The sequence below is a fragment of the Paraliobacillus quinghaiensis genome (genome assembly GCF_003426025.1).
GTDB lineage: Bacteria > Bacillota > Bacilli > Bacillales > Amphibacillaceae > Paraliobacillus_A > Paraliobacillus_A quinghaiensis.
Window position 1 is genome coordinate 1 of record NZ_QJSH01000001.1, and the last position, 386,779, is coordinate 386,779.

390 protein-coding genes, 1 other RNA gene, 1 pseudogene and 4 riboswitches are annotated in these 386,779 nt (G+C 34.5%); of the genes and pseudogenes, 312 read left to right on the forward strand and 80 right to left on the reverse strand.

The genetic code is table 11. From position 1 onward, the window contains the following. The first annotated feature begins 242 nt into the window (after positions 1–242). The 5 genes from D2K40_RS00005 to D2K40_RS16285 all read left to right on the forward strand — a co-directional run bounded on the left by D2K40_RS00005 (position 243) and on the right by D2K40_RS16285 (position 3,034). Positions 243–638, forward strand: coding sequence for a hypothetical protein (locus D2K40_RS00005; RefSeq protein WP_117151666.1), 396 nt, complete (start codon positions 243–245; stop codon positions 636–638). 54 nt (positions 639–692) lie between these two features. Beyond that, the gene (locus D2K40_RS00010) at positions 693–1,007 is read left to right on the forward strand and encodes a hypothetical protein (protein ID WP_117151668.1); all 315 of its coding nucleotides are present in this window, start codon (positions 693–695) and stop codon (positions 1,005–1,007) included. Positions 1,008–1,111: 104 nt separating this feature from the next. Beyond that, positions 1,112–2,275 carry an IS200/IS605 family element RNA-guided endonuclease TnpB gene (tnpB, locus tag D2K40_RS00015; RefSeq protein ID WP_117151670.1) on the forward strand — a complete coding sequence of 388 codons (1,164 nt, stop codon included), beginning with the start codon at positions 1,112–1,114 and terminating at the stop codon, positions 2,273–2,275. Between the two features lie 47 nt (positions 2,276–2,322). After that, a complete protein-coding gene (locus D2K40_RS00020) occupies positions 2,323–2,742 on the forward strand; it encodes a GNAT family N-acetyltransferase (RefSeq protein WP_268237306.1) in 420 nt (139 codons plus the stop codon). A 127-nt stretch (positions 2,743–2,869) separates the two neighbouring features. Next, positions 2,870–3,034, forward strand: a complete 165-nt coding sequence (locus D2K40_RS16285; RefSeq protein ID WP_162879093.1) for a hypothetical protein — start codon at positions 2,870–2,872, stop codon at positions 3,032–3,034. A gap of 188 nt (positions 3,035–3,222) precedes the next feature. Here the strand turns inward: D2K40_RS16285 and D2K40_RS00030 are convergent, their stop codons facing one another. Further along, positions 3,223–4,932 (reverse strand): Rqc2 family fibronectin-binding protein, encoded by a 1,710-nt coding sequence (locus D2K40_RS00030; RefSeq protein ID WP_117151675.1) that lies wholly within the window; start codon positions 4,930–4,932, stop codon positions 3,223–3,225. A gap of 90 nt (positions 4,933–5,022) precedes the next feature. Between D2K40_RS00030 and D2K40_RS00035 the strand changes: the two genes are divergently transcribed. From D2K40_RS00035 to spoVM, 15 genes are all read left to right on the forward strand, one after another. Next, positions 5,023–7,695 (forward strand): cation-translocating P-type ATPase, encoded by a 2,673-nt coding sequence (locus D2K40_RS00035; RefSeq protein WP_229666585.1) that lies wholly within the window; start codon positions 5,023–5,025, stop codon positions 7,693–7,695. Between the two features lie 120 nt (positions 7,696–7,815). Beyond that, complete coding sequence (locus tag D2K40_RS00040; RefSeq protein WP_188618770.1) at positions 7,816–8,694, forward strand: YicC/YloC family endoribonuclease; 879 nt, start codon at positions 7,816–7,818, stop codon at positions 8,692–8,694. A gap of 108 nt (positions 8,695–8,802) precedes the next feature. Continuing rightward, a complete protein-coding gene (remA, locus tag D2K40_RS00045) occupies positions 8,803–9,063 on the forward strand; it encodes an extracellular matrix/biofilm regulator RemA (RefSeq protein WP_117151681.1) in 261 nt (86 codons plus the stop codon). Positions 9,064–9,113: 50 nt separating this feature from the next. Then, entirely contained in the window at positions 9,114–9,728 is a 615-nt protein-coding gene (gmk, locus tag D2K40_RS00050; protein WP_117151683.1) for a guanylate kinase, read from the forward strand. A gap of 5 nt (positions 9,729–9,733) precedes the next feature. Then, positions 9,734–9,946 (forward strand): DNA-directed RNA polymerase subunit omega, encoded by a 213-nt coding sequence (rpoZ, locus tag D2K40_RS00055; protein ID WP_117152411.1) that lies wholly within the window; start codon positions 9,734–9,736, stop codon positions 9,944–9,946. A 157-nt stretch (positions 9,947–10,103) separates the two neighbouring features. Then, positions 10,104–11,309 (forward strand): bifunctional phosphopantothenoylcysteine decarboxylase/phosphopantothenate--cysteine ligase CoaBC, encoded by a 1,206-nt coding sequence (gene coaBC, locus D2K40_RS00060; protein ID WP_117151685.1) that lies wholly within the window; start codon positions 10,104–10,106, stop codon positions 11,307–11,309. Further along, a complete protein-coding gene (priA, locus tag D2K40_RS00065) occupies positions 11,306–13,720 on the forward strand; it encodes a primosomal protein N' (RefSeq protein ID WP_117151687.1) in 2,415 nt (804 codons plus the stop codon). Before coaBC ends, priA begins: the two co-directional genes overlap by 4 nt. A gap of 15 nt (positions 13,721–13,735) precedes the next feature. Next, positions 13,736–14,674: a methionyl-tRNA formyltransferase gene (fmt, locus tag D2K40_RS00070; RefSeq protein WP_117151690.1), complete on the forward strand. Its 939-nt coding sequence runs from the start codon at positions 13,736–13,738 to the stop codon at positions 14,672–14,674. Between the two features lies 1 nt (position 14,675). Beyond that, positions 14,676–16,025, forward strand: coding sequence for a 16S rRNA (cytosine(967)-C(5))-methyltransferase RsmB (gene rsmB, locus D2K40_RS00075; protein ID WP_117151692.1), 1,350 nt, complete (start codon positions 14,676–14,678; stop codon positions 16,023–16,025). Positions 16,026–16,089: 64 nt separating this feature from the next. Further along, on the forward strand, positions 16,090–16,845 hold the full coding sequence (locus D2K40_RS00080; RefSeq protein WP_117151694.1) for a Stp1/IreP family PP2C-type Ser/Thr phosphatase: 756 nt from the start codon (positions 16,090–16,092) through the stop codon (positions 16,843–16,845). Then, entirely contained in the window at positions 16,842–18,860 is a 2,019-nt protein-coding gene (pknB, locus tag D2K40_RS00085) for a Stk1 family PASTA domain-containing Ser/Thr kinase (protein WP_117151696.1), read from the forward strand. Before D2K40_RS00080 ends, pknB begins: the two co-directional genes overlap by 4 nt. 4 nt (positions 18,861–18,864) lie before the next feature. Continuing rightward, complete coding sequence (gene rsgA, locus D2K40_RS00090; protein WP_117151698.1) at positions 18,865–19,746, forward strand: ribosome small subunit-dependent GTPase A; 882 nt, start codon at positions 18,865–18,867, stop codon at positions 19,744–19,746. Positions 19,747–19,749: 3 nt separating this feature from the next. Beyond that, positions 19,750–20,403: a ribulose-phosphate 3-epimerase gene (gene rpe, locus D2K40_RS00095; RefSeq protein ID WP_117151700.1), complete on the forward strand. Its 654-nt coding sequence runs from the start codon at positions 19,750–19,752 to the stop codon at positions 20,401–20,403. 27 nt (positions 20,404–20,430) lie between these two features. Then, the gene (locus D2K40_RS00100; RefSeq protein WP_117151702.1) at positions 20,431–21,108 is read left to right on the forward strand and encodes a thiamine diphosphokinase; all 678 of its coding nucleotides are present in this window, start codon (positions 20,431–20,433) and stop codon (positions 21,106–21,108) included. Positions 21,109–21,145: 37 nt separating this feature from the next. Further along, on the forward strand, positions 21,146–21,226 hold the full coding sequence (spoVM, locus tag D2K40_RS00105) for a stage V sporulation protein SpoVM (protein WP_117151704.1): 81 nt from the start codon (positions 21,146–21,148) through the stop codon (positions 21,224–21,226). A gap of 79 nt (positions 21,227–21,305) precedes the next feature. Here the strand turns inward: spoVM and rpmB are convergent, their stop codons facing one another. After that, positions 21,306–21,494: a 50S ribosomal protein L28 gene (gene rpmB / locus D2K40_RS00110; protein ID WP_117151706.1), complete on the reverse strand. Its 189-nt coding sequence runs from the start codon at positions 21,492–21,494 to the stop codon at positions 21,306–21,308. A 460-nt stretch (positions 21,495–21,954) separates the two neighbouring features. On the opposite strand from rpmB, the gene D2K40_RS00115 reads away from it, so the two are divergent. From D2K40_RS00115 to rnc, 11 genes are all read left to right on the forward strand, one after another. Beyond that, the gene (locus D2K40_RS00115; protein ID WP_117151708.1) at positions 21,955–22,317 is read left to right on the forward strand and encodes an Asp23/Gls24 family envelope stress response protein; all 363 of its coding nucleotides are present in this window, start codon (positions 21,955–21,957) and stop codon (positions 22,315–22,317) included. 74 nt (positions 22,318–22,391) lie between these two features. Next, the gene (locus tag D2K40_RS00120; protein WP_117151710.1) at positions 22,392–24,068 is read left to right on the forward strand and encodes a DAK2 domain-containing protein; all 1,677 of its coding nucleotides are present in this window, start codon (positions 22,392–22,394) and stop codon (positions 24,066–24,068) included. A 99-nt stretch (positions 24,069–24,167) separates the two neighbouring features. After that, positions 24,168–24,830, forward strand: coding sequence for an L-serine ammonia-lyase, iron-sulfur-dependent subunit beta (gene sdaAB, locus D2K40_RS00125; RefSeq protein ID WP_117151712.1), 663 nt, complete (start codon positions 24,168–24,170; stop codon positions 24,828–24,830). A gap of 51 nt (positions 24,831–24,881) precedes the next feature. Next, positions 24,882–25,766, forward strand: coding sequence for an L-serine ammonia-lyase, iron-sulfur-dependent, subunit alpha (gene sdaAA, locus D2K40_RS00130; protein ID WP_117151714.1), 885 nt, complete (start codon positions 24,882–24,884; stop codon positions 25,764–25,766). A gap of 5 nt (positions 25,767–25,771) precedes the next feature. Then, positions 25,772–27,805, forward strand: a complete 2,034-nt coding sequence (gene recG / locus D2K40_RS00135; protein WP_117151717.1) for an ATP-dependent DNA helicase RecG — start codon at positions 25,772–25,774, stop codon at positions 27,803–27,805. 188 nt (positions 27,806–27,993) lie between these two features. After that, a complete protein-coding gene (fapR, locus tag D2K40_RS00140) occupies positions 27,994–28,590 on the forward strand; it encodes a transcription factor FapR (RefSeq protein ID WP_117151719.1) in 597 nt (198 codons plus the stop codon). After that, positions 28,574–29,575 (forward strand): phosphate acyltransferase PlsX, encoded by a 1,002-nt coding sequence (plsX, locus tag D2K40_RS00145; RefSeq protein ID WP_117151728.1) that lies wholly within the window; start codon positions 28,574–28,576, stop codon positions 29,573–29,575. Before fapR ends, plsX begins: the two co-directional genes overlap by 17 nt. Before the next feature lie 3 nt (positions 29,576–29,578). Further along, positions 29,579–30,526: an ACP S-malonyltransferase gene (gene fabD, locus D2K40_RS00150; protein ID WP_117151731.1), complete on the forward strand. Its 948-nt coding sequence runs from the start codon at positions 29,579–29,581 to the stop codon at positions 30,524–30,526. Further along, entirely contained in the window at positions 30,526–31,266 is a 741-nt protein-coding gene (gene fabG / locus D2K40_RS00155) for a 3-oxoacyl-[acyl-carrier-protein] reductase (RefSeq protein WP_117151733.1), read from the forward strand. The genes fabD and fabG overlap by 1 nt, the downstream gene beginning before the upstream one ends. 42 nt (positions 31,267–31,308) lie before the next feature. Next, positions 31,309–31,542 (forward strand): acyl carrier protein, encoded by a 234-nt coding sequence (locus tag D2K40_RS00160; protein ID WP_117151735.1) that lies wholly within the window; start codon positions 31,309–31,311, stop codon positions 31,540–31,542. Between the two features lie 99 nt (positions 31,543–31,641). After that, entirely contained in the window at positions 31,642–32,319 is a 678-nt protein-coding gene (gene rnc / locus D2K40_RS00165) for a ribonuclease III (protein WP_117151738.1), read from the forward strand. Between the two features lie 104 nt (positions 32,320–32,423). Here rnc and D2K40_RS00170 read toward each other — a convergent pair whose 3' ends face one another. Further along, entirely contained in the window at positions 32,424–32,645 is a 222-nt protein-coding gene (locus D2K40_RS00170) for a DUF1128 family protein (RefSeq protein ID WP_117151740.1), read from the reverse strand. Between the two features lie 474 nt (positions 32,646–33,119). Between D2K40_RS00170 and smc the strand changes: the two genes are divergently transcribed. From smc to glnA, 117 genes and pseudogenes are all read left to right on the forward strand, one after another. Next, positions 33,120–36,692, forward strand: coding sequence for a chromosome segregation protein SMC (smc, locus tag D2K40_RS00175; RefSeq protein ID WP_117151742.1), 3,573 nt, complete (start codon positions 33,120–33,122; stop codon positions 36,690–36,692). A gap of 28 nt (positions 36,693–36,720) precedes the next feature. Next, positions 36,721–37,710, forward strand: a complete 990-nt coding sequence (ftsY, locus tag D2K40_RS00180) for a signal recognition particle-docking protein FtsY (RefSeq protein ID WP_117151745.1) — start codon at positions 36,721–36,723, stop codon at positions 37,708–37,710. 79 nt (positions 37,711–37,789) lie between these two features. Continuing rightward, positions 37,790–38,116: a putative DNA-binding protein gene (locus tag D2K40_RS00185; protein ID WP_117151747.1), complete on the forward strand. Its 327-nt coding sequence runs from the start codon at positions 37,790–37,792 to the stop codon at positions 38,114–38,116. 13 nt (positions 38,117–38,129) lie between these two features. After that, a complete protein-coding gene (gene ffh, locus D2K40_RS00190; protein WP_117151750.1) occupies positions 38,130–39,482 on the forward strand; it encodes a signal recognition particle protein in 1,353 nt (450 codons plus the stop codon). A gap of 80 nt (positions 39,483–39,562) precedes the next feature. Further along, positions 39,563–39,832 (forward strand): 30S ribosomal protein S16, encoded by a 270-nt coding sequence (rpsP, locus tag D2K40_RS00195; RefSeq protein ID WP_117151752.1) that lies wholly within the window; start codon positions 39,563–39,565, stop codon positions 39,830–39,832. 17 nt (positions 39,833–39,849) lie between these two features. Continuing rightward, positions 39,850–40,077, forward strand: a complete 228-nt coding sequence (locus tag D2K40_RS00200; protein ID WP_117151754.1) for a KH domain-containing protein — start codon at positions 39,850–39,852, stop codon at positions 40,075–40,077. 246 nt (positions 40,078–40,323) lie between these two features. Continuing rightward, positions 40,324–40,710 (forward strand): YlqD family protein, encoded by a 387-nt coding sequence (locus tag D2K40_RS00205; protein ID WP_117151756.1) that lies wholly within the window; start codon positions 40,324–40,326, stop codon positions 40,708–40,710. A 13-nt stretch (positions 40,711–40,723) separates the two neighbouring features. Next, a complete protein-coding gene (gene rimM, locus D2K40_RS00210; RefSeq protein WP_117151758.1) occupies positions 40,724–41,242 on the forward strand; it encodes a ribosome maturation factor RimM in 519 nt (172 codons plus the stop codon). Continuing rightward, positions 41,242–41,976 (forward strand): tRNA (guanosine(37)-N1)-methyltransferase TrmD, encoded by a 735-nt coding sequence (trmD, locus tag D2K40_RS00215; RefSeq protein ID WP_117151760.1) that lies wholly within the window; start codon positions 41,242–41,244, stop codon positions 41,974–41,976. The genes rimM and trmD overlap by 1 nt, the downstream gene beginning before the upstream one ends. A gap of 168 nt (positions 41,977–42,144) precedes the next feature. Further along, positions 42,145–42,489 carry a 50S ribosomal protein L19 gene (gene rplS / locus D2K40_RS00220; protein WP_117151762.1) on the forward strand — a complete coding sequence of 115 codons (345 nt, stop codon included), beginning with the start codon at positions 42,145–42,147 and terminating at the stop codon, positions 42,487–42,489. A gap of 160 nt (positions 42,490–42,649) precedes the next feature. After that, positions 42,650–43,216, forward strand: coding sequence for a signal peptidase I (gene lepB, locus D2K40_RS00225; RefSeq protein WP_117151764.1), 567 nt, complete (start codon positions 42,650–42,652; stop codon positions 43,214–43,216). Positions 43,217–43,227: 11 nt separating this feature from the next. Further along, a complete protein-coding gene (gene ylqF, locus D2K40_RS00230; RefSeq protein WP_117151766.1) occupies positions 43,228–44,079 on the forward strand; it encodes a ribosome biogenesis GTPase YlqF in 852 nt (283 codons plus the stop codon). 685 nt (positions 44,080–44,764) lie between these two features. Further along, positions 44,765–45,532, forward strand: coding sequence for a ribonuclease HII (locus D2K40_RS00235; RefSeq protein ID WP_117151769.1), 768 nt, complete (start codon positions 44,765–44,767; stop codon positions 45,530–45,532). Positions 45,533–45,544: 12 nt separating this feature from the next. Further along, positions 45,545–47,320: a hypothetical protein gene (locus D2K40_RS00240; RefSeq protein WP_117151771.1), complete on the forward strand. Its 1,776-nt coding sequence runs from the start codon at positions 45,545–45,547 to the stop codon at positions 47,318–47,320. Next, complete coding sequence (locus D2K40_RS00245; RefSeq protein WP_117151773.1) at positions 47,317–47,592, forward strand: EscU/YscU/HrcU family type III secretion system export apparatus switch protein; 276 nt, start codon at positions 47,317–47,319, stop codon at positions 47,590–47,592. The genes D2K40_RS00240 and D2K40_RS00245 overlap by 4 nt, the downstream gene beginning before the upstream one ends. Positions 47,593–47,756: 164 nt before the next feature. Continuing rightward, positions 47,757–48,692: a DNA-processing protein DprA gene (dprA, locus tag D2K40_RS00250; protein WP_117151775.1), complete on the forward strand. Its 936-nt coding sequence runs from the start codon at positions 47,757–47,759 to the stop codon at positions 48,690–48,692. Between the two features lie 144 nt (positions 48,693–48,836). Continuing rightward, positions 48,837–50,915, forward strand: a complete 2,079-nt coding sequence (gene topA, locus D2K40_RS00255) for a type I DNA topoisomerase (protein WP_117151777.1) — start codon at positions 48,837–48,839, stop codon at positions 50,913–50,915. 315 nt (positions 50,916–51,230) lie between these two features. Then, positions 51,231–52,148 (forward strand): tyrosine recombinase XerC, encoded by a 918-nt coding sequence (gene xerC, locus D2K40_RS00260; protein ID WP_117151779.1) that lies wholly within the window; start codon positions 51,231–51,233, stop codon positions 52,146–52,148. A 15-nt stretch (positions 52,149–52,163) separates the two neighbouring features. Then, on the forward strand, positions 52,164–52,709 hold the full coding sequence (hslV, locus tag D2K40_RS00265; protein WP_117151781.1) for an ATP-dependent protease subunit HslV: 546 nt from the start codon (positions 52,164–52,166) through the stop codon (positions 52,707–52,709). 17 nt (positions 52,710–52,726) lie between these two features. After that, positions 52,727–54,127, forward strand: a complete 1,401-nt coding sequence (gene hslU / locus D2K40_RS00270; protein ID WP_117151783.1) for an HslU--HslV peptidase ATPase subunit — start codon at positions 52,727–52,729, stop codon at positions 54,125–54,127. Between the two features lie 88 nt (positions 54,128–54,215). Further along, positions 54,216–54,995 carry a GTP-sensing pleiotropic transcriptional regulator CodY gene (gene codY / locus D2K40_RS00275; RefSeq protein WP_117151785.1) on the forward strand — a complete coding sequence of 260 codons (780 nt, stop codon included), beginning with the start codon at positions 54,216–54,218 and terminating at the stop codon, positions 54,993–54,995. A gap of 473 nt (positions 54,996–55,468) precedes the next feature. Beyond that, a complete protein-coding gene (gene flgB, locus D2K40_RS00280; RefSeq protein WP_117151787.1) occupies positions 55,469–55,861 on the forward strand; it encodes a flagellar basal body rod protein FlgB in 393 nt (130 codons plus the stop codon). Further along, on the forward strand, positions 55,861–56,319 hold the full coding sequence (flgC, locus tag D2K40_RS00285) for a flagellar basal body rod protein FlgC (RefSeq protein WP_117151789.1): 459 nt from the start codon (positions 55,861–55,863) through the stop codon (positions 56,317–56,319). Before flgB ends, flgC begins: the two co-directional genes overlap by 1 nt. Before the next feature lie 35 nt (positions 56,320–56,354). After that, positions 56,355–56,648 (forward strand): flagellar hook-basal body complex protein FliE, encoded by a 294-nt coding sequence (gene fliE / locus D2K40_RS00290; protein WP_476704036.1) that lies wholly within the window; start codon positions 56,355–56,357, stop codon positions 56,646–56,648. A gap of 47 nt (positions 56,649–56,695) precedes the next feature. After that, positions 56,696–58,300, forward strand: a complete 1,605-nt coding sequence (fliF, locus tag D2K40_RS00295; protein ID WP_117151793.1) for a flagellar basal-body MS-ring/collar protein FliF — start codon at positions 56,696–56,698, stop codon at positions 58,298–58,300. A gap of 12 nt (positions 58,301–58,312) precedes the next feature. Beyond that, entirely contained in the window at positions 58,313–59,323 is a 1,011-nt protein-coding gene (fliG, locus tag D2K40_RS00300) for a flagellar motor switch protein FliG (protein WP_117151795.1), read from the forward strand. Then, positions 59,316–60,053: a flagellar assembly protein FliH gene (fliH, locus tag D2K40_RS00305; RefSeq protein WP_162879095.1), complete on the forward strand. Its 738-nt coding sequence runs from the start codon at positions 59,316–59,318 to the stop codon at positions 60,051–60,053. The genes fliG and fliH overlap by 8 nt, the downstream gene beginning before the upstream one ends. Then, positions 60,043–61,356 carry a flagellar protein export ATPase FliI gene (gene fliI, locus D2K40_RS00310; RefSeq protein WP_117151799.1) on the forward strand — a complete coding sequence of 438 codons (1,314 nt, stop codon included), beginning with the start codon at positions 60,043–60,045 and terminating at the stop codon, positions 61,354–61,356. Before fliH ends, fliI begins: the two co-directional genes overlap by 11 nt. Next, positions 61,353–61,802 (forward strand): flagellar export protein FliJ, encoded by a 450-nt coding sequence (gene fliJ, locus D2K40_RS00315; protein WP_229666587.1) that lies wholly within the window; start codon positions 61,353–61,355, stop codon positions 61,800–61,802. The genes fliI and fliJ overlap by 4 nt, the downstream gene beginning before the upstream one ends. Before the next feature lie 4 nt (positions 61,803–61,806). After that, positions 61,807–62,385: a MotE family protein gene (locus D2K40_RS00320; protein WP_162879096.1), complete on the forward strand. Its 579-nt coding sequence runs from the start codon at positions 61,807–61,809 to the stop codon at positions 62,383–62,385. Between the two features lie 39 nt (positions 62,386–62,424). Beyond that, positions 62,425–64,380 (forward strand): flagellar hook-length control protein FliK, encoded by a 1,956-nt coding sequence (locus tag D2K40_RS00325; RefSeq protein ID WP_162879097.1) that lies wholly within the window; start codon positions 62,425–62,427, stop codon positions 64,378–64,380. A 10-nt stretch (positions 64,381–64,390) separates the two neighbouring features. Continuing rightward, positions 64,391–64,840: a flagellar hook assembly protein FlgD gene (flgD, locus tag D2K40_RS00330; RefSeq protein WP_117151805.1), complete on the forward strand. Its 450-nt coding sequence runs from the start codon at positions 64,391–64,393 to the stop codon at positions 64,838–64,840. Between the two features lie 15 nt (positions 64,841–64,855). Next, the gene (locus D2K40_RS00335; RefSeq protein WP_117151807.1) at positions 64,856–65,221 is read left to right on the forward strand and encodes a TIGR02530 family flagellar biosynthesis protein; all 366 of its coding nucleotides are present in this window, start codon (positions 64,856–64,858) and stop codon (positions 65,219–65,221) included. Between the two features lie 80 nt (positions 65,222–65,301). Beyond that, entirely contained in the window at positions 65,302–66,213 is a 912-nt protein-coding gene (gene flgG / locus D2K40_RS00340; protein ID WP_117151809.1) for a flagellar basal body rod protein FlgG, read from the forward strand. Positions 66,214–66,222: 9 nt separating this feature from the next. Further along, positions 66,223–66,480, forward strand: coding sequence for a flagellar FlbD family protein (locus tag D2K40_RS00345; RefSeq protein WP_420816002.1), 258 nt, complete (start codon positions 66,223–66,225; stop codon positions 66,478–66,480). Next, positions 66,470–66,886 carry a flagellar basal body-associated FliL family protein gene (locus D2K40_RS00350; protein WP_117151813.1) on the forward strand — a complete coding sequence of 139 codons (417 nt, stop codon included), beginning with the start codon at positions 66,470–66,472 and terminating at the stop codon, positions 66,884–66,886. The genes D2K40_RS00345 and D2K40_RS00350 overlap by 11 nt, the downstream gene beginning before the upstream one ends. A 29-nt stretch (positions 66,887–66,915) precedes the next feature. Next, positions 66,916–67,911, forward strand: coding sequence for a flagellar motor switch protein FliM (gene fliM / locus D2K40_RS00355; protein ID WP_117151815.1), 996 nt, complete (start codon positions 66,916–66,918; stop codon positions 67,909–67,911). Further along, complete coding sequence (fliY, locus tag D2K40_RS00360) at positions 67,908–69,077, forward strand: flagellar motor switch phosphatase FliY (RefSeq protein ID WP_117151817.1); 1,170 nt, start codon at positions 67,908–67,910, stop codon at positions 69,075–69,077. The genes fliM and fliY overlap by 4 nt, the downstream gene beginning before the upstream one ends. 21 nt (positions 69,078–69,098) lie before the next feature. After that, positions 69,099–69,461 carry a response regulator gene (locus D2K40_RS00365; protein WP_117151819.1) on the forward strand — a complete coding sequence of 121 codons (363 nt, stop codon included), beginning with the start codon at positions 69,099–69,101 and terminating at the stop codon, positions 69,459–69,461. A gap of 5 nt (positions 69,462–69,466) precedes the next feature. Continuing rightward, positions 69,467–70,150 carry a flagellar biosynthetic protein FliO gene (locus D2K40_RS00370; RefSeq protein ID WP_117151821.1) on the forward strand — a complete coding sequence of 228 codons (684 nt, stop codon included), beginning with the start codon at positions 69,467–69,469 and terminating at the stop codon, positions 70,148–70,150. Next, entirely contained in the window at positions 70,143–70,811 is a 669-nt protein-coding gene (fliP, locus tag D2K40_RS00375) for a flagellar type III secretion system pore protein FliP (protein ID WP_117151823.1), read from the forward strand. Before D2K40_RS00370 ends, fliP begins: the two co-directional genes overlap by 8 nt. A gap of 25 nt (positions 70,812–70,836) precedes the next feature. Then, the gene (gene fliQ, locus D2K40_RS00380; RefSeq protein WP_117151825.1) at positions 70,837–71,106 is read left to right on the forward strand and encodes a flagellar biosynthesis protein FliQ; all 270 of its coding nucleotides are present in this window, start codon (positions 70,837–70,839) and stop codon (positions 71,104–71,106) included. A gap of 4 nt (positions 71,107–71,110) precedes the next feature. Next, the gene (gene fliR, locus D2K40_RS00385) at positions 71,111–71,890 is read left to right on the forward strand and encodes a flagellar biosynthetic protein FliR (protein ID WP_117151827.1); all 780 of its coding nucleotides are present in this window, start codon (positions 71,111–71,113) and stop codon (positions 71,888–71,890) included. Between the two features lie 7 nt (positions 71,891–71,897). Then, complete coding sequence (gene flhB, locus D2K40_RS00390) at positions 71,898–72,977, forward strand: flagellar biosynthesis protein FlhB (protein WP_117152415.1); 1,080 nt, start codon at positions 71,898–71,900, stop codon at positions 72,975–72,977. A gap of 24 nt (positions 72,978–73,001) precedes the next feature. Further along, positions 73,002–75,035 (forward strand): flagellar biosynthesis protein FlhA, encoded by a 2,034-nt coding sequence (gene flhA / locus D2K40_RS00395; RefSeq protein WP_117151829.1) that lies wholly within the window; start codon positions 73,002–73,004, stop codon positions 75,033–75,035. Continuing rightward, complete coding sequence (gene flhF / locus D2K40_RS00400) at positions 75,032–76,156, forward strand: flagellar biosynthesis GTPase FlhF (protein ID WP_117151831.1); 1,125 nt, start codon at positions 75,032–75,034, stop codon at positions 76,154–76,156. The genes flhA and flhF overlap by 4 nt, the downstream gene beginning before the upstream one ends. Continuing rightward, the gene (locus D2K40_RS00405) at positions 76,149–77,012 is read left to right on the forward strand and encodes a MinD/ParA family protein (protein WP_117151833.1); all 864 of its coding nucleotides are present in this window, start codon (positions 76,149–76,151) and stop codon (positions 77,010–77,012) included. The genes flhF and D2K40_RS00405 overlap by 8 nt, the downstream gene beginning before the upstream one ends. A gap of 7 nt (positions 77,013–77,019) precedes the next feature. Then, a complete protein-coding gene (locus D2K40_RS00410; RefSeq protein ID WP_117151835.1) occupies positions 77,020–78,090 on the forward strand; it encodes a protein-glutamate methylesterase/protein-glutamine glutaminase in 1,071 nt (356 codons plus the stop codon). Between the two features lies 1 nt (position 78,091). Beyond that, complete coding sequence (locus D2K40_RS00415) at positions 78,092–80,119, forward strand: chemotaxis protein CheA (RefSeq protein WP_117151837.1); 2,028 nt, start codon at positions 78,092–78,094, stop codon at positions 80,117–80,119. 15 nt (positions 80,120–80,134) lie between these two features. Next, positions 80,135–80,605, forward strand: a complete 471-nt coding sequence (locus D2K40_RS00420; RefSeq protein ID WP_117151839.1) for a chemotaxis protein CheW — start codon at positions 80,135–80,137, stop codon at positions 80,603–80,605. Positions 80,606–80,616: 11 nt separating this feature from the next. Next, on the forward strand, positions 80,617–81,249 hold the full coding sequence (locus D2K40_RS00425; protein ID WP_117151841.1) for a chemotaxis protein CheC: 633 nt from the start codon (positions 80,617–80,619) through the stop codon (positions 81,247–81,249). Beyond that, the gene (locus D2K40_RS00430; RefSeq protein ID WP_117151843.1) at positions 81,249–81,749 is read left to right on the forward strand and encodes a chemotaxis protein CheD; all 501 of its coding nucleotides are present in this window, start codon (positions 81,249–81,251) and stop codon (positions 81,747–81,749) included. The genes D2K40_RS00425 and D2K40_RS00430 overlap by 1 nt, the downstream gene beginning before the upstream one ends. A gap of 28 nt (positions 81,750–81,777) precedes the next feature. Next, positions 81,778–82,551, forward strand: coding sequence for a FliA/WhiG family RNA polymerase sigma factor (locus D2K40_RS00435; protein WP_275896212.1), 774 nt, complete (start codon positions 81,778–81,780; stop codon positions 82,549–82,551). Positions 82,552–82,755: 204 nt separating this feature from the next. Then, the gene (locus D2K40_RS00440) at positions 82,756–84,126 is read left to right on the forward strand and encodes a DUF342 domain-containing protein (RefSeq protein ID WP_117151845.1); all 1,371 of its coding nucleotides are present in this window, start codon (positions 82,756–82,758) and stop codon (positions 84,124–84,126) included. Positions 84,127–84,148: 22 nt separating this feature from the next. Beyond that, entirely contained in the window at positions 84,149–84,457 is a 309-nt protein-coding gene (locus D2K40_RS00445) for a hypothetical protein (protein WP_117151847.1), read from the forward strand. 10 nt (positions 84,458–84,467) lie between these two features. Continuing rightward, entirely contained in the window at positions 84,468–84,971 is a 504-nt protein-coding gene (locus D2K40_RS00450) for a DUF6115 domain-containing protein (protein ID WP_117151849.1), read from the forward strand. A 158-nt stretch (positions 84,972–85,129) separates the two neighbouring features. Further along, complete coding sequence (gene rpsB, locus D2K40_RS00455; protein WP_117151851.1) at positions 85,130–85,864, forward strand: 30S ribosomal protein S2; 735 nt, start codon at positions 85,130–85,132, stop codon at positions 85,862–85,864. Positions 85,865–85,973: 109 nt separating this feature from the next. Then, positions 85,974–86,858 carry a translation elongation factor Ts gene (tsf, locus tag D2K40_RS00460; protein WP_117151854.1) on the forward strand — a complete coding sequence of 295 codons (885 nt, stop codon included), beginning with the start codon at positions 85,974–85,976 and terminating at the stop codon, positions 86,856–86,858. A 131-nt stretch (positions 86,859–86,989) separates the two neighbouring features. Further along, positions 86,990–87,712: a UMP kinase gene (pyrH, locus tag D2K40_RS00465; protein ID WP_117151856.1), complete on the forward strand. Its 723-nt coding sequence runs from the start codon at positions 86,990–86,992 to the stop codon at positions 87,710–87,712. A gap of 2 nt (positions 87,713–87,714) precedes the next feature. Next, positions 87,715–88,272, forward strand: a complete 558-nt coding sequence (frr, locus tag D2K40_RS00470) for a ribosome recycling factor (protein WP_117151858.1) — start codon at positions 87,715–87,717, stop codon at positions 88,270–88,272. A 319-nt stretch (positions 88,273–88,591) separates the two neighbouring features. After that, positions 88,592–89,362 carry an isoprenyl transferase gene (locus D2K40_RS00475; protein WP_117151859.1) on the forward strand — a complete coding sequence of 257 codons (771 nt, stop codon included), beginning with the start codon at positions 88,592–88,594 and terminating at the stop codon, positions 89,360–89,362. An 89-nt stretch (positions 89,363–89,451) separates the two neighbouring features. Further along, entirely contained in the window at positions 89,452–90,243 is a 792-nt protein-coding gene (locus D2K40_RS00480) for a phosphatidate cytidylyltransferase (RefSeq protein ID WP_117151861.1), read from the forward strand. A gap of 22 nt (positions 90,244–90,265) precedes the next feature. Then, positions 90,266–91,411: a 1-deoxy-D-xylulose-5-phosphate reductoisomerase gene (gene dxr, locus D2K40_RS00485; RefSeq protein WP_117151863.1), complete on the forward strand. Its 1,146-nt coding sequence runs from the start codon at positions 90,266–90,268 to the stop codon at positions 91,409–91,411. 79 nt (positions 91,412–91,490) lie between these two features. Then, positions 91,491–92,747 carry an RIP metalloprotease RseP gene (rseP, locus tag D2K40_RS00490; RefSeq protein WP_117151865.1) on the forward strand — a complete coding sequence of 419 codons (1,257 nt, stop codon included), beginning with the start codon at positions 91,491–91,493 and terminating at the stop codon, positions 92,745–92,747. Positions 92,748–92,778: 31 nt separating this feature from the next. Then, positions 92,779–94,491, forward strand: coding sequence for a proline--tRNA ligase (locus D2K40_RS00495; protein WP_117151867.1), 1,713 nt, complete (start codon positions 92,779–92,781; stop codon positions 94,489–94,491). A gap of 115 nt (positions 94,492–94,606) precedes the next feature. Then, positions 94,607–98,899 (forward strand): PolC-type DNA polymerase III, encoded by a 4,293-nt coding sequence (locus D2K40_RS00500; RefSeq protein WP_117151869.1) that lies wholly within the window; start codon positions 94,607–94,609, stop codon positions 98,897–98,899. Positions 98,900–99,317: 418 nt separating this feature from the next. Then, positions 99,318–99,785, forward strand: coding sequence for a ribosome maturation factor RimP (rimP, locus tag D2K40_RS00505; protein ID WP_117152420.1), 468 nt, complete (start codon positions 99,318–99,320; stop codon positions 99,783–99,785). Positions 99,786–99,798: 13 nt separating this feature from the next. Beyond that, positions 99,799–100,914 (forward strand): transcription termination factor NusA, encoded by a 1,116-nt coding sequence (gene nusA, locus D2K40_RS00510; RefSeq protein WP_117151871.1) that lies wholly within the window; start codon positions 99,799–99,801, stop codon positions 100,912–100,914. Between the two features lie 14 nt (positions 100,915–100,928). Beyond that, positions 100,929–101,210, forward strand: coding sequence for an RNase P modulator RnpM (gene rnpM / locus D2K40_RS00515; RefSeq protein ID WP_117151873.1), 282 nt, complete (start codon positions 100,929–100,931; stop codon positions 101,208–101,210). Then, positions 101,203–101,523: a YlxQ family RNA-binding protein gene (locus D2K40_RS00520; protein ID WP_117151875.1), complete on the forward strand. Its 321-nt coding sequence runs from the start codon at positions 101,203–101,205 to the stop codon at positions 101,521–101,523. The genes rnpM and D2K40_RS00520 overlap by 8 nt, the downstream gene beginning before the upstream one ends. Before the next feature lie 4 nt (positions 101,524–101,527). Continuing rightward, positions 101,528–103,579 (forward strand): translation initiation factor IF-2, encoded by a 2,052-nt coding sequence (gene infB, locus D2K40_RS00525; RefSeq protein ID WP_117151877.1) that lies wholly within the window; start codon positions 101,528–101,530, stop codon positions 103,577–103,579. After that, positions 103,576–103,854: a DUF503 domain-containing protein gene (locus tag D2K40_RS00530; RefSeq protein ID WP_117151879.1), complete on the forward strand. Its 279-nt coding sequence runs from the start codon at positions 103,576–103,578 to the stop codon at positions 103,852–103,854. The genes infB and D2K40_RS00530 overlap by 4 nt, the downstream gene beginning before the upstream one ends. Positions 103,855–103,889: 35 nt before the next feature. After that, on the forward strand, positions 103,890–104,231 hold the full coding sequence (rbfA, locus tag D2K40_RS00535) for a 30S ribosome-binding factor RbfA (protein WP_117151881.1): 342 nt from the start codon (positions 103,890–103,892) through the stop codon (positions 104,229–104,231). Between the two features lie 100 nt (positions 104,232–104,331). Further along, positions 104,332–105,243, forward strand: coding sequence for a tRNA pseudouridine(55) synthase TruB (gene truB / locus D2K40_RS00540; protein WP_117151883.1), 912 nt, complete (start codon positions 104,332–104,334; stop codon positions 105,241–105,243). Positions 105,244–105,260: 17 nt separating this feature from the next. Then, positions 105,261–106,211, forward strand: a complete 951-nt coding sequence (locus D2K40_RS00545) for a bifunctional riboflavin kinase/FAD synthetase (protein WP_117151885.1) — start codon at positions 105,261–105,263, stop codon at positions 106,209–106,211. A 122-nt stretch (positions 106,212–106,333) separates the two neighbouring features. After that, on the forward strand, positions 106,334–106,603 hold the full coding sequence (gene rpsO / locus D2K40_RS00550) for a 30S ribosomal protein S15 (RefSeq protein ID WP_117151887.1): 270 nt from the start codon (positions 106,334–106,336) through the stop codon (positions 106,601–106,603). Positions 106,604–106,909: 306 nt separating this feature from the next. Next, positions 106,910–109,021, forward strand: coding sequence for a polyribonucleotide nucleotidyltransferase (gene pnp / locus D2K40_RS00555; RefSeq protein ID WP_117151889.1), 2,112 nt, complete (start codon positions 106,910–106,912; stop codon positions 109,019–109,021). An 81-nt stretch (positions 109,022–109,102) separates the two neighbouring features. Then, complete coding sequence (locus tag D2K40_RS00560; RefSeq protein ID WP_117151891.1) at positions 109,103–110,314, forward strand: M16 family metallopeptidase; 1,212 nt, start codon at positions 109,103–109,105, stop codon at positions 110,312–110,314. Positions 110,315–110,502: 188 nt separating this feature from the next. Continuing rightward, positions 110,503–110,757, forward strand: a complete 255-nt coding sequence (locus D2K40_RS00565) for a YlmC/YmxH family sporulation protein (protein ID WP_117151893.1) — start codon at positions 110,503–110,505, stop codon at positions 110,755–110,757. Positions 110,758–111,657: 900 nt separating this feature from the next. Next, complete coding sequence (dpaA, locus tag D2K40_RS00570) at positions 111,658–112,536, forward strand: dipicolinic acid synthetase subunit A (RefSeq protein WP_117151895.1); 879 nt, start codon at positions 111,658–111,660, stop codon at positions 112,534–112,536. Between the two features lie 23 nt (positions 112,537–112,559). Further along, positions 112,560–113,144, forward strand: a complete 585-nt coding sequence (locus tag D2K40_RS00575; RefSeq protein WP_117151897.1) for a dipicolinate synthase subunit B — start codon at positions 112,560–112,562, stop codon at positions 113,142–113,144. Positions 113,145–113,249: 105 nt separating this feature from the next. Continuing rightward, positions 113,250–114,296, forward strand: coding sequence for an aspartate-semialdehyde dehydrogenase (gene asd / locus D2K40_RS00580; RefSeq protein ID WP_117151899.1), 1,047 nt, complete (start codon positions 113,250–113,252; stop codon positions 114,294–114,296). A 15-nt stretch (positions 114,297–114,311) separates the two neighbouring features. Next, positions 114,312–115,532 (forward strand): aspartate kinase, encoded by a 1,221-nt coding sequence (gene dapG, locus D2K40_RS00585; RefSeq protein ID WP_117151901.1) that lies wholly within the window; start codon positions 114,312–114,314, stop codon positions 115,530–115,532. 209 nt (positions 115,533–115,741) lie between these two features. After that, positions 115,742–116,605: a 4-hydroxy-tetrahydrodipicolinate synthase gene (gene dapA, locus D2K40_RS00590; protein ID WP_188618771.1), complete on the forward strand. Its 864-nt coding sequence runs from the start codon at positions 115,742–115,744 to the stop codon at positions 116,603–116,605. 162 nt (positions 116,606–116,767) lie between these two features. Beyond that, positions 116,768–117,484, forward strand: coding sequence for a ClpP family protease (locus tag D2K40_RS00595; protein WP_117151905.1), 717 nt, complete (start codon positions 116,768–116,770; stop codon positions 117,482–117,484). Then, positions 117,481–117,690 (forward strand): YlzJ-like family protein, encoded by a 210-nt coding sequence (locus D2K40_RS00600; protein ID WP_117151907.1) that lies wholly within the window; start codon positions 117,481–117,483, stop codon positions 117,688–117,690. Before D2K40_RS00595 ends, D2K40_RS00600 begins: the two co-directional genes overlap by 4 nt. A 175-nt stretch (positions 117,691–117,865) precedes the next feature. Continuing rightward, the gene (locus D2K40_RS00605; protein WP_117151909.1) at positions 117,866–120,172 is read left to right on the forward strand and encodes an FtsK/SpoIIIE family DNA translocase; all 2,307 of its coding nucleotides are present in this window, start codon (positions 117,866–117,868) and stop codon (positions 120,170–120,172) included. A gap of 439 nt (positions 120,173–120,611) precedes the next feature. After that, on the forward strand, positions 120,612–121,337 hold the full coding sequence (locus D2K40_RS00610) for a GntR family transcriptional regulator (RefSeq protein WP_229666588.1): 726 nt from the start codon (positions 120,612–120,614) through the stop codon (positions 121,335–121,337). 92 nt (positions 121,338–121,429) lie between these two features. Beyond that, complete coding sequence (locus tag D2K40_RS00615) at positions 121,430–122,554, forward strand: BMP family lipoprotein (RefSeq protein ID WP_117151911.1); 1,125 nt, start codon at positions 121,430–121,432, stop codon at positions 122,552–122,554. 225 nt (positions 122,555–122,779) lie between these two features. Continuing rightward, on the forward strand, positions 122,780–124,288 hold the full coding sequence (locus D2K40_RS00620; RefSeq protein WP_117152422.1) for an ABC transporter ATP-binding protein: 1,509 nt from the start codon (positions 122,780–122,782) through the stop codon (positions 124,286–124,288). Further along, entirely contained in the window at positions 124,288–125,334 is a 1,047-nt protein-coding gene (locus D2K40_RS00625) for an ABC transporter permease (protein ID WP_117151913.1), read from the forward strand. The genes D2K40_RS00620 and D2K40_RS00625 overlap by 1 nt, the downstream gene beginning before the upstream one ends. Further along, a pseudogene (locus tag D2K40_RS00630) lies at positions 125,335–126,299 on the forward strand (ABC transporter permease). A gap of 135 nt (positions 126,300–126,434) precedes the next feature. Next, positions 126,435–127,718 (forward strand): EF-P 5-aminopentanol modification-associated protein YfmF, encoded by a 1,284-nt coding sequence (yfmF, locus tag D2K40_RS00635; protein ID WP_117151915.1) that lies wholly within the window; start codon positions 126,435–126,437, stop codon positions 127,716–127,718. After that, the gene (gene yfmH / locus D2K40_RS00640; protein WP_117151917.1) at positions 127,711–128,997 is read left to right on the forward strand and encodes an EF-P 5-aminopentanol modification-associated protein YfmH; all 1,287 of its coding nucleotides are present in this window, start codon (positions 127,711–127,713) and stop codon (positions 128,995–128,997) included. The genes yfmF and yfmH overlap by 8 nt, the downstream gene beginning before the upstream one ends. A 6-nt stretch (positions 128,998–129,003) precedes the next feature. Beyond that, the gene (ymfI, locus tag D2K40_RS00645) at positions 129,004–129,720 is read left to right on the forward strand and encodes an elongation factor P 5-aminopentanone reductase (RefSeq protein ID WP_117151919.1); all 717 of its coding nucleotides are present in this window, start codon (positions 129,004–129,006) and stop codon (positions 129,718–129,720) included. Positions 129,721–129,790: 70 nt separating this feature from the next. Continuing rightward, entirely contained in the window at positions 129,791–130,051 is a 261-nt protein-coding gene (locus tag D2K40_RS00650; protein WP_117151921.1) for a DUF3243 domain-containing protein, read from the forward strand. Positions 130,052–130,290: 239 nt separating this feature from the next. Further along, positions 130,291–131,187, forward strand: a complete 897-nt coding sequence (locus D2K40_RS00655; RefSeq protein WP_117151923.1) for a helix-turn-helix domain-containing protein — start codon at positions 130,291–130,293, stop codon at positions 131,185–131,187. An 86-nt stretch (positions 131,188–131,273) separates the two neighbouring features. Further along, positions 131,274–131,852: a CDP-diacylglycerol--glycerol-3-phosphate 3-phosphatidyltransferase gene (pgsA, locus tag D2K40_RS00660; protein WP_117151925.1), complete on the forward strand. Its 579-nt coding sequence runs from the start codon at positions 131,274–131,276 to the stop codon at positions 131,850–131,852. Continuing rightward, on the forward strand, positions 131,852–133,099 hold the full coding sequence (locus D2K40_RS00665; RefSeq protein ID WP_117151927.1) for a competence/damage-inducible protein A: 1,248 nt from the start codon (positions 131,852–131,854) through the stop codon (positions 133,097–133,099). Before pgsA ends, D2K40_RS00665 begins: the two co-directional genes overlap by 1 nt. 221 nt (positions 133,100–133,320) lie before the next feature. Then, a complete protein-coding gene (recA, locus tag D2K40_RS00670; protein ID WP_117151929.1) occupies positions 133,321–134,385 on the forward strand; it encodes a recombinase RecA in 1,065 nt (354 codons plus the stop codon). A 272-nt stretch (positions 134,386–134,657) separates the two neighbouring features. After that, positions 134,658–136,220, forward strand: coding sequence for a ribonuclease Y (gene rny / locus D2K40_RS00675; RefSeq protein ID WP_117151931.1), 1,563 nt, complete (start codon positions 134,658–134,660; stop codon positions 136,218–136,220). Positions 136,221–136,360: 140 nt separating this feature from the next. Next, positions 136,361–137,158: a TIGR00282 family metallophosphoesterase gene (locus tag D2K40_RS00680; RefSeq protein WP_117152424.1), complete on the forward strand. Its 798-nt coding sequence runs from the start codon at positions 136,361–136,363 to the stop codon at positions 137,156–137,158. 105 nt (positions 137,159–137,263) lie between these two features. Then, positions 137,264–137,524: a stage V sporulation protein S gene (locus D2K40_RS00685; RefSeq protein ID WP_117151933.1), complete on the forward strand. Its 261-nt coding sequence runs from the start codon at positions 137,264–137,266 to the stop codon at positions 137,522–137,524. Positions 137,525–137,610: 86 nt separating this feature from the next. Then, positions 137,611–138,537 carry a dipeptidase gene (locus tag D2K40_RS00690; protein WP_117151935.1) on the forward strand — a complete coding sequence of 309 codons (927 nt, stop codon included), beginning with the start codon at positions 137,611–137,613 and terminating at the stop codon, positions 138,535–138,537. A gap of 147 nt (positions 138,538–138,684) precedes the next feature. Further along, on the forward strand, positions 138,685–140,262 hold the full coding sequence (miaB, locus tag D2K40_RS00695) for a tRNA (N6-isopentenyl adenosine(37)-C2)-methylthiotransferase MiaB (RefSeq protein WP_117151937.1): 1,578 nt from the start codon (positions 138,685–138,687) through the stop codon (positions 140,260–140,262). Position 140,263: 1 nt separating this feature from the next. Continuing rightward, positions 140,264–140,641, forward strand: coding sequence for a YlbF/YmcA family competence regulator (locus D2K40_RS00700; protein ID WP_117151939.1), 378 nt, complete (start codon positions 140,264–140,266; stop codon positions 140,639–140,641). A gap of 297 nt (positions 140,642–140,938) precedes the next feature. Next, the gene (cotE, locus tag D2K40_RS00705; protein ID WP_117151941.1) at positions 140,939–141,496 is read left to right on the forward strand and encodes an outer spore coat protein CotE; all 558 of its coding nucleotides are present in this window, start codon (positions 140,939–140,941) and stop codon (positions 141,494–141,496) included. Between the two features lie 376 nt (positions 141,497–141,872). Further along, positions 141,873–144,470, forward strand: a complete 2,598-nt coding sequence (gene mutS / locus D2K40_RS00710; RefSeq protein ID WP_117151943.1) for a DNA mismatch repair protein MutS — start codon at positions 141,873–141,875, stop codon at positions 144,468–144,470. A gap of 2 nt (positions 144,471–144,472) precedes the next feature. After that, positions 144,473–146,338, forward strand: coding sequence for a DNA mismatch repair endonuclease MutL (gene mutL, locus D2K40_RS00715; RefSeq protein WP_117151945.1), 1,866 nt, complete (start codon positions 144,473–144,475; stop codon positions 146,336–146,338). Between the two features lie 90 nt (positions 146,339–146,428). Further along, positions 146,429–146,881, forward strand: a complete 453-nt coding sequence (locus D2K40_RS00720) for a Dps family protein (RefSeq protein ID WP_117151947.1) — start codon at positions 146,429–146,431, stop codon at positions 146,879–146,881. A gap of 108 nt (positions 146,882–146,989) precedes the next feature. After that, a complete protein-coding gene (gene miaA, locus D2K40_RS00725) occupies positions 146,990–147,925 on the forward strand; it encodes a tRNA (adenosine(37)-N6)-dimethylallyltransferase MiaA (RefSeq protein WP_117151949.1) in 936 nt (311 codons plus the stop codon). Between the two features lie 36 nt (positions 147,926–147,961). Then, complete coding sequence (gene hfq, locus D2K40_RS00730) at positions 147,962–148,186, forward strand: RNA chaperone Hfq (protein ID WP_117151951.1); 225 nt, start codon at positions 147,962–147,964, stop codon at positions 148,184–148,186. Positions 148,187–148,350: 164 nt separating this feature from the next. Beyond that, positions 148,351–149,262, forward strand: a complete 912-nt coding sequence (gene spoVK / locus D2K40_RS00735; protein ID WP_117151953.1) for a stage V sporulation protein K — start codon at positions 148,351–148,353, stop codon at positions 149,260–149,262. A 65-nt stretch (positions 149,263–149,327) separates the two neighbouring features. Further along, positions 149,328–150,551 (forward strand): GTPase HflX, encoded by a 1,224-nt coding sequence (gene hflX, locus D2K40_RS00740; RefSeq protein ID WP_117151955.1) that lies wholly within the window; start codon positions 149,328–149,330, stop codon positions 150,549–150,551. 26 nt (positions 150,552–150,577) lie between these two features. Beyond that, entirely contained in the window at positions 150,578–151,831 is a 1,254-nt protein-coding gene (locus tag D2K40_RS00745; protein WP_117151957.1) for a methionine gamma-lyase family protein, read from the forward strand. A 172-nt stretch (positions 151,832–152,003) separates the two neighbouring features. Next, on the forward strand, positions 152,004–152,399 hold the full coding sequence (locus D2K40_RS00750; protein WP_117151959.1) for a MerR family transcriptional regulator: 396 nt from the start codon (positions 152,004–152,006) through the stop codon (positions 152,397–152,399). 25 nt (positions 152,400–152,424) lie between these two features. After that, a complete protein-coding gene (glnA, locus tag D2K40_RS00755; protein ID WP_117151961.1) occupies positions 152,425–153,762 on the forward strand; it encodes a type I glutamate--ammonia ligase in 1,338 nt (445 codons plus the stop codon). Positions 153,763–153,827: 65 nt separating this feature from the next. On the opposite strand, the gene ymzB is transcribed toward glnA, so the two are convergent. After that, a complete protein-coding gene (gene ymzB / locus D2K40_RS00760) occupies positions 153,828–154,184 on the reverse strand; it encodes a protein YmzB (protein WP_117151963.1) in 357 nt (118 codons plus the stop codon). A gap of 210 nt (positions 154,185–154,394) precedes the next feature. Here ymzB and D2K40_RS00765 point away from each other — a divergent pair, with 210 nt between their 5' ends. The 3 genes from D2K40_RS00765 to D2K40_RS00775 all read left to right on the forward strand — a co-directional run bounded on the left by D2K40_RS00765 (position 154,395) and on the right by D2K40_RS00775 (position 157,945). Continuing rightward, positions 154,395–155,351 carry a hypothetical protein gene (locus D2K40_RS00765; RefSeq protein ID WP_117151965.1) on the forward strand — a complete coding sequence of 319 codons (957 nt, stop codon included), beginning with the start codon at positions 154,395–154,397 and terminating at the stop codon, positions 155,349–155,351. A 216-nt stretch (positions 155,352–155,567) separates the two neighbouring features. After that, positions 155,568–156,077: a hypothetical protein gene (locus D2K40_RS00770; protein WP_117151967.1), complete on the forward strand. Its 510-nt coding sequence runs from the start codon at positions 155,568–155,570 to the stop codon at positions 156,075–156,077. A gap of 200 nt (positions 156,078–156,277) precedes the next feature. Then, on the forward strand, positions 156,278–157,945 hold the full coding sequence (locus tag D2K40_RS00775) for a ribonuclease J (RefSeq protein WP_229666589.1): 1,668 nt from the start codon (positions 156,278–156,280) through the stop codon (positions 157,943–157,945). 222 nt (positions 157,946–158,167) lie between these two features. Here the strand turns inward: D2K40_RS00775 and D2K40_RS00780 are convergent, their stop codons facing one another. Then, positions 158,168–158,542: a hypothetical protein gene (locus D2K40_RS00780; RefSeq protein ID WP_229666590.1), complete on the reverse strand. Its 375-nt coding sequence runs from the start codon at positions 158,540–158,542 to the stop codon at positions 158,168–158,170. Positions 158,543–158,819: 277 nt separating this feature from the next. Between D2K40_RS00780 and D2K40_RS00785 the strand changes: the two genes are divergently transcribed. Next, a complete protein-coding gene (locus tag D2K40_RS00785; protein ID WP_229666591.1) occupies positions 158,820–159,641 on the forward strand; it encodes a squalene/phytoene synthase family protein in 822 nt (273 codons plus the stop codon). A gap of 58 nt (positions 159,642–159,699) precedes the next feature. Here D2K40_RS00785 and D2K40_RS16575 read toward each other — a convergent pair whose 3' ends face one another. Then, positions 159,700–159,957, reverse strand: a complete 258-nt coding sequence (locus D2K40_RS16575; RefSeq protein WP_308422890.1) for a Parvovirus coat protein VP1-like protein — start codon at positions 159,955–159,957, stop codon at positions 159,700–159,702. A 265-nt stretch (positions 159,958–160,222) separates the two neighbouring features. Between D2K40_RS16575 and lpdA the strand changes: the two genes are divergently transcribed. The 8 genes from lpdA to D2K40_RS00830 all read left to right on the forward strand — a co-directional run bounded on the left by lpdA (position 160,223) and on the right by D2K40_RS00830 (position 171,182). Further along, positions 160,223–161,647, forward strand: coding sequence for a dihydrolipoyl dehydrogenase (gene lpdA, locus D2K40_RS00795; protein WP_117151973.1), 1,425 nt, complete (start codon positions 160,223–160,225; stop codon positions 161,645–161,647). Positions 161,648–161,661: 14 nt separating this feature from the next. Next, positions 161,662–162,654, forward strand: coding sequence for a thiamine pyrophosphate-dependent dehydrogenase E1 component subunit alpha (locus D2K40_RS00800; protein WP_117151975.1), 993 nt, complete (start codon positions 161,662–161,664; stop codon positions 162,652–162,654). Between the two features lie 17 nt (positions 162,655–162,671). Continuing rightward, positions 162,672–163,655: an alpha-ketoacid dehydrogenase subunit beta gene (locus D2K40_RS00805; protein ID WP_117151977.1), complete on the forward strand. Its 984-nt coding sequence runs from the start codon at positions 162,672–162,674 to the stop codon at positions 163,653–163,655. A 32-nt stretch (positions 163,656–163,687) separates the two neighbouring features. Further along, positions 163,688–164,932, forward strand: a complete 1,245-nt coding sequence (locus D2K40_RS00810) for a dihydrolipoamide acetyltransferase family protein (RefSeq protein WP_117151979.1) — start codon at positions 163,688–163,690, stop codon at positions 164,930–164,932. Positions 164,933–165,093: 161 nt separating this feature from the next. Then, entirely contained in the window at positions 165,094–166,722 is a 1,629-nt protein-coding gene (locus D2K40_RS00815) for an L-lactate permease (RefSeq protein WP_229666606.1), read from the forward strand. 115 nt (positions 166,723–166,837) lie between these two features. After that, positions 166,838–167,998 carry a PstS family phosphate ABC transporter substrate-binding protein gene (locus D2K40_RS00820; RefSeq protein WP_117151984.1) on the forward strand — a complete coding sequence of 387 codons (1,161 nt, stop codon included), beginning with the start codon at positions 166,838–166,840 and terminating at the stop codon, positions 167,996–167,998. Between the two features lie 77 nt (positions 167,999–168,075). Further along, positions 168,076–168,993: an aldo/keto reductase gene (locus tag D2K40_RS00825; protein WP_117151986.1), complete on the forward strand. Its 918-nt coding sequence runs from the start codon at positions 168,076–168,078 to the stop codon at positions 168,991–168,993. A gap of 146 nt (positions 168,994–169,139) precedes the next feature. Then, positions 169,140–171,182, forward strand: coding sequence for a methyl-accepting chemotaxis protein (locus tag D2K40_RS00830; RefSeq protein WP_117151988.1), 2,043 nt, complete (start codon positions 169,140–169,142; stop codon positions 171,180–171,182). Between the two features lie 48 nt (positions 171,183–171,230). Here D2K40_RS00830 and D2K40_RS00835 read toward each other — a convergent pair whose 3' ends face one another. From D2K40_RS00835 to D2K40_RS00845, 3 genes are all read right to left on the reverse strand, one after another. Next, positions 171,231–172,052 carry an MBL fold metallo-hydrolase gene (locus tag D2K40_RS00835; RefSeq protein ID WP_117151989.1) on the reverse strand — a complete coding sequence of 274 codons (822 nt, stop codon included), beginning with the start codon at positions 172,050–172,052 and terminating at the stop codon, positions 171,231–171,233. A 92-nt stretch (positions 172,053–172,144) separates the two neighbouring features. Beyond that, entirely contained in the window at positions 172,145–172,480 is a 336-nt protein-coding gene (locus D2K40_RS00840) for a DUF5634 family protein (RefSeq protein WP_117151991.1), read from the reverse strand. A 78-nt stretch (positions 172,481–172,558) separates the two neighbouring features. Then, on the reverse strand, positions 172,559–175,195 hold the full coding sequence (locus D2K40_RS00845) for an EAL domain-containing protein (RefSeq protein WP_117151993.1): 2,637 nt from the start codon (positions 175,193–175,195) through the stop codon (positions 172,559–172,561). A gap of 211 nt (positions 175,196–175,406) precedes the next feature. On the opposite strand from D2K40_RS00845, the gene D2K40_RS00850 reads away from it, so the two are divergent. The 3 genes from D2K40_RS00850 (at position 175,407) to D2K40_RS00860 (ending at position 177,437) form a co-directional block, all read left to right on the forward strand. Further along, positions 175,407–175,829, forward strand: a complete 423-nt coding sequence (locus tag D2K40_RS00850) for a BrxA/BrxB family bacilliredoxin (RefSeq protein ID WP_117151995.1) — start codon at positions 175,407–175,409, stop codon at positions 175,827–175,829. An 87-nt stretch (positions 175,830–175,916) separates the two neighbouring features. Beyond that, positions 175,917–176,876, forward strand: coding sequence for an aromatic acid exporter family protein (locus tag D2K40_RS00855; RefSeq protein WP_117151997.1), 960 nt, complete (start codon positions 175,917–175,919; stop codon positions 176,874–176,876). A 54-nt stretch (positions 176,877–176,930) separates the two neighbouring features. Further along, positions 176,931–177,437 (forward strand): L,D-transpeptidase, encoded by a 507-nt coding sequence (locus D2K40_RS00860; protein ID WP_117151999.1) that lies wholly within the window; start codon positions 176,931–176,933, stop codon positions 177,435–177,437. Positions 177,438–177,470: 33 nt separating this feature from the next. Here the strand turns inward: D2K40_RS00860 and prli42 are convergent, their stop codons facing one another. Next, a complete protein-coding gene (gene prli42, locus D2K40_RS16290; RefSeq protein WP_162879098.1) occupies positions 177,471–177,605 on the reverse strand; it encodes a stressosome-associated protein Prli42 in 135 nt (44 codons plus the stop codon). Between the two features lie 155 nt (positions 177,606–177,760). Between prli42 and D2K40_RS00865 the strand changes: the two genes are divergently transcribed. Then, positions 177,761–178,876 (forward strand): M20/M25/M40 family metallo-hydrolase, encoded by a 1,116-nt coding sequence (locus D2K40_RS00865; protein WP_117152001.1) that lies wholly within the window; start codon positions 177,761–177,763, stop codon positions 178,874–178,876. A gap of 104 nt (positions 178,877–178,980) precedes the next feature. Continuing rightward, positions 178,981–180,243: a DNA polymerase IV gene (locus D2K40_RS00870; protein WP_117152003.1), complete on the forward strand. Its 1,263-nt coding sequence runs from the start codon at positions 178,981–178,983 to the stop codon at positions 180,241–180,243. A gap of 506 nt (positions 180,244–180,749) precedes the next feature. Here the strand turns inward: D2K40_RS00870 and rnz are convergent. The 3 genes from rnz to D2K40_RS00885 are packed head-to-tail and all read right to left on the reverse strand — an operon-like array spanning position 180,750 to position 183,455. Then, a complete protein-coding gene (gene rnz, locus D2K40_RS00875; protein ID WP_117152005.1) occupies positions 180,750–181,673 on the reverse strand; it encodes a ribonuclease Z in 924 nt (307 codons plus the stop codon). A 3-nt stretch (positions 181,674–181,676) separates the two neighbouring features. Next, on the reverse strand, positions 181,677–182,693 hold the full coding sequence (gene namA, locus D2K40_RS00880) for an NADPH dehydrogenase NamA (RefSeq protein ID WP_117152007.1): 1,017 nt from the start codon (positions 182,691–182,693) through the stop codon (positions 181,677–181,679). A 15-nt stretch (positions 182,694–182,708) separates the two neighbouring features. After that, positions 182,709–183,455 carry a glycerophosphodiester phosphodiesterase gene (locus D2K40_RS00885; protein ID WP_117152010.1) on the reverse strand — a complete coding sequence of 249 codons (747 nt, stop codon included), beginning with the start codon at positions 183,453–183,455 and terminating at the stop codon, positions 182,709–182,711. A gap of 186 nt (positions 183,456–183,641) precedes the next feature. On the opposite strand from D2K40_RS00885, the gene D2K40_RS00890 reads away from it, so the two are divergent. The 3 genes from D2K40_RS00890 (at position 183,642) to D2K40_RS00900 (ending at position 185,091) form a co-directional block, all read left to right on the forward strand. Next, positions 183,642–184,433, forward strand: coding sequence for an SDR family NAD(P)-dependent oxidoreductase (locus D2K40_RS00890; RefSeq protein ID WP_117152012.1), 792 nt, complete (start codon positions 183,642–183,644; stop codon positions 184,431–184,433). Positions 184,434–184,534: 101 nt separating this feature from the next. Next, entirely contained in the window at positions 184,535–184,867 is a 333-nt protein-coding gene (locus D2K40_RS00895) for an iron-sulfur cluster biosynthesis family protein (RefSeq protein WP_117152014.1), read from the forward strand. After that, positions 184,864–185,091: a YqkE family protein gene (locus tag D2K40_RS00900; RefSeq protein WP_117152016.1), complete on the forward strand. Its 228-nt coding sequence runs from the start codon at positions 184,864–184,866 to the stop codon at positions 185,089–185,091. The genes D2K40_RS00895 and D2K40_RS00900 overlap by 4 nt, the downstream gene beginning before the upstream one ends. A 47-nt stretch (positions 185,092–185,138) precedes the next feature. Here the strand turns inward: D2K40_RS00900 and D2K40_RS00905 are convergent, their stop codons facing one another. Then, on the reverse strand, positions 185,139–186,053 hold the full coding sequence (locus D2K40_RS00905; RefSeq protein WP_117152018.1) for an aldo/keto reductase: 915 nt from the start codon (positions 186,051–186,053) through the stop codon (positions 185,139–185,141). Between the two features lie 113 nt (positions 186,054–186,166). On the opposite strand from D2K40_RS00905, the gene D2K40_RS00910 reads away from it, so the two are divergent. From D2K40_RS00910 to D2K40_RS01055, 30 genes are all read left to right on the forward strand, one after another. Beyond that, complete coding sequence (locus tag D2K40_RS00910) at positions 186,167–186,715, forward strand: NUDIX hydrolase (protein ID WP_117152020.1); 549 nt, start codon at positions 186,167–186,169, stop codon at positions 186,713–186,715. A 9-nt stretch (positions 186,716–186,724) separates the two neighbouring features. Continuing rightward, the gene (locus tag D2K40_RS00915) at positions 186,725–187,897 is read left to right on the forward strand and encodes an endonuclease Q family protein (protein WP_117152022.1); all 1,173 of its coding nucleotides are present in this window, start codon (positions 186,725–186,727) and stop codon (positions 187,895–187,897) included. 174 nt (positions 187,898–188,071) lie between these two features. Continuing rightward, positions 188,072–188,710, forward strand: coding sequence for a stage II sporulation protein M (gene spoIIM / locus D2K40_RS00920; protein ID WP_117152024.1), 639 nt, complete (start codon positions 188,072–188,074; stop codon positions 188,708–188,710). 106 nt (positions 188,711–188,816) lie between these two features. Next, positions 188,817–189,275, forward strand: a complete 459-nt coding sequence (gene fur / locus D2K40_RS00925) for a ferric iron uptake transcriptional regulator (RefSeq protein ID WP_117152026.1) — start codon at positions 188,817–188,819, stop codon at positions 189,273–189,275. A 162-nt stretch (positions 189,276–189,437) separates the two neighbouring features. After that, positions 189,438–189,656, forward strand: coding sequence for a YqzK family protein (locus D2K40_RS00930; protein ID WP_117152028.1), 219 nt, complete (start codon positions 189,438–189,440; stop codon positions 189,654–189,656). A 2-nt stretch (positions 189,657–189,658) separates the two neighbouring features. Beyond that, entirely contained in the window at positions 189,659–190,546 is an 888-nt protein-coding gene (xerD, locus tag D2K40_RS00935; protein ID WP_117152030.1) for a site-specific tyrosine recombinase XerD, read from the forward strand. Between the two features lie 122 nt (positions 190,547–190,668). Next, on the forward strand, positions 190,669–191,829 hold the full coding sequence (locus tag D2K40_RS00940; protein WP_117152430.1) for a D-alanyl-D-alanine carboxypeptidase family protein: 1,161 nt from the start codon (positions 190,669–190,671) through the stop codon (positions 191,827–191,829). Positions 191,830–191,938: 109 nt separating this feature from the next. Next, positions 191,939–192,292, forward strand: a complete 354-nt coding sequence (spoIIAA, locus tag D2K40_RS00945) for an anti-sigma F factor antagonist (RefSeq protein WP_117152032.1) — start codon at positions 191,939–191,941, stop codon at positions 192,290–192,292. Next, positions 192,289–192,729 (forward strand): anti-sigma F factor, encoded by a 441-nt coding sequence (gene spoIIAB, locus D2K40_RS00950; RefSeq protein ID WP_117152034.1) that lies wholly within the window; start codon positions 192,289–192,291, stop codon positions 192,727–192,729. The genes spoIIAA and spoIIAB overlap by 4 nt, the downstream gene beginning before the upstream one ends. Before the next feature lie 15 nt (positions 192,730–192,744). Beyond that, positions 192,745–193,494 (forward strand): RNA polymerase sporulation sigma factor SigF, encoded by a 750-nt coding sequence (sigF, locus tag D2K40_RS00955; protein ID WP_188618772.1) that lies wholly within the window; start codon positions 192,745–192,747, stop codon positions 193,492–193,494. A 130-nt stretch (positions 193,495–193,624) separates the two neighbouring features. Beyond that, on the forward strand, positions 193,625–194,239 hold the full coding sequence (locus D2K40_RS00960) for a stage V sporulation protein AA (RefSeq protein ID WP_117152038.1): 615 nt from the start codon (positions 193,625–193,627) through the stop codon (positions 194,237–194,239). Continuing rightward, complete coding sequence (locus D2K40_RS00965) at positions 194,229–194,648, forward strand: stage V sporulation protein AB (protein WP_117152040.1); 420 nt, start codon at positions 194,229–194,231, stop codon at positions 194,646–194,648. The genes D2K40_RS00960 and D2K40_RS00965 overlap by 11 nt, the downstream gene beginning before the upstream one ends. A gap of 43 nt (positions 194,649–194,691) precedes the next feature. Continuing rightward, on the forward strand, positions 194,692–195,264 hold the full coding sequence (gene spoVAEA / locus D2K40_RS00970) for a stage V sporulation protein SpoVABEA (protein WP_117152042.1): 573 nt from the start codon (positions 194,692–194,694) through the stop codon (positions 195,262–195,264). A gap of 19 nt (positions 195,265–195,283) precedes the next feature. Beyond that, positions 195,284–196,723, forward strand: a complete 1,440-nt coding sequence (locus tag D2K40_RS00975) for a spore germination protein (protein WP_117152432.1) — start codon at positions 195,284–195,286, stop codon at positions 196,721–196,723. A 208-nt stretch (positions 196,724–196,931) separates the two neighbouring features. After that, entirely contained in the window at positions 196,932–198,230 is a 1,299-nt protein-coding gene (gene lysA, locus D2K40_RS00980; RefSeq protein ID WP_117152044.1) for a diaminopimelate decarboxylase, read from the forward strand. Positions 198,231–198,245: 15 nt separating this feature from the next. Continuing rightward, a complete protein-coding gene (locus D2K40_RS00985; RefSeq protein ID WP_117152046.1) occupies positions 198,246–198,683 on the forward strand; it encodes a peptidylprolyl isomerase in 438 nt (145 codons plus the stop codon). A gap of 231 nt (positions 198,684–198,914) precedes the next feature. Next, positions 198,915–199,271: a GNAT family N-acetyltransferase gene (locus tag D2K40_RS00990; protein ID WP_117152048.1), complete on the forward strand. Its 357-nt coding sequence runs from the start codon at positions 198,915–198,917 to the stop codon at positions 199,269–199,271. A gap of 140 nt (positions 199,272–199,411) precedes the next feature. Then, positions 199,412–200,149, forward strand: a complete 738-nt coding sequence (locus D2K40_RS00995) for a segregation/condensation protein A (RefSeq protein WP_117152050.1) — start codon at positions 199,412–199,414, stop codon at positions 200,147–200,149. Beyond that, positions 200,146–200,751, forward strand: coding sequence for an SMC-Scp complex subunit ScpB (gene scpB / locus D2K40_RS01000; RefSeq protein WP_117152052.1), 606 nt, complete (start codon positions 200,146–200,148; stop codon positions 200,749–200,751). Before D2K40_RS00995 ends, scpB begins: the two co-directional genes overlap by 4 nt. Positions 200,752–200,828: 77 nt before the next feature. After that, complete coding sequence (locus D2K40_RS01005; protein ID WP_117152054.1) at positions 200,829–201,689, forward strand: superoxide dismutase; 861 nt, start codon at positions 200,829–200,831, stop codon at positions 201,687–201,689. Between the two features lie 94 nt (positions 201,690–201,783). After that, positions 201,784–202,686, forward strand: coding sequence for a D-alanyl-D-alanine carboxypeptidase family protein (locus D2K40_RS01010; RefSeq protein WP_373285532.1), 903 nt, complete (start codon positions 201,784–201,786; stop codon positions 202,684–202,686). Next, positions 202,687–203,277, forward strand: coding sequence for a nucleoside recognition domain-containing protein (locus D2K40_RS01015; protein ID WP_117152058.1), 591 nt, complete (start codon positions 202,687–202,689; stop codon positions 203,275–203,277). Continuing rightward, entirely contained in the window at positions 203,274–203,807 is a 534-nt protein-coding gene (locus D2K40_RS01020; RefSeq protein WP_117152060.1) for a spore maturation protein, read from the forward strand. The genes D2K40_RS01015 and D2K40_RS01020 overlap by 4 nt, the downstream gene beginning before the upstream one ends. A gap of 101 nt (positions 203,808–203,908) precedes the next feature. After that, complete coding sequence (locus D2K40_RS01025) at positions 203,909–204,643, forward strand: pseudouridine synthase (protein WP_117152062.1); 735 nt, start codon at positions 203,909–203,911, stop codon at positions 204,641–204,643. A 236-nt stretch (positions 204,644–204,879) separates the two neighbouring features. Then, positions 204,880–205,596, forward strand: coding sequence for a response regulator transcription factor (locus D2K40_RS01030; protein ID WP_117152064.1), 717 nt, complete (start codon positions 204,880–204,882; stop codon positions 205,594–205,596). After that, on the forward strand, positions 205,596–207,356 hold the full coding sequence (locus D2K40_RS01035) for an ATP-binding protein (protein WP_117152066.1): 1,761 nt from the start codon (positions 205,596–205,598) through the stop codon (positions 207,354–207,356). The genes D2K40_RS01030 and D2K40_RS01035 overlap by 1 nt, the downstream gene beginning before the upstream one ends. Continuing rightward, positions 207,354–207,537, forward strand: a riboswitch (cobalamin riboswitch). (Overlaps the previous gene by 3 nt.) Positions 207,538–207,651: 114 nt before the next feature. After that, positions 207,652–208,047: a DUF4430 domain-containing protein gene (locus tag D2K40_RS01040; RefSeq protein WP_117152068.1), complete on the forward strand. Its 396-nt coding sequence runs from the start codon at positions 207,652–207,654 to the stop codon at positions 208,045–208,047. Between the two features lie 3 nt (positions 208,048–208,050). After that, on the forward strand, positions 208,051–208,551 hold the full coding sequence (locus D2K40_RS01045; protein ID WP_117152071.1) for an ECF transporter S component: 501 nt from the start codon (positions 208,051–208,053) through the stop codon (positions 208,549–208,551). Between the two features lie 69 nt (positions 208,552–208,620). After that, on the forward strand, positions 208,621–209,151 hold the full coding sequence (locus D2K40_RS01050) for a sigma-70 family RNA polymerase sigma factor (RefSeq protein ID WP_117152073.1): 531 nt from the start codon (positions 208,621–208,623) through the stop codon (positions 209,149–209,151). 2 nt (positions 209,152–209,153) lie between these two features. Continuing rightward, entirely contained in the window at positions 209,154–210,368 is a 1,215-nt protein-coding gene (locus D2K40_RS01055) for a hypothetical protein (protein ID WP_117152075.1), read from the forward strand. 173 nt (positions 210,369–210,541) lie between these two features. Here D2K40_RS01055 and D2K40_RS01060 read toward each other — a convergent pair whose 3' ends face one another. Continuing rightward, a complete protein-coding gene (locus tag D2K40_RS01060) occupies positions 210,542–210,793 on the reverse strand; it encodes a ferredoxin (RefSeq protein WP_117152077.1) in 252 nt (83 codons plus the stop codon). Between the two features lie 142 nt (positions 210,794–210,935). On the opposite strand from D2K40_RS01060, the gene D2K40_RS01065 reads away from it, so the two are divergent. The 4 genes from D2K40_RS01065 to D2K40_RS01080 are packed head-to-tail and all read left to right on the forward strand — an operon-like array spanning position 210,936 to position 214,724. Then, complete coding sequence (locus D2K40_RS01065; RefSeq protein ID WP_117152079.1) at positions 210,936–212,000, forward strand: YpbB family protein; 1,065 nt, start codon at positions 210,936–210,938, stop codon at positions 211,998–212,000. A gap of 4 nt (positions 212,001–212,004) precedes the next feature. Beyond that, positions 212,005–213,546, forward strand: coding sequence for a RecQ family ATP-dependent DNA helicase (locus D2K40_RS01070; protein WP_117152081.1), 1,542 nt, complete (start codon positions 212,005–212,007; stop codon positions 213,544–213,546). Further along, a complete protein-coding gene (locus tag D2K40_RS01075; RefSeq protein ID WP_117152083.1) occupies positions 213,536–214,114 on the forward strand; it encodes a CPBP family intramembrane glutamic endopeptidase in 579 nt (192 codons plus the stop codon). Before D2K40_RS01070 ends, D2K40_RS01075 begins: the two co-directional genes overlap by 11 nt. Position 214,115: 1 nt before the next feature. Beyond that, complete coding sequence (locus D2K40_RS01080; RefSeq protein ID WP_117152085.1) at positions 214,116–214,724, forward strand: LysM peptidoglycan-binding domain-containing protein; 609 nt, start codon at positions 214,116–214,118, stop codon at positions 214,722–214,724. Between the two features lie 39 nt (positions 214,725–214,763). Here D2K40_RS01080 and D2K40_RS01085 read toward each other — a convergent pair whose 3' ends face one another. The 3 genes from D2K40_RS01085 to D2K40_RS01095 are packed head-to-tail and all read right to left on the reverse strand — an operon-like array spanning position 214,764 to position 215,839. After that, positions 214,764–215,333: a manganese catalase family protein gene (locus tag D2K40_RS01085; protein WP_117152087.1), complete on the reverse strand. Its 570-nt coding sequence runs from the start codon at positions 215,331–215,333 to the stop codon at positions 214,764–214,766. Between the two features lie 15 nt (positions 215,334–215,348). After that, on the reverse strand, positions 215,349–215,618 hold the full coding sequence (locus tag D2K40_RS01090; RefSeq protein ID WP_117152089.1) for a spore coat protein CotJB: 270 nt from the start codon (positions 215,616–215,618) through the stop codon (positions 215,349–215,351). After that, on the reverse strand, positions 215,615–215,839 hold the full coding sequence (locus D2K40_RS01095; RefSeq protein WP_117152091.1) for a spore coat associated protein CotJA: 225 nt from the start codon (positions 215,837–215,839) through the stop codon (positions 215,615–215,617). Before D2K40_RS01095 ends, D2K40_RS01090 begins: the two co-directional genes overlap by 4 nt. Before the next feature lie 176 nt (positions 215,840–216,015). On the opposite strand from D2K40_RS01095, the gene D2K40_RS01100 reads away from it, so the two are divergent. From D2K40_RS01100 to D2K40_RS01110, 3 genes are all read left to right on the forward strand, one after another. Beyond that, complete coding sequence (locus tag D2K40_RS01100) at positions 216,016–216,651, forward strand: CBS domain-containing protein (protein ID WP_117152093.1); 636 nt, start codon at positions 216,016–216,018, stop codon at positions 216,649–216,651. 189 nt (positions 216,652–216,840) lie between these two features. Next, the gene (locus tag D2K40_RS01105) at positions 216,841–217,422 is read left to right on the forward strand and encodes a genetic competence negative regulator (protein ID WP_117152095.1); all 582 of its coding nucleotides are present in this window, start codon (positions 216,841–216,843) and stop codon (positions 217,420–217,422) included. Positions 217,423–217,448: 26 nt separating this feature from the next. Continuing rightward, a complete protein-coding gene (locus D2K40_RS01110) occupies positions 217,449–218,429 on the forward strand; it encodes a YpdA family putative bacillithiol disulfide reductase (RefSeq protein WP_117152097.1) in 981 nt (326 codons plus the stop codon). Between the two features lie 170 nt (positions 218,430–218,599). Here the strand turns inward: D2K40_RS01110 and D2K40_RS01115 are convergent, their stop codons facing one another. After that, positions 218,600–219,571, reverse strand: a complete 972-nt coding sequence (locus D2K40_RS01115) for an asparaginase (RefSeq protein WP_117152099.1) — start codon at positions 219,569–219,571, stop codon at positions 218,600–218,602. 87 nt (positions 219,572–219,658) lie between these two features. Between D2K40_RS01115 and prsW the strand changes: the two genes are divergently transcribed. From prsW to D2K40_RS01270, 31 genes are all read left to right on the forward strand, one after another. Continuing rightward, entirely contained in the window at positions 219,659–220,348 is a 690-nt protein-coding gene (gene prsW, locus D2K40_RS01120; protein ID WP_117152101.1) for a glutamic-type intramembrane protease PrsW, read from the forward strand. A gap of 146 nt (positions 220,349–220,494) precedes the next feature. Beyond that, positions 220,495–221,340, forward strand: a complete 846-nt coding sequence (gene sleB / locus D2K40_RS01125; protein WP_117152434.1) for a spore cortex-lytic enzyme — start codon at positions 220,495–220,497, stop codon at positions 221,338–221,340. Positions 221,341–221,367: 27 nt separating this feature from the next. After that, complete coding sequence (ypeB, locus tag D2K40_RS01130) at positions 221,368–222,708, forward strand: germination protein YpeB (RefSeq protein WP_117152103.1); 1,341 nt, start codon at positions 221,368–221,370, stop codon at positions 222,706–222,708. Positions 222,709–222,800: 92 nt separating this feature from the next. Continuing rightward, positions 222,801–223,457 (forward strand): flagellar brake protein, encoded by a 657-nt coding sequence (locus tag D2K40_RS01135; protein ID WP_117152105.1) that lies wholly within the window; start codon positions 222,801–222,803, stop codon positions 223,455–223,457. A gap of 134 nt (positions 223,458–223,591) precedes the next feature. Next, a complete protein-coding gene (gene cmk / locus D2K40_RS01140; RefSeq protein WP_117152436.1) occupies positions 223,592–224,272 on the forward strand; it encodes a (d)CMP kinase in 681 nt (226 codons plus the stop codon). Then, a complete protein-coding gene (locus D2K40_RS01145; RefSeq protein WP_117152107.1) occupies positions 224,273–224,854 on the forward strand; it encodes a lysophospholipid acyltransferase family protein in 582 nt (193 codons plus the stop codon). It abuts the gene before it with no gap. Between the two features lie 102 nt (positions 224,855–224,956). Continuing rightward, positions 224,957–226,096 carry a 30S ribosomal protein S1 gene (gene rpsA, locus D2K40_RS01150; RefSeq protein ID WP_117152109.1) on the forward strand — a complete coding sequence of 380 codons (1,140 nt, stop codon included), beginning with the start codon at positions 224,957–224,959 and terminating at the stop codon, positions 226,094–226,096. Between the two features lie 122 nt (positions 226,097–226,218). After that, positions 226,219–226,824, forward strand: a complete 606-nt coding sequence (locus tag D2K40_RS01155; RefSeq protein ID WP_117152111.1) for a YphA family membrane protein — start codon at positions 226,219–226,221, stop codon at positions 226,822–226,824. After that, positions 226,817–227,701: a YIEGIA family protein gene (locus tag D2K40_RS01160; protein ID WP_117152113.1), complete on the forward strand. Its 885-nt coding sequence runs from the start codon at positions 226,817–226,819 to the stop codon at positions 227,699–227,701. Before D2K40_RS01155 ends, D2K40_RS01160 begins: the two co-directional genes overlap by 8 nt. Positions 227,702–227,710: 9 nt before the next feature. After that, the gene (locus D2K40_RS01165; protein ID WP_117152115.1) at positions 227,711–227,896 is read left to right on the forward strand and encodes a capping complex subunit for YIEGIA; all 186 of its coding nucleotides are present in this window, start codon (positions 227,711–227,713) and stop codon (positions 227,894–227,896) included. A 157-nt stretch (positions 227,897–228,053) separates the two neighbouring features. Beyond that, positions 228,054–229,364 carry a ribosome biogenesis GTPase Der gene (gene der / locus D2K40_RS01170; protein WP_117152117.1) on the forward strand — a complete coding sequence of 437 codons (1,311 nt, stop codon included), beginning with the start codon at positions 228,054–228,056 and terminating at the stop codon, positions 229,362–229,364. Between the two features lie 20 nt (positions 229,365–229,384). After that, positions 229,385–230,425 carry an NAD(P)H-dependent glycerol-3-phosphate dehydrogenase gene (locus D2K40_RS01175; RefSeq protein WP_117152119.1) on the forward strand — a complete coding sequence of 347 codons (1,041 nt, stop codon included), beginning with the start codon at positions 229,385–229,387 and terminating at the stop codon, positions 230,423–230,425. A 385-nt stretch (positions 230,426–230,810) separates the two neighbouring features. Further along, positions 230,811–231,071 (forward strand): stage VI sporulation protein F, encoded by a 261-nt coding sequence (locus D2K40_RS01180; RefSeq protein ID WP_117152121.1) that lies wholly within the window; start codon positions 230,811–230,813, stop codon positions 231,069–231,071. 231 nt (positions 231,072–231,302) lie between these two features. Beyond that, entirely contained in the window at positions 231,303–232,781 is a 1,479-nt protein-coding gene (gene spoIVA / locus D2K40_RS01185) for a stage IV sporulation protein A (protein WP_117152123.1), read from the forward strand. Positions 232,782–233,222: 441 nt separating this feature from the next. Next, complete coding sequence (locus tag D2K40_RS01190; RefSeq protein ID WP_117152125.1) at positions 233,223–233,495, forward strand: HU family DNA-binding protein; 273 nt, start codon at positions 233,223–233,225, stop codon at positions 233,493–233,495. A 108-nt stretch (positions 233,496–233,603) separates the two neighbouring features. Continuing rightward, entirely contained in the window at positions 233,604–233,825 is a 222-nt protein-coding gene (gene mtrB, locus D2K40_RS01195; RefSeq protein ID WP_117152127.1) for a trp RNA-binding attenuation protein MtrB, read from the forward strand. A gap of 93 nt (positions 233,826–233,918) precedes the next feature. Next, positions 233,919–234,710 (forward strand): heptaprenyl diphosphate synthase component 1, encoded by a 792-nt coding sequence (locus tag D2K40_RS01200; RefSeq protein WP_117152129.1) that lies wholly within the window; start codon positions 233,919–233,921, stop codon positions 234,708–234,710. A 3-nt stretch (positions 234,711–234,713) separates the two neighbouring features. After that, positions 234,714–235,430, forward strand: a complete 717-nt coding sequence (locus tag D2K40_RS01205; RefSeq protein ID WP_117152131.1) for a demethylmenaquinone methyltransferase — start codon at positions 234,714–234,716, stop codon at positions 235,428–235,430. An 18-nt stretch (positions 235,431–235,448) separates the two neighbouring features. After that, positions 235,449–236,420 carry a heptaprenyl diphosphate synthase component II gene (gene hepT / locus D2K40_RS01210; protein ID WP_117152133.1) on the forward strand — a complete coding sequence of 324 codons (972 nt, stop codon included), beginning with the start codon at positions 235,449–235,451 and terminating at the stop codon, positions 236,418–236,420. Positions 236,421–236,523: 103 nt separating this feature from the next. Continuing rightward, positions 236,524–237,297: a CheR family methyltransferase gene (locus tag D2K40_RS01215; protein ID WP_117152135.1), complete on the forward strand. Its 774-nt coding sequence runs from the start codon at positions 236,524–236,526 to the stop codon at positions 237,295–237,297. Positions 237,298–237,453: 156 nt separating this feature from the next. Beyond that, positions 237,454–238,620, forward strand: a complete 1,167-nt coding sequence (gene aroC, locus D2K40_RS01220) for a chorismate synthase (protein ID WP_117152137.1) — start codon at positions 237,454–237,456, stop codon at positions 238,618–238,620. After that, complete coding sequence (aroB, locus tag D2K40_RS01225) at positions 238,620–239,699, forward strand: 3-dehydroquinate synthase (RefSeq protein ID WP_117152139.1); 1,080 nt, start codon at positions 238,620–238,622, stop codon at positions 239,697–239,699. Before aroC ends, aroB begins: the two co-directional genes overlap by 1 nt. After that, positions 239,696–240,058, forward strand: coding sequence for a chorismate mutase (aroH, locus tag D2K40_RS01230; protein ID WP_117152141.1), 363 nt, complete (start codon positions 239,696–239,698; stop codon positions 240,056–240,058). The genes aroB and aroH overlap by 4 nt, the downstream gene beginning before the upstream one ends. 17 nt (positions 240,059–240,075) lie before the next feature. Next, positions 240,076–241,182, forward strand: coding sequence for a histidinol-phosphate transaminase (gene hisC, locus D2K40_RS01235; RefSeq protein ID WP_117152143.1), 1,107 nt, complete (start codon positions 240,076–240,078; stop codon positions 241,180–241,182). Further along, positions 241,179–242,279 (forward strand): prephenate dehydrogenase, encoded by a 1,101-nt coding sequence (locus tag D2K40_RS01240; RefSeq protein WP_188618773.1) that lies wholly within the window; start codon positions 241,179–241,181, stop codon positions 242,277–242,279. Before hisC ends, D2K40_RS01240 begins: the two co-directional genes overlap by 4 nt. A gap of 16 nt (positions 242,280–242,295) precedes the next feature. After that, the gene (aroA, locus tag D2K40_RS01245) at positions 242,296–243,585 is read left to right on the forward strand and encodes a 3-phosphoshikimate 1-carboxyvinyltransferase (RefSeq protein WP_117152148.1); all 1,290 of its coding nucleotides are present in this window, start codon (positions 242,296–242,298) and stop codon (positions 243,583–243,585) included. Between the two features lie 146 nt (positions 243,586–243,731). Next, positions 243,732–244,997: a tetratricopeptide repeat protein gene (locus D2K40_RS01250; protein ID WP_117152150.1), complete on the forward strand. Its 1,266-nt coding sequence runs from the start codon at positions 243,732–243,734 to the stop codon at positions 244,995–244,997. A gap of 72 nt (positions 244,998–245,069) precedes the next feature. Then, positions 245,070–245,621 (forward strand): ReoY family proteolytic degradation factor, encoded by a 552-nt coding sequence (locus D2K40_RS01255; protein WP_117152152.1) that lies wholly within the window; start codon positions 245,070–245,072, stop codon positions 245,619–245,621. Positions 245,622–245,775: 154 nt separating this feature from the next. Beyond that, the gene (gene lhaT / locus D2K40_RS01260; RefSeq protein ID WP_117152154.1) at positions 245,776–246,378 is read left to right on the forward strand and encodes a lipoprotein heptaprenylglyceryl N-acetyltransferase LhaT; all 603 of its coding nucleotides are present in this window, start codon (positions 245,776–245,778) and stop codon (positions 246,376–246,378) included. A 59-nt stretch (positions 246,379–246,437) separates the two neighbouring features. Then, entirely contained in the window at positions 246,438–247,202 is a 765-nt protein-coding gene (locus D2K40_RS01265; RefSeq protein ID WP_117152156.1) for a sporulation protein YpjB, read from the forward strand. Positions 247,203–247,272: 70 nt separating this feature from the next. Then, on the forward strand, positions 247,273–247,956 hold the full coding sequence (locus D2K40_RS01270) for a zinc metallopeptidase (RefSeq protein ID WP_117152158.1): 684 nt from the start codon (positions 247,273–247,275) through the stop codon (positions 247,954–247,956). 116 nt (positions 247,957–248,072) lie between these two features. Here the strand turns inward: D2K40_RS01270 and D2K40_RS01275 are convergent, their stop codons facing one another. Continuing rightward, the gene (locus D2K40_RS01275; protein WP_229666592.1) at positions 248,073–248,948 is read right to left on the reverse strand and encodes a YitT family protein; all 876 of its coding nucleotides are present in this window, start codon (positions 248,946–248,948) and stop codon (positions 248,073–248,075) included. A 188-nt stretch (positions 248,949–249,136) separates the two neighbouring features. Between D2K40_RS01275 and D2K40_RS01280 the strand changes: the two genes are divergently transcribed. The 18 genes from D2K40_RS01280 to D2K40_RS01365 all read left to right on the forward strand — a co-directional run bounded on the left by D2K40_RS01280 (position 249,137) and on the right by D2K40_RS01365 (position 265,888). Beyond that, on the forward strand, positions 249,137–249,493 hold the full coding sequence (locus D2K40_RS01280) for a nucleotide pyrophosphohydrolase (RefSeq protein ID WP_117152160.1): 357 nt from the start codon (positions 249,137–249,139) through the stop codon (positions 249,491–249,493). After that, positions 249,486–250,286, forward strand: a complete 801-nt coding sequence (dapB, locus tag D2K40_RS01285; RefSeq protein ID WP_117152162.1) for a 4-hydroxy-tetrahydrodipicolinate reductase — start codon at positions 249,486–249,488, stop codon at positions 250,284–250,286. Before D2K40_RS01280 ends, dapB begins: the two co-directional genes overlap by 8 nt. A 661-nt stretch (positions 250,287–250,947) precedes the next feature. After that, entirely contained in the window at positions 250,948–251,355 is a 408-nt protein-coding gene (mgsA, locus tag D2K40_RS01290) for a methylglyoxal synthase (RefSeq protein ID WP_117152164.1), read from the forward strand. Between the two features lie 11 nt (positions 251,356–251,366). Continuing rightward, entirely contained in the window at positions 251,367–252,500 is a 1,134-nt protein-coding gene (gene bshA / locus D2K40_RS01295; RefSeq protein ID WP_117152167.1) for an N-acetyl-alpha-D-glucosaminyl L-malate synthase BshA, read from the forward strand. Positions 252,501–252,502: 2 nt separating this feature from the next. Beyond that, complete coding sequence (locus tag D2K40_RS01300; RefSeq protein ID WP_117152169.1) at positions 252,503–253,711, forward strand: CCA tRNA nucleotidyltransferase; 1,209 nt, start codon at positions 252,503–252,505, stop codon at positions 253,709–253,711. Further along, entirely contained in the window at positions 253,687–254,661 is a 975-nt protein-coding gene (locus D2K40_RS01305; RefSeq protein ID WP_117152171.1) for a biotin--[acetyl-CoA-carboxylase] ligase, read from the forward strand. Before D2K40_RS01300 ends, D2K40_RS01305 begins: the two co-directional genes overlap by 25 nt. A 19-nt stretch (positions 254,662–254,680) precedes the next feature. After that, positions 254,681–255,517: a 3-methyl-2-oxobutanoate hydroxymethyltransferase gene (panB, locus tag D2K40_RS01310; RefSeq protein ID WP_117152173.1), complete on the forward strand. Its 837-nt coding sequence runs from the start codon at positions 254,681–254,683 to the stop codon at positions 255,515–255,517. A gap of 2 nt (positions 255,518–255,519) precedes the next feature. Next, the gene (gene panC, locus D2K40_RS01315; protein ID WP_117152175.1) at positions 255,520–256,359 is read left to right on the forward strand and encodes a pantoate--beta-alanine ligase; all 840 of its coding nucleotides are present in this window, start codon (positions 255,520–255,522) and stop codon (positions 256,357–256,359) included. Between the two features lie 44 nt (positions 256,360–256,403). Further along, on the forward strand, positions 256,404–256,787 hold the full coding sequence (gene panD, locus D2K40_RS01320) for an aspartate 1-decarboxylase (protein ID WP_117152177.1): 384 nt from the start codon (positions 256,404–256,406) through the stop codon (positions 256,785–256,787). Positions 256,788–256,883: 96 nt separating this feature from the next. Beyond that, positions 256,884–259,676 carry an ATP-dependent DNA helicase DinG gene (gene dinG, locus D2K40_RS01325; protein ID WP_117152179.1) on the forward strand — a complete coding sequence of 931 codons (2,793 nt, stop codon included), beginning with the start codon at positions 256,884–256,886 and terminating at the stop codon, positions 259,674–259,676. 54 nt (positions 259,677–259,730) lie between these two features. After that, on the forward strand, positions 259,731–260,537 hold the full coding sequence (locus tag D2K40_RS01330) for a ComEC/Rec2 family competence protein (protein WP_117152181.1): 807 nt from the start codon (positions 259,731–259,733) through the stop codon (positions 260,535–260,537). A gap of 287 nt (positions 260,538–260,824) precedes the next feature. Next, entirely contained in the window at positions 260,825–260,995 is a 171-nt protein-coding gene (locus tag D2K40_RS01335) for a YpmA family protein (RefSeq protein WP_117152183.1), read from the forward strand. Beyond that, complete coding sequence (locus D2K40_RS01340; protein WP_117152185.1) at positions 260,961–261,491, forward strand: cell wall elongation regulator TseB-like domain-containing protein; 531 nt, start codon at positions 260,961–260,963, stop codon at positions 261,489–261,491. The genes D2K40_RS01335 and D2K40_RS01340 overlap by 35 nt, the downstream gene beginning before the upstream one ends. Positions 261,492–261,525: 34 nt before the next feature. After that, positions 261,526–262,710: a pyridoxal phosphate-dependent aminotransferase gene (locus tag D2K40_RS01345; protein WP_117152188.1), complete on the forward strand. Its 1,185-nt coding sequence runs from the start codon at positions 261,526–261,528 to the stop codon at positions 262,708–262,710. 24 nt (positions 262,711–262,734) lie between these two features. Continuing rightward, the gene (asnS, locus tag D2K40_RS01350) at positions 262,735–264,027 is read left to right on the forward strand and encodes an asparagine--tRNA ligase (RefSeq protein ID WP_117152190.1); all 1,293 of its coding nucleotides are present in this window, start codon (positions 262,735–262,737) and stop codon (positions 264,025–264,027) included. A 145-nt stretch (positions 264,028–264,172) separates the two neighbouring features. Next, positions 264,173–264,865, forward strand: coding sequence for a DnaD domain-containing protein (locus D2K40_RS01355; protein WP_117152192.1), 693 nt, complete (start codon positions 264,173–264,175; stop codon positions 264,863–264,865). Between the two features lie 21 nt (positions 264,866–264,886). Beyond that, entirely contained in the window at positions 264,887–265,528 is a 642-nt protein-coding gene (gene nth / locus D2K40_RS01360) for an endonuclease III (RefSeq protein WP_117152194.1), read from the forward strand. Positions 265,529–265,543: 15 nt separating this feature from the next. Next, a complete protein-coding gene (locus tag D2K40_RS01365; RefSeq protein ID WP_117152196.1) occupies positions 265,544–265,888 on the forward strand; it encodes a YpoC family protein in 345 nt (114 codons plus the stop codon). A gap of 33 nt (positions 265,889–265,921) precedes the next feature. Here the strand turns inward: D2K40_RS01365 and D2K40_RS01370 are convergent, their stop codons facing one another. From D2K40_RS01370 to D2K40_RS16525, 3 genes are all read right to left on the reverse strand, one after another. Continuing rightward, positions 265,922–268,573, reverse strand: coding sequence for a transglycosylase domain-containing protein (locus D2K40_RS01370; RefSeq protein ID WP_117152198.1), 2,652 nt, complete (start codon positions 268,571–268,573; stop codon positions 265,922–265,924). A 15-nt stretch (positions 268,574–268,588) separates the two neighbouring features. Then, positions 268,589–269,179: a Holliday junction resolvase RecU gene (gene recU / locus D2K40_RS01375; protein ID WP_117152200.1), complete on the reverse strand. Its 591-nt coding sequence runs from the start codon at positions 269,177–269,179 to the stop codon at positions 268,589–268,591. A gap of 150 nt (positions 269,180–269,329) precedes the next feature. Then, on the reverse strand, positions 269,330–269,440 hold the full coding sequence (locus D2K40_RS16525; protein ID WP_188618774.1) for a spore protein: 111 nt from the start codon (positions 269,438–269,440) through the stop codon (positions 269,330–269,332). Between the two features lie 162 nt (positions 269,441–269,602). On the opposite strand from D2K40_RS16525, the gene D2K40_RS01380 reads away from it, so the two are divergent. The 9 genes from D2K40_RS01380 to D2K40_RS01420 all read left to right on the forward strand — a co-directional run bounded on the left by D2K40_RS01380 (position 269,603) and on the right by D2K40_RS01420 (position 275,444). Further along, positions 269,603–269,914 (forward strand): hypothetical protein, encoded by a 312-nt coding sequence (locus D2K40_RS01380; protein ID WP_117152202.1) that lies wholly within the window; start codon positions 269,603–269,605, stop codon positions 269,912–269,914. Between the two features lie 27 nt (positions 269,915–269,941). Next, entirely contained in the window at positions 269,942–270,289 is a 348-nt protein-coding gene (locus D2K40_RS01385; protein WP_117152204.1) for a DUF1798 family protein, read from the forward strand. Positions 270,290–270,464: 175 nt separating this feature from the next. Further along, entirely contained in the window at positions 270,465–270,770 is a 306-nt protein-coding gene (locus D2K40_RS01390) for a CotD family spore coat protein (protein WP_117152206.1), read from the forward strand. A 66-nt stretch (positions 270,771–270,836) separates the two neighbouring features. Beyond that, complete coding sequence (locus D2K40_RS01395) at positions 270,837–271,397, forward strand: SLOG family protein (RefSeq protein ID WP_117152208.1); 561 nt, start codon at positions 270,837–270,839, stop codon at positions 271,395–271,397. Between the two features lie 60 nt (positions 271,398–271,457). Then, positions 271,458–271,754, forward strand: coding sequence for a cell division regulator GpsB (gene gpsB / locus D2K40_RS01400; RefSeq protein WP_117152210.1), 297 nt, complete (start codon positions 271,458–271,460; stop codon positions 271,752–271,754). A 111-nt stretch (positions 271,755–271,865) separates the two neighbouring features. Then, an RNA gene (rnpB, locus tag D2K40_RS01405) (RNase P RNA component class B) lies at positions 271,866–272,251 on the forward strand. 94 nt (positions 272,252–272,345) lie between these two features. Next, positions 272,346–273,479, forward strand: coding sequence for a THUMP domain-containing class I SAM-dependent RNA methyltransferase (locus D2K40_RS01410; protein WP_117152212.1), 1,134 nt, complete (start codon positions 272,346–272,348; stop codon positions 273,477–273,479). A 15-nt stretch (positions 273,480–273,494) separates the two neighbouring features. Then, positions 273,495–274,985, forward strand: a complete 1,491-nt coding sequence (locus D2K40_RS01415) for a carboxypeptidase M32 (protein WP_117152214.1) — start codon at positions 273,495–273,497, stop codon at positions 274,983–274,985. Between the two features lie 186 nt (positions 274,986–275,171). Further along, on the forward strand, positions 275,172–275,444 hold the full coding sequence (locus D2K40_RS01420; protein WP_117152216.1) for a DUF6123 family protein: 273 nt from the start codon (positions 275,172–275,174) through the stop codon (positions 275,442–275,444). Here the strand turns inward: D2K40_RS01420 and D2K40_RS01425 are convergent. Further along, positions 275,437–275,841 (reverse strand): reverse transcriptase-like protein, encoded by a 405-nt coding sequence (locus D2K40_RS01425; RefSeq protein WP_117152218.1) that lies wholly within the window; start codon positions 275,839–275,841, stop codon positions 275,437–275,439. The genes D2K40_RS01420 and D2K40_RS01425 overlap by 8 nt on opposite strands. Before the next feature lie 88 nt (positions 275,842–275,929). Continuing rightward, positions 275,930–276,130 carry a cold-shock protein gene (locus D2K40_RS01430; protein WP_117152220.1) on the reverse strand — a complete coding sequence of 67 codons (201 nt, stop codon included), beginning with the start codon at positions 276,128–276,130 and terminating at the stop codon, positions 275,930–275,932. Between the two features lie 772 nt (positions 276,131–276,902). Between D2K40_RS01430 and D2K40_RS01435 the strand changes: the two genes are divergently transcribed. After that, on the forward strand, positions 276,903–277,520 hold the full coding sequence (locus tag D2K40_RS01435) for an HD domain-containing protein (protein ID WP_117152222.1): 618 nt from the start codon (positions 276,903–276,905) through the stop codon (positions 277,518–277,520). Between the two features lie 32 nt (positions 277,521–277,552). Here D2K40_RS01435 and D2K40_RS01440 read toward each other — a convergent pair whose 3' ends face one another. Next, positions 277,553–278,617, reverse strand: a complete 1,065-nt coding sequence (locus D2K40_RS01440; RefSeq protein ID WP_117152224.1) for a C40 family peptidase — start codon at positions 278,615–278,617, stop codon at positions 277,553–277,555. A gap of 144 nt (positions 278,618–278,761) precedes the next feature. Between D2K40_RS01440 and D2K40_RS01445 the strand changes: the two genes are divergently transcribed. The 11 genes from D2K40_RS01445 (at position 278,762) to D2K40_RS01495 (ending at position 288,159) form a co-directional block, all read left to right on the forward strand. After that, positions 278,762–279,721, forward strand: coding sequence for a thymidylate synthase (locus D2K40_RS01445; RefSeq protein WP_117152226.1), 960 nt, complete (start codon positions 278,762–278,764; stop codon positions 279,719–279,721). Positions 279,722–279,739: 18 nt separating this feature from the next. Beyond that, complete coding sequence (locus D2K40_RS01450) at positions 279,740–280,237, forward strand: dihydrofolate reductase (RefSeq protein WP_117152228.1); 498 nt, start codon at positions 279,740–279,742, stop codon at positions 280,235–280,237. Positions 280,238–280,252: 15 nt separating this feature from the next. Beyond that, a complete protein-coding gene (locus tag D2K40_RS01455) occupies positions 280,253–280,471 on the forward strand; it encodes a YozE family protein (RefSeq protein WP_117152230.1) in 219 nt (72 codons plus the stop codon). A 60-nt stretch (positions 280,472–280,531) separates the two neighbouring features. Further along, positions 280,532–281,686 carry an exonuclease SbcCD subunit D gene (locus D2K40_RS01460; protein ID WP_117152232.1) on the forward strand — a complete coding sequence of 385 codons (1,155 nt, stop codon included), beginning with the start codon at positions 280,532–280,534 and terminating at the stop codon, positions 281,684–281,686. 1 nt (position 281,687) lies between these two features. Continuing rightward, positions 281,688–284,792, forward strand: a complete 3,105-nt coding sequence (locus D2K40_RS01465; protein WP_117152234.1) for an AAA family ATPase — start codon at positions 281,688–281,690, stop codon at positions 284,790–284,792. A gap of 51 nt (positions 284,793–284,843) precedes the next feature. After that, positions 284,844–285,092, forward strand: coding sequence for a DUF2584 family protein (locus D2K40_RS01470; protein ID WP_117152236.1), 249 nt, complete (start codon positions 284,844–284,846; stop codon positions 285,090–285,092). Between the two features lie 219 nt (positions 285,093–285,311). After that, entirely contained in the window at positions 285,312–285,854 is a 543-nt protein-coding gene (vrrA, locus tag D2K40_RS01475; RefSeq protein WP_117152238.1) for a VrrA/YqfQ family protein, read from the forward strand. Positions 285,855–285,923: 69 nt separating this feature from the next. Next, a complete protein-coding gene (gene msrA, locus D2K40_RS01480; RefSeq protein WP_117152240.1) occupies positions 285,924–286,886 on the forward strand; it encodes a peptide-methionine (S)-S-oxide reductase MsrA in 963 nt (320 codons plus the stop codon). A gap of 134 nt (positions 286,887–287,020) precedes the next feature. Continuing rightward, the gene (locus tag D2K40_RS01485) at positions 287,021–287,227 is read left to right on the forward strand and encodes a DUF6501 family protein (RefSeq protein WP_117152242.1); all 207 of its coding nucleotides are present in this window, start codon (positions 287,021–287,023) and stop codon (positions 287,225–287,227) included. A gap of 96 nt (positions 287,228–287,323) precedes the next feature. Continuing rightward, on the forward strand, positions 287,324–287,872 hold the full coding sequence (locus D2K40_RS01490) for a histidine phosphatase family protein (RefSeq protein ID WP_117152244.1): 549 nt from the start codon (positions 287,324–287,326) through the stop codon (positions 287,870–287,872). A 47-nt stretch (positions 287,873–287,919) separates the two neighbouring features. Further along, positions 287,920–288,159 (forward strand): indolepyruvate ferredoxin oxidoreductase subunit alpha, encoded by a 240-nt coding sequence (locus D2K40_RS01495; RefSeq protein WP_117152246.1) that lies wholly within the window; start codon positions 287,920–287,922, stop codon positions 288,157–288,159. A 43-nt stretch (positions 288,160–288,202) separates the two neighbouring features. Here D2K40_RS01495 and D2K40_RS01500 read toward each other — a convergent pair whose 3' ends face one another. After that, positions 288,203–288,484, reverse strand: a complete 282-nt coding sequence (locus D2K40_RS01500; RefSeq protein WP_117152248.1) for an acylphosphatase — start codon at positions 288,482–288,484, stop codon at positions 288,203–288,205. A 102-nt stretch (positions 288,485–288,586) separates the two neighbouring features. Between D2K40_RS01500 and D2K40_RS01505 the strand changes: the two genes are divergently transcribed. From D2K40_RS01505 to D2K40_RS01540, 8 genes are all read left to right on the forward strand, one after another. Next, a complete protein-coding gene (locus D2K40_RS01505) occupies positions 288,587–289,558 on the forward strand; it encodes a P1 family peptidase (RefSeq protein WP_117152250.1) in 972 nt (323 codons plus the stop codon). Between the two features lie 93 nt (positions 289,559–289,651). Further along, on the forward strand, positions 289,652–290,578 hold the full coding sequence (locus tag D2K40_RS01510) for a peptidase U32 family protein (protein WP_117152252.1): 927 nt from the start codon (positions 289,652–289,654) through the stop codon (positions 290,576–290,578). Between the two features lie 15 nt (positions 290,579–290,593). Continuing rightward, on the forward strand, positions 290,594–291,826 hold the full coding sequence (locus D2K40_RS01515; RefSeq protein ID WP_117152255.1) for a peptidase U32 family protein: 1,233 nt from the start codon (positions 290,594–290,596) through the stop codon (positions 291,824–291,826). Positions 291,827–291,989: 163 nt separating this feature from the next. Further along, positions 291,990–292,538 carry a DUF3231 family protein gene (locus tag D2K40_RS01520; protein WP_117152257.1) on the forward strand — a complete coding sequence of 183 codons (549 nt, stop codon included), beginning with the start codon at positions 291,990–291,992 and terminating at the stop codon, positions 292,536–292,538. Positions 292,539–292,660: 122 nt separating this feature from the next. Next, positions 292,661–294,181, forward strand: a complete 1,521-nt coding sequence (locus D2K40_RS01525; RefSeq protein ID WP_117152260.1) for an FAD-dependent oxidoreductase — start codon at positions 292,661–292,663, stop codon at positions 294,179–294,181. A gap of 108 nt (positions 294,182–294,289) precedes the next feature. Then, on the forward strand, positions 294,290–295,048 hold the full coding sequence (locus D2K40_RS01530) for an alpha/beta fold hydrolase (protein WP_162879099.1): 759 nt from the start codon (positions 294,290–294,292) through the stop codon (positions 295,046–295,048). Between the two features lie 75 nt (positions 295,049–295,123). Further along, a complete protein-coding gene (locus D2K40_RS01535) occupies positions 295,124–296,272 on the forward strand; it encodes an NAD-dependent epimerase/dehydratase family protein (RefSeq protein ID WP_117152264.1) in 1,149 nt (382 codons plus the stop codon). Between the two features lie 26 nt (positions 296,273–296,298). Further along, a complete protein-coding gene (locus tag D2K40_RS01540; protein WP_308422893.1) occupies positions 296,299–297,405 on the forward strand; it encodes a glycosyltransferase family 4 protein in 1,107 nt (368 codons plus the stop codon). Between the two features lie 362 nt (positions 297,406–297,767). Here the strand turns inward: D2K40_RS01540 and D2K40_RS01545 are convergent, their stop codons facing one another. From D2K40_RS01545 to D2K40_RS01600, 11 genes are all read right to left on the reverse strand, one after another. Next, the gene (locus D2K40_RS01545; protein WP_117152269.1) at positions 297,768–298,193 is read right to left on the reverse strand and encodes a hypothetical protein; all 426 of its coding nucleotides are present in this window, start codon (positions 298,191–298,193) and stop codon (positions 297,768–297,770) included. A gap of 311 nt (positions 298,194–298,504) precedes the next feature. After that, positions 298,505–299,011 carry a DUF1259 domain-containing protein gene (locus D2K40_RS01550; protein WP_229666593.1) on the reverse strand — a complete coding sequence of 169 codons (507 nt, stop codon included), beginning with the start codon at positions 299,009–299,011 and terminating at the stop codon, positions 298,505–298,507. 253 nt (positions 299,012–299,264) lie between these two features. After that, the gene (locus tag D2K40_RS01555) at positions 299,265–299,528 is read right to left on the reverse strand and encodes a hypothetical protein (protein WP_117152271.1); all 264 of its coding nucleotides are present in this window, start codon (positions 299,526–299,528) and stop codon (positions 299,265–299,267) included. A 722-nt stretch (positions 299,529–300,250) separates the two neighbouring features. Next, entirely contained in the window at positions 300,251–300,748 is a 498-nt protein-coding gene (locus tag D2K40_RS01560; RefSeq protein WP_117152273.1) for a hypothetical protein, read from the reverse strand. Between the two features lie 279 nt (positions 300,749–301,027). After that, complete coding sequence (locus tag D2K40_RS01565) at positions 301,028–301,321, reverse strand: recombinase family protein (RefSeq protein ID WP_162879100.1); 294 nt, start codon at positions 301,319–301,321, stop codon at positions 301,028–301,030. Between the two features lie 250 nt (positions 301,322–301,571). Further along, positions 301,572–301,952, reverse strand: a complete 381-nt coding sequence (locus tag D2K40_RS01570; protein WP_162879101.1) for a sigma factor-like helix-turn-helix DNA-binding protein — start codon at positions 301,950–301,952, stop codon at positions 301,572–301,574. Between the two features lie 586 nt (positions 301,953–302,538). Then, positions 302,539–304,290, reverse strand: coding sequence for a glycosyl hydrolase family 18 protein (locus D2K40_RS01580; RefSeq protein WP_117152279.1), 1,752 nt, complete (start codon positions 304,288–304,290; stop codon positions 302,539–302,541). A gap of 175 nt (positions 304,291–304,465) precedes the next feature. Continuing rightward, entirely contained in the window at positions 304,466–305,356 is an 891-nt protein-coding gene (locus D2K40_RS01585) for a GNAT family N-acetyltransferase (RefSeq protein ID WP_117152281.1), read from the reverse strand. A gap of 153 nt (positions 305,357–305,509) precedes the next feature. Further along, positions 305,510–307,972 (reverse strand): EAL domain-containing protein, encoded by a 2,463-nt coding sequence (locus D2K40_RS01590; protein ID WP_117152283.1) that lies wholly within the window; start codon positions 307,970–307,972, stop codon positions 305,510–305,512. Between the two features lie 246 nt (positions 307,973–308,218). Beyond that, positions 308,219–309,940, reverse strand: a complete 1,722-nt coding sequence (locus D2K40_RS01595; RefSeq protein ID WP_117152285.1) for a pyruvate oxidase — start codon at positions 309,938–309,940, stop codon at positions 308,219–308,221. A 380-nt stretch (positions 309,941–310,320) separates the two neighbouring features. Further along, positions 310,321–312,006: a methyl-accepting chemotaxis protein gene (locus tag D2K40_RS01600; RefSeq protein WP_117152287.1), complete on the reverse strand. Its 1,686-nt coding sequence runs from the start codon at positions 312,004–312,006 to the stop codon at positions 310,321–310,323. A gap of 348 nt (positions 312,007–312,354) precedes the next feature. Here D2K40_RS01600 and D2K40_RS01605 point away from each other — a divergent pair, with 348 nt between their 5' ends. The 7 genes from D2K40_RS01605 to D2K40_RS01635 all read left to right on the forward strand — a co-directional run bounded on the left by D2K40_RS01605 (position 312,355) and on the right by D2K40_RS01635 (position 321,267). Continuing rightward, positions 312,355–313,548, forward strand: a complete 1,194-nt coding sequence (locus D2K40_RS01605) for an esterase-like activity of phytase family protein (protein ID WP_117152289.1) — start codon at positions 312,355–312,357, stop codon at positions 313,546–313,548. Positions 313,549–313,801: 253 nt separating this feature from the next. Further along, the gene (gene brnQ, locus D2K40_RS01610) at positions 313,802–315,154 is read left to right on the forward strand and encodes a branched-chain amino acid transport system II carrier protein (RefSeq protein ID WP_117152291.1); all 1,353 of its coding nucleotides are present in this window, start codon (positions 313,802–313,804) and stop codon (positions 315,152–315,154) included. 252 nt (positions 315,155–315,406) lie between these two features. Then, positions 315,407–316,930: a sensor domain-containing diguanylate cyclase gene (locus tag D2K40_RS01615; protein WP_117152293.1), complete on the forward strand. Its 1,524-nt coding sequence runs from the start codon at positions 315,407–315,409 to the stop codon at positions 316,928–316,930. Next, complete coding sequence (locus D2K40_RS01620; protein WP_117152295.1) at positions 316,931–317,458, forward strand: hypothetical protein; 528 nt, start codon at positions 316,931–316,933, stop codon at positions 317,456–317,458. Positions 317,459–317,899: 441 nt separating this feature from the next. Continuing rightward, a complete protein-coding gene (locus D2K40_RS01625; RefSeq protein WP_476704035.1) occupies positions 317,900–318,859 on the forward strand; it encodes a glycoside hydrolase family 16 protein in 960 nt (319 codons plus the stop codon). Positions 318,860–318,940: 81 nt separating this feature from the next. Then, positions 318,941–320,299 (forward strand): glycosyltransferase family 2 protein, encoded by a 1,359-nt coding sequence (locus D2K40_RS01630; RefSeq protein WP_117152298.1) that lies wholly within the window; start codon positions 318,941–318,943, stop codon positions 320,297–320,299. Positions 320,300–320,322: 23 nt separating this feature from the next. Next, positions 320,323–321,267, forward strand: coding sequence for a polysaccharide deacetylase family protein (locus D2K40_RS01635; RefSeq protein WP_117152300.1), 945 nt, complete (start codon positions 320,323–320,325; stop codon positions 321,265–321,267). Between the two features lie 117 nt (positions 321,268–321,384). On the opposite strand, the gene D2K40_RS01640 is transcribed toward D2K40_RS01635, so the two are convergent. Both D2K40_RS01640 and D2K40_RS01645 read right to left on the reverse strand, forming a co-directional pair. Then, positions 321,385–322,104: a YwaF family protein gene (locus D2K40_RS01640; protein ID WP_117152302.1), complete on the reverse strand. Its 720-nt coding sequence runs from the start codon at positions 322,102–322,104 to the stop codon at positions 321,385–321,387. A gap of 101 nt (positions 322,105–322,205) precedes the next feature. Continuing rightward, positions 322,206–322,703 carry an LURP-one-related/scramblase family protein gene (locus D2K40_RS01645; protein WP_117152304.1) on the reverse strand — a complete coding sequence of 166 codons (498 nt, stop codon included), beginning with the start codon at positions 322,701–322,703 and terminating at the stop codon, positions 322,206–322,208. A gap of 239 nt (positions 322,704–322,942) precedes the next feature. On the opposite strand from D2K40_RS01645, the gene D2K40_RS01650 reads away from it, so the two are divergent. Further along, on the forward strand, positions 322,943–323,383 hold the full coding sequence (locus D2K40_RS01650) for a YtoQ family protein (protein ID WP_117152306.1): 441 nt from the start codon (positions 322,943–322,945) through the stop codon (positions 323,381–323,383). A gap of 237 nt (positions 323,384–323,620) precedes the next feature. Here the strand turns inward: D2K40_RS01650 and D2K40_RS01655 are convergent, their stop codons facing one another. The 4 genes from D2K40_RS01655 to D2K40_RS01670 form a co-directional block, all read right to left on the reverse strand. Continuing rightward, positions 323,621–325,264 (reverse strand): FAD-dependent oxidoreductase, encoded by a 1,644-nt coding sequence (locus D2K40_RS01655; RefSeq protein ID WP_117152308.1) that lies wholly within the window; start codon positions 325,262–325,264, stop codon positions 323,621–323,623. 71 nt (positions 325,265–325,335) lie between these two features. Next, positions 325,336–326,370, reverse strand: a complete 1,035-nt coding sequence (gene arsB, locus D2K40_RS01660) for an ACR3 family arsenite efflux transporter (protein WP_117152310.1) — start codon at positions 326,368–326,370, stop codon at positions 325,336–325,338. A 59-nt stretch (positions 326,371–326,429) separates the two neighbouring features. After that, positions 326,430–326,774: an ArsR/SmtB family transcription factor gene (locus D2K40_RS01665; protein ID WP_117152312.1), complete on the reverse strand. Its 345-nt coding sequence runs from the start codon at positions 326,772–326,774 to the stop codon at positions 326,430–326,432. Positions 326,775–326,949: 175 nt separating this feature from the next. Next, on the reverse strand, positions 326,950–328,650 hold the full coding sequence (locus D2K40_RS01670) for an IS200/IS605 family accessory protein TnpB-related protein (RefSeq protein WP_229666609.1): 1,701 nt from the start codon (positions 328,648–328,650) through the stop codon (positions 326,950–326,952). A 297-nt stretch (positions 328,651–328,947) separates the two neighbouring features. Between D2K40_RS01670 and D2K40_RS01675 the strand changes: the two genes are divergently transcribed. Genes D2K40_RS01675 through D2K40_RS01685 form a run of 3 tightly spaced genes read left to right on the forward strand, consistent with a single transcriptional unit; the run spans position 328,948 to position 330,580 of the window. Then, a complete protein-coding gene (locus tag D2K40_RS01675) occupies positions 328,948–329,280 on the forward strand; it encodes an ArsR/SmtB family transcription factor (protein ID WP_117152316.1) in 333 nt (110 codons plus the stop codon). A gap of 33 nt (positions 329,281–329,313) precedes the next feature. Then, positions 329,314–330,315 (forward strand): permease, encoded by a 1,002-nt coding sequence (locus tag D2K40_RS01680; RefSeq protein ID WP_117152318.1) that lies wholly within the window; start codon positions 329,314–329,316, stop codon positions 330,313–330,315. Between the two features lie 34 nt (positions 330,316–330,349). Next, on the forward strand, positions 330,350–330,580 hold the full coding sequence (locus D2K40_RS01685; protein WP_117152320.1) for a thioredoxin family protein: 231 nt from the start codon (positions 330,350–330,352) through the stop codon (positions 330,578–330,580). A gap of 108 nt (positions 330,581–330,688) precedes the next feature. Here D2K40_RS01685 and D2K40_RS01690 read toward each other — a convergent pair whose 3' ends face one another. Together D2K40_RS01690 and D2K40_RS01695 are read right to left on the reverse strand one after the other, a co-directional pair. Beyond that, the gene (locus D2K40_RS01690) at positions 330,689–331,264 is read right to left on the reverse strand and encodes a hypothetical protein (RefSeq protein WP_229666594.1); all 576 of its coding nucleotides are present in this window, start codon (positions 331,262–331,264) and stop codon (positions 330,689–330,691) included. Positions 331,265–331,354: 90 nt separating this feature from the next. After that, the gene (locus D2K40_RS01695) at positions 331,355–332,044 is read right to left on the reverse strand and encodes a hypothetical protein (RefSeq protein WP_117152321.1); all 690 of its coding nucleotides are present in this window, start codon (positions 332,042–332,044) and stop codon (positions 331,355–331,357) included. Between the two features lie 139 nt (positions 332,045–332,183). On the opposite strand from D2K40_RS01695, the gene D2K40_RS01700 reads away from it, so the two are divergent. Both D2K40_RS01700 and D2K40_RS01705 read left to right on the forward strand, forming a co-directional pair. Further along, complete coding sequence (locus tag D2K40_RS01700; RefSeq protein WP_117152323.1) at positions 332,184–332,624, forward strand: cell wall hydrolase; 441 nt, start codon at positions 332,184–332,186, stop codon at positions 332,622–332,624. 304 nt (positions 332,625–332,928) lie between these two features. Beyond that, positions 332,929–334,221, forward strand: coding sequence for a hydroxymethylglutaryl-CoA reductase, degradative (locus D2K40_RS01705; RefSeq protein ID WP_117152325.1), 1,293 nt, complete (start codon positions 332,929–332,931; stop codon positions 334,219–334,221). Between the two features lie 67 nt (positions 334,222–334,288). Here the strand turns inward: D2K40_RS01705 and D2K40_RS01710 are convergent, their stop codons facing one another. From D2K40_RS01710 to D2K40_RS01740, 9 genes are all read right to left on the reverse strand, one after another. Then, positions 334,289–335,458, reverse strand: a complete 1,170-nt coding sequence (locus tag D2K40_RS01710) for a hydroxymethylglutaryl-CoA synthase (RefSeq protein WP_117152327.1) — start codon at positions 335,456–335,458, stop codon at positions 334,289–334,291. A 338-nt stretch (positions 335,459–335,796) separates the two neighbouring features. After that, positions 335,797–337,248, reverse strand: a complete 1,452-nt coding sequence (locus D2K40_RS01715; protein WP_162879102.1) for a spore germination protein — start codon at positions 337,246–337,248, stop codon at positions 335,797–335,799. Positions 337,249–337,262: 14 nt separating this feature from the next. Beyond that, entirely contained in the window at positions 337,263–337,388 is a 126-nt protein-coding gene (locus D2K40_RS16685; protein WP_268237305.1) for a hypothetical protein, read from the reverse strand. Further along, positions 337,375–338,394 (reverse strand): Ger(x)C family spore germination protein, encoded by a 1,020-nt coding sequence (locus D2K40_RS01720; protein ID WP_117152331.1) that lies wholly within the window; start codon positions 338,392–338,394, stop codon positions 337,375–337,377. Before D2K40_RS01720 ends, D2K40_RS16685 begins: the two co-directional genes overlap by 14 nt. A 1-nt stretch (position 338,395) precedes the next feature. Continuing rightward, positions 338,396–339,499, reverse strand: a complete 1,104-nt coding sequence (locus D2K40_RS01725) for a GerAB/ArcD/ProY family transporter (RefSeq protein ID WP_162879103.1) — start codon at positions 339,497–339,499, stop codon at positions 338,396–338,398. 25 nt (positions 339,500–339,524) lie between these two features. Next, positions 339,525–339,701, reverse strand: a complete 177-nt coding sequence (locus D2K40_RS16295) for a hypothetical protein (protein WP_162879104.1) — start codon at positions 339,699–339,701, stop codon at positions 339,525–339,527. A 196-nt stretch (positions 339,702–339,897) separates the two neighbouring features. Continuing rightward, entirely contained in the window at positions 339,898–340,083 is a 186-nt protein-coding gene (locus tag D2K40_RS01730) for a hypothetical protein (RefSeq protein ID WP_117152335.1), read from the reverse strand. A gap of 3 nt (positions 340,084–340,086) precedes the next feature. Further along, complete coding sequence (locus D2K40_RS01735; protein ID WP_117152337.1) at positions 340,087–341,076, reverse strand: HD-GYP domain-containing protein; 990 nt, start codon at positions 341,074–341,076, stop codon at positions 340,087–340,089. Positions 341,077–341,192: 116 nt separating this feature from the next. After that, a riboswitch (cyclic di-GMP riboswitch) is annotated at positions 341,193–341,296 on the reverse strand. 171 nt (positions 341,297–341,467) lie between these two features. Beyond that, on the reverse strand, positions 341,468–341,605 hold the full coding sequence (locus D2K40_RS01740) for a YpzI family protein (RefSeq protein WP_117152339.1): 138 nt from the start codon (positions 341,603–341,605) through the stop codon (positions 341,468–341,470). Positions 341,606–341,916: 311 nt separating this feature from the next. On the opposite strand from D2K40_RS01740, the gene D2K40_RS01745 reads away from it, so the two are divergent. Both D2K40_RS01745 and D2K40_RS01750 read left to right on the forward strand, forming a co-directional pair. After that, on the forward strand, positions 341,917–343,308 hold the full coding sequence (locus tag D2K40_RS01745; protein WP_117152341.1) for a sodium:solute symporter family protein: 1,392 nt from the start codon (positions 341,917–341,919) through the stop codon (positions 343,306–343,308). Positions 343,309–343,332: 24 nt separating this feature from the next. Further along, complete coding sequence (locus D2K40_RS01750) at positions 343,333–344,433, forward strand: M24 family metallopeptidase (protein ID WP_117152343.1); 1,101 nt, start codon at positions 343,333–343,335, stop codon at positions 344,431–344,433. 98 nt (positions 344,434–344,531) lie between these two features. Here D2K40_RS01750 and D2K40_RS01755 read toward each other — a convergent pair whose 3' ends face one another. Then, positions 344,532–344,633 (reverse strand): YjcZ family sporulation protein, encoded by a 102-nt coding sequence (locus D2K40_RS01755; RefSeq protein ID WP_117152345.1) that lies wholly within the window; start codon positions 344,631–344,633, stop codon positions 344,532–344,534. A 239-nt stretch (positions 344,634–344,872) separates the two neighbouring features. Between D2K40_RS01755 and D2K40_RS01760 the strand changes: the two genes are divergently transcribed. The 4 genes from D2K40_RS01760 to D2K40_RS01775 all read left to right on the forward strand — a co-directional run bounded on the left by D2K40_RS01760 (position 344,873) and on the right by D2K40_RS01775 (position 349,267). Next, complete coding sequence (locus tag D2K40_RS01760) at positions 344,873–346,210, forward strand: spore germination protein (protein ID WP_117152347.1); 1,338 nt, start codon at positions 344,873–344,875, stop codon at positions 346,208–346,210. A gap of 24 nt (positions 346,211–346,234) precedes the next feature. Next, a complete protein-coding gene (locus D2K40_RS01765) occupies positions 346,235–347,338 on the forward strand; it encodes a GerAB/ArcD/ProY family transporter (protein WP_162879105.1) in 1,104 nt (367 codons plus the stop codon). Continuing rightward, a complete protein-coding gene (locus D2K40_RS01770; protein WP_117152351.1) occupies positions 347,328–348,425 on the forward strand; it encodes a Ger(x)C family spore germination protein in 1,098 nt (365 codons plus the stop codon). The genes D2K40_RS01765 and D2K40_RS01770 overlap by 11 nt, the downstream gene beginning before the upstream one ends. Positions 348,426–348,490: 65 nt before the next feature. Beyond that, positions 348,491–349,267 carry a carbonic anhydrase gene (locus D2K40_RS01775; protein ID WP_117152353.1) on the forward strand — a complete coding sequence of 259 codons (777 nt, stop codon included), beginning with the start codon at positions 348,491–348,493 and terminating at the stop codon, positions 349,265–349,267. A gap of 111 nt (positions 349,268–349,378) precedes the next feature. On the opposite strand, the gene D2K40_RS01780 is transcribed toward D2K40_RS01775, so the two are convergent. After that, positions 349,379–349,717, reverse strand: coding sequence for a hypothetical protein (locus D2K40_RS01780; protein WP_205417555.1), 339 nt, complete (start codon positions 349,715–349,717; stop codon positions 349,379–349,381). A gap of 270 nt (positions 349,718–349,987) precedes the next feature. On the opposite strand from D2K40_RS01780, the gene D2K40_RS01785 reads away from it, so the two are divergent. Next, on the forward strand, positions 349,988–350,416 hold the full coding sequence (locus tag D2K40_RS01785; protein WP_229666595.1) for a four-helix bundle copper-binding protein: 429 nt from the start codon (positions 349,988–349,990) through the stop codon (positions 350,414–350,416). Between the two features lie 56 nt (positions 350,417–350,472). On the opposite strand, the gene D2K40_RS01790 is transcribed toward D2K40_RS01785, so the two are convergent. The 5 genes from D2K40_RS01790 to D2K40_RS01810 all read right to left on the reverse strand — a co-directional run bounded on the left by D2K40_RS01790 (position 350,473) and on the right by D2K40_RS01810 (position 355,824). After that, positions 350,473–351,630 carry an ABC transporter permease gene (locus D2K40_RS01790; RefSeq protein WP_117152355.1) on the reverse strand — a complete coding sequence of 386 codons (1,158 nt, stop codon included), beginning with the start codon at positions 351,628–351,630 and terminating at the stop codon, positions 350,473–350,475. A gap of 12 nt (positions 351,631–351,642) precedes the next feature. After that, the gene (locus D2K40_RS01795; protein ID WP_117152357.1) at positions 351,643–352,857 is read right to left on the reverse strand and encodes an ABC transporter permease; all 1,215 of its coding nucleotides are present in this window, start codon (positions 352,855–352,857) and stop codon (positions 351,643–351,645) included. A gap of 15 nt (positions 352,858–352,872) precedes the next feature. Continuing rightward, on the reverse strand, positions 352,873–353,808 hold the full coding sequence (locus D2K40_RS01800; protein ID WP_117152359.1) for an ABC transporter ATP-binding protein: 936 nt from the start codon (positions 353,806–353,808) through the stop codon (positions 352,873–352,875). A gap of 163 nt (positions 353,809–353,971) precedes the next feature. Further along, positions 353,972–354,634, reverse strand: coding sequence for a response regulator (locus tag D2K40_RS01805; protein WP_117152361.1), 663 nt, complete (start codon positions 354,632–354,634; stop codon positions 353,972–353,974). Then, positions 354,631–355,824, reverse strand: a complete 1,194-nt coding sequence (locus tag D2K40_RS01810; protein WP_162879106.1) for a sensor histidine kinase — start codon at positions 355,822–355,824, stop codon at positions 354,631–354,633. The genes D2K40_RS01805 and D2K40_RS01810 overlap by 4 nt, the downstream gene beginning before the upstream one ends. Positions 355,825–355,951: 127 nt before the next feature. Here D2K40_RS01810 and D2K40_RS01815 point away from each other — a divergent pair, with 127 nt between their 5' ends. After that, positions 355,952–356,848 carry a vanadium-dependent haloperoxidase gene (locus D2K40_RS01815; protein ID WP_117152365.1) on the forward strand — a complete coding sequence of 299 codons (897 nt, stop codon included), beginning with the start codon at positions 355,952–355,954 and terminating at the stop codon, positions 356,846–356,848. A gap of 213 nt (positions 356,849–357,061) precedes the next feature. On the opposite strand, the gene D2K40_RS01820 is transcribed toward D2K40_RS01815, so the two are convergent. From D2K40_RS01820 to D2K40_RS01835, 4 genes are all read right to left on the reverse strand, one after another. Then, positions 357,062–358,390: an alpha/beta fold hydrolase gene (locus tag D2K40_RS01820; RefSeq protein WP_188618775.1), complete on the reverse strand. Its 1,329-nt coding sequence runs from the start codon at positions 358,388–358,390 to the stop codon at positions 357,062–357,064. A gap of 268 nt (positions 358,391–358,658) precedes the next feature. Further along, the gene (gene nhaC, locus D2K40_RS01825) at positions 358,659–360,035 is read right to left on the reverse strand and encodes a Na+/H+ antiporter NhaC (protein WP_117152367.1); all 1,377 of its coding nucleotides are present in this window, start codon (positions 360,033–360,035) and stop codon (positions 358,659–358,661) included. A 26-nt stretch (positions 360,036–360,061) separates the two neighbouring features. Beyond that, positions 360,062–360,253, reverse strand: a complete 192-nt coding sequence (locus D2K40_RS01830) for a hypothetical protein (RefSeq protein WP_117152369.1) — start codon at positions 360,251–360,253, stop codon at positions 360,062–360,064. Positions 360,254–360,350: 97 nt separating this feature from the next. Continuing rightward, entirely contained in the window at positions 360,351–361,157 is an 807-nt protein-coding gene (locus D2K40_RS01835; protein ID WP_117152371.1) for a YitT family protein, read from the reverse strand. A gap of 773 nt (positions 361,158–361,930) precedes the next feature. Between D2K40_RS01835 and D2K40_RS01840 the strand changes: the two genes are divergently transcribed. Continuing rightward, entirely contained in the window at positions 361,931–362,473 is a 543-nt protein-coding gene (locus D2K40_RS01840) for a site-specific integrase (RefSeq protein WP_117152450.1), read from the forward strand. Between the two features lie 403 nt (positions 362,474–362,876). Next, positions 362,877–364,046: a DUF4317 domain-containing protein gene (locus D2K40_RS01845; protein ID WP_117152373.1), complete on the forward strand. Its 1,170-nt coding sequence runs from the start codon at positions 362,877–362,879 to the stop codon at positions 364,044–364,046. A 168-nt stretch (positions 364,047–364,214) separates the two neighbouring features. On the opposite strand, the gene queC is transcribed toward D2K40_RS01845, so the two are convergent. After that, positions 364,215–364,874, reverse strand: coding sequence for a 7-cyano-7-deazaguanine synthase QueC (gene queC, locus D2K40_RS01850; protein ID WP_117152375.1), 660 nt, complete (start codon positions 364,872–364,874; stop codon positions 364,215–364,217). An 84-nt stretch (positions 364,875–364,958) separates the two neighbouring features. Further along, positions 364,959–365,003: riboswitch (PreQ1 riboswitch) on the reverse strand. 173 nt (positions 365,004–365,176) lie between these two features. On the opposite strand from queC, the gene D2K40_RS01855 reads away from it, so the two are divergent. Next, positions 365,177–365,281 (forward strand): YjcZ family sporulation protein, encoded by a 105-nt coding sequence (locus tag D2K40_RS01855; protein ID WP_117152377.1) that lies wholly within the window; start codon positions 365,177–365,179, stop codon positions 365,279–365,281. A gap of 38 nt (positions 365,282–365,319) precedes the next feature. Continuing rightward, on the forward strand, positions 365,320–365,487 hold the full coding sequence (locus D2K40_RS01860) for a YjcZ family sporulation protein (RefSeq protein WP_117152379.1): 168 nt from the start codon (positions 365,320–365,322) through the stop codon (positions 365,485–365,487). A 76-nt stretch (positions 365,488–365,563) separates the two neighbouring features. Here the strand turns inward: D2K40_RS01860 and D2K40_RS01865 are convergent, their stop codons facing one another. Next, positions 365,564–365,749 carry a PspC domain-containing protein gene (locus tag D2K40_RS01865; protein ID WP_117152381.1) on the reverse strand — a complete coding sequence of 62 codons (186 nt, stop codon included), beginning with the start codon at positions 365,747–365,749 and terminating at the stop codon, positions 365,564–365,566. A gap of 138 nt (positions 365,750–365,887) precedes the next feature. Continuing rightward, positions 365,888–367,336: a UDP-N-acetylmuramoyl-L-alanyl-D-glutamate--2,6-diaminopimelate ligase gene (locus D2K40_RS01870; RefSeq protein WP_229666596.1), complete on the reverse strand. Its 1,449-nt coding sequence runs from the start codon at positions 367,334–367,336 to the stop codon at positions 365,888–365,890. 167 nt (positions 367,337–367,503) lie between these two features. Between D2K40_RS01870 and D2K40_RS01875 the strand changes: the two genes are divergently transcribed. After that, entirely contained in the window at positions 367,504–367,761 is a 258-nt protein-coding gene (locus D2K40_RS01875) for a hypothetical protein (protein ID WP_117152383.1), read from the forward strand. A 133-nt stretch (positions 367,762–367,894) separates the two neighbouring features. Continuing rightward, a complete protein-coding gene (locus D2K40_RS01880; RefSeq protein ID WP_117152385.1) occupies positions 367,895–368,530 on the forward strand; it encodes a LysE family transporter in 636 nt (211 codons plus the stop codon). Here D2K40_RS01880 and D2K40_RS01885 read toward each other — a convergent pair. Beyond that, positions 368,516–369,841, reverse strand: coding sequence for an amino acid permease (locus D2K40_RS01885; RefSeq protein WP_117152387.1), 1,326 nt, complete (start codon positions 369,839–369,841; stop codon positions 368,516–368,518). The genes D2K40_RS01880 and D2K40_RS01885 overlap by 15 nt on opposite strands. A 162-nt stretch (positions 369,842–370,003) precedes the next feature. Here D2K40_RS01885 and D2K40_RS01890 point away from each other — a divergent pair, with 162 nt between their 5' ends. Beyond that, positions 370,004–371,137, forward strand: a complete 1,134-nt coding sequence (locus tag D2K40_RS01890; RefSeq protein WP_117152389.1) for a zinc-dependent alcohol dehydrogenase — start codon at positions 370,004–370,006, stop codon at positions 371,135–371,137. Between the two features lie 258 nt (positions 371,138–371,395). On the opposite strand, the gene D2K40_RS01895 is transcribed toward D2K40_RS01890, so the two are convergent. From D2K40_RS01895 to D2K40_RS01935, 9 genes are all read right to left on the reverse strand, one after another. Further along, complete coding sequence (locus D2K40_RS01895; protein WP_229666597.1) at positions 371,396–371,548, reverse strand: aminoglycoside 6-adenylyltransferase; 153 nt, start codon at positions 371,546–371,548, stop codon at positions 371,396–371,398. 126 nt (positions 371,549–371,674) lie between these two features. Continuing rightward, positions 371,675–371,887 (reverse strand): hypothetical protein, encoded by a 213-nt coding sequence (locus D2K40_RS01900; protein ID WP_117152392.1) that lies wholly within the window; start codon positions 371,885–371,887, stop codon positions 371,675–371,677. Between the two features lie 125 nt (positions 371,888–372,012). Further along, positions 372,013–372,189 (reverse strand): hypothetical protein, encoded by a 177-nt coding sequence (locus D2K40_RS16300; RefSeq protein ID WP_162879107.1) that lies wholly within the window; start codon positions 372,187–372,189, stop codon positions 372,013–372,015. A 182-nt stretch (positions 372,190–372,371) separates the two neighbouring features. Beyond that, positions 372,372–372,692 carry a SurA N-terminal domain-containing protein gene (locus D2K40_RS01905; RefSeq protein WP_117152394.1) on the reverse strand — a complete coding sequence of 107 codons (321 nt, stop codon included), beginning with the start codon at positions 372,690–372,692 and terminating at the stop codon, positions 372,372–372,374. Positions 372,693–373,192: 500 nt separating this feature from the next. Then, a riboswitch (TPP riboswitch) is annotated at positions 373,193–373,302 on the reverse strand. 92 nt (positions 373,303–373,394) lie between these two features. Beyond that, positions 373,395–375,113 (reverse strand): thiol reductant ABC exporter subunit CydC, encoded by a 1,719-nt coding sequence (cydC, locus tag D2K40_RS01915; RefSeq protein ID WP_117152397.1) that lies wholly within the window; start codon positions 375,111–375,113, stop codon positions 373,395–373,397. Beyond that, positions 375,110–376,843 carry a thiol reductant ABC exporter subunit CydD gene (cydD, locus tag D2K40_RS01920; protein WP_117152399.1) on the reverse strand — a complete coding sequence of 578 codons (1,734 nt, stop codon included), beginning with the start codon at positions 376,841–376,843 and terminating at the stop codon, positions 375,110–375,112. Before cydD ends, cydC begins: the two co-directional genes overlap by 4 nt. A 45-nt stretch (positions 376,844–376,888) precedes the next feature. Then, entirely contained in the window at positions 376,889–377,902 is a 1,014-nt protein-coding gene (locus tag D2K40_RS01925; protein ID WP_188618776.1) for a cytochrome d ubiquinol oxidase subunit II, read from the reverse strand. After that, entirely contained in the window at positions 377,902–379,251 is a 1,350-nt protein-coding gene (locus D2K40_RS01930) for a cytochrome ubiquinol oxidase subunit I (protein WP_117152403.1), read from the reverse strand. Before D2K40_RS01930 ends, D2K40_RS01925 begins: the two co-directional genes overlap by 1 nt. A gap of 291 nt (positions 379,252–379,542) precedes the next feature. After that, on the reverse strand, positions 379,543–382,725 hold the full coding sequence (locus tag D2K40_RS01935) for a DEAD/DEAH box helicase (RefSeq protein ID WP_117152405.1): 3,183 nt from the start codon (positions 382,723–382,725) through the stop codon (positions 379,543–379,545). A gap of 165 nt (positions 382,726–382,890) precedes the next feature. Here D2K40_RS01935 and D2K40_RS01940 point away from each other — a divergent pair, with 165 nt between their 5' ends. Beyond that, positions 382,891–384,084, forward strand: coding sequence for a M50 family metallopeptidase (locus tag D2K40_RS01940; protein ID WP_117152407.1), 1,194 nt, complete (start codon positions 382,891–382,893; stop codon positions 384,082–384,084). 48 nt (positions 384,085–384,132) lie between these two features. Here D2K40_RS01940 and htpG read toward each other — a convergent pair whose 3' ends face one another. Next, entirely contained in the window at positions 384,133–386,016 is a 1,884-nt protein-coding gene (gene htpG, locus D2K40_RS01945) for a molecular chaperone HtpG (RefSeq protein WP_117152409.1), read from the reverse strand. Positions 386,017–386,779: the final 763 nt, after the last annotated feature.

The window sequence follows — 386,779 nt, forward strand, 5'->3', positions numbered from 1 at the left end:
GGAACTTATAATTTAGTACATATCTTTAGATGGAACGCGGAGTGCTGGGAAACTAGCACGCTCCGTGTGGAGCAGGGGAAAAGCTGGAGATAACCTCAAATGCTTACCTATTGCTGACATATGTTGAATAAGGAGTTGTCGATGCGACAGCTCCTATTGTGTTAAAGAGGCAGGATTGTGTAAGAAGAAATGAAACAGTGTTAATAGTGCAATAACTGTTTGAATAGAGAGGAGGAATTAACTTGCGACAAAGAATTTCTATTTTGGTAATTTTCTTATTTACCGTGTTATTTATTTCTGCATGCGATAAAAGTGTAGGAGACAATGAAGAGTATCCCTATGGACATTATGAAGATGATAAAATGATAGGAACTGTATTGGAAGTAAATAAAAGTGAAAACAACATTGTTGTTAATATTTCTGAATGGGAAAAACGAGATAGAAAAGGTCCTGGTATAAATGATGATGGATTCTCTTATAGAGCTAACTTAACTATAGAAACAGTTATTAAACACGAAGATGAAACGGAAGCATCTATCAATGATATAAAAAAGGGACAAAAAGTTTTAGTCAATCCACCAAGAGGGGATGATTTCGGAGGTCAGCCAGATGAAATTATTTTATTAGAGATGTCTTAAGAAGAAAAATATTCACGACTTCAATCACATATAGACGGGTTTAATTTAGCTGTAATGTATGAAGATGGGAAAAAGTTACCAACGGAAATGCAAGAATCAGTCTATGAGAACGTTATGAACATATTGGAGGGCACAGAACAAAGAGCCGTAGCTTCGTGGGTGCCTTATGATGATAATTATGTTGTTGATTATAAAGAAGAGTTGGACATAGAACAGTTTCCAGCAATACTAGTCTTTAACAAGGAAGAGTTGCTTTATGAATTAGCCGAGAACACTCGTGACTTCAGTCATGAGATGAATCGGCTTCGGACAAGGGATGGGCATTTGCCATCTCAATTGTCCAACTGTTTGCGTGCTACATGTAAGTAATTAGATACGAGTTTTTGTACAAATCATCCCCTTGAAATTAAGGAACAAATGTTTGTTTCACTCTCTCGAAAATGGTATAATTGACCTAATGAGGAGGTGAAACTATGATTGTAAACAAAGCCTATAAATTTCGCATCTATCCCAATAAAAAACAGACTGAACTTATCAATAAAACCATTGGTTGTTCAAGGTTCGTTTTTAACTTCTTTTTCGGGAAACAAAAAGAAAAAGATGCTTATTGGTATATCAGCCAAGAAATGGTTCAAAATGGTCACTTACCAGCGAACAACTGGAAAGGGACGTGTTTAAATAAATACAAGACGGTTAAAGCTCTCCCTGAATTAAAGAAGCACTATGTGTTTTTAAAAGAGGTTGATAGTATTGCCTTGCAAAGATCAGTTGAAAATTTAGCCAATTCCTATAATCGTTACTACAAGAAACAAAATAAGTACCCCCGTTTCAAATCTAAAAAGAATCCTGTTCAGTCTTATACAACAAAACAAACAAATGGAAATATTGCAGTATTAGATAAACACATTAAACTCCCAAAACTGGGGCTTGTTCGTTATGCTAAAAGTCGAGAAGTAAAAGGTAGGATCTTAAATGTTACCGTTAGGAGAAACCCTTCTGGAAAATACTTTGTGTCTATATTAACCGAAACACAAGTTAAAGAATTACCTAAAACAGGCTCAGCTATTGGAATAGACGTAGGTCTGAAAAATTTTGCTATTCTTTCTGATGGGACAATCTATTCTAATCCAAAGTTTTTCCGCACCATGGAAAAAAAGTTAGCTAAAGCACAAAGGATTATGAGTAGACGGTCAAAAGGTGGTGCAAATTGGAATAAAGCTAGAATCAAAGTAGCTCGTATCCATGAAAAAATTACTAATTCACGAAAAGATTACTTAGATAAAATCTCCACTGAGATTGTCAAAAACCACGACGTGATCGGAATGGAAGATTTGTCAGTAAGTAATATGCTCAAAAATCACAACCTGGCAAAGGCAATCAGTGAAGTATCGTGGGCAGAATTCAAATCAATGCTTGCGTACAAAGCCGAATGGTATGGCAAACAGGTTGTAACAGTTGCGAAGAATTTCCCATCCAGTCAGCTTTGCTCCTGTTGTGGCTATCAAAACAAAGACGTTAAAAATCTCGGATTACGTGAATGGGAGTGCACGAAGTGCCATACCCATCTTGACCGCGATATTAACGCAGGAATCAATCTTAAAAATGAAGCCGTAAGACTTCTTAACCTCAGGACCTGAGGGGATCGCCTAATCAATTAGAAACCGGTAGGTTTCTGTACTTAGGAATCTCGGTACTTCAGTGCCGAGTAGTTCAAAATAATGAAGTTACTGAAGATGAAATAAAAGAAAGACTCAATGGTTCGTATAAAGGTATTATTTATGATAATGGTGATGTGTATGGCTTTTTATGTACAGGTGAATCAGCTCAAATACCAGTTGGGCACAAATATGGTGTGTATGACGATAAAAATGTAGATATAGGTTTTGGTATGGACCCAGATTATGTAGGTAAAGGTTACGGGTATAATTTTTGTTCATTTATAATTAACTACATAAGAGAAAACTACGCGGCAACTCCCATAAGATTATCAGTTGCAACATTCAATAAGAGAGCCATTCATTTATATGAAAAACTAGGGTTTGTAAAGAAGGACAAATTTACTAGTGACTTTGCAGAGTTCATTACCATGATTAAATTTAATTAACTAATCATCAACAAACGGAGAGTTTTAGGTGAACAAGACAATAAAAAAACAAACACTTGAACATTCAAACTTGAAAGTAATTTTAGCTTGCACTAAAATTACATTAAAAGGGAATGGAGGTAATAGTATGGAATTTTGGATAATGACAGGTGGTGGGATTATAGCTATTGGAGCTTCAGTTTGGTACTATGCTTCATTAGGAAAGAGTATTTCAAAGGAGGAAAAAGAGGTAGGAAAAGACTTATCTTATGAAACAAATCCATATACAGGTTCTTCAAAGTCAAAAAAGTAATTTGCCACAAAACAAGAAACACTTCACAGTCGATTAGTTCCCACATATATTGTTCCTTCTGTATTTTAATTGTAAATAATCAAAAGCAAATCCCACCTACAATTGTTAGATGGGATTTATTTTACATTTAATTATTTAATAACTGCTTAGGTGCCTATATCAGTTTAAACAATAATAGTGGGAGCTTCTTATTGTTTAGGTTTTAATTTTTTTAAAAAGCTGCTATCAGGTGTGATAAATAATGTTTTTTGATTATCATACGTGACATATCCTGGTTTTGCACCATTTGGTTTTTTTACATGGCGAATCCTCGTATAATCTACAGGTACGGAAGATGAAGCTTTTGCTTTACTGAAAAGCGCAGCCAGCTGTGCAGCTTCTGCTAATGTTTCTGCATCTGGATCAGTATCACGGATAATCACATGTGAACCTGGTATATCTTTGGTATGTAACCAAATTTCATTTTGTGCTGCTAGTCGAGTAGTAACATACTCGTTTTGCTTATTGTTTTTCCCAACTAATATTGGGGTTCCATTACTTGAAACAAATTTTTCGGGTTCTGGTTTTTTAGATTTTTTAGGTTTCTTGCGATGCTTTTCTTTCGTTTTTAAATACCCTTGTTCACGTAATTCTTCTCTGATCTCCTCAATATCTTCTACACGCGCTTCACCAATTTGTTGAATTAATTCATCTAGATAGGTAATCTCTAACTTTGCTTTTTCAATTTCACGAATCACCATCTGTTTTGATTTCTTTAACTTTTGGTATGTTTTAAAATAACTTTGCGCATTTTCGCTAGGCGTTTTATTCGGATTCAGTTCAATTGTTATTTCTTTTTGATCTGGGTCGTAATAGTTAATAACAGTTGCTTGTTTATCACCTTGTTTTACGGCATGCATATTAGCAGTGAGTAGTTCTCCATTTCGCTGATACATTGCTGCTTTTTCAGCTTTTTTTAATGTCTGTTCTTGCTTTTTAATTTTGCGGACATTTTTTTCACGTTCATTTTTAAGAAAACGTAATAAATCTCCTGCCTGTTGTTTAACACGATCTCGTTCTGCTTTCCCAGAATAGAATGTATCAAGCATTTCGCTTACTGTTGGGAAAACTTCCTTTTCACTCAGTTGAGTTAAAGGTAATACATAGAAATCCTCTTTTGGTTCTTGGTAAATGGTTGGTTGATACTTATGATCTTGAAGAGTTGCTTGTATTTCTTTGAATGCTTCTTCATATTTTTCAAGTGAACCTAAATGAGCTCGTGCTACGATTTCCTTTGCTAACAATGGCGAAACACCCATAAATGTTTGAACAATTTGTTGATCTAGCTTTCCTGCATTTAAGTCCATTTTTTTACGAAATGTTTCAGAGTCAGTAGTAATAGGATTGATTTTCCCTTGATCTGGTGGTAATACATAAGCTTGTCCTGGCAAAATCGTCCGATGTCTGTTTTGTGCAGGAGATACATGCTTAATGCTGTCTAGAATATGACCCTTTTCTTGATCGATTAACAGAATATTACTGTGTTTGCCCATGATCTCAATTACTAATGTTTTTTCTGTTTCGTCACCAATTTCATTCTTTCCTTTTACTGAAAAAGTAACAATTCGCTCGTTTTCGTATTGTTCAATTCCCTTAATAAAACTACCAACTAGGTGCTTTCTTAAAAGCATGCAAAACATTGGTGGTTCGGTTGGGTTTTGGTACGTATCTTTTGTTAAGTGAAAACGTGAATAGCTAGGATGTGCGGATAATAACAAGGAATTATTTTTACCTTGTGCTCGTATCGTAAATACCAATTCTGTTTGTGTTGGCTGATAAATTTTCATGATTCGTCCCGATGTTAATTGTTGTTGTAGTTCATGCGTAGTTGCTCGGGTAACAACACCATCAAATGCCATATTAATCACCTCTATTGTTCTATTATAGCATTTTTTTATCCCATTCTGCATAGATATCAATACGAGTGAAAGTAGATGGAGGAATGCGATGTGAATTGGTATCAATTAAGTGGAGAAAAAATCATGGACAAGCTTTCAGTCAAGCGATCTGTCGGGTTGACAAAAGCAACAGCAAAATTACGCTTAGATAAAATGGGTCCAAATCAGTTAGATGCAAAAAAAGATCGCTCATTGTTTTTTTTGTTTCTAAAACAATTTCAAGATTTCATGGTGCTCGTGCTATTAGCGGCAACGTTGTTATCAGGACTATTAGGTGAATATGTCGATGCGATAGCCATTATTGTGATTGTTATCATTAATAGTTTGTTAGGATTTTTTCAAGAACAAAAAGCAGAAAAGTCATTATCAAAGTTAAAAGAATTATCTGCCCCTGTTGCACAAGTATTTCGTGATGAAGAATGGATTACAATTCCATCTAATCAAGTTGTTCCAGGGGATATTATAAAAATGACAGGTGGAGATCGGATTGTTGCAGATATCCGAATTATAGAGGGTGAGAGTTTAGAAATTGAGGAATCAGCTCTAACAGGAGAATCAATGCCGATCAGCAAAAAGACGAAGCCTATTTTAGAAGATGGGCTTGATTATGCAGATCAAAAGAATATGGCTTTTATGGGCACGCTTGTAACGAAAGGGAATGGAATAGGTGTTGTGGTAGCAACAGGGATGAAAACAGTAATGGGACAAATTGCAGATTTATTAGTCCAAACAAAACCACAACCAACACCGTTAGAGAGGAGATTAGCTGACTTAGGTAAAGTTCTAATTATTGTTGCCTTATTGTTGACAGCTTTTGTCGTTCTACTAGGCGTTTGGCAAGGTCATCCTATGTATGATATGTTCTTAGCCGGCGTTTCACTCGCTGTTGCTGCAATTCCAGAAGGGTTACCTGCTATTGTAACAGTGGCATTGTCACTAGGTGTTCAGCGGATGATCCGGAAAAAGGCGATTGTTCGTAAATTGTCTGCGGTAGAAACATTAGGGAGTACATCCGTCATTTGCTCAGATAAAACAGGGACAATGACCGAGAATAGAATGACAGTAAAGCAAATTTTTACGAATCAACAAATGATTCATGTCACAGGAGAAGGGCATGGATTAACTGGTGAATTCTATCAAGGGCAAAGACAAGTTGCAGGTAGTTTCGTTCAAGATATTTTGTTATATGGAATGATTTGTAATCATGCAGAACTCAGAAAGAAAAATAAGCAATGGCAAATAGATGGTGACCCAACAGAAGGAGCGTTGTTGGTAGCTGCAAATAAAGCTAAACTTTCTGAAGAGGATCGTAAAAAGTTTAAGATTATTGATGAAGTACCATTTGATTCAGAAAGAAAACGGATGACTGTTATCGTAGAAGATCAAAACAAACAGCGGTTTGCCATCACAAAAGGTGCACCAGATGTTTTGTTACCTAGAGTAAATTACATTGCTGATGAAAATGGAAGAAGACCTTATACAAGTAAAGATCAAAATAGAATAGAAAAGACGCTTAATGATATGACAGGAGATGCTCTGAGAACCATTGCTATTTGTATCAAACCATTAACGGATGAAACGACAACAGATAGTTATATGGTTGAGAATAACGTAACCTTTGTCGGACTGGTTGGTATGATTGATCCACCACGTAAAGAGGTCAAAAAAGCGATTCGAGCGTGTAAGGATGCCGGGATAAAAACCGTCATGATTACTGGAGACCATGCTAAGACTGCTGAAGCTATTGCAAAACAATTAGACTTAATCCCATTAAATGGACGTGTTTTAAGTGGTTCTCAATTGAATCAAATGTCAGAACACGACTTGCGTGATCAAGTAGAAGATGTATATGTGTTTGCTCGCGTTACCCCTGCTCATAAATTAAAAATTGTTCAAGCATTACAAGGAAATGGCCATGTTGTAGCTATGACAGGTGATGGTGTTAATGATGCACCAGCAATGAAAGCAAGTGACATTGGTGTAAGTATGGGGAGATCAGGAACAGATGTAGCAAAAGAAGCATCCGCCTTAGTCTTATTGGATGATAATTTTGCAACAATTCAAGCAGCAATTCAAGAAGGCCGTAATATTTATGAAAACATTCGTAAGTTTATTAGATATTTGTTAGCATCAAATGTCGGTGAAATTTTAGTTATGTTATTTGCGATTTTATTGGCATTACCACTGCCATTAATTCCAGTGCAAATATTATGGGTGAATTTAGTTACTGATGGTTTACCAGCTATGGCACTGGGACTTGACCAAGCGGAAAAGAATGTAATGAAAACAGGACCGCGACCTGTTAAAGAAGGGATTTTTTCTCGAGGTCTAGGATTTAAGATAATAACGCGAGGATTAATGATTGGTTTAGTTACTTTGGTAGCGTTTGTAACTGCTTATCAAAACACCCCAGAGCATTTAACCTATGCTAGAACTATAGCTTTTACGACACTAGTGATGGCCCAACTAATCCATGTGTTTGATTGTCGTAGTGAAAAATCCGTTTTTGCACGTAATCCACTGCAAAACCTATATTTGATAGGTGCAGTATTGTCGTCGATCATTTTACTGTTAGTAGTAATTTATTATCCACCGCTTCAAGTCGTTTTTGAAACGGTTGAGCTTATGATGCGTGACTGGATATTTATCCTAGCACTTAGTGCAATTCCAACTGTGTTGTTCGGTTTTACAACTAGTAAAGATAAATCAAATAACAAGAAGTAACAAAAAGTGTGTAGAATTTAAATTCTACACACTTTTTGTGGGTGTTATGCATTATTTTTTGTTATGATGAAGATGTTGAGAATTCTACTTTTAAAGTTTAAAAGATGGATGTGATTTTTGGTGAAAAGTATGACTGGTTATGGAAGAGATGTTCTGAAACTAGAGGATACTACTATTTCTGTGGAGATAAGAAGTGTGAACCATCGATTTTTAGATGTTTCCATGAAGATGCCACGTAATTTCTATGTGATAGAAGATAAAATAAAAAGTGTTATCCAACAGTATTTTGCCCGTGGTAAATTTGATTTATTTATAACGATTGAAGGTAAAGAGTTAGTGAAAAGAAACCTAGATATTGATTGGGAACTATTAGACCAATATGATGATGCAATACAACAAATGAAATCACGTTATCATTTAGATGACCATGTTGTTGCTGCAATGATTTCACGAATGGAAGAAGTAGTTACAATCCAAGAAATTGAACAAGAAACAGATCAGATCAAAGAAACTATTATTATGAGTGTACATAATGCATGTCAAAAGCTAGCCGAAATGCGTGATGTCGAGGGTCAAGCTTTAAAGGATGATATTGTTTTACGATTAGAGAACATGGAGCAAATCATAAATAGGTTGGGTGAGAGAAGAGAAACTGTTATAATAGAGTATCGTGATCGAATGGAAAAACGTGTGAAAGACTTTTTTTCACAGCATTACTTAGATGACGATAGCAAGATTTATCAGGAAATTGCACTACTAGCGGAAAAGGGAGATATAACAGAGGAAGTAACACGCCTTCATAGTCATGTCATTCAGTTCTTAACGACTGTAAAACAAGAAAATATTGTTGGTCGGAAATTGGAGTTTATTCTACAGGAAATGCTACGTGAAACGAATACAATTGGTTCAAAATCAAACGATACATACATTAGCCGATGGGTTGTCACGTTAAAAACTGAAATGGAAAAAATCAAAGAACAAATTCAAAACATTGAATAAATATTTTCATCTATCATGTTTTTATACTATAATAAGTGAGACAAAAATATAAAAGAAGTGTAAAATGTTGAATACAGGTAGATGCTGTATGGAAGAGGGGGAGCAAGATTGAGCTTACGATTAATAAATATAGGATTTGGAAATGTCGTCTCAGCAAATCGAATAATTTCAATTGTATCACCAGAATCTGCACCAATTAAACGAATTATTACGGTTGCTAGAGATAATAATAAATTAGTAGATGCAACGTATGGTCGTAGAACAAGAGCTGTCATCATTACAGACAGTGACCATGTTGTTTTATCAGCTGTTCAACCAGAAACAGTTGGCCAACGTGTACTAAGTCATGAAGAAGTTGTAGAAGAATAATTATTAGACATGAATTTACGTAATAATTCGTGCAAACAGGAGGACGTATTTTGATCGAAGAGAAAGGAATTTTATTTGTTTTATCAGGCCCGTCAGGTGTTGGAAAAGGAACAGTTCGAAAAGCATTATTTGAAAAAGATACCGCTTTGCAGTATTCGATTTCAATGACAACACGACAAAAGCGTGCGGGGGAACAGGAAGCAGTTGACTATTTTTATCGGACAAAAGATGAATTTAAGTCAATGATAGAAGAGAACCAATTATTGGAGTACGCTGAATATGTAGGGAATTATTATGGAACACCACGAAAATATGTTGAGGAAACCTTAGCAAAAGGAAATGATGTATTTTTAGAAATTGAAGTACAAGGTGCATTGCAAGTAAAAGAAAACTTCCCTGAGGGTGTTTTCGTATTCTTGTCACCACCAAGTTTAGAAGAACTGAAAAATCGTATTGTTAGCCGTGGAACAGAAAGTGATGCATTAGTAACGAATAGACTACAAGCAGCTAAAGATGAAATTCAACTGATGGATGCTTATGACTATGTTGTCGTTAATGATCAAGTGGATAAAGCGGTAGAAAAAGTTCAAGCGATTGTTAAAAGTGAACACTGTAAAAGAGAACGTGTTGCAAAACAATATAAGAAAGTTTTGGAGGTTGAATAAGTATGTTGTTAGAGCCATCTATTGATAAGTTACAAACGATTATTAATTCAAAATACACATTAATTACACTATCTGCTCGACGTGCACGAGAAATTCAAATAACAAAGAAGTCTCAGCTTGAAAATCCACAATCCGTTAAGAATGTAGGAATTGCACTTGAAGAAATTCAAGCAGGTAAACTAACATACATCGCATCAGATGCTAAAGAAAGACAATAATTGATCCGATAATAAAGTGATCTCCCTCGTTTGCAATATTGCAGACGAGGGTTTCTTCTATAATTGTGTAAAAAATGCTAAAATAATAGAAGATGCATGAAAAGTCCGTTAAGCTTTGAGTTTTAGTCCTAGTTTTAGTGGAGAGGAGAAATGAGCAATGTTAAACGGTTTACGTATAGTCTTAGGTGTTACAGGCGGAATAGCAGCTTACAAAGCATGTGCATTAACGAGTAAACTGGTTCAAAAGGGTGCTGAGGTGAAGGTGATCATGACAGAAGGGGCACAAGAATTTGTCACACCATTAACTTTTCAAGCATTATCACGTAATCCTGTTTATACGGACACATTTGATGAGAAAGATGCTAAAGAAATTGCCCATATTGACATAGCTGATTGGGCAGATTTATTTATCCTTGCGCCTACAACAGCTAATATGATCGGGAAAATTGCTAATGGAATAGCGGATGATATGTTATCCACAACAATTCTTGCGACAGAAGCAGATGTCTATATTGCACCTGCAATGAATGTACATATGTATGCACACCCTGCTGTGATTCGGAATATGAAAACGTTAGAAAGTTGGGGTTATAAATTCGTTGAGCCTGGAGAAGGTTACCTTGCTTGTGGTTATGTAGGGAAAGGGAGATTAGAAGAGCCTGAAACAATAGTATCTGTCCTGGAACAAGACCAAGCAAAACAGCACGTTTTGGCAGGCAAAAAAGTGCTAATATCTGCAGGTCCAACCCAAGAAAAGATAGATCCTGTTCGGTTTTTTACCAATCATTCCTCAGGGAAAATGGGTTTTGCTTTAGCTGAATCCGCTGCACAACTAGGTGCTGACGTTACACTTGTAACGGGTCCTGTGACATTAGATACACCAGCAAATGTTGATCGTATTGATGTTGTGACAGCACAAGAAATGCATGAACATATGATGGAACATTTTCCGGAAAGCGATATTGTTATTAAAGCAGCTGCCGTTGCAGATTATTTTCCTAAAAATACCTATGACCATAAAATGAAAAAAGCGGAAGGAACGCTAACGATTGAAATGGATCGAACAACCGATATTTTAAAAGAATTGGGTCGAGCTAAAACGAATCAATTCTTAGTGGGATTTGCTGCTGAAACAAATAGCCCGCTTGAATTTGGTAAGAAAAAATTAGTGAGTAAAAATTTAGATGCAATTATCGTTAATGATATACAAGCAGCTGGATCTGGATTTAGATCAGATACAAATGATGTCACATATATCCATAAAGACGGGAAAAATAAACATCTAGCATTAGCAACGAAAAAACAAATTGCAAACCAAATACTCGAGCAAATTATTTCAGATTTAAAGGCTGATGCAACGTGAATATAGCGAAAGTAGTAGTCGATGTACCAGCGGCTCAAACGAATCGTGTGTTTGATTATAAAATCCCTGATAATCTAACAGGTACAATTTATCAGGGGATGCGCGTGATTGTACCTTTTGGCCCGCGAAAAATAATGGGCTACGTCCTTGAAATAACAGATCATTCAGATCTTGACCCACTTAAAGTAAAAGAAATCATCGAACTAATGGATATTACCCCCGTTTTAACAGAAGAATTGCTGGATTTGGGGAAATGGCTAGCTGGACATACGTTGAGTTTTTATATTTCTACTTTTCAAGCCATGCTACCACAAGCATTAAAAGCTACATATCAAAAAGAAATACATCGTTTACAAGACAGTCCGTTTGACAATGATCTTGACAAAATGTTTCATGGAAGAGATTACCTTGATTATCAAGAGTTTGTTGAACGAAAAGGGTCGCATAAACAATTACAACAAGCGATTCAAGATGGTTTGATTGAAATGGTGTATCAAGTAAATTCAAAAGAAACTTACAAAAAAAGCACCTTAATTAGTGCAAATAAAGATGCGTTAGAGCTAGAAGAAGTAATTAGTAATATGTCAGCACAAGCAAAGAAAAAAATAACAATATTACGTTATTTTCAGGAACATCCTGAACCTATAGTAAAAAAAGATTTAATTCAAAAACTTCATACAACACATGCAACGATTAAACCATTAATTGATGAAGGTGTGCTCAAAGAAGAAGTAAAAGAGATCTACCGCAATCCTTACAAGGATGATCAAATTGAACGAACAACTGCACTCCCTCTGATGGACCAGCAAAAAAAAGTAATGAAACCAATAATTAATACGATCGATTCGAAACAGCATGATGTCTTTCTTTTACATGGGGTTACAGGTAGTGGTAAAACAGAAGTTTATTTACAATCGATTCAACAGGTTTTAAGAGAAGGTAAAGAGGCAATCGTACTTGTACCAGAAATATCACTAACGCCCCAAATGGTAAACCGATTTAAAGGTCGTTTTGGATCTGAGGTTGCGGTAATGCATAGTGCCCTATCAAAAGGAGAACGGTTTGATGAATGGCGGAAAATTCAACGTAAAGAGGTTAAAGTTGTTGTAGGAGCACGCTCAGCAATTTTCGCTCCCTTTGAAAATGTTGGTATTATTATTATTGATGAAGAGCATGAAACAAGTTATAAACAAGAAGAGCATCCGCGCTATCATACACGTGATGTCGCAATTTATCGTGCGCAGTATCATGATTGTCCAGTTATTCTAGGGAGTGCAACGCCAACTTTAGAGTCATACGCTCGTGCGAAGAAAGGGATTTATCAGCTTCTAGCTATGCCTGATCGGATGAATAAAACAAAGATGCCAACTGTAGAGATAGTTGATATGCGTGAAGAACTCCATGCTGGAAATCGAACCATGTTTTCTAGGCAGTTAAAAGAAGATATTGAACAGCGAATAGCTAGAAAAGAACAGGTAGTTCTGTTTTTAAATCGTCGAGGCTATTCAACTTTTGTCATGTGTCGGGATTGTGGTTATGTGATAAACTGCCCACATTGTGACATTGCTTTAACATACCATCGAAAAAATCAAACTTTAAAATGTCACTATTGTAGTTACGAGGAAAAGATGCCACCACATTGCCCAGATTGTAAGAGTGAAACAATTCGTTATTTTGGTACAGGCACCCAAAAGGTAGAAGAAGCAATACAAGAATTGATTCCAGAAGCGCGTGTTATACGGATGGATGTTGATACAACAAGGCGCAAAGGTTCACACGAGAAATTACTTGATCAATTTGGTAATCATGAAGCAGATATTTTACTAGGAACACAAATGATTGCAAAAGGTTTAGATTTCGGTAATGTCACTTTAGTTGGGGTTTTAGCTGCTGATAGTTTATTGCATTTACCAGATTTTCGAGCAGCTGAAAAAACATTTCAATTATTAACACAAGTTAGTGGTCGAGCCGGTCGTCATGAGCTTCCTGGCGAAGTTGTTATACAAACGTACTCGCCTGAACACTATAGTGTTGATTTGGCTGCACAATATGATTATGAAGGTTTTTTTAATAAAGAAATGCTCTTACGTAAAACGTATCAATATCCTCCTTTTTATTTCTTAACCTTAATAACAGTATCACATCCAAATCAATTAAAAGCACTGGAAATAACACGTACAATTAGTCAACTGTTAATCAAGCACTTATCTGATGCGGCGCGTATTCTAGGACCTACACCATCACCGCTTACAAGGATAAAAGATAGATATCGTTTTCAGTGCATGGTAAAATACAAAAACGAGCCAGAACAACGGCGCGTTTTACAACGGATATTAGCTTATTATGAAAAAGAGATACAAAAGAATGATTTATTGATTCAAATTGATTTACAACCTTATCAATTAATGTAAAAAGCGAGGGATTAGATGAAGAATGTAGTATTTATGGGAACACCTGATTTTTCTGTTCCAATTCTTAAACAATTATTAAAAGATGAGTATAACGTTGTGTTAGCTGTCACACAACCAGATCGACCAAAGGGGAGAAAGAAGGAATTAACCCCCCCACCTGTAAAAGTAGAAGCAATAAAGCACGGGATTCCCGTTTATCAGCCTGAAAAGGTGAAGGATACGTATCAAGAGATTCTTGCGTATAATCCAGATATCATTGTAACAGCAGCATTTGGTCAAATTTTACCTAAAGCATTATTGGATGTTCCTCAATTTGGATGTATCAATGTCCATGCATCGCTGTTACCAGAGTTACGCGGGGGTGCACCAATTCATTATTCGATTTTACAAGGAAAATCAGAAACTGGGATTACAATTATGTATATGGTGGAAAAATTAGATGCAGGAGATATTTTATCTCAAACCAAAGTAGCAATTAAGCATGAAGACCATGTTGGTTCCTTACACGATAAATTAGCAGTTGCTGGTGCCGCACTGCTTCATGATACGATGCCAAATATTTTAAATGGTACAATTACACCTGAAGAACAAGATGAACGTTTGGTTACGTATGCACCGAATATTACACGTGAGCAAGAAATAGTGGATTGGAATAACACGAGCCAAATGATTTATAATCATATTCGTGGGCTCCACCCTTGGCCTGTTGCAAGTACTAAATTAAAAGGCAAAAACCTGAAAATTTGGTGGGGAGAAATGATACACTCCACATATGAGAATGCACCTGGAGAAATTGTAGCAATAAGTGAAAAGGCAATAATTGTCTGTTGTGGTGATGGTAAAGGCATAGCCTTGACTGAAATACAACCTGCAGGTAAGAAAAAGATGAATGTAGCCGATTTTATCCGCGGTAGTGGTCAATCGGTCAAAATAGGCGAAAAATTAGGAGAATGATATGACGAAATATAGTTTACGCTCAAGTGCATTAGATATATTACTGCGTGTTGGAGATAATGGTGCTTTTAGTCATCTTTTAATAGATCAAGCACTTAAATCAAACAAAATTGCTGTACGTGATCAAGCGTTATTAACAGAAATGGTCTATGGTACCCTACAACGAAAATTATCATTAGATTATTTCGTTAACCATTTTGTTGCAAAACCAAATAAATTAAAATCATGGGTCAGATGGTTACTTTACTTATCTTTTTATCAAATGCACTATTTGTCAAAGGTACCTGATCACGCAATTATTCATGAAGCAGTATCGATTGCTAATGAGAGAGGACACAAGGGGATTTCTTCCTTAGTTAATGGTGTCTTGCGAAGTGCGCAACGCCAAGGATTTCCGTCATTTGAGGCAATTAGTGATGATGTAGAACGCATTAGTTTAGCGACTAGTCATCCTGCTTGGCTTGTTGATCGTTGGATAAAACAGTATGGATTGGAAAAAACAGAAGTAATCTGTCAAGCTAATTTAGACTCAAAACCTCTCAGTGTCCGTGTTCAACCATTAAGAATAACTAAAGAACAAGCGATCGATCAATTACAAGAAGAAGGCTATCAGACAGCCCAATCATCTTTTTCACCGCAAGGTCTTATTGTTGAAGAAGGAAACATATTGAAAAGTGAGTTGTTTCAGAAAGATTGTCTAACAATTCAAGACCAAAGCTCCATGCTGGTTGCGGAAATGATGCAAATTGAAGAGAATCAGTATGTCTTAGATGCCTGCAGTGCTCCTGGAGGAAAAACAACGCATATTGCTGAAAAATTAAACAACACTGGGCAAGTCATGGCATATGACCTACATGAAAAAAAGGTAGATCTTGTTGCTGTAAAGGCATTTGCCTTAGGGTTATCAAATATTGAAACAAAAGGAGCAGATTCACGAGAATTGTCGGCTTTCCATGAGCCAAATTCATTTGATCGTATTCTAATTGATGCCCCGTGTTCAGGATTAGGTGTTATTAGAGGAAAGCCAGATATAAAATATAATAAAGATGAAGCGGATATTATGAAGTTAGCAAAAATTCAACTAGAATTATTAGAAAATATTTCCCCTTTATTAAAAAAAGATGGTAAACTTTTATATAGTACTTGTACGGTAGATAAAGAGGAAAATGAGCGTGTAATTGAAGCATTTTTACAAGCCCATCCTGATTTTGAGATAGATCAAACTTTCTTTACAGAACTTCCAGACGTATTGAAACAAGCGCCAGGTATAACTACAACAGGTCTGCAAATTTTTCCAGATGATTATCAAACAGATGGTTTCTTCCTGACACGTATACAGAAGAAAGGCTAGTAGTTGCATATTAACACTTAAATGCTTAACAGGTTTGAAGAATGGATAATACGAGGTGAGTCAAATGAATCAATATTATTTAACGGATCAGGGTAAGGTGAGAGAGCATAATGAGGATATTGGTGGTGTTTTTTATAATAAGGATAACCAGCAATTATCTGTAGTAGCTGATGGAATGGGAGGTCACAAAGCGGGAGATGTGGCTAGTCAAATGGTAATAGACTATCTAAGTGAGAAGTGGAAAGAGTCTACCTTTCTTATGACAAAAGAAGAGACTGAAAAATGGTTATCTCATTCAATTCAAGAGGTCAACCAACAAGTCTATCGCTATGCACAAGAAAATGTTGATTATGCTGGAATGGGAACAACCGTAGTTGCAGTTCTATTTGCTGCTGATTTTATTTCCGTTGCGCATATAGGTGATAGTCGTTGTTATCTTTATCACAATCAAGCATTACGACAAGTGACAGAAGATCACTCTTTAGTTAATGAACTCGTTCGTACTGGTCAGCTATCTAAAGAAGATGCGGAATATCACCCTCGAAAAAATGTCTTACTGAAAGCTTTAGGTACAGATGAAGAAATTATACCTGATGTTAACACGGAAGAATGGTATTTATCAGATCGATTGTTAATCTGTTCTGATGGGCTATCTAATAAAGTCACAGACAAAGAATTAGAGGATTTCTTAGAAAAAGATATTACACTAGAAGAAATTTCTCAACAATTAGTTGATTTGGCCAATGAACGTGGTGGAGAAGATAATATTACAGTTGTCTTATCAGAGCATGACGAATCTGTAGAAGGTGATTTATCGTGATAGAAGGGCGCTTGCTTAGTGATCGATACAAGGTTCGGAGGATTATTGGCGGTGGAGGGATGGCGAATGTATACCTTGGCCATGACACCATATTAGATCGAGAAGTGGCGATCAAAGTATTACGACTAGAATATGCAAATGATGACGAATTTATCACGCGTTTTCATCGGGAAGCACAATCGGCAACAAGCTTGTCTCATCCAAATATTGTTAATATATATGATGTTGGGGATGAAGAGAATATTTACTACATGGTAATGGAATATGTTGAAGGAATGACACTTAAAAAATATATTCAACTATATGGTCCGATACCTGCTGAAGAGTCAATTGAAATTATGCGTCAACTTACTTCAGCTATTGAGCATGCACATGCAAATAATATTGTTCATCGCGATATCAAACCTCAAAATATATTAATTGATCCTTATGGAAAAGTGAAAGTGACAGACTTTGGTATTGCCTTAGCATTAACTGCAACATCATTAACACAAACAAACTCAATGCTAGGTTCTGTACATTACCTATCACCAGAGCAAGCACGTGGTGGGATGGCAAATGAAAAGTCAGATATCTATTCATTAGGCATTGTGTTTTTTGAACTCTTAACTGGTCGCATTCCTTTCTCTGGACAATCTGCTGTTTCTATTGCATTAAAACACTTGCAATCTAATACACCTTCTGTTAGAAGGTGGAATCCGGATATACCACAGAGCATTGAAAATATAGTATTAAAGTCTACTACAAAAGATCCTTTTTATCGTTATAATTCAGTTGAAGCCCTTGAAGAAGATTTATTAACTGCTTTACAACCAAATCGTATTAATGAAGCTGCATATGTTCCACCTGAAGAAGAGGGTGAAGAGACAAAAGCAATTCCTATTATTAACGATCAGAATTTTGAAAAGAATAAATCAGTAGAAGATACACTTGTTCATACGAAGAATACATCAATACAAAATGGGAATGCTCATGATATCAATCAGAGTGACAGTAATAAATCTGATAAGAAGAAAAAGAAAAGGTTTAAACCGCTTATTTGGATATCGGTATTATTTATTGTTTTATTGGGGTCTGGTTTATTTGCATTATTTGTTTTACCGAGTTGGCTCCAGCCAGATGATGTAACCATCCCAGAGCTCGAAGGAGAAACATATACGGAAGCATTAAAAGAGCTTACCGATTTAGGTTTAGATGTTATGTACGAAGAGGAGTTTTCTGATGAGATTCCTGAAAATCATGTTATACGAATAAATCCAAATGCAGGCACAAATATAAAAGAGGGTTCTCAGGTGACCGTTTATTCGAGTCAAGGAAAAGCAACACAAGAATTTTCAAATTATGTTGGTCAACGTTTTGATCAAGTAAGAAGAATATTGCAACAAAAAGGATATCAAGAAATACAGTATGATGAAAAACATTCTGATGAGCCAGAAGGTTATATCATTGCACAAAATAATCCCGAGCCGAATGAAGTAGTAGTACCGTCAGAAACAACGGTGATTTTTGTGGTCAGTATTGGGAAAAAGTCTGTCACATTAAATGATTTAACCGGTATGAGTGAACAAGCTGCAATCGATTATTTAAGTGATCAAGATTTATCTGGTACTGTTATCGACGAGAATTCAGCTGAAGTGGAAAAAGGAAATGTTATTCGTCAATCTCCTAGTGCTGGTACTGAAGTAAAAGAGGATTCAGTCGTTGAGATTGTTGTTTCACGAGGTAAAAAGGAAAAACCACCGATAACACATTCCGTATCATTCACTGTTCCTTATACTGGAGGGTCTAATGGACAATCAGAAAACAATAATGCTCCGCAAGAGGTTAGGATTTATATAGAAGATATGGAGTATGATCTAACAAGTCTTTATGAAACAGAGTCGATTCGAGAAGATACGCCTTTTACGGTTCGACTAACCATCGCATCAGGGAAAACTGCAACATATAAAGTAGAAAGAGATGATGAAGTATTCCTGCAAAAAACGATAGCTTATGAAGAAGTGGAAGGTGGGTGAGTCGATGCCTGAAGGGAAAATCATGAAAGCATTAAGTGGCTTTTATTATGTTAAGTGTGATAATGGTGTTTATCAATGTAGGGGACGTGGTTTATTTCGCAAAAAGAATATCACTCCCCTCGTTGGTGATGTAGTCGAATTTGACATTAGTAACCCCAATGAAGGCTACATTTATGAGGTTAAGAAGCGGCATAATCAAATGAGAAGACCTCCAATTGCAAATATTGATCAAGCGATCATTGTTGTTTCAGCAAAAGAGCCAGATTTTAGTGCCTTATTATTAGACCGCTTTTTAGTATTGGTTGAGGCGAAGCGGATTGAACCGGTTATTTTCATCTCAAAAGTAGATATGCTTTCTGAACAAGAAGAAAAGAGAATAAAAGAAATTCAAGAAAGTTATCGTCAAATAGGATACCAGGTCGAAACATCATCAACAAAAGACGGTTCAGATTTACAGCAGCTGATCCCGTACTTTTCTGATAATATTTCTGTAATTGCCGGGCAGTCAGGAGTTGGGAAGTCTTCTCTTTTAAACAAGTTGAATCCACTACTTGATATTGAGACAAATGAAATATCAAATAGCTTGGGCCGTGGAAAACACACTACTAGGCATGTTGAATTAGTTGAAATAGCAGGTGGCCTAGTAGCTGACACACCTGGTTTTAGTTCATTAGAATTTGATGAGATTGAATTAGAAGAGTTACCAGATTGTTTCCCAGAGATGGAAGCGAGAAAAGAAAATTGTAAGTTTAGAGGCTGTATGCACATAAATGAACCGAAATGTGCAGTTAAAGCAGCACTTGAAAATGAGGAAATTACCGAATTTAGATATGAACACTATGTTCAATTCTATCATGAAATTAAAGACAGAAAGCCGAGGTATTAAGTTATGACAAAAATTGCTCCATCAATTTTATCAGCAGATTTTGCTCGATTAAAAGAAGAAATATTAGAAGTAGAACAAGGCGGAGCGGATTATATTCACGTTGATGTTATGGATGGACACTTTGTTCCAAATATAACAATTGGTCCACTTGTTGTAGAAGCAATTCGACCAATTACATCTTTACCATTGGATGTACATTTAATGATTGAAAATCCAGCAGACTATATTGACGCTTTTGCAAAAGCAGGGGCTGATATCATTTCTGTTCATGTTGAAGCAAGTGTCCATTTGCATCGCACGATCCACGCCATTAAAAATGCTGGAGTGAAGGCGGGTGTTGTCATTAATCCTGCTACACCTGCAGAAATGCTCTATCCAATTTTAAAAGATATTGATTTAGTCCTGTTTATGACGGTGAACCCAGGATTTGGCGGACAAGCTTTTATTGCGGATGTATTAAGCAAAATAAAGCAAGTAGATAAGTGGCGTCAAGATTTTGCCCCACATGTTGAGTTCGAAGTAGATGGTGGTATTAACCAGACAACAGCTAAACTGTGTACGGATGCTGGTGTTGATGTTTTAGTTGCAGGTAGCGCGATTTTTAATGAAAAAAATCGTGAAAATGCAATTCAAAACATTCGAAATGCAACGAAATAATGTGAATGAACTAAGGGGTAGTACACAATGAAGACTGTTGCAATTGTAGCTGGGGGTCCTATTGAATTTGTTCCAGATTTAATGTCTTACAAAAACCAAGTAGATTATTGGATAGGTGCCGATCGAGGTGCTCTTGTACTTGTAAATGCAGGTATGAGACTAGATCTTGCAATTGGAGATTTTGACTCCATAACAGAGAACGAGTTTGAACAAGTATCTACTAACGCAACTTCTATAGAAACTTATCCTGTTGATAAAGATGAAACAGATTTGGATTTAGCTATTGTTAAGGCTATCCTACTCGCACCAGAGAAGTTAATCTTGTTTGGTGCAACAGGTGGTAGGATAGATCATACATTAGCAAATATCCAGCTTTTATATCGTTTACAACAGGAACAGTTGCAGACAACCATTATAGATAATCAAAATGAACTAACATTATTTAATCCGGGAAGTTATGAAGTAGAACAAAATTTATTATATCCAATTATTTCATTTGTTCCTTTCTCCTCTTGTATAGAAGGATTGACGTTAGAGGGGTTTTACTATCCTTTAGAAGATGGTTCTGTAGAATGGGGATCAACGCTTTGTCTTTCGAATAAGCTTCTTTCGAAAAAAGGTACTTTTTCTTTTCGTAAAGGCATATTAATAGTGATAAAGAGTCGTGATGTACTTATCGAGCATCATAATCATACAATAATATGAAGTGTTCTTTGTCATATCGAAAAGAGGAGGGGTTCTTTTGAAATTTTATACTATTAAACTCCCAAGGTTCATTGGTGGCTTCGTACGTGTGATCATTGGTTCTTTTAAAAAGGATTAAATCGCTCAGCCAATCGTAACAAAAAAGCACCTACATGTAGGTGCTTTTTTGTTACGCAAATATAAGTTTTTCTAAGCTATTATACGCGTTCTACTTTTCCAGATTTCAAAGCACGTGCAGATACATAAACACGTTTCGGTTTACCATCTACCATGATACGTACCTTTTGTACGTTTGCTTTCCATGTACGTTTATTAGCGTTCATCGCGTGTGAGCGGTTATTCCCACTAGTTGTTTTACGTCCAGTTACTACACATTTACGTCCCATATTAATCCCTCCTACTTACATCTATCTCATTACATACTAATATAATTTATCATAATTACAAGGTAAATGCAATCTATACTCGAACAAATGATAGATTATGTGCAGAAAATATTCTTCTAATATAATATTATTTGCTTTCATTTTTGGGGCAAAAATGGCATAATGAGTAGGGTATAAAGCATAAACACTTGACATAAATTAATTTTTCGTCCATTGTATAAAGGGGTTTAGCTAGAAAGCTAAAAAAAAGTTTTTATAATTTTTTAACACTAAATAGTAAAGTTGCTTAGGTGAAAAAACACATCTGAAACTGCTTTCAAAATCTAACGGTTTGTTGTAAAATGTTTGGTATCATAGTTGTTTTATTTTCTTAATGTTTAGGTATTTAAGCATAGAGTGTTAAGAGGGTTATAAATTATAAATGGCAGTTAATTAAGATCTAACCAAGGAGGATAATGTTATGTCTATTGAATTAACAACAAAAGACGGACATGTCACAATTACTAATGAAGTAATTTCGACAGTTGCTGGAGGTGCAGCAATTGAGTGTTATGGTATAGTAGGGATGGCATCAAAAAATCAATTGAAGGATGGCATTGCAGAAATATTAAGAAAAGAAAACTTCTCAAAAGGTGTTATTGTTCGCCAAGATGGAGAGAAAATTAGCATAGACATGTATATTATAGTTAGCTATGGCACAAAGATTTCTGAGGTTGCTCATAACGTACAGTCTCAAGTTAAATATACATTGGATAAAACATTAGGTTTATCAATCCATGCTGTTAACATATTTATTCAAGGCGTGAGAGTTCAAGCTGAATAAGAAATATATATCCGATATGTAAAAAATTTAATCATGATATTTGTTAGGGCTTAGTTATAAAGGAGGAAGTTGTAGTGGTGGTTCGAACGTTAGAAGGATCAGCGTTTGCACAAATGGTATTACTAGGTGCAAACAATTTGACGAATAATGCTAAAATGATTGATGCATTAAATGTATTTCCTGTTCCAGATGGAGACACAGGTACTAATATGAATTTATCGATGACTTCAGGAGCAGCTGAAGTTAAAAAACTAGAAGCAAACAAGAAAACAACTGCAGAGGTTTCTGAAGCATTTGCTAAAGGGCTATTAATGGGTGCTAGAGGAAACTCTGGTGTTATACTATCCCAATTATTTCGCGGCTTCTCTAAAGGTGTAGATGGAGCTGAAACACTAGATCCTAAAAGCTTTGCAAAAGCTTTACAAGCTGGCGTTAACACAGCTTACAAGGCGGTTATTAAGCCTGTTGAGGGTACAATACTTACAGTTGCAAAAGATACAGCAAAAAAAGCTGAAGAAATTGCAAAAACAACAGATGATATGATCGTGTTTTTGGAAGGTGTTGTTGAAGCTAGTAAAAAATCATTGGCAACTACACCAGATCTACTACCAGTTTTAAAGGAAGTTGGTGTAGTAGATAGTGGTGGACAAGGCCTAGTGGTTATTTATGAAGGCTTTTTAGCATCTTTAAAAGGTGAGGAATTACCAGATCATGTTGATTCAGATGTTGAAATGGATGATATGGTTAATGCTGAGCACCATAAATTGGCTCAAGGATTTATGCAAACAGAAGATATCGAATTTGGATATTGTACTGAGATTATGGTTAAATTTGAAGATGAAAAATTGAAGGAAAATCCTTATGATGAAGAAGCGTTTCGTCAAGAGCTAAGTGAAATTGGGGACTCATTACTAGTAGTTTCTGATGATGAGATTGTTAAGGTACATGTTCATGTTGAGTACCCAGGAGAAGTTATAAACTTAGGTCAACGTTTTGGTAGTTTTCTAAACATAAAAGTGGAGAATATGCGAGAGCAACACACATCTATTGTTGGTGATCAAAAAGAAAAGCCTAAACAGAAACCGAAGCAAAAGCAAGAATATGCAATTGTCTCAGTAGCTATGGGTGAAGGATTAAAAGAATTATTGGAAAGTCTTGGTGCTTCTGTTGTCATACAAGGTGGCCAGACAATGAATCCAAGTACACAAGACATCACCGAAGCGATAGAAGAAGCACATGCTAAACGTGTGATTATTCTTCCTAATAATAAAAATATTATAATGGCAGCTGAACAAGCTGCAACACTAAGTGATGATGAAGTTGTTGTTGTTCCAACCAAAACAATTCCTCAAGGTATGAGTGCGTTGTTAGCATTTCACCCTGAAGCTGACTTGGAAACAAACAAAAACAATATGATTGAGGCAAGTGACTTAGTTAAAACTGGGCAAATAACTTATGCGGTAAGAGATACACAAATTGACGGTATGACCATTGCTAATGGAAATTTTATGGGGTTAGCAGATGGGGAAATTAAGGTAAATGCAAAAGATAAATTAGATGTAGTGAAACAATTATTGGCTGAACTGATCACAGAAGATGACGAGATCGTCACGATCTTACAAGGTGAAGATGCAACTGATGAAGAAACTGCTTTAATTGAATCTTTCATTGAAACAGAATATGAAGATGTTGAAATTGAGATTCATCAAGGTAAGCAACCAATTTATTCTTATATTTTTGCAATTGAATAATGCATTAAGCTCAGGTTCTAAGTGAATCCTGAGCTTTTCTTATGTTAAAATAATACGTATACTACAATGATTAGGTATTTTTTCTAGGAGGTATTTCCCGTGAAATATAAATCAGTCTTCGATATTATTGGGCCAGTTATGATTGGTCCATCCAGTTCACATACAGCGGGAGCTGCAAGAATTGGAAGAGCAGCACGGAATCTGTTTGGCAAAGAGCCCGTTTGGGCAGATATATTTTTTTATGGTTCATTTGCAAAAACGTATCAAGGTCATGGAACAGATGTAGCTATTGTGGCAGGATTATTAAATTTTGATACAGATGACAATCGTATTTCTAGTTCACTGGATATTGCGAAAGATAAAAATATAGCTATACGCTTTTTTGAAGATGAATCGGCTGTTGAACACCCTAATACAGTAAGGATTAAAATTGGAAACGGTGCAGAAACATTAGAACTTGTTGGTATCTCAATTGGTGGTGGTAAAGTAGAGATCACCGAATTAAATGGTTTTGAATTACATTTATCCGGAAATCATCCAGCCATATTGATCATGCATAATGACCGTTTTGGTGCCATTGCATCAATTACACAAATATTAGCGAAACATGAGATAAATATTGGTAGGATGGAAGTATCTCGAAAAGATGTAGGTAAAGATGCCCTGATGGTAATTGAGCTAGATCAGAACGTAGATATGGAAATTGAAACTGAATTAAAAAAGGCAGATCACATTCTACATATTGCTAAAATTGTAGATTAATCTTCAATATAGATAAAAATATCACATCACGATAGACATGGAGGGATTTATTTGTTTCGTACAGTTGCAGAATTAATAGAACGCACAGAAAATGAGAATATATCAATTGCAGAAGCAATGATAACACAAGAGATGGATGTCCATGAGAAATCAAGAGAAGAGATCATAGGGCAAATGGAACGAAATTTAACTGTTATGGAAAAGGCAATTGAAGATGGTTTAAGAGGTGTGCGATCACGCTCTGGTCTTACAGGCGGTGATGCAGTTCTTTTACAAAAATATATGCATACACACCAACCGCTTTCTGGTATCTTATTACTAGATGCAGTTAGCAAAGCTGTGGCAACGAATGAAGTGAATGCCGCTATGGGCGTGATTTGTGCTACACCAACTGCGGGGAGTGCAGGTTGTGTGCCAGGTGCTTTATTTGCAGTAAAGGAGCGACTTAATCCGACACGAGAAGAAATGATTAACTTTTTATTTACATCAGGAGCTTTTGGGTTTGTTGTCGCTAATAACGCATTTATATCTGGTGCAGCTGGTGGTTGCCAAGCAGAAGTAGGATCAGCTGCGGCGATGGCATCGGCTGCAGTTGTCGAAATGGCTGGTGGGACGCCAAAACAAAGTGCTGAAGCTTTCGCGATAACACTAAAAAATATGCTAGGTCTTGTTTGTGACCCGGTTGCAGGTTTAGTAGAGGTTCCATGTGTCAAACGAAATGCAGCTGGTGCTTCAAATGCTATTGTTTCAGCAGACATGGCTTTAGCTGGAATCACAAGTAAAATCCCATGTGATGAAGTAATAGGTGCGATGTACCGAATTGGAAGACAGATGCCTAGTGCTTTAAGAGAAACTGCTGAAGGTGGGTTAGCTGCAACGCCGACAGGAAGAGAACTTGCTGCAAAAATATACGGAAATAAAGGAGAGAAAGAGTGAGGTAATTGAATCAACCAATCGAAAAGGTAAAAGGTGTAGGACAAGCATTACAAGAACACTTGGGAGAATTGGGGATTTTAACACTAGAGGATCTTCTGTTTTATTTTCCTAATCGCTATGATAACTATGAGATTAAACCATTAAGTGAACTTATTCATGATGAAAAAGTAACGATAGAAGGGGAGATAATAGGAGAACCTAATCTATCTTATTACGGAAGAAAGAAATCACGTTTAACCCTTCATCTACAAGTAGAAGACACTGTGGTTAAAGGTGTTATGTTTAATCGAGCTTTTGCTAAAAAACAATTGCAGCAGGGAGATACCGTTACTTTCACTGGAAAATGGGATCAGCACAGGCTGCAAATTACTATTGATAATTACAAAAAGGGAAAAGCAAAGCTAGATGACCCGATTCAACCTGTATATCCAATGAAGAGCACGATCAAACCATTACAGTTTAAAAAAATTATTAAAAATGCAATTGAACAATACGGTGATAATATTGTTGAAGTTCTACCACCTGCATATTTGGAGAATTATAAACTATTACCGCGAAATAAAGCTCTAAAGGAAATGCATTTTCCTTCTAATTTTCAATTATTGAAACACGCTAAAAGACGTTTTGTTTATGAAGAATTATTACTGTTTCAATTAAAGATGCAAGTATTCCGAAAAAAGAATCGTGAGCGGACAAAAGGGAATAGTCAATTGTTTGATCAGTTTGCTATTGATCAGTTTATTACAAGACTACCTTTTGCGTTAACACGTGCTCAACAAAGGTCATTAGATGAAATTTTAACAGACTTGCGTTCTCCGTATCGTATGAATCGTTTGCTCCAAGGTGATGTGGGCTCAGGTAAAACAGCGGTTGCAGCGATTTGCTTATATGCTTCTATAACAGCAGGAAAACAAGGTGCAATAATGGTGCCAACAGAAATATTGGCTGAACAGCATTATGCTTCTTTAACAGAGTTATTTGAGGGATATGCAAATGTTGTTTTATTAACTGGTTCTATAAAAGGAAAAAAACGTAAAGAGAGATTGGAGCTAGTTAAGGAACATCAAGTTGATATTATTATTGGGACACATGCATTGATTCAAGATGAAGTTATCTTTTCAAATTTAGGAACTGTAATTGTTGATGAACAGCACCGTTTTGGTGTGAATCAAAGAAAAGCATTACGTGATAAAGGGATTGATCCAGACGTCTTGTTTATGACAGCAACACCGATTCCAAGGACGCTTGCAATAACAAGCTATGGCGATATGGATGTCTCACAAATAGATGAAATGCCAGTTGGTAGAAAGCCAGTGGAGACCTATTGGGTGAAAGAGAGCATGCTTCCAAGACTATTACAATTTATTCAAAAGGAAGTAAATAATGGCCATCAAGCTTATGTTATTTGTCCGTTAATTGAGGAGTCGGATAAACTAGATATTCAAAATGCGGTTGATCTCTATCAGCAATTGCAACAAGTATATGGATCTGCCATGAAAGTTGGTCTATTACATGGTAGGCTACATAACGATGAAAAAGAAGCTGTTATGCAAGAATTTGCAACGAATGACGTTCAAGTTCTGGTTTCAACAACTGTTGTAGAAGTTGGTGTAAACGTACCAAATGCTACAGTTATGCTTATTTATGATGCTGAACGTTTTGGTTTATCACAATTACATCAGTTAAGAGGGAGAGTTGGCAGAGGTAAAGCACAAAGTTATTGTATCTTAGTTGCTGATCCCAAAGGTGAAGTAGGTAAAGAGAGAATGAAAATTATGACGGAAACAATTAATGGATTTGAATTAGCTGAACAAGATTTACAATTAAGAGGCCCTGGAGATTTTTTTGGTAAAAAGCAAAGTGGTTTACCAGAATTCAAAGTTGCTGATATTGTACAGGATTACCGAGCGTTAGAAACAGCACGTAATGATGCGCAAACTATCATCTATCAAGACCTATTGTCAAAAGACCCTAGTTATCATGCATTAAAAGAACATTTAGAAAAAGAATTAAATTTAAAAAGCAACACTTTTGATTAATAAGGTACTTGCATCTTTTTCTTTGGTATTATATATTACTATTAGTACCTAGTCATAAAATTGATTATTACGAAGCATTTAAGAAAGTTTATCTATAGTGAAAATTATATCGATTACGAAGTTTTAAAACAATAAATATTTCTGAAATAAGTTTTGTGTTTTGATAAGTGAAACAGGGTGGTGAAGATATGAAATTATCAAAAGTGAATAGACAACAAAAGCTAAAAGAAAAAATAGAAGAAATGCCCTTCATTACAGATGAAGCACTTTCAAAGGAATTTAATGTTAGTATTCAAACCATTCGTTTAGACAGGATGGAGTTGTCCATACCTGAATTACGTGAACGAATAAAAACAGTGGCCACTAATCAATGGAATGAAACCGTTAAAGCTTTGCCAATTGACGAAGTCATCGGAGAAGTGGTTGATTTAGAGTTAGATAAACGAGCAATATCGATTTTAGATATAAGTAATGAACATGTTTTCTCACGGAATAACATTGCGCGTGGACATCACTTATTTGCCCAAGCAAACTCACTAGCAGTTGCCGTTATTGATGATGAATTAGCATTAACTAGAAATGCTGACATTAAATTTACACGACAAGTAAAACAAGGTGAACGTGTAGTGGCTAAAGCAAAAGTTTCCAATACAACTGAGAATAAAAGGACAAAAGTAGAAGTAGACAGTTATGTTGATAACGAAATTGTTTTTTCTGGTATGTTCGATATGTATCGTTCAACAGAACGACAAAAAGGAGAGGTTGAACATGAAGTTAGCAATTGATGCAATGGGTGGAGACCATGCCCCTAAGGCAATTGTAGAAGGTTCGATGGAAGCTATTAAAGAAATGAACGATCTAGAAATTGTTTTAGTTGGAGATCAGAACAAAATTTCTGAATACCTTACAGATGATACGCGCATCTCGATTATACATACAACAACTGTTATTTCAGGGGATGATGAACCTGTTCGAGCAGTACGACGAAAAAAAGATGCTTCATTGGTATTAATGGCTAATGAAGTGAAGGAAAATCGAGCTGATGCTTGTGTATCAGCTGGAAATACAGGAGCATTAATGAGTGCTGGTTTATTCCAGGTTGGTCGAATAAAAGGTGTTGAGCGACCGGCATTAAGCCCAACTTTACCAACTATAGACAAAAAAGGATTTTTATTGTTAGACGTAGGAGCAAATGTTGATGCGAAAGCAAAACATCTTGTTCAATATGCTATCATGGGTTCTGTATACGTTGAAAAAGTTCGAGGAATTGATTCACCACGTGTTGGTTTGTTAAATATAGGTACAGAAGATGGAAAAGGTAATGAATTAACAAAAAGTGCATTTACATTATTAAAACAAGCACCAATTAATTTTGTTGGAAATATTGAAGCTAGAGACTTATTAGATGGAGCAGCAGATGTTGTAGTGACAGATGGGTTTAGTGGCAACATTGCATTAAAAACAATTGAAGGTACTGCATTAACAATGTTCTCTATGCTAAAAAAATCCTTTATGTCTAATTTAAAAACTAAATTTGCAGCAGGACTTATGAAACAAGATTTAAAAGAATTAAAAAGCCAATTGGATTATGCGGAATATGGTGGAGCTGGCTTGTTCGGATTAGCGGCGCCAGTTATTAAAGCGCATGGATCATCAAATGCTAGAGCTATTTATAGTGCGATTAAACAAGCTTGTTATATGGTTGAGCATGATGTAACAAAAACAATCGAAACTACTGTAGCACAACTTGATATTGGTGAGGAGGAATAACATATGAAGAAAGTTGCCTTTATATATCCTGGACAAGGCTCACAACATGTAGGGATGGGTGAAGATTTATATCAAACGCATTCTTTGGTAAAAGAGCTTTTTGATCAAGCAAATATAACGTTAGATAAAAATATAACCAAATTAATGTTTGAAGGACCTGAAGAAGTTTTAACACAAACAGAAAATGCACAGCCAGCCTTATTACTTACAAGTGCTGCAATTACACGTGTTCTACTTGAAGAAGGTATAAAACCCTCTTATTTGGCAGGACATAGCCTTGGTGAATATAGCGCGTTAGTAGCTGCTGAAGCAGTGAGAATTGAAGATGCTTTACCCCTGGTGCAAGCAAGAGGGAGATTAATGGAAGATGCCTTTCCAAGTGGAAAAGGGACAATGGCGGCTGTTTTAGGAATGGAGCAAAGTGTACTTCAAGCTGAACTTGATAAACTTCAGGTCGAAACGAATGAAGTAATTGAAATTGCCAATCTAAATTGCCCTGGACAAATAGTTATTTCAGGAGAAAAAACAGCAATTGAACGTGCAGTAGTTAGTTTAAAAGAAGCTGGTGCAAAGCGTGTGTTACCGTTAAATGTTAGTGGGCCATTCCACTCTTCATTAATGAAACCAGCTGCTAATAAACTGGCGGAAAAATTAAGTGAAGTTACATTTTCTGATGCAAAAACACCAGTTTATGCGAATGTGACAGCAAAGCAAGTAGTGGATAAAGAAGAGATAAAGCAATTGTTAGTCAAACAAATGTATTCTACTGTTCGATTTGAAGAAATAATAGAACAAATGGTAGACTCATCATTAGATGCAATTGTTGAAATTGGAAGTGGAAAAGTGTTAACAGGGTTAGTGAAAAAAGTGAATCGTCGTATGCAAACCTTCTCGATTCAAGATTCTGATTCACTACAAGCGTTTATTGAATGGTACAAGGAGGAATCTTAATGCTGACAGGTAAAGTAGCACTTGTGACTGGTGCTTCTCGTGGTATTGGGCGAGCAATAGCAATTGAGTTAGCACATCAAGGGGCAAAAGTAGCCGTTAATTTTGCAGGTAATGAAGTAAAGGCACAACAAGTGGTAGATGAAATAAAAGCGCTAGGTGCGGAAGCAATTAAAATAAAAGCAAATGTAGCAAGTGAAGCAGAAGTCAAAGACATGGTGAAGCAAGTAACAACGACTTTTGGTAGTTTGGATATTTTAGTGAATAATGCTGGCATTACACGTGACAACCTACTGATGCGCATGAAAGAAGAAGAATTTGATGAAGTAATTCAAACCAATTTAAAAGGGGTATTCCTCAGCACCAAAGCTGTTACAAGGCAAATGATGAAACAGCGAAGCGGTCGTATTATTAATATTGCTTCAGTTGTTGGTATTAGTGGAAATCCTGGGCAAGCAAACTATGTAGCTGCTAAAGCTGGTGTGATAGGGATGACTAAAAGTGCTGCAAAAGAGTTAGCTGCGCGTGGTATTTTAGTAAATGCGGTAGCACCAGGATTTATCGAAACTGATATGACAGATGAATTAACCGAAGAACAAAGAAAAGCTATGTTGGAATTAATTCCACTAGCTCGTTTAGGTAGTGGGAAAGATGTAGCAAAAGTAGTTCGCTTTTTAGCTTCTGATGATGCTACATATATTACAGGACAAACTATACAAGTAGATGGTGGTATGGTAATGTAATATAGCGTAATTGCAGCTACTTTGAAAGGGGGTGAACGTGAGATGGCAGATACATTTGATCGCGTAAAGAAAATTGTTGTAGATCGTCTAGATGTTGAAGAAGAAAAAGTAACTATGGAAGCATCATTTAAAGATGATTTAGAAGCTGATTCATTAGATGTTGTTGAACTAGTTATGGAATTAGAAGATGAATTTGATATGGAAATTGCGGATGAGGATGCAGAGAAAATCCAAACAGTTGGTGACGCTGTAAACTACATAAGCAGTCAGTCATAATGCAATACTCATTCTAAAAAATAAAAAGTCTCGCTTATTTGGCGAGGCTTTTACAATATGTCATGCTGTTACAAAAATTAAAAATAGGTGGATAAGTATATGGATTTCAAACCATTATTAAAGCAATTAGGTATTAATTTCAATGACGAAACTATATTGTATCAGGCATTCACCCATTCTTCATACGTTAATGAACATCGTAATCAAGCATATCAAGATAATGAACGGCTTGAATTTTTAGGTGATGCAGTTTTAGAGCTTGGAGTTTCCCAATATCTATATCGGATATATCCAAAAATGGCAGAAGGAGAACTTACTAAATTAAGAGCTTCTATTGTGTGTGAACCAGCATTAGTTGGTTTTGCAAATAAACTTTCATTTGATCGTTACGTTTTGCTTGGAAAAGGAGAAGAGCGGACTGGCGGTAGAAAGAGACCAGCGCTACTAGCAGATGTATTTGAGGCATTTATTGGAGCACTGTACTTGGATCAAGGGTTCTTTGTTGTGTTAGAGTTTTTAGAAAGATACGTTTTTCCAGAAGTTGAAAAAGGTGCTTTCTCACATGCGATGGATTATAAAAGTCAATTACAAGAAGTAATTCAACAAAATCGACATACAGAAATTGAATATGAAATTGTCGAAGAAAAAGGTCCTGCACATGATCGAGAGTTTATTGCAAATGTAAGTTTAAATGCAGAGGTTGCCGGGGTTGGTCACGGGCGCACCAAAAAAGAAGCAGAACAACGCGCCGCAAAAAAAGCGCTAGATCAACTATAAGAAGATATGGTCAATAATGACCACAAACAAGTCACAAACTAGTGATTGTTGGCTCGTTTTTATGAAAAAATAAACTCGTGAAAGCAAGCCAACAATCATAAAAGTTATTTACGGATTTCTGCAAGTTCTTGAACAAAGGCTTGAGTTTCTGACACACTCAACTGACCTTTATCCTTCACTATATCATAAAGCATTTTTAAGTCATCATATTTGTCTAAGTCATAATCTTCAGGATCCATAATAGAACTATTCACAACTTGCAAATGAGCTGCAATTTCTTTCAAAATATACTTAAGATTTGTATCTGTAGCCTCAGTTAAATTCACACAAACACTCCTTTATTAATCTAACCTTCTATCTCTCTTCCTATTATGATAAAATAAATAAGTTGAAATGCAAGCATTAAATAAAAATTCTACTTAATAGACTTTGTCAAAAAAGCAATCTTATCAAGAAATATCATGTGTTATTTTCACTGGCCTTTATGAACAACACCCAAAAGGCTCTTTTCTCAAATATTGTTTATTAATATGCATGCTTGAAATAAAGTGCGTATTAATTAATAACGTAACTTACCCGCTACGTCAGAAAATGGATTCCCTTTTCGTGGGCTTAGCTGAAGTCGTGCCCGGAAAGGGAACCAATTTCATTTGAGGAGCGGTACCTTCCGTTACTAATTACTGACTAAACAGTTTAGGTTCTTAATGCGTAGTTTATTTAAAATACTCGTAAGTAACAATTTTTGAGAAAAGGGTTATTAAAAATTATTAAAATAGCAAGTATTAATAAGGAGAATGCTTATGTTCCTTAAAAAAATTGAATCAGTAGGTTTTAAGTCATTTGCTGAACGTATTTCAGTAGATTTTGTGCCTGGTGTTACAGCAGTTGTTGGACCAAATGGTAGCGGTAAAAGTAATATAACAGATGCAATCCGATGGGTTTTAGGCGAGCAGTCTGCGAAATCATTACGTGGTACAAAAATGGAAGATATTATTTTCCAAGGAAGTGATACTAGAAGGCCGTTAAATGTAGCAGAAGTTACACTTGTATTAGACAACCATGATCAAACACTCCCGGTTGATTACGATGAAGTAAGCGTAACAAGAAGAGTTTATCGTTCCGGAGATAGTGAATTCTTATTAAATAAACAATCCTGTCGCTTAAAGGATATTGTTGATTTATTTTTGGACTCAGGGTTAGGAAGAGAAGCATTTTCTATTATTAGCCAAGGAAAAGTAGAAGAGATTCTTAGTTCAAAAGCAGAAGAACGTCGAACGATCTTTGAAGAAGCTGCTGGAGTTTTAAAATATAAAAACCGTAAGAAGAAAGCAGAATATAAACTAGCAGAAACACAGGAAAATTTAAATCGTATAGAAGATATAACGCATGAAATAGAAACACAATTAGAACCGTTAAAAGAACAGGCATCTATTGCTAAAGAATACTTAGAAAAAAAGGAAACGTTACAGGAAAAGGAAATTGCCTTATTAAATGCTGAAATTGAAACGCTTCACGAACAATGGTCGAGTCATTTAGCTACGATTGAAGAAAAGAAAAATGAAGAGTTAACGATTACGACGTCCATTAATCAAAAAGAAGCCGTTTTAGAAAAAGAAAGACAAGAAATGCAGCATTTAGATCAATCGATAGAAACGTTGCAAGAGAAACTATTAACGTTAACGCAAGAACTTGAACAATTAGAAGGAAACAAAAAATTAATTGAAGAACGTTCAAGGCATTTTGAAGAAAATAAGACAAAGTTAGAAGATGAAATAGATAATTTGCAAACGAAAAGTGCTACATTATCTAATGAATTAGAGATTGAAAACCAAAAGTTGTCTGAATTACAAGAATCAAGAAATGATACGAAAAAAGAACTCAAGCAACTGCAAGAAACATTAGACAAATCCGAGGAGAAAATCGAGGAAAAGATCGAAGAACTAAAAAGCGATTACATTGAATTACTTAATAATCAGGCTGCTAAACGCAATGCAAAACAATCGATTGAACAACAGCTATCACAAATGAACTACAGGCAAGAAAATCAAAAAACAAGATTTGAAGATCAAATAGCTGAAAGAGAAGCATTAACAAGTACTTTAACTAGTCTCAAAGAAAAATTAGCTTCTCAACAAGTGGAACGTAATAACAAGGAACAAGCTTTATCAACAGCTAAACAGGATTTAACAGAAGCTAAACAACAATTTCAAACACTTGAAAACAAGCTACACCAAGGGTATCAGTATCTTGAAAAGCTAAAATCAAAAAAAGAAATGCTTGAAGATATGAAAGAGGATTTTCAAGGTTTTTTCCAAGGTGTAAAAGCTGTTTTAAAAGCACGTGAAGAGGACCGTTTATCTGGAATTCATGGTGCTGTAATTGAATTGTTAGATGTACCTAAGCTTTATATTACCGCAATGGAAACTGCATTAGGTGGTCAATCACAACATATCATTGTTGACGATGATAACACTGCAAGACAAGCGATTCAGTGGCTAAAACAATCAAAAAATGGACGAGCGACCTTTCTGCCATTGCAAACAATGCGAGCGAAATCACTACCAACCCATGCAGAACAAAAGATAAGCAGTCATCCTGGTTTTAGTGGTATTGCAAGTAATTTAGTTCATTTTGATGAGAAGTATACCAACGTTATGCGTTATTTATTAGGAAATACTATTTTTGCTAAGACGCTTAAAGATGCGAATGAGATTGCAGGTTTAGTTGAACGTCGTTATCGTGTGGTTACGTTAGATGGTGATGTTGTTAACCCAGGTGGTGCAATGTCTGGTGGTGCTAGAAAGAATACCAATCAATCCTTATTTACAAGAGATAAGGATTTACAAGAGGTAACAGATCAGTTAGAGCAATTTCAGCAGCGTGCGGTTGAATTTGAACAAAAGGTTCGTGATCAAAAACAATTAGTTTCAGATAAAGAGAGTGTTATTGAGCAGTTACGTGCTACAATACAAACGCTTCAACAAACTGAAAATCAATTGCAAGCACAGGTTACGGAAAATGAAGTTCATGTCAGGCATATCCATGATAATCTAAGTATATATGACCAAGAAAAGGAACAATTCGAGCAAGATAAATCAAATCTAATCAAACAAAGTAAAGAAATTGAAGAGAAACTAAGCACAATCGCAGATGAATTAGTTCGACTTCAAGCTGAAATTGATCGATTAACAAATGAAAAGAATTCACATCAAGAAAATCTAGCGCAGGTCCAAGCAAACTATCATCGTCTTCAAATAACGTTGGCAGAACAAGAATCACAAGTTCAACATCAAGCAGAGAAAACTACTAATGCGACTAATAGATTAGAAGAATTACAGACTTCCAAACAAGAATCACAACAGCAATTGCAAGAATTAATCGCTTTTCATGAAAATAGTGAGAAACAAGAAAATATTGAAGAGAAAGTAAAACAGCAACAAATAGAAAAGCAAGAAACTACCGAGCTAATTCAGTCTTATCGTCAGAAACGTTTAAAACAAATGCAGTTTATTGAAGATGAGGAAAGAGAAATCAAAACGACCCAAAATCAAAAACAGGCACTGTTGGAAATGATTCAGACAAATGAGGTTAAAGCAAACCGCCTTGATGTAGAATTAGAAAACAGACTACACCATCTTCAGACGGAATACACCATTAGTTATGAATTGGCAAAAGAAACATATCCTACAGCAGATGATATCAATCAATCGAGCCAAGAAGTGAAGTTGATTAAACGCTCTATAGAAGATTTAGGAACTGTTAATTTAGGATCAATCGATGAATATGAACGCATAAGAGAACGTTACGAATTTTTAACAGAACAACAGACAGATTTGCTTGATGCAAAAGAAACATTGTATAGTGTAATAGCCGAGATGGATGAAGAAATGCAACGACGCTTTGAAACAACGTTTTATCAAATAAAAGAAGAATTTTCTTTTGTGTTTGAACAGTTGTTTGGAGGAGGGCACGCTGCGTTAACCTTAACAGACCCAACAAACATGCTGGAAACTGGAGTTGATATAAAAGCTCAACCACCAGGGAAAAAAGCACAACAACTTGCACTTTTATCAGGTGGAGAGAGAGCGCTGACAGCAATTGCGTTATTGTTTGCTATCTTACGTGTACGTCCAGTACCTTTTTGTGTATTAGATGAAGTAGAAGCAGCATTAGATGATGCGAACGTAGATCGATTTGCACGCTATTTAAAGGATTATAGCGAGAATACGCAGTTTATCGTTATTACGCATCGAAAAGGAACGATGGAAGGTGCAGATGTCCTCTATGGTGTGACAATGCAAGAGTCAGGAGTGTCACGACTGGTATCGGTTAAGTTAGAAGAAACAAAGGATTTAATGAACGTAACAACATAACGAAGTAGCTAGAGAGGAAGAGAAATAAATGAGCTTTTTCAAAAAACTAAAAGATAAATTTACAACAACTGAAAAGGAACATGAAGTATCTGATAAATATAAGGCAGGTTTGTCAAAGACAAGAGATTCTTTTTCAAGTAAGATCAATAATTTAGTTGCTCGCTATCGTTCAGTTGATGAGGATTTCTTTGAAGATTTAGAAGAAATTTTGATTCAAGCTGATGTTGGTGTAATGACAGTAATGGACTTAGTTGAAGAATTAAAGACTGAAGTGAAACGACAAAATATTAAAGATTCAGCTGATCTAAAAGAAGTTATTTCTGAAAAACTAGTTGAAATATATGCTGGTGATGATGATACATCTGAAAATGTGAATATCCAGGATGATGATCTTTCAGTAATCCTCTTTGTTGGTGTAAATGGTGTTGGGAAGACAACAACAATTGGTAAAATGGCATATCAACTGAAACAACAAGGAAAAAAAGTAGTCTTAGTAGCAGGTGACACTTTCCGTGCTGGTGCCATTGAGCAGTTAGAAGTATGGGGTGAACGTGTTGGTGTAGATGTCATTAAACAAGCAGCAGGAAGTGATCCGGCAGCTGTTATTTATGATGGTGTTAAAGCAGCAAAATCACGAGGAGCTGATGTTCTGCTTTGCGATACAGCTGGAAGATTACAAAATAAAGTGAATTTGATGAATGAGCTATCTAAAGTAAAACGTGTAATAGAGCGTGAAATACCAGGTGCGCCACATGAAGTATTACTTGTATTAGATGCAACTACAGGTCAGAATGCTTTAAGTCAAGCAAAAACGTTCTCTGCCTCAACGAATGTAACTGGAATTGTTTTAACGAAATTAGATGGAACTGCAAAAGGTGGTATCGTGTTAGCAATTCGTAAAGAGCTAAAGATCCCTGTGAAATATGTAGGATTAGGTGAACAAATGAATGACCTTGAAAAATTTGATGCAAATGCATTTGTTTATGGCTTGTTTGCTGATATGATTGAACAGGAATAACTTGAAACCTTGACAGATAAGTAAGATATCGTCTACTATTTTAATGTAAAGGTGTTTCACTTAACAAGGAGTGCTTATATTGTTAGAAAAAACAACGCGAATTAATTATTTATTCGATTTTTATCAAGCATTATTAACACCTAAGCAAAGAAACTATATGGATTTGTACTATTTAGAGGACTATTCATTAGGTGAAATATCAGAAACATTTACGGTCTCAAGACAAGCTGTGTATGACAATATTCGCCGTACAGAAGCAATGCTCGAGAATTACGAGGAAAAATTACGATTATATGATAAGTTTCTTGGAAGGCAAAAACTGCTTCATGATTTAGCGGAAGTAGTAGAAGTTGATAATCATCCCCAAGTATTACAAATTATTAAGGATTTAAAAGAATTAGATTAGGAGGACACCCTCTATGGCATTTGAAGGTTTAGCTGATCGCCTGCAAGAAACGATGAAAAAGCTGACAGGCAAAGGGAAAGTTAGTGAACAAGATGTAAAAGAAATGACGCGTGAAGTCCGTCTTGCTTTATTAGAAGCTGACGTAAACTTTAAAGTAGTAAAAGACTTCGTCAAACGTGTGAAAGAACGAGCTATTGGGCAAGAGGTTATGGAAAGTTTAACTCCAGGTCAACAAGTTATTAAAGTAGTAAAAGAAGAATTAACAGACTTGATGGGTGGAGAACAAAGTAAAATCGCGGTAAGTGATCGTTCACCAACTGTAATTATGATGGTTGGGTTGCAAGGTGCAGGTAAAACAACAACAACAGGTAAATTAGCAAATTTATTGCGCAAAAAACATAATAGAAAACCGTTATTAGTAGCTGCTGACATTTATCGTCCAGCTGCCATTAACCAATTGGAAACAATAGGTCGTCAGTTAGATATCCCTGTTTTTGCAATGGGTACTGATGCAAATCCGGTTGATATTGCAAACCAAGCTATAGCAAAAGCAAAAGAAGACCATCATGATTATGTCATTATCGATACAGCAGGTCGTTTACATGTTGATGAAAACCTAATGGATGAATTACAGCAGATTAAAACTAATGTTAAACCTGATGAAGTATTTTTAGTTGTTGACGCAATGACAGGGCAGGATGCTGTTAATGTCGCTGAGAGTTTTGATGAACAACTAGACATCTCAGGTGTAGTCCTAACGAAACTAGATGGTGACACACGTGGTGGTGCGGCACTTTCAATTAAAGCTGTTACCAATAAACCAATAAAATTCGCTGGTATGGGTGAAAAACTTGATGAATTAGAGCAATTCCATCCAGAAAGAATGGCTTCACGAATTCTTGGGATGGGTGATGTGTTATCTTTAATTGAAAAAGCACAGGAAAATGTTGATGAAAAGAAAATGAAAGACTTAGAAAGTAAAATGCGTTCAGCATCGTTTACATTTGATGATTTTCTTGATCAAATGGCCCAGGTGAAAAATATGGGTCCTTTAGAAGACTTGCTTGGCATGATTCCAGGTGCAAATAAGATGAAAGGCCTGAAAAATGTGCAATTAGATGAGAAGCAGCTTGTGCACGTTGAGGCTATTATTCAGTCAATGACAAAAAAAGAGCGACAAGATCCAAATCTTATGAATGCTAGTCGTAAAAAGCGGATTGCTAAGGGGTCAGGGCGTCCTGTTTCTGAAGTGAATCGACTGTTAAAACAGTTCGACGAAATGAAGAAAATGATGAAACAAATGACGAATTCTCAATCAGGAAAAAAAGGTAAAAAAGGAAAAGGATTAAATTTTCCGTTCATGTAATGGAAAAACACTTTACAGACAATCAAAGTTCTGATAGAATTTAAAATTGTGAAAAACATTAATTAATGGAGGTGCGAAACATGGCAGTAAAAATTCGTTTAAAACGCATGGGGTCAAAACGTAACCCTTTTTATCGTGTAGTAGTAGCTGATTCTCGTGCTCCTCGCGATGGACGTATAATTGAACAAATTGGCACATACAATCCGGTAGCAAACCCGGTTGAAGTGAAATTAGATGAAGAAAAAGCATTAAACTGGATGACTAAAGGTGCAAAACCTAGTGACACAGTTCGTAATTTATTCTCTAATGAAGGCATCATGAAGAAATTCCACGACTCTAAAAACCAATAGTAAAGTAGTGTGATAACATGAAAGCCTTAATTCAAACAATCGTTGAACCATTAGTCGATCATCCCGAAGAAATTCAGGTTAACGTTAAGGAAGAATCAGGTAAGATGATTTATCATCTTACAGTTCATCCTGAAGATGTTGGAAAAGTGATTGGTAAAAATGGTCGAATTGCTAAAGTAATTCGGACAGTTGTTTATGCCGCAGGATCGGATACTAAAAAACGTATTTATCTTGATATTATGTAAAACAGGGGAAGGGACCAAACCTTTCCCTGTTTTTCTATATATTAGGGGGATATAAATATAATAATATAACGTTACATAGATAGTACTTATAAGAAGAGTTTTTCAAAAGATCCTAGAAAAATGAGACATACTATTTTTTTGTTTTTGAACACATACTTATAATAAGATATACTAGTAAAAGATCACGTAGCAAATAACTTTGTACCAACCAATCGTCGTCGATAGAATGAGAAAGGTTGAGATTCTTTGCAGATTATTCGTAAAATACTAGTGAAACAAGTTGTGACAGAATTAAGTAAACAAGATATCAAAGAAAGATTTCAAAAAAAAATAGAACAACTTGATAAAGAGTGTCAACAACTAGCTTTTGAGCGTAAAAAAATGGAATATAAAGCTGGAATAAATAAATATAAAGTTAACGAACGATTTCAACAAGAAATTACTAAGCGTGAGGAAAAGCATAAACAAATAAGCTATCAATTAGATCAATTAGAACTAATACCAGTTGGCGAAGAGATTATTGAAGGTGAAGTTGAGCGTTTAGTGAATGTTGAAGTAGGAACCAACTGGAATAATATGATACAGGAACAAGCGATTGTAGTACAAGATGGCGTTATTATCAGAATAGAATAAGTAGGTGAACAGTGTGGAAAATAAATTGTATAATGTCGGTAAAATTGTAAATACACATGGAATTAAAGGTGAAGTTAAGGTTGTACGAATCACAGACTTTGAAGAAAGATTTGAAAAAGGTAATAAACTATATTTTATTGGAAAAGATGAGAAGACACCAATTCCACTAACAATTGCAAGTCATCGTCAACACAAGCAATTTGATTTGCTTCAATTTGAGTCATATAATTCAATAGAATCAGTTGAAAAGTTTAAAGAAGGAATGTTAACAATAAGACAAGATCAACTTGGTGATTTAGATGAAGGTGACTACTATTATCATGAAATAATTGGTTGTGTTGTTTATACCACAACAGATTCAGAGCTTGGTACTGTAAAAGAAATTCTGGCACCTGGTGCAAATGATGTTTGGGTTGTAGACCGTCCAAATGAAAAAGATTTGTTGATTCCCTACATACCTGAAGTTGTAAAAGAAGTAGATATCATAGAGAAGAAAATTACTATTGAACCAATGGAAGGATTGCTTGATTAATGCAAATTGACATATTAACATTGTTCCCAGAAATGTTTAATGGTGTTATGCAATCATCAATTTTAAAAAAAGCACAGGAAATGAATGCTTTTCAATATAGCACTGTTGACTTTCGTAATTACACAGAAAATAAGCACAATAAAGTTGATGATTCTCCATATGGTGGTGGTGCTGGAATGGTTTTAATGCCACAGCCCATTTTTGATGCTGTAGATGCTGTTAAGAGTAGCACAAAAAACAAACCGCGTATTGTATTAATGTGTCCACAGGGAGAACCCTATACCCAACAAAAAGCAGAGGAATTTGCGGAGGAAGAACATCTAATATTTATTTGTGGCCATTATGAGGGTTATGATGAAAGAATTAGACAGGAATTAGTTACTGATGAAATTAGTATTGGAGATTATGTTTTAACTGGCGGAGAATTAGGTGCAATGGTAGTTATTGATAGTGTAGTCCGTTTACTTCCTGGTGTATTAGGTAACGCCGAATCTGCAACTGCCGATTCCTTTTCTACAGGTTTGTTAGAGCACCCACACTATACACGTCCAGCTAATTTTCGGGGTTTGAAAGTACCAGATATTTTATTATCTGGCCATCATAAAAAAATTGAAAATTGGAGAAGACAACAATCTATTCTACGAACACTTGAAAGAAGAAAAGATTTACTAGAAAAATATGATTTGTCAGAGCAAGAAAAACAATGGCTAATAGAGGTTGATAAAACTTTTTGAACACGTATTAATAGATTTTTTGGAAACATAAACAAGTAATTGTTGAACTATAAAACAAACTATGGTATATTATTTGTTGTGCTTAAGTGAAGACTTAGGTCGTATAAACGATGTTCCGCTGTTAGCTTGTTTTTATTAAGAGCATTGGTTTGGAAGGAGTGTGACATAATGCAACAGTTAATTAATGAAGTAACTAAAGAACAGCTTCGTACCGATCATCCTGATTTTCGTCCTGGTGATACTGTAAAAGTTCACGTTAAGGTTGTCGAAGGTACTCGTGAGCGTATTCAGGTATTTGAAGGTGTTGTTATTAAACGCCAAAACGGTGGAATTAGTGCAACATTTACTGTTCGTAAAATTTCTTATGGTGTAGGTGTTGAGCGTACTTTCCCAGTACATTCTCCACGTATTGATAAGATTGAAGTTGCCCGTCGTGGTAAAGTACGTCGTGCGAAACTTTATTATCTACGTGAATTACGTGGTAAAGCAGCACGTATTAAAGAAATTCGCTAATACGTAATAATGTAGAAGGAGCTTGCATAGTCAAGCTCCTTTTTCTCATCTTAAAAGAATGTTTAAAAGAACTTCCATGTATTTATAAGGCTTATTTTTTATATAATGGTTTATACATAGCAACAACGGTAATCAGAATAATATTGGGGGTAAAAGCGTAATGGCTAAGAAGAAAAGCGAATGGTTTGATTGGTTAAAAGCACTATTAATTGCAATTTTGTTAGCTTTTATCGTACGAACTTTTTTATTTTCGCCCATAATAGTTGAAGGGCCATCTATGCAACCCAACCTTCAAAATGGGGATCATATGATAGTGAATAAAATAAATTACAAACTAAATGAACCAGAGCGTTTTGATATTGTTGTCTTTCATGCAACAGAAAAAAGGGATTATATTAAACGCGTAATAGGATTACCAGGTGAAACAGTCGAAATGAGAGCAGATACACTTTATATAGACGGGGAACCTGTAGAAGAATCTTTCCTAGCCACTGAAAAATCACAACAAGCAAGTGGACAAGTGTATACAATGAATTTCTCTATGGAAGATAGCCAATACTTGCCTGAAGTAATTCCTGAGGGTCATGTGTTTGTCTTAGGGGATAATCGTAGTAACTCAACAGACAGTCGTAGCAGTTCATTAGGGTTAATTTCATATGATCAAATAGTAGGAAATGCAGTACTTATCTATTGGCCAATTAATCGATTTGGCTTCGCAAATGAATAGGAGGTTTTTTAATGAACATTCAATGGTTCCCAGGCCACATGGCAAAAGCTAAACGAGAAGTACAAGAAAAATTAAAGCTTGTAGATTTTGTGATTGAATTGGTTGATGCTAGAGCGCCATTCTCATCCCAAAACCCAATGCTTCATAATGTTTTACAACAGAAGCCTAAAATGCGTGTTTTAATGAAAAAAGATTTGGCAGATCCAAGTGTTACAAATAAATGGATTAATCATAATGAAACAAATCAAATACCGTCTATAGCGGTAGATGTTCAAAATAAACAAGATATTCAACAAGTAATTGATATGGCTAAAAAAATGGGTGAAGAAAAGATGGCTCGTTTAAAGCGTAAAGGTGTCAGGCCAAGAGCAGCACGTGCTATGATCATTGGAATACCGAATGTTGGGAAATCAACATTAATTAATCGCTTAGCTAATCGTAAAATCGCAAAAACAGGAGATCGCCCAGGGATCACAACTAGCCAACAATGGATTAAAGTGAAGAAAGACTTTGAATTATTGGATACTCCTGGTATACTTTGGCCGAAATTTGAAGATCAACTGGTAGGCTATCGCCTAGCTGCAATTGGTACGATTAAAGATCAACTATTACCTATAGAGGATGTAGCAGCTTTTGTTTTAAAATATTTAAACGAAAACTACGAGTCTCTAATTGAAAAACGCTACCAATTATCAGGTCAGATCGATGTTACTGATATGGATCAATTATTTGAACATATAGGCAAACTTAGAGGTTGTTTGGAAAGTGGCGGTCATATTAATATGGAAAAGACAGCAGATCTTATCCTGCATGATTTACGTAATGGAAAGATAGGAAGGGTTACACTAGAGAGTCCTGAATAATTTTAAATCCGTTAAGTTGACATCATATAATAAGAAAATTAAAGACATTCCATATTTAAGAATGTCTTTAATTTTGGTTATTTTCAAATAGAGTCGACTTTTAATATTCGGACTTGATATAAAATAATCAATAGTATGTAATTTACGTTACCGCTCCTCAAATGAAATTGACTCCCTTTCCGCAGGCACGGCTTCAGCTAACTCGGAGGCAAAAAGCGCCTCCGAGTGGATCTTCAGCTCGCGCTGTTCCTGCAGGAGTGTCGCCAATTTCATTTGATCCGCTAAATAGTTTAAAAAGTTGTTGATAATGCATTACAGACCATTTGAGGTGGCAGGAAAGCCTATTAATTATGATTAGACCCTCTTAACTAGCGCAGGAAGCAAAGGCTTGACACTCCTACGGGAACAGCGCGGGCCGAAAATCCATTTTTAGAAGTGTGCTTTCTTCTAAAAATTAGTTGAGGCCGTGGGACTGCGATTACTCGTCCCATCAAAAAGCCCTGCCCGTGGAAAGGGAAAGCCTTTGGGGCTGCGATTACTCGCCCCACCAAACCACCTGCTTCTGGAGCGGGTAAGTTAATGCATAGTCTATACAAATTCAGTCATAAGCAACATTTTTTTAGATATAACCTTAATTTTTGATTTAAATGCCGATATTAGATATATAAGTGAGAGGAAGATTGTGATGGGGAATAAACAATCAGTAGCGGAGATAAAAGCAATGTTAGCAGAAGGTGCTGCTTCAGCAGAACAAATTGACACCTTAAAAAAAGATGATAGAAAAGGTGTTCAAAACGCGATTGAACAGTATTTTCGAAACATTGCTAAACAAGAAGAATTAATCAAACAATTTGACCAGATGATGGTCTTTGAGCGGACAAACTATCAAAAAGGTAAGAAGCGAATTGCCGGGGTAGACGAAGTAGGCAGAGGGCCTTTGGCTGGTCCCGTTGTGGCTGCAGCTGTAATTTTACCAGAAGATATATATCTACCAGGTATTAACGATTCTAAAAAAATGTCTAAATCAAGTAGAGAAGCTTTCTATCATCAAATAAAAGAGCAAGCAATCGCCTATGCAATTGGAGTTATTGATAACGTAGAAATCGATCGAATTAATATTTATCAAGCTTCAATCAAAGCAATGCAAGTAGCAATTAATGGACTCGCGTCTGAACCAGATCATTTATTAGTTGATGCCGTTCCACTTGATCATTCATTTTGTACAAGTGATGCTATTATTAAAGGGGATCAAAAAAGTGTCTCTATTGCCGCAGCTAGTATTTTAGCCAAAGTTACAAGAGATGGAATGATGCAGCATTTTCATCAAGAATATCCACATTATCAATTTGATAAAAATCAAGGGTATGGAACAAAGGCACATCTACATGCGATTCAAACGCATGGGATCACACCGATTCATCGCCAATCTTTTGCACCTATTAAAGCTGAGTGAGGAGGCTTCATCATGTCTACTCCATCAATGGGCATGTCATCATTACTGAATACGACATCGTCATCTAAACTAGCAGGAAATCAAGTCATTCTGAAACCTGGACAAATTTTAACTGGGAAAGTATTAGAAATTTTTCCGAATCAAAAAGCATCTGTACAGTTAGGGAATCAACAATTTACAGCACAGTTACAAGCCTCATTAAATGTACATAGTAACTATTGGTTTCAAGTGCAATCGGTGAACCAGTTATTGCATCTAAAAGTGCTAGCAGACAAACCATCAAAACAAACACCAGAAAGTCAAGCAACGGCTTTGTTAGAGGAATTAAAGCTGCCATTAACAAAAGAAAATATTGCATTTATAAAATCATTAATTGAATCAGAAACACCATTTCGATCGAATGAATTAAGAAAAGCTCTGCAAATGCAACAAGGAAAAGGTAATAATGCCTCTCAAGCCGTTTTAAAAGCTATGATTAGACATCAATTGCCTATTACACCATCAATATACAATGCTTTAGTTCAAGTGGATGGAGAGCCATTAGAAGCTCAATTACAACAATTGCAGACTGTGTTAACACAATTGGGGAATAGTAGGGAAACATCAACCCCCTTATTGGCAAGAATTCACTCATTACTTTCAGATTCTACTCCACAAGGTAATATACATCATTTTATATCTAATGAAGTTAAAAATGGTGATCAAGTATTGATAGATTTGTTAAAAACGAGTGGAATTGTTTCAAAAGATACCAGTTCCACTGCTACAAATAATATTTTAGATCAATTAGGAAATTCTAGTGAAGCAACTACTTTAGCAAAATTACAAACACTCTTTCAACGTCAATTACCATTTACAAATCAACAAACATATCAATTTAGTAAAATAATGCAATCTCTTTCTTCAGTATCTGATACTACGAAGATTGATCAACAATTAAAAGCATTGCAAGCATTTCTTGAAGAGCCTCATGTTGCTCCCAAAATAGCGGAAGCCTTACCGAATCAAGCTAAAGCCCAATTTCAAGCTTGGCAACAGCAGCCTGCATCTAATAAATTAGAGTCAATGCTTGTCCATTTTAAGGAACTAGTTGATCAACAAATTCCTAAAAATACAGAAAATAAATTAATTGATATTCTTGCAACATTTACTAAAGGTAGCAGTGTGTTGTCACCTAAGGAGCAGTTCCTCTTACATGTAAAACAGTTCCTATCGTTTTCAGGAATTGATTATGAAAATCGAATTTTACATGCTGATAAGAATATAAGCCAGCAGTTTTCTTTAAAACAATTAGTTTTACAAGCAATTCAATCAGGACAAACGGGACAAAAGGAAATGGAATCTCTCTTAAGCACATTAAATGGATTACAACTATCGAGTGTACAAGAGACGGAAGCTTTTATTCAGGCTAGTATTCAAGTCCCGGGGTTATTTGGTGCTAAAGAGAATATACAGATAGACTTCGAAAGTAAAAAAGAAAAAAGCGGTCAAGTTAATCCTGATTATTGCCGTGTTGTATTCTATTTAGAATTAAAAAATATGGGCGATACAATGATTGATATGTCGATACAAAAACGGGTGATTAATATAACTATTTATAACGAGCATCAGGAAATAATACCTTTGCTAGAGCAAATAAGACCTGTATTGGAACAAGGCTTAGAAAAAGGTGATTATAACCTATCTGGTGTACAATATAAGCAATTAAGTACAAGTGTTGATGAATATATGCCTAAAAAGAAACAAGCGCATGATAATTTGCAACAAGGAGTAGATATTCGGATATGAGTGAATCTTTTAAACCAAAGAAAGCAGTCGCACTTCGTTACGATGTAAACCAAGATTTTGCGCCTAAAGTTTCAGCTACTGGAAAAGGCCATGTTGCTGAGAAAATCTTAGAAAAGGCAAAACAATCGAATGTGCCAATTCAAGAAGATCCAAATATGATTGAATTATTATCTGAATTAAATATTAATGAAAAAATTCCAGAAGATCTTTATCAAGCAGTAGCGGAAGTATTTGCTTATATTTATCAAGTTGATAAAACGTTTGATTCTTAAAGGGCCAACCCAGTACTAGTTGATGGCAAATAAGATTGCTGGTACTGGTTTTTTATGTCCATAACTAAAAAAACAGAACACTATAGACAAGGGATTGGCATTTTAATACAATGAGTCTATTAAGTGTTTTTTAGAACAAAATATATCTATAGGAGTGATAGTTATTGAATACGCAGAAGTTGCGTTTAATCCACTTGCACAGTTCCACAGCCACAACTCGACCACTTATTCACAAGTTACTGAAACAAGATCCTACTTTAACCCATTTGTATGAACTAACACCTAATGAAATTTCTCTCTGGTATCATGTCCCATCCGATCGAGCGACAAAACTCCATCAAGACCTACATAATAACCGTAAAATAGAACAAATCTATCAGTATCTAAAAACGTATCATATCTGGACAATTTTTGATAAAGACTATCCGTTATCATTAAGGTTGATTCCTGATCCACCAATTGTCTTATACGGCTTAGGAAATAGAGAATTTCTTAATCATAATCCAATTTTAAGTGTAGTAGGAACTAGAAATCCATCATCAGAAGCGAAAAGAAAAATGCATTATATATTATCTCCTTTGGCACAACAAAATTGGTTATTTGCCAGTGGGATGGCTGTCGGCATAGATGGTTATGCTCATAAAATAGCATGTCATTACAAAGGGAAAACAATTGCTGTTTTAGGTGGTGGTCTTAAGCACATTTATCCAAAAAAACATCAAGACTTATTTAAGCAATTGGTTCAAGAACATTTAGTAGTATCAGAGTATCCCCCAGATTTTTTACCTCAAAGATATTATTTTCCAGAAAGAAATCGAATTATTAGTGGACTAGGATTTGGAACAATTGTAATAGAAGCAAAAATAAAAAGTGGATCGTTAATTACTGTTGATCAAGCACTAGAACAAGGTAGGGAAGTTTATGCTGTACCTGGTACACCTTGGTTTGAACAGGTAGATGGTTGTCACAAAATGATTCAAGATGGCGCTAAATTAGTTCGAAATACCTATGATTTAGTAGATGAATGGGAACAAATTGAAGGGAAATGGTGTCGAACTTTGTCTGAAATCAAACAGAAAATACATCAATTTAACCTTTAATTTTATTTTAGTGTTTGACAAATCAATGAAAAGTATTTAATAATGGTGAAGATTTCACAATAAGAAGAATTAAATTACTATACAGATTCAAAAATAACTAAAACAAATAGAAAAAGAGATGAAAACCTCGTGGGAGGAAAAGAAATGGCAGATTATCTTGTAATTGTAGAGTCACCGGCAAAAGCAAAAACAATAGAAAGATATTTAGGGAAAAAATATAAAGTGAAAGCATCAATGGGACATGTGCGTGATTTGCCAAAAAGTCAAATGGCTGTAGATGTAAAAGATAACTATAACCCTAGGTACATTACAATCCGTGGTAAAGGACCAGTTTTAAAAGAATTAAAATCAGCCGCCAAAAAAGCCAAAAAGGTCTTTTTAGCAGCCGACCCCGATAGAGAAGGGGAAGCAATTGCTTGGCACTTGGCGCATAGTTTAAATATAGATGAAAATTCAGAGTGTCGTGTTGTTTTTAATGAAATAACCAAAGATGCGATAAAAGAGTCATTTAAACATCCTAGAAGTATTAATATGGATTTAGTTGATGCGCAACAAGCACGTCGTATTCTTGATCGATTAGTTGGATACAATATTAGTCCGTTATTATGGAAAAAAGTTAAAAAAGGACTTAGTGCTGGTCGTGTTCAATCCGTTGCTTTAAAAATGATTATTGATCGTGAGCGTGAAATTGAAAAGTTTCAACCAGAAGAATATTGGTCAATTGATGGACTGTTTGAAAAAGATGCAGCAAATTTTGAAGGTGCATTCTATGGAGTTGATGGTAAGAAAACAAAATTACCAAGTAAAGACGATGTAGATAAGATTTTAACGAAATTAAAAGACAAGACTTTCATAATAGACAAAGTTAAGAAAAAAGAGAGGAAGCGAAACCCCTCTGCACCATTTATCACATCATCTTTACAACAAGAAGCTGCACGTAAGTTAAATTTCCGGGCTCGTAAAACGATGATGGTTGCACAGCAATTATATGAAGGAATTGATTTAGGTAAAAAAGAAGGTGGCATTACAGGTTTGATTACGTACATGCGTACAGACTCAACCCGCCTCTCTGATACAGCTAAAAAAGATGCAAGTAAATACATTACGGATAAATATGGTGAAGAATTTTTAGGCGAGCAGAAACAAAAGAAGAATGCAGAAGGTGCGCAAGATGCCCATGAAGCCATTCGACCAACTTCAGCTTTCCGAGATCCAAGTGGATTAAAAAGTGTACTTTCTCGTGATCAATATCGCTTATATAAATTAATTTGGGATCGTTTTATTGCCAGTTTAATGGCACCAGCTATTATGGATACCATGACAGTGCATCTTCTTCAAAATGGGGTAGAATTTAGAGCGTCTGGATCCAAGGTGAAGTTTAAGGGTTTTATGAAGGTATACATTGAAAGTAATGATGATAACAAAAAAGAAAAAGACAAACTTCTACCAGATTTAGAGGAAGGTATGGAGGTAAAGGCAAGTGAAATTAATCCAAATCAACATTTCACACAACCACCTCCACGATATACAGAAGCTCGTTTAGTTAGAACGATGGAAGAGCAGGGAATTGGAAGACCCTCTACTTATGCACCAACATTGGATACAATCCAAAGACGAGGGTATGTTTCATTAGATAATAAACGATTTGTGCCAACAGAACTTGGCGGTATTGTCATGGATCTAATCATAGAATTTTTCCCAGAGATTATTGATGTTGACTTCACTGTAAAAATGGAAGGTGACTTAGACTCAGTAGAAGAAGGGAAAACAAATTGGGTAAAGATAATAGATGAGTTTTACCAAGATTTTGAAAAGCGCTTAGAAAAAGCAGAACAAGAAATGGAAAAAGTTGAAATACGAGATGAACCAGCAGGTATTACGTGTGAAGAGTGTGGCCATGAGATGGTTTATAAAATGGGGCGTTACGGTAAGTTTCTAGCCTGTTCCAATTTTCCGGATTGTCGTAACACAAAACCAATCTTGAAAGAAATTGGTGTTACATGTCCAAAATGTAAAACAGGTAATGTGGTGGAAAGAAAATCTAAAAAGAAACGTACATTTTATGGTTGTGACAATTATCCAGAATGTGACTTTTTATCATGGGATAAGCCAATTTCAAGACCATGTCCAAAGTGTGAGAGCTTGTTAGTTGAGAAAAAATCTAAAAAAGGCACACAAATACAATGTTCATCATGTGACTATAAAGAAGAAGTACAAGAGTAATTTAAAAAGCAATCTGATCCGTATTATCGTGATCAGATTGCTTTTTTTGTATAAAAAAAGGATATTTCTTGTAAAAAAGGGATATGAATGATAAAGAGGCTAAATTATGAGAAAAGTATAAACAGTTAAAAATTTTATTGACAACACAGTAATAAACGTCTATAATTTCCCAACGGTAAGACAATTTACTTGACAGTAAAAACAAAAGTTGTCCGGTATTTAGAACAATTCAGAATTTTTTTGCAATTTTGTGAAATTGATTGCAACCGCTTGATTAATATGTTACTATTTAATCGCCTATGATGAGGTGAAAAAATGAACAAAAATGGGTTATTGTTACAAAAATTTCAAGAATACTTACAAATCGAAAAAAACGCATCATCATACACGTTCACTTATTACACAAAAGACATTGAGAATTTTTATCAATTCTTAACGTCTGAGTCAATTGATTCGTTAAACGAAGTTAACCACCAAGTGGTACGTGTATATTTAACGACATTATATGATCAAAAACTATCGAGAAGAAGTGTGTCTAGAAAAATATCAAGTTTACGAAGTTTCTATCGGTTTTTGGAGCGTGAGGAAGAGGTAACAACAAACCCTTTTTTACGCCTTGCCTTGCCAAAAGCAGAAAAAACAATTCCAGATTTTTTGTATGAGCAGGAGTTAGAAAAGCTGTTTACAATTAATGATTTAACTACCCCTTTAGGTCAACGGAATCAAGCTATTTTAGAACTGATGTATGCAACAGGAATTCGAGTCAGTGAATGTACCAATCTAACCGAAGATTCTATTGATTTTAACTTGCAAACAATTTTGGTAATTGGTAAAGGAAGAAAAGAGCGATATTTGCCGTTTGGTTCATTTGCTGAGCGTGCGCTGAGAAATTATATGGAAGATGGACGTCAACAACTAGTTAACAAATCGAAAGCCTCTACAGATGTGATTTTTTTAAATGCAAAAGGTAACCCAATCACACCAAGAGGGGTCAGGTTAATCTTAAATAACTTAGTTAAAGATGCAGCACTGACGGTTAACCTTCATCCACATACCCTTAGACATACCTTTGCAACACACATGTTAAATGCAGGTGCAGATCTTAGGAGTGTGCAGGAGTTATTAGGACATGAGCATCTTTCATCAACACAAATCTACACGCATGTAACGAAGGATCGACTACGCCATGTATATATGGATAGTCATCCACGTGCGAATAACCGAAATAACTAAAAATGAGGTGAAAGAATGAACCCAGAATTTCACGCAACAACCATTTTTGCTATTCAGCATAATGGAGAGTGTGCGATGAGCGGTGATGGTCAAGTCACGATGGGAAATGCTGTTGTTATGAAACAAAAGGCACGAAAAGTTCGTAAGTTATTTAAAGGTCAAGTGTTAGCAGGTTTTGCTGGGTCTGTTGCGGATGCGTTTACCCTTTTTGAAAAATTCGAAGCTAAGCTTGAAGCTTTTAATGGTAATCTTCAACGATCGTCTGTTGAGTTAGCAAAAGAATGGCGTAGTGATAAAGTTTTGCGCAAGTTAGAGGCAATGTTAATTGTTATGAATAAAGATACATTGCTTTTAGTATCTGGCACAGGTGAAGTTATCGAGCCAGATGACGGCGTTTTAGCAATCGGTTCAGGTGGGAATTACGCACTAGCAGCTGGAAGAGCGTTAAAATACCATAGTGCTGATAAGTCTGCTAAAGAAATTGCACAAGCAGCTTTGGAAATAGCTGGTGATATTTGTGTTTACACAAATGATCAAATAACGCTAGAAGTAATTGAGTAAGATAGGGAGGCAAAATAATGGGAATGGATATGTCCCCGAAACAAATTGTGTCAGAACTAGATAAATATATTATTGGGCAACATAAAGCAAAAAAATCTGTTGCAATTGCGTTACGTAATCGCTATCGAAGAATGCAGTTAGATGAAAAAATGCGTGATGAAATTGTTCCCAAAAACATTTTAATGATTGGTCCTACAGGTGTAGGTAAAACAGAAATCGCAAGACGACTAGCCAAATTAGTAGGAGCACCATTTGTAAAAGTAGAAGCAACTAAATTTACAGAAGTTGGCTATGTTGGTCGTGATGTTGAATCGATGGTCCGTGATCTTGTTGAAATGGCAATTCGTATGGTTAAAGAAGAAAAAATGAAAGATGTGCAAGATAAAGCAAAGGAATTAGCAAATCAACGTTTAGTTAAATTAATAGTTCCTGTAGCTAAAAAGAAACAACATACTAAAAATCCATTTGAAATGTTATTCGCAGGACAACAATCAAGTGATGAAGAAACAGATGAAACTGCAGAAAAAGAACAAGAAATTGAAACAAAACGTAATAGAATTGCACATCAACTTGCCCTAGGTGAACTAGAAGATACAATTGTTACAATTGAGGTAGAAGAAAATAGTTCTTCGATGTTTGACATGTTACAAGGTTCGGGAATGGAACAACAAATGGGTATGAATATGCAAGATGCATTCAGTCAACTAATGCCTAAGAAAAAGAAAAAAAGAAAATTACCTGTTAGTGAAGCGCGTAAAGTTCTAACACAGCAAGAAGCAGACAAATTAGTTGATATGGATGAGGTAATACAAATTGCATTAAATAAAGTAGAACAATCCGGAATGATCTTTATTGATGAAATTGACAAAGTTGCTGGAAAGAGTGACCAGCAAGCAAATGTATCCCGTGAAGGTGTTCAAAGAGATATTCTACCAATTATAGAAGGATCAACAATTGTGACAAAGTATGGCGCTGTAAAGACAGATCATATCTTGTTTATTGCAGCAGGAGCATTTCATATGGCAAAACCATCTGATTTGATCCCTGAGTTACAAGGTCGTTTCCCGATACGGGTTGAATTGGAGAAACTGTCTGTAGATGACTTCAAGAAAATTTTAGTCGAACCTTCAAACGCTCTTTTGAAACAATATCAGGCATTATTAAAGACAGAAGGTATTGAGGTTGTGTTTACAGATGAAGCGATAACACGCCTAGCTGAAGTGGCTTATGAAGTAAATCAAGAAACCGATAACATTGGTGCAAGAAGATTGCATACAATTTTAGAAAAGTTATTAGAAGACTTGTCCTATGAAGCATCTGATGTAATGATGCCAACAATTGAAATTACAGCTGGGTATGTCAATGAAAAGCTAAGTTCAATTGCAGGGAATAAAGATTTAAGTCAATATATTTTATAATCGAAAGTTTGGTTTTGATACCATCACTTTTTGATAATCAACACTAGAGAGACTATTACTATTACACATAATGGAACGGAGGAGCATAATGGAACTATTAGATAGAGCAAGAAAAATAAATTCTATTTTGCAAAAAACAACAGGTAAATCAGTGAATTTTAATGAAATGGCTGCAACATTACGGGATATCATTACAGCAAATATATTTGTTGTGAGTAGGAGAGGTAAGTTATTAGGATTTGCTATTAATCAACAAATAGAAAATCCAAGAATGAAATCTATGTTAGAACAACGACAGTTTCCAGAAGAGTATACAGATAGTTTATTTCATATTAATGAAACCACTTCAAATATTGATATTAACAGTAAATATACTGCTTTCCCGGTCGAAAACCATGAGTTGTTTAAAAATGGTTTAACAACGATCGTACCTATCATCGGTGGTGGTGAAAGGTTAGGGACGTTAATATTAAGTCGTCTTACTGACAATTTTAGGGATGATGATTTGTTATTAGCTGAGTATGGTGCAACAGTTGTTGGTATGGAGATTCTGCATGAGAAAACAGAAGAAATTGAAACAGAAGCACGTAGTAAAGCCGTAGTACAAATGGCGATTAGCTCCTTGTCTTATAGTGAGTTAGAAGCTATTGAACATATTTTTGAGGAACTTGATGGTAATGAAGGGCTATTAGTAGCAAGTAAAATAGCTGATCGAGTTGGAATTACGAGATCTGTAATTGTTAATGCATTACGTAAATTAGAAAGTGCAGGGGTAATTGAATCTAGATCGTTAGGAATGAAGGGAACATATATCAAAGTTCTCAATAACAAGTTCCTAGTTGAGTTACAAAAAATTAAATCAAAATAAGTAAAAAAAGTGTTCTGCTTATAGCAGAACACTTTTTTTGTAGAAAATAAGAATAAAACCAAGGAATTAAATAACTTAATAGGCAAGCATGATAATTTTCAAAAAAACACGTAAAATTACCTAGTTTTATTTCAATTAAACTAAAAAATTTATATTTAAAATTTAATTTTCGTGTTTTTAAGAAAAATTACACATATTTATCACATACTTTCTTTAAAAAAAGAATTGCTAGTTTCTATTGTGCCTGATTTGTGTGATAATAAATGTGAATATATTTTATAATTCGACAAAATACAATTGCGTTTAAAAATTATCCATTAACCTAGTCCATTAGCCTCAAAATTACACTATTATGAGGGTTTAAACAAAGAATGTACAGAATTAGCATAGACACTTTAGTTGTTTTAAATTACAATATTCGTTATAAAGGGACTTTTTCTGACGCTTAAAATTATTCAGGAGGTGTACAATAGATGTCGCTTTTTGGAGGTTCGATTACAAGTTTACAAAATGGACTTAAGTATTCGACATTAAAAAACCAAACAATTGCAAATAACATTGCAAATGTAGATACTGCAAATTACAAAGCAAAAGACGTTGTTTTTAAAGATGTACTTAATAACAAAATGCAAAATGATTTTCAAGCAAAAATAACGCATAAAGATCATCTTAATTTTAGTGGCAACAATAGTTCATTCAAGATTGTGTCAAATAACAGTACACAATATAATCATAACGGGAATAATGTCGACATTGATAAAGAAATGACTGAACTGGCAAACAATCAAATATACTATCAAGCATTAGTTGATCGAATTAGTGGTAAGTTTAATAGTTTACAATCAGTCATTAGAGGAGGTTCATAATGAGTATTTTTAACGCATTAAATACAAGTGCAAGCGCCTTAACTGCACAGCGTTTACGAATGGATACAGTCTCTTCTAATATTGCGAATGCTGAAACGACAAGAGCAACCATTAACGAAGATGGCGAATATGAGCCATATAGAAGAAAAATGGTTACGTTTGAGTCAAAAGGCGAAAGAAGTTTTGCCTCCCATTTACAACGAGCAACTACAACAAATCAAAATGTTGGATCTGGTGTACGTGTAGCTGAGATTACAGAAGACGATGAACCATTTACGCTTGTATATAACCCGAATCATCCTGATGCAAGAGATGATGGTTACGTACGAATGCCAAATGTTGATCCATTACAGGAAATGGTTGATTTAATGAGTGCAACACGCTCATATGAAGCAAATGTTACAGCGATAAATGCTACCAAGAGTATGTTAATGAAAGCATTAGAAATAGGAAAGTAAACCCCTAAAGGGAGGGATATGAAGTGGCGATAAATATACAAGCTTTACAAACACCTACCTTGCAAAATCAAGGATCAGTAGGTTCAAAGTTATCTGTAGGAGAAGCGCAAGGCCAATTTGCTGGTCAACTTAAAAATGCAATTGAGCAATTGAATGCCTCTCAAATACAATCTGATCTAAAGACTGAAGCGTTAGTTAACGGAGAAATAGACGATTTACATGATGTGATGATTACCGCTCAAAAAGCGAGCGTTACGTTAAATACAGCTGTAGAAGTGCAGCGTAAAGCAATTGATGCCTATAATGAAATTATGCGTATGCAAATATAGGCTACACTAATAATTAAATCGATTGACTTGTTGCATGGAGGCAAAAAATGAAACAGAGTTTAGTTACATATAAAGACAAAATAATAGAGTATTGGCAAAGTAAATCTGCTAAACAAAAGGGAACATCACTTTTTTTAGTGCTTTTGTTTCTAGTTATCGTTATTGGTGGTAGTGTACTAGCAACAAGATCATCAATGGTTCCTTTGTACAATAGCTTATCTATCCAAGAGGTTGGGCAGATAAAAGCAGAACTAGATGCTAGAGGCGTAAACTATGAGGTCCAAGGTGGAGGGACAGCAATTCACGTACCTAGTGAGCAAGTAAATACGTTACTTGTCGATCTAGCTGCACAGGGCATACCCAATAATGGAAGTATTGACTATTCCTTTTTTAGTGAAAATAGTTCGTGGGGTATGACAGATAACGAATTTGATGTAATGAAATTAGATGCAATGCAAACTGAACTAGCTAATCTAATCACAGGAATTTCAGGAATCGAATTTGCTAACGTGATGATTAACTTACCTAAGGAACAAGTTTTCGTTAGTGATCAGCAACAAGAAGCATCTGCATCAATTGTATTAGAAACAACACCAGGGTATCAATTTGAACCAAGTCAAATTGATGCACTTTATCATTTAGTATCAAAAACAGTTCCAAATCTCTCTAATGATAATATCGTCATTATGGATGGAAACTTTAACTATTATGATCAAAATAATCAAAAAAATGTTGCGAGCGGAGATATTTATACAACACAACAGAATGTTAAAGAAGATATAGAGCGAGATATTCAGCGCCGAGTTCAACAAATGTTAGGTACAATGATTGGAGCAAATAAAGTAGTTGCATCTGTAACAGCTGATATAGATTTTACCCAAGAGAACCGAATTGAGGAACTTGTTGAACCAGTAGATGAAGAAGAATCAGAAGGGTTACCTGTTAGTGTAGAGAAGATAACAGAAACATATACAGGTGATGGTGCACCGTCTGCTGTTCCTGGTGGGGGAGAAGAAGATATAGCTAATTACCCTGCAGGTGAAGACGCTAGCGGTGATTACGAAATGGTTCAGGAGTCAATCAATTACGAATTTAGTCGAATTCAGCGTGAAATAGTAGAAAGTCCTTATAAAGTCAGGGATCTTGGTATACAAATTGCTATAGATAATACGAAAGAAACTGTCGATGCAAATGGGGAGCCTGAACTGTTAACAGCGCAAGAACAAGCTGATGTAGAGGCAAGTATTGCGTCAATTTTAAATTCAATTATTACAACTACAATTGATGGAACCTATGGAGAGATAAATCCAGGTGACAAAACGTCGATTGTATTTCAAGAATTCAATCATAAACCAACAGCTGGAGTACCAACGACGGTACCTGGAATTCCAACTTGGGTCTACATCACTGGTAGCGTTTTACTACTACTTGTTATTGGATTGATCATTACACTGGCAAGAAAGAAAAATGTATCTGAAGAAGTTGCTTATAGTGAAAGTGCACCAGTAGAACAGGAAAGTTTTGAAGTTCCTGATATTGAAGGTGTTGTAGATAGTGAATCATCAATTAGAAGAAAACAGCTAGAGAAAATGGCAAATGATAAACCTGAAGAGTTCGCAAAATTATTACGAAGTTGGATTGCAGATGATTAGGGGGAAACCTTTATGGCTAGAAGAGAAAAATTAACTGGTAAACAAAAAGCTGCGATTCTATTAATCTCGCTTGGACCTGATGTTTCAGCACAGTTATATAAACATTTAACCGAAGAAGAAATTGAAAAACTAACGTTAGAGATATCATCGGTGAAAAAAGTGGAATCAAACCAAAAAGAAGATATTCTCGACCAATTTCATCAAATAGCGTTAGCGCAAGATTATATCTCACAGGGTGGGATAAATTACGCAAAAACAGTTTTAGAAAAAGCGTTAGGAGCAGAGGAAGCTACTAGTATTATTTCGCGTTTAACATCTTCCTTACAAGTTAAACCATTTGATTTTGCGCGTAAAGCTGACCCAGCCCAAATATTAAACTTTATTCAAAACGAGCACCCACAAACAATAGCATTAGTATTATCTTATTTAGAAAAAGAGCAAGCAGGACAGATTTTATCCGAATTACCACAAGAATTGCAGGCAGACATTGCAAAACGGATTGCGTTAATGGATTCGACATCTCCTGAAATAATTTATGAAGTGGAGCAAGTATTGGAGCGAAAACTTTCTGCAACTGTTACACAAGATTATACACAAACCGGTGGAATACAGGCTGTTGTTGAAGTGTTAAATGGTGTAGATCGAAGCACAGAACGGACAATTTTAGATGCGCTTGAGATTCAAGATCCAGAATTGGCTGAAGAGATTAAAAAACGCATGTTTGTATTTGAAGATATTGTTACACTTGATAACCGTGCGATTCAGCGTGTTATCCGAGAAGTGGAAAACGATGATCTTCGTCTAGCGTTAAAAGTTGCAAGTGATGAGGTTAAAGAAATTGTGTTCAGCAATATGTCAGAACGGATGTCAGAAACATTTAAAGAAGAAATGGAATTTATGGGACCAGTTCGATTGCGTGATGTAGAAGAAGCACAAACAAGAATTGTTTCAGCGATTCGTCGGTTAGAAGAGGTTGGCGAAATTGTCATAGCTCGTGGTGGAGGAGATGATATTATTGTCTAACCAGTCAAAAGTTATTGGCATAAAACAACTGAAATTTGCGAATGAAAACACGGGAGTAGATCAGGAAGATCAAGAAACATTAGAAAACATACAAAAGCAACAAGTACAAGCTGAGGAAGAACTAAAGCTAACTAGAGATAAAGTAGATCAACTCTTAGCTGATACAAAAAAAAGAATAGAGACCGAACAAGAGCAATGGAAAGAAGAAAAAGCAAGATGGGTAGAAGAAGCAAAACAACAAGGTTATCAAGACGGCTTTCAACTTGGTAAACAGGAAAGTATAACAGAATACAAAAAACTATTAGAACAAGCACGAAAAATAGTTGAACTAGCAGAACAAGAAGGCGAAGCAATCCTAGCGCAAAGTGAACCCAAAATTTTACGTTTAGGGTTAGTGGCCGCTTCAAAAATCATACATCAAGAACTTGAAAAAAGTGATGCATATATAGATATTGTTCGCAATGTGCTACGAGAAGTACAAGAGCAACCATTAGTTCGTATTAAATCAAATCCAGCAGATTACGAAAAAATGCAAAAGTATAAAGACGAACTACGCTTAATTATTGATACAAAAGCAGAACTAACATTTTATCCCGATGAAGCGCTGACTGAAGGAGCTTGTGTTATTGAAACACCTTTCGGAAAAATTGATGCAAGTGTAGATAGTCAATTAGAAACCTTACGTCATTCTTTGTTTGATTTAGCGGGGGAGATTAATCGTGAAACTTGATATCTATGCTGCATCGATAGAAAAAATGGACTTATATAAGCGGTATGGAAAAATACAGCGTGTCGTAGGTCTTATGATTGAATCAAAGGGACCTGCTGTAGGGATTGGCAATGTTTGCTATATCCATACAACTTCCAAAGCTAAAATTTATGCAGAAGTTGTTGGCTTTCATGATGAAAATGTACTTCTAATGCCCTATGCACCAATTAATGAGATTAGTCCAGGCAGTCTTGTTGAAGCGACAGACAAGCCGCTTACGATAAAAGTTGGTCGTGGATTAATTGGAAAAGTAATTGATTCAATGGGACACCCTCTAGATGGTTCTATATTACCAAAAGGGTTAATGTCCTATTTAACAGAGCGGACACCACCTAATCCTTTATCTAGACCTAGGATATTAGAGCCGATTCAATTGGGCGTCAAAGCGATTGATTCCTTATTAACCGTTGGAAAAGGGCAACGTGTTGGGATTTTTGCAGGAAGTGGTGTTGGAAAAAGTACACTTCTAGGTATGATTGCTCGAAATAGTGATGCTGACATTAATGTGATTGCAATGATTGGTGAACGTGGTAGAGAGGTTCGTGAGTTCATTGAAAAAGACCTTGGAGAAGAAGGTCTGAAAAAATCAATTGTGGTTGTTGCTACTTCTGATCAACCAGCTTTAATGCGAATAAAGGGTGCTTATACAGCAACAGCCATTAGTGAATATTTCCGTGATCAAGGATTGAATGTCAACCTTATGATGGACTCTGTTACACGGGTAGCAATGGCACAAAGAGAGGTTGGACTGGCGATAGGAGAACCGCCAACAACGAAAGGATATCCTCCTTCTGTATTTGCAACATTACCTAAGTTATTGGAGCGAACAGGAACAAGTGATAAAGGTACAATCACAGCTTTTTATACCGTTTTAGTAGATGGTGATGATTTAAACGATCCAATTGCTGATACTACAAGAGGTATACTTGATGGTCATTTTGTTTTGGATAGGAAACTTGCAGAAAAGGGACAATTTCCAGCTGTAAATGTTTTAAAATCAATTAGTCGCGTTATGCCACAGATAACATCAGCAAGAGACCAGCAAATTGCGCAACATGCTCGCTCTATTTTATCAACATATGAAGAAAATTATGAGTTGATTCAAATAGGAGCATATAAACGAGGTACGAGTAGGGAAGTAGATCAAGCAATTCAATTGCATCCGAAAATAATTTCTTTTTTGAAACAAGGAATGGAAGAAATGTGCTCAAGAGATGAAGCGATGAACATACTTGAAACCAGCTTGTATGGAGGGAATAAATGATGACAAATATCAAAGCATTCCAAAAAATCCTATCTCATCAGGAACGAATAAAGAATGAAGCACAAATTAATTACCAGGAAGCAATGAACGATTTTGAAGTGGTAGCAACGAAACTATATCAGTTATTGAGAAAAAAAGAAGAAGTTGAAAAACAATATGATTATTACTTGCAGTCTAGTGGCACTGTGACTACGTTAGCAACACATTATGCCTATATTGACGAAATAAAGAAAAAAATACAGCAAGTAGAATTAGAAGTGAACCAAAAAAGAGCTGTAATGGAAAAAAGACAAGCTATATTAACCGAATCGCATATAGAGGTAAAAAAATTTGAGAAGATCATTGAAAAGAAAAATAACCAAGCAAAGATAATGGAAGTATATAACGAAAAAATGCAAATGGATGAAACATCTTTACGACAATTTTTAATGAATGAAGATAGGTGAGTATATGGCAAAAGCAACTGAAAAAACAAAAAAACCTGGATTTTTGCAATGGTTAATGGTTATTGGAATCCCATTATTATTTGCCCTTATTATCGCTATTATAATCATATCTGTAATGGGAATTGATGTTATTGCAAAATCCAAAGAAGTGGCTAACCAGATCCCCTTTTTATCATCAGTTGTTGTAACAGAAGAAGAAGCGAATGTAGAACGTGAAATAACTAATTACGAGAGTCAAATTTCTAAAAAAGATCAACAGATTAGGACACTTGAGGCAGAGCTTTCAAATCATGAACAGACAATTGAAGAATTAAATCAAGAGGTTGTTAAACTTACAAATCAAGTTGAAGAAGTGTTTGAAGAAGAAACAACTAATCAAGAAGTGAATAGTGAAAAACTAGATAAATTAACTAAATCATATGAAGAAATGGATGCAGAAAAAGCAGCAGCAATCCTAACTAATATTACCTCAGAATTGGCTGCTAGCTTATTACAACAAATGAACAACGAAGCACGAGGATCCATTTTAAGTGAGATGGATGCAGAGATTGCCGCGGATCTTACGCAATTGTTACTTGAATAATAAATGATTATTACGTACTTGAGAGGAGGTGAAAGAGAGATGAATGTAGCTGCACTGATGAACCAGCAAACAGCTAAGGTGGAAAAAAGGAATTTAAATAATAACACAACAGGGCAATCACCATTTGGTAATCTATTAAAAGGCCTTGAGAATAAGATAACTGATAGTTTAAGAGAGAGTCCACCTCAATTAGGTATTAGAGAAAAATTAACGTCAGTTAAAGAAAACAATGAAACTAATAGCCTCCTTAAGGCACTGGTAACAAGTGATCAACTAAGTTTAAAGCAAGTGTTACAACAACTTGAAGTGAACCAAGATTCTAATTCTTTTACTGCTCAGACAAATCAAGATGTTCTTACGAAAATAGCTGCATTTAGTTCTTTATTGACGGAAGTTGCTACAGATAACCAAAAACTAGATGAAATAAACAACTTGTCTAACAAGGAGCTATTACATGGTCGTTTACTTCTAAGTGAAAATCATACTTTATCAGATGTCGATTTAGAAACCTTAACGAATCAATTGAGACAAGTGATCAGACAAATTTCAACAGATCAAACAGGGTATGACTCTGAAGGAGAAACGATTCAATTACTACAACAATTGGAATCACTAGCAGAAAAAAGTAATATGCCTGAAGAAGCAAAACAGCTTAAGAAGCTTGTGTCACTTCTGCCTGTGGATTCAGATGAAAAAGAGCAAAACAATTTAATTAGCAAATCGAGCAATGATATTGCATTGGATCACATACCTCTTGCTGATTTACCAACTTTAGAGCATCAAAAGCTTGATACAAAAGAAATGACAAGTTTGAAAGAAGAGATAGGGCAACTAATAAGACAAGTTTCAGTTAACAAACCAGCAAATGATGCAGTGGCAAAAGTGATGGAATTATTGGAACAATGGGCAACTTTGACTGAAATACCACCACAAGAAACGTTAGCTTCAACAGATACAAAAGGCATAACTAGCGTAGAAAATGATTCGGTAAAACAGATTCTCTCACAGATTTCTCGAGAAATAGAAACGCAACAAGAAATTCCAAGTGATAAGCTTATAAATCAACTTGAATCGTTAGAGCGGTTGTTGCAAGTCGAACTGAAAGCGGTCAATAATAATCAGTTGACTCGATTACCAGAAATAGAAAATTTATGGAAGCAAATTAGTCAAGTTCTAGAGGTTGCAGGTCAATTAGAAAACGATTCAAATGTAAAAGTCTTGAAGTTGTTAGAGCAGTGGTCTTCTTTAGAAAAAGCAGCACCCAAAGAAGTAGCTAACTTGTTAACGCAAAAGCAAACCACACCAGAGGGTCAGTTGTGGTCTCGCCTATTACAAACGTATCAAAAAAGAGCAGATGGGCAAATGCAATCCAAGTATCAATCTAGTGCAATGGTAACAACAACTGATGTATCAAAATGGATTAAAAATGCGGTTTCTAGAATAACTTCTGAATCCGACCAACCAAAGACAGCTAGTTTCGTAGAAAATTTTCAGCCAGGGCAATCCATTTCCAAGCTAGAACAATTTGTTGTTCATATGAAACAAGCGGAAATGCCTGATCAAAAAGCAATGGAAAACCAGTTAATGGAACAATTTCAGAAAGTTATCAAGTCAAGTAAATTTATGACTGGGCCGAACGGATCTAATCAATTGTTGATAAAATTAAACCCAAATCAGTTGGGAGATATATCAGTCAAACTAACCCAATTAAATGGAGAAATGATTGTGAAAATTGCTGCGACAACACAAGCCGCCAAAGAAGCGTTAGAATCAAATTTACAACAATTGCGGCATATGTTTTCACCAAGTCAAGTAGTTGTTGAAAAGCAAGATGCACAGAGCTTTGCACAAGCCCAGGATGAATGGAATGATTCTTTTGATGATCAAATGTCACAATCCAGAGAGCAAGAGGATTCAGAGAGGCAAGAACATGAAGATCCAGATAAAGAGCAGGATCTTAGTTTTGAACAAGTATTAATGAATGAGAGAGTGTAGGTGAGTCATAGTGACAACAATAGATAGTTCTTATTATTTAAGTAATAAGCCTAGAGGTACAACAAACTCTAACTTGGGTAAAGATGAATTCATGCGGATATTGATGACACAATTGCAGAATCAAGATCCTTTAAATCCTATGGAAGATAAGGAATTTGTTTCACAAATGGCAACTTTTTCTTCGCTAGAGCAAACGATGGAAATGAACAAGGCAATTAATCAATTAGTTCAGAATCAAGCTGTTTCACCTGTCATTCAGTACAGTCATTTGATTGGTAAAGAAGTTTCTTATTATAATCTAAACGAAGAGACTGGGGAGATTATTGAACCAAGAGAAACAGTGAAAAGTCCTGTTATCGCAATTAGTCAAAAAGAGGGACATGCCGTTTTAGAAATGGAAAATGGAAGTAAGATTTATACCGATGAAATCATTAAAATAAATCAACCTTCTATCGAATAAGGAAGGGGAAGACATATGGATCATCGTATCCAACAATTACACCAAGGAGCATTGCTACCAAAACGTAAGGTAGCACAACCGGTAAAGACGAACACATCGTTTCAAGATATTCTAACCAATGTCCAATCTTTAAAAGTAAGCAAACATGCACAAGCACGTTTAACAGAACGAAATATTAAGATTGATGATGCAAAATGGCAACAAATTTCAGAAAAAGTAGTTGAGGCAAAACAAAAAGGTATTACAGATTCATTGGTTGTTACAGATGAAGCAACGCTATTAGTTAGCACGAAGAATAATACTGTAGTTACTGCGATGGATCGCAAAGAAGCGCAAAGTCGTATTTTTACTAATATTAATGGCACAATTGTAGTTGATTAGGCTGGACCCGTTTAGGGAAGCCGTTCAAGCTGTTGACTGATTGATACAGCTAAAACATTTAAAAAGGAATGGTGAAAAATATGTTACGTTCAATGTATGCAGGTATCTCAGGTATGAAAAATTTTCAAACAAAATTAGATGTGATTGGTAATAATATTGCCAATGTTAATACATCTGGATTTAAAAAAGGCCGGGTTACATTTCAAGATATGATGAGTCAAATGGTTTCAGGTGCGGAAGGTCCAGTTCCAGGTAACAGAGGTGGGGTTAACGCAGCGCAAGTAGGTCTTGGTTCGCAGGTTGGATCAATTGATAATATTCAAACTCAAGGTAATAGACAGACAACAAACCGAACATTAGATTTATCACTTGAAGGTGATGGATTGTTTGTAGTTGGTCGTAACTTGATAGATGGCGCTACATTAGGAATAGATTTACAACAGTCTGATGTTAGTTTTACAAGATCTGGTAATTTTTACTTAGATAATGATGGGAATATTGTGAATTCAGATGGTCTATATCTACTAGGGGAAGGTTCAGAGGATGCTGCTGGTACTGGAGATTTCATACTAAATGGTGAATTAAACAAAATAGCAATACCTGCAGATGCTGCAAGCTTCAGTATTGCTGATAATGGCACAGTAAATTATGTTGATCCTCAAGGAAACACTCAAATTGCTGGTCAAATAAGATTAGCTTCTTTCTCTAATCCTGGTGGACTTGAAAGAACTGGATCTAATAGTTTTAGATTAACAGATAATGCAGGTGCATTTAATGATGGTGACGATCTTTTAAATAACATAAATGATTTAGTGACACCAGGTGAGCAAGGTTCTGCATCTATTGTATCTGGCTCATTAGAAATGTCCAATGTTGATTTAGCAGAAGAGTTTACTGAAATGATTACGGCGCAACGTGCTTTTCAGTCAAATACAAAAATAATCACAACATCAGATGAAATATTACAAGAGTTAGTAAACTTGAAGCGATAATAAGGAGGTGTGGAGCAGGTTTATATAACTTGCTCCAACCATAATATGATTGAGATCACAAAGTTTAATGGAGATAGCTTTACGCTAAATGCTCTATTAATAGAACAAATTCAATCATTTCCTGATACAACGATCACACTTACGAACGGCAAGATTATTGTTGTAAAGGAATCCGAACAGGAAGTGGTAACGTTGGTAAATAGTTATTATGAGATGATTGGTATAAAAGGATGGCAAAAAAAAGTAGGTGAGTGTAATGAATCCTAGGTTGTTTAAAATAATGATAGGTTCTTTGGTGGTCATTTTAATTGTAGGGATAGGCGCACTAATTTATATTTTAAATAGTTCAGATGAAACAGATGGCGAGTTAAGTATCGAAGAAATGGTAGAATATTCGTTTACAACAGAAGAGATGAATACAGATTTAAAAAACGGTGGTTTTGTCCAAATTCAGTTTAATATAATAACAGATAGTAAAAAAGCACGTGCTGAAGTACAGAATCGCTCATTTCAGTTAAAAAACATTTTTATAAAAGAATCAGTGGATTTGACAAAAACGGATTTCCAACAAGGACTATCTGATTTAGAGACAAATCTAAAAAATCAAATGAATGAGCTTATGAATGAAGGAAAAATTATCGATGTGTATATCATTAGTAAAATCCTACAGTGATAAAAGCTCCAACATAGGAGGTGAAGGTTGTGGCCAATGAGGTTCTATCGCAAAATGAAATTGATGCATTATTATCCGCACTTTCATCTGGTGAGATGGATGCTAATCAATTAAAACAAGAAGAACAAGATAAAAAAGTACGTGTCTATGATTTTAAACGTGCATTAAGATTTTCGAAGGATCAAATTCGTAGTATCTCACGAATTCATGAGAATTTTGCCCGATTATTAACCACACACTTTTCGGCACAGTTACGTACATATGTACATATTTCCGTTGCATCTGTCGATCAGATTCCGTACGAAGAATTTATTCGTTCGATTCCTACGATGACGATATTAAATATATACAGTATGTCGCCTCTAGATGGTCGAATTATTTTTGAGTTTAACCCTAATATTGCTTATGCAATGTTAGATCGAATGCTAGGTGGAAAAGGAAATAGTGTAAACAAAATTGATAGTTTAACAGAAATCGAGTCAACGCTAATGAGTCAATTGTTTGAAAAGGCACTAGACAATCTGCAAGAAGCTTGGTCATCAGTAATTGATATAGATCCAAATCTAGAGGAATTTGAAGTAAATCCTCAATTCTTACAGTTGGTTTCACCAAACGAAACGGTAGTAGTAGTATCATTAAATACAACTATTGGTGAGAGTAGCGGCATGATCAATATATGTATACCGCACGTCGTTTTAGAACCTATAATACCAAAACTATCTGTTCATTATTGGATGCAAACAGAAAAACCAAAAAACAGAAAACCGGAAGAATATGAGACATTAACCCAAAATCTAGAAACAGCAGAATTAGACATGAAAGTGATGTTAGGTGAAACGTCAATTACGGTTGACGACCTATTGCATTTACAAAAAGATGATGTGCTACATCTTAATCAAGCTATAGAGGATTCCTTAGTAATGCAAGTTGATCAGGAACCACTGTACTACGTACAAGCTGGTAAGAAGAAGAATAAACTTGCAGTGCAAATCATCGATGAAATAAAAAGGGAGGGATATAATTGATGAATGATGGTATGTTGTCACAAGACGAAATAGATGCATTATTGAAAAATACCGATGATGATCAACCTGCAGAAGAAAGTGTAGCATCAGAACAACATGTAGAAATAGGTGATATTTTATCTGATATTGAAATAGATGCCTTAGGTGAGATAGGAAATATTTCATTTGGGAGTTCTGCAACAACACTTTCTACTCTTTTAAATCAAAAAGTAGAAATCACAACACCTACTATCTCAGCAATAAATCGAAATCAATTAGAAGATGAGTTTCCACATCCTCATGTAGGAGTTGAAGTTCAATATACAGAAGGGTTTGAAGGAGTTAATTTATTTGTTCTAAACTCGAATGATGCTGCTATTATTGCGGATTTAATGCTTGGTGGCGATGGGAAGACAGATTCTGAAGAGTTAAACGACATCCATATGAGTGCTGTACAAGAAGCAATGAATCAAATGATGGGTACGGCGGCAACAAGTATGTCTACTGTATTTAGTAAAAGAGTTGATATTTCACCACCTTCAATTATGATGTTAGATGTAAAAGAAGAAAAAAATAATCAATATATACCAGTTGATGATGTTTTAGTTAAAGTTTCTTTTCAATTAAAAATTGGTGACCTAATTGATTCAAATATTATGCAGATTTTACCAATAACATTTGCCAAAGAAATGGTTGACGGATTATTAAATTTCTCACAAGAACAAGAAGTGGCGCCTTCACCTACTGTTGAAACACAAAAACAGAACACACAACAAGAAAAAGAACCTGTTCAAGCGCCAGTTAATAATCAAGAATCGCAGAAAAGAAATGAACCTAAGAATTTAGGGGAGTCAGCCCAACAAAATGCTGCTGTTCAAACGGCGTCATTTTCAACCTTTGATCCCGTAGATCTCCCACAAAGTGAAAAACGCAACTTAGATATGCTGATGGATATTCCGCTACAAGTTACAGTGGAATTAGGTAGAACAAAACGAACAGTTAAAGATATCTTAGAACTATCCTCAGGATCAATTATTGAACTAGACAAACTAGCTGGAGAACCAGTAGATATTCATGTCAATAATAAATTGATCGCGCAAGGGGAAGTTGTGGTTATTGATGAGAACTTTGGTGTTCGTGTTACAGATATTGTTAGTCAATCAGATCGATTGAAGAAATTAAGATAATCACTTAGGAGGTTTTTAGAAATGGCACAGAAAATTTTAATAGTAGATGATGCAGCTTTTATGCGTATGATGATCAAAGATATTTTAACTAAGAACGGTTTTGAGGTTGTTGGAGAAGCGCAAGATGGGGTACAGGCAGTAGAAAAATATAAGGAATTAACTCCAGATCTAGTAACAATGGATATTACAATGCCAGAGAAAGATGGTATAGCTGCTTTAAAAGAAATTAAAGCAATAAATTCTGATGCTGTTGTTATTATGTGTTCAGCAATGGGTCAACAAGGTATGGTAATAGATGCAATTCAAGCTGGAGCAAAAGACTTCATTGTAAAACCATTCCAGGCGGACCGCGTTATTGAGGCTATCCAAAAAGCACTGGATTGATCAAAATGAAAAGATTAAAATTAATTATTTTATGTTTGGGATTGGTTGGACTATTTCATCCTGCATCAGTAGAAGCAGCTTCAGATAATGGGTTTGTTGATGAGCTATATAAAGAGGATGTGGAAGAAAATGAACCTATAGAAGAAAATGGTGAAGAAGAAGGTAATAATGGTGAGGCTGAACCCGGGTTGGGAAAGCAAAGCTCTACCAATCCAATCATACTATTTATTCAGATTATTATAACCTTAGCCTTCATTATTGGATTGATCTATATACTATTAAAATTTATGAATAAAAAAAATAAACTATTTAAACATGCTGGCACATTAGAGAATGTTGGAGGTATATCCTTAGGTACCAATAAATCAATTCAAATGATTCGGATTGGTGAACGTTTCTATGTTGTCGGTGTCGGTGAGAATATTGAGTTACTATCAGAGATTACGGATGAAAAGACAATAGAAACATTAACAAACGATCAGGCTTCTGAACAAACAAATTCAAATCAAATTAATGATGTGTTCACACAAGTTATTCCTAATTTATTAAATCGAAAAAAACAACCAGATCAAATGAAAAGTCCTAGTGAATTCTCATCATTATTTAAAAAAGAGTTAGAAACTTTATCAGAAAAAAGAAAAAAGGTAACAGCTCAATACAAACGTAAGGACGAAGATAAAAATGAATGAATTTGTTGATTTGTTTTCAAGTACAGATCCGACTAATGTTGCCACTTCAGTTCGACTATTATTACTTTTAACTGTCTTTTCATTAGCACCAAGTATCGTTATCTTAATGACTTCTTTTGCTCGAATTGTCATTGTTTTATCCTTCACAAGGACCGCACTCGCAACACAGCAGATGCCACCTAATCAGGTGTTAATAGGTATTGCATTATTCTTAACTTTTTTCATTATGGCACCTACTTTCCAAGAAGTGAACCAGGAGGCTTTAACGCCACTGTTCAATGAGGAAATTACATTGGATGAAGCATACACAAATGCGAGTTTACCTATGAAGGAGTTCATGGCACAACACACACGGCAAAAAGATTTAGCATTATTTATCAATTACAGCGGGCTAGAAAGACCAGAAACTATTGAAGACATTCCAATGACAACATTGGTACCTGCTTTTGCTATCAGTGAATTAAAGACAGCGTTTCAAATGGGATTTATGATCTTTGTTCCCTTTCTAGTTATTGATATGGCTGTAGCAAGTGTTCTGATGTCAATGGGAATGATGATGTTACCTCCAGTAATGATATCTTTGCCGTTTAAAATTTTATTATTTATTTTGGTTGATGGATGGTATCTAATAACACAATCTTTATTACAAGGGTTTAGCTAGTTAAAGCAAGGGGTGAGAGAATACTATGAGTGCAGAATTTGTCATTAATTTAGCGGAACAAGGGATCGTTACGGTACTAATGGTATCCGGCCCCCTTCTATTACTAGCACTTGGAGTTGGGTTGTTAGTAAGTATTTTTCAAGCAACAACTCAAATTCAAGAACAAACACTTGCTTTCATACCAAAAATTGCAGCCGTGTTAATTGGGTTGATCTTTTTTGGACCGTGGATGCTTGTAAGAATGGTTGAGTTTGCAACAAATGTATTTCAAAATTTAAACAAGTTTGTAGGGTAAGTAGATGTTAGAAATTATTAATATAAATAGTTTGCCAGCTTTTTTACTCATTCTTGTAAGATTTACTGCTTTTTTTGCTACTGTACCTATTTTTTCTTACCGTAATATTCCAACACAATTTAAAATCGGGATTGCAGTTTTCTTAGCTTGGATAATACTTTATAGCGTGGAAATACCAACTATTTCACTTGATTTGAATTTCTTGCTTTTGTTAGGTAAGGAAGCAATTGTAGGCTTGTTACTTGGATTGATTGCATACATGATACTTTCAGCTGTCCAAATTGCTGGTGGTTTTATTGATTTTCAAATGGGTTTTGCTATTGCAAATGTAATTGATCCTCAAACTGGTGTACAGAGTCCTTTAATTGGACAGTATTTTTATACCATTGCAATGCTCTTTATATTGAGTGTTGATGGGCATCACCTATTGATAAACGGAGCTTTTTACAGTTTTGATATGGTTCCGTTGGATCAGATGATTGATTTTAGTAATGAAAATATCGCACTATTTGTTATCAACACATTTAATCATTTCTTCTTAATTGCATTTCAACTTGCAATACCAATTGTCGGTTGTCTGTTTTTAGTAGATGTAGCTTTAGGTATAATTGCTCGAACTGTACCACAATTAAATGTCTTTGTGGTCGGACTTCCTTTGAAGATATTTGTATCACTATTCGTTTTAAGTATATTCATGGGATTGTATATATCTATTGTGAAAAAGTTGTTTAGCTATCTGTTAGAAATGATGCAGGTATTAATGCAATTGTTTGGAGGGGCGTAAGATTATGATGCAATTAAAACTTGATTTGCAATTTTTTGCTGGAGAAAAGACAGAAAAAGCCACGCCCAAAAAACGACAAGATACCCGTAAAAAGGGACAAGTTGCGAAGAGTCAAGACATAAACACAGCAATCTTATTATTTTTGGTTTTTATTCTTTTTACTGTTATAGGCGCTTTTTGGAAAGAAATGTTTACGGGTTTATACATGAAATCCTTCACTAAATTTATCGAGTGGGAAGTAACAAATGAAAGTGTCCATAACATGTTTGTTGAAGTTAGTATTTATATGGCCCAAGCGTTAGCGCCAGTAATGGCAATTGCTATCGTTGCAGGACTTGCGTCTAATTTTATGCAAATCGGTTTTTTATTTACTACTGAACCGCTGCAGATGAAATTAAATAAAATTGATCCAATTCAAGGTGCGAAACGCGTTTTTTCTGCTAGAGCTTTAGTTGAATTAGTTAAATCTTTATTAAAAATATCTATGATTGGTACCATTACATTTACTATTTTATGGATCAATAAAGATGAGATGATGATGTTGGCAGGTAAAGATGTAGAAGTTGCTTTGGCATTTTTTGCAAATGTAACGATATTAATGGGAATCTTTTCAGCTATTGGTTTACTAGTTGTCTCGGTTATCGATTTTACGTATCAACGGTATGATTATGAAAAAAACATTAAAATGTCTAAGAACGATATTAAAGATGAACATAAAAATATTGAAGGTGATCCTTTAATTAAATCTAAATTTAAAGAAAGACAACGTCAAATGGCGATGCAGCGTATGATGAGTGAGGTGCCGGATGCTGATGTAGTTATTACCAACCCTACACATTATGCTGTTGCAATTAAATATGATGAAAGCAAATCGAGTTCTCCTTATGTTGTTGCTAAAGGTGTTGATTTTGTTGCATCTAAGATTAGAGAAATTGCCAAAGCAAATGAAGTGATTTTGGTAGAAAATCGACGTTTAGCAAGAGCATTATATGCAGAAATTGAGATTGGTGAAGCAATCCATGAAGAGTTTTTCCAAGCCGTAGCTGAAGTATTAGCATATGTATATCAAATTGAACGAAAAGCATGAGTTGTAGCGTAAGGAGAGGGAACAATGAAGTTAAGAGATTTATCGGTTTTACTTGCTGTTATTTTAATTATTGTAATGTTAGTTATCCCATTACCAGGTTGGTTGTTAAGTATATTTATTCTGATGAATATATCTGTGGCACTAATCGTTATATTAGTCTCGATGAATACCTCTGAACCTTTACAATTTTCGGTATTTCCTTCGTTATTATTACTCTTAACGTTATTTCGTTTAGGACTCAACGTATCAACGACACGTTCTATTCTTTCTGAACAGGATGCCGGCGGAGTAGTAGAAACATTTGGTACATTTGTTATCGGGGATAACCCGTTAGTCGGTTTTGTTGTCTTTAGTATTCTTGTTATTATACAATTTTTAGTTATTACAAAAGGTAGTGAACGTGTGTCGGAAGTTGCTGCACGTTTTACATTAGACGCAATGCCGGGGAAACAAATGAGTATTGACGCTGACTTAAATGCAGGTATGATTAATGAGATACAGGCCAAAAATCGTCGTGAAAAAGTAGAAAGTGAAGCGGATTTCTATGGTGCCATGGATGGTGCGAGTAAATTTGTTAAAGGTGATGCAATTGCTGGTATTATAATTGTGTTAATAAACATTATTTTTGGTCTTATCATTGGTATGATGCAAATGGATATGAGCTTTGGGGAAGCAATCACTACCTATATGCAGTTAACTGTAGGTGATGGCTTAGTAAGTCAAATTCCTGCGTTGTTAATTTCAACAGCTACAGGGATTGTTGTAACACGTGTTGCTTCTGAAGGTAACCTAGGGAGCGATGTAACAGAGCAATTATTTAGATATCCCAAGATGCTCTATATCGCTGCAGGAACAATCTTTTTATTTGGGTTTACACCGATTAATTTCTTTCTAACAACTGTTATCGCTGCATTGCTTGCACTTGGAGGATATATGCTTTCTCGACCATTAGAAGAACCAGATATCGATCGAGAAGTAGTAGAAGAGGAAGCAGATTCTGAACAAATGAAATCACCAGACAATGTAGTTGATTTGTTAAGCATGGATCCAATCGAATTTGAATTTGGTTATGCATTGATTCCACTAGTTGATACAAATCAAGGTGGAGATTTAATGGATCGGATTGTAATGATTCGTAGACAACTAGCAATCGAACTTGGTATTGTCATTCCTGTTGTTCGAATTCGAGATAATATACAATTAAATCCAAATGAATATCAATTAAAAATTAAAGGAAATGAAGTAGCACAAGGTGAGTTATTACTTGATCATTACTTAGCGATGACACCAGGAATAGATGAAGAGGAAATGGATGGAATTGATACAACAGAGCCTGCTTTTGGTTTACCTGCAAAATGGATAACAGAAGAGGTAAAAGATGAAGCAGAACTTTCAGGTTATACTGTGGTAGATCCACCATCAGTCGTTTCTACTCACATAACAGAAATTATTAAAAAGCATGCACACCTCTTGTTAGGTAGACAAGAAACGAAACAATTAATTGACCATTTGAAAGAATCATACCCAATATTAGTCGAAGAAGTAACTCCTGAACCGCTTTCAATTGGTGAGGTTCAAAAAGTACTTGCAAAACTTTTACGGGAGCATGTTTCTATCCGAAATTTGCCTATTATCTTTGAAACGCTAGCTGACTTTGGAAAAATGACAAATGATACAGAGTTATTGGGTGAATATGCAAGACAAGCATTAGCTGCACAAATAACAAAACAGTATGTACAAGATGAACGTGCATTAAAAGTGATAACTGTAGCAGGTGAAGTAGAACAAATGATAGCTGATCATGTCCAGCAAACAGAGCATGGTAGCTATTTATCGTTAGATCCAGAATCACAACAGCGTATTATTCGTTCTGTTACGGAGAAAGTAGAAAATGTCTCTTTACAAGAAGAAACACCAATTATATTGTGTTCTCCAACTGTTAGAATGTATATGAAGCAATTATTGGACCGTTTCTTCCCGCATGTTATCGTATTATCTTATAATGAATTGGAACCTAATCTAGATGTCCAAAGTGTCGGGGTGGTGAATGTAGCATGAAGGTAAAAAAGTTTATGGCACCTACAATGCCAGAAGTGATGAAAAAAGTTAGAAAAGACTTAGGAAATGACGCGGTTATTCTCAATTCTAAAGTTGTATATACGGGTGGTTTTTTAGGCTTATTTAAAAAAAGAAATACGGAAGTTATCGCTGCTTTAGATCCACAGCCATCTAAGCCTAAAGTCGAGGAACCTAAAAAAACTATAAATACTGCTAAGCCAGCAAACACTACTTTTTCAGTTGAGGATAACAAACAACAAGTGTTGTTAGATGAAGTAAGAGCCTTACGCAAATGGATGGAGAAAACAAATAATAATGATAACTTTAGTTTTCCGGCAACGTATCAAGCTATTTTTGATCTATTGTTAGAACAAGAGGTTGATACTGAAATAGCCAAGGAACTTGTAACAAACGTAATACAAGATGGAACTACAGAAGATATTACCTATCAACATGCACAGCAGCAGATAAAAAATGAGATTATCAATAAATTAAATGATTTTGATTTTGGTGGAATTACATACCAGAAAAAGTTTGTTCATTTAGTTGGCCCAACTGGTGTTGGTAAAACAACAACAATAGCAAAAATAGCAGCGAACTGTATGTTAAATGATGGTAAGAAGGTTGCATTAATTACAACTGACACATATCGCATTGCTGCAATAGAACAATTAAAAACGTATTCAAAAATTCTTGATATTCCATTAGAAATTGCATATACGATGGATGATTATCGTCAAGCTAGAGAAAAGTTTCAATCCTATGATATTGTGCTTGTTGATACTGCTGGTAGAAACTTCCGTGATCCTAAATATATTCAAGCATTAGGCAAAGTTGTAGATCTTCAACATGATATTGATACGTATTTAGTTTTATCATTAACTACGAAGTCAACTGACTTGGAAGTTATTTATCAACAATTTGAAAACATTCCAATTAAAAAGCTGATTTTTACTAAGAAGGATGAGACCGCAACGTATGGACCTATTGTAAATCTTGCTCTAAAAAATAAAATAGGTGTAGCTTATTTAACCAATGGACAAGATGTACCAGATAATATAGAAGAGGCGACAACACAAGAAATAAGTCGTTTACTAATCGGAGAGCTTTCTAATGTCTGATCAAGCAGCTAACTTAAGAAAAAGACTTGAACAACTTCATTCAAAAACACAAGCAAAAACAATTGCAGTTGTTAGTGGAAAAGGTGGCGTTGGTAAATCTAATTTTTCTCTCAACTTTGCTCTAAACTTATCAAAACAAAGGAAGAAAGTCTTGCTATTTGATTTAGATATTGGAATGGGGAATATCGATATTCTGTTAGGTGTTCAAGCAAAACAAACAATTGTGCAAATGTTCGACAAACAATTGTCAATTCATGATATTATAGAAACAGGACCACATTCTTTGTCATATATTGCTGCAGGATCAGGATTAACTGATGTATTTAAAATGGATGAGTCTAAATTCACTTATTTCTTAAGCGAATTAGAGGAACTAATTACACAGTTCGACTACATTATATTTGATATGGGGGCGGGAGCTTCAGTAGATAGTTTACATTATATTTTGGCTGTTGACGAATGTATTGTGGTTACAACGCCTGAGCCAACTTCAATGATGGACGCCTATGCCATGATGAAGCATATTTGTAATCAAAATCAACATATGCCGTTTTATCTATTAGTCAATTTTGCTGAGAATAATAGAGATGGTAAACAGATTATTAAACGCTTACAACAGGTGACGCATAAATTTTTAGACAAAGAAGTCTTGCCATTAGGTATATTGCCTAATGATAAGATCGTTTCAAAAGCAGTTACAAGTCAAATTCCGTTCATATTATTTGATCCTAAGGCGAGAATTACGTTGGCGCTGGAACAAATTGTCTCGCAGTATATGAATGATACCATTAATCTTGAAAAACAAGTCCATTCAGGTTTTATAAGAAAATTAAAAAGATTTGTAAAAGAAAGGTAGGCTTACCATGGGCATTATTAACGTATTAGTTGTTGATGATTCAGCTTTCATGAGAAAAATGATAGCTGAAATACTTCAATCTCACCCTAGAATAAATGTAATTGGTACAGCTAGAAATGGACAAGATGCATTAGAGAAAATTGCACAATTAAAGCCAGATGTAGTCACTTTAGATGTAGAAATGCCGATTATGGATGGTATATCAACGTTGAGAGAGATCATGATGCATAATCCAATACCAGTTATTATGTTATCTAGCTTAACAAAAGAAGGTGCAAATAAAACATTAGAATCTATGGAATTGGGAGCAATCGATTTCATCACGAAACCTTCCGGGTCAATTTCACTAAACATTCAAGAGAAAGAAGCCGAAATTAAAACAAAGGTATTACATGCAGTAAATGCAAAAGCAGAGAAGTTAACTAAAACTAAGCCGAAAAAGACAATCATAGCACCATTTGCAGCAAGTCATATACATAAAAATGAGAATAAAGACGTGATTGTCGGTATTGGAACTTCAACAGGTGGACCAAGAGCTTTACAACAAGTTATTACTCGCTTACCTAAAGATATACCTGCACCAATTGTTATTGTGCAACACATGCCAGCTGGTTTTACTAAGTCATTAGCAAAACGTTTAAATAGTATGTCACAACTTACAGTGAAAGAGGCAGAGGATCAAGAAATTTTGCAAAAAGGAACAGCTTATATTGCGCCTGGCGGTTACCAGTTTCGAGTTGTTCGAACAATAAAAGGGTTGCAAGCAAAGGTAGCAAAAGAAGAACCTAGAAATGGTCACCAACCCTCAGTTGATGTATTGTTTGAATCACTAGCAAAATTGAAAGAAGAGCAAGTCTACGCTGTAATGATGACAGGTATGGGTGCAGATGGAGCAAACAGTCTAATTACTTTAAAACGAGAAAAGTCCAACACAATTATTTTTTCGGAATCAAAGGAGACATGTATTGTCTACGGCATGCCACAAGCTGCTGAAAAAACAAATTTAGTAGATTATGTTGTTAGATTACCAGAAATAAGTGAATTACTAGTTAGCCAAATTAAAGCTAGGGGTGAATAGGATGGAAATGAACGAATACCTAGATGTTTTTATTGAAGAAAGTAAAGAACACATTCAAGCGCTAAATGATCATTTGTTAAAATTGGAGAATGACCCAACAAATTTAGATATGGTCAATGAGATCTTTCGTTCTGCTCATACATTAAAAGGTATGTCAGCAACAATGGGCTTTCAAGATTTAGCTGATTTAACACATAAAATGGAAAATGTTTTAGATGCTGTTCGTAACGGTAACATCATGATGAATTCAGCTATTTTAGATGTTGTATTTGATTCTGTAGATCAACTAGAAGCAATGGTGTTAGATATTGTTGATGGTGGTGAAGGCAAGAAAGATGTTTCTAAAGTAGTAAAGCAATTAGAAGCAATCGAACAGGGTGAAGCTTTGCCAGAGGTGGCTGCTACTACAGAAGCTGAAGCCGTTCAATCCCAATCAAATCAATTTTCACCAAATGAGTTGGATCAATTTGAAGTAGCTGTCCTAGAGCAATCACAGGAAAAGGGTTATTCAAATTATCAAATTAATGTAAGACTTCAAGAATCGTGCTTACTAAAAGCTGCACGTGTCTATATGGTATTTCAAATCTTGGAACAAGTTGGAGAAGTAATCAAATCTGAACCTACAGTATCCGAATTAGAAGATGAGAATTTCGAGTACGACTTTACTGTCATTCTTGTTACAAATGAACCAGCGGAAGATGTGAAACAAAAGATACTAAAGGTTTCAGAGATTGCAGAAGTGAATGTGAGCTTATTTGAATTTGATAATAACACACATCATCAAGAAGAAATAAGTGAAACAGGTAATGAAGTTGAATTGGCTTCAAGTGATACAAGAGCAGATAATAAAGAGGAAAAAGTATCTTCAAAAAGTCAAGTAACAAGCAAAACGATACGTGTTAATATTGAGCGTTTAGACGCGTTGATGAATTTGTTTGAAGAATTAGTCATTGATCGTGGTAGATTAGAACAAATATCAGCTACAATGAAAGATCCAGAATTGCAAGAAACAGTTGAGCGTATGACGCGTATTTCAGGAGATCTTCAGAATATTATTTTAAACATGCGTATGGTTCCGATTGATCAAGTGTTTAATCGATTTCCGCGTATGGTTCGCCAATTGGCAAAAGATCTTAATAAACAAATTAATTTCGAGGTTACAGGTGCCGAGACAGAACTAGATAGAACTGTTATTGATGAAATAGGTGACCCCCTTGTACACCTTATTCGTAATGCAATTGATCATGGTATTGAAACAGCTACTGAAAGAAAAGAAAAAGGAAAGCCTGAAGAAGGAACCTTAAAGTTAAATGCATACCATAGCGGAAATCACGTTATTATTGAAATTTCTGATGATGGTGCTGGCATTAATAAAGATAAAGTTGTGAATAAAGCAATCACTAATGGTGTTATTACGCGTGAGCAAGCTGATAGTTTATCAGATACACAGATACACCAATTAATTTTAGCTAGTGGTTTTTCTACCGCAGATGAGATTTCAGATATATCAGGACGTGGTGTAGGATTAGATGTTGTGAAAAATACGATTGAGTCACTTGGTGGAAATATATCAATTGATTCAGAACTCGGAAAAGGATCACTGTTTTCTATTCAACTTCCATTAACATTATCAATTATTTCAGTCTTGTTAGTAGAAGTTCACAAGGAAAAGTATGCAATTCCGCTATCATCAATTATTGAAACTGCCGTGATTAATAAAACTGATATCATGCATGCTCACAATAAAAAAGTTATCGATTTCCGTGGCAAGGTGGTGCCTTTAATTTCATTAGAACAAGTATTTGAAGTTCCTGGTGAGAATGAGGATGACCAATTTTATTCTATTGTCATTATTAGGCAAGGTGACAAAATGGCTGGGTTAATTGTTGATACGTTTATTGGACAACAGGAAATTGTTTTAAAATCCCTTGGTAATTATCTAACAGATGTTTTTGCAATTTCTGGTGCAACTATTTTAGGTGATGGACAAGTTGCGTTAATTGTTGATACAAACGCATTAATAAAATAGTGAGGAGGAATATAGATGACTGAAGAAACAAGTGAACAGATGAAATCAATTGTATTTGAATTAAATGATGAAGAGTATGCTTTACCAGTAAAAAGTGTAGGTTCTATAGAACGAATCATGCACATTACAAGGATTCCCGGTACGCCAACATTCGTAAAAGGGGTACTTAACCTTCGTGGAGTTGTAACACCCATCATTGATTTACGTGCTAGATTTGGTTTTGAAGATATCGGTTATACAGAAAGTACGCGGATCATTATTATAAGTCTTAATAAGCTTGAAGTGGGTATTATAGTGGATGCTGCGTATGATGTCATAGATATACCTCAAAATGCAATTGAACCACCACCTGAAGTGATTGGAACAGTTCAAGTTGATTACATTGACGGTGTTGCCAAAATAGAAGAACGTTTATTAATTCTATTAAATATGGAGAAGGTATTAGACAAAGAAGCGATAAAAGAATTATATCAAATGGAAGGTTAGTAGGTGAATATATGTCATTTATCGAATCCTTGACAGCATATCAATTAGATACATTAAAAGAAGTTGGCAATATCGGCTCAGGAAATGCAGCCACCTCTTTGTCCGCTCTACTAAACCAAAAAGTAGATATGACGGTTCCAGCTGTTCGTATTGTCGACTTTGATCAAATGATGGATTTAGTTGGTGGCCCTGACACGTTAATTGTGTCTGTTTATTTACGCATACAAGGAGATGCACCAGGCAATATGTTTTTTGTGCTTTCTCCTTCTGAGGCGGAAACTTTCGTTAGAGAAATGACCGGAATTGATAGTTTTACTGTTGATACCCCACCACTTGATGAAATGGGTTTATCAGCATTACAGGAATTAGGCAATATATTAGCTGGATCTTATTTATCAGCATTATCAGATTTTATTAATGTTTTATTACAGCCCTCTGTCCCGCTCCTGCACATTGATATGGCTGGTGCCATTTTAACTCAGGGATTGATGGAATTGTCACAAGAAAGTGATTACGCAATTATAATTGATACGATTATAAATGAACAAGACAATGAGAATGATCCTATTAAAGGCCATTTCTTTTTATTACCTGATCCGGAATCTTTCCCGAAAATTTTCGATAGATTAGGTGTCGAAGATTAGTGGTTGTTGAGACAAAAGAAATTATTAAAGTAGGAATCGCAGATTTGAAATTCGCAAAGTCACCGGAAATTTTGCGTACATCAGGTTTAGGTTCGTGTGTAGGTGTAGTTGTCTATGATCTTTCGATGAAGATTGCTGGTATGTCACATGTAATGCTTCCAAGCTCATCTTTATCTAAACGAAGTGATTTAAATCAATTAAAATATGCAGATACTGCTGTGCCATTACTAATTGATACGTTAATAAAAGAAGGTGCAAGAAAATATGCATTGAAGGCAAAAATAGCTGGGGGTGCACAAATGTTTTCATTCAGTTCTTCTAACGATATGCTACGTGTTGGTAAACGAAATGAAGAAGCAGTTAAAGTAATACTTGATCAGTATCGCGTTCCTATTATTTCAGAAGATGTTGGTGGTAATAGTGGGAGAACAATAGAATTCTCCCTTGAAACAGGTATGTTACAAGTAAGAACGGTAAACTTGGGTGAAAAACAAATATAATTTATAAGCTAACATAGGAGCATGACAATTGCGAGGTGATTTTGTGTCTAATTCTAGCCCGACAATAGAAGAAATATGGGGAAATTGGGTGAGATATAAAGATAGTGCGTCTGCAAATCAACTAGTTGAACATTATCTTTATCTTGTTCATTATCATGTTCAACGAATTTTAGTTCATTTGCCCAAAAATGTAAGCAAAGATGATGTAAATAGTTTAGGGCTTTTTGGTTTGTATGATGCACTGCATAAATTTGATCCGAAAAGAGATTTAAAGTTTGATACATATGCTTCTTTTCGGATTCGTGGTGCAGTTATCGATGGATTACGAAAGGAAGATTGGTTACCACGCTCAATCCGTGAAAAAGCAAAAAAAATGGAACATGCAACACAAGAATTGGAACAACAATTCCAACGAAAACCTACTCCAACAGAAATAGCAGATTATCTCGGCTTACGCAGACAAGAAGTAGAAGAGATTACAAAAGACGCTATTTTTGCTAATCTCTTATCAATTGAAGAGAAAACAACTGATTATCAAGATGAATTTAATGAGGGTATTGGTTATAATTTACCAGATAACAAGCAGTTAACACCTGAAGAAAATATAGTAACTTTAGAAAACTATCAAGAGCTAGCTCAAAGTATTCACCAATTAAACGAAAATGAAAAACTGGTTATCAGTTTATTTTATAAAGAGGAACTTACTTTTACAGAAATTGGTCATGTTTTAACGTTAACAACATCAAGAATCTCTCAAATCCATAAACAGGCAATTTACAAATTGAAAAAATTTTTAGCGTAATATAAAACACAGTTATAGCGCGTGTTCAATAAGTCGATAAATTTGAAAACAAGTAAGCCGAGGCGACGAAATTTCTTTGGACCAGTGTAAAGGTTTTTCCTGAGAATCGGAAGAACAAGCCAACAAAGAGATGCTCCGCTTGTCATTTAGTAACTTTTGAACATCCTCATATATATTATATCAATGCGTAAAGGAGATTAAGGCATGGAGCCAATTCAAGAGATATTTAAACTAGATGTTTCCAATGATAAAATGTCAGCTTCTCTTCATGTAAAACAATCCTATAATGCTGAAGAACTTACATTTGGAACATTAAAAAAATGGCTTAATGATAAAGGTATCGTATTTGGGATTGACACTTCAGCGGTAAGTAAATTGGCTACACAATATAATGAGAATCTTAATTCAATTGAAATAGCCACTGGAACTCCACCTATACATGGAGTAAATGGCAAGATAGATTTCTTGTCAGAACAAGATGATGTGATTGGAATGGAAGAAAAGCGAAACTTTCGTGATGTAAAAAAAATTCCGACGCTTACAACAGGAGAAAAAATAGCGAAAATCACTGATCCAACATTTGGTACACCAGGACGTAATATATTTAACAAAGTTTTACCTGCAAAACCTGGAAAACCAGTACGTATGAGAGCAGGGAAAAATGTTGAATATAAAGAAGAAGAGCGTACTTTTTATGCTACTGCTGACGGTAAAATGAGTGTAGGATCTAATAAGATTCATGTCTATAACACGTACGAGGTGCAAGGAGACCTTTCCTTAAAAACTGGTAACCTCAAATTTATTGGTTCCATTATAATTCGTGGAAACGTTCCTGCAGGTTATCGTGTTGAGGCTGAAGGCGATATACATATATACGGATTAGTTGAATCTGCCTACATAGAAGCTGGAGGGAGTGTTTTCATTTCTGAAGGGATCGCAGGCTTACGTAAAGGAACAGTCATTGCTGGAGTGGATGTTACAATCGGTTATGTTAATCAAGCGATTATTGAAAGTGGTAGAAACATTATTGTACAAAACTCGATTATGCATAGTCATTGTGTAGCTAAACAACATATATATTGTAAATCTGGTAATATCATTGGTGGTGTATGCTCTGCAGGTATGACAATAGAAGCAAAAGACGTCGGTAATAAAATGAATACAAAAACAGAAATTGCAATTGGAATTAACCAAGAAAACCATCAACAAGAAGCGCAATTGACCAAAGAAAAAGAGGAAATTTTATCAAATATCGAAAAATTACGAGTCCTAGGTGACAATTTAAAGGCAAAAGAAAAAATGAGTGAAGGGTTAAATTCAAAAGAACGAATACTTTTGCTAAAACAACGTAATACAATGCAGCAGGCTGAGAATAAATTAAGTGATATTGAAGCTGAAATTGGATCTTTACAGGTAGAATTAGGTGATATAGATCAAGTGAAACTAATTGTGAAGGGATCACTATACCCTAATGTAGATTTAAACTTTGGGAAATATAAAAAGACAATCAAGACTGTTCAAAAGTTTACCCAAGTGTATTTAGATAATGGTGAAATAACAGCACAACCACTCTAACACTTAAAAGGATGCGGTCTATATGAGTTGGAAAGCAGTTGAAATGCAAGTCGTACTTCCACGAATTCAAGATGCGAGTAGGATTCAAGAGCAACTCCAACAAAGAGGTCAATTCATGCAAAATGTTCTTGCTAACCAACAATTAGCACAGGACGAGGTGAAACGAAAAACAGTCAATGATTTGAATCAAAAAGCAAATCTATCAAATAGTGAAGAGAGAAAGCATAAAAGTACTTCAGAAAATTCCCAAGACAATGCCAATAAAATGGAATTTGTTCAACAAGCAATAACACATCCGTTTCTTGGTAAACGAATTGATATCAATGGTTAAGAGGGGTAATATGTTATATTTTTTACTGTTAATTAGTTTTTTACTACATGCCGTTACGTTTATCATTATTAAAGTTTTGAAAGATCGTATTGCACAACCAGATGATATACAAACACAAATGAGTCAACAACAAAAAGAAATGGAAGAATTATTAGCTGTTTATTTGTTAGAAATTAGAGAAGAGAATGAAAAATTTTTGGATACACTAAAACGCAACCCAAATGTTACAGAAAAAAAAGAGGATCTTATAACAGATGCTGTTGCAACAACATCTAGAGAAAAAACAAAAAATGTTTCACCTATTGATTCTTCGCCATCTTTGAAAACAAATGAAAGTAAAAGTTATCAGCCACCAATTGAGAATGATCAACAGGACATTGTTGAGAGGTCTTTATCTGCACAAGTACTTTCATTACATAATCAGGGAGAGTCAATTGAATCAATTGCTCGAAAATTAGATTGTGGAAAAACAGAAATCGAGCTAATGATAAAATTTCATCAAAAAAACAGTTAAAATTGCTTGATTGCACATTTTTCTTGTGGTATAGTTACTTTTGGTGTTAATCACACACGCTTATGGATTATGGGAATGGTGCTGATCACTTGATTAGTTTTTCTGTAAAAATGAAATAAGCGGAGGAAAAAAACCAAATTATTAGGAGGAAACAAATCATGGCAGTTATTTCAATGAAACAACTACTAGAAGCTGGTGTACATTTCGGTCACCAGACACGTCGTTGGAATCCAAAGATGAAAAAGTATATCTTTACGGAAAGAAACGGCATCTACATCATCGACTTGCAAAAAACAGTGAAAAAAGTTGATGAAGCGTACAACTTTGTAAAAGAAATTGGTGAAAATGGCGGAACTATTTTGTTTGTTGGTACAAAAAAACAAGCACAAGAGTCTGTTAAAGAAGAAGCAATTCGTTCTGGAATGTACTACATCAACCAACGTTGGTTAGGTGGAACATTAACAAACTTCGAAACAATTCGTAAACGTATTAATCGTATGAAATCAATTGAACGTATGGAAGAAGACGGAACATTTGAAGTTCTTCCTAAAAAAGAAGTTGTAGATTTATTAAAAGAAAAAGAGCGTCTTGACAAGTTCCTAGGCGGAATTAAAGAAATGAAAAAAATTCCTGATGCTTTATTTATTATTGATCCTCGTAAAGAGCGAATCGCTGTTGCAGAAGCACATAAATTGAATATTCCGATCGTAGGTATTGTAGATACAAACTGTGATCCTGATGAAATTGATTATGTAATCCCTGCAAATGATGATGCTATCCGTGCTGTAAAACTTCTTACGGGTAAAATGGCAGATGCTATCTTAGAAACAAAACAAGGCGAAGTTATGGAAGAAGTAGAAACTTCTGAAGAAGCGGAAGCTGTAAGCGAATAATTCAAAGATTTTAAGGGGTGATAAGGGGGTAACCCTTTATCACCTTTTTTCAGAAAAAGGCATTTAATAAAAAATGCATTAATTTGGACAACCTAAAGGAGGAAATATAATGGCAGTAACAGCACAAATGGTAAAAGAATTACGTGAGACAACTGGTGCAGGTATGATGGATTGTAAAAAAGCTCTAACTGAAACAAATGGAAATATGGAGGAAGCAATTGATCTTCTTCGTGAAAAAGGTATTTCTAAAGCTGCGAAAAAAGCTGATCGTATTGCAGCAGAAGGTTCTGCTCATGTCGTAGTTGATGGTAATACAGCTGTATTAATAGAAGTTAACTGTGAGACTGATTTTGTTACAAAAAATGATCAATTTAAAACGTTATTACAAGAATTAGGTAACCACCTATTAGTTCAAAAACCAGCGGATGTAGCTGAAGCGCTTCAACAGCCTTTACATGGTGAGGGTGAAGTGTTAGAACAATTTATCAATTCTAATATTGCAAAAATTGGCGAGAAATTATCATTACGTCGTTTTACAATTTTTGAAAAGACAGATAATGATGCTTTTGGTGCTTATATTCATATGGGTGGAAATATTGGTGTATTAACAGTATTAGAAGGTACTACTGATGCTGATTTCGCTAAAGATGTTGCAATGCATATTGCTGCTGTAAACCCACGTTATGTATCTCGTGACGTTGTTTCTGCTGAAGAAGTTGAAAAAGAGCGTGAAGTATTGAAAACGCAAGCGCTTAACGAAGGAAAACCAGAGAACATTGTTGAAAAGATGGTTGAAGGTCGCTTAGGCAAATTCTTTGAAGAAATTTGTTTGTTAGAGCAAAACTTTGTTAAAGATCCTGACCAAAAAGTTAAAAAACTAGTTGCTGATAAAGGTGCAACTATAAATGGCTTTGTTCGTTATGAAGTTGGAGAAGGTATGGAAAAACGCGAAGACAACTTTGCTGAAGAAGTAATGAGCCAAGTTAAAAAATAAGATGATTTCACGTAAGCATGTTGTGAAACATGTAACTTAAACAATGGGGAACACATGGTGTTCTCTTTTGTTTAGGCTTAGATAAATTCACATGATAAATTGCTGATAAAATACATATTATGGAGGTTATTATGACGAATGCCCGCTACCGAAGAATTGTATTAAAGTTAAGTGGAGAAGCACTAAGTGGAGAAAAGGGTTATGGAATTGAACCAAGTGTAATTCAATCAATAGCTGTTCAGATTAAAGAAATTGCAGAATTGGGCACAGAAATTGCCGTTGTAGTAGGTGGCGGTAATATATGGCGTGGCAAAGTTGGAAGTGAAATGGGCATGGATCGTGCAAATGCGGATTACATGGGAATGCTTGCAACAGTAATGAATTCCTTGGCATTGCAAGATAGCTTGGAAAACCAAGGTATTCCAACGCGTGTTCAATCCTCGATTGAAATGAGACAAGTTGCTGAACCTTACATTAGACGTAAAGCAATTCGCCATTTAGAAAAGAAACGTGTTGTAATTTTCGCAGCTGGTACGGGTAACCCTTATTTCTCTACAGATACGACAGCAGCATTAAGAGCAGCTGAAGTTGAAGCTGATGTCATTCTAATGGCAAAAAATAATGTGGACGGTGTTTATACATCTGATCCAACACTTAATGAAGATGCTGAAAAATTCGAAGAGCTTTCTTATTTACAAATGTTAAATGACGGTCTTGGTGTCATGGATTCCACTGCATCATCGTTATGTATGGATAATGATATCCCGTTACTAGTCTTTTCAGTTATGGAAGAAGGAAATATTAAACGCGCTGTACTTGGCGAACAAATTGGAACAATAATAAAGGGGAGATAAAAATGTCACAAGCAGTTATTAAAGATACGAATTCTAAAATGTCACAAGCGGTTCAGTCTTTTTCAAAGCAGTTAGCAACAGTTAGAGCAGGGCGAGCAAATCCTGCATTATTAAATAATGTGTATGTTGATTATTATGGTGCTACAACACCATTAAATCAACTGGCTACTATAACAGTACCAGAAGCACGTTTATTATTGATTTCACCTTTTGATAAATCATCAATTGGGGAAATTGAAAAGGCGATTCAAAAAGCTGATCTAGGCTTATCACCATCTAGTGATGGTAATGTCGTACGCATTAACATTCCAACACTTACAGAAGAACGCCGTAAAGATTTAGTTAAAGTGGTAGGAAAATATGCTGAGGAAGCTAAGGTTCAGATTCGTAATATTCGTCGTGATGCAAATGATCAACTAAAGAAAGATGAAAAGAATGGTGATATTACGGAAGATGAATTAAGAGGATTTCAAGAGGATATCCAAAAAGAAACAGATAAACATATAGCTGAAATTGATCAATTAGTTAAAGCAAAAGAAAAAGAAATCATGGAAGTCTGACAAAAACAATCAAATAAATGTAAGTTAAAAACCCTCTGCATATAGGGGGTTTTTATATGTTAACATTTCACATTTTAATAAATATACATAAGAGCTTTTTATTTGCTAGTGCGTCCTAAAGCATTACGTGGTAAACTGGTAAAAGATATGCTTTACTTGTACTCAATCTAATGGTGATGTTCAAAAAATCACCAAATCATAAGCGCCGCATCTCGGTTCTTTGCTTCTGATTGGGCACCTTTCTGAACACGTACTAATTTTAAACAAACATCTATCTGGAATGATTGTGTTAAGTTTTACACACAACGGAGGACAAATTATGTCGATTTTTAAATTTCCATTCTTTAAAAAAAAACAAACAAATAAAATAGAACATGAAATAAATCATACGATTAATTTACCAGAACATATTGCAATTATTATGGATGGGAATGGACGCTGGGCTAAAAAAAGAGGGCTTCCCAGGTTCGCAGGTCACAAAGAAGGAATGGATAATGTTAAAAAAATTGTTCAGGTTGCAAATAAGCACCATATAAAGATTTTGACTTTGTATGCTTTTTCAACTGAAAATTGGAAAAGACCAAAAAAAGAAGTCGATTATTTAATGCAATTACCAAAAGAGTTTATACATATTTACCTACCAGATTTGATTAAAGAAAACGTACAAATTAAGACAATCGGTGCGTTTGACCTATTACCGGACCACACAAAGCGTGCCATAGAGCATGCTATAGATAAGACAAAAGATAATGATGGGCTGATATTAAATATAGCATTGAATTACGGAAGTAGACATGAAATAGTACAAGCAATACAGCATATTGCTGAAGATGTACAAAATAAGAAGTATGAGATAGATGCTATTGATGAATCAGTATTATCAAAGTATTTATTTACTAGCGAATTAAAAGATCCTGATTTATTGATTCGTACTAGTGGCGAAAAACGTTTAAGTAACTTTTTATTATGGCAATCCGCATATACTGAATTTTGGTTCACAGATGTTTATTGGCCCGATTTTAACGAAGATGTTTTTGAACAAGCGCTAATTGATTATCAAAATCGTAAACGTAGATTTGGTGGCTTGTAAAAAAACTTTAATTATTTAAAGTTGAAAAAAGTAATTATCTTGATCTCATAAATACAATACAGTCTAAACGTTAAGGTGTTGACAAAAAGATGAAAATTAGAATTATTACAGCAATTATAGCAATTTTGTTATTTTTTCCACTTGTTATTATAGGCGGACTTCCATTTAAATTAATTATGTTTGTAATTGGGTCAATTGGTTTGTTGGAACTGTTACAGATGAGAAAGATGACACGTTTTCCAATTCCAACAATTTTTTCTTTTATTTTGTTATGGGTTTTATTGTTACAAGTTAATCAAGAATCGTTTTTTTTACAATTTAAAATTGATAATTCCGAAATCATGTTGCTAATAGTTTTGGTTTTGTTAGGCTATACGGTACTTGTTAAAAATAAGTTGACATTTGAAGATGCTGGTTTTATAGTCATATCAGCAATTTACGTAGGATTAGGTTTTTATTATTTTATGGAAACACGAGAAATTGGTTTAGAATATATCTTTTATGGTATCGTAATTATTCTTGCTACTGATACAGGTGCGTACTTTTGCGGTAAAGCATTTGGTAAGCGAAAACTTTGGCCAGAAATTAGCCCGAATAAAACGATAGAAGGTGCAATTGGCGGGATAGTGTTAGCTTGTATTGTAGCTGTTATTTTTCAATTGATTTTCCCAGTTCATTCTTCTATGTTTGTTGTCTTGATTGTGACAGTATTTGCTAGTATGTTTGGACAAGTTGGGGACTTAGTGGAGTCGGCTTTTAAAAGGTATTATGATGTCAAGGACTCTGGCAAGTTACTACCTGGTCATGGTGGGATATTAGATCGATTTGATAGTTGGCTTTTCGTCTTTCCATTTTTGCATTTTATTCAGTTTGTTTCATAGAATCAAATAGGGAGCGTGCAAGATGAAATATATAACATTACTTGGAGCTACCGGTTCGATTGGATTGCAAACTCTAGATGTGATCAGGCAACATCAGGACCTGTTCACTGTACATGCTCTTGCATTTGGGAAAAATATTGCTAAAGCAATACCGTTGATCAAAGAATTTAAACCAAAAAAGATAGTAGTACAAGATTGGGAAACATTACAACGTTTAGAAATGGAATATGCTACTAGTGAGATTTTAGTTGGGAACGAAGGTATGATAGAAGTTAGTATGGATTGTGAGACAGATATACTAGTCAACGCTGTCCTAGGAAGTGTTGGACTTGATGCAACATTACGAGCGATTGAGGCGAACAAAACGATCGCAATAGCAAATAAAGAAACACTTGTAACTGCTGGTCATTTAGTAATGGAAAAAGCAAGAAAGCACCAAGTACACCTGTTACCAATTGATAGTGAGCATTCAGCCATATTTCAATGTTTACAAGGGGAAAATAACAAAGAAATTAATCGATTAATTTTAACCGCTTCAGGTGGAAGTTTTCGAGATAAAACAAGAGCCGAATTGGAATATGTTACACTAGAAGATGCATTACAGCATCCAAATTGGAGTATGGGTGCTAAGGTTACGATTGACTCTGCAACAATGATGAATAAAGGATTAGAAGTAATCGAAGCACATTGGTTATTTGGTGTTAGTTATCAAGCGATTGATGTAATCTTACATAAAGAGAGTATTGTTCACTCTATGGTAGAATTTGATGATAAAAGCATAATGGCACAATTAGGTACAACCGATATGCGTACACCAATTCAATATGCATTAACTTACCCATCGCGATTACCTTTACCTCAGACAAATTCACTTGATTTAATTGAAATAGGAAAACTTCACTTTGAAGAGATGAAATTTGAACGTTTCCCATGTTTGAAGATGGCCTATGAAGCTGGTAAGACTGGTGGAACAATGCCAACAGTATTGAATGCTGCGAATGAAGCAGCAGTTTCGTTATTTTTACAAAAAAAAATATCATTTTTACAAATTGAAAAATTAGTAGAAAATGAATTGACTCAACACTATGTAATAGATCATCCAGAGTTAGAAGCCATTCAAGTTATTGACAAGGAGACGAGAAAACGAGTTGTTTCCAGTGTCAAATAGACTGAATTACGTTATACTATTACAAAAGTAGGTAAGAATGAGATAAGAGTTAAAGTGAAGCAGAAGGAGAGTGCTGTTGTTGAACACTATTATTGCATTTATATTAATGTTCGGACTGCTTGTGTTCGTACATGAATTTGGACATTTTATCTTTGCTAAAAGAGCAGGGATGCTAGTACGAGAACTTGCGATTGGATTTGGACCAAAAGTTTTTTCTATTAAAAAACAAGAAACCTTATACACAATTCGATTGTTGCCTATGGGTGGTTACGTTCGTGTGGCTGGAGAAGATCCAGAGATTATTGAATTAAAGCCCGGTCAACATATTGGCCTTGAATTTAATCAAGCGCAAGCTGTTAGCAAAATTATTATCAATAATAAATCAAAACATCCATCTGCTCAGGTTATTGAAGTAGAAAAAGCTGATTTAGAACATGATCTGATAATAGAGGGTTACGATATTGGAGAAGACAAAAAATTACGCTTTCCAGTTGATCCAAATGCTGATTATGTAATGGATGAAGTGGAAACACAAATTGCTCCTTTTAATCGTCAATTTGCTTCGAAAACAAAAAGACAACGAGCGATGCAATTATTTGCAGGTCCGATGATGAACTTCATTCTTACGGTTGTAATCTTTGCTATATTAGGATTTTCACAAGGTGTTCCGACAGAAGAGGCAAAGTTAGGTAGTATTCAGGCGGATAGCCCAGCAGAACAAGCAGGATTTGAGGCTGGCGATGAGGTAATTGGTATAGAAGGTCAACCAGTTACCACCTGGACTGAGTTTCAGGAAACTGTTAGGCAGAATCCTGATACTGAGCTTTCTATGACTGTTCTAAGAGATGGAACAGAACTGGATCTTGCTGTAACACCACGTACGATAGAAGCACAAGAGCAAGTTGTTGGTCAATTGGGTGTCATGCAATATATGGAAAAGTCTATTGTGAAGGCTATACCCTATAGTATTGAAGAGACATATAAATGGTCAAAACTAATCCTTGTCAATCTAGGGAAGTTAGTTACTGGTGAATTTTCAATTGACATGCTTTCTGGACCAGTTGGGATTTATGATGCAACAGATCAAGTTGTTCAAAGTGGATTTATGACATTTTTAATGTGGACAGCAATATTAAGTGTAAACTTAGGTATTATTAATTTAATGCCATTACCAGCACTTGATGGTGGTAGACTACTTTTTGTTGGGATTGAAGCTGTTCGTGGTAAGCCAATTTCGCAAGAAAAAGAAGGAATAGTTCACTTTGTTGGATTTGCTTTACTAATGCTATTAATGATTGTTGTAACATGGAATGATATTCAACGTTTATTCTTATAAGAAATGAACTAATTAAGAGGTGTAAATTTAAATGAAACAAAGTCAAACGCTAGTACCAACACTAAAAGAAATACCAGCAGGCGCGGATATCGCTAGCCATCAACTGCTATTACGTGCAGGTTTTATACGTCAAACAGCATCTGGAATATATAGCTTTTTACCATTAGGAAAACGTGTATTAAGAAAGATTGAAGAAATAGTTCGTGATGAAATGGATAATATTGGGGCGAATGAAATGTTAATGCCTGCATTACAACCAGCCGAATTATGGAAAGAAACAGGAAGATGGAATGCGTTTGGTTTGGAATTAATGCGCATGAATGATCGTCATGAAAGAGAGTTTGCATTAGGCGCAACACATGAAGAAGTCATTACGAGCTTGATCAAAGATGAAGTGAAAAGCTATAAGAAGTTACCGCTCACTGTGTATCAAATTCAATCTAAGTTTAGAGACGAGCAAAGACCAAGGTTTGGTTTATTACGTGGCCGTGAGTTTCTTATGAAAGATGCCTATTCCTTTCATGAATCTTACGCTAGCTTAGATGAGATGTATGATAAGATGTATGAGGCGTATTCAAATATCTTTACAAGACTTGGATTAAATTTCCGAGCAGTAATTGCTGATTCAGGTGCAATGGGAGGAAAAGATACGCATGAATTCATGGCGTTAAGTGAAGTTGGCGAAGACACTATCGCGTTTTCAGATACTTCCTCTTATGCTGCTAATATTGAAATGGCACAGGTTTTAGACCAGGCTGACGATGACCAATCCGGTGAAGAACTACTGCCGCTAGATAAAGTAGCTACACCTAACCAAAAGACGATGGAGCAAGTAGCGGATTATTTAAAGCATCCATTAGCTAAAGGATTAAAGTCTCTACTTTATAAAGTAGATGAAACATTCTTATTGGTTGTCACGCGAGGAGATCATCAAGTCAATGATATTAAATTAAAGAACTTCTACCAAGCAACTACAGTCGAATTAGCAACGGAAGCGGATGTTGAAGAGATTTTAGGTGCTGGTTTTGGTTCAATAGGACCAATAGACGTTAAGAATAAAGAGGTAGATGTCATTTTTGATTTTGCAGTCCGATATGTAGTAAATGCTACATGTGGTGCTAATCAAGATGGTTATCATTATGTTAATGTAAATCCAGAACGCGATTTTGATCCAGAAGCAAAATATGCAGATGTTCGCTTTGTTCAAGAAGGTGATCCTTCACCTGATGGAAAAGGTCAGATTCAATTTGCCAGAGGGATTGAAATTGGACAAGTTTTCAAATTAGGTGAATTTTATGCGGATAAATTAGGAGCTAGCTTCTTAAATGATCAAGGAAGAGCATCCACTATGATTATGGGTTGTTATGGTGTCGGTGTATCCCGAACATTAGCAGCTATTGTTGAACAATACCATGACGAAAAAGGGATTACATGGCCAAGTCAAATTGCACCATTCCAGGTACATTTACTTGTGTTAAATAGTAAAAAAGATGAGCAAAAGCAACTTGCTGATCAACTTTATGCTAATCTTAAAGCGCAAGGAATAGAAGTACTTTATGATGATCGAACTGATCGTGCTGGTGTTAAATTTGCAGATAGTGACCTCATTGGAATTCCTTACCGTGTTACAGTAGGTAAGCGTGCAGACGAGGGCATTGTTGAGTGTAAAATTCGTGTAAGTGGTGAACAGTCAGAGTGTCATAAAGATGATGTTATTTCATATGTGAAAAGCTTATTATCATAATTATTTCCAAAAACCCTTGTCCCTAAATGGGTGACAAGGGTTTTTTAAAATAGTAAAATATTAAGTTGGAAGCTTTTTTTTTTATGGTTTCAGGGTAATGGGTAGGAGGACAAAAATGAGTATATCTAATAATGATAAAATGAAAGTACTATTAGATCAAATAAATATGGCACAAGAAGAGATAGATAGTTATTTTACAAATAGTCAATTAACAAAGTTAGAAGTGTTCAAGAAAGAAAAGTTATGGCACTTTCATGTTCAGGTAAAGCAAGTATTACCTGCAAAAATATACCGACTTTTTTATATAAAATTACAGGAAACATTCTCACACATTGCTACAGTAAAGTGGACAATCTATGCAGAAAATAAAAGCTTAGTTGATGATGAAGTTAGTGCGTATTGGCAAGATTTTATTGGATCCTTTAAAGATCTCTCACCCGCATATAAAGATCTAGTACAAGAACAAAGACCTCAAGTTAAGGGGAATCAGCTGATATTAACTGCTAGGAATGATGCAGAGGCAACTGCCCTAAAAAAGAGATTAGAACCAGCTTTTCGTAGTTATTGTGAACAGATTGGTGCCGGGAATTATACCTTATTAATTGATGCTAAAACAGAGATTGAAGATATAGTGAAATTTAGAGAGCAAAAAGCACTAGAAGATAAAGAATTGGTTCAAAGAGCAGTTAAAGATAAAGAAGTTCGTGCTAAAGAGAAGAAGGAAGGCGACTCGAACGAACCGTTATTGATTGGCTATAGAATCAATGATCAACCTACACCAATGAAGGAAGTAGTAGAAGAAGAACGTCGAATAGTGATGCAAGGATATATTTTTGATGTAGATATTAGAGAATTGCGCTCTGGACGACATTTATTAATTGTTAAAGTGACAGATTATACGGATTCTTTTTCACTAAAGATGTTCTCAAAAGGGGATCAAGATGCGGAGAAATTTAAATCTGTAAAAAAAGGTATGTGGGTTAAAGTACGAGGTAGTGTGCAAACTGATACCTTCACTAATGAGTTAACAATGATGTTAAACGATATCAATGAAATAAAAGTTGAGAAGCGAAAAGATCAAGCGCCAGAAAGTGAAAAGCGTGTCGAGTTGCATGCTCATACAACTATGAGTCAAATGGATGCTGTTGTTACTGCATCTAAACTAATTGAACAAGCAGCTTCTTGGGGACATTCTGCATTTGCTATTACGGATCATGCTGTAGCACAATCTTACCCAGAAGCATACGCTGCTGGTGAAAAGCATGGGGTTAAAGTTATTTATGGATTAGAAGCAAATATTGTTGATGACGGTGTGCCGATTGCTTACAATGAACAAGATCTAGACTTAGCAAGTGCTACTTATGTAGTATTTGATGTTGAAACAACTGGTCTGTCAGCCGTTTATGACACAATAATTGAATTAGCGGCAGTTAAGATAAAAGACGGAGATATTGTTGATCGATTCGAATCATTTGCAAATCCACATCATCCATTGTCACAGACAACCACTGACCTAACAGGTATTACAGATGATATGGTTAAGGATGCACCTGAGATTGATACCGTGTTAGCTGATTTTAATGAATGGTGTGGACAAGATATTTTAGTCGCTCATAATGCAAGCTTTGATATGGGATTTTTAAATCAAGGTTACGAGAAGGCTGGAATTGAAGAATCAGTAAACCCTGTAATTGATACATTAGAGCTTGCAAGGTTTTTGTTACCATCATTAAAAAATCACCGATTAAATACTTTGTGTAAGAAGTTTGATATAGAATTAACACAACATCACCGCGCGATTTATGATGCCGAAGCAACAGGGTATTTATTATGGAAGCTAATTAAAGCAGCAAGTGAGAAGGAAATAACAAATCATCTCCATTTTAATCTTCATATGGGAGAGGGAAATGCGTATCAACGTGCAAGGCCGTTTCATGTCACATTACTTGCACATAATGAAATTGGTTTAAAGAATATATATAAACTTGTATCTTTGGCTCATATCGATTATTTTTATCGTGTCCCACGTATTCCACGTTCAAAATTGCAAGCTTATCGTGAAGGGATCTTAGTTGGTTCAGGTTGTGACAAAGGTGAAGTATTTGAAACGATGATGCAAAAATCACAAACTGAAGCTGAGAAGGTTGCAGCTTTCTATGATTATATTGAAATTCAACCACCAGCTAACTACTATCCGTTGATTGAACGGGAGCTTGTACAAAACGAAGCGCAGATTTTTGATATATTACGTAACTTAGTCCAGCTCGCAGAACGCTTGAATAAGCCATGTGTAGCAACGGGAAATGTTCACTATTTAGAAGAACAAGATAAGTTGTACCGAAAGATATTAGTTTCTTCTCAAAGTGGAAACCCATTAAGTCGACAGACGTTGCCAGATGTACATTTTCGCACAACAGATGAAATGATTGCTTGTTTTGACTTTTTAGGTCAGGAGAAAGCTAAAGAAATTGTTGTAAATAATACACAGGCTATAGCAGATCGAATAGATTCAATTAAGCCTATTAAAGAAGATCTATATACACCAAATATTGATGGTGCTGAAGAAGAAATTCGTGAGATGAGTTATAATTTTGCTAAAAATATATATGGAGACGATTTACCAGACTTAGTCAAAAACCGAATAGAAAAAGAATTGAAAAGTATTATAGGTCATGGCTTTGCTGTTATTTATTTGATCTCACATAAGCTAGTAAAAAAATCATTAGATGATGGGTATCTAGTAGGTTCACGTGGTTCGGTAGGTTCTTCTCTAATTGCGACTTTAACTGAAATCACAGAAGTTAATCCATTACCACCACACTATGTTTGTCCTGAGTGTCGCTATCATGAGTTTTTTACTGATGGTTCTGTAGGTAGTGGTTTTGACCTACCTGACAAAGCATGTCCATCTTGTGAAACCGACATGCGTAAAGACGGACAAGATATACCATTTGAAACATTTCTTGGTTTTAAAGGGGATAAAGTACCTGATATTGATTTGAACTTCTCAGGTGAATATCAACCTGTAGCACACAATTACACAAAAGTCTTATTTGGAGAAGATAAGGTATATCGTGCCGGAACGATTGGAACAGTTGCTGAAAAGACAGCTTATGGTTATGTGAAGGGGTATGCCAGTGATCATCAAATGCAAGTTAAAAATGTTGAAACAGATCGACTTGTGCAAGGGTGTACTGGAGTAAAACGTACATCTGGTCAACACCCGGGTGGAATTATTGTTGTACCTGATGACATGGAAATATATGACTTCACACCAATTCAGTTTCCGGCTGATGACAGGAATTCCGAATGGAAAACAACGCATTTCGATTTCCACTCTATTCATGATAACTTGTTGAAACTGGATATACTTGGACACGATGATCCTACTGTGATTCGAATGTTACAAGATTTGAGTGGAATTGATCCAAAAACAATTCCAACAGACGATGAAGAAGTGATGAAGATCTTCTCAGGTCCTGAAGTATTAGGGGTGAACGCTGATCAAATCATGTGTAAAACAGGAACCTTAGGAGTTCCGGAATTTGGAACGAAATTTGTTCGACAAATGTTAGAGGATACAAAACCAAAAACATTCGCAGAGTTAGTAATTATATCAGGATTATCTCATGGAACTGATGTATGGCTTGGTAATGCACAAGAATTGATTAACCAAGGGATTTGTGGTTTACCCGACGTAATTGGTTGCCGTGACGATATTATGGTTTATCTGATGCATAAAGGACTTGATGCATCATTAGCCTTTAAAATCATGGAATTTGTGCGTAAGGGTAAAGGGCTCCAAGACGAATGGATTGTCGAAATGAAGAAGAATAATGTTCCTGACTGGTACATTGACTCATGTAAAAAAATTAAATACATGTTTCCAAAAGCACATGCTGCAGCATATGTTTTAATGGCTGTTAGAATTGCATATTTCAAGGTGCATCACCCAATCCTGTTTTACGCTGCATACTTCTCTGTACGTGCAAGTGATTTTGAATTGGATACAATGATAAAAGGTTCGACAGCACTTCGAAAGCGTATAGAAGAGATTCAAGCAAAAGGTAATGATGCATCACCGAAAGAAAAAAGTGTATTAACAGTATTAGAAATAGCTTTAGAAATGAATGAACGTGGCTTTTCTTTCAAAAAAGTGGATTTGTATCGTTCAAGTGCTACAGACTTTATTGTAGAAGGAGATACATTAACACCACCATTTAATGCTGTAGATGGACTTGGTACAAATGCGGCATTAAATATCGTCAAAGCACGTGAGCAAGGAGAGTTTCTGTCAAAAGAAGATTTACGAGAAAGAAGCAGAATCTCTAAAACTGTTCTAGAGTATTTAGAAAGCCACGGAACTTTAGATGGAATGGAAGACAAAAATCAACTTTCATTGTTCTAATTTGGTTTGATCATAACATCTTTTTCCACTATTTCTTGCACGACGTCAAGTAATATGTTATATTTATTGAGGTACGAGTTGATACGTTAGAAGAAAGAGTGGGGGAACCCACTCTTTCTTTACACCATTATCCTTTTACAAGCAAGTAGTCTGTACTAGGATATTTATTTTAAAGTGTTTTCTTGAAGTGTTTTAGTATGAACGTAACGTTGTTCCCTTGCTGATTTTATGGCAAGGGTTTTATATTTCCGTTATCCAATTCTATATCTAAGTTAAAATCGATTGGTTACATAATTCATTTATTGTATTTATTAAAAAAGAGAGAAATGTGTAAACTAGAATGTATAAAGTATATAACGGAACAATTAGAAAAAACGCTTGAATGCACTTGAAATAGAAGGAGGCGATTTAATTGGGCATGAAAGTAACAGAAAAAACTGAACAACTTGTTCAACCTATTCTAGAAGAGTTGAATCTACAACTTGTTGATATTGAATTTGAGAAAGAGGGAAAAAACTGGTTTCTTCGTGTATTCATTGATAAACCAGGTGGTGTTGATATCGAGGAATGTGGGCAAGTATCTGAGCAATTAAGCGAACAATTGGATGCTGATGATCCTGTAACAGTTCCGTATTACTTAGAAGTTTCATCTCCGGGCGCTGAGCGTCCACTCAAAAATAAACAGGATTTCATTAACCATATCGGGCATTCCATATATGTTAAATTATATGAACCGATAAATGGTGCTAAATCTTTTGAAGGTGTATTAAAAGCTTTTGAGGATGAACTTGTTACAATTGAGGTAAGAGATAAAGCTAGAAAGAAAGACACAACTATTCCTTATCAAAAAATTGCAAATGCTCGATTGGCAGTAACATTTAATTAAAGGGGGAGAAATAGTGAGTAGTGAGCTTTTTGATGCCATTCAATATTTGGAGAAAGAAAAAGGTATTGATAAAGATGTTTTAATGGAAGCGTTAGAGGCAGCGCTAATTTCCGCTTATAAAAAGAACTTTCATTCTGCAACGAATGTACGTGTTGATTTGAATGAAGAAACAGGGAGTATGCGTGTTCTTTCACGTAAAGAAATTGTTGAAGAAGTCGATGATAATAATCAACAAATTAGTCTTGAGCAGGCTAAAGAATTGAACCCTAATTATGTATTAGGCGATGTGATTGAAATGGAAGTAACACCAAGAGATTTTGGGCGTATCGCAGCTCAAGCAGCTAAACAAGTTGTAACGCAACGTGTTCGTGAAGCAGAACGCGGTGTAATTTTTAATGAGTATGTTGATCGCGAAGAAGATATTATGAATGGGATTATCCAACGTGTTGATCCACGCTTTGTATATGTTAACCTTGGTAAAGTAGAAGCTAAACTACCAGAAGCAGAACAAATGCCAACTGAAGAATACCATGTTCATGATCGTCTTAAAGTATTTGTAACGAAGGTAGAGAACACGAATAAAGGTCCACAAATCTTTGTTTCTCGTTCTCATCCAGGTTTATTGAAGCGTTTATTTGAAATGGAAGTACCAGAAATTTACGATGGTACAGTAGAAATTCGTTCTGTTGCAAGAGAAGCTGGTGATCGATCTAAAGTTTCAGTTTATGCACCGAATACTGACATTGATCCAGTTGGTTCATGTGTGGGTCAACGAGGACAACGTGTTCAAACGATTGTTGATGAATTAAAAGGTGAAAAACTTGATATTGTTGAGTGGTCAGAAGATCCAGTTGTTTATGTTTCCAATGCGTTAAGTCCATCTAAAGTAGTGGAAGTTCTCGTTTCTGAGGATGATAAAGCTACAACAGTAATTGTGCCTGATAATCAGTTGTCATTAGCAATCGGCAAAAGAGGTCAAAATGCTCGTTTGGCTGCAAAGTTAACCGGGTGGAAAATTGACATTAAGAGTGAAAGTGATGCTCGTGCTGCTGGTTTAATTTCAGAACGCAAGAATGATGAAGTTGACGGCGAGTTATTGTTTAATGAAGATGAAGATTTATTTGATTAAGGAGAAATGAATTCATGCCTAAAAAAAATAAAAAAATTCCTCTTCGTAAATGTATTGTTACACAAGAGATGCAACCAAAAGATGCACTAATACGCATTGTTCATAATAAAGATGGTGAAGTTTTCGTAGATCCAACAGGTAAAAAGAATGGCCGTGGAGCTTATATTTCAAAAGATTTAGAAGTTGTACAAAAGGCTGAAAAATCAAATGTTTTAGATCGTCACTTACAAACAAAAGTGAATGACACAGTCTATCAACAATTGAAGCAAGTGATTGAAGGGAAGGATATTGAGTAAGGGGAATGGTTATCTCAACTTAATTGGCTTAGCGTATCGTGCACGTAAATTGACGTTAGGTGAAGAATTAATTGTTCGAGATATCCAAAAAAAACAAGCGAAATTGGTTTTGCTAGCAAACGATATTGGTCCTCAAACGAAGAAGAAGATTACAGATAAATGTAACTTTTATAATGTACCATTTCGAATCGTTGACGACAGAGATACGTTATCACAAGCAATCGGTAAGTCTGGTAGAGTGGCAGTTGCTGTTCTAGATGAAGGTTTCGCTTCTAAAATAACCTCATTGCTCGATAAATCTATTCGGGGGTGAATGTATGAGTAAAATACGCGTATATGAATATGCAAAAGAAAAGAATGTATCAAGTAAAGCAATTATAACAAAACTAAAGGAAATGGGTGTGGAGGTTTCTAATCACATGTCCACAATTTCTGAGGATACAAAGGCAAAGTTAGATCAGGCCTTTACTAAGCAAACTTCAGAGAAAAAAGCACCACAAACTAAAAAAGAGCAGACGAACCAGAAAAACCAAAAAAATAACAGTAATAAATCTTTAGAGAAGAATGACCAAAGTGAAACACAATCAAAACCTGCTAATAAAAAAGAAGAAGAGACTTCAGCGAAAATAACATATGCTAATACATTAACAGTTGGAGAACTAGCTGAAAAACTGAAAAAAGATGCAAGTGAAATTATTAAAAAGTTAATGTCTCTAGGCGTTATGGCTACAAAAAATCAGGATCTAAATGAAGAATCAATTGAGTTGATTTGTGAAGAATATGGTGTAACGGCTGAGAAAGAAATAGAAGTCGATGCAACTGATTTGGATAATTTTATTGAAGATGAAGATGAAGCGGCGTTGATCGAACGACCTGCTGTAGTAACAATAATGGGACACGTTGATCACGGTAAAACAACGTTACTTGACTCTATTCGCCATACAAAAGTAACAGCTGGTGAAGCGGGTGGTATTACACAGCATATAGGTGCATACCAAATTGAAAATGACGGTAAATATATAACATTTTTAGATACACCAGGACACGCAGCATTTACTAGCATGCGTTCACGTGGTGCACAAGTAACAGATATAGCAATCCTTGTAGTAGCTGCAGATGATGGTGTAATGCCACAGACTGTTGAAGCTATTAATCATGCTAAAGCTGCAGAGGTACCTATTATTGTAGCAGTTAACAAAATGGATACAGAGGGTGCCAACCCAGATCGTGTTATGCAAGAATTAACAGAGCATGAATTAATTCCTGAAGCTTGGGGTGGAAGCACAATATTCGTTCAATTATCTGCAATTAAAGGTGAAGGAATTGACGAACTTGTTGAGATGATTCAACTTGTTGCGGAAGTAGAAGAATTAAAAGCTAATCCAAATAACCGCGCAACTGGTACAGTAATTGAAGCTGAATTGGATAAAGGACGCGGTTCAGTTGCTACACTTCTTGTTCAAAATGGTACATTAAATGTAGGAGACCCTCTTGTAGTAGGAAATACATTTGGTCGTGTACGTGCAATGGTAAATGATCTAGGACGACGAGTAAAAACTGCAGGTCCTTCAGCGCCAGTTGAGATAACAGGTTTAAATGAAGTGCCAAAAGCAGGTGATCGTTTTGTTGTATTTGCTGATGAGAAGAAAGCACGTCAAATTGGTGAACAAAGACAACAAAAACAGATCGAATTTAACCGTGGTAATCAATCTAGAGTAAGTTTAGATGATTTATTTGAACAAATTAAGCAAGGTGACATAAAAGACATTAACTTAATTTTAAAAGCAGATGTGCAAGGTTCAGTAGAAGCCTTAGCCTCATCTTTAGAAAAAATTGATGTTGAAGGTGTTAAAGTAAATATCATTCACACAGGTGTGGGTGCAATTACTGAATCAGACATCATATTAGCTTCTGCTTCTAATGCGATTGTTATTGGCTTTAATGTCCGTCCAGACGTTAATGCGAAGAAAGCAGCTGAATCAGAAAAAGTGGATGTTCGCTTGTATCGTATTATTTATAAGGTAATTGAAGAAATTGAAGCAGCAATGAAAGGTATGTTAGATCCTGAATTTGAAGAAAAAGTAATCGGCCAAGCAGAAGTCCGTGAAATTTTCAAAGTATCGAAAATTGGAACGATAGCGGGTAGCTATGTAACAGATGGTAAAATATCTCGTAATGCAAGTGTTCGTGTTATTCGTGACGGTATCGTTATTTATGAAGGTGAAATTGATACCTTAAAACGTTTCAAGGATGATGTAAAAGAAGTTGCGCAAAATTACGAATGTGGTATCACTGTAGAGAAATTCAATGATATCAAAGAAGGCGATATCTTTGAAGCATATGTCATGGAAGAAATTAAACGCACATGATTTTGTTTGCTGAAGTCGAGTGTATGATCCATCACGCGCATTCTTTAAAAGAAAAGCGATCAGTTGTTAAGAGAATTAGCAAACGGATTGAAAATGATTTTAACGTTGCAATTAGTGAAATGGATTATCAAGATCTATGGCAACGTACGATGTTTGGTTTAGTAACAATTGCAAATGAAAAAGTTCAAGCGGAAAGAGTGATTGATCAATGTTTAAAATTGATTGATTCCTTTCCTGAAATTGAACGTACAAATACGCATGTAGAATGGTTGTAACCAAGCGTTTCTAGAATTTTAAGAGGTGATTGTCGATGAATCAAATGAGAGCAAATCGCGTCGCAGAACAGATGAAAAAAGAATTAGGTGATATAATAGGTCGTAAAATTAAAGACCCTCGTGTGGGTTTTGTAACCATAACAGATGTTGAAGTTACTGGAGACCTACAGCAAGCTAAAGTCTTTATTTCTGTTCTTGGGGAAGATAAACAAAAACAAGAAACTTTAATTGGTTTAGCAAAAGCTAAAGGATTTATACGCACAGAAATAGGTAAAAGAATTCGATTGCGTAAAACACCTGAATTGTTTTTTGAATTTGATGAAGCCGTTGAAAAGGGAAATCGAATTGAACACATCTTACGCGATTTAAATGATTAGAGTAAGTAATATTTACTTCCTAAAACCCTTGTTCTATAATAGTACAAGGGTTTTATATTTGTCTATTTTTAATTAATAATGATCAAATGGAGGAAAAGGTATGCATGGTATTATCCCATTGTGGAAACCAATTGGACCTACATCACATGATTGTGTCATCAAGATGAGAAAGTTATTTAAAACAAAAAAGGTCGGTCATACCGGGACGCTAGATCCAGCAGTTGAAGGTGTTCTACCAATCTGTATCGGACAAGCAACTAAAATTGTGCCATATTTAACTGATACGAAGAAAACATATATAGCTGAGGTAACTCTTGGTTACTCAACAGACACAGAAGATCAAACTGGTACAACACTTGAAAAAAAAGAAGTAAGCGATACGATTGAAATAGAAACACTGAAACACACGCTAGAAAGATTTGTTGGTCAAATAGAACAAGTAGTACCGCTTTATTCAGCAGTAAGAGTAAATGGCAAGAAACTTTATGAATACGCTAGAGCAAATGAACCAGTAACAAGGCCATCGCGTGAGGTTACGATTGAATCAATAAGTTTATTGGAAGATACGATTAAAGCTGAAGGGAAACTCATACGTTTCTCAATTCAAGCAACCTGTTCTAAAGGTACCTACATCCGAACACTTTGTGTGGATATAGGTAATGCATTAGGATATCCAGCACACATGTCTAAATTAGTACGGACCCAGACCGGAAGTTTTACTGCTGAACAAACTTATAGTTTTGATGAGTTAAACGAGTTGGCTCAATTAAACAAAATAGAATCAACTTTAGTTCCAATTCATCGAGGAGTTGAGCATTTAGATGTGTATAAGGTTGATGAGAAACTAGCTGAGAAAGTGAGATATGGACAAAAACTGCCTTTTCCAGATCAACAACTAGGTGATCGTCCATTTAGAGTTGAATATGATGATGAACTTCTAGCAATATATCAAGTACATCCAACAAAGCCTGACGAGATTAAACCAATGCGTGTTTTTCCATATAATGATTAAAGAGAGGAGTTGAAAAAATGGATATTATTTCACTGAGCTACCCAACTCAAGCAAGTATATTAAATGCAGATGAAACTGTCGCAGCAATAGGTTTTTTTGATGGGGTACACAAAGGTCATCAAAAAGTTATTCAAACAGCTAAAGAAATTGCTGCAAAACAGCAAAGAAAAAGTGCGGTTATCACCTTTTCACCACATCCATCTGTTGTACTGAAAAAACAACAAAAGACTGTACATTATTTAACTCCACTTACTGAAAAAAAAGCAATACTTGAAGATATGGGTATCGATATTTTATACGTCATTACATTCAATGAGGATCTATCACGCTTATCACCTAAAGAATTTATACAAACATTTATTAATGGACTTCATATTAAACATTTGGTAGCAGGATTTGATTTTACATATGGTTACATGGGTAAAGGTACTATGGAAACAATTCGGGATGATGCTGAAGGAAGTTTCGATGTTACTATCATTGATAAACTAGACAATGCTAATAAAAAAATCAGCTCCACTCTTATCCGAGAATTATTGTCTGATGGAAAAGTTTATCAAATAAAAGAATTGTTAGGAAGACCTTTTCAAACAAGTGGAATAGTTGTTGAAGGGGAAAAAAGAGGCAGAACAATTGGCTTTCCTACTGCTAATATAGAGATAGGAACTGATTATGCTTTACCTAAGGTTGGCGTTTATGCAGTCACGGTATCTTTAGCTAACAAACAGATACCTGGGATGGCTAATATTGGGTATAAACCTACTTTTCATGATAATACAGGTGATCAACCAACAGTAGAAATTCATTTGTTTGATTTTAATGAACATATCTACGGGGAAAAAGTACAGATAGACTGGCATCATTTTATTCGAGATGAAATAAAATTTGCTGGAGTAGATGAATTAATTGGTCAATTAAAACAAGATGAACAGCAAATTCGTCAATTTTTACCTAGAATTTTTGATTAATACTTGCATTTTTAGCTAAAAAGATGTAATCTAAATAACGGAAACCATCCACTTGGCAAAGCGATTCTCCGACGCATGCTAGGGGATTGGGGTTTACTATTATTTATTAGGAGGTGAACAGGATGGCAATTACACAAGAGCGCAAGAACGAACTTATCAATGAGTTCAAAACACACGATACCGATACTGGATCTCCAGAGGTTCAAATCGCTGTCCTAACTGAAGAAATTACGAACTTGAATGAGCATCTACGTATGCACAAAAAGGATCACCATTCACGTCGTGGTTTGTTGAAAATGGTTGGGAAACGTCGTAACTTATTAAATTACTTACGTAAAAATGATGTTGCACGTTACCGTGATTTAATTCAAAAACTTGGCTTACGCCGATAATTTACGAGAAAGCGGGAATTTTCCCGCTTTTTCTGTATGTTAAAAACACATTGTTAAATTTCTGGTTGTAGGGATTTGTAGTTAAATTATATATTGGCTAATAAGCTATGTCATGATCCTTTCGCTCGATTCTGATCAAGCAGTTGAATAAAAGATGGATTCAACTGCTTGATCAGGATGGAGCAAGGTACTGTAAAAGATGCAAAAGGACAAATGAAACAATAGATGATTTATAGCCCTTATTAATTGGATATACTACTACAAAGAACTCAATCTTGCTGAAAAAGAGAGGGGTATAAAGTCAATATGGTAGCAGAAAAAAAAGTTTTCTCAACAGAAATTTCCGGTAAAACATTCTCTGTAGAAGTTGGAGAATTAGCAAAACAAGCAAATGGAGCTTGTATGATTCAATATGGTGATACATCTGTATTATCGACAGCTACTGGTTCAAAAGAGCCAAAAGATCTACCTTTTTTTCCACTAACTGTTAACTATGAAGAACGTCTATATGCTGTAGGTAAAATACCTGGAGGATTTATTAAGAGAGAAGGTCGTCCAAGTGAAACTGCAGTTCTTACATCACGTTTAATTGATCGTCCAATTCGTCCATTGTTTCCGGATGGTTTTCGTAATGATGTTCAAGTCATTAGTATGGTAATGAGCTTAGATCAGAACTGTCCATCAGATATCGCAGCAATGATCGGTTCTTCTATCGCATTATCAATTTCTGATATCCCATTTGATGGGCCAATTGCGGGTGTTATTGTTGGACGAGTAGATGATGAATTTATTATAAATCCAACTACTGAACAACGTGAGAAAAGTGATATTGACCTTATCGTAGCAGGTACAAAAGATGCGATTAACATGGTAGAAGCAGGTGCGGATGAAGTACCTGAAGATGTCATGCTTGAAGCAATTATGTTTGGGCACGAAGAAATCAAGCGATTAGTTGCTTTCCAAGAGAAAATTGTTGAAGAAGTTGCGAAAGAAAAGATGGAGATCACTTTATTTGAATTAGATAAAGAACTGACTGTCGAAGTTGAAGAAAAAATTAAAGATACATTAGTAAGTGCAATTCAAGTGCAAGAGAAGCATGCACGTGAAGCGGCTATCGAAAAAGTCAAAAAAGACTTACTTGCTACATATGAAGAGCAAGAAGCAGATGAGAAAACAATTAAACATGTTAAGGGTATTCTTGATAAGATAGTTAAAGAAGAAGTTCGACGTTTAATTACAAAAGAGAAAGTCCGACCAGATGGACGTAAAATTGATGAGATCCGTTCTTTAACATCTCGTATTAGCGCACTTCCTAGAACGCATGGTTCAGGATTATTTACTCGCGGTCAAACACAAGCATTGAGTGTTTGTACATTAGGTGCACTTGGAGATGTTCAAATTTTAGATGGTATCGGTTTAGAAGAATCTAAACGTTTTATGCACCACTATAATTTCCCATTATTCAGTGTTGGTGAAACAGGACCAATTCGTGGACCTGGTCGTCGTGAAATCGGACATGGTGCTTTAGGAGAACGTGCTTTAGAAAAAGTAATTCCATCAGAAAAAGACTTCCCATATACAATACGTCTTGTTTCAGAAGTGTTAGAATCAAATGGTTCAACCTCACAAGCAAGTATTTGTGCGAGTACATTAGCAATGATGGATGCAGGTGTTCCGATTAAGGCACCAGTTGCTGGTATTGCAATGGGACTTATCAAGTCAGGTGAAGATTACTCTATTTTAAGTGATATTCAAGGGATGGAGGACCACCTAGGTGATATGGACTTTAAAGTTGCAGGAACATCTAAAGGTGTAACTGCCCTACAAATGGATATCAAAATTGAAGGTCTATCACGTGAAATCTTAGAAGAAGCATTGACACAAGCTCAAAAGGGCCGTATGCATATCTTAGAACATATGCTTGAAACGATTAATGAGCCTAAAGAAGAGTTATCAGCTTATGCACCAAAAATTCTAACGATGTCTATTCACCCTGATAAAATCCGTGATGTAATCGGGCCAAGTGGTAAACAGATTAACAAAATCATTGAAGAGACAGGCGTTAAAATTGATATTGAACAAGATGGTGGAGTATTTATTTCATCTACCGATAACGAGATGAATCAAAAAGCGAAGAAAATTATTGAGGATATTGTTCGTGAAGTAGAAGTAGGCGAGATGTATCTTGCTACTGTAAAACGAATCGAGAAATTTGGCGCTTTTGTTGAACTGTTTAAAGGTAAAGAAGGCCTTGTTCACATTTCAGAAATGGCTGCTGAACGAATCAATAAAGTGGAAGATGTTGTTTCAATTGGTGATCAAATAATGGTAAAAGTAAAAGAAATAGATCGCCAAGGTCGTATCAACCTCTCACGTAAAGCGGTATTAGCTGAAGAAAAAGAAAAAGAAAGTAAATAATTCACTTAAAAGAAACTGGGTTACCAGTTTCTTTTCTTACATATACTATGAAAAGTTATGGAAGAACTGGAGGACAAAAAGATGCTACAAAGACATACTTGTAAAAATGGCCTGCGTATTGTATTAGAAGGTATACCAACTGTTCGTTCAGTAACAATTGGTATTTGGATTCGCGCCGGTTCAAGAAATGAAACCAAAGAAAACAATGGTATCTCGCATTTTTTGGAGCACATGTTTTTTAAGGGAACAGATAAGAAAAATGCTAAAGAAATTGCAGAAGCATTTGATGCTATCGGTGGACAAATTAATGCTTTTACATCAAAAGAATATACATGTTATTACGTAAAGGTATTAGATACACATAAAGAATTTGCTGTTGATCTATTAGCTGATATGTTCTTTCATTCTAAATTTGATCCCGAGGAAATTGAGAAAGAAAAAAATGTTGTGCTAGAAGAAATAAAAATGTCTGAAGACACGCCTGACGATATTGTACATGACTTATTAGCAGAGGCTAGTTATGGAGATCATCCATTGGGGTATCCGATACTAGGTATAGATAACACATTGAAGTCTTTTACAGCCGAAGATCTACATCAATATAAAGAAAAACACTATCGACCTGATAATATTGTAATTTCAGTAGCAGGTAATGTAGATAAAACTTTTATAACCCATGTAGAATCTCTATTTGATCAATTCACTGAGACAAATCAAACTTCGTCAATTGATAAATCAATATTTATTCCAAAACAATTAACCAGAAAAAAAGAAACAGAGCAAGCACACTTGTGTATTGGTTATCCAGGCTTACCTGTTGATGCTTCAAATATATTTAGTCTAGTAGTCATCAATAACGTCTTGGGAGGAAGTATGAGTTCAAGATTGTTTCAGGAAATCAGAGAACAACGTGGCCTAGCTTATTCCGTGTTTTCATATCACAGCTCATTTATTGATGATGGTTTATTAACGATCTATGCTGGAACAGGTAAAGAATATTTATCTGTACTGCAGGAAACGATTCACCAAACAATAACTTCTTTAATACAAGATGGATTAACTGATAAGGAATTAAAAAACAGTAAAGAACAATTAAAAGGCAATTTAGTACTTGGTTTAGAAAGCACAAATAGCCGAATGAGTCGAAATGGAAAAAATGAGTTGCTTTTAGGCAGACACCGAAGTATAGATGAATTAATAGCAGAAATTGATGAGGTTAATATGGAATCAGCAAATCAATTAATTCAACAAATCTTTAACCAAGATTATTCAAGTGCGTTAATATCTCCATAACCTAAACCTTTTTTGCCGTTACTTAGCAAAAGATAAATAAAACGAGTCTATGTGTGCAATGATGCATAGACTCGTTTTTTTATACATATTTTTAAAAAGTACATCAATTAAATGACGTGATTTTGCTATGTCAGATTTTATAGTTTGTTTCTATAATTATAAGTAGCCTAGTTAAGGAGGTTGGTTTAATGCGTTATAAAACACTTAGTGGTAAAGAAATTGTTAATATTAATAATGGTTCACGATTGGGAATATTAGGGCAAACAGATATTGAGTTAGATGAGAAAACAGGACAGATAAAAGCCTTCATCATCCCTAATTATGGTTGGTTAGGAATGAAAAAAGAGGGAGAAAACTTAAAAATTCATTGGAAAGACATTCAAAAAATTGGAGAAGACATGATTATGATTAATCAAACCCCGCCCAATAAACCACAAATTTAAAATATTCTCTTAGCTAAATTGCTCAGAATGTACACTCATTTGAGCAATTTTTCTTATAGGAAATTATGATTTTTAGGCTGATGTACTAAGAGTTAAGAGCATTTATAATATTTGAAAGTAAGTGATAAAAGACTTTGTTGGTAAACATAGTTGCTTGTAAATATTCGGACTTGAGATAAAAAGTGCAATAACTAGTAATGTGAGTTACTAAACCGCTACGTCAGTAAATGGATTCCCTTTCCGTGGGCTCAGTCTCAGCTAACTCGGAGGTAAAAAACACCTCCGAGTGGATCTTCGACTTGTAAGGGAAGGACCACAGGCTAAAACCGTCCTTGTCGGACAACGCCTGCATGACCCTTGTCGGGCCTCAGGAGTGTCATCCATTTGCCTCCTTCGCTAGTTAGAGTATCTAATTATAATTTGAGATATTAACGCTCAATAAGCTCTTCTACAACTATCTAGCGGATCAAATGAAATTGACGACACTCCTGCAGGAACAGCGCGAGCTGAAGATCCACTAGGAAGCGTTCTTTGGGCCTGCGGTTACTCGGCCCACCGAAAACATTTGCTTCCTAGTTAGCTGAAGCCGTGCCTGCGGAAAGGGAGTCAATTTCATTTGAGGAGCGGCAACTTAAGTTACTAATTGCTGACTATACGATTTAAGTTTTTAATACATAGTTTATATAAATTGTTTCATAAACTAAGATCTTTTATAAAAAAGCGTTTAAAAGGACCGGGCTGGGTTATGGCCGGTTTTTCTTAGTATAGATCGATCTTTAATTTAAGGTGTGATTTCATGGATATTATCCCAATTTTAGCTTGTCAGTATGCAATATCTTCACTTTACGTACCTAAATTCATATGATATTTAGAACTAAAGCTAGTGAAAGAGGTGGATATATGGATTCAATGATCCGTATGGCAATTATAGGCGGCGATGCACGCTATTTAGAACTGATCAAAAAACTGTCTGAAAAAGAAAATTACTACATGGAATTGGTTGGATTTGACCAACTAGATCAAGGTTTTACGGGTGTTAAACAAACTAATTTTGATGAACTTGAGGTAGAAGATCTTGATGTTATTATTTTACCTATTCCAGGAATTGATGAAGATGGTTACATCGAAACAGTTTTCTCTAATAAAAAAATTCAAATAACTAAGAATTGGTTTAACAAATTGAAAAAAGGTTGTTTAATTTTTTCAGGAATTACCACGCCATATTTGAGCTCCAACGCTGAAAAGGTGAATGCACGTCTTCTTCCTTTAATGCAACGTGATGATGTTGCAATTTATAATTCGATTCCTACAACTGAAGGTGCAATTATGCTAGCCATTCAACATACAAATTTCACTATTCACAGTTCACGGGTTCTGGTTTTAGGTTTGGGAAGGGTTGGACATAGTGTGGCGAGTAAATTTGCAGGATTAGGAGCCGATGTTGTTGTTGGAACCAAGAAAGACAAAGATATAGCTAGAGCTATAGAGATGGGGCTGGAGGCTTTTCACATGGAAGAGCTAACCGCATATACTGGGCAGTGTGATATTCTAATTAATACGATTCCAGCTAAAGTTGTCACAGAAGGTGCACTCAATCAAATGAAATCAAATGCTCTAATAATTGACTTAGCATCTAAACCAGGTGGAGTTGATTTTAATCATGCAAAACAAAGAGGGATTACAGCACTTCAAGCACTAGGGCTACCAGGAATGGTCGCTCCAAAAACGGCAGGAGAAATACTTGCGAAAACGATTAATCAACTCATTATCACACAATAATAATAAAGTGGGGAGAATGAGTCGTGCTAAAAGGGAAAAAAATAGGTTTTGGAATTACTGGATCACATTGTACGTATGCAGCAGTTTTTCCACAGATAGAACAGTTAATCAAGGAGGGGGCAGAAGTAGTTCCCGTTGTTTCGAATACAGTTCAAGAAACAGATACACGATTTGGTAAAGCAGAAGATCATTTGAAGAGGTTAACAGAGATTACAGGAAGAGAACCGATTGGAACAATTGTTGATGCGGAACCACTCGGACCAAAAGAACCATTAGATTGCATGGTAATTGCTCCATTGACTGGGAATTCCATGAGTCGATTAGCAAATGGAATCTCAGACTCTGCAGTTTTAATGGCTACTAAAGCAACTATGCGTAATGGCAGTCCGGTTGTATTAGCTATTTCTACAAATGATGCACTAGGCCTAAATGGAGTTAACTTAATGCGTTTAATGGCAACTAAATTAATTTATTTTGTACCTTATGGTCAAGATGATTTCATTAAAAAGCCTAACTCACTAGTCGCAGATATGACAAAAATTCCTGAGACAATTAGTCATGCATTGTCCTTTAAACAAATACAACCAGTCCTATTAAGAGAAAAGTAAAACGAATAATCCTGTGTATGAGTACCTTTTCACTACTTGAGTATGTTAAAATAGATTATAATAATAGATTTAACACTTACTAGAGTATTGGAAAGGGGTATTTTTGTGTCAGAATTAAAAGGATATAACGTTGCAGTTGTAGGGGCAACTGGAGCGGTTGGCCAAAAAATGTTAGAAACATTAGAAAAAAAGGATTTTCCAATTGGACAGTTATTACTATTATCTTCTAGTCGTTCAGCTGGAACTAAAATAAATTTTAAAGGAGAAACCTATACAGTTCAGGAAGCTAAACCTGAAAGCTTTGAAGGTGTTCAAATTGCATTATTCTCAGCTGGTGGATCTGTTTCAAAGGCGTTGGCACATGAAGCAGTTTCACGAGGCGCTGTAGTTGTTGATAATACGAGTGCTTTTCGAATGGATCCAGATGTACCGTTAGTGGTGCCAGAAGTTAATGAAATCGATATTGAAAAGCATAACGGAATAATTGCAAATCCAAACTGCTCAACAATTCAAATGGTTGCAGCATTGAAACCAATTCAAGATGCACATGGACTTAATCGTGTGATGGTTTCTACCTATCAAGCAGTTTCTGGAGCTGGCGCGGAGGCTGTTGAAGAGTTAACAGACCTTTCGCAAGCATTTTTAAATGGGGAAGATCTTGATCCTGAATTGTTACCTGTAAAAGGTGAAAAGAAGCATTATCCAATTGCATTTAATGCTATTCCTCAAATTGATGTATTTCAAGAGAATGGTTACACATTTGAAGAAATGAAAATGATTAACGAAACGAAGAAGATACTACATGATACAGAGTTATCTGTTGCAGCTACGTGTGTGCGTCTACCGTTCTTCACTTCACACGCAGAAAGTGTATATATTGAGGTGGATGATACAAACGTAACAGTTCAAGACTTGCAGCGCTTGATAGAAGAAGCGCCTGGCGTTGTTTTAGAAGATGATCCTGCAAATCAAGTATATCCAACCCCATTAAGTGCTGTTGGTAAAAGTGATGTTTTTGTTGGTAGAATTCGAAAAGATCCTGATCACCCGAATGGTTTTCACTTATGGGTAGTATCAGATAATTTATTAAAAGGTGCTGCATGGAATTCAGTGCAGATTGCTGAATCATTAATTAAAAATAACTGGCTCTAAGTTTGAGGTGTCAACATGAAAATTTTAGTGCAAAAATATGGCGGGACATCCGTGCAGGATAAGATGACAAGAAAAAATGCAATCAACCACATCAGTACTTCAATTGCTGAAGGATATAAAGTGGTAGTTGTTGTTTCAGCGATGGGGAGATATCCAACCCCATATGCAACAGACTCTCTTTTGGAGTTAATTAATTATCCTGATACAAAAAGCAGTAAGAGAGAACAAGATTTAATTTTATCTTGTGGCGAAACAATTTCTGCTGTGGTGTTCTCTAATGAGTTAAAAGAAGCAGGCATAACCTCCACAGCGCTAACAGGTGCTCAAGCAGGTTTTTTAACAAATGATGACTTTACTGCTGCCAAAATAAAAGAAATGCAGGTTGATCGTGTTTATCGAGACTTACAGGAACACCAAGTAGTAGTTGTTGCAGGTTTTCAAGGGAAATCAGAAACAGACGAGATTACAACACTTGGACGTGGAGGTAGCGATACATCAGCAGCAGCCCTAGGTGCAGCCCTTGATGCAAGCTTCATAGATATTTTTACGGATGTAGATGGTATTATGACAGCTGACCCCCGTGTAGTTAAAGCCGCGCGAACATTAGATGTTGTCACTTATAATGAGATATGTAATCTCGCTTATCAAGGTGCAAAAGTTATTCACCCAAGAGCAGTAGAGATTGCGATGCAAGCAAAGATTCCTATTCGAGTTCGGTCAACAGCATCTGATGATATTGGTACTTTGGTTACAGCATCAAAAGAGACGCTAAAGGGAAAAGATATCCCTGATCGTCTTGTAACTGGAATTGCTCATATGTCTGGAATTACCCAAGTAAAAGTACAAACAAATGAAAATGTTGATCGATTACATTCAGATGTATTTAAGACAATGGCAGGTGCAGGGATATCGGTTGATTTTATAAATATTTCGCCTAATGGCGTTATTTATACAATTCCAGAAGTTTTTGCCGACCATGCATATCAACTATTAGAAGGGTTATCCTATCAACCAGAAATGATTAATAATTGTGCAAAAGTCTCATTAGTTGGGGCTGGTATGACAGGTGTGCCAGGTGTAACAGCAAAAATTGTTCAAACACTGACAGATGCGGGAATTCCAATTCTTCAGTCTGCTGACAGTCATACAACGATATGGGTTCTCATTCATCATGATGATCTTGTCCCAGCTGTAAATTCATTGCATGATACATTTAAGTTAAATGAAAAATTGTAGTCATAAAGACATTCAAAAAGGGAATCAATTGATAAGAGCACATCGCTTTTTGGGCTCGTTCTTCCGGTCCTTATGTAGGGGAAGCCTACATTCTAGTCCTCGGAATTATCGCTGCCTTATCATGCGTGCTACTGATTTACTGACTTTTTGAACGCGTACTAATACTATTATGGACAGATCAAGATGGAAGAAGGGAGAAGCTGAACATCGTGAATTTTGGAAAACTATTAACTGCTATGGTTACCCCGTTTGACAAAGAAGGTCAAATGGATATGTTAAAAGTCGAACAGTTAATTGAACACTTAATAACACATCAGACTGAAGGATTAATTGTTGCTGGTACTACTGGGGAGTCACCAACGCTTAAGAAAAAAGAAAAGGTCGCTTTATTTGAAAAGGCTGTTAGTGTAGTAAATGGACGCATTCCAATTATTGCAGGGACAGGATCAAATAACACAAACGAAACAATTGAATTAACAAAACAAGCAGAAGCTACGGGTGTTGATGGGATATTACTTGTTACTCCATATTATAATAAACCAAATCAAGCCGGTTTATATGAGCATTTTAAAACAATAGCAGATGCGACTAATCTGCCTGTAATGTTGTATAATATCCCAGGAAGAACAATGGTTCACATGACTGTAGAAACAATTGTTGCTTTATCTGAAATTGACAATATTGTATCTATTAAGGAGTCTAGTGGAAACCTTGATGCTATTTCACAAATTATTGAACAAACAAGTGATGACTTCTCTGTTTACAGTGGAGACGATAGTTTAACATTACCATTAAAATCAATTGGTGCTAACGGGGTTGTCTCCGTATCATCACACATCATTGGTGATGAAATGAAACAAATGCTTGATCATTTTGACAATGGCAATGTAGTAGAAGCTGCAAAAATCCATCGAACATTATTGCCTATAATGAGAGGTTTATTTATGGCTCCTTCACCTGCGCCAGTTAAAGCGGCATTGAGGTTAAAAGGGATTGATACTGGGAATGTTCGCTTACCACTGGTTAATTTGTCAGAGATTGAAGAGCATATACTTCGTGAATTAATTAATTAATAGTAGTAAAACAGCAAAAAAACAGCTTCTATTTGTTATAGAAGCTGTTTTTTTAATGTGTTCTTAATTAGTTATATTTAATCTAAAATCCTTATCTATCCTTAGTATTTTATTGTTTGATTCGTTCATACTAAGACAAGAGTATAGAAAGGAGATCCTGTTATGTCAGAAAATAAGAAAGAACAGCAAGAACAAAAGTCACAATCTTCTTTAGTAGATAAGATTCAACAATTAGGGCAGTCAAACATTCCAACAGCACCTGATTCTAATATTCACGTCTTATCAATTATTGGTCAAGTTGAGGGTCATGTACAACTACCACCACAAAACAAAACAACAAAATACGAACATCTTCTTCCGCAACTAATTGCGATAGAACAAAATCCAAAGATAGAAGGATTGATTGTACTATTAAATACGGTAGGTGGTGATGTGGAAGCTGGTTTAGCACTATCTGAAATGATTTCCTCATTATCAAAGCCGACAGTATCCATTGTTTTAGGTGGTGGTCATTCTATTGGTGTACCGATTGCTGTAGCAACTGATTACTCTTATATTGTACCTTCTGCAACCATGACGATCCATCCAATTAGATTAAATGGGCTTGTAATTGGCGTACCACAAACGTTTGAATATATGGACAAAATGCAAGAACGTGTCATTCAATTTGTTACCAGCCACTCAGACATAACTGAAGAAAAGTTTAAATCACTTATGTTTGAAAAAGGTAATTTAACACGTGATATCGGTACAAACGTTGTTGGTACAGATGCAGTTGAATATGGATTAATTAATGCAGTTGGTGGGGTTAAGGAAGCAATGGAAACATTAACTAAGCTAATTGATGTTCAAAAAGACGGTGGGAGTGTCGTGCAATGATTTTATATACGCCACTTTGTGAACATGATGTTTTTCCAACTGATCAGTCGCTATTTGATAGCCGTAAAGTTGTAAATACAAGTGATCAAACACTGCTTGTTGATAGTATAGGTAACGGTTCTTATCGAATTGTCCAATTATTATCAACAAATCCGCAAGATTATTTATCCCAATCACTTACACCGGGTGAGGTTATCAGTGAATAATAGGATTTTCTCTACGGAAAAGACTACAAATTAAATAGATATGCTATAATAGTGATAGAAGGTATCATCGTGAGATCTTTCTAAGAAGCAGATAAACCCTTGTCGATCGGACAAGGGTTTATCTGCTCATCGTGTAAAATGTACTTAGATTTGATAGTTTACAGGGGTGAAAATTTTGGCTAAAACAAAGAGAAAGAAAAACAAACGAAATACGAAAAAACTGCAACAACAATTAAAATACGAGCTTTTAGGTATCTTGTTCATTTTTCTTGCTGTTTTTGGTAGTGGAGCAAGTGCAATTAGTGAGGGAGTTATACCATCTGTTTTAGAGGACTTATTTCATCTATTATTTGGAGCTTGGTATATGATCGCATCACTAGCGTTATTAAGTATGGGATTCTATATGTTAATTAAAAGACAGGTACCCAATTTAATTAATAGAAGGTTTTTGGGCTTACTCATTGTTTTTTTAGGTGCCCTATTATGGACACACATCGGAACTTATGAACCAATCTTACAAGATCAGGAACAACAATCAGTAATAAAAACGACATATTCTTACTATCGTTCATTCTTAGATGGAGAAGTAAATTCTTCATATTTAGGAGGAGGTATGACAGGAGCTTTATTATTTGCATTTTGTTACATATTATTTTCAGCAACTGGTGCCCAGATTGTTGCGCTTTTTACAATTATTATTGGTATTATATTTGTGACTGACCTTTCTATTGGTGAGTTATTAAATAAAATGTGGCAAAAAATGAAGAAAATATGTCAACGTGCTTATGCTTCTTGGAAATCTAGACGTCAGACTAAATTAGAAAACAAACAATCAGAAGAAGATGGTTATTCAGAGGATGTTATCACGATTGATAATTCTTATTCTAATCTATCAGATGAACCAGTAATAGAAGAATTCCCTGACATTGCCTATGCATCTAGTCAAATAAGTCAAGAAACAGAACAAAAAGAAGAATCGATAGCTTCTGAGAATGATAAATCAAAAGAGAATGAACCTGAAACGGTTGAACCATTACCAATGACAGAGTTAGAAAATGTTGATTATCTATTGCCTCCGATGAAGTTATTAAATGAACCAAAAAATCAGCAACAACATAGAGAAAGAAGTACAATTCAGACTACAGTTCGTAAGTTAGAACGTACATTTCAAAGTTTTGGTGTGAAAGCAAAAGTAACAAAAGTTCATGTGGGGCCAGCGGTAACTAAATATGAGGTATATCCAGAAGCTGGTGTTAAGGTGAGTAAGATCGTTAACTTGCATGATGACTTAGCATTGGCCCTGGCAGCAAAGGATATCCGTATTGAAGCACCAATTCCAGGAAAATCTGCAATTGGTATTGAAGTACCAAATAGTGAAGTAGCTACTGTTTCATTACGTGAAGTACTTGAAACCAAACAAGCGCAGCATGGCTCTATTCTATCATTTGTATTAGGTAGAGATATATCGGGAGACGCAATAGTAGGTGAACTAAATCGATTACCTCACCTTTTAGTAGCCGGAGCAACTGGAAGTGGTAAGAGTGTTTGTATAAATGGAATTATTACAAGTATTTTAATGCGTGCTAAGCCACATGAAGTAAAAATGATGATGATTGATCCTAAGAAAGTAGAGTTAAATATTTATAACGGTATTCCGCACCTATTAGCTCCAGTAGTGACAGATCCGAAAAAAGCTTCACGAGCATTAAAAAAAGTGGTAGCAGAAATGGAACGTCGCTACGATTTATTCTCTGATACTGGAAACCGAAATATTGAAGGTTACAATGAATATATTAAAAGATATAACATGGATGAGGAAAATCAACAGCCATTACTTCCTTATATTGTTGTATTAGTCGACGAATTAGCCGATTTAATGATGGTCGCCTCAAATGAAGTAGAAGATGCAATTACAAGGTTAGCTCAAATGGCACGAGCGGCTGGAATTCATTTGATTATTGCGACACAACGACCGTCAGTAGATGTTATAACAGGTGTTATAAAAGCAAATATTCCCTCTAGAATTGCATTTAGTGTTTCCTCACAGATTGACTCAAGAACAATTTTGGATTCAGGAGGTGCGGAAAAACTACTAGGGCGTGGAGATATGTTATATATCCCGGTTGGCGCATCAAAACCTACGCGAATTCAAGGGGCATTTTTGTCAGATGAAGAAGTAGAAAGAATTGTTGATCATTGTGTTGAACAACAAAAAGCACAATACCAAGATGAAATGATTCCCGAAGAAGAGTCAGAAGTCAAACAAGAAGCGGAAGATGAATTATTTGATGATGCAGTTAAAATGATTGTCGAATTGCAAAGCGCTAGTGTTTCAATGTTGCAAAGACGTTTTCGGATTGGTTATTCAAGAGCAGCAAGGTTAATTGATGCAATGGAAGCTAGAGGAATAGTCGGTGGCTATGAAGGCTCAAAGCCAAGATCTGTGTTAATCTCTGAGTACCCAGAACAAAAATCATCCTAATAGTTAAGTCATTTTCCATCAAGTATGGATGTTGAAGATAATGTTTATGATAAGAGCCTATAGTAAATAAGTTTAATAGAAGAGTCTACCTGTTTAGTTTGACTTACTTTATCATTTAGATAGAGCTTTCATTTTAAAATAGGTAGTCTTTTCTTTTGGACTCTGAGTTCATATTATTATTTAAATTTGTAAAAAACAGTTGACTTATTGGACGTCCAACCTTTACAATGAGAGTAAGTTATTAAAGAAAGCGATTACAACTCGGTGTAGTTGTTGGACGTCTAACCCTGTTACAGTTAGGTCTATAAACATTTTTATAAAAAAAGCTGAATTATCTCTGTTGATGCGATTTTTGTATTAATAAGTATTTATTTATTAAATTAAAAATGTTATATTTATCTTTGATTAAGAAGTAGATATGTGAACTGGGGGTTTTTAAGTGTCATTGGAAGACAACGAGAGACAAGCTTGTAACCTTGCTTTAATACAATTAAGACGTGACATTAAAAATGGCATTTATCAACAGAAAGATAAATTGCCTCCAATGTACGAATTAGCTCAAAATTATCATGTATCAAGGGATATGATGGAGGACATACTAAAACAGCTAGAAGAAGAAAATATTGTCACCCAGCGAGTTGGTATTGGTACTTTTGTTAATTCACAACCTATTTATTCTTCTGGTATTGAACAGTTACGTAGTGTTACAAAAATGATTAAAAATGCTGGTAAAGTACCTGGAACGCAGTACATTGCAGCCGATATTGTTGAGCCAACCGATAATGACCGCCAACATTTTCACCCGAAAGACATACGTTCATTAGCAAAAATAGAGCGTTTACGTACTGCAGATTCAGAGCCAGTAGTCTATTGCATTGATAAAGTAGAGGATCATTTGTTACCATTGGAACAGATACATAACCAAGTCTCAATATTTCAATTGTTGGAGCAGTATAGTGGAAAACATATATCCTATGCCGTTGCATTTATTGAACCAATTGGATTTGACGAAAAAATTTCTTCTATTTTAAATTGCCAGCATGATCAAGCTTTATTACTGCTGAAGCAAATACATTACACGGAAGACGATGAACCGGTCCTATATTCAGCAAATTATTTTCGTACAGACGTTTTTAATTTTTATGTTGTAAGAAAACGAATGTAAAATTTGTGCACTTTAGGGAGGTGGTCCAACACAGCAAAGGTAACAATGTAAGTCTAATAAATTAATCTTATAAAAATTATGGGGGTATTAAGTTGAAAAAAAATCGTTTATTACTTATTTTAGGTTTATTATTAGCAGTAACATTTGTTTTAGGAGCATGTGGAACAGCTGATGAAGAAGAGGATACTACAGGAAATAATGGAGATAACACAAATACCGAAGATGCAACAGATGGTGGAGAAGAAACTGATTTCTCTGTAGCGATGGTAACAGATACTGGTGGTGTTGATGATAAATCATTTAACCAGTCATCTTGGGAAGGTTTACAAGAATTCGGTGAAGAATACGGTTTAGTTGAAATGGAAGGGTATACGTATGCACAATCAGAAAGTGATGCAGATTATTCCACAAACTTAAATCGATTAGTACAACAAGATTATGATCTTATTTATGGAATCGGGTATTTGCTTGCTGATGCAGTTTCGACAGTAGCTGAACAAAATCCTGATACTAATTTTGGAATTGTTGATTCAGTAATCGATGCTGATAATGTTGCAAGTATTACGTTCAAAGAACACCAAGGATCATTCCTTGTTGGGGTTGCTGCAGCACTTAAATCTGAATCTGGTAAAGTAGGTTTTGTTGGTGGTGTTGATAGTGATTTAATCAAAAAATTTGAAAGTGGATATAGAGCTGGTGTGAAATCAGTTGATCCTTCAATAGAAGTATCAGTACAGTACGCAGCATCTTTTGGTGATGCAGCTAAAGGGAAAGCAATTGCAGCTAGTATGTACAACAGTGGTGTAGATGTAATCTACCACGCATCTGGTGCAACTGGTAATGGTGTATTCGCACAAGCAAAAGATATTAAAAACAATGATCCAGATGCTTCTGTTTGGGTAATTGGTGTTGACCGTAACCAATACGAAGAAGGTGCTATTGGTGATACAAATGTAACTCTTACTTCAATGGTTAAGCGTGTAGACGTGGCTGTTAAAAGCGTATCAGAACAAGCTATGAATGGAAACTTCCCTGGTGGAGAAATTCTTGAATTCGGTTTAGCTGATAACGGTATTAGTGTAGCTGATACTAACGAAGAAGCTTATACAGAGGATATTGCAACTGTTGTTGAAGAATGGAAGCAAAAGTTACTTGACGGAGAAGTTGAAGCTCCTTCAACAGAAGAAGAATTAGAAGCATATCTTGAAACTCTTTAAAAACTAAGAAAAAGGCTAGAGATTGGTTTTTCTAGCCTTTTCTTTTTTTAACACTTGAACTTTTTATTGTTCTTATAAATAATACTAGCAATTATGCGAACAATAAAAAAATAAAGTCACCAAATGAAGAGCTTTAACTCACCCCTTTTCATTTGACGACTTTATTATAAATGTAAAGATAAAACCGTATAAGGAGTGGGGATTTTGGATAATTATGTAGTCGAGATGCTTCGAATACGAAAAGAATTTCCTGGTATTGTTGCAAACAATAATATCAACTTACAAGTAAAGCAAGGTGAGATACACGCTCTCTTAGGAGAGAACGGGGCAGGTAAATCAACTTTAATGAATGTTTTATTCGGTCTATATCAGCCGGAAAAAGGTGAGATTCGAATTAAAGGGGAAAAGGTTAATATAACTGACCCAAATGTAGCAAATGACCTTGGTATTGGAATGGTTCACCAACACTTTATGTTAGTAGATACATTTACTGTTACACAAAATATTATTTTAGGTACTGAACCAAAGAAGAATAGTGTTGTTGATGTAAAGAAAGCCGAAGAAGAAATTATTGCATTATCTGAAAAATATGGTTTACATGTAGACCCAAGAGCAAAAATTCGAGATATTTCTGTGGGAATGCAACAACGTGTTGAAATTTTGAAAACACTTTATCGTGGTTCAGATGTTCTTATTTTAGATGAACCAACTGCAGTTCTTACACCACAAGAAATTAACGAATTAATGGATATTATGAAATCATTAATTAGTGAAGGTATATCGATTATTTTAATCACACATAAATTGAAGGAAATCATGGAGGTTTGTGACCGTTGTACGGTTATCCGTAAAGGGGAAGGTATTGGTACTGTTACAGTTAAAGATAGTAATCCAAACGAGCTTGCTTCCTTAATGGTTGGAAGAGAAGTTAGTTTTACAACGGAAAAAACACCTCCAAAACCTAAAGATGTTGTTTTATCAATTAAAGACTTACAAGTAAAAGATATTCGTAATGCAATGATGGTAAAAGGATTAAATTTAGACGTTAAAGCTGGAGAAATTGTCGGTATTGCAGGTATTGATGGAAACGGTCAAACAGAATTAATAGAAGCGATAACTGGTTTGCGTCCTTCAGAGTCTGGTGAAATTTTATTAAATAATAAAGCGATAACAAACATGTCGCCTAGAAAAGTTACCGAATCTGGTATTTCTCACATCCCACAAGACCGTCATAAGTTTGGACTAGTACTAGATTTCCCAATTGGAGAGAATATGGTATTACAAACTTATTATCAAAAACCATATGCTAATAAAGGTGTATTATCATTTAAACGTATATATGACCATGCTAAAAAATTGATTGAAGAGTATGATGTACGAACTCCTAATCTATACACAGCAGCTAGAGCACTTTCAGGTGGTAACCAACAAAAAGCAATCATTGCACGTGAAGTAGATCGCTCACCTGATTTATTAATTGCCGCTCAACCTACTCGTGGTTTAGATGTTGGGGCAATTGAGTTTATTCATAAGAAATTAATTGAAGAACGTGATAAAGGTCGGGCAGTGTTATTACTATCATTTGAATTAGATGAAATTATGAATGTTAGTGACCGTATCGCAGTTATGTTCGACGGTAATATTGTAGAAAATGTTACACCAGAAGAAACAAATGAACAAGAACTCGGTTTGTTAATGGCTGGTAGTAGTAAAGAGAAAGCAGGTGAAAGTTAATGTTTTCTAACCGTTTATTTAATGTATTAGTCCCTATTATTTCGGTATTACTAGGGCTAATAGCTGGAGCAATCATTATGCTTGCTTTTGGTTACAATCCTATTGAAGGCTACATAGCGCTATGGAATGGAGCTTTTGGGAGTAGTTATTTCTTTGGTGAAACAGTAAGGCAAGCAACGCCATATATACTAACAGGTCTTTCTGTTGCATTTGCTTTTAGAAGTGGCTTATTCAATATTGGGGCAGAAGGGCAAGTGTTTGTAGGATGGCTTGCTGCTGTCTGGATTGGCTCTAGCTTGGATGCGCCAATGTTCATTCATTTACCGTTAACACTTATTGGCGCAGCTTTAGCAGGTGCGTTCTGGGGCTTCATTCCAGGGTTGTTAAAAGCAACTAAAGGTGTTCATGAAGTAATTATAACAATTATGATGAATTATATTGCTTTGCATTTTTCTAATTATATGATTCGTTATGTCTTAACTGATGGAAGTGATACAACTGATCGCGTGTTACCTAGTGCATCACTTGCTTCAGAATGGTTGCTTGAAATAACAAGCTTCTCTAGGATGCATTGGGGTATATTGATTGCTCTATTTGCCGCTGTAGTTGTCTGGTTCTTATTAGAAAAAACTACTGCTGGTTATGAGTTGAGGTCTGTAGGTTATAATCCTCATGCTTCAAGATATGCAGGAATGAATGTTAAAAAGAACATCATTCTTTCAATGGTAATAGCTGGAGCTTTAGCTGGATTGGGTGGTGCCATGGCTGGCCTAGGAACATTTGGTTATATGCCAACACACTCTGCATTTACCAATCTTGGTTTTGATGGAATCGCGGTTGCCTTACTAGGTGGTAATGCTGCATTAGGTACAGTTATCGCTGCATTTTTATTTGGTGTCCTAAAAATTGGTGCATTAAATATGCCTACAGCAGCTGGTGTTCCGTCTGAATTAGTTGAGATTGTTACTGCATTAATTATCTTCTTTGTAGCTTCAAGTTACATGATTAGATGGATATTACTTCGATTTAAAAAGGAGGAGAAGTAGATGGCATTTATTGATTCATTACAATCAATTATTCCGATTGCACTATTTTATTCTGCTCCGCTTATCTTTACTGCACTAGGTGGCGTATTTAGTGAACGATCTGGTGTTGTAAATATTGGTTTAGAAGGTTTAATGGTAATGGGTGCGTTTGTTGGAATTGTATTCAACCTGACGTTTGCTGATGTATTTGGAGCTGCTACACCTTGGATATCGATAGTTGTAGCTGCAATTGTTTCATCAATTTTCTCCTTGTTACATGCAGTAGCATCCGTTACATTTCGGGCTGATCAAGTAGTAAGTGGGGTTGCGATTAACTTTTTAGCTTTAGGTATAGGGGTTTTCTTAACAAAACAATTCTATGGTAAAGGTCAAACTGATATGGTGGACCGTCCGTTTTATTCTGATTCTATTCCATTCCATTCCTATCTGACATTCCTATTATTGGTGAGATGTTCTTTGGTGGAATTTACTACACCTCTTATCTAGCAATTTTATTGGCTTTTGTTGCATGGTTTGTTTTATACAAAACACCATTTGGCCTGCGATTAAGATCAGTAGGGGAACACCCTATGGCTGCTGATACGAATGGTATAAATGTTTACAAATATCGTTACATTGCTGTATTACTTTCTGGTGCATTAGGTGGATTGGGTGGTTCTGTCTTTGCACTAACAATTGCACTTAACTTTTCTGGTGCAACTATTGTGGGACAAGGTTTTATGTCATTAGCTGCCGTTATCTTTGGTAAATGGCATCCGTTAGGTGCATTAGGCGCTGCTTTATTCTTTGGTTTTGCACAGAGTCTAAGTATTATTAGTGCTGGTGTTCCATTCTTAGCAGATGTTCCAAAAGTTTACTTAATTATTGCGCCGTATCTGTTAACAATTCTTGCACTTGCAGGATTTATTGGTAGAGCGGAAGCGCCAAAAGCAAATGGTCAACCATATATTAAAGGTAGTCGTTAAGACTTAAACTATTTTAAGAGCCTGGTAATTGTTACCGGGCTCTTTTTTATGTAAAATATAATTTAAGGTGATTATGATGGATAGAATATATATAGTGTGGCAAACCGAATTACATAAGTATGAGGAGGAAAAATAATGACGTCTATTACAGAATCAAATGAAAATAAAAACTATAATTTACATGTTCTTGAAAGTAAAAAGTTTAAAACAATCCATATTATAGTTAAAATGAAAGCACCATTGAATCGTGAAAATATTACACAACGGGCACTACTCCCATTTGTGCTACAACAAGGCACAAACCGTTATCCAACAGCAAGTTTGTTCAGAAGAGCACTTGATGATTTGTATGGTGCAAGATTATCTATAGATGGTGCGAAAAAAGGTAATAACCATATTATTAGTTTTCGGATGGAAATTGCAAATCCAACTTATCTTTCGACTGAACAAAATGTAGTAGAAGAAGCTATAAAATTTATAAGTGAAACAGTCTATGATCCAAAAACCGTTGGTCAAGCATTTGATTCTGGAATTGTTCAAAGAGAAAAACAAACATTGAAACAGAAAATAAATGCTGTAGTGGATAATAAAATGAGTTTCGCAAATATGAGACTTATTGATGAGATGTGTGAAGATGAAGCGTATCGCTTACATGTGCATGGCTATAGTGAAGATCTAGAAGACATAAACGAACAAAATTTATATCAGTATTATCAGCAGTTGGTATCTCAAGATCAAATGGATATTTATGTTTTAGGTGACCTTGAAAATACTAATGTAGAAGCTTTATTATCTACACATTTTAATCAGGATAGAGCATTTAAAGCTATTGAGCTTGAAGAAGAAAAAGTAGTCCAAAGAGAAGCAAAAGAGATTGTGGAAGAACAAGATATTCAGCAAGGAAAATTACACCTAGGTTTTAGAACTAATATTACGTTTGCAAATAAAGATTATGCTGCCTTACAGGTTTTTAATGGAATATTCGGTGGCTTTCCAAGTTCAAAATTATTTATAAATGTGCGTGAAAAAAATAGTTTAGCCTATTATGCAGCTTCACGATTTGAGAGTCATAAAGGTTTATTGTTTGTCTTTAGCGGAATAGATCCAAATGATTATAAAAAGGCAAAAACAATTATTTTAGAGCAAATGGATGCAATGGTCCAAGGTGAATTTACAGATGAACAAATAGAAGAATCAAAGAAGTTGGTCACAAATCAATGGAAAGAAACATTAGACAATCCAAATGGTTTAGTGGAAGTCTTATACCATCAAGTATTAGCTGACACAACCCGATCATCTGATCAATTGCTTGATGAGATTAATCAGGTTAAAAAAGAAGATATTTTGCGTGTCGGTCAACATATAAAATTGGATACGGTATACTTTTTAACAGCACAAGGGGGTAATGAAGATGCATGAAAAAACGTATGATCAACTAAAAGAAACGATATATCATGACACTCTTGACAATGGTTTGCGTGTTTACTTACTACCAAAACGTGAAATGACAAAAACATTTGGTGTTTTCACTACTGACTATGGTTCAATTGATCAGTCGTTTACACCAATTAATCAAGATGAAGCTATAACAGTTCCAGATGGAATTGCACATTTTCTTGAGCATAAATTGTTTGAAAAAGAAGACCGTGACGTCTTTCAGGATTTTACAAAACGAGGTGCTTCAGCTAATGCATTTACATCATTCACTAAAACAGCGTATTTATTTTCGTCAACTACAGATATAGAAGAAAATGTTACGACTTTGCTTAATTTTGTTCAAGATCCATATTTTTCAGATGAATCTGTTGAAAAAGAAAAAGGAATTATTGCGCAAGAAATCCGTATGTATGATGACCAAGCCGATTGGAGATCTTTCTTCGGTACAATTCAAAGTATGTATCATAAACATCCGGTTCAAATTGATATTGCAGGTAGCGTTGATTCTATTCAAGACATCACCAAGGATGATTTGTATACATGTTATAACACCTTTTATCACCCGAAAAATATGGTATTATGTATAGCAGGTAACTTTGATCCAGAACAAATGATGGTTTTAATCAAAGCAAACCAGCAGGCAAAGACATTTCCAGATTTAAAGGAAATTGAACGTTCTTTTCCTGAAGAGCCGGCTACTGTTGCGGAGCAAAAACATGTAATAGAAATGCCTGTGTCAATCTCAAAATGTATGGTTGGTATAAAAGAAAATATGACAACTGTTAATGAATCGTTTATGCGAGATGATTTATTGGCTGATATGCTACTCGATCACTTTTATTCTAATAGTGGAGAATTTTATCGGGATTTATATGAGCAAGATTTAATTGACGATAGTTTTTCATTTGAATCAAGTCGTGAAAAGAATTTCGCGTTTTCGATTATTGGTGGTAACACATCTGAACCTGATCAATTAATGAATGTGTTGAAGCAACAATTGTTGCAGTGGAATGACTATCAATTAACAGCTGAAGATTTTGAACGAATGAAGAAAAAGAAAACTGGAGAATTACTTCGTAGTATGAACAGCTTAGAGAATATTGCAAATCAATTCACCCATTATTTAACATTAGGTTTTGATTATTTTGATTTAATTCCAACTATTGAAAACCTAACATTAGAAGAAGCAAATCAATTCTTACAAAATTGGACAAATGATACAAATATTGCGGTGTGCCAAATTGTTCCATCAAAGGGTTAAGTTGTGATGAACAAACATTGTGTGATATTAGGAGCAAGTGGAGAAATCGGTTCAGCAATTGCAATTGATTTAGCGAAATATGGATATACATTAACACTTCACTATAATAATAATAAAGAAGCAATAGAGAAATTAATAAACCAATTACCAAATGAAACAGTGTTACAAATAATTCAAAGTGATCTTAGTTATCAAACAGGAATTGAAGCTTTTATAAATCAAATGAGCATCATGCCAACACATCTTGTTTTCGCAAGTGGTCAAGCGTATTATGGGCTGCTGCAAGATACGTCAATTGAAATGATGGATCACCTATACCATATACATGCTAAAGCTGTCTGGATGATTACCAAAGCTTGCCTTCCTTCAATGGTCAGGGAAGGTTATGGTAATATCGGCGTTATTTCATCTATATGGGGAGAAACTGGTGCGAGTTGTGAAGTGATTTATTCGTCGGTTAAAGGTGCCCAGAATAGCTTTGTAAAAGCTTTAGCGCAGGAAGTGGCTCGTAGTAATATTAGGATTAATGCTGTGAGTCCGGGATTTATTGATACTAAAATGAATCAACAACTCACTTCTGAAGAGAAAAATGCTGTAATCAATGAAATTCCAGCTAATAGAGCTGGTAAACCAGAAGAAGTAGCAGCGCTTGTCACTTTTTTATTTGATGAAAAATCAGCGTATGTTAATGGAGAAAATATTAAGATTTCAGGTGCATGGTAAAAATAATGTATATTTTTATTCCAACTTCAAAAGCTAAGCATGTAAGCAAAATGAAGGAGGAATAATGAACATGTCAGTTCTAGATAACTTTGAATCATGGAAGGATTTTCTGGGGGATCGTTTACATCAAGCACAATCTCAAGGGATAAGCGAACACGCCATATCAGATCTGGCTTATGATATAGGTGATTATTTAAGTAATCATGTAGACGCCAAAAATCCTGAAGAAGCAGTAGTCAAACAATTGTGGAATGTAGCTGATACAAAAGAACAACACGCAATAGCAAATATGATGGTTAAGCTCGTAGAGAGCGAAGGTACAGACAGATAAATACCTATATTTAAAGAAGTCCTTGCTTTTCAGCAAGGATTTTTATTTTATCAACATGTGTAGTTTTTTAATTATATACAAGAAATTATTGTCGAAACAATACTTTTTTTGGTTAAACGAATAATTTCCTTTTCTAAATGGTGAAAATCATTTATCATTAGGTTAGTAGAGTTTTCACTTAAGGGAAAGTTGGATGTTCGCATCTAATCTTTGATTATGTTGATGGATGGTGTTATAAAATGGAAATCGGAGTAATGTTAAAAGAGGCTAGAGAAACAAAAGAATTATCATTGGAAGATGTTCAAAAAATCACTAAAATTCAGCTTCGTTATTTAAAGGCAATTGAAAAAGGTGATTTTTCACTTATGCCAGGAAGCTTTTACACACGAGCTTTTATTAAAGAATATGCAACTGCAGTTGGGTTAAATCCAGAGGAAGTATTAGCTGAGTATGAACATGAGTTACCCTCTGCTAGTGGACAAGATGCAATAGATTACTCACAAGTATCACGAAGTAGAAAAAGTTCACCATCTACTAAGAGTCCTGCTGTTTTTTCCATATTGCCCACAATTATTACAGTCTTACTAGTTATTGGCGTAGCATTTATTATTTATATAGTTGCTACAAGTCCTGACAATACCAATCAACCTAATGAAAATGAAACAAATGAACAAGATGGTGGAACCGAAGTAGAATTACGCGCAGATGATGAAATCGCGGAAGAAGATACTGATAATACAGCAGATGAAAACACAGACAATGGAACTGATGATGAATTAATAGTTGAAGACGAGCCAGTGGAACCCGTACTGGAATTAGATGAATATAAAAATCAAGAATCAACATATACATTTACAAATCCAGAGGATACGGTCGAGCTTGTATTTGAAACTGATAAAAGAAATTGGTTAGAGGTTGAAACTGCAGAGGGTGAAAGTCTTTATCGTGAAGAATTTCAATCTGGTGAATCACCTTTAACAATAGAAGAAATAGATACAAGTCAGATTTATTTGCGTTTTGGTGAACCAACAGATCTGACCATTTCTATAAATGGTGTCACATTAGAGTTGTCAGAAGAAATTGATCCAAGTGCTGTTCAAAAAGTTTGGATCAATATAAAAGAGGATACAGAATAGAATAAGTATGATCAAACCCTTTTCATCATACGGTGGGAAGGGTTTCTCGCTTGATTTCGATAGCAATTTAGGAGGATATAAAGTTCATGAATATACCAAATAAAATTACTTTATCACGTATTTTTTTAATTCCAGTCTTTATTTTGTTATTAAGTATTTCACTTGACTGGGGAGAATGGTCAATTGGAGAAGAAACGTTACCAGTTGTTGATTTTGTAGCAGCATTATTATTTATTATTGCTGCAGGTACAGACTGGGTGGATGGCTATTATGCAAGAAAGTACAATCTGGTTACAAATTTAGGGAAATTTTTAGATCCGATGGCAGATAAGTTATTAGTAGCATCTGCGTTTATCTTATTAATTGAAATGGGTATGGCTCCAGCTTGGATTGTCATTATCATTATCAGTCGTGAGTTTGCAGTAACTGGGTTACGACTTATTGCAGCTGGTGAAGGTATTGTTTTGGCGGCAGGAAAAATGGGCAAATGGAAAACAACATTTCAATTAGTAGCAATAGCGACACTATTATTGCACAACTTCCCATTTTCGTATCTTGGCTTTCCTTTCGCCTCGCTAATGCTTTACATTGCACTAGTTTTAACTGTTGTTTCAGGTGTTGATTATTTTGTGAAAAATTGGCATGTTATGAAAGGATCAAAATAGTGAAGACATACAATGCAGAGATCATAGGCGTTGGTACAGAGTTGTTGTTAGGTCAAATCGCAAATACGAATGCTCAATTTATTTCTGATCAGTTAGCAAAAACAGGCATTAATATTTATTATCATCAAGCTGTGGGTGATAATTTAAAAAGAGTGAAAGATAGTTTTAAACAAGCCGCAACTCGTTCTGATTTCGTTTTTGTAACAGGTGGGCTTGGTCCCACGGAGGATGATTTAACTCGTGAGGCATTTCAGGCATTAACAGGAAAACATTTAGTAGAAAACAAACAAATTATTGAAAAGATCTCAAATTATTTTGATAAAACAAATCGAAAAATGGCTGCTAATAACCGCAAACAAGCACAAATTTTCAGTGATGCTGTAATTATACAAAATCAGGTTGGAACAGCACCTGGGATGATTGTTACTTATCAACAATCATTATTTATTTTTATGCCAGGTGTTCCAAAAGAAATGAAACCAATGATGCTTAATTTTGTTTTGCCGTATTTAAAAGAAAATTTTCAATTAAAAAACCTAATTAAGTCTAGAATGTTAAAATTCATTGGTATTAGTGAGTCACAGTTAGAAACAGATGTGAAAGTGTTAATAGATAAACAAGAAAATCCTACAATAGCACCATTAGCTTCAGATGGGGAGGTAGCACTGCGGATTACTGCAAAAGCGGAGAATGAAATAATAGCAGATCAATTAATCGAACATGCAGAAAATGAAATAAAAGAATTAGTAGGCCCCTATTTTTATGGTTATGATGGTACAACAATTAATGATACAGTTTTGCATCTTTTAGCAGAGAAGAACTTAACGATTGCTTCAGCAGAAAGTTTAACAGGTGGTCTCTTTGCGGATGCACTTGTGTCTATTCCTGGTGCAGGAAAAACGTTTATGGGTAGCATTGTAAGTTATGAAGAATCGACAAAAAGTAGTGTGCTAGGGGTCTCAGAACAAACTATAAAAACAGAAGGTACAGTTAGTGACGCATGTGCTTATGAGATGGCAAAACAGGCGAGTGTTAAATTTGATGCATCAATAGGTATTAGTTTTACTGGTGTAGCTGGTCCAGATAAGGCAGAAGGAAAAGATGTAGGAACGGTGTTTATAAGCATTTATCAAGGTGAAAATCGTGTACTAACTAAATCCTTTTATTTTCCTGGAGAAAGAGATACTATTAGAAACAGAACAGTTAAAAAGGGATTGGAATTACTATATTATTGGTTAATCGAGTGAAATGGTGTTTTTTAGCGAGTAAACTAAAATTATAAAAATAGGTAAATTTTGTTTACTAATAGAACAACCTATGCAAAAAATAAAAAACACCTTACCAGAATAGTGAAAACAGTGATTAAAAACGACATTATATTGCGGGAACATTTATTCGCTTTTTTGCTTGTTAAATCTCAAAAAACAAGTTATGATAGAAATAGTTAAAATTACGAGGGGGAAATGACGTGAGTGATCGTAAACAAGCCTTAGATATGGCTTTAAAGCAAATAGAAAAGCAATTTGGCAAAGGTTCCGTTATGAAATTAGGAGAACGCGCAGAACAAAAAGTAGCAACTGTTTCAAGTGGTTCTCTAGCATTAGATGTAGCGTTGGGTGTAGGTGGATACCCACGTGGTAGAGTAATTGAAATTTATGGACCAGAGTCTTCAGGTAAAACGACTGTTTCATTACACGCAATTGCTGAAGCACAAAAAAAGGGAGGTCAAGCAGCTTTTATAGATGCAGAGCATGCACTTGACCCAGTTTATGCACGTAATTTAGGTGTTAATGTAGATGAACTTCTTCTGTCACAACCAGATACTGGTGAGCAGGCATTAGAAATTGCAGAAGCATTAGTGCGGAGTGGAGCTGTTGATATAGTTGTTATCGACTCTGTGGCAGCACTTGTTCCGAAGGCAGAGATAGAAGGCGAGATGGGTGATTCACACATAGGTTTGCAGGCACGTTTGATGTCTCAAGCATTGCGTAAATTATCTGGTGCGATTAATAAATCAAAAACAACTGCAATTTTCATTAACCAAATTCGTGAAAAAGTTGGCGTGATGTTTGGTAGCCCTGAAACGACACCTGGTGGTCGTGCTCTGAAGTTCTATTCTTCCATTCGATTAGAAGTACGCCGTGCTGAGACGCTAAAACAAGGTAATGATATGGTTGGGAATAGAACAAGACTTAAGGTAGTTAAAAATAAAGTAGCACCTCCATTTAAACAGGCCGAAGTTGACATTATGTATGGCGAAGGTATTTCTAAAGAAGGTGAACTACTGGATATTGCTTCTGATTTGGATATTATCGAAAAAAGTGGTGCATGGTATTCATATAATCAGGAACGTTTAGGACAAGGTCGTGAAAACGCGAAACAATTCCTTAAAGAAAACCCTGCTATGTTGGAAGAAATCAATAATAAGACGCGAACACATTATGGAATGGGACCAGAGGAAGAAGCTGGCGAAGAAAAATCTACTAAAGAAACCAAAGAGACTAAAGCAAAAAAAGATGAGAAAAAAGTATAATATATCTTTATTAAAAAAAGCTGTTTGCTAGACATGTCTATCATGTTTAGCTGACAGTTTTTTGTAATTTATGACTAAATTAATTAAAAATAAGACAGAATATGACGTTTCCTTGACATTACCTATTCCTGGGCTTAAAATTATTAATGTATAATTTTATTATAGTTAATTATACACCAATGATTAATGATACATTCATAATGATGTAAGAAGACTGTACATGCCGACTAAAAATTGATTTGTACAAATTTATAGCAAGAGGAGGTGAAACCATGGACTTATTATTAATAGTCATCTCCAGTTTGCTTATCCTTATCGTCGGTATTGTTGTTGGTTATCTGATTCGTAAATCTATTGCCGAAAAGAAAATTTCTAGTGCAGAAGAATTGGCAAAACAAATTGTAGAAGAAGGACATCGGAATGCAGAGGTAGCCAAAAAAGAAGCACTCTTAGAAGCGAAGGATGAAAACCACAAAATTCGTCAACAAGTGGATCAAGAACTTCGTGAAAGACGCGTCGAATTGCAAAAGCAGGAAAATCGTCTGATGCAAAAAGAAGAGAATCTAGATCGAAAAGATGAAACACTAGACAAACGTGAACTCATGTTAGAGCGAAAAGAAAGTTCGCTAGCAGAAAAACAACAACAAATTGAAGAAACGGAAAGCAAAGTAGGGGCTATGTTAAGTGAGCAGCAAACGGAGCTAGAGCGTATTTCTGGATATACAACTGACCAAGCAAAACAAATTATTTTGGAACGTGTTGAAAAAGATGTCAGCCATGAAGCAGCGATTATGATTAAAGAATCAGAAAATCGCGCAAAAGAAGAATCGGATAAGAAAGCCAAAGAGATTCTGTCGCTTGCGATGCAGCGTTGTGCTGCAGATCATGTTGCTGAAACTACTGTATCTGTAGTAAATCTGCCAAATGATGAAATGAAAGGGCGAATAATCGGACGCGAAGGACGTAATATTCGCACACTTGAAACATTAACTGGTATAGATTTAATCATAGATGATACACCAGAAGCTGTAATTCTATCTGGGTTCGACCCGATTAGAAGAGAAACAGCACGAATAGCTTTAGAAAAACTAGTTCAAGACGGACGAATACATCCAGCACGAATTGAAGAAATGGTTGATAAATCAAGACGTGAGGTAGATGAATATATTCGTGAAGTTGGGGAAGAAACTACTTTTGAAGTTGGTGTACATGGTCTACATCCAGATCTAGTTAAAGTAATTGGTAGATTGAAATATCGTACAAGTTATGGTCAGAATGTATTAAAACATTCTATGGAAGTTGCGTATCTCTCTGGAATACTTGCCGCTGAACTAGGTGAAGATGTTACGGTTGCAAAACGTGCTGGTTTACTCCATGATATCGGAAAAGCTATTGATCATGAAGTAGAAGGAAGTCATGTTGAAATCGGAAAAGAATTAGCAACGAAGTATAAAGAAAGTGACATTGTTATTAATTCAATCGCATCACACCATGGTGATGAAGAAGCAACATCAGTTATTGCAGTACTCGTAGCTGCAGCGGATGCATTGTCTGCTGCTCGACCTGGTGCTCGTAGTGAGACTTTAGAAAATTATATTAAGCGATTAGAAAAACTAGAAGAGATTTCTGAATCTTACAATGGTGTAGAAAAATCGTTCGCTATACAAGCAGGACGTGAAGTTCGAATCATGGTTAAACCGGATGAAATTGATGATTTAGAGTCAACACGTATTGCGAGAGACATTCGTAAACGAATAGAAAGTGAACTCAATTATCCTGGTCATATTAAAGTAACGGTGATTAGAGAAACGCGTTCAGTTGAATATGCAAAATAAAGCGGCCAATGGCCGCTTTATTTTTTTGAAACCATAAAGTAGTACGGTAAGCTATTATTATAGTAGTAGCTTGTTTTGACTTTTATAATTTAGTATGTAAAACTAGATATAATTTAATAGTGAGGCAGGTTTTAATGACAATGAAAATATTATTTATTGGTGATGTTGTTGGTTCTCCAGGAAGAGATCAATTACAACACTATTTACCGAAACTAAAACAAAAATATCAACCACAATTTACCATTGTTAATGGAGAAAATGCAGCTTCTGGTAAGGGTATAACAGAAAAAATATATAAGCAATTCCTCGAATGGGGAGCTCAAGTTATTACAATGGGCAATCATACTTGGAATAAAAAAGAAATTTTTGAATTTATTGATGATGCTAAATATATGATCCGACCAGCGAATTTCCCAGAGGGGACTCCTGGAAAGGGAATTCAGTATATTAATTGGAATAATATAGTGATTGCAGTAATTAATTTGCAAGGAAGAACTTTTTTAGATCCAATCGACGACCCCTTCAGAAAAGCGGATGAACTTATTGACGAGGCAAGAAAAAAGACCAATATTATCTTTGTTGATTTTCATGCAGAGGCTACAAGTGAAAAGCAGGCGTTAGCTTGGTATTTGGATGGTCGAGTTAGTGCGGTAGTAGGTACCCATACACATACACAAACAGCAGATGAACGTATTTTAGACAATGGTACTGCATATATAACTGATGTCGGTATGACAGGGCCTTATAACGGTATTTTGGGTACGGAAAGGGAAGCAGTTTTAAAAAAGTTCCTTACAAATTTACCAGTCCGGTTTGAAGTTACAAAAGAAGGAAAAGATCAACTTAATGGTGTACTTATTAATATAGATGAAAAAACAGGGAAAGCAAAAGACATTAAACGTATTTTGATTAATGATGACCATCCGTTCTTTTCATAATATTTTAACTTTTTAAGTAATCCTTTCACAATAAAAGTAATATCTATCATCTCAAGGAATATAGTAAAAGTGGAACTACTTTAGTTAATGAAGGAGGTAGCAGGAATGGACGTATTAAAAGTTTCAGCCAAATCGAATCCCAATTCAGTAGCAGGGGCACTTGCGAATGTCTTAAGAGAACGTGGCTCAGCAGAACTTCAGGCAATTGGTGCTGGTGCATTAAACCAGGGAGTTAAAGCAGTAGCGATCGCTCGAGGATTTGTAGCTCCAAGTGGTGTTGACCTAGTTTGTATTCCAGCTTTTACAGATATTATGATTGATGATGAAGAACGGACAGCAATTAAATTAATTGTAGAACCTAGGTGATTTATAGACTTACCTGTTTGCTCATTTTTAGCAAACAGGCTTTTTTCATTTGTGAAAAATTAATTAGAAAAAGGAGAGTGATAAATGTGATTATCGACGCACATTGTGATGTGTTATTAAAACTCTGGTCAGAAAAAGTGTCATTTGCAACAAGCAATAGGTTACAAATAAATGAACTGATGTGGAGAAGAAGCCCAGTCAAAGTACAATGCTTTGCAATTTTTATACCAGAAGAAATTCCGGAAGAGTTTCAATTTCAAGCAGCATTAGAAATGGTTAATATCTTCTTTGATCAAATTATTAAACCGTATGATGATATAAAATTTATTTCAAATAAAAATGATTTACTTTTGTTAAAAGAACATGAGCGGGGAGCGGTACTAACATTAGAAGGGTGTCATGCGATTGGTCGTGATCTTAACAAGTTAAAAACGTTAATTCGTTTAGGTGTTAGAGCAGTTGGTTTAACTTGGAACAATGCAAATGCTGTTTGTGATGGAATTGGTGAGAAAAGAGGTGCAGGTATAAGTAGTTTTGGGGAAGAAGTAATTGAATTGTTAAATAAAGAACAAATCTGGACTGATGTCTCACACATTTCATATAATGGATTTTTTGATGTAATGAAACATGCAGATTATGTAATGGCTTCCCACTCCAACGCATTTTCCATATGTGATCATCGTAGAAACCTTGATGATCAACAAATTCAATTGTTAATTGAAAAAAAGGGATGGATAGGTGTTACTTTTGTTCCGCAATTTACTAGTAAGAAAGCAACAGTTACCCATGAAGATTTAATCGAACATATCATTTATTACTTGAATATAGGCGCAGAGAATTGTTTGGGTTTTGGGTCAGATTTTGATGGGATTGAAGAATACATTAAGGGGTTGGAAGATATTACTGATTATCAGGTAGTGATGAATGAATTAGAATACAGAATATCGAATGAACAATTAAAAAAAATTACATATTTAAATTTCATTAATAAATTTCCTAGAATAAAAGGGTAGTTCAGTAGTTGATATAATGATCTGACTTAATTGTTGATCAGGAAAACTCTTTGTCTTTACCAATAATACTTGGTATAATAATAAAATTGGAGTGGTTAGTATTAAGCCATATATTAACTAGTAAAATATGAAAGGAGTGTTGCTTAAATGAACGAACAGCAACGTAAAGAAGCCAATCAAATTAAACAAGAAAATCCAACGGACGTAAAATCCGACCTGGATTCTAATTTAGATAGACTTAAAAACATGGAATCAGATGAATTGATTGGTAAATACTTTCAATCTACCTATGAACCACCTAATCTAAAAAAAGCGAAAAAAAGAAGGCGTGAAGATGTAGAAATACATTATGACTTTTCTATCCCTGCTGAGATGCAACGTATTGGAGAAGGTAAGAAATTTTTAATCCGTACTTATGGTTGTCAAATGAATGAACATGACACGGAAGTGATGGCTGGATTATTAACTGAAATGGGCTACGAAACAACAGATAATACCGATGAAGCAGACGTTATTTTACTTAATACCTGCGCAATACGTGAAAATGCAGAAAATAAAGTGTTTGGTGAAATTGGTCATTTGAAGCCATTAAAATTAGAAAAACCTGATTTAATCATCGGAGTATGCGGCTGTATGTCACAAGAAGAATCAGTAGTAAATAAAATCCTTAAAAAACATCCGTTTATCGATATGATTTTTGGAACACACAATATTCATCGCTTACCAAGTTTATTAAAAGAAGCGATGTTTAGTAAAGAGATGGTCTTGGAAGTATGGTCTAAAGAAGGCGATATTATTGAGAACTTACCTAAAGTTCGTAAAGGTAAAATCAAAGGCTGGGTAAACATTATGTATGGATGTGATAAATTCTGTACGTATTGTATCGTGCCTTATACACGAGGAAAAGAACGAAGTCGTTTACCAGAAGATATTATTCAAGAAGTACGTCACTTAGCAGCACAGGGCTATCAAGAAGTTACCTTACTCGGACAAAATGTGAATGCCTATGGTAAAGATTTAGAATTTGAGTATGGTTTAGGACAACTGATGGATGAAATTCGCAAGATTGATATTCCGCGTGTTCGTTTTACAACTTCCCACCCACGTGACTTTGATGATCATTTGGTTGAAGTGCTTGCAAAAGGTGGAAACTTATTAGATCATATCCACTTACCAGTACAATCAGGTAGCTCAGAAGTATTACGTGTCATGGCTCGTCGTTACACACGTGAAAGCTATTTAGAATTAGTCGGTAAGATTCGTGCAGGAATGCCAAACGCAACACTAACAACGGATATTATTGTTGGTTTCCCGAATGAAACAGATGAACAATTTGAAGAAACAATGACACTTGTTCGTGAAGTTGGATTTGATGGAGCTTATACCTTTATTTATTCACCACGTGAGGGTACTCCAGCAGCAAAGTGGGAAGACAATATTCCAATGGAAGTGAAAAAGGAACGCCTACAACGTTTAAATGCATTGGTTAATGAGCAAGCCAAACAAGCAATGCAGAAATACGAAGGTGAAATTGTAAAAGTTTTAGTTGAAGGTGAAAGTAAAAAGAATCCAGATGTACTTTCAGGTTATACAGAAAGAAATAAGCTTGTTAATTTTAAGGCTCCAAAATCAACAATCGGAAAAATTGTTAACGTAAGAATTACCGAAGCAAGAACATGGTCTTTAAATGGTGAGCTTGTAGAAGAAGTGGCTGAGGTACTATAATATGACATCTTATACTAAAGAAGAAGTATTAGCTCAGGCTGACAAACTTGCTGATCAAATTTCAGATATGGAAGAAATAAATCGTTTTAAACAAGTGGAAGAACGATTGAATGACAATAAGAAAATAAAAAAATTGATCAATAATATGAAAGCTTTACAAAAGCAAGCTGTTAACTTTCAAGCGTATGGTAAAACAGAGGCTTTGAAAAAAGTAGATGCAGAAATTGATGATTTACAAGCAGAAATTGATGAGATTCCAATTGTACAAGAGTTTAAAGAGTCTCAAGTGGTTGTGAATGATTTACTACAAGTAATTTCAGAAACCATTTCAAAAGAAGTTACAACTGAAATGGAAGATGCGTCCGCTTTTAAAAAATAAGTTTGGCTGTGTAGACTAACAAATTTTAAATTAATTTGTTAGTCTTTTTTTACATTATTAACTTGATAAATTCATAAATTTAAACAGCTACATAGTATTAACACACTACTTTTAATATCCACATTCAAAATAATTTCACTTTTTTGCAAATCATTTGTAAACTTTCATAGGCAAATGCATACGATGAACTAGAAACTGTGCAGGCCTACTTATCAAAAAGGAAGTGAACTTACTTTATGCACTTTAGGTAGTTAGCCTGCATAAACTGAGTATGAATAAAGAGGAGGTTATAGTTTTATGTCTTTCCTTGATCATGAATATCGAGAGATCATTACCAAGGCAGTTATTGGAAAAGGGCGTAAATTCGTTCAAGATACAAATAAAATCACGCCAACACATAAGCCATCTAGCATTTTGGGGTGTTGGATAATCAATCATTTGTATCATGCCAAAAGAAAAGGAAATGGATTAGTAGAAGTTAGCGGCAGTTATGATGTCAATGTATGGTATTCTTACAACGACAACACAAAAACAGAAGTGGTAACAGAACGTGTAACGTATACAGATCAAATTAAACTTTCTGTGAAAGATAAACAAACTTTGGGAGATGAAGCAGAAGTTTTTGCTAAAGTATTACAACAACCGAATTGTTTAGAGTGCACCATTGCAGGACACGATCAAAAAATTCTTGCAGAAGTTGAGCGTGAATTTTTAGTTGAAGTTATTGGGGATACAAAAGTTACTGTAAAAGTTGACCCAAGTGGTGTAGTAGTAGACGATGACGACTGGGATCTTGAGTTAGCAGATGATGAATTTGAAAGTCTTGATCCAGATTTCCTAGATAAGGATAAATAAATTTCCCGAAGAGTGTGAAGTAACTAATCACACTCTTTTTTCTTTGGCATTTTTAAAAAGATTTGCTTATGACGAATTTTAAATAAACTCTGCACTAATTAGCGAGCCGAAAATCCATTTTTAGAAGTGCTTTTCTTCTAAAAATTAGTTGAGGCCGTGCCTGCGGAAAGGGAGCTAATTTCATTTGAGGAGTGGTAACTTACTTTACTAGTTATTGCGCTTTTTATATCAAATCTGAATATTAAAATATTTTCTATGTTAACAAAAGGGGCATTTGATTATCCAAATTGTACAAGTATAAAGTCAAGCTGCAAAAATAATAGGCAGATATGCTATAATATAAGAATGAAATTTCGGACGTGTTGGGGGAATAATGATGGCAGAATTTACGCCGATGATACAACAATATTTAAAAGTAAAATCAGGATACAGAGATAGTTTCCTGTTTTTCCGACTTGGTGACTTTTATGAAATGTTTTTTGATGATGCGATTAAAGCATCCAAGGAACTTGAGATTACTTTGACAAGCAGAAATAGTGGTGGAGAAGATAGAATTCCGATGTGTGGTGTACCTTATCACTCTGCAGCTAATTATATAAAAAATTTAGTTGAAAAAGGTTATAAAGTTGCGATATGTGAACAAGTAGAAGATCCCAAGGATGCAAAAGGTGTGGTAAAGCGTGAGGTTGTTCAATTAATAACACCTGGAACTGTGATGGAAGGAAATATGTTAGATGAAAAAGAAAATAACTATTTGGCTAGTATAAGTCAATATGACGCAGATATATTTGCGATAACATATAACGATTTGTCAACAGGTGAAAACAGCGTTGCGTTAGTGAATAGTGGATGGGATCAAGTTTTAGGTGAACTTTTTAACCGACCAATCAAAGAGATAGTCGTTTCTAAGGAATTGGATAAACGCTATCAATACGATCTAACTGAACGTCTTCAAATAACCTTATCCTATGCTGAATCAACCGAAATTGAAGAATCCTTTCAATCTTTAGTCGAGGAATTAACAGATTCAAGGTTGAAGCAAGCATTTGGTAGAATGCTAACCTACATTCAATCAACGCAGCAACGAAGTTTAGATCATCTTAAACCGGTACAAACCATTGAATTAAAACAATATATGGCATTGGATATGTATTCTAAGCGTAACCTTGAATTAACAGAAACTATTATGCGTAAAGGAAAACATGGTAGTTTATTATGGGTGCTAGATAAAACGGTAACCGCAATGGGAGCTCGTAAACTAAAAAAATGGTTGGAACGACCATTATTACAGCAAACCTTACTTGAACACCGTTATCACATGGTTGAAGGCTTCATGGCGCAATTTTTAGAACGTGAAGCATTGCGAGATACATTAGAATCGATATATGACTTAGAACGCCTTTGCGGCCGTGTTGCATTTGGGAATGTAAATGGGCGTGACTTACAGCAGTTAAAGTTGTCTTTAGCAAAAGTACCTGAATTAAAAAATAATTTAAAACAATTTGAAAATAAAGAGGTACAAGCATTAGGTAATGGTGTAAATTCTTTAAAAGAATTACACGATATGCTTGATCAAAGTATTGTGGAAGATCCTCCATTGACAATTAAAGAGGGTGGTATTATTAAAGATGGTTTTCATAACCAGCTCGATCAATACCGTGATGCCTCAAGGAATGGAAAACAATGGATTGCTCAATTAGAGAAAAAGGAAAAACAAGAGACAAATATTAAATCATTAAAAATTGGTTATAATCGTGTGTTTGGTTACTATATTGAAGTAACCAAAGCAAACCTTCACTTGTTACCTGAAGGGAAATATGAGCGAAAGCAAACATTGACCAATGCTGAACGTTATATAACACCAGAATTAAAGGAAAAAGAGACCCTTATATTAGAAGCAGAAGAGAAAAGTGTGGATTTGGAATATCATTTATTCACTGAACTACGTGAACAAGTAAAAGAATTTATTCCACACCTACAGGCTCTTGCAGAAAAAATTAGTGAAATTGATGTATTGCAAGGATTTGCTACAGTTAGCGAGTTACATGACTATAATCGTCCGACTTTTAATAATGAACGACAAATCAAGATTGAGAACGGGCGCCATCCAGTCATAGAAAAAGTGATGAAAAATGATATGTATGTACCAAATGACGTCAATATGAACGAAGCAACTGATATTTTATTAATAACTGGACCTAATATGTCTGGTAAAAGTACGTATATGAGGCAGCTTGCTTTGATTACCATAATGGCACAAATTGGCTGTTTTGTACCTTGTGATGAAGCTTCACTACCTATTTTTGATAAAATTTTCACGCGAATTGGTGCAGCCGATGACTTAGTCGCAGGACAAAGTACATTTATGGTTGAAATGCTTGAAGCTAAACATGCGATCACAAATGCAACAGAGAATAGTTTAATTTTGTTAGATGAAATTGGTCGTGGAACAAGTACCTATGATGGTATGGCACTTGCGCAAGCGATTATCGAATATGTACATGACAATGTCGGAGCAAAGACATTATTTTCGACACATTATCATGAATTAACTACTTTAGATAAATCATTAGATCAGCTTAAAAATGTACATGTTCGAGCTGAGGAATTTGAAGGGAAAGTAGTCTTCTTACACCAAATCCAAGATGGTGCTGCTGACAAAAGTTATGGTATCCATGTAGCAAAACTAGCTGAATTACCAGGACCTTTAATTGAACGCGCTAGTGTGATTTTAGAAAAATTAGAGGAACCAAAAACAAAGAAAATACAACCAACAGGGATACTGGATGATGATCAGCAATTAAGCTTTTTTGTGGGTGAGAAAAAAGCAAGTGGTAGTGAAGTCGCTACAAAATCAAAAGCAGACAAACAGCTGCAAAAGTCACTGAAAAAAATAAATATAATGGAAATGACTCCGATGCAAGCAATGAATGAATTATATCGCTTGCAACGACTAGCAAATGAGGAGGATTAACGGTGAAAATATTACCGATGCCAGATGGACTTGCTAATAAGATCGCAGCTGGAGAGGTAGTAGAACGTCCAGCATCTGTTGTTAAAGAATTACTTGAAAATAGTATTGATGCAAATAGTACTGCAATAAAAGTTGAAGTTGAAGAAGCGGGCTTACAGCAAATTAAGATTACGGATAATGGAGAAGGAATGAGTCCTGAAGATGCGGAACATTCATTTGCTCGACACGCAACCAGTAAAATTCGTAATGAAAATGACCTGTTTCATGTAAAAACATTAGGTTTTCGTGGAGAGGCACTTGCTTCGATTGCAGCAGTCAGCATGCTAACCTTAAAAACATCAACAGGTGGACAAGCGGGAACAGTATTGAAGTTAGAGGGTGGAAAGATTGTTGAGCGTAATAAAAGTGATGCAAGACAAGGTACTGAAATTACGATTGACGCATTATTTTTTAACACACCAGCCCGATTGAAATATATGAAGACGATCTACACAGAACTGGGGCATATTACGGATGTTGTCAATCGAATGGCACTTTCCTATCCAAATGTTCGCTTTGAACTCTATCATAATGGTAAAAATCTATTTCAAACAACTGGTCGTGGAGACGTAATTCAAATTATAGCCCAAGTTTATGGAATTAGTGTTGCAAAAAAAATGGTGCCAGTTTCCTATGAAACGCTCGATTTTTCAATTAAAGGTTACATTGCAAAACCAGAAGTAACGCGTGCATCTAGAAACTACATTTCTACCATCATTAATGGTCGCTATATTCGTAGTATTGCACTAAATAAGGCAATTGCTAATGGATATCATACGCTGTTACCTATTGGACGTAACCCTATCGTTGTTCTGGAAATAGAGATGGATCCAATATTAGTCGATGTCAATGTCCATCCAGCTAAATTAGAAGTAAGATTTAGTAAAGAAAAGGAACTATTTCAAGCAGTTGAAGAAACAATTAGACAAGCATTCAGAAAAGAAACACTTATTCCTAATAACGCCCAACAAGCAAAGCGTGAAAGGGTTGAAAGTAAGCAGAACTCATTTTTATTTGATTATCAACAGCAATCAAGTCCTGTAGAAGATAAAAATTTTAATAATAGAGAACATTCCGAAGTAGAGTCAGTTACGAAAGTGGACCAAGCTGCCTTTGAATCTGCTCAAGGAGCAGCATTAGAATCTATGGCGGGTTATGACCTAGAAGAGGTGTTTACAGAGCCAGAAGAAGTAACAGTTAACAGTACCCCGGAAAACCATTTGAATCAGGAAGAAAACAAAGCAGAACGTATTCCTGTCATGTATCCTATTGGACAGCACCATGGTACCTATATCGTAGCAGAAAACGAAAATGGCCTATATATGATTGATCAACATGCTGCTCAAGAAAGAATTAAATATGAATATTTTAGAGATAAAATTGGTGATGTACCTAATGAGTTGCAAGAACTATTATTACCGTTGACATTCGACTTTTCGAAACAAGAAGCACTATTAATTGAACAATATCAAGAGGAACTAAAAGAAGTAGGCTTATTTTTTGAACACTTCGGACAGCAAACATATATCATTCGAGCGCATCCGCAATGGTTTCCGAAAGGATTTGAAGAAGAAGTTATTCGAGATATTGTTGAACAAGTAATGGAAGAAGAAAAAATTGATATTGCTAAATTACGAGAAGAAGCTGCAATTTTAATGTCTTGCAAACGATCAATTAAAGCAAATCGTTATTTAAATAAAGATGATATGTTTCAATTACTTGAAGACTTACGAAAGTCGACTGATCCATTCACTTGTCCACACGGGCGACCAATTATTATTCATTTCTCAGGGTATGAGATGGAAAAGATGTTTAAGCGTGTGATGTAGTTGAATCATTCGGTAATTAGGTTCAACCATTTTTTATGTATAAATACAAATGCTTAACCAAAAGCTAAAAATAAAAGGTTAGGTGATTGTATGCAAGAAAATAAAAAGTTGGTTCAGTTATTAAACCATGAACTTTCAAACATTGCAGTACTTTATATTAAGCTTCATCGTTATCATTGGTATGTTAAGGGATCAGAATTTTTTACGTTACATGAAGTCTTTGAAGCGCATTATACGGAGTTAGCTAAAGATTTTGATGAACTAGCAGAACGTATTTTAGCAATTGGCGGAAAACCATTTGCTACAATGGAAAAATATCTTGAAACAACTAGTATAAAAGAGGCAGAAGCTGATGATGAGGAAGCAGAAATTGTAAGACATTTAAGTAAAGATTATCGTCAAGTTATCAAGGAAATTCGTGAAAAAGTAATCCCTGAAGCAGGGAATGCAAATGATCTCCCAACAGAAGATTTATTGATAGGGATGTTAACAAAATTAGAAAAATACGTATGGATGCTAGAAGCTTATCAAAAATCAAAATAAGATGTTCACGCCTATGAAGACCTATTGTTTCATAGGCTCTTTTTTTTTGTTTTAAATCCTGTATAATAAAGTTCCAAAGACTAACGGAAAATGGTAAGGAGAATAACGATGAAACAACCTGTTATTTCAGTAGTAGGACCAACAGCTGTAGGAAAAACTGCGCTTAGTGTAGAAATCGCTAAACGTTTTAATGGTGAAGTGATAAGTGGTGACTCCATGCAAATATATAAAGGAATGGATATAGGCACCGCTAAAGTTACATCAGAAGAAAAAGCAGGCATTCCACATTATCTGCTTGACATTAAAACGCCGGATCAGAATTTTTCCGTTGCTGATTTTCAGAGTGAAGTAAGGCATCATATTAATAAAATAAGTAAAAGAGGTAAACTTCCAATAATCGCGGGCGGTACTGGCTTATACATATTGGCCGCTTTATATGATTACCAATTTGCCGATGATAAAAGAGACGATACATATCACGAAAAGATTGAGAGAGAAATAGAGGAACAAGGAATAGAAGTTGTCTATCGAAGGTTGGAGCAGATTGACCCAGAGCAAGCTAAGAAGATTCATCCAAATAATATAAGAAGAGTTATACGAGCGCTAGAAGTTTACGATCGGACTGGTGTCACAATGACTGAACATCATGCTAGCCAAAGTGAAACTTCACCATATGATCCAATTATAATTGGACTGGAAATGGATCGTGAATTACTGTATAATCGAATCAATCAACGTGTGGATCTTATGATTGAAAGCGGATTAATAGATGAAGTGTTTGATTTTTACAATCAGGGGCTAGAAAATTCGCAAGCAATGAAAGCAATTGGTTATAAGGAGTTTATCCCATACTTTAAAGGGACACAATCTTTAGATGAGACCATTTCATTGTTAAAACGAAACTCGAGAAGATATGCAAAACGCCAGTTTACCTGGTTTAAAAATAAAATGGATGTACATTGGTATGAAGTAAACCCCGAAGAGAAAGATAAAAAATTTCAAAATATTTTAGATGATTTAGCAGGAATGATTGAAAAAAAGTAGAAATAAACTAAGTAGAGAAAAAGAGGAGGAAACAACATGTCGCAATCTGTGAATATTCAAGATCAATATTTAAACCAATTACGTAAAGACCATATTCAGGTAACTGTATTTTTAACAAATGGTTTTCAATTAAGAGGTACTATTAAAGCATTTGATAATTTTACAGTTTTATTGGATACAGATGGAAAACAACAATTAATTTTTAAACATGCGATTTCAACATTTGCACCAGTGAAAAATGTTACGTTAGAAAAAGAATAGTATATAATTTGAGACAATATATTAGTCACCGCATACATTATAGGAAAACTCCATCAAAATTTGATGGAGTTTTTTTACTGTTGTTTATTTTTTGTGTACATATAGGCGTTTGTCACACACTGGGCGCTCTCAACGTATAATGGGGATGGTAAGGGGTGATTAATTTGGAATCTCAAGTTTCTTCTTTTCCTAAACAAAATCAAATTAATATTGTGTTAAACGACCAACGTGAAAAAAAGGAAGCAGATAACGAAAGAGCTTTTAATCCTTTTGAACCTGTAGACCAAGCAATGGCTGACTTCGTGGGGATGGCGGAATTAAAAGAAAATGTGAAAGAGATATATGCAAATGTGCAAATTAATCAACATCGACAAGAATTAGGATTGAAAACAGAAAAACAAGTTTTACACATGATGTTTAAAGGGAATCCTGGTACAGGGAAGACAACAGTAGCTAGAAAATTGGCAACCTTATTTTATGAGTTAAACATGTTGTCAAAAGGTCACTTTATTGAAGCAGAACGAGCAGACATTGTTGGCGAATATATCGGTCATACTGCGAAGAAAACGAGAAGTTTAGTTGAAAAGGCACTTGGTGGTATTCTATTTATTGATGAAGCCTATGCTCTAGCGCGCGGTGGGGAGAAGGATTTCGGGAAAGAAGCAATAGATACATTAGTCAAGCAAATGGAAGATCATCATGATGATTTTATTTTAATTTTAGCAGGGTACCCGATGGAGATGGATTACTTCTTGTCAATGAACCCAGGTTTAGCCTCCCGTTTTCCGATTGTATTAGACTTTGATGATTATTCAATAGATGAATTAATTAAAATTGCACATAAAATGACAAAAGAAAGAGATTATCACTTATCCAAGGAAGCGGAATGGAAACTTAAGTCCTATCTGTCTAAAACAAAACAATCGAATTATCAGGAGAATTTCGCAAATGCGCGGTTAATCCGTAATATAATAGAACAGGCTATACGCAAACACGCTATTCGATTAATTAAAAAGGAACATTATACAGTCAATGAGTTAATGTTGCTGACATCAAATGACATAATAATTGAATAATTAACGTACAGAAGCAATTTTTTTGTTACAATAAAGAAGATGGTTAAATGAAAAGAGGTCAAATAATGCAAGAAAACGTACTAATTATAGCAGTCCAACAACAAACAGATGATGAAAGTCGCTTAGACTATTCCATTGAAGAATTAAAATCACTGATTGAGACAGCAGATGGCAGAGTCGCAGATATTATTATGCAAAAGCGGGATCATCCTCATCCCGCTCTTTATCTTGGTTCGGGAAAATTAGAAGAGATTAAAACATTAATAGAAGAATTAGAAGTCGACATCATTATAGCAAATGATGAATTATCGGCAACACAGATGAGAAATTTACAAAAACATCTTGAAGTACCTATTATTGATCGTAGCCAATTAATTTTAGATATATTTGCTAATCGTGCGCAGACAAAGGAAGGTAAATTACAAGTTGAGTTAGCACAATACAAATATATGTTGCCTCGACTCCACGGACAAGGACAAGCATTATCACGTCTAGGTGGTGGGATTGGTACACGTGGGCCAGGTGAAACAAAATTAGAGACAGATAGACGTCACATAAATCGCCGTATTGATGAAATAAAAGCGAAATTAGAAACAGTAGTTAATCAGCGAGCGCAATATCGTAAACGACGAAAAACGAATAAAGCATTTCAGATTGCAATTGTAGGATATACAAATGCCGGTAAATCAACTTTATTTAACCGGCTAACCAAGAGTGATGCTTTTGAACAAGATCAATTGTTTGCAACATTAGACCCAATGTCAAGACAAATGCAATTCCCATCTGGCTTACGAGCAATTGTCACTGACACGGTAGGTTTTATGCAAGATTTACCTACTGCTTTGATTGCTGCATTTCGTTCAACATTGGAAGAAGTAACTGAAGCAGATTTCATTTACCATGTTGTCGATGCAGCTCATCCAGATCATCAACAACATCAAGCAACTGTAGTGAAATTGTTACAAGATTTGAAAGCAGACCAGATTCCAATGTTAACTATTTATAATAAAAAGGATCTATTAACAGAGCAGTTTATTCCATCAACTCATCCATCTATTATTATTAGTGCTTATGATCAAATTGATCGTAAAAAAATGTTAGAAAAAACAGAGCAAGAGTTGAAAGAACATTGGGATTTTTATAATACTGTGATTCCAGCTAATGAAGGAAAAAAATTACAACTTTATAAACAACATACCATACTGGAAAAAGATGAGTTTGATCCAGAAATAGAAGCGTATCGTTTAGAAGGATACATGCCAACGGATCATCCATTACATTATCGCTAAAAAGGGAAAAGGAATGAGTAAATTAAATGTTAGAGCAACATATTGAAAGTGTAGAAAAAGACATTGAGAGTGAAAGAAAAAAAATCCAAGAAAGAGCAGAGCGTAATCAATTACGTGTCTTAAATGCTTTCCGTACACAAAAAATCAGCGATTCTCATTTTAATCCGACGACCGGTTATGGATATGATGATTTTGGAAGGGAAGGGCTGGAGAAGGTTTATGCTTCGGTTTTCGGTGCAGAAGATGCGCTTGTTCGCCCACAATTAATCTCTGGAACACACGCCATTACAACAGCGTTGTTTGGTATCTTACGTCCTGGAGATGGCTTGTTGTACATAACTGGAGCACCGTATGATACGCTAGAAGAAGTAGTTGGAGTACGCGGGAGTAATAATGGTTCATTAATGGATTTCGGTATTAATTATCAAGCGACACCTTTAACAAAGGTAGGTGAAGTTGATTGGGAAGCTATTAGAAACAGTATCAATGATAAAACAAAAGTAATTGGTATCCAACGATCAAAGGGATATGCGGACCGACCATCATTTACTATTCCTGAAATAGAAGAAATGATAACGTTTGTTAAGTCGATAAAAGATGACCTAATTGTTTTCGTGGATAATTGTTACGGAGAATTTGTTGAAGAAAAGGAGCCGACACATGTAGGTGCGGACCTTATTGCTGGTTCGTTAATTAAAAACCCTGGTGGTGGTATTGCTAGAACGGGTGGCTACATAGTTGGGTCATCATATCTTATTCAGTTAGCCGCAAATCGATTAACAGCTCCTGGTTTAGGGAAAGAAACAGGAGCAAGTTTAGGTATGCTACAAGAGATGTACCAAGGTTTATTCCTTGCACCGCATGTTGTAAGTGAAGCTTTGCAAGGTGCAATTTTTACATCTAGAATGCTGCAATCACTTGGTTTTACTACAACGCCAGCTTTTGATACAGAACGAACCGATTTAATTCAATCTGTTACATTCGATACTGCAGAGCAAATGGTAGCATTCTGCCAAGCAATTCAAAAAGCCTCACCAATTAACGCACACGTAACCCCGCATCCGGCTCCTATGCCTGGATATGAGAGTGATGTAATAATGGCTGCAGGTACTTTTATTCAAGGAGCAAGCTTAGAGTTGACAGCAGATGGGCCAATTCGCGCGCCATATACTGCGTTTGTACAAGGTGGATTAATCTATGCACATGTGAAAATTGCGATAATAGAAGCGGTTAAAAGTTTTGCAGAAAAAGGCTATCTTACTATCAATGATTTAAAATAATAAATATTAAAGTAATTAATCAATGGGAAATATGGAGATTTATATTTTAACCTTTATAAAAAATATAATTTTCTGATTATTTTTATGTAAAGAAAGCTAACACGTGTTGACAATTATATTTCCATATGTATAATAGAAGTATGGAAAAGCAAATTAGGAAGGGGTGACAGTCATGAGCGATATCGATAGACGTTCAATGCCCTTATTTTCCATTGGTATAGTAAAATCTTTAACTGATTTAACAGCTAGACAAATTCGTTATTACGAAGAGCACCATTTAATTCATCCTGCTCGTACAGATGGTAATCAAAGGTTATTTTCTTTTAATGATGTAGATCGTCTTTTAGAAATAAAGGAACTTATTGAAAAAGGAATTAACTTAGCAGGAATAAAACAAGTCCTATCCATAAAAGCTTTACCAAAAACGGTAGAGGTGGAGGATGAACAACAAACACCTGAATTAACAGAAAAGGAACTTCGAAAAATGTTGCATAGGGAACTATTAGAAGCAGGTCGATTAGGCAAAACTTCGTTACGACAGGGAGAACTTTCACGGTTTTTCCATTAAAAGATATATAAAAGGAGAGGAAAGCATGGGAAAAAATTATACTGTAGAAGAGATAAAAAAACAAATCAAGGAGGAAAATGTTCGGTTTATTCGATTACAATTTACTGATTTACTCGGTACAATTAAAAACGTTGAAATTCCACTAAGTCAACTAGATAAAGCACTTGATAATGAAATGGCATTTGATGGTTCATCTATTGAAGGATTTGTTAGAATTGAAGAGTCTGATATGAAGTTATATCCGGACCTAGATACTTTCTTAGTATTCCCTTGGACTTCAGATAAAGGAAAAGTTGCACGTTTTATTTGTGATATTTATAATCCAGATGGTACTCCTTTCCAAGGTTGTCCTCGTTATAATTTAAAACGTAACCTTAAAAAAATGGAAGAGTTAGGATTTACTGCATTTAACATTGGTACTGAGCCAGAGTTCTTTTTATTCAAGCTTGACGAAAACGGTAATCCATCATTAGATTTAAATGATAAAGGGGGCTATTTTGATCTTGCTCCAACAGATCTAGGTGAAAATTGTCGTCGTGATATCGTATTAGAACTAGAAGAAATGGGATTTGAAGTAGAAGCTTCTCACCACGAGGTTGCTCCTGGACAACACGAAATCGACTTTAAATATGCTGATGCAATTAAACATGCTGATGATATTCAAACGTTTAAGTTGGTAGTTAAAACAATTGCTAGAAAGCATAATTTACATGCTACATTTATGCCTAAGCCTTTATTTGGTGTTAATGGTTCTGGTATGCACTGTAATATGTCTTTATTTAAAGGTAAAACTAATACATTTCTTGATGAGAAAGGCCATTTGCAATTAAGTGAAACAGCATATCAATTTATTGCTGGTATTATCGATCATGCACTAAGCTTTACAGCCGTTACAAATCCAACGGTTAACTCATTTAAACGTCTAGTGCCTGGTTATGAAGCGCCATGTTATGTAGCTTGGTCTGGCACTAACAGAAGTCCACTTATTCGCGTACCTGCATCAAGAGGTTTGAGTACTCGCGTTGAAGTACGTAGTGTAGATCCAGCAGCTAACCCATACTTAGCTTTGTCTGTATTGTTAGCTTCTGGTCTTGATGGAATTGAGAGAAAGTTAGCAGCACCTAAAGCTGTTGATCGTAACATTTATGTTATGGATAAAGAAGAAAGAGAAGCTAATGGTGTTAAAGATCTTCCGGCAACACTTTATGATGCAGTACAATTGCTCAAAAAGGATGAAGTAATAGTTTCAGCATTAGGTGAGCACTTATTCGAACATTTCGTTGAATCAAAAGAAATTGAGTGGGATATGTTCCGTACGCAAGTACACCCTTGGGAAAGAGAACAATACATGCAACAATACTAATAAAAAAACTCCTTATCGCTTTAACAGGCGTTAAGGAGTTTTTTTATCTTAAGTTATTGGACTAGTTAATTTTCTTGAGCAAGTTCAATTGTATAGTTTCCCCTGTCTGTGATTAGAAAAAACTGTTCATTATTGTATTGGTATATTGTAGAATCTTCAAGCGGTATCTCATAATAATCCGATGGGAAAGGCTGTAGGTCGTTTTCATCGGTTAAAATTTCTCCAGAACCATTTAACCGCAAAGCATGCTGTGGTTCGTAGTCATCAATTCTTCTAGTGTTGTTCGAATAAGTAATAGAACTCAAATCCATTATTGTTACATCCTGATCTTCCAGTTCAGTTTTTGATATTTTAACTTTTTTTCCATCCCAATTCTTCAGTAACGTATTAAATTCCTCGATAGTTAAATACTGCTGCGTCATCTTGTTCCCTCCTTTTTTTTATGTTTTCCATGCTTTTTGTAATGATACACACAGATTCTTTAATTGATATAAAAGAAATCAAGTTTATAAATTAGAATAACTTAAAAACAAAGAAAGTTCATTAATTCACAAAATATACACACACTAATTATCATTTTATGGTAGAATAGTTTGTGAAGTTAATTACATACTTTTTAGGGGGAAATATTTATGAAGTGGAAAACATTATTAGTATTAGTATTATCTTTAGGACTACTTGCAGCTTGTGGATCTGACGAGGAAACAAGTAGCGATGCAGAAAATAATGAAGATGCGGTATCAGGTGCGACACAAGTAATTGTAGAAGACGAAGCTTCTTTATTAAATGGAATTAGCGAAGACGGTGCATGGATTGTTATTTTTGAAGAAGATATGACAGTTGAAGAAGAACTAGTTTTAGCAGGTGGATTTACAAATAAAGATGAGCCAGCTCGTAAATTAGCATTGTATACACAAGATGAAGACCGTAACATTACAGACTCATATACATTAACAGCACCAAAACTTACGGTTCAAAATGAGAATGCTAGAATTCAAGGTGGTACATTTGCAGGAGATGTTTATGTAGAAGCTAATGGATTCAGCATTCCAAAAGGAACAATTGATGGTAACCTTTACTTTGCAAGTGCAGAGTATCAAGAATCTGCAGATTTGTCTGAAGGTGAAGTCACTGGAACTGTAGAAGTTCAAGGTGGAGAAGAAGCAGATGCAGTATCAGGTGCAACAAAATTAGTAGTAGAAGATGCAGACTCTTTAGTAAGTGGATTAACAGCAGAAGGACCTTGGATTATTATCTTTGAAGAAGATCTAACTGTTGAAGAAGAACTTGTATTAGCAGGTGGAGTTACACACAGAGATGAGCCCGCACGTAAGTTAGCGTTATACACGCAAGATGAAGATCGTAACATCACAGATTCATATACTTTAACAGCACCAAAACTTACCGTTCAAAATGAGAATGCTAGAATTCAAGGTGGTACATTTGCAGGAGATGTTTATGTAGAAGCTAATGGATTCAGTATTCCAAAAGGAACAATTGATGGTAACCTTTACTTTGCAAGTGAAGAGTATCAAGAATCTGCAGATTTATCTGAAGGCGAAGTAACTGGAGATGTAGAAGTTCAATAATTTTTAAGTTAAAAAGTCAAAAAAAGTAGTTGATGCTAAGACATCAGCTACTTTTTTTATGTATTATACTAAAAATAAAAGTATGCCATAATTTAAGAAATTATTAACTATTTTTGTTCACTTTTTCACATATTGTACATATACTTTAGAGTAAGTTATGTTAGAATATTATGTGTAATGAGTCACATAATTATTAAATTAGGAGGCTATCACATTATGAAATGGAAAACATTAGCAGTTATATTGTTATCTATTGGGTTACTTGCAGCTTGTAGTGGGGATGATGAGGAAGCAAACGGAGAAGATGTAGTTACAGGTGCAACTGAGATATTAGCAGAAGATGAAGAAAGCTTATTAAACGGTATTAGCGATGATGGAGCATGGATTATCATTTTTGAAGATGATTTAGCTACTGAAGAAGAACTTGTTTTGACAGGTGGATTTAAACATAGAGATGAACCAGCACGTAAATTGGCATTATACACGCAAGACGAAGATCGTAACATTACAGCTTCATTCACATTAACAGCACCACAAATCACAATAAAAAACGAGAACACTAGAATTCAAGGTGGTACATTTGCGGGAGATGTTTACGTAGAAGCTAATGGATTTAGTATTCCAAAAGCAACAATCGATGGTAATCTTTACTTTGCAAGTGAAGAGTATCAAGAATCAGCTGATTTGTCAGAAGGTGACGTAACTGGAGATATAGAAGTTCAATAAGAATTATTTTATGATTACTTAAAAGCAGTTAGTCAGTATTTATACTGACTAACTGCTTTTTTATTGTTGTGCTTTAATAGCCATTTCAAATAATTCTCTTTAAGTTTAAATGTTCTAGTCAATTTAATATTAGTTAAGTGCTAATATTATAAAAAACTTGGGACATACTAAAGTATTATTTATGATAGGAGGAACTAAATTTGAGCGCAAATACAATATCTGTTTTCGGTCTCGGTGGCTTAAATGAAATAGGGAAAAACATGTATGCCATTGAATATAATGACAATATTTTTGTGATTGATTGTGGGAATAAGTTTCCTGATGAAAATTTTTTGGGTATTGATCTGATTATTCCTGATATTACGTACTTACTAGAAAATAAAGATAAAGTTAAAGCATTAATTATTACACACGGACATGAAGATCACATTGGAGCGACACCCTATTTTTTAAAAAAATTAAATGTACCAGTTTATGCAACACGTTTCACATTAGGTTTGGTTGAGCTTAAATTGAAAGAACATAAAATTCTCCGGGAAACAGAACTTATTGAAGTGAACCCAGATTCAAATCTCGAATTTGATCAGATTTCTGTTAGTTTTTTCAAAGTCAGTCACAGCATTCCTGATTGTTTAGGTATTGTGTTTAAAACACCTGAAGGGAATATTGTTCATACTGGTGACTTCAAGTTTGATTTAACGCCCGCAAATGATCGAAAATCAGATATTCACAAAATGGCGGAAATTGGTAAGGAAGGTGTACTACTACTGTTATCAGAAAGTACAAATGCTGAGCGCCCTGGCTTAACACCATCTGAACAAATGGTAGGCGAACATGTGATAGAAGCTTTCACTAAAGCTAAGGGAAAAGTCATTATATCAACTTTTGCATCAAATATTCACCGTGTACAGCAAATAGTTGATGCTGCAAAAAGAACGAATCGAAAGCTAGTGCTACTTGGAAGAAGCATGCTAAATGTTGTAGATGTTGCTATGCAACATGGGTACTTAGATGTTCCGGATGGAATGCTAATTGAGCAGGATCAAATCAATGAGTTTGCTCCGGAAAATGTAACAATTCTTTGTACAGGTAGTCAGGGAGAGCCCCTTGCAGCTCTTTCACGGTTATCTACTGGAAATTTCCGAGGTGTTGAGGTTTTACCTGGAGACACTGTTATTTTTGCTGCTGGGCCAATCCCGGGTAATGAGAAGAATGTTTCAAAGATAGTCAATAACTTATTTTCACTCGGTGCTAAGGTTGTTTATGGCTCTGAAAGCTCTAAGGGACTACATGTTTCTGGACATGGTTACCAAGAAGATTTGAAATTGATGCTGACATTTATGCAACCAAAATACTTTATTCCGATACACGGGGAATACCGTATGCTTCATCAGCACTGTTTGTTAGCTGAGTCTATCGGTGTGGCGAAAGAAAACACATTTATTATTGATAATGGTGATGTTGTTGATATTGAATCAACAATTGCACGTCAAACTAGAAAAATTCCAGCAGGGAATACTTATGTCGATGGAATTGGGATTGATGATGTTGGGGAAATTGTGTTAAGAGATAGAAAAAAGCTTTCTGAAGATGGTATGTTAGTAATTGTCTTAACGATGAGTAAGACTGAGAAGAAATTAATTTCTGCACCAGACACAATATCACGTGGGTTTGTCTATATGAGAGAATCTGAACAATTAATTGAAGATGTAAATAATCTTATAACAAGAACGGTTATGGGCCAACAAAAATCCAATGAGAATTCATGGGGGGCCATTAAGCAAGATATAAGAAAATCCGTAGGCAAATATATATTTAATCAAACGAAGAAGAAACCAATGATTCTTCCAATCATTATTGAAGTTTAATTAATTAAATCTTTTCAATCAATCATTAAAACTAAATGAGACTTCTATATTAAAAGTTATTTGAATAGTTACCAGAAGTTGATGTTAACCTATTGGACAGGATGAATGTACTGTGAATAAAAGATATTTACAGTACATCATCCCATTCTAGAAATTGGACATTTTATTTTTGAACACTCAACTTAAACAAAACCTTGATGCCAACATAGTTAGCAAATCTTATTAATAATATGGGTATGGAGGATAAGGGTACGGATTATAACCTGGATAACCAAATGCATAAGGGAACAATGATAATGCTGCTAAACCAGCTAATGGGAATCGTCGTGGTCGATAGCGTCTAAATCTTCTTCTAGGAGGACGATTATAATATCCGCCACCATAACTGCCATACCGATAATCCATCTCGTCTTCCACAAGATCCTCACCAACTAATACAGTAATATTAGTAACATCTACATCTACAATAATCCCATCAATAGAACTTCCATCTTTATTATTTAGTAGTACGTGGTGATGCATGTAATGATTACATTGATTATACATATCTTTTGTCTGTAACTCCTCATTATTTAAATGCTCATTTTCAAATTTCAAAATCCCTTCATCTCCTTTCAAAATATAGGATATTCATCTAGACAATGTACGTGCCTGTTTATAAGATGATTTTTTATTTAAAAACTTTATTAATACCGATCAACCTACATTTAAAGCATTAAATAAAAATGAAATTAAAAAGAAACCCTCTTTCATCGAAAAAAGATATGATACAATAGTTATAATAAAATTGTGGTTAAAAATTTAGTGATTGGTTTTATAGATGAATTAAATGAAAATAGTTACTAGAACACAAAGTCTAGAGGAGGAAAAAGAGTTGATTGAGAATAAGAAACTTCATAAAGAGGCGATGCATGTACTTAAACTTACAAGCAGAACCTTTTATATACCGATTAATCTATTAGAACCTACCTTAAAGAACACGGTGGCGTCTGCGTATTTGTGCATGCGCGCAATTGATGAAATTGAAGATCATGAGATGCTTGATCCCAAAACAAAACAAGCGTTGTTATACGCTACTAGCGCACTGTTAAATAATGAAAATGGATTTGATGTGGTTAAATACCGTCAATTGCTTAAAGAATATGAATCTATCTTACCAGAAGTTACTTTGCGACTAGGTGACTGGATTATGATTTGTCCTGAAGGAATAGTTGGTAAAGTAAAAGAGTCAACAAGTATAATGGCGAATGGTATGGCTGACTGGGCAGGTAAGGGTTGGTATATAAGAAGTGAAGAAGAACTGAATGATTATACATATTATGTTGCAGGTTTAGTAGGAGTTATGCTTTCAGATATATGGAAATGGTATGACAATACCGAGACAGATACAGACCTTGCAATTGCTTTTGGGAGAGGCTTGCAATCTGTAAATATATTGCGAAATCAGCAAGAAGATCATGAACGCGGCGTGAATTTTATTCCTGATGAATGGGAATTAGATGATATGTTTCATTATGCAACCCAAAATTTAAGTTTAGGAAAAAAATATATGAAGGATATTAATAACCGCAATATCCTTTTGTTCTGTAAAATCCCTTTAGCACTTGCAGAAAAAACACTCAAAGCCTTAAAAAACGGAAGAGAAAAGATTTCCCGAAAAGAAGTAGAAACAATCGTTGGAGAGATAACAAAGTAATTGGCATATAACAAAGCCTAGAAGCAGTGCAAAGTAATTATTGGCACTGCTTCTTATTTTATAAATGTTGTTTTAGTAATATTGCACGGTACATTAATGATGCATCTCTTCCCAACTTGTCGTGTCGATAAATATAGGGTTGTAATTCCCTAAGGAAAATGTCGTCGCAATATTTTTTATTACCAAAAATACGATAGCACCCATCGTGTTCCATACAAAATCTATCAAGTATATTGGTGGGGGAGCCAGGTCCACTGCAATATGGTCCGCAATAACGATATCCAGGTAAACAAGGCATAGTATATCCTCCTTTCATACCCTTTATTTATTCTATGCCTTAAAGTTAGGGTTGCATGGGTTTTTCAGCTACATTTGGTTCGTTAAGATAAAAAAAAAGTTGGATTTTCAGATGATAAAAATTATAGGTAGTTGACCTTTTCTTTGAAGGAGAATATGATAGAGGTAAGTTATATATTAAACTCAATAGTTAATTAAATGCATATCAAATAAAACACCTAAAAAATGTAAGTTTATTAGAAGTAAGCTTCCTTTTTTTACTCATAGAATCAGGAGGGATTTTTATGACCAAAAATTATGACCTAGTCATATTAGGAGGTGGTACCGGAGGGTATGTTGCAGCTATCCGTGCCTCTCAATTAGGTTTAAAAACAGCTATAGTTGAAAAAAATAAGCTTGGAGGGACATGTCTACATAAAGGATGCATCCCTTCAAAAGCTTTATTAAGAAGTGCAGAAGTATTTAGACAAACAAAAGAAGCATCTAAATATGGTATTGATGCTTCAGCAATTGATCTTAACTTTGTAAAAGTACAGGAACGCAAACAACAGATTGTCAATCAGTTACATCAAGGTGTAATTGATTTAATGAAAAAAGGGCAAATAGATGTATTTAATGGATATGGACGAATTTTAGGACCATCTATTTTTTCCCCATCAGCAGGTACTGTTTCTGTTGAAATGAATGATGGTTCTGATAATGAAATGTTAATTAGTAAAAATGTAATTATAGCAACAGGTTCCAAAGCAAAAATCTTGAAAGGTCTTGAGCCAGATAGTACCCATGTTTTGACTTCAGATGATGCACTAGAGCTCGAATCATTACCAAAATCAATCATTATAGTTGGGGCTGGTGTTATAGGTGTCGAGTGGGCATCTATGCTAGCAGACTTTGGAGTAGAAGTAACACTTGTTGAATATGAAAAGCAAATTTTACCTACTGAAGATAGTGCAATTGCAAAAGAAATGAAACGATTACTAACGAAAAAAGGAATTGAGATTTTAACAGAGGCGTCTGTTATTCCTAATTCAGTAGAAAAAGCAAATATGACAAACATTCAGGTTGAACATAATAATAAGCGTACAACATTAACAGCAGATAAAATGCTTGTGGCAGTTGGCAGAGAAGCAAATACTGCACAAATTGGCTTAGAAAATACAGATATCCAACTTGATCAAGCTGGATTCATAAAAACAAATATGCATTATCAAACAAAAGAATCTCATATATATGCGATTGGTGATTGTGTTGGTGGGTTGCAACTTGCGCATGTAGCATCACATGAAGGGAAATATGCAGTAGAACATATCACTGGCCAAAAACCACTTCAACTAAATGATCAAAGTATTTCTACTTGTATATACGCTAATCCTGAGATTGCGAGTATTGGCCTAACGGAAAAACAAGCAAAAGATCAAGGATATAAAGTTAAATCAGGTAAAGTAAGTTTTAAGGCAATAGGTAAGGCACTTGTATATGGAGAGGTTGATGGTTTTGTTAAGATTGTTTCAGATCAAAACTCTAATGACCTTTTAGGTGTTCACATGATTGGTCCGCATGTGACGGAATTAATTTCGGAAGTAGGGTTAGCCAAAGTGCTAGATGCAACAGCATGGGAAATTGGAGAAACAATTCACCCACACCCATCTTTATCCGAAGCAATGGCTGAAGCGGCACTTGATGTCAATGGAATAAAGATTCATGGATAAAAGGAGGAATTATCATGAGTGAAAATCGACATGTTCAGTTAGGTTTAACAGATCAAGATGTGTTAGATATGTATCGAACGATTTTATTAGCGAGAAGAGTAGATGAGCGTATGTGGCTATTAAACCGTGCAGGAAAAATACCTTTTGTTGTTTCTTGTCAAGGTCAAGAAGCGCAACAAGTAGGAGCTGCATTTGCTTTAGATCGCGATAAAGATTACGCTGCACCATATTATAGAGATGTCGGTGTAGTATTAGCTCTTGGAATGACAGCACGTGAATTAATGCTACAAGCATTTGCAAAAGCAGAAGACCCAAATTCAGGTGGGCGTCAAATGCCAGGACACTTTGGTCAAAAGAAAAATCGAATGTTAACTAATTCATCACCAGTGACTACCCAAGTACCACATGCTGTAGGTGTTGCTTTAGCTGCAAAGATGGAGAACAAAGATATTATTAGTTTAGTAACGCTCGGTGAAGGTTCATCAAATCAAGGTGACTTCCATGAAGGATTAAATTTTGCTGCTGTTCATAAATTACCTGTCATTACTATGGTTGAAAATAACCAATATGCTATTTCAGTACCATTAGATAAGCAAGTCGCTTGTGAAAATATATCTGATCGAGCAATTGGTTATGGGATGCCAGGGATAACAGTAGATGGAAATGATCCTTTGGCTGTTTATCAAGCTGTTAAAAAAGCTGCAGATCGTGCTAGAAATGGGGAAGGGCCTAGCTTAATTGAGACTGTTGCTTATCGATTAACACCTCACTCAAGTGATGATGACGATAGTAAGTACCGTTCTAAAGAAGAAGTGCAGAAAGCCAAAGAAAAGGACGGCGTGTTGACTTTTGCTTCATACCTGCGTGAACAAGATATATTAACTGAATCGATTGAAAACGAACTTGAAAAGGAATTAAAAGAAATAATAAATGAAGCAACAGAGTATGCAGAGTCTGCTCCATACGCAAGCCCACAATCTATTTATGATTTTGTATATGAAAAATAGGGGAGGAGGAAGTTATTATGCCAGTATTATCTTATATCCAATCGGTAACCCAAGCATTACAGGAAGAAATGAAACTTGATAATAAAGTATTTGTACTAGGTGAAGACGTCGGTAAAAATGGTGGTGTATTTCGTGCGACAGCGGGTCTTTATGATGAATTTGGAGAAGCAAGAGTAATAGATACACCGTTAGCTGAATCTGCAATTGCTGGTGTTGGAATTGGAGCAGCAATGTATGGAATGCGTCCTGTTGCAGAAATGCAATTTGCTGATTTTATTCTTCCAGCCGTCAATCAAATCATTTCAGAAGCTGCTAAGATACGATATCGTTCTAATAATGATTGGAATTGTCCTATCACGATTCGCGCACCATATGGTGGTGGCGTGCATGGTGCTTTATATCACTCTCAGTCAATTGAAGCTATATTCGCAAATCAACCAGGTTTAAAGGTTGTCATGCCTTCAACACCATATGATGTAAAAGGCCTTCTAAAAGCAGCTATTCGTGATAATGATCCAGTGCTCTTTTTAGAGCATAAGCGGGCATATCGACTAATCAAAGGTGAGGTGCCAGAAACGGATTATACACTTCCAATTGGAAAAGCCGATGTGAAACGTGAAGGATCAGATATTACCGTTATTACATACGGTTTATGTGTTCATTTTGCACTAGAAGCTGCTGAGAAATTAGCTGAAGAAGGCATTAATGCACATATATTGGATTTGCGAACTGTTTATCCATTGGATCAAGAAGCAATAAAAGAGGCAGCTTCAAAAACAGGAAAAGTTTTATTAATAACAGAAGATAATAAAGAGGGAAGTATAATTGGAGAAGTTGCAGCAATAATTAGTGAACATTGTTTATTTGATTTAGATGCTCCAATTAAACGTTTAGCTGGACCTGATGTACCAGCAATGCCCTATGCACAACCATTAGAAAAAGAATTTATGATAAATCCAGAAAAAGTTGAAGCTGCTATGCGTGATTTAGCTGAATTTTAAGTTATATAATAATAGATGAAGGAGGGATTCGTTTGTCTCTTGAAAAAATTACAATGCCACAACTTGGTGAAAGTGTTACGGAAGGTACAATTAGCAATTGGCTTGTTCAAGTAGGTGATCGGGTTGAAAAGTACGAGGCAATTGCAGAAGTAATGACAGATAAAGTGAATGCAGAAGTTCCTAGTTCATTTACTGGTACGATTAAAGAGTTGGTTGCAGAGGAAGAGCAGACGATTGAAGTAGGTGAATTGATGTGTTATATCGATGTGGAGGGACAAACATCTACCGAAGCTACTATAGAAAAAGCGGAAGTTCCTGAACAAAATCAATCACCTGAGTCTACCAAAGTAATGGCCATGAAAGCTAGGTATTCACCTGCAGTTATGCGTTTAGCACAAGAAAATGCAATTGATTTGAATAAAGTCAATGGAAGTGGACGTGGGGGAAGAATTACTCGTAAAGACTTGGAAAGAATTATAGCAGAACCTCCAACAGAAAAACAAGAGGATGCTCCGACAGTAGAAATAAATGAACAAATTAAAACAAAACCTTCAAAACAGCCCGTACAAGCTGCAAAAGGTGATAGAGAGATACCAGTTACAGGTATTCGAAAAGCAATTGCTACTAATATGGTACGATCAACGACAGAAATCCCGCATGCTTGGATGATGATCGAAGTTGATGTTACCAATCTTGTAAAGTATCGAGATGCTGAAAAAACAAAGTTTAAGCAAAACGAAGGCTACAATTTATCATATTTTGCTTTTTTCTTAAACGCTGTTGCAAAAGCATTGAAGAAGTTTCCTGAATTAAACAGTTCTTGGGCTGGAGATAAAATTATTCAACATAAAGAAATCAATCTTTCCGTAGCAGTTGCGCATGATAAAGAGTTATTTGTTCCTGTTATTAAAAACGTTGATGAAAAAAGTATTAAAGGAATAGCTAAAGAAATTGATTCCTTAGCGATCAAAGCTCGAAATGGCAACTTAACACAACAAGATATGGAAGGCGGCACCTTTACGGTGAATAATACGGGATCATTTGGTTCGGTTCAATCTATGGGTGTAATTAATTATCCTCAGGCTGCAATATTGCAAGTTGAATCGATCGTGAAACGACCTGTTATTATTGACGATATGTTTGCAGCAAGAGACATGGTGAATTTATGCTTATCATTAGATCATCGAATTTTAGATGGTGTTATTTGTGGACAGTTTATGTCACATATTAAAGAGATTTTAGAAAATATTTCAGGTGACACAACTCCAATCTTTTAGTGATAACCATCCATTTTTGGATGGTTTTTCTTATGTTTTGTTCAATTTTCTTTGGTTACGCTAGTTTAAGTTGTCCTTTTTTGGTAAACAGATAAATAAATATGTATAACACTAGTGTTTTTAGACAATTTAAATACAGGTAGGTGATTAAATTGAACATAATGGAATATATCGCTGCATTAACACCAGTTTTAACCGTATTTATTTTTTTAGTTTTATTCAGAATGCCAGCCACTAAAGCAATGCCTATAAGTTTTTTCATTACAGCGTTGTTTGCTTTCTTTGTGTGGAGGATCCCCATTATTCAAATTGTCGCAGCCTCAATCGAGGGGATCATCATTGCAATATCAATTCTTTGGATTGTTTTCGGTGCTATTTTATTATTAAACACACTTGCTAGAAGTGGTGCCTTAGATTCTATTCGTGATGGATTTTCAAACATTTCCACTGACCGCAGAGTTCAATTAATTATTATTGCTTGGTTATTCGGTTCTTTTATTGAAGGAGCGGCAGGGTTCGGTACACCTGCTGCTATTGGAGCTCCACTGTTAGTAGCTCTTGGATTTCCGCCGCTAGCTGCCGTTTCATTAGCTTTAATTGCAGACAGTTCTGCTGTATCCTTTGGTGCTGTTGGTACCCCAATAATTGTAGGAGTCAAACAAGGACTTAATGAGGGAGCATCCCTGGCTGGAATTGTACAGGCAGGATTAGGTAATCAACCTGTTGAAGATTTCTTACAAGAGGTTGCAAGTACAGCAGTTTTTATTGATTTATTTATTGGTTCATTAATACCAGTAATTATTGTGACAATGCTAACTCGATTTTTTGGGGAAAATCGATCTTGGAGAGAAGGCTTAGAAATATTTCCATTTGCAATTTTTGCAGGATTAAGTTTTACTATTCCAGCATTTTTAGTTGCGACTATTTTGGGTCCAGAATTCCCCTCTATTATAGGTGGGCTTGTGGGACTAGCAGTTGTGGTACCTGCTGCTAAACGAGGATTTCTCTTACCGAGTAAATCCTGGGATTTTCCACCAACTGAACAGACCATGAGTAAATCTGTACCAAATGAAAAAGTTATGCCACTATGGCTTGCTTGGATACCTTATATACTTGTTGCTGCTTTTTTAGTATTAACACGTATTGATGTTTTGCCGTTAAAGGGGTTTCTACAGTCAGTGACCGTGGGGTGGAAATCCATTCTTGGAACAGAAATTAGTACATCCTTTGAACCACTGTATTTACCTGGTGCAATATTTGTCACTGTTATATTCATTACGATTTTCATTCACAAAATGAGTGGTGCCAAAATTAAAGAAACAATTCTAACGTCTTCTAAAACAATGGTAGGGACGATCATTGCACTTGGCTCTGCAGTACCTATGGTAAGGATTTTTATTAATTCTGGAATTAATGATGCAGCCTTATTAAGTATGCCAATGGAGCTCGCTACTTCTATAGCAAACGTTGTAGGTGATGGTTGGCCGTTTGTTGCTCCATTTATCGGCTCACTTGGCTCGTTTATATCTGGTAGTGCAACATTTAGTAGTATGATGTTTTCTTTATTTCAATTCAGTGTATCAGAACAAATTGGAGCTGACCCAGAAATTATACTCGCATTACAAGTACTTGGGTCAAATGCTGGAAATATGATTTGTGTATTAAATGTAGTTGCAGCAGCTTCGGTTGTAGATTTAGTTGGTAAAGAGGGCGTTATTATTCGAATGACTTTAGGACCAATGATTTTCTATGCCGCTGTTGCTGGAATTGTTGGGTTTTTATTACTTTGATTAGCTATCTATTTGGCAAGACCATCTATTTTGATGGTCTTTTCTTTTGTTGCAGGTTTTTTCTTCCTTTTTCTTGAATGTGATATATAATACAAATTAGAAGGAGGGGTTTAATATGAGTACTTTAGAAAAAATTGTTATTATGATTGTTATTACTGTTCCACTTGCTTTTGTAGGTTTCTTTGTTCTAATCATAACAGCTCTGATGGGTCATAGCAGCTTTTATGTGCCTTATATTGTTGTAATCTTTTCAATGATTTTATTTTTTGTAGCGAATAAATTATTTAATTTTATTACAAAAGGTATGACGAAGAAACTTCAACTTTTATTTTTGGCTCTTTTATTAGTAGCAGTGGGTATATATGAAGGGATTAACTTTTACGAACGGAGTTTAGCTACCTTAGACGATCAAGAGGTTGATATGTCGTTATATCGACCGTTTGACAATGATGGTAGATTAGTAACATTAGATAACAAGGCTAGTCTACAAATTGAAGCTGATTTGCCAGTACTAGATGGAGCTACCGCACTTTATCCCTTATATGCAGCATTCGCACAAGAGACTTATCCCGAAAAATCTTATTCGATTGAAGAAAGTGAAGTCATCGTTAGCAAAACACCATATGCTTACAAAAATCTGATAAGTGGTAATGTTGACATCATTTTTGCTGCGGGTCCTTCTGATAGGCAAGTTGAAGCAGCAGAAACAAAAGGGTTAAAATTTGATATGACCCCAATTGGCCGTGAGGCTTTTGTGTTTTTTGTTAATGCGAGTAATCCTGTTGATGAATTAACAACAGAACAAATTCAATCTATCTATGCAGGTGAAATAACGAATTGGTCTGAAGTCGGTGGTAAAAATCAGGATATTCAAGCATTTCAACGTCCTGATGATAGCGGAAGTCAGACTACTTTAGAAAAATTCATGGGAAACAAGTCACTTATGAAAGCCCCAACGGATGATATTGTGACTGGAATGGGTGGTATTATATCAGAAACAGCTAATTATACGAATTACCGGAATGCAATTGGCTATTCGTTTCGATATTTTTCAATGGACTTAATACAAAATAATGAAATTAAACATTTAGCGATTGATGGAGTTTATCCTGATAAAAAAACGATACGTACGGGAGAATATCCAATTAGCAAGGAATTCTATGCAATAACAACAGATACGGATAATCCGAATGTTGATCGATTAATTGAATGGATCTTATCCGATCAAGGTCAAAAATTAGTGGAAGAGACAGGTTATGTACCAGTTGGAAATTAGATGCGCTACTACTTATACTGTGTCTTTTATATGGAACATGATAGAATAGAAATATATTTTGAAAAGAGGTGCTTAAGTTGAATAAAATAAAATTGGGTACAAGTGATTTAGAGGTTGGGGAAATCGCATTAGGTTGTATGCGAATGGATGGACTTACTAAGAATGAAGCCGCCCATGTTATTGATAACGCATTAGATCTCGGTGTGAATTTATTTGATCATGCAGATATCTACGGCGGAGGGAAATCAGAAGAAGTATTTGCTAAAGCAATTGAGATGAATCCCTCAATTAGAGAAAAAATGTTTTTACAATCGAAATGCGGTATTCGTAATGGATTTTTTGATTTCTCAAAAGAACATATTTTATCTTCAGTAGAAGGAAGTTTAAAACGATTAAATACAGATTATCTTGATACTTTTCTACTGCATCGTCCCGATACATTAGTTGAACCTGAAGAAGTTGCAGAAGCTTTCTCGATTCTAAAAGAAAGTGGAAAAGTCCGATATTTTGGTGTTAGCAACCAAAATCCAATGCAAGTTGAATTACTACAAAAATATCTAAAAGATGATCTAATCATTAATCAAATGCAATTAAGTATCATGCACACACCAATGATTGATGCAGGTCTAAATGTAAATATGCAACACGATAAGGCAATTGATCGTGAAAACAGCGCACTCGAATATTGCCGTTTAAATGACATAACAGTACAAGCTTGGTCACCATTTCAGTACGGCATGATTAAAGGTGTTTTTGTAGGAAATGATTCTTTTCCTGAAGTAAATGGAAAACTACAAGAATTAGCTGAGAAAAAAGGAGTAACTGATTCCGCAATTGCTATCGCTTGGATATTGCGTCATCCAGCTAAAATTCAACCGGTGGTAGGTACAATGAATCCAAGTCGCTTGGCTGATATTGAGAAAGCATCTCACATTACTTTAACAAGAGAAGAATGGTATGAAGTATACCGTTCGGCAGGCAATACATTACCATAATCAATAGGAATGTAATTCATTTCACAAAACTGTCACTTAATTAAAGGAAATTTATTGTATAATAGGTACAGGTTTCCGAAAGAAACGCTGATAATCGGCGTTTCTTTTTTATATAAAAATAGATAGATAAAAAAGGTAGGGACAATATGATTAGTAGAATAAAAGAAAAATTCACTAAGAGAGGTATTCGTAGCACACTTATTACCTCGTTTAGTTTTATTGCTTTAGTACCCATTATTGCAATTGGTTTACTCTCCTACAATGAAGCTGCAACATCATTAGAAAATGAAGTTGGAAATAAAGTAGAAGATTTTGCTCGTGTTAATATGGAAAAATTAGATCGAACAATGTATGAGAGGGCAAGAGATATTGAAATATTAGTTTCAGAGCCAATTGTAGCAGAAGCATTACATAACAATCCTGGAAACAATATTGACATTTATTTAGACGAAAAATTAGAAGCTTTAACATACTATAAATCGTTAGCACTTATTGATTCAAATGGATCAGTAATTGGTCAAACTGGAGACAATAATGTCACTTCTATTAATACAGAAACAACGGAATGGAAAGAAGTACTGGAAAATGGAATTTCTTTTTCCGATGTTACATATGATTCTGCCTTAGATAGTTATGTACTTATAATTAATGTAGCAATCAATAACAAAACTGCTACTGGTGTAGTGCAAGCTAAGTTCAATGTTGAGCATATCTGGGATGATGTAAACAATATATCAAGTGAAAATGTGATCGTTGAATTAGTTAATCAAGCAGGAGAAAAAGTAGCTGATACGGTTTCAAGTGCAAGTACAGATGCAGGATTAGAGGCAAATCAACTTGATACATCATCACAGATCTTTAGAAAGTTAGATGTTGCAACCCCAGGGGACTCTGGGTTTATTAATGAAAAAGATAGTGCAAATAATGATGCAATTATAGGTTATTCCAAAAGCGAAGGCTATAAAGATTTTCCTGGTTTTAATTGGTCGCTTATTGTTAGTGAACCAACCTCAATTGCATTAGAATCAATTGAAAAGGTACGTGAAATTATCTTGCTAATTGGTTTTATTACACTTATTACGGTAATCATAATTTCCATATTTATAGCACGTAACATTGCGCGTCCACTAATCCGTTTAAAGAATCGAACCTTAACAGTTGCTGAAGGTGACCTGAATGACAAAATTGTTATACATGGGCGGGGTGAAGTTCGCGAACTTGCTCAAGCAATGAATAAAATGATTGATAATTTGCGTGATATGATTACGCAAACAAGTAAAGCTTCTAACCGTATTGACGAACAAAGCAATACACTTCAAAAAATTAGTAATGATATTAAAATAGGGAGTGAGCAAGTATCATCCACAATGCAGGAATTATCTGGAAGCGCTGAAGAGCAGGCAAGTTCATCAGCTGATATTGCAGCTGCAGAACAGGACTTGGATCAACAAATACGCAAAGTTAAAAATGAAGCAGACTCACTCGAAAAATCTTCAGGAAATGTTTGGAATATTTCGCATGAAGGAACAGATCACATGAACGAATCAATTACACAAATTGAAGTGATTAATGATGAAGTGAAAAATGCTGTTGATAAAGTGAGAGATTTAGAGAAACAATCAAAAGCAGTTTCTGAGTTAACACAAGTGATCAATACAATCACTGAACAAACTAATCTCCTTGCATTAAATGCAGCAATAGAAGCTGCGAGGGCAGGAGAGGCTGGTAAAGGTTTCTCTGTTGTAGCAGATGAGATCAGAAAATTAGCTGAGCAAGTTAGTTTATCAGCAGTAGATATTTCAGAAGTCATCAACCATATGCAGAAAGAGTCAGAATCTTTGGCAGTTTCATTAGATGGGGCTTATCAACAAGCAGACAAAGGCGTAACCCAAATAAAAGAATCGGCCATTTATTTTACTACAATTAAAGAGGAAGTAACTCAGATGAATCAACGAATTTCATCGGTTGTAAGTTATTTAGAAGGTATTGAGAAGAATAGTGAGGAAATGAATGTTGGTATTAACCAGATTGCATCAGCTTCTGAAGAAAACTCAGCCAATATTGAAGAAACGTCTAGTTCAATAGAACAACAAAAAGATGCAATGGATTATTTATCAGATCAGGCAGATGTATTACAAACTTTATCAAAAGATTTAAAGAAAATGGTTAGAAAATTTCGTATTGATTAAACAAAAAATCTACGTTCATAATTTGAGCGTAGATTTTTTATTATAAAATTAATTGCGTTTATGTTTCGGTATTGCAATCTCATGAAAGTCTGCTATTAATTTTTTAAATCCATCTTCTAATGCCTTACCTTGCATTGGCAGTCCATGTCCGGCAAGAAGTAATTTTGGATCCAATGAAGCAAGTATGTTAACAGATTGTTCAGCATCTTCCCAGTCATGTGTAAAATATGCAGGTGGTCCATATAATTTGATAATTGGTAATAGCATAGCCAGGCTTGATTCTGGATTTTCTGTTGAAACAGCATCCCCAGCAATTAATGTTTTGTCTTGTTCTCTAAATAACGATATATGTCCAGGTGTGTGACCTGGAGTGTGGATATAATTCCAGTCTGCGAGAAATGGAATATGACCATCTTCAGGTAATGGTTCAACCCAGCGCTTTATATTTACAGCATCTGTAGGGAAGACAGGTGACAATAGCGAAAGTAATCCCCCACCAACAGTAGGATCAGCTGGTGGATATTGACTTGTACCATCAAGAAATGGGATTTCTTTTGTGTGTGCGTAAATTGGAACATTCCAATACTTTGCTAATTTTTTTGCAGAGCCTACGTGATCAAAATGTCCATGCGTAAGTATAATTGCTTTTGGGGGAATATCATAACGCTTTTCCACTGCAGCAATAATACGTTCATGATAATGAGCGATACCGGTATCTATAAGTATCCAGTTTTTATCTGTTGGCTTTCCAAGCATATATACATTGGAAACCAAAGTGCGATATAACGCAACATCTGCAGTAATTTCTTCAACTACTGCATGTTCCATATCTAATTCAATATCTGAAGATAGATCAGTATGCTTATCCATAATGTATGGCTCCCTTTTTTAGTTTAGTTTGTGAGGCATAGTAGTATTTATGCATATGGAAAGGGTTATTAAATAAAAATTATTTAATTTTTTTAAGAAACGATTTGCTCACGTCTTTGAAATGCAGTCAACTTATTTAAGCATTTTTCCAATGTCTCATATGCTCTATATGTCGTCATATCATTGCCAATTGTTTCTATCGTCCAAATTGGCGTTAATGCAATCAATGTTTCTTCAGAATACTGTAGATAAGGTAAATATACTCGGTAAGTCTTACTATGGATGGAAATTTGATACCCAAGATAGAAAGAATCAACTTGACCTGTTGTTTCAAAAGTGGTTATCCTATCAAATTGATACTTTTGTAACATTTGTGGTATTGATTCATTTAATTGATTAATTATTTCTTCACGTATACATATTTTCAAAAAATCGCCTCCCTATTATTAGGATGGCGATTTTTTGGAAATATAAACCTGATAAATGATAATTTGTATATACTTCTATTAATTATTATTTAACAAATAGGTGATAGGATTTTCAGTAACAAAATTTGTAGATGGTATATCCTGATTATTTTTTAAGGTAACAGTAATTTGGTTAATTAACCGTGCAAGGTGATCTTTATCAGTCTCTGGGAAATTATTAAATGCTACACCATAATAAAAAATATCTTGGCGGACTTCATATTTCCAAACAAGAGATCCTTCTATCTCAAACGATTGATCCATTAGGGTGAAGTTATAAATAACCTTCATATTAGATTGAACTGGTAGTTTCAGTCCAGACATTATTTTTAATCCACCTAGACTTATGTTTTCAATCAAGATTTTCGCGGATCCCACATTAATTCTTTTATTATTTATTTCCACAATTGAAAGTTCTGCTTTTAGTGATCCTGGAAGTTCTAGGCGGTAGTATTTCCTTCGCTCAACTTCAGGCTTTTTTGTTTTTTCTGATTTTGGAATAGGGAAGAAGCCTTTGTTTATAAGTTTTTCAAAGGTAGCGTTAGGTACAGGTTTCGAAAAAAGGTACCCTTGGATATTAAAACATTCTTTTTGTATCAAGAGTTGCAGCTGTTCAACTTCTTCAACTCCTTCGGCTATGACTTTCATATTTAAAGCTTTTGCTAAATACAGAATACTAGTAACGATTGCTGCATCATTTTTATTTTGATTCGTGATATTCTGTATAAACATCCGATCAATTTTCAAGGTGTCAGCTGAAATATTAAGTAAATATTGTAATGTAGCATAGCCTGTACCAAAATCATCGATTGCAATTGTAATACCTAATTCACGAATTTCATCAAGCGTCTTTATTATTTTTGGTTCATTTTTTAAGATAGTACTTTCAGTGATCTCAAATTCTAAATAATGTGCTGATATTTTATGTGTTTCTAATAGTTTTTTAACAAACGTTACAAGTCCCGGTTTTAAAAAGCGAGTAGGGGATATGTTAATCGATATTGGACGTAAAATATAGCCTTTATCTTTCCATATAGCTAATTGCTTTATCACATTGCGTATTACCCAATCTCCAATTTCATTCATAAGATGATTTTCTTCAGCAAATGGAATGAACTCTGCTGGAGATACTAATCCCCACTCCTTATGATTCCAACGAATTAATGCTTCTGCTGACTCTATTAATCCATTTAATCCATTTACCTGAGGATGATAATAAACTTCAAATTCATCATTACTTATTGCTTTCCGTAAGTCTTGTTCAAGTGTATATTGTTTATAAGCTGAAATACTTTCTGTAACAGCATAAACTTGATAGGTGTTTTTACCAGATTTTTTTGCTTGGTATAATGCAGTATGTGCACTTTCTAATAGTGTTAATTCACTACCCCCATCTTCAGGGAAAAAACTAATACCAATACTTGTAGTCACATTTAGTTGATAGTCTAATACACGAACCTCTTTATCAATTTCATTTAGTATTCTTGTGGCCAAATTTTGTGACTGATCTTTGGTAGCGGTAGTGTCAATAATAACAAAATCATTACTAACTAACCTAGCAACATATCCAGTAGTAGGTAATAATTCTTTTAATCTCTCAGCAATAATTTTTAAAACTGAATCACCAACTTCATAGCCCAAAGAATTATTTATTAGTGTAAAGCGATCTAAGTCTAAATAGAAGACTGTAAATGGCTGTTTTTCCTCAATTAATCTATTCATATGGTTATATAGACTTCGTTTATTTGGGAGTCTGGTAAGATGATCATGTGATGCATAAAAATTTAACTCTTCCTGCATTTCCATTTCTGAAGTGACATCAACGATAATTCCAAATAGTCGATTTATATCAGTCTCTTTATTGAACCAAGGAATCGTTTGATCAAAAACCCACTTTATTTTACCATTATGCGTAATAATGCGATAACGATGTTTGATTGCATTTCCAGCTAATAGTTCTTGTTGGAGATTAAAGACAGCTTCTCTGTCATCTGGGTGAATCACCGACTCCCAAATGGTTGGATTTTGATAAATTTCTTCTAAAGGTAATTCAAATATTTCTTCTGTGCCTTTTGATAAATAGGTTATATTACTTGAATCAAGTTCCTTCATCCAAATACCTGAGCTTAGATTATTAAAGATATGATCAAAGCTTTCGTTTGTATCTCTAAGTTCATGTTCCAGTTGTTTTTCCTTTGTATTATCTTGAATCATACCAACTAATTTATAAGGCTTTTTATTTTTGAAGATAACTTCTGCTTGTACTTTTATGTAACAAAGTTCACCTGTCTTACCATGATAAATTCTGAACTCTGTAGCATAGTTAACTCCTTTATAAGCATTTTCAAGTATTTTCTTTGAGTGTTCATAATCTTCTGGATGTATTAATTCAAAAGGTTTATCCATTGATATATGTTCCTTTGAATCAAGCCCAAAAATAGAATAAAAATAATCTGAACAATATAAGGCATCTTCTTCAATGATATATTCCCAACTACCGGTTTTTGCGATTTGCTGTGCGTGTGTTAAATGTTTATGATTTAATTTTAATTCATTTATAAGAGTAGTGTAATCATCTTCATTATTTAATTGTTGATCTGTTGCAAGATTATTTGATGTATTTACCGAGAACAATCGATTTATCATTTTACTAAATTTAGGACTATCGTTTTTCATGGATATAACCTCCCTTTTTGCTGTATAGTTCTAATATACAATCTTTTGACTGAATTTGTAATAGTTCGACATTAATTTCATTAAAACTAAAATAATCCAAGTGAATTTGTATCTTTTTGCGCTTGCCCAGGAAATATAAATAATTGCTTGATCACTTATAAGTTGTTATTATGTTTAAAAGATATAAAGATATATAGAGGAGTTGAAATAGATGGATTTTAATTTATTTATGGGAGATGTTATTCAATCATCACGACAGGAAATTAGTGAAGCTGGTTATCAGGAATTAACAACACCTGAAGAAGTAGATCAGGCATTAGAGAAAAAAGGGACAACACTTGTAATGGTTAACTCTACATGTGGCTGTGCTGGTGGAGTTGCGCGTCCAGCAGCAGCGGAAATTGCTAAATCTGCCAATCGTCCTGATCACCTTGTTACAGTTTTTGCAGGGCAGGATAAAGAAGCAACAGAAAAAGCACGCAGCTACTTTACAGGTTTTCAGCCTTCATCTCCTTCATTTGCAATAATGAAAAATGGTGAAATTATCACAATGATTGAACGAAATAGTATTGAAGGTCATTCTAAAGAGCAAGTTGTTCAACATTTAGAACAAGCATTACAAGCGGTTAAATAATATGTATTTTAGATCCCTTAGCAACTGTTTGGAAGCTAGGGGATTTGTTTTCATACTAATCGATATACAGGATAGGGAGTAGATAACGTGAGAATTGGTTATCGAACGATTAAAACGGCTGTTGCAACCCCTTTAGCAATTTGGATAGCAGAGTTAATGCAACTAGATAATTTTGTTTCAGCTGGTATTATCGCAGTTTTATGTATTCAAACAACACGGAAAAGATCATTTTTAAGTGCGTGGCATCGTTTTGGCGCGTGTCTAATAGCAATGCTTTATGGCTTTATTATCTTTGAAATAGTAGGTTATCACCCTATATCAATTGGACTTTTAATGTTAGTATTTATTCCTACAACTATAAAGTTATGTCTTACACCTGGGATTGTAACCAGTTCTGTAATCTTATTGCATCTCTACAGTTCGTCAGATGTAACCTGGGCATTAGTTTGGAATGAATTATTATTAATTAGTATTGGAATCGGGACGGCACTGTTGTTAAATTTATATATGCCAAGTTTGGATTCTAAACTACAAGTTTTACGTAAAAAAGTAGAACGAAACTTTCAGTTAATTCTTGAAGAGATTGCATTTTACCTTCATGAAGGTAAACAAACATGGACAGGTAAAGAAATTACTGAAACAGAAAGATTATTACTACAAGCGGACTTATTAGTTTCTCGAGATGCAGAAAATCACTTATTACGTGAAGAGCATCCGTATCAAGAATATTTTAATATGCGAAAAAAACAGTTTGAATTAATTAAAAGAATGTTGCCCATTATTAGTCAGATGAGTGATTTTAATGAACAGTCTGATCGAGTAGGTAGTTTTTTCGATGATTTAGCTGAGTCTGTTGATCCAAGTAATTCTGCATATCTACATTTAGAAACAGTTGAGAATCTTAAAAAACAATTCCAAGCAGATGATCTTCCTAAAACTAGGCAAGAATTTGAATCTAGAGCAAATTTATTTCAAGTTTTACATGAAATTGAAGAGTTTATTGAAATAAAAAAAGAGCAAACACCAAAAGATATAACTAATACATAAAAAAATCATTCACACTCATACTAGGGGAAAGGGATAAGTAATGAGGTGATTGAAATGACACCATTTATTTTAGCTATTATTATGTTTGTTTCCCCTATATGGCCAGTAGGTGAGAACCCTACGTTAAATGCACCATTTGTCATTGTTAACAAACAGACTAATCAACTGGCTTTTGTTGATGAAGGAGAAGTAAAATCTATTTTTCCAATCGCAACTGGAGCTACAAATGATTTAACACCTACTGGTATGCATTCTATAATAATCAAGGCGGTTAATCCATATTACCGCAAGAAAAACATACAAGGTGGAGCTCCCGATAACCCTCTTGGATCAAGGTGGATTGGCTTTGATGCAAAAAATTCAGATGGGCGAATGTACGGTATTCATGGAACCAATCGACCAGAATCAATTGGACAGAACGTTTCTGCGGGATGTATTCGAATGCTAAATGAACATGTAGAAGAGATCTATGAGAAAATCCCAATTGGAACAAAAGTTTGGATTTTAAATTCAGATGAGGATTTTGTAACACTTGCAAGAAAAGCAGGAGCAATAGAATGAAAAAACCAACCGAATTCGGTTGGTTTTTTCAAACTAAATTAAATAAGAAAGGCCCATTGTTAATGTTGACAATACCATAGCTGCAATCATAATATAGATAATTAATTTATTTCGTCTTTGTCGTTTTGATAACTTTCTAGGTTGTTGCGTTGTTTTATTATTAGCCATTATTTACGCCTCCTTCGACAACGGTGCTAATAGTATTTTATCGTGAAATGACAAATCGTACAACCCTTTTCATTATGTTAAAATTGACAATTTTAAATAGTTTCGCTAACGTACTTAGTAGAGTTTGTTAAATGTTAGAGGAGGATTTTAAATTAATGGTTAATCAAGATCGACTTATAGAAGAATTTATAGAGTTAGTACAAATTGATTCAGAAACAAAAGATGAAACTGAAATTGCTAAAGTTTTACGTGAAAAATTTACTGAGTTAGGACTACATGTTGTGGAAGACAACAGCAAAGTCAAAACAGGCCATGGTGCTGGAAATCTGATTTGTACACTAAAAGGTAACCAAGAAACTGATACGATTTACTTCACATCTCATATGGATACGGTTTTGCCAGGTAAAGGAGTTAAACCATCAATAAAAGACGGGTACATTATTTCTGATGGCACAACAATATTAGGTGCGGATGATAAAGCAGGATTAGCAGCCATTTTTGAAGCAATTCGTTTACTAAAAGACAATAATATCTCACATGGCGATATACAATTTGTGATAACTGCAGGTGAAGAATCTGGCTTAGTTGGAGCAAAAGAGTTAGACACCAGTCTATTAAAAGCAAAATACGGGTATGCAATTGATAGTGATGGAGATGTGGGTGACATTATTGTGGCAGCTCCAACACAAGCTAAGCTATTAGCTATTGTTAAAGGAAAGACAGCTCATGCTGGAGTAGCACCAGAAAAAGGTGTTTCCGCTATAACAATTGCTTCTAAAGCAATTGCAAAAATGCCATTAGGAAGAATAGATGCTGAAACAACAGCAAATATTGGTCGATTTGAAGGTGGCCAAAAAACAAATATTGTGTGTGACTATGTTGAAATATTAGCAGAAGCCCGCTCTTTAGATCCAGTCAAGATGGAAGCTCAAGTAAATAAAATGAAGCAAGCTTTTGAAGAAGCTGCTGCTGAAATGGGTGGTACAGTTGAGATTGAAAGTGCAATTATGTACCCCGGATACAAGCAAGCGGATGGAGATCATGTTGTAGAAGTTGCTAAAAAGGCCGCACAACGTATTGGTCGTAACAGTAAGTTAAGAACAAGCGGTGGTGGCAGTGATGCCAATGTTATTTCTGGTTATGGTATTCCAACCGTCAATTTAGCTGTGGGGTATGAAGATATTCATACAACGAATGAACGTATGCCTATCAAAGATTTAGTTAAAATAACAGAGTATATTGTAGCAATTATTGAAGAAGCAGCAAAATAGTAATAACAAAAATCGTCTCCTAGAAGTGAGGCGATTTTTTTAGTAACTACTAAAAATATGATATAATAGATTTGGAACTAATGTTCTTGAAAAGGAAGAGGTTTATGTCAAAGTGGTATCCCAAAAAAGGTAGAGTCATTTTTCATGTTGATATGAATAGTTTTTATGCGTCAGTAGAGGCTGCTTATGATCCTTCATTAAAGGGAAAACCGCTTGCAATTGCTGGTAACCCTGAGGAACGAAGAGGAATTATTGTTACAAGTAGTTATGAGGCCCGTGCAAAAGGTGTAAAAACAACGATGCCTTTATGGGAAGCGAAAAAACTCTGTCCTAATTTAATCGTAATGCGACCTAATTTTGATCGGTATCGCAAGGCATCCAGTGAGATGTTCAAGATGCTATCAGCAATCACCCCATATGTTCAACCAGTATCGATTGATGAAGGGTATATGGATATTACAGAATGTGAAGCATTAGGTTCACCTTTAGAAATTGCGAAGAACTTACAAATGCAAATTGCTGAAGAGTTGGATATACCTTGTAGTATTGGAATTGCTCCAAATAAATTTTTAGCTAAGATGGCATCGGATATGAAAAAACCAATGGGGATCACTGTTTTGCGTAAACGTGATTTACCAGAAAAACTATGGCCACTTCCAGTTGGTGAAATGTACGGAATTGGCGCAAAGACTGCTGAGAAACTAAACAAAGTAGAGATCTATACAATTAAAGACTTAATCGAAGCAGACGTCTATAGTCTAAAACGATTACTTGGTATTAACGGGGAACGCCTACAAAACAGAGCAAATGGTGTGGATCCGAGTATTGTTGATCCAGAGGCAATTTATGATTTTAAGAGTATTGGTAATTCAGAGACGCTACGAGAAGATACAACAGAAGAAATTGAAATAAAAAAATTAATAAGAAAATTATCTCGAAAAGTTTCTACAAGACTAAAACGAAAAGAAGTAGTTGGGCAAAATGTCCAAATAATGATTAGATTCCATAATAGAAAAACGATTACAAGAAGTATAAAATTACCTAATTTTATTGAAGAAGAAGATACGATTTTTACCATTGGATATGATTTGTTTGAGAAACATTGGAATGGAGATCCTATTCGTCTATTAGGAGTTACAGTTTCAGACCTAGTAGAAAAAAAAGAGATTAGTCAGCAACTTGATATATTTACTTATGAAAAAGAAGCATCAAAAGAAAAGCTATATCAAACAATGGAAAAGCTAACTGAAAAATATGGAGAAAATACCTTTAAAAAGTTAAAACAAGAAGAGGACAACAGTCAACCACGAACAAGCTTTCAAAAAGATTATTTAGACGACTACCGAAATGACAAAAAAGATACGTAGTAGAGATAAAAAGCGCATTAACTAACATAAGTTACTAAGCCGCTACGTCAGTAAATGGATTCCCTTTCCGTGGGCTCAGTCTCAGCTAACTTGGTAAAGAAGAACACTTTACCAAGTGGATCTTCGACTTGAGCTGTTCCCACTGGAGTCTCATCCATTTGCTGACTTCACTGGATAGCGCACCTATACTTTATACTGGTTTAATGTTTACATTTTTTAACTAACATTTTAGCTTTTCTTAATTGTAATATACTAACTAGCGTATCAAGTGAAATTGTCGACACTCCTGCAGGAACAGCGCGAGCTGAAGATCCACTCGGAGGGGGTTTTACCTCCGAGTTAGCTGAAGCCGTGCCTGCGGAAAGGGAGACAATTTCACTTGAGAAACGGGTCCGAAAATTCTTTTTAGATCGTAGTTTATATAAAATCCGTCATAAACAATAATTCTTAAAATACAAATAAAAATAAGCTGTTAAACAAGTTGGTCTTGTATTAACAGCTTATTTTTATTTTTGAGCAATTTCCCATTCAAGAAAATCAGTTACAACTTTTGAATTAGGAAAAACTGCAGTAGCCTCTGCTTCTAAATCCATTATATCTTCACCTTGATAACGTGAAGATATATGGGTTAAGAGTAAAGTATTCACATTTCCTGCCAAAGCAAGGTGAGCAGCTTGTCTAGTTGTAGTATGGTAATATTCGTAAGCCATTTTTTCTTCATCAGCTGCGAATGTTGATTCATGAACCAAAACATCACTTTCTTCTATGAAATCAATAAGATCCCCAATATATCTAGTATCTCCTAATATTGTTACGGTTCTTCCTTGTTTATCAGGACCAATAAAGTCACTACGATTAATAATTCTTCCGTCAGGTAATGTTGTCGTTGAGTTTTGTTTAATTTCTTTATAAAGTGGTCCAGGAGCAAGGCCTATTGCTTGCAATTTTTCTGGTAAAAGCTCTCCTGTTGAATTTTTCTCCTCAATTCGATAACCAAAAGAATCAATCCCATGATCTAACTTTGTACAACGAACAATAAATTGATCGTCTTCGAATAACAAACCTTCATCTACTTTTTGAAAAATAAGTGGATAACGAAGGTGGGTCTGACTTACCTCTAAGCTTTTTATTACATATTCTTCAATACCTTCAGGTCCATAAATAGTAACAGGTGTTGTTCCGTCTTGAAATGAACGACTACTTAAAAGACCTGGTAATCCATAAATATGATCACCATGTAAATGGGTAATGAAAATCTTTTCGATTTTTCGTGGACGAATTGTTGTCTTTAATATTTGATGCTGAGTTGCTTCACCGCAATCAAATAACCAAGTTGTACCTCGTTCTTGTGTCAGGTCTAATACAATAGCAGTAACATTTCTTTCTTTAGAAGGAACACCAGAACCAGTACCTAAAAATCTTAATTTCATGTGTTACCATCCTCGACTATATTGTTTTGGTGCTTCTAGTGTATAATTTAATTGTTCAGCCGCTGATTTTCCCCAATACGGATCACGTAATAAAACACGACCTAAGAAAATTAAATCTGCTCGATTATTTTGTAAAATTTCCTCAGCCTGTATACCAGTTGTAATAAGACCAACAGCTCCTGTAGGGATGTCAGCTTGCTTTTTGATGGCTTCTGCTTTTGGTACTTGGTATCCAGGGTATGGTTTAATGCCAGCATGTATAACGCCACCAGTACTACAATCAATTAACGATACGCCCTGTTTTTTCATTTCTTTACTAAAGAAAACAAAGTCATCAAGTGTATTCCCATCTTCATGGTATTCATCAGCTGAAATTCGAACAAAAATAGGACCAATCCATTCTAATTTTACTGCATCAATAACTTCTGAAAGAATACGATAACGATTTTCACGTGATCCACCATATTGATCCTCACGTTTATTAGTTAAAGGTGATAAGAATTGATTTATTAAATAACCATGAGCACCATGAAGTTCAATAATATCAAACCCTGCTTGTTTAGCACGTTTTGCACCCAATTGAAAGGCTTGTACTGTATTCTTGATATCTTCTACTGTCATCGCATTTGGAGTTTTATAGTTATCATCAAAAGAAATCGAACTTGGTGCGAAGGCTTCGTTTGGAAGATATGCTTTTCTACCTGCATGTGCCAACTGAATACTACTTTTTGCGCCATATGCATGAATTCGATCACTTACCTTTTGCAACCCTTCAACATGTGCATCGTTCCAAATTCCTAAATCTTTTGATGATATTCTACCTTCAGGTTGCACTGCTGTTGCTTCTAACATGACTAAACCAATTTGTCCTGCTGCACGAGATTCATAATGTGTAATATGAAAAGGGTGAACAGTTCCATCTTCTGTTTCACTTGAGTACATGCACATTGGTGCCATAACAATTCTATTTTTTAGCGTGACATCTTTGAGTGTAATTGGACTAAATAATTTTCTTTCCATTTCTATACCCCCAGCTTATTGTAATATGTGTTGTTCATAAAGCTCTCTGGTTTCAATCGCGACATTGGGTAAGTCAGTAAATATGGCATGACAACCCATTTTATAACATCGCATCATTTGAGAAATACGATTAATCGTATAACAACCAATGAAAAGATCATTCGCCATTGCTTTTTCCAAAAAAACCTTAGTTAAAAGACGATATTTAATATGTATACCTGAAGCGCCAAACTTTTTTGTGTAAGTAAATAAATCAACTGTTTTCTGTGATGTCAAAAAAGCAGTTTTTATATTTGAATCAATTTTACGTAGTTGCAATATTGTATGTGGATTAAAACTTGAAACAACAGTCTGATTTAACTTACCATATTTTTTTAGTAAATCATAAACAATCAATTCAATATCCTTATAATGAATAATGTCGGTTTTTAATTCTAAATTAATTTTCAAGTTCTTTTCTTGCGTCCAGCGTAAAAAATGCTCAAGTGATATGATAGGAGTGTTAACAAAGTTCCTAGAAAACCAAAATCCAGCATCTAACTTTTGTAATTCTTTAAAGGTATAGTCTTGAACAAATCCAGTTCCATTTGTTGTTCTTCTGACGTTTTCATCATGGATCAAGACGGGAATATGGTCTTTAGTTAATTGAACATCTGTTTCAATACCATCAGCTCCTTGTTCATATGCGAGTTCAAAAGCAGGCATGGTATTTTCAGGAGCCAACTTACTAGCACCACGATGTGCGTAAATAATTGTTTTCATTTTTTCACCTCATACCTAAGGTATTCAACTTGATTGTGTTATATTTCTATAAAAAAGTCAATCTGAAAGCTTGTTGAAAAATTAATACTGAAAACGTATAGTGAAAGTTATTGAGATCCATATTTTATAAAAGAAAAAAACAAAATATATTAAAATCATTTAAAAATAGTGGAATGAGGGAAACCGATGCGAGATTTTAACGGAAAAACAATCATTATTACTGGAGCTTCTAGTGGAATTGGAGAAGGTTTATCGCACAAATTAGCGGCGTGCGGGGCTAATTTAATTTTGCTTGCTCGTTCTGGTGATAAACTAAAAAAACTTCAAACCATCTTAGAGAAAGAACATACTATCAACTGTAAATATTATACCGTTGATTTATCAGATAGAAAAGCATGGAAAGAAACACTAATAAAAATAGAAGAGGAGCATCCTACTATTGATGCTATTATAAACAATGCTGGTTTCGGAGTTTTTGATACTGTACAAGAAGCCGATTATCAAGACATTGAAAAGATGTTTCAGGTCAATGTATTGGCTTTAATGGAAGGTGTGCAAAGTCTATTGCCGCATTTTGTGTCAAAGAAGCAGGGGCATATTATTAACGTGGCCTCATTTGCTGGGAAAATTGCCACTCCAAAGTCTTCTGCTTATAGCGCGAGTAAACATGCAGTAATAGGCTTTAGTAATGCATTGAGATTAGAGGTTGAGAATAAAGGGATTTTTGTTACAACAGTAAACTTAGGACCAGTGCGAACTAATTTCTTTCAAGTAGCTGACCCCTCAGGAAACTATCAAAAATCAGTTGACCAGTTTATGCTTGAACCAGAAGTGGTTGTTGATCAAATTATAAAAGCACTGTTTAGAAGGAAAAGAGAAATTAATCTTCCTAGATGGATGGAGCTTGGAAGTAGATTTTATCACTTATTTCCATGGTTATCCGAACGTTTATTAAGAAAACAATTTAATAAGAAGTAGTAGAGAATGTTCAAATAGTTATCAAATGATAAGCAGTTTTATTGCAGTATTTCGATTTAATTTTTATAATAATAGATAGTAAATAGATGGAGGGATCTCCAATGAAACTAACAATTACTGACGTTGCATTAGAGAAGTTACAATATTTAAATCATGATGACAAAAAATATATAGTTCTGTTTTACGATACGGATGACTGCGGTTGTGGAGTTAATGGCTTACCAACAATTCGTTTTACAGACACTATGAAAGAGACTGATAAAACAGTTGAGAGTGAAGCGTTTGATGTGATAGTTGATAAGCAGCAAGCAGTCTTTTTTGCTCCAGATATGAAATTAGATTTTACAGCAAATGCATTTCGTTTATCTAGTCCAGAAGGGATTTTAAACCCAATTATTTCTGATCAAGCTGTTCAGTCAGGTGTTCCATTATGAGAAAAGAGAAAAACCAAAAAGATAGTACGGGTTTAAAAGATCGTCTTGACCCTGAATTGTTCCAAGCATTGCAAGGAAAAAAACAGCAGTTAAAGCAAGCTGAAGCGAACAAACTAGAACAACAACGTCAACAGCAAATTAAAGTACGAAAAAGGAAAGAAGCAAATAAAAGTTTTGATGAACTTTTAGAAGAAAGTGAATTAGATTGGAAAAAATTTAAATGAATGGAAGCGTGAGATGACTTTAAGTAGCTCACGCTTCTTTTTAATTATCAGTATTTTTGATAGGTTATTGCTTTTGTTATAGATTGTAACTTCTGATAGTCTGCATCTGTTAATTTAGGGGAATTTGTAATTGTAATATTGTTTTTTAATTGTTCTACTGAACTGACTCCGGTAACAGCACTCGCAACAGCTTTATGATGCAGTGCGTATTGTAAGGATGTAGCACTTAAAGATTGGCCTGAAATATCAATTTGTTCTAGATTTTCAACTACATCTTTAAGTTCCTGATAACTATAATCAAGGTAGCCATCTCTTCCTTTGTTCTCAATAACTTTTTTAGCATGATCACTTAGCATACCTTTAGCTAGTGCACCTCGAGTTACAACACTAATATTATTTTCAGCTAATAAATTTAGCATCTCTTCCTCTGGTCTTCGATCAAGCAGACTATATTGCATCATGACTGAAACTATTGATGAGCGCTTAACATATTCTTTAATTACATTTGGTCTAATAGAGGAAATACCATAATAACGTATAACACCTTCTTGTTTTAAATCTTCAAATGCTTCAATCGTTTCGTCAATCGGATCATCAATTGTACCCCCGTGTAACTGGTAAAGGTCAATATAATCTGTCTCTAAACGTTGTAAACTTCTTTTCACTTGCTCTTTAATGTAAGCTTTAGACGGATGCCAAAACCAAGATCCATCATCATTTAGATGATTACCGACTTTAGTTGCCAAGATAATTTGATCTCTTTTCCCTTTTATAGATTTTCCTACAATTGCTTCATTTTCACCTTGATCATACAAATCGGCAGTATCAAGGTAATTAATTCCTTGATCTATTGCTTCTGTCACAATTTCCTTTGCCTTATTTACATTTGTTCCAAGTGACATACAACCTAGCCCTAGTTCTGACACATACAAATTGGATTGACCTAATCTGTTTTTCTTCATTAATAAATCTTCCTTTCTTATATCCATTTTAAAAAGATTAGCTTACAATTACAACTAATGGAATTGCTATGTTAAAATAAGTGAATAATAAAACGAGAAGGGAGAATAGATTCATGACAAATAAATTTGAAGAAAAAACGATAGCTACAACACAGATTTTTAATGGAAAGATTATTAACCTGCAATTAGATGAGGTAACTTTGCCAAATGGGGAAACATCCAAAAGAGAAATAATCAGACATCCTGGTGGTGTAGGTATTATAGCGGTTACTGATGAGAATAAAATTCTTTTTGTTGAACAATACCGTAAACCTTTGGACAAAAGTTTAGTCGAAATTCCCGCTGGTAAATTAGAACCAGATGAAAAACCAGAAGTAACAGCTAAAAGAGAGTTAGAAGAAGAAACGGGATATACAACAGACAAACTGGAATTAGTTACATCATTCTACACCTCTCCTGGTTTTGCAGATGAACTACTTTATATTTATTACACCGATAAACTAGTACCTATAAAAGAAAAAATGGCTTTAGATGAAGATGAATTTGTTGAGTTAGTTGAACTGACACTTGAAGAAGCAGAAGCATTAATGATTGAGAACAAGATACACGATGCTAAAACTGTATATGCAATTACCTATTTACAACACCTATTGAAAAAGTGAGGTTTATCCATGTCATTAAAATCGATTTATGCTGATTTACACATTCATATTGGGAGAGATCAAAATAATCGACCTGTAAAGATAACTGGAGCAAAATCATTAACACTAACTAATATACTAATTGAAGCCAGTCGGCATAAAGGGATTCAAATGGTGGGGATAATTGATAGTCATGTTCCTGCTGTTCAACAAGAAATTGAAGCATTACTCAAAAATAATCAAGCAATTGAACTAGAAGATGGTGGCATTAAATTTGAGGGTGTTACGTTAATACTAGGCTCTGAAATAGAGATCTATGATGCTAACTGTCAAGGACCGGTTCATGTGTTGTGTTTTTTACCAACCTTGGAGAAAATGCAGGATTTCACTTTATGGTTAACCTCTCGAATGACTAATATTCATTTGAGCTCACAACGTTATTATGGATCTGCGAAGGAACTGCAATATAAAGTTAAAGAATTGGAAGGTTTATTCGTACCAGCACATGTATTCACACCGTTTAAAAGTCTATATGGAAAAGGTGTTAAGAAATCCTTGAAAGAGGTTTTTGATCCAGACTTAATTGATGCTATTGAACTTGGTCTTAGTGCAGACACAAAAATGGCGGATCAAATTGAAGAATTACATCCTTATACATTTTTGACAAATTCAGATGCACATTCTTTAGCAAAGATTGCAAGAGAATATCAAAAAATCGCAGTCAAAGAAGCGAGTTTTAAGGAATTAAATTGGGCGTTACATTGTGTAGAAGATAGAAACGTGATTACAAACTATGGAATGAATCCACAACTAGGGAAGTATCACATGACAGTCTGTAGAGAATGTCTCTCATCAAATATAGAAGATTCTGTTTGTCTGGATTGTGGACACACTAAAATTGTAAAAGGTGTTTCTGATCGGATTACTGAATTATCAGATGTTGATTCAGGTACAAGAAATCGTGCTCCCTATATTCATCAAGTTCCATTAGAATACTTACCTGGTCTTGGACCAAAAACGTTTGCGAAATTATTAGAAATGTTCGGAACGGAAATGGAAATAATTCACCATGCTACAGGTGCTCAGTTAAATCAAGTGATAGCAGAACGTATTACAAATCAAATTTTACAAATGCGTGATGGCTTGCAAACAGTTGAAGCAGGTGGTGGAGGAAAATATGGGCGAGTGAATTCTATTAAGTGATTGGAATAGTTGGTCTATTTTTTAAGATATTCTCATAGATTTTTACTATAAGTGTATGTTTCAAAAGTCAGCAAAAAAGATGCAAGAGAACAAACCAACAAGGAGATGTGAAACTTATCATCTATTGACTTTTTGAACATCCTTTTAAGCAGTAAGAATGAACGGAGGATATCTATGCACCATAACACTAATGTATTTCTTAACCACTTAATAAAATATCGACTTATTTACTTCTTTATGATCGTATTATTTTTAGTAGGTATAATTTTTGGAGCAATCATTGTTAATAGCATGACGTTTATACAGAAAACAGATTTATTTTTCTATTTAGATCAATTTATGAATCGTTTACTAGAAGGACCGATTGTTGATAATCAGGATATGTTTAAAACAACTTTCTTATATCATCTACAATATTTAGGATTATTTTTTATTTTAGGTTTATCTGTAATAGGACTGCCAATTATATGGATATTGATGTTTGTCAAAGGAGTAGTTGTTGGATTTTCAGTAGGTTTTTTTGTCAATCAACTTGGTTGGAAGGGCTTTGTCTTTGCTGCAGCTTCCATAGCACCACAAAATATATTCATTATTCCAGTCTATCTTTTAGCAAGTAGTATTGCCATGATATTTTCTCTAGCTTTATTACAAAAAATCTTTTCAAGAAAGATACAGCAACCTACAGCACAGCCATTCTTACAATATGTAGTTGTATTCTTACTGTTTGTTTGTGTAGCTGCAGTGGCAGCAATAGTAGAAACATTCATATCTAATCAAGCAATGGAATTAGTAATCTCCTGGATGTATAATTAATAATCAGTTTAAAATAATAATGATTATCATTAATAATTTATAATAATTTTAATTGACACGATTTGTATGTCTGCTTATAATTGAGAATGTAAGGGAGGTTTCAGATATGGAACATCGAATTGATCGGATAAAGAAACATTTACATGCTCAAAGTTATAAACTTACACCACAACGTGAAGCTACTGTACGTGTGTTACTAGAGCGGGAAGAAGATCATTTAAGTGCAGAAGATGTATATCTATTAGTTAAAGAAAAAGCTCCTGAGATTGGACTTGCAACAGTATACCGTACGTTAGAATTGCTATCTGAACTTAAAATTGTAGATAAAATAAATTTTGGTGATGGTGTATCTAGATATGATTTACGTAAAGAAGGTGCAGCTCATTTCCATCATCATCTAGTCTGTACTGAATGTGGTGCAGTTGAAGAGATTACTGATGACTTACTAGAGGACGTTGAGAAAATCGTTGAAACTGATTGGAATTTTAAAGTAAAAGACCATAGATTAACATTTCATGGAGTATGTAAAAAGTGTCAGGACCAAGAATTAAAAGTATCTTCTTAATAAACAGCCTTTTAACGTTGAAAGGTTTTTTATTTTATTTACTTTTTCAGCTATAATTTTTATATTTAAACTGAAAAAGTGTATATAATAACTTCTTTTTGGCATATCTTGTAGGGAGCACGTTTTATTGTGTGAAACTGAAATTAGTAAGGAGATATGCCAATGAAACTACTAGTGAATTATATAAAAGATACCATTAAACTCTTAGTACTTTTTGTAGTTTGCACTTCATTATTCTATTTTGGTTTACAAGCGATGCATGATGAATACCAGGACTACCATAGGTATGACCCACCAGAAGGAAAAGCAATTAAAGTAATTCAACAAGATCAACAGCCATTAATTGATAGGTTATCGATCTTTTTTCGACTAGGAGAATAGAAATGCAAGATACAATACAGGATTTTTATCATTATCTTCAGATAGAAAGAGGCCTATCTGAGAATACACTTCAATCTTATCGAAGAGATATCAAGCAATACCACGCTTTTTTAGTATCTACGTACGAGATAAGAGATTGGAGCCAGGTTGAACGAAGCCATATTACAAATTATCTTTATAACTTAAATGACCATGATCGTTCACAAGCAACCATTGCGCGTGGCTTGTCATCTATTCGTCTTTTTCATCAATTTATGATTCAGGAAAACCAGTTATCAAATGATGCAAGTTTACATATTGAAACACCAAAGAAAGACCGTAAATTACCTAAGATTCTATCCGCAGAAGAAGTGGATAAGCTGTTGAACATGCCTACAACCGATCCACTTAAAACCCGAAATAAGGCGATGTTAGAAACACTGTACGCAACTGGTCTAAGGGTATCAGAACTGATTCAACTTAAAGTTAGTGACTTACATTTAATGATGGGGTTTGTTCGTTGTCTAGGAAAAGGCGGCAAAGAACGAATTGTTCCGTTAGGAGATATTGCAAAAGAGGCAATAGAAGTGTATCTATCAAATAGTAGAGATAGTTTAATAAAAAATAAAAATGTTGAACAATTATTTGTAAATCATCATGGCAATAAATTATCAAGACAAGGATTTTGGAAGATTTTAAAAGGAATTGCCCGTGATGCACAAATAAAAAAAGATATAACACCACATACATTACGTCATTCGTTTGCGACTCATTTGCTTGAAAATGGTGCTGACTTAAGGGCTGTTCAGGAAATGCTTGGTCATGTTGATATTTCAACAACACAAATTTACACACATGTAACAAAAGCAAGGTTAAAGGATATTTATACTAGTCATCATCCAAGAGCATAAATGTTTTAAAATAATTCTAAAAGACAGAAAGCACTCAAATTTAAAATTGAGTGTTTTTTTGTTATAAAAATAATGTTTTATGGAAAAAATATGAACATTACGTATTTGGAGGGTTAAACATGATGAGAAAAACAGTTATACTTTTTACGGTTTTACTACTACTATTTCAATTACAACCGGTAGCGGCAGAGGAAGCATCAAATGATTTAGCGTTAGCTGAAGCAGCAAGTTCAGCTATTTTGATTGAACGAGATACTGGAGAAATTTTATATGAAAAAAATGCACATGAACAACTACCACCAGCCAGTATGACCAAAATGATGACCCTCATTTTAATAATGGAGGCCATAGATGATCAAAAAATAACGCTAGATGAAACAGTTAGAGTCAGTGAACATGCAGCATCTATGGGAGGATCCCAAATTTTCCTCGAAGCAGGGGAAGAAATGAGTGTAGAAGATCTACTAAAAGGTGTAGCAATAGCTTCTGGAAATGATGCAAGTGTTGCTTTAGCAGAGCGCATTGCAGGTAGTGAAGCTGCGTTTGTTACAATGATGAATAAAAAAGCAAAAGATTTAGGGCTTGAGAATACGAGGTTTCAAAATCCAACAGGCTTACCAGCGCCAGAACACTTTTCAACGGGGTACGATATGGCGATAATTGCAAAGGATTTATTAAAGCATGAGGAAATTACAAAATATACAAGTTTATATGAAGATTATCTACGAAAAGGGACAGAAGATGAGTTTTGGTTAGTAAACACGAACAAGTTAGTCAAATTTTACGATGGTGTAGATGGATTGAAAACAGGTTATACATCTGAAGCAAAATATTGTCTAGCAGCTACTGCGAAAAAAGATAATATGCGTGTTATTGCTGTTGCAATGGGAGCAGAATCACCAAAGAAAAGAAATCAAGCAGTAACGCAGATGTTAGATTATGCTTTTTCCCAATATGAAACAGACTTGCTTTATGAACGAAATCAACCTGTTACAAAGATTTCTATGATTAAAGCAGATAAAGACCAAGTAGATGTAGTAACTGAAGATACAGTTTCGATATTACTTAAAAAAGGACAAAAAAAATCTGGTATTGAAACAAGTATAAAAATTAATCAAGATCTGCAATTACCATTAGATAAAGGAAGTAAAGTTGGATTATTGGAAGTTAGAAAAGATGGAGAAATACTATCTGAAACAGCGTTACTTATTGATGAACCATTAAAACAAGCCGGAATTTGGAAGCTATTTAAGCATTCGTTGAAAGAATTGGTGAAAAAATAAGAATTTTTAAAAGTTATCGCGAAGAATGACTTGTTTTGTCAGGTTGCAGGAATTTATGATCATTTAAACGAAAAGTGTTAGGGACAAAGGAAAAAGAGGAGGAGAAATAGTGAGCTTGCTAGTAGATTGGAATACAAAAGAAAAAGTTTTATTAGTTAGAATGTCTGGTGAGCTAGATCACCATGAAGCAGAAATGTTTAAGAATGAATGGAAAACTAAAATTAATGAAAAACAAGTTAAGCATGTCATTCTAAATTTAGAACAATTAACATTCATGGATAGTTCTGGTTTAGGTGTTATTTTGGGGAGATATAAAGAAGTAAAACAATTAGGTGGAGAAATGGTAGTGTGTTCTATTTCACCAGCGGTTAAGCGTCTATTTGAGCTATCCGGTTTATTTAAAATAATTCGTTTTGAAGAGAATGAGGCATTTGCATTGCAGAGCTTAGGGGTGGCATCATGAACAATACGATGCGTCTCTCGTTTTCCAGCATTAGTGCCAATGAATCATTTGCACGTGTAACTATAGCTTCGTTTGTATCTCAAATTGATCCGACAATGGATGAATTGACTGAATTAAAAACCGTTGTTTCTGAAGCTGTAACAAACGCAATTATACACGGCTATTCAAATGAATCTAATGAAATGATTTACATGGAATGCTCAATTGATAATAACAAAGTAGAGTTAATAATCGAAGATACAGGTATAGGAATAGAGAATATAGATGAAGCTACTCAGCCATTATTCACTTCTAAACCAGAATTGGAACGTTCTGGTATGGGTTTTACTATCATGGAAAACTTTATGGATAAAGTTGAAGTGGAATCAAGACTTGGTCAAGGAACCAAAATCAAATTGGTCAAGCATTTCAATAAAAGTCGCACCTTATGTAATTAAGGGGATGACATAGAAATGGAATTAAATAAAACTCAAAATGTTAAACAGTTGCGTGATGAAGAGGTAAAAAAATATCTTCGTCAAAGCCAAGCAGGAGACCAATACGCTAAAGATATATTAGTTGAACGAAATGTACGATTGGTATGGTCTGTAGTTCAAAGGTTTATGAACCGTGGATATGATCCCGATGATTTGTTTCAAATAGGTTGTATTGGCCTGTTAAAATCAATTGATAAATTTGATCTATCATATGATGTTAAATTTTCAACTTATGCAGTTCCTATGATTATTGGTGAAATACAACGCTTTATTAGAGATGATGGTAGTGTAAAAGTGAGTCGTTCATTAAAGGAAACCGGAAACAAAATAAGACGAAAAAAAGATGAATTAACCAAATCTTTTGGGAGATCACCAACAATTTCTGAAATTGCAGATGCGCTAGATATATCAACAGAAGATGTTGTGCATGCACAAGAGGCTGCAAGAATACCGCATTCTATTCATGAAACAGTTTATGAAAATGATGGAGACCCTATTACCTTGCTTGATCAGATGTCCGATCAAGATACAAAGTGGTTTGATAAAATTGCATTACAAGAAGTAATTTGTGAACTTGATGAACGAGAGCGTTTAATTGTTTATTTACGCTATTATCAAGATCGAACACAATCAGAAGTGGCTGAAAGGCTAGGTATTTCCCAAGTCCAAGTATCACGTTTAGAAAAAAAGATATTAGAATGGTTAAAAGATCAAATCGGCATTTAAAGCCTATAGATTCAGAGTTGATAAAAAAAGCGCCTTAATAGGGCGCTTTTTTTATGTGCAAACTAAATCAAATGCATGAATTATACGTTTTTGTTCCATACTAAATCCGAAGCTTTTAGGAGGGTGCGTTATGGATACAATTGTATATTTACGTATGAAAAAAAACATTAATATTGAATCAGAAGTAAATATAAAGCTAGAAGATATTTCCTACATATCCGGAGAACCTTCTCTTGTGTCCAATCTGAAGTCAATCACAATACACAAACCGTCTAAACAAGATCAGCAAATTTTTGTGATTGAGGCATTTTCAGTAATTCAAAAATTGCAACAACTTTTACCACACGTTAATTTTCAACTTTTAGGCCCAAACCAAACACTTATACATATCATTAAAAAGAACAAAAAAGCTAAAATTCCATTTGTATTAGTCATTTGGATATTGCTATTTGTTGGTTCTGCTATGACAATTATGAATTTTCATTTTGATGTTAGTATGCAGGCAGTGCAGCAACGTTTACATTATTTATTTACTGGAGAAGAGCAAAAACGACCACTATGGATGCAAATCCCATATTCCATTGGACTCGGTTTAGGGATGATTTTATTTTTTAATCATCTTTTTAAGAAAAAGTTTAATGAAGAACCTAGCCCTTTGGAAATAGAAATGTTTAAATACCAACAAAATATTGATCAATATGTTAATCATTATGAAAATAATTTGAATAACCCAGATGATAAATAATCTTATTGATAGCTTTATCGGGTTTGCGTCGGGTTTATTTGTTGGTACAGGCTTTGTAGCATTTCTTACAGTATTGGGTATTATTCCACGATTAGTACAATTAACTAAAACGGATTCCTACCTTCAAGTTTATGAGATAGCTGTTATTGTTGGTGTGTTATTTGGGACGTATCTATCATTCAGTTCTTATTCTTTTCAATTAATCACGATAATTGTTGTAGTTTGGGGCTTATTCCATGGTGTTTTTATAGGAATGTTGGCAGCGGCTTTAACGGAAGTGCTGAATGTATTTCCCATTTTAGCAAAGAGAATTAGAGTTGATCATCAAATCATCTGGTTAATGATGGCAATTGTGTTCGGAAAAATACTTGGGTCATTATTTCAATGGATAATATTAATTCCAAAATAGGTGAAACATATTAAATACAAGGGATGATTGAGATGAAGTTTCTATGACTACGAAACAAGTAATTGTTATTACAGATGGAGATGAATATGCACGAAATACAATTGATTACTTAGCAAAATTAATTGGTGGAACGGCTCTTGTTCAATTTGCTGACAATCCAACTACTTCATCTGCAAGTGATGTGATAAAAGCTATCCAACAAGCCAATGAAAATCCAGTATATGTCTTAATAGATGATGCTGGTGTCTCTGGTATAGGATTAGGTGAAGAAGTTCTACTAGCTTTAGAAAGCGATCCAGGTATTACAATCATTGGAGCTGTTGCTGTAGCTGCACACACCAAAAATTTAGAATGGTCTCGCGTTTCATTTTCAATTGATCAAGAAGGAAACGTAATCGGTAATGGAGTAGACAAAGAGGGGATTGCAATTCCTGAAATTGGTCGTATTAATGGAGATACTGTCTATTTATTAGATCAGCTTGATCTCCCTGTTGTAATTGCAATTGGAGACATTGGCAAAATGAATGGTCATGACGACATTTCAAAAGGCTCTCCTATTACACGAAAAGCAATTGAATTAATTTTAGAAAGAGAGGGAATTAGAGGTGAAAAATAAACCAGAAAATAAACCAATAATGACTGACATAAATGATGTTCAAACTTATATGGAAAAAAAGGTCGGCGTTGGTACTTCTTTTGATGTTGGTTTTCGAGAGATCATCTTATTAAAGCAAAAAGTACAGTTATATTATTTAACTGGTTTATGTGATACTGCTATTATTGTAGAATTACTAAAAAAGCTTACTGCAATTAACGATGAAGAATCTAATAAAACTGAACTTCCAGCTATCATTAAAAACCGATTAGTCCATCAACAAGTAGAAAAGGTTGACAAGTTTAACGATGCAATTACCCAATTGTTGTCGGGGCTAATTGTGATCTTTATTGATGGACAAGAGCTTGCTTATGTTGTTGATGTTAGAAGTTATCCAGGAAGAAGCCCTAAAGAACCAGATACAGAAAAAGTAGTTAGAGGTGCTCGTGATGGTTATACAGAAAATATTATTGAGAATACAGGTTTAACCAGAAGAAGAGTGCGTGATGAACGTTTACGGAATGAAATTATTCAAGTAGGACAACGATCTAAAACAGATATTTGTATTTCATATATACAAGATATTGCTGATGATGGATTAATTAAAACAATCAAAAAAGAATTGAAAAAAATTGACATTGATGGTTTGGCCATGGCTGATAAAACGATAGAAGAATATCTGGTTAAACAAGGGGTTAATCCTTTTCCTTTAGTACGGTATACGGAACGACCAGATGTTGCCGCTGTCCATTTATTTGAGGGTCACGTGTTAATAATGGTTGATACTTCACCGAGTATGATTATTACGCCTACAACTTTTTTTCATCATGTTCAACATGCTGAAGAATATCGGCAGTCACCAACCGTCGGGACGTTTATACGCTGGATTCGTTTCGTTGGAATCTTAGCCTCTATTTTTTTACTCCCATTCTGGTTTATTCTTGCAGTTGAACCACGTTTGCTTCCGGAAGCACTACAATTTATAGGGCCAAACGAGGTAGGAAATATACCACTTATCGTACAATTGATTCTGGCTGATGTTGGTATTGAATTCTTGCGGATGGCAGCAATTCATACTCCTACTCCTCTCTCAACTGCAATGGGTCTAATTGCGGCGGTTTTAATTGGTCAAATTGCTATAGATGTAGGACTATTTAGTGCAGAAGTTATTCTATATGTAGCAATAAGTGCAATTGGATCATTTGCTACACCAAGTTATGAATTAAGTGTGGCGAATAAAATAAGTCGAGTCTTTTTATTAATTGCAGCAGCTATTTTTGGCGTGAAAGGACTATTGATTAGTTTCTCATTGTATATCATTCTCTTAGCTCGAACAAAATCATTAAACACACCATACCTATGGCCATTCCTACCATTTAATGGTAAAGCCTTATTGCAAATATTATTTCGATTTAGTGTTCCTATGTCGAAACAACGTCCGAGTATTGTTCATCCAAAAAACAATTATAAACAATCTTAGTATAAAAAGTTGAATACTAATTAGACTTATGGTAAATTAACGATATTAAAAAGAAAAAAAGCGTCGGGAATCTGTATAAATCCCTTCCAGTATATGTTTGGGTTGCTTCAGCTCACCTTATACCGTGGCAAGGGATTTTTTCTTGTATTATTAGATAAGTGACATGAAAAGCATACATTTTTTCTCGGTTTTTGTGGAGGTGTGTTGGATGCATGAGCTCATGAATACAAACGATCAAGGTCATTTAACAATTGGAGGACTGGATACAACATATTTAGCAAAAAAGTATGGTACACCTCTTTTTGTGTATGATGTAAATAAAATTAGAGAAAATGCACGTGCTTTTGTTGATACATTTGAGCATTATGGAGTAAAGGCACAGGTAGCATATGCAAGTAAGGCGTTTTCTTCCATTGCGATGCTTCAAGTAGCAAAGCAAGAGAAGCTAAGTTTAGATGTCGTCTCACAAGGAGAATTATATACAGCTTTACAAGCTGATTTTCCGGTTGAAAAAATTCATCTGCATGGAAACAACAAAAATGTGGCAGAATTAGAGATGGCTGTTAAGTATAATATTGGGTGTGTTGTTATTGATAATTTTCATGAGATTGAGTTACTAAAAGATATCCTAGCAAACTATCAGACAGAAATGGATGTGCTCTTGCGGGTCACACCAGGTATTGAAGCACATACACATGATTATATCCTAACAGGGAATGAAGATTCTAAGTTTGGTTTTGATTTAGCTAATGGTCAAGCTGAAGAGGCATTTCAACGATTGCAGGAAATTGACACAATTCATGTTAAAGGGCTACACTGTCATATAGGATCACAAATATTTGAAACAGATGGTTTTATAATGGCTGTTAGAAGACTATTTGATGCTTTAGCAGGTTGGAAAAAAACTTACCATTATGTTCCTCAAGTTTTAAATTTAGGTGGCGGATTTGGCATACGGTACACTGATGAAGATCAACCACTTGCATTAGATGGATATGTAGAAGCGCTTGTGACGGAAATCAAACTGCAGGTGGATCAACTTGAAATGGACTTCCCAGAAATTTGGATAGAGCCAGGTCGAGCGATTGTTGGTAACACAGCTGTAACCCTTTATACAATTGGTTCTAAAAAAGCAATTCCAGGTGTTCGTGACTACATTGCTGTGGATGGTGGGATGACTGATAATATTCGTCCAGCACTTTATCAAGCAAAATATGAGGCTGTAGTAGCTAATAAAGTAAATATGCCTCCATCAACAACAGCTTCAATTGCTGGAAAGTGTTGTGAATCAGGTGATATGTTAATCTGGGATGTCCCATTGCCAAGCGTTGAGCCAGGTGATATATTGGCTGTATTCAGTACAGGAGCATATGGATACTCAATGTCAAGCCATTATAATAGGTTTCCAAAGGCTGCTGTTGTTTTTGTAGAAGACATGCAGGATAAAATCGTTATACAACGCGAGACATATCAAGATGTAGTAAAAAATGATTTATCTTACGAATAAATAGGAGGAATAAAAATGAAATTAGCAACAATTGAGTTTGAAAATGGTGAAATGATTAAGATCGAAATGTTTGAGGATGCTGCACCAAATACAGTAGCAAATTTTGAGAAATTAGCAAATAGTGATTTTTACAATGGTGTAGCCTTCCACCGCGTTATCCCAGGTTTTGTTGCACAAGGTGGCGATCCAACTGGAACAGGTGCTGGTGGACCAGGCTATTCAATTAAATGTGAGACAGAAGGTAATCCGCACAAACATGTAGCTGGATCACTTTCGATGGCACATGCTGGAAAAGATACAGGAGGAAGTCAATTCTTTTTAGTTCATGAGCCTCAACCACATTTAGATGGTGTCCATACAGTATTTGGACAAGTTATTGAGGGCATGGACGTTGTGTTGCGTATTAAACAAGGTGACGTAATGGAGAAAGTTACAGTTACAGAACAAGAGTAAGTCTTTGGACTTGCTTTTTTTCTGTTTAATTTAATAATTTTTTACGAACTAAACATGACATTCTCCTCAAAAAGTAGTATGATTCAATATGTAGAATCATATTTTTTCGTTAATTATTCATTGTAAAAAGTTATTAATTTATAATTTAAAAGTACTAAGAACTTTAGGGAACGATAACGGTAATAATTTCGTTATACTAAATAAGCTGTTCTTATGTAATGAGGTGTAATTATGTTAATTCGTTATAAAAAATCATTAGAAAAGATTGCAATGGGGCTTCTTTCGTTTATGCCTGAAGAAAAAGATGTGAAGAAATTACAGCAAACGATAAAAGACTACGAAAGTAATCAGAATTGGCTTTTATATCTATGGAAAGAAGAAGATATTCTTGGAGCTGTGGGCATATATTTAGATAATGAATCAGAAAAAGTCACTATTCAACATATAACAGTTAATCCATCCTATCGTGATGCAGGGATTGGGAAAAGAATGGTGCAAGGAATCAAAGAATTGTATGGTGATAAATATCAAGTTTGTGCTAATGATCTAACAGAAGACTTTTTAACTAAATGTGAAGATGAATGCTGATAAGAAACCAGATCTTTTAAGATTGGTTTCTTGTTTGCTATTAGGTAACAATGTAGTTTATATGCGTTTGTTCAAGAAGTCACTAATTTACATTGTTACAATTGGTAAATTTTGAATGCGCACTAAAAGGGGAACGTTTTATGTATGAAACCTATCAAGTTAAATTAGACGCTTTTGAAGGACCTTTAGATTTACTTTTACATTTAATTAATCAATATGAAATTGATATATATGATATTCCGGTATCAGAAATAACAGAGCAATACATGCATTACATACATACAATGCAACAATTAGAATTAAATGTTGCTAGTGAATACTTAGTTATGGCCGCAACACTATTGGCGATAAAAAGCTCTCTTCTATTACCAAATCAAGAATTAGATATAGAAGAGGAGTATGAAGAAGACCCACGTGAAGAGTTAATGAGACGTTTAATAGAATACCGGAAATATAAAGAAGCCGCTCAACAGTTGCAAGAGAAAGAATCAGATGCAAGCTATAGCTTCACTAGAGCTGCACAAGCATTTTCGTTTGATAAAACAGATAAACCTGTAACTAAAGGAGAAGTTTCCATCTATGATATGCTTTCTGCAATGCAAAAAGTTTTTGAACGAAAGAAATGGAGCCGACCTTTAGAGACAACTGTTCAACGAACTGAAATACCAGTTAAACAACGAATGGAAGATGTTTTAACACAATTACGGCATAACAAATATGGTATCTCATTTGATGAATTATTTGACTATCCATCACGGTCATATATTGTTGTAACATTTATAGCTATATTAGAATTGATGAAAAATAATCAAGTTTACTGTACACAAGAGCATCATTTGGATACATTGATTATTTATAACATGGAGGACAATACGTGAATACAAATAAGTATAAATCTATTTTAGAAGGACTTTTGTTTGCTGCTGGAGACGAAGGATTAAATAAAAAGCAAATAAGATCAGTATTAGAGATTGATACAGAAATGGTTGAACATCTAATTGACGAATTAAAATATGATTATGAACACATGGACAGAGGGATTATGCTGGTAGAATCAAAAAATGGGTTTCATTTAGCCACTAAACCAGAACATACTGTTTATTATCGGAAATTAATGGAGTCGCCACATATTTCAAAGCTATCTCAAGCAGCTCTCGAAACACTCGCCATTATAGCATACAATCAACCTGTTACAAGAATGGAAATTGAAGAAATTCGTGGAGTGAAAAGTGATAGACCAGTCCAAACGCTTTTATCTCGGGCATTAATTGAAGAGGTCGGCAGAAAAGATGGTGTCGGACGTCCGACTATGTTTGGCACGTCAGTCGATTTTTTAACATATTTTGGCTTGAAATCAATTGATGAGCTCCCACCCTTAACAGAAGATATTAACGAGGTTGATGTTAGTGAGGAAGCTGATTTATTTTTTAGGAATTTTGATACGGAATTAAACCAAGTAAATGATGATCAAAAACAGTAGTACTAGTACATACTAGTTCTGCTGTTTTTTTTGCACAAAATGAAAAAGAATCCATAGTCTATAGCTGAGGTGATTATATGGATGAAAAACTACACGCCTATTTGCGTGAACTATTAGAATGGACAAATGCAGTAGAAACCAGTTTTGAGACAGCAGATAGAACGATCGGGGAAACAGAAGATTGGGAAAATTGGAAGGAAGAAATTAAAGATATGATGTACAAAGAGAATCCTTCTCATGAAGAAGTACAACAATTAGAGCAAAAGGGAGAAATTTTCCACACACGACTAGAGCAAAATACAAGTAATGAAAGTGTAGCAGTTGGACAACATCAGTTGCCACCATTGCCTTATGCTTATAATGCATTGGAACCTTATATTTCAGAACAAATTATGCGTTTACATCATGATAGCCATCATCAATCATATGTAAATGGTTTAAATAAAGCAGAAGTTAATTTATATCAATCCAAACCTAATACACCACTTTGGAAGCATTGGTTTAGAGAACAGGCGTTTCATGGATCTGGTCACTATTTACACACAATCTTTTGGTTTAATATGAAGCCAAATGGAGGTGGAGAACCTCCTAAAAAAACGGATATCGCAAAGCAGATAACTAATGATTTTGGTTCATTTTCAGCTTTTAAAGAGATTTTCAGAAAGGGAGCAGAATCTGTAGAAGGTGTTGGTTGGACCATGTTAGTATGGTCTCCCCGTGCAGGTCGTCTGGCCATACAAACGCTAGAAAAGCATCAAGATTTCTCTCTTGGTGATACAATTCCATTACTTGTACTTGATGTGTGGGAACATGCTTATTATTTACAATATAATAATGACCGAAAAGAATATATAAAACAGTGGTGGAATGTAATAAACTGGGAGGATGTTAATAATAGATTTCAAACCGCTAAACAAGTAAAATGGTCTCTATTTTAAATAATTAAAACAAAATATATCGGTTACTGTTTCAATCATATGCCCGTCCTTTTTGCATAGAATGTTATAGAAGTATGTAGAGAGGATGCAGAACATGAAACCAACGCTAGTATTTTTAATCGTTTCCTTATGTCTAATGGCTATTTTTCCACAAACAATCGAGGCAAAACCTCTAGTAGCAGCTAGAAACGCAGTTTTATTGAATCAATCCAATGGAGAAGTTTTATATGCCAAATCTGCGAATGATCCACAATTAATTGCTAGTATTACTAAAATAATGACAGCAATACTAGCAATTGAATCAGGTAAAATGGAGGAGACAGTGACAATTAGTCACCAAGCCTCATACACAGAAGGATCATCAATTTATTTACAAGAAGGAGAAAAGATTAAATTAAAAGATCTTGTATATGGATTAATGTTGCGATCAGGTAATGATGCAGCCACAGCAATTGCAGAATTTGTTGGAGGAAGTGTAGAAGGTTTTGCTTTTCTAATGAATGAAAAAGCAGCTTGGTTAGGAATGACTGATTCACATTTTGACAACCCACATGGGCTAGATTCAGATACTCACTATTCCACTGCATATGATATGGCGACATTGACTAGACATGCAATGAATAATGATGAATTTGTTGCCATTACTGGTGCAAAGTCTTATCATTCAGAACAACGCACTTATGCATGGGGAAATAAAAACAAGCTTTTAACTAGTTATTATCCTTATACAATTGGAGGGAAAACCGGATACACAAAAGCTGCAGGAAGAACCCTTGTTTCAATTGCGGAAAAAGAAGGTGTTATGCTTATTGCCGTTACATTAAATGATCCAAATGATTGGCAAGATCATATACGTTTATTTGATTGGGGTTTTAAGCAATATGATCATGCCTCAACAGTAGCAAATGAAAAAAAAGTAGTGAAACAAAATCAAAAAGAAAATAGTCTCATTAGCACAGTTATTACTTTTTTCAATAAATTGATAGGTGTTATTTAAATGGTCAATTATATCTGGGCAGGAATGGCGATAACTGGAGTCATTTACGCAATGATAAACGGTACAATGGACCAAGTGAATAAAGCGATATTCTCGAGCGCCTCAGATGCTGTTACATTATCAATTGGATTAATAAGTGTGCTAGTTTTCTGGCTAGGTTTAATGCGTGTTGCAGAGAAAGCAAATATTTTAAGTGGATTATCAAAGGTGTGTAAGCCATTTATCTCAAAGTTATTCCCGGACATACCCAAAGACCACCCTGCAATGGGTTATATCCTTTCTAATTTTATTGCTAATCTATTTGGGCTCGGAAATGCTGCTACCCCAATGGGAATTAAAGCAATGAAAGAAATGAAAAGTTTGTCAAATTCAGATGTTGCAAGCCGTTCCATGATAACATTCTTAGTGATTAATACCTCAAGTTTAACCCTAGTGCCAACAACCGTTATTGCAATTAGAATGCAATATAACTCACAAGCTCCTACAGAAATTGTTGCTACAACAATAATAGCAACCTTTATTACAACCATAACCGCAATTCTTATTGATCGGTTATTTTATTGGAGAAGGGTGCGGAATCACAAAAAATGAATATAATTACGATAATTAGTACATGGATTATACCTTGCATGGTAATGCTAGTTTTAGTCACTGCTACATTAAAACGGCTCCCAACATATGAATTGTTTGTGGAGGGTGGAAAAGAAGGAGTTAAAATGGCAGTTTCCTTACTTCCTTTTTTATTAGGGATGATCGTATCAATCGCAATATTTCGAAGTTCAGGTGCTTTAGATGCACTTATTGGGTTATTACAACCAGTATTAGCTACAGTGGGGATTCCGAGTGACATTGCACCATTAGCTTTTACAAGACCAATATCTGGTACAGCTGCGTTAGCGATAACGGCAGAGTTAATTAAGGTTCATGGACCAGAATCTTTCATTGGCCGTCTCGCTTCTACAATGCAAGGAAGTACAGATACAACTTTTTATATAATAACTGTATACTTCGGTGCAGTAGGAATTCATAAAATGGGAGATGCATTAAAAGTTGGACTATTAGCAGATATTATTGGTATAATAACATCAATTATAGTAGTATCTATTGTATTTTTACAATGAAGCGTTAACTAATGTTAACGCTATTGTTTTGTTTCGAAATTTCTGGCAAAATAAACGTAATACTGTTTATAATAAAAATCGAATGAAATTATGGTGATAAAATGTCTAATAATGAAGAACGTTTACAAAAAGTAATTGCACAAAGTGGTGTAACATCAAGAAGAAAAGCTGAAAAACTTATCGAGGATGGTAAAGTTAAAGTCAATGGCAAGACTGTTAAAACATTAGGTACGAAAGTTACACAAGACGATAAAGTTGAAGTAGATGGCCTGCCACTTGAAAAGGAACAGCCAGTTTATTATGTTTTGTACAAACCAAGAGGAGTTATTTCTAGCCTTAAAGATGATAAAGGGCGAAAAGTAATCACGGATCTTATGCATGGATTAAAAGAACGTGTCTATCCTGTGGGAAGATTAGATTACGATACTTCAGGTATAATGTTATTAACTAATGATGGAGACTTCGCACAAATGCTGATGCATCCTAGTCATGAAGTTGACAAAGTTTATGTCGCGAAAATAGAAGGGATTCCATCTAAAGAAGCTGTTAAGGCTTTAAGAAAAGGTGTTAAATCTGAAGGTGAAGAATTAAAAGCTGTTCATGTTAAAATATTATCAACAGATGAGCAAAAGAAGACAACTATTATGCAAATAGTCTTACATCAAGGAAAAAATCGTCAAGTAAGAAGAATGTTTGAAGCTGTTAATCATCCAGTTATGAAATTAAAAAGAGAGCAATACGGCCTTCTTACACTTCAAGGAATGCAGCCTGGCGACTATCGCGAATTAACTCCACATGAAGTGAAACAGTTACGCAATCAGTCAAAACGAACATAATAGAGTTGAATAAAATATAAAGTTTTTAGGGTGTAGACTTAAATCGTCTTGTCGGGCAATACTTGTATGAACATTGGTGCGCCAATGTTACAATTAATGATAGAATGCTACAATACATCTGTATGATGCAAAAAATGTAGAAGAATGGATTGAGCAGACGAACCTTCGTTGTAATTTACTACTAAGAGAGAAGCGTTATTTTTGGGGATGAGTGTGGATAGAAAGGGGTATTTGGGATGGATGAAAATAATAATATACTCATAGTGGAAGATGAAGATAGAATTAGAAGATTGCTACGTATGTATTTAGAACGAGAAGGATACAGTGTTGAAGAAGCTGAAGACGGTGAAATCGGCTTAGAACTTGCATTGAAGAATGACTTTACTTTAATTATTCTTGATCTAATGCTACCTGGTGAAAATGGAATAGAAGTTTGCAGAAAGATTCGGGAAGAAAAGGCAACACCAATTATCATGCTAACCGCAAAAGGGGAAGAGGCAAATCGTGTGGAAGGATTCGAAGTGGGCACTGATGATTATATAGTAAAGCCATTTAGTCCACGTGAAGTCGTACTTCGAGTGAAGGCGTTATTGAGAAGGTCTTCTACTATTCCTGTACCTACTGCTGAAAGTAAAACAAAAGATGTACTAGAATTCGCACATATCCTAATTGATAACGATGCCCATCGTGTATTAGCAGATGGTGTTGAAGTAGGATTGACACCAAAAGAATACGAACTATTACATTTTTTGGCGAGTGCTCCTGATAAAGTGTTTGATCGTGAACGATTATTAAAGGAAGTCTGGAAGTATGAATTTTTTGGAGATCTACGTACTGTTGACACACATGTAAAACGATTGCGTGAAAAATTAAATAAGGTTTCTAAAGATGCAGCAAAAATGATCGTAACAGTTTGGGGAGTAGGCTACAAGTTTGAAGTAGCAGAAGAATAATGTTTTTTTGGAGAAGTGTAGTTGGGAAACTTTGGTTTACATTTTTACTAGTAATTTTTATTGTTTTGGCTATTATTAGTTTTTTTCTACTAGAGTTCTTTGAGCAATACCATACTGATCAAGCACAACACAAGCTATTAGAAACAGGAAAGCAAGTTTCTACATTGTTGGTCGATTATCAAGATCGTGATCTTGTTGAAGACATAGCAGAAACTATTAAAGATTCTTCAAGTCGCATTTTTATTCTATATCATGAACAAAACAGTAGCTGGATTTCTGATAGTAGCGATGAGTCTCTGCCAACTATTTCTCAAGAATGGCTTTTAGAAAATGACGATTTTTCTTCTTTCTGGGATGAACAAATAGATGAAATAGAGCAAACAAGTATTGTGAATGGCAAGCAGTTACTGATTAGTGGATTAAGAACGAACAATAATGCAGGGACTATTTTTGTTTACCAATCATCAAATATTGTTTCAGCTACTTCGGATCAAACCACACGTATTATTCTGTTAGCAGCAGCAATAGCAATTGTCTTAATGACAATTTTTGCATTTTTTCTATCTACACGAATTACTGCACCATTAATTAAAATGCGTGAAGGTGCACTTGAATTAGCCAAAGGTGAGTTTAGAACGAAAATACCTATCTTAACTCATGATGAAATTGGTGAATTGTCCATGGCGTTTAACCGAATGGGAAGACAGTTACATTACAATATTGATGCATTACGTCAAGAAAAAGAGCAATTATATAGCATTTTACATTCAATGGCAGACGGTGTTATCACAATAAATAGGGAAGGTTCTGTTGTTGTATCTAATCCACCTATTGAAAATTTTTTACAGAATTGGCGTTATCAATTAAACATGGACGATGAAGCTGCCTTACCTGATGAAATGATGTCATTAATGGACGAAGTTATTACAGAAGAGTCGGAATTACTACGTGAAGTAACTATCCAGGGACGTAACTGGGTTATGATTATGTCACCATTGTATGATCAGACCAATGTCCGTGGAGTTGTAGCTGTAATCCGAGACATGACAGAAGAGCGCAAAATGGACAAGTTACGTGAAGAGTTTATAGCTAATGTTTCACACGAGTTACGAACACCTATATCTCTTTTGCAGGGGTATAGTGAAGCAATAGTTGATGATATCGCTGAATCGAATGAAGAAAAGAATGAGTTAGCCCAAATTATTCATGATGAATCGTTACGTATGGGTAGGTTAGTTAATGAATTACTAGACCTTGCTAGAATTAAAGCGGGACACATTCAATTGAAAAAAGAAAATATTCAGGTCGAATTATTTCTTGATCGGATCATTCGTAAGTTTCAAGGCTTAGCAACTAAAAAAGATATTAAATTAAACCAAAATAATGATAATAAAACATTATCATTATTTATTGATCCAGACCGAATGGAACAAGTGTTTACTAATTTAATTGACAATGCTATTCAGCACACACAGGAACATGGTCACATCTTGGTTTCTGCTAAAGACGAAAGGGATTATATACAATTTTCAATTGCCGACAATGGTTCAGGAATTGAAGAAGATGACTTGCCATTTGTGTTTGAAAGATTCTATAAGGCTGACAAGTCTAGAAAACGTCAAGCTGGCAAAAAAGGTACAGGTCTGGGTTTGGCTATTGCCAAAAATATTGTTGAAGCACACAAAGGATTTATTACGGTACAAAGTAAGAAAAATGAGGGTACCAGCTTTACCTTTAGAATTCCGAAAAATATTAAGTGAATAAATAGTTTGATTGGTGTAAGCACTACAACAGGGAATCTGGTGGAAAACCAGAACTGTCCTCGCAACTGTAAATACAAACGAAATGAACATATCCACTATATAATAATTTTTTATATGGGAAGGGTTCAGATTAGGTGAATGTATAAGTCAGTAGACCTACCAATTAATCTAGTTAATCAAACCTTCGAGGATTGAGCGTTTGATTTGACCTTATTTAATTGTGGTTATTAGGATAACGTTTAAACCTCCATAGGTAAATTATTTTAAAATAAAAATTATGGAGGAATAAAGTATGAAAAAACAAATTATTTTACTTTTTACATTATTAATCAGTCTCACAATTCTATTTGGATGTGCTGAACCGGAACCAAATGATTCTACTTCAGAAAGTAATAGCGATGATACTGTAACAATCACTATTTCAAAGGATAACGGAGCAGAAGTGATTTCAACAAAATCTGTTGGAATTGAGCAAGATGACGTACTATTAGATGTTTTAAGAGAGAATTTTGAAGTTGAAGTTACTAGTGCTGGATTTGTAACATCAATTGAGGGCATTTCACAGGATGATGATCAACAACTTTATTGGTTATATGAGGTGAATGGAGAATCTCCAAATGTTGGTGCTGGTGAATACAATTTGTCACCAGATGATGTTGTCGTATTTGATTTACATGGTATGGATTAGTAAATGAGGATTCAAAAAACTTATAAAATTACATTAATAGCCATGTTAGCGGCCTTAAGTGTTGTAGGAAGAGTCTCATTTCAGTTTCTTCCTAATATTCAACCAGTTACAACGATAATAATCATATCCGGTTTTTTCTTAGGAATAATTCCCGCAATTTTGTTAGCCGTGTTATCAACATATCTATCAAATTTATTCTTGGGTATGGGAATTTGGACAGTTTGGCAAATAATTGCTTGGGCATTGATTGGGATGGGAAGTGGCTTACTAGGGAAATTTTCAGTTAAATACCCAACTTTCCTATTAACTGCTTTTGGGCTTTTTGCTGGTTTTTTTTATGGAGCTGTTTTTGCTCTTACAAACTATTTTATATCTGGAAAATTTTTAGGATATTACCTTGCGGGTCTGCCTTTTGATTTTTATCATGCGATTGGAAATTCTTTTTTTGTAGTACTATTATACAAACCTCTAGCTTTGATTTTCAAGAAATACCTACATAAATAAATATTATAAGTATTGTAACTTTCATGTGCTGGTGTGCGACTAATTATGTATGGACGGGAGGTCTTATAGTTGAAGGCCACGTTTGAAATATTTTATGAAAAATATCATCAAGATTTATTTCAATATATTTTTTATATGGTTAAGGATAAAACACTAACAGAAGATATTATTCAAGAAGTTTATATTAAAGTTCTTAGGGCACATGATTCTTTCCGAGGGGAGAGCAGTGAAAAGACATGGCTTTTTTCAATAGCTAGACATACTACAATGGATTATTTTCGTAAACAACAACGTAAACGACAACAAATTGTAGATTTTTTTAACTGGGATAAAAGTGATCCCCAATTAAAAGATGAAGCTTCTTTACCTGAAGAAGTTGTTATCTTAGATGATGAAATGCAAACTATATACAAACAACTAGATCAGTGTAGTACAGATCAAAAAAATGTAATTATCTTAAGATATATACAATCATTTTCTATCCAAGAAACAGCTGAAATTATGAATTGTTCAACAAGTAAAGTAAAAACTACACAACATCGTGCACTTAAAAAGTTACAAGAATTAATGCGTGCTTCCAACATAGAAAGGGGGGAATAGTCATGAAACATAATAGAACCTCTGAAAATAACCTTGAACAGAAGTTGAAAAACATGCCTAAAATAAATGATAGTCAATCTAAAGATGTCTTATTTAACAAAATACAAGAAGAATTAACTTCCGAAAAAAAACAAAAACGTTATTTACCATGGCTCATTCCTTCTTGTGTAGCACTTGTAGCGAGTGCATTAATTTTCATTTTTGTTCAAAGTTCAATTACCAGCCCTTTCGAAACGGCTAATGAAAAAATTAGTGATAGTGATAGAATGACATCTTCTTCTGACGAATATCGGTATTCATTAACTGAAAGTGAAGAATTAACATTAGATTCAAGTGATGATGGTGCAGACATAGATGGTGGCGAAGAGAGTACCATTATGCAAGATGCGGTTGAGAATATAGACAGTATGGTTTTCTATCAACAATATGAACAAGAAGAATTATTCACCATTGCAGTAGCTGGTCAATATAACCAATATGCTATTCCTATTACACTTGTTGATGCATCTTCTACTGGAGATCCTATTGATTATTATAATCGAATTGATACATTTGTAGACGAGGAAGCTTTAGGTGTTGCAACATTTCCCTTTAAAAATATTAAGTTTGAATTCACTAATAATAATCAACAAATTTACATGAAATTCCCTGAAGGTTACCAGTTTCCTGATGGAGAAAGTAACGCATATATGTTTCAGCAGATAGTAAATCTAATGTTCAGCTCATATGGTATTGATGAATTAATTATCCAATCAGATTCTGGTGAACAAGTAGATTTAGGGATATTTGGTACAAAAGAAACATTTCCTTTACAAGAAATTAAAAATCAAGTTTATAAAATTTATCAATTAGAAGATAAACAAAGGTTACTTGTTCCTACTAGTAACAATCAGGTAGATACTATTGATGAAGCATTCAAAAACATGCAAATTAATGAAGAAGATTTTAATGTAAAGGCACCTATCCCTTTAAATACCAGTTTTGAAATTATAGAGAAAGGGACAGAACAATTTACAATTGCTTTCTCTGAATTCGAGCAATTTGGTAATAATCAAACTACAGCAAACATGATTGAAGCTGTTTTAATGACAGCTAAAAGTTTCGGTTATCAAACAGTTGAATTTATTATTCCGATTGATAACAAGATGGTCGGGGACTATGCAATTCAAGAAAGTATACCTGTCCCAGATGGTGTCAACCCAAAAATATTGCATTAATTTAAAGTAGGAGTTCCTTCAAATCTTACGACGTAGTTTAAATAATATACGCACTAGTAAGTCTTGATTTCTTACTCGCTACCAAATATTAAAAAGTACAATGACTGTTAAAAAATAGCTCATAATAAAAGGAAGTGACCAATTGACTGGTCACTTCACTTTTATGTATTGTTTTACTTTTCGAATTTTAATGGGTCTTCATCAAAAGACTCAGAAGCGATTTTGATTGAATCAGTTGGACAACCTTCGCGTGCATCTAACATATCTTCTTCCAATATTTCTGGTATTTTAACAGTACCTGTATTATCATCTAAGAGAACAAAAGCAATCCCCTCATCATCATAATCATATATATCAGGAGCTGCTGCTCCACATGCGCCACATGCAATACACGTTTCTTTATCTACAATTGTATAATGCGCCATGTCTATTCACCTCTTTAATACAGTAAAACTATTTTCCAATGTATCTTATTTTACATGTAATCTATTTATTTTGCAATAATCGACAAATAAGTTAAGTGAAGATAAGATATTAGTAGTGATCAAAGTCGAAAGGAAGTAAAAAATGATACTTGATTATATCATACTGCAATGTATTAAAAAGATAAAAAGTGAGCGCAGTACTGCTTCTATATTTCATTTACTTTCTGGTAAACGATCTGCACAGACATTGCAAGATGCAAATATGTATGAACTAACAGCATATTTCGGTATTTATAAAGGGATGCATAGAAGTCTCTTTCAACAACAAATATATGAATTACAAAAAAAGAAGTACATTACACTAGACTCACAAGATAATGCGCATATTACAGGGGATGGAGATGCATTTTTAAAAAAAGAAGAATACAATCACCTAATAAAAGATTTAAACGGAATGGAATATACCCGTAACAGTGATTTACTTTGGTTACGTCTACAACTGTGGATACAAACCTATACAAATATAGCGCATAACAATTATTTTTTTGTTGCAATTACCGACAACAAAGAAGTGCAATCGTGGGTCAAACAACATTATTCCAAGTATAATGTATATATTAAAGAGTGGTTAACAGGTGTCTATCAAGAGCTGGAATATTTTTTGAAACAAATTGATTCGTTGCTAGCCGACCTATTTGTGGAGCGTTTATCAGGTTATAAAAAAATAGGTCTAACAAAAGATCAACTTGCAAAGAAATACTATGTAAAGGAAACTGATATTCACATCTATCAAACAATTGTTATTCATAAATTGATAGTTCACATTGAAAGCAATTATAATAATTTAAAATACATTCAATGTTTTTATACTGACATTAATTCCGCAGAAAAATTTATGACTGATTCAGCGAAGAAAACAAATAGATGGTTAAATAAAGGTTTTGATTTGAATCATATCGCTAAAATTAGAAATCTGAAAATAAGTACAATACAAGACCACGTTATAGAAATTGCATTCACAGATTCTGACTTTGTTATAACTCAATTTGTTGAACAGAAAACGATAGATACAATTATTACAGCAGTAAAACAGTTGGATACAACCAAATTAAAGCAGATTAAAAACTATTTAGAAGGCAGATACAGTTATTTCGAAATTCGTTTAGTATTAGCTTATTCAAAAACGAAAGCTATTGGAGGTGAATAATACGATGGAAGACTTAGAAACACTTTTATACAGATATTTTGGATTTAACTCTTTTAGAACAGGACAAAAAGAAATTATTGAGGATGTTTTAGCTGGTCATAATGTTTTAGGTGTATTACCCACAGGTTCAGGGAAATCCCTTTGTTATCAAGTTCCAGCTATAACATTAGGTGGCGCAGTTGTTGTTGTATCACCGTTACTATCTCTTATGTCTGATCAAGTTAAACAATTAAAAGCTAGAGGATTTAAAGATGTTGTAGCAATTAATAGCTTTGTTGACTATAAGGAAAGACATATTTTATTTGAACAGTTAGAGACTTATAAATTAATTTATGTTTCTCCTGAGATGTTACAGAATGAACAGTTAATTAAACGGCTAAAACTAATGTCCATTTCATTATTTGTTATAGATGAAGCGCATTGTATTTCTCAATGGGGACATGAATTTAGACCAGATTATCTCAAATTAAACACAATTATTCAAGCGTTAAAGTACCCACCTATATTAGCTTTAAGCGCCACAGCAACACCAGAAGTACAAGCAGATATAATCACGCAATTAGACGAGTTGCCTTTTAACAAACACGTCTATCCCATGGACCGAACTAATATTGCCTTTTCCGTTCAAAACTGTCAATCAAAACAAGATAAAATCAACTATTTAGAAGAAGTACTGACAACTTTCCCAGTACCAGCAATGATTTATTTTTCTAGTAAAAAAGAGGCAGAGCTTGTTGCTCGTATCTTGGATGAAAAACTTAGAAATTTACGTGTTTCTTTTTATCACGGAGGGATGGATCCACTTGATCGTACATTGATTCAACAGCAATTCATGAAAGACCAACTTGATGTCATTTGTTGTACAAGTGCATTTGGAATGGGAATAGATAAACCAAATGTACGGTTAGTTGTACACTACCATATCCCAACTCAGATTGAATCCTTTATACAGGAAGTAGGACGTGCTGGAAGGGATGGATTATCTAGTGTGAGTCTAGTTTTATATGCTCCATTTGATGATCTTTTACCAAAACGTTTAATAGAGTCAGAATTACCAAAGGAAGAGCAGATTACATCAATTGTAAATGCATTGGAGCAAGTTGCTACCTCTGATCAAACACAGGCACTTAATAGTCATACTTTAATAATGGAACGATTTGAAATAAATGAAGTACAGTGGCGATTTTTACAGTTTCAATTTGAAAAACATGATATGATTAAAAAAAATCAATTTATGCCGATATATAATAAAAGGATAGAAGTGATTGAATCAATCAAACAAAAAATAGAAGAGCGAAATCATTATAAAATGAAAAAACTACAAGAGATACTTGCCTGGGTTAGTGGGACATCTTGTCGAAGAGAGCAGTTATTTCATTCTTTCCAAACGACAATTAAAACACCTGATTTTCTTTGTTGTGATCTTTGTGATTTTAGTTTTCAAAAATGGGAACCTTTAATAAAATCATCACAAACCGAAACTACTAGTTGGGAACTTGAGTTGGCAGCACTATTTTTACAACAAGGGGCAGAAAATGAAACATAGTCAAGCAGAATTAATTGCAAAGATGACAGATGAACAATTAAGGGTTCAGGTATATCTTACACAAGGAATACTATTACTTATTAGTTGTGCATTAGGGTGGTTTTTGTATGATACATTTGAGTATTTTATTAATTTATTCAAATGGAACATATCTGAAATATTCTTAATCGGTGTATTACCGGGATTTCTTGTTGTAGCAGTTGATATTAGCATGTATCAATTTGTTCCTAAGAAATACTGGGATGATGGCGGAATAAATGAAAAAATATTTAGAAGCAGTACAGTTTTTCAAATTTTCCTATTAACAGTTGTTGTTGCTATTTCTGAAGAGATATTATTTAGGGGAGTATTACAACCAACTATTGGGTACATCACAACTAGTTTGTTTTTTGCTATAATTCATATTCGATATTTATTTAAACCAGTTTTATTTATTGGAGTAGTTGCTCTAAGTTTCTATATCGGATGGTTATTTGAGTTAACTAACAATTTATTAGTGACTATTACTACACACTTCATTATTGATTTTGGTCTAGCATTATACATCAGGTTTTTAGGGGGAAAATAGATTGAAGTACAACTTTGAAGATCAGGCAACAAGTCTTAGAGATCAAATGGAACAAATACAACAACAATCAACTAAAGCTCAAGATTACCAGGATGAAGCGATTTCTGAAAAATCAATCGACCATATATCAGTGACAGATGTTGATATTTTGAATTTACCACCACGGAGCAATGTGCATGATGATAAAAAGAAGAAAACAAAATGGAAAATTAGTTTTCTATTTATTCGATTTTTACTAGTATTATTCCTGATCATTGTTGCACTTATTCTAACTTATAATAAGTGGGGAGATGAATTATTACATTCTGCCGAAAAAAACAGTGAATATGCACATCCAGCAGGTGAGAAAGTAAGTATTGTTCCAGTTCATATGCGTTTTTCTGATGAGATCACAATACAAGTTCAAATTGATAACGTAACTACAGACCTAACAGGGAAGTATTATACCGTAAGAGAAGGAGATACTTTAGCCTCAATTGCAGAAGTCTATTATGGTTCAACTTATTTGACCACATATTTGCGTGATATTAATAAACTAGAAACAATTAAGTTGTATGAAGATCAACAAATTTTCTTACCAAATCGAAAAAAGCAAAACGACATAGATTAACATTGTCGTTTTGCTTTTTTTAATTTGGTTAACAGTAAGTTAATAAAATTGTTTTTTGCCCCTATCGTCTATTAATATTTGTGCCGCTTCACGAAAACGTTGAGAGTGAACAACTTCACGTTCCCGCAAAAACTTTAGACTATCGTTTATTTCCGGATCATCTGATATATTAATTAACCATTGATACGTAGCTCGAGCTTTTTCTTCAGCTGCGATGTCTTCATATATATCTGCAATCGGATCACCTTTTGCTTGGATATAAGTTGCAGTAAATGGAGCCCCAGCCGCGTTATGATAGAATAGTGCATTATCATGGTTAGCATAGTGGGGTGCTAAGCCTGCTTTTTTCATTTCTTCTGGTGTTGCATCTTTTGTTAATTTATAGATCATTGTTGCAATCATTTCTAAATGAGCAAATTCTTCTGTACCGATATCATTTAATAGACCAACAACTTTATTAGGGATAGTATAGCGTTGATTTAAGTAACGAAGTGCGGCAGCTAACTCACCATCTGCACCACCATATTGCTCAATTAAATATTTTGCTAAACGAGGATTACAATCACGAACACGGACAGGATATTGTAATTTTTTCTCATAATACCACAAATTAGGTTTCCTCCTTTACACTTGCCATGGCCATGGTGGGTTATCCCAGTTCCATGAGTATCCAGAATAACTTTTTCCAAAATGCATAAGTGGACCAAACTTTTTTTCAAATTGTTTCTTTAATTTTCTACTTTCATAAGAACATTGATTAAACTGTTGGATGGCTTCCGTGTCATTTGGATGCGTGTTTAGGTATAAATTTAGTTCAACTAAAACAAAATCAATTGCTTGAATTTCTTCAAGCAGATCATAGTACTCCTGGGGTACTTGTTTTGGTGTACTCAAGCTTCTTCCCTCCCTTTCTTAGGTGGGTATGGATCAAATAATGCAGGCCAAAGTGTGCCACTAAAAAGTGCTTCTCTTGCAGTAGAAAATTGTTCTAAATTAGGTGGTTGAAACCCCATAAATAAATGTGGTGGAGTGGAATAACTTTTACGCACAATTGGTGGACAAGGATCAAGTGGGCTGATATAGGGATAGTAATATCTAGTGTTTGATTGATTCACATAGAAACCTCCTTATTTAAAATTATCAATATACTTGATTCTATGGCATATAAGCTTGTCATATGTGTATAATAATAATTGAAAGTTTGAAATATAAAGGAAAGGGAATAATTAAAGCGTACGATTGACAATATTATTCAAAAGCAAAGTTTAATTTTAAGAATGAGGTGATTGATATGTTCGTAAGAAGTACCATGAAACCAGTTTATCAATGTTTTGTTGCATCAACAGAGCAAACGGTTAAAAAAGCACTTGAATTAATGAATGAGAAGGATATCCAAGCAATGCCAGTTATCAACAAACAAGGCATTTTCTGTGGCATGGTATCTAAACAAGGTATTTATAAAGCTTCCTTTTATGAAGATAAAGAGCAATCTAAATTTTTAGAAGATACAACAGTTAAAGAGATTATGACACATGAAGATTTGTATATTACTGAAGATGATGTCTTTGAAAATACATTGAAGAGTTTCAAAGCATTTCCGATTCTAGCAGTTGTGAATCAAGATAAGAAATTCATTGGGATAGTAAGTCGTTTTGATGTAATTGAACAATTTGAAAGTACCTTTGGTAAGAAAAAAACAGGTCTTAGAATTTCCTTTACATCTGAAGAATCATCTGGGCGTTTCGCTAGATTAGCAGATATCATGAAACATCTGCATGTAAATATCATTTCTATAACAACATTTGATGAAACAGATAAATTAGCACGAAGAATTGTGTTAAAAGTAGATGAAGGTGTTAACGTAGATAAGTTAAAACGTAAACTCGAAAGAGCTGGATTTCGTGTTTTAGATATAAAAAAAGTATGATAATATAAGAACTAATCATTATAATATTAATATATTAAATGGGGTACTTTTATCAAGAAAGTACCTTTTTTTATTAGAGGGCAAATGTGTGTTTTTATTTGGTTTTTGTTACAAAATTGTTTACAATTACATATAATAATTTAGGGTAACTAGTTGGCTGCAAAAACAACTTAAGGGAGGGTAATTAACATGCGTTTAGAAAGACTTTCATCTGATCAATTTAAGATTTTTCTTACTTTTGACGATTTGATTGAACGAGGTTTAACGAAAGAAGATTTATGGCATGATTTGCCACAGATGCAAGCTTTATTTCACGATATGATGTATGAGGCTAGTGATGAGTTAGGCTTTGAATTAGAAGGTGTATTACTAGTGCAAGTCCATGTCATGCAAGCACAAGGTATGTTAATTATCGTTACACAAAGTCATCTGGATGATGATGATGACGAAGATTTTGTAGAAATGAAAGTCACATTAGATGAGAGCAAGGAATTGATATTTCTTTTTGAGTCTTTTGAAGACTTGATTCAATTAGCAATCCATCTAGAACAAATTGGGATAAAAGGTGGGGCGATTTATCATTTTGAAGGAAATTATTATATGCATTTACTGGATGAAGATGTATTAGAAATAAACCGTGAGCACATTATTGCATTGATATCCGAATTTTCTTCACCTAGTATCCTCACTTCTCATCGTTTAATAGAATACGGGAAAACAATTATGCCCAATAATGCTGTACAAAAATTAAACAAACATTTCACAAATTAACTGTAGAAATAAATAGGGGGAACATTATGCAACAAGAACAAGTAATCATCATTGGAGCTGGACCTTGTGGATTGTCTGCAGCACTGGCACTTCAGGCTAAAGGGATTAATCCATTAATAATTGAGAAAGAAAATGTTGTCAACTCCATTTACCATTACCCAACGCACCAAACATTCTTCAGCTCTAGTGATCGATTAGAGATTGGTGAGATACCTTTTATAACGGAGAGAAAAAAACCAGTTCGTAATCAAGCATTAGCATATTACAGAGAAGTTGCTAGTCGAAAGGATTTACGAATCAACAGTTTCGAACGCGTAAGAAAAGTAGAGAAAGAGAACCATGCTTTTCTTATACATACCAAAACAAAAAGTGGAGAGAATCACGCATACAGTGCCAAGTATGTTGTTGTTGCAACAGGTTATTATGACCAACCTAATTATCTTGGAGTTAAAGGGGAAGAGGCTAACCATGTAAATCACTACTTTAAAGAAGCTCATCCTTATTTTAATAAAGATGTTGTAATTATTGGTGGGAAAAACTCGGCTGTAGATGCAGCGTTAGAATTACATAAAGCAGAAGCACGAGTTAGTGTTATATATCGAGGTAGTGATTATTCAACCAGTATCAAACCATGGATATTACCAGAATTTGAGGCGCTAGTACGTAAAGGTACAATAAAAATGGAGTTTAATGCAACTGTCACAGAAATTACTGGAGATTCAGTTTATTATCAAGTTAATAAAATTGAAAAACAAGTAAAAGGGGATTTTGTTTTTGCTATGACTGGTTACCAACCCGATCAACCCTTTTTACGATCATTAGGTATTGAGATTGACACTGAAACAGGTAGGCCATTATATGATGAGAATACAATGGAAACCAATGTTGAAAATATATTTATTGCAGGTGTAATTGCAGCTGGTTACAATAACAATGAAATTTTTATTGAGAATGGACGTTTCCATGGTCCATTAATCGCCAATACAATTGAAAAACAAAAACATTAAAAAAAGCAGTACCGCACGTGTACTGCTTTTTTACGATTTTCTAAATGACTATTTTTGTGACTAAATTTATTTAAGCAATGCATTAACTGTAGTAACGTAAGTTACTAATGCGCTTTTTATATCGAATACGTATATTCAACAGCATCAATATTTTTAAGTACGTTCTTTATTTATGATTCTAACTGTTCTTCCATTGACTCTAATGGGTAATTTGATTCGAGTAGCATTAATAATTTTATGCGTGCTTTTTGTCCTGTTAGCCTTTTAGCAAATAATACACCAAGTTCTTTTAAATTCTTTCCTCCACCAGGATAGTTATAAGTCGGTTGCACAACTCCCTTATAACTACGTGATACTAATACAACTGGTATACCCTTTTTAATCAAATGTTCAATAGGAGCGACAATACCTGGTGGTAAATTACCTTGTCCAAATCCCTCAATAACCATTCCATCGATTGAAGTATCAATTATTGCTTGTATAAAAGATTCATCCATACCTGCATAGGCTTTAATTAAAGGTACATTTTTGTTAATGGAATGAATATTATGTTTTTCATACGAAATCCATTTATGATAATAGTAAACAGTTTGTCTTGTTAGCATACCTATTGGTCCGTATTGCGGACTCTTAAAAGTAGCCACATTACTTGTTGCCGTCTTTGTTGCATAAGCTGCCGTATGAATTTCATCATTCATAACAACCAGTATTCCTTTTTCAGCTGATTCATCTGTAGTTGCAACACGAATGGCACTAATTAGATTATATAGTCCATCTGAACCTATTTCATTACTTGAGCGCATTGCACCGGTTATGACGACTGGTTTTGAGGTTTGTAAAAATAAATCAAGAAAATAGGCTGTTTCTTCAAGCGTATCTGTACCATGTGTGATAACCACACCATCAAAATCTTTCTCTTGCAGTTTGCTTTGAATATGTTTACCTATTTGCAACATGTGATTTGGTGTAATGTGTGGAGATGGAAGATCAAATAAAAAACTCTCTTCAGTATGAGCAAGTTGCTTGATTAAGTCATACTCACCCTTTAATGGGTGTATACTCGTAGTTGATACTGCTCCCGTTTTTTGATTCTCCGTCATAGCTATTGTGCCGCCTGTGTGAACAATTAAAACTTTTTTCATATTTTCACCAACTTTAATTTAAGTATTTTCAAGACCATTCCTTCATGATACGATGAAAGTAATTTTAATGAAAGAGGGTGTCGAATAATGGTGTCACTCTTATCAGCCGGAATTGCACCAGCACTAGCTTTAATGTCTTTTTTTTATTTAAAAGATCGATTTAATACCGAACCGATATTACCAATTATTCAAACCTTTCTTTATGGCGCTTTACTAGTCTTTCCTATAATGTTTATTCAATATGCTTTTACTGCAGAAAATATTGGGCAAGGTCCATTTATTTCGTCATTTATATTAACTAGTCTATTAGAGGAATTTTTTAAATGGTTTGTTTTCATTTATACCGTATACAAATATTCTACTTTTAATTCGGTTTATGATGGTATCATATACGGTGTTGCCCTAAGTCTGGGGTTCGCTACAGTAGAAAATATCTTGTACTTAATTGGCCACGGAATTGAATATGCATTTGGTAGAGCCATATTCCCTGTTTCTTCACATGCTTTATTTGGTGTAATAATGGGTTATTATCTAGGCATAGCAAGATGTAATTCTAAGCATAATAATGTGTTTTTATATATCGCCTTATTTATTCCAGTTCTGTTACATGGCATATACGATTTTATTTTGCAGACTACAAGTGTTTATTGGCTATATATATTAGTACCATTTATGATTCTATTATGGATAAATGGTATGAGAAAAGTCAAAAAAGCGAATCAAGATTATATTGGTAATATTCCGTTAGCAGAAAATGAAGAGACAGCCAGTTTTTAGTAAGTAATTACTGTTATTAAAATAATAGTGATTACTTATTTTTTTTATTTAAAAATATACATGTTTAATTCAATGTATAAAAATAGAATTTCTTTGAACAATACATAACAACAAAGGAAGTAGTTAGGAGGGAGCGCAAGGTGCGTATGAAGAAGAAAGGTATCTTATTATGTTGTTTGGCAAGTCTTTTATTTAGTGTTACAACAGTATATCCCACACATTCAAGTTACGCCTTTAGTAATCAAGTTATTCAACATGGTGCTACAGGTGAAGATGTCATTGAGTTACAAGCTAGGTTACAATATATTGGTTTTTATAATGGGAAGATCGATGGAGTATTTGGATGGGGTACGTATTGGGCATTACGTAATTTCCAGTATGAATTTGGTTTAGATATTGATGGTTTAGCTGGAAGTACAGTTAAAGAGAAATTAGTTAAGGCAAGCCAATACGATAAAGAATTTATAAGAAAAAATATAGAATCAGGTAATCAATTTACTTATTATGGTGGTACCCCTAAAGAACAGCAAGTAAAAAAGGATAAGAACAATCAAAAAAAGCAAGCCCAAAATACACAGACGGAAGAAGACCAAGGTACTTCCTTAGAACCGACTGCAGTAAATGTACCTAATGGATTTTCTCAAAATGATATTCAATTAATGGCAAACGCTGTTTATGGAGAAGCAAGGGGTGAATCGTATGAAGGACAAGTTGCTGTAGCTGCAGTAATTTTAAACCGAATAAATAGTCCAACCTTCCCGAATACAGTATCTGGAGTTATTTTTGAACCAAGAGCATTCACTGCAGTAGCAGATGGACAAATTTGGTTAACACCAAATGATAAAGCAAAGAGAGCTGTAGTTGATGCAATAAATGGTTGGGATCCTACTGGTGAAGCTATTTATTATTTTAATCCAGATACTGCAACATCTAGTTGGATATGGTCCCGGCCCCAAATCAAACGAATTGGTAAACACGTATTTTGCATGTAAGTAAGTAGGAAGAAAGGAGTAAAATTGATGATACGATGGATTTCGATAGTCATATTAGCGATTGCTATATTTGCAACAGGGGCATGGGGATATCAAGAGCACCAAGAAAAAAATGCAATATTGGTTCAAGCCGAGAATAATTATCAACGTGCATTTCATGATCTAACATATCAAGTGGATTTGTTGCATGATAAGATAGGCACTACTTTAGCGATGAATACTAAGGAAAAATTATCACCACAATTGATTGAAATTTGGCGATTAACTTCTGAAGCACAAACGGATGTTGGTCAATTACCACTTGTATTATTACCATTTAACAAAACCGAGGAGTTCCTATCAAACATTGGGGAATTCAGTTACCGAACAGCTGTGCGCGACCTAGAACAAGAACCATTGTCTGATAAAGAAGTAGATACGTTAAATAATTTGTATAAGAAAGCAGGAGACATAAAAAATGAGTTAAGGAAAGTACAGCATGTAGTACTTGAAGATAATTTAAGGTGGATGGATGTACAAATGGCGTTGGTGTCTACTGATGAACCAATGGATAACACGATTATTGATGGTTTTGAAACGGTAGAAGAAACGGTCAAAGCTTATGAAGAAAGTGATCTGTCAAGCGGTTTGACTGGCATCTCAAATGAAACACATGAATTTAGGTTCATTAAAGGGGAAAATATATCTGAGAGTCAGGCAGAAGAACAGATACGTAAATTATTTAAATTGGATGATGAGCTTGAGTTAACAATTGCAGAGAGTGGAGATGGTGCTCAATTACCAATGTATAGTGCTTCATTCCAAAATGAAAAAGAACACGGTTATATTGATATATCAAAACAAGGCGGCCATCCTCTGTCTTTTATGTTAAATAGAGAAATAAATGAAAAGAATTTAAGTTTAAATGATGCATTATTGCGTGCAGAAAAGTTTCTTAAAGCTAACGGTTTTTCTGACATGGTAATGTTTCAAAGTAATCAGTATGAAAATGTTGGTGTCTTTCAATTCTTGTATCAACAAGGTGACGTGAGAGTTTACCCAGATAAAATACAAATGAAAGTTGCATTAGATGACGGAGAAATTCTTGGTTTTGTTGCAACAGATTTTTATCGTAACCATGAAAACACAGAATATGAAGAACCATCTTTAGCTTTAGAAGAAGCCAAAGAAAGAGTCAATCCAACAGTTACAATCCAAGACCAACATTTAGCGATTGTAGAAGATGACTTTAAGGAGAGAATACTGGCTTATGCATTCCTTGGAACAAAAGGACAAGATACATATCGTATCTTCATTGATGCCAATACTGGTCAGGAAATAAAAGTAGAAAAATTAAAAGCTGTAGAAACAAAGTGGAATATTGATTAGGGAATGGATTAACTCCTTTCCCTTTTTTGTTTTTTTTGCGATAATGGGTAAATAGTAATATTTTCAAAAATGTCGAGGGTGAGGGAAGCATTTTGATTAAAATTGGTACCACACTTACTTTAGTATCCGAAAACGAAAAGAGCGAGTTAATACATTATCGTTGTAAAGTAGTCGAGTTAGATCATTCAGTTTTATACATAGATTATCCTATCAATGAACAAAGCGGAAGAACTGATATTTTTCCGGAAGGAACGATTTTTCAAGCTAATTTTGTTGGGGAAGATCAATCGGTATATCAATTTCAAACAGAAATTAAAGGGAAAAAGATGGGTCAAATTCCAATGTTATTACTAGATTATTCTAAAAATGATATGACACGTATTCAAAGAAGGGAATATGTTCGTGTGACGACTGCATTAGATATTGCCATGCATGATCCAAATCATATGTATCAGGCTATTACTACATTAACATATGACATTAGCGGTGGTGGATTATCAATTGTGTTTCCCCATGATTACAATGTGAAACCAGGTGATGAAGTTGAAGTATGGCTTGTTCTACCGATGGATTCAGGAAAAACTGAATATGTAACTGCTTATGCTGAAGCCATACGAATCTTTCAAAAAAAAGATGCAAATAAAGCTCTTTTATCAATGAAATTTACCAAAATTGCCGAAAAAGACCGACAGCAGATAATACGATACTGCTTTGAAGTTCAATTAAAAATACGAAGACAAAATCTATAATGAATAAACCTATGTTTCTCATCTGAAAAACACCGCAATTATTTAAAATATGTTATCATTTAGAAGCAAATGTAAGAAAAATTGTCAATTAACAAAAGCAAAATGTGTCAGTTTAGAGAGGAAGAATGAAGATGATTGAAAAAAAAATAGCTATTGCAATTGATGGTCCTGCTGCTGCTGGAAAAAGTACAGTCGCAAAAAAAGTTGCGAAAGAACTAGATTATACTTATATAGATACAGGAGCTATGTATCGTGCTATTACATATAAAGCACTAAAATTAAAGGTGGACCTAGAAAATCCAGAACAACTACATCAATTAATTAAGAAAACTACACTTAACTTAGAGCAAGAACAAAATGGACAAAAAGTAATATTAGATAACGCTGATGTTACTGAAATTATAAGAAATCAACAGGTTACGAATTCAGTTTCAGATGTAGCAAAACATGCATTAGTTCGTGAAGAAATGGTAAAAAGACAACAAGAAATGGCGCAGGAGCGCGGAGTAGTAATGGATGGACGAGATATTGGTACGCATGTCATTCCAGATGCTGAAGTGAAAATTTTCCTGATTGCTTCGGTTGAAGAAAGGGCAATACGACGAAATAAAGAAAACATACAAAAAGGATATCCATCTAGATTAGAACAATTAAAAGAAGAAATTTCAAAAAGAGATAAATTAGATTCCGAACGAGAAGTATCACCTCTTATTAAGGCTCATGATGCAATAGAAATTGATACTACCGCCATGTCAATAGAAGGTGTTAAAAATGAGATATTAGTGATTGTAGAGAAAATAAGGGAGAGAAAGTAAATGAGTTTCTACAAATTTGCTAGAACTATTGTAGGTTTCTATATGAAACCCGTTTTTCGTATGAATGTTATTGGAAAAGAAAATATACCACAAGAAGGGCCTATTATTGTATGTTCAAATCATATTTCAAACTGGGATCCACTTGTTGTTGGAATCACTTGTCCACGTAATATCTATTTTATGGCAAAGGAGGAGTTGTTTAAAAATAAACTTCTTAGTACTCTTTTAAGAAAAGTACATGCTTTCCCGATTAAGCGTGGAATGAAAGATCGTACTGCACTTAGAAATGCTTTAGATATTCTAAAAGAAGGTAATGCGTTAGGTTTATTTCCAGAAGGGACACGCAGTAAAACAGGTGAGGTTGGGGATGGACTTGCTGGGGCTGGTTTTTTCGCCTTACGTTCAGAAGCACAAGTAGTTCCATGTGCAATTGTTGGTCCTTATAAAAAAGGTAAAAAACTTAAAGTTGTTTATGGAACACCAATTGAAATGGATCCGTTGCGAGAAAGAAAGGCATCAGCTAAAGAAGTTACTGATATTATTATGCAAGAAATTAGACTATTAAAGCAAAAAAATTCCTAAAATCACTTGCTAAACACTTGACAAATGAATAGAAATGTTAGAAGTTAGAAAAAAGGACATTGCAATTTTTGAGTTTTGTCGTAAATTGAAGGAGGCCTCTTTATGGATGAGATGAACAAAGAAGTATCAGATTTCAAGGAATTGACAGAAGGAGAAATAGTTACTGGGAAAGTTGTTAAAGTTGAGGAGAAGCAGGTATTTGTTGATATTGGTTACAAAATAGAAGGCATTATACCTATTAGTGAATTGTCTAGCCTTCATGTTGAACAAGCTAGTGATGTGGTTAAAGAAGGTGATGAGTTAACATTAAAGATTAAAAAATTAGAAGATGAAGAGATTATCTTATCTAAGCAAGCTATTGTAGCTGATGAAGCATGGGAAGACCTAGAAGAAAAGTTTAAAAACAATGTGATTTTTGATGCAACTGTAAAAGAAATTGTTAAAGGCGGTTTAGTTGTAGATGTTGGCTTACGTGGGTTTATTCCTGCTTCATTAATAGAATCATATTATGTTGAAGACTTCTCTGAATATCAAGATAAGACGTTGAATCTCAAAGTTGTTGAACTTGATCGTAGCCAAAATCGTGTTATTTTATCACACCGTGCTGTGGTTGAAGAAGAAGAAAACCAGAAGAAACAAGATTTCTTATCAACTATTGCAGATGGAGATGTATTAGAAGGTAAAGTTGCTCGAATAACCAACTTTGGTGTATTCGTGGAATTAGGTGGAATTGATGGGCTTGTTCATATTTCCCAATTGTCTCATGAGCATGTAGAAAAGGTATCTGATGTTGTTTCTGAAGGTGAAACGGTTAAAGTAAAAGTGTTATCAGTCGATAAGGAAAATGAGAGGGTTTCACTTTCTATAAAAGAAACTTTACCTGGACCTTGGGAGAACATTGAACAACAAATACAAGCGGGAAGTATCGTGGAAGGAACTGTAAAACGTCTGGTTAACTTTGGTGCATTTGTTGAAGTATTGCCAGGTGTAGAAGGCTTAGTTCATATTTCTCAAATTTCTACGGAACATATTGGTACACCACAAGAAGTTTTGTCTGTTGGGCAAAAAGTAAATGTGAAAGTATTGGACATTAATGAAAAAGAAAAGCGTATCTCTTTGAGTATTAAAGAGATTGAAGCTGATCAAAACCAAGAAAACCTGAAAGCATATGAAAAAGAAGAAGATCAGTCAAGCTTTCAATTAGGTGATATGATAGGTAACAAATTAGATAAGTACAAATAAATAGAACTTTCAAAAACTGTTTATGCACATTAAAGTGTATGAACAGTTTTTTTTTAGAAGGGGTTTTAAAAATGTTTATAACACCTTTATTTTAGCTATACTTCATAATGGTGGTGAAGTGAATGGAATACATAATATTTTATTGGGTAAGTTGGTTTTTCTGGATAATAGTAACTTTTTTTATGAACAAAGGGATAACTAGAACGATGTTAGCCTTTTTTCTGTTACATCTAATCTTACTAGCTTCGATTAACCTAACACTATTTCAAATCGATATTAATCTTGCATTTCTACTTATTGTCATAACTTCATGTATAGTTTTGACAACTCAGAATCATAAGTTTTATCGTACTTTGATTATACTTTTTATCGCGTATAGCTATACCGGTTCACGTTTATGGGAAATAGTGAACCCAATCTGGTTTTTTATACCACGAACATTACTTTATGGACTTGTTTTTTCGTTTATATCTATTTTATTTGGAAGGAATATTATTGAACGTTTTCTTGTAAGTTGCTTAACTGTTTCTCTAGGAGAAATTATTTATGTTGTAATTGTCCAGCAAATTGGTTGGAAAGAAAGTCTAGGTAATAGTGAATTGATGAATCTACTACTTCTTCAAGCTGGGGTTATCTTCACCTTTTATGTTATTAGAGAAATAAAAATTAAATTGGAGGTAATACTACAACAGATTGAACAGCAAAAGAAGAGGTGGACAAATGAATGAATATATACTACCAATTGCATTTGGTGTAACAATTGGAACAATAGCACGCTTTATTATGTTACGTACAGATTACCGGCAATACCCTACATATTTACACGGTAAAGTAATACATCTCGCCTTAGGTTTTATTGCCGCAGCATTAGGGGCTGTAGCTATACCTGCAATCATGGAAAAAGAGTTTACAGCTGTTACTTTTTTAACAATTGCTGCATCTCAATTTAGAGAAGTGAGAAATATGGAGCGAAATACATTGGTGGAATTAGATAGCTATGAGCTTGTGCCTAGGGGAAATACATATATTGAGGGTATTGCAATAGCATTTGAGAGTCGAAATTATCTGGTTATTTTTGTTGCATTTGTAACGACTTTAACATACATCGCATTAAACTGGTGGGGTGCTATAATCGTTGCTATTTTAAGTTTTTTATTTATTCGCCGATTTATGAGTGGCTCAACCATGAAAGAAATAGTAGATATTGAACAGAAAGATGTTCATTTCGATGGCGCAGGATTATATGTCGATAATATTTATATTATGAACATAGGGTTACCAGATAGGCAAAAAGAAATAGCTCAATATGGTATGGGCTTTGTTTTAACCCCTAAGAACTTTGATGTTCGTTCTACAATTGCGAATTTAGGTCAACGACAGGCAATTTTACACGATGTTTCTGTTTCATTAGGTGTATTTCGTGATTCTGGTACACCAGCTCTTGTGCCATTAATTAAACGCGATCTAGATGATGGCAGAATAGGAGTTTTTATTTTACCGCAAAATCAAGATGTCGAAAAAGCAAAAAAAATAATTGGAGCTGTTCCTGTATTAGAAAATGCGATTCGTATGCCTTCAGAATCAAAGGTAAGCAAAAAGAATTGAGGTTAGAAGATGAATATTGAAAAGGCAATACTAGCTGTGATTACGGTAAATAAAACTAAAGTAACTGGTGGTGCACCCATTTTTTTATGTGAAAATAAAGACGAAATGGAAAAAGTAGCTGCCAATCTAGAGGCTATTATAGATGGGATTAGTCATGCTTTAAGTGATGAATTATATATTATCGTAAAACATTGATGGAACTACTGTTAAAATCTTTGTTGTTTAAATTTACTGCTTTTGCTAAAATGTATTGAGTTAAGGTTATAGAAAATTGGAGAGTTTTGGCTTATCCAGTCTATTTACTATACTAAATGAATAATATGTGAAAGCATAAAGAAAGGATGTACCTTTCATGAGAAAATCAATAGTCGCAATCGTTGGTAGACCAAATGTAGGTAAATCAACAATTTTTAATCGACTCGTAGGTGAAAGGATTTCAATTGTAGAAGACACGCCAGGTGTGACAAGAGATCGCATATATGCACAAGCAGAATGGCTAACAACTACATTTAATCTTATTGATACTGGTGGTATCGAATTAGGTGATGAACCATTACTTGTTCAAATGCGTGAGCAAGCGGCAGTGGCAATTCAAGAAGCCGATGTTATTATCTTTATGGTAAATGGTAGAGAGGGGATTACCGCTGCAGATGAAGAAGTAGCTAAAATCCTATTTAAATCAAATAAACCAGTTGTACTTGGTGTTAATAAAGTAGATAATCCAGAAATGCGCGAAGAAATTTATGAATTTTATACACTGGGCTTTGGTGAGCCTTACCCAATCTCCGGTACACACGGACTAGGTTTAGGGGACTTGTTAGACAAAGTAGTTAGTCATTTCCCTTTAGAAGAAGAACAGGAACATGACGAAGATACAATCTATTTTAGTTTAATCGGCAGACCAAATGTTGGAAAATCTTCACTTGTAAATGCATTACTACAACAAGAGAGAGTTATTGTTAGCAATATTGCCGGAACAACTCGGGATGCAATAGATACCCCGTTTACAAAAGATGATCAAGATTTTGTTATAATTGACACTGCAGGTATGCGAAAACGCGGAAAAATTTATGAATCAACAGAAAAATACAGCATTCTTCGTGCATTGAAAGCAATTGAACGTTCAGATGTTGTGCTTACATTAATTGACGCAGAAACAGGCATTATTGAACAAGATAAAAAAATCGCTGGTTATGCACATCAAGCAGGTAAAGCTGTTGTAATTGTTGTGAATAAATGGGATACAGTGGATTCAGATGAAAAAGCGATGAAAGAGTTCGAGGAAAAAATCAGAGCCCATTTTCAATTCTTGGATTACGCACCTATTGTTTTCTTGTCTGCAACGACGAAAAAAAGAACGCACACATTGATTCCACAGGTACTAAAAGCTAGTGAGAATCATTCGAAGCGCGTGGAAACAAACGTATTAAATGACGTTATTATGGATGCTATTGCAACAAATCCAACAACTACTCTAAAAGGAAAAAAACTAAAAATATTATATGCAACTCAAGTATCTGTAAAACCTCCTAGTTTTGCTGTATTTGTCAATGATCCAGAGTTATTACACTTCTCCTATCAACGATTTCTAGAAAATCGTATTCGAGAAGCTTTTGGATTTGAAGGTACGCCAATAAAAATATTTGCTAGACGAAGAAACTAACCTATGAGGAGAGGATAGTTATGGATAAAGTAGCAGTTCTAGGGGCTGGAAGTTGGGGAACGGCACTTGCAATGGTTCTAAATGAAAATGGACATGACGTACGTCTATGGACACATTTAAAAGAACACGCTGAAGAAATTAATACAACGAATAAAAATCAAAGTTATTTACCGGAAGTAACATTACCAAGTAATTTAGTTGCTTTTAATGATTTAAAAGAAGCATTACAAAATGTAACTAGTGTTATCTTTGTCTTGCCAACTTCTGCAATCCGCGACGTTTGTAGACAAGTAGCAAAAGTACTTGATCATAAAGTTACAATCATCCATGGAACGAAAGGAATTGAACCTGAAACATTAAAACGAATATCTGAGATGATGGAAGAGGAATTACCTAAACATCTCTTTGATGAGATAGTTGTATTGTCAGGTCCAAGTCATGCCGAAGAAGTCAGTGTCAAACACCCAACAACAGTAACGGCATCATCAAAAAATATCAAGGAAGCAGAGAAAGCACAGGATCTATTTATTAATCAGTATTTCCGTGTTTATACAAGCCCTGATATGGTTGGGGTGGAGTTAGGTGGCTCTTTGAAGAATATAATTGCATTAGGTGCTGGTATCTCTGATGGTTTAGGTTATGGAGATAATGCTAAAGCAGCGTTAATGACAAGAGGTCTAGCTGAAATTGCTCGCCTAGGAACTACTATGGGGGCTGATCCATTAACTTTTGTTGGCCTTAGTGGTATTGGTGATTTAATTGTCACCTGTACAAGCGTTCATAGCCGTAACTGGAAGGCCGGAAACCTACTAGCTGGTGGTAAAGGTCTTAATGATGTATTAGAACAAATGGGAATGGTTGTAGAAGGTGTGCGAACAACAGAAGCAGCATATCATCTAGCTACAACACAAGATATAGAAATGCCTATAACTAAAGGAATATATAAAATCTTATTTGAAGATGCTGATCCAAAAGAAATAGTTGACCAATTAATGACACGCATGCGCCGCCATGAAATGGAAGACCTTTCTGCTATTTTAAGCGATCGTTATAGAACATAAAGCGATTCATCCTACCTAGAAGTGGGATGAATCGTTTTTTTAATAACTTTTTTAAGATCATTTTTATGGCTGATTTTATATAAAATGCGCCGTAAAATTTGTCTTCCTTGCTACGTCACCAAAACCACTGCTGACGTAGCGGGTTAGTAACTTACGTTACTAGTTAGCTAATGCGCTTTTTATATCCACTACGTATATTGAGAAGCATAATTTTAACAAGAAGAAACTATATTAAAAAGCAAGCGTCTATCCAGTCATCGATGTTGCAATATAAGATAAGAACCAAGGTAATGTAGAGGTTGGCAGACTTATTATCAAAAGGGTTAACACCATTTAGCTTCCTTGCATATATTATTTTGAAGATAATAGTCAAGGAGGAGTGTATGTGAGCGATTTTCAAAAAAATATGTTTGACCAAATTCAAAAGAAGTCTAATATTAACCCCGATGACATTTTAAAAGTTGCTAATTCAGTACAAAATGCTGACTTTTCAAATGAAAAAACTGTACGAAACCTTGTCAGACAGTTAGCGAAAATGGCAAATAAACCAATTTCGCAAGAGAAGGAAGACAAATTGGTTGAGTCGATTACAAAAAATAATGTTCCAACGGACATAAATTCTTTAAGTCAACTTTTCAAAAAATAGTTCTAACTGGGCAAATGAGTATACCAACTCCAGATCATTCGCATAAAATAAACCGCACAAGCATTAATTTTAGGGTTGCTTTGGGTATTATTTAGTCGCACTGAGATAGAACTGCCCCTTCTATCTCGGTTTTTTTTATATTCAAGTCATATTATAGTAGGACAATGTCATAGACTTTAAGTGTCAAAGATTCGTAATTGTAAATGCAGAAGTAGATCGGGAGGGGATCGTTTGGAAAGAGTTGATATTTTTAAAGATATTTCAAAACGGACGAATGGTGATATCTATCTAGGTGTTGTAGGTGCTGTGCGGACTGGTAAATCAACCTTTATCAAAAAATTTATGGAACAAGTTGTTTTACCTAACATTTCAAATGAGGGTGATCGTGCACGTGCGCAAGATGAATTACCTCAAAGTGCGGCAGGAAAAACCATTATGACAACAGAACCAAAATTTGTTCCAAATCAGGCTGTATCTGTTCAAGTTGATGAAGGGTTAGAAGTTAATGTGCGTTTAGTTGACTGTGTTGGATACACCGTTAATGGTGCACAAGGTTTTGAAGATGAAAATGGACCTAGAATGATTCATACGCCATGGTATGAAGAGCCTATTCCTTTTCATGAAGCAGCAGAAATTGGAACAAGAAAAGTAATACAAGAGCATTCAACCATGGGTGTGGTTGTAACTACTGATGGTACAATTGGGGATATTCCTCGAGAAGATTACCTTGAAGCAGAAGCACGAGTAGTTGAAGAACTAAAAGAGGTTGGAAAGCCGTTTATCATGGTTATTAACTCTGTACAACCGTATCATCAAGATACAGAGTTGCTTCGTCAAAGTTTAACAGAGGAATATGATATTCCAGTGTTAGCTATGAGCGTTGAAAGTATGCGAGAACATGATGTTTATAATGTGTTACGAGAAGCATTATATGAGTTCCCTGTTTTAGAAGTAAATGTTAATCTACCTAGCTGGGTAATGGTGTTAGATGATAATCATTGGTTGCGTGAAAGTTATCAGGTGGCAGTTCAAGAAACTGTTAGAGATATTAAACGCTTACGTGACGTTGATCGTGTTGTAGGACAGTTTGATGATTATGATTATATTGACCGTGCTCAAATTGCCGGTATTCAAATGGGTGAAGGAATAGCCGAAATTGATTTACAAGCACCAGACTATTTGTATGATCAAGTTCTAAAAGAAATCGTTGGGGAAGAAATAAGAGGTAAAGAGCATTTACTTGAATTGATGCAAGACTTCTCTAAAGCTAAACGTGAATATGATCAAGTGGCAGAAGCTCTGCAGATGGTAAAACAAACTGGATATGGCGTAGCTGCTCCATCAATAGCAGATATGTCCCTAGAAGAACCAGAAATCATCCGTCAAGGTGCACGGTTCGGTGTTAGACTAAAAGCTGTAGCTCCTTCGATTCACATGATTAAAGTTGATGTTGAGTCAGAATTTGCTCCAATCATTGGTACGGAGAAACAAAGCGAAGAATTAGTTCGTTACCTAATGCAAGATTTTGAAGACGATCCATTGTCAATTTGGAAATCAGATATTTTTGGCCGTTCACTTAGTTCTATAGTTCGTGAAGGGATCCAAGCTAAATTATCTTTGATGCCTGAAAATGCTCGATATAAATTAAAAGAAACACTAGAACGAATCATAAATGAAGGTTCTGGAGGTTTAATTGCAATAATTCTTTAACGACTTGAATTTCAAGTCGTTTTTTATTTTGCCATTTTCTAACGATTTAGGCTATAACTATCTACAAAGAGCACAAAATTTTTGATAAAAAGAAAATTTATGGTTTAAAGATTTTTTTACCAACAAAACTGTTTAATAAAACTATTTAAATTTGACTTAAATACCGCCATATTAGTGTTTGTAAACACTTGCATATTATGATTGTCTATGATAAGATTCAAGTGAAATTGGCGAGGGGCAAACTAGGTAAAAAGAACAAATTATAATAAATATTGCTATTTTTTGTTGAATTTACGCGAAAAGTCGTTTATTATAAGCCTTGTCATTAATTTATTTATGACTAGGAAGTATAAGTTCAACTACTTTTGTAAACAAATGGGATTATACTCATTTTATGTTGAATGCTTCAAATTTATTTGAATTTGAGAGGAGGTGAATATCATGAACAAGACAGATCTAATTAATGCAGTCGCTGAAAAAAGCGAACTATCCAAAAAGGATGCAACAAAAGCTGTAGATGCAGTTTTTGAATCTATCATGGATTCACTTAAAGACGGTGAAAAAGTACAATTAATTGGTTTCGGAAACTTCGAAGTACGTGAGCGTGCTGCTCGTAAGGGACGTAACCCACAAACAGGTGCTGAGATTGAGATCCCAGCAAGTAAAGTTCCTGCTTTTAAACCAGGTAAAGCCCTTAAAGACAATGTGAAATAATTCTTTACATAAGGGCAAGAGAAAAAGGGTGCAAATGCACCCTTTTTCTATTACTATATTTTTTCCAAAAATAAATAATATATTTTATTTTAGGAGGTTCCATACATAATGCAAGAATTAAGCCAAAGTGATTATTTTATTGTAAAAGCATTAGAAAACGGGGTTCAAGTTATCGGGCTCACTAGAGGGACAGATACACGTTTTCATCATGCTGAAAAATTAGATGAAAATGAGATTATGGTTGTTCAATTTACTGAACATACGTCAGCAATTAAAATAAAAGGAAAAGCTATTATTCAATCTAATTTTGGCGAGACTAGAAATGATTAATAATTCAATAAGTCATAAAAACAGCGTAATTATATTTCATATGTTATAATTACGTTTATAATTAAGGGATTTTAAGAGAGGAGTTTGTATCACATGTCGGGTTTAACTATCAAAGGTATACAAGAAGAGCTAGAAAACATTTTACAGCATTCATACTTAAAGAAGTCGATTCCAAAACCCGTAATTGATAAAGATAAACTCCTAATCCTGTATACACTTGTTAAAAACACTAGTTACAGCAATTTGAAAAAAAAGAATTATATAATCACAACAATGTTAGTACAAATTGCTTTAGATACGCACGATTTAGTAACAGAAAATACAAAGGATGAATCAGAATCAATCAAAGAAAATAGACAACTGACTGTGTTAGCCGGGGATTATTATAGTGGGTTGTATTATTACATGTTAGCTAAACTTGATGATATTTCCATGATACATACATTAGCATCTGCAATTAAGGAAATAAATGAATTAAAGATGGAAATTTATTATGATACATATGAGTCTGTAACTGCGTTTATAGAAGCTTTAAAGAAACTGGAATCTAAACTCATTACCCGTGTTGCTGAGCACTTTAATCGATCATCTATAGATGAATTTGCCCAGAATTGGCTATTAACAAAAAGGTTAATTCATGAAAAAGGTTTGTTTATATCAAATCAGCAAGCACCATTATTCGATCTATTGACAGATGGACCAGCACATAATATTAAGTACAATCAAGTTATTCCTACAGTAGAATCAATTATTGGTAACCACTTACTCATTTTAGATGAACTTGCACAGGTTCTCCCAACACACTACCAGTTACTAAAAAATTATGTACAGAATTTCTATGCCGATAGTGTTAACCAGACTAGAATAGTAATGGAAGAAGGGTAATATGTGAGAGATAAATCAAAGGAAGAACGTGTACATAACGTTTTTGAAAATATATATAAACGTTATGATTTTATGAATTCTGTTATATCGTTTAAAAGACATAAAGCATGGCGTAAAGATGTTATGAAAAGAATGAATGTTAGACCTGGAGATCAAGCTTTGGATGTTTGCTGTGGAACAGGTGATTGGTCTTTTTCACTCGCTAATCAGATTGGGGAAAATGGAAAAGTCATAGGTTTAGATTTTAGTAAGAATATGTTATCAGTTGCTAATGAGAAGCTTGAGCAATCCAAACACCCCCAGTTAAAATTTATATACGGGAATGCAATGGAATTACCATTTGAATCTGATACATTTGATTTCGTTACAATAGGGTTTGGTTTAAGAAATGTACCAGATTATAAAAAGGTATTGGAAGAAATGACAAGAGTCGTTAAACCTGGTGGAATGGTTGTATGTCTCGAAACATCTCAACCGACTATGTTAGGGTTTAGGCAATTATATTATCTTTATTTTCGATACATAATGCCCTTGGTCGGACGTTTAATAGCTAAGAGCTATAAGGAATACGCTTGGCTGCACGAATCTGCCAAAACTTTTCCAGCAAAAAATGAATTGAAAGATTTATTTCAAGAAGTGGGACTTGAGTCTGTACAAGTAAAAGGATATACCGGTGGCGTTGCAGCAATGCATTTAGGGAAAAAACCATCAGTAAATTAAATCATAAAGGTGAACAGAATGAAATTAGCAATGACCTATTCGTACTTAAAACCAGATCTTCAATTAATTGAAAAGGCATTGGAAGAAACCGTTCAAGCAGATAATCCTGTTTTAGAACAAGCTTCAACCCAATTATTGCATGCTGGTGGAAAACGCCTTCGTCCTGTGTTTGTCTTATTGGCTGGACAATTTGGTGACTACGATGTAGAAAAAATAAAGGCAGTAGCAGTTTCTCTTGAGTTAATTCACATGGCTTCCTTAGTTCATGATGATGTGATCGATGAGTCTGAATTAAGAAGAGGAAAACCTACTGTAAAAGCTAAGTGGGATAACCGGATTGCAATGTATACTGGTGATTATATTTTTGCCCGATCATTGGAATACTTATCTACACTAAATAATCCAAAAGCACATCAAATTCTTTCTAAGACAATGGTAGAACTTACATTTGGAGAAATGCAACAAATCGGAGATAAGTACAACTTAAATCAACATTTACGTAATTATTTAAGAAGAATAAAAAGAAAAACAGCGCTCTTGATCGCTTCTAGTTGTCAACTAGGTGCAATTGCTGCTAATGTTCCCTCAGAAGAAGAAAAGCAACTCTACAGATATGGTTATTACATTGGGATGTCGTATCAAATTATTGATGACATATTAGATTTCACTGCATCTGAACAACAATTAGGAAAACCAGCTGGTAGCGATCTTATGCAAGGCAACATTACCTTACCTGTATTATACGCTATGCAAAATCAGGATTTTTATCGTGATCTGCAAACAACTTTTTCTAATCCAGCAAACATAACAGGTGAAAATATAGCACCGCTCATTCAGTATATTAAAAAATCAAGTGCGATTGAGGAATCTTTTGCGCTTAGTGATCGTTTTTTACAAAAAGCCTTTCATGCTTTAGATGCTTTACCGGACATAAAAGCCAAACAAACCTTTAAAGAGATCGCTTCATACATAGGGAAACGAAAATCATAAAACTATAGAACTAAATTTACTTATAGTTAATTGATTGGTATAAGTCAATTTTATCCTCGTCATAGACGAGGATTTACTATATTCATTTAAGGAGACCAATACGATGTCGGACTACCAAATATTTAGTCAATCCATTAAGAAAAAAACTGGAATTGATTTAACTTTATATAAAGAAGTTCAAATGAAAAGAAGACTAACGTCATTACGAGATAAAAAAGGATTTTCTGATTTTAATTCATACTATCAAGCACTTGTATCTAATAAAGAATTAATGGAAGAATTCTTGGATAAAATGACCATCAATGTATCTGAATTTTATCGAAATTCAAGCAGGTGGAACATACTTGAAAATAAGATATTACCTGATTTATTAAAGAAAAATCGCAAATTAAAAATTTGGAGTGCGGCATGTTCAACTGGAGATGAACCTTATACAATTGCCATGATGTTAAGTCAATACGTTGATTTAGACGATGTTAGTATTCTTGCAACAGATATTGATGATAAAATACTAGAACGTGCTAAAAAGGGGATTTATACAGAACGTGCACTTAAAGAAGTTCCTCCAAAATTAAAGGAAAAGTTCTTTAAGAAGGATGGCTCACTATATACTATTGATGATAAAATTAAATCTGCCATAACGTTTAAAAAACACAATCTTCTTTCAGATCCTTACCCATCAAATTTTGATCTAATTGTATGTCGTAATGTTCTTATCTACTTCACGGAAGAAGCAAAAACAACAATCTACGAAAAATTTAGTCGAGCTTTAGTGGAACAAGGTGTCTTTTTTGTCGGTAGTACAGAGCAAATATTTAATCCTAATAAATACGATTTTAAAGTTGTTGACACATTTTTCTATCAAAAAAACATATAAATATATACCTAAAAATATGAAGTTAGTTTTGTTGATTATTCTACTCCAATATTTAAAGATTTTCGAAAAAAATGAATAATCTATTAATTCATGCACACATAAGCAAGAAGGTATGGTATAGTAATACAAAATTATATACAAAAGGGGGATTTCATGATGCGTTATTTAACAGCTGGTGAATCACACGGAAAACAATTAACAACAATTGTAGAAGGCATTCCAGCTCTAATGCCATTAACAACAGAAAATATTAATCATTCATTATTACGTCGTCAAAAAGGGCACGGTCGAGGCAAGCGAATGCAAATTGAAAAAGACTTAGTAGATATTGCTGGTGGTGTGCGCCATGGTTATACACTAGGTTCACCAATCGCGATGGTTGTTCATAATGACGACTTTAAGCACTGGATCGATATTATGGGGGAAGACCCCGTTGAATCTGATGTCGATATAAGAAGGAAAGTAACACGTCCTAGACCTGGACATGCGGATTTAAATGGTGCATTAAAATATGGACACCGTGATATGCGTAATATTTTAGAACGTTCATCTGCTAGAGAAACAGCAGCTCGCGTCGCAGCTGGTGCTGTTGCAAAAACAATGCTTTCACATTTAGGAATTGAAATAATTGGCTATGTAAATGAAATAGCAGGGATAAAAGCTGATGAAAAACCGGACTTATCAGTTACAGAAAAGACTGAAATTTCAGAAGCATCTCCCGTTCGATGTCTTGATGAAGAAGCAGGTCAAAAAATGATGGATGCCATTGATCAAGCAAAAAAAGACGGAGACTCAATTGGTGGAGTTTGTGAAGTATTCGTAGAAGGTATTCCTGCAGGCATTGGATCCTATGTTCACTACGATCGAAAGTTAGATGGAAGAATTGCTGGAGCTGTTCAGAGTATTAATGCATTTAAGGGTGTTGAATTCGGTATAGGGTTTGAAGCAGCTAGAAAAAATGGTAGTGAAGTGCATGATGAGATTACTTGGAGCGAAGAAAATGGTTATTATCGTAAGTCTAATCGCCTAGGTGGATTCGAAGGTGGCATGACTACAGGAATGCCTATTGTTGTGAAAGGCGTTATGAAGCCGATTCCGACTTTATATAAACCACTACAAAGTATAGATATTGACTCAAAAGAAGTATTTAACGCAAGCATTGAACGTTCAGATTCATGTGCAGTACCAGCAGCAGCAGTAGTAATGGAACACGTGGTAGCCTTTGAAGTTGCAAAAGCTATACTTGAGCAATTTCCACATGATCAGTTTCCAAAATTACAAGCCGCTTTAGATCAGTATCGTGAAGAAGTAAGGTGCTTTTAATGGAGACTATCACTGTACAAACAAGTACAAACCAATATGATGTATCAATTGGTAAGAAATTGAGATTTGAAACAGCAAATTTTATTAAAAAAGATTATAGCAGTATTTTTATTATTACGGACAGTAATGTTGAATCATTATACCTACAAGATGTTCTATCATCTTTAAAGCCTAATTATACAGTAAACTATACAATTGTACCCGCTGGCGAGAGCTCGAAAAGTATTCGTGTATACTTTGACATCATGACACAAGCAATCCAATATGGTCTAGATCGACATGGGTTAATTATTGCGTTAGGTGGGGGAATGGTAGGTGATTTATCAGGCTTTGTTTCATCTACATTTATGCGCGGTATAGATTACATCCAAATTCCAACTACTATACTGGCGCATGATAGTAGTGTCGGTGGAAAGGTAGCTATTAATCATCCTGAGGGAAAAAATTTGATTGGAAGTTTCCATCCCCCTCAGGCTGTTATTTACGATGTAGAAACGTTGCATACGATTCCACTTACCGAAATCCGATCTGGTTATGCCGAGATTGCTAAACATAGCCTCATACACACTGAACCTTTCTGGGATCAAATTAAAGTAGTTAACCTTAAAACACTACTTTCTGATGAGGACTTAATGGTTCATTTGTTAAAAGGAATAGAAGTAAAAGCAGCCATTGTTGAAAAAGATGAGCGAGAAAGTAATATTCGACAACATTTAAACTTTGGCCATACATTAGGGCATGCTTTAGAAGCAGAATTAGGTTATGGTGAAATCACACATGGTGAGGGTGTTGGGATCGGTATGTTGTTCGCAATGCGTGTAAGTGAATTCTATTACGATATCAAGTTGCCTTATACCGAATTATTTACTTGGCTTAAAAAAAATGACTTCCCATTAGATTTACCGCAGTTACAAATTGGAAAATTAATTAATAGAATGAAAAAAGATAAAAAAGCTAGAAATAAAACTGTTCAAATGGTGCTATTAAAAAGTGTGGGACAGCCCGCAATCGAGTTAGTAGATGATAATAACTTAGCAATGCTACTAGAAAAATTTTTGCGAGAGTTGGTGGAAAAGTGATCCGAGGTGTTCGCGGTGCAACAACAGTCAATTCTAATGATGCGAAAGAAATACTTACTAATACAAAACTATTAGTTGAAGATATCATTAAAACAAACGAAATTAATCCTGATGATGTTGCCTCGGTTTTAATATCAGTTACACCTGATATTAATGCGACATTTCCAGCCAAGCCTATTCGTGAATTAGAAGGTTGGACTTATGTACCAGTTATGTGCATGCAGGAAATAGCTGTTCCGGGCAGCTTAGAAAAGTGTATTCGTGTGATGATGACCATTAACACTTCAAAAAGCCAGCCAGAGATAAATCATGTTTATCATTATAATGCCAAAAAACTTAGACCAGACCTAGTGAAATAATGTTAGGAGCGAAATTAATGGACGCAAAAAAAATATTTGATCAAATGACACCATATAAACCAGGTAAACAAACAGATGATGTAAAAAAAGAATATGGTTTAGAAACAATTGTTAAACTTGCTTCAAATGAAAATCCTTTTGGTTATTCGGATAAAGTTGCAAATGCAATACCCACATTAGCAACACATGTTGAGATTTATCCAGACGGTTATGCAACTGAATTACGAGAAGCTTTAGCTGGTAAATTAAACGTAAAAAAAGATCAGCTTGTATTTGGTTGCGGGTCGGACGAAGTTGTTGATATTATTTGTCGAACATACCTAGACACAGGGATGAACACAATTGTTGCAAAGCCTACTTTTCCACAATATAAGCATAACGCTTTAATCCAAGGGGCAGAAGTAAAAGAAATTCCATTACATGATGGATATCATGATCTTGAAGGAATGCTTCAAGCAATTGATGATAACACGAAAATTGTTTGGTTGTGTACACCTAATAACCCAACTGGTTGTCTGATAGATGAAGCGGCTCTAACAGCATTTATGAAAAAATGCCCTAGTGATGTTTTAGTCGTAGTTGATGAGGCTTACTACGAGTATGTAACTTCTGAAAACATGCCTGATGCAATTCAGGCACTGAAACAATACTCAAACTTAATCGTTTTACGCACTTTTTCAAAAGCATATGGACTTGCAGGACTACGCATTGGTTATGGTATTACCAGTGAAAAAATTGCTAACTTACTTAATATCACTAGAGGACCCTTTAATACAACAAGAGTAGCACAAGGAGCAGCAAAAATTGCTTTAGAAGATGAAGATTTTCTAAATTCATCACTTGAAAAAAACACTAAAAATAAACAGCAATTTCTACAGTTCCTTGATGAACTTGGTCTTGATTATTATGACTCAGAAACAAACTTTGTCTTTGTGAAATTGCCAGTTAGTGGCGATGCATTGTTTGAACATTTACTAAGTAAAGGCTATATCATTCGTTCTGGCGAAGCTCTTGGGCATCCCAATGGTGTTCGAATAACTATCGGTAAAAAAGCTGACATGGATGCGATACAAGATCATATCCGGTCTTTTTTAGCACCTGTAATTGAGGAGAGTCGATTGTGACAAAAACAGTTCTTGTTGCAGGTTTAGGATTAATTGGTGGTTCTTTAGCTATAAACATTAAAGAAAATACAGATTACCATTTAATTGGCTTTGATGTTAATTCTCAAACACTTGATTATAGTTTGAAAAACAGAATAGTAGATGAAGTTGTAACGGATTTTAAGAAAGCAGTTAAACAAGCAGACATCTGTATATTAGCTGCACCAGTATCTAAAACGATTGAATTAATCGATCAATTAAAGCATATCGTTGTTGATAAACCTCTATTAATTACAGATGTCTCATCCGTTAAAAAGCCTATCATTGAAGCTGCTAGTGGTATTACATCGGATATGATTACATTTATTGGCGGACACCCTATGGCAGGTTCACATAAAAAAGGGATTGAAGCCGCAAAAGGACATTTGTTTGAAAATGCAATTTACATTTTAAGTCCTGATGACTCTTGTTCTTCTAAAAATTTAAGAGAATTAGAAAACCTATTAAAAGGAACAAGAAGTACCATATTAAAATTAGACCCGACAGAGCATGACGAAATGACGAGTGTGATATCACATTTCCCACACCTAATAGCTTCATCGCTTGTACATCAAGCAAAAAAATGGCAAAAAAAACATGTAAATATTCCAACGTTAGCTGCTGGAGGCTTTCGTGATATAACAAGAATTGCTTCAAGTAATCCAGCAATGTGGCAAGATATATTCTTTCAGAACAAATCAATTATTCAAGATTTATTAGAAGATTGGGTTAATGAAATGACTGATTTGAAGAAATTATTGGAAACAGATGATAAAATTTCTATGTACCAATACTTAGAACAAGCAAGGGAATATAGAGATGGGTTAGACACCAAGAAAAAGGGAGCTATTCCTTCTTTCTATGATGTATATGTTGATATATTTGACCAAACTGGTGCATTATTAAAAGTTGTTTCCTTGTTAGCACAGAAAGATATTAGCATCAAAAATATTGAAATATTAGAGATGAGAGAAGGAATTACGGGGGTACTTCGTTTAAGCCTATTATCCCAAAAAGATCAAATAGAGAGTAATCGCCTATTGATTGAAAATGGTTATGAAACGATGCTTCAGGAATAAGGAGGCCACGATACATATGGATCAAAAAGTATTACACCCAATCAGTTCGATTTTGGAGGGAGAAATAATAGTACCTGGAGATAAGTCAATTTCACATCGGGCTATTATTTTTGGCGCACTTGCTCATGGAGTAACGAAGATTACGCACTTTTTGGACGGGGAAGATTGTATGCGTACCATTCATGCTTTTCAAGCGATGGGTGTACCAATTGAGAAAAATAAAAACAATGTAATTATAAAAGGTGCTGGAATGGATGCACTACAAGAACCACTGGTACCAATTGATCTGGGGAATTCAGGGACAACTGCCCGTCTGTTACTTGGTGTACTAGCTGGACTTCCTTTTCACGTCACACTGTTTGGTGATGAATCTTTAACAAAGCGTCCAATGGACAGAGTTGCTATCCCTTTAAAGCGTATGGGCGCAAAGCTTGATGGTAGAGAAGCAGGAAAATATCTGCCGTTGGCTGTACGGGGGGGAGCTCTTCAGTCTATTACATTTGAGCCTGTAGTAAAAAGCGCACAAGTGAAATCTGCTATTTTGTTAGCAGGATTACTAGCAACTGGTACTACTAAAGTTATCGAAAAAACAACCACAAGAAACCACACCGAAAATATGTTACAGGCTTTTGGTGGTAAGATTTCCGTTGATGGTACAAAAATAACAGTTGAGGGAAATCAAAAATTAACAGGCACAGACATTCAAGTACCTGGTGATATTTCTTCTGCCGCATTCTTTTTAGTAGCTGCTGCAATCGTTCCAGGTAGTCATGTAACAATTCGTGATGTTGGCTTGAACGATACACGAACTGGTATAATTACCGTATTAGAACAGATGGGTGTTGAAATCGAAGTAATTGAAGAGAGGCATATTGGCGGAGAGACAATTGGTTCAATCACGGTTCGTGCATCATCGATAAAGGGAATTGAAATTGGTGGAGACATTATACCAAGAATGATTGATGAAATTCCTATCGTAGCATTATTAGCAACTCAAGCAAATGGTAAAACTATAATTCGTGACGCCGAAGAATTACGCTTTAAAGAAACAGATCGAATTGCTACTGTTGTTAATACACTAAAAGCTTTAGGAGCTTCGATTTGCGCTACTGATGATGGAATGATTATTGAAGGTAATACACAATTAACTGGTGCTACCGTTGATTCACATGGCGACCATAGAATTGGCATGATGATCGCCATTGCATCATTAATTACGAAGGAAAAAGTTACGCTAACTAATCCGTCGTGTATTAATATTTCTTATCCAACCTTTTTTGAAGATATATCTAAAATATTAAATTGAAATTCTAGAAGAAACTGCTATGTATCGTGATTCATAGCAGTTTTTTGCTTTCTAAAATGAAATAATTGCTCAAATGATTAATTTCAGATATGATGAATCTATTCAATTAATCATTGGTATAAAGTATGAAAGGATGAGCGTGAATCATGGAAGAGATACATCGTGCCATCAAATTGATGGAACAATATAAAACAGATGAAGCAATTTCTACGTTAGAAAATTATTTACCGCAAGCAAATGAAGATGAAAAATATACAATTGCAGAGTTATATCAACAATGGGGAATGTTGGAAGATGCAAAAATGATTTTATTGGGTCTAACACAACAATATCCAAATGAAACAGATTTAAAGTTGATGCTTGCTGACATACATATTGATTTACAAGAAGATCAAGAGGCAATTGAATTACTAAATCGATTTGGTCCACAAGATGAGGAATATCTAGAAGTATTATTGCAATTAGCTGATCTTTATCAAACACAAGGTTTGTTTGAAGTAGCCGAACAAAAGTTGTTAGAAGCAAAGCAGATCGATCCATCTGAAGTTTTAATCGATTTTGCATTGGGTGAGTTATCGTTCTCAAACGGTGAATATCAAAAAGCAATTCCATATTATGAAAAAGTGCATATGAATCAACAGATATTTGCCGAAGTAGACATTTCAATCCGATTAGCTGAAAGCTATGCTGCAACTGGAGAGTTTGAAAAATCTTTAGAATATTTTCATGTGGTAGAAACAGATGATGTTGATGTTTTGTTCCGATACGGGTTCATTGGCTATCGAGCTAATCGATTAGATATTGCAAAACAAGCTTGGGAGCAAGTTATAGATTTAGATCCTGAATTTCAATCTGTATACTTATATTTGGCTGAAGTATACGAAACAGAGGGAATGTTAAAGGAAGCCTATCAAATAGCCCAAAAAGGCATAGAAATTGACCGTTTCAATAAAGATTTATATCTTGTTGCAGGTTCATTAGCACGAAAAGTTGGGGAGGCACAAGCCAGCTATCAGTATGCTCGTGAAGCTGTTAGTATAGACCCCGGATTTAAAGAGGCTGTATTATTTTTGGTGGAAAATTATAAACAAGATGAAGATTTTGAAGCAATAATTGATTTACTTCATCATATTATAGAACAAGGTGAAGAAGATGGCTATTATAAGTGGGAGCTTGCAAAGGCGTTAAAAGAAGAAGAATCCTATTCTGATGCATTAAAATTTTACCAAGATGCATATAATACTTTCAGGGAGGATACAGATTTCCTCAAAGAATACGGTTACTTTTTAGTTGAAGAAGGGAGAAGAAAGGAGGCAATTGCGCTTTTCGAACATTACTTAACTATTGAACCTAGTGATACGGAGTTAGAAGAATATACTCTAAGGCTTAAAGATCAAGCAAACGATTTTTAAACCGCACAATAATATACTTAATCCCACATTTTATGCATTGCTTTCCTATTGAATTTTTAGGAGGGATCAATTTTGAATACTTCTGTTTCTGTTCAAGATAAAAAGGCGTTTATCCAATGGTTTTTGCAGAATTACCAATTAAAACGAAGAGAAAGTGTTTGGATCTTAAACTATTTAACAAACCATGATGCGTTATTAAACCATGTTCATTTCATTCGTGAGGCAAGGTATTGCCCAAGAGGAATTGTGATTTCCACTCATTGTTCGAATGATGTTCCATTTCGTTTTTACAAAAATCACATTGTAACAACAGATGCTGAAAAGTCATTTCATGACATACGACTTAATCGTGACGATCCAATTTATATTCAATTAAGCTTTGAAAATGTACATCAAAATTCAAATTACGTTGCGGTATTGGAAGATAATCCATATTTACCTGAAGATTTTTTTATAACAAAAAAAGAAAAAGAGTTAGCTAAAGAAGTTCTGGAATATGCTATTTACCAATCACAAAAAAAGTCTATTGAAAGTAAAATAAATCAAGCACTCGACAATCGAGATAAAGAAGCTTTTTATGATTACGTTAAACAATTAAAAGAACTAACATACCCAGCACCATAGGTAAGTATAGTCAAGGTGTTAAGGATAAGCTTGTACATGTAGAATTTGTCTTGTTTTTTTGCTTGCTACATGCTAATGTTATAAAAACCGTACGCTTTAGAAACCCCTTCCTTTAACGGTTGGGGTTTCTTATTCGAGTAGAAAGGAATTTATTATGAACTATGTTAAACATTTATTACAAGACAGAACTTTTTTGATTTTACTTTGGATTATTAATTTTTTCGGTACAATTTATGGTTACATGTGGTATGACGATCAATTAGCAATTACGCCAGCAAAATTTCTAATTTTTGTACCAGATAGTCCTACAGCCAGTTTGTTTTTTACAATATTTTTAACTTTTTATATTTTTGGTAAACATCTACCATACATAGAAGCATTAGCACTTATAACGTTATTTAAATATGGTATTTGGGCTGTTGTGATGAATCTCCTTATGCTTATTCTTAATGGCAGTTTATCTTGGCAAGGTTATATGTTGATGGCCTCTCATGGCGCTATGGCAATACAAGGACTATTATACGCACCATTTTATAAAATAAAAATAAAGCATATAGTTGTAGCAGGCATTTGGACTGTTCATAATGATATTATTGACTATGTTTACAAAATGATGCCTCGTTATAGTAGTCTAGATCAATACATGAATGAAATTGGTTATTTTACATTTTGGCTTAGCATCCTATCACTAGCAATTGCTTATATTTTAACAATAAGAAATAAAACAACCATTACTTATCATAATCACCAGGTCTAAGCTTGTCTTATCTCTCATACATTAGATATAGAATAAATGATTGAGAGAAGGGGATCTCGATGAGGCACTCGAAAAACAACAAATTTTATTACATTATATGTTTCCTACTGCTTTTTACTTTTTTAACCAAAACAAGTCAAGTGACATATGCCAATGAAAAAGAGGCTTCGTCAGTTACTTTCCAATATGAACGTTACATATCGGAAGGTCGATATGATTTAGCTCGACAATGGTTAGTGCGGCATCATCAAACACTAATGAATTCAGCTAAAAATGAGCAAGTGAAAAATCAAAATGTGATTAGGGATCTAATTTTTGAGAATATTGATCATGTTACTAAGACTGAAGTACCTAAGAATCAAAAGCTTCAAAAAGCTATGTCATTAGTTATTGCAGTAAATACACTTGAAAACCAAAACAATTCAATTTGGTTAAATAGTAAAGAATCATTGGAAAATTCAGTTCTAGCTGTATTAAGCAAAAATAATGTATCGGAAAATGAGCTTATTAAAATTGAAACCCATTGGCAAATGCTTCAACCAACTTACCAAATAATTTTAGATGATGATCAATATGAAGAGTTGAAAGCTACATACAACCGAATACTTCATATTGAAGAAGAAACTGATAAAGAGAATTTACAGGCTGTGTTTAGAGAGACACAGTTAATTGATGTGATTAATCCTGCAGTTGAAGGAAATTATGTTTCATTTTATTGGATGATTTTTATTGTGGGTGGCATTATAATTGTGACATTAGCTTATGTAGCTTTTAAAAAATACAAAGGTGAAAAAAAGAAAAAACAAAAGCAACATATTAGTTGACTAAGTAACTTTTTTTGACTAAAATTGACCTTAAGCGGAACAAGTAAAATATGATGGAGGAATGAAGAAGATGGGCTTAGGTAGTTACCTAATCTATATTGCGTTATTAATGATTATTCCTTTATGGGCGCAATCAAAAGTAAAAAGCACTTATAAAAAGTATGCGAAGGTTGCTACATCTTCTTATATGACAGGTGCACAAGTAGCACGACAAATTTTAGATGACAATGGTTTATACAATGTGTCAATAGAAGAAACAAGAGGTACGCTATCTGATCACTACGATCCTCGTAAAAAGGTTGTTCGTTTATCAAGCGACAATTATCATGGACATTCTATGGCTGCTTCAGCTATCGCAGCACATGAGGTTGGACATGCAATTCAAGATGCAGAAGCTTACGCGTTTTTACAATTTAGAACTAAGTTATTTCCGATTGCTAGTTTTGGCGATAGAACCGCATTTTTCCTGATCTTTGCGGGAATACTATTGGGTATGAATTCAAGCTTAATTTTAGCCGGAATTGTGTTGATGGCATTTGCAGTGCTTTTCCAATTGGTTACATTACCAGTAGAATTTGATGCTTCTAATCGTGCAATGGCACAACTCGTATCTTCAGGGGTAATTCGAAATAATGAAGAAAAACAAACGAAGAAAGTATTAAATGCAGCTGCACTCACATATGTAGCAGCAGCAATGGTTGCTGTAGCAGAATTAATTCGATTCATTCTAATGTTTGTTGTTGCGGATGATTAATGTAGTATAAAGTTTTAAGTAGTTCATTTTTGGGGGGGGGATGTTCCCAAATGAACTACTTTTTTTAATAAGACATGAACAATTACACTTATCAAAATTCACTTTTTCTTACCGGATTAATCAGGGTAAGGATTTTTATTTTCATCTAAAGTAAAACCTTCTCCAGAGACATCATGAACAGCTGCAACCGCAACAAATGCATGTGGATCTATTTGTTGAATGATATGTTTTAATCTAACAATTTCATTTCGCCCAACTACACAATATAACACTTCTTTGTTCTCACCTGAGAAGCGACCTTTTCCTTGTAAGACTGTAACCCCTCGATCCATCTCTTTTAATATCTTCTCTGATATTTCGTGGCTATAATTGGATATAATCGTAGTCCCTCTTGCAGAATATGCACCTTCTTGCATAAAGTCAATGACGCGTGCGGCAAGATAAACTGCAACTAGCGTATACATCCCTTCAACTAATTCTAAATAAGTAACAATTGAAGTGACAATAACGACTCCATCAAAGAGAAACATTGTCTTCCCCATACTCCATCCAACATACTTATGTACAATTCGCGCAATAATATCTACGCCACCAGTTGTTCCGCCGTAACGAAAAATAATTCCAAGGCCCACTCCAATTGATGCACCTGCAAACAATGCAACAAGAGTCATATCTGATTCCAAATGGAGCTGATATGGACTAATTTGAAAAATATATAAGAAAACAGATACTGCAACAGTCCCAATAATGGTGTATAGAAATGTGTTACGCCCCAAGAATCGCCAGCCCAAAATAAAAGTCGGGATATTTAATACAATGTTAGAAATAGCAGGGTCCCATTCCCATAAAAAATAAAAAAGTAATGTGATCCCAGTAAATCCACCTTCACCTAAATTATTTTGCATATTAAAATGTACAATACCAAATGCAAAGATTGCTGCACCAATTAAAATAAAAAAGATATTTTTAAATTTCAAACCAAATAACGCCAAATATATTACCTCCTATTAATTCACCCTATTTATTATAGTCAAACTAAGTAGGATAAACAAGATAACAAGGCTATTTGTTTTTTTTATAAAAGTAAACTAAAAAATTTGTCAAATGGGTCTGTTTTCGCTAACATTAGGGAAGGAGAATCGACATAAAACTGTTATACTTAAAAGAAGGAGTTTAGTTGATGTCAAACGAAACCAAACACAACACAAAAGCAATGCAGCAACGAGTCGATACATATATATCACAATTTAAAGAAGGTTATTTTAGCCCATTAAGTATGTTAGCGCGTTTTACAGAAGAAGTTGGCGAATTAGCAAGAGAAGTTAATCATGAATACGGTGAAAAACCAAAGAAATCTACAGAAGATGCAAATACGATTGAAGATGAACTTGGTGATTTACTGTTCGTAACACTGTCATTTGCTAATTCATTAGACATCGATGTTGGAAACGCATTTGATAAAGCAATGACAAAAATTGAAGTTAGAGACAAAGATAGATGGACAAAAAAAGATTTGGAGAGTGAAGATAATGAATAAAGTAAAAGTAGTAGTTGCAGGTTTTCGTGGAAGAATGGGAAGTGAAGCACTTCGAATGATTGAGAAACATGATGATCTTGAATTAGTCGCTGGATTAGATATGGACAATGCAGGTCAAAAAGTAAAAGACATTTCTGGATTACCAGACTTTGATGCTACGATATATACAGATATTAATCAGTGCTTACAAGATGTACAAGCTGATGTATTAATTGATCTAACAACACCAGAGGTTGGTTACTTACATACCAAAACTGCTATCGAATACGGTGTACGTCCCGTTGTAGGCACAACTGGTTTTACTAGTGAACAACTGGAAGAGTTAACAGATCTTGCGGAAGAAAGAGGCGTTGGAGCAGTCATTGCACCTAACTTTGCAATTGGAGCAGTACTAATGATGGAGTTTTCCAAATGGGCTGCAAAATACTTTCCAGACGTTGAAATTATAGAAAAACATCATGATCAAAAATTAGATGCTCCTTCTGGAACAGCTGTCAAAACAGCAGAGTTAATTAAAGAAGAACGCCAATCAAAACAGCAAGGTCATCCAGATGAAAAAGAGACGATCCCTGGAGCTAGAGGTGCTGATGTTGATGGTATGCATATCCATAGCGTTAGATTACCAGGCTTAGTCGCACATCAAGAAGTTATTTTTGGTGGACCTGGTGAAAATCTAACTATTAAACATGATTCCTTCCATCGTGAATCGTTTATGTCTGGCATTAAATTATCAATTGACCATGTTATGAAATTAGACATACTCGTTTACGGATTAGAAAACTTATTAGAATAGAGTATTATTCCATGCTCAAAACGAGAGTAAAATAAACCTAGAATTTCTAAGTTAATTTATTCATCTTCATAAGTGAATACTTTTTTGAAAATAGTTGCTATGACTAATTTAACATAGAATGCGACGTAAGCTTACTAATTCGCTACGTCACCAAAGGCTTTCCCTTTCCACGGGCAGGGCTTTATGATGGGGCGAGTAATCGCAGCCCCACGGCCTCAACTAATTTTTAGAAGAAAGTGCACTTCTAAAAATGGATTTTCGGCTCGCGCTGTTCCCGTAGGAGTGTCAAGCCTTTGCTTCCTCCGCTAGTTTGCGTATTACATTGTATAAAGATTTAAGACATAAAAACGTAGTGACGTGTCTTGCCTTGTAATAAACTATTATTTATTTTCACACTATCTAGCGGATTAAATGAAATTGGTGACACTCCAGCAGGAACAGCACAGTCTGAAGATCTACTCGGAAGTGTTTTTTACTTCCGAGTTAGCTGAAGACGTGCCTGCGGAAAGGGAGCCAATTTCATTTGAGGAGCGGGTTAGTTAATAGTAACTAACGTTACTATCTATTGCGCTTTTTATATCAAGTCCGTATGCATGGCAAGGAAGTTGTATTGTTTTTGAAAGAAGGAAAATAAAAAAATGGAATAGGGAGTTGTTAGTAGATGAAAATTGCATTAGTAGCACATGATAAAAAGAAGGAAGCAATTATTCAATTCAGTATATCTTACGCACCCATACTTAAGAAACATGAGCTATTTGCTACTGGTACAACTGGTAAAAAAATTAATGAAGCCACAGGTTTGCCTATTACAAGATTTCTATCTGGACCACTAGGTGGTGACCAGCAAATTGGAGCAAAAATTGCGACAAATGAAATGGATATGGTCATATTTTTTAGGGATCCACTAACATCTCAACCACATGAACCAGATATTAGTGCATTAATGCGCTTATGTGACGTACACCAAATTCCGTTAGTGACAAATTTAGCTGGTGCAGAGGTTATGATTCGCGCTCTAGAGGCCGGATTTTTTGATTGGCGAAATCTACTAAAAAATGAAGATAATTAAGGATGTGTAGTATGAAGAAAATCGGAATTACTTGCTATCCATCAGTAGGTGGTTCTGGGGTGGTAGCAACTGAATTAGGCAAATTTTTAGCAAAAAAGGGACATGAGATACATTTCATTACTTCAAGCGTCCCCTTTCGCTTAGATAACATTTACGCTAATATCTATTTTCATGAAGTGGAAGTAAATCACTACCCAGTTTTTCAATACCCGCCATATGATTTAGCATTAGCAAATAAAATGGCAGAAGTCATTGATACTGAACAACTAGATATTCTGCATGTTCACTATGCAATGCCACATGCTATATGTGCTATATTAGCTAAACAAATGGCAAAACGTGATGTCAAAATTGTTACCACATTGCACGGTACTGACATCACAGTTTTGGGTATCGATAAGAGTTTAAAGAAAATGATCACACATGGTATAGAAAATTCAGATGCCGTTACTGCTGTATCTCATAGTTTGGTAAAACAAACGCAAGAAATGCTAGCGGTAGATAAAAATATTGATGTTGTCTATAATTTCGTCGATGAATCTGAATATTTTTATCGGGATACTGCAGATCTTCGAGCACAATATCAAATAAAGCCAAATGAAAAGGTCATTATACATATTTCTAACTTTCGAAAAGTAAAACGAATACAAGATATTATTTATGCATTTTATGAAACCAGAAAAAACGTACCATCCAAATTGTTATTAATTGGGGATGGCCCTGAATATTCTGAAATTCATCAACTAGTAGAATCATTAGGTATAGAGGACTATGTGCTTTTCTTAGGAAAACAAAACAATATCGCTGATATATTGTCAATTGCTGATATCAAGCTATTATTATCTGAAAAAGAAAGTTTTGGGCTTGTCTTAATAGAGGCGATGGCTTGTGGTGTTCCTTGTATTGGTACCAATGTTGGAGGTATCCCTGAAGTTATTAAAGATGGAGAAAATGGTTATATAGTTGAACTAGGTGATATTGCAAGTATCGTTGAGAAAATGACTAATTTGTTGCTCAATGAGGGAAAGTGGGAACAATTTTCTGATGCAGCTGTAACACATGTCAGACAGGCATTTTCAGCTGAAAAAATTGTAGCAGAGTATGAGTCTATTTATGATCGTACTCTCGGAAAAGGTGAAGGATAAAGATGGTGCTTGATCCCTTATTTCATAAAGCTATACCAATTTTAGAGAACTTAGAACAACATGGTTATCAGGCTTACTTTGTTGGGGGCTCTGTTCGTGATCATCTCTTAGGTAATTCTGTTAAAGATATTGATATCGCCACTTCAGCAACACCAACTGAAGTACAAGCAATCTTTTCAAAAGTTATTCCAGTTGGAATTGAACATGGTACTGTTATTGTCAGACACAATAAACAGTCCTATGAAGTAACAACCTTTCGGAAAGATGGAAACTATTCTGATTTCAGACATCCTGATGAAGTTTTTTTTGTAAGTAAAATCGATGATGACCTTAGCAGGCGTGATTTCACCATTAATGCTATGGCGATGAATAAACATGGGGATATACATGACCCATTTCATGGAGAGCAGGATATTAAGCGACAATTAATTCGTACAGTAGGGCTTGCAAGTGATCGATTCTATGAGGATCCTTTACGGATGTTACGTGCTTTGCGCTTTGTAAGTCAACTCGGTTTTTCTATTGAGCAGCATACACTTGAATCAATAAAGAAACAAGTGAATTTTGTGAATGAGCTCGCTGTAGAACGCTTAGCTGTTGAATTTGAAAAAACAATTGCTGGGGCTTATGTAACATCAGCGATACCTTTTTATAGAGATGTAAATCTATGGGGACAATTGCCAGTATTTAAAGAGCAACCTAAATTAACAACACATGTGGAGGCATTAAATCAACCATTAGCATTACTATATGAAGTATTCGCTTTACTAAAAATAAAACAACCAGAGCTAGACTTACGACAAATGATACGATTATGGAAGCTATCGAATAACACATACAATGCTGCTAATAAATTAGTACAGTTGCTCAGTCAATACGAACAAAATGGATTAAATAATTGGCTTATTTATCAATTACCGGAATCTTTATATGTATCTTTTATTCGATTAATTGATGTATTACATCAAGAAAATGATATTACCTTAATGACAATTAAGGACGTTGCTTCAAAGTTAAAAATCACTTCAATAAGCGACGTTGCTTTTACAGGTAAAGATATCATAAATCTCTATCAAAATCGGAACAAAGGGCCCTGGATTCAAAGCTATTTAAACCAAATTGAAAAAGCAATTGTAACAGGCGAGTTACAGAATCATTTTCAGGATATAAAGGAGTGGATTTTATCGTGTCATCCACCAGAGAAAAGTTAATTGATCTATTATCAACTCATGAAACAGATTTTATATCGGGTCAACTCATATCTGATCAACTAAACATTTCTCGAACAGCTGTTTGGAAACAGATGAAAAACCTCGAAAAAGACGGCTATGCTATTGAAGCAGTTCCAAACAAAGGTTATCGAATTATAACTCAACCAACTAAAATAAGTGAAAATACGGTGCATTGGGGATTAAAGACGGAGTGGTTAGGTAAAGATATTGTGCATTATACAACTTTGCCGTCAACCCAAACAAAAGCAAACCAATTAGCACAAGAGGGCTGTTCACATGGTACAGTAGTGATTGCTGATAAGCAAGAAACAGGACGAGGTCGAATGAACCGAAAGTGGTACTCTAATAATGATGCAGGCATTTGGTTGAGTATTGTACTCCGACCAAAAGTAGTACCTAATCAAGCGCCTCAGTTTACATTACTAGTAGCAATTGCTATAGCTGAATTAATAGAAGAAGAATTAGAACTAACTCCATCATTAAAATGGCCAAATGATGTCCTTATCAATCATAAAAAAGTTGCAGGGATATTAACCGAAATGCAGGGTGAGCAGGATCAGATAAATTATATGGTAGTTGGTATAGGTTTAAATGTTAACCATCAACAAGACATGTTTGAATCAGAAATTCAACAACTGGCATCTTCTTTTAAAATTGAAGCTGGTAAAACCTTTTCAAAGATTGAATTAATCCAATCTTTATTACAGAGATTAGAACAAGCGTATCAAGATTATTTCATCAATGGTTTTTCAAGTGTAAAAAACAAGTGGGAAAGATATGGTTATCTTATTAATCAAGAAGTAACTTATACAAATGCTAACCAAAAGAAACAAGGTATTATTAAAGGTATCCAATCTGATGGTGCACTATTAATTGAAACTAAAATGAAACAAATTGAACCTATATACTCTGCAGAAATTAATTGGTAGTGGGAGAGATAATATAATTATGAAAAATAACAAGACTTTTATAAAAATGAAGCAAGAGAATGAAAAAATAACGATGATCACTGCATATGATTACCCTTCAGCAAAATTATCGGAACAAGCAAATGTAGATATGATTCTAGTTGGAGATTCACTTGGAATGGTTGTATTAGGCTATTCATCGACAATCCAAGTAACAATTGAAGACATGATTCATCACGGTAAAGCTGTAACACGAGGGGCACAAGATACATTTGTTGTTGTTGATATGCCATTTATGTCCTATCACATATCCCTAGAAGATGCTTTACGAAATGCAAAACGAATTTATCAAGAAACAGGAGCACAAGCATTGAAAGTGGAAGGTTCATCACCTGAAATAAGAAATCTAATCACACACTTAACAAATGCTGGAATTCCAGTTGTTGCCCATATCGGCTTAACACCACAGTCAGTAAACGTTCTTGGCGGCTATCGTGTTCAAGGTAAAGACCAAGCTGGTGCAACGAAGATAATTGAAGATGCAAAAGCGATCGAAAAAAGTGGGGCAATTGCAATCGTATTAGAATGTGTCCCAAAAGAGTTAGCTAATGTGGTTACTGATCAACTGAATATACCAACAATAGGTATTGGAGCAGGTGTAGCATGTGATGGTCAAGTGCTAGTTTATCATGACTTGATACAATATGGTGTTGATCGCTTAGCTAAATTCGTAAAAACATACGATAATAGTAATGAAAGAATAACTTCTGCGATAAAAAAATATGTTGAAGAAGTTAAAGACGCTAGTTTTCCAGAAGAAAAGCATAGTTACACAATTGATCCAGACACTAATTTGTCGGCTGACGTGGAGGAATAGGCATGCGTATCATCAAAACAATCCAAGAAATGCAATCTTTTTCAATTGACATGAGGAGGACTGGAAAAACGATTGGATTCGTTCCTACCATGGGTTACTTACACGAAGGTCATGTAGCACTAATGAAAAAGTCCAGAGAGATAAATGACGTACTCATCACTAGTATATTTGTAAATCCACTACAGTTTGGACCAAACGAAGACTTTGAAAAATACCCAAGAGACGAGCAACGAGATATTGATATAGCAACAGAAAATGGTGTAGATGTATTATTTATGCCTACGGTAGATGAAATGTATCCAACTAAACAAAGTATTCAAATTGAGATATTAGATCGTGTTGATGTTCTATGTGGTAAATCACGTCCTGGACACTTTGATGGTGTTGCTACAGTATTATTAAAGTTATTTCATATCACTTCTCCAGATCATGTATTTTTCGGCAAAAAAGATGCACAACAGGTCGCAGTGGTTGATCAATTAATAAAAGAGTTGAATTTTCCAATTCAATTACATATGGTTGAAACAGTTAGGGAAGAAGATGGACTTGCTAAAAGTAGTCGAAATGTTTATTTAAGTCCAAAAGAACGAAGCGAAGCAGTGCATTTATTCAAGGGGCTACAAATCGCTCAACAAAAAATATTTGACGGTGAAAAAAATCCTGCTATTATAGTTAATGAAGTAAAAAACTATATAATAACACATACAACTGGTAAAATAGACTATATAGAGATATTACGTTTTCCATCATTACAACCATTAACTGTAATAGACCAACAGATTATTGTTGCAGTTGCTGTACAATTCGATCAGGCACGACTGATCGATAATCTTATTATATAAAATGATGGAAGTTGATCCAGTGTATTAACCTAGGGGGAATAACGATGTACCGAACAATGATGAAAGCAAAAATTCATCGTGCTCGCGTAACGGAAGCAAACTTAGATTATGTCGGAAGTATTACGATTGATCAAGATATAATAGATAGTGTTGGTATATTACCACACGAAAAAGTACAAATTGTTAATAACAATAATGGAGCACGATTAGAAACTTACGTCATTCCTGGAGAAAGAGGAAGCAGAGTGATGTGTTTAAATGGTGCCGCAGCAAGACTTGTACAAAAAAACGACATTATTATTGTTGTATCCTATGCACTACTTTCTGATGATGAATTAACTACATTTAAACCTAAAGTTGCACTTATGAATGATGAAAATGAAGTAGTTGAGGTAATTGATCAAGAACCACCTCTAACTTCACTTTAATTAGTAAACTCTTATCAACGTTTTGTTTGATAAGAGTTTTCATTATATCGTTACAATTCGAAATTTTTTTAATGTTTAGATTTGAGGTTATAGGAAATGAACAAATATGCAGTTATTGATTTAGAGACAACAGGACATACTCCAGCAAAAGGAGATCGTATAATAGAGGTTGGTATTGTTGTGTGGTCAGAAGGAAAGATTATAGAAAAATATGCGACATTAGTAAACCCTGAAATAAACATTCCACGTTTTATCACAAATTTAACAGGAATTACAGATGAGGCAGTCTCTGATCAACCTACTTTTGATGAAATTGCAGCCGAAATAAGAGGTTTGTTTGATAACGCATATTTTGTTGCACATAATGTCCCATTTGATATGGGATTTTTGAACGAAGAATTTAAAAGGGTAGGTTTACCTGTAATAATGCAGCCAGTTATTGACACGGTAGAACTTTCTAGAATTATGTTACCTCAAGCACCTGGTTTTAAATTAGGACAGTTAGCCAGTTGGTTAAAATTACAACATGATGACCCACATCGTGCTTTATCAGATGCTTATGTAACGACTTATCTAATGAGTCATTTATTGAAAATAATTGATTCTTTACCATATGAAACAATTAAACAATTAGAGCAGTTAGAACCTAAATTGAAAAGTGATTTAGGTGTTATATTACAAAACAGAGCTGATTCATTAGCCTTTTCAACTAATCATCGTGATGACTTAGAAATATTTCGAGGAATCGCGTTAAAAAAGCAACACCTTAAACCTAAGGCACTAAGTAATAAAGCAGTTTCATTTGGAGAGATTATGGACAACTTTTATCAGAATGAAGGTGAATTGGCGTACGTAATGCCTGCTTTTGAACTTAGAAGTGGACAAAGAGAGATGTCAGAACATATCTTTGATGCCTTTCAGTCTAAACGCCATGCAATCATTGAAGCTGAAACTGGAACAGGAAAGTCCTTAGCATATTTAGTTACAGCTCTATTTCAGGCGATTAATTATGATGAACGTGTAGTAGTCAGTACCCATTTAACACAACTTCAATCACAATTAGTTGAAAAAGAGATACCATTATTAAAGAAAATTTTACCTTTTACCTTTCAAACTGCAATTATGAAAGGTAAGCAACATTACTTAAGTTTAGCAAAGTTCGAGCAAACACTACGTTCTTTAGACTTCGACAATTATGATATTATTTTAACAAAAGCAATTATTTTAATATGGTTAACAGAAACATCCTCTGGTGATATTGACGAAATACAGTTACCATCTAGCGGGGAAAGATTTTTTCGTTTAATTTCTACTGAAGCAGAGGGAGGACTAGATCCTAATTCCCCATGGTTTACACGATCATTTTACTATAGAGCAAAAGCAAATGCCCAAAGAGCAGATCTTGTTATTACAAATCATGCTTTATTATGTGCAAATATGACAAGTGAAACACCACTACTACCTTCTTTTAAAAAAATAATTATTGATGAAGCGCACCATCTGGAAACAACAGCTTCAAAGCATTTTGGTTTAAGTTTAGATTACCTTTCTATTCAAAAACTTCTTCAGTCAATTGGGTGTTTAGAAAACAATAGTTGGATCAAAAAATTGGCAGAATATGATCCAGATATTTCTATAATTTGTGATGAATATGAATGGGATAAATGGTGGCAAGAAGCAAAAGAGGAGACGGATGGATTATTTCGTTATATTTTTCATTATGTAGAAAAAAAACAGTCAACACATATTGCAATTAATGATATTGGACGTTTTCAATATCGTATTCAAAGTGAAGGTCTTGACCAAGGTTGGGAAGTAATAATTGAAATGGTTAATCGTATTTCATTTCAATTACGTGATTTAATACATATCTTATCTCGCATTTTAAAAATAATTGATCAAAAGCGACTAGCTTCTGATTATTGGGAAGAAGTTAAATGGAACATGGAGCGCCTTCAACGTGTTTTAGATGGATTGGAAAATTACTTCATTAAAAATTTAGCTGAGGATGAAGTCAAGTGGATTGAAATAGATGCGTTCGGCGCTCGAAATGCGGTATATTTATTTCAAGAACCGATTGATATTGCACAACTATTACATCATAAATTCTTAATTCACAAAGATAGTGTGATTATGACAAGTGCAACACTAACAATTAAAGAATCTTTCTCTATATTCAAGGAAAGAATTGGTATAAAGGAAGGAGAAGCAATTGAGAAAAAAATTATTTCACCTTATACATACCAAGATCAAGTTCAACTAATGGTTCCAAATGATTTCCCGCATGCCAAATATGGAAAAATGGAATCATTTATTGAAGCTACATGTGAAGCGATTGTTTCTCTTGCCCAAATTACAGATGGAAGAATGCTTGTGTTATTTACATCGTATGACATGCTGAAAAAAGCGTATGCTTTGTTACGTGATATGATGGAAGAATCATATATATTAATTGCGCAAGGTGTTTCAAGCGGGAGTCGAGCCAGGTTGAAGAAGAACTTTCAGACATTTGACCAAGCAATATTATTGGGAACAAGTTCTTTTTGGGAAGGAATTGATATACCAGGTAGTGATCTTTCTTGTGTAGTCATCGTTCGTTTACCATTTGAGCCACCAAATCATCCTGTTTATGATGCGAAAGCAAACTATTTAAAGAAAACAGGTAAGAATCCATTTATGACGTTGGCACTACCAAATGCAGTCATTCGTTTTAAACAAGGTTTTGGTCGGTTAATTCGATCAAGTACAGATAGAGGGATTGTGTTTATATGTGATGATCGTTTAATGAAAGCCAAATATGGAAATTACTTTATTGATTCAATACCGAACATACCAATACATTACAATTCAACAAAAGAATTAATGGAAATCGCTGAAGATTGGTTATGATATAGAGCTAATTGACGTATCCTAAACTTACTCTAATTTAAAGTAGGCGATAACATGCAACGATTTGTACATGTGTTTATTCATGGGTGTATTATTTTAGTTATACTCCTGCATTTTCCTGAGATCGGTAATTCAGAGGCTGCTTTACCAAAACTTAATGAAAATGAATTGTACATTTCTTTTTTAAATTTGCCAGATGGCGAAGCGACACTAATACAAACACCTAAAGAGGAAAACTTTTTAATTAACACGGGGTCTAAAAAAAGTAGATCAGATCTTTGGAAACAATTAAATCAGCTAAATGTTCACCAATTAGATGGCTTAATCTTAACTAAACAAACAAGTGATTATTGCGGTAACATTAAACAAGTACTCGACCAATATCACGTGAAGAATATTTATGTTGGAGATGCTAAAAGAAATTTCATCGAACATGTAGATAGAAACATAAGTCAAACCACATGGTATACTGATGATCACACACAACTTACTAAAGAATTAAAAATTCACGTATTACAAACAAACGCATTAGGAGAGATGTCCTTTACGATTGAATATGGAAAAAATAAGATTCTATATATGAGTATTAGCGAATTAGAACATGATCAATTAATTGAAGATAAACGTGTAAAAGCAGAAATCATAAAAATTGCTGATTACGGACAAGGCCAATCTCCTAGCACTACATTGTTGGAGACAATGGATCCTCATATTAGCATAGTATTTCATCAAAAAAGTGGAAAACCTAATAAAGCATTATTGGAGAGGTTGAAGGAATCTTGGATTGATGTTTATCAATTAGAGCAAGTAGGCACAACAATTATTCGTTTAACACTAAATGATTATGAAGTTATTTCATAAGGGTTCTTTTTGTAAATATTCAGACTTGGTCTTTCTACGTCACTTAGCTCTGATTTAACTATATCGTAAATATTAAAAAAGCTGTGTATAATATACTATACACAGCTAAAAATGGGTTAGAAAAAATTTAGTTGAAAATTGTCCTCAAATTTTGTCACAAAACCTGTTATAATATAGACATATTTCTTTTCAACTTATACTTAGTATACAATGAGTATAAGAAAACTATGTGTTACAAATTTATGCAAATAACACATCTACAAAATACTAAAATTAGGAGTAATTGAATGAAGGATAAAATACAAACACTTTCTACCGTGAAAATTCAACATACAAACGATTTATACAAAATAGTTGACAGTTTAAATCGAACCCTGAAAGAAGATGATTTAATGTTTGGATTAGCATTGGATGAGGATGACAATGAAACAGCAGTCTTTACAATTTACCGTACCTAATTGGTTAAAATGGGTTTTAATTGGCGTTATTTTACTTGTGTTTAGTGGTATTGGTTATTCGATTTACATATATCAAACAATTGAAAAAAATAGAACAGAGACCTTTGCTACTTCTGAACAACAAATTTTAAATGAAACAGAAATAACTAAAGTTAATGCAATTACTAGATATCATGGTGAGTCTTATTATCACGTAATAAACGGTCAAAATGTTGATGGAGAAGAACTACTTGCTTATGTAAATAAATCCAATGAAGATGAAGTACAAATATTTCAAACCGATCAATATATGTCTTTAGAATCATTAGAGAAGCAATGGCTTAATACATGCCAATCATGTGAGTTATTAGAATCACAATATGGAATTAGAGGTAATATACCTTTATTAGAATTAACCTATATTGACGAGAACGATCGTCTAACTTATACGTACTTTCGATTAAAAGATGGTACTATAGATAGTCGCGTATCATTCTCTTCGTATAATTATAAATAAAGCTCGTTTAAAGCTACTAAAGAAAGGTGATCAGATGGAATTATCAAACAGAGTAAAAACATTAACACCATCCTCAACATTAGCAATAACAGCTAAAGCAAAAGCATTAAAAGATGCTGGTCATAATGTTATTGGATTAGGAGCTGGTGAACCTGACTTTAATACACCATCTTATATTTTAGATGCTGCTACAAGTGCTATGCAAGAAGGTTTAACAAAGTACACACCTGCAGGAGGTATTGTAGATTTAAAAGATGCAATAATTAATAAAATGAAGCAGGATCAAGGACTAGCCTATAACCGTAACCAAGTGATTGTAACAACAGGAGCAAAACACGCACTTTATACATTATTCCAAGTGTTATTAAACCCAGCTGATGAAGTTATTGTACCTACTCCATATTGGGTAAGTTATCCTGAACAAATTAAGCTTGCACAGGGTAACCCTATTTTTGTTGAAGCAGAAGAAAAGAATCAATTTAAATTAACACCTGCTCAATTAGAAAATACTATATCAGCTAAAACAAAAGCTGTTATTATCAATTCACCAAGTAACCCAACTGGAATAATGTATTCCAAAGAGGAGCTAAAAGCACTAGGTGAAGTTTGCTTAAAACATAATATCTTGATTATATCAGATGAAATTTACGAAAAATTAATTTACACAGATGATCCTCATGTTTCCATAGCTGAAATTTCTAACCAGTTAAAGGAACAAACAATCATTATAAATGGTGTCTCAAAATCTCATTCAATGACTGGATGGCGTATTGGATATGCCATTGGAAGTGAAACAATTATTAAAGCAATGACAAATTTGGCATCACACTCAACATCAAATCCAACATCCATTGCGCAATACGCTGCTTTAGCAGCTTATTCTAAGGGAGATGAGCAAGTTGAGAAGATGCGTGATGCATTTCAAGATAGACTAACGAAAACCTATGAATGGCTTTGTGAAATACCAGGTGTCACCTGTGTAAAACCTAAAGGGGCTTTTTACTTATTTCCAAACGTTAAAGAAGCAGTTAAGATGAACGGTTTTAATTCAGTCAATGATTGGGTAGAAGCTCTCTTAGAGGAAGAAAAAGTAGCATTAGTACCTGGTTCAGGTTTTGGAGCACCTGATAATGTACGGCTTTCTTATGTTATTTCATTGGATCAGTTAGAAGAAGCAATTAATCGAATAAAAAGATTTGTAATGAAGCATCAATTATAAGCGCTAGTTTTGGAGGAATTAATTATGAAAACAACGATTGATCAAGTAGCAAAACATTTAGGACAAGAGGTTACTATTGGAGCATGGCTGGCAAATAAACGCTCTAGTGGTAAAATTGCATTTCTACAATTAAGAGATGGAACAGGTTTTATCCAAGGTGTAGTTGTTAAAGCAGAAGTGGCTGAGGAAACATTTAACTTAGCTAAGAGTATCACACAGGAAACATCTTTATTTGTAACAGGTACGGTAGTGGAAGATACACGTTCACCATTTGGTTATGAATTACAAGTAAAAGAAATTGAAGTAATTCATCAAGCTGTAGACTTTCCTATCACACCAAAAGAACACGGAACAGAATTTTTAATGGATAATCGTCATCTTTGGTTACGCTCTAAAAAACAACATGCTATTATAAAAATTCGAAACGAAATTATCCGTGCGACTTATCAGTTTTTCAGTGAAAATGGATATATCAAAGTTGACCCACCAATATTAACTGGTTCTGCTGCAGAAGGCACAACAGAATTGTTTCATACGCAATACTTTGAAGAAGAAGCTTACCTCTCTCAAAGTGGTCAATTATACATGGAAGCCGCGGCGATGGCTTTTGGAAAAGTTTTCTCATTTGGACCAACATTTCGTGCAGAAAAGTCAAAAACTAGAAGGCATTTAATTGAGTTTTGGATGATAGAACCTGAAATGGCTTTTATGGACCATGAAGAAAGTTTACAAGTTCAAGAAAATTATGTAAGTTACCTTGCCCAATCCGTATTAACTAATTGTCAATTAGAATTAAAAACATTAGAACGAGATGTAACAAAACTTGAAAAAATCAAAGCGCCATTTCCACGCATTACATATGATAAGGCGATTGATTTGCTGAAGGAAAAAGGCTTTGATGATATTGAGTGGGGTGAAGATTTTGGTTCACCACATGAAACTGCAATTGCAGAAAGTTTTGATCAACCTGTATTCATCACACATTACCCTGCTGATATTAAGGCATTTTACATGAAACCTGACCCTGACCGTCCTGAAGTTGTTTTGTGTGCGGATTTAATTGCTCCAGAAGGGTATGGAGAGGTGATCGGTGGTTCACAACGAATCGATGATTTAGAATTAATGAAAAAACGTTACGAGGAGCACCAATTAACTAGCGACGCTTATAAATGGTATTTAGAATTACGTCAATATGGAAGTGTACCACATTCTGGCTTTGGCTTAGGATTAGAAAGAACTGTGGCATGGCTATCCGGAGTAGAGCATGTAAGAGAGACAATTCCATTCCCGCGTCTGCTTAATCGTTTATATCCATGATTTAATTGATATGTATAGTACAAAACCCCTTGACGAAGGAAATTGTCAGGGGTTTTGTCAATATTTATAAGTAAAAAAGATAAGTTCTTACAAATAAGCCAGTCTTTCTTGGCTATCTGAGAAAGAAATTGTTGAGGTGAAATTAATGACAGAAAATCATCCGTATCAAGCTTTTTTAAAGGATCAATTAACGATTCCTACTAAGCTGCTAACTGAATACCATACACATGACTTAACAGAAAAAGAAGTAGTCGTTATATTACAACTCCACCGCTTCAGTCTTATTGGAATATACCTTCCAACTCCTGACGAGATTGCATCTTATGTATCTTTTGATCAGCAGGAATGTGCAATGATTCTGCGACGATTAATGCAAAAAAATATGTTATCAATCGAGCAAGATCAAGCAGAACAAGCAATGGTTGATGAACACTATTCACTTGAACCGTTATGGAACTTGCTTTATAAGCCACAAAAACCTAAACAAGAGAATCCTGATAGCGAACAAGCAATGAATATTTTTATTTTATTTGAACAAGAATTTGGACGACCATTGTCACCGTTTGAAATAGAAACAATTAATATATGGATCGATGAAGAAGAACAAAAACCTGCGCTTATTAAAGCAGCCTTACGTGAAGCTGTACTAATGAGTAAGCTAAACTTTAAATATATTGATCGAATTTTACGTGAGTGGAAAAAGAAGGGGATTCGCTCAGTGGAACAAGCACGAACACATAGTAAGTCTTTTCATAATCACCAATCAAATCAAGAAGTAAAACAAGATCAGCCTAAACGTGATGTATCCTTGTATTACAATTGGTTAGAAGAGGAATAAGTAGGGAAGGGGTGGGGTTTTATGCTAAATAGAAAAGAAATTCGCTTTTGTTTAGATGTAATGAAACAGATGTTTCCTAATGCAGAATGCGAACTGGTGCATAAAAATCCTTTTGAACTTGTAATTGCAGTACTTTTATCAGCTCAATGTACCGATGCATTAGTAAATAAAGTAACAAAAGAATTATTTCAAAAATACCAAACTCCTGAAGATTTCTTGAAAGTCTCCCTTGAGGAGCTACAACAAGATATTCGCTCCATTGGGTTATATCGAAATAAGGCTAAGAATATTCAAAAACTCTGTCACTCGTTACTAGAAAATTATGATGGAAAAGTTCCTGAATCTAAAGAAGAGTTAGAAAAGTTGGCTGGTGTTGGCAGAAAAACAGCAAATGTTGTTGCTTCTGTTGCATTTGGTCAACCTGCTATTGCCGTAGATACACATGTTGAGCGTGTTTCAAAACGTTTAGCTATTTGCAGATGGAAAGATTCTACTGTTGAAGTGGAAAATACATTAATGAAGAAGATACCTGAAGATGAATGGAGTGATACACATCATAGGATGATTTTCTTTGGGCGCTATCACTGTAAAGCAAGAAACCCAAACTGTGAGAGTTGCTCGTTACTATCTATCTGCCGAGAGGGAAAGAAAAGAATGAAATAAAGGGAATGTGAAAACATGCAAACGGATGGAAAAATGTTAATAGAAGACTGGAAAAAACAATCAGCTATAATTGCTGAATTATTTCATCAAAAAGCCTATCAAGAAGCTCGCGTGCCGATGGAAAAATACACGAAACAATTTATTCATACGTTATTTATATTGAACAAAAAAGAATGGCTTGAAGGGGAGGATTTTCTTGATAATATTCAAACATTCAAGTATAAACCGCTTAATATTAAAGAACGTATCCAATATGTTATAGAATACCCGCATCAATATCATTGTTTTATACAATTGAATGAATTATATAAAGAAGTGGAAAAAATATATGCGAGAGCAGAAATCCTTGAGAAAAAATAAAAAGCCAGCAGCTGCTGGCTTTTTTTGTAACAATTATTCTTCTGATTCATCTTCTGGAGTATCAGGAATAATATCATCTATTACATCCTCATCATTTTCGTTCTCGTCATCAGGTTGTTGAGACTCTTGTTGTGGTACTTCAACTTGTACAATTTTAGCATCACTGAAACTTTCTTCATTATCACTTAATGCGACAACTTCAATGGTATATGTTCTACCTCGTTCTACATTACTTAATATTACTTCAGTATTATTGGTTGTTATACTATTAACGCCTGTATTAACTTCAAATGAGACATCATCAGTATTTGTATAATCCCATGATACATTAATGCTATTGTTTTCTTCGATATATGTTGCACGTAAAGCTGATACTGGAACAAGTGGTTCAGTTTCTTCTTCTGGTATTTCGATTTCTACTGATTGAGCTTCACTTATATTATCTTCATTATCTATACTAATAGCGGTAACTTCGATTGTATAAGTTGTGCCTCTTTCAACATTACTTATTTCTAACTCTGTGTTTTCAGTTGTTGTACTATTTGTACCTATATTTACTTCGAATGTAACATCTGCATCACTTTCGTAATCCCAAGTGACATCTATAATATTATCTTCTGCATTATAACTTGCACTTAGTTCAGTTACAGGATCTAGCTGTTCGTATCTTTCAGAAGTCTCCTTAGGTACATGACCTGACTTAAACAATTCTGTTACAATTTCAGATTCAGGCGTATACTCACTCGGCAGTTTTGCAGGATTGGTACCTTTTTCAACACTGACTCTTTCAACAGAACTAGGCATTGTGAAATCTGATGTCTCAACACCTTCTGATAAAGTTGTCATTATTCGATTGAATAATTGTTGAGAAATTTTGGTGTTAGAAACAGGAGTTGTATTGTTTTCAGGATATCCGGACCAAACTGCAAGAGAGTAATTTGTTGTATAACCAGCAAACCAAACATCTATATTGTTGTTGGTAGTACCTGTTTTACCTGCCATTGGTAGCCCAGAAACATTTGCTTTTGTTCCAGTACCACTACGAACAACTGTTTTTAACATATCTGTTATCATATATGCTGTTGCATTAGACATTGCTGCAACGGGTTCTGACTTTAGATCATCTAAACTGCCATCATCATAGATAACTTTAGTTACTGCATATGGCTCATTATAGATCCCTTCATTTCCAAATGCGCTGTAAGCCCCTGCCATTTGTAGAGGGGTAACACCATTTCCAGCTCCGCCGATTGCATCCCCAATGGTCATGCCATTATCTAATTCAATTCCAAGACCTTCAGCAAATTCCTGTGCTTGATTTATGCCAACTTCATCTAGTGTTTTAACTGCAGGAACATTTAATGACCATTGGAGTGCATATCGGATACTCATCCAACCTTGGTATTGTCTATTCCAATTTCGGATCTCTTTATCTGTTCCTGCAATTTCGTATGGTGCGTCATCATTGATTTGATGATAGGTAGACCAATTTAAGTATTCAATCGCAGGTCCATAATCAAGAACTGGTTTAATAGCTGAGCCAGCCTGTCTACCTTCTCCTTGAAATGCATAATTCCAACCATTGTTGTTATCACGATTTCTACCACCACCAATTGCACGAATAGCACCCGATGTTGTATCCACTACTGCAATACCAGATTGTAAATCATCATCAGGAAATTGTATTGGGTTTTCCTCTGAATTAGATAAAACGAATTCAACTTCTTCCTGTGCTTTTGGATCAAGTGTTGTATACACTTCTAAACCATCCGTATAGATATTAGCGCCTGTTTTTGCTTCGACTTCTTCTGCAACCTTCTGAATAAATGCTTGATATTGCGTTTGTTGTGTTTCAGAAATATTGAGCATCGAGGTTACATCAACTTTTCTCGCTTCATCAGCTTCTGCCTGAGAAATTTTATCATGACGTACCATTAAACTTAAAACAGTGTTCATACGCTCCTGAGCCAATTCTGGATTGACTGTAGGGTCATATGCCGAAGGACGCTGTGGTAAACCAGCTAATAAAGCCGCTTCCGGAAGTGTTAGTTCGTCCAAATCAGTTTTACCAAAATACGTATTGGCAGCTTTAGCAACACCGTAAGCACCTGAACCATAATAAATTTTATTGAGGTACATTTCTAAAATTTGTTCTTTCGAGTACTCTCGATCTAACTGAATTGCTAGCCATTGTTCTTGAACTTTACGTTTAATCGTTTTATCTGTAGAAAGAAATGAATCCTTTACCACTTGTTGTGTAATCGTACTAGCACCCTCAGCACCAAAGCCATCAGTTACGTTAGCCAATACTGCAGCTCCGATACGTCTGAAATCAATACCGATATGCTCTTTAAACCGTACATCCTCTGTAGCAAGGACTGCGTCTTCTAGAACATCAGGTATTTCATTGTAACTAATCTTTGTTCTCTTCTCTGTACCCAGATCCGCATATACCTCTTCATTCATATCATAAACCTTTGTTGAGACTGGATCTGACAGTAAGGAACTATCTAAATCAGGTGCAGTAGAAACATAATAGGCGAACGTTCCACCTACACCAATACCTAATACTAAAAATATAATACCAATTACTAATACTATTTTTTTCATCAACGTTTTTGTTTTCTTTTTTGACTGTTTTTGTTGTTTTCTTCTAGCTGATCTAGATTGGCTTTCATTTGCCATGTTTTTTCCTCCGTTCTAAAAATAGAGCTCATCAATAATAGTTAAATAATCGACCCTTTTCGGAAACTTGAATGGGATGAGTGAACCTGCTTCTTTAATTTTCTGATAAGGAATAGATTTTCTTCCACCCTTAAACTGACTGTTCCATAAAGTTAAAAGTTTCATTGCTGGGAGAAAAAAAGTCTGATCATAAACTGCAAACCTTATTAATATAAAACATATTCCACCATGATTAACAACAGATTCCATGTGTTTAATTTGGTGATCATGAATATTACTAAGTGGAAAGGATGTTTTGTTTTTTGTTTCTTTTGCTTCAAAATCAATATATTTTCCACGATAAACACCATTGTAATCAGTGGTGGATGCTTGTTTAAAATATCCCTCTTTGATTACTGCAGCACTTCTTCTTGGATAATCCACTTTAACAATCTGTACTGGTGTTGGTTTTTTATGAATAATAGCTTGATTAGTGGTACGATAATAAGCATTCGTATCATTAATATCTTCTTCTAATGACATACCTCGATTACTAAAGGTTGTCTTACTTTTATTACTAGTACGATTAGAAAGAGAAGAAGGTTTCTTTCCGTTAGGGTAATTCATAAATTGTTTCCTCCTGCTTGACAGTATCATACCAAATATATAGTATTCTTTCTTTTATATTATAATTGTTTCTTGTTAAATTTACAAAAAACAGCTGTTGTAAGTTTACAACAGCTGTTTTTTGTAATTTATATTGATTTGTAATGAAGGTTAAGTAGAAGGACGGTTTGGTCCATCCAATTTTTTATCAACAGGATTTGATTTGCGATTTTCTTTTTTTACTTCTTTCTTCTGAATAGTTGCGCGTTCTTTTTTAGCCATTTTAATATCCCTCCTTTCTTATAGTTTGAAGCACAGACCTAAAAAAATACGATCTTTTTCACTATTTATGTATGTTTTTTTCTAGTTTTGTCAGGTGCGCAGGTATATAACGACTTGTATCGAATCAAGCATACAAAAGGAAAATAGAGGAGAGGTTATTAAATGAATGCTAATAGTTTAAAACAACCTAGTGGTGTAGCAAAAAACACTTACAATCATGCATATATGGAGCTTATGGAAAAATTTCGTTTAATGGATCAACGTATTTCAACTAAAGCAGATGATGTCGTATTAACGATGGCATTGGAACACAGGAAAGAAATTGAAAATATGCAAAAAGAAATCAATCAAGTTAGAAAAGATCTTGAGCAATTACGTCAACTAAATGATAATCATACGGTGACTACGATAATACCTAAACAAAAGCGGAACAAGAATTGGTTCAAACTACTCCCATTTACACAAAGATCATGATACAGTAACAAGGGAGGGATTTTACAAATGGATTTAAAGCAACTCACTATTCAATTAAGGTCAGAATTAGAAGGTTTAAAAGCGAACTATTTACAACAAGAAAAACCAGAAAATAAAAGGGATAAAGTATTTTTTGAATATGTAAAAGAAAAGACAACACCAGTCTTTCAATTAATTGAAGAGTGGGAAGTACTTGCTTCATCATATGTAAAAAACAGGGAGGTTAATGTACATCCGCAGCAGGTGGTATCTACAAAGGAAAACCTTGACCTAATTTTAATGCATAGTTACTACATTGATGTCAAAAGGAAAAGGTATATGGAATTATACCGGTCGGTACATTATGTATTCGATTTAATTCTTGAAGATCTTTAATAATAATAAAAAAATAAAATTAAACTGCGGCTATGAACCAGATAAATCTTCAAATATGGGACAATGACTCAGGCGATTTTACCTTTCTTTACATAGGTTACTAGTGAAGCATTCATGACTTGCTATTTTAAAAGAATGTTTTGCACTTTTAACGAATTAGAAAGGAGATTATTTTATGAGACCACGTAGACCGTCTTGGAATTCAAATTGCGTTACTGGACCCTCAAAAACAGTTGTATGTCCACCAACATGTAATGAGGTACACACGTGTAGTCAAAGTAATGTTCAATATATTCATCCATCGCATACAGCTGTTACGAACCATCACCTAGTAAAAAATACTCATGTGTATCCACATGCAACATCATTCAAAAATGAAGTGGATACGGTAAATGTGTATGGCGGGTCATTTCAAGTGCCACCACAACAGTTACCAACACCAGGAATGAATCAACCACCAAGACCAGGATTTTGGAGATAAACAACTAAATGGAATTGAGAAAAAGCTAGTAACCCTAGCTTTTTCTCTAAAAAGGAAAGATGTTTAATGCATAAAATTTTAACAGTTACGGGGTATAAACCTTTTGAGATTAATATTATGAACCCTAATGACCCTAAAATAAAATTTATAAAAAGCGCGTTAAGAAAAAATTTAATTTCTCATATTGAGAACGGATTGGAGTGGGTTTTACTCTCAGGTCAAATGGGTGTAGAACTATGGACGTGTGAGGTAATTAGTGAGCTTCAAGAAACATATGATATTAAATTAGGTATTATTCCACCGTTTGATAATCAAGATGCAAGATGGCCTGAAGTATATCAAGAAGCATATCAACAAGCTATATTGGAAGCTGACTTTTTTCAATTACTTTATGAAGACGACTATAAAGGTCCATATCAATTCAAAAGAAGAGACAAATGGTTAATAGAAAAAAGTCAAGCCTGTTTAGTGCTCGTAGATGAAGAGAATCAAGGGAGTGTGAAATTCTTTTTGGATGAAGCCAAAAAGCACTCTGATTATTCTATTTACTACATTACACCATTTGATTTAGAAGATGCTGTACAAGAATGGCTTGAAAATAATCCAGAAGTGCAGAACAGTGATTGACATTTGGCGATAAGTTTGAAAAAATAAGATGTGAGCTCTGTTAAATATGAGGTGAAAATAATGACAATAGAATTAAACCAGTTAAAAACAAAAGATATTTTAGATAAGAATTTTAAAACATCGATGCGTGGGTATAATCAAGAAGAGGTAGATGAATTTCTAGATATAATTATCCAGGATTATGAACGCTTTACAAATGAAATTGATAAGTTAAAACAAGAAAATGACCGATTAAAAAAACACGGGGAACAAACAAGACCAAGATCATCAACTTCTAATCATCAAGTGAATTACGATATTTTGAAACGTTTATCTAATTTAGAGAAGGCTGTATTTGGAAAGAAATATGTTGACTAACTAGTGGACAAGCTTCCATAAATTACTACTGCACAAAGTATAACCATGTGTTATAATAGATTTCTTGACGTAGTAATAAAGTAAGCTTACAATAGTTAAACATATAATGAATGTTTTGAGTAATCGCTGCATATATTTTATGTGTAGAGGAAAGTCCATGCTCACACAGGCTGAGATGCTTGTAGTGTTCATGCTTGATGAATTCATAAATCAAGGTAACCATGTTTGGTTAACGGCAGGGGAATCACCTAAGTCCTTTTGGATAAGGTGTTATACTCTTGAAAGTGCCACAGTGACGTAGTCAGGTTGGAAACAGCTTGAGTGGAACGCGGTAAACCCCATGAGTGAGCAACCCAAATTTAGGTAGGGGCATCTTGGAGTAGGGAATTCAACCGAAACAAGGACAAGCTAAATCAGCTTGTAGATAGATGATTACTGCTTATGCACGAGGCTGACCACCGTTTGTAGTGCTACAGTACAGAACATGGCTTATAAAAACATTCATTGGTCTACCAAATAATAAAACAATGCCCTTCCAAACATTTTTGTTCGGAAGGGTTTTTATTTTGAAATATAGAAGGGAATTATATAATGAAACAAACGGTTAAACTTGTAGCGACAGCAGCAATGGGGCTTGAATCAGTAGTTGCAAATGAAGTGAAAGCATTAGGATACACAGATGTTAAAGTAGAGAATGGAAAAGTGGTGTTTGATGCTGATGTTAGTGCTATTCCCCGTTGTAATTTATGGTTACGAACAGCTGATCGATTAAAGGTTATTGTAGGTCAATTTGAAGCTAAAACATTTGATGAATTATTTGAAAAGACAAAAGCATTAGATTGGGAACAATACATACCTGAGGATGGCAGTTTTCCAGTGATAGGAAAGTCAGTAAAATCAACATTATTTAGTGTTTCAGACTGTCAGGCAATAGTTAAAAAGGCTGTTGCAGAAAAGCTAAAACAAAAATATGGTGTAGCAACTAAAATGCCTGAATCTGGTGCCCTCCATCGAATTGAAATCGCTTTGTTGAAAGATGTTGCAACATTAACTATTGATACTTCTGGAGTCGGTTTACATAAGAGAGGGTATCGTGTTGGACAAGGGGAAGCACCATTAAAAGAGACACTAGCAGCAGCGTTAGTCCAATTAACTAATTGGAAACCAAATTTTCCTTTAGTTGATTTATTCTGTGGATCTGGAACCATTTTGATTGAGTCTGCTTTAATCGGTCAAAATATAGCACCTGGATTTAATCGTGAATTTGCGTCAGAAGATTGGATGCTAATTAACAAAAAATTATGGGAACAGGCATTTGAAGAAGCGGAAGATTTAGCTAACTACGATCAAGCACTTGATATCACTGGTTCAGATCTTGATCCTAAAATGATTGAAATAGCAAAGCAAAATGCCACAGAAGCAGGGCTAGCTGATTTAATTAAATGGAAGCAGATGCAAGCAAAAGACTTTAAACCTAATCGTCCTAACGGCTATTTAATATCCAACCCACCATATGGGGAGCGGATTGGTGATCGTGATCAAGTCAGAGAAGCATATCGACAGGTTGGTGAAATAATGCGATCTAATCCATCTTGGAGTTCATATGTATTAACGTCTGATGAGAAATTTGAAGCTTTATATGGTGAGAAAGCTACAAAGAAAAGAAAATTATTTAATGGCTTTATAAAAGTCGACTATTATCAATACTTCGGTAAACATATTTAGCACTGGAGGAAGACAATGAAAACAACAGAAAATCAATTTAAAGAATTGTTGAAAGAACAAGATGCCTATCGAGAAGCACTTTCATTAGTACAGTGGGACCTTCGCACAAAAATTCCTGAGCATGGTGCCACACAAAGAGCGGAAGTTATTGGTCTTTTATCTCAAAAAATACACCAATTAGCAACTTCCGATCAGATGAAAACATTGATAGATCAACTGAAAGGTAAAACATCAGATCCCATATTGCAACGTTCAGTAGAGGATTGTGAAGAGGAATACAATAGAAGTAGTAAAATCCCAGACGAAGAATATAAAGCTTTTATTACTTTACGTTCAAAATCAGAATCAGTGTGGCAAAAAGCACGAGCAGAGAATGATTTTAGTCTTCTACAACCATATTTGGAAGAACTAATAGCCTATAATAAAAAATTCGCAAAATATTGGGGTTATGAAACAAATAAATACGATGCGTTACTGCATTTATATGAACCAGGTATGACCACAAAGGTCTTAGATGAAGTATTTGCTCAAGTTCGGTCCGGTTTAACTAACCTCGTGAAACAGATTCGTGAATCGAACGTTCAACCTGATGAGAATTTATTAAAGCATCATTTTCCTAAAGAAGATCAGAAGGCATTTAGCTTGGATATCCTTGAAAAAATGGGATATGACTTTGACTCAGGACGTCTTGATGAATCGATCCATCCCTTTGCCATTGGCATAAATCGAAATGATGTGCGTGTTACAACACGCTATGATGAGCAAGATTTTCGTATGGCCATTTTTGGAACGATTCACGAAGGCGGTCATGCTTTATATGAACAAAACATCGGGAAATCTCTTATACAAACCCCACTAGCAAGCGGAACTTCCATGGGGATCCATGAATCACAGTCATTATTTTGGGAGAACTTTATCGGGAGAAGTGAATCGTTTTGGGAAAAACATTTTGATTTGTTCAAATCCTATGCACCAGCAGCATTCCAAGCACTAGATTTCTCTAGCTTTTTTGAAGCGATCAATGAAGTAAAACCTTCCTATATTCGAATAGAGGCAGATGAGTTAACTTACTGTCTGCATATTATGATTCGGTATGAATTAGAAAAAGCTCTTATTGATGGGGATTTAGCTGTGAAAGACTTACCAGAAGCTTGGAATCAAAAAATGGAAGACTACTTAGGAATTAGACCTACTTCTAATCAAGAAGGTGTTTTACAAGACATTCATTGGTCTGCAGGGGATTTTGGTTATTTCCCATCTTATGCTTTAGGTTATATGTATGCTGCACAGTTTCACAAGCGTATGGCAGAAGATATAAATATTGAGCAAGTTATAGCATCGGGTGATTTTTCTTCGATAAAGGATTGGTTAACACTCCATATACACCAACATGGCAAGATGAAGAAACCACTTGAAATTATTAAAGAAGTTACCAATGAATCACTAAACGCGCAATACCTATTAGATTATTTAACTGAAAAGTACAGTAAAATATATCAACTATAAGAGGAGACCATCACTATTTCTATTAGTGATGGTCTTTTTAAAGATTGTGTTAATTGCGTTAAGTTATCTAAATAAAATACCCTAGTAATACGTGTCATATTATATTATACTAACGTTAATTGTCCTATTCTAAAATTGCTATTCGTATTGTGAAATAAGTTAGCTTTGATTGAAAGAGGGGATCCAATGCGTAACAAACCAACACTAGCTGAATACATTGAAGAATTGTGGGAAAAAGGATTTAAATTAAGTGATGAAGATGTTCGATTCATCTATTTTGGAAAAAAATACACAGATGCAAAGGAAGATTTGATTATTATTGCGTTGAAAACAACGCTAAGAATCCAGAGGACCTTTGATGGTAGCTTTTATATTAGCTTGTTAGAATTATTACAAGAGAAAAAAGTGGTGTCAGAGAAACAAGCGTATGCTGTACTTCGAAAAAAAGGGATCATGTAAGCTTGTCTTTGTGTAACAGTATTATTTCTCTTGCAAGTTTATCAGCATTTTTATTTTGATTATCTGGAATCCATTTTATAAAACAGTGTGGAAATGCTTGCATATCAGTTAGGATTTGTTTTAATAAGGGTTGGAAGACGCTATTTTTGGTATGTTCTTTCTCAATCATATCAACAACTAATTTTGAATCTGATCGTATAGATAATATTTCATGTGGAAATTCTTTCTTGCAAATTTCCAATGCTTTAATAACAGCAAAAATTTCCGCTTCATGGTTTGATAGAACACCTAAGTAAAATTGGTGTGATATAAATTGCTGTTTATTTTTAATCACAACACCGGCACCACTTGGTCCTGGATTACCGCTAGCAGCACCATCAACATAAACTTCCAACATTTCTTTCCCTCCGATACTTATTCCTATAATCTAATCTTAAAATGAAAGGACGGTGACCATTAGTATTGATCACCGTCAAGGAATTTTATTATTTTTTTACAACATTTGCAGCTTGTGGCCCTCGTTCACCTTCGACAATTTCAAAGGAAACTTCTTGACCTTCTTCTAATGTCTTGAAACCTTCTTCTTGGATTGCAGAAAAGTGTACGAAAACATCATTTCCATCTTCCAACTGAATAAAACCATAACCTTTTTCGGCATTAAACCATTTAACTACACCGTTTTCCATGTATAAATCCTCCTAAAACTAAACTTTCACGTCTAACGTGGTAATACAAACAAGATGATGCGAAATAGAAAAAGGTAGCTTGTTAGAAGTGTAGGATCATCATTGCATCCACTTCTACGAAGCTACCTGTCATCCATGATTCCGAACATCTTCTTTGCTTGTTTTTAATATAGCGTATTTTCATTATTCAGTCAAGGAATTAGGAGCAAAATTCCAATAGAATATGGTATCATTAATATAGATTTCTTAGTATAGCTTATGGCACAATTTAAATAAAATGCGCATTAAACTTTTAACCCGCTACGTCAGAAAATGGATTCGCTTTCCGTGGGCTCAGTCTCAGCTAACTCGGTAAAGAAAAACACTTTACCGAGTGGATCTTCGACTTGAGCTGTTCCCACTGGAGTCTCATCAATTTTCTTCCTGCGCTAGTTAGAATATCTAATTATGATTTATTTACTAACAATCAATAAGCTTTTCTACTCTAAAATTAGTTGTAATATTATATATTTTCAGACTATCTAGCGGATCAAATGAAATTGGTGACACTCCTGCAGGAACAGCGCGAGCTGAAGATCCACTAGGAAGCGCTCTTTGCTTCCTAGTTAGCTGAAGCCGTGCCTGCGGAAAGGGAGCCAATTTCATTTGAGTAGCGTTAGTAATAGTAACTCACGTTACTAGTTACGACGGAGTTTCTATCAAATATGACTTTAACATCAACAATATTTCCAAAAAAGAGCTTGTTGTTAAGTTAAAAGAATAAGGAGTACTTATGAAAAATAATCAAATATTAGCTTTAATTGAAAATTATATTTATCAGAGATTTAACACTGATACAACGGGGCATGATTATTATCACATGCGACGTGTTGCTAAGATGGCCAATTATTTAGCGATACAAGAACAAATTGATCCATTTCTATGTGAAATTGCAGGTTGGGTACATGATATTGGCGATGACAAATTAACTACAAATCCAAAATTAGCTATTGCCGATCTAAGTGATTTCTTAAGCACTAAATGTTTAATACATAAAGAACAAATTAAATTGATTGTTGAAGCAATTGACACAGTGTCGTTTCGAAAAGGAAAGTCTCCTACTACAGATATAGGGGCGGTTGTACAAGATGCGGATCGCTTAGATGCTATAGGTGCTATAGGAATTGCGCGAGCCTTTGCATATGGTGGAAGTGAAAATCAGCCACTATTTAGTGAAGACAAGCAGTTGCAACAAATTTCTACTATACAACATTTTTCTGATAAACTTTTACATTTAAAAGATAGACTCAATACAGCTACTGGCAAGAAAATAGCCATAGACCGACATTTATATATGGAACAGTTTCTTGAAACATTTAAGTGCGAATGGTATTTTAACAGTAGACATTAAAAAAACAGCACGAGCTATATAGGCTCGTGCTGTCATTTTTGGATAACAACTCGTTTGGCACCTAAATACCTTTGGCTCCAGTAACTGCTATCTAGATTGGAAATTGCTACTCCAGTAGATACACCAACATGTATAAATTGTTTGTTACCTAGGTAAATACCCATATGTGATGGTCCTCTTTTGTACGTCTCGAAGAAAACGAAATCACCTATTGATGGTTGATCCACTTGTTTGGTCATGTTCCAGATATCAGAAACTGTTCGTGGTAATGATACGTCAAACTGTCTGAAAACATATTGAATATAACCACTGCAATCAAAGCCACTTGGAGATGTACCACCCCATACATAACTTGTTCCTATGTGTGTTTTAGCCGATTTAATCAATTCACTAGTATTGAATGTTTGTGCTACATCTTTTGTTGGTACTTGAACCTTTTCTTCACTTTTAGCTGGAACATCCTTTTTTTCCTGATTTGCCGCCTCTGTTTGCGCTGGTTGTATTGCGTTATCAACAGTTTCTGATTCTGTTTGTAATGTTTGCACCGTCTGTTGATTAATCTCTTGCTTTACTTCTAAGCCATTATCTTGCTGGTAATACATTAATGCTTTATTCGTATTTGGACCAAATATTCCATCAATCTCACCTTTATAATAACCAAAATAATACAGTGCTTTTTGGATAACTTTTATACCTTCACCTTGTTCACCTAAATAATAGGTACGATCTATATCTTTTAATGGATCTAGATATTTCCTTCGCTCATCATTTACTAAGGTATTAATGGTTTCTTCGTCTGCTTTTCCTGTTATACTTAGATTGTGTTCAATTTGAAATTTTTTAAGTGCAAATTCGGTAAAAATACCAAATTCACCATCAAGTTCCTTGTCATAGTAGCTTAAAAAGTTTAATTTGTCCTGTAAAACTCGAACAGCTTCATTATGTTCGCCGTATGCAACAATCATCTCAGCATTCTGAAAAACTTCATTTTGTAGCATAGGATAGGAATCCACGTAAAAGGAGAATGGTTGACTAATAATATAGCCATATGCCATCGAATGTTTTACGACCTGTTGCATGTTGCCAGTAGAAAGCATGTAAAACGCCCCCCTATCAAATTATCTTCACTTATTAACTCTATGTACGACCATGCAAATAAATGATTGTTGAATCAAACGAAATATTTTTGTAATATTAAACAATAGCTAATTATCCGGAACAATAGGAAAAGGGGAATACATATGTCACATAACGAACAAGCTTACTTAGATTTATGCCAAACAATTTTACAAAAAGGGAACGAAAAATCAGATCGAACGAATACAGGTACATTGTCTGTATTCGGTCACCAAATGCGTTTTTCCCTTCAAGAAGGATTTCCGTTATTAACAACTAAGCGTGTACCTTTTCGATTAATTGCTAGTGAATTAATTTGGTTTTTAAGAGGCGATACCAATATTCAATACCTTTTAAAAAACAATAATAATATTTGGAATGAATGGGCTTTTAAAAAATGGATCGAAAGTGATTCATACAAAGGTCCTGATATGCATGACTTTGGAAATCGAAGTCAACAAGACCCTGAATTTAAGGCATTATATGAAAAAGAGATGGATAACTTCAAAGCAAAAATAATAGAAGATGATCAATTTGCTAAAATGTTTGGAGATTTAGGTTCAGTTTACGGACAACAATGGCGTGCATGGAAAACATCGCAAGGAGATACGATTGACCAATTAACACAAGTTATAGAGGCGATCAAAACAAACCCCGATTCAAGAAGGCATATTGTTACCGCATGGAATCCTGAAGACGTGCCAAGTAACATGGCATTACCCCCATGCCACACAATGTTTCAGTTTTATGTGGCTGACGGTAAATTGTCCTGTCAGTTATATCAACGCAGTGGGGATGTGTTTCTAGGGGTGCCATTCAATATAGCAAGCTATGCATTATTAACACACTTAATAGCTTTTGAATGTAATCTAGAAGTTGGTGAATTCATTCATACATTAGGTGATACGCATATCTATACAAATCATCTGCAACAAGTGAACACGCAGTTGGATCGCACACCATATTCACTTCCAAAACTAAAAATTAACCCTGAATTAACTTCTATTTTTGATGTGGAAATGGAAGATTTAGAGATAATTGATTATAAATCTCATCCAGCGATTAAAGCCCCTGTAGCTGTATAATAGAAAAGGAGGGAAATTATGATTTCATTCGTATTTGCAATGGATAAAAATCAAGTAATCGGACACGAACAATGGATGCCCTGGGATTTGCCAAGGGATTTGCAATTTTTTAAAGAAAAAACATTACATCACACGATTATAATGGGACGAAAAACCTTTGAATCATTTAATAAACCCTTACCAAAAAGGCATAATGTGGTTCTAACAAGAGACCACTCCTATAAACCAGATGGGTGTGAAGTCATTCATTCGATTGACCCACTTCTAGAATGGAACAAAGAAAATCCTGAAAAAGAATATTTTGTTATCGGTGGGGGAACGATTTTTAAACAAACCTTACCTTATGCGGACAGAATGTACATGACGTATATCGATGATACGTTTCCTGGTGATACGTATTTTCCCGATTTTGACTTAGATGATTGGAACTTAACTAGTAAAACAAAAGGAATTAAAGATGAAAAAAACCAACAGGATTATTATTTTTTACAATATGACAGAAAAAATAAAAAGTAATGAAGGAGAGTGTACATGCGCTCATTCTATCAATATATGATGCGTTATCGAGGAGCACAAAAAATAACGAATGAAAATCGCTTAGCAGAATGGATGTTCCATGATCATGACTTTCCTAAGCACAGTAATTCTTATGATGAGATTAGCCGCTACTTGGAATGGAATATCCCTTTTACTGAAGCGGTTCAAGTCTTTGATCAACTATGGGACGAATATCAAGAGGATGTAAAGTAGGCTCTAGTTAGACTAGAGCCTTTTCGGGTCTACTGACATAAAAAAAGGAGGAGCGGTATAATGAAGATTTTACATACTGCAGATTGGCATTTAGGAAAAATAGTTAACAGTGTTCATATGACAGAAGATCAAGCACATGTATTAGCTCAATTAGTGGATATTGTGAGACAAGAAAAACCAGATGTAATTATTATCGCAGGAGATATTTACGACCGCTCTATACCACCTAAAGAAGCTGTTGAGCTCTTAGATCGGACCTTAACGCAATTAATTACTGAATTTTATAGTCCGATATTAATTATTTCTGGAAATCATGATAGTCCAGATCGATTGCAGTTTGGTAGTCGTTTATTCCGTGAAAATAACCTCCACATTGAAACAAAGCTAACACAAGAGTTGCGATCCCTGACCTTTTATGATCAAGCTGGACCAGTTCACTTTCATCTCATTCCTTATATAGAACCTGCTGATGTGAGGGCAGTATTTGAAGATGAGAATATTCAGTCTCACCAACAAGCAATGGAAGCAATAGTATCCAAGATAAAGCAGCGGGAAAACATGGATGAAAGACATGTTTTAATTGGACACGCCTTTCTTGCGGGGGGAATGGAATCCGAATCAGAAGAGCGCTTGTCGATGATAGGTGGTAGTCCATATATTGATAGTCACCTATTTAAAGAATTCAGCTATGTTGCTTTAGGCCATTTACATCAGCCACAAAAGGTCACATACGACCGAATTCAATATAGCGGCTCTATTTTAAAATATTCGTTTTCAGAAGCAAATCACACAAAGTCCGTAAACATTATTGAGCTAGCAGCAGATAAAACCGCTACTATTGCACGAGTACCCTTTAAACCCAAACGGGACATGCGTGTTGTAGAAGGTTATTTCGATGAATTTATTAGTGGTGAGAAGTTAGCTCCAACAGATGACTACCTTCATATTCGTTTATTAGATGATGGCCAAATACTTGATCCGATTGGAAAGTTGCGTAAGAATTTTCCCAATACATTACGTTTGGAGCGTAAAGTACTACGCTCTAATCGACAATTAGACGACCTACATCATATTCGAGAAAAACAACAAATGACTCATGCGCAGTTATTTCATACGTTTTATGAGGAAATGAAAGGCGAATCCATCTCAGAAGAACGAAAAGATCATATTGACCAGGTTATTCAACAGTTAATGGAGCAAGAAAGGAGGAAGTAAGATGCGAGCAATCTCTATCATGTTATCTGCGTTTGGACCTTATAAAGATGAGCAAGTTATTGACTTCAGGGAGTTGGGGGATGAATCTATCTTTCTTGTAACAGGACCAACTGGCGCTGGTAAAACAACGATTTTTGATGCGATTTGTTTTGCCTTATATGGTAAAGCGAGTGGAAGTGAACGAGATCATGATACTTTCAGAAGTCATTTTGCCGAACAGAATGATAAAACCGCAGTTTCATTCACCTTTCAATTAAAAGATACGACTTATTTAATTTATCGGCAACCGAGACAATTGAAACCAAAAGAAAGAGGAGAAGGGTTTCGGGAAGAACCTGCTTTAGCTGAATTGTATCAAGTTGATAATGGAGAAAAGCACCTTATTCACTCCAAGATTAAAGATGTAAATGAAAAAATTGAGCAAATGCTTGGTCTCGATTATGATCAATTCAGAAAAATGATTATGATACCACAAGGAGAGTTCCGTAAATTAATAGCTGAAAATAGTAAAGAGCGGGAAGAGATATTGCAAAAAATATTCAGAACCTATTTTTATCAAGATATGACGGAAGCCTTGAAAACACAAACGAAGAAGATAAAAGAACAACTACAGCAAACAGATTGGAAAGTGAAACAAGAAATTAGCAAGATTGATTGGGATGATCCAACTCTAGTAGATACGACAGCGATTAACAGCGTACTAGATGCTCTAGATCATAAATTAAAGAATGATCAAGAAAAAAGAAAAGAACTTACTAAGAAAGTTACTAAAGAAAAACAACAGCTTCAATCTAGCCAAGAAGCTTTTTATAAAGGAAAGCAATTAGCTGATAAATTTAAGGAGCAAGAACAGTTACTGAAGGAAAAAGAAAAACTAGATAACCGTAAAATAGAAATCGAATCGACCGTTACAGTTCTCAAGTGGGGAGAGAAGGCAAACCAGTTACTTCCTTTTGAGAAACAAGCAAACGATCGACTCAATGAGTGGCAAAAGCAAGTCAACATGCTAGAAGAACAAAAACAAACCGTGGCAATACTAGAAAAGGAATTTAAGCGGCTATCTGAAAACTATCAAGTACAGCAAGCGAAAGAAAAAGAAAAGCAAGAAGAAAAGCTCCAACTAGTAGAAAAAAAGAAACAATTAGAAAAATTACGTCACTATACAGAAATCAGCACTAATTTAGAAAAGACTAAGAACCAGTATCAAGAAAAAGATCGTATTGTCAAATCTATTAATAAGGACTTAGAAGAAAAGAAAACAAACCTTCAAGCAGTAGAGCATTTATTAAGTAAGCAAACAGAACAAACAAAAGCTTATTACGAAACAGAAAAAGAACTACTTTATGCAGAAGAACGATATAAAAAAAGCTTAACGCTTATAAATGAATACCATGAATTAGAGAAACTACGTAAAGATTATCAACAAGTAAAGGACCATTATGTACAAGTAAATCAACAATTAAAAGAGAAACGTCATGCAGTGCAGAAGATCGAAGAACAGCAACAGACACATCATGCTTATGTTTTAGCTAGTCATTTACATGACGGGGAAGCATGTCCTGTTTGTGGCTCTGAAACTCATCCAGCTAAAGCCGAAATTGAAACTACTGCAATTTCTGAAAAGGCTTATAAACAGGAGAAAACAGAACTACAAGAGTTAGAAGCGGCTATTACCAAATGGCAAGATAAATATATAGAGGCAAAATCAAAAGGTGAAGCAAAACGTGATGTAGTTGAGAATATGGCAAAAGAATATCAAACGATCGAAACGTTAGATCGAACTAATATAGAAAAATTAACGTATAGATGTAAAGAAGAAAAAAATCTAAAACAAAAGGTATTTAATGAAATAAAGGAACAATATAATAAAATAGAAAAAGCTGAAGCAGAAAAACAAAAGCTAACAAATGAAACAACTAAATTAACAGAACAATATGAAATACAAAAAACAGGGCTAGATAAGCTTAAAAATGAACAAGTTACCCTAGAAGCACAATTGGTTCAATTGCGTGCTGATATACCAGAACAACCTATGACGGTTGAAAAATGGCAAGAACATATCCAAAAAACTGAACAAGCACTAGATAACTGGTTTCATATGTGGCAGGAGCAACAAGAAGCATGGGAAGAAAGTAAACAAAAACTACAGGAATCGAAAACGACATTTACATCCCTAGAAAAATTTGTAACAGATTTAGCTGAAAAAAAGAAGCAACAAGAAAGTCTATTTAATCAAAAAGTAAAAGAAGCAGGATTTACAACTATAGCAACTTTTCAAGAGGCGAAAATATCTGAGAAACAATTAGAAATAATGAAACATGAGATTGAGCAATACAATCAATCAGTACAAAGCGTAACAGAACGTTTACAGACATTGTCAGAGCAATTAGAAGGTCAAGTCAAACCAGACCTTGATCTATTACAGGAATCGATTAATTTTTATTCAAATCAATTAGATAGTACAAACCAATCATTGCATGCTATAAGTTTACAGATAAAGCAACATAAACAGTTTCAATCCAACATTAAAGAGCTTGCAGAGGAACAAGAAAAACACGATAAAGAATATTATGATATTGCAGAACTTGCAGATCTAGCTCGTGGAGACAACCATTTAAAACTGTCGTTTGAACGGTACGTACTTTCCTCTTTCTTAGAAGAGATTCTCCTACAAGCAAATATTCGTATGGATCAATTAACAGAGCATCGATATCAATTAATTCGTAGCAATCAAGTTGCTAAGCGAGGTGCACAAAGCGGATTAGACTTAGAGGTTATGGATCAGCATACTGGTCAACAGCGCTCCGTTAAAACACTTTCAGGAGGAGAAGGGTTCAAAGCGGCGCTTAGTTTAGCCTTAGGTATGGCTGATGTTGTACAAGCACATGCTGGGGGAGTTCAACTGGAAACACTTTTCATTGATGAAGGATTTGGCACGTTAGATGAACTTTCATTAGAACAGGCTATTGATTGCTTGAAAGGATTACAACAATCCAACCGTATTTTAGGTATCATTTCACATGTACCACAATTAAAAGAAGAAATATATGCTAAATTACAAATTAAACCAACACCTCAAGGATCATTTGCAAGATTCACTTTTTAAAATTAAAATTTTTACTGTATAATAAAAGAAAATCGAATCGGAGGGGTAAACATGACAATGCCGCTTACTATAGAATGGAAGCTTGTAACAGAGGGAACTGAAAAACGTGTTGTGGATCAAGATAATCACTTTTATGTTAAATTAGAAGGCTACAAGTTATTTCCCATGCACGAACGGATTGAAATTAGGCGTCATCAAGAATCTGATCAAATTGGATTTGGCGAAATTGTTGAATTAACATGGAAAGACAACCAAACAATATGTACTTACCAACTACTTTCGCTTTATAGTGTCAACTAACGACAAATTAAGATCAAGTCATTGTAAGATCATGGATTTTTTTGCGCTTACCCAGGAAATATATCATTAACTAAACGCTGTCTTTTCACGAGATTTATGAACAAGTATTTGAAGAGTAGATGAATATCATCTGCTCTTTTTTGTTTCGATTGCCTACACAGTTTTGTTTACCTCGCGTACAATATCATAGCAAAATCAGTAGAAGAGAGAGGGATAATTATGGTTTCACCGTTTCAAGGAAGACCACCAACAAATCAACCATTTCCTCCAGCTAACAGACAGCCATTTAACTGGGGAGGACCATATCAACAAGGTGCATTTCCAGAAACAACACCAGAAAAAACGGGTATACAAGGAATGATACAAAAATTTCTCCCTAATAAATCTGTGGGGAATCCAGGGGTTGGAAGCACAGGAAGTAGTGGCGGTCTCTCAGGTACATTAGATAATATTCAACAGATATTAAAAATGTCCCAATCCGTTACTCCTTTGATCCAACAATACGCACCAATGGTGAAAAACCTACCTGCAATGCTAACATTACTAAAAGCATTTCAAGAGTCAGATGAAATAGATGGAACAACTACGGAGGACGATTCAAAGATAAATGAAAGTGTAGAAGAGCTTGAAGATGAAGTAAAACAAGAAAAAGTTGTTGTTAACGAATCAAAAGATGACTTGTATCAAATTGAAACAGAAGCTCATACGCCTGTAAAAAAAACAAATAGATATCAAACTTCAAAACCAAAACTGTATATTTGATAATCAGAGTTGAAACGTCTAAACTAATGAATATACTTGAAATATATTAATTCATTGGAGGAATAAACAATGGTTCAATCAAATAGGGCAGTAGCAACATTTGCAGGTGGGTGTTTTTGGTGCATGGTAGAACCATTTGATCAGCAACCAGGTATTGAAAAAGTTGTATCTGGATATACAGGTGGTCATACCGAAAATCCAACATATGAAGAGGTTTGTTCTGATACAACTGGCCACGTAGAAGCGGTACAAATCACATATGATCCAACTATCTTTCCTTATCAACGTCTATTAGACCTCTTTTGGCAGCAAATTGACCCAACCGATCCAGGTGGTCAATTTAATGATCGAGGAGAATCCTATCAGACCGCTATTTTTTATCACAACAAAGAACAAAAGGAATTAGCTGAACAATCAAAACAGGAACTTGAAGCTTCCGATAAATTTAATAAACCAATTGTAACACCAATACTGCCAGTAAAAACTTTTTATCTTGCTGAAGAAAAACATCAAGATTATTATAAAAAACAACCTTTTCATTATCGTTTATATAAAAAGGGGTCTGGCAGGGAAGCTTTCATCAATAAAAATTGGAAGAAACACTATTCAAAAGAAGAGTTGAAACAAAAGTTAACTCCGATTCAATATCATGTTACACAAGAAAACGGAACAGAATCTCCTTTCCAAAATGACTATCATGATTTAGAGGAAGATGGAATATATGTTGATGTCATAAGTGGAAAACCGTTGTTTTCATCAACAGATAAATACGACGCGGGCTGTGGTTGGCCAAGCTTTACAAAACCAATTGACCGGAACGAATTAAAAGAGAACTTTGACACATCCCATGGCATGAGAAGAATTGAAGTTCGAAGTAGTGAAGCGGACTCTCATTTAGGACATGTATTTGATGATGGTCCTAAAGATCAAGGCGGTATGCGTTATTGCATGAATTCTGCTGCAATGCGGTTTATTCCAAAAGAGAAACTAGAAGAAGAAGGTTACGGTCAATTTTTACATTTGTTTAAGTAAGGTTTCAGCTTAAAGTTGTTGATATGATACGTTTATTTAATTGTTTTTATATAATCAATAGCTTATTTTTTTTATGAAAACGTGATAAAATAAAAATAGAATAATTTATTTATAGATAGAGAAGGGGGAAAAGCATGATTCATACCTTTTGGGACAAAAACGAAACCATTAAAAAAATTAAATGTGTACATGCTGATGCAAAGAAATTTATTGTACATCATGTCTTAACACCTGGGAAAGTATATGAAGTGAAAAACGAGACAGATGAATTCTATTTCATTATAGATAACTCTAATCGAATAGGTGGCTTTAAAAAAGATTATTTTACTGAACAATTTTAATTATTAGGCATGTATTTTCAATAGATTTTAAAAGTAGGTTATATTCTCCATGTTTTTGCTCAATAATAGTCTTAACCCTTTTTAGGAGATGATGTAGTGAAACGACTAATAATGATTCGTCACTGTCAAGCTGAAAGTCAACACAAGGATGCACCCTTAACAAAAAGTGGTGTTAATCAAGCACATCGTTTAGCAGAATTCTTAAATAACAATAAGCAGATTAAATTGGACAGGATTATTACCAGTCCATTTATGCGTGCAATTGAAACAATCAGACCATATGCTGACCACCATAACATCTCAATAGAAAAAGATAGACGATTACAAGAAAGATTATTAAGTGATCAACCCATTGATGATTGGCTAGATGTATTAGAAAAATCTTTTTTGGACTTCGACTTTAGATTGCCTGGCGGTGAATCATCTAATGATGCATTAAAAAGGGGCATACAAGTTTTAAATGAAGCACTTCAGGATCAAGATAATGAGCAAATTGCGATTGTGACACATGGAAATCTATTGAGTATATTACTTTCGGAATTTGATAAAGAGTTCGGATTCTACCAATGGAAAACATTGAAGAACCCGGATGTATTCTTAATCGAAAAAGACATAGATTCGTATAGATTAGAACACATATGGTAGAAATCATACGATTAATAAATTAGTAATGTTTTAAGGAGGAGTTTTTCTTGGCTTTTGTAATTACCTCACCTTGTATTGAGGAAAAAGCAGGCGAATGTGAAGAAGTTTGTCCTGTTGATTGTATAGAAGAAGGAAAAGATATGTTTTATATCGATCCAGATATTTGTATCGATTGTGGTGCATGTGAAGCAGTTTGTCCAGTAGATGCAATCTTCATGGAAGATGAGGTTCCAGATGATGAACATGAATATATTGCTCTGAACCGCAAATTCTTCGAAGAAAAATAAGTTAAAAAGATCACGTATTTCTAATTAGAAATACGTGATCTTTTTAATGGATAATCTCAAAACTATCGTATCCTTTTAAGTCTTCAAACGTCTTTAAATCAACATGATCAACTTGAATAAATTTTCTAGGACCTGCTTTAATTAAGTCAATAAACCGATACAATTTAATTGTTTCAGCTTCTGCTTCAATTTCTACTGTTCCGTCTGGTAAATTCTTCACCCAGCCAGTAATCCCTAACTCTTTTGCCTTCACTTGTGTTGTATATCGAAAACCAACACCCTGTACGACACCACTAACTATCATATGCGCTCTTAATTTGCTCATAACATCACCTCAAACTAGTTGTTATTTATCTATTTACCTTATATGATCAAATTAAACATACAATTCAAAAGCTAATTCAAAATTGTTTGGAGGAATTTATCTATGTACACGGAAATTGCAATTGACCATATTACTCCATTTAAAATTGGACATGCTCAAAACGCAGAGGCAGCAACGGGGTGTACTGTAATTCTGTCTGAAAAAGGGGCAGTTACTGGTGTGGACGTGCGTGGTGGTTCACCTGGCACGCGTGAAACCGATCTTTTAAAATCTGAAAACTTAGTAGACCAAGTTCATGCTACATTCTTAAGCGGTGGTAGTGCTTATGGCTTAGATGTTGGCACTGGTGTCATGAACTATTTAGAAGAGCATAATATAGGATTTGATGTTCAAGTAGCTAGAGTACCTATAGTTCCAGGGGCTATTCTTTTTGACTTGGCAATAGGAGATCCATCTATTCGACCAAATGCTCGTATGGGATATCAAGCCTGTCTTAATACAACCAATGCTGTGAAGCAACAAGGTAATATTGGAGCAGGATATGGAGCAACCGTTGGAAAATGTTTAGGTTCTCCAAACAGTATGAAAGCAGGCCTTGGTACATATGCAATCGAGATAGGGAAACTGCAAATTGGTGCGATCATTGCTGTAAATAGTTTTGGTGACATTATAGATCCAACTACAAACCAAGTCATTGCTGGTGTGCGTGATCATGAAGCTGGGACATTTTTATATACAGAGAAACAATTGCTTCAACAGCTAGATATGTCTACTAATCGTTTCTCCGGAAACACTACGATCGGTACAATTATAACAAATGCGAAAGCTACGAAAGCAAATATGAATAAAATTGCTTCTATTGCCCATGATGGAATTGCAAGAACAATGCGCCCTTCCCATACACTTGTCGATGGAGATACACTATTTGCTATGACATCAAATGAAGTAGAAGTAGATATAAATATTGTTGGGATGTTAGCAGCTACTGTAACGGAAAAAGCAATTATTAATGCAATTAAACATGCAAATTCATTATTTGGTATTCCTAGTTATCAAGAATTATATAAAAAATAGACAAAAAAGTATGTTTAATTGTGATGAATATCACTGATTTAAATCTGAAATAATTCATAATAAAGAATAGACTGTTATTTTTGAGGTGAAAAAATGGATAGATCATATCAACCAGAGCTGCAAGCCACAGCGAGAGACATAGATGAAGTGAAAGCATTAGCTAATGCTGGAGCAGATGCGATTATTATAGGTCATCAAAATTATGGCCTTCGTGTAACAGGAGACTTTTCAATTTCTGAGATAGAAGAGGCAACAAACTATCTTCATAGTAAAAATAAAAAGGTATATATTCTAGTTAATGCAATTTTTCATAATGATATTTTGCACGAATTACCAGAGTATTTGAATCAACTAGCAGCAATAAAAGTTGATGGGATAATCTGTGGAGATCCTTCGATTTTTCCAATGATGGATGAGCTAGAGTTAAATATTCCGATCACTTGGAATCCTGAAACACTTGCAACAAATTTTCAAACACTAAAGTACTGGCACAAAAAAGGAATTAAACGCGCGATTCTCTCAAATGAATTGGCATTAGATGCAATTGAAGAAGTGAAAGCAAACGTTCCTTTTCCTATTGAGATACAAGTTCATGGCATGTCCTGTATCTTTCAGTCAAAGCGAAAACTAGTTAAAAATTATTATGCACATACGGACCAACCTTATGATGTTAATAAAACATTTCATATGAAGGAAACAAAAGAAGAGAACACACACTATCCAATTTTTGAAGATGTGAACGGAACAAATATTATGAGTGATCATGATTTATGTATGATTGATCAATTAGCGCCGATTTTAGATGCGAAAATAGATGGATTGCGTATCAATGGCATATTAAAATCGAGAGATTATAATAAATCAATTGTGACAATGTACCGTGATGCAATTGACACGTATATGGATGATTCAGAGACATATCATCTGAAAAAATCAGGTTGGAAACAAGAAATATATAAAATACAACCAGATGATAGAAAGTTAGATACAGGATTTTATTTTAAAGAACAGATATATTAATAAGAGGTGTAAATCATGAGCGATAGTACAACAAAAAAGAAACCTGAATTACTAGCACCTGCTGGGAATCTAGAGAAATTAAAGTTTGCCATCCATTATGGAGCGGATGCTGTTTATATCGGCGGGAAACAATTTGGTTTACGCTCTAAAGCTGGTAATTTTTCATTTGAAGATATGGCTGAGGGAGTTGCCTTTGCTAATCAATATGGGGCGAAAGTATATGTAGCAGCTAATATTATTGCACACAATGATAATTTAGATGGTGCACATGAGTATTTTAAAAAATTATATGAAGTAGGAATTGCGGCTGTAATCGTTGCTGACCCAGCCCTAATTGAGGCATGTCGCGAGGCAGCACCTGATTTAGAAGTGCATATTAGTACCCAGGCTTCAATAGCCAATTGGCGTACAGTAGACTTTTGGAAAAAAGAAGGTATTCCTCGTGTTGTATTAGCACGTGAAGTTTCTTTAGAAGAAATAAAAGAAATGAAAGAAAAAGTCGATATTGAAATAGAAGCATTCATTCATGGTGCAATGTGTATTTCCTATTCTGGCAGATGCGTACTTTCCAATCATATGACTGCACGGGATGCCAACAGGGGAGGATGTGCTCAATCATGCCGCTGGAAATATGATCTGTTTGAAGACGGAACAGAAGGTGCTGTAAGTATTCCTGATAAAACGGATGAGGCTTATACTATGAGTTCTCAGGATTTAAGTATGGTTGAGCATCTACCGGATTTATTAGAAGCAGGTGTCGATAGCTTAAAAATAGAGGGTAGAATGAAGAGTATTCATTATGTAGCAACCGTTGTGAATGTATACCGTAAAATTATTGATACCTATTATGAAGATCCTGAAAATTATCAATTGAATCCAGAATGGGTTGATGAAATTTGGAAAGCTGCACAACGTTCTTTAACAACAGCTTTTTATTACGATGAACCTACTGAAAAAGATCAATTGTTCGGAAAGCCTGACCGTATTCCGAAATATGATTTTTCTGGACTCGTCTTGGAGTATGATGAGGAATCAAACATCGCAACCGTACAACAACGCAATAGTTTTGGTGTTGGTGATGAAGTTGAGTTTTTTGGACCAAATTTCTATCATTTTAAACAAACGATCACGGAGATATGGGACGAAAAAGGGGAACCGATTGACCGAGCAAAGCATGCGATGATGATTACAAAAATAAAAGTAGATCAACCATTGCGCTATTACGACATGATGCGTAAAAGAAAATAATTAAAATTAGAAATATAGCCTTTCACTTTAAAACGTTTATTTGCTTAGTTAGCAGATAAACGTTTTTTATATTTTTTATATGACATGGAAGTTAAAAGGAATTGATGTATAAATGTTCTTTTTTTGTGAATTATATCATTAACATGATGAATGAGGTGATTTTTTGCCACACAAGATAGAGGCATTGTTTGACTACTTAACTACAAGGTTTGATACAGAGCCTAAAACAAACCTTCACATCGGGGAAGCAATGGGATTTTGGTTATACTACACTGCATTAGCAGAAGAAATCCCTGTACTTGAAGCAGCCTTAAACACAACAACTGACAATGTCCTAATTGGACTTTTAAAGGAGGCTAAAAAACTTGGTACCAGCCAAATGAATATTATTGAAGACTTTTTAATTAAAGAAGGCGTTTCTTTATCTGATACATCGCAACATAAACCTAAATCTGATCCTAATAGTATTCCCTTAGGTGTGAAGTCAACCGATTCGGAAATTGTTAATCTTGTTTCAGCTAAAGTGGCAGCAAATATTATACTGTGCTCAAACAACATTGCCCAAAGCATTCGAAGTGATGTTGGTTTAATATGGATCAGATTTCATTCAGAAAAAGCAATTTTCGGAATGGATGTAAAAACTAAAATGAGAGAGCATGGTTGGATTAAAGTCCCACCATATTATTATCCTCCAGGTTCACCAAACAATTAGATACTTTTCAGTGCATTGGCAGAGCTCTTTTACTTTTTTTTAGTAACAAGAGCTTTTTTTACATGTTTACAATTCTATTGTGAATAATAACTAAAACATAAGAAATTGGAGGTTTAATACCCATGAATAAATCTTATCAAGTTCCATCTAACACTGCATCTTATTGGAAGAATACATCCCCATTACCAGCCTTTCCGCAACTAACACAAGACATCAATGTGGACATTGCGATTGTAGGTGCTGGAATTACTGGTATTACTACAGCCTATCTTTTAAGAAAACAAGGCTTAAAAGTAGCATTAATTGAAGCTGACACTATTTTAAGTGGGACAACGGAATATACCACGGCAAAAATAACTGCACAACATGGTTTAATATATGATGAATTAATCCAACACTTTGGGGAAGATAAAGCAAAATTGTACTACGAGGCAGCAATGGATGCGAAACAACTAATCACAGACACTATCGTAAAACACAATATTGCATGCGAATTTTCAAATGAAGATGCTTATATTTATACGAATTCAGATAAAGAAATGGACAAAATGAGAAATGAATATAAGGCATACCAAAAATTATCTATAGAAGGGGAGCTTGTTGATCAAATACCTTTAAATATCCCAGTTAAAAAAGCATTAGTAATGAAAAACCAAGCACAATTTCATCCTTTACTTTATTTAAAACATTTAGTTGAAACTATGGTAGAGGATGGGGTAGAAATATATGAACATACAACTGCAACAGATATAACATACAATGCTAAGCCAATGGTTCAAACAAAAGGTAAGCAAAATATCACGTGTGAAAAGGTTGTTATTGCTTCGCACTATCCATTTAAAGACGGTAGTGGCTTCTATTTTTCCAGAATGTACCCAGAACGATCTTATTTAATAGCTGTTACAACAAATAAAAAATTCCCAGGTGGCATGTACATTAATGCTGAACAACCAACAAGAACGATTCGAGCAACAATGGATAAAGGGGAAGAGGTGTGGTTAATTGGTGGAGAGAGACATAAGACAGGTCATGAAAAAGAAACAGTTGATCACCACATTGAACTTGAGAAATTTGCTAATAATACGTTTGGAATAAAAGAGTATAAATACAGGTGGTCTGCTCAAGATTTAACCACATTAGATAATATGCCGTACATCGGACCTTTAACAAAGCACGAACCTAATACTTTAGTAGCAACTGGATATCGTAAATGGGGTATGACAAGTGGTACTGTAGCTGCAATGATTATCTCTGACACTATTATGAATAAAGGAAATCGATTTGCATCATTGTTTGGACCATCGCGATTTGACTTTGATCCTGATGTAAAGAATTTCATTAAAAATAATATACATGTTGCAAAACACATGGTTAAAGGTAAATTAGATATTCCTTCAGATAAAATTGATGAATTAGAAAAAGACGATGCTGTTATTGTTAGAGAGAATGGAAAAAGAATTGGAGTTTATCAAGATGAACAAGGGAATATTAACCGACTAGATACTACATGTCCACATATGAAATGCGAAGTTAATTGGAATAAAAATGAGAAAACATGGGATTGCCCTTGTCATGGGTCTCGTTTTTCTAAAGACGGAAAAGTGGTAGAAGGTCCAGCAAAACAAGCTCTAAAAGGAGTATAAATTAAAGTAAATAGTTGAGCAACAAGCCCTATAGTGCGTATTAATCTGTGTCGAGCTCATGCAAATCAAGACCTAAAGGGCGGATTAAAAAAAGGGGGGCTTAATAAAGTGGAATCTGTAGTGTATGATGATACAATTGTCTATTACAATAGTGTGGGAAGTGGTTTACCAATTCTATTTATCCATCCTCCTGGATTAGGAAGACGAGTATTTGATAACCAAAAAAAACTTTCAAAAAATTATCATTTACTCATACCAGATTTCAGTGGTCATGGAAATTCAATATCACCATTAAGTGATGATATTGTAAAACAATACGTTATTGAAATTAAACAAATATTAGACAAAGAACATATCGACCAGGTTGTTATTTGTGCCTATTCAGCAGGAGGCACAATTGCACAAACTTTTGTACACTTATTTCCTGAGAAAGTTAGAGGATTAGTTATTGCTGGCGCATATCCCAAAGTAAATTCTATAGGTTTAGATTTTATGTATAAGTTTGGGTTTTATATGTTAAATAATAGTCCCAAAAAATTAGCTGAAATTTTAGCGTTTAGCAATTCACGAAATAAGGTATATAAAGATATACTCTTTCATCATACAATGAAATCAACAGTAGCACATTGGTATGCGTTTTATGAAGATACATATCACTACGATGTCATTCACTGGACTGATCAGATTGAATGTCCATGTCTACTTGCGTATGGACAACGTGCGTACTGGGTGCATAAACATAAAAAGTATTACCAAGATAATCCTAATGTTAAGGTTGCGTTTGTTAAGAATGCATTTCATCAATTACCAACAAAGAATTGGGAAGCGTTTAATCATCTTATCAATCAATTTATGCGGTCATTGTAAAGAATATTGCTTTTGGTTTCATTTGAAATGATAGTAATGAGTAGTTTAGTTAATGATTATATTAGGAGGGTAACTATGAGAATAGTAGTAGCAGGAGGAGACGGATTTTGTGGTTGGCCGACCGCATTATACTTATCTAAACAAGGGCATGAAGTTTCTATATTAGATAACTTAGTTCGTCGAAAAATTGATGACGAATTACATTCAAATTCAGTGACACCAATTGCACCTCTAGAAGAGCGTGTTGCAAAATGGAAAGAGCTAACTGGTAAAGACATACAAGTATTTGTTGGGGATCTTAACCATTATGATTTCCTAACCCAAGTGTTTGAACAAACACAACCAGAAGCTTTTGTACATTTTGGTGAACAACGATCTGCACCATACTCTATGATCGATCGTGAACATGCAGTTTATACGCAAACAAATAATGTTATGGGTAACTTAAATGTTCTATACGCGATAAAAGAATTTGCACCTGATTGCCATCTAATCAAATTGGGCACAATGGGGGAATACGGAACACCAAATATAGACATAGAAGAAGGTTATTTGGAAATAAAACATAACGGACGTAAAGATGTAATGCCTTATCCGAAACAACCAGGTTCTTTTTACCATTTGTCAAAAGTACATGATAGTCATAATATTACATTTGCATGTAAGGTATGGGGCATACGAGCAACAGATTTAAATCAAGGGGTAGTATATGGTTTACATACAGATGAAACTGCACTTGATCCTATACTAAATAATAGACTTGATTATGACGGTGTCTATGGAACAGCATTAAATCGTTTTCTTATACAAGCAGCTGTTGGGCACGATTTAACCGTTTATGGTTCGGGGAGTCAAACAAGAGCTTTTCTTAATATAAAAGATACAGTTCGATGTATTGAGATAGCTGTTAACAACCCAGCGGATAAAGGAGAATTTAGGGTTTACAATCAATTTACAGAATACTTTTCAGTACAAGAATTAGCTGAAAAAGTGAAGCAAGTAGCAACGCAATTAAATGTAGAAACACATATTGCGCATTTAGAAAACCCTAGAGTCGAGGCCGAAGACCATTATTACCATGCTGTTAATACAAAACTACGCTCTTTAGGGCTGGAACCAAATTTATTAACAGATGAAGTGTTAACTGAAATATTTGAAACGATATTGCAATATAAGCATAGAGTGATAGAGGAAAATGTCTTGCCGACCATTTCTTGGAAGTAATAAAGGGGTATGTTTTTTTGAAAATAGTGATCATTACAGAAACATTTTTACCATCAATTGACGGTGTTGTCACACGTCTTACTGCAGCAATTAAACATTTACGCAAAATGAATCACGAGGTGGTAGTTATTGCGCCTGATTTAGGTGTATATGAGTATGAAGGCGCAACTGTAGAAGGTGTTAAAGCTACCATCATGCCATTTTATCGTTACCGGCCATTTGCATTACCGCAAAAAGAAGTTAAAGCTTTATTACTAAAACACGATCCTGATCTGGTTCATGTCGTTAATCCAGCCTTGGTAGGGGCAACAGGTGTGTATTACGCAAAAAAACTCGGATATCCGTTAATTGCTTCTTATCACACACATATACCTAAATACCTCGATTACTACTGGATTTATAAACCAATGAAACCTGTTTTTTGGGCATATGCACGTAAATTACACAATATGGCAGCAATCAATTTATGCACATCTAAAGCAATACAGGAAGAACTTATTGCGAAAAATTTTCATAATGTACATTTATGGAAACGAGGGGTGGATATTAATAAATTCCATCCGAGTCATGCAAATAAATCTATGCGGAAACGACTATCAAATAACCAAGTTAATAAGAAATTATTGGTTTTTGTTGGAAGGTTAGCTGTTGAAAAGGAAATCCATAAATTAAAACCTTTGTTAGAAGCTCGTGATGATGTTTGTCTTGCAATTGTCGGTGATGGTCCAGCTAGAGAGATGTTGGATAATACTTTTGAAGGAACAAATACCGTGTTTACTGGATTTATGCAAGGACAGGAACTTGCAGAAGCATTTGCATCAGCAGACGCACTAATTTTTCCATCTGTAACAGAAACTTTAGGATTAGTAATACTAGAAGCTATGGCTGCGGGATTACCAGTAATTGCAGCCAAAAGCGGTCCAACCATGGAACAAATTACAGATAAAAAAACAGGATTATTGTTTGAAAATGGTAACACACAAAGTTTAATTCATGCAATTGAACAATTAGAAGATCAAGAGTTGCAAAGTCGATTACGAGAAAATGTACGTCAAGAAGCTGAAAAATTTAGTTGGTCAGAACCATCGCAACAATTACTAAAATTTTATGATGAATTATTAGAATCAAGTTAAACTGAAAAAATAGTACAATAGACAAATAATTGTTTTAAAATAAATCTCGTCTCACTATCAAGAGTATTCTTGGATTTTGAGATAAGATTTATTTTTAACTTATAACTTCCGATAATATATATTATGTAAACTAGATAAAAAATAATAAAACAATAACTCCAGGTCCTTGGATCCGATAATAATTCTTATCGTCGCCTTTCCCGGACAGCGTTTTTATAAGTCTTCCTCCCGGTCACATAATCGTTTCGGTCGCCCCCTATAACCAATGGGTTGGGTGAGTAATGACTATTCATTGTTTTTAGAAAATATTACTACATCCATTGTGCATTGAACGAATCCCTTTTTTAAATAAAAGTATGTCACTAATCAAAAACATAAAGTGTTGCCATATCATCTATAGTTTCATCTTCTATGTACTGATCAAATAACTCAGGAGAATAATTTATAATTTTAAGACCTACTGCTTCTAGAATATGTTCTGTTATGTCATCCTTTGCGTTTGTTTTACGTCCTACATCTCCTTGAACGTTTAGCTTTCTATTTATTGTTCCAGTAAATAAATCAGATATTTGTATGAACCTATCCATTTTGAAGTCTAATGATATGAATGAAATGAATTTAACCCTTAATCGATCCTCATATTGCACTTTGAAATTATCCAATAGAGACTGTTGTATTTGCTTTATCCTTAATGCGCTTTCACCTTCTTCATGGTCCTTAATGTAAGAAACTTGTTTAGGTAAGCTAAATCTGTTTGTTCTTTGTTCATGTTCTACTCCAAGTCTCACAAGCTGGTAAAATAATTCTTTAATAATTTCGTCAATTGATTTATTAACCCTTAGTTTTCACCTCACCACAGAAAGTTTATTTTTTATCAATTGTTTTATAATTTAATTCATCATGAAGTGTAACCCATGCTGATTCATTCGCAAAATATTTACTCCAGCTAGCAATTCATGTATTAAACTTATATTAGGTTATCACTCGCTATTTCCTACCTTTTCTTATTCGTCTATAAAAAGAATTGCTAAAAAATAGCGAGTTTGTTTTTGTTTACAAGTTCGTAGATAGTGACGACGATTAAAAATTATAATCGCGGTTACAAAACATTAAAAGCTTTCGCAGTTTTTTTAGCAAACTCTAGCGGAGCTTCAACTGACTCCCAATGGATATACATTAGCCTTGGATCTTCAAATAGCCAGTGATTATGAAGAGCTGTAACTATCAGTCCTTGTTGCCGAAGTTTACTAATAAAGTCCTGTGTCTCCTCTTGTAAGATTACAGTTTCTCCAAGATTCAATGCTTCTCCTTTATTGTCTAAATCTTCAAATGAAAATAATGCCGCAATAGCTAATGGAGAGTTTGTTGAACGATCTAAAATGAAAGCTTTTAATTCATTTCTGATACGGGTTGCAACACAAACTCCATTTACAATTTGTTGACTATCAGCACCTAAAATTCCAGCAAATTCTTCACAAAGTTCCATAAAGTCTAAATCATCTTTACTTTCATGCTTTCGATCGTGATCATGCTTGTTTTTTAATTTGTTGTAATTATTTTTTTCTAGCAATTTACGAACTTCCTTACTATTAACTTTTCTCATCATGTCGAAATCTCACTCCTTTTACAGTGTTAAGAATACGATACGATATGATAAATAAGTAGAAACGATTGTGTTAATGCCATCCACCCTTTTGAAATAGTGAATTGTATCATTTTTTCTTTTTACCATGGTTCATTATTTAAATTAACATATACAATTCTGTATAATGAATTACCAGTACCTTTGAACTGTGTAGCAAAAAAACAGACCACTTAAGGTCTGTTCAAGGCTGAAAGTAATCCTTGTAGCTAAGCAATTATAAAAATAGTTTGGGTTTTGGATGGTCCATCATAGAACTTCCTATATCTTCGAAAGAATCATAAACATGTGATTTACACGAGTCATCAAAATCATAAGGAATTACCTGTTCATATGGTGGTGGAACTAAATTAGCATCCTCAAAGTGACGGAATGGTATATCTATTCTGTTTCCTTCTATATCTCTTTGTTTTCTTAGTTCATTAACTACGATTCTACCAACTGAACCAGTTTTTTGGAGTAGATTAAAAAACGAACTCAATCCGCGATCCGTTCATTTTTTATTTAAAGGATTGTTGACAAAAGCCGGCTTACCTGCACACCGGTTTTCACTGCATCACTTGGGGGATACGTTTGCAACGTTATTGTTGCAACAAAACGATAAAGTGGATTTACGTACCCTATAAGAGTTATTAGGGCTCGAGTCTTGCAACTACTTCTGTATATACACATATCGACTTAGAGCAAAAGAAAAAAGCGATTGAATCCTTTTTACAAGATCCAGAGTAAATCCAAAAAGCAGCTCTCTTTTTTAAGAGAAGCTGCTTTTTTGGGGTTACACCAAAGCATTTTCAATGATTTTTAACGCTTTTAGGATGAGACTCTAACAATTGTAGTAAAACATCTTCTTGTAATACCATGTTCTCCTCCACTTCCCTGTTGTCTTCTTTTGTTTTTTCCACTGTTTCCCTGGCAGGTAGGCATAAACTATCTTCTAGTTTCTGCTCATTTAAGGTCAGTTCTTTGCGTAAAATGAACAGTATCCTTGTACTGCACAGCAAGCTGGGGGTAGAAGGAATGTCGTATAGAGTGCAACTTGAAATTGCTTATCTAGCTCCATATTTTTGAATAAATAGGTGCTTAATAGATACGCAGTTACGAGTAAGGGTGATAAATGTGTTGTCCATTCAACAAGACCTATCTCATTAAAGAGAAGCGCCCAACTGTGGTAGATACATTAATCAACAACATTGTTTTTGATTCTTACAGAAAACCACATTGAAGGTCTTCTTCTTTAATTGAATCGCTGATGAGTTGATAAATCTCCAATAATCCCTCATGTTCTGATTCAAAGCCAATCCTATTTACATGATCTTCAATGGCTTCAATCATTTTGTACCCTATTTTTCCTGACAGACGAGGTTCTTCTTTACTGTTACTTTTCAGATCATCAGCTAAATATGTGATGATCTTAAGGTGAGAGTCTCCTGTGGGGTTGATGTAAAACAAGAAGTAGGGCAATTTTTTAACTAGTTCCGTGAAATACAACTTCATTTTCGTCATATTCTGGTTTGAATCTGGTTCATCTTCCTCAAAAATATGTAATTCAATAGATGCGAACCATTTATTCGAGCTTTGATTCGCCTCCATTTGATTTATGGAATCTACAATTAGGTTAATGTTAGTAGAATGTATATCCTCTTTGGTTAGGTCAATGCTTAAGCTAATCTTCTTTTTTAAGGTGTTTTGTCTTTCAACCATGAGATGCTCCTTTAATAACCATAATAAGGAGTAGTATTCTCTTATTATGGTATAATTATTCATGGAAAAATAGTTAGCCTATCATCAAATACAAGTTTTTATCCTCTAGTTAATCAACACTGTCCTTTTATATATATTCGGCTTCAATAATTACATTAGTTTTTTTATAAGCACTTTGAATTGCTGTTATGTTTTTTATTTAATGCTGGATTGTTCTAGTCTCGTTTAACTATATCTTAACTATATCGCTGTACTTAAACATAACTTAAAAGAATACACCTAATATATATTATACAAACTAGGAGAGAACGTAAATAGAACAATAACTCCAGGTCCCTGGTTCTCATAATATTCATTAATAATGGCCTTTGTGATTATCACATCAATAGCACCTTCGCTGGCTAGTTCTAGCATTCTTTTAAATTCAGGTCTGTTGTCTGTGGTTCCACTAATTCCTCTATCTGCAAATGCAGATGCAAATTCATACTCCGGGTTCGCCCCAATAATTCTTTCATAATAACTAATTTTGTTTTCTAAAGATTCATCTTGTTTCTCATGGTCAGTTGAAACCATGGCATACGCACATACTCTTTTCTTTTTATTTCTTTCACAACAGTCGGTTCTATGATTATAACTCTCAAATAGAGGCCTTCCTCACTATCAATTTGGTACTACTATATATCACTCTAAAGCATCTAAATAGCAAGACAATGAGTAGATAAAAAGCAATAATTTCAGGTGTAAAAAAGAGCCGATGTGAAGATTCACATCAACTCTTGTAATTACGCTTTAGACTTCATCAGGTTGAGATACAATAATTGAACTAAAGCATAAAGTATTCTCTTGATTTCCCATACAAGAATTTTCGAATTTCACTTGTTATTTGTCTTTCTGCATTGTTTCGGATTTTTGAAGTACGAGAACTAGAAATGCCAAAATAAGCACCTATTTCCTTTAATGATGGAATTTTACCTTTCAATCCATATTGGAAGTCTAGTATTGTTTTTTCTCTTTCTTTCAGGCAGTCTCTATAATTATGATAGACATAGATAAACCGTTTGTATTCTTCTGAATCTCGTTCCTTAATTAGCGAGTAGTAAGGCTTTAATTTACCTATTTTAGGCTTAAAAGAGGGACCATAGATGGAACCAATCATATCTAAATAAAATAGTACGTCTTCTTTTGTAATTTCTTTTTCTTCCATATAACTATCTCCTATGCTCGACATGAACTCTTAAAAACACATTAAAATTTTAGCATAGATTTTTAATGTTGGTTCAATCAAATGTTACGATAATTGATGTTTTTAATCTAATTGGGTAAATTTATTTTTTTTAATTATGATAAGATTTAAATAATCGTTATGAGATCCGGAACTTTTAAATATACATCATTGGGGCAGCATGACAAAGAAGACTATTTTGAGCTCTGGAATTAGCAAAGTGGAAAAGTAACTGTGAAAAAGAAAGCGCTTTTATTAATATCTAGTGTATTATTTCTTGGTTTGTTTGTAACTGTTCTAAATTTTATTGTGAATAATGATAGCAATAACAGTAAACATATGTCCTTTAACCAAAAAAATCGATTGATACCTTTTGGCAAGATCAGGATTAAATCTAAAAAGCAGCTCTCTGTTTTAAGAGAAGCTGCTTTTTAGATTTGCCTGAACCCATTTTCACTGATTTTTAAAGCAAGTTTAGGATGAGACTATAACAATTGAAATAAAACACCTTCTGTAACAGCATGTTCCCCTCTACTGCCCTTGTGGTTTTCACCTCACCACTGTAGTTTTACTTTTTTTCAACCGTTTTATAATTTAATTCATCCTGAAGTGCAACCCATGCTGATTCATTCGCAAAATACTTACTCCAACTAGCAATTCCAGCCAAGTTATATTTGTGAACAAGTTCAGCTCTTTGCTTTAGTGAATGTTCATTTTCTAACCACATTTTATATACGATTGATTCTTCAGGATCCTTATACTCAACATAATACTGTTTTGTCTTTGGATCAAGTTGAGGTTCTAGACCTTTATCATTTATCCACGTCTTCGCCTCATCCATTGATAATGCTTTTGCACTGACTTCGGTTGATCCGTCTTCCAGTTGTACTTCTTTCCAAAGTCTTGTGTAAAACGGGACACCGAGTAAAACTTTGTCATGAGGAACTTCTTCTAGGTAGCGTTGTAGATTCTTCTCTACCCATGGCAAACTAGCGACACTTCCAGCAACTGGCGATGAAGCCCAATGCTCATCGTAGGCCATGACCATCATATAATCAACTGTCTCCGCTAATGCTTTTCGATCATAAAATTTTGACCATGTTGGGCTACTCGAGATGAACGTTGTGTCTAAGGAAACAACAAGTCCAGCCTCATGCGCTAAAGGTGTTAACTCTCTTACAAATTGGGTTAGCAGCTCACCATCTTCCTCATAAACATTCTCAAAATCTAGGTTAATACCATCTAAATTATAGATTTCAGAATAATAAAGTAGCTGTCTTATCATCGTTTGCCTTTTTTCATAGGTGCTCAATGCTTCTTTGGTTAAATCCTTATCAAAATCATTTGAGAAAAGGCCCCAAACGACATATCCTTTTTCATGAGCATCCTTTACATATTCCTTCGAACCATAATTTCGTAGCTGACCATTTTCTTCATTAAGGTGAAACCATGTTGGTGAGAGTACTTGAACTCCTTTAAGTTCTGGTACCGTTTTAGGTGTGGCTTCCGCTTGGTAGATCGCATCCCATGTGACATGTATCGGCCATGATAGATTACTAGGGTAAAATGAATTATCATCTGGCTTCGTTTTTGTGGTGATTGTATTTATACCACTTAGCTTGATCGCGTTCTTTTCTATATAACCACTAATGCCATTAGCTGCTCGTATTTTATACCACGTTCCATTGTCTTCTTCAATCGTTACTTTGTCTCCTGAAGTTAATTCCTTCACGTATGGAGCGGTCAATGTAGGTTCCGTTCTCATCCGTAGTTGATCTACATTATCATCTTCTTCAATAACTACACCTGTTTGATAGTTTTGATTATGTTTATAAATAAAAGTAGCGTTTGTTTCACTATCAAACTTAAACTCTATTGGATAAACATCTGTAAGCCATGATGTTGAAACAAATAGATCGCCATTCGTTTGTTTGATCGCGGGAAACGAAAGTTGAAATTCCTCGTTATTCATATAATAGTTAAGATGGTCTGTTGGCATCTGATAGACCTCTTGTGAACTTGTAACAATAACGGATGATGTTTTCTCATCATAGGTAATATATTGATCTATGTTTTCTTTTAAAAATGAAAAAGAAAGATACGTTTCGCCGTCGATTTGTTGAATCTGATCATACAAAACAGTGTTGTCAAAAATAAGAGGCGATTCCCCTCCTTCAAAATATTCTACTTTGTTATCTGAAGGAAATGGATAGATAAGCCAAAAGGTTATAGAAGAACCAATAAATAGTAATGATAGTAATGCAACGATATAAGGAGCTTTTTTTCGGTTAGGTTGTGTGTGCGTTTCAATCCTCGACATTTTTCTCACCTCATGATCTATAATATAAGAATTATGTCGTTGTGGAAACACTTTTGGTTAAATTGGTAAAAAGCAACTGAAGCGTACCACTACATTTTTAACTTAAAAAATCTAAGTTTTACATGCTATATTAAAAAAGCATGTCAAATTACCTTCCTTCATTGCCAATAATCCACTATTTTTTCATCCATACCGTAGATGTAGCATATGGACTCATGCCTATACTATAATAAAATTGTTGGTTTGACCCTACTAATACAGTCTTTCCACCTAGTTGACCAACTCGCTTTATACCCTCCAAAACAACCGCTTTTCCTAACCCCATTTTTCTGTAATCTGGATCTGTTGCAACAGGTTCAATTACTCCAAAACCTGCTCTTTGGTCATACCACATTCCACAATAGGATACAAAATTTCCATTTGGAGCAACAACAGCAAGTTTCAGATTAAGATCTACATTAGGGCGTTGCATTTCGTTATGTACTTTTATTTCATCTTGTGTTGAAAAAACCAACTCACCCTCCCCATCTAATTCATGATTGAATCCTTTCCAAAGTACACGTCTATATTGATATGGATCATACGTTTCTTTCATGGAAGTGATTCTAAATCCTTGAGGTAACTGATATGTTGCTGCAGTTTTATCCAAATAAAAAATAGCATCATCTTCTTTGCTAGTTGTTGGAACATAACCTAGATTTGCTGCTATATCTTGAAACTCATGATCTGTGTCTAATACCACGATACCAAAATTGTTATCACTGGACAGATTCTCTTTAGCGTATAACAGCATATCCTTCTTAAGGGATGAGTAATTTGGGTGGGTGAGACAATAAGCATTTCCTAATCTTACATCAAAGGTAGCAATGCCTACAATTTCATTAGCATCTTCCCATATACCAATTTTCCCAATACCCTCTTCTTCTAACGCAGCATGGGTCGACATCCAATCCCATCTCGCATAAGAATACTGTGAGCACCCTAGCCCCACAAGAAATGCCCTCACCTTATGATAGTCTTCTGTGATGCCTGCTTCATTTGTATAATTCCTAAATTGGATGCACATAATTACATCTCCCTAAAATTTTTTCATTGTATTCATATTGTATAAAGATTTAGGTAGAAGTATAACTTCCTGTAGTGATAATCTATTCGGAATAAATTCATATTTGTTGATAAAAACGACGATCAAATTATTGATCGCCATGTTCACACATTTTTAAATTAAAAAGGATTTGAAATAATTTCTTTTTAACATCTTTTCGTATTCCAATGACGATTTTGGTTTACTAAATAAATATCCTTGACCTAAATCACAACCATTACCGATTAAATATTGCAGCTGCTCTTTTGTTTCTATACCCTCAGCAACAACTGACAAATTTAAATTTTTGCCTATAGATAAAATTGTATCAACTATCTTTTTTGAAACTTCTAAATCATCAATAAAAGATTTATCAGATTTCAGTTGATCTATTCTTAACTCATTTAATTTAGATAAAGAGGAATAGCCTGTTCCAAAATCATCAACTGAAAAATGAACCCCAAATTCAGTGAGTTTATTATAGTTTTCTTGTATTTTAATAGAATCGGAAATGGATGACTCTTCTGTTATCTCTAAGTATAAATATTCAGGACTTAATTGTACTTCATTTAACGTTTTAATCACCGTATGTGAGAATAGCTTATTTTCTAATTGCTTCACAGAAATATTCACAGATATACTAAGGTCACCAAATCCATCTTCTTGCCATTTTTTTGTTTGTATACAAGCTTCTTTCAATACCCACTTTCCAATCGCATCAATATCGCCAGTCCTTTCAGCAATTGGAATAAATTGTACAGGGGCTAAAAAACCTAAGTTTGGCTGATTCCACCGTATTAATGCTTCTGAACCAACTATACTCAAAGATTTCAAGTCAATAATTGGCTGATAATGAAGGATAAATTCATCACTTTCAATCGCTCTATTTAAAAAATTTCTGATCATAAATTCTCGATGAATAGAATCTTTCAAAATATCTGTGTAGAATTCAAAATGACTTCCACTCGTCTCTTTGGCTTTATACATGGCGATGTCAGCGCTCATAAGCATAGATTCTGTATCAATACCGTCCTTTGGAAACCTTGCTATTCCAAAGCTACTTTGTATATATAATTCATGCTCATTAATATAAAAGGGACTTTTTAATTCATCAATAAAATCATTCAACTTTGTTGTAGCGTACTTAGTCAACTGGCCATTCATAATAATGACAAATTCATCTCCACCAATTCTTCCAACCAAAGATTGATCAAATGTTTTTAATAATTTACTTGAGAACGCTCTTAAAACTAGATCACCAACTGAATGACCTAAACTATCATTAATATTTTTAAATTGATCGATATCACAATAAATTACAACCAAATCATCTTGCTCTTTGGCTGCATTTTGCAATTCGCAATCTAAGGTTTTTGTAATATAGAAACGATTATAAAGTCCTGTTAAATTGTCATTATAAATTAAGTTATCAATCCGCTCTTCCCATTCTTTTTTCTCTGAAATATCACTCAGGATCCCGACATAGTTTGCTATTTCATTTTGAGTGTCATTGATTGAAAAGATTTTCAACCATTCAGGATAAAGTTTACCCTGTTTATTTTTGTTCCATATTTCACCTGACCAAACTCCTTGGGTGGTTATTTGCTCCCACATATGCTGGTAAAAATCTTTATCATGTAAACCAGATTGAAGCAGACTAGGGGTCTTACCAAGAACCTCTTCTTTTTTGTAGCCTGTGATCTCAGAAAAAGCTTCATTCACCCACTCGATTTCCTTACTCGGGTTCGTAATCATAACTCCTTCTGAATTATTTTTTAAAACATTTGCTAAGAGCTGGTTTTGTTTTTTTACTTTATACTGTTTTGTTTGATCTAAGTAAAGTACATAGGTTGAAATATGTTGATCTTTGTTAAAAATGGGAAAGGAAATAAGTTCAACTTGAATAGGAGTCCCATCTTTTCTTCTCCGCTCCGTTTCTACTTTTATCAAACCGGTTTCTTCAATTTTATTGATATTCCCTTGCAACGTATTATTTGATTTAAAGGAATCAGGATAGATTACATCATGTGGTGTTAATCCAATAACTTCCTCAGCTTTATACTGAAATAAGCGTTTAAAATTTTCATTAATATTAACAATACGGTAGTCCATATCTAAGATTGCAATAGAGTATGGAGACTGTTCAAAAAGAGTGTCAAAAAAGGACCGCTCTATATTAGTTTGTGTTATATCGGTAATGATAGAATATATAAATTCTTTTCCCATGATTGTCACTTTAATGCTATCTACTTGCACATCCTTTATATCCCCATTATTAGTAATATGTTTAAAATAGAAAGCACCCTCATTAGTTTCTACTACTGAATTCATTTTCTGATTAATTTCATCTTTAGTTAATTGATTTATATCATAAATTGTTTTTGATAATAAAATTTCCTTAGTATATCCATAAAATTTAATTGCTGATAGATTAGCATCATCGATACTGCCACCTTCTGGATCTACAACTAAGATTGGCAACTCATTGCGATCAAATAATACTTTATAAAAATCGTTAACTGAGCTAGAAACGTTACTTCTTTTACTTTTATAGAATGTAAGAGTTCTCAAATTATCTAAAAATTTAATCGTTTTCATGCCTGATTCACCTCTTTTAATTCTGATTTAAGTTAAAAGCAAGTAATATTTCTGCATCATTTTTATACTAAATAAGAATTCGCTCTATCACATCTGAAGATTAAGCTATTCAGATGCATCCACTAAATTCTACAATACCTGATACTATATGCAACCAATCTGACAAAATACTTCATTTTTTTCTATTTCAATTGTTCACAATTACTCCATAATTTAATGGCTATCAGAAATTTTCTTAAGACATTACTACAGCAAGCGATTAATTGTCTTTTTAATATCTGGAAATTCTACACTCCCATTATTAAAAAATTCTTTTAGTAAGTATTTTGAATAGCTAACTGCTTGTTCAAATTTAATCTTACCAGGTAGTGGGGCAATGTCCTCTGTGACTATATCAATAATAGTAGGCTTATTTGTTTGAAATGCTTCTTTCATCACACCATTTAATTCAGAAAAGTCTTCAATTCTAAATCCTTCACCACCACATGCTTTTGCGAATGCAGCAAAGTTTATTTCACCTAGATCTGTTACATAATTTTGTTTTCCTTCTGTCTGCTGTTCATATTTAATCATTCCGATTTTACTGTTATTCAAGATGACTATTTTAATAGGCATCTCGTATTTAACTGCTGTTACAAAGTCATGCATAACCATTGAGAAACCACCATCACCTGTAATGGCAACAACCTGTTTATCCGGATAGGCTATATTAGCTGCAATTGCCCCAGGTAAACCTGATCCCATCGTGGCTAAACCACCTGACATCACAAACTTTTGATTTGTAAACGATAAAAAACGCGTTGTCCATACTGTTACATTACCAACATCACAAGAGATGATTGCATCGTCCTCCACCACTTTTTCAACTGCATTCATTACTTGAGGTCCATAGAGAGGGTCAGTTTCGTCCTCTTTTTGCTCTTTCATGTGATTATTCCACTTCTTCATTTTTTCTTGATATTTTCTTAAGAAGCTATCTGAAGTTGATTCATTTAATGTAGAGGTTAAGATTGAGATGATTTCCTTCGCATCTCCTAACAGACCTTCTGTAATTGGGTAGATTTTACCCAAATGATTTTCTTTAATATCTATTTGTATCGCTTTTGTATTCTCAGGCAGATAATCTGAATAAGGGAAACTTGTACCAATTAAGATTAGTAAATCCGCTTCCATCATTGCTTCGTAGGCCGGTTTTGTGCCTATTTGACCATGTTGACCAAGATTTAATTCGTGATTATCTGGTATTGTTCCTTTTCCTAATAAACTAAGTACTATTGGTGCTTTAATTTTTTTAGCAAACTCAATTAATTCATCTCGTGCGTGAAATGCTCCCTTACCAGCCAAAATAATTGGCTTTTCTGCTTTTTGAATTAATTCTTTACTATTTTCCAGTGTTTCTTGTTTAGGTATAACGGATGATTGGAAAAACGGTCCGCTAATCTTTTTAAGATTAATGTTTTGCTTAGCTGCAAATAAATCATCAGGAGCAATTAAGACCGAAACCCCTTTATGTATATAGGCCTCGCGAATTGCTGCATTTAACATATCAGGTAGCTGTTTGGCAGTTTCTACACGACGATTAAAAACAGAAACGCCTTCAAATAAAGTCTCTAGGTTAATTTCTTGATGGGCATCTGTTCCGACTTCTGTACTTGGTACTTGGCCTACAATAGCAAGTACAGGTGCAAAATCCTTTTTTGCATCATAAAGTCCGTTTATTAAATGAGCAGCACCTGGTCCACCAATCGACATGCAAACTCCTAATTTACCAGTGAGTTTTGCATAAGCAGATGCAGCAAGCGCACCCGCTTCCTCATGACGAACTTGAATAAAGTCAATGTCTTCCTCTCTTCTTCTTAAATCATCTACAAATTGGTTAATCGAGTTACCAGGCATTCCATAAATATGTCCTACACCACAATCAATTAATTGGTCAATCATTATTTCTCCATTTCTTTTTTCTAGCAATCTACCCCTCCTCTTAAAATTATTTACAAGCTGTAAAGGCGTTATCTATATAGATACATTCCTTAATTTTAGTATTTATAAACAATTATTCTGAAAATTATAAAAACTAATTTAATTTTTGTGCTGGCTCTTAGATATAAATTAAATTAGTACATATCACATTTTTAACTTATAATCCCATTTTTTATCTCAAAACTCCATAAATATACAAAAAAAAGCAGAATCTCACCTTTTATCAAGGATGATTCTGCTTTTTTTCCTGACTCATTTATTCACTTCTAAGAATGAAGTTTAGACACTAAGCGTGTTTTGTAATAATACTAATTGTGTATTAAACGCTTCTATACTATTTATACAAACAAATTGATTAATTCTTGTTATTATACCCTAAATTGTTTCACTACTTCTTTAAGCACTTGAGATGCATCTGCTAAAGAGTCTGACAAAGCATTTAATTCTTCCATAGTTGCAAGTTGTTCCTCAGAGGAAGCTGCTACATTTGAGATATCACTTGTAGTAGCTTGAGCAATAACAGCAATTTCTTCAATTGACGCTGCCACTTGCATAGAGCTTGACGACAGTTGCTCAGATGTATTAGAAATTTCTTGTATCCGGCTATTTAAAGATTTATTTAAATCTAAAATATCATTAAACTTCTCACCTGACTGACTTACAAAATTAATACCCTTTGTTACTTCTTTATTAACCAAATCCATTGATTCTACTGAACTTGTTGAATAATGTTGAATTTCACTGATTAAATTAGTTACTTCGCTTGTTGATGTAGTTGTTTGCTCAGCTAGTTTTCTAACTTCTTCAGCAACAACTGCAAACCCTTTTCCATGTTCTCCAGCTCTTGCCGCTTCAATTGCTGCATTTAAGGCAAGCAAATTTGTCTGCTCTGCAATGTCACTTATTAGAGACAAGATTTTAGTAATCTCTTTAGAATGGGCTTCAAGACTACTAATTGTAGTAATAGAATGTTGTACAGAATCATCTACTTTACTCATTTGTTCAACAGTTTGATTTATTAGTGTATAGCCTTGCTCTGCTTGTTTTAATGTTTGATTAGAAGATTCAGATACAGTTGATGATGCATCAGCTATCTTTTTAATGTTGTTAGCATTTTCATCGGTTAATTTTGAAGACTCTTCTGTACTATTTTTTTGACTTTCTACACCTTCTGTAACTTTTTGAATCGATGTTGTTACTTGCTCAGCAGAAACAGCAGTCTGATCTGCACTCTCTGAAATTTCTTTTGCAGAAGTTGAAAGATTGTCTACTGTTTGATTTATATTAATTATCATGCCTTTTAAAGATCCTACCATATTATTTATTGCTTCACCAAGCTGTCCAATTTCATCTTTTGACTTAATATTAATTGGGTCAACTATTAAATTCCCTGCTGCAATCTCTTTTGCTACATCTTTAGTACGTTGCAATGGCTTTATAGCTCTAGTAGCAACTATCCAAATTAGAGAAATACCTATTATTAATTCAATAACAATAAACATAATTAAACTAAATGTTAACTCTTTTGCTATCATTTCATATGGCGTATTTGGCACACCTACATACCAAATACCTATTATGTTCTCTTCGCTGTCCATTATTGGTTCATATGCTGTTTGGTTGATTGTACCAACTACATTAGCTTCTCCAATATATGTATTACCGTTTTCTAAAACCTCTTTGACTATTTCCTCACTAACTGTAGTATTCACTGCTCTTGTACCATCATCTTCTAAAACATTTGTTGAGACTCTTGTGTCCCCTTTAAATATTGTAACGGTATCGCCTGTTAGTTCACCAATCTGATCAACAATTGCAAAATTTTCTTCCATTTTTTCATTTCCTTTAAAAAGTACTCCATCTCTAATGGACCAATCACCAGGAAACCTTTCATCTATTAAAGCACGACCTAGTTCTAAGTCTGATTCTAATTTTTCTTGCGCTGCTTCAATTGTTTTTGATTCAACTTGCCATACAGAATAAACTCCTATCGCAGAAGTCCCTAATAAAAAAGAAATTGTTACAAATAATATAAGTTTCATTCGTATCCCCATAATACTTCTCCCTCTCGACTCTAAAAGCTTTTGTTATTTAACTAAACACTAGTTATAAGTAAGATTGTTAATAGATTATATATTTAATCATGTTACATTTGTGTAATAATGCACTTTCCTGATATTACATCAACTTCCAACATCTTTCAACAGTATTCAACAATTATTTTGTCTGTTACATAAAAATTTTTGATCGAGTGAAATTACTAACAAGACACAAATAATAAATTAGGTAGTGCTACAAAATATATAACTGATCGCAATTTTAAAATAGAATAGCAAAAAATGAGTAAACTAAAAATTCCGTTTACACGAAATTACCTTCATAATTAAGGAGGAAACAACAAAATGAAATTAAGACTTTTTAAGTTTGGTATGATTGCTGTTGTATTATTACTTTCTCGATTTATATCTAAAAAAGGTAAGGTTGTAAAAAAGCAGTCTAATCACGAAAACCTTATTAATAAAATCACTGAAAGTCACACTGTTAGTCAATTAGCTTTCATCGGTGAAAAACGCATTCCGAATGATACTACATTGGGTGAAATTGCTGTTGGTGGCTTTTCAGGGATAGATTACAATCCGCAAACAGAAAAATGGATATTAATTAGTGATGATTCTTCAGGGCGGGCAACTGCATGCTTTTATACAGCTGAACTAGAATATGATAGCCATAATTTTTATGAAGTTACCTTTAAAGATGTCACCCATTTAAAGCAAACTGATGGTACTACATATCCAAGTAGTACACAACATGATAAGAAACAAACCGGGATCGTTCCCGATTTTGAATCAATACGTTTTGACCCTAATACAAATACAATTTGGTATACCAGTGAAGGAGACCGAAAAATTGGTCTTATGTCTTTTATTCGCCATGCAAAACTAAATGGACAATACCTATCTGATTTAAAGCTGCCAGATCAATTTAAAATCGGTTCTAAACCTAATGTAGGATTTCGTCACAACCTTGCATTTGAGGGTAGTACCTTTACACCGAATGGCGATTTCTACTATACAACAACAGAAGCTCCGATCTACCAAGACGGTGATGTGTCTTCCACTACTCATGGAAGTTATATAAGGATAATAAAATATGACCGTCAAGGAGAGATACTTGCTGAATATGCTTATCCTGTTTCGGAAATTCCAGCTAAACCAGATAAAGATAAAGCTGCAGGGAATGGCGTTTCAGAGATACTTGCAATTAATAATCATGAACTATTAATACTTGAACGCGCAGGTGTTCAAATGAAAGATGACAGTTACTTTAACTACGTATCCATATACAAAGGTGACACAAGCAGCGCTTCAAATATCAGCCAACTTAATTCGCTAAAATCCGGGAGTTTCACACCTATATGCAAAAAGCTTGTACTCGACCTTAACACCCTTGATCTACCAACAATAGATAATATTGAAGGTATGTCTTGGGGACCAAAACTAAAAAATGGTCATGAAAGTCTCGTACTCGTTTCTGATAATAATTTCAATTCATCAGAAGTAACACAGTTCCTGGCATTTGAGGTTATTCCTAAATAGTTAAATTACTAACTGATACTAGGTTAGGTGATCAGTAGCCTAGCATCAGTTAGTTATGCATACTTTATTTCCCTGCTTCAATTTTCATAAAATCTATTGTGCCTTTCTTATATTATTGTTAGTATTATTTTTATTGTCTAAAAGAAGATTGTTTAAAAAGTTCTATGTAATGTCATAAGAGTTTTCTTAGAAGTTACTTTTAAACGAAAATGATAATTAAATAATATTTATTCAACTAGAAGGAGCAATCAAGATGCAACAAAGAACAACTTTTTCAACTTATGCAGTCATTGGCACAATGCTGTTTGGAATGTACTTCGGTGCAGGTAATCTGATTTTCCCAATACAGCTCGGTCAGCTCGCTGGTACAAACTTTTGGGCAGCCTTAATTGGATTTTTAGTAACCACAATTGGTTTACCCTTTTTGGGAATATTGGCTATTGGCTTGTCTGGAAGTAATGGATTACGTGATTTGGCGAGTCGAGTCCACCCAATGTTTGGGCTCGTCTTTAGTCTGGCTCTATATTTAACCATTGGCCCATTCTTTGCTATTCCACGTACAGCTAGCGTACCTTTTGTTGTTGGCTTTGAACCATTTATTGATCCATCACAAATCGGTTTATGGCTAGCCATTTTTAGCTTTATATTTTTTGCCGTTGTCTATTATTTCTCATTAAACCCTGCGAAAATTGCAGATTATATTGGTAAATATTTAACACCCGCTTTTTTGTTTTTCTTATTTTTCTTAATTATAGTTGCTATTTTCAGGCCAATGGGAAGCTTTGGCAATCCTTTAGGTGATTACGCAAATTTTGCATTTATGACTGGTTTTAAAGAGGGATATAACACGATGGATGCACTTGGTTCCCTTGCATTCGGTATTGTCGTGATAAACGCAATTAAGCAAAGAGGGATTACCGATAAAAAAGGGATCACTAGTGCAACATGGAAATCAGGTATTTTTGCAATGGGGTTAATGGCATTAATCTATGGTCTTATTGCGTTTATGGGAGCATCAAGTGTATCTATAATTGGTACACCTGATAACGGAGGACTGATATTTGCTGAAGTAGCTCAACACTATTTCGGATCCTTTGGAGCTATTCTATTTGCAATTATTGTTGTTTTGGCTTGTTTGAAAACAAGCATTGGTCTCATTACCGCTTGTAGCGAATTTTTCCATGAAACATATCCGAAAATTAGTTATAGAAAATTTGTGCTTATTCTATGTCTTTTATCATTTATGATTGCAAACTTTGGATTAAATAACATTATTCAATTTGCCATTCCGGTATTAATGTTCTTATACCCATTAGCAATTGTTCTTATCTTATTGGGAATCTCCTCTTATTTATTTGGAAATAAAAAGAGTGTTTATACAGTGTCCATGTCTTTCACGTTCTTCATTAGCATTATCGACGGTTACAATGCTTTAGCTAGTAGTTTACCACAAGTAACAGTTTCAGTAATTGAATCAATAAGTGAATTCTACTTTCATTATCTACCATTCTATGACATTGGACTTGGTTGGATTTTACCAGCATTAGTTGGAGCGGTGATAGGCTATTTTTGGCCAACAAGACAAACTCCAGTTGAGGTTTTTTGATCAGTTTAAAATTAAATAATGCTATATAAATGATTATCAACTCTTCTGATGAATAACCGTATCCCACTCAATTTGGATACGGTTATTCTACGTTTCAACCGGGAAAATTTTGTTAATAAAAAACCTCTCATGTTTTATAGAACAAATATAGTATTATATATGCTATATTCGATACAAATTATGAAACTATTACTTATTATATGATAAAATAGTTTCATAATTATTTTTATATACGATTAAGGAGATGTATTTTTGTCTACTGAAACTTTCTTTTTAATATTTATTGGATTTTCTATTTTTCTTGCAGTTTTTGTTAACTATATACGCTTTAAAGTTACAACAAGATTAAACAAACTGTTTTTAATCATGTCCTTTTCTTTATTAATCGTATTACAGGAATATTTTTTTGAAGTTACTTCTATACTTACCATTATTTCACTAATTATTATCTCAACATTCTCTTTTCAAATCTATGTAGGTTTGATTATAAGTGGTGTTGTTGCTATTTATTTAGCTTTATTTACAACTAAGTTTAACTTATTTTTACTTTTTACCTTTATAGTACTAAGTATAGGTACACGTTTCTTCACTATTTTTATCAATAAAAGAAAAAACGAGCAGGAACTCTATAAAAAACTGCTAGTTAAGAATTCAAAGGAATTAAATGTCTATAGAGAAGTAAGTATTATGATGCAGCGGACATACGAACTAGAACGCATCTTGAAAATTATTGTTACATCTGTAACTGCTGGACATGGACTTGGATTTAATCGTGCAATGATATTATTGGTAATAAACGATGGTACAAGAGTTCAAGGGAAATTGGGTGTAGGTCCAATGACTGCAGATGAAGGATTCGTAGCCTGGGAGTTAATAACTAAAAATAGATATAGACTAATAGATTTAATTGAGATGCAAGATGAGGATGATCAAATCGATCCACAGTTAAATAAACTAATAAAAGAATTAGATATTAAACTAGAGAAAGGTAACTTCCTTTTTAATGCTTTAGAAAATGAAATGCCTTACATTATGAATGAAATAGATAAAAGTGATGAGATTCAATCCTTATTTGCAAGACTTTTCAATATGGAAGAGTTTGCTGTCTTCCCTCTTATTACTCAAGGGGTAAAAGTTGGTGTTTTAATCATTGATAATCCTGTTAACAAGAAGCCTATTACTTCCGAAGCAATCGACAGTGTGATTCCCATGGCAAACCAAGCTGCAATTGCTATTCAGCAGTCACATCTGTATAAACAAGTAGAGAATATGGCATGGAAAGATGGCTTAACTGGATTACTAAACCAACGTGCTTTTCAAACCATCTCAGAAAAGTACATTGCTACAGCAAGGAAAGAGGCATTATCTCTTATTATGTTAGATATTGATTACTTTAAGAATTTCAATGATACAAATGGTCACTTACAAGGAAATCAAGCGCTAATTCAAGTAGCTCAAATAATTGAGAAATCAGTAAGAAAAGATGATTACGCATTCCGGTTTGGTGGAGAAGAATTTGTTATCTTACTTCCAAAGACGAATGAACCTGAAGCAACTGCCATCGCAGAACGAATTAGAGTTAATATCCAAGAAGAAAAATTCCAAGGCGGTGACAAACAACCTTTTGGTATGTTAACTGTTAGTTTGGGTGTTGCATCAACGGCTAATCTAAAGACTGTCACTACAAATAAACTTATAGAAACAGCTGATCAAGTATTATATGAAGCAAAAGTTTTTGGAAGAAATAATGTAAAATCTTATACGGAGCTGATTTAAATGAATGAATTGATTATGGCATTCGTTTTATGTATTTTTGTTTTAACAATTCTAATGACTAGTCGTTATTTTTATCTACTTGATATTAAATTACAAGCAAGAAAAATCATGAAACGTTTAGATATAAATATAGCTGAGTTAAATTATTCATTCGAACAAATTAGTTACTTTTATACTTTGCCAAGCAATATAACAGCGTTAAAAAGTGCAAGAAAGGAAAATATACTGATCGAATATGATTATGACTCTATCCTTTTTCAACAACTAAAGGGGATTAAAATCTATGTTGAGCAACAAGATAAGCATGATCTTCTATTAGCATACTTAACTATCAATGACTTCCGACTTCCTTCTCTTGACGTATTAATGGAAGAAGAAAAAATTGATGAGAATTCTTATTTAAAAATTAGTATATATAAACTTATCCACCCAGTAACAATAAAGCAAATCAAAGACGAGGTATATAAACAAATCCTAATCGGAAGATATGACGTGATGGATGATGCAATGAATGAAAAAATAGTGTAACTAATTTTCGGCATCTGGGACTAAACAGATAAACAAACGTTTATCGTATAGTACTAGATGCCGTTTTTAATACTGATGATTTAATATACTAATTCTTCAATAATATTAACTCTTAAATGTCCAAAGCCATCTATTTTACCAGTGTCATTAAACCTACCCGTAGCTGTAACTTTGCCAGGTGTATGTTGTTCACTTCTCTATAATACTCCACTTATACATTAAAATTATATATAATCTTCAAATTTTAATACGAGTTTCTAGTTTATTGTATAAATCAGTAAGTTTCTTATTTGAAAATTAGAATTGATTTTCTACAACCCTTCTAATTTAATCTATGCCTCTATATAAGAAAAGCTCTCCACTATGCAATTCCCCCCATAAAACCTAGAAGACGCAACAGGTTAAGTTAACTACACAGTAAGTAAAAAATAATATTTTTATTTGTTATATTATTGTTTTTGTCACATAAACATTAGTAATAGTAAAGTAAAACACTCAACTTGGAGAGGGAAACCAATAATGATGAGAGTTTTTTGCACATCTTTTTTCATCTTGTGTTTTATTTCAGTTATTTTAATCCTTGCCTTTTCTTATAACCTTTCTTATATAGAACCCTTAAATTTCCCAAATCATAATGTAACACCTAGAAGTATTAGCGAGTTACGCATTGATAATGACGCTTATAAAATAGGTAATTCTAATGATATTTCAAATTTCGAGCGAGATAAATGGCAGTTAATTTGGCACGATGAATTTGAAGGTAAATTACTAGATCACAGCAAATGGCTCACAGAGGATTGGGCGGCGGAAAAAAACAATGAGCTGCAATATTATTCACCTGAGAATGTAAAAGTTGAAAATGGTTTTTTAAAATTAATCAGCAAAAAAGAGAAATTTAAAGGTAGAGATTACACATCAGCAGCTGTTCATACCAAAGATAAATTTGACTTTTTATATGGAAAAGTGGAAATGAGAGCAAAACTTCCGGACGGCCAAGGAATATTCCCAGCATTTTGGATGTTGACAAATAAAGAAAATATTTGGCTACCAGAAATTGATATTATGGAAATGCTTGGTCATAGACCTCAGGAAGTTTGGATGGTTTTACATTGGTTAGAAAAGGACGGTACTTTAAAAAAAGACGCTGGTTCCTATAAAGGGGAAGATTTCTCAAAAGGCTTTCATATTTTTAGCGTTGAATGGACGCCAGATTCTATTACATGGTTTATTGATGATAAAAAAAGGTTTAAAACAAATGCGTACATTCCAAGTGAGAGAATGTACTTATACCTAAATACCGCAGTTGGTGGGAATTGGCCTGGATCACCAGACCATAAAACGGTATTTCCTAAGAATTTTGAAATAGATTATGTTAGGGTATTTAAGCAAAAAAGTAATTAGAATAAGAATTAATAACAATAAAGTTATGACCTTAATAAAGCTAATACATTAATAAATAATCTAAAAATGGAGGCAGCTTCTATGATACTGACTATCACGTTGTTTCTATTTTTCCTTTTTGTTTTATTCCACACTCTTTACATTTTCATCCCACTATATACAAGTACAAAACAAAGCAAAGTATATCCAACAAAAGAAAAAGGCTTTAGCATATTAATACCCTCTTATAATGAGACACTTGTCATTGAAAACTGTCTTAATGGCATTTTAAATGTAAATTATAAAGAGCTAGAGATCCTATTTATAAATGATGGTTCCACTGATAACTCGCTCGATACATTTGATACTCACCTTATGCTTATAAAGACTGAAAAGGTGAAAAAAGAAATACTTAATCATAAGCAAGTCAAAGATGTTTACCATTCAGAAAAATACCCTTATATTTGGGTGATTGATAAAGAGAATGGTGGAAAAGCTGATGCCCTCAATACAGGTATAAACTTTGCAGAGAATGAAATCATAATTACTTTGGACGCTGATAGTATTCTTGAACCAAATTCACTAAACGAAATGAATCTATCTTTTTCGGATGAATCTATTGTAGCTGCTGGTGGATTAGTGAATATCGTGCAAGGATTCAAACGTACTGATAATAAATTGATCCCCCACTACAAAATATCTGGTCTGATTCGTTATCAAGTTATTCAATATTTGACCGCATTTTATTTGCATAAAACAACACAATCGAAATTTGGATCTATTACGGTTATAGCTGGAGCCTTTGGGGCCTTTAGAAGAAGTGTACTAATTCAGGCAAATGGCTACAGATTAACTGTTGGTGAAGATATGGATATTACTCTCCGAATTCAAGAACTAATAGGCAAAGGTTTGAAGGGAAAACGTATTGTCTTTGTTCCTGAAGCAGTTTGTTATACTGAATGTCCAGCAAGTTTTAAAAACTTATATAAGCAGCGTATTCGTTGGCAAAAAGCATTCGTTGATTGTATCTTTACTTACACGAAGTCATTTTACCGAAAGATGAATTTCAGGGTATCTACCTATCTACTTCTAGACTCTCTTTTACTTGGAACCATTTCTGCATATCCAGCCCTAATGGTTCCAATTATCGTAATTATTACAATGAACAATTTAATCCTATCCTTAATTCTATTAACAATGTCAATTGTGTTGGCGATTATGCAAAATATTGCTACATTAATAGTTTCAAGAAGATTTGGACACTTTTATGGTTTCAGAGACTACATTTCGATATTATTATTTCTCCCTATCGAAGTTATGTTCTTTAGAATAACCGGATTATTTTTTGTTATAATTGGAACTATTCTCTACTTTTTTGATAAAGATGGTTGGAGTCGTTCAGAAAGAATTGGTCAGCCGATTTTATTTAAGCCAAATACAAATGTAAATATAGACCGTTAGAGATAATCTTTAGGGGAGATAAAATGAAAAAACATCTAAGATCCAACCTGTTGTATACCCTTTCCTTCCTAATTATTTTTGGTCCTCTTTGTTACTTACTTTACGATTACGTTCTCGACTTTGCTCTACCGCCCGTTCCGGCAAAGGAAGCATTAAGTGAAACCAACACTGTTCGAATTTCGGCAAATCGGAATTTTAGCAATATCGATGAGCATGCAGAGAAAGTAACTGTTCTAATGTACCATCAAATTATTCCTGAAAGTCAATTAAAAAAACAGCATTTCACAGATACCGGTGAGCTTGTTGATATGGTTGTAACGCTTGAAGAATTTTCAGATCAAATGAAGTACTTAAAGCAACAAAACTTTACTATTTTATCATTAAAAGAATTTGAACTTTTTATGACCAATAAAATGAAGGTACCACCAAAAAGTGTTTTGATCACATTCGATGACGGTTATAAAAATGTATTTAAATTTGCTTATCCCGTTTTACAAAAGCATGGATTTTATGCTGTTCACTTTATAATTACCGAACTAATTACAAATAGAACGGTCAAGTATGACTCATCATATCTGCAATATGCAAGTATTGATGAAGTTGTGAAAGCCGCAGATGTTTTTGATTATGGAAATCATACACACTCTCTTCATCATAGAAATAAGAACGGAAAGTCTTTCTTAGTTGTATATAGTCGAGATAAGATAAAAAAAGACCTTGTTAAAGCGAATAAATGGTTAGGACGATCAACGGCATTCGCACCACCTTTTGGTGAATATACCACCTCTACTTTAAAGATTTTAAAGGATTTAAATATCGAGATGGCATTTACTGTTGATCCTGGTTATGCTGAGCCTTCTCAGCACATTTTAGAAATTCCTAGACAATTAATATATCCATTTTATGATATAGAAGATTTTAAGTATATTGTTGAGCAAAAAATAGATTATCATATTCAATTAAATTAGGAACAGAAGCATTTTAAAGTACGTCTTCAAAAGTCAGATTAGAAGCATATCGTTTACATATCCTTTCTAAAATAAACATAAATTACTTAATTCTATCAGTTGATAGTGCACATAAGGTTAACTATTATCCTTTTCGGTAAATTTGATTACGGCAAGGTATAAAAAAATAAATAGCGTTAAAGCAACAACTTCGAGAGATAAGATATACCATGGATAAGACCCTAAAAAGTCAATTACACTTACATTACTAGGCTTTTTTGATAAGAACATATAATTGGAACCAATTATTTGATTAATAATAAATACAAATACTGCTATTATATTAAGAACAATAAATGCTTTAATAACGGATTTGACAGTGGGTTTATACCCTTCGATCCATACCATATAAAAACAGGAAAGTACGATGGCTATATGGACGATAAAAAATTGAAAGAATCTTATATGTGGAAAACCGAAAAAAAGTTCTGGAGTAATTATAGCAATAAATGCGCCTGTCAAACTTACAAAAAAAGCTACTTCAAACACTTTATAATTTTTTGTTAGTAACATAATTACACATAAATATAATGAGATTGAACTCAATTGCAATGGCAAATTGATAGTCAGACTCCATCTACCGTGAAATAGATACCATAATTGAAAGAAAATCTCTCCAGCTATTAAAGACATAAACAAAGTATTCTTGATATGCTTCTTGTACTTTTCTTTTATGCTCTCTCTATAAAAATACATCCATCCTATCAAAGACAATGTTAAGAGTACTATACTAATATGGGAAAGAGAGAACAATTGAAATGGATAATCTGTCCGATTAAAACTAATTAGCTCATCCATTTATAATCTCCTTCCTTTCAAACTATTCACAGAGTGAGTCCTAATTAATTCTTTCATAAGTGAATTTACCCAATAGTATTGTCTCTTACTTCTGTTATAATCTAATTACCTGCATTTGCTGCTGCGGAATTTTCTTGCTGTTTAACAAAATCAATCGCGACAACTAAAGAAATAATAATATGTTCTAGTGACTCATCTTTAACGATCACTTCATATGTATCACCCCATGTAAACCACTTTTCGTTTACTTGACCAACTACTTCCCCATGGCTTACTACCTCAAAATTTTTGTCCCACCAATCACCTTGTACTTCTATTCCCCGCCCATCTATATGATAGCGTGATTTAAAAAACGAAAACTCCTTTTGAATCGTAACTACTTCTTCCCCATGTACCTCAACAAAAAATTTAGGCAAAAAACTAAATACCTTCTTTGTTATTGTACCGATTTCATTTTCAGCAGTGTCTTTGATTGTAAAGGTCTTTGGTATAGATAGAAAGCTTCCTTCTATTACATATTTATCTTGTTCACTTTCGTCCTTAACTGTAAAATTTCCACCCAAGCTAAAAACTTTTTGTTTGATATATAATTTATTCATAGACTTCCCCACTTCCTAATTAGTAAAACGATTTACACTTTATGTATTACAGAAATCCTCTTATGATACATATAGTTCGGATAGCTACTTTTTCGACAAGAAAAATAAAAATCCTTCTATATTAGCGGGAAAACTTACGTCCTTATGTTGAGGACAAGAAAAAACAGCCTATTTCTTTAAAATTTTTATTTGTTTTAATATAATAAAGATAGAATACAGTTATCTTTGGAGGGATTATAATGGAATTAACAGTATATTTAGCTGGACAAATTCACGATGATTGGAGAGATGAATTTTCTAAAAAGGCGAAGGAAAAGAATCTTTCATTAGTATTTGTAGGACCACAGACAAACCATGAGCGATCCGATCAAATTGGTGAAGAAATTTTAGGAAAACAACCCGGCGACTTATATAAAGATGACGCAGCATCAGATATAAATAATTTCAGAACTCAGGTATTAATGCAGAAAGCAGATATTGTCATTGCATTATTTGGCGAAAAGTATAAACAATGGAATACTGCAATGGATGCAAGTACTGCAATTGCTATGGATAAACCGGTCATTATTATTAGGCCTGAATCGTTAGTCCATCCCTTAAAAGAACTATCGAACAAAGCAAATGTCACTGTAGAAACTTTAGATCAAGCTTTAAATGTAATTAGTTATATTTTTGAATAAGAAATTTAAATGGAAGACAATGGTATAAGGTGAAGCTTCCATCAGTGATGTACTTTCTTATACCTCACTGATGGTTATCTCTAAAGGATGGCCATAAAGGTATCTTTAACGAATCGACTTATGTGAGCGTTTGTTCCCCACTTCTTACCTTTCTTTCTGAAATATAATCAATACAAAAAAGCAGGGAGACATAAACCTTTCTCCCTACTTTTAAATAAAAATCTTTCACCAAAACTATTATCTTCCCTTAGTAAAACTCTGATAATTCTTATTCCCGCCAGAAAGATTAAACACTTCTTTAAAGCCCATATTGATCAACACGTTTTGAGCTGCATTGCCTGTAACACCCTTATTACAATACGTTACTGTAGGGATATTAGTATCAAGACCCTTAGCTTCTTCACGTAATTTTGCTAATGGAATATTAATTGCTCCATCCACATGAGCCGCCTCGTATTGCTTTGTTGCGCGTGTATCAATAATTTGCAATGCTTCTCCGCTATCTATTCTATCTATTATTTCTTGTGGCGTAATCAATTTATTTTTCTTATCAATCGCATTTTGTAGTGCCATTCCTGTATACATAACAGGATCTTTTGTTGTACTAAATGGTGGTGCGTATGCTAGGTCTAGATGAAATAAGTCTTCCGCTTTTGCTTTAAAGGAAATAGCTGTTACAAAAACATCTAGTCGCTTATCGACTCCATCTTGCCCGACAATTTGTACACCTAAAATCCGACTTGTTTCTCTATCAGCAATTGCTTTAATGACTAATTCTTTCCCTCCAAGATAATCTGCTCTTGATGGTTTAATATTATGAAGAACTTCTACATCATAACCTTCTGCTACCGCTTCTTTTTCACTTAATCCAGTATAGCCTACAGCCAGATCAAACACTCGTAAAATTCCTGTACCCAAAATACCGCGATGTTCTAAATCTCCACCAGTTATCACATCACCTGCAATACGGCCCATTTTATTTGCAGTAGATCCTAGTGGTCGATAAATTGACTTTCCAGTAACAATAGAAAAGCTTTCTGCCACGTCACCTACAGCATAAATATCTGGCAGGCTCGTTTGCATTCTATTATTCACTTTAATCGCGCCACAGCTACCTAATTCAACCCCAATATCTTCAGCAAGACTCGTGTTTGGTTTTACACCTGTTGCTAGAAATACAATATCTGAATCAATTACATTACCATTTTTAGTTTCAACCGTCTTCTCTGAAATTGAAGCAGCTTCTTCATTTAACAATAAGGTCACGTTTTGTTTTCGCAAATGCTCTTCTACTCTAATTGCCATATCTTTATCCAAGTGTGGCATAATTTGATTACCACGTTGGATTATGGTTACTTCTAATCCTTTATGCGATAACTGCTCTGCCATCTCAAGTCCAATAAAGCCAGCACCAATAATGGTAGCCTTTTTTGGTTTCTTAGCATTCAGATATTTATCAATCGCAATCGCATGTTGAATCGTGCGCACATGGAAGACATGGTCCTGATCAACACCTGTAATAGCTGGTGTTGTTGGACTCGCTCCTGTTGCGAATACTAACGTGTCATAATTGTCTTCTTTTATCTCATTGGTACCTAAATCTTTAACCGTAACTGTTTTCTTTTCTGGATCAATTGATGTAACCTCATGACGTGTATGAATATCAACATTGTAGCGTACTTTAAACCAAGGAGCGCTCCTTGGTGTTAATGTATCTACCTCATCTACTTCGCCACCTAAAAAGTAAGGAATCCCACAAATAGAATAAGAGATGTCATAGTCTGCATTGTATAATGTAATTTCTGCATTTTCATCATTTCTACGAGCCTTTGCTGCAACAGATGTACCAGCTGCAACAGAGCCAATAATGATTATTTTCATAATTTTACCTCCAAAAGTTCATTTATATCTCTAAATAGTTAGTACAACCATTAATCTAAAATCTATAAAGATTAAGCTTTCCCCTTACTTGGAAACCAATGTTTCGTGTTATTTGCGATTTTCACTAATAACAACATGACAGGTACTTCAACAAGTACACCAACAATAACTGCTAATGCAACCGGTGAAGTAACACCGAACAACGCAATTGCTACAGCAAGTGACAGTTCAAAGAAGTTAGATGCTCCAATCATACCAGCAGGTGCTGCAATTGTGTGATCGATCTTCATTTTCTTCGCTGCGAAATATGCAATAAAGAAAATAAAGAATGTTTGAATCGTTAATGGAATCCCGATTAATACAATGTGTAACGTATTATCTAAGAGAATCTCTGCTTGGAAAGAAAAGATAATAATTAATGTTAGTAACAAACCACCAATTGTAGTGTTATCGAATTTCGGTAAAAATTTATTTTCAAAATGATCGAGCCCTTTACGATTGATCAATGTAATTCTTGTGGCAACTCCGGCTACTAATGGTATAACAACAAATAGTACAATTGATAAGAACAATGTATCCCATGGTACTGTAATACCACTAACTCCTAGTAAAAAGGCAACGATTGGTGTATAAGCAAGTAAAATAATTAAATCGTTTGTAGCTACTTGGACGACAGTATAAGCGGGATTACCTTTTGTTAAATGACTCCAGACAAACACCATTGCCGTACAAGGAGCCGCACCCAAAATAACTGCTCCAGCTAAATAATCTTTTGCTAAATCAGGAGTAATGAAATTTCCGAATACAACATAAAAGAAAAATGCTGCAATACCGTACATTGTAAACGGCTTGATCAACCAATTTACAACCCATGTAATATATAAACCTTTTCTGTCTTTACTTACATTTTTAACACTCTGAAAGTTCACCTTCATCATCATCGGATAAATCATTACCCAAATCAAAATTGCAATTGGAATCGAAATTTCCGCATATTCAAATTGTCCTAAGAATTCAGGAATCCCTGGCAAAAACTTTCCAATCAATACGCCCACAACCATACACAGTAATACCCAAACCGTTAAATACCGTTCAAAAAAACTCATACATTTACACTCCTTGTAAGATAATAATTAATAAATAATTTCTATTAGTGCATATTCAACTAACAACATGTAATACGCGTACCTTTTTCCTCTAATTCTTTTAATTTATAATCTTGATCAGGTAGCTGCTTAATGATTTGTTCGATAAATCCATAATAGTCGTTATCTTTATTGACAGAGTAAAAAATCCACTGCCCTTTTCGCTGCTCTCTTACTAAACCGACATCTCGCAATTTACGAAGATGTTGGCTTACTGATGGTTGACTCATATCGAAGATTTCTACGAACTCACAGACACAACAATCATTATTATCAAGAAGCTTCATCATCGTAAGGCGTGTCTTGTCACCTAATAATTTTAAAACCACTGCTGCTTTATCCATTTCAACCACTGTTTTTAACATAAAAGTTATCCCCTTTCCACCTGCATATTATTATATAACTATTTGCTTATATGTACAACAATAGTCATCTAACTTTACAATTTCTTATTGAACTACCCCCACCTAAATTTCTAACGAAATTTTGAGGAAGGGGATTCCCAAAGGATGCACTTGCACACAACCAAAGCCTGTTCAACTAGGCTATGGATTTCCTGTTTTCCAACCGAGACAAACCTATTTTCTCAAAGTCTGTAGTAGCACCTTGCGGAAATAGTGAGCTCCAAGAGCTCAACTTGTTTTGGCCAGAAAACTCTATCTTGTAGAAAACGTGCACTCTAGCAAAAGATAGGCAGGATGAAACAGACCCCCATTGCGCCCAGTGATGTAGACCTTGTTTCTGCTCTGGAACAAGTGAATGCAACGCTGGTGGAAGCTTTTCTTTGAAACCCATAGCTCTTCGAGCTATTGTATAAGAAGCAGATTCGTGAATGGAAATTCCGAATCTTTTCATGTATTTCATTTTACCAATTTGGCTTGTGTAAGCTGGATTTACTTCGTAAACTTCAATCCCGGATTTTTCAGCTCTTGATTTTATAGCCGTTACAATTTTATTATAAGCGAATTGACTCATGCGTCGATTTGCTTTTTTATTGCCGTAAGCATGTTTAACTTTTGATTTTGTTGTGTTAAGCTTCTCTATTGCGATTGGTTTTCTATGCTTTGCGGCATAATCAACCAATGCAATTAGTTCTGCTTCAATAATTTTTGAGAGTTGGCCACTTGTCTTTCCTTCGACCACAAAATTCAGAGAGAAACACTCAATCAGTTGACCGATGCTATTAACGTTAGAAATGGCCAAGTGGTCAACATTAGAATCTACACCAATAACACCCTCCGATTTAGAGTGGTTCACATAAGGATTTGGAGGCACGTCCACTAAACACTTGAATATGAAGTATTCTCCATGGTCCTCGACGGACCATGCGATAGGTTTACCGAATTGTTTTTTGTTTTTTAATCCTATCTGCGTATTGATAGCGTTGTCTACGTTTTCTTGGCCATATGGAAATACAATGTTTTCAAAAGTTACGACGTTGCCGTTTATCGCTTTAAAGGTTAACTGGTTGGTATCTGTGTTGTAATGAAAAACAAAGTTTCCAGTTTTTGCATCTCTTCGTCCCGAAATAGTCATTTTGCCGTAACGAGCCAGATACCAATCCTGTTTCCATAACGTAGGATTATTTTGATACTTTTCTGTCGTCGTTCTAGCTTTGGCAAGTTTTTTACTACCAAAACAGACGCTTTTCACGCCATTTTCAAGGCTTTCGATTTGTTTTTTAAACCTATCCAGTTTGAATTCTAAACGTCCCAAACGGGACGTTAAATGCTTAATTTGAACATCTAAGTACAGATGTTCAAATTCATACGCGTTGTAATACAAATCGGTTTTTGATTTGAATTCCACAACAAAAAAGTTCCCTTTTTGTTGTTCGAAAGATGTTTTATTGAACTTCGGATTTCCTATTATAAACGATTTTTTGATTTTGTTTAAAACGGTTATGCGAGATTTCGTGCTTTTTATTTTCTTTTTAATAGAGCTTATTTGTGCTTCTTTGTTGGAAATATACATTTTTGTTAGCTCTTGTTGTGCCGAAAGTAAGGCTTTCCCATCTTGGACAGCACTATTTGCGTAGTAATCTGTTAAATTAAATCTTGCTTTCACCTGTTGGTGAATCGAAGATTTACCTTTTTCTTTTGAACCGCGCTTTTCGCGAACTTCACTCTGAACACGATAATGTTTTGCTTGATTAAACACAAAGAGAGTGTGTTGTGTATTTTCAACGGTAGCTTTTTTATTTACATCTTTGTACACACGATTCGAAAAATAAGCTTTCATTGTCAATCTCAACACACCCTTTCTGAAAGTTTTAGTACCATAATTATACCAAACCAAACTGACGTTTGTCTTGTGATTTGCTTTTTAATTTCAAAAAAAGAGGCGATTCATCTCCCACCTAACACTGACGTGTTTGAGGAAGGAGTCTTCTCGCTTAAGTTCGATAAAATAGTTGTTTTGCTTATCTCTAAATCAAAAATCTTCTCTCGTTAAAGATTTAATTTTAACAAAATTGACACTTCCATAACTACAAAACTAGAAAAATAGTTGTATAATAAAAATAAGGAGTGTGAATATATGAAATCATCTGTAAAAACCACTGATGAAGCTAAATTCATCGTAAATCAATCAAAGACACAATTACCTACACTACAAGAATATACGAAAACAAAAGAAACAGCAGATTTCTATAAAGCATTAGGAGATGAAACAAGGTTACGCATTATTGGGATGCTGTTGATTGATAATCTTTGTATGTGTGAAATTGTTGATGGTTTAGATATTCCTACATCTACTATTTCACACCATCTAAAGTTATTAGAAAGAGGAAAGGTTATTCGATCTCAAAAAGAAGGACGATATACTGTTTACTATTTAAACAAAAACACCGTTCTTCCCTTTTTAAAATAAAGTCACATTGATTAAAAGAAAGAAGGCATTAAAATGGCACTATTTTCATGGTTAAACGATCAATTCCTCAGAATGGAGTGGCTTTCAACTAGTATCCGCTTATTAGTTGAAGATGTATTCCATTTCTCTGTTGATGAAAAATTAGGAGGTAGTATTCACTTTTTCATTTATGACACAATAAAAATTTTCATCTTAATGTCCGTAATAATTTTTGGTATATCGTATATTCAAAGCTACTTTCCACCAGAACGGACGAAAAAAATCCTAGGTGGTATAAAAGGAATTAAGGGAAATATCTTAGGTGCATTACTCGGTACAATTACCCCATTCTGTAGTTGTTCTAGCATCCCTATTTTCATCGGATTTACAACCGCTCGCTTACCATTAGGTGTAACTTTCTCCTTTTTAATATCTTCACCGATGGTTGATTTAGCATCATTTTTATTACTAACTTCTTTTTTTGGAATTAAGATTGCAGCTATTTATGTAATTGTCGGTCTTGTTCTTGCTGTAATTGGTGGTACGATCATTGATAAATTACGATTAGAAAATCAGGTACAGTCCTTTGTATTAGAAGCGAGTCATGTGGAAAGTGAACTAGAACAATTAACGTATAAGGAGAGAATTCATTTTGCGATTAATGAAGTAAAGGCTATTTTCAAGAAAGTTTGGTATGCGATCCTTATTGGTGTAGGTATTGGCGCGTTAATTCATAACTGGATTCCACAGTCCACAATTGAGGCTGTAATTGGAGAAGGTAATCCTTTTGCCGTTCTGATTGCTACGATGATCGGTGTTCCTATTTATGCAGATATATTTGGTACATTACCGATCGCTGAAGCCTTATTTGGTAAGGGTGTCGAAGTTGGGACAATTCTTGCTTTTATGATGTCTGTTACAGCTTTATCCCTCCCCTCTTTAATCATGTTAAGTAAAGTGGTTAAGCCGAAATTATTAGCTACATTTATCGCAATCATAACAATTGGCATTATCATTATTGGTTACACATTTAACGCATTAGATTTCCTATTTTAATAGGTAATTATATAATTTTAAGGAGATGTTTCATATGATTATTAAAGTATTAGGACCTGGCTGTGCAAACTGCAAAAGATTAGAGAAGAATGTTCAAGTTGCTGTTAAAGAACTTGGGGTTGATGCTTCGATTGAAAAAGTAACAGATTTTAAAGAAATCTCAAAATACGGTGTAATGAGTACTCCTGCACTAGTTGTTGATGACGAAGTAAAAGTATTTGGCAAAGTAGCAAAAGCAGAAGAGATAAAAACTTTTCTAAAATAAAGCAAATTATAAAAAACAGATATGAGATTATTAACTCAACCTCATATCTGTTTATATATATGGATACTACCTATACTATACTTAACAATCCCTGAGATTAAAACTTCTCTATTCCTCATCAAGTACCATAAAGTCAATCGTCGCATGTATTTTATACTTCTCTTGACTTATGTCATCAATCCGAACGAAAAAGTCAGCGAAGCCATTTACTTTATAATAACCTACAGGAAATTCATTATTATTTATTTTTTCAATGAAATTGATGTAGTCATTATCTTCATCTGCGCTATAACCGGCAGCACTTGTATATTCTTCCCTTAACGGTTCCCCTTTCACTAATGTTGTACTTAGCAATGGTTCTACCATTCCATATCCAATCTTATAATCTCTTGTTTTTTCATGCATTGGAAAATAGAACGGTGATGCTGCGTGAAAAATTTCTATTTCTTCTTGATCACCTACATACTCTAGTTCAGCATAAATCTCAACTGGTCCATTCGCATCGTATTGTTCTTTTTCAGATACTAAACGATAAATGAAATCCCCTTCTGTTACCTCCGCTTCTGAATTGGTTACTTCATATTCATCTAAATTAGCATTATTCGTTGCGTTATCTCCAAGCCCGCATCCAAAAAGCAACAGACTTAATAAACTAAATAAGTAAAATAAATTATATTTTTTCATAAATATCACCTCAGGTAATTAATAAGTTGCGTTAGAAGCACCTTATAGGTAGACATTATATCCTTCAAAATAAGGTACTGTAATTAGGTTTTAATTACTTTTTTCATGCCAAACAATTTCACCCACAACGATAGATGCACGTCCACTAAAACCATCACCATATTCTGCTGGGTAATAATACGCTAAAGCATAAGGTTTCTCGTGCTTTTTGAAAAATGCTACACGACCTAAGAATCCTTCCTTTTCTAAGGACAGTTCTTTTTCAGAAAAATCATATGCAGGTGTATCAACTGAACTTAAATTAAAACCTAAACCTTCTAGGTATGCAGTTATTTCCGCTTCTTCTTGATTTGTAATAAATAATCGGGCATTCTCATTTTTATTATCATTAAAATTCGCATATACATTAAAGAAGCCTTGATCATATTTAGCAATCATATCTTCCGGAACATAAGTCGAAAAAGCAAGTGCTTCATGTTGAAACAGATTCAAAGTTACTTGCTCTTCCAACCCTTCAATCATTAACGTACCTTCTTTAGATTCTTCTAGGTCTGTAGTCTGCTGTTTTTCTTCATCTGACTCATCTACATCTTCCTCTAAATCTGTTTCATTTTTATCATTCAATTCTTGTTCTTCTTCTGGTTCATTTCCCGCATCTGAAACATCTTCTGTATTATTTTCATTCACTTGATCATCTTCGGTGTTATTAGGTGTTCCACAAGCTACAAGTAAGGAAAACGAAAAACTTATTAATAGAAGATAAAGAAATTTATTTAGCATATCAGTTAGCTCCCTTCTATTTCTGTTTAACCTATTAGTCGTACTTTTACAACAAAAGTTACATCTTTTTGGAAATGTTCTTTATTTATGAACATTTTCATAGGCGTTTTACATACAATGCTTATAGAGGTGATGAAAAGTGACAAGAGTGAAATTTACAGACACTGACGTAGATTTAATGGCAAGGATGATGCGAGCAGAGGCTGAAGGCGAAGGAAAATTAGGAATGCTTATGGTTGGTAATGTCATAGTAAATAGATTAAAAGCTAATTGTTTAGATTTTAAAGAATTAAAATCAATACGTGATGTTATTTTTCAAGTGCAAGGAGGAAATTACTCTTTCGAGGCCGTACAAAAAGGAAATGTTTTTTATAATAGAGCAAGAGGTGTAGAAAAAAGGTTAGCGGAACAAACCCTAAAGTATTGGAGAGAACATCCTTCTAAGTATGCGTTATGGTATTTCAATCCATATGGAGAATGTCCTCCTACCTGGTACGGTCAACCATTAACAGGCCAATATAAACAACATTGTTATTATGAACCAATTGCTGATACATGTGAAGGAGCTTATAGGTGGTAACTCCTCACATATCTACAAGTAATCTTAATACTATAAAAGCATGGATTTTAGCTTATTAGGTTACAGATCAATAGGACCTGTAAACGCTTGGATTTGAACTTCAAGCGTTTTTTTGTTGTTGATCATGAGAATCCAATCTTCCATTTTATTATTTCGTCATAACCTACCCATATTCCACATTTTCAGACATCTCTTTGATCTTATACCCATCTATGATAAATTAATAAAAGAGTAAATAGCATTATTCACTTCTACTTATACCAATAATCCATGAAAGCATTGTTGATCAACAGGAGGAAAAAGAATGAAAAAGGAGTATTTAAATAAATTTTATCAGAAAACACATGAAGAAAGGCTTCACGCATTAGTTTCAGCAGAAGTTATTCTTGAAGAAGACACTAGCGATTTTAAGCGTAAATTACAATTACCCGAAGAAACTGCGAACCATATGATTGAAAACCAGATTTCTACATATGAATTACCACTTGGTATTGGTTTAAATTTCTTTATTGATCAAAAAGAATATGTCGTACCTATGGCAACCGAGGAACCATCTGTTATTGCTGCTGCTAGTTCAGCCGCCAAAATTATTCGCCAGGCTGGCGGTTTTAAAACATCTATTCAAGAACGTACAATGATTGGTCAGATTGCTTTAAAGGATGTTTCTAATATGAAGGAAGCTGAAGAAATTATTTTACAGCATGAAGATCAAATTATCGAAAAAGCAAATCAAGCTCACCCTTCTATTGTAAAACGAGGTGGTGGTGCTCGTTCTGTTAAGGTTAGACAAATTGAAGCTGATGAACAGTATAATGCTCCTGCTTTTTTTGTCATCCATATCCACATACAAACATTGGAAGCAATGGGAGCCAATATAATCAATACAATGGTTGAAGCTGTTAAACCTTATTTAGAAAGCTTAACAGGTGGAACTGCCATAATGGGGATACTCTCGAACTATGCAACAGAATGTCTTGCCACAGCAACTTGCCATATTCCAGTTTCACTATTAAGAAAAGGAAGTTTTTCAGGCGAAGAAGTTCGCGATCGGATAATAGAAGCAGGTCAATTTGCAGTAGTTGATCCATATCGAGCGGTCACCCATAATAAAGGGATTATGAATGGTATAGATGCTGTTGTTCTTGCTTCTGGAAATGATACACGTGCAATTGAAGCGGGTGTACATGCATATGCCACTCGTTCTGGACAATATCGCTCTCTGTCTAATTGGTCTAAAGCTGAAAACGGTGATTTAGTCGGAACTATGACTATTCCTCTACCCGTAGGTACGGTTGGTGGTTCTATTAACATCCACCCTGGAGCAATATTCAGTAAACAGTTACTTGGCAATCCAACAGCACAAGAGTTAGAAGCTATTATAGTTTCTGTAGGATTAGGACAAAACTTCTCTGCGCTCAAGGCACTTGTCACAGAAGGTATTCAAAAAGGACATATGGGCCTTCACGCAAAGTCTCTTGCTATTAGCGCTGGAGCAGTTGGGGATCAAATTGACCTAGTTTCAAACGAATTAAAGAAGAGAAAAAACATGAATTTAGCTACTGCTAAAGAAATCCTAGAACAAATTAAAGACATTTAGCTATAGTTAATTAACTAAAAAAACCGTTAAGCAAAGTTAAATTGCTCAACGTTTTTTTTAGTTTTAATTATTTTTTATAAACATATTGTCTCATGTGATCCTTTATTCCTGAAAAACAAATTGGGGCTGGATCTTTCTCAACTGGTAATTCAACATCAGAAAGTCCAACAGGTACAGTTTCTTGGAATATTTTTTCGTATTCCGCTACAGTAATTTCTTTTCTTTCTGCTAACAATGCTTTATGTTGCGCTGTATACAAGGCATCGCGGTATCCTGGTTGTAAGATACCAGAGAAAAATTCACCAACTGCTCCTGAACCATAACTGAATAGCGCTACTCTTGAGCCTGCTTCAATAGTTGTGTTTAGTTCAAGTAATGAAAGCAAACTCAAGTATAGAGAGCCTGTATAAATATTACCGACAGTCGTGTTATACTGTTTACTAATTTCAAAATTAGAAAGTAATCGCTCACGATCTTCTTCAGAAGCCTCAGCTGTAGCATTTTTCAATGCTTTTAATCCCATCTTTGTATAAGGTAAATGGAATAAAATCGCTTCAAAATCCTTTAGGCCGTAACCTGTTTTATTCTTATAATCCTCCAAAAGATTTTGGAAAAATGCCATATATTGATCAACAGAATACTTTCCTTGCACAAAAGCAGTATCTGAATAGATTGGACGCCAAAAATCCATTACGTGTTCTGTTTGGTAAGAACTTGGACTTTCTATCGTCATGATCTTCGGATCTGCACTCATCAATATCGCGACAGCACCAGCACCTTGGGTAACTTCTCCACCAGTATTTAGTCCGTAACGTGCAATATCAGAACCCAAAATAAGTACTTTACTTGTTGGATTTAATGAAATATGTCCCTTAGCGATTTGGATCCCTGCTGTAGCACTATAACATGCCTGTTTTACTTCAATTGATCGCGCATTAGGGTTTATTTCCAATAAATGTTGAAGATAAATACCAGCTGCCTTAGAATGATCAACACCGGATTCCGTTGCAAAAATAACAAAATCAATTTCTTTCTTATCCTTAGGAGTTAATATTTCTAATGCTGCATTTGCAGCTAAAGAAACGGCATCTTGTGTAATTGGCGGTACTGCCATTTTTTCCTGACCAATTCCAATTGTGAATTTTTCAGGTTCAATGTTTCTTGCAAGTGCTAAGTTTTTAGTATCTACATACATGTGAGGCGTATAAAAGCCCAATTTATCAATACCTATTTCCAAAATTGTTCACACCTTTTTTAAATTTTGTATAGTTGCTGTTTCTGTTCATATAACTTTGTCATAATTCTATATATAAATTGAAACAGCTATCTTTATATATATCCCCTCTATATACTATACTATAAAGAACGTTCTAGTAAATTAATATGAATTAATTCTTTAAAATTGTGACAAATGTTATGAATAACGTAACCTCATTACACGAGATGAAAAAAGAGCCGCTCAAGGCGTCGGCTCTTTGTATTTAGGTGGATGCATCGGTATTTGAGTTTCTTGAACGATAAATATTTTACAATACAAGGCTACTTAATTATTTTTATATAAGAGCCTTGTGTTAGTTATTTTTTCTTTACTATAGTTAGTGGAAGTCTAAAAATCACATCTCCTAATTCCTTTTTCAATATTGGAGCAACTGGAGTAGTGTAATAATGTCCAAAACTTCTAAGACCAACTAAATGCGTAGATATCATTATAAAGCCTAGGATTATACCATATAAACCTAAAGTAGCAGCTGCTATCATTAGAAGAAAACGTAACATTCTAAACGAAACACTAATACTGACTGAAGGTAGGGTAAATGAGGCTAATGCAGTTAAAGCCACTACAATAATCATAATAGGACTTACGATTTGCGCTCTTACAACTGCATCACCAATAACCAAACCGCCGACAATTCCAATTGTTTGACCAACAGGCCTTGGTAACCTGACCCCCGCTTCACGAAGAATTTCAAAAGTAATTTCCATTATTATAGCTTCTAAAAAACTTGGGAACGCAACCCCTTCTCTTGCCCCAGCTATGGATAGAGCTAATGTTGTTGGAATCATCCCTTGATGAAAAGATACCATCGCAATATATATCGAAGGTAAAAAAAGAGCAACAAAAGCTGAACTGTATCTTAGGTTTCTAATAAGCGAACCTACATGCCATCTATTATAATAATCCTCAGGAGATTTAAAGTGATCATTCAAGCTAACAGGCATAATCAATGCAAAAGGTGAACCCTGTAATAGAAGTGCTACTTTGCCTTCTTGCAAGAAGGCAACTGTTTTATCTGGTCTTTCTGTACTGATCATTTGTGGGAAAGGTGATAGAACATTGTCTTCTATTAGTTGTTCAATTTCACCAGTATCCTGTATGTTATCTGTAGTAATACAATTAATTCGGAATGATATTTCTTCTAATGTATTTTTATCCACCACACCTTTAAGATAGACTAGTGAAAACTTCTTTTTTGCTACACTTCCAATCTGCCCATTTTCAATTACTAAGTTTTGGTTTGGTAGATGCTTTCTAATTAATGAAGTATTTGAAACAATCTCTTCAATAAAAGCGTCTCTAGGCCCCCTTATTGAAACTTCACTTTCCGGTTGTTCAATCGAACGATTTTCAAACTTCTGAGAACCTAAAAGAAAAAAAGTATCAATCTCGTTAAGTAGCAAAACGGATTTACCGTTTAATAAACCCTGAACAGCCTCCTTTGCTGTGATAAATGTACTTATCTGCATATCGGGTAAAACATGATTAGAAATGAATGATTCAGGACTAGTAGTTGCTTTTAATTCTTTCAACTCATCATTTTGCATTTTTTGTAATGGCAAAGTGATTTCCAACTCAATCTTATTTATATCTGTTATTCCATCAATATAAATAATAAGAGAATATAAATTGTTCCCAACACTGATTTCTTTATACTTGATGTCATCACTATTCGAAAGTAAATTTACAATCTCATTTTTAAAATACTTTAGATTTTCAGGGATATTTAATTCTTTCTTAGGAAATTTCAATTTAATACTCCCTTCTATTCATTGGTCATATAGTGCCTTGTCTGAACTTCTGCTTTAACAACAACTTTAGATTTTGAAAAATAGCCGTCTTCCCCTTCCCAATTATCTTTTATCTCATCCCAGTATTTATGAATTCTCACTTTTTATAATATCCCCAAATCCGAATACATCAGTATAATATTCCTCTTGCATTACCTTTACTATCCCATTAATTTCTTTCTCAATCTTTTGCTCAATTAAAGTTTGAAGTTTAAAGAGAAACTTATTTTCACTAAGTTTTTTCTGATTAAGCCAACTCTCTCCAATAGCCCCTTCTGTTTTAATTGTAATATGAAATGTATTTTCATCGTTTGTATGTTCAAATGAGATATAAGAATTCATTAAATAAGATTCATAAACAAATACCTCATCATCTGCTTTCACCTCTGTAACGGATTGATTTGTTTCTCCAATCACCCTGTTGTATCCTTCCGTTTCTAGAGGGTTTAAAAGGCCAACTAATTTATCGCTTCCATTAATGATTGCACCACCTTCAATAATAACCTCATCACTCTCAAATTTAGAGATGAGTGGGATAATATAACCTGTCTCCTTAGGAATATATCTGCTAATATCACCAATACTCGTCAGTTTAGGCATACTTAATACTCTTTGGTAATTTTCTTGAATCTTCTCGATAGACTTTGCTTTAAATGATTCTAATGGTAACTGATTCTTCAATAGTTCTTTAACAGGATCTTCGGAAGCAAGGATCAATGTTCTTCTTCTCATTTCGTGATCTCTTAGATAGACATCTAAGATGTGCTCTAATATACCAAGCTCTAATAATTCAGTGTGAATGACAATTACTTGAAGGTGTTCAAAGTTAAGTGTCCTACTTCTCCTTGCACCAATTTGTCTAATATTTTTAAAGTTAGATTTTCCAACTGAGGATACGTTAATAAATGGAGGTTTACCTTTATTCGCTGGTGACGATTGCTGAACCAACTGACTAGGAATAGCAATTTGAAAAGTAGTTTCAAACGCATCACCTTCAGCCGGATCTAAACCAACTCCCATTACAAAACCTATCTCTTCAATCTCTTTACTATCCCAACAACCAGACAATAAAATTAGAATTAAAAAAAGGGGAATTGCTTTTTTCATTCTAATTCCTCCTTTGCCTAGATTTTATGATGTAAGTTTGAATAATTGAAAATAAAAATAGCACAATGATTAATACGCCTCCAGATTGACTAACCCAATTAGAGAAATTTCCTAATTCATTAACATTTTTCGGAATAAATGAAATCCAAAAAATAAGAGCTATTAGAACAGGGGTGATGTTGAAAGATTTATTTTTTACTAAATGATTTTTGATAACGTCTAATAATAGAATAAAAAAAACACTAAACGTGTTAAACATTGTTAGACTCCATATAGTGATTAAAAATGATTCCAACCTCTCAAAAACACCCACTTCTAGCTGTATCTCCTTTGCCATTTCAACAGTTGGAAATAATAATGTTTTTGTTGTATCAACAGTAAAGATGCCATATGTAAAAAGTGTAATTATTGTGTATACGAAAGTGACCATAATTATTGATAAGTTGATTTTTTTTAGTTCAATCTTATCTTTTTTTATATAAGCCATTAGAAAAAAAATAAGTTCTATACCTAAGAACGAAAGCGATGTTTCCTTAATTCCAATTACTATAGGTTTTATACCTCCAGCAAAAAAAGGTTGCAAATAAGAAAAATTAAAATTATTTATATTTAATATAACCATCAGGAAAAGAACAATGAAAGTGATCGGGAAAAAAATTAAATTTAAGTAAACAACTCCTTGAACACCTTTTGAAGCCATATATGCAATGACTAATACAGCTAAACCAATAATAATTTCAGATGGTGTTTGTGGTATTAAATATAACTTTATGATGATACCCAAATACCTAATTAAAATGGAAATCAATAAAATAAAATAGATTACCAAGAAAACACAAAATACTTTTGAAAAAAAGCTACCAACTCTAGTCTGTTCTAAAACTTCTAATAAAGACATACTGCTAAAGTAATTCTGAACATATTTTATATAAATCGTAGCTAGAAGAAGAATTGCCATACCTGATATTAAAATAGATACCCAACCATCACTGGACCCTAAAGTAACTGCTAGGTTTTTAGGCAATGTCAATAAGGAGACCCCTAAAATAGTCGTTATTATAGTTATTGCAATTTCTGTTGAGGAAAACGATAAATTATTCTTCATGGATTCACTCCAATTATCCATTTATTCAGTTCATTTTTTTATTTTTTCTATTTACTTTCATCCAAGGTAATGCAAATGCAGCTTCTATTTTTTTTATAACAATTTTAAAGATAATTATTACAAAAAATAAAATAACTGTTGAAATAACCACACTAAAAGGTGGGAAAAAACCAAAAAAACGTTCTAGCAATGAGTAATTCATGATGATTCTCCCCCTAATGTTTTTTTGTTTACTTTTATTATTTTGTCCAAAAATTAATAAATTATAGATTAGTAATCCAAATTAAATTAAAAATGAAGCGGCCATAACTCCATCGTATATAGAGTTAAAGCCGCTTCAATTAATGGTATTATGTTGACTGGTTAATATCATAGTGAATTAAAAAATTGATGTGGATTTATCTTTTAATAGCTTGTAATTGCATCGAAACAGCATTTCCCTCTTCCATCCCTTTTCTATACGCTGTTCCATATACTTGCTTTAAAAGAAGTGTTATATGGTTTTTATTTAAGTCACTTATTTCTCCTTGATCATTTGTATCTATTAGTTCAATTATTTTATTCAATGCTTGGTCTAGTTCCATTTCTTATTCTCCATTCAAAACATCAATCGGTTTAATCATATAAGTCGAATTTTCAACCAAATCTATTTCTTCTTCACTTGATAGAATTTTCACAACAGGTCGCTGCAAGTGCTTGTTTATTTGCGTAACAATTGCTGGCTCACTGTTATTAATTAAAACTTTGGTTCCTGGTGGATAGGTTGCAACTGATTGACTAAAAGCTGTGACAATATTGTATGCATATCCACTATCAGATGTTGCCATAATTGCTTCCATAGCATCATGTGGTGGAATCTTATCCTTTGTAACCAAATTATCGTAACGATTAGCAATACCACATATTTGTGCAACTTCTAAAAAATCTTTTCCACTAATTTGTCTTGGGAAACCTTTACCATCAAAAGTTTCATGATGTTGATAGGCAATATGAGAAGATACAATACTAATCTGACTAATATTTCGTAGAAACTGGAAGCCGACTTCAGGATGCTTGTCATAGTCTTCTTCTATCGATTTACCAATGTCGTGCAATAATGTCCCAATTGCTAGATCTCTTTGCTTTGTATCGGTATATCGCATACGCTTTCCAGTTAATAATGCTAATATTGTCACGTTAACAGCATGTGCATATGGCTGTAATTCTTTCGTCATTGTACCAGCTGGAATAAGCACTAGTGTAGGTCTATGTTTAACCTCTTTTAATAATTTACCTGCTATTTGTTGTATGGATTCTATATTTGGTGTCTTATTATTTATCGCATGTTCATAAAAGGACTTCACAACTTGTATTGCATCTGTCCATGTAGGCATATCAAGCATATCATCAATACTAATACCTTTAGAGATTTCATCTTCAACAAAAATAAAATCAATGCCCATATTTTCTAATCTCTTTACAATTTTAGGGTCAATTGTTCGACCAGCCGCAAGTAAGATCCGCTTACGGGAGTCATATATTGGTTTACCAAGCACCATACTAGTATGATCATACTTAGAAATATTAATTAATCGCATAAAATCTACCTCTCACTTGATCTAATAAGGTTTTTTTATTTTGTTACAATACTATATGGCATACAAAAAAGCTATCACCCATATATAGAGAAATAGCCAAATTAAACAAATCTAATTTTGGTAGTCTGGCAATCAATAGTATTGGTTTGGAAAATAAAACCAATACCTTAGACCCATGACTTTGCGTCCTATCTTTTCAAATAGTTTGCCTTTTTCATTCGTAACATACTTTATATACTAACTTTTGTCCTATTTTATAATACTATAGTATTTATAAAAACATTTCAAGATAATCTCCACTTCAATTTAAAACTTGATATCATGTTAAATTTAATCAGAATTACGAAAAAAGAGCACTTTCCTTTGAAAGAAAGTACGCTCTCTATTTTTCCTATTTTCCATCATTTAACTTTCTACCTTCTTCAGGGCTAGACATTTTTGTTGCACCTTTATAGTGAAGTGCTTGATCTCGATCCGATTCTACACGTCCACTTTCTTTTAACTTTTTTTCTTGACGGTCTCTTCCCACTTTTAACACCTCCCTTCTAATAAGTTGAGTATTTCAAGAGATTTTTATACATTTAAAAAGAAACTACAAACGGCATGATCGCAGCATTTTTTGACGGTTTTCTTTAATCTGACAGTTATCTGAATATTTCCTATTTCCTTGAAATTATAAATTCTTAAACCTATACTAGTTGAGTCGCCCAAAATTGCTACATTCTACACAACGTAGGATTAACAGTCATTTTCACAATCCACCTAAGTACATAATGCATTGTTCTAGGAATTCAAATCCTAACAACTAAATGTAAATTAAAACACAGGAGCTGATTACAGATGGAACTACAAGCAAATCCCCAATTATTATGGTTTATTGGTATCTATGCTTTAATAATGGTCGGATTAGGAATTTATATGTCAAAGAAAGTATCAAACAGCAAAGATTTTATTTTAGCAGGAAAAAGTCTAGGGCCGTTTGTATTAATGGGTACGTTACTTGCGACGTGGACAGGTAGTGGAAGTATTTCTGGTGGAGAAACTTCTGTCTCTTATAGTTTTGGTATTATCCCCTCACTCATGTTAATGGTGCCAACTTTAATTGGTATTTTAACACTTTATATTATTGCACCAAAAATCAGAGCATTTGGGAAATACACCATTTCGGGAATCCTTGAAGAAAAGTACGGGACATTTGCGCGAAACCTTTCAAGTATTATTGTTCTACTTGCTTATGTAGGTATTGTTTCTTATCAAATGACAGGTTTTGGTTTCATTTTAAACCTCACAACTGGAATGAGTGTTGAACTTGGTACAATTATTGCTGCAGTACTTATCATTTTCCTTGCAATGATTGGTGGATTACGTTCTGTTTCACAAACAGATGCAATAAGTGGATTTTTAATGGTTGGCGGTCTGTTAATTACTGTACCAACAATTATTGTAATTGCAGGAGGCTGGGATACTATTATTGCTAATGTTCCAGATTCACATTTGACTGCAACCGGAGGATTAACAACAGTTCAATTAATTGGTTACCTATTACCTTCACTATTTCTGTTACTTGGTGATCAAAACATGTATCAACGTTTGGCATCATCTAAAGGAGATGCTTCATCCAGAAAAGCACAGATCGGTTGGCTCTTAATCATGTTAATTATCTCGCCAGCAATCTCGTTTATCGCATTTGCATCGCGTTCGATATTTCCGGATATTGACCCTGGGATGGCATTAATGGCTACAACACTTGCCTTGCCTTTAGGAGTCGGTGGAATTTTACTTGCAGCAGCATCTGCTTTTATCATTACAACAGGGAACTCATATTTACTTTCAGCTGCAACGAATATGACGTATGATATCTATGGAAAATACATTAATAAGAACGCATCTGATCAAAAACAATTAGGAATGACCAAACTATTCATTATCATTCTTGGTGTATTTGCTTATCTATTGATCAGTTTCTTCCCAACTGTATTAGAAGTACAAATGTATGCCTATACGGTTTATGGTGCAGGAATTACACCAGCGATTTTAGCAGTATTCTTCTGGAAACGCGTAAATGCAACTGGCGGTATTTCTTCGATGTTAACTGGTGTTATAACAACATTAATTTGGGAAATTGTATTAAGTAAGCCGTTTGATTTAAATAGTGTTGTTATCTCTGTTCCAGCAGCAGTAATCGTATTAATTGTTGTCACATTAGTAACGACGAAAAAGAAAAGTTCATAAAATTAGAGAGGTGGCATTTTGAGTATGCGCAAACGTGTAGAAGAAGTTACGTCTTGGATGAATGATCAAAATATAGAAGTAGCATTTATTAATTCAACTGAAAATGTCTATTATCTATCTAATTTCTATACCGATCCACATGAACGTCTTATGGGAATCTTTCTATTTAAAAATGCAAAACCAATATTTGTTCTCCCTGCAATGGAAGCTAATCAATTAAGAACAGCTGGTTGGGAAAACGAAATTATTGGATACTCTGATCATGAGAACCCATGGGAGCGTATTGAAAAGTCTATAAAAAAAATAGACCTTGGGAATGTTGAACAAGTTGCACTTGAAAAGGAAGTCCTTACCTATGGTCGTAGTGAATCCTTCTTGAGCATGTTTTCAGAAGTCCAAGTAGTTTCAGTGGAAAATAAATTAAATGATATGCGCGTTGTAAAAGATGCAGACGAAATTGCTGTTATGCGTCGTGCTGCAAAAATGGCTGACTTTGGTGTACAAATTGGCATTGATGCACTTGTGGAAGGTATTACCGAAATGGAAGTCTTAGCAAAAATAGAATATGAACTTAAAAGAAAAGGCATAAGGGAAATGTCCTTTTCCACTATGGTTCTATTTGGCGAGAAATCTGGTGATCCACATGGTAATCCTGGTGAGCGTAAATTGAAAGCTGGCGACATGGTGTTATTCGATCTCGGCGTTGTACTTGAGGGATATTGTTCTGATATAACAAGAACAGTAGCTTATAAATCAGTTACCGATAAACAAAGAGAAGTTTATCAAACTGTACTAAATGCGCAGCTTGCATCCCTAGATATAAGTAAGCCTGGCACACGTGTAGGTGACCTTGATACAATTGCTCGAGATATCATTACTGAAGCGGGTTTTAGTGAGTACTTCCCACATCGTATTGGACATGGATTAGGAATAAATGTCCATGAATATCCTTCGATGAGTCATTTAAATGATGGTATTTTAAAAGAGGGTATGGTCTATACGATTGAACCAGGGATTTATCTTCCAAGTGTTGGTGGCGTAAGAATTGAAGATGATGTACTTATCACAGTCGATGGCTTTGAAACACTAACTAAATTTCCTAAGGAACTACAAATAATATCTTAATAGTCAAAGAGCTAACGACCCTTCCTACTATGTGGTATCGTTAGCTCTTTTAATTACTAAAAATGAAGGCTGACTCTTATGAGTCAGCCAATTTCAATTTAGAAGCCGTAACCAACGTATGAAGCACCAATGATAATTAACAAGATAAACAGTACAACGATTAACGCAAAACCGCCTCCGTATCCATAAGATGCAGACATGATTATCCCTCCCTTCTGCACTACCTAAATTAATATATGTCTAAATCGCATTTATGGGAGGGCACCTGCGGAAAAAATTTATTTATCATTTTATACATTGACTAGCACCATTATTTGTATGCCTATCTCAGACCCCATAATACAACAAATGTGTTTTGGCACAGTAATGATGTATATAACCCTATCTCTTGTAAAGAATAAGATTAGAAAGATTTTCAAAGTTGGTGTAGGAGAAAAATATGTTAAAGAATACGAGAATAGAAAACAAAATATCATTAAAAAAATTACTTAAAGATACTCTAAAAGATAATAATGATTCCAAGTTTCAGACCTTAAATCTAAATAATAGTAAAGTTGAGTTAATTTATATAAAGACTTTATGTGATACCACAAAAATTCAGGAATTATTAATAAAATCCTTCTTTGAATTAGAGAATGTTGATAAGTTTGAGGCATACGTTAAAAGTTTGGAAGGTTTTACAGTATACAAAAATGACCGAGATATTGTCAATAAACTATATGATGGTCATGTTGTTATATACACAGCTACTAATGTTTTGTTAATACAAGTTAGAAATTATGAAAATTTAGGAGTTTTACAAGCAACAACAGAATCAACCATTCAAGGACCACAAAGTGCATTAAGTGAAGACCTTATTATCAATCTAAATTTAATCCGTCATAGATATCATAAAACTTCCCTTATGAATGAATCACTTAATCCAGTTGGCACTACTAATCAGATCAAAATAGAAATACTTTATGATCAATCAATTGTCGATAATAATTTGGTCAAAAAAGTGAAAGAAAAGATTTCAACAATTGATAAAGATGTAATCCAAGGTGTTGGCGAAGTACAAAATGAGATAAAGAAAGGTAAGGCATTATTCCCTACATATATGGTAACAGAACGTCCTGACCGAATCGCTTATAACCTCTCTAAAGGAAAGGTTATTATTCTGTTAGAAGGAAGCCCTTTCGCACTAATCGTCCCAGCGGTTTTTTTTGATTTCATGTCGTCCATGGAAGATTTATATCAAACATTTTGGATAAGTAAATTCTTAATTATATTAAGATACATCGGATTATTTATTAGTATTTCCCTTCCTGCTTTATATGTCGCCATTACCGCATTTAATCCCGAATTGTTTCGTGTGCAGTTAGCATTATCGATTGCAGGAAGCCGTATTGCGGTACCTTATCCCGCTTATTTAGAAGTTCTATTTATGTTAGTTATCATGGAAATGCTAATTGAATCTTCCATTCGCCTCCCAAAAACAATTGGACCAACAGCTACCACGGTAGGCGGTCTAATTCTTGGACAAGCATCAACAGATGCGGGTCTTGTTTCAAACATTATGATTATTATAGTTGCTGCTGTTGCCATTTCCAACTTTGTCATTCCATTAAACGAGATGGGATCGGCTATTCGTGTCCTGAAGTATATTCTCTTGTTGGTTGCTACTAGCTTTGGAACGATAGGCGTTGTCGTTGGTCTATTAGGTATTTTATTGTACCTTATTCATTTAGATAGTTTTGATGAGCCATTTTTAAGAATTACAGGTAGTGAGAAGTAGTAAGGTTCTTAAGGGGATGAAAAGTTGATACGATATTTTTTGTACTTGATGGTTATGAATATGGTTGTGAATGTTACTGCGTTTGTTCCACGGATTATTATTGATGAACGATTTGAAGGATCAGTTATGGCAGTAATTATTGGTATCCCATTAACCGTTCTTCTTCTTTATTTTTTTACGAATGCTATGTTACGTTTTCCTGGTAAAGGACTACCAGAAATTCTTTTTCAACACACATCTAAGTGGTTTAATCGGCCTTCCCTTATTCTCTTGAGTATCCTATTTTTTTTCTCAGGCTGGATTTTATTATTGGCTTTCACTGATATCACGCGTACTTTTATAAATCCTGAAATGACGCGTTTTACAATCCTCACTATATTTTTACTTGTAGTAGGATTTGGGGTTTTGTTAAAAACAGAAAAGGTGCTATATGCATTAGAAATTTTAACTCTCATTAGCTTACCTTTTATATTAGTTATCTTTTTCAAAGCATATACAAGCCCCTATTTAAATTGGGATTCCATACGAGTGGTATTTACGCATGTAAATGAATTGCCAACCTTGTCTTCTTTAGGATCTGTGACATTTAGTCTGTATGGCTTTTATAATATTTCTATCTACAATCGTGTTTTCAAGGGGGAGATTAAAAAAATAAATATTTGGTGGACCATGGCAATAATTATTTTAGGATATGTTAATGCCTTCACTTCTGGTTTTATTCCAATTGGATTTAATGGCACCAGTGGTGTAGAGGATTTTATTTATCCTTGGATCTCAACAAGCGATTCATTAAGAATGGAATATGGTTTTGTTGAGCGTATCATTTATATAACGCTTTTATTATTTATCGGAGCGTCGCTAATTATGGTGATTACTATCTGGCATGTTGGATTAAAACTTCTATTAAGTTTATTTGCACCTTCGAAAGAAACAAGGTTAAAAACACGTATTCTATCAAGGAGTATAGTTACTTTACTAATAATTGTCACCTATATAACAGGTACACGAATAGACGCAAGACAACTGCTCGAGTTAACAAAGTTATATTACATTATCTTGATCCCAATCTCTATTTTTTTTACTATAATCGTTTCTTGGATAGCTTGGGGGAAAAAACATGAAACATAAGGTGCTATTTCTTTTTATAGGATTCTTTTTAATATTGACTGGTTGTAATGGTTATAAAGATATTGATAAACGTTTTTTTGTAGTAGAAATGGGTTTAGATCATGCTACGCAAAAAGATAACAAGTATGCAGTGACACTAAAATTAGCAATAGCTAGTGCAGACACAGAAACAATGGGTAGTGAATCCTATATTGTAATAAAAGAAGGAAAAACAATTTCAGAAGCAGTCAAAAAATTAAAAGCAAATGTTGATAAAGAATTGGACTTTGGACATACAAAAGTAATCATTATCGGTGAGGAAATTGCAAAAGAAGGATTAATCGATGTAATGGATTGGTTTGATCGAAGAAGAGATATACAGCAAATTTCTTATATTGGTATAGGAAAACCTAATGCGCAAAAAATTATTGATGTTAAACCAAAATTTGAACGTATTCCCGGGAATTTTCTTTTCTTGATATTTGGTAACACAGGAACAGAAAGCCCCTCAATAACATTACAATATTTGTTTGATCTAAGGCGACGATTAACAGAAAATGGTTTGGATCCCATAATTCCTGTTGTTGAACCCTCACAGGAATCTTTTGCTGTTGATCATGCTTCTATTTTTTATAATGGAAAACTTGCACTTGAATTAAGTGAAGAAGAAACCGTATTATATAATGCTTTAGAAAGAGAATATCCAAAAGTTCAACTGCAGATAGAAAATGAGGAAGAAATTTTTAACATTAGCTCAAAGGTATTAAATGCTAAATATAAGATTGATACAACTAATGGTTCCTCTCCTTCTATCGACTTTGAAATTGAAATTGAAGGATCTATTGAAGAAACAACAGAACAAATAAAGGAAGACAACTTACCAAAGTACGAGAAATTAGCTAGAGAAAGTGTAAAAGAAAGAATCGAAAAACTTTTAACCAAATTCCAAGAAGAGAGAGTTGATCCATTTGGTTTTGGATTGCGATACCGCGCTACTAACATTGGTGATGAGGAGGAAAAATGGCAAAAGTGGCTATCTCTATATCCTGAGGTAACATTTAAAGTAAATGTAAAAGTAAAGTTATTTGGAACAGGAGTAATTCAATAGATGCTAAAAGACAAGGCCAAAGTCAATTTCTCGAATTAAATTATACGAAAGAAAGGAAAATCAACATGTATTATATAAAATTTGTATTTCTTTTTATACCCTTTATAATAATGTTCGTACTTACTGCACCTGTGAAGGCAGAACCGGATTGGTCTTATTCAGGTGAAACAGGACCAAATTTTTGGGGGGATTTAGATTCGGCTTATCAAACATGTTCAAAAGGCGCTAATCAGTCTCCAATAAATATTGATACAACAAATGTAATTAGAAATGCAAAATTAAAATTAGGAAATATTCAATTTCATTATAAACCATCACACTTAACACTAACAAATAACGGAAAAACTATTGTTGCAGTACCCGACAAACAAGAAAATACATTATTAATTGGGAATGAAAAGTATTTTTTAAAACAGCTACATTTTCACCACCAAAGTGAACATGAATTAGATCATAAGAAATTCCCATTAGAAATTCATTTTGTACACAAAAACAAAAAAGGAGAAATAGTAGTTGTAGGGGTCTTTGTTGAGGAGGGAACGAGCAACACAGCAAGTAAGAAACTTTTTGAATCACTTCCACAAAAGAAGGGGTCTAAAAAAGTTTTAAAAGAAGATGTGAATTTATTAAACCTGTTACCAAAAGACAGAAGCTTGTATATGTATGATGGTTCCTTAACCACACCGCCATGTACAGAAGATGTTAAATGGCTTCTATTTAAAGAACAGATCGAAATATCAACAGAACTAATCAAGGAATTTGCAGATTTGTATCCTGCTAATTACCGACCTTTACAAAATCTAAATGACAGAAAAGTTTATTTTATAAAGGATAAAGAATAAAGAATAGTGACAATAACCGCGTATTATTTATTAAAAGAACCTTCCCATCTGAGAAGGTTCTTTTAATAATGTCTGATCCATTAATCTAAAAGTTTTAATATTTTTTGTTAACTAAAAGAAACCAGGTTTATTTCCGAAATCTCCATAGCCTGGATTTCCAAATCCTTTATTATAGCCTGGTCCGTATCCTGGGCCACCATAGTACCCTGGCCCATAACCAGCGCCATAGCCAGGACCGTATCCACCAAATCCAGGACCATAGCCAGCACCGTATCCTGGTCCATAGCCACCAAATCCAGGGCCATCAAATAACTCTCCACCTAAATAACCTAAACCCGCACCAATTAAGCCTGATGCTAATGGACTGATACCATAAAAACCTGGACCAAATCTTTGATCCTGAGGTGGCATTTGTTGATATATAGGGCCATTCCTTCTCATTCCATACATAATAAATTCTCCTTTTCACATAGTTAACCTGTGATATTGGTCTATTCACTTTCACTATAGTGTATGGTGTTGAGGTCAAAATGGACTGGGCAAATTGTTCAGATTTTAGCCATCTCTATATAAAAACGATCACAGAATAATTATATTAACCTACCCGCTTCGACCTGAAGATAATTCACATATAACATTAAGCAAAAAGCCTATTCCACTAACGCCTACAGATGCATACAATGTAATTGTGAGCGCGAAAAAGTTTTGGGAGGAATAAATTTGCATACACAAAATAACTGGAATATGTATGAACAGCAACCTGTAGCAAATCAGCAACAGAATAATTGGAATACGTATGAGCAACAACCTGTGACAAATCAAAACCCTCATTTAGGGCTACTGAATACTGTACAAGATTGTGCAGTCACATGTGAGGAAATGACTACAATGTTACATGAATCTGAAAATCTATATAATAGAGGGATTCAATTAAGTCATTTAAGAGATTGTGCAGATATCTGTGCATTAATGGTAAAGTACCTTGCGCGGTCTAGCCATTTTTCAAAAGCACTTGCAGGATTTTGTGCGTATGTTTGTGAAATTTGCGGAAATACATGCCTACAATTCCCTGATCAAGAGTCGCAAAGGTGTGGCCATATATGCTTAGGGTGCGCTAAAGAATGTAAACAGTTTGCCGGAACACGATAAAACCATTTAAAAACGAGCAAAATATTTTTGCTCGTTTTTTGTATAAACTAGGATGGTTAATCAAAGCGAACTCTTGTTATACCTACCCCTAAGAACACAATTGCAAATGCTAACAGAATACCAATAGGTTCGACAATATCAATTATTGAACCACCTCTTACCATCAACTCCATTAAGCCTTCTAATGCCCAAAATTGTGGTACAAACCTTGCTACTTCCTGCATGAAATTTGGAACGATCTCCAATGGCCAATAGACACCAGCAAGCATGCATGTTGAGATTATTACTAGGTTACCAAATACAGCTTGTTGTTCCGATGTTTTAACAAATCCTGCAATAAATAAGCTAATACCAATCGTACAAATTAGTAGTGCAGAGATCAGTATAATATTAGCGACTATATTTCCCCAAGTAATGTTAAAAATGATTGTAGATACTGCCATCAGAATTCCAAATTGTACCCATCCGATTAAAAAAAAGCCAAGTAAATAGCCCAACAATAATTCCAATCTTGATGTGGGTGTTGCCATCAATCGGTACCATACACCAGTTTGTTTCGCTTCTAAAATAACTCCGGTGCTACTCAGCATTGCCATCATTACAAACATAATAGTGAATCCTGCAGAACGTGCGCTCATGTTTTGCATTCCAGCCATTTCCGAATTTTTGGTTATCATTTCTGTTTTTAGTCCACTTGATGTTTTTAATTCATTTGAAATCTTTGTGTTTATTCCTTCCCAACTATCACCTGTCAAACTACTATAAACGGTTGAAGCTTTTGTACTAATCATGATTTTTTGTAAACTGTTATGAAGAACTTGTTTTATCATAACAGCACCATTATATTCAGGTGAATGTTTAAACATTATATTTAATTTTTCTTCGTTTAGTAAGTGTTTTTCAAACCCTTTCTCAATTAAAATATAACCTGTTATCTTATGGTCACTTAGATCGGATGCAGCTCGATCTTCGTCGGTAAAGTTGAGTTTCATTACATCTTTAGCTTGAATTTCATCTATATAATTATTTGCCAACGTTGAGTTATCGTTATTAACAATAGTAATAGTTGGTTTTACCTGTTCCCCTCCACTTAATAAGCTTCCAAAAATTAATGTAAATAATAACGGCATACCAAACATGATGATATAGGACTGTGGCTTCTTAAAAATTCTCTTTAATTCAAACATAGCGACTGTGGCTATTTTTCTAATCATTTTCCTCACTCCTCATCTAACCCTTAATCTTAATGAACCGATCATTAATGATGCAACGCCAATTAACAGTAGTACAGTTATTGGTAAAACCAATGCACCCCATGTAGTTCCATTCATCACTTCTAGTAAGCTATCCAAAAACCATTTATTGGGTGCAATATTTGCGACTAGTTGCAATTTTTCTGGAAATGCACCAATCGGAATCATTGAACCGCCTAATAGTGCAAATATTTGGACCCCAATACCACCAACAGTGTCCGCCGTTTTTTCTTCTACTATTAAACCTGCAATTATCATCGCTATACCGGAAACTGCAATACAATAACTTAAACCAATTACTAAGGTTTGGAATAAATTGCTCCCCCAACCTACTCCTAACAAATAATGTGTAGCTAATATAAAGACACTAAACTGCAGAAAAGATACATAAAAAGTCCCCAGAAATTTTCCTATAATGATGGAATTTAACCTGACCGGGCTACTCATCAACCGTGCTAGTGTTTCAATATTACGTTCCTGTATAATAGACTTAGCACCGATTGTAGCGTTAAATAATACAAACATGGCTCCCATTGCAGCTGCGTAGTATTGCATTCCAGATATAGGTGTCTTACCATCCTCTTCTGCAGTTACTACGTTCATTTCTGAATCTGCTACTGCCACCAATTGATTGCTTACATCACCTACTATTTCACGAACATTTATTTCTTGATCAGTTACAGGTGCTATCATCGCTAGTTCTTGTGAAAATACCTGAGTAGCTGTTGAAATAGATGCAATACGGTCAATAAACGACATAGTAATTGATTCAACGATAGATGATTGTAACTGTTTACTCGGATCAGTAAATACCATTACATCTTTCTCTTCTCCATTTTGTAAACCTTCACCCCATCCTTTAGGAATAACTAATCCAAGATCTACTGTTTGATTTTCAATATCTATTTTCAGATCGGATTGACTAGAGAACTTTTTTAACGTTATACTTTCGCTTAAGATATCCCCTTGTAACACTTCTTCAACAAACTGATCTGTTATTTCGTTTTGATCATGTAATACAATACCAAGTTCTGTATGGGGCATAGACACTGTATCAGCAAACATGCCACTAAGTGCAGAGCCAAGTATTGCAGTTAATATAATTGGCATTAATAATAAACTAATAAACCCTTTTTTATCACTTAAACGGACTTTAAGATCCTTAAAAGCAATTGTGAAAAATTTCATTGTAAATTCCACCTCCTAATCTCGTAATGTACGTCCTGTTAATTGTAAGAATAACGATTCAAGGTTAGGCTCTTGTACTTCAACAGCTAGTACTTTGATCCCATGGTTAACCGCTGTTGTTACAATCTCACCCATCGTTTCATGTGCTTCGTTAACATATATCTCAAGTTTGGTTTCGTTTTGTTTTGATACAATATGCTTCACATTTTTTATCTCGTTTATTGAATCGATTCCTTGTTCTGTCTTGTTTTCCACATCTAAATGTACAACAGAACCACCAGCCAAACGATTGCAAAGTTCCTTTTGTGTACCTAACGCAATTACTTCACCATTGTCGATAATTCCAATACGATCACATAAATACTCTACTTCTTCCATGTAATGACTAGTATAAATAATCGTTTTACCACTCTCATTTAACTTTTTCACTGTTTCTAAAATATGATTCCTAGACTGAGGGTCTATACCTACTGTTGGTTCATCCATAATCAAAATTTCTGGTTCATGCATTAAAGCTGCACCAATGTTTATTCTTCGTTTCATACCACCAGAGAATGTTTCAATTCTATCTTTAGCCCGATCCTTCAAATCAACGAATTCCAACACTTCATTTACACGCTTAGATGCTTTCGCCCCTTTTAATCCGTACATTTTCCCCCAAAACATTAAGTTATCTTTCGCTGACATCGTTGGATAAAGGGCAATTTCTTGTGGCACAATACCAATTTTTTGTTTTATGACTAACGGAAACTTTTTTATTGATTGATTATTGACATATACCTCACCTTGATCATAACTAATGAGACCACATATCGTTGAAATTAATGTTGATTTACCAGCGCCATTTGGTCCAAGTAGTCCAAAAGATTCTCCCTTATTTATCGTAAACGAGACATCTTTAACAATCTGTCTTTTTCCATAACTTTTCATTAAATGCTTTACTTCTAACATCATTTATCACTCCTTATTAGAACTTACTATTAAATTTTTTTGTTTTGTTATTATAAATCCAGTATACGCTTTGTTTTTAAAAAACAAATCTAGCTAGCGATAGATTTTTGCAATAAAAAAAGACAGCTAATTAGCTGTCTTGCATGCGGTACTATGCCAAAAGTCATGTATTAAAATCCGTGATGCTATACCGTACAGCAAAAATAGCTGCTTGGGTTCGGTCTCGCACCTGAAGTTTACCTATCAAATTAGAGACATGATTCTTTACTGTACCTTCAGAAATAAACAGGTTCTCTGCAATTTCTTTATTACTTAAACCTAGACCCAATTTTTTCAGTACTTCGTGCTCCCGTTCTGTTAATTGATCTATAATAGACGGTACTACGCAGGTATGTTCTGCTTTATGAGTTTGGCGCATCTCTTTAACAATCTCAGCTGTTAACTCTCTAGGTAAAACAACTCCTCCAGAATGAACCGTCATAATTGCTTGCACAATCGAATCTGTAGGCATGTCTTTTAACAAATAACCGCTTGCACCTTCTTCAAGTGCTTCAAAGATCAGTGCACTATCATTAAATGTTGTTAGCATTAATACTTTTGTTTTAGGTAAAGATGCAGTAATTCGTTTAGTCCCTTCAACACCACTTGAAACAGGCATCCGAATATCCATTAACACAATATCTGGGAGAAGATCAGTTGCTTTCACAAATGCTTCTTGTCCATTGGACGCTACTCCAACGACAGAAATTTCTGGTTTCAAATTAAGAATAGTTGCTAATCCATCGCGCATTAGCTCCTGATCATCTACAATCATTACCTTTATCACTTTACATCCCCCACTTTCCAACTAATTTCTTTCAACGGAAAAGTTACTTTAATAATAAAACCTTCATCCTTTTTACTCTCAAACATAATCGTACCACCATGATCATAAACTCTTTCTCTCATATTACTTAAGCCAAATCCAGGGTCTACATCTATTGCACCAGTTCCATTATCTTTAATCATTGCATCAATTTTTGACGACGAAATATGTATACTAACATTACACTTAGTAGCTTGACCATGTCTTACCGCATTGGTCACAGATTCTTGAATGATTCGTATTAGATTTAATTGAATAGAAGGTGGAATTTGTGATAATTCACCCGTAATATGAAAATCTGATTTTAACCCGGTCATTTCTTGATAGTCTTCTAGAATTTTTCTTGTTGTCTTTAACAATGAGTGTTTTGTACCTTCATCCTCCTGTAAGGTTCGAACAGATAACCTTATTTCATTTAAAGCTTCTCGCGCCAAACCTTCACAAAGTTCTATCGTTGCCTCACTTTTTTTAGGATCAAGATCTCTTAACTCCTTAGCTAATTGTAACTGCATCAGTAGTGCTGTCATTTTGTGACCTACCGTGTCATGAATTTCTCTTGAAATCCGGTTTCGCTCTTGAATAAGTGTCAGTTCTTCTACCTGTTTAGAGTATGTATGTAATTGCTGATGCGCATCTTGTAATTCTTGATGCGATTCACTTAATTGATCATATTGATGCGTTATTTTCTCCTGCGCAGAAGTCAACTTATAAATCAACCGACCAACAATTGCAGAAAAAAACACAAACAACAAGTTTACTAGATTATTGATTATGCTCAAATTTCCAGTTATATGGTACGTGTAACCCATACTAATTGACCACACCACAAAAAAGCTAATCGAAAATATCCAAATTAACAGACTATCCTTAGCCATTAAGAAAAGCGTAACAGCACATACGTCAACTAAGATTAAGTAAAGCGTTATACCTGGAAACAAAAAGCTATATCCCATTGTAACGACTAAATCGATTGCTATAAGTATAGGGTAATGTTTCTCACCAAAAGATGTAGCTGTTAGCAAGAAATGATTAATAGTAAAAATGATAAGCACACTAATAATATATGTTACTTGAATCGTGATATTATTATCTACAGCCGTATAATAAAAGTAGCTAATAAAGATAAACATGATTAATCTAATTAAACTCAACAGTGTTAACCTCAACCTCATCACCTCGCTGACAATTCCTACTAAATATTATAATCCTATCTGGGAGAAGCGTCCACCCACTTTTCATTTCATCTAATATACTATATAAAAAATGGTGGTGATCAATTTGAAAAAAGAATATTTACACTGGAGTAAAATACCTTACGCTGGTGAAAAGAACCCCCCCAGCAATCCGGTTACTCCTTTGGCCGGCTCATGGCCACTTGTGTATCTAAAGCGAGAAAAAGATGGATCTTTTTTAGATCCTGAAGGAAACAAAGTGACACTTCCAATCACTGATCCTAGCTTAATAAATTTTGATAAAGAATTGCATGTTGTTAGAAAAACGCTCAAAACTCTCTCGTCTAAACAAAAGAAGATAGCCACTTATTACGGAACGGGTGCACCCACTAAACAATGGACACCTATTATTGACAAACTTATTGATGCATACGGAGTTAGTGCAACACATGCTGCACGAATTTTAGCCACAGTTCAGGGCGCTATTAATGATACAATGATAGTTGTATGGGACTTGAAATATAGATGGGATGTAGCAAGACCTAATCAATATGATCAAAAATTGAGTACTTTATTATGCACCCCGCGGTTCCCAACTTATCCGTCTGGTCATGCAACAATGTCAGGTTGTGCAGAAGTTGTGCTAAGTTATTTCTTTCCAAGTGAAGCCAAGAAACTTCATAAAATAGCAAATGACGATTCAGTTGGACGCTTGTATGCGGGTGTTCATTTTCCTTCTGATAATGATCAAGGGCTTCGATTGGGAAGATTTATCGGGGAGACAATTGTGAAAGACTTAAAAAAGCAGAAGGATAGCAGCTTAAATCCAGTAGATTTCCCATACAAAGAATATCGAAATGCGGACATATTTCCTGAAAATTATCAACAGTTTCTTCCCTATGATTTTAGAGATAGTTGTACCTCTCTATTAATTGATGAAGAAAACCCTCATCAAAGTACTGTCAACAATAAAGAAGCTCCTAAACCATTTATATTTATATAATACTTCGCTTTAATTTAAGTAACTATGAAATTGTGATAAAAAATGTGTAACTTAATCTCAAAAAAGTATAATGTACAGAAAACACACTTTGATTAGTTTAATCAAAGTGTGTTTTCAAAGATAAAGGAGACTCACATAGCTTTTTTGATGACTTGATTATTTATCGCTTTATCGCACATTTGATTCACGTTCTTTTGGAAAAACGTTAAAAACTTAATTTAGAAAGCAATCCACAACTGTATTAACAAATTTATCGGTTTCATTTATCCATGGGCTGTGTCCCGAATGCTCAAACCAAATAAGTTCCTTTTCAGGAGCCTCTATCATTCCAAAGTATTCTTCAGTTATTGAGATGGGCGCATTTATATCATGACGACCAATAAGAAAATAAACTGGTACATCCAACTTAACAGCTTGCTTTCTTAAATCCACTTCATATAGTTGTTGATAAACGTGATTAAAAGTGTACGCTACTCCTCGTAAAAAGTTCAGTTTATCATATAAACCATATTCAGGGCCGAGAATGTCACCGATTGTATTATAACCACCATTTATTATATTGGGGTCTTTTGCCATATAATCGCTTAAATACATTAAATAAGCTGATTCCTTCCAAACTACATCCTTTCCGTAATAAGGTGGTGGACCTTGCTCCTCAAGTTCTAACACCTTCTCTGTATCACCACTATCTGTAGCAATTTGCTTTGCTAGTTCATAATCAATTTCTTCTGTTTCTTTAAAATCCACCATTTGACCAGTACCAATAAAAGCATGATAAAGCTTAGGGTACTCGTTCACTAGCATGATACCAAGTGCACTCCCCCATGATTCCCCCATTACATAAATCTTGTCTTGCTTAAACCTGTCTCTTAAATAAAGTGTTAATTGCTGTGCATCTTTAATATAACGTTCAGGAGTCAGATCTTCAAGATCAACTGCATGATAAGACTTACCTGAACCAGGTTGATCCCAATTTACAATAGTAAATTGCCTTTCCAACTCACTTAGCTGTTCACGTGTAGCAGCCATTTGAGTTCCGCCAGGTCCACCTGCTAAAAACAATAAAACCGGGTTCTTTTCATCATGGCTACGAATAGATATCCATTGTTTACTGTTATTGAGTGAAATTTGTTCTAATGACGCTATGCTATTTTCTATGACTTTTCCATCATCACCTTTAACTGATGGCGTATACGCAAACCATTGACTTGTAATTATCATTAGAAAAAGAACTGTTAATATATAACCAGCGTAAAGAAGCTGAGACTTAATCGGCTTCCATTCAGGACGTTTCTTTTTGATTAATAATTTAAAAGTCATTAATAACGATTTAATTAATAAGATAATAATTGTAATAATAAAAATGAATAGTAGTATGATTGCTATTGTTAACTCAATAGTTGAGGCTAATCCAAAATGTATAAGTATAGGTCTGATGAATGCGTATACAAGAAATATAACTATTGTAATTAACAATAAAGATATAACTCTTTTTTTCAACATACCACCTTTTCTACTCTCATCACTAGCATTATTTTTCATATCTTTTCAACTCCTTTTTTAGAAATTAGATCTTACCCAACACAGCTGTTGCTTCACTCACAAACTCATTTTTTCACCTCTTTAATATTATTCTTAGTTTAACTTGTTATGCTCGCTATCCCTTCTAAGGAATCTTTTATTTTATACGTTGTTAGTTTGAGAAAAGTTTCACAGATATTATAAGAAAAACGACGCGTAATTAAGTTACAATTTACGCGTCGTTTTTCTTAAAGTTTTAACTGATGTCAAATCCCCTAAAATATTATCTCTATTCTTTTGTTGAAATCGTCTTTCCGGTTAAACCGTAAATTACTGTCAACACTGGACTTAACAAGCAAAAGAATGCAAATGGTAGATAATCGATGACGGCAACGCCAAGAACATCTCCAAGGAATACTCCACACACACTCCATGGTACTAATGGGTTAATTACTGTTCCAGCATCCTCTAACGTTCGTGATAAATTTTTCCTTGCCAATCCAGCTCGATCATAAATATCTTGATAAGATTCGCCAGTCAACAAAATCGACAAGTATTGTTCTCCAATAAATACATTGATTCCGATTGCTGTTAGAGCAGTAGACAGCGTTATCGTACGGATAGTTTGTAGCTTTCGTTGTACATTTAAAATCACTGATGGAATAACACCAGTAACAAAGAATAAACCACCAAGTGCTAGAGCAAGAATCACTAATGAAACAGTAAATAACATACTATCGATTCCACCTCTAGAAAGCATTGCATTCACAGCATCGTTATTTGTTTGCGCGGTAAAGCCGGAGAACCACGTATGCCATAGATCTCCCCAAGGAATAACTTGACGCACACCTGCAATAACGGTTGCTATTAAACTACTAACAGCTAAGGATACAAAAGCGCTTTTTTTGGTTAAACTCATCGCTACTAATATGATTAAAGGAATCCATGAACTCCAGTGAATTAGACCCGCATCAAGCAAGCCAGTCTGAATGGCAGCTATTTTTTCTGACTCTATTGTTTGTTCAGGTGAAATAAATACAAAAATTATAAAAGAAATAAGAAATGCTGGCACTGTTGTCCATGCCATATTTTTGATATGATCAAATAAGTCTACTTTTACAACTGTTGATGCTAAATTTGTGGTATCAGATAATGGAGACATTTTATCACCAAAAAAAGCACCTGAAACAATTGCTCCAGCTGTAATAGCCAGAGATGCATCCATTGATTGTGCTACTCCAAGAAATGCTACACCTAAGGTTGCACTTGTTGTAAATGAACTACCTAGGGCAACACCCGAGATTGCCGTTATTGTAAAAACAATTGCAAAAAACCAAGGGCCTTCAGCTAGACCAAATGATACATTCATCAGAACTGGAATTGTACCACTTGCCATCCAACTACTAATCAGGACACCAATTAAAAAGAAAATTAATACAGCACCCATACCAGTTTGAGCGCCTAAAACCATCCCATCTTGAAGCTGTTGAAATGAGAATTTTTTAATAAAGCCATATGTAATCATAATTAAAACAGCCAGTAGAATCGGTACATGCGGTACACTCTGTAAAAATATAATAAAATAGCTAATAATACTAACAACAATTAAAAGCATAGTAATTGATTCTAACAGACTAGGTAATTTCTTCGGTTGTAAATGTAGCATAAATTCACCTTACTTTCTATCATTATTTAATGTTTATTACTACCTTTCCTATTATCTACTTTTCTAATAATACCTATTGCTTCGATTAAAGCGAGTGATGCAAGTATAATTCTTGCCGTAGGTCCCAGCGGCTGGTATATATCTCCAAGTAACACAATAATCAAAGCAAAATATAGTAAAACCTTTATTAATAATGTAAATAATGTTAACCGTTCCAACTTACCCCTCCTTTTAATTTTTTGAAAGTTCCTTCTATTATATAACTCATCCTTCTCACTGTATATGCAAAATATAATTAAAAAAATGAAGAATAAGCTAGTTCTTAGCAAATTCTCCATCTACTTCTACAGTTTCATATATATTAATAAAAGCTTTTTTATCATGCTTACGAACAATCTCTTTAATTTGCATTGTTTCATATCGCGTAACAACCATCATCAAAATTTGCTTTTGCTCTTGAGTGTATCCTCCATAGCCATTTGTTATTGTTATGCCACGGTAAATCGTTTTCAATAATTCTTGTCGAATCACGTCCCCTTTAGACGTGACAATTTGCATCGTTAACTTAATGTGATTGGTATGAATTGTATCAATTACCCTTCCTGTTAAATAAATCGATAGCATCGTATACAAAGCAATATTCCAATCAAATATAGCACCCGAAATAAGAACAATAACACCATTCATACCAGTTAAAAGCATTCCAACACTAACATTACTTATTCTAGAAATAAGAATTGCGATAATATCTAAGCCGCCAGATGAACCAGAATATTTTAAAATTATCCCTATTCCGATACCGCCAATTACACCCCCAAAAATACTGGAAAGTAAAAGATTATCAGCTACCATTACTACTGGCAAAGCGTATAAGAATATTGATAAGGAAACTACACAAGTAATCGTATTGATTGTAATCTCTTTTCCTAACTTAATATAACCTAATACAATTAAAGGTAAATTTAGAATCAGATTTATAAGTCCGATATCAAATGGCGTCAGTAATCCAAACAAAATTGCAATACCACTTATTCCGCTACTTAATATTCCGTATGGAACAAGAAAAAAATTAAAGGCAAATGCCACAATCAAAGAACCCAAAATAACTATTAAATTTTTCATATATCATCGACCTCCTGTACAAGAACTTCCCACTACTATTTCAACAAAAACATCTTTCTATATAGGAACATTTTTTGTTGTTATTATAATTGCATTTTCTAGAAACCTCTATTATATATAGCGAATGCATCAACTAACTATTTACTTTACTTGACTAAAGTTAGCAATTTATATTACCAATGTCAATAAAATAAGCCATTCACGTTAAATTCAAAATATTTAAAGCAGCTAAGTGTACTCAATTTTAAAAAACTCGTTGGTATATTATTGAATGAAACATAATATGTATTATGTTTCATTATGAAAATTAGTGAAAACATGTTATATCAACGTATTATTCACTATTTCAGTTATTATCAATTTATGGTATAATACATATTGATAACGGACGTTCATCATTAAAATGGTATATATAGAAAAATACACCTTATATAATAAGTTTGTATTATTTTTTTGTGTTTTTTTAGAACAAATGTGCTAATGCTATAGAATCGCATTTTGAGAGAATTAGCAAGGTGATTGGTCATAAAAGAATAGATAATTTCGTCTGAGGTCGTTTCTCTGCATTACATTTTTTAGGGGGTTTTTATTTGGAAAAACACGAATATGCAGAATATGTATATTTAACAAAAGGTGAATATATGTATCTACAAAATAAATACGGTGATTATGAACTTAATAGAAAAATTAATGAATTAAATAAATCAAAACTAAGAGATCCAAAAAGAATTGCAAAAGTTAAATCTGATTATCACGCACTGATTAGTAAAGGCATGCAAACTGTTCAACCAATCAGGGATAAACATTTAATAGAAGCAATGAAAGCAGAATTACATAAAACCTCTTACCGTAATTATTTTTTATTTATAATGGGACTTAATACGGGGTTGAGAATTAGTGACCTTCTTCCTCTAAGAGTGATGGATGTTCGTGGAAAATCACACATTGTTATGAAGGAGACAAAAACGCGGAAAAACAAACGATTTCTGATTAATATTGAATTAAGAAATATTATTTTAGATTACACAAAAGATATGAACGATGAAGATTATTTATTTCCTTCTAATAAAACAGATTTACCATTACAAAGAGTACAAGCGTATAAGGTTCTCAATCGCGCCGCACAAAATGTTGGTATTAAAGATTTTGGAACACATAGCATGCGAAAAACGTTTGGTTTCTGGCACTATACAATTAATAAAAACGTTGCTTTACTTCAAGATATCTTTAACCACTCCTCACCAGATATCACATTACGTTATATTGGAATAAACCAAGATATAGTAGATAAGAGTTTAGAGCATTTTAGTCTGTAGTTTTAAAAGATACCTCTATTTGGAACTGCCAAAATCGCATTTGATTCCGGCAGTTCTAATTAAATAACATCTTGGTATTATCGCTTTCCGATCTTAACTAGGATTAATATTAACAAACTATAATTAATTTTTTTCCATATATATTATGTTCGCTTAATATCAAACCTCCCTTCCCTGTTGTCCATTCTAATCTTAAAAACTTCCACTGTAGCTAAATAGAAGCATGTAATCTGTTTGTTTATGACAAGAAAAATTTGTAAATATTATCGTTCTAATAATTCATTCATATTAGACTTTCAATCATTGTGTTAAAATAAGAAGGTATTTCTAAGACTATAGCGAATAAGTACTTTCTACCAAATATTAAAGTAGCAGTTATGATTACCATAGGAGGAAATAATAGATGAACAAAAAAGATATAGCAAATATTCGAAAGCAATTTAAAGTTGGGAATGATTTATTAAAAATAAAAGAAATTTATAATGTTTATATCATGAAGGAATCAAGTGAAATCTATCATGAGCAAAGTCAGCCATTTGAAATGTTAGATGAGGATCAGCAAGAGTTATTTATGATTAACTTCAAAAAAGTACTTACAGGGCAACTTGATGAAAAATTATTTGAATTAAAATTTCAACGTGAAGCGGAGAATAGCAGTCAACTTATACTACATCAAGGATTATTAAGCAGTGATGTAGAAGATTGGAAAGCACAAATGCTACTTCTTGTAGAAAAAATGCTTCATGAAAAGCAATATGAAAAAGATATTGTTGTTACATTCATTCGTGGGGAATACTTAAAACCAATGAAACGAAGTGAAGAATCTGAAGTGAGTAATCGTGATACTGTCTTTTCTAACTCCTTCATTTTATCCAGTATAAATAACACACAAGAGCCTAAAAAAGAACTACAATTTGACTATATTGAGAAGGAATTCAAATATAACGTAAAGGTCGATCCAGTGATCAACCTTAATACTCCAGTTGCTGGATTCTTATTCCCTTGTTTCACCGATAATGCTGCTGATGTCAATCACGTTCTATATTCCTCTGCAAAAGCGAACGAGCCTGATCCTGAATTTATAGAAGATGTTCTAAATGCTGAAGAGACGATGACTGCACAAGAAGATAAAGTAGTTTTCGAAGAAATTGTAAAAGATGTAACAGGAAATCAACTCAATACTTCAACACTTGCCAATGTTTATGAAGAAATCAACCGTGTAATCGAAGAGCATGAGGAAGAAGATACACCAAGATTAGACCACAAAGATGTAGAGCGCGTTTTAAAAATGAGTGGTGTTGAAGAAGTGAATACAGAAAAGGTAGAAGCTGCTTTCCAAAAAGTCATTGATGATAACAACTATGAGCTAAAAGCAAGCAGTATCCTACCAAAATATAATTCAAAGTCTATTAAAATCAGTACAAAAGTAGCCAATATTTCTTTGAGTCCACAAGATTTAAAATATGTAAGACAAGTTAATTTTAATGGTAAACTCTGTATCATGATTGAAGTTGAAGAAGATACTGTTATCGAAGGATTTACAATGATTCCAGAGGCGTTTGGCAATAACTAAGCTCTTAATCTTAATAAAATGATATTAGAAAAGGGTCAATACTTCTTCAGAAACAAATAGCTTGTTGAGGGATTGACCCATTATCATTTCCAATAGCACAATAAGTGCTAAATGTATTTTTCAATTACTCCTACAGCTCCACAGTTTATTGTTACTTAGTTCCGCACATTAATTACTAAATTCTTTCAGATACGCATCTAGACCCTTTTTCCGCAAAATACATGATGGACATTCACCGCAGCCATCGCCTCTTATACCATGATAGCAAGTTAACGTTTTTCCCCGTATGTATTGGAAGCAGTCAAGCTGATCAGCCAGTTCCCATGTTTCCTTTTTATCAAGCCACATCAATGGTGTATGTATTACAAATTGATCATCCATCGATAGATTAAGTGATACATTTAATGACTTAATGAATACATCTCGACAATCTGGATAACCACTAAAGTCAGTTTCACAAACACCTGTGATAATATGTTTTGCTCCAATTTGATTTGCTAATATTGTTGCAAAAGATAAAAATAATAAATTACGTCCTGGAACGAATGTTGATGGTAAATCCCCATTCTCCCCTTCTTTCACTTCAATGTCATCTCGTGTCAGTGCACTCGGAGCCAGTTGACTTAACAATGACATGTCTAAAATATGGTGTTTTACCTCAAGTTCTTTCGCAATTTCTGTTGCTACATTAATTTCATCATTGTGACGCTGATTATAATTAAACGTAACAGCTTCGACATGATCGTACTTCTGAAGTGCCCAGAATAAACAGGTAGTACTATCCTGTCCTCCACTAAATACAACAATTGCTTTTTCATTTTTCTTCATAAAAAAAATTCTCCTTTCAAATAGAAAAAGAGAATTCTAGCCAACCAAACAAAATAAAAAACGATATCCTATAGCGGTAACGTTCAATCTTTAGTTTTTTATAGAGGGTGTCGCTAGAACCTCTCCTGCGAATAGCACAGATGTGTTATTTTTTTCATGTGTATAGTATAGCATAAGTCCATTTCAAAACGGTTAAATTTGTGTTGTATATCTACAAAATTTACAAAACTGGGTTAATGACCATATCACTCTGTTAGAAAATACATACAGTATTATTAAAGTGATAAAGGAGGTATTTGCTAATGGGTGAACCAGTTGCAGGATTTGGTGGAGGTTTTGCTTTACTTGTAGTGTTGTTTATTTTGTTAATTATCATAGGAGCTTCTTATGGTGGTTACGGTTACTAAGGTTATGATCAAAAAAATTAATTAAGGAGGTCAAATATATGGGCTACGGATATGGCGCACCTGGGTATGGTGCAGGTTACGGTGCTCCAGCAACAGCTGGATATGCCGGATGTGCCCCTACTGCTGGTTATGGTGCTGGCGGAGGATTTGCATTAATTGTAGTATTGTTTATCCTTCTTATTATTGTAGGAGCAACAATTTATTAAAATATGAGAAAAGGAGTGCAAGGGTTACTTTGCACTCCTTTTTTACATATATTCTAGTAGAAGTTCTTTCAGAACATTAAAGCTCAGTCGGAATTATAACAGCGGCTACAATATAGATTAAAATGAAAATCGGATTAAATATAGTAAACGCTGCGAATAATAATCTAAGTATTGTCGGATCGATATTCAGATAATTCCCAAGTCCACCAAAAACTCCAGATAATTTTCTGTCATAAATTGATCGCGTTAATTTTTTCTCCATTTTCCCAACACCTTCACTGATTATTTATTTTGTCTCTTCACTTCCTATTATTACGAAATTCCTTTCAAAAAGTTCCACAAAATTGTTTTTATTATACAAGCCTAATGATAAGATTCTTGAACTCTATATTCTGACTATTCACTGACTTAAATACTCCACCGTTTCTTTATCCGTCATAGTAGGTAGAGCAAAAGCTTGCTGATAAGATTCATGTCCTTTACCAGTAATAATAATCCAATCACCAGCAATACTATTTTGCATTGCTTCTTGAATAGCAAGTGTTCGATCTGGAATAACCACACCTTTGTCATTACCAATCGCATCATGAATTTCTTCTAATGTTTCAATCATCTCTTCTAATGGTACTGCATTCAAGTCATCTAATGTTAACAAATATTGATCACTAAGCCCAGCTGTTAATTCAAGCATAGCATGTCTTTTGGATGTATCTCGATTCCCTCTAAATCCAAAGATGTGAATAATCCGTTTGGCCCCTTCTTCTTTTGCTGTCTGTAAACAATTAAAAAAGGCATCCGTTGTATGTGCATAATCAATAATAACTTTTGCACCATTTGATTGAGAAAATATTTGGAATCGCCCATCGACTCCTGGGAAATTCTTTAGTGCTTTTATAATTGTTTCTTCTTCAATAGAAAGTTGATCTGCAGTTGCATATGCCATACAAGCATTATACATATTATGGATGCCCTTCATAGGACAATCTAATGTATATGTAGCCTGTTTATGCTCCAGTTTAGTTGAACCATTTCCTAATACATTTATATCCATCATACGATAATTGCTGTTATCTTCTACTCCAATAGAATATGTTTTTATATTTTCTTGCTCTAAACGTACATGTAATTTTTTACCCCACTCATTATCTGTATTCACTAAAGCTAGTCCATTTTCTTTCAACTTTTTAAATAGTAATGCTTTTGTCTCAAAATATTCTTCCATTGAATCATGGTAATCAAGATGTTCATGACTCAAGTTTAAGAAAAGACAAATATCAAAAGTGATTCCTTCTAATCGATATTGAGATAAGCCATGTGATGAAGCTTCTATAATGACAAATTCATCTTCACTTCTATCTAATAGCTTATTTATAGTAAATGCACCGGGTGTAGTGTTAATCGAATTGTCCTTCTCCCCATTAATAATCGTTTCAATAGTTCCTATTAAACTACATGACTTACCACTTTCCTCTAGAATATGTTTAATCAGATAACTAGTTGTTGTTTTACCATTTGTTCCGGTAATCCCTATCATTTTCTTTTTACAAGATGGATTATCATAAAAATTACTAGCAATATTAGCTAATGCTTTCCGACTGTTTTCAACTTGAATATACGGTACAGGTAAATTACTAATATCATTTTGACCTATTATTGCGGCAGCCCCTTTATCGATTGCATCATCAATATAAGCATGTCCATCTGTTTCGTATCCTTTGATTGCTATAAAAAGAGAACCCTCTTTCATGTTTGTAGAGGATTCAGTGATTTCTTTAATTTCTAACGTATCTAAATTATTATAATCAGTTTTATAAGCTACATTCTTTAAGATACGAAGTATGTTCATCATAACAATACTCCTCCTACCCCTACAAATAGGGTCATATATATATGTATCATTTACTAATCACAGACATGTTAAACCCCAAATTAAATCACTTAAGATTTTTATTTCATTACTCGATAAAATCTGCATAACCTTTCGTTATTATATTTGTAGTAAAGGAGATGATATAAATGAAGAAAAAAATAGTTGCAGGTATTTTAGGAATTGTTATTTTATTAGGCGGAGCAGGTTCTTATGTTTATGCCAATACCGCAAATCCTAGTAACTGGTGGAGTTTTGAAGAGATGCAACCTTACATGGAAGAAATGCACCCAGGTTTTTCAACAGAGCAACAACAGGAAATGTTCAATGATTGCCATGGAGAAAATGGATATTATTCAGACAGAAACAGATCTCGTGGTATGATGAACAACTACAATTTCGATTAAAAAAATCCACTACATTAAAGACGTTGATACATTAGAGTATTAGCGTCTTTTTTAGGCTTACATTATTTATTTCTTCATAAGAACAGACATCTTGAATATAAATAGTACAAGCTAACAAAAGGAGTGAGATCTGTTGGGCATTTTTTTAAGTTATTTAGTATTAGGTTTATCTTTAGCAGCTCCGATAGGACCAATTAATGCTGCACAAATAAATCATGGAATTAAAAATGGCTTTTTTCATTCCTGGTTAATTGGTTTAGGCTCTATTGTTGGTGAGTTTCTATTTATCATTGCAATCTTTTTTGGTGTTGTACACTTTTTGGAAATGCCAATCATGAAAACTTTCTTATGGTCTTTTGGTGCATTTGTCCTTTTTTATACTGCGGTTGAAAATATAATTAACATTCCTAAAATAACAAACACAAACGCTGCAGATAGGCACACAGATTCACTTAGAAAAACTTTTTTTAGTGGCTTTTTATTAACCATCACAAATCCTCTGTCCATTTTATTTTGGCTAGGAATCTACGGATCCATTCTTGCCAACACAATCCATCACTACGACTTGTCCCACGTTGTCCTTTATGGTGGTGCTGTTTTATTAGGATTAATGTTGTGGGATATTACAATGGCTACTATCTCCAGTGGATTCAGAAAAATACTTACTCCCACATTACTTAAAGGAATATCTCTAGTGTCTGCAATATCACTCTTCGGCTTTGCTGGATATTTTGGATACCAAGCAATTAAATTGTTATTCGGTTTGTGAACGCCATTTTTTTCTCATGACAAATGTTACAACAGTGATAATCAGAATAAATCCGAAACTAATAAAGAAACCTATTCGAGCTATTTTATCAAACAATGTGCCAACTATCCCGGTAAACAATAATCCTATTCCTATCCAACGTTTCAACTGTTTCCATCCTGATAATTCACTAATTTTATGATAGGTAAATAAAATGAAAACCCAAATATATAACAGCATTAAACTGGCTGCTGTCGTTATATATTCATATATTTTATCCGGTAAAAGCAAAGCAACTACAATTGATGCAATTAATCCTGTGGTCGTAAGGAGAACCGAATAATAAGGTACATCTCTTGGACCTGTTTTTACAAACAGACGAGGCGCATCTCCATCTTCTGCAAGTGTTGTTAATATTGTCGTAATCCCATATAGAGATGCAACCATAGTAGAAAAACCACCGATAATAAGTACTCCATTAAATATGTGTGAAATAATGTTTAAATCAAACTGGTTGATCACCATAATAAAAGGACTTTCATCTGCATTAAACTTTTCACTTGGAACGATCCAGACAGCAAGCCCTATTGATACTACATAAATTATTGTTAAAACAGATAGCATAACTCTCCCTGCTTTTGGGGCTTGTTTCTGATCGTTCAGTTCATTAGACATGATCCCCATTACTTCAATTCCACCAAATGCATACAACACATAGATAAATGCTGTCCAAATACCAGTGAATCCACCTGGAAATATTCCTTTACTTGAAAAAGCGAAAGCTCTATCTGGTGCTCCACCTTTTAAGAAACCACTAATTGCTAAAATACCAATAATAATAAACATTAAAATTGCTGCTATCTTCATTGCACCAAATATATTCTCAATCTTCTCGAATCCTGAAACTCCTAATACAATTACACCAATTCCTAACACACCAAAAATACTAGACAAAATCCACAATGGTATATCTGCAAACCAATATTGTGCAAAAATAGATAGCGCAGTTAATTGACTCCCCATAATAAGTAATTCAGAGGACCAATACGCCCAGCCATTGCTAAAACCGGCCCATCTGCCATATGCTTTTTTTGCATACGTACGAAAAGATCCTTTCTGTGGGTCTGAAACACTCATACTTGATAATGCATCATAGACAATATATGTTGCAACAGCTGCAAGAATAAACAAAACAAGTACCATTGGTCCGGCTCTTTTGATTGCAATTGCTGATCCTAAGAAAAAACCTGTACCTATTGTACAACCTACACCAATTAGTGCTAATTGCCACCATTTAATTTTGTTTTGTTGTTTTTCCTTATTTGCCCCCACTTTATTACACTTCCTTTCATTCTTATATGCATACCGATTTTTAGTATAGCCAGAGTGTAGTTTCTTACAACACTCAAATAAATTATTTTATGGTTTTTGATACCGTATCTTTTTTGTTGATAAAAACATACTAACAACAATTAAATTAATGAGGTGATGGCATTGAAAGCCGTAACGTACCAAGGAAAATATGAAGTTGCTGTTAAAGATGTTAACTATCCAAAAATAGAGGATAAACAAGACATCATTGTACGTATTACTTCTACTGCAATATGTGGATCAGATTTACATCTATATCAAGGGAATTTACCGCTTCCAATTGGTTATAGTATCGGACATGAACCAATGGGAATCGTCGAAGAAGTTGGACCAGAAGTAACCAAACTAAAAAAAGGGGACCGTGTTGTGATTCCTTTTACCGTTGCTTGTGGAACTTGTCATTATTGTAATTTGCATATGGAGAGCCAATGTGATAATGCGAATCCACATTATGATTCAGGAGGTTACTTTGGTTATTCAGAAAAATTTGGTAATCACCCCGGCGGACAAGCGGAATATTTACGTGTGCCATATGGCAATTACACACCTTTTAAGATTCCAGACGATTGTGAGCTTGAGGATGAGTCATTACTTTTCCTTTCGGATGTGCTTCCTACCGCTTATTGGAGTGTTGAAAATGCTGGAGTGAAAGCTGGGGATACTGTAATCATTTTAGGTTCTGGTCCAATAGGGTTAATGGCACAGCAATTTGCCTGGCAAAAAGGAGCAGAAAGAGTTATTGCTGTCGACTATATTGAGAACCGACTACAGTATTCAAAAAATGTAAATAAAACAGAGATATTTGATTTCACCAAATATGACGATATGGGTGAAGTGCTTAAAGATACAACAAATGGTGGTGCTGATGTTGTAATTGATTGCGTCGGAATGGATGGAAAAAAATCACCTTTAGAGTTTGTCGAACAGAAGCTAAAACTACAAGGTGGAACACTTGGACCAATACAGATTGCAACAAAAGCCGTTAAGAAATGTGGTACTTATCAAATAACTGGGGTATATGGAGGTAATTATAACTTATTTCCACTAGGTGCTTTCTTTTCCCGTAATATTAATATTAAGACTGGACAAGCTCATGCTCGGTCTTTCATGGAACCACTTTATAAGCAAATTGTAAACGGAGAGTTCGACCCAACTAAAATCATTACGCATAAACTCCCGCTTGAAAAAGCCGCTTATGGCTATGATATCTTTAACAAAAAAGAAGATAACTGTATTAAGGTTGTTTTAAAACCTTAATGAATGTCAAATGTGAGTAAAATATAAATATAAGGTTCAATCGAATTAGATATAGCAACAGAAATAACAAGCACAAATAAATTATTATCGCCACTGAAAAACGCTCAATAATTTTAATATGAGCGTTTCTTTTTACTATCTTGTAAAATTAAAACTCCCCGTTACTTTAAGTACATTTAAATACAAAGTTCAAGGTATCCACCCTGTCTACCTATTGTCAGATAGTTCAATACCATTACGTAAAAAGATAGCTCCTATTTAAAATATTTCCTTTGCATCCGAAGGTAAATTTCTTACATGTTTAAGGAATTTCGTCATATTTTCAACGTCATCAATTGGGTATGTGAATAATAGGGTATCTGCTACATCTTCTGCTAAAGTTCTAAATAACTCACACCTGACTACTACCACCCTCATTTTCCCCTTCAGTCTTCCCTCGTCTCTTTTTGAACGTAATCATAAATTACAAATACCTGCCCTTTAACTGTTCAACTCTTGTTCCAATTAATGCAATAGGTACGGTTGGAATGTTTAATATTATTCAGTCTCCCTTATAACTTTAAAACACAAACTTGATAAAATAAATGAAGATGATATTACAATAGGTGCTACTACAAAAATTCCTAATAGATCAGTTTTATAATTCCACGGGACAAAAGCATCCCATATTTCAATCATTACTTTCCATAACACAGTAAAAATAAATAGAGTAAAAGTGAAATATATTATTTTTGCTAATATTGTTTTCATTATTTTTAACTCTCCCCCACAATGTGTACATGTTTTCACTTAACTCTTGTACTCTTTAATTAAACAATGTTGTAATTCTTTTTAAAGATTTACACTATTGAATTCATTATATTAAAAAAAGGAAGTTACATTGAATTGGCAAATTGAATAAATAACATAATAGATGATACCAAGCAAATTATTCCTATAACTAAGCTACCAATATGAAAGAACTTCTGAATTTTCGTTTCTGTTTTCATTTTTTTCAAAGTAACCAAAGGTAAAATTGTAAGTAAAACACCAAATAACATCATCCATTCCATTTAAACACACCTCCGAATTGTTTTTACATATAACCGCCCGTTATTCATTTATGTTTCGCAAAATCAGTGCTATAAGCAATAGGAACTGCAGCATTGACAGCTTCTTGTTCAACAATCACCACCTGTTTCTAAGTGAAGTCGATCACAAATTTAAACATTATCATTCATTGCTTTTAGGATTTCTAAATTTTTTGAGTGTAATTTTCTTGTTCTTTTAATTGTTCCGCAGAGAAGGGAGTGTTCATTTCTTTAAGTTCTTTTACTTTTTTAGATACATCTATCCCCATTCTTTTAGCCTCTTGAACCATTATTTCTTCTTTTACATAATCTTTTATTGCCTCATTCAACCCTTTTTCTTCGAGGCTATAAATTAATCGTACATCTGCAACAGTTATCTCCTTATCACCAACCATCGCTACTACATCTTCATTATTATATTGGTTTGAACAACCTGAGATAATTGCAGGAATAAGAATCATAAGCATTAAAAATACTTTTTTCACTAAAACATCTTCCTTTCGAGCAAAGTCTTATTGCATTATCCTGCAAGTTAGTTTGAGTACAATTATTAATATTATTATTTTAACACAAATATCCATTTCACCTTTGTTTTATGAAAATTTAAAACGTGATTTAACAATTGAATTATGCAGGTGACAATAGCAGCGACCTTACCATCTGATATCAACTCGTTTATTACATTGATAAATCAACAAAAATAAGCAGCCCAATTTATATGTTAATTGAACTGCTTAAAGGTTTGTTTTTTATATTACGTACTCAAAACGAATCCGTAATGAACGATATATGGTAATAGGGGTAGTGTGCCATCCCCTATTCCTTTAACAAACGGGTGGTATAAACTAGCCTGCCAAACTGGATCAGCTTCTTTTCGCATTTCCTCTGAGAATTTAATTTCTATTTCTCCCTTTCCTACACAAAAAACCACCTTCTTAGATTCTTTAAAGAAAGTGGTGGTAGAATAAATTAACAGAAATATAGACTTTTTCGCCTGCCACTTCCCTTTGCTAGTTTGAACTAGATCAGGTCCTAAGAGTCTTGAAGTATCACTTCAATCTCAGCCTTTAGCTAAAGACTCCTCTAGTGGTTCATTGTGTTATTTAATTGATTAGCTATAGCGTACCAGTTAGTACCTATATGTCAATCAACAGAAATATTTCTCAGCAGGTTATTATATAATAAATCTAGAGCAAACTTCCCTCCAATTTATTCATTTTGAAGAAATAGCCTTCTTGTTGCATTAACTCTTGATGTGAGCCAAACTCAATAATTTCCCCATGGTCCATTACAATAATTTGGTCCATCTTATCTAACCCTTGTAGGCGGTGGCTTACCAAAAGTAATGTGTCGTTTTCTGCTAGTGATAAAAGATGTTGATAGATTGCTTGTTCCGTTTGTGCATCTAACGATGAAGTTGGTTCATCCAACACCCATAAGTGACCGCTTTTCAACATTGCTCTAGCTATTGCTAGGCGTTGTTTTTCACCACCTGATAGATTCTCTCCCTTTTCTGATACGTGATCATCAAGTGAAAATTGATCGAGCATTACTTTTTCTAATACATCTTTTAATGTATCATCAGGTAGATTAGAATTTGCTATTAACAGATTCTCTCGAATTGTCCCATAAAAGAAATGATTCTCTTGTAAGACGACTTTGGCTTGCTTCCATAATGCAGTACCTGATACCTGAGAAATATCATGTGTGCCCCAATATACTTTTCCCTCTTGAACTTGTTGCATTTTCAAAATTAATTGTAATAGTGTAGATTTACCTGACCCACTCGCGCCAACAATCGCTGTTTTTGAACCAGCTGGTATTTCAAGTGAGAGTTTCGGTATGGTTGTTCGCCAATCTCCCATATACGTAAAGCTGATCGAATTAAAAGAAATAGCTGGTGCAGCTGCAGGTAATTCGCTAATGGTATTTTTCGTTTGATGTACTTGAATATCGGGATCTTCTACAACATCGTAGAGACGTGTTGATGCATCGCGGCTCTCTTGCATATAGATTGGGAAGACAGCCATCGGTGCAGCAGGTTCAAAAACAGTTAGTGAAATCATGACAAGCATCGCTAAGAAGATACCTTCTAACGTGCCATCAACAACTAAGTAAGCTCCTACGGCCAACACAAACCAACTAGCAATAAAAGTAATAAAACCATTGAGCGATTGGCTATAGACTTTATTTATATTTTCTTGTTTTTGTTGATCAATGTATGCTTCAGATTGTGTTAAGAGCTGGTTCTCTTTATTCTGTAATTGTTGAAAAATTTTCAATTCACGGAATCCATACATTAATTCAGTTATCTCCGTTGATAAATCTCCACGTTCTTGTCTTACTTTTGTGTTTATTTTTACTTGTCTTAATGAGAACAATGCTGGAATAACAAACGTTGTCAGTAAAAAGCCAAGTAACAAGATTACAGCAATTGCAATTGAATAAAAACTTGTAAAGAAAATTGTACTAACAAAAACGAGTAATAACACTATTGGCGGGTAAAAAACACGCAAAAAGAAATTTTGTAAGCTTTCTACATCACCAACTACTCGACCTAATAAATCTCCGCTACGATATTTTCGAAATATATGTGGAACTAATGGTTCCAACTTTTCAAAAAAAGTAACACGCAAATTACTTAAAATAGAAAAGGTAGCACGATGTGAAAAGATCCGTTCACCATATTTGGTACCAGCCTTAATAAATCCAAGTAATTTCACAGTAGATGTTAACACAATTAATGCATAAAGCGGAGGGGCTAGTGCTGCTTTTGAAATCAAATATCCACTAGCAGCAAATAGTCCGACACTGCTTATTCCAGCAATAAACCCAAATAACACTGCAAGGAGGATGTCTTTCTTCTCAATTAGCATAAGTTTTATGACTTTTTGTAGTGCCCTCATGCTTCTTTCCCTCCTTGTTGTATCGTAACCATCTTACGATATGCATCTAATGAATCAAGTAGTGAATCATGTGTACCGACTGCTTTTAATTGACCATTTTCTAAAAATAATATTTGATCAGCAGTTTTAATGGTATGCAATCTATGAGCTACTGTAATCACAGTCGCAGTCTTGGCCAGTTTTTCGATCGATTCTTGCAAGATCTTTTCTGTAGCCAGATCTAGTCCACGTGTCGGCTCATCTAGTAAAATTATATTTGGATTTTTAAGAAAAGCTCTTGCAATCGATATTCGTTGCATCTCTCCGCTAGACAAGCCTCGACCAGCTTCACCAATTGGTGTGTCATACTTTTTTTCTAATGTTTCAATTAGTGGTGCAATGCCTGCTAATTCTGCAGCTTCTTGTATAGCCTTTTTATCAACGGCTTGATTTGTTCCAATTGCAATATTTTCACCAATAGTACCTGAAAAAATATAAGGCTGCTGCGAGATGTATGATAATTGATTCAGCCATGATTCCTCAGTAAAGTTTACTAGATTTTTCTGATTAATTTTTATTGCGCCATGTTCAGGAGTGATCATACCTGCTAATAGATGAAGCAAGGTGGACTTACCTGCCCCACTTGCACCAACAATCGCTATTCTTTGTTTTGGCAGAAAAGTTGCTTCAATATCTTGTAACTGAAAATCACTGTCTGGATATCTATAACTAACCTGATCTAAATGTATAGTCGGAATAATATCCTGTTCCCCTAATACTTCTTTACCCCACTGCGGTGCTCGCTCTTCTTCATCAAATTCTTCAAGTACTTTTTTAGCTGCTCCCATGCTACTTCTTCCATTATGAAAAGTGGTACCCAGTTCTTTTAATGCAGTGAAAAATTCAGGAACAAGTACAAGTACAACAAAAGCTGTGAAAAAGGAAATATTATTATAGAGAACGAGCTGAAAGGCTATTTCTAATGCCACGATACCAATGCTAAGCATCGAAATCACTTCAAGCATAAACGATTGTGTGAATGCGATCTTTAATATATCCATTGTTGTATCACGAAAACCTAAACTACTTTTCTCTATTTCATCTTTTTGCTTTTTTGTTTGACCAAATAATTTTAAAGTCACAAGTCCTTGCAATGTATCCAAAAAAGTACCAGAAAAAGAAGCTAGCTTTTCTAACTTTTCTTCAGATTTTTTTTGGGTTTGAATCCCAATAACAATCATAAAGATAGGAATAAATGGTGCTGTGATAAGCAGTATGATACCTGAATTAATGTGTTGCGTAAAAATCACAATCATTGTTAATAATGGTACGAATGTACTCTGCATCACTTGTGGAATAAATTGACTATAGAAGCTATCCATCTCATCAACACCATCAAGTAACATACCGACTTTTTTGCCTGTTTGTCCTTTTTCAGCAAGTGCAACCGGATGTCTGGCATATTTGTTTAACAAATTTTTGCGAACATCACCTTTAACATCACTTGCAATTAACACACCAATTCGTTTACTCATATAATCCGATACAGCACGAATTAATAGCACGATGGCCAGTATTATAAGCCAAGGTACAATTGCCGAGAAGGAATTCTTTTGAACAAATACACCATCAACAATAGAGGTAATAGCAAACGCCTGTACAATAATAGCTAAACCAAGAAAAAGCGTTAATCCCATTAAATAAATGATTCTTTTTTTATGCATAAATACAGTATTTTTCAAATTTTGCATGTATCATTCAGTCCCCTAAAACAAATTTAACGCATGTATAATATACTATTTTTTCCCCTTGGCATAATCTGCGTTAAATAAAAATAACCGCATTAGTAAGATCAGTGAAGGAACAAGTAATAGTAAACCACCAATAAAGGCCGCAATTAATGCAATACCCATTGCTTCATTTGTTACACTATCTTCAATATGAATAAACGGATCAAGCAAATATGGATATTGTGCTATTCCATAACCAAAAAACGCAAAGAAAAATTGGAGCATTATCGCAATAAAGGCCTTTCCGTAATGTTTACCTACATATAGTAATCCCATTCCGATCACGAAAAATCCCATTGACAAGCCAAAGACCCACCATAAATCCAACATATTTTCGTAATGTCTTTGATTACGTTGACTTAATGCAATCATTGTTGTCAAAGCCATGATAATCGTAGGCGTTGCCCAAAAAAGTGCCCATTTACGTACCAAGTCAAGTGCCGTTTTATCATCTGCTCGTGACGCATAAAACGTTAGAAAGCTTGCACTAATAAACAGTACGGATACGATGGCAAGCGCAACGATACTCCAGGCTAAAGGACTTGTGAAAAGCTCCCAATAATTTAACGATACCACCCCGTCTTGTTCAGTGATGAATCCACCTTCCGATAGCGTTAATGCCACTGACAATGAAGCTGGGATTAAGAGCCCTGTAGCACCGTATAAGAACATATAGACATTGCTTTGTTTTGAACCGTAGTTTTCAAAAGCGTAAAACGAACCACGAATTGCTAACAAGATGATGGCGAAGCTTGCTGGTACTAACAAGGCAGAGCCATAATAATAAGCTGTCGTTGGGAAGAAGCCAACGATCCCAACGAAGAAAAATACAAGAAATACATTGGTAACTTCCCAAACTGGTGACAGATACCTTGAAATAATTTGATTAATGATATGATCACGTTTTGTTGCTTTTGCATAATAGGCAAAGAAACCTGCTCCAAAGTCAATAGAAGCAATAATTACGTAACCATATAAAAATAACCATAGTACACTAATACCAATTAACTCATAACTCATTATTTATCCCCCTTATTAAGTTCAGGGTAGTGTTTTTCTAATTCAACCGCTGCTGGATTGTTTTTAAATAGTTTTCTTAATGTGATGACAAAAAGTGCTCCTAAGACAATATAGAGAGCTAAAAACAAGAAGAACATATGTGTAATATACGGTGAAGAAGTCGCAGCTTCATCCACTGTCATATAACCCCTTAAAATCCAAGGTTGTCTCCCCACTTCGGCATAGATCCAGCCAAATTCAACTGCCAACATCGCTAGTGGTCCACTCGCCGCAATTAGCCAGAGCATAAATTTATTATTAGCATTCCAGCGTTTGAAGAAAGTTAACACTAGGTACAGGAACGAGATTCCTACCAAGAAAAACCCTATAGAGACCATCAAATCAAACATATAATGGATCCATAGTGGCGGACGTTCACCCTCTGGTGTTTCCTCTAAACCAATAACTTCAGCGTTAAAACTACCATGAGCTAAAAAGCTCAGAAAACCAGGTAGTCTAATTTCTCCAACCACTTCATTATCATCGTTTAACCAACCAAACAAGACGAGATCAGCATTTCTTTCTGTTTCAAAATGCCATTCAGCAGCTGCTAATTTTTCTGGCTGATGTTCTGCTAAATATTTTGCAGAAGCATCTCCTGCTACTGCTGTTAAAACTGAAAAAACAAAAACTGAAATAACTGTCATTTTTAGTGCTTTTTTATGATATTCGGTCGCCGTTTTCTTTCGTAACAAAGCTAGTGCTGCAATTGTCGCTAAAATAGCCCCTACAGTAACATAAGATCCACCTAAAACGTGGGCAACTCTCACTGGTGTTGATGGATTTAACATTGCTCCAATCGGACTAACATCAGTGAACTCTCCGTTTATCATCGTGAATCCTGCAGGTGAATTCATAAATGAGTTAACTGTTGTGATAAACACCGCTGATATGCCAGCTCCAAGTACAACAGGCAAGGAAATTAACCAGTGTGTATATTTTCCTTTAAAACGATCCCACGTATACAAATAAATACCTAAGAAAATAGCTTCAAAGAAAAATGCAAAAACCTCCATAAATAATGGTAAAGCTATTACATTACCAGCAAGTTGCATAAAGTTAGGCCAAACTAGAGATAACTGTAAACCAATAGCTGTACCAGTTACTACCCCTATAGCAACCGTTATGACAAAACCTCTTGCCCACCGTTTTGCTAATAATTCATAATGTTTGTCTTTCTTTTTTATCCCAATAAACTCTGCTAATGAAATAAATAATGGCACACCTACACCTAATGTTGCAAAAATGATGTGAAAGGTTAGTGTCATTGCTGTGATTAATCTACTCATCATGACTGTATCAAATTCCATATTAATACCTCCCTGCGCATTATACACTTAGATAGTGAAACAACACACATACTATTATCTTTATTTTAACATTTATTAAATTAGAATGTTTCTCTTTTTATATTTTAAACTCATTTGTATAAAAAGTCATGAAGTTCAGTATGGTTTTTTGTGTCGATTTTGTGACATCGACTTTTTTTAAAAAATACACTCTTGTTTAATTTACCTACATTTAGATAGTTTAAACCCTATTTTTAACTGTAGTTATTTTTTTAAATTTTGTCTGCGAATGAAGAAAAAAGTACATAACTGCTATATCATCAAAATATCTTTAATGTCCTCTTCTGTAATAGTAGAAGTTACTTCTTCTTCCGGATCCATTAATTCTCCAATTAGATGTCGCTTTTTATCTTGTAATTCAAGCATTTTTTCTTCAACTGTACCTTTTGCTACAAGCTTAATTACTTGAACATCACTTTTTTGACCAATCCGATAAGCACGATCTGCTGCTTGTTCCTCAACTGCTGGATTCCACCAACTGTCAAAGAATATAACCGTGTCAGCACCAGTCAAATTAAGTCCTTGTCCTCCCGCTTTCATTGAGATTAGAAAAAGATCTCGGGCACCAGCATTAAAAGAATCGCAAATCTTCATTCGATCTTCTGCCGGTGTTTGTCCATCAAGATAAAAAAAGGAAAGGTCTTTTTTCGTTAATTCTTTACCTATCAACTCAAGCATTTTCGTAAATTGAGAGAAAATTAATACTCTCCTACCTGATAGTTTAGCTTCTTTGATAATATCCATTAATTGTTCAAATTTAGCTGAAGTTCCGCTGTAGTTATCAATGAAAAGACTTGGATGACAACAAATTTGCCGTAGCCTAGTTAACCCCGCTAAAATTTGAATTTTATTTTTTCGAAAAGTCTCTTTATCTAAATGCTTTAGTGTATCATGTTTTAGTTTAGCCAAATAAGCCGCATATAATTGCTTTTGTTCAGAAAGTAATTCAACCGATTCAATCGACTCCTTTTTATCAGGCAGTTCTTTCAATACATCAGTCTTCAATCTACGTAGTAAAAACGGACTGGCTCTTCTTGCTATCATTTTTCTGGACAGAGTACTATATTGCTTTAAACCTAAGAACAGATCAGGAAATACAACATGAAAAATTGCCCACAATTCCTCTATCGAATTTTCAACTGGTGTACCTGTTAGGGCAAACTTGTGATCAGCTTTAATCCGCTTAACTGCTCTAGCTGTTTGCGTAATTGGATTTTTAAATGCTTGCGCTTCATCAAAGAAAACAGTGTGATATTTTTCTTTTTCAAAATAATTGATATCCTGACGAAGAATTGGATAAGAGGTGATCACTACGTCTATTTGTTGGACTGTTTTTTTCTGTTTACTTCTCTGATTCTTATTCCCAGCAATAACAGTAGCATTTATTTCTGGAGTGAATTTAGCTAATTCATTTAACCAGTTATAAATTAGAGATGATGGACAGACAATCAGGACAGGCTTTTGAACCTCCCTAATATTGGTTAGTTCTGACAAGATATAAGTTATACTCTGGACAGTCTTTCCAAGCCCCATATCATCTGCTAAAATTCCACCAAATCCATATTCTGCTAATGTTTTCAACCATTGATATCCTTCTATCTGATACTCTCTTAAGATTGGAGCTAAACTTTCTGGTATAGCAAACTTCATAGTTCCTTGTTTTTCAATATCCTTTAAAAAGTTTTTAAATGAACTTTCAACCAAAAATGTTTTACTCGACTCAACCGAGTCAAGCACTTCCATATATTTCTCAATCGGCATTGTTAAGCCATCTTCTAAATCTCCACTTTTCCCCTCAGGAAGTCCCTGTAGAAACCGATTAATTTCCTCAAATTCTCTTGTATCTAAAGCAAGTAGTCCTCCATCTTTTAAACGATAATATTTCCGTTTTTCCTCTAAAGCTTCTAAAAGGTCACGGATGTCATCATCTCTTATACCATCCATTTCAAATTTAAATTCCAACCAATTCGTTCGCTCTCTTTTGAACTTCACCCGAATCTTAGGAAAAGAATTCGCTTTAACAATGCGATTTCTAATAGCAGTTGTTGTATATACTTGTGCTAATTGCTGCATCTCTGGAAGCTTATTATATAAAAAGTCATATTCAAGCTCTTCATTATAAAGAACATAACCACTGTCAGTTGTAGCAAACAAGCTATCTTCCATCAATCGCAAGATTTTTGCCTCTTTATCAGTATCTCTAATGAACACTGTATTTAGTGTTTCGTTAGAGTTTTCAAGCGGATTTATCACGATATTTCCATAATGAAACTCAAGTCCAGCGAGCAAACGATTTTGTACACGATCTAAATATAACTTCGCCATCAATGGTGCATCGCTTATTTTATTCTGAATACCTGCTGTGATAGTAACCTCGCCTAGTGCTCTCAATCCTGGAATAACTTTTTCGAGAAAAAAATGAAGTTGTTGCTGTGAAATTGGGATTTTGTCTGTATTCAAACCTACCAACATTCGATTTACCTCGCTTAATTGTTTGCATTGTTGGGGTTCTAATTGAGCTATTTTACCATTAAAAAATACATCATTATAAGTGAATAATAGAAGTATATCTTTCATTCCACTTACTTTTAAGTGATATAGTTTGTCTTCTGTTTCCACTAATTCAAAATGTATAGGTAGACGTTCTTCGGTTAATTGAATTTTTGGATAAGTAGTTTGTTCATATTTCACAGCTACTAAAGGAGCTTTTATTAGTAATGGAAGTAGCTCCCTCCAATAATTAGGGGTAATAACCAACTGACTATTACTTATTGCTCCAGCTGAATTACGTTTATCTTTATCAAAATAAACCCGTTCATCTTTCATCAATTTAAAAAACTCTTGAATCACATTATCTGTCTCTTTTTCAAAACAGTGATCGTTTAAATTGAACATTAATGATGAAGATAATTTACTAGGTATCCCTTCGTTTACGTCTTTAAGGAATGTTCGAATATCTTCCACTTTCACAGAATTAATAACCAATTCAACCGCAAACAGATTACCTTCTTCTACTATATCTATAGGTTTTAGAATAAATTTCGTATCTACAACTTCTCTCGATTCAAAGTGGACTTGTTGGCCACTTGGACGTGGTGTAGATTCTTGAAAAATTTCTACTAATCCATTTGTTAAATTATTTGCATGTTGAAGTGACTGTTGGTCATGGATTGCTATTAAAACAGCGGCAACATGTTGGCAATCTTTTGTGATACTAGCTAACTTGGGACAACTACAAGTCGCATGAAAATTTTCACTCAGATCTTTTTTAATTATCACATGAAAATCCTCCGTTCCAACAACAGTCGCCACACAAACTTTAGATGTCACTGATTCAACTTTCACTTTATTGGCACGATAAAAAGCATCTCCACTCTTGTAAGAGACTTTTCCGCAAGTTTGTTCAATAATTTTTTTGTTTAATTTAATTTCCAATTGGATTGTCACCCCTAGATGAAAAACTCAAGTAATAAGATTGTATCATATATATATAATGATTCATTTATATTGTGTTTTGACAAATTATTCTCTATTTATTCTAAATATGTATGATAATATATATATGGTAGTATTTACAATTAGTGGAGAGGAAAATTTACAATGAAAAAAACACTCACTATATTTCTAATTTCTGCAATAATTGGAGGGTTTGTTGGATTTTTAGCTGCTAGTATTTCTTTGTCTATTGATATTCCTTCTAAATTCACCGGCTTGTCTACAGCTGCCAATATATTTATTATCATATGTACATACTTATTGGCTGTAAGTTTTCATGAACTCGGTCATGCATATAGTTTCAGTCGAAACGGAATTAACATGAGAGCCGTACTTATTATCTTTTTCTTATTTATTAAGGAAAAAGGGCGATGGCAAATACGTTTTCGTCCAAATAATGTAACTGCGTTAGGTGGGATTGCAGTTCCAGATCTTGAACCAGTCAGAAACGAATCAGAATTAATTAAAATGCAGTCCGGATACGCTAAAGCACTTATTGCCGGACCAATCGCTTCGGTCATTCTTTGGTGTATCGTTACACTGTCATCGATTTTAATTATATTAAATACTTCCAATGTGACCCTAAGTTCGGTATTATTCACAGTTATTATTTCGCTAACATTTATAACACTCTTTTTTCTAGTAACAAGTTTAATAAAAAATGAAATTGTAATTGGGGATTTTCCAGCATATAAACTCGCTAAAAAAAATCGTTTTTTTGTTGCCATGCAGGTCTATCAATACGCACTATTCTCTTCGAAACATGAACAAGTTACAAATGAGAATTCCCACTTTTTGAGGAACTTTTTAATTAATGGCCTCCAAGAGAAGTTGGGGAAACAGGACACACATATATACACGATCGCACTGGTAGATAATTTTATTACGGAATATTTTTCAGGTCGATTAAATGAACTACCTCAAGTGGTATGGGACTATGCTGATTTTCTATGGAGAAATCCAGAGGAACTTTCTAAGTTGAAGAAATCAGAAGTGGCATTAAGTATCTACTTCCATCTTTTAAGGTTAATGTACACAAAAGAAGATTCAAAAGAGAAAGCATTAGAACTCTATATGAATTTAAAAGAAGAAGTGAAGCCAAAAACTCCAATGAGAAAGTATTTATTCAAACAAACAGATCATGCGTTTGGCATTGCTGATAATAGTGATTTTTTACTCAATAAAGAGAATATCTGCATCTCACCTGCTCATGGTATATGGAAAAACTTTGAAGGTTATTATGTTGATGAAATGGAGATTAATAAATCACTTGTGCATTCAACAGAAAAAATAGTTTAACACTACAAAAAGGAACCTCTTCAATTTAAAGAAGAGGTTCCTTTTTATTTAAGCCATTGCTTTCCAGATATCATTCGTAAATGCAACAGGATCTTCTACTGCAAGTCCTTCAATTAATAAGGCTTGGTTATATAAAATGTTTGTGTACACATCCACTTTATCTTTATCTTGATCAAATGCTTCTTTTAAAGACTCAAATACGTCATGATTCACATTTATTTCTAATATCTTGTCTGCTTTTACTTGTTGGTTATCAGGCATCATATTTAGAACTTTTTCCATCTCAATTGAAATTTCACCATCGTTACTTAGACATACTGGGTGAGTTTTCAATCGTTTTGAAATACGTACATCTTTCACCTTATCAGAAAGCACTGATTTCATATGATCTAATAGTTCTTGATTATCTTTTGTTTCTTCTTCTGTATTATTAGTAGCATCATCTGATTCAAATCCTAGATCACCACTTGATACTGATTTAAATTCTTTGCCGTCATATTCCATAATCATTCTGATTGCAAACTCATCAACGTCATCTGTGAAATAAAGAATCTCATAACCTTTATCTAATACAACTTCTGTTTGCGGTAGACGTTCAATTCGTTCATTAGATTCACCAGATGCATAATAAATATATTTTTGATCCTCTGGCATTCTTTCTACATACTCCGCTAGAGAAACAAGTTTCTTTTCTTTAGAAGAATGGAATAGTAATAAGTCTTGTAATACTTCTTTATTTTGACCAAAGTCACTGTACACACCATATTTCAATTGGCGACCAAAAGACTTATAGAATTTTTCATACTTTTCTCTTTCATTGTTAAGCATTTTTTTCAATTCAGTTTTGATCTTTTTAGTAATATTCTTCTCAATTAATTTTAATTGACGGTCATGCTGCAGCATTTCTCTAGATATGTTTAGAGATAGATCTTCTGAATCAACTAGTCCTTGAACAAAGCTAAAATAATCTGGTAACAGATCCGCACACTTACTCATGATTAAAACACCGTTTGAATATAACTCTAATCCTTTTTCATATTCTGCAGAATAGTAGTTATATGGCATGCTTTCAGGAATATATAAAATTGCATTATACCGAATGTTTCCATCTACACTAACATGGATGTGTTGAAGTGGCTTATCAAAACCATAATGCTTTTCTGCATAAAATTGTTCATAATCTTCTGTTGTCAATTCACTTTTATTCTTTTTCCAAATTGGAACCATGCTATTTACTGTTTTTTCTTCGACAACTTCCTCTAATTCAGCATCTTCTTCATCCGATTTTGGTTTTTGTTCCGTAACATCCATTTTGATTGGATAACGAATGAAATCAGAATACTTTTTAATAATTGATTTCAACTGTTGTTCATCTAAAAAGCTATCATAGTCATCTTCTTCTGTACTCTCTTTTAATGTTAACGTAATTGTTGTTCCTACAGTATCCTTTTCATACGGCTCAATTGTGTAACCATCTGCACCTTCTGATACCCATTTATATCCTTGATCACTTCCTAATGCTTTTGTCCATACCGTTACAACATCCGCAACCATAAATGCAGCATAGAAACCAACACCAAATTGACCAATGATATCATGACCATCTTTAATTTCATTTTCTTTTTTAAATGCTAAAGAACCACTCTTGGCAATGATTCCTAAGTTATCCTCCAACTCTTCTTTTGTCATACCAATTCCTGTATCAGTGATTGTTAGCTGACGTGCATCTTTGTCAGCAGTAACTTTTATGTAATAGTCATCTTGGTTAAATGTGATCGACTCATCTGTTAATGCTTTGTAATACATCTTGTCAATTGCATCACTTGCATTTGAGATTAACTCTCTTAAGAAAACCTCACGCTGTGAATAAATCGAATTAATCATCATTTCTAGAAGTCGTTTAGATTCGGCTTCAAATTGCTTTTTACTCATATGTATACCCCTCTCAATTATAATAATTAGCAGTCAACTATCATGAGTGCTAACATTCATTATTTATCATATTACGTACAAGTTGTCAATAACAAGGGCTCGTCATTGGAATTGGAAAAGCTAATTCTGCAGATCATTATTTTAAAGTTTTTTTGGCAATAAGAAAAAAAGGACAAACCCCACCTGGTCCTTTTTAAACGCTTTTTTTCTAAAAGATCGTAGTTTATGAAACAATTTATATAATGTGCATTAAAATGAATTTCCAGACTCGCTCCTCAAATGAAATTGACTCCCTTTCCGCAGGCACGGCTTCAGCTAACTCGGATAAGCAAATCTTTTCGGTGGGTCGAGTAACCGCAGACCCAAAGGGCGCTTTCCGAGTGGATCTTCAGCTCGCGCTGTTCCTGCAGGACAAGGAATGCTTCAATGAACTCACATCGCACGAAGGAAATCGATCTATATTTCCGAGGAGTGTCGTCAATTTCATTTGATACGCTAGTCGGTGCACTACAATTAAGAAAAGCTTAAAGTACGAGATTTAACAACCGTAAACATTAATCAATTTACAAATATAGATGGGCTATCCAGCGGAGGAAGCAAAGGCTTGACACTCCTACGGGAACAGCGCGAGCCGAAATCGAGTAGGAGGGGCTTCACAGCCCCGACCTCTCACACCACCGTACGTACGGATCCGTATACGGCGGTTCAACCTTTTGAGTATCTTATCTGGTAGAGGATGTTCATATCCTTAAGTCCCCATTTC

Excerpts from the sequence above, each read along its gene's own strand:
- D2K40_RS00765 (WP_117151965.1), top strand. The coding sequence starts at position 154,395 with ATGAAGTGGAAAACATTATTAGTATTAGTATTATCTTTAGGACTACTT.
- smc (WP_117151742.1), top strand. The coding sequence starts at position 33,120 with ATGTTCCTTAAAAAAATTGAATCAGTAGGTTTTAAGTCATTTGCTGAA.
- fliG (WP_117151795.1), top strand. The coding sequence starts at position 58,313 with ATGGCTAGAAGAGAAAAATTAACTGGTAAACAAAAAGCTGCGATTCTA.
- D2K40_RS01775 (WP_117152353.1), top strand. The coding sequence starts at position 348,491 with ATGTATTATATAAAATTTGTATTTCTTTTTATACCCTTTATAATAATG.
- miaB (WP_117151937.1), top strand. The coding sequence starts at position 138,685 with ATGAACGAACAGCAACGTAAAGAAGCCAATCAAATTAAACAAGAAAAT.
- rsmB (WP_117151692.1), top strand. The coding sequence starts at position 14,676 with ATGACGAAATATAGTTTACGCTCAAGTGCATTAGATATATTACTGCGT.
- aroC (WP_117152137.1), top strand. The coding sequence starts at position 237,454 with ATGCGTTATTTAACAGCTGGTGAATCACACGGAAAACAATTAACAACA.
- D2K40_RS00800 (WP_117151975.1), top strand. The coding sequence starts at position 161,662 with ATGAGTGAAAATCGACATGTTCAGTTAGGTTTAACAGATCAAGATGTG.
- arsB (WP_117152310.1), bottom strand. The coding sequence starts at position 326,370 with ATGAGTTTTTTTGAACGGTATTTAACGGTTTGGGTATTACTGTGTATG.
- xerC (WP_117151779.1), top strand. The coding sequence starts at position 51,231 with ATGAACAAAAATGGGTTATTGTTACAAAAATTTCAAGAATACTTACAA.
- D2K40_RS01550 (WP_229666593.1), bottom strand. The coding sequence starts at position 299,011 with ATGATGAGAAAAGTTAATAGTAAGGAAGTTCGTAAATTGCTAGAAAAA.
- D2K40_RS01640 (WP_117152302.1), bottom strand. The coding sequence starts at position 322,104 with ATGGATGAGCTAATTAGTTTTAATCGGACAGATTATCCATTTCAATTG.
- asnS (WP_117152190.1), top strand. The coding sequence starts at position 262,735 with ATGAAAACAACGATTGATCAAGTAGCAAAACATTTAGGACAAGAGGTT.
- spoVAEA (WP_117152042.1), top strand. The coding sequence starts at position 194,692 with ATGACTACGAAACAAGTAATTGTTATTACAGATGGAGATGAATATGCA.
- D2K40_RS16285 (WP_162879093.1), top strand. The coding sequence starts at position 2,870 with ATGGAATTTTGGATAATGACAGGTGGTGGGATTATAGCTATTGGAGCT.
- namA (WP_117152007.1), bottom strand. The coding sequence starts at position 182,693 with ATGGAAAGAAAATTATTTAGTCCAATTACACTCAAAGATGTCACGCTA.
- D2K40_RS00200 (WP_117151754.1), top strand. The coding sequence starts at position 39,850 with ATGAAAGCCTTAATTCAAACAATCGTTGAACCATTAGTCGATCATCCC.
- D2K40_RS01430 (WP_117152220.1), bottom strand. The coding sequence starts at position 276,130 with ATGGAAAACGGTGTAGTTAAATGGTTTAATGCCGAAAAAGGTTATGGT.
- D2K40_RS01685 (WP_117152320.1), top strand. The coding sequence starts at position 330,350 with ATGATTATTAAAGTATTAGGACCTGGCTGTGCAAACTGCAAAAGATTA.
- D2K40_RS01345 (WP_117152188.1), top strand. The coding sequence starts at position 261,526 with ATGGAATTATCAAACAGAGTAAAAACATTAACACCATCCTCAACATTA.
- D2K40_RS00835 (WP_117151989.1), bottom strand. The coding sequence starts at position 172,052 with ATGGATAAGCATACTGATCTATCTTCAGATATTGAATTAGATATGGAA.
- D2K40_RS00885 (WP_117152010.1), bottom strand. The coding sequence starts at position 183,455 with ATGAAAACAATTATTTACGCACATCGTGGTGCTAGTAAGTTGGCTCCT.
- D2K40_RS01760 (WP_117152347.1), top strand. The coding sequence starts at position 344,873 with ATGTTAAAGAATACGAGAATAGAAAACAAAATATCATTAAAAAAATTA.
- tnpB (WP_117151670.1), top strand. The coding sequence starts at position 1,112 with ATGATTGTAAACAAAGCCTATAAATTTCGCATCTATCCCAATAAAAAA.
- flgG (WP_117151809.1), top strand. The coding sequence starts at position 65,302 with ATGTTACGTTCAATGTATGCAGGTATCTCAGGTATGAAAAATTTTCAA.
- D2K40_RS01035 (WP_117152066.1), top strand. The coding sequence starts at position 205,596 with ATGTTTTTTTGGAGAAGTGTAGTTGGGAAACTTTGGTTTACATTTTTA.
- D2K40_RS01015 (WP_117152058.1), top strand. The coding sequence starts at position 202,687 with ATGGTCAATTATATCTGGGCAGGAATGGCGATAACTGGAGTCATTTAC.
- D2K40_RS00770 (WP_117151967.1), top strand. The coding sequence starts at position 155,568 with ATGAAATGGAAAACATTAGCAGTTATATTGTTATCTATTGGGTTACTT.
- D2K40_RS01855 (WP_117152377.1), top strand. The coding sequence starts at position 365,177 with ATGGGTGAACCAGTTGCAGGATTTGGTGGAGGTTTTGCTTTACTTGTA.
- D2K40_RS01630 (WP_117152298.1), top strand. The coding sequence starts at position 318,941 with ATGATACTGACTATCACGTTGTTTCTATTTTTCCTTTTTGTTTTATTC.
- D2K40_RS01420 (WP_117152216.1), top strand. The coding sequence starts at position 275,172 with ATGCGTAACAAACCAACACTAGCTGAATACATTGAAGAATTGTGGGAA.
- bshA (WP_117152167.1), top strand. The coding sequence starts at position 251,367 with ATGAAGAAAATCGGAATTACTTGCTATCCATCAGTAGGTGGTTCTGGG.
- nth (WP_117152194.1), top strand. The coding sequence starts at position 264,887 with ATGCTAAATAGAAAAGAAATTCGCTTTTGTTTAGATGTAATGAAACAG.
- D2K40_RS01045 (WP_117152071.1), top strand. The coding sequence starts at position 208,051 with ATGAGGATTCAAAAAACTTATAAAATTACATTAATAGCCATGTTAGCG.
- D2K40_RS00830 (WP_117151988.1), top strand. The coding sequence starts at position 169,140 with ATGATTAGTAGAATAAAAGAAAAATTCACTAAGAGAGGTATTCGTAGC.
- D2K40_RS01455 (WP_117152230.1), top strand. The coding sequence starts at position 280,253 with ATGCGCTCATTCTATCAATATATGATGCGTTATCGAGGAGCACAAAAA.
- D2K40_RS01600 (WP_117152287.1), bottom strand. The coding sequence starts at position 312,006 with ATGGGGATACGAATGAAACTTATATTATTTGTAACAATTTCTTTTTTA.
- cotE (WP_117151941.1), top strand. The coding sequence starts at position 140,939 with ATGTCTTTCCTTGATCATGAATATCGAGAGATCATTACCAAGGCAGTT.
- glnA (WP_117151961.1), top strand. The coding sequence starts at position 152,425 with ATGGGAAAAAATTATACTGTAGAAGAGATAAAAAAACAAATCAAGGAG.
- D2K40_RS00245 (WP_117151773.1), top strand. The coding sequence starts at position 47,317 with ATGAGTGAATCTTTTAAACCAAAGAAAGCAGTCGCACTTCGTTACGAT.
- D2K40_RS01820 (WP_188618775.1), bottom strand. The coding sequence starts at position 358,390 with ATGAAAAATAATGCTAGTGATGAGAGTAGAAAAGGTGGTATGTTGAAA.
- rpe (WP_117151700.1), top strand. The coding sequence starts at position 19,750 with ATGACAAAAATTGCTCCATCAATTTTATCAGCAGATTTTGCTCGATTA.
- D2K40_RS01680 (WP_117152318.1), top strand. The coding sequence starts at position 329,314 with ATGGCACTATTTTCATGGTTAAACGATCAATTCCTCAGAATGGAGTGG.
- D2K40_RS00930 (WP_117152028.1), top strand. The coding sequence starts at position 189,438 with ATGAAACTACTAGTGAATTATATAAAAGATACCATTAAACTCTTAGTA.
- D2K40_RS00560 (WP_117151891.1), top strand. The coding sequence starts at position 109,103 with ATGCTACAAAGACATACTTGTAAAAATGGCCTGCGTATTGTATTAGAA.
- D2K40_RS01840 (WP_117152450.1), top strand. The coding sequence starts at position 361,931 with ATGCAAACTGTTCAACCAATCAGGGATAAACATTTAATAGAAGCAATG.
- D2K40_RS00335 (WP_117151807.1), top strand. The coding sequence starts at position 64,856 with ATGGATCATCGTATCCAACAATTACACCAAGGAGCATTGCTACCAAAA.
- D2K40_RS01300 (WP_117152169.1), top strand. The coding sequence starts at position 252,503 with ATGGTGCTTGATCCCTTATTTCATAAAGCTATACCAATTTTAGAGAAC.
- D2K40_RS01010 (WP_373285532.1), top strand. The coding sequence starts at position 201,784 with ATGAAACCAACGCTAGTATTTTTAATCGTTTCCTTATGTCTAATGGCT.
- D2K40_RS01075 (WP_117152083.1), top strand. The coding sequence starts at position 213,536 with ATGAAACATAGTCAAGCAGAATTAATTGCAAAGATGACAGATGAACAA.
- D2K40_RS01800 (WP_117152359.1), bottom strand. The coding sequence starts at position 353,808 with ATGTTAGAAGTAAAGCATTTAATGAAAAGTTATGGAAAAAGACAGATT.
- D2K40_RS00425 (WP_117151841.1), top strand. The coding sequence starts at position 80,617 with ATGTCATTTATCGAATCCTTGACAGCATATCAATTAGATACATTAAAA.
- D2K40_RS01940 (WP_117152407.1), top strand. The coding sequence starts at position 382,891 with ATGAAAAAAACACTCACTATATTTCTAATTTCTGCAATAATTGGAGGG.
- D2K40_RS00745 (WP_117151957.1), top strand. The coding sequence starts at position 150,578 with ATGTTAGAGCAACATATTGAAAGTGTAGAAAAAGACATTGAGAGTGAA.
- D2K40_RS01020 (WP_117152060.1), top strand. The coding sequence starts at position 203,274 with ATGAATATAATTACGATAATTAGTACATGGATTATACCTTGCATGGTA.
- D2K40_RS01160 (WP_117152113.1), top strand. The coding sequence starts at position 226,817 with ATGAATGAATATATACTACCAATTGCATTTGGTGTAACAATTGGAACA.
- D2K40_RS00545 (WP_117151885.1), top strand. The coding sequence starts at position 105,261 with ATGGATATTATTTCACTGAGCTACCCAACTCAAGCAAGTATATTAAAT.
- dpaA (WP_117151895.1), top strand. The coding sequence starts at position 111,658 with ATGGATTCAATGATCCGTATGGCAATTATAGGCGGCGATGCACGCTAT.
- prli42 (WP_162879098.1), bottom strand. The coding sequence starts at position 177,605 with ATGGCTAATAATAAAACAACGCAACAACCTAGAAAGTTATCAAAACGA.
- D2K40_RS01930 (WP_117152403.1), bottom strand. The coding sequence starts at position 379,251 with ATGGAATTTGATACAGTCATGATGAGTAGATTAATCACAGCAATGACA.
- dinG (WP_117152179.1), top strand. The coding sequence starts at position 256,884 with ATGAACAAATATGCAGTTATTGATTTAGAGACAACAGGACATACTCCA.
- fliP (WP_117151823.1), top strand. The coding sequence starts at position 70,143 with ATGAATGAATTTGTTGATTTGTTTTCAAGTACAGATCCGACTAATGTT.
- D2K40_RS01780 (WP_205417555.1), bottom strand. The coding sequence starts at position 349,717 with ATGTATGGAATGAGAAGGAATGGCCCTATATATCAACAAATGCCACCT.
- D2K40_RS00685 (WP_117151933.1), top strand. The coding sequence starts at position 137,264 with ATGGACGTATTAAAAGTTTCAGCCAAATCGAATCCCAATTCAGTAGCA.
- D2K40_RS00895 (WP_117152014.1), top strand. The coding sequence starts at position 184,535 with ATGAAACTAACAATTACTGACGTTGCATTAGAGAAGTTACAATATTTA.
- D2K40_RS01425 (WP_117152218.1), bottom strand. The coding sequence starts at position 275,841 with ATGTTGGAAGTTTATGTTGATGGTGCTGCTAGCGGTAATCCAGGACCA.
- tsf (WP_117151854.1), top strand. The coding sequence starts at position 85,974 with ATGGCAGTAACAGCACAAATGGTAAAAGAATTACGTGAGACAACTGGT.
- pyrH (WP_117151856.1), top strand. The coding sequence starts at position 86,990 with ATGACGAATGCCCGCTACCGAAGAATTGTATTAAAGTTAAGTGGAGAA.
- aroB (WP_117152139.1), top strand. The coding sequence starts at position 238,620 with ATGGAGACTATCACTGTACAAACAAGTACAAACCAATATGATGTATCA.
- fliQ (WP_117151825.1), top strand. The coding sequence starts at position 70,837 with ATGAGTGCAGAATTTGTCATTAATTTAGCGGAACAAGGGATCGTTACG.
- D2K40_RS00365 (WP_117151819.1), top strand. The coding sequence starts at position 69,099 with ATGGCACAGAAAATTTTAATAGTAGATGATGCAGCTTTTATGCGTATG.
- rplS (WP_117151762.1), top strand. The coding sequence starts at position 42,145 with ATGCAACAGTTAATTAATGAAGTAACTAAAGAACAGCTTCGTACCGAT.
- D2K40_RS01115 (WP_117152099.1), bottom strand. The coding sequence starts at position 219,571 with ATGAAAAAAGTTTTAATTGTTCACACAGGCGGCACAATAGCTATGACG.
- D2K40_RS01340 (WP_117152185.1), top strand. The coding sequence starts at position 260,961 with ATGAAACAGCAGTCTTTACAATTTACCGTACCTAATTGGTTAAAATGG.
- sigF (WP_188618772.1), top strand. The coding sequence starts at position 192,745 with ATGGAATTAAATAAAACTCAAAATGTTAAACAGTTGCGTGATGAAGAG.
- D2K40_RS01535 (WP_117152264.1), top strand. The coding sequence starts at position 295,124 with ATGAGAATAGTAGTAGCAGGAGGAGACGGATTTTGTGGTTGGCCGACC.
- D2K40_RS01055 (WP_117152075.1), top strand. The coding sequence starts at position 209,154 with ATGAAACATAATAGAACCTCTGAAAATAACCTTGAACAGAAGTTGAAA.
- D2K40_RS01100 (WP_117152093.1), top strand. The coding sequence starts at position 216,016 with ATGTTCGTAAGAAGTACCATGAAACCAGTTTATCAATGTTTTGTTGCA.
- D2K40_RS00995 (WP_117152050.1), top strand. The coding sequence starts at position 199,412 with ATGTATGAAACCTATCAAGTTAAATTAGACGCTTTTGAAGGACCTTTA.
- D2K40_RS01665 (WP_117152312.1), bottom strand. The coding sequence starts at position 326,774 with ATGTTAAAAACAGTGGTTGAAATGGATAAAGCAGCAGTGGTTTTAAAA.
- D2K40_RS01165 (WP_117152115.1), top strand. The coding sequence starts at position 227,711 with ATGAATATTGAAAAGGCAATACTAGCTGTGATTACGGTAAATAAAACT.
- D2K40_RS01755 (WP_117152345.1), bottom strand. The coding sequence starts at position 344,633 with ATGTCTGCATCTTATGGATACGGAGGCGGTTTTGCGTTAATCGTTGTA.
- D2K40_RS01025 (WP_117152062.1), top strand. The coding sequence starts at position 203,909 with ATGTCTAATAATGAAGAACGTTTACAAAAAGTAATTGCACAAAGTGGT.
- D2K40_RS16575 (WP_308422890.1), bottom strand. The coding sequence starts at position 159,957 with ATGAAAGGAGGATATACTATGCCTTGTTTACCTGGATATCGTTATTGC.
- ffh (WP_117151750.1), top strand. The coding sequence starts at position 38,130 with ATGGCATTTGAAGGTTTAGCTGATCGCCTGCAAGAAACGATGAAAAAG.
- prsW (WP_117152101.1), top strand. The coding sequence starts at position 219,659 with ATGGTGTCACTCTTATCAGCCGGAATTGCACCAGCACTAGCTTTAATG.
- D2K40_RS01065 (WP_117152079.1), top strand. The coding sequence starts at position 210,936 with ATGATACTTGATTATATCATACTGCAATGTATTAAAAAGATAAAAAGT.
- D2K40_RS01875 (WP_117152383.1), top strand. The coding sequence starts at position 367,504 with ATGAAGAAAAAAATAGTTGCAGGTATTTTAGGAATTGTTATTTTATTA.
- D2K40_RS00905 (WP_117152018.1), bottom strand. The coding sequence starts at position 186,053 with ATGAAGAAAAACAGATTAGGTCAATCCAATTTGTATGTGTCAGAACTA.
- D2K40_RS01070 (WP_117152081.1), top strand. The coding sequence starts at position 212,005 with ATGGAAGACTTAGAAACACTTTTATACAGATATTTTGGATTTAACTCT.
- pgsA (WP_117151925.1), top strand. The coding sequence starts at position 131,274 with ATGAATATACCAAATAAAATTACTTTATCACGTATTTTTTTAATTCCA.
- hisC (WP_117152143.1), top strand. The coding sequence starts at position 240,076 with ATGGACGCAAAAAAAATATTTGATCAAATGACACCATATAAACCAGGT.
- gpsB (WP_117152210.1), top strand. The coding sequence starts at position 271,458 with ATGACAATAGAATTAAACCAGTTAAAAACAAAAGATATTTTAGATAAG.
- D2K40_RS16295 (WP_162879104.1), bottom strand. The coding sequence starts at position 339,701 with ATGAATTACTCATTGCTAGAACGTTTTTTTGGTTTTTTCCCACCTTTT.
- D2K40_RS00500 (WP_117151869.1), top strand. The coding sequence starts at position 94,607 with ATGAGTATATCTAATAATGATAAAATGAAAGTACTATTAGATCAAATA.
- miaA (WP_117151949.1), top strand. The coding sequence starts at position 146,990 with ATGAAACAACCTGTTATTTCAGTAGTAGGACCAACAGCTGTAGGAAAA.
- dapG (WP_117151901.1), top strand. The coding sequence starts at position 114,312 with ATGAAAATTTTAGTGCAAAAATATGGCGGGACATCCGTGCAGGATAAG.
- rsgA (WP_117151698.1), top strand. The coding sequence starts at position 18,865 with ATGCCTGAAGGGAAAATCATGAAAGCATTAAGTGGCTTTTATTATGTT.
- panB (WP_117152173.1), top strand. The coding sequence starts at position 254,681 with ATGAAAAATAACAAGACTTTTATAAAAATGAAGCAAGAGAATGAAAAA.
- D2K40_RS01645 (WP_117152304.1), bottom strand. The coding sequence starts at position 322,703 with ATGAATAAATTATATATCAAACAAAAAGTTTTTAGCTTGGGTGGAAAT.
- D2K40_RS01835 (WP_117152371.1), bottom strand. The coding sequence starts at position 361,157 with ATGAAAAATTTAATAGTTATTTTGGGTTCTTTGATTGTGGCATTTGCC.
- D2K40_RS01435 (WP_117152222.1), top strand. The coding sequence starts at position 276,903 with ATGAAAAATAATCAAATATTAGCTTTAATTGAAAATTATATTTATCAG.
- rnpM (WP_117151873.1), top strand. The coding sequence starts at position 100,929 with ATGCCTAAAAAAAATAAAAAAATTCCTCTTCGTAAATGTATTGTTACA.
- D2K40_RS01745 (WP_117152341.1), top strand. The coding sequence starts at position 341,917 with ATGGAACTACAAGCAAATCCCCAATTATTATGGTTTATTGGTATCTAT.
- D2K40_RS00595 (WP_117151905.1), top strand. The coding sequence starts at position 116,768 with ATGTCAGAAAATAAGAAAGAACAGCAAGAACAAAAGTCACAATCTTCT.
- D2K40_RS01670 (WP_229666609.1), bottom strand. The coding sequence starts at position 328,650 with ATGAAAGCTTATTTTTCGAATCGTGTGTACAAAGATGTAAATAAAAAA.
- D2K40_RS00860 (WP_117151999.1), top strand. The coding sequence starts at position 176,931 with ATGACACCATTTATTTTAGCTATTATTATGTTTGTTTCCCCTATATGG.
- D2K40_RS01510 (WP_117152252.1), top strand. The coding sequence starts at position 289,652 with ATGGATAGATCATATCAACCAGAGCTGCAAGCCACAGCGAGAGACATA.
- hslV (WP_117151781.1), top strand. The coding sequence starts at position 52,164 with ATGAACCCAGAATTTCACGCAACAACCATTTTTGCTATTCAGCATAAT.
- D2K40_RS01730 (WP_117152335.1), bottom strand. The coding sequence starts at position 340,083 with ATGGAACTAGACCAAGCATTGAATAAAATAATTGAACTAATAGATACA.
- xerD (WP_117152030.1), top strand. The coding sequence starts at position 189,659 with ATGCAAGATACAATACAGGATTTTTATCATTATCTTCAGATAGAAAGA.
- D2K40_RS00960 (WP_117152038.1), top strand. The coding sequence starts at position 193,625 with ATGGATACAATTGTATATTTACGTATGAAAAAAAACATTAATATTGAA.
- rnz (WP_117152005.1), bottom strand. The coding sequence starts at position 181,673 with ATGAAATTAAGATTTTTAGGTACTGGTTCTGGTGTTCCTTCTAAAGAA.
- cydC (WP_117152397.1), bottom strand. The coding sequence starts at position 375,113 with ATGAGGGCACTACAAAAAGTCATAAAACTTATGCTAATTGAGAAGAAA.
- D2K40_RS01735 (WP_117152337.1), bottom strand. The coding sequence starts at position 341,076 with ATGCGATTAATTAATATTTCTAAGTATGATCATACTAGTATGGTGCTT.
- D2K40_RS00530 (WP_117151879.1), top strand. The coding sequence starts at position 103,576 with ATGATTTTGTTTGCTGAAGTCGAGTGTATGATCCATCACGCGCATTCT.
- panD (WP_117152177.1), top strand. The coding sequence starts at position 256,404 with ATGTACCGAACAATGATGAAAGCAAAAATTCATCGTGCTCGCGTAACG.
- D2K40_RS01865 (WP_117152381.1), bottom strand. The coding sequence starts at position 365,749 with ATGGAGAAAAAATTAACGCGATCAATTTATGACAGAAAATTATCTGGA.
- D2K40_RS01650 (WP_117152306.1), top strand. The coding sequence starts at position 322,943 with ATGGAATTAACAGTATATTTAGCTGGACAAATTCACGATGATTGGAGA.
- D2K40_RS01355 (WP_117152192.1), top strand. The coding sequence starts at position 264,173 with ATGACAGAAAATCATCCGTATCAAGCTTTTTTAAAGGATCAATTAACG.
- hfq (WP_117151951.1), top strand. The coding sequence starts at position 147,962 with ATGTCGCAATCTGTGAATATTCAAGATCAATATTTAAACCAATTACGT.
- D2K40_RS01265 (WP_117152156.1), top strand. The coding sequence starts at position 246,438 with ATGAGGCACTCGAAAAACAACAAATTTTATTACATTATATGTTTCCTA.
- D2K40_RS01500 (WP_117152248.1), bottom strand. The coding sequence starts at position 288,484 with ATGAGCAAATTAAGAGCGCATATGATAGTTAGTGGTGTCGTACAGGGT.
- D2K40_RS01190 (WP_117152125.1), top strand. The coding sequence starts at position 233,223 with ATGAACAAGACAGATCTAATTAATGCAGTCGCTGAAAAAAGCGAACTA.
- D2K40_RS00850 (WP_117151995.1), top strand. The coding sequence starts at position 175,407 with ATGGATTTTAATTTATTTATGGGAGATGTTATTCAATCATCACGACAG.
- D2K40_RS00475 (WP_117151859.1), top strand. The coding sequence starts at position 88,592 with ATGTCGATTTTTAAATTTCCATTCTTTAAAAAAAAACAAACAAATAAA.
- D2K40_RS00370 (WP_117151821.1), top strand. The coding sequence starts at position 69,467 with ATGAAAAGATTAAAATTAATTATTTTATGTTTGGGATTGGTTGGACTA.
- D2K40_RS01720 (WP_117152331.1), bottom strand. The coding sequence starts at position 338,394 with ATGAAAAAAGCAATTCCCCTTTTTTTAATTCTAATTTTATTGTCTGGT.
- D2K40_RS01365 (WP_117152196.1), top strand. The coding sequence starts at position 265,544 with ATGCAAACGGATGGAAAAATGTTAATAGAAGACTGGAAAAAACAATCA.
- sleB (WP_117152434.1), top strand. The coding sequence starts at position 220,495 with ATGAAGAAGAAAGGTATCTTATTATGTTGTTTGGCAAGTCTTTTATTT.
- rpsB (WP_117151851.1), top strand. The coding sequence starts at position 85,130 with ATGGCAGTTATTTCAATGAAACAACTACTAGAAGCTGGTGTACATTTC.
- D2K40_RS01330 (WP_117152181.1), top strand. The coding sequence starts at position 259,731 with ATGCAACGATTTGTACATGTGTTTATTCATGGGTGTATTATTTTAGTT.
- coaBC (WP_117151685.1), top strand. The coding sequence starts at position 10,104 with ATGTTAAACGGTTTACGTATAGTCTTAGGTGTTACAGGCGGAATAGCA.
- D2K40_RS01635 (WP_117152300.1), top strand. The coding sequence starts at position 320,323 with ATGAAAAAACATCTAAGATCCAACCTGTTGTATACCCTTTCCTTCCTA.
- D2K40_RS01335 (WP_117152183.1), top strand. The coding sequence starts at position 260,825 with ATGAAGGATAAAATACAAACACTTTCTACCGTGAAAATTCAACATACA.
- D2K40_RS00870 (WP_117152003.1), top strand. The coding sequence starts at position 178,981 with ATGTCAAAGTGGTATCCCAAAAAAGGTAGAGTCATTTTTCATGTTGAT.
- D2K40_RS00030 (WP_117151675.1), bottom strand. The coding sequence starts at position 4,932 with ATGGCATTTGATGGTGTTGTTACCCGAGCAACTACGCATGAACTACAA.
- hslU (WP_117151783.1), top strand. The coding sequence starts at position 52,727 with ATGGGAATGGATATGTCCCCGAAACAAATTGTGTCAGAACTAGATAAA.
- D2K40_RS00845 (WP_117151993.1), bottom strand. The coding sequence starts at position 175,195 with ATGAAAAACGATAGTCCTAAATTTAGTAAAATGATAAATCGATTGTTC.
- D2K40_RS00865 (WP_117152001.1), top strand. The coding sequence starts at position 177,761 with ATGGTTAATCAAGATCGACTTATAGAAGAATTTATAGAGTTAGTACAA.
- D2K40_RS01470 (WP_117152236.1), top strand. The coding sequence starts at position 284,844 with ATGACAATGCCGCTTACTATAGAATGGAAGCTTGTAACAGAGGGAACT.
- D2K40_RS00480 (WP_117151861.1), top strand. The coding sequence starts at position 89,452 with ATGAAAATTAGAATTATTACAGCAATTATAGCAATTTTGTTATTTTTT.
- D2K40_RS00235 (WP_117151769.1), top strand. The coding sequence starts at position 44,765 with ATGGGGAATAAACAATCAGTAGCGGAGATAAAAGCAATGTTAGCAGAA.
- msrA (WP_117152240.1), top strand. The coding sequence starts at position 285,924 with ATGGTTCAATCAAATAGGGCAGTAGCAACATTTGCAGGTGGGTGTTTT.
- D2K40_RS01465 (WP_117152234.1), top strand. The coding sequence starts at position 281,688 with ATGCGAGCAATCTCTATCATGTTATCTGCGTTTGGACCTTATAAAGAT.
- D2K40_RS01110 (WP_117152097.1), top strand. The coding sequence starts at position 217,449 with ATGCAACAAGAACAAGTAATCATCATTGGAGCTGGACCTTGTGGATTG.
- D2K40_RS01795 (WP_117152357.1), bottom strand. The coding sequence starts at position 352,857 with ATGAAATTTTTCACAATTGCTTTTAAGGATCTTAAAGTCCGTTTAAGT.
- D2K40_RS01415 (WP_117152214.1), top strand. The coding sequence starts at position 273,495 with ATGAAAACAACAGAAAATCAATTTAAAGAATTGTTGAAAGAACAAGAT.
- yfmH (WP_117151917.1), top strand. The coding sequence starts at position 127,711 with ATGCATGAAAAAACGTATGATCAACTAAAAGAAACGATATATCATGAC.
- yfmF (WP_117151915.1), top strand. The coding sequence starts at position 126,435 with ATGACGTCTATTACAGAATCAAATGAAAATAAAAACTATAATTTACAT.
- D2K40_RS00720 (WP_117151947.1), top strand. The coding sequence starts at position 146,429 with ATGCAAGAAAATAAAAAGTTGGTTCAGTTATTAAACCATGAACTTTCA.
- ylqF (WP_117151766.1), top strand. The coding sequence starts at position 43,228 with ATGAACATTCAATGGTTCCCAGGCCACATGGCAAAAGCTAAACGAGAA.
- D2K40_RS00320 (WP_162879096.1), top strand. The coding sequence starts at position 61,807 with ATGGCAAAAGCAACTGAAAAAACAAAAAAACCTGGATTTTTGCAATGG.
- D2K40_RS00495 (WP_117151867.1), top strand. The coding sequence starts at position 92,779 with ATGAAACAAAGTCAAACGCTAGTACCAACACTAAAAGAAATACCAGCA.
- D2K40_RS00940 (WP_117152430.1), top strand. The coding sequence starts at position 190,669 with ATGAGAAAAACAGTTATACTTTTTACGGTTTTACTACTACTATTTCAA.
- D2K40_RS01690 (WP_229666594.1), bottom strand. The coding sequence starts at position 331,264 with ATGAAAAAATATAATTTATTTTACTTATTTAGTTTATTAAGTCTGTTG.
- flgC (WP_117151789.1), top strand. The coding sequence starts at position 55,861 with ATGAGTATTTTTAACGCATTAAATACAAGTGCAAGCGCCTTAACTGCA.
- plsX (WP_117151728.1), top strand. The coding sequence starts at position 28,574 with ATGAAGTTAGCAATTGATGCAATGGGTGGAGACCATGCCCCTAAGGCA.
- D2K40_RS00890 (WP_117152012.1), top strand. The coding sequence starts at position 183,642 with ATGCGAGATTTTAACGGAAAAACAATCATTATTACTGGAGCTTCTAGT.
- queC (WP_117152375.1), bottom strand. The coding sequence starts at position 364,874 with ATGAAGAAAAATGAAAAAGCAATTGTTGTATTTAGTGGAGGACAGGAT.
- flhB (WP_117152415.1), top strand. The coding sequence starts at position 71,898 with ATGCAATTAAAACTTGATTTGCAATTTTTTGCTGGAGAAAAGACAGAA.
- htpG (WP_117152409.1), bottom strand. The coding sequence starts at position 386,016 with ATGAGTAAAAAGCAATTTGAAGCCGAATCTAAACGACTTCTAGAAATG.
- mutS (WP_117151943.1), top strand. The coding sequence starts at position 141,873 with ATGGCAGAATTTACGCCGATGATACAACAATATTTAAAAGTAAAATCA.
- fapR (WP_117151719.1), top strand. The coding sequence starts at position 27,994 with ATGAAATTATCAAAAGTGAATAGACAACAAAAGCTAAAAGAAAAAATA.
- truB (WP_117151883.1), top strand. The coding sequence starts at position 104,332 with ATGCATGGTATTATCCCATTGTGGAAACCAATTGGACCTACATCACAT.
- D2K40_RS00350 (WP_117151813.1), top strand. The coding sequence starts at position 66,470 with ATGAATCCTAGGTTGTTTAAAATAATGATAGGTTCTTTGGTGGTCATT.
- rimP (WP_117152420.1), top strand. The coding sequence starts at position 99,318 with ATGAAAGTAACAGAAAAAACTGAACAACTTGTTCAACCTATTCTAGAA.
- vrrA (WP_117152238.1), top strand. The coding sequence starts at position 285,312 with ATGGTTTCACCGTTTCAAGGAAGACCACCAACAAATCAACCATTTCCT.
- D2K40_RS01450 (WP_117152228.1), top strand. The coding sequence starts at position 279,740 with ATGATTTCATTCGTATTTGCAATGGATAAAAATCAAGTAATCGGACAC.
- fliF (WP_117151793.1), top strand. The coding sequence starts at position 56,696 with ATGAAACAGAGTTTAGTTACATATAAAGACAAAATAATAGAGTATTGG.
- hflX (WP_117151955.1), top strand. The coding sequence starts at position 149,328 with ATGCAAGAAAACGTACTAATTATAGCAGTCCAACAACAAACAGATGAT.
- lhaT (WP_117152154.1), top strand. The coding sequence starts at position 245,776 with ATGAACTATGTTAAACATTTATTACAAGACAGAACTTTTTTGATTTTA.
- rpsP (WP_117151752.1), top strand. The coding sequence starts at position 39,563 with ATGGCAGTAAAAATTCGTTTAAAACGCATGGGGTCAAAACGTAACCCT.
- fliR (WP_117151827.1), top strand. The coding sequence starts at position 71,111 with ATGTTAGAAATTATTAATATAAATAGTTTGCCAGCTTTTTTACTCATT.
- spoIIM (WP_117152024.1), top strand. The coding sequence starts at position 188,072 with ATGCACCATAACACTAATGTATTTCTTAACCACTTAATAAAATATCGA.
- recU (WP_117152200.1), bottom strand. The coding sequence starts at position 269,179 with ATGAATTACCCTAACGGAAAGAAACCTTCTTCTCTTTCTAATCGTACT.
- D2K40_RS01750 (WP_117152343.1), top strand. The coding sequence starts at position 343,333 with ATGCGCAAACGTGTAGAAGAAGTTACGTCTTGGATGAATGATCAAAAT.
- D2K40_RS00815 (WP_229666606.1), top strand. The coding sequence starts at position 165,094 with ATGGAATATATCGCTGCATTAACACCAGTTTTAACCGTATTTATTTTT.
- D2K40_RS01040 (WP_117152068.1), top strand. The coding sequence starts at position 207,652 with ATGAAAAAACAAATTATTTTACTTTTTACATTATTAATCAGTCTCACA.
- D2K40_RS00700 (WP_117151939.1), top strand. The coding sequence starts at position 140,264 with ATGACATCTTATACTAAAGAAGAAGTATTAGCTCAGGCTGACAAACTT.
- D2K40_RS01525 (WP_117152260.1), top strand. The coding sequence starts at position 292,661 with ATGAATAAATCTTATCAAGTTCCATCTAACACTGCATCTTATTGGAAG.
- nhaC (WP_117152367.1), bottom strand. The coding sequence starts at position 360,035 with ATGCTACATTTACAACCGAAGAAATTACCTAGTCTGTTAGAATCAATT.
- frr (WP_117151858.1), top strand. The coding sequence starts at position 87,715 with ATGTCACAAGCAGTTATTAAAGATACGAATTCTAAAATGTCACAAGCG.
- D2K40_RS00160 (WP_117151735.1), top strand. The coding sequence starts at position 31,309 with ATGGCAGATACATTTGATCGCGTAAAGAAAATTGTTGTAGATCGTCTA.
- D2K40_RS01250 (WP_117152150.1), top strand. The coding sequence starts at position 243,732 with ATGGAAGAGATACATCGTGCCATCAAATTGATGGAACAATATAAAACA.
- D2K40_RS00805 (WP_117151977.1), top strand. The coding sequence starts at position 162,672 with ATGCCAGTATTATCTTATATCCAATCGGTAACCCAAGCATTACAGGAA.
- fabD (WP_117151731.1), top strand. The coding sequence starts at position 29,579 with ATGAAGAAAGTTGCCTTTATATATCCTGGACAAGGCTCACAACATGTA.
- D2K40_RS01410 (WP_117152212.1), top strand. The coding sequence starts at position 272,346 with ATGAAACAAACGGTTAAACTTGTAGCGACAGCAGCAATGGGGCTTGAA.
- D2K40_RS01620 (WP_117152295.1), top strand. The coding sequence starts at position 316,931 with ATGAATGAATTGATTATGGCATTCGTTTTATGTATTTTTGTTTTAACA.
- rny (WP_117151931.1), top strand. The coding sequence starts at position 134,658 with ATGGACTTATTATTAATAGTCATCTCCAGTTTGCTTATCCTTATCGTC.
- D2K40_RS00680 (WP_117152424.1), top strand. The coding sequence starts at position 136,361 with ATGAAAATATTATTTATTGGTGATGTTGTTGGTTCTCCAGGAAGAGAT.
- D2K40_RS00600 (WP_117151907.1), top strand. The coding sequence starts at position 117,481 with ATGATTTTATATACGCCACTTTGTGAACATGATGTTTTTCCAACTGAT.
- D2K40_RS01675 (WP_117152316.1), top strand. The coding sequence starts at position 328,948 with ATGAAATCATCTGTAAAAACCACTGATGAAGCTAAATTCATCGTAAAT.
- D2K40_RS01485 (WP_117152242.1), top strand. The coding sequence starts at position 287,021 with ATGATTCATACCTTTTGGGACAAAAACGAAACCATTAAAAAAATTAAA.
- D2K40_RS00620 (WP_117152422.1), top strand. The coding sequence starts at position 122,780 with ATGCTTCGAATACGAAAAGAATTTCCTGGTATTGTTGCAAACAATAAT.
- D2K40_RS01030 (WP_117152064.1), top strand. The coding sequence starts at position 204,880 with ATGGATGAAAATAATAATATACTCATAGTGGAAGATGAAGATAGAATT.
- D2K40_RS00565 (WP_117151893.1), top strand. The coding sequence starts at position 110,503 with ATGCGTTATAAAACACTTAGTGGTAAAGAAATTGTTAATATTAATAAT.
- ypeB (WP_117152103.1), top strand. The coding sequence starts at position 221,368 with ATGATACGATGGATTTCGATAGTCATATTAGCGATTGCTATATTTGCA.
- hepT (WP_117152133.1), top strand. The coding sequence starts at position 235,449 with ATGAAATTAGCAATGACCTATTCGTACTTAAAACCAGATCTTCAATTA.
- lpdA (WP_117151973.1), top strand. The coding sequence starts at position 160,223 with ATGACCAAAAATTATGACCTAGTCATATTAGGAGGTGGTACCGGAGGG.
- D2K40_RS00450 (WP_117151849.1), top strand. The coding sequence starts at position 84,468 with ATGTTATATTTTTTACTGTTAATTAGTTTTTTACTACATGCCGTTACG.
- D2K40_RS01560 (WP_117152273.1), bottom strand. The coding sequence starts at position 300,748 with ATGGTTGAAAGACAAAACACCTTAAAAAAGAAGATTAGCTTAAGCATT.
- D2K40_RS00405 (WP_117151833.1), top strand. The coding sequence starts at position 76,149 with ATGTCTGATCAAGCAGCTAACTTAAGAAAAAGACTTGAACAACTTCAT.
- D2K40_RS00655 (WP_117151923.1), top strand. The coding sequence starts at position 130,291 with ATGGAAATCGGAGTAATGTTAAAAGAGGCTAGAGAAACAAAAGAATTA.
- D2K40_RS00975 (WP_117152432.1), top strand. The coding sequence starts at position 195,284 with ATGACTGACATAAATGATGTTCAAACTTATATGGAAAAAAAGGTCGGC.
- rpmB (WP_117151706.1), bottom strand. The coding sequence starts at position 21,494 with ATGGGACGTAAATGTGTAGTAACTGGACGTAAAACAACTAGTGGGAAT.
- D2K40_RS01200 (WP_117152129.1), top strand. The coding sequence starts at position 233,919 with ATGTCGGGTTTAACTATCAAAGGTATACAAGAAGAGCTAGAAAACATT.
- D2K40_RS00820 (WP_117151984.1), top strand. The coding sequence starts at position 166,838 with ATGAGTACTTTAGAAAAAATTGTTATTATGATTGTTATTACTGTTCCA.
- D2K40_RS00650 (WP_117151921.1), top strand. The coding sequence starts at position 129,791 with ATGTCAGTTCTAGATAACTTTGAATCATGGAAGGATTTTCTGGGGGAT.
- fmt (WP_117151690.1), top strand. The coding sequence starts at position 13,736 with ATGAAGAATGTAGTATTTATGGGAACACCTGATTTTTCTGTTCCAATT.
- D2K40_RS01870 (WP_229666596.1), bottom strand. The coding sequence starts at position 367,336 with ATGATGAACATACTTCGTATCTTAAAGAATGTAGCTTATAAAACTGAT.
- D2K40_RS01395 (WP_117152208.1), top strand. The coding sequence starts at position 270,837 with ATGCATAAAATTTTAACAGTTACGGGGTATAAACCTTTTGAGATTAAT.
- D2K40_RS00440 (WP_117151845.1), top strand. The coding sequence starts at position 82,756 with ATGGAGCCAATTCAAGAGATATTTAAACTAGATGTTTCCAATGATAAA.
- D2K40_RS01060 (WP_117152077.1), bottom strand. The coding sequence starts at position 210,793 with ATGGCGCATTATACAATTGTAGATAAAGAAACGTGTATTGCATGTGGC.
- D2K40_RS01270 (WP_117152158.1), top strand. The coding sequence starts at position 247,273 with ATGGGCTTAGGTAGTTACCTAATCTATATTGCGTTATTAATGATTATT.
- D2K40_RS01725 (WP_162879103.1), bottom strand. The coding sequence starts at position 339,499 with ATGAAGAATAATTTATCGTTTTCCTCAACAGAAATTGCAATAACTATA.
- rnc (WP_117151738.1), top strand. The coding sequence starts at position 31,642 with ATGGATTTCAAACCATTATTAAAGCAATTAGGTATTAATTTCAATGAC.
- D2K40_RS00415 (WP_117151837.1), top strand. The coding sequence starts at position 78,092 with ATGGAAATGAACGAATACCTAGATGTTTTTATTGAAGAAAGTAAAGAA.
- lepB (WP_117151764.1), top strand. The coding sequence starts at position 42,650 with ATGGCTAAGAAGAAAAGCGAATGGTTTGATTGGTTAAAAGCACTATTA.
- mgsA (WP_117152164.1), top strand. The coding sequence starts at position 250,948 with ATGAAAATTGCATTAGTAGCACATGATAAAAAGAAGGAAGCAATTATT.
- D2K40_RS00625 (WP_117151913.1), top strand. The coding sequence starts at position 124,288 with ATGTTTTCTAACCGTTTATTTAATGTATTAGTCCCTATTATTTCGGTA.
- spoIIAB (WP_117152034.1), top strand. The coding sequence starts at position 192,289 with ATGAACAATACGATGCGTCTCTCGTTTTCCAGCATTAGTGCCAATGAA.
- D2K40_RS01505 (WP_117152250.1), top strand. The coding sequence starts at position 288,587 with ATGTACACGGAAATTGCAATTGACCATATTACTCCATTTAAAATTGGA.
- D2K40_RS00080 (WP_117151694.1), top strand. The coding sequence starts at position 16,090 with ATGAATCAATATTATTTAACGGATCAGGGTAAGGTGAGAGAGCATAAT.
- ymzB (WP_117151963.1), bottom strand. The coding sequence starts at position 154,184 with ATGACGCAGCAGTATTTAACTATCGAGGAATTTAATACGTTACTGAAG.
- D2K40_RS01145 (WP_117152107.1), top strand. The coding sequence starts at position 224,273 with ATGAGTTTCTACAAATTTGCTAGAACTATTGTAGGTTTCTATATGAAA.
- D2K40_RS01460 (WP_117152232.1), top strand. The coding sequence starts at position 280,532 with ATGAAGATTTTACATACTGCAGATTGGCATTTAGGAAAAATAGTTAAC.
- trmD (WP_117151760.1), top strand. The coding sequence starts at position 41,242 with ATGCAAATTGACATATTAACATTGTTCCCAGAAATGTTTAATGGTGTT.
- fur (WP_117152026.1), top strand. The coding sequence starts at position 188,817 with ATGGAACATCGAATTGATCGGATAAAGAAACATTTACATGCTCAAAGT.
- flhF (WP_117151831.1), top strand. The coding sequence starts at position 75,032 with ATGAAGGTAAAAAAGTTTATGGCACCTACAATGCCAGAAGTGATGAAA.
- D2K40_RS00910 (WP_117152020.1), top strand. The coding sequence starts at position 186,167 with ATGACAAATAAATTTGAAGAAAAAACGATAGCTACAACACAGATTTTT.
- D2K40_RS00985 (WP_117152046.1), top strand. The coding sequence starts at position 198,246 with ATGAAATTAGCAACAATTGAGTTTGAAAATGGTGAAATGATTAAGATC.
- D2K40_RS00445 (WP_117151847.1), top strand. The coding sequence starts at position 84,149 with ATGAGTTGGAAAGCAGTTGAAATGCAAGTCGTACTTCCACGAATTCAA.
- fabG (WP_117151733.1), top strand. The coding sequence starts at position 30,526 with ATGCTGACAGGTAAAGTAGCACTTGTGACTGGTGCTTCTCGTGGTATT.
- D2K40_RS00750 (WP_117151959.1), top strand. The coding sequence starts at position 152,004 with ATGAGCGATATCGATAGACGTTCAATGCCCTTATTTTCCATTGGTATA.
- D2K40_RS00990 (WP_117152048.1), top strand. The coding sequence starts at position 198,915 with ATGTTAATTCGTTATAAAAAATCATTAGAAAAGATTGCAATGGGGCTT.
- D2K40_RS01845 (WP_117152373.1), top strand. The coding sequence starts at position 362,877 with ATGAACAAAAAAGATATAGCAAATATTCGAAAGCAATTTAAAGTTGGG.
- D2K40_RS01705 (WP_117152325.1), top strand. The coding sequence starts at position 332,929 with ATGAAAAAGGAGTATTTAAATAAATTTTATCAGAAAACACATGAAGAA.
- D2K40_RS01385 (WP_117152204.1), top strand. The coding sequence starts at position 269,942 with ATGGATTTAAAGCAACTCACTATTCAATTAAGGTCAGAATTAGAAGGT.
- D2K40_RS01860 (WP_117152379.1), top strand. The coding sequence starts at position 365,320 with ATGGGCTACGGATATGGCGCACCTGGGTATGGTGCAGGTTACGGTGCT.
- flhA (WP_117151829.1), top strand. The coding sequence starts at position 73,002 with ATGAAGTTAAGAGATTTATCGGTTTTACTTGCTGTTATTTTAATTATT.
- D2K40_RS01790 (WP_117152355.1), bottom strand. The coding sequence starts at position 351,630 with ATGATTAGAAAAATAGCCACAGTCGCTATGTTTGAATTAAAGAGAATT.
- D2K40_RS01390 (WP_117152206.1), top strand. The coding sequence starts at position 270,465 with ATGAGACCACGTAGACCGTCTTGGAATTCAAATTGCGTTACTGGACCC.
- D2K40_RS01175 (WP_117152119.1), top strand. The coding sequence starts at position 229,385 with ATGGATAAAGTAGCAGTTCTAGGGGCTGGAAGTTGGGGAACGGCACTT.
- D2K40_RS00115 (WP_117151708.1), top strand. The coding sequence starts at position 21,955 with ATGTCTATTGAATTAACAACAAAAGACGGACATGTCACAATTACTAAT.
- D2K40_RS01605 (WP_117152289.1), top strand. The coding sequence starts at position 312,355 with ATGAAATTAAGACTTTTTAAGTTTGGTATGATTGCTGTTGTATTATTA.
- lysA (WP_117152044.1), top strand. The coding sequence starts at position 196,932 with ATGCATGAGCTCATGAATACAAACGATCAAGGTCATTTAACAATTGGA.
- D2K40_RS01515 (WP_117152255.1), top strand. The coding sequence starts at position 290,594 with ATGAGCGATAGTACAACAAAAAAGAAACCTGAATTACTAGCACCTGCT.
- infB (WP_117151877.1), top strand. The coding sequence starts at position 101,528 with ATGAGTAAAATACGCGTATATGAATATGCAAAAGAAAAGAATGTATCA.
- D2K40_RS01380 (WP_117152202.1), top strand. The coding sequence starts at position 269,603 with ATGAATGCTAATAGTTTAAAACAACCTAGTGGTGTAGCAAAAAACACT.
- der (WP_117152117.1), top strand. The coding sequence starts at position 228,054 with ATGAGAAAATCAATAGTCGCAATCGTTGGTAGACCAAATGTAGGTAAA.
- D2K40_RS00410 (WP_117151835.1), top strand. The coding sequence starts at position 77,020 with ATGGGCATTATTAACGTATTAGTTGTTGATGATTCAGCTTTCATGAGA.
- ymfI (WP_117151919.1), top strand. The coding sequence starts at position 129,004 with ATGAACAAACATTGTGTGATATTAGGAGCAAGTGGAGAAATCGGTTCA.
- D2K40_RS00915 (WP_117152022.1), top strand. The coding sequence starts at position 186,725 with ATGTCATTAAAATCGATTTATGCTGATTTACACATTCATATTGGGAGA.
- flgB (WP_117151787.1), top strand. The coding sequence starts at position 55,469 with ATGTCGCTTTTTGGAGGTTCGATTACAAGTTTACAAAATGGACTTAAG.
- D2K40_RS01770 (WP_117152351.1), top strand. The coding sequence starts at position 347,328 with ATGAAACATAAGGTGCTATTTCTTTTTATAGGATTCTTTTTAATATTG.
- D2K40_RS00010 (WP_117151668.1), top strand. The coding sequence starts at position 693 with ATGTATGAAGATGGGAAAAAGTTACCAACGGAAATGCAAGAATCAGTC.
- mtrB (WP_117152127.1), top strand. The coding sequence starts at position 233,604 with ATGCAAGAATTAAGCCAAAGTGATTATTTTATTGTAAAAGCATTAGAA.
- D2K40_RS00420 (WP_117151839.1), top strand. The coding sequence starts at position 80,135 with ATGACTGAAGAAACAAGTGAACAGATGAAATCAATTGTATTTGAATTA.
- D2K40_RS01155 (WP_117152111.1), top strand. The coding sequence starts at position 226,219 with ATGGAATACATAATATTTTATTGGGTAAGTTGGTTTTTCTGGATAATA.
- rbfA (WP_117151881.1), top strand. The coding sequence starts at position 103,890 with ATGAATCAAATGAGAGCAAATCGCGTCGCAGAACAGATGAAAAAAGAA.
- codY (WP_117151785.1), top strand. The coding sequence starts at position 54,216 with ATGGAACTATTAGATAGAGCAAGAAAAATAAATTCTATTTTGCAAAAA.
- D2K40_RS00965 (WP_117152040.1), top strand. The coding sequence starts at position 194,229 with ATGATAAATAATCTTATTGATAGCTTTATCGGGTTTGCGTCGGGTTTA.
- cydD (WP_117152399.1), bottom strand. The coding sequence starts at position 376,843 with ATGCAAAATTTGAAAAATACTGTATTTATGCATAAAAAAAGAATCATT.
- D2K40_RS01280 (WP_117152160.1), top strand. The coding sequence starts at position 249,137 with ATGTCAAACGAAACCAAACACAACACAAAAGCAATGCAGCAACGAGTC.
- D2K40_RS00100 (WP_117151702.1), top strand. The coding sequence starts at position 20,431 with ATGAAGACTGTTGCAATTGTAGCTGGGGGTCCTATTGAATTTGTTCCA.
- D2K40_RS01215 (WP_117152135.1), top strand. The coding sequence starts at position 236,524 with ATGTCGGACTACCAAATATTTAGTCAATCCATTAAGAAAAAAACTGGA.
- D2K40_RS01655 (WP_117152308.1), bottom strand. The coding sequence starts at position 325,264 with ATGAAAATAATCATTATTGGCTCTGTTGCAGCTGGTACATCTGTTGCA.
- panC (WP_117152175.1), top strand. The coding sequence starts at position 255,520 with ATGCGTATCATCAAAACAATCCAAGAAATGCAATCTTTTTCAATTGAC.
- D2K40_RS01590 (WP_117152283.1), bottom strand. The coding sequence starts at position 307,972 with ATGAAAACGATTAAATTTTTAGATAATTTGAGAACTCTTACATTCTAT.
- D2K40_RS01585 (WP_117152281.1), bottom strand. The coding sequence starts at position 305,356 with ATGTGCATCCAATTTAGGAATTATACAAATGAAGCAGGCATCACAGAA.
- dapB (WP_117152162.1), top strand. The coding sequence starts at position 249,486 with ATGAATAAAGTAAAAGTAGTAGTTGCAGGTTTTCGTGGAAGAATGGGA.
- D2K40_RS01105 (WP_117152095.1), top strand. The coding sequence starts at position 216,841 with ATGCGTTTAGAAAGACTTTCATCTGATCAATTTAAGATTTTTCTTACT.
- D2K40_RS16300 (WP_162879107.1), bottom strand. The coding sequence starts at position 372,189 with ATGGAATGGATGATGTTATTTGGTGTTTTACTTACAATTTTACCTTTG.
- brnQ (WP_117152291.1), top strand. The coding sequence starts at position 313,802 with ATGCAACAAAGAACAACTTTTTCAACTTATGCAGTCATTGGCACAATG.
- fliJ (WP_229666587.1), top strand. The coding sequence starts at position 61,353 with ATGATGACAAATATCAAAGCATTCCAAAAAATCCTATCTCATCAGGAA.
- D2K40_RS01580 (WP_117152279.1), bottom strand. The coding sequence starts at position 304,290 with ATGTCGAGGATTGAAACGCACACACAACCTAACCGAAAAAAAGCTCCT.
- D2K40_RS01925 (WP_188618776.1), bottom strand. The coding sequence starts at position 377,902 with ATGAGTTATGAGTTAATTGGTATTAGTGTACTATGGTTATTTTTATAT.
- pnp (WP_117151889.1), top strand. The coding sequence starts at position 106,910 with ATGGTAGCAGAAAAAAAAGTTTTCTCAACAGAAATTTCCGGTAAAACA.
- D2K40_RS16525 (WP_188618774.1), bottom strand. The coding sequence starts at position 269,440 with ATGGCTAAAAAAGAACGCGCAACTATTCAGAAGAAAGAAGTAAAAAAA.
- aroA (WP_117152148.1), top strand. The coding sequence starts at position 242,296 with ATGGATCAAAAAGTATTACACCCAATCAGTTCGATTTTGGAGGGAGAA.
- D2K40_RS00240 (WP_117151771.1), top strand. The coding sequence starts at position 45,545 with ATGTCTACTCCATCAATGGGCATGTCATCATTACTGAATACGACATCG.
- D2K40_RS01445 (WP_117152226.1), top strand. The coding sequence starts at position 278,762 with ATGTCACATAACGAACAAGCTTACTTAGATTTATGCCAAACAATTTTA.
- D2K40_RS01695 (WP_117152321.1), bottom strand. The coding sequence starts at position 332,044 with ATGCTAAATAAATTTCTTTATCTTCTATTAATAAGTTTTTCGTTTTCC.
- rpsA (WP_117152109.1), top strand. The coding sequence starts at position 224,957 with ATGGATGAGATGAACAAAGAAGTATCAGATTTCAAGGAATTGACAGAA.
- D2K40_RS01440 (WP_117152224.1), bottom strand. The coding sequence starts at position 278,617 with ATGCTTTCTACTGGCAACATGCAACAGGTCGTAAAACATTCGATGGCA.
- rpsO (WP_117151887.1), top strand. The coding sequence starts at position 106,334 with ATGGCAATTACACAAGAGCGCAAGAACGAACTTATCAATGAGTTCAAA.
- ftsY (WP_117151745.1), top strand. The coding sequence starts at position 36,721 with ATGAGCTTTTTCAAAAAACTAAAAGATAAATTTACAACAACTGAAAAG.
- D2K40_RS01565 (WP_162879100.1), bottom strand. The coding sequence starts at position 301,321 with ATGGTTTCAACTGACCATGAGAAACAAGATGAATCTTTAGAAAACAAA.
- D2K40_RS00325 (WP_162879097.1), top strand. The coding sequence starts at position 62,425 with ATGAATGTAGCTGCACTGATGAACCAGCAAACAGCTAAGGTGGAAAAA.
- D2K40_RS00900 (WP_117152016.1), top strand. The coding sequence starts at position 184,864 with ATGAGAAAAGAGAAAAACCAAAAAGATAGTACGGGTTTAAAAGATCGT.
- dxr (WP_117151863.1), top strand. The coding sequence starts at position 90,266 with ATGAAATATATAACATTACTTGGAGCTACCGGTTCGATTGGATTGCAA.
- D2K40_RS01900 (WP_117152392.1), bottom strand. The coding sequence starts at position 371,887 with ATGAAAACAATATTAGCAAAAATAATATATTTCACTTTTACTCTATTT.
- D2K40_RS01005 (WP_117152054.1), top strand. The coding sequence starts at position 200,829 with ATGGATGAAAAACTACACGCCTATTTGCGTGAACTATTAGAATGGACA.
- D2K40_RS01370 (WP_117152198.1), bottom strand. The coding sequence starts at position 268,573 with ATGGCAAATGAAAGCCAATCTAGATCAGCTAGAAGAAAACAACAAAAA.
- D2K40_RS01570 (WP_162879101.1), bottom strand. The coding sequence starts at position 301,952 with ATGGAAGAAAAAGAAATTACAAAAGAAGACGTACTATTTTATTTAGAT.
- topA (WP_117151777.1), top strand. The coding sequence starts at position 48,837 with ATGGCAGATTATCTTGTAATTGTAGAGTCACCGGCAAAAGCAAAAACA.